We start from the raw sequence: 451,098 nt of genomic DNA, 5'->3' as shown, positions 1-451,098 counted from the left end.
GGACGCCGAACTCCGCGGCGTTGCGCCGCAGGGTCTCGACCTGCGTGCGGGATACCGGGTCCGCGATCGGCTTGTCCCAGTCCAGCGTCGGGACGTTGTGGTCCTCGGTGGCCAGGGTCAGGTCGGGGCGGCGGACCTGCCGGCCCGCGAGCCGGAGGCCGTCGAAGGCCTGCGGCGAGGTCACCTCGTGGATGAGGTGGAGGTCGATGTAGAGCAGGTCCGGCTCTCCCGGCGTCGAGCGGACGACGTGCTCGTCCCAGACCTTCTCGGACAGGGTCCGACCCATGGTGTCTCTCCCTCATGACGTGCTCGTGACGTACTTCTCGGTACGTCCCCACTGTAGACCCTTGCATCCCATGATGCGAGACGGCAGTATTGCCATATGGACACCACCAGCGGAGTGGGCGTGCTCGACAAGGCCGCTCTCGTGCTCACCGCCCTCGAGTCGGGCCCCGCCACCCTGGCCGGGCTCGTCGCCGGGACCGGCCTGGCCCGCCCCACCGCGCACCGCCTCGCCGTCGCCCTCGAGCACCACCGCCTGGTGGCCCGCGACATGCAGGGCCGCTTCGTGCTGGGCCCCCGCCTCGCCGAGCTGTCCGCCGCCGCCGGCGAGGACCGGCTCCTCGCCACTGCCGGGCCGGTGCTCGCGCGACTGCGCGACATCACCGGCGAGTCCGCGCAGCTGTGGCGCCGGCAGGGCGAGCACCGGGTGTGCGTCGCCGCCGCCGAGCGCCCCTCGGGCCTGCGCGACACGATCCCCGTGGGCTCCCAGCTGACGATGCGCGCCGGCTCGGCCGCCCAGGTGCTGCTGGCGTGGGAGGACCCCGAGCGGATGCACCGCGGCCTGCAGAACTCCGCCTTCTCCGCCGCCGCGCTCTCCGGCATCCGCCGCCGCGGCTGGGCGCAGTCCGTGGGCGAGCGCGAGCAGGGCGTCGCGTCGGTCTCGGCGCCGGTCCGCTCCCCCGGCGGCAAGGTCATCGCCGCGGTCTCCGTCTCCGGCCCGCTCGAGCGGCTCTCCCGCCAGCCCGGTCGCATGCACGCCCCCGCGGTGCTCGCGGCTGCCGAGCGGCTCTCGGAGTCGCTGCGCCGCGCCGCCGCGGAGTGACGCCCCCTCCCCTGCCCGGTCAGAACAGCCCGGCGGACTCCAGGCCGAGCAGCAGCTGCTTGCGCGGCAGGCCGCCGGCGTACCCGGTCAGCGTGCCGTTGGCGCCGATCACCCGGTGGCAGGGCACGACGATGGGGATCGGGTTGCGCCCGTTGGCCAGGCCGACCGCGCGGGACGCGGCGGCGGTCATGCCGAGCCGCAGCGCCACCTGGCCGTACGACGCGGTCTCGCCGTACCCGATCCGGCGCAGCTCGGCCCACACCCGCTGCTGGAAGTCGCTGCCGACCGGCGCGAGCGGCAGGTCGAACTCCTCGAGCTCGCGGTCGAAGTAGGCGCGCAGCTGGCGCGCGGTCTCGACGAGCAGGGGGTGGGTGTCGTCGCGGTCCTCCTCCGGCAGCTCGACGACGGGGGCGAACTCGATCGCGACCAGCGCGTCGTCGCGCTCGACGAGGCGCAGCTCGCCGACGGGGCTCTCGATCACGGTCCACATCTCAGGTGGCCTCCGTCCTGTCCGGTGGTGCGGTGGGTGGCATCAGGGTGTTCCACAGGTGCAGCAGCGCGTAGGAGCGCCAGGGCCGCCAGTCGTCCGCCCCGGCGACGAGCCTGGTGACGGAGACGTCGTCGTGGCCGAGCCCGCGCAGGGCGTTGCGCACGCCGACGTCGGTCGGCAGGAAGACGTCGGGGTGTGCCAGGGCGCGCATCGCGACGTAGTCGGCCGTCCAGGGCCCGATGCCGGGCAGGACGAGGAGCCGGCGGCGCACGTCGTCGCGCTCCGCGCCCCGGTCGAGCGCGACGTCGCCGGCCGCGAGCGCCGCGGCGAGGCCGACGAGCGCCCGACCACGCGCCCGCGGCATCGGCAGGGTCGCCGGGTCCACCGCGGCCAGCGTGGCCGTGTCCGGGAACAGGTGGGTGAGACCCGGGACGTCGGTGGCCACCGGGCGGCCGTGCTCGGCGACCAGGCGCCCGAGCACCGTGCGGGCGCCCGCGACGCTGACCTGCTGCCCGACGACGGTGCGCAGGGCGGTCTCGTCACCGTCGACCTGGCCAGGCACGCGCAACCCCGGGCAGGCACGCACGAGCGGCCCGACGACCGGGTCGCCGGCGAAGTGGTCGTCGACGGCCACGGGGTCGCAGTCGGCGTCGAGCAGGCGCCGGGCGCGCTCGACGGCGGCGGTCGTGTCGCGGAGGTCGTGCAGGGTGAGCGTCGCGGCGACGAACGCCGTCCGCCCGGCGTCCCGCTCGTCGGCGAGGTCGAGGCGCACGACGCCCGGCCCGTGCGGCAGGTCGAGGGTCCGGGCGTACCAGCCGTCGCCGGCGACCTCCACCCCCGGGACCAGGTGGTAGGCGAGGAAGTCCAGCAGCGCACGGCCCGCGAAGGGGGTGCGGACGGCGAGCCGCATCGTCACGGTGCCGTCGCCGCCGCGCCGGTCGCGACGACCGCGCAGCTGGGTCGGGGACGCGGCGTACACCTCGCGGACGGTGTCGTTGAACTGCCGGACGCTCGTGAACCCGGCGGCGAACGCCACGTCGGCGTAGGACAGGTCCGTGGTCTCGATGAGCACGCGGGCGGTCTGGGCGCGACGGGCGCGCGCCAGGCCCAGGGGGCCGGCGCCGAGCTCGGCCAGGAGGATCCGGGAGAGGTGGCGCGGGGTGTAGCCCACCCGGCGGGCGAGCCCCTCGACCCCCTCCCGGTCGACCACGCCGTCCGCGAGCAGCCGCATCGCCCGGCCGGCCACCGTCGCCGCGACGTCCCAGTCCGGGCTGCCCGGGGTCGCGTCCGGCAGGCACCGCTTGCAGGCCCGGTAGCCGGCCGCTTGGGCCGCCGCGGCGCTGGGGTGGAAGGTGACGTTGCCGTACGCCGGCGTGCGCGCCGGGCAGCTGGGCCGGCAGTAGATCCCGGTCGTCCGCACGGCGGTCCAGAAGACGCCGTCGAAGCGACGGTCCCGCGACTTCACCGCGCGGTAGCAGGACTCGGGGTCCAGCCGGAGGTCGCCGTCGGTCGTCGTCACAGCCCCCATCCTCGCCCACGCCGCCGACGTCGGCTGGCGGGAATCGGACACTGCCGCCGTCCGCGATCGGCCGCGCCGCGCCCGTGCGCCTGGGACGATGGGCGATGTGGCCCACCGCACGTACCGCCGAACCGTCCTCAAGGTCGTGCTGGTCACCCAGCTGTGCCTGGCCCTGGTCACCGGCATCGCCGTCGTCCTCGTCGTCCGCCACCTCGACGGACGCATCGACGAGGGCGCGTCCATCCCCCACACCGCGGGGGTCGTCCGCGAGCAGCCGAAGCTGCCCACCAGCTCGCTGAACATCCTCGTCATCGGCACCGACGAGCGCGCGTGCGCGGGCTGCGGGATCGACGGCGAAGCGGGTGGCGGCGGGTCGGACCTGACGATGCTGCTGCACGTCGCGGAGGGCCGGCGCTCGGCGTACGGCATCTCGATCCCGCGCGACACCCTCGTCGAGCGACCCGACTGCGAGGTCGACGGCGAGGTGGTGCCCGGCGACGGCGACGCGATGTGGAACGAGGCGTACGCCCTCGGCGGCGCCGCCTGCACCGCGACGCAGGTGGAGGCCGTGACGGGGGTCTACGTCGACGACTACGTGGTGGTCGACTTCGGCGGGTTCAAGGAGATGGTCGGCGCCCTCGGCGGCGTCGAGGTGTGCATCCCGGCCGAGATCGACGACCCCGAGCACCGGATCCACCTCGACGCGGGGACGCAGGTCCTCGACGGCGAGGACGCCCTCGCCTACGTGCGCCAGCGCAGCTCGACCCCCAACTCCGACCTGGGCCGGATGCGGCGCCAGCAGGCCTTCGTCTCGTCGATGCTGGCGACGCTGATGTCGGCAGGGACCCTGACCCGCCCCGACCGCGTCTTCGGGTTCGCCAACGCCCTCGCCGGCTCCATCCAGACCAGCCCCGACCTGGCGAGCGTCACCGACCTCGCCGACCTCGCCCGGTCCCTGCGTCGGGCGGACCTGGCGAAGATCCGCTTCGTCACCGCGCCGGTCGCGGAGTTCGCTGTCGGCGACCCGGACTACGGGCGGCTGTACCTCACGCCCGAGGCCGACCGCCTGTGGACGAAGGTCGTCGACGACGAGCCGCTCGGGACCTTCGGTCGCGACGCGATCAGCGGCGACGAGCAGAGCGGGTCCAAGGACGTCGCCGCGGCCAACGGTCTCTGCGCCTGAGGACCGGCGCCCGGGCTGCTCGACCGAGACCGGGCAGCGGAGCAGCGGAGCAGCCGGAGATGAGTCAGGGCCCGGATCCTGAGCGGATCCGGGCCCTGCTGCGACGTACCCCCGACCGGATTCGAACCGGCGCTACCGCCTTGAGAGGGCGGCGTGCTAGGCCGCTACACAACGGGGGCTTGCCTTGGCACTCTCTCGAGCGCCTGCGGAACTCTAGCCGGGGCTGTCGTTCGCACAAAATCGCGGGCTTTCCGGTGCCTCCGAGGAGACCTGGGACCTGCGACTCGCTGGGATACTAGGACTCGAACCTAGACTAACTGGACCAGAACCAGTCGTGCTGCCAATTACACCATATCCCACTGACCGACAAGACTTATGACGGCAGTTTCGTGCCCTCCGCCGTGGCGGTGGGCACGGTCGAGAACCTTACACGCGAGTGTTTCGGCGCTCCAAAACGGCCCGGTCGACCGTCCTCCCGACGCCCATCATCCGCGCCACGAGCAGGGTCAGGCCGAGGAACACCAGCGACTGGGTCAGGGTCACCGGGATGCTCCACCAGGTGCCGCCGGTGGGGTTGAGCGCCGAGGTCATGTCGCCGAACGCGAGGGCGATGCCGAAGGCCAGCCAGTTGTTCAGCACGTGCATCGCGATCCCGGCCTCCAGCCCGCCGGTGAGGACCACGAGCGTGCCGGCGACGAGGCCGAAGGCGAACCGGTCGAAGAAGATCGGCAGGTCCTGCCCCAGGCCGTGGGCGAGGGCGAAGAGGAACGCCGGCACGACCACGGCGACCCAGCGCCAGCGGACCAGGCCGCCGAACGCCTGGGTGAGGTAGCCCCGGAAGGCGTACTCCTCCCCCGCGGCCTGCAGCGGGGTGAGCAGCAGCACGACGAGGGCGAAGTCACGGGTGGTCCGCGTGAACTCGTTGAGGTCGGTCGACACCTCGGCGCCGTCGGCCTGCGCGGGCAGCAGCGCCGAGACGAGCAGGGTCGCGAACAGCGCCAGGAACGCCACGCCGAAGCAGGCGGCGAACCACTTCCACCGCAGCCGCAGGCCCACCGAGGACACCCAGCCCGGCCGCATCCGGTGCAGGGCGAAGCCGACCAGCCACACCGCCGGGATGGCGAGCGCCCAGCCGATGTTGACCAGCGCCAGGAACGACGGGGTGACGGTGTCCCCCGCGAGCCGGTCGAGCGCCTGGTCGACGGTGTCGCCGCGCAGCACCAGGGCCAGCGCCAGCACGACCGTCGTGACCATCTGGAGGACCAGCACGAGCACGACGAGGAACAGCACGCCGACCAGCGGCCGCCACCAGCCCGTGCGCCCGAGCCGGTGGAGCCGCTCGTAGGTGAGGCCGGTCTCCACCGGGACGGGCGCGTACGGCGCGGGGGCCTGCGTCACGGGGTCAGCCCAGCGCGGAGCGGAGGCGGGAGAGGCTGCGGTCGCGCCCCAGCAGCTCCATCGACTCGAACAGCGGCGGGGAGACCCGGCGCCCGGTGATCGCGACGCGGACGGGCCCGAAGGCGTTGCGCGGCTTCAGGCCCAGCTCCTCGACCAGCTTGCCCTGCAGCGCCTCCTGGATGGCCGCGGTGCTCCACGTCTCGAGCCCCGCGACGGCGTCGTACGCCGCCTGCACGACCTCGACGCCCTTCTCGTCCAGCAGCTTCGCGGCGTCGGCCTCGTCGCGCGTGAAGTCCTCCTCGGCGACGAAGAGGAACCCGAGCATGTCGACGGCCTCGGTGAGCTTGTTGATCCGCTCGGCCACCAGCGGCATCGCCAGGTCCAGCAGCTGCCGGTCGGCCGCGGAGGTGGCGTCGACCACGCCGGCGTCCTCGAGGAACGGCAGCGCCCGCTGGGTGATCTCCTCGACCGACAGCAGCCGCATCTGGGCGGCGTTGATCGCCTCGGCCTTCTTCAGGTCGAAGCGCGCCGGGTTGGGGTTGACGTCGCCGATGTCGAAGGCCTCGACCATCTCCTCGAGGGTGAAGACGTCGCGGTCGGCCGCGATCGACCAGCCGAGCAGCGCGAGGTAGTTGAGCAGTCCCTCGGGGAGGAAGCCCTGCTCCCGGTAGAGCGCCATGTGGGCCTGCGGGTCGCGCTTGGAGAGCTTCTTGTTGCCCTCCCCCATGACGTAGGGCAGGTGGCCGAACGCCGGGGTCTCCTTCGCCACGCCGATCGCCTTGAGCCCCTCGAACAGCGCGATCTGGCGGGGCGTGCTGGAGAGCAGGTCCTCACCGCGGAGGACGTGGGTGATCTCCATCGTGGCGTCGTCGACCGGGGCGGTCAGCGTGTAGAGCGGGTCGCCGTTGGCGCGGGCCAGCGCGAAGTCCGGCACGTGCTCGGTCTGGAAGGTGATCTCCCCGCGGACGAGGTCGTCGAAGGTGATCGACCCGTCGGGCATCCGGAACCGCACGACCGGGGCGCGGCCCTCGGCCTCGAACGCCGCACGCTGCTCCGCGGAGAGGTCGCGGCAGAACCCGTCGTACCCCAGCACCTTGGAGCCGGACTCCTTGCGGCGCGCGTCGACCTCCTCGGTGGTGCAGAAGCAGTCGTAGGTGTAGGACGACTCGCGCAGCCGCGTGAGCACGTCGGTGTAGATGTCGGTGCGCTCGGACTGGCGGTAGGGGCCGTGCGGGCCGCCGACCACGACGCCCTCGTCCCAGGAGAGGCCGAGCCACTGCATCAGGTCGATGAGCGAGTCGTAGGACTCCTGGGTGTTGCGCTCCTTGTCGGTGTCCTCGATGCGGAAGACGAAGGTGCCGCCGTGCCGCCGCGCGAACGCCCAGTTGTAGAGGGCGGTGCGGGCGAGGCCGACGTGCGGGCTGCCGGTCGGGGACGGGGCCATCCGGACGCGGACGGGGGTGCTGCTCAACGCTGGGCCACCTTGTTCGTGAGAGTGCCGAGGCCGGCGATCGAGATCTCGACCTCGTCGCCCACCTCCATCGGACCGACACCCTCCGGGGTGCCGGTGAGGATGACGTCGCCGGGCAGCAGCGTCATCACGCTCGAGACGTACGAGACGAGCGTCGGGACGTCGAAGATCAGGTCGGCGGTGCTGCCGTCCTGCTTCAGGTCGCCGTTGAGGTAGGTCTGGACCCGGACCCCTTCGGCGAAGTGCTGGGGGTCCAGGTCGGTCTCGATCCAGGGACCCAGGGGGCAGAAGGAGTCGAAGCCCTTGGCCCGGGTGAACTGCACGTCGCCCTTCTGCAGGTCGCGCGCGGTCACGTCGTTGGCGATGGTGTAGCCGTGGATGACGTCGGTCGCCTGCTCCGGCGGGACGTCGCGGCAGATCCGGCCGATGACCACCGCGAGCTCGCCCTCGAAGTGGAGGTTGCTCGTCTGCGGCGGGTAGAAGATCGGGTCGCCGGGCCCGACCACGCTGGTGTTGGGCTTGAGGAACATCAGCGGCTCGGTCGGGAGGTCGTTGCCCATCTCGGCGGCGTGCGCGGCGTAGTTGCGGCCGATGCCGACGACCTTGCTGCGCGGCAGCACCGGCGCCAGCAGCCGGACGTCCTCCAACCGGTGCTCGGTGTCGAGCAGCTTCACGCCGACGTACAACGGGTCGCCCGCGAGCGCGACGACGACTGCGTCCTCGCCGGGCTGGCCGAACTCGTCGAGGTCGCCGGTCACGACGCCGTACTGCGGGTCCTCGCCTGTGGTGAATCTCGCGATGCGCACACCACGACACTATCGACCTAGCATCGACGCCCGTGGAGGTGCTGGACCGGGCCGAGTGGCAGGCGAGAGCCGCGGCACACGCCGCCCGCGTCGACACGTTCGTGCGCCCCCACCTCGCGCGCCGCGAGGGACGGGTCAAGCACCCGGTCCACGACTTCCTCTTCACCTACTACTCCCAGCGGCCCGCGCAGCTGCGGCGCTGGCACCCCGGCCACGGCACGGGGCTGGTCGGCGCCGACGAGCTCTCCGGCTTCAAGGGGTACGGCGTCCTCCCGGGCGGCACGGCCGGGGACGTGGTCACCGTCACGGCCGAGCACGTGCGCTCTCAGCGGCCCCTGCTCGAGTCGCTGCACACCCTGCTGACGGCCACCGAGGGGCGACCCGCGAACTTCGGCTGCTTCGGGATGCACGAGTGGGCGATGGTCTACCGGCTCGAGGAGGACGAGACGCGGCACGCCGACTGGCCGCTGCGCCTGGGTCCGGCCGGCACCGACGCGGTCGTGGAGTCGCACAAGGTGGCCTGCTCCCACTTCGACGCCTACCGGTTCTTCACCGGCCCGGCCCGTCCACTGAACACGCTGCGGCCCACCAGCGCCGACCGGCCGGCGTTCGAGCAGCCGGCCTGCCTGCACGCGGGCATGGACCTCTACAAGCACGCCTTCCGCCTCACGCCGATGATCAGCTCGGACGTGGTCGCGGACTGCTTCGAGCTGGCGCGGGACATCCGCGAGCTCGACATGCGGGCCGCGCCGTACGACCTGCAGGACCTGGGCTTCGACCCGGTGCGCGTCGAGACGCCCGAGGGCAAGCAGGAGTACGTCGCCGCGCAGCGCGCCTTCGCCGAGCGCGGCGCTCCCCTGCGCCGGCGGCTGGTCGAGGAGTGCGAGCGCCTGCTGGCGGTCGCCGGTGTCAGCGCTGGTCACGGCCAGGGTCAGGGCCGGGATCGGGGCCGGGATCAGGGGTCGGACAGCGTCAGGTCCACGGCCCCGAGCCGGCCCTGACCGTCCGCGGCGAGCACGAGGGCGAAGTCGCTCGCGCAGGTCCGCCGGTCCGGTGGCGGTCGCAGGACGACCAGCCGTCCCGCCGGGAGCGGCCCGCGCCGCGGGTGCGCGCAGACCACCCCGTCGTGGCGGCCCGACACGACGAGCGGCACGCCGTTCTCCGCGGCGGCGGCGACCGGGCCGAGCAGGTCGACCGGGCAGGAGGCCGCCCCGTGCAGCTCCTGGCCGTCGGGGCAGGGCCGCCAGGTGGAGCGGCGCCGCAGGGCCGCGGGGACGTCGTCGACCGACCGCACCGCCGCGCCGTCGAGGCCCAGGACCAGCGACTCGCCGTGGCGGAACGTGCCGCTCCCGCCCGCGGCGTACGCCACGAACGCGCGGGCGAGCCGGAGGAGGTCCGCCGCCACCGGCGCGGCCGGGTCCTGCACCAGCCGCGGCGTCCCCTGCGTCCCTGGTGTTTCCGGCGCCTTCCGTGCCGGCTCGGGCGGCCGGTCCGGCTGGGCGACCGCCGCCGGGCCGCGGTGCCGGTCCAGGTCGTCGCCCGCGCAGGAGCCGAGAACGCCGCGGCGAGGGCCGCCACCGCCGCTCGCCGCCTCCCCCACCTGGGCCGCACCGTTATCCTTGCTCACCTCTCCTTCGTGTCGCCGGATGCTTCACCGGCCGGCCGCTGGAACTGGCGCTTGGCCGATGAGGTTTCAGCGGCCCACCGGGAGGTTCCTCGGCTGGCCGCTGAACCTTCCGCACCGCCGGCCGGCCGGCGGACGCCCCCGAGCACTCGACCGCGTCGGACGTGGGACGCGGCATGCCCGCACCTGGTTGCTCCCGGCCAGCGGGACCGGGCGGGCCGGGGTCACGCGCGGCGGCCAGCGTGGGCCCGTGGACACGACGGGGAGCGCCGGGGTGAGCGACCTGGGGTCGGCGTCGCGGGTGTTCTTCTCCTTCCCGCGGGTGACCGACCCGCGGCGCCACCGCGACTACAACGCCTGGCACGTGGGCGACCACCAACCGGAGAACCGGGCGCTGCCGGGGGTGCTGCACGGCGACCGGTGGGTGCGGACGCCGGCGTGCCGGACCGCCTCCGAGGTCGACGACGAGGCGGCGTTCACCGGCGCGGACTACGTCGCGGTGTACTGGTTCGCCGAGCCCGCCCGCGCCAGCATCGCGGAGTGGCTGGCGCTCGGTGCCAGCACCGGCGAGCAGGGGCGCCGCCCGGACCTGGCCTGGACCGAGCGGCGGTTCACCGGCTTCTTCGAGCCGGTCGCCTCGTGCGTCGCGCCGGGGTCGCCGCTCTCGGCGCCCGCGGTGCCGTTCCGGGCGCACCCCGGCGTCGTGCTCGAGGTTCACCGCGGCAGCCGCCCGGAGGCGGCACGCGACCTCGCCGCGACGCCGGGCGTGGTCGGTGCCTGGGCCTTCGAGAGCCGCACCTCGACCGTCGCGGACCAGGAGCCACCGGCGTGGACCGTCATCCTGGCCTGGTGCGCGGAGGACCCGCTCGCGGTCGCGGCGGCGATGTCCCCACCGGCGGCCGGGCTGGTGCTCCGGACGCCGCTGCTCGCCGTCGGCGCCGATCCCGCGGGCTGGTCCTGGTTCGACGACGCTCCCCGCTGAGGGCCGCTGAGGGCCGCTGAGGGCCGCTGAGGGCCGCTGAGGGCCGCTGAGGGCCGCCGAGGGCCGCCGAGGCTCGGTGGGTCGCGCGGAGGGACCGGAACCCCGCAGGTCGGGCACGCGTCCGAGCGCCGGGCCACGCGACGAGGAGGACACCGGATGGGACGACGTGCAGGGGCCGGGGTGCTGGGGGTGCTGGGGTGCCTGGCGCTGGTCGCCTCGGCGTGCGCGGAGGGGTCCTCGTCGGCCCCGGCGCCCGCGGCCGAGGTGCAGGAGGAGGTCCTGGTGTCCTGCGGCGGTGACGTCGGGTGGCGCCCGTCGACCATGGCCGAGGGAGTCCCGGGCGTCCTGACCGAGGGAGAGACGCGCGAGGCGTTCCAGGACGTCCTCGACGACCCGCGCACCGGGGCCGAGGCCGGCATGTCGCTGTTCCGCGACGGGATCGGCGTCGACTGGCGGGTGCTGGCGCAGGACGGGCCGACCCTGGTCGTCGGTATCGGGCGGTGGACCGAGCAGGGTCCGGCCACCGACGGCGCCTTCGTGCTGGAGCTGCGGTCCACCGGGGGCGGGTGGTCGGCGGAGGGCTGGGGTGACTGCGGGTTGAGGCCCCTGCTCCCGGACGGGGCCTCGTGGGCGCGGGTCGAGCGCTACCGCAGCACGGGCCCGACGAGCCTCGCGGTGGAGGTGTCGGAGGTCGAGTGCACGAGCGGGCGGGCCCCCGACCCGTTCCTCCGGGAGCCCGCCGTGGTGGAGACGGCGGAGTCGGTCGTCCTGACCTGGACCTCCACCCCGGCCGAGGGCGGACAGCGCTGCCCGGGCAACCCGTGGACGACCGTGCTGGTCGAGCTCGCCGAGCCGCTCGGGTCCCGGGAGGTCCTCGACGGCTCGGTCCACCCGCCCCGACGGCTGACCGAGGCGCGGTCCGCGGACTAGGGTGCGTCAATGGCGACGGCGACGGCGACGGTGCGGCAGGTCCAGGTGACGTTCGACTGCGCGGACCCGGAGCGGGTCGCACGCTTCTGGTGCGAGGTGCTGGGGTACGTCGTGCCGCCGCCGCCGGAGGGCTTCGGCTCGTGGGCGGACTTCGACGCCTCGCTCCCACCGGAGCACCAGAGCTCGGCGTTCGCCTGCGTCGACCCGACGGGTGCCGGGCCGCGGCTGTTCTTCCAGCGCGTCCCGGAGGGGAAGGTCGTCAAGAACCGGGTCCACCTCGACGTGCGGGTCGGCACCGGACTGGTCGGCGAGGAGCGGGTGGCGGCGCTCGAGGCCGAGGGCGCACGGCTGGAGGCGATCGGCGCCGTGCACGTGCGGCTGCTGCCCGCCGACGGCGTCGACGAGTCCTGCCTGGTGATGCAGGACGTCGAGGGCAACGAGTTCTGCCTCGACTGAAGCGACCGGACGGAGCCGTTCGGCTCTTGGCCGTCGGCCGCGCCCACCGCTAGCGTCACCGGCATGGACCCCGTGACGCGCCACGCCGTGACCGTCCAGGGACCCCTCGACGCCCCACCGCTGGTCTTCGCCCACGGCTTCGGGTGCGACCAGAGCATGTGGCGGCACGTCGCCCCGATGTTCGCGGACCGCCACCGAGTGGTGACCTTCGACTTCGCGGGGGCCGGCGGGAGCGACCCCGCGGCGTACGACCCCGACCGGCACCGGCACCTCGACGGCTACGCCGCCGACCTCCTCGACGTGCTGCAGGCCCTCGACCTGCGCGACGTCGTGCTGGTCGGCCACTCGGTCGCGGCGATGATCGGGGCCCTGGCCACCATCGCCGAGCCGGAGCTGTTCGCGGGCCTGGTCATGGTCGGGCCCTCCCCCCGCTACCTCGACGACGACGGCTACACCGGCGGCTTCACGCGCGAGGACATCGACGAGCTGCTCTCCTCCCTGGCCAGCAACTACCTGGGCTGGTCGGCCGCCATGGCACCGGCGATCGTCGGGAACCCCGACCGACCCGAGCTGGGCCACGAGCTCACGGCGGCGTTCTGCCGCACCCACCCCGACGTCGCGCGCCGCTTCGCCGAGGCGACGTTCCTCTCCGACAACCGCGCCGACCTGCCCCACGTGGCGGTGCCGGCGCTGGTCCTGCAGTGCCGCGAGGACGTCATCGCCCCCGTCGAGGTGGGGACGTACGTCGCCGAGCAGCTGCCCGACGCGACCCTGGTGGTCCTCGACGCCATCGGCCACTGCCCCCAGCTCAGCTCCCCGGAGCTGACGGCCGACGCCATCCGCGCATGGCTCGACGAGCAGGCCGCGGCCTGAGCCCCGCGACGGGTGGGCTCCAGCAGGCCGAGCCGGCCGCACGGCTGCTCGACCGGGCCCCGTGCGGCCTCCTGACGACCGACCCGGACGGCCGGGTCGTGACGGTGAACGCGACGTTCCTGCGCTGGACGGCGCGGAGCGCCGAGGAGGTGGTCGGCCGACGACTGGTCGAGCTGCTGACCCCGGGCGGGCGGATCTTCCACGAGACCCACTACGCGCCGCTGCTGCGGCTCCAGGGCTCGGTCCACGAGCTGGCCGTCGACCTGCGCTGCGCGGACGGCGCCCGGCTCCCGGTGCTCCTCAACGCGACCCTCGTGCGCGAGCCGGACGAGCCGGACGGGGCGGACGGGGCGGACGGGGCGGAGCGTGAGGTCCACGTCGCGGTCTTCGAGGCGACCGAACGTCGGCGCTACGAGCAGGACCTGCTGCGCGCCCGCGACGAGGCCCGGGCCGCCGAGGACCGGGCCCGCTCGCTGGCCCGCACCCTGCAGCAGACGCTCATCCCGCCGGTCCCGCCGCAGGTCCCCGGGCTCGACCTCGCCGCGGCGTACCGCCCCGCCGGCGACGGCACGCAGGTCGGCGGTGACTTCTACGACGTCTTCCCCACGGCCCCCGACGAGCACGTCGTCGTGCTCGGGGACGTGTCCGGCAAGGGCGTCGACGCGGCGGTCGTGACCTCGCTGGTGCGCAACACCGTGCGCGCGCTCGCCGTGCTCCACCACCGGCCCTCCGACCTGCTGGCCGAGCTCAACGACGTCGTCGGCGCCCACGAGACCGAGCGCTTCTGCACGGTCGTGCTGATGCGCATGAGGCGCGAGGCGGACGGCGCCTGGCAGGTCACCGTCAGCGCCGGCGGACACCCTCCGCCGATCCTGCTGCGGCCCGGCCGGCGCCCGGTCGAGCTGGCGGTGGGCGGCCCGCTCGTGGGCGTGCTCGGCGACCAGACCTGGGCCGAGGTCGAGCTGCGGGTGCTGCCGGGCGAGGCGCTCGTGCTCTACACCGACGGGGTCACCGAGGCGCGAGGCGCGGAGGCCTACTTCGGCGACGAGCGCCTGCTGGCCACCCTCGACCGGCTCGGGACCGGCGACGTCGCGAGCCTGGTGGAGGCGCTCACCGACGAGGTCGTCGCGTTCCAGTCCGGGGTCACCCACGACGACGTCGCGATCGTCGCCCTCTCCCCGCGCTGAGCCCTCCCTCCTCGCGCGGCCGCGACGCGGCCGGAGTGTGACAAGAGTCCCAGGGACCGGGCCAGGGGTTGCGGACCCGTCGTCGGGTGTCAATAAGGTGAGCCTTACCTAACTCGGAAGGACAAGGCTCGTGCTCCCAGCCTCACCGACGCGCCAGCGTGCCCGCGACACCCGCCACCTGTTCCACCCCGACCACCTCGACGACTTCCTCGCCAGCATGCGCCTCGGCCTGGACCACCTCGCCGACGCGCTGCGCGCCCAGTCCGGGCCCGCGACCGGCGTGCTGCCCGAGCAGGCCGCGAAGGTCGTCGCCGACGTCGACCTGGACCGCCCGCTCGGCGACACCGGCGCCGCGCTCGCCGAGATGAGCCGGGTCTGGCTCGACGACGCGGTCTGGTTCCACGACCCGTCGTACGTCGCGCACCTCAACTGCCCCGTCGTGGTGCCGGCGCTCCTCGCCGAGCTCTTCGTGTCCTCGGTCAACTCCTCCCTCGACACCTTCGACCAGAGCGTCGGTGGCACCTTCGTCGAGCGGCACCTGGTCGACTGGACCGCCGCCCGGATCGGCTTCGGAGCCGGCGCCGACGGCGTCTTCACCAGCGGCGGGACGCAGTCCAACCTCCAGGCGCTGCACCTGGCGCGCGACGCCGCGCTGGTCGCCGGCCACCCGGTGACGGACCTGCGGGTCCTGGCCTCGGTCGACGGCCACTTCAGCGTGCAGAAGGCCGCCCGGCTGCTGGGCCTCCCCCCCGACGCCGTCGTCACCGTTGCCGTCGACGCCGACCACCGGATGGACCCCGCCGCGCTCGGCCGGGCGCTCGCCGGCGTCCGGGAGGCGGGGCTGGTGCCGATGGCCGTCGTCGCGACGGCCGGCACCACCGACTTCGGCGCGGTCGACCCGCTGCCGGCGGTCGCCGCCCTCGCCTCGGCGTACGGCGCGTGGCTGCACGTCGACGCGGCGTACGGCGGCGGCATGCTCGCCTCCGCCCGGCTCCGCCCGCGCCTGGACGGCATCGAGCGGGCCGACTCGGTGACGGTGGACTACCACAAGACCTGGTTCCAGCCGGTCTCCTCCAGCGCACTGGTCGTCCGCGACGGGCGCCACCTCGGCCACGTGACCTGGCACGCCGACTACCTGAACCCGAAGGACCCCGAGGGCACGGGGCACCCCAACCAGGTCGACAAGAGCCTGCAGACCACCCGCCGGTTCGACGCCCTCAAGCTGTGGCTGACGCTGCGCGTGATGGGGCCCGACACCATCGGCGGCTACGTCGAGGACGTCGTCGACCTGGCCACCGCGGTCGGCGCGCGGCTGGCCGACCACCCGGACCTCGAGCTGGCGGCGACGCCGCAGCTCTCGACGGTGGTGTTCCGCTACCGGCCCGCCGGGCTGGCGGAGGACACCGCCGACCTGCTCGCCGGCCGCATCCGCGCCACCCTCTACGAGCGCGGTGCGGCCATGGTCGCCGCCACCAAGGTCGACGGGCGCTGCTGGCTCAAGCTCACCCTGCTGAACCCGATGGCCACCCTCGAGGACGTCCTCGCGGTCACCGACGCCGTCGCCGGGCTCGGCCGCGAGCTCACCGCGGAGGTGGCGGCATGAGCGCTACCTCCGACAGCCACGTCCACGACGTCGTCGGCATCGGGCTGGGCCCGTTCAACCTCGGCCTCGCCTGCCTCGCCGACCCGGTCGAGGACCTGGACTGCGTCTTCCTCGAGGCGCGGGACCACCTGGCGTGGCACCCCGGGATGATGCTCGACGACGCGACGCTGCAAGTGCCGTTCCTCGCCGACCTGGTGACGATGGCCGACCCGACCTCGCGCTGGTCGTTCCTGAGCTACCTCAAGGAGACCGGCAACCTCTACCCGTTCTACATCCGCGAGTCCTTCTACCCGCTGCGCCGGGAGTACGACGACTACTGCCGCTGGGCCGCCGAGCGGCTCGGGTCGGTGCGCTTCGGGCAGGCCGTGACCGCGGTCGAGCACGACGGCAGCTGCTACGTGGTGACGACCGCCCGCGGGGAGGTGTTCCGCGGCCGGCGGGTCGTGCTCGGCACCGGCACGCAGCCGCGCGTGCTCTCCTGCGTGCGCGACGCCGGAGGGCCGGCCATCCACTCCGCGGACTACCTCGTCCACAAGCAGGCGCTCCAGAGGCTGCCGCGGATCACGATCGTCGGCAGCGGGCAGAGCGCGGCGGAGATCTACCACGACCTGCTCGGCGAGAGCCCCGACCACGACTACGAGCTGGTGTGGCTGACGCGGAGCCCCCGGTTCTTCCCGATGGAGTACACCAAGCTCACCCTCGAGATGACCTCTCCGGAGTACACGACGTACTTCCAGGGGCTCCCGGCCGGGACGCGCGACCGGCTGCTGCGCGAGCAGCGCTCGCTCTACAAGGGCATCAGCGGCGACCTCGTCGACGCGATCTTCGACCTGCACTACCGCCTGCGGGTGCAGGGCGCCGGACCGCGCACCACGCTGATGACCGGCACGGCCGTGACCGAGGCGGCCTGGGACGGCACGGCGTACACGCTCGGGCTGCACCACGACGAGACCGGGGAGGACGTCTCGGTGCGCACCGAGGGCCTCGTGCTCGCGACCGGGTACGCCGCGCGCGTGCCGGACTTCCTCCAGCCGGTGCGCGACCGGCTGCGGCTGGACGGGCAGGGGCGGTACCTCGCGTCGGCGACCTACGCCGTCGACCACGGTGGCTCCGAGGTCTTCGTGCAGAACGCCGAGGAGCACACCCACGGCTTCGTCGCACCCGACCTCGGCATGGGTGCCTACCGGAACTCGGTGATCATCGCGGCGATCACCGGCCGCGAGGTCTACCCCGTGGAGAAGCGGATCGCCGTGCAGTCCTTCGGCGTCCCCGACCACCTGCGGAGCGTGCCGCGATGACCCCCTCCTCCGCGGGCACGACCCTGGAGCCGCTCGACCTGGACCGCGACCTCGGCCTGCTGCACCGCTGGGTCACCCACCCGCGCTCGGCGTTCTGGCTGATGCAGGGCGCGACCGTGCAGGACGTCGCGGCGGAGTACGCCGCGATCGCCGACGACCCGTACCACCACGCCTGGCTGGGTCGGGTCGGAGGCGAGCCGGCGTTCCTGGCCGAGACCTACGACCCGGTCCGGTCCGGGCAGTCGCCGGTCGCGGACCTGCCCGACCTGCGGCCCGGCGACCTCGGCATGCACGTGCTCGTCGCGCCGCCGACCGGCGACCCGGTGCCGGGCTTCACCCGCCGGGTCTTCGCCGCCGTGCTCGACCACTGCTTCGCCGACCCCGCCGTACGTCGCGTGGTGGTCGAGCCCGACGCCCGCAACGGCGCGATCCGCGCGATGAACACCGCCTTCGGGTTCCGCGAGCTCCACACCGTCCACCTGACCACCCCCGTCGAGAAGGAGGCCGTCCTGTCCGTCCTGGACCGACCGTCCCCCCTGCCCACCCCGTCGTCCGCGGCCACCGGCCGCGCGAGCGACCTGCTCGCCGACCACCTGGCGCCCGACCACCTGGCCCGCGCGCAGCGGCACCTGGTCACCAAGGCGCTCTCCGAGCTCTCCCACGAGCGCCTGCTGGAGCCGGTCGCGACCACCCCCGGCGCCTGGGAGCTGGCCTCCCCCGACGGCCGCGCGACGTACCGGTTCCGTGCCGAGCGGCTCGCGCTCGAGCACTGGGCAGTCGACCCGGCCAGCGTCGAGCGGACCTTCGACGGCGAGCCGGCGCCGCTGGACGTGCAGGACCTCGTCGTCGAGCTGGCGCCGCTGCTGGGCATCCCCGACGGCCTGCTGCCCACCTACCTCGAGGAGCTCGCCGCCACGCTCGCGTCGGCGGCCTGGAAGCTCGAGCACTCCACGCGGTCGGCCGAGGAGCTGCTCGACACGCTGCTGGAGCGCCCGGCGGCCGAGGGCTACCAGGCGGTCGAGGCCGCGATGACCGAGGGCCACCCGGGCTTCCTGGCCAACAACGGGCGGATCGGCTTCGGCGTCGACGACCACGCGGCGTACTCCCCCGAGGCGGGTGCGCCGGTCCGCCTGGTGTGGGTCGCCGCCCGGCGCGAGCACACGCGGCTCTCGCTGTCCGCGGACCTCACCGAGGACGCGCTGTGGGCGGCCGAGCTCGACGACGACACGCGGGTGGGGTTCGAGAAGCGGCTGCGCGACCTGGGGCTCGACCCGGGCGAGTACCTCTACCTCCCGCTGCACCCGTGGCAGTGGCGCAGCAAGGTGGCGGTGACCTTCGCCCCCGACGTCGCGCGGCGCGACCTCGTGCCGCTCGGCGAGGGGCCCGACCACTACCGGGCGCAGCAGTCGATCCGGACGTTCTTCAACACCAGCCGGCCCGGGCGGCACTACGTCAAGACCGCGCTGGCGGTGCAGAACATGGGCTTCCTGCGTGGTCTCTCGCCCGCCTACATGGGTCCCACGCCGGCCATCAACGACTGGGTGGCCGGCCTGGTCGAGGGCGACCCCGAGCTCCGCGCGTGCGGGTTCACGGTGCTGCGCGAGCGGGCGGCGATCGGCTACACCGGCGACGCCTACCACCGGCTCGCCGAGCGGCAGGGCGTGCGGTCGCCGTACCAGAAGATGCTCGCCGCGCTCTGGCGCGAGAGCCCGCTCCCCCGGCTCGCCGAGGGCGAGCGGCTGGCGACGATGGCCGCGCTGCTGCACCGCGACGGCGACGGTCGCGCGTTCGTCTCCGCGCTGGTGGCGCGCTCCGGGCTGCCCGCCCGGGAGTGGGTACGGCGCTGGCTCGACGCCTACGTCCGGCCGGTCGCGCACTGCCTGGTCGCGCACGAGCTGGCGTTCATGCCCCACGGCGAGAACCTCGTGCTGGTGCTCCGCGACGGCGTCGTCGACCGCGTCGTGATGAAGGACGTCGGCGAGGAGGTCGCGGTCATGGACGACCAGCCGCTGCCGCCGGAGGTCGAGCGGATCCGCGCCGACGTCCCGCAGGACGTCCGCGCCCTCGCGCTGCACACCGACGTCCTGGACGGGGTGCTGCGGCACGTGGCGGCGATCCTGCACCTCGACGGGGTGCTGGACGAGCGTGCGTTCTGGGCGGAGGTGCGCGACTGCCTGGTGCGCCACCGCGAGGACCACCCCGAGCTGGCGGAGCGGCACGCGGCGTACGACCTGCTGCGGGCGGAGTTCCGGCACAGCTGCCTCAACCGGCTGCAGCTGCGCAACACCCTGCAGATGGTCGACATCGCCGACCAGGCGGAGTCGCTGATGTACGCCGGCACGCTGGTGAACCCGGTGGGGGTGCTTGACTCCCCGGCGTGACGCATCCCGGCCACACCGTGCTGCAGGTGCCGGTCCCGCCGCTCGAGCAGGTCGTGCGGGGCCGGCACGCGCACTACGACCCCGCCTGGGTGTCCAGCGACCCGGCGTTCGTGCACGCGCACGTGACCGCGCTCGGGCCGTGGCTGCCCGCGCCGGGTGCCGGAGACCTGGCGGCGGTCGGCACGATCGCGGCGTCGACCCCCGCCTTCGACGTCGTGCTCGCCGAGGTGGCGACGTTCCCGAACGGGATCATCCACCTCGTGCCCCAGCCGGACGGACCCTTCCGCGAGCTGACCGCGCGGCTGGCGGAGGCGTTCCCGCAGTGCCCGCCGTACGCCGGGGAGTTCGAGCCGGTCCCCCACCTGACCCTGGACCTGCGCTCGGACGCCGTCACGGAGGCCTCGACGCTCGAGCTGCTGGGCGGGGTGCTGCCGGCCCGTTCCCGCGTCGACGCGCTGGACCTGGCGTGGTACGAGGCCGACGGCTGCCGGCTGCTGCACCGCTGGTCGCTGGCCGGTGGGTGAGCGTCGGCGACGTGTGCTTGGCTCACGCCCATGAGCACCGTCGACGTCGAGGACGAGCACCTGCACGACCTGGACCTGTACGGCGAGGACCTCGGTGCCGCGCGGTACGTCGGGTGCACCTTCACCGGCGTCGACCTGACCGGGGCGACCTCCCGGGGAGCGGTCTTCGAGCGGTGCACGTTCCACGGCGGCCGCCTCGACTCCTCCCGGCACGTCTCGACCGCGTTCGTGGGCTGCGACTTCCGGCGGGTCTCCTTCGCGGACGCCACCCTGGAGGGCTGCAAGCTCACCGGGTCGGTGCTCAGCGAGTGCACCCTGCGGTCGCTGCGGGTCGTCGGCGGCGGGGTCTGGCGCGGCGTCACGGTCCGGGGCACGCGCCTGGCGCGCCTCGACCTCACCGGCCTCGACCTCCGCGAGAGTGACCTGTCGTCGTCCGACCTGACCGGGGCAGTGCTGCGCGACGCCCTGCTCACCGACGCGGTGCTCCAGGGAACGGTGCTCGACGGCACCGACCTGCGGGGGGCCACCCTCGACGGGGTCGACCTGACGACGGCCCGCCTGCGTCGTACGAGGCTGGACGTGGCGGGTGCCGTCCTCCTCGCCGAGCAGCACGGAGCGCTCGTCGAGGGCTGAGCGCTCCGTCAGCGCCGGCGGCGGGACCGCACGACCAGCACGACGACCAGCGCTACGAGGGCGAGGAACACCAGCAGCGTCCCCACCATGATCGCGATCTCGACCGGGTGCGGCGCGAGGGGGTTCAGCTCGTGCTCCTCGGCGCGGAGCGACAGCGGGAGACGGATCAGCACGCCCGGATCCTACGGCTGCGCGTCGGCCGCACCGCCCGCACCCACGCGTGCGCGGATCCCGTCGACCACCAGGCCGACACCGACGGTGAAGTCCGAGCGCTCGCGGGGGCCGTCCTCGATCGCCCCGGCGCTGCCGGCCTGCAGGTGGGTCTGCTCGTCCATCGTGTGACCGAAGACCAGGTGGAGCAGGGTGCGGGTCGCGGCTCGGACGAGGTCGTCGGGTGCGCCCGAACCGGCGACGGCCTCGGCCAGGGCGTGCTCGGAAGCCTGCGCGCCGAGCCCGAAGGCGTGGACGGTGGCCACGACCTCGGCCCCGTCGCGGTAGGCCAGCATCGCGTCCCGCAGCTCCACGCACAGGGCCAGCACGCGCTGCTCCCAGGTGCCGACCGGTGCCGGGCGCGCTCCCCTGACGAGGAGCTCGTCGGCGACCGCCGCGAGGAGGAGCTGCTTGCTCGGGAAGTGGTGGTAGAGCGCGCTCGGCTGGACGCCCAGCTCCTTGCCCAGCCGCCGCATCGTGAGGTCGGCGAGGCCGTGGGCGTCGAGCACCCGCAGCGCCTGGTCGACCACGTCCACCCGGTGGTTGCGCACCGTCCCGCCCCTCTCCGCCGCACCTCGGCCGTGGTCGTGCGGCCCCGTTGACCAGACGAACGGTCACACCCTAACCTGAACGCCGTTCACCTGACCAGCGTTCAGGTGCCTGCCACCTCCGTGAAGGACCACCGATGACGATGACCTCCGAGCCCACCACCGCCGCGCCGCGCCGTCCCCGGCTGACGACGACGGACCTCTCGCTGGTCGCGGCGTTCGCCGCCCTGGTCGCGGCGTGCGCGCTCGTCGGAGGAGTGCCCGTCGGCGGCGCCGGCGTGGAGATCACGCTGCAGACCTTCGGCGTCCTGCTGGCCGGGTGCGTGCTGGGCCCGGTCCGCGGCCTCCTCGCGGTCGCGCTCTACCTGGGCCTCGGGGCCGCGGGCCTGCCGGTGTTCTCCGGCAGGGAGGGCGGGCTGGGCTCGTTCGCCGGCGCCAGCGCCGGCTACCTGTGGTCCTTCCCGCTGGTCGCCGGCCTCGCCGGGCTGCTCGTGCGGCAGGTGGCGGGGCGCAGGCGGAAGAGCCGGGCGTTCTGGGTGTTCCTCTGCGCCGTGCCCGCGGTCGCGGTCAACCACCTGCTGGGGATCGTCGGCATGAAGTACTGGTTCGACGTCTCCTGGGCGGTGGCGTGGGGGTACGACGCGCCGTTCTGGGCCGGCGACCTGCTCAAGGCCGCCCTCGTCGCGCTCGTCGCCGCCGAGGTGCACCGCGCGTTCCCGCAGCTGCTGCACCGCCGCTGATACTGCTCGCGTGCCCCGCATCGACCTCGACGCCGCGTCCGTCGCGGTGCCCACGCCCGACGGGGACCGCGTCGTCCTCGAGCCGACGACCCTGACGCTCACCGAGCACCGGATCGGCGTGGTCGGCGCGAACGGCTCGGGCAAGTCCACCCTCGCCCGGCTGCTCAACGGGCTGGTCGCGCCGACGTCCGGCCGGGTGCTGGTCGACGGGCTCGACGTGGCGCGCGAGGGCGCCGCCGTACGCCGGCGGGTGGGGTTCTGCTTCACCGACCCGTCCGCCCAGCTGGTGATGCCCACCTGCGTGGAGGACGTCGAGCTGTCCCTGCGGCGCACCGAGCGCGACCCCGCCCGCCGCCGCGCCGCCGCGCTCGCGGTCCTCGCCGAGCACGGCCTCGCCGGGCACGCCGACGTGTCGGTGCACGCCCTCTCCGGCGGGCAGAAGCAGCTGCTGGCCCTCGCCGGCGTGCTCGCCACCTCCCCCGACGTGCTGGTCGCCGACGAGCCGACCACGCTGCTCGACCTGGCCAACACCCGGCGGATCGCCGACCTGCTGTTCTCCCTGCCCCAGCAGCTGGTCCTGGTCACCCACGACCTCGACCTGGCCGCCCGCTGCGACCGGGTGCTGGTGGTGCTCGACGGTGCCGTGGCGTACGACGGCGAGCCGGCCGCCGCCGTGGCCCACTACGTCGCCGCGGTGACCACGCCGTGAGCCACCCGCTGCTCGTCGGGACCTACCAGCCGGGCCGGACGGTGCTGCACCGGATGCCGGTCGGGCCGAAGGTGCTCCTCCTCGCCGTCTTCAGCGTCGCCGTCGTGGTCGTCCGGTCGATGCCGGCGTCGTTCGTCACGCTGGCCCTGGCGGTCAGCGCCGCCGTCCTCGCCCGGGTCGCGCTCGCGGCGGTGGGGCGCGCGCTGCGCGGGCTGCTGGTCCTCGTCGTCGTGGTCTCGGCGGTCCAGTGGTGGGTCAACGGGCTCCCCCGAGCCGTGGAGACCACGCTCGACCTGGTCGCCCTCGCCCTCGCCGCGCTCGTCCTCACCGCCACCACCCCGGTCAACGCCCTGCTCGACGCGATCGTGCGGTGGTTGCGACCGTTCCGCCGGGTCGGGATCAACCCCGAGCGTGTCGCGCTCGCCTTCTCCCTCGCCGTCGCCGCCCTCCCCGCGACCCTCACCCTCGCCATCGAGACCCGCGACGCCGCCCGCGCCCGCGGCCTGGGCCGCCACCCCCGCGCCCACCTCACACCGTTCGTCGTCCGCGTCGTCGCCCGCGCCCACGAGACCGGCGACGCCCTGCACGCCCGCGGCCTCGGCGACTGACCCCGGCCTGTCGCGCAGCCGAGCCCCGGCGAGGCGCGCAGGGCGCTCACCTCCGGCCGCCGGGCGGTGCCCCGCTGGTCGAGCAGCCGAGCGCCAGCGGGGCGTCGTCGAGACTCGGTCAGGTGCGCAGGGCCTCGGGTGCGCGCCTCAGGCCGCCTGGCCATAAGTGGTTGCGGTGGGGGCAGCTACGGGGAGGTACGGCGGGTGGACGCGGCGGTCTCCCGGCCGCCGCTGGTCGAGCAGCCGAGCGCCAGCGAGGCGTCGTCGAGACCCGGTGAGGTGCGCAGGGCCTCGTGTCCTCGCCTTCGCCGCGGAAAGTCCCCGAACTCGTGGTCCACAATCTGGTCTGACCTGGGGAAACACGCGTCTGACTGTCGGTGGTCGGTGCTTGAGTAGAGCCATGGCCAAGGACTCCCGACGCAGCGCGCACGTGGTGTGCCGAGCCGTCGCGAAGTCCCACACCCGCCTCGACCGGGCGCACGAGTCGCACCTGTGGTCGATGTCCGATGACGACGTCACCGCCACGCTCCACGAGGCAGCGCGGCTCCGTGCCCGGATCGAGGCGCTCGAGCTGCGCCTAGCCGCGGAGGCCGACCGTCGTCACGCCGGCGAGCGGGTCGGCGCCACCGACACCGCCTCCTGGTGGGCGGCCGAGACCCGCCAGACCCGTCCGGCTGCGAAGCACCGGATGCGGCTGGCCGAGTCCTTGGACCGCCACAGCCCGACGGCCACCGCTCTCGCCGATGGCGATGTGTCGGTCGATCACGCTGGCGTGATCACCGAGTGCCTCGACAAGCTCCCCGCCGACCTCGACGACCCCACCATCCCGCTCCGTGCCGAGGAGCACCTGCTGGCCGAGGCGCGGCACCGTGACCCCAAGGCGCTACGCATCCTGGCCAAGCACGTCCTCACCGTCGTGGCCCCGGAGATCGGCGAGGCCCGCGACGCCAAAGCTCTCGAAGCCGAGGAACGGCTCGCCCGGGAGACCGCTTGGCTGACGATGAGCCCCGACGGGCGCGGGTCGGTGGTCGGGAAGTTCAAGATCCCCGAGCTGCACGGCGCCATGCTCAAGAGGACGCTCCTCGCCTTCGCCGCCCCGAAGCACCAGACGGCTGAGAACGGCGCCGAGACCTACGAACGACGCCCGGTTCCGGAGCGGATGGGCGACGCGTTCTGCGAGCTCCTCGAACGCCTTCCCACCACGTCCGTCCCGAAGCTCGGCGGCCTCAACGCCACCGTCGTCGTCACCATCGACATCGCGTCCCTCATGGGTGGCCTCGCGCCAGGTGTCCTCGACGACGGCGGCACCATCTCCGCCGCCCAGGCACGGAGACTGGCCTGCGAGGCAGGCTTGATTCCCGCCGTCCTCGGGTCGAGGTCCGAGCTGCTCGACCTCGGCCGCACCACCCGTCTCTTCACCGGCGCTCAGCGTCGGGCGCTGAACCTGACCCAGCCGACCTGCACCGAAGACGGCTGCGACTGGCCCGCCCACCTCTGCCACGCCCACCACGACCAACCCTGGTCCGCCGGCGGAGCCACCGACCTCGCGAACGCCCGCAACCTCTGCCCCAGACACCACGCCCGCATCCACGACCCCGCCTACGACACCACCCACCTGCCCGGAGGGAAGGTCGCGTTCCATCGGAGGACCTAGGCCGACCCGAGCGACTCCCTCCTCCACCGCAACCACAGCGGTCGACCCCCGCCGGCCGTGACCCGACGAGCAGCCGCGCCCAGGACCTCGACCACAGCGGCGCGCAACCACACGACTCGAAAAACTGGACCTGCCCTGGCACCACCCGGCGCCCCGGCGACCACCCCCGGGCCCTGCCCACTTCACCGGGTCTCGACGACGCTCGCTAGGGCTCGGTGCTCGACCAGCAGGCGCGGGTCTCGACGACGCTCGCCGGGGCTCGCTGCTCGACCAGCGATTGCAGCCCGACGACCACGCCTAGGCCCTGCGCACCTCACGGGGTCTCGACGACGCTCGCCAGGGCTCGCTGCTCGACCAGCGATTGCAGCCCGACGACCACCCCGACGCCCTGCCCACCTCACCGGGTCTCGACGACGCTCGCTCGCGCTCGCTGCTCGACCAGCGGCTGCAGCCCGAGGCCCTGCGCGCCTCACCGGGTCTCGACGACGCTCGCTCGCGCTCGCTGCTCGACCAACAAGGCGACGCTCGCTCGCGCTCGCTGCTCGACCAACATGGCGACGCTCGCTCGCGCTCGCTGGTCGACCGGCGGCGGGGCGGGCCCGGATGGAATACCTGGGGCGGTGGGACCGATGAGGAACGGAGACCGAGCAGGACGAGCAGACGGAGGTAAGCGCGTGCGCGCAGCGGTGTACGACCGATTCGGTGGGGCCGACGTGATCGAGGTGCAGGAGGTCGCGGACCCGCCCGTGGGCCCGGACACGGTCCTGGTCCGGGCGAGGGCGACGAGCGTCAACCCGGTGGACTGGAAGATCCGCGAGGGCTACCTGCAGGGCGCCTACCCCCACCACCTGCCGATCATCCCGGGCTGGGACGTCGCGGGCGTGGTCGAGGCGGTCGGGCCGTCGGTGCGGTCCGGGCTCCAGCCGGGCGACGAGGTCTACGGCTACGTGCGGCGCGACGACGTCGCGTTCGGCACCGCGGCGGAGCTGGTCCCGGCGCCCGAGCGGACGGTCGTCCGGAAGCCGGCGAACCTCTCCTTCGAGGAGGCCGCCGCGATCCCGCTCGCCGGTCTCACCGCCTGGCAGCTGGTCGTCGAGGCGCTCGAGGTGGGCGAGGGCGACCGCGTGCTGGTGCACGCGGCGGCCGGCGGCGTCGGGCAGTTCGCGGTCCAGGTCGCCAAGTCCCGCGGTGCGACGGTCGTCGGCACCGCCCGCAGCGACAAGCACGACTACCTGCGCCGGCTCGGTGTCGACGAGGTCGTCGACTACACGCAGGGCACGATCAGCGAGCAGCTCTCGGCCAAGGTCGACGCGGTCGTCGACCTCATCGGCGGCGACGCCCTCGAGGACGCACCGAACCAGGTGCACGACGTCTCGAGGGTCGCCTCCGTCGTGGACGCCGACACGGTGCTGCGCATCGGCGGCCGGTACGTCTTCGTCCGGCCCGTGGCCGAGCACCTCGACGAGCTGCGCGCCCTCGCCGAGGCAGGGGCGCTGCGGGTCGACCTCGCCGCGACGTACCCGCTCGAGCGGATCGGCGACGCCCACCGCGCCAACGAGGACGGCCGCACCCGCGGCAAGATCGCGGTCACGATCTGAGCGACGACCGCGCCGGAGGGCGGCGTCACCAGACGTCGCCCTCCCGCCAGTCGCACGCCAGCGGCAGGTCGAGGTCGAGCGGGCGGACGCCGGAGGGGTCCGGGCCGCACAGCACGTACGTCGAGCCGTCGTCGTCCGCGGTCCGCTCACGGCCGCGCGGCCCGAGCACGGAGGTCGGCCCGCGCCACGGGACCCACCCGCGGCCGCGGTACAGGCCGGCGCCGGCGTCCGAGGACGACAGCGCCAGCAGGTCGTACGCCGCAGCGAGCCCCTCCAGCGCCGCCATGACCGCGGTCGCGTGACCACGACGCCGCTGGCCGGGATGCGTGGCGACCGCCTCGACGTACCCGCACCGCAGCGACCGCTCCCCCGCCCCGGCCCCCACGAGCAGGCGCCGCTGGACCAGCGAGCCGTGCGCCACCAGCACGCCGTCGACGCGGACCAGCGCGTGCATCCCCCCGAGGGCGTGGGACCAGTCGGCGTCGGTGAAGTCGTCGAAGGCCGCGTCCACCAGCGCCCGCGCGGCGGCCAGGTCCGCGTCCGCCAGGTGGGCGGTGTGCGCGAGGACGGTCACCACTGGGGCGGCCGGCGGTGCGCCCACGGAGCAGCCTCCTCGACCTGGGCGGCGAGCGCGAGCAGCAGCTGCTCCTCGGCCGGCCGGGCGGCCAGCATCACGCCGACCGGCAGCCCGTCGTCGGTCCAGTGCAGCGGCAGCGAGACGGCCGGCATGCCGGTGACGTTCCAGGCCGACGTCCAGGGCGTGAAGCGCTTCTGCGCCTCGAAGTCCGCCGCCGGGTCCGCGTCGTCCCGGATCGCGCCGACCGGCAGCGGCGGCGCGGCGAGGGTCGGCGTCAGCACCGCGTCGTACGGCGCCAGCGCGACAAGTGCCTCCGCGGCGAACCTCCGCACCGCCCCGATCGCCAGTCCCAGCTCCGGCCCGCTGACGGCGCGGCCGCGGTCGCCGAGCCACCGGGTGAGCGGCCTGAGCAGGTGCTCGCGACCCTCCGGGGCGGCCGACATCGCGGTCAGCACCGCCCAGCAGGTCTCGAACTCCGGCACCGCCTCGCGGGGCAGCGGGACGGCGACGTCCTCGACCTCGTGGCCCAGCGACTCCAGCAGGCGGGAGGCGTCCTCCCAGGCCTGCACGACCGCCGGGTCGAGCTCGGCGTCGGCGATCACCGGCTCCGCGAACCGCGCGACCCGCAGGCGCCCCGGCGGCCGGTCGCACGACTCGAGGAACGTGCCGCTCGGCTCGGGCGCCCAGGACGGGTCGCCGGGCCGCCGGCCGGCCAGGACGTCGAGCAGCGCGGCCGCGTCGCGGACCGTGCGCGCGACCGGCCCGGCGGTGGCCAGGCCGACCGGGTCGCCGTACATCGGGAAGCCGGAGATCCGCCCCCGGGACGGCTTGAGGCCGACCAGTCCGCAGCAGGAGGCGGGGATCCGGATCGACCCGCCGCCGTCGGAGCCCTGCGCGACCGGCACCAGGCCGGCCGCGACCGCCGCGGCCGCTCCGCCGGAGGAGCCGCCCGCCATCCGGGTCCGGTCCCACGGGGTCACCGCCGGCGGGCGCCCGTCCGGCTCGGTGTAGCAGGGCGACCCGAACTCCGGCGTGCTCGTCTTGCCGAGGCTCACCAGCCCGGCGGCCTCCAGCGACAGCACGACGCCGTCGGAGGTGTCGGGGACGAAGTCGTCGAACGCCGCCGACCCGAACGTCGTCCGGACACCGGCGGTCAGGTTGAGGTCCTTGACCGCGGTCGGCACGCCCGCGAGCGGGCCGGGCGCCGACGGCGCCGTCGCGGCCCGGGAACGCGCCTGCTCGGGGGTGAGCGTGACGAACGCGCCGACCGTGTCGAGGCGGTCGGCGCGTTCGAGGTAGTGGTCGACGAGCTCGAGGCTCGAGACCTCACCACGCCGGACGAGGGCGCCCTGCTCGAGGGCGGTCAGGTCGTGGAGGTCGGCCATGCGACCGACGCTAGCCGTCGGGCACGACTGCGTCAGCCGCTCGGCCGGCAGGCGCCGGCAGGAGCCGGCAGGGTCAGGCGGCCGAGGACGGCGCGGCGTCGTAGGCGACGAGCGCCTCGAGCGCGCCGCGCAGCTTGCCGAGGACCTCCTCGTCGTTGAGGACGTCGACCTCGACGCCCGGCTGGGAGACGGTGACGTCCTCGAGGACGACCGCGCCCGCGACGTTGGCGGAGCGCACCGTGTCGGCGTGGGCCCAGCGGCCGCCGTACGGCGTGGGCGTGGTGCCGACGACCGCGAACGGCTTGGCGACCAGCGCGCCGGCGCCGTAGGGGCGCGAGAGCCAGTCGATGGCGTTGTTGAGCACGGCCGGCATGGTGCCGTTGTACTCCGGCGTGACGACCAGGACGCGGTCGGCGGCGGCCACCTGGCGGCGCACGTGGGTGGCGGCGTCGGGGGCGGTCTCGCCGTCGATGTCCTCGTTGTAGAACGGCAGGTTCTCGAGGCCGTCGACGATGTCGACCTCGACTCCCTCCGGGGCCTGGGCCGCGAGCAGCTCGGCGATCTTCCGGTTGAGCGAGTCGGCGCGGAGGCTGCCGACGAGGACGGCGACGCGGGTCTGGGACATGGTTGCTCCTGGGGTCGTGCGACGAACGGTCGCCAGCCCAAACGGACCTCGGTCCGGTTCTATTCCCGGCACCGTGCCGGCGTGGTCCCTACAGTGGCGACGTCATGTCCGGACCCCACCTGCTGCCGCTGCTCGGCGACCCGCCGCCCGAGCGGCGCGACGCCGCGCGCAACCGCGAGGCGCTCCTCACCGCGGCCCAGGAGCTGGTGGACGCGTGCGGGGTCGACCACGTGACGATGGAGGCGGTCGCGGCCCGGGCCGGGGTCGGCAAGGGCACGGTGTTCCGCCGGTTCGAGTCCCGCGAGGGCCTGATGGCCGCGCTGCTCGACTTCTCCGAGTCGGCCTGGCAGGCGGCGGTCATCTCCGGTCCCCCGCCGCTGGGACCGGGGGCGGACCCGCTGGAGCGGCTGCTCGCCTTCGGCCGGTCCCGCCTGGAGTCGACCCTGCGCCACCAGGAGCTCATCCGCGCGGCGGGCCGTGCCGGCTCGCGGTCGTACGCCGTGTGGTCGTTCACCGCGATGCACGTGCGCTACCTGCTCGACGAGCTCGGCGTGCAGGGCGACCTCCCGCTGCTCGCGACCGCACTGCTGGCGCCCCTCGAGCTCCCCATCCTCGAGCAGCAGCTCTCGGTCGAGGGGTTCCCGCTCGAGCGCGTCGTGCACGGGTGGGTCGACCTGGTCGAGCGGGTCCTGCGGCCGCCGGGCGACTGAGGCCGTCCGCGGCAGCCGGGCTCACCCGGCGTACGGCACCTCCGTCGCCCACGCGTCGAGGTCCTGGTGGGCCGCGGCCCAGATGGCGTCGGCGACCCGGTCGGGGGTGAAGGCCCCCTCGCGCGCCAGGGTCCCCTGCACGGTGACCGACACCGCCCGGATGCCGTCCGGCGCGAGCGCCGCGTCGAGGCTGTGCACGAGGTTGCGCACGCCGGCCTTCTGCACACCGAGCGAGGCCGCCTGGTGCCAGGGCCGGTCGGCGGCCATGCTGCCGGTGACCGTCACCCGCCCGCCGGCGGACATGAAGGGACGCGCGGCCTGCACGCAGGTGAGCAGCGCCCCGACCCCGAGCGCGACGTCCTCGAGCAGCTCGGCCACCGTGAGCTCGAGCGGGTTCTTCTCCCGGAAGGCGCTCGGGTTGAAGTGCAAGACGTCGACCCGGCCGCCGAACCCGCCGAACCGCTGCACCGCAGCCGTCGCCGCCTCGACGTCGGTCACGTCCACGACCGCCCGGCCGACCGCCGCACCGAGGTCCTCCAGCTGGCCGGCGAGCGCCACCAGCTGGTCCTGGTCGACGCCCAGCAGGCCGACGTCGTACCCCTCGCGGGCGAAGCGCCGGGCCACCGACCCGCTGACCCCCGGTCCGGCTCCGACGACGACGATGACGGGACGGCTCATGGCCCCACCCTCGCAGGACGGCCGGCCTCCGGCCACCCGCGGCTCAGTCGGCGTGGTGGCGGCGCAGGCCGAAGGTGAGGCCGTCGACGAGCGCGCCCCACGACGCCTCGATGACGTTGGCGCCCACGCCGACCGTCACCCACGACGACCGGCCGTCGGTGGTCTCGATGAGGACCCGGGTGATCGCGTCGGTGCCGTGGCCCTGGTCGAGGATGCGCACCTTGTAGTCGATCAGCTCGAACTTCGCGACCTCGGGGAACGCCTGCCCGATCGCCGACCGCAGCGCCTGGTCGAGCGCGTTGACCGGACCGTTGCCCTCACCGGTCACGACGTAGCGCACCCCGGCGGCCCGCAGCTTGACCGTGGCCTCCGAGAGCGCCTCCTCGGCGGGCTTGGAGTCGGTGATCACCCGCCAGGACTCGACCTCGAAGTACGCCGGCCGGGCGCCCTCGACCTCCTCGAGCAGGAGCAGCTCGAACGACGCGTCGGCCGCCTCGAAGGTGTAGCCGCGCGACTCCAGCAGCTTGACCCGCTCGGTGATCCGCGTGACCAGGTCCTTGCCGGCGGGCGTGCCGGCGTCCAGGTCGAACCCGAGCTCGCGGCCCTTCAGCTCGATCGAGGCCCGACCCGCCATGTCGGAGACCAGCAGGCGCATGTCGTTGCCGACGCCCACCGGGTCCATGTGCTGGTAGAGGTTCGGGTCGACCTTGATCGCGCTGGCGTGCAGGCCGGCCTTGTGCGCGAACGCCGATGTGCCGACGTAGGGCTGGCGCGAGGCGGGCGGGACGTTGGTGACCTCGGCGACGGCGTGGGCGATCCGCGTCGCGTCGCGCAGCAGGCCCGCCGGCAGCACCGCGCGGTCCAGCTTGAGCTCGAGGTTGGCCACGACGGTCACCAGGTCGGCATTGCCGGTGCGCTCGCCGTACCCGTTGATGCAGCCCTGGACGTGCGTCGCGCCCGCCTCGACCGCGGCCAGGGTGTTCGCGACGGCGCAGCCGGTGTCGTTGTGGCAGTGGATGCCGACCCGCACGCCGGTCGTCTCGACGACGTCGTGGACCACGTCGGAGACCCAGGTGGGCAGCATTCCCCCGTTGGTGTCGCACAGGGCGACCACCTCGGCCCCGGCGTCGTACGCCGTCCGGAGCACCTCCAGCGCGTAGGCCCGGTTCGCCCGGTAGCCGTCGAAGAAGTGCTCCGCGTCGAGGAACACCTGCTGCCCCTCGGCGCGCAGGTGGCTGACGGTGTCGCGGACCATCGCGAGGTTCTCCTCCAGCGTGGTCCGCAGCGCCAGCTCGACGTGCCGGTCGTAGGACTTGGCCACCAGCGTCACCACGCCCGCGCCGCTGTCGCGCAGCGCCGCGACCATCGGGTCGTCGGCCGCCCGCGCCCCGGCCCGGCGGGTGGCGCCGAACGCCGCCAGCCGGGCGTGCCGCAGCTCCAGCTCCGCGGCGGCGCGGCGGAAGAACTCGGTGTCCTTGGGGTTCGCCCCGGGCCAGCCGCCCTCGATGTAGCCGACCCCCAGTCCGTCGAGCTGCTGGGCGATCGTGAGCTTGTCGGCGACGGAGAGGTTGAGCCCCTCCTGCTGGGCGCCGTCGCGCAGCGTCGTGTCGTAGACGTGGAACGAGCCGTGGAGGTCCATCGGTCTGTCTCTGCTTCCGGGCTGGGCTGGTGTGGGCTGGTCTGGGCTGGTGCGGGGGGCTGGTGCTGGTGTGCGGGCACAAAAAAACCTCTCGGGGTGCGAGAGGTCGGCGCGTCGAGGGGCTCGACGCGCTAGGGAATGATGATCGCGGTGCGCTGCACGGCGCCATCGTGCCACGGCCGTCCGCTGGCCGGGACGGTGATCTCAGCACGCGAGCCGGCTCCCGCCCGTACGCTCCCCTGGTGAGGTGGCGGCGCACGGCAGGCACGGCGGCGCTGCTCGTGGCCCTCCCGGCGCTCTCCCTCGTCCCACCCGCCTCGTGCGCGGGCGCCGTCGGCCAGCCGCAACCGGACCTCACGCAGCCGGAACTCCCGCAGCCGGACCTCACGACCGGCACCGGAGGGGCCCCGCCGTGGTCCAGCGGTGCCACGACGCCCGCGGCGGCCCGTCCGTTCGGCATGGTCCAGCTGGGGCCGGACACGACCGCCGACGCGACGGGCGGGACGCCGTCGGCGACGGCCTCGGGGTACGCCGCCACCGACACCCACGTCCGCGGCTTCTCCCCCACCCACCTCTCCGGGGCGGGCTGCCCTGCGTTCGGGGACGTCCCGGTGCTGCCGTGGACCGGCCGCGCGCCCGCCGACCCCTCCGCGGCGACCGTCGCGCTGGACCGGGCGAGCGAGCGCTCGGCACCCGGGTGGTACCGCGTCCGGCTGGCCAACGGCGTCACCGCCTCCCTCGCCGCCGACGACCGCTCGGGACTGGCCGCCTACCGGTTCCCCCGCGGCGCCGCACCGCGGCTGGTGGTCAAGGCCGACGGCAGCCTGGCCGGCACGAGCGCGGCCCGGGTGCGGCTGGTGGGCCGCCGCGAGGTGGTGGTGCGGGCGACCAGCGGGGGGTTCTGCGGCACCCCCACGACGTACGACGTGCACGTGCGGCTGCGCCTGGACCGCCCGATCGCCTCGGTCCGGCGCTGGCCCGGCGGGGTCGTCCTGCGCCTCGACCGCCCCACGGACGGCCGGGGCCGCCGGGGCCGCACGGTGCGCACCCAGGTCGCGGTGTCCTTCGCCGACGCCGCCGGCGCCCGCGGCAACCTCGTGGCCGACGCACCGGGCTGGTCGGTCGAGCGGCTGCGCGCCGAGGCCGCCCGCGCGTGGGACGCCGAGCTCGGCCGGGTCGCCGCGACCGGCGGGACGACCGCCCAGCGCACGACGCTGCGCACCGCGCTGTACCACGTGCTGCTGCACCCCACGACGGTCAGCGACGCCGACGGCCGCTACCCCGGCTTCGACGGCCGGGTGCACCGGGTGGCGGCGGGCCACCGGCGCTACACGGCGGCGACCGCCTGGGACGCCTACCGCACCCACACCCCGCTGCTGGCCTGGCTGCGGCCCGACGTCGCCTCGGACCTGGTGACCAGCCTGCTCGCGGCGGCGCGGGAGGGCGGCTGGATGCCCCGGTGGCCGCTGGTCGCCCAGGACACCCTCGTGATGTCGGGCGACTCCGCCGCGCCGCTGGCCGCCGCGGCACATGCCTACGGCGCCCGAGAGTTCGACCTCCCCGGCGTCGTGGACGCCCTGGTCCGCCAGGCGACCGTCCCGACGCCCGCACGCCCCGGCCTCGCCGCGCAGCTCGAGCGCGGCTGGGTGCCCGGGGACGCCTCGACGACGCTCGAGCACGCGGTGGACGACTTCGCCGTCGCCCGGCTGGCCACGGCGGCGGGCCGCGGCCGCGACGCCGCCGGCCTGCTGGCCCGCAGCGGCTGGTGGCGCCACCTGCTCGACCCGGCGCGCCGGGTGCTGGCGCCGCGCGCCGCCGACGGCTCGTTCCCGGGCTCCGGCTGGGACCCCTCGTCCTGCTGCACGGGGTTCCAGGAGGGCACGGCCACGCAGTACACGTGGTTCGTCCCGCACGACATGGCCGGCCTGCTCGCGGCTCTCGGGACCCGCTCCGAGGTCCTCGCCCGTCTCGACGACCTCCACGCCGAGCTGGACGCGGGCGCCGGCCGGCACGCCTGGCTGGGCAACCAGCCGAGCCTGCTGACGCCGTGGGCCCACCTGTGGCTGGGCGAGCCGGCGCGCACCCAGGACGTCGTGGCCCGGGCGCTGGAGCAGCTGTGGCGTCCCGGACCGACGGGGCTGCCCGGGAACGACGACCTCGGCGGGCTGTCGGCGTGGTACGTCTGGGCGGCGCTCGGCCTGCAGCCGCTCGTGCCCGGGACCGACGTCACCGCGCTGGGCCGGCCGCTCTTCGACGAGGTCGTCGTGCGACCGCTCGGGGGCACCGCCACCCGGCTGGTGCGGCGCGGCGACGGCCGCCACGTCGCTGCCGTCACCGTCGACGGCCGGGCCCACACCTCGACGTGGCTCGGCCTGGGGCCGGGTCGCCCGCGCACGGTCGTCGTCGACACCACCGACGCCGACCGGCCTGCCTGGGGCACCCGCCCCGAGGACGTCCCGCCCTCGTACGGCGGCTGACGGCGGATGGGTCAGGACCCGCCGAGCAGCCCACCGTCCGGCACCGAGAGGTCGGCGAACGGGCGGCCGTCGTCCGGCGCCCAGGAGGTGCCGGAGGCCTCGACGAGCGCACCCAGGCCGCAACCGAGCACGGCCACCGCGACCAGCCCGGCGAGCCAGCCGCGCACGCCGCGCGCTGTGGGGTCGACGACGCGCGACAGCGGCGAGCGGATGCGGGAGCCACCGGGGCCGAGCCAGAGCGCACCGGCCAGCAGCGTCCCGCAGACGAACAGGGTCACCGGCACCGACGCCGCCACGGCGTAGCAGAGCAGGCCGCCGGCAAGGGCGAGCCCGAGGCTCCACAGCAGGAGCACGACGGTGCCGGGGATCGAGCGCACCAGGTCCCACGGCGCCCCCAGGAGCAGCAGCACGCCGTCGTACCACTTGCGGCCGCGCAGGCGCCGGCGGTCGCCGGCCTTGCTCGCGGCCAGGGAGCCGCTGCGCAGCAGCCAGACCAGGACGAGGGTGAGCGCCGTCGCGACCCAGGGGTACGCCGCGAAGCCGGCGCCGGTGGCCAGGGCGCCGCCGAGCAGGAGCGTCCCGCGGCGGAACCGCTCGCCGACCGAGGTCCGCGGGACGACGTACTCCGCGACGTCCCAGTCGTGGACCGTCGGCTCCTGGCCCGCCTCGCGGGCGTCGTGGTCCACCAGGGTCTCGAACGGGCGGGTGTGGGTGCCGTCGGCGTCGGGCCGGTCCAGCATCACCGGCAGGGTCTCGATCGCCGGCTCGAGCACCGGCTCGGGCTCGGGCTCGAGGACGGGCGGGGGGACGCGTCGCCCGCGCCCGACCTGCGGCCGCAGCCAGGCGAGCAGCTGGTCGAGGGTGGGCCGCCGCTCCGGCTCGGGGTCGAGGGCGGCCTCGACGACGGCGGCGAGGTCGCCGGGCAGTCCGGAGACGTCGTGCTCCCCGCGCCGCACGCGGTCCATGACCGCCATCGACGGGCCGCGGCCGAAGGGCGGGCGGCCGGTGCCGGCGTAGGCGACGGTCGCCGCCCAGGAGTGGACGTCGGAGGCGGTCGTCGCGTCGTCGCCGTACAGGATCTCCGGCGCGAGGTAGCCGGGCGTGCCGAGCAGCCAGCCGGTGTGGGTCAGCTTCGGGTCGTCGGCGACGCGGGCCAGGCCGAAGTCGATGAGGATCGGCGTGCGGCCCTCCATCAGGACGTTCGAGGGCTTCACGTCGCGGTGCAGCACCCCGGCGGCGTGGACCGAGGCGAGCCCCTCGGCGAGCGAGGCGGCGAACCAGGTGAGGTCGGCGCCGGTGATCGGCCCCTCCTCCACGACGTGGTCGTGCAGGGAGAGACCGGGGACGTAGCGCGTCGCGACGAACGGCACGACCGCCCACGGGTCGGCGTCGACGATCTCGGCGACCCAGCGGGAGCGGACGCGGGACAGCGAGCTGACCTCGCGGGCGAGCCGCTGCCGCGCCTCGTCGTCGCCGACGATGTGCGGCCGCAGCACCTTGAGCGCGACCCGGTCCCCCTCGGGGCTCCGGGCCAGGTGGACGACGCCCATGCCGCCCTCGCCGATCTTGGTGAGCAGGGTGTAGTCCCCCACCACCGCCTGCTGCGTCGTCACCCGCGCAATCTATCCGGCGCGGACGCGCGGAACGCCGCGACCGCGCCCGGGAGTCCCGGACGCGGTCGCGGTGTGGCTGGTCGAGCGGGGTGCTGCACGGTGGGGCTCAGCCCGCGGCGTCGGCCTTCTCGACGGCCGGCACGAGGGCCTCGACGAAGTCGTCGAGCCCCCAGGTCAGCGACAGCGCGGTCGGCGGGGAGACCGAGGAGACGAGGGACTCGCCCACGACCCGGGCCACGGTGCCGTCCTGGAACTGCTGCATGGCCTTGGCGGCCGCGCTCTTGTCGACCTCCGCGGCGGCCTCCTCGGTCGGCGAGTACGAGACCAGGACGTCGGAGCCGAGCTTGTCGACCTCTTCGGTGGAGACCGTGTAGTAGAAGGTCGTCTCCTCGGTGTCGAGCTCGTCGACGCTCGGGGCGAGGGTGAAGCCGAGGTCCTCGAGGAACTCCACGCGCGGGTCCGCACCGCGGTAGACGTAGAAGGCCGACGGGTCGACGGCGACCGCGGCGATGGTCTTGCCCTCGAACTCGGGGTGCTCCTCGGCGGCGGCGGCGACCTCGGCGTCGATGTCGGCGAGCACCTGCTCGGCCTCGTCGGCCTTGCCGAGCGCCTCACCGACGGTGGTGATCACCTCGCGCCACGGGGTGGCCCACGGCTGGTCGGGGTAGGCCACGGTCGGGGCGATCTTCGAGAGCTTCTCGTAGTCGGCCTCGGTGATGCCGGAGTAGTTGGCGAGGATCAGGTCGGGCGCGGCCTCGGCGATCTCCTCGAACGGCGGCTCGGCGGTCTCGCTGAGCAGCGCCGGCTCCTCGCCGCCGAGCTCCTCGAGCGCCTCGGTCTGCCACGGCATCCGGCCGGCCTCGTCGGCCCCGTAGGAGTACTCCGGCATGGCGACCGGCACGACACCGAGGGCCAGCGCGGCGTCGCCGCTGCCCCAGCCCCAGGTGGCGACGCGCTCGGGCTCCTCGTCGATCTCGGTGGAGCCGAAGGCGTGGTCGATGGTCACCGGCTCGAAGGTCTCCTCGGCGGGGGCGTCACCGGCCGTCTCCTCGGAGTCCGACTCCGAGCCGCACGCGGCGAGCGGCAGGGCGAGCAGGAGGGCGCCGACGGGCAACGCCAGGCGGGACAGCCGGCGGCGCCGGTTCAGGGGACGAAGGGACGTCACGTCCACTCCTCGAGGTGCGGGACCGGCCGAGCCCGGTCCAGGTGGTTAGGTGAGGCTCACCTTACAGCAGGTTCACCGGCCCGGGGTGGTGGCGTCCGGCACAGCCGCACGCCCCGCCCCGGAGCCGCGGCGGCCCACCGGCACCACGAGCGGCGACCCGGTGACGGGGTCCGGGACGACCCGGGCGGTCAGCCCGAACGCCTCCTGCACGCAGTCGGCGTCGAGCACGTCGGCGGGCGCACCCTCCCGGAGCAGCCGGCCCTCGCACATCACGACGAGGTGGTCGGCGTACCGGGCGGCGAGGTTGAGCTCGTGCAGCACCATCACCACCGTGGTCCCCCGCTCCTCGTTGAGCTCGGCGAGCAGGTCGAGGACGTCGACCTGGTGGGCGATGTCGAGGTACGTCGTGGGCTCGTCGAGCAGCATGATGCTCGGGTCCTGGGCCAGCATCAGGGCGACCCAGACGCGCTGGCGCTGGCCGCCCGAGAGCTCCTCGACCCGGCGACCGGCCAGCTCGTGGGTGTCGGTGAGCGCCAGCGCCGTCGCGACGGCGTCGGCGTCACCGGCGTTCCAGCGCCGGAACGCGCCCTGGTGCGGATGCCGGCCCCGGCCGACGAGGTCGGCGACGGTGATCCCCTCCGGCGCGACCGGCTGCTGCGGGAGCAGCCCGAGCACCGCCGCGACGTCGCGGGGACGCATCCGCTGGATGTCCTGGCCGCCCAGGTGCACCGAGCCACCGGTCGGCTTGAGGATGCGACCGAGGCCGCGCAGCAGCGTCGACTTCCCGCAGCCGTTGGCACCGACGATGACCGTGACCTTGCCGGCCGGGATCTCGAGGTCGACGCCCTGCACGACCGTGCGCTGGTCGTAGGCGAGGTGGAGACCGCGCGCGACCAGGCTGACCGGGTCGTGGTGCTCCAGGGCGTCGTCCGGGAGGTGCTGGGGGCCGCCCGCTGCCGGGCGTTCCGCGACGAGGCTCACGCCGTCTCCTTCGATCCGGGCCATCAGGCCCTCCGGGTGCGTCCGCTGGCCATCAGCCAGATGAGGTACGGGCCGCCCACCGCGCCGGTCACGACACCGACCGGGACGGAGAGGTCGGCGGGCAGCAGGTGCTGGGCCACCACGTCGGCCCCGACCACCAGCACCACGCCGACGAGCGCCGACTGGAGGAGCGCGAGCGTGCCGTCGCCCAGCAGCCGCCGGGCCACCGGGGCCGCGATGAACGCCACGAAGGCGACCGGCCCGGCGGCGGCGGTCGCCACGCAGGCCAGCGCCACGCCGAGGCCGACCACGCAGGCCCGGGTCACCTCCGGCCGCAGGCCCAGGCTGCCGGCCTGCTCGTCGCCGAGGAGCAGCAGCGAGAGGCCCCGCGCGACGCAGGCCACCAGCGGGACCAGCACGACGACGGCGACCGCGAGCGTCCGCACCAGCGGCCAGTCCGCCTGGCCCAGGCTGCCGGTCATCCACAGCAGCGCGACCTGGGCCTCCTTGACGTCGCTGCGCGTCAGCAGGTAGCCGATGAGGCTCGTGCAGACGTACGCGACGCCGATGCCGGCCAGCACGAAGCGGTGTCCGGTCATCCCGCCACGCCACGCGACGGCGTACAGCAGGAGGCCGACGAGCGCTCCGCCCGCCAGCGCGGAGAGGGGCACGACGACGCCGCTCGCGCTCCCGACGACCAGCAGGGCGGTGACAGCCCCGGCGCTGGCGCCCTGGGAGATGCCGATGACGTCGGGGCTGGCCAGCGGGTTGCGCAGGACCGACTGGAAGAGCGCGCCGGCGAGGCCGAACGCCACGCCGACCAGGATCCCGAGCACGAGCCGCGGGAGCCGCAGGTCCATCACGATGAAGCGGGCCGCGCCCTCGTCGGAGCCCGCCAGGGTGCGGACCACCTCGGCTGCCGAGAGACGGTAGTCGCCCAGCATCAGCGCGGTCACCGAGAGGACCGCGGCGAGGACCGTGAGGGCGAGCGTGACCAGCAGGCGGCGCCGGAGGCGGCGCCGGCGGTCCGTGCGCAGGCCGCGGCCCGCGACCTCGCGCCGGTCCACCACCGGGTCGGAGCCGTGCTCCAGCACGGCCGGCGCGCTCACGCCGCCACCGCCCGCGACCGGCGCACCAGGGTGATGAGCACCGGCGCCCCGACGACGGCGACGACGAGGCCCGCCTCGAGCTCGGAGGGGCGGGCGACGAGGCGACCGGCGATGTCGGCGACCAGCAGCAGCACCGGCCCGACCAAGGCGGAGAGCCCGACGATCCAGCGGTAGTCCGGCCCGACGACCGCGCGGGCGATGTGCGGGACGACCAGGCCGACGAACGCGATCGGCCCGACCAGCGAGACCGCGGAGCCGCACAGCAGCACGACGGCGGCCACCACCAGGAGGCGCCCGCGGGTGATGTCCTGGCCCAGCCCGCGGGCGACGTCGTCGCCGAGGGCCAGCGCGTTGAGCACGCGGCCCGAGGCGAGGGCGAGCGCCAGCCCGACCGCGACGAACGGCGCCACGGTGGTCAGCACGTCGAGCGGGCGGTTGGCCAGCGACCCCACCTGCCAGAAGCGGTACTCCCCCAGGGTCCGGGTGTCGGTGAGCAGCACGACGGTGATGACCGACGTGCAGGTCGCGGTGAGCGCGGCACCGACCAGGGCGAGCTTCACCGGCGTGACGCCCTCCCACCCGAGCGAGGCCGCGCCGTACACCACCAGCGCGGCGATCGCGGCGCCGGCGAAGGCGAACCACAGGTAGCCGGCGGTCGTGGACACACCGAGCCCGGCGATCGCCACGATCACCGCAAGCGAGGCCCCCGCGTTGATGCCGAGGAGGCCGGGGTCGGCGATCGGGTTGCGGGTCACGCCCTGCATCAGCGCGCCGGCCGCGCCTAGGGCGGCGCCCCCGACCAGGCCGATCAGCGTGCGGGGCACCCGCAGGTCCCGGACGACGAGGTGGTCGTTGTCGCCGGGGACCGGGGAGACCAGTGCGTCCCAGACCGCGCCGGCGGCGATGTCGCGGGCGCCCCACATCAGGCTCGCGAGGGACACGAGCAGCAGCGCGACCGCGAGCACGGCGACGGCGACCAGGCCCCGGAGGGCCGAGCGCGTGCGGCCCGACCCGTCGGCACCGCCCGGGCGCGCGGGCCCGGGCGGGTGCGGTGCGGACGTCGGGGGGCCGAGCACGGCGCTCATCGCGCTGCCTCCCTCACCCGGGTCGCGCCCGGTGCGCGACGTACTTAGGTAAGGGTAACCTCTCCCGACCGGCGGCGGCAGCCGCCTCCGGGAATCCTCACCGGTGCGTCACCGGGAATCTCAGAGGATCCGGTGCATCCAGCCGAAGGTGTCCTCGGCGCGACCGAACTGGACGTCCACGAGGGCCTGGCGGATCCGCATGGTCAGCGAGGTCTCCGCCGGGGCCGGGACCTCCCCGCCGTCCCACTTCAGCCCGCCCACGGGGGTGACGACCGCGGCCGTGCCGCAGGCGAAGATCTCGCGGATCGCCCCGCTGGTCACGCCCTCGCGCCACTCGTCGATCGAGAACCGGCGCTCCTCGACCTGGTGCCCGAGCTTGCCGGCCAGCTCGATGATGCTGGCCCGGGTGATGCCCTCGAGGATCGTCCCGGTCTCGGGGGTGACGATGCGGCCGTCGTCGTAGACGAAGTACATGTTCATCCCGCCGAGCTCCTCGACGTACCGCCCCTCCTGGCTGTCGAGGAAGACGACCTGGTCGCAGCCGTGGCTCGTGGCCTCCTGCTGCGCGACCAGGGAGCTGGCGTAGTTGCCGCCGGTCTTGGCCGCGCCCATCCCGCCGCGGCCGGCGCGGGTGTACTCCTCGGTCAGCCAGAGCGTGACCGGCTTGACCCCGCCCTTGAAGTAGGAGCCCGCCGGGCTCGCGATCACCATGAACGTGACGTGCTGGGAGGGGCGCACGCCGAGGAACTTCTCCGAGGCGAACATGAACGGGCGCAGGTAGAGGCTCTTCTCCCCCGTCCCCGGCTCGGTGGTCGTCGGCACCCAGCGCTCGTCGACGCGGACCAGCTCGTCGACGGCCTCGATGAAGTCCTCGACCTCGAGCACCGGCAGCGCGAGCCGGTGGCTGGACCGGACCATCCGCTTGGCGTTCTCCTCCGGGCGGAACGACCACACCGAGCCGTCCGCGTGCCGGTAGGCCTTCATGCCCTCGAAGGTCTCCTGCGCGTAGTGCAGGACCGCCGTGGCGGGGTCGAGGCTGAGCGGGCCGTACGGCTCGATCCGCGCGTCGTGCCAGCCGGCGTCCGGCGTCCACTCCACGCGGAACATGTGGTCGGTGAAGTGGTTGCCGAAGCCGGGGTCGGCCAGGACCTGGGCGAGGCGGTCCTCGGCGACGGGGTTCTCGTTGCGGGTCGTGCGGATCTGCATGGGGGTCACGGTAGTCCTCGGTGAGCTCGGGCCGGCGGGGCCGGGTCGGCCGGATGGGGCGGGGGGACACAGGTCGCGCCGCCGGCCCGGGCTCAGGACACCCGGGACCGACGGTCAGCCGCCTACTCGGGCCGCGACCGCGTCGCCGACCTCCGTGGTGGTCCGGGTGGTGCCCGGCTCGCGGGCGGCGAGGTCGGCGACGACCGCGGACTCGATGGTCGCGGCGGCCTCGGTGTGGCCGAGGTGGTCGAGCAGGAGCGACGCCGAGAGGATCGCGGCGGTGGGGTCGGCCTTCTGCTGCCCGGCGATGTCGGGCGCCGAGCCGTGGACGGGCTCGAACATGCTGGGCGCGGTCCGGTCGGGGTTGACGTTGCCGGAGGCCGCGAGGCCGATGCCGCCGGTGATGGCGGCGGCGAGGTCGGTGATGATGTCGCCGAAGAGGTTGTCGGTCACCACCACGTCGAAGCGCTGCGGGTCGGTGGTCAGGTGGATCATCGCCGCGTCGATGTGCATGTAGTCGGTCGTCACGTCGGGGTGCTTGGCGGCCACCTGCTGGAACAGGCGCCACCACACCGAGCCGGCGTTGACCAGCACGTTGGTCTTGTGGACCAGGGTGAGCTTCTTGCGGGGCCGGCGCTCGGCACGGGCGAACGCGTCGCGGACGACCCGCTCGACGCCGTACGCCGTGTTGACCGAGACCTCGGTGGCGACCTCGTGCGGGGTGCCTACGCGCAGTGCGCCGCCGTTGCCGGTGTAGGGACCCTCGGTGCCCTCCCGGACCACGACGAAGTCCACCTCGCCGCGACCGGTGACGGCCTCCGACAGCGGGGAGACGCTGCCGGGGAAGATCCGCGAGGGCCGCAGGTTGACGTAGTGGTCGAGCTCGAAGCGCAGCCGCAGCAGCAGCCCGCGCTCGAGGATGCCCGGGGGCAGGTTCGGGTCGTTGGGCTTGCCACCCACGGCGCCCAGGAGGATCGCGTCGTGGTCACGGACCTCCGCCAGCACCGAGTCCGGCAGCACCTCGCCGGTCGCGAGGTAGCGCTCGGCGCCGAGGTCGTAGCGGGTCTGCTCGAACTTCACGCCGTCGGGCGAGGCGACCTCGAGGACCTTGAGGGCCTCGGCGGTCACCTCCGGGCCGATGCCGTCGCCGGGGATGACGGCGAGACGGACCGTGCCGCTGGTGGGGCTGGTGGTGTGGGTGGTCATGGGGCCGGACGTTAGTTGTCGTCGGGGCGCTGGCCGCCGTTGTCCCGCAGGTCGAGAGAGCGCTGGACGGCCTCGCGGCCCATCGGGTTCTCCGGGTCGTGGCGAGCGGGGCCCCACTCGGGATACATGTCGTACATCGGTCTTCTCCTTGCTCGGCGGGGACGGTCTCGGGGACGGTCTCGGGGACGGTCTCGGGGACGGTCACGGGATGGAGGTGCTGCCCGGAGGACGCCCCGCGGAGGAGCAGGAGGACCGCACGGATCGCGTGCGGCCGAGGACCGACAGGGATGCGGATCGCGCACGTGCTGCTGGGCGGTCCGCCGCGGTGGCGTCTTCGGGTGGTGTGAGGGGGTGAGGCCCGGGAGCAAACGCCGATCACCGCGGCGAGAGGGGCCTCACGGTGCAGTCGTTACTGCTGGGCCTCGCCGCGGCGCTCGATGAGTACGAAGACGCTCCGCATGATGCGCCGACCGTACGCCGCCTCCCCGCGGCCCGCCACAGGTCTCGGCGAACCGTCCGCCATCCGAGACGGTCGTACCGGGATGGGAGACTCCCCGCCATGAGCGCGCCACCCGACCTGCCCGACGTGGTGTCCCGTGCGTTCGCGGTCTCGCGACGCTCCGGCTACGTGTCGTTCTGCCGCAACGAGACCGGCCGGCTGCTCGCCACCCTGGCCGCGACCCGCGGCGGCACGATGGCGGAGTTCGGCACCGGCTGCGGCGTCGGCACCGCCTGGCTGCGCTCCGGCGTGCGCGACGCCGACACCCGCATCGTGACCGCGGAGCTCGACGCAAGGCTGGCCGGCGCCGCGGCCGAGATCTTCGTCGACGACCCCCAGGTCGAGGTGCTCTCCGCCGACTGGTCGACCCTGCTCGACAAGGGCCCGTTCTCGCTGCTGTTCCTCGACTCCGGCGAGCCCACCGAGGTCGGCGTCGACGCCGTCGCCGACCTGGTCGAGGCCGGCGGGATCGTCGTGCTCGACGACTTCACCCCGTGCGAGCTGTGGCCGCCGATCACCGGCGGACGCGTGGACACGCTGCGCGAGCAGTGGCTCACCGACGAGCGGTTCACCGCCGTCGAGGTCATGGTCGCCTCCGACGCCTCGACCCTCATCGCCACCAAGCGCTAGCCGGGGCGCTGGGCCCGGCGGTTGAATCGGCCGCGGAGCGTCAACATCCCAAGTAAACCTGGGATCTTGATGCTTCCCTGCCGTTGCAACACCCGCGAAGCGTCAACATCCCAAGTAAACCTGGGACGTTGACGCTTCCCTGCCGATCCTTCCGCGGACGGCGTCGGGCTGGCGCCGCGGGGCTCAGGAGCGGTCGGGCAGCTCGACCGTCCAGCCCGGGAGCCAGCGCTGGGTGAGCGGGCCGATCGCGAGGGCGTAGAGGACGGTGCCGAGGCCGAGCACGCCGCCGAGCGCCAGGCCGGCCAGCACGACGGTCACCTCGATGCCGGTGCGGACCAGGCGCAGCGAGCGGCCGGTACGTCGCGCCAGGCCGGTCATCAGCCCGTCGCGGGGGCCGCGCCCCAGCTGCGAGCCGATGTACATCGCGCCGGCGTACCCGCACAGCACCACCCCGCCGACCACCAGGCCGACCCGCAGCACGAGCGCGTCCGGGCGGTCGAGCAGCCAGAGGGTCGCGTCGGCGGAGAAGCCGACCACCAGCGCGTTGCTGACGGTGCCCAGGCCCGGGACCTCGCGCAGCGGGATCCACAGCAGCAGCACCACGAAGCTCATCACGACGACGGCCTGGCCCAGGGTCAGCGGGAGGTACCGCACCATGCCGGAGTGCAGCACGTCCCAGGGCGCCAGCCCCAGGTCGGAGCGGACCATCATGCCCAGCGAGACGCCGTAGAGGACGAGCCCGACGTAGAGCTGGGCGAGACGCCGCGGCAGCCGGCCCGCACGCAGCTGCGCGATCGGGCCCAGGTCGGCGAGGGGGGCGGCCGCGCGCACAGGGCGAGCGGCACGGGAGGCGAGGACGGTCACGAGGACAACGATCCGCCGGATTGGCCTTCTCGCCAATAGCCAATCGTGGGACAGTGGCCTGCATGCAGCAGTCCATCAGCGCGCCGCGGGTGGCCGGCCTGGTCGCCGGCTTTCCCCGCAACCCGGCGTACGCCGGCCTCGCCGACGCCCTCACCCTGCTCATCGGCGACGGGCGGATCCCGCTGGGCACCCGGCTGCCCAGCGAGCGTGAGCTGACCGAGGCGCTCGGCGTCTCGCGGACCACCGTGACCCGCGCCTACGCCGCGCTGCGCGAGGGCGGGTACGCCGAGGCCCGCCAGGGCGCCGGCACCTTCACCCGCGTCCCCGGCGGGCGGGCGCGCTCGCACGACCGGGCCCTCCTCCCCCGGCCCGAGGACGAGGCCGCCATCGACCTCAACTGCGCCGCGGCGACCGCGCCGGCCGGGCTCGCCGCGGCGTACGCCGAGGCGGTCGCGGAGCTGCCGGCCTACCTGGGCGGCCACGGGTACTTCCCGGCCGGCCTCCCCCGCCTGCAGGCGGCGATCGCGGCGGCGTACGACGCGCGCGGACTGCCCACCGACCCGGCCCAGGTGATGGTCACCCCGGGCGCGCTGAGCGCGGCCGGGATCGTGGCAGCGGCGTACGCGGGCAGGGGCGAGCGCGTGCTCGTCGAGTCGCCGGTCTACCCCAACGCCACGCAGGCGCTGCGCCGGGCGGGCGCGCGGCTCGTCGAGGCGCCGGTCGACCCGGGCGGTTGGGACCTCGACGCGGTGGGCGCCGTGCTGCAGCAGGCGCGACCGGGCCTGGCCTACCTCGTCCCTGACTTCCAGAACCCCACCGGGCACCTCATGGACGACGCCCAGCGCGAGGTGTACGCCGCGCACCTGCGGCGCGCCGGGACGGTCGCGGTCGTCGACGAGGCCCACCAGGCGCTGGCGCTGGACGGGCAGCCGATGCCGCTGCCGTTCGCGGCGCACGCGCCGGGCACGATCACCATCGGCAGCGCCAGCAAGAGCTTCTGGGGAGGCCTGCGGCTGGGGTGGATCCGCGCGCCGCACGAGCGGATGGAGGAGCTGACCGAGGCTCGGGTCGCGATGGACCTCGGCGCACCGGTGCTCGAGCAGCTGGTGCTCGCCCGGCTGCTCGCCGACGGCCCGGTGATGCCCGACAACGTCACCCGGTTGCGGGCCCAGCGCGACGGCCTGGCCGCGGCGCTGGCCGAGCACCTGCCCGAGTGGCGCTTCCGGCTGCCGACCGGCGGGCTCGCGGTGTGGTGCGAGCTGCCCCGCCCGCTCGGGACGGCGGTCGTCACCGAGGCCGACCGGCTCGGGGTGATCGTCGCGCCCGGACCCGTCTTCGCGGTCTCCGGCGGGCTGGACCGGTTCGTGCGGATCCCCTGGACCCGCCCCGCGCCCGAGCTCGAGGAGGCCGTCCGCCGGCTCGCCGCCGCCTGGGCCGTCGTCCGCGACCGGCCCGCGGGGGTCGCCGGGCGGCGCACCGGTCGGGTCATGGTCGCCTAGGGCGGCCCGAGGTCAGCCGAGGTCGACCGCGCGCACCGAGACCGCGTCGATGGCGGCGGCGATCTCGGCGAGGCACTCCGCCGGGATCGCGGAGTCGACCGACAGCGCGACGAGCGCCTCGCCGCCCTTCGCCTGGCGGGCGACCTGCATGCCGGCGATGTTGACGCCCGCGTCACCGAGGATGCCGCCGACCGTGCCCACCATGCCGGGCCGGTCGGCGTACCGCAGGAACGCCAGGTGGTCGGTCGGCTCCAGGTCGACGGCGAACCCGTCGACCTCGACGAGCCGCTCGCGCTGGGCCAGCCCGACCAGCGTGCCGCTCACCGAGACCTGGGAGCCGTCCGAGAGCGTCCCGCGCAGGGTGATCAGGTTGCGGTGGTCGGGGCTCTCGGGGTCGGTCACGAGCCGTACGGCGGTGCCCCGCTCGGCCGCGAGGAGCGGGACGTTGACGTAGGAGACCTGCTCGGGCACGACATCGGCGAAGACGCCCTTGAGCGCGGCGAGCTCGAGCACCTTGACGTCGTGGTCGGTGATCTCGCCGCGGACCTCGACGTCGAGCTGCTGGGCCACCTCGCCGGCCAGCCCGGTGAACACCCGGCCGAGCTTCTCGGTCAGCGGGATGCCGGGCCGCACGTCCTCGGCGATCAGCCCGCCCTGGACGTTGACGGCGTCCGGGACCAGCTCGCCGGAGAGCGCCAACCGGACCGAGCGGGCGACCGCCAGGCCGGCCTTCTCCTGCGCCTCCGCGGTGGACGCCCCGAGGTGCGGGGTGGCCACGACGTTGTCGAGCGCCAGCAGCGGGCTGTCCGCGCACGGCTCCTCGGCGAAGACGTCGAGCCCCGCGGAGGCCACGCGCCCCTCCTGCAGCGCCGCGTGCAGCGCCTGCTCGTCGACGATGCCGCCGCGGGCGGCGTTGACCAGCACCAGGTGCGGGCGCACCCGGCGCAGCTCGTCGTGGCCGATCAGACCGACGGTCTCGGGGGTGCGCGGGAGGTGCACCGACATGAAGTCCGACTCGCGCAGCAGGGTGTCGAGGTCGACGAGCCGCACGCCCATCTGGGCGGCGCGGCCGGGCTGGACGTAGGGGTCGTAGGCGATGACCTTCATGCCGAACGCCGCGAGCCGCTGGGCGACGAGCACGCCGATCCGGCCCAGGCCCACGATGCCGACGGTCTTCTCGTAGAGCTCGGTGCCGGTGAACCGGGACCGCTCCCAGCGCCCCTCGCGGAGGGCCCGGTGCGCCGGGGACAGGTGGCGGGCGGCGGCGAGCATCAGCGCGACCGCGAGCTCGGCGGCCGAGACGATGTTGGAGGTGGGCGCGGTGACGACCATGACGCCGGCCTGGGTGGCGGCGCGGACGTCGACGTTCTCCAGCCCGACGCCGGCCCGGGCCACCACGCGCAGCCGCGGCGCCGCCCGGAGCAGTGCGGCGTCGACGTAGGTCCCCGAGCGCACCAGCAGCGCGTCGGCCTCCGCGACCGCGGCCAGGAGCGCCGCGCGGTCCTCCCCGTCGCAGTGCCGCACCTCGACGTCGGCGCCGAGCGCCTCGACGGTGGCCGGGCTGAGCGCCTCGGCGATGAGGACGATCGGCTTGTTCACAGCGGCACGCTCACAGCGGTTCCCTCGCAGGTGTCGCCCGGACGACGGGCGTGGGTGGGGGGTGCACGACGCTGTGCCGGTCACCCAGCCTACCCGCGCGAAAACCGCTCGACCGTCGCCGTGCGGGCGACGTACCGTGCTCGTGTCCCAGCCCCGACCGAAGGACGAACCGTTGCTCCTGTGAGGTGACACCCGCGCCGTGCGAGCCGTCCGCGCCGTACGACGCACCACCCCTCACCCGTGGAGCACCGCGTGCCCGGTCCGTCCTCCGTCGTCACCCTCTCCGCCGTCAGCCTCACCTGGCCCGACGGCACCCCCGCCCTGCGCGACCTCGACCTGCTCGTCCCGCCGGGCCGCTCGGCCATCGTCGGCGCCAACGGCTCCGGCAAGTCCACCCTGCTGCGGGTCGTCGCCGGCCAGCTGCGGCCCGACTGCGGCCACGTCACCGTCGAGGGCCGGGTCGGCCACCTCCCCCAGGACCTCACCCTGGACGCCGACCGGCCCGTCGCCGAGCTGCTCGGGCTGGCCGGCGTGCGCCGGGCGCTGCGCGCGGTCGAGGCCGGGTCGGTGGACCAGCGCGACTACGACACGATCGGCGACGACTGGGACGCCGAGGACCGTGCGGTGGCCGAGCTGGGTCGCCTCGGGCTGCCGCCGGACGTGCTCGACCGGCGGCTCGGCGACCTGTCGGGCGGCGAGGTGACCCGCCTCGGCCTGGCCCGCGTGCTCCTGGAGCGGCCCGACGTCCTGTTGCTCGACGAGCCCACCAACAACCTCGACGCCGACGCCCGGGCCCACCTGCACGACGTGGTCGCGGGCTGGACGCGCACGCTGGTCGTGGTCAGCCACGACCGGGAGCTGCTCGAGCGCGTCGACCGGATCGGCGAGCTGCGCGCCGGCTCGGTGCGGTGGTACGGCGGCGGCTGGTCGTCCTACGCCGCGCAGGTCGAGGCCGAGCAGTCGGCCGCCGAGCGCGCGGCCACCGCGGCGCGCTCGGACCTGCGTCGCCAGCGGGCCGACCGGGCCGAGGCCGAGCGGGTCCTCGCCCAGCGGCGGCGGCAGGGCCGGCAGGCGCAGCTGGCCGGCGGCATCCCGCGGATCGCCGCGGGCCGCCAGCGCAACGCGGCCGAGCGGTCGGCCTCGACGTACCGCAAGGTCCATGAGGAGCGCCTCGACGCCGCCCAGGAGCGGCTCGCGGACGCCGAGTCGCGGCTGCGCGAGGACCGCGAGATCCGGGTCGACCTTCCCGGCACGGAGGTCCCCCGCGGCCGGGTCGTCCTCACCACCGAGGCGCTGGTGCTGCGGACCGGTGCCCCGGTCGCGCTGGACCTCCACGGCCCCGACCGGGTGGCGGTGATCGGCCCGAACGGTGCCGGCAAGACCACGCTGCTCCACACCCTCGTCGGCACGGTCGCGCCCGCGGCCGGCACCGCCCGGGTCCACGTCCCGGTGGCGCTGCTGCCCCAGCGGCTCGACGTCCTCGACGAGGACCGTACGGTCGCCGAGAACGTCGCCGCCCGGGCTCCCGGGCACGACGCGGTAACGGTCCGGGCCCGGCTGGCGAGGTTCCTCTTCCGGGGGCGTGCCGCCGACCGCGCGGTGGCGACGCTGTCGGGCGGCGAGCGGTTCCGCGCGACCCTCGCCGCGCTGCTCCTCGCGGATCCCGCACCGCAGCTGTTGCTGCTCGACGAGCCGACCAACAACCTCGACCTGGCGTCGTACGACGCGCTCGTGTCGGCGCTGGCGTCCTACCGCGGCGCGCTGGTGGTGGTCAGCCACGACCGCCGGTTCCTGGCCGACGTCGGCGTCGACCGGGTGCTCGACCTCGGTCAGGCGGCGGACGCGGTGGGGTCCGGCGGCCAGACGTAGGGCAGGTCGCCGGGGACACCGGGGAACAGCGGGCCGTAGAACTCGGGGTCCTTGCGCACGAGGTTCGACTGGTGGCTGCGGTGCAGCGCCTCCTCGCCCAGCCAGGGCGGCAGCGCACCGGCCTCGGCCAGCTCGGCCTGCGTGCGCACCTCACGCACGCCGGCGGCGGCCAGGTCGACCCCGATGGTCGCGGCGCAGGTGTCGCCGTACCCGAGCTCGACCCACGCCTCGCAGCACGCGAAGGAGTAGCGGCCCAGCGCCTCGAGGTGGCCGCGCCACATCTTCACCGCGGGGTGGTTGCGCCAGCCGTACGTCGGCACCGTGAGGCCGCGGAGCACCTGGATGCACTCGACCCGCTGCTTGCCGAGCCGCTTCTGGTCCAGGACACGGGCGGAGCGGTCGAAGTCGGCGTACGGGAGGAACGTCTGCACCCGTCACCGGTGCCCGGTCCCGGACGCGCGAGACGCCCGGGACCACCGGCGGACCACATCACCTGTCGTCGAGACCCGCGGTGTGCTTGGCTCCCCCGCTGCCCACCTGGTAGCTCACGCTGGCGACGGTCGGCAGCCCGTTGCCCGGCGTCGCCGTGCCGTTGAGCAGCGCGTCGAAGTCGAACTTGCCGTTGGCGACGTTCGTCTGGCCCCAGGCGTCTGCGGTCTTCTTCAGCGCCGCGGCGCCGTCCCCGGCAGCCGTCACCAGCGTGTCGAGGTGCTTGGACATCGCGGTCATCGAGCTGATCAGGCCCTTGATGAAGCCGGTGAGCTTTGCGACCCACTCCCCGACCTTGGCGACGATCTCGCTGATCGCCTTCGGGGCGAGCACGACCGTGAGCAGCTGCGCGGCCTTGGAGATCGCGTAGCCGACCAGCTGGGAGATCGCGTCGCGGACCAGCTCCCGCACGCCGGCGACGATGGCGCCGCCGACGTCGACCGCTGCCGAGACGCCGTCGACGGCCACGCCGAAGGCGTCCATGAGGGCGGCCTGGGCCTTCGCCGCACCCCGGTAGGCGTCGATCGCGACACCGTCCCACTGGGAGGTGGCGGACGCGACGGCGTCGAGGAACTGGTCGGAGGTGTCGCGGACCAGGTCGGCGATGTTGCGCCAGGTGGCGGCGAAGGCCGCGATCTGGTCGGGGTCACCGGCCAGGTCGTCGAGCCAGCCCGGCAGCGGGCCGAAGTGCTCGATGACCCAGCCGACACCCGCGGAGAGCAGCGCCCCCAGCGGGTCGGCGATGGCGCCGAGCGTCTCCAGGCCGGTGGCGACGCCCATCAGGCCGGCCTCCACCCAGTCGCCGCCGGCCAGCGCGTTGCCGCACCCGACCAGCGACTCGATCGGGCCGAGCCCGGTGACGGCGGTGGTCGACTCCGTCGGAGCGACCACCAGGCTGTCCGCACCCATGTCCCTACCCCCTGAACCTGTCCATGGCGGAGCCGACGACGTCGTCGACCTCCTCGAAGACCTTGGCGACCGCCCGCACCTGGAGGGCGGTGGCGCCCAGGCTGCCGACCGCCGCTCCGGTCGCGGCGATGCCGGTGGCCTGTGCCGGCGCCAGCGCGCCGCCGATGAAGCTGCAGAGCACCCCGAAGGCGGACCCGTCGAGCGCCATGTCGCGCCCGGCCTGGACGCCGTCGTACGCCGAGACCGCGAGCTGCTCGACCTGGCCGGCGTGGCTGCGCATCGCCTCGGTGACGACCTTGATCTCCCCGGAGGTCATCCCAGCACCCCCGCCCGCGTCGGGCTGCCGCCGTCGTCGGGCGGCGCCGGGAACATGTCGGCGTACTGCCGCGTGATCTCGCGTGCGGTCGCCGAGTCGGCACCGAACGTCTCCGCGCTGAGCGCGCTCACGCGCTCGACGACCTGGCGCTGGGCGTCGGCGTTGGCCTCGAGGACCGCGGAGCGGATGCGCTCGAGGGTCGCGTCGTTCAGCGTGCGGCCGAGGTAGAGGTCGTGGATCGCGCCGTTGTGACCGACGGTCACCTCGGCGCCGCCGTCGCGGGACTGGCCGACGATGCGGAGCGTCTCGACCTCGACGGCGTACGCCTGGGCCTTGACGACCTGCTCCTGCATCTTCGCGGCGGCGCGGTCGACCGAGGCGAGCGCTTCTTCGGGGCTGGAGTACACGGGGGTCCTTCCTGTGCGGGTGCCTGCCGCCGATGCTGCCCGCCCCGACGAGGTGCAAACCCGGTCCGGACGGGTATGACTGGTCCAGGCCCCGGCCCGCCGACCGACCACCGAGGAGCGTCATGACGACCGACCCCCTGCCCCCGACCGGGCCGTCCGGGCCCGCCGGACCGACCGGCCGCAGCGAGGTGCTGACCCCCGCCCTCCCCGTGCGCGTCGCCTTCACCCTGGTCGGGGCGTTCTTCGGCGCGGCGCTGCTGTGGGCCGTCGTGAAGATCGCCACCGGCGAGCTGGAGTGGACGACCACCAACATCGTGGCGGTCCCCCTCGTGGTGCTCTTCGGCGTGGCCTCGGTCGCCGGCGTCCTCCAGGCCTGGACCGCGAAGGTCTGGGTGGACCACGACCGCGACGAGCTGCACCAGGTGATCTTCGGCAAGGACGTCGCGATGACGCTGCAGTCGCCGACCACGGCGCGGCTCGACTACCGCCGCCAGGCCCTGGGCTCCACGGTCAGCGGCACCTGGAAGGTCGTGGTCACCCACCCCGACCGCCAGCTGACCGTCAACACGCCCTATGTCCGCGACATCGCCGACGTGCTGCGGATCCTGCGCCCCGCGCTGGGCCGGAACCCCCACCTCCCCGCCGACGACTACACCCGTCGCGCGCTGCAGGACCCGGACGCGGCGCTGGTGCCGCCCCAGGTGGACGGCGCCGCCTGAGCCCCTCGGCCCATGCCGAGCAGGTGCGGCTTCAGCCGAAGAGCGTGTGGCCGACGTGCTCCCCGGACGCCGTGCCCGGCGGGACGGCGAAGAGCGCGGAGCCGGTCACCTGGAGGTACTCCGTCAACGCGTCGGACTTCGCCATCGCCAGCTGCACCGGGGTGAAGTGCGTGCGCGGGTCGCGCACGTAGGCGACGAAGAAGAGCCCGGCGTCGAGCCCGCCGAGCGGGTTGGTCCCGTCGACGAAGTTGTAGCCGCGCCGCAGCATCCGTGCACCGTCGTGGGCGCCGGGGTGCACCACCCGGACGTGCGCGTCGACCGGGATGACCGGCTGGTCGTTGCTGCCGGGCATCTCGAAGTCCGGCTCGGTCATCTCCTCGCCGCCCGAGAGCGGCGCGCCGGTGCCCTTCGTGCGACCGACGAACGCCTCCTGGTCGGCGAGGGGCTGGCGGTCCCACACCTCGATGTGCATCCCGATCCGCCGGGCCACGAGGTAGGAGCCGCCCGCCAGCCAGGCCGCGGCCGGGTCGTCCTCGGCACCGACCCAGACGTGGTCCTCGAGCGCGGTCGTCTCCTCGGCCTTGACGTTGGCGGTGCCGTCCTTGAACCCGAAGAGATTGCGCGGGGTGTCCTGGGTGACCGACGTCGTCGACGTCCGGCCGAAGCCGAGCTGGGACCACCGCACCGAGACGGTGCCGAAGCCGAGCCGGGCGAGGTTGCGGATGGCGTGCACCGCGACCTGCGGGTCGTCGGCGCACGCCTGCACGCACAGGTCGCCGTCGGAGCGGGCCGGGTCGAGCTCGTCACCCGGGAAGTGCGGGAGCGGCTCCAGCGCCGCGGGCATCCGGTCGGCGATCCCGAACCGGTCACGCCCCTCGGCGTCGCGGAACAGGCTCGGCCCGAACCCGAAGGTGATCGTGAGCCCACCGGGGGCCAGGCCGATGGCCTCGCCGGTGTCGTCCGGCGGCAGGTTGGCCGCGCCCTCGACCGGGCCGATCTCGCCCGCGGGCAGCCCGCGGGTCATCCGGTCGGCGGCGTCGGTCCAGGCCTGCAGCAGCGCCACCAGCTCCTCGCGGGAGTCGGTGACCACGTCGAAGGCCGCGAAGTGCAGCCGGTCCTGCGCCGGGGTGGTGATCCCCGCCTGGTGCGCGCCGCGGAAGTCGTACGTCGCGGGCGCCGCCGACGCGTGGGCCGGCTCGTCGGCGGTCACCCGGCCGGCGGCGTACGCACCCACGGCCCCGGCGGCGGCCGCGCCGCCGCCGAGGAGCCCGCGTCGTGAGAGCCGCATGATCAGGCCAGCACCGCTGCGGTCAGCCGCGAGAGCGGCTCGGAGAGGGCGTTGACCGCGTCGGACAGCGCCTTGACCTCGGGCTGGGAGAGGTCGTCGTAGGACACGAAGCCCTCGCCCTCGCGCTGCTCGTCGAGCAGGTCCTGCAGCGCGGCGAAGCGGGTGTCGAGCTGCTCGGCGAGCTCGGGGTCCTTCTCCGCCAGCAGCGGCTTCACGCCCTCGTACCCGACGCGGGCGCCGTCGACGTTGGCCTGGAAGTCGTAGAGGTCGGTGCGCGACCAGTACTCCTCCTCGCCGGTCACCTTGCCGGTGGCGACCTCCTCGAGCAGGCCGCGCGAGCCGTTGGCGATCTGGTCGACGGTGAACTCCAGCTCGCCGATCCGCTGGTCCAGCGTCTCGGTGTTGGCGAGCAGGTCCTGGGCGTAGGTCGCGCGCTGCTTGGCCGTCAGCGGCGTGTAGCGCTCGGCCCGGCCCGGCCACAGGTCCTTCTCGATCCGGTGCCAGCCGGTCCACTCCTGGCCGGGCTCGAGGTCGGCCTCCCGCGCGTCCATCTGGGGGTCGAGGTCGCCGAAGGACTCCGCGACCGTCTCGATCCGCTCCCAGTGGGTGCGCGCCACGGGGTACAGGGCCCGGGCCCGGTCGTCCTCGCCGGCCTCGTAGAGCTCCACGAACTCGCGCGTCCGCACCAGCAGCTGGTCGGACTGGTCGCGCACGTAGGCCTGGTAGTTCTGCTGGGCGGTGGCGACCAGCTCCTGGTCGTCGGTGCTGACCTCGACGTCGTCGTCGGACCCGGTCACGGTGAAGTCGGCGCGGATGCCCTCCCCGGCCATGCCGGGCTTGCAGGCGGTGACGTAGGTGCCGGCCGGGGCGTTGACGACGAGCTGGCGGCTCAGCGACGGGCCGACGTTCTCGACCTCGCCGACGATGCGCAGGCCGTCCTCCCCCAGCAGGTAGAACTCGGTCACCTGCGAGCCGGCGTTGGTGACGTCGAAGGTGAGCGTGCCGGCCGGGGCCTCGGTGGCCGAGACCTCGCAGGCCTCGTCGGAGGAGGTGACCGCGAGCGTGCGCGGGTCGCCGCCGCCCTCGGTGGAGGCGGCGTCGGTGTTCTCCGTGCAGGCGGCCAGCACGGGGGCCGTGAGCAGCACGGCGGCGACGAGGGTCCTACGCATGGGTCGGGTCCTTCTGCAGTTCGGGTCCGGGGCGGACGGGGCGCGTGCGTCGGCGGACGCCGAGCAGGAAGAGCGTCATGGCCGGCACGGCGTACGCCAGCCAGGCGGCGGCCTCGAGCCAGGTCGTGGCCGGGGAGAAGTTGAAGATGCCCTTGAGCAGGGCGGCGTACCAGCTGCCGGGGTCGATGGTCGCGGAGACGTCGAAGGCCAGGTCGTGCAGGCCCGGCAGGAAGCGCGCCTCCTGCAGGTCGTGCACGCCGTACGACAGCACGCCGGCGGCGACGAGGATCAGGAAGGCACCGGTCCAGGTGAAGAACCGGGTGAGGTTGATGGTGATCGCACCGCGGTAGATCAGCCAGCCGAGCGCCACCGCGGTCGCGATGCCGAGCGCGGCGCCGAGCAGCGGCTCCCAGGTGGGGGTGACCGCTCCCCCGGCATCGCGGGTGCCGGCCTTGGTGGCGGCCCACAGGAACAGGGCGGTCTCGAGCCCCTCGCGGCCGACCGCGAGGACGGCGACGACCACCAGCGACCAGCGGCTGCCCTCGGCGGCCCGGTCGATCTGACCGCGCAGCTCCCCGCTCAGCGAGCGGGCGGCGCGCGCCATCCAGAAGATCATCCAGGTGACGAAGCCGACGGCGATGATCGACAGCGTGCCGCCGATCAGCTCCTGGGCCTCGAAGGTCAGCCCTCGCGGCCCGAACGTCAGGATCGCCCCGAAGGCCAGGCTCACGCCCACCGCGAGCGCGACGCCGGCCCAGATCCGGCCGAGGAGGTGGCGCCGGTCGGTCTTGACGAGGTACGCCACGAGGATGCTCACCACGAGCGCGGCCTCGAGGCCCTCGCGGAGGCCGATCAGGTAGTTGGCGAGCACGAGCCGCGATCCTACGCCCGATTCTTAGGTCTGCCTAAGTGCGCCGGGTCACAGCGGTCCGGGGTCCGCGGCGGGGCCTGTTGGAATCCCCGGGGCCCCGGGGATTCCGGCACTCCTCAGGGTTTGCATCCCCTGAGAGGTACCGGGATCCCCTGAGGAGTCGGCTCAGATCGGGCAGCCGTCGGGGCCGCAGGCATCGGCGTCGCCGCCGACGGTCTGCAGGACCGGGTGGGCGTCGGCCCAGGCCGTGGCGAGGACCTGCTCGAACACCTCGGTCGGCTGGGCGCCCGAGACGCCGTAGCGCTGGTCGACGACGAAGAACGGCACGCCCGTGGCGCCGTACGCCCGCGCCCGGGCGACGTCGGCGGCGACCGCGTCGGCGTACTCCTGGCCCGCGAGGACCGCGTCCACGCGCTCCCCGCCCGCCGCCTCGGTGAGCCCGGCGGTGCGGGCCGCGGCCCGGAGCACGTCGTGGTCCCCGACGTCCTCGGCGCGCAGGAAGTACGCCGCGAGCAGCTGCTCCTTGAGCTCGCGCTGCAGCGCCGGGCCGCCGGTCTCGAGCGCGAGGTGCAGCAGCCGGTGGGCGTCGACGGTGTTGGTGTGGACGTTGTCGAAGAGCCTCATGTCCAGGCCCTCGCCGGCGGCCGTCTCGATGAGCGACTGCATGCCGGCGCGCATCTGGTCCTCGGACTGGCCGTACTTCTTGGCCAGCTGGCTCAGGGTCGACTCGTGCCCGTGCTGCGGGGCGGACGGGTCGAGCTCGAAGGACCGGTAGACGACCTCGACGGCGTCCCGGTGCTCGAAGCCGGCCAGGGCCTTCTCCAGACGGCGCTTGCCCACGTAGCACCACGGGCAGACGACGTCGCTCCAGATCTCGATGCGCATGAGACCCGGAACGCGCCGCCTGCCCGCGTTTGTTCCTGGTGCTGCCGGGGGTGCTGCCGCGTCAGCGGGTGGCGGTGCCCTCGGTGTAGTCCGAGTCGTGGCTCTTGACCCACGCCATCAGCTTGCGCAGCTCGCGACCGGTCTGCTCGATCGGGTGCTGCTCGCCCTGCTCGCGGAACTTGGTGAACTCCGGCGAGCCGTTCTCCTGGTCGGTGATGAACCGCTCGGCGAACGCGCCGTTGGTGATGTCGGCGAGCACGCCCTTCATGTTCTCCTTGACGCGCTCGTCGATGACCCGCGGGCCCGAGACGTAGTCACCGAACTCGGCGGTGTCGGAGACCGACCAGCGCTGCTTGGCGATGCCGCCCTCGTACATCAGGTCGACGATCAGCTTCAGCTCGTGGAGGCACTCGAAGTAGGCGACCTCCGGCTGGTAGCCGGCCTCGGTGAGGACCTCGAAGCCGTACTGCACCAGCTGCGAGGCGCCACCGCACAGGACGGCCTGCTCGCCGAACAGGTCGGTCTCGGTCTCCTCGGTGAAGGTGGTCTTGATGCCGCCGGCGCGCAGGCCACCGATGGCCTTGGCGTAGGAGAGCGCGAGGTCCCAGGCCGTGCCCGAGGCGTCCTTCTCGACGGCGACGAGCACCGGCACGCCGCGCCCGTCGACGTACTCGCGGCGGACGAGGTGGCCCGGGCCCTTGGGGGCGACCATGAAGACGTCGACGCCCTCGGGCGGGGTGATGTAGCCGAAGCGGATGTTGAAGCCGTGGCCGAAGACCAGGGTGTCGCCCTCGGTGAGGCTCGGGGCGATCTCCTCGGAGTAGAGCTTCCGCTGGTGCTGGTCGGGGGCGAGGATGACGATGACGTCGGCCTCCTCCGCGGCCTCGGCCGGCGTGACGACGCGGAGGCCCTCGGCCTCGGCCTTGGCGCGGCTCTTGGAGTCGGGCTGCAGGCCGACGCGCACGTCGACACCGGAGTCGCGGAGCGACAGCGCGTGGGCGTGGCCCTGGCTGCCGTAGCCGATGACGGCCACGTTCTTGCCCTGGATCAGGGACAGGTCGGCGTGGTCGTCGTAGAACATCTCAGCCACGGGGGCTTCTCCTTCTGGTTGGGTCCTGCCGGTTGGCGGCAGTGGGTGTCGGTGCTGCTGGTCTGGTGGGTGCTGCGGGCGCTGCCGCTGCCGAGGTACGTCGGTCAGCCGGCGGCCGGGCGGGCCGGGACGGTGACCGGCCGCAGGTTCCGCTCGGAGATCGACCGGGAGCCGCGGCCGATGGCGACCATCCCGGACTGGACGAGCTCGCGGATGCCGAAGGGCTCGAGCACCCGCAGGAAGTCCGCGATCTTCCCGGCGTTCCCGGTGATCTGGATGGTGACCGCGTCGGGGGCCACGTCGATGACCTTCGCGCGGAAGAGCTGGACGGTGTCGAGCACCTGGCCCCGGGTCTCCGCGGTGGCGGCGACCTTGACCAGGACGAGCTCGCGGTCGACCGATGCGGTCGGGTCGAGCTCGACGATCTTGATGACCTCGACCAGCTTGTTGAGCTGCTTGGTCACCTGCTCCAGCGGGGACGACTCGACATTGACGACGATGGTCATCCGCGAGACGTCGGCGTGCTCGGTGGGCCCCACGGCGAGGGAGTCGATGTTGAAGCCGCGGCGGCTGAACAGGCCGGCGATCCGGGCCAGGACACCGGGCTTGTCCTCCACCAGGACCGAGAGGGTGTGCTTGCTCATCGACGTCCTCGCTTCGCTCCGGGCGCCGACGAGGCTCCGTTTGCGCTGTCTTGGATGATTCGCTCGCTCCGCTCGCTCATGCCGGTCGGACCTCCCAGTCGTCCTCGACCCGGTCGAAGTCGGGTGCGAGGTCACGTGCGTACTTGATCTCGTCGTTGCTCTTGCCGGCGGCGACCATCGGCCACACCATCGCGTCGCGGTTGACGCGGAAGTCGACCACGACCGGGACGTCGTTGATCGACATCGCCTTCTCGATGATCGAGTCGACGTCGGCCGGGGTCTCGCAGGAGAGGCCGACGCAGCCGTAGGCCTCGGCGAGCTTGACGAAGTCGGGGATCCGCTTGGAGTGCAGGTCGGTGTTGGAGTAGCGCTCGTTGTAGAACAGCGTCTGCCACTGCCGGACCATGCCGAGCGACTCGTTGTTGACGATCGCGACCTTGATCGGGATGTCGTTGATCGCGCAGGTGGCCAGCTCCTGGTTGGTCATCTGGAAGCAGCCGTCGCCGTCGATGGCCCAGACAGTCGTGTCCGGGGCGCCGACCTTGGCTCCCATGGCCGCGGGGACCGAGTAGCCCATCGTGCCGAGGCCGCCGGAGTTCAGCCAGGTGCGCGGCTTCTCGTAGCCGATGAACTGCGCGGCCCACATCTGGTGCTGGCCCACCCCGGAGGTGTAGATCGTGTCCGGGCCGGCGATCTGGCCGAGCCGCTCGATGACGTACTGCGGCGCGAGGCTGCCGTCGGCGGGCGCCTCGTAGCCCAGCGGGTAGCGGCGCTTGATCCCGGTGAGGAACTCCGCCCACGCCTCGAAGTCGCCGGTGTGGCCGGCGTCGGCCTCGGCCCGCAGGACGGCGAGCAGGTCGGCGATGACCTCGCGGCAGTCGCCCACGATCGGGACGTCGGCGTGGCGGTTCTTGCCGATCTCGGCGGGGTCGATGTCGGCGTGGACGACCTTGGCGTGCGGCGCGAAGGAGTCGAGCCGACCGGTGACCCGGTCGTCGAAGCGGGCACCCAGGCTGATGATCAGGTCGGACTTCTGCAGGCCCGCGACCGCCGAGACCGAGCCGTGCATGCCGGGCATGCCGAGGTGCTGGGGGTGGCTGTCGGGGAACGCACCGCGTGCCATGAGGGTGGTCACTACCGGCATGCCGGTGAGCTCGGCCAGCGCCCGCAGCTCGGCCGAGGCGCCGGCGCGGACCGTGCCGCCGCCGACGTACAGCACCGGGCGGCGCGACTCGAGGATCAGCTTGGCCGCCTCGCGGATCTGCTTGGCGTGCGGCTTGGTCACCGGGCGGTAGCCGGGCAGGTGCAGCTCGGTGGGCCAGCGGAACGTCGTCATCGCCTCGAGCGCGGACTTGGCGACGTCGACGAGGACCGGGCCGGGGCGGCCGGTGGAGGCGATGTGGAACGCCTCGGCCACGCGCTGCGGGATCTCGGCCGGGTCGGTGACGAGGAAGTTGTGCTTGGTGATCGGCATCGTGATGCCGCGGATGTCGGCCTCCTGGAAGGCGTCCGTCCCGATCATCGACGCGCCGACCTGGCCGGTCACGGCCACCATCGGCACGGAGTCCATGTGGGCGTCCGCGATCGGCGTGACCAGGTTGGTCGCGCCCGGCCCGGAGGTCGCCATGCACACGCCGACCCGGCCGGTCGCGGCGGCGTACCCCTGCGCCGCGTGGCCCGCACCCTGCTCGTGGCGGACCAGGATGTGGCGGATGCTGGAGTCCAGCAGCGGGTCGTAGGCCGGGAGGATCGCGCCGCCCGGGATGCCGAAGACGTCGGTGACGCCGGCTGCCTCCAGCGACGCGACCAGGCTCTGGGCGCCTGTGATCTGCTCGGTCATCTTCTCGCTTCCCCGTTCAGTGGTGGTGCTGGTGGTGCATGGCCAACAAAAAACCCCTCGGCCGCAGGCGGCGAGGGGTGACGCGCTGGCGGAGCCGGTTCGGCTCAGCCCACGCGTCGCGTGCGTACAAGGAGGTCCTGGCGCATGCCACCACGGTAGCCGCCCGCCCCCGCGCCCGTCACCCGGACCCGACTGCCGTCCCAGCATACGGGACACAAATCCCACATGTTGGGCCGGGTGAGGGTGCGATGGGCGCAGGTCCGGCGGCCGGCCGACGAACTTGGCGGTGGGCCGCTAAAGCTCACGCGCGCTCAGTCCTCGCGGCCCAGCCAGGTGGTGATGCAGGCGCGGTTGCCCTGGGCGTCGGCGAGCACCCAGAAGCGGGGGGCCGGGCCGTCGTCGACGAGGGTGCCGCCGGCCCCGACCGCCGCGCGTACCCGCTGCTCGGCGACCTCGGGCGGGACGCGCACGTCGAGGTGGAAGCGCTGCTCGATGTCGCCGGGCCGGCGGGGGCCGGACTCCTGGAACCACAGGGTGGGGCCGTGGCCCAGCGGATCGCGGAGCTCGTCGGGGTCGTCGACGGGCTCGTAGCCCAGCACCGCCGCCCAGAACGGCCGCACCTCGTCGAGGTCGTGGGTGTCCAGCGCCAGCTCGAGGACCGAGAGCCGGTGCGGTTCCGCGGTCGCGCCGAGGCGGCCGGCCGCGTCGCTGACCGCCCGGGCGAGGCGCACGTCGCGCCGGGTCACCGCGCCGATGTCGTGGCTCCACGTCCGCACCGCGACGGCGCCGTACGTCAGCTCGACGTCGGGGTGGTGGTCCATCTCCTCGGCCGCCTCGCCGATGGCCGCGACGAGCCGGAGCCCGGTCGCGAAGTCACCGGTGGCGAACCGGGCGTGCAGCTGCTCGAACATCACCCGCCAGTCGGCGAGCTGCTCGGCCTCGACGTCGCGGCCGGACAGCCGGGTGCGGTCACCGGGCGCGCCCGCCGCGGGGCGGTCTCGTGGGTCGGTCACGGGCGACACCTTCCGTTGCAGGGGGGTCCGTCTCGTGCTCTCGTACCCGAGGGCTCAGGGCAGCACGCGCTGCCCGATCGGGCCGGGGTTCCAGGCGACCTCCCAGCGGTGGCCGTCCGGGTCGGCGAAGTAGCCGGTGTACCCGCCCCACGGGCGCTCGGTCGCACCGCTCACCGGGTCGGCGCCCGCGGCGCGGGCCGTGTCGAGCACCGCGTCGACCTCCGCGGGGGTCGCGACGTTGTGCGCCAGCGTGAACGGCGCGACGCCCGGTCCGGTGGCGAGCGGACCCACCTCGGCCTCGAAGGCCGAGCGCACCCACAGCGAGAGCACGAGGTGCTCCCCCACCTCGATCATCACCACGTCGTCGGGCACCTCGAGCGCCGGCGTCCACCCCAGGCCGTCGCAGTAGAACGCCCGGCTCGCGGCGAGGTCGGCCACGGCCAGGGTCACGAAGCTGATCCGCTGGTCCATGCGGCGATCCTGGCAGCCGGCGCCGACACCGTCTCCTCAGCCGGCGGCGCGGGCCGACCCCACCCGGCGGGCGAGCCACCCGACGGCCAGCCCGATGACCACGCCGACGAGCGTCTCGGTGCCGCGGTCGACGAGCAGCTCGGAGGTCGGCACCGGCGAGACGAGGTGCACCATCAGCAGGGCCAGGGGCGTGATGACCACCAGCGCGAGCGCGTAGTTGCGGCCGACGAGCAGCTCGGCGGCGACCTGCAGCGCGACGACCGCCAGCACGGTGGCGAGCGGCCCGAGGTCGAGCGCCAGGAGCGCCCCCGCGAGCGCGAGGCCGACGCCGGTGCCGAGCAGGCGGTGCAGGCCGCGCACGAGCTGGCGCAGCGGGTCGGCGGCCGCGAGCGGGACGACCGCGGAGACCATCGCCCAGTAGGGGTGGCCGATGCCGACCCCGGTCGCCACGCTGCCGGCGAGCAGCACCGCGACGCCACTGGGCAGCACGTGCCGCCACAGCCCCGTGGTCGGGCTCGCCGCCCGGGCACCCGGGGCGCCGGACGGGCGGTCGGCGGCGGCGTACGTCGCGCGCCGGCGCCGCAGCCAGGCGCCGAGGTTCCCCACCAGCAGCGAGAACGCCGCGGAGCAGCCGGCGACGAGGAGCGCCACGAGGGCGTCGGAGGGCTCGCCGGGGATCGAGGCGCAGGCGGTGAGCGCGAAGACGGGGAACAGCGCGCCGGGCGGGTGCCAGTGCTGCCGGTCGGAGAGGACGGCCGCGCCGATCGTCAGCAGCGCCGCCGTGGGGACGGCGACCCAGGCCCGGTGCTCGGAGGAGCCGACCAGGGTGCCGACGGCGACGACGGCGGTCAGCAGGACGCCGACCTCGGTCTGCAGCCGCACCCGCAGCGGGCCGACGCGCTCGCGGCCGTAGAGCGCGGTGAACGCCCCGAAGGTGGCGTAGATGGACCACTCCAGCCGCCCGGCCGCCAGCAGCACGAGGAGCGGCACGAGCACCGAGACGCCGGCCCGCGCCGCGACGCGGTGGGCGCCGGCGTGCGGCCCGAAGCCGAGCAGCTCGCGACCGAGCTGCCCGGCCCCGGTCCCCCGGGTCACCCCGGTCAGCTGGTGACCGCGCCGTGCGCGGCGGAGCGGACGGTCGCGGCGTACTTGCCGAGGACGCCCCGGGTGTACTTGGGCGCATTGGGCTCCCAGCCGACCTTGCGGGCCTCGAGGTCGTCGATCTCGACCTCGAGGCTGCGGTTGAGCACGTCGAGGGTGATGGTGTCGCCGTCGCGGACGAAGGCGATCGGACCGCCGTCGACGGCCTCCGGGGCGACGTGGCCGACGCAGAGGCCGGTCGTGCCGCCGGAGAACCGGCCGTCGGTCAGGAGCAGGACGTCCTTGCCGAGGCCCGCGCCCTTGATCGCGCCGGTGATGGCGAGCATCTCGCGCATGCCGGGGCCGCCCTTGGGGCCCTCGTAGCGGATGACCACCACGTCGCCGGCGACGATGCGGCCCTCGGCGAGGGCGTCCATCGCCGCGCGCTCGCCGTCGAAGACCCGGGCGGTGCCGGTGAAGACCGACTCGTCGAAGCCCGCCGACTTCACGACCGCGCCCTCGGGGGCCAGCGAGCCCTTGAGGATGGTCAGGCCGCCGGTGGCGTGGATCGGGCGGTCGAGGCTGCGGATGACGTCGTCGTCGAGGGCCGGGGGCGCGAGCTCGGCGAGGTTCTCGGCCAGCGTCTTGCCGGTGACCGTCAGGCAGTCGCCGTGCATGAGGCCCGCGTCGAGCAGCGCCTTCATGACGACCGGGATGCCGCCGACCTTGTCGACGTCGTACATGACGTACTTGCCGAACGGCTTGAGGTCGCCCAGGTGCGGGACCTTGTCGCCGATCCGGTTGAAGTCGTCGATGGTCAGGTCGACCTCGGCCTCGCGGGCCATGGCGAGCAGGTGCAGGACGGCGTTGGTGGAGCCGCCGAGCGCCATCACGACGGTGATGGCGTTCTCGAAGGCCTCCCTGATCATGATCTGGCGGGCGGTGATGCCCTTGCGCAGCAGGTTGACCACGGCCTCGCCGGACTTGTGGGCGTAGCCGTCGCGGCGGCGGTCCACGGCCGGCGGCGCGGCGGACCCGGGCAGCGACATGCCGATGGCCTCGGCGACCGCGGCCATCGTGTTGGCGGTGTACATGCCGCCGCAGGCGCCCTCGCCGGGGCAGATGGCGCGCTCGACCTTGTCGACCTCCTCCCGGGAGATCTTGCCGGCCAGGCAGGCTCCGACGGCCTCGAACGCGTCGATGATCGTGACGTCGCGACCGTCGACGTTGCCCGGCATGATCGAGCCGGCGTAGAGGAAGACGCTGGAGAGGTCCAGCCGCGCGGCGGCCATCATCATCCCGGGCAGCGACTTGTCGCAGCCGGCGAGCAGCACCGAGCCGTCGAGCCGCTCCGCACTCATCACGACCTCGACGGAGTCCGCGATGACCTCGCGGGAGACCAGCGAGTAGTGCATGCCCTCGTGGCCCATGGAGATGCCGTCGGAGACCGAGATGGTCCCGAACTCCATCGGGAAGCCGCCCGCCGCGTGCACGCCGTTCTTGGCGGCCTTCGCGAGGCGGTCGAGGGACAGGTTGCAGGGGGTGATCTCGTTCCAGCTCGAGGCGACGCCGATCTGGGGCTTCTCCCAGTCGTCGTCGCCCATGCCGACCGCCCGGAGCATGCCGCGCGCCGCGGCCCGCTCGAGGCCGTCGGTGACGTCGCGGGAGCGGGGCTTGATGTCGGGCGTGGTGGGCTTCGGGTCCTGCTCGGTCATGCGGGCCAGCCTAGTCGCGGGCGCCGCCGCGGCCCGTCGGGTCTCAACCGGTGTGAGATATCAGACGAGCGCCGCGCGCACCACCATCACGTCGGGCAGGTCTGCCACCACGCAGCGCCAGGTGTCACCGCCGTCCGCCGAGCCCCACACCGCGCCGTTGCGCGCACCGAGGTAGAGCCCGGTCCGCTCGTGGTCGTCGGCGCACATCGCGTCGCGCATGACGCCCACGAAGAACCGGTCCGGCAGACCATCGCCGAGCTCCTCCCAGGTCTCCCCGGCGTCGCGCGAGCGCCAGACCCGGGCCCGGCCGTCGGTCGGGTAGCGGCCGAAGCCCGCGCTGAGGGGGAAGAGGAAGACGGTGTCGGGCTCCTGTGGGTGCACCACGACCGGGAACCCGAAGTCGGCGGGCAGCCCGTCGGCGATCGACACCCAGGTCGCGGCGTGGTCGTCCGAGCGGTAGACGCCGCCGTGGTTCTGCAGGTAGAGCCGCTCGGGCCGCGCCGGGTGCCGGGCCACCTTGTGGACGCACTGGCCGAGCTCGGGGTACTGCTGGCCCTCGGGCAGGAAGTCCGCCCGGATGCCGGTGTTCCGCGGCTGCCACGACGCGCCGCCGTCCGAGGTCTGGTAGACCCCGCCGGTCGAGATCGCGACGGTGACCGAGGCCGGGTCGGTCGGGTGCGGGAGCACGGTGTGGAAGGCCTGGCCGCCGAACCCCTCCCCCCACTCCGACCGGTGCGGGTGGTCCCACAGCGCCCGCTCGAGGGCGAAGGTCTCGCCGCCGTCGTGGGAGCGGAAGACCGCGCCCGGCTCCGTGCCGGCCCACACCGACCCGGGGTCGGGGCCGGGGGTCAGCTGCCAGATCCGCTCGACGCTGGCGTCGACGTCGTCGGGGAAGCGGACCGCGCCGCCCGGCGTCTCCTCCCACGTCGCGCCGAGGTCGTCGGAACGGCGCACCTGCGGCCCCAGCCAGCTCGACGACGCCCCGGCGAGGAGCCGGGGCCGCTCGCCGCGGGTGTCGACCATGCAGGAGTAGACCTCCTCCATGTCGAAGTGCGGGCCGGTGAACTCCCAGTCCTCCCGCGCCTCGTCCGAGCGCCCGAGCCAGAGCCCCTTGCGCGTGCCCACCATCAGGATCGTCCCGCGAGCCATCCCCGCTCCTTCCGCCGTCGACCGGTCCCCTACCTTGACCCGGTGACGCAGCCGAACTCATCGCCCGGCTCACGCGTCGCCGCCGCGCCCCTGCGCGGGGTCTCGCCGGTCTGGCTCGTCCTGGTCGGCATCGCCTCGGTCCAGCTGGGAGCGGGGGTGGCGAAGAGCCTGTTCGACGAGGTCTCCCCCACCACCATCGTCTGGCTGCGGCTGGTGACCAGCGCCGTGGTCCTCGTGCTCGTGGCCCGGCCGGTGCTGCGCGGCAAGAGCCGGCAGGACTGGCTGGTCGTCCTGGGGTACGGCGCCTCGCTGGGGCTGATGAACTGGGCGATCTACCAGTCCTTTCAGCGCATCCCGCTCGGGCTCGCGGTCACCATCGAGTTCGTCGGCCCGCTGACCCTGGCGGTGCTGGGCTCGCGCAGGCTGCGCGACCTCGCCTGGGTGGGGCTGGCCGGCCTCGGCGTGCTGCTGCTCGGCTTCGAGCGCTCCGACCTCGACCTCGCCGGCGTGGCCTTCGCGGTCCTCGCCGGCGCCGCGTGGGCGGCGTACATCCTGCTCAGCGCGGAGACCGGCGCCCGCTGGCGCGGCCTCGACGGGCTGGCGGTGGCCAGCGTCGTCGCGACCCTGCTGCTCTCGCCGCTGGCGCTGGGGAGGTACGGCGACCAGCTGGCCGACCTCCACGTGGTGCTCCTCGGGGCGCTGGTCGGCCTGCTCAGCTCCGTGGTGCCGTACACCTGCGAGCTGGTCGCGCTCCGCTCGATCAAGCCGTCGGTGTTCAGCGTGCTGATGTCGCTGGAGCCGGCCGCGGCGGCGCTCGCCGGCATCGTGGTGCTCGGCGAGCTGCTCGCCCCCGTCCAGTGGGTCGCGATGGCCTGCGTCGTCGTCGCCAGCGTCGGCGCGACCCGGTCGGGGCGGACGCTCGCGGAGCCGGTCCCGGACTGAGCGCTCCCCGGCCGCCCGTCCCGTACCGCCCGCGGTGTCTGGACCAGTTCACCGGAACGTCACACGGCAGTGACCTCTGCGTCGCGGGCCGCTCCTAGCGTCGAGCCATGGCCCCCAGCTCCCTGCTCCCGCTGCTGCCGACCCTCGTCCACCGGGTCCGCACGTGGCCGGAGGAGTCCCAGCTGCGGGCCCGGCGCAACGCCATGGTCGCCTCCACCGCGCTGGCCCGACGACGTGCCGAGCGCGACGACGTGGAGGACTTCCTCGCCGCCCTGGCGGGGACGGTCGTGCCGGCGACTCCGGTCCGGCGCGCCGCTCACGGCTGAGCCCGCCGGTCCGGCCCTCGCCGGGCCGGCGGGCTCGTCCACCATCCCGCCCTCGCGGCGCTCTGGCACCCTGGCTGCATGCAGCCCGCCGCCCGCACTGCGCCCGCGCCTCCCGCCACCGTCGCCTTCACCGACGTGCTCTCAGACGACGGCACCCGGCTGCGGGCCTGGACGAACGACCCCGAGGGCCGGCTCGCCGGACCCGCGGTGCTGCTGTGCAACGGCCTCGGCACCAGCGCCTTCGCCTGGCCCGCGCTGCTCGACCCCGGCTGCGGGGTGCGGGTCGTGTCGTGGAACCACCGCGGCACCGGCGGCTCGGACCGGCCGGCGCGCGCCGACGCCTGCGGCGTCGACGAGCTGGTCGAGGACGCGCTGTCGGTCATGGACCACTTCGGCCTGGACCGGGTCGTGGTGATGGGCTGGTCCATCGGCGTCAACACCGCCTTCCAGCTGGCCGTGGACCACCCCGAGCGGGTCGGCGGGATCCTCGCGGTCGCCGGCGTCCCCGGCGACACCTTCGCCACCATGCTCGGTCCCCTGCGGCTCCCCCGCGTCGCCGCCCGTGCGGTCACGACGGGCGTCTCCCGCGCCGTCCGGCTCGCCGGCCGGGCGGTCACGCCGGTCACCACGCGGCTGCCGGTCGGCGAGCGGACCGTCGACGTGCTCAGCCACAGCGGCTTCATGTTCCCGGTGGCCGACCCGCAGCTCACCGCGGCGGCTGTCCGGCAGTTCCTCACCACCCCCGTCGACTGGTACTTCCACATGGCGCTGACCACCTCCCGGCACCGACGCGTGCCGCTGAGCCGGGTGGGCGTGCCGTGTGTCTTCGTCGCGGGCCGGTGGGACCTGCTGGCCGGGGCCCGGCACATGGCGAGCGCGGCCGAGCGCGTGGCGGACGGGACCTACGTGGAGCTCGAGGGCTCCCACTTCATCCAGATGGAGCACCCCGACGAGGTGCACCGGCTGCTGGTCAACCTGGTGGCCCGGGTCTCGAGCGAGAAGGCCGCCTGACGTGCGCCGGCCGACCCGCCGCCTCGCGACGTACGCCGCCGGCGCGCTGCTCGCCCCGCTCGTGCTCGCCGGGTGCGGCCAGGGCGGCAACGAGGTCGACGTCGACGTCACCGGGACCGCCCCGGCGAGCCCGTCGTCGCGACCCTCCTCCGGTGGAAGCCCCGGTGGGAGCGCGAGCGGGACCCCCGACGGCGGCGCCGGCGCGGGCGGGACCTCCGCGCGACCGACGGTGACGGGCACGGTCGTGACCGGCCTCGAGGCCCCGTGGGGCATCGACTTCCTGCCCGACGGCGACGCCGTCGTCACCGAGCGCGACACCACCCGCGTGCTCCGCGTGACCGCGGACGGCGACGTCACCGAGCTCGGCACGATCGACGCGGCCGCCCCCCAGGGCGAAGCCGGCCTCCTGGGTGTCGCGGTCTCCCCGGACTTCGCCGAGGACCGGCTGGTCTACCTCTACGTCTCCACCGCGGAGGACAACCGCGTCGTGCGGGCGCAGCTGCGCGGCGACCGGCTCGGCGCGACCGAGGACGTCCTCACCGGCATCCCCAACGGGTTCATCCACGACGGCGGGCGGCTGCTGTTCGGGCCCGACGGTCACCTCTACGTCTCCACCGGCGAGGGCGGCGAGGAGTCGCGCTCCCAGGACCGTGACGACCTCGGCGGCAAGATCCTGCGGATCACGACCGAGGGCGACCCGGCGCCCGGCAACCCCTTCGACTCCCCCGTCTGGTCGTGGGGCCACCGCAACGTGCAGGGCCTGGCGTTCGACGCGGACGGCCGGCTGTGGGCCTCGGAGTTCGGCGACAGCACGTGGGACGAGCTGAACCTCGTCGAGAAGGGTCGCAACTACGGCTGGCCCGAGGTCGAGGGCCGCGCCGAGGGCGACATCGAGGGCGGGCCGAGCGGCGAGTTCGTCGACCCGGAGGTGCAGTGGCGCACCGATGAGGCCTCGCCCTCCGGACTGGCGTTCCTCGACGGCCACCTCTACCTCGCGGCCCTGCGCGGCGAGCGCCTGTGGCGGGTGCCCGTCGAGGGCGGCGGGGCCGGGGAGCCCGAGGCGTTCCTCGTCGGGGAGCACGGCCGGATGCGCACCGTCGCGGTCTCGCCCGACGGCGTCCTGTGGCTGAGCACGAGCAACCGCGACGGCCGCGGCGAGCCCGTCGAGGGCGACGACCGGATCCTGGCGCTCAGGCCCTGACCGGCGGCTCGGCCTCCGCCCCGTCCACCCGGCGGACCTCGCCGACGACGGTCGCGCGCCGGGCCGCCCGCCGCAGCGTGGTGAGCACCGCGGGGCCGAGCAGCACGATCGCGACCGCGTTGGTCACGGCACGGCCGGTGTCGAAGCTGCCGGTCGAGGTGAGCAGGGTGTACCGCGCGAACGTTGCGAGGTTGTCGAGCACCGGCGCGCCCGGCACGAAGGCCAGCGACCCCTCGTGACCGGGCACCTGCACGCCGAGCAGGAACGGCCACGACGAGAGGTTCATCAGCGCGCCGAAGAGGTACGCCGCCAGCACGCCGTACGCCGCCAGCATCGCGATCTCCCAGCGCCCCCGCACCCGGCGGGGCAGCAGGCCCGCGCCCATCCCCAGCCAGGCCGCGCACATCATCTGGAACGGCAGCCACGGCCCGACGCCGGCGGTCATCAGCGCCGAGGTGAACAGCGACGTGCACCCGAGCACGAATCCGAAACCGGGCCCGAAGACCCGCCCGGCCAGCACGAGCAGGAAGAAGACCAGCTCCACGCCCGCCGTGCCGGCGGAGACGGCGCGCAGCACGGCCTGGACCGCGCTCAGCACGCCGAGGACGGACAGCACCCGGGCGTCGAGCCCGCCCTCGGTCAGCTCGGCGAGCACGACCACCACCACGACCGGCAGCAGGGCCAGGAACAGGAACGGCGGGTCGACGCGGGCCTCGCCCGGCGACTGCAGCAGCAGCGGCCAGCACAGCATCATCAGCCCCGCCAGGGACGCCACGGACAGGACGAGCGCCGAGCGGCGGGAGACGCGGACCGCCGCCGTCGAGCCTGCGCCGCTCACGCCGGCTCCAGGGCCCGGGCGACCTCGTCGACCCGCAGCCACGGCGGCCCGAGCACCTTGGCCACCTGCGGGGCGAAGGACGGCGACTCCGCGAGCACGCGGCGTGCCGGGCCGTCCGAGACCACCTCTCCCTCGGCCAGCACCACCACGTCGTCGGCAGCCTGGGCGACGAACTCCACGTCGTGCGTCGCGACCAGCACCGCCCGGCCGTCGGCGGCGAGGCGGCGCAGCGTCGCGGCCAGGACCTCCTTGGCCGCGTAGTCCAGCCCGCGCGTCGGCTCGTCGAGCAGCAGCACCCGGGGCCGGGCGGCCAGCACCAGCGACAGCGCGAGCGCGAGCCGCTGGCCTTCGGAGAGGTCACGGGGATGGGCGTCGTCGGGGACACCGGGCACGAGGGAGTCGAGGATCCCGCGGGTGGTCGGGCCGCCCGCGGCGCACTCCTCGGCGACGGTCTCGAGGTACAGCAGGTCGGCGGCGTCCTGGGGCAGCAGCCCCACCGCGGCCCGGCGCTCGGCCGGGCCCAGGCGGGCGGGGTCCTGCCCCGCGACGTCGACCGTGCCGGCGTGCCGGCGGCGGCTGCCCTGCAGCGCCCACAGCAGCGAGGACTTCCCGGCGCCGTTGCGACCCATCAGGCCGGTCACCCGCCCGGCGACCAGGCGCAGGTCGACCTCGCGCAGCGCGGTGGTGCGGCCGTGGACCACGGTCAGCGACCGCGCGTCGAGGAGGGGGGCGCCGGACCGGGTGTCCCGGCCGGGGTCGGTCCCGGGCTCCGCCCCGGGCGGGGTCAGGACCAGCGAGCGCGCCCGTCGGCGCGCGTCACGGACGCTCAGCGGCAGCGGGTGCCAGCCGGCGAGCCGGCCGAGCTCGACGATCGGCGGGACGACGGGCGAGGTCTCGAGCAACTCGGCGGTCTCCCCGACGCGGACCGACCCGCTGCCGTCGAGCAGCAGCATCCGGTCGGCGAAGGGCACCACGCGCTCGAGCCGGTGCTCGGCCAGGAGCACGGACACGCCGAGGTCGTGGACGAGCCGGGTCAGCGTGGCGAGCACCTCCTCGGCCGCGGTGGGGTCGAGGGCGCTGGTGGGCTCGTCGAGGACCAGCAGTCGGGGGTGCATGGTCAGCACCGCCCCGATGGCGACCCGCTGCTGCTGGCCCCCCGAGAGCGTGCGCAGGTCCCGGTCGCGCAGCGCGGCGATGCCGAGCAGGTCGAGGGTCTCCTCGACCCGGCGGCGCATCGTCGCGGGCGGCAGGCCGAGCTGCTCCATGCCGTACGCGAGCTCCTCCTCCACGGTGTCGGTCACGAACCCCGCGGCGGGGTCCTGGCCGACGTACCCCACGACGTGGGCGCGGTCGCGCGGCGGCGCCTGGACCACGCTGGTGCCGTCGAGGAGCACGTCGCCGGTGAGCACGCCGCCGGAGAACCGCGGCACCAGGCCGGTGACGACGCCGAGCAGCGTCGACTTCCCGACGCCGGTCGGCCCGCTCACCAGGAGCAGCTCGCCCTCCTCGATCGTCAGGTCGACGCCGTCGAGCACCGGCGGGTGCCCCTCGCCGTAGCTGAACGTGATGCCCCGCAGCTCGATCACGCCGCCACCGTCCTCGGCGCCGGCGCTACGACCGCCGCGAGCGCTCCGAGGAGCACGCCGACGAGCAGGACCAGGCTGATCTCCGGCGCGCCGGCCAGGTCGGGGTAGGCGATCGCGACCTGGCTACGGCTGGCCCACACGCCGACCGCGCCGACGGCCACCCCGGAGGCGACGACGACCAGCTCCGGCCAGCGCCACCGGTCGGGCCGGTAGCGGCTGCGCTCCACCCGCCGCCCGGCGCTGGCCAGGCCGGCCACCGCCGCGACCACGCCGAGGACCAGCATCGGGGCCGCCAGCGCACGCGGCGCGGTCCGGTCGAGGACGCCGTACACCCCGACGCAGATGCCGCACAGGCCCAGCAGCAGGAACGCCCCGGTGGTGCGCCGCTCGGTCCTCCCGAGGCCCGGGGCCCGGCCGTACCCGCGGGCGTCCATGCCGGCCGCCAGCGCCAGGGAGCGCTCGAGCGCGTCCTCCAGCACCGGCACGAGCACGCGCCGCAGCCCCCGGACGCGGCGCTCCTCCCCCGCGCGCAGCTGCTGGGCGGCGCGGACCCGCCGGACGCTGTCGGCCAGCTGGGGCAGCACGGTGACGGCGACGACCAGCGCGGTGCCGACCTCGTGGAGCGCCGGCGGCACCGAGCGGAGCAGCCGCTTGGGGTTGGCCAGCGCGTTGGCCGCGCCGATGCAGACGATGATCGTGGCGAGCCGCAGCCCGTCGTACACCCCGCTCAGCAGGCCCTCCCGCGTCACCGGGCCGAGCAGCGTGACGCCCAGGACCCAGTCCGGGAGCGGCACCTGCGGCAGGTCCAGGAGGACGGTGCCGGGGTAGCTGCCGCCGAAGACGACCCGGAACAGCACCCGCAGCACCAGCACGAGGAGCCCCAGCCAGAGGTAGAGCCGGAAGGACGCCGCCCACGGCTGGTCGGAGCGGCGGCTCACGACCACGAGCGTCGCCACGGCGAGCAGGAGGCCCAGGACGAGCGGGTTGGTCGTCGACGAGGCGGCCGTCGCCAGGCCGATCGCCCACGCGTACCACGCGACCGGGTGGAGGTCGCGCGGCAGGCGCGCCGCCCGGGCCCGCGCGCGGACGTCGGCCACGCCCGACCTGGTCCCGCTCACGCCGTGCTCATGCTCTGGTCATGGCCGTGCTCACGGCCTCCCGGTCGTGCGACGGCGGGCCACGACCGCGGCGACCGCGGCCAGCAGGAGCACGACGAACGCGAGCGGCACCCAGGCCGGGAGGCCGTCGTCGTCCGGCTCGGCGGCGGTGGGTGCGGTGTCCTCCTCGACCGCCGGGTACGTCGTGGAGCCGGCCTCCGACGGGCTGGGCGAGGCCGAGCCGGACGCACCGGCGCGCCGGTCGCCCGAGCGGCGCTCGTCGTCCTCGCGGGCCTTGCGGTCCTTGCGGTCCTCGCGCCCCCCGGCTGCGTCCTCGCCGGCCGTCGTCGACGCGTCCGCGGAGGGCGACGCCGCGGCACCGGCCGAGCCGCTGGTCGTCGGCGCCGCGGCCGGGCCGCGGGTCGGCCCCGCCGTGGGGGTGGAGCGCCCGCCGCCGGTGGACGGCTGCTTCGTCGGGCCCGCGGTGGGGCTCGGCGAAGCGGCCGGGGCCCGGTGCGGCGTGGGGGTCGCGCTCGGCGGGCTCTTGGTGCTCGAGCCCTGCCAGGAGAACGCGACGTAGCCGCCGTCGGGCACCGTGAGGCTGCCGGCACCGAGGGAGGCGTAGGTCCAGGAGCCCGACGTGCCGTCGGACCAGTACAGCGCCCAGTAGGCGTCGGCCGGCGCGGCGTTGACGCACGGGTCGCTGGCGGGCACGCCACCCACGCGGCACACGAAGCCGGGGTCGCGCTGGGCGTAGGAGAGCGGGAACCCCGCAGCGCCGAAGACGGCAGCCGCGGTGTCACCGCCGCCGCCCGGGACGCACACCTGCTGCACGCCGCCGCCGAGCTGGTTGTGGTCGACGACCGCGGTGACGCCGGTGTCGCTCGAGCAGGCCGCGGCCTGGGCGGGCGCCGGGGTCACCACGCCGGCCGCCGCGACCACGAGGGTCGCGGCGGCCGCGCGTGCGAGCAGGCGGCGGAGCATCAGCGGCAGCCCGACGTGTACGCCAGGCCCGGCACGCCCTGCGCCGTCGCGCGGCGCCACTGGTCGCGCTCCTCCACCGAGATGCCGTCGCGCGCGGCCTTCTCGGCGGCGCGGTCGAAGGCGATCGCACCCTTCTCGCCGGCCAGCGGCGTCCCGGCGTAGGAGCCGGTGAGCTGGAGGCCGGCGACGGCGCGCGCCGCCTTCTGGGCCGCCGAGCAGCGACCGGCGTCGCCCAGCGCCCAGGCGGCGAGCCCGGTGCTGTTCGCGTTCGGGTCGCTGCCGGTGCGCCGGCCGTCGGAGGCGTACAGGCCGTCGCGCTGCGGGCGCTTGGCCAGCCAGCCGAGCGCGGAGCTGATCGCGCGGCGGACCTTCGTCGACTTCTGGGGCAGGGCGCGGAGGGAGATCACCGCGACGGCGGTCGCGTCGACGTTGGGCTTGGCGTTCGAGCGCGGCGCGGCGTCGCAGCCGTGGCTGGCGGCGTCCACGGCGTCGAGCGTGACCCGGAAGTAGCCGGCGTCGCACTGCTGGCGCAGCAGGAAGCGGACCGCCGCTGCCGCGTGCCGCGAGCGCGCGACGGAGAGGGCCTCGGCGGCGTAGGCCTGCCCGAGGGTGTTGGCGTAGTCGGTCGCGCCCCGGTCCTGGATCCGGCCGGCGGCCGCGCCCTTCTTGACGACACGGCCGTTGAGCCGCTTGACCAGGTCGGTGCCGCCGAAGTCGCGGGCGTCGGCGCCCGCGCGCTGGGCCAGCACGGCGGCCTTGGCGACCGAGCCGGCGTACACGTCGCTGGAGCCGAAGTCGGCACCCGTGGTCCAGCTGTCGACGCGAGGGGCCAGCGCCTTGCGGATCGTGCGCACGGTCCGGGCCTCGCCGCCCACGGCGTCGAGGGCGAGGGCGACGTCCGCGGTCAGGCCGTAGTCGTCGAAGTCGTACTGGTCGTTGTGGACCAGCCCGTCGGTGAGCTGCTGGGTGAGCCACCGGGCACCGCGGTCCTCGGGGGCCGCGTGGGCGGGGGCGGAGAGGACGCCGGCCGAGAGCACCGCTGCGGTGAGACCTCCGGCGAGCAGGCGAGCTGGGTTGCGCATGTGTTCCTTCCCGCTGCGCCAGCGGGACGGCTGCGACCGGGGAGCCCCGGCGTGGCCACCCGCTGCGTTCCTCGACAGCGTGTGATCGGGCGTCTCGCAGCAGGTGCTCCGGCTCGCCGCGCGGTCCCGGTGGTGCTGGGTGCCGTCGACCTACGGTTGCGGGTCAGCGCCGGACTCGGACCGGCTTCCCCTGGCTGTGGACGGTGTGGATGTCTGCGGCAGCGTACTCCACGCTGCACCCGCCCCCAACCGTCCTCGGACGGGTGAGGAAGGCCTCAGCCGGGCCTCCCCCACCGCGTCCGCGGCGGGGCGTCGGGACTCCCCGGTCAGCCCTCCTGGATGAGGGCGTAGGGGTCGACGCCGTCGACGAGCGTGCCCAGGGGCAGGTGCTCGGGCAGCTGCACGGCGCCGGTGCGCGCCGTCCGCCCGGCGGCCGGGCGCGAGCGCGGCGGCGGGTTGCGGTAGAGCCGCTCGACGAAGCCGTTGTAGCGCTTCAGCACGCCCGGAGCCTGCAGCCGGATGAGCACCTCGTCGCTCGGCAGCGCCGCCGGGGACCAGTTGGCCGAGCCGTTGAGGGTCATGGTGGCGCGGCGGTCGTTGCCGTAGTGGCCACGCACGGTCAGCACCTTGGTGTGCAGGTAGCGGTCGTAGACGCCGTCGCCGTTGAAGTCCTGGGTGACCTGCCGCAGCGGCACCGGCTTCGCGCCCTCGCGGCGCAGGATGCGGAGCACCTCGTTGCCCGCGACGGCGTACACGATCTTCACGTTGCAGCCGGAGTTCTGCTTGCGGCGCACCGCCCAGGCGATCTTCTTGCCGCGCTCACCGTGCCAGGAGGTCATCGAGATCCGGATCTTCGTCCGGCCCGAGGAGGTGTTGCGGGCGCCGGTGCAGGAGATCTTCGACAGCTCGCGCAGCACCGGGTCGCCCTGCGTGCCCTTGCCGCGCCAGGGGTAGACCATCGTGGTGAGGCTCCTGCCGAAGGCCCGGTGCCGGTAGCCCTGCTTGACGTTCTCGTCCTGCCACATCTGGGCGAAGACCGTGCGCAGCTCCTGGTAGACCGGCTTGCGGCCGACGACGGTGTACATGTCGTTCCACTGGCCGTACGCCGCGAGGTCGGTGGCGTTGAACGAGCCGTTCATGACCACCCAGCGGGCCTTGCCGGCCTGGCTGAAGAGGAAGAACTTCGAGTGGGCGATGCCGCCCCGCCCGCGGCAGGCGCTCACGCACTTGCGCAGCCCGCTGCGCAGGTACGGCTTGCGGGAGCCGTTGCCCTCCTTCAGCGCGCGCTGCAGGCGGTTGACGCCACGGTTGGGGTTGTCGGGGTTGGCGTTGAGGCGGTCCATGACGACCTTGACGCCGACCTTGCGCTTGGCGTGCGCGCGGATGAGCGCGTCGACGATGTCGTCGCTGCGGACGTTCCAGCTGGCGATGCGGATCTGGCCCTTGCGCGGCACGGCGTTGATGGACTTGATGACGTGCCCGATCACCGCGCGACGGGCGTCGCGCCCACCGAGCGGGTCATTGGTCTTCACCCCCGCCGGTGGGGTGTAGCGGGCGGCCTCGGCCGGCACCGCGAGGGGGCCGGCCAGGAGGGCGAGGACGGCGGCGACGCTCGTGAGCGCGGTGAGGAGGGAGGTCCGTGCGAAGGGGAGGGACGGGCGGTTGGTCATCGACGAGGCACCCCGGAATCGGCTCGGTCGTGGGGGGACAACTGCATCCACGACGGTAACAAGAGCCCCCCGTGCCACACGGGACCCGGGTGCCCGGGGCCGGCGGGTCCGGCGGGTCCGGCGGGTCCGGCGCCGCCGGCCCTCCGCTTCCCGGTCAGCGCGGGTCACGGCCGGTCAGGGCCGGTCAGGGCCGGTCAGTCGACCTCGATCTCGGCGTACGGGTCCAGCACGCCGAGCCGGCGGCCGAGCAGCGGCGCGAGCTGACCGGTCTCGGGCGGGTGCCGGTAGAGCTTGGTGATCCACCGGTCGTAGTCGCGCAGGACCGAGGGGCGCTTGATCCGCAGCACCGCCTCGTCGCTGTTGAGCACCGCCGGCGACCAGTTGGCCGAGCCGTTGACGGTGATCCAGGCCGAGCGGTCCCCGCGGTAGCGCCCGCGGATGGTGAGCACCTTCATGTGCAGGTAGCGGTCGTAGACCCCGTCCCCGTCGAAGTCTTGGACGATCTGGCGCATCCGCACCGGCCGTCGGCCCTCGCGGCGCAGGATGCGCAGCACCTCGTTGCCCATGACGGCGTAGACGATCTTCACGTCGCAGCCGTGGTTCTGCATCCGGCGCACCCGCCACGCCAGGCGGGTGCCGCGCTCGCCGAACCAGCTGGTCATCGCGATCCGGACCTTGGTGCGGCCGCTGGCGGTGTTGCGCGCACCGCGGCAGCGCACGGCCTTCAGCTCGCTGAGGGCCGGGTCGAGCCGGCGCGCCCGGGGCCCGGCGTAGGGGTAGAAGAACGCGGTGACCGGGCCGACCTTGGCGCGGGTGAAGGCCTTGCGCACCGGCTTGTCGCGCCACATCTGGGCGAACGTGCCGCGGAACGCGTCGTACATCCCCGGCTTGCCGCGCACGGTGTAGATCTCGTTCCACTGGTTGCTGGAGGCGAGGTCGGTGGCGTTGAAGGAGCCGTTCATGACCACCCAGCGGGCGCGACCGGTGCGGCTGAAGAGGAAGAACTTCGAGTGCGAGATGCCGCTGGTGCCGCGGCAGGAGCTCACGCAGGTCTTCACGTGGCTGCGGCGGGCCGGTCGCCGGGCGTCGTTGCCGTTGGTGGAGAGCTCGTGGACCAGGCTGCGCACGCCCGGGTTCGGGTCCTCGCTGGTCCCCAGGTTGCCGCGCGACATGATCATCCGGACGGTCGCGCCCCGGCGGTGCGCCGAGGCGAGCGCGCGGGTGATGCCGGCGTTGCGGACGTTCCAGCTCGCGACGCGGATCTGGCCGCCGCGGGGGGTGTGGTCGATCGCCTTGATCACCTGGCGCACGATCCGGCGCCGCTCGCGCCGCCCGCCGAGCGGGTTGTTGAACGTCGCGCCGGCGCGGGGGCGCCACGCCTTCCTCGGCCCCTTGCGTGCGGCCGGCGGCGCCGCCACGAGGGCTGCGGGCCCGACGGACGCGACGGACCGGGCCGACGGAGCGGCGGGCGCCGCGGTGGCCGGGCCGGCGCCGAGCGGCACGGACCCGGCGAGGGTGAGGACGAGGGCGAGGACCGTGCTCAGGACGAGCAGGCCCAGGGTGCGGCGGACGACGGACACGACACTCCTAGCAACGGACGAGACGGTCCCCCAAGACCGCGTGCACAGGGTACGGGTCCGTCCCACCAGTCACAGCCGTCACACGCCGCACGGTCGACGTTCGTCACGGCTGGTCGCGCTCGTTGCGGTTCGTCGCCCCTCGACACCGGCGCACGACGCACCAGGGGCCACCCGGGACCGTCCACGTGGACGGGCCGGGTGGCCCCTGGCCGGGTCGAGCAGGAGGCGCGCGCTCAGCCGAGCTTTTCGAGGATCAGCTCGCGCACGCGGCCGGCGTCGGCCTGGCCGCGCATCTCCTTCATCACCGCACCGATGAGCGCACCGGCCGCGGCGACCTTGCCGTCGCGGATCTTGTCGGCGACGTCGGGGTTGGCCGCGATGGCGTTGTCGACGGCCGCGGAGAGCGCGCCCTCGTCGGAGACGATCGCGAGCCCACGACCCTCGACGACCTCGTCCGGGGTGCCCTCGCCGGCGAGCACGCCGTCGAAGACCTGGCGCGCCAGCTTGTCGTTGATCGCGCCGGAGTCCACGAGCGCCTGGACACGGGCGACGTCGACCGGCGAGACGCCGAGGCCGGCGAGCTCGGTGCCGGCCTCGTTCGCGCGACGGGCGAGCTCGGAGAGCCACCACTTGCGGGCCGCCTGCGGGCTGGCGCCGGCGGCGATCGTCTCCTCGACCAGGCCGAGCGCGCCGGCGCCCACCGTGTCGCGCATCTCCAGGTCCGAGAAGCCCCAGGCCTCCTGCAGCCGGGCCCGCTTCACGGTCGGGTTCTCCGGCAGCGTCCCGCGCAGCTCGTCGACCCACTGGCGCGAGGGCGCCACCGGGACGAGGTCGGGCTCGGGGAAGTACCGGTAGTCCTCAGCGTCGGACTTCTCCCGGCCGCTGGTGGTGATGCCGGTGTCCTCGTGCCAGTGGCGGGTCTCCTGGAGGATCGGGCTGCCGCCGGAGAGGATCGCGCCGTGGCGCTGCATCTCGTAGCGGACCGCCCGCTCCACCGAGCGCAGCGAGTTGACGTTCTTGGTCTCCGTGCGGGTGCCCAGCTCGCCGGTGCCCTTCGGCGCCAGCGAGAGGTTCACGTCGGCGCGGATCGAGCCCTGGTCCATCCGCGCGTCGGAGACGCCGAGGGCGACGATCAGCTCGCGCAGCTGCGCGACGTACGCCTTGGCGATCTCCGGTGCCTTCTCCCCCGCGCCGCGGATCGGCTTGGTGACGATCTCGATCAGGGGGATGCCGGCGCGGTTGTAGTCGACCAGGGAGTACTCCGCACCGTGGATGCGACCGGTGGCCCCGCCGACGTGCAGCGACTTGCCGGTGTCCTCCTCCATGTGCGCGCGCTCGATCTCGACGCGGAAGGTCTCCCCGTCGACGTCGACGTCCATGTAGCCCTCGAACGCGATCGGCTCGTCGTACTGGGAGGTCTGGAAGTTCTTCGGCATGTCCGGGTAGAAGTAGTTCTTCCGCGCGAACCGGCACCACTCGGCGATCTCGCAGTTGAGCGCCAGCCCGATCCGGATGGCCGACTCCACCGCCTTGCCGTTGACGACCGGCATGGCGCCGGGCAGGCCGAGGCAGGTCGGGCAGACCTGGGTGTTCGGCTCGGCGCCGAACTCCGTGGGGCAGCCGCAGAACATCTTCGACGCGGTGTTGAGCTCGACGTGGACCTCCAGGCCCAGCGCCGGGTCGTACGACGCGAGCACGTCGTCCCACGGCATGAGTGCCTCGCGGGTGCTCGTGGTGGTCATCGGGGTGCTCCTTCCAGGGCGGGTGCCTGCGCCAGCAGCGGGCCGCCCCACTGCTCGTGCAGCGCGGCCTCCAGCGCGGCGCCGACGCGGTAGAGCCGGTCGTCGGCCAGGGCGGGCGCCAGCACCTGGAAGCCCGCGGGCAGGCCGTCCTCGGCGAGGCCGCTGGGCAGCGACATGCCGGGGACGCCGGCGAGGTTGGCCGGGATGGTGGCGAGGTCGTTGAGGTACATCGCCAGCGGGTCATCAAGCTTCTCGCCGAGCTTGAACGCGGTCGTCGGCGCCGTCGGGGAGACCAGGACGTCGGCCTTCTCGAAGGCCGCGTCGAAGTCGCGGCTGATCAGCGTCCGCACCTTCTGGGCCTGGCCGTAGTAGGCGTCGTAGTAGCCGCTGGAGAGCGCGTAGGTGCCCAGGATGATGCGGCGCTTGACCTCGTCGCCGAAGCCGGCGTCACGGGTGGCGCGCATGACCTGCTCGGCGCTCGGGTTGTCGATCCCCTCGGGGAGCACGCGCAGGCCGTAGCGCATGGCGTCGAACTTCGCCAGGTTGCTGGAGGCCTCGCACGGCATGACCAGGTAGTAGGTCGCCAGGGCGTGGACGAAGCTCGGGCAGGAGACCTCGACGACCTCCGCGCCGGCCTTGACCAGCAGCTCGACGGCCTCGGTGAAGCGCGCCTGCACGCCCGCCTGGTAGCCCTCCCCCTGCAGCTCGGTGATGACGCCGACCCGCACGCCGGTCAGGTCGCCGAGGGCGCCCTGCTCCGCGGCAGCGACCAGGCCCGGGAGCGGCTGGGCGATGCTGGTGGAGTCGAACGGGTCGTGCCCGCCGACCAGCTCGTGCAGCAGCGCGGAGTCGAGCACGGTGCGGGTCACCGGCCCGACCTGGTCGAGGCTGTTGGCCATCGCCACGAGGCCGTAGCGCGACACCCCGCCATACGTCGGCTTCACGCCGACGGTGCCGGTGACGGCGCCGGGCTGGCGGATCGAGCCGCCGGTGTCGGTGCCGAGGGCCAGCGGCGCCTCGAAGGCCGCCACGGCCGCGGCCGAGCCGCCGCCCGAGCCGCCCGGGATCCGGTCGAGGTCCCAGGGGTTGCGGGTGGGTCCGTACGCCGAGTGCTCGGTCGAGGAGCCCATCGCGAACTCGTCCATGTTGGTCTTGCCGAGGATCGGCAGGCCGGCCTCCTTGAGGCGGCGCACGACGGTCGCGTCGTACGGCGGCAGCCAGCCCTCCAGGATCTTCGAGCCGCACGTGGTGGGCATCCCGACCGTGGTCAGCACGTCCTTGACGGCGATCGGCACGCCGTCGAGGCGCGAGGCCGCGGCGCCGGCGGCACGGCGGGCGTCGGACTCGGTGGCCTGGGCCAGCGCACCCTCGGCGTCGACGTGGAGGAACGCGTGGACCGCGCCGTCGACCTCGGCGATGCGGTCGAGGTGGGCCTGGGTCAGCGCGACCGAGGTGGTCTCGCCGGCGGCCAGGGCGTCGCCGAGCTCGGCGGCGGTGCGGGTCTCGAGGTGGTCTCGCGTGCTCACTGCTCGTCCCCCAGGATCCGCGGCACGGCGAAGCGCTGCTGCTCGACGGCGGGCGCCATCGCGAGCGCCTCGTCGGGGGTCAGGGACGGGGTCACGACGTCCTCCCGGAAGACGTTGGTCAGCGGCAGCGGGTGGGACGTCGGCGGCACGTCGTCGCCGGCGGCCCCGGTGATGGAGGCCACCGACTCCAGGATCACCGTCAGCTGCGGGGCGAGGTGGTCCAGCTCGGCGTCGTCCAGGTCGATCCGGGCGAGGTCCGCCAGGTGCGCGACCTCGTCACGCGTTATCTCAGGCATGGGGTCGATCTTAGGAGCCCGGCCCGTTTGTCCCGTCGCCGGTCGGGCACCGGAGAAGTTGAACGGTCAACCGAACACCCCAACCGGACGGAGACACCGCTCCTCATGACCAAGCTCGCGATCGTCTACTACTCCTCCTACGGCACCACCCACCAGATGGCCCGGCGCGTCGCCGAGGCCGCCGAGAAGCACGGTGCCGAGGTGCGGCTGCGCCACGTCGCCGAGACCGCCCCGACCGAGGTCGTCGAGGGCCAGGAGGCCTGGGCGGCCCACCGCCGCGAGGTGGAGGGCGAGCCCGTCGCCTCGCCCGACGACCTGGACTGGGCCGACGCCGTGGTCTTCGGCTCGCCGACCCGCTACGGCCACGTGACCAGCCAGCTGCAGTCGTTCATCGACACCCTCGGCCCGCTGTGGGCCCAGGGGAAGCTGGCCGACAAGGTCTACACCGCCTTCACCTCCTCCCAGACCCGGCACGGCGGCCAGGAATCGACGCTGCTGGCGATGCACACGACCTTCGCCCACTTCGGCGGCATCATCGTGCCGCCGGGCTACACCGACCAGCTGAAGTTCAACGACGGCAACCCCTACGGCGTCGGCAAGGTCACCGGCCAGTCCGCCGAGCTGGACGACGACGACAACGCCGCGCTGGACCACCTGGTCGTCCGCGCCCTCACCGTCGCGGAGCGGCTCGCCGGCTGAGGCTGCTCGTCCGCACGGCCCCTGCAGGAGTCCCCGGTCCACCGGGGACTCCTGCGCTTCCCGGGGTGGATCTGCCCCGGGAAGCAGCAGACTCCCCCGGTAACCACCGGGTCCCCTGGCTGGCACGCCGGTACGCCGGCACCCCGCCCCACCCAACCGGTCCTGGCGGTCGCGGCATCTGATCGGGTAAACACCACCCGACAGGAGCCCCCCCGTGCCACGACCACCCTCCGACGCCGAGTTCGGCGAGCTGGTCCACGCCACGTGGCCCTCGCTGTACCGCACGGCGTACCTCCTCCTCGGCGACCACGCCGAGGCCGAGGACCTCGTCCAGACCGCGCTGGCCAAGACGTACGCGTCGTGGTCGAAGGTGCGCACCCTCGAGGCGGCGCCGGCGTACGCCCGCACCGTCCTGGTCAACACCGCCGGCTCCTGGTTCCGCAAGCGCGGCTGGCGCAACGAGCGCCCGACCGCCGAGCTGCCCGAGCACGTCGCCCCCGGCACCGACCTCGCGGACCGGCCGACCCTCGTCGCGGCCCTCGCCGAGCTCGCGCCGCGGCAGCGCGCCGTGGTGGTGCTGCGCTACTACGCCGACCTCCCGGTCGCCCAGGTCGCCGCCGCCCTCGGCTGCAGCGAAGGCACCGTCAAGAGCCAGACCTCCGACGCACTCGTCCGGCTGCGCTCGCTGCTCGGCGACGCCGTCGTCCCGCACACCTCAGGAGCCCACCGTGACTGAACGTCTCTCCGCCCTCCTCCACGCCGAGGCCGACGAGCTGCGGGTGCCGCCGCCGGACCCCGCCACCGTCCTGGCGGGCGGTCGGCGGATCCGGCGCCGCGGGAGGCTGGCGGCCGCCGGCACGTCGCTGGCGGTCCTCGCCCTCGTCGGTGGCGGCGCCCTCGCGGCGACCGGCGGCGACGACTCCCCCGGGCGCGGCGTCGACCTGCCGGTGGCCAGCGCTCCTGCGGTGGACTGGGCGGTCGGGTCGGGGTCCACCGTGCACCTCGACGACGGCTCCGAGGTCGAGGTCGACGGCGTGGTCACCTCGCTCTACTACACCTCCGCCGGCGTGCTGGTCCGCACCGGCGCGAGCTCCTCGGCCGACCAGGACGACCACCACTACGAGCTGGTCGACGGCGACGGCGCCCCGACGTCGTTCGACCTCGACCTCGGCGACCGTGTGGCGAGCACCGACCCCACGCTCCCGCTCATGGCCTACGCCCGCTCCGGCGGCGACGCCCGCAGCTGGGAGGTGGTGCTCCGCGACGTGCGCAGCGGCGAGGAGGTCCGGAGCTTCCCGGTCCGGGGCTCCTACACCTGGGCCGGCTGGGTGGCACCGCCGGTCGCGCTCGACGGCGACACGGTGTACGTCGGGCTCGACGACGCCACGCTGGCCGTCGACTGGCGCTCGGGCGAGGTCAGCACCAGCACGCTGCCGGGCAGCACCATGCCGGCGGTCCGCGGCGGCCGCGACGTCGTCGACGTCGTCGAGGGACCCCGCGCGCAGGACGCCGAGGCCGTCGTGGCCGTCGGCAGCCGGGAGGAGCTCCTGGTGACCTCCGGCCCCGAGCAGCTGGCCAGCCTGTCCCCCGACGGGCGGACGGCGCTGCTGCACGGCTACCGGCTGTGCAAGGACGACGACCGGTGCAGCTTCACCGAGGACGGCGTGCTCGTCGACCTGGAGACCGGGCGGCGGGTCGACGTCGCCCTGGACGGCGCCTCCGGCAGCGGCTGGACCACCGACGGCCGGCTGCTGGTGGTCACCGCGGAGACGGTGGCGGTGTGCGACGCGACCGGTGCCTGCACGCCCACGTCGGTGGAGGTGGACGAGGCGGGGATCCGGGTGGGCGGCACCCTCTACGAGGCCTGACCACTGCGGACGCCGGGGCTCTCAGGCCTCGGCGTCCGCCCCGGTGCCATTTCCGGCGTCCTCCCCGGTGTCCTCCCCGGCCCCGTCCCCGGCGACCGCCGGGCGCACGGCGTCCGCGCCACCCTCGAGCAGCGCACGGAAGCCGTCCTCGTCGAGGACCGGCACGCCGAGCTGCTCGGCCTTGTCGGCCTTGGACCCGGCGTTCTCGCCCACCACCACGAAGTCGGTCTTCTTCGACACCGAGCCCGCGGCCTTGCCGCCGCGGGCGAGGATCGCCTCCTTGGCCTCGTCGCGGCTGAAGCCCTCGAGGGAGCCGGTGACCACGACCGAGAGCCCCTCCAGCGTGCGGGGCGTGGACTCGTCGCGCTCGTCGGCCATGGCGACGCCGGCGGCCGTCCACTTCTCGACGATGTCGGCGTGCCAGTCGACCGAGAACCACTCGATCACCGCCTCCGCGATGGTCGGGCCGACGCCCTCGGCAGCGGCCAGCTCGGCCTCGCTGGCCGCCCGGATCCGCTCCATCGAGCCGAACTCCTGGGCCAGCGCGCGCGCGGCGGTCGGCCCCACGTGGCGGATCGACAGCGCGACCAGCACCCGCCACAGCGGCACCTGCTTGCGGTCGCCGAGGTTGGCGAGGAGCCGCTGGCCGTTGGCGTTGAGCACCGGCCCGTCGCCCTCGTCCTTCTTCGGCGCACGGGTGAACAGCGGCGCCCGCAGCAGCCCCTCGGCGGTGATGTCGAAGACGTCGCCCTCGTTGGCGATCACGCCGGCGTCGAGCAGGGCGGTGGCCGCCTCGTAGCCCAGGCCCTCGATGTCGAAGGCGCCGCGGCCGGCGACGTGGAAGACCCGCTCCCGGGCCTGCGCGGGGCAGGACCGGTGGTTGGGGCAGCGCAGGTCCCGGTCGCCCTCCTTCTGCTGGTACAGCGGGGTCCCGCAGGCGGGGCACTCGGTCGGCATCACCCACTCCGGCAGGCCCTCGGGCCGCAGCGCCAGGACCGGGCCGACGATCTCGGGGATCACGTCGCCGGCCTTGCGCAGGACGACGGTGTCGCCGGGGCGCACGTCCTTGCGCTTCACCTCGTGGGCGTTGTGGAGGGTGGCCTTCTCGACCGTCGAGCCGGCCACGCGGGTCGGCTCCATCCGCCCGAACGGCGAGACCCGACCGGTGCGGCCGACCTGAACCTCGATCGCGTGGAGCAGGGTGTTGACCTCCTCCGGCGGGTACTTGAACGCGATCGCCCACCGGGGAGCCCGGCTGGTCGACCCGAGCCGCCGCTGCTGGCCGACGTCGTCGACCTTGAGCACGACGCCGTCGATCTCGTGCTCGACGTCGTGGCGGTGCTCGCCGTAGTGCTCGATGAACTCCTGCGCCTCGGCGAGGGACTCCACCACCCGGGCCCGGTCGGAGGTCGGCAGGCCCCACGCCCGCAGCGCGTCGTACGCCGCGGACTGGGCGCGCGGCTCGAAGCCCTCGCGCTTGCCGATGCCGTGGCAGACCATGCCGAGCGCGCGCGTGGCCGTGACGCGGGGGTCCTTCTGCCGCAGCGAGCCGGCGGCGGCGTTGCGCGGGTTGGCGAAGACCGGCTTCCCGGCGTCGGTCATCGCCTCGTTGAGCCGCTCGAACGCCTCGACCGGGAGGAACACCTCGCCCCGCACCTCGACCAGCCGCGGGACCGGGTGCTCGTCGGTACCGGTGAGCCGGTGCGGGACGGAGTCGATGGTCTTGACGTTCGGCGTGACGTCCTCGCCGGTGCGGCCGTCCCCCCGGGTCAACGCGCGGACGAGCCGGCCGTCCTCGTAGAGCAGGTTGATGGCGAGCCCGTCGACCTTGAGCTCGCAGAGCAGTGCCGGGTCCTCCACGCCGTCGCGGCGCAGCCGGCCGTACCACGCCTCCAGCTCCTCGAAGGAGAAGGCGTTGTCCAGGCTCTCCATGCGCTGGAGGTGGTCCACCGCCGTGAAGTCGGTGGACACGGCTCCCCCGACCTTCTGGGTCGGGCTGTCGGGCGTGCGGAGCTCGGGGTTCGCCTCCTCGAGCTCCTCGAGCCTGCGCATCCGCCGGTCGAAGTCGGCGTCGGAGAGCGAGGGGGCGTCGAGCACGTAGTAGCGCCAGCGGGCGTCCTCGACCTCCTCGGCCAGCCGTCGGTGCTCCTCGCGTGCGTCCTCGCTCGCCGGGGTCGGGTCGGTCATGGGGACATCTTGCCCGGCCCCTCCGACACCGCTCGCAGCCCACCGATGAGGCGCGGCGGCGGGAGCGGTCCAGACCAGTGGAATAGGACCGGCAGGTCGCTGGTTGGGGCTCGATGGAACGAAACGGTTCCGTTTCGTCCAGGTGAACGAGAGGTGGACACCCGACCATGGTCCCGACCGGCACCGACGCCGAGCACGCTCCCCGACCGCGCATCGAGGGCGACCGCGAGCAGGAGATCCTCGCGGCGACCCTCGAGGTGCTGGGCGACGTCGGCTACGACCGGCTGACGATGGACGCCGTGGCCACCCGGGCGCGGGCCTCCAAGGCCACGCTCTACCGCCGCTGGTCGAGCAAGGCCCGGCTGGTGGTGGAGGCCCTCCACTCGACCAAGACGCCGACGGAGGTGCCCGACACCGGCAGCCTGCGCGAGGACCTGACGCTGCTCTTCTGCGGGTTCGGCCCCGGGGACGGCCTGATGGACCGCGAGCAGGTCGGCCTCTTCGCCAGCGTCATCACCGCCATCGCCCGCGACGCCGACTTCGCCGCCGCCTGGCGCGAGCACGTCGTCCCCCTCAAGCAGGCGCCCTCCCGCGAGGTGTGGGAGCGCGCCGTACGACGCGGCGAGGTCCGCGCCGACGCCGACCTCGACCTGCTCGAGGCGGCCCTGCCCGGCATCGTCCTGCACCGCGTCTTCGTCCTCGGCGAGGAGCCTTCACCCGAGCTCGTCGCCCGCGTCATCGACCAGATCGTCCTACCCGCCGCCACCGACGGCCACTGAAAGAGAAGGAAGAGGACCACCCATGTCCGACATCACCACCACCGACACCTCGGTGGCCGATCCGGGGACGGGGCGTACCCGACACCTGGGCTGGGCCCTCGTGCTCATCTCGGTCGCCCAGCTGATGGTCGTGCTCGACGCGAGCATCGCCAACATCGCCCTGCCCTTCATCGGCGAGGACCTCGACATCGACGAGGCCAACCTGACCTGGATCGTCACCGGCTACGCCCTGGCCTTCGGCGGCCTGCTGCTGCTCGGCGGCCGCCTGGCCGACCTCTACGGGCGCCGCCGGATCTTCATGATCGGCCTGGCGGTCTTCGCGGTCGCCTCGCTCCTGGGCGGCATCGCGACCAGCGAGCCGCTCCTCCTCGGCGCCCGCGGCCTGCAGGGCCTCGGCGCGGCGCTCGCCTCCCCCGCCGCCCTGGCGCTGATCACCACGACGTTCCCGGCCGGCCCGGCGCGCAACCGCGCCTTCGCCGTGTACGCCGCCATGTCGGGCGCCGGCGCCGCCGTCGGCCTGATCCTGGGCGGCTGGCTCACCGGGCTCGACCCGATCCTCGGCCTCGAGGGCTGGCGCTGGACGTTCCTCATCAACGTGCCGATCGGCGTCGTCGCGGCGCTGCTGGCGCCGCGCTTCCTGCCGGAGTCCGAGTCGCACCCCGGTCAGCTCGACGTGCCCGGCGCCGTCACGGGCACCCTCGGCCTGCTGGGCCTGGTCTACGGCTTCAGCCGGGCCGGCGAGGAGGCGCACGGCTGGGGCGACACGTGGACGATCGCCTCGCTCGCCGCCGGCGTCGCCCTGCTCCTCGCCTTCGCGTTCGTCGAGTCCCGGGTCTCCCACCCGCTGCTCCCGGTCCGGGTCTTCGCCAACCGCACCCGTGCCACCAGCTTCCTCGTGATGGCGCTGGTCCCGGCCGCGATGTTCGCGATGTTCTACTTCCTCAGCCTGTTCATCCAGCTGGTCGTGGGCTACAGCCCGCTCGAGACCGGGTTCGCGTTCCTGCCGTTCTCGGTCGGCATCGTCATCGGCGCCGGGGTCTCCTCGAACCTGGTCAACCGCATCGACGCGCGCTACATCGCCGGCGTCGGCACGCTGATGGCGGTCGTGGCCCTGGTGGGCTTCTCCCGGCTCTCGGTGCCCACGGGCGCGGCCGACCTCCTCGCGCTGGGCCCCGACGGCCACCTCGGCTCGGACGTGAGCTACTGGGCGTCGATCTTCCCGTTCATCGTCCTGATGTCGATCGGCATGGGCCTCACCTTCGTGCCGCTCACCCTGACCGCGGTGCACCACCTGCGCGCCGAGGACTCCGGCATCGGCTCCGGCGTGCTCAACACGATGCAGCAGGTCGGCGGCGCGCTCGGCCTGGCCATCCTCGGCACGGTCTCCCTGCACTACGCCGAGGGCACCAAGGACCGGCTCTCCGAGCAGCTGACCGCCCAGGGCCTCCCGCCCGAGCAGGCCGGCGGCCTCGCCTTCCTCGGCTCGTTCACCGAGGGCGCCACGGCGGCGTTCCTGGTCGGCGCGGCACTCATCGCGCTCGGCTCGATCGCGATCTGGGCGTTCCTCAACGTCAAGCACACCGAGCTCGCGACCGACGGCCCCGAGGGCGGGGTCCACGTCGGCTGAGCTCAGCCCGCCCGCACGTTCGCGGCGCTCGTCCTGACCAGGGCGAGCGCCGCGCGTGCGTACGACGCGTCCGCGCCCGCGAGACCGCAGGCCGGGGCCACGACCAGGCCGGGCAGCTCGGCGGGGTCCAGGCCGAGCATGTCCAGCCAGCGGAGCACCCGCTCGGTGACGTGGGAGTCGCCGGGCAGCGCACCGCCGGCGCCCGGCAGCACGCCGAGGGCGACCGACTCCCCCGCCTCGAGCGCCTCGGCCAGCCCGTCGTGGTCGGCGGCCGCCAGCACCTCGACATCGACCGACAGCCCACGGGCACCGGCGCCGCGCACGAGGCCCCAGGGCGTCCCGGGGGCGCACGCGTGCACCCACGGCTCCGCACCGGCCTCGGCGATCGCGCCCAGCACCCACTCGAGGCCCTGGGACGCCTCCGGCAGGTCGACCGTGCGGTGCCGGCCGAAGCCGGAGGCGGTCGGCACGGACCCGGAGACGACGGCGGCGAGCGCCGGCTCGTCGACCTGGACGACCAGCCGGTCGACCGACGGCAGCCGGCGACGCACGTCGGCGACGTGGGAGCGGACCCCCTCGGCGAGCGCCTGGGCCAGCTCCCGGCGGGCACCGTGGTCGGCGAGGACCTTGTCCCCGCGGGGCCGCTCGACGGTGGCGGCCAGGGTCCACGGCCCGGCGACCTGGACCTTGAAGGCGCCGCCCGGGGACGTCAGCGCGGCCTGCGCCTGCTCCTCGAGCCCGTCGAGGTCCTGGGCGAGCCGGCTGCGTGCGCGCCGGTGGTCGAGGCCCGGGGACCCCGAGGACCCGGTGAGCCGCCAGCCGGCCGGCTGCAGGTCGGCGTCAAGCCCGTCGAGGACGGCGAGGCCGCGACCGGTCATCGTGGCGGTCGCGCCGCGGCCGGGCACCTCGGGCAGGTACGGCAGCCCGGGCTCCTCCCCCAGCTCGCCGAGCACGACCCTGACCGCCTCGTCGAACCACCGCTGGTCCTCGCCCGGGTGCGATCCGACCCCGGTGGCCAGCGTCCGCCCCGCGATCACGCGGGGACCCGCTGGGTCGCGGCGATGGTGGCCGAGCCGACCACCCGCGTGCCGTCGTACACCACGACCGCCTGGCCGGGCGCGATGCCGTACGCCGGGTCGAGCAGCTCGACGTCCACGCCGTCCGGGCCGACGGCCACCCGGGCGCGGTGCTCGTCGCCGTGCGCGCGCAGCTGGACGGTGACGCCGGGCCCGTCGAGCCCGGTCGGCACGGTGCCGCACCAGCGCGGCCGGACGCCCCGCAGGTGGGCCACCGCGAGCCGGTCGCGGGGGCCGACCCGGACGGTGCCGGAGACCGGCTCGATGTCGAGCACGAAGCGCGGCTTGCCGTCCGCGGCGGGCGTCCCGATCCGCAGCCCCTTGCGCTGGCCGATCGTGTAGCCGTAGGTGCCCCCGTGCCGGCCGAGCACCTCGCCGGTCGCGTCGTCGACGATGTCGCCGCCGTGGTTGGGCGCGCGGTCGCCGAGCTTCTCGCGCAGCCAGCCGGCGTTGTCGCCGTCGGCGACGAAGCAGATGTCGTGGCTGTCCGGCTTGTCCGCGACGAGCAGCCCGCGGCGGGCGGCCTCCTCGCGCACCTGGGCCTTGGGGGTGTCCCCGAGCGGGAACAGGGAGTGCCGCAGCTGGTCCTGGTCGAGCACCCCGAGGACGTAGGACTGGTCCTTGCCGCCGTCGGCCGCGCGGTGCATCTCGACCAGCCCGTCCGCGCCCTCGCGCAACTGCGCATAGTGGCCGGTGACGACCGCGTCGAACCCGAGCGCCAGCGCGCGGTCGAGGACCGCGGCGAACTTGATCTTCTCGTTGCAGCGCAGGCACGGGTTGGGCGTGCGCCCGGCGGCGTACTCGTCCATGAAGTCCTCGACCACGTCCTCGTGGAAGCGGTCGCTCATGTCCCAGACGTAGAACGGGATCCCGATGACGTCGGCCGCGCGGCGCGCGTCGTTGCTGTCCTCGATGGTGCAGCAGCCGCGGGCGCCGGTGCGGTACGACGCGGGGTTGCGCGAGAGGGCCAGGTGGACGCCGGTCACGTCGTGGCCGGCCTCGGCGGCGCGGGCGGCGGCGACGGCGGAGTCGACGCCGCCGGACATGGCGGCGAGGACCCTCATGCCCGCGCGGCCCGGGCCCGCTCGACGACCGGGACGATGGCCTCCACGACCGCGTCGACGTCGGCGGCGGTGCTGGTGTGGCCGAGGGAGAAGCGCAGGGAGTGGCGGGCGGACTCCTCGTCGCAGCCCATCGCGAGCAGCACGTGGCTGGCCTGCGGCACGCCCGCGCTGCAGGCCGAGCCAGTGGAGCACTCCACGCCCCGCGCGTCGAGCAGCATCAGCAGCGAGTCGCCCTCGCAGCCGGGGAAGCCGAGGTGGGCGTTGCCGGGGAGGCGGTGCCCCGGGCGGTCCAGCGGGGCGCCGTGAAGGTGGGCGTCGGGCACGCGCTCGACGATGCGGCGGACGAGGTCGTCGCGGAGCGCCGCGACCCGGGCCGCGTGCTCGGCCTGGTTCTTGACCGCCAGCTCCACCGCGGCGGCGAACCCGGCGATCGCCGGCACGTCGAGCGTGCCGCTGCGGATGTCGCGCTCCTGCCCGCCACCGTGGACGATCGGGACCACGCCGAGCTCGCGCCGCACGACGAGCGCGCCGACGCCGTAGGGACCGCCGACCTTGTGCCCGGTCAGGGTCAGGGCGTCCACGCCGGTGCGGGCGAAGTCGACCGGGACCTGCCCGACGGCCTGGACGGCGTCGGTGTGGACCGGGATGCCGTGGGGCGCGACCGCCGCCACGACCTCCTCGACCGGCTGCACCGTGCCGACCTCGTTGTTGGCCCACATCACCGAGACGACCGCGACGCTCGCGGGGTCGCGCTCGACGGAAGCGCGCAGCGCGTCGACGTCGAGGACGCCGTGCCGGTCCACCGGCAGCAGCTCCACCTCGGCGCCCTCGTGCTCCTCGAGCCAGTGCACGGTGTCGAGCACGGCGTGGTGCTCGACGGCCGTGGTCAGCACGCGCGTGCGCCGGGGGTCGGCGTCGCGACGGGCCCAGAAGACCCCCTTGACCGCCAGGTTGTCGGCCTCGGTGCCCCCGGAGGTGAAGACGACCTCGCCGGGACGGCAGCCGATCGCCTGCGCGATGGTCTCCCGCGACTCCTCCACCACCCGGCGCGCGTGGCGGCCGGAGGCGTGCAGGGAGCTGGGGTTGCCGACCTCGAGCATCCGGTTCGTCATCGCCTCCACGGCCGCGGGGACCATCGGGGTGGTCGCGGCGTGGTCGAGGTAGACGGTCCTGCTGGTCATGGCACCCCCAGCCTACGGCGCGCCCCTCCACCCGACCGAGGTGGCGGTCCCGCCGGGGTCACTGGGGCGCGAGCACCGCGACGACGGCGCGGTGGTCGGTGCCGCCGAGGGCGACGGTCCGCGCGGAGCGGGCGGCGAGGTCCTCGCCCACGAGCACGTGGTCGATCTGGACCAGCGCGGGCAGGACCCCGAGCGGGCCGAACAGCCCGTTCTCGGGCCAGGTCGGCCGGTAGCCGGCGTTGGTGAGCTCGACGGCGTCGCGGTAGCCGGCGTCGACGAGCCGCCGGAGCGGGGCGTGGTCGAGGGTGGCGTTCAGGTCGCCGACGACGAGGTCGGCCCCGCCACGGACCGCGGCGCGGCGCACGGTGTCGTGGTCGCGTCGCCAGCCGTCCGCGTCGAGCGGCGCGCCGGGGTGGACGGCGAGCAGGGTCAGCCCGCCCGGTCCCCCGACGTCGACCTTCCAGGAGCCCAGGGGCGTGTCGAGGCGGCGCGGCTCGGACAGCGGCACCCGGCTGAAGACCATGGTCCCCACGACGGGGTCGGTCTCGGGCCCGCCGACGGAGTACGGCAGGACGTCGTCGATGCCGGCCGAGCGCATCCGCCGCAGCGCCGGGCCGGTGACCTCGTTGACCACCAGCAGGTCGGCCTCCTCGGCGCTGGCCAGCTCGACCAGCCCGAGCGCGTCACCCTCGCCCTGGAACAGGTTGGACGTCACCACGACGAGCGGCTCGGCGCCGCGGGCGGCGGGCGGGTTGGGCCCCAGCCAGTACGGCGCGAGCCACCACCCGTGCAGGGCCAGGCCGACCGCCGCGAGCGCCACCGGCACGAGCTCCAGCCGGCCGCGCCACCGGGCGTGCACGATCCCGCCGACGACCAGCGCGGCGGCGTACAGCGGGAGCGCGTAGGGGGCGAAGGACACCGCCCGGACCGCCGGCCCCCAGGACGGGTCGCCCAGCCGGAGGGCGGTGAGCACGACGGCGGGCAGGAGCAGCAGCGTCACCAGGGTGAGGCCGAGGTGGTCGCGCACCCACCAGCCGGCCCCGGACAGCGCCCGACGGACCACGTCAGACCAGGACGAGGTCGTCGCGGTGGACGACCTCGCGCTCGTACGCCGCGCCGAGCTCCTGCGCGAGCTCGCGCGAGGACCGCCCCAGCAGGTCGGGGAGCTCCTCGGAGTCGAAGTTGACCAGGCCGCGCCCCACGACGACGCCGTCGGGCCCGACCACGTCGACCGGGTCACCGGCCTGGAAGGTGCCGGTCACCCCGGTGACACCGGCCGCCAGGAGCGAGGCCCGCCGCTCGACCACGGCCCGCACCGCACCCGCGTCGAGCACGAGCGAGCCGAGCGGCTCAGTCGCGTGCGCCAGCCACAGGAGCCGGGTCGGGCGACGGCGCCCGGTGGCGTGGAAGAGCGTGCCCACCCGGTCGCCGGCCAGCGCGTCGCCGGCCCGGTCGGCGGAGGTGAGCACGACGGGGACGCCGGCGCCGGTGGCGATCCGGGCGGCCTCGACCTTGGTCTGCATCCCACCGGTGCCGACGCCGGCCGAGCCGGTCCCGCCGATGTCGACCGCGGCCAGGTCGGCCTCGGAGACCACGTCGCCGAGCAGCCGGCTGCCCGGCACCGAGGGCGCGGCGTCGTACAGCCCGTCGACGTCGGAGAGCAGGACCAGGAGGTCGGCGTGGACCAGGTGGGCGACCAGCGCGGCCAGCCGATCGTTGTCGCCGAAGCGGATCTCGGTGGTGGCGACCGTGTCGTTCTCGTTGACGATCGGCAGCACGCCGAGCTCGAGGAGCTTCGCGAGCGTCTGGTGGGCGTTGCGGTAGTGCGCGCGGCGGGTCACGTCGTGCACCGTGAGCAGCACCTGCCCGGCGACGACCCCGTGCCGGGCGAGCTCCTCGGTGTAGCGGTGCACGAGCAGCCCCTGGCCCACCGACGCGGCGGCCTGCTGGGCGGCCAGGCCGCGGGGGCGGGTGCGCAGGCCCAGCGGGGCGAGGCCGGCCGCGATCGCGCCCGAGGAGACCAGCACGACCTCCGCGCCGCGCGCGCGGACCGCGGCGAGCACGTCGACGAGGCGGCTGACCCGCTCGGGGTCGATGCCGCCGGCGGCGGTGGTCAGCGAGGAGGAGCCGACCTTGACCACCACGCGGCGGGCACCGGTCACCTCCGCCCTGCTGGACGGCGCCTCACTCACCCGGGTCGTCCTCGGCCCAGTCGGGGTCCTCCGCGGTCCCGATCTCGTACGACGTGGGACCGGCCGGCCGGTCCAGCCGGCGGGCGACGTCGGCGCGGGTCTCGCCCTCGACGCGGTCGTCCATCAGCTCGTCGATCGCGCGGCGGCGGCGGGCGGCGGGTCGGGACTCGTCGAAGCGCTGGTCCTCGCCGCGGCGGCCGAGCATCTCCGCGCCGGCCTCCATCCCGGGCTTGAAGTCGAAGACGACCGCGTTGTCGGGGTGGCCGATGAGGACGGTGTCTCCCTCCTCCGCGCCGAGCTTGACGAGCCGGTCCTCGACGCCGAGACGGTTGAGCCGGTCGGCGAGGAAGCCGACGGCCTCGTCGTTGCTGAAGTCGGTCTGGCGGACCCAGCGCTCCGGCTTGGTGCCGCGCACCCGCCAGCCGTCGTTGGTCGCGGTGATGGTGAAGTCGTCGCCGCCGTCGGCCCCGGCCGGGCGCAGCACGATCCGCTTGGTCTCCGCCACCGGCGTGGCGGCGCGGGAGGCCTCGACGATCGCGGCCATCGCGAAGGTCAGCTCGCGCAGGCCGGCGCCGGACGCGGCGGAGACGGGGAGGACGGTGAGGCCGCGCGCACGCAGGTCCTCGATGGTGATGTCGGCGAGGTCGGAGCCGTCGGGGACGTCGACCTTGTTGAGCGCGACGAGGCGCGGCCGGTCCTCGAGGCCGCCGTACCGGCTCAGCTCGTTCTCGATGACGTCGAGGTCGTCCACCGGGTTGCGACCCGGCTCGATGGTGGCGGTGTCGATGACGTGGACGATCGCCGCGCAGCGCTCGATGTGGCGCAGGAAGTCGTGGCCCAGGCCGCGGCCCTCGCTGGCGCCCTCGATCAGGCCCGGCACGTCGGCGACGGTGAACGTCGTGTCGCCGGCCGTGACCACGCCGAGGTTCGGCACCAGCGTCGTGAACGGGTAGTCGGCGATCTTCGGGCGCGCCCGGGAGATCGCGGCGATCAGGCTGGACTTGCCGGCGCTCGGGAAGCCGACCAGGCCGATGTCGGCCACGACCTTGAGCTCGAGCACGATGTCGAGCTCCTCGCCGGGCTCGCCGAGCAGGGCGAAGCCGGGCGCCTTGCGCTTGCTGCTGGCCAGCGCGGCGTTGCCGAGGCCGCCGCGGCCACCCTGGGCGATGACCAGCTCGGTGCCGCCGCCGACGAGGTCGGCCAGCACCGTTCCGTCGCGCAGGCTCACGACGGTGCCGTCGGGCACCGGCAGCACCAGGTCGGCGCCGTGGCCGCCGTTGCGGTGGGCGCCCGCGCCCTGCCCGCCGTGCTCGGCGCGGCGCTTGGGGCTGTGGTGGTACTCGACGAGCGTGGTGATCTGCGGGTCGACGCGCAGGATGACCGAGCCGCCGGGCCCGCCGTTGCCGCCGTCGGGCCCGCCGAGCGGCTTGAACTTCTCGCGGTGGACGGACGCGACGCCGTTCCCACCGCGCCCGGCTGCGACGTGCAGGGTCACGCGGTCGACGAACGTGGGGACGGCCATGGTTCTACCTACTTCTGTGGCGGTGTGCCGGGGAGAAATGACGAAGGGCGCCCCGGATCCGGGGCGCCCTACGGTGGCCGGTGAGAGACCGGCCGACGATGTGTCGCCTCAGGTCACTCGCCCGGGACGATGTTCACGACGCGACGACCACGGCGGGTGCCGAACTCGACCGCACCGGGAACGAGCGCGAACAGCGTGTCGTCGCCGCCACGGCCGACGCCGCTGCCCGGGTGGAAGTGGGTGCCGCGCTGGCGGACGATGATCTCGCCGGCGTTGACGGCCTGGCCGCCGAAGCGCTTGACGCCCAGACGCTGCGCGTTGGAGTCGCGACCGTTCTTGGTCGACGCCGCGCCCTTCTTGTGTGCCATGTCGTGTCCTTGGGTGTGGGTTGCTGACCTGAGAGCGCGGGGCTCAGAGGGAGATGTCGGTGACCTTGACCTGGGTGTACTTCTGGCGGTGACCCTGGCGCTTCTTGTAGCCGGTCTTGTTCTTGTACTTCTGGATGATGATCTTCGGGCCCTTGGTGGCACCGACGACCTCGGCGGTCACCGAGGCGCCGCCGAGCTTGGCGGAGTCGGAGGTGACGGTCTCGCCGTCGACCACGAGCACGACGGGGAGGGTGAGGGAGTCACCGGCGGCCGTCGCGACCTTGTCGATCTCGATGACGTCGCCCACGGCAACCTTCTGCTGCTTGGCGCCTGCGCGCACGATCGCGTACACCGCGGTCTCCTTCGTCGGTCTCTGCTCGATGTCTCTGGGCACTGCGTTCGGGTCTCCGGGCACGCACGCTGGCGCGCCGCACGGAGAGAGGGCGCACTGGGAAGCGCGCACCGAGGGTCAATAGTACGGACGTGGGGCGACGACCGCAAAACGCCGGTACGCCGCCCCACCCTCCGTGGCCTGCACGGTCAGCGCTTGCGCGGGCTCCGCTTCTTCACGGGCACGGCCTCGACCGAGGAGTCGTCCACGCCCTGGCCGGAGTCCTGGCCGGAGTCCTGGCCCGAGGCCTGGCCATCGGTGGCCGCGGCGCCGTCCACGGCGGCCCCACCGCCGGCCTGGGCCCCTGCGGGCGGACCGGCCGGACGGGTGGCGCTGCGACCGCGCGTGCGGGTCACCACACGCGGCGGGGGCGGCGTCTCCACCGGCGTCGCCGGGGTCGTCTCGAGCGGCTCGACGGCCTCGGCGGTGGCCGGGGCCTCCGGGGAGGCCGGCTCGCTGATCGAGACCGGCTCGCTCACCGTGACGGTGGCGGGCTGGCCGGCCGGACGGCTGGCCGAACGGCGACGGGTGCGGGTCACCACCCGGGGCGCCGCCGGCTCGGCCGGCGCCTGGTCGAGCGGCACGGCAGGTGCCTCCGCAGCGGGCTCGGGTGCCGACCCAGCAGCCTGCTCCGGGGCCTGCTCGGCGGCCGGCTGCTTCGCGGGGTCGGCCGTCGGCTCGACCCGCGCCGGGACGTCGGCCTGCTTCTGGTCGGCCTGCTTCTGGTCGGCCTGCTTCTGGTCGGCCTGCTTCTGGTCGGCCTGCTTCTGGTCGGCCTGCTTCTGGTCGGCCTGCTTCTCGTCGTGGCGCGCCATCGCGGCGAGCTCCGCCGGCGTCGGCACCTTCGCGCCGCCGTCCTGGCCACCGTGCTGGCCACCGTGCTGGCCGCCGTTCTGCTTGCCCGACCCCTGCTGCTGGTCGTCGTCGCCCCGGCCCTTGCCGCCGCGGCGACGGCCGCTGCGACCGCGACCCTCGTCCTCGGCACCCTTGCGGGCCTCGACGGGCGCGTCGTGGATGACCACGCCGCGTCCCTGGCAGTGCTCGCAGTTCTCCGAGAACGACTCGACCAGGCCGGTGCCGATGCGCTTGCGGGTCATCTGCACGAGCCCGAGCGAGGTCACCTCGGCGACCTGGTGGCGCGTGCGGTCGCGGCCCAGGCACTCGACGAGGCGGCGCAGCACCAGGTCGCGGTTGGACTCCAGGACCATGTCGATGAAGTCGACGACGATGATGCCGCCGATGTCGCGCAGCCGGAGCTGGCGCACGACCTCCTCGGCCGCCTCCAGGTTGTTCTTGGTGACCGTCTCCTCGAGGTTGCCCCCGGAGCCGGTGAACTTGCCGGTGTTGACGTCGATGACCGTCATCGCCTCGGTGCGGTCGATGATCAGCGACCCGCCGGAGGGCAACCAGACCTTGCGGTCGAGCGCCTTGGCGATCTGCTCCTCGACCCGGTGGGCGGCGAAGACGTCCTTGCCGTCGTGCTCGGAGGGCTCGTAGCGCTCCAGCCGCTCGGCGAGGTCCGGGGCGACGTGCTGGACGTAGCCCTGCACGGTGTCCCAGGCGTCCTGGCCCTCGATGACGAGCCGGGAGAAGTCCTCGGTGAACAGGTCGCGGACCACCTTGAGGGTCAGGTCCGGCTCGCCGTACAGCAGCTGCGGGGCGCTGCCCTTGGCCTTCTTCTCGATGTCCTCCCAGCGCGCCTTGAGCCGCTCGACGTCGCGGGTCAGCTCGTCCTCGCTGGCGCCCTCGGCGGCGGTCCGCACGATCACCCCGGCGGTGTCGGGGACGATCTCCTTGAGCAGCGCCTTGAGGCGGCCGCGCTCGGTGTCGGGCAGCTTGCGGGAGATGCCGCTGGTGGTGCCGTCGGGCACGTAGACCAGGAACCGGCCGGCGAGGCTGACCTGGCTGGTCAGCCGGGCGCCCTTGTGGCCGATCGGGTCCTTGGTGACCTGGACGAGCACCGACTGGCCCGAGGAGAGCACCGACTCGATCTTGCGGGGCTGGCCCTCGCGGTGGCCGAGCGCGGACCAGTTGACCTCGCCGGCGTAGAGCACCGCGTTGCGGCCCTTGCCGATGTCGATGAACGCCGCCTCCATCGAGGGCAGGACGTTCTGGACGCGACCGAGGTAGACGTTGCCGATCAGCGAGGTCTGCGACTCGCGGGCGACGTAGTGCTCGACGAGCACCTTGTCCTCGAGCACGCCGATCTGGGTGAGCTCGTCGCGCTGGCGGATGATCATGACCCGGTCGACGGCCTCGCGGCGGGCCAGGAACTCGGCCTCGCTCACGATCGGCGCACGGCGGCGGCCGGCCTCGCGGCCCTCGCGACGGCGCTGCTTCTTGGCCTCGAGGCGGGTGGAGCCGGAGACCGCGGTGATCTGGTCCTCGCCAGTGCGGCCCTGGCGGACCCGCGTGACGGTCTTCTCCGAGTCCTCGCCACCCTCGTTGGCGTCCCCGCCCTCGCCCGAGCGGCGGCGACGCCGGCGGCGCCGCGAGGAGGAGCCCTCGCCGGACTCCGGCTCGTCCTTGCCCTGCTCAGACGTCTCGTCCTCGGCCTGGCCGGAGGCATCGCCGGACTTGTCGCCCGACGTGTCGCCGGAGCCGTTCCCGGACTGCCCGCCCTGGCCCCTGCCGCGCTGGTTGCGGCCGGCCGCCGGGGCCTCGTCGTCCTCGGCGGTGGCCTCGGAGCCGCCCTCGCCGGACTCACCGTTGCCGCCCCCGCCGGACTTGCGACGGCGGCGACCGCCGCGACGGCGCCGACGACGGCCGTTGCCGCCACCCTCGCCGTCCTGGTCCTGGTCCTGGTCCTCGTCGGTGTCCGACTCGCTGTCCGACTCGGTGTCCGCGTCGTCGGTGTCGGTGCCCGACTCGGTGTCGTCCTCGCTGTCGTCGGCGTCCGCGGGCGGCTCGACCGTCGGCTCGCCGGGGGCGACCTCGGTCAGCTCGGCCTCGTCGGTCTCGCCGGCGGCCGCGCCGTCGACGGCCTCGTCCTCGACCTCGGCGACCGGCGCCGGGGCGGCGACGGCCTTCTTGCGGGTACGGCGTGCCGGCGCCTTGACGGGCTCGGGCGCCTGGAAGAGCGGTACGGCGGCGCTGCGGGCCGCCTCGGTCGCGGGCTCGGCGGTCGGCTCGGCCGGCGCCTGGTCGGCGGGCTGCTCGACGGGCGCCTGGTCGGCGGGCTGCTCGACGGGCGCGTCGGCGTCGGCGGCCTTGGCGGCGGCCGTCTTGCGCGTGCTGGCCTTCTTGCCCGTGGTCTTCTTCGCGGTGCGCTTGGCGGCCGCCTTCTTCGCCGGCGGCGCCTCGCCCGCCTCGGCAGCCACCTCGGTGCCGACCGCGTCGACCGCCTCGGGCGCGACGTCGACCGGAGCGTCGCCGGGCGCCTCGACCGGAGCGGCGTCCGCGATCGGGAGCTCGGCCTCGGCGGCGACCGCTGCCTTCTTGGCGGTCCGCTTGGCGGTGGTCTTCTTGGCGGCGGTGGTCTTGGCCGCCGTCGCCTTCTTCGCGGCGGGCGCCTTCTTCGCCGCGCTCTTGCGCGCGGCGGTCTTGCGCGCCGGCGCGGCGTCGCCCTCGGGGGTGTCCCCCGGGACGGCGCCGGGGGTGGTGCCCACGGTGGTGTCGGTGGGGGCGACCTGCAGGTCGTCGTCAGCCATGTGCTGCTCCTCGGCCCGGCTCCCCGCAGGGCGGCCGGGCGGTCAGACGCCGCGGACCCGCGTGCTCAAGGTCGACGGCGCAAAGCCTTCGGTGGCGGCGACACCCTCCGCGGTGTGCGTCACTGGGAGCGGGAAGTCACCTGCCGCGGTCGCTGGGCCCTGTCACGGCCGCGTCGCGGTCTGGCGACGACCTGCACCCACCGTGCCGGCCCGCAGGCTGCGGACCAGGCGAGAACGTCGTCGGGTCGACGGGGTCGACCGTTGCCGAGTATCGCACACCACACCTGCGATGCGGTCATGCCCGCGCGCGCAGCGGGTCGCCGATCTCCCCGGTGGTCTCGTCGAGCGGGCCCTGGGCGACCCGGGTGAGCAGTGGCGCCGGGCCGACCGCCAACGCCGAGACCTGGGCGAGTCCGCTCAGGACGTCGTCGGGACGGATCGACGGCACGGCGTGTCGCAGCACCAGGTCGAGCCGCGCGCCGGCCGGGGAACCCTCCGGCGCGGGCCCGGCGACGAGCGAGACCACGGGGACCCGGCAGTCCAGCTCCCGCAGTCCCTTCTTGGTCATCCGCTCGACGACCACCGACCCGGTGGCGAGGAACGCGTCGACCGCGGTCGCCGCCTCCATCGGCTGGGCGGCGATGTCTGCCCACCAGTGGCTGCCCTCGAGCAGGTCCGCGAGGGAGCCGCCGGGCGACTCCACGACCTCGAGGACGTCGAGCCCGGAGGGCAGGGCCTCCTCCAGGCTGACGTGGACGTCGGCGGGGTCGAGGACCGCCGCGAGCCCGATCTCGAGGTACTCGGCCTCGCTCGCCGACCCGGTCGGTGCCGCACCGGCGTACGAGATGCGCGGGTGCGGGTTGAAGCCGGAGGAGTACGCCATGGGGATGCGGGCGCGGAACACCGCGCGCTCGAAGGCGCGGCTGAAGTCGCGGTGGCTGGTGAACCGCAGCCGGCCGCGCTTGGCGTACCGGATCCGCAGCCGCTGGACCGGCGGGGCTTGCTGCTCGGGCTGCTGACGCACCCCCGGATCCTACGGCCGGCAGTCCTCGAGCAGGGGATCGGCGAACGGGGCCGACCCGGGGCTGCAGCTCGGCGTGGGCGTCCGCTCGATCTCCTCGAGGCGGTCCAGGTTCCGGTCGAAGGTCACGCCGAGCAGCACGAACATGCCCACCAGGGCCAGGAGGGCCAGCGCGGACAGCAGCGTGCCGACGAGGCCGGTGACGAAGCCGGCGGTGGCGATGCCGTCACCTCCGAGGCGGCCGCCGGACGCGGCGATCTCGCGGCCCGCCGAACGGCCCAGCACCATCGCGGGGATGCCGCTCAGGAAGCCCAGGCAGGTGAGCGAGAGGACACCGAGGACGAGCGCTGCCGTCGCGCGGCCGGGGACCGGCGGCGGGGGCTGCGGCGTCCAGGCGGGGTGCGGTGGCTGGTACGGCGGTGGCTGGGTCACAGCAGCTCCTCCAGGACCGGTCGCATGGCCGGCGAGGGGTAGACGGTGCCCACACGCTCCCCCGCCAGCCAGGCGGTCAACCGCTCCGCCTCGAGGTCGAGCCGCGCGCGGACGGCTGCGGGCACGTCCTCGACGAGCCGGACGTGCACCCACCCCGCGGGGTCCTGCACCCAGCAGCCGACGACGCGCCCGTCCCACCAGGCGGTGGTGCCGGCGTTGCCGTTGCGGTCGAAGAGCAGCGGGGCGTGCGGGCCCAGGTACCAGCCGCGCTCCTTCCAGCCCACCACCGTCGGGTCGAGCACCGGGAGCAGCGCCACCCAGTCCTCCGGGGTGGCGACCGGGTCGAGGTCCCCGGGCAGCAGCCAGCCCGTGCCGCCGCCGTCGAGGCGCACCTGGACCGCGGCCAGGTCCGCGAGGGCCGCACGCACCGCTGCCTTGGTCGAGCCGAGCCACCAGACCAGGTCCACCTCCGTGCCGGGCCCGAAGGTCCACAGCCAGCGCCGCACCAGCTCGGCGTACCCCTCCGCGGGCGGAAGCGGGGCCGGCGGCTCCCCGAGCCAGTGCTCCATGCGGGTCCAGCGCGGCCGCGACACCCGCCAGTGCTGCGTGTTGGTGCCGCGCACGACGTGGGCGGAGGCGCCGAGCCCGGCCAGCACGCGCGAGACGAGGGTGGAGCCACCGAGGGCCGGCAGCGCCGCGCGGAGCTCGGCCGCGGTCAGCCCGTCGGGCCGTGCAGCGAGCAGCGCGAGCAGGTCCGAGCGCGCCGAGCGCAGCCAGGAGCCGCCGTCGGTCGCGATCCCCTCGAGCACGACGTCCTTGGCGACGCGCGCCTGCTCGGTCGCCGCCACCCGTGCGGCCGCGCTCCCCCACGCCGCCGGCAGCAGGTCGCGCGGGAAGACGAACAGGGTGCGCCGCATCGCCAGCTGCTTGACCAGGCTGCGGTCCGCCGCGAGCGCCCGGTCCAGGTCGGCGCGGGCGAACCCGTCGACGCGCGCCCACATCGAGAGGTACGGCGTCGCCGGCTCAGTCGAGTGCAGGACGGTCATGGCGGCGGTGGCCGTCTCGACGTCCGCCGCCCGCGCGGACGGCACGAGGCCGTGGCGGAGCCCGAGGCGCGCCCGTCGTTCGTCGTCGGTCACGTGGCGCACGGCGCCTATCCTGCCCACGTGAGTCGCTGGGTGCACGGGCTGTTCGCCCTCGTCGCCCTCGCGACGATCGTGGCGCTCGTCGTCCTGTGGCCCTCCCCCGACCGCGTGCCCGACGGTCCCCCGGGCTCCCCGACCGGCGGACCGAGCGGCATCCCGGAGCCGACCGGACCCTCCGCCACGGGTCCCTCCGGTGGTCCCACCGTCGGGCCGTCCGGGCCGTCCGGCGGGCCCACGGGGCTGCCGACGCTGCCCACCGAGCCCACCCAGACCTGCACCGACCCGCGCCCGGACCGGCTGGTGGCGCTGACGTTCAACATCCACGGCGGGCTCGGCGGCGGTGGCCTCGACCTGGAGCGCGTCGCCCGCGAGATCGAGGCGTGGGACGCCGACGTCGTCTTGGTGCAGGAGGTCGACCGGTTCCGCGCGCGGTCGCGGTTCGTCGACGAGCCGACCTGGCTGGGCACCCGCCTGGGCATGAACGTCGTCTTCGGTCGCAACGTCGTCCGCGCGCCCGAGCGCCGCGGTGCCCCCCGCTCGGAGTACGGCACCGCGCTGCTGAGCCGGCTGCCGGTGCGCCGCTGGGAGAACCGGCTCCTCCCCCGCCGGCCCGGCCAGGAGCAGCGCGGGCTGCTGCGCGCGACCCTCGACCTCGACGGCCGCGGGATCGACGTCTACGGCACCCACCTGCAGCACACCCGCGGCACGATCCGCATCGCACAGCTGCGAGCGGTGCGCCGGATGGTCGCCGCGGCCTCGGGCGCCTCGACGCCGTTCCTCCTCGGCGGCGACCTCAACGCCACGCCGGACTCCCCGGCGATGGCCGTCGCGCGGTCCTTCGCCCTGGATCCGTGGCCGGTCGTGGGCAGCGGGGAGGGGCTGACGGTCCCGCCGCGGGTGCCGAGGCGCAGGATTGACTACGTGCTCCACTCCCCCCACCTCCTCCCGACCAGCGCCCAGGTGCTGCGCTCGGCGATCAGCGACCACCGCGCCGTGCGCGTCAGCTTCGACGTCCCTCGCCCCGGGTGCGGGCAGTGACCGCGCCGCAGACGACCCGCGGCACCACGAGCACCGGAGGCGCCGGCCCGCGACGTACCGCCGCGCTCGCCGCGCCCCTGCTGCTCGTCGGCGTCCTGCTGCTCTCGTTGAACCTGCGACCGGCCGCGGTGAGCGTCGGGCCGGTGCTCGACGAGGTGCGCGACGCGTTCGGCATGTCCGGCGCGACCGCGGGCCTGCTCACCTCGCTGCCCGTGCTGGCGTTCGCGGTCTTCGGCGCGTTCGCCCCCACCGCCGCCCGCGCGGTCGGCCTGCACCGGGTGACGCTGCTGGCGCTGCTCGCCGTGGGCGGGGGCCTGCTGGGTCGCGCGGTCACCGGCAGCGAGACGGTCTTCCTTGGCCTGTCCCTGCTGGCCGTGGCCGGCATGGCGATGGCCAACGTGCTGCTGCCGTCGCTGGTCAAGCTGCACTTCCCCGACCGGATCGGGGCGATGACCGCGGCGTACACGACCGCGCTCGCCGTCGGCCTGACCGCCTCCCTGGCACTGACGGTCCCGGTCGCCGAGGCCTTCGGCGGCTGGCGGACGGGACTGGGGCTCTGGGCGGTCCTCGCACTGGTCGCGGCGCTGCCCTGGCTCGGCCTGGTCGCGCACGACCGCCGGCCCGCCGGCGAGCCCGGCACGCGCGCGGTGCGGTACGCCGAGGTCGCGCGGACGCCCCTCGGCCTGGCGATGGCGCTCTTCTTCGGCCTCCAGTCGCTGCAGGCGTACGCCGTGTTCGGCTGGTTCGCCCAGCTGTGGCGCGACAGCGGCTGGTCCCCCACCGCGGCGGGCCTGCTGGTCGCCCTGGTGGCGGCGGTCAGCATCCCGCTGTCGCTGTGGCTGCCCCGGCTCCTGGCCGCTCGCGAGAACCCCCTGAGCGTCCTGCTCGCGGTCATCGCCTGCTACCCGGTCGGCTACGTCGGCCTGCTCGTCGCGCCGTACTCGCTGGCACCGCTGTGGGCCGTGCTCGTCGGCACCGGCTGCTGCACCTTCCCGCTGATCCTCACCCTGGTCGGCCTGCGGGCCCGGACCCCGGGCGGCACCGCCGCGCTCTCCGCGTTCACCCAGTCGGCCGGCTACCTGCTGGCCGCGGCCGGGCCCTTCGCCATCGGCGTGGTCCACGACGCGAGCGGCGGGTGGGACCTGCCGGTGGTGGTGCTGCTCGTGCTGAGCCTGCCGCTGGCGCTCGTAGCGACGTACGTCGCCAAGCCCCGGGCGATCGAGGACCAGCTGCACCGGTGACCCGGAGGGCGGGCGCCGCGTCCGCTGCGGCGTCCGGCTGCCTGAGGCGCCGGTCACGTCGTAGGGTGCGGTCAGGCCGTCGGGAGCCGCACGACGCCGTACCTCTCGGGAGACGTCCGTGACCGCTTCGCACCGACCACGCACGGGGGCGCTGCGCGCGCTCCTGACCGGCCTCGTCACCGGCCTGGCGGCGACCGTCGCGACCGTGGCGGTCGCCGCACCGGCCCCCGCGGCCGAGCCCGCGCCCGGCGCCTTCACCGGCTACGCCTTCGACGCGCGGTGCGCGCCCACGCAGTCGGAGATGGACGCCTGGCTGACGTCCTCGCCGTTCTGGGGCGTGGGCGTCTACCTCGGCGGCTCGACGATGTCGTGCCGGCCCGACCCGGCCGACCCGGCGTCGGGCCAGCCGCACCTCGACGCGACCTGGGTGAGCCGGCAGACGGCCGCGGGCTGGCGGCTGCTGCCCCTCTGGGTCGGGCCCCAGGCCTCGTGCAGCAGCTACCCGGACCGGATCGACCCCACGTCCACGGACGCCTACGCCGCCGCCGACGCCCAGGGCCGGGTGGAGGCCGCCGCCGCCGTGCAGCGCGCCCGCGCGCTCGGCATCGCCCGGGGCAGCACCCTCTGGTACGACCTCGAGGGCGGCTTCGACCTCGAGGACACCGACTGCCGGCGCTCCGCGCTGCGATTCCTGTCGGGCTGGACCTCCGGGCTGCACGCCCTGGGCCACCGCTCCGGCGTCTACTCCAACATCGCGGACGGCATCCACGCCCTCGACAACGCCGACAACCTCTCCGCCGGCTCCTACGAGATGCCCGACCAGGTGTGGTTCGCCTGGGCGAACGGCCGGGCCGACACGGTGTTCTCCGACAAGGTCCGCGCCGGCAGCTGGACCGGGGAGCGCGTGCACCAGTACGCCCTCGACCAGAGCGCGACCTACGGCGGCGTCACGCTGGCCATCGACCGCAACTTCCTGCACGTCGGCGGCGGCTCGGTGGCTCCCCGCGCGCCGCGGGCGTGCGGCGGCGTACGCCTCGACCGCGCCGACTACCCGTCCCTCGCCAAGGGCCGCCGGGGCGCGGTCGTCGAGGCCGCGCAGTGCCTGCTCAAGCAGCGCGGCAGCTACCGCGGCCGGGTCGACGGCCGCTTCGACCGCGACGTGGCGGCCGCCGTGCGCAAGCACCAGCGCGCCCGCGACCTGTCCGCCACCGGCCGGGTCGACCGCCGTACCTGGACCAGCCTGCTCGCCGCCGGCTCCGGCCCGCTGCTCAAGGTGGGCTCCGCCGAGGACGCCGTACGCCGCCTCCAGCGCGCGCTGAACGTCGCCACCACCGCCGACCTCCGGGTCACAGGTGTCCTCGACGACGCCACGAGCCGCTGGGTGGCGACCTACCAGCGCCGGGTCGGCCGGCCCGTCACCGGTGTCGTCGCCGCCGACACCTGGACCGCCCTGCGCGCCGGGCGGGTCTGACGCCTGCGGGCAGGTCGGTGCCCGGGCCGACCGACCTCAGACGACGCTGAGCGGGAGCAGCTGGCGCCCGGTGGGGCCGATCTGGATCTCGGTGCCCATCTCCGGGCACACGCCGCAGTCGTAGCAAGGCGTCCAGCGGCAGTCCTCGACCTCGACGTCGGAGGAGCCGTCGGCGACGGCGAGAGCGTCCTCCCAGTCGGCCCACAGCCAGTCCTTGTCCAGGCCGGAGTCGAGGTGGTCCCAGGGCAGGACCTCGTCGTAGCCGCGCTCACGGGTGGTGTACCAGCCCAGGTCGACGACGCCGCCGCCCTCGACGGGGGCCAGGGCGCCCAGCGCCTGCTCGGCGGCGGCGACCCAGCGGTCGTAGGAGAAGTGCTCGCTCCAGCCGTCGAACCGGCCGCCGTCGCGCCAGACCTGCTCGATGACCGCGCCGACGCGACGGTCGCCGCGCGAGAGCAGTCCCTCGATGATGCCGGGCTTGCCGTCGTGGTAGCGGAAGCCGATCGCGCGACCGTACTTCTTGTCCTCCCGCACGGTGTCGCGCAGCTTGCGCAGGCGCTCGTCGGTGGTCTCGTGGTCCAGCTGCGCGGCCCACTGGAACGGCGTGTGCGGCTTGGGCACGAACCCGCCGATCGACACCGTGCAGCGCACGTCGTTGCGGCCGGAGACCTCGCGGCCCTTGGCGATGACGCGCTTGGCGAGGTCGGCGATCTGCAGCACGTCCTCGTCGGTCTCGGTCGGGAGGCCGCACATGAAGTAGAGCTTCACCTGCCGCCAGCCGTGGGAGTACGCCGCGGCGACGGTGCGGATGAGGTCCTCCTCGGTGACCATCTTGTTGATCACCTTCCGCATCCGCTCCGACCCGCCCTCGGGGGCGAAGGTCAGCCCCGAGCGGCGACCGTTGCGGGAGAACTCGTTGGCCAGGTTGATGTTGAACGCGTCGACGCGGGTCGAGGGCAGCGACAGCGAGACGTTCTGGCCCTCGTACCGGTCCGCCAGGCCCCTGGCGACCTCGCCGATCTCGGTGTGGTCGGCGCTGGAGAGCGAGAGCAGGCCGACCTCCTCGAAGCCGGAGCTGCGGATGCCGTTCTCGACCATCGCGCCGATCGTCTCGATCGAGCGCTCGCGCACGGGGCGGGTGATCATGCCCGCCTGGCAGAACCGGCAGCCGCGGGTGCAGCCGCGGAAGATCTCCACGCTGAACCGCTCGTGCACGGTCTCGGCCAGCGGCACCAGCGGCTTGGCCGGGTACGGCCACGCGTCGAGGTCCATCAGCGTGTGCTTGGTGACCCGGTACGGGACGCCGGGGACGTTCGGCACGACCGCGGCGATGGCGCCGTCGGCGCCGTAGCCGACGTCGTAGAACTTCGGCACGTAGACGCCGCCGCTGACCGCGAGCCGGCGCAGCAGCTCGTCGCGCGGGCTGGGCATGTCGCCGGCGGGCCGGCCCTGGGCCTTCCACTCCCGGACGACCTCGGAGATCGCGAGCACGATCTCCTCGCCGTCGCCGAGGACGGCGGCGTCGAGGAAGTCCGCGATCGGCTCGGGGTTGAACGCCGCGTGGCCGCCGGCCAGCACGACCGGGTCCTCGCCGGTGCGGTCGGCCGCGTGCAGCGGGATGCCGGCGAGGTCGAGGGCGTTGAGCATGTTGGTGTAGCCGAGCTCGGTGGAGAAGCTCAGGCCGAGCACGTCGAAGGCGCGGACCGGTCGGTGCCCGTCGACGGTGAACTGCGGGATCGGGCCGTGCTCGTCGCCCTCGCGGAGGACCTTCTCCATGTCCGGCCACACGGCGTACGTGCGCTCCGCCACGATCCAGTCGCGCTCGTTGAGCACCTCGTAGAGGATCTGGACGCCCTGGTTGGGCAGCCCGACCTCGTAGGCGTCGGGGTACATCAGGGCCCAGCGGACGGTCTCGCCGACCTCGGTGCCCGCGCCGCAGTCCCAGTCCTTGACCGTGGAGTTGAGCTCGCCCCCGACGTACTGGATCGGCTTGGACACCGAGGGGAGGCGGGGCTCGAGCCGCGGGAAGACGGACTCAGGGGCGGACATGGGCGACCTCTCGCAGGGCGGATCGGGACTGGTCAAGCGTACGTGCGCCGACCGATAGGTTCGAAGTCGTGAGCTCCCCCGCCGTCCGTGGTCCCTTCCAGTGGTCGGTCGTCGTGCCGGTCGTCGCCCTGATCGTCCTCGCCGCCACGTGGGCCAGCCACTCGCACTGGGCGGTGCTGGCGCTCATCGCTGCGGCGCTCGTCGGTGCCGTGCTGGCCGCGGTGCACCACGCCGAGGTGGTCGCGCACAAGGTCGGCGAGCCGTTCGGGTCGCTGATCCTCGCGGTCGCCGTGACGGTGATCGAGGTCGGGCTGATCGTCATGCTGATGACCAGCGGTGGGGAGGGCACGAGCACCTACGCCCGCGACACCGTCTTCGCCGCGGTGATGATCACCCTCAACGGCATCGTCGGGATCGCCCTCCTCGTCGGCGCGGTCAAGCACCACCTGGTGAGCTTCAACCCCTCGGGCACCGGCACGGCGCTCACGACCGTGATCGCCCTGGCCAGCCTCACGATGGTGCTGCCGAGCTTCACGACGTCCGGCGACGGCCGGGAGTTCTCCGCCTCGCAGCTGGCGTTCGCCGCCGTCGCCTCGATCGTGCTGTACGCCGGCTTCGTCTTCACCCAGACCGTGCGGCACCGCGACTTCTTCGTGCCGGTCACCAGCGACGAGTACGGCCGGATCACCGGCCTGCTCGACGAGGACGGCGACGACCACGCCGATCCGCCCTCGGGCCGCGAGACCGCGCTGAGCCTGGTCATGCTCGTGGTCGCGCTGGTCTCGGTCGTCGGCCTGGCCAAGCTGCTCTCCCCCACCATCGAGGACGGCGTGACGAGCCTCGGCGCGCCGTACGCCGTCGTCGGTGTCGTGATCGCCCTGCTGGTGCTCGCCCCCGAGTCCATCGCGGCGGTCCGCAACGCCTCCCGCGACCGGGTCCAGGTCAGCCTGAACCTCGGCTACGGCTCGGCGATGGCCTCCATCGGCCTGACCGTCCCGACCATCGCGGTCGCCTCGATCTGGCTCGACGGTCCGCTCGTCCTGGGCCTGGAGACCACCCAGCTCGTCCTGCTCGCGATCACCGTCGTCGTCTCGGCGCTCACGGTCGCCCAGGGTCGCGCCAAGTCCCAGCAGGGACTGGTGCACCTCGTCCTGTTCGGAGCGTTCCTGTTCCTCTCCGTGGTCCCCTGATCGGGCCTGGGTGAGGGGCCTGCGGGCCCAGGCCGACGGACCCGGTCAGCGACCGGCGAGCCCGGCGAACCGGGTGGCGGCGGGGGCGGTGGCCCGCAGGTGGATGTTCTGCAGCAGCCCGATGGCGAGCATGCCGGCGAACATCGAGGAGCCGCCGTACGACACGAACGGCAGCGGGACGCCGGTGACCGGCATGATGCCCAGGCACATGCCGATGTTCTGGAACGCCTGGAACCCGAACCAGCAGGCGATGCCGGCGGCGGCCACCCGGCCGAAGACGTCGTCGGTGCGCGCGGCGATCACGAGCGCGCGCCACAGGACGACGACGAGCAGGCCGATGAGCAGGCCGGCGCCGAGCAGCCCGAGCTCCTCGCCGGCCACGGTGAAGATGAAGTCGGTGTGCTGCTCGGGGACGAAGCCCGAGCGGGTCTGGGAGCCGTCGAAGAGGCCCTGGCCGAAGAGCCCGCCGTTGCCGACGGCGATCCGCGCCTGCTCGACGTTGTAGCCGGCGCCGCGGGGGTCGAGGTCGGGGTTGGTGAAGGCGAGGAACCGGTCGACCTGGTACTGCTTGAGCGCTCCGGCGGCGACCGCCGCGACGGCCGCGGTGACGCCCCCGCCGACCAGGAGCAGCAGCCAGCGGCGCGGCGCGCCGGAGACCGCGAGCACGCCGAAGACGGTCGCGGAGAGCACGAGCATCGTGCCGAGGTCGGGCTGCAGCATGATCAGCGCCGCGGGCAGGCCGGCGATGGCCAGCATGCCGGCCACCTCCCCCGTCCCGACGCGGGCCCGCCAGCGCCCCTCGGCGCGCTCGGCGACGAGGAGCGCCATGCCGATCACGACCGCGAGCTTGGCGAACTCCGAGGGCTGGATCGACATCCCGCCCAGGTTGATCCACGACCGCGACCCGTTGATCGTGCTGCCCAGCGGGGAGAGCACCAGGCCGAGCCCGACGATCGAGGCGAGGTAGACCAGCGGCGCGACGATGCGCACCCACCGGTGGTCGGTGGCCATGACCAGGACCATCAGCACGACGCCGATGGCGACGTTCGTGACGTGCTTGGAGAGGTACGCCGTGGAGTCGCCGCCGGTGAGCGTGTCGCGGGCCGAGGTGGCTGACCACACCAGCAGCGTGCCGAGCACCACGAGGGCCAGCACGGCGCCGGTGAGCCACCAGTCGAGCCCGGGCGCCCGCACCGTGGTGCCGAGCCGGGTCCGGCCAGCGGTCCGCGACGCGGTCCCGCCGGCGGGCCGGACGGCGACGCGCGGGGTGAGTCGCGTGACGGTCATCGGCCCTCCTCCTGCTGCTCGGAGCGGCCCGGCGGCAGGATCGAGCCGTCGGCCATGAACGTCGGGAGCCCGGCCGGCGGCTCGGTGCCGGGGATGAACGCCTTGCGCGGGTCCACGGTGGCGCCCTCGACGCCGTACAGCGCCTCGTAGATGCGTCGGATGGAGTCGCCGTTGCGGCCCGAGCCGGTGCCGCCCTGGCTGACCATCATCACCACGACGTAGTCGTCGGTGTAGGAGGCGACCCACGAGGTCGACTGCTTGCCGTAGACCTCGGCCGAGCCGGTCTTGGACCGGATGTCGACCTCCTCGAGCGGGAAGCCGGGCAGCTTCCAGCTCATCGTGCCGCGGCTGCTGACGCCCTTCAAGGCGGTGTCGATGTAGTCGAGGACCGACGCGGGCAGGCCGACGGAGCCGACCTTCTTGGGCCTGATCTCGCGGATGGTCTTGCCGGTCGGGTCGACGATCGCCTTGCCGACCCGGGGCGCCCACAGGGTGCCGCCGTTCGCGAGCGCGGCGTACGCGCGCGCCAGCTGCAGGGGCGTGACGATCGTGTCGCCCTGGCCGATGGCGAAGTTGACCGCGTCACCGGCGCGGTAGGCGAAGCCCTCGATGCAGAACTCGCGGGCGAACCGGTAGACGAAGTCGGAGGTCTTCGCGTCCTGCGGCTCGTCGGCGATGCCGCAGTAGTAGTCCTTCATCGAGTCGTAGTAGGCGCGCTTCCACTTCCGGTCGGCGATCCGGCCGGAGGCCTCGCCGGGGAGGTCGATGCCGGTCTCGTCGCCGAAGCCGAAGGTCTTGGCCTCCTCGACCAGCGGGTCCTTGGCCTCGACGTCGTCGACGTCGGAGCCGAAGCGCTGCCAGTAGTCGTAGCCGATCCGGTAGAAGAAGGTGTTGCAGGAGACCTCGAGCGCCTTGTCGAAGCCGATCGAGCCGTAGGCGCCGGACTCGTAGTTCTTGAACACGCGGTTGCCGACCTGGAAGCCCGAGGAGCAGGCCAGCCGGGTGTCCTCGGTGTAGCCGTTGGTCAGCGCGCCGGCCGTCATGAACGGCTTCCACGTCGAGCCAGGGGCGAACTGGCCCTGGGTGGCGCGGCCGAGCAGCGGGGTGCCGGCGGCCTCGGAGTACAGGTGCGCGAGCTGCTTCTTGGTGATCCCGCCGACCCAGACGCCGGGGTCGTACGTCGGCTGGCTGGCCATGGCGACGACCCGGCCGGTGTCGGCCTCCATCACCACGACCGCGCCCGAGTCGGCCTCGTAGCGGCGGCCGGTGACGGTGTCGACCTCGGTGCGGGCCTGCTGCAGCGTGGCGGCGAGCTCCTTCTCGACCAGGCCCTGGACGCGGGCGTCGATCGAGGTGACCAGCGTCGCGCCCGGGGTGGCCTCGACCTCCCCGTCGTCGCCGAGCACGCGACCCATCGAGTCCACGGCGACGCTGCGGTAGCCGGGCATCCCGCGCAGCCAGCGGTCGTACTGCTTCTCCACCCCGGCCCGGCCCACCGACGAGGCGCCGTTGACCGACTCGTCTCCGTCCTCCTCGGCGGAGTCGAGCTCCTCCTCGGTGATCGGGCTGAGGTAGCCCAGCACGTGCGCGAGGTTCACGCCGTACGGCTCGGGGTAGTTGCGGACGGTCTGCTGCTCGGCCAGCACGGCCGGGAAGTCCTCGGGCTGCTCGAGGATGCGCAGGGCGACGGACTGCTCGACGTCGGAGGCGACCGGGACCGGCTGGTACGGCGAGCCGTTCCAGCACGCGCCCACGACGCTGCCCTTCGAGCCGCAGGTGACCAGCCGCTTGCGGATCATCCCCGCGCGCACCCCGCTGACCTGGGCGAGCCGCTCGACGAGCTTGTCCTGCTGGCCCTCGCCCATCTTGGCGAGCATGCCGCGGTCGACCGAGACCACCCAGGCGGTCCGGTTGGTGACCAGGGGGCGGCCCATGTCGTCGACGATGAGCCCGCGCTGGGGCTGGACGACGATGTCGCGCACCGACTGGTCGGCGGCCTGCGCGGTGTACCGCTCGCCGCTGACCACCTGCAGGTAGTACAGCCGCACGAAGAGGGTCGCGAACAGCGAGAAGACCAGCGCCTGCACGACGACGAGCCGGAGGCGGCTGCGGCGGCTGGCGGCCTCGGCGGCGCTCATGCGGAGGCCCGGGCCGGCTCGAGGCGGCGGAAGGCGCCCATCACCACCGGCAGCACGAGCGGGGTGAGCAGCACGTCCCAGAACACGCCGATCGCGATCACCTGCAGGACCTCGCCGACGCCCAGGGCGGGGTCCTGGAGGACGATCCCGGTGAGCGCGAAGACGGAGGTCCCGACGAACGACGACGCGGCGACGGTGGCGACGACCGACCCGGCGGTGGGCCGCACGTCCTGGCGCACCCGCCCGGCGACGTACCCCACCACGACGAGGGCCAGCGCCCAGCGCCCGGCGACGTGGTCGGCCGGGGGTGCGAGGTCGAGCACGACGCCGGCGACGAGGCCGAGGACCATGGCCGGCTCCGCGCCGCGGACGAGGCCGGTGGCGACGACGACCAGCAGGACGAGGTTCGGCACGACCCCCTCCCAGGCGAGGTGGGAGAAGACCGAGACCTGGAGGACGAGCGCGACGGCCACCGCCGCGACGGCCGCGGCCGTGCGGACCGGGCTCACCGGACGCTCCCGTCGGCCTCGATGACGGCACGGTCCGAGGCGGTGCCCGAGGGGACCACGACGCCGACGAGGTCGAGGGAGGAGAAGTCGACGTAGGGGTCGACGACGGCCCGCTGCGCGGTCTCCCGGAGGCTGGAGTAGACGGCCGTGACGCGGCCGATCGGGACGCCGGAGACGTACGGCGCGCCGCCCTCGCTCCCCCAGGTGACGACGGCGTCGTCCTTGCGGGGCACGTTGGCCTCGTCGATCAGCTCCAGGTCCAGGCGGCCGGTCGAGCCGAGCTGGCCGCGGCCCTTGACCGAGCCCAGCTCCATCGAGGAGCCGACGCGGCCGCCGACGACCGAGTCGGCGTCGACGATGAGCAGCACGGTGGCGGTGGTGCGCGTGACCCGGATGACGCGGCCGACCAGGCCGTCGTTGTTCATCACGGTCATGTCCGGGCGCAGGCCCGAGACGGAGCCGGCGTCGATGGTGACGGTGCTGGAGAACGACTGCGCCGGCGCGAGGCCGACCACGCGGGCCGGCACCAGCGAGTAGCCGAGGTCCTCGGCGGCCGCGGTCAGCCCGTCGTACTCGGTGAGCCGGTTGCGGTCGTAGTCGGCGGTGTTGACCTCGGTCCGGAGCCGGGCGTTCTCGGCCTCGAGGTCGCCGATCTCCTCGCGCAGGTCGCCGTGCGTGCGGAACCACGACGGCACCGCGGCGAACGGGCCGACCACCGCGGCCGCGCCCACCTCGACGGGGCCGAACACCTCGCCGAGCGCGCGGCGGACCGGCTCGACCGGCGAGCTGTCGCCGGCCTGGGAGTCCAGGGTGATCAGCGTGAGGCACGCCAGCAGGAGGGCGACGACCAGCGAGCGCCGGGGGCGGCCGCGGTCCTCGAGCCGCTCGGTGACGCGCCAACGCCGCTCGCGCGGGCCGCGCAGTCCGCGCTGCCGCTTGTCCTGGCCGGACTGCTGCCCGGCACCGCGCTGCACGCGCTCGAAGAGGTCGACCGCCATCAGAACCGCCTCGGCTCCGTGACGAGCACCTGCTGCAGCGCCTCGAACTCCTCCACGCACTTGCCGGCACCGAGCGCGACCGAGGTCAGCGGCTCCTCCGCGACGTGCACGGGCATGCCCGTCTCGTGGCGGATCCGCTCGTCGAGGCCGCGGAGCAGGGCGCCGCCGCCGGTGAGCACGATGCCGCGGTCCATGATGTCGCCGGCCAGCTCGGGCGGTGTCTGGTCGAGCGTCGCGCGCACCGCGTCGACGATGGCGTGCAGCGGCTCCTCGATCGCCTGGCGGATCTCCGAGCTCGAGACCACGACCGTGCGCGGGAGGCCCGAGACCATGTCGCGGCCGCGGATCTCGGCCTCCGGCTCCTCGGCCATCGGGAACGCCGAGCCCAGGGTCGTCTTGACCTCCTCGGCGGTGCGCTCCCCCAGCATCAGGGAGTACTCCTTCTTCATCCACGCCACGATCGCCGCGTCGAGGTCGTCCCCGGCCGTGCGCACGCTGAGGCTGGTCACGATCCCGCCCAGGGAGATGACCGCGACCTCGGTGGTGCCGCCGCCGACGTCGACGACCATGTTGCCGGTGGCCTGGTGCACCGGCAGCCCCGCGCCGATCGCCGCGGCCATCGGCTCCTCGACGATGTAGACGCGCCGGGCGCCGGCCTGGTAGCCGGCCTCCTTGACCGCGCGCTGCTCGACCGCGGTAATGCCGCTGGGCACGCAGATGACCATGCGCGGCTTGGCGAAGTACCGCCGCTTGTGGACCTGCTGGATGAAGAACCGCAGCATCTGCTCGGTGGCCTCGAAGTCGGCGATGACGCCGTCCTTGAGGGGCCGGATCGCGGTGATCCCGTCCGGGGTGCGCCCGATCATCCGCTTGGCCTCGTGCCCGACCGCGAGCACCTCGCCGGTGGAGACGTTCATCGCCACGACGCTCGGCTCGTCGAGCAGCACGCCCTTGCCGCGGACGTAGACGAGCGTGTTGGCGGTGCCGAGGTCCACGGCCATGTCGCGGCCGATGAAGCTGTTCGCCATGCCTGGTGCCTCGCAGGTCCGTCGCGTCCGGGGAAGTCGCGGGCGCACGACGTACCGCAGCGCCCACCGGGAGCGTAAGGACCGCGCGCCGTCCTCCCGTGGAGGCACGCCGCGCGTCGGTGTGTCAGGTGTGGCGGGTGTGGTCGGGCGCGTCGGCGAGGTTCAACATCCCAGGTTCACTTGGGATGTTGACGCTTCCCTGCTGTTGCAACACCAGAGAACCTTCAACATCCCACGTTCACTTGGGATGTTGCAGGTCCCAGGAGCCCCACGAGTCACAGGAGCCCCAGGCCCGAGCGGGGCGGGGCGCGGCTTCAGAGGGTGAGCTGCGGGAACCAGATCGCGATCTCGCGGGCGGCGGACTCGGGCGAGTCGGAGCCGTGGACGAGGTTCTCGCGGTTGGAGAGCGAGAGGTCGCCGCGGATGGTGCCGGGAGCGGCCTTGCGGCCGTCGGTGGCGCCGTTGAGGGCGCGCACGACCTCGATCGCGCTGTCGCCCTCGAGGACCAGGGCGACCAGCGGGCCGCTGGTGACGAAGTCGCGCAGCGGCGGGTAGAAGTCGCGCTCGACGTGCTCGGCGTAGTGCTCGTCGGCCTTGGCGGCGTCGATGTGCCGCAGCTCCATCGCGACGAGGGAGAGGCCCTTGGCCTCGAACCGGGACAGGACCTCGCCGACCAGGCCGCGGCGGACGGTGTCGGGCTTGAGGAGGACGAGGGTGCGCTCGGTCATGGCACGGACCCTATCGAGCCGCCAGGTCGCGCACACGGGCAGCCACGTCCTCGGGTACCGGTCCGTCCGCCTCTGGCGCCGGCACCACCGCCCCGGCCACGCGCCGCAGCGGCACGTGACCGGCCCAGGTGCCCGCCGCGACGTCCTCGGCGTCGTCATTGGGACCGCCCGCGCGCGCCTTCATCGACGCCTCGTGGAGGGGTACGGCGAGCACGGCGGTCGCCGCGAGCTCCTTGCGCGTGCTGGGGCGCAGGGTCGCCGCCCGACCGGGGACCATCTGGTCGACGACGAGGTCCAGGGCACGGGCGCGCTCGGCCTCGTCCTCCACCAGGCGGGCGGTGCCGATGACGACGGCCGAGCGGTAGTTCATCGAGTGGTGGAAGGCCGACCGGGCGGTGACCAGCCCGTCCAGCTCGGTGACGGTCACGCAGACCGTGGAGCCGACGGCGGCCCGCAGCCAGACCGAGGCCACCGAGCCGTGCACGTAGAGCGAGCCGCCCTCGTCCGGGCCGGCCGGGTCCACGGCGTACGCGCAGGGCAGCACGAGCGGGTGGTCCCCCACGACGACCCCGACGTGTGCCACCAGCCCGTCGGCGAAGAGGTCGTGCAGGCGCTCGCGGGCGTCCACGACGCGCTCCCTCCCGCGCCGGACGGTCGTGCGGGCGGTCGGGGACAGCGGGGCGGCGTTCGTCGTCACTGCTCCAGGATGCCCGCGAAGTGGCCTAGACTCAGCAGCCACTTCGGCACGAAAGAGGCAGGCCATTGGCACGGACGCTCGCCGTCGTCCTCGACCGCGCTGACCACCGCACCCTCGGCGCCCAGCTCGCCGACGAGGTACGTCGCCAGGTCGGTGACGGGCGGCTGCCGGTCGGGACGCGCCTGCCCAGCACGCGCGCGCTCGCGGCGGACCTCGGCGTCGCCCGCGCGGTGGCCGAGCGCGCCTACGCCCAGCTCGTCGCGGAGGGCTGGCTGGAGGGCCGTCACGGCGCCGGGACGTTCGTCGCCGGGGGCACCGGTCTCGCTCCCCCGCCGCGCCGCCGCCCGGCTCCCGCGTCCGCCGGCTCGCCGCTCGTCCGGCTGGGCACGGGCACGCCCTGGATCGACCCGCGGTACGCCGACGCGTGGCGGCGTGCGTGGCGCGACGTGGGTGCGGCCCGCCCGCCCGAGGGCTACGACGACCCGCGCGGCTTGCCGGCGCTGCGGGTCGAGCTCGCCGCCCGCCTCGCGCGCACCCGCGGCCTCGACGTCGAGCCCGACGACGTGCGCATCACGACGGGGACGGGTGACGGCCTGCGCCACGTCCTCGCCGCCCTGCCGCCGGGCGCCGTGGGCGTGGAGGACCCCGGCTACCGCTCCGCGGCCGCGGTCGCGGAGCTGCTCGGCCGGACCGTGGTGGACCTGCCGGCCGCCGACCCCGCCGGCTGGGACCTCACCGGGCTCGCGGCGGCGTACGTCACGCCCGCCCACCAGCACCCGCTCGGCCACACGATGCCGGGCCAGGCGCGGGTCGCCCTGCTCGCTGCGGCCCGGGACGCCGGCGCGCTCGTCGTCGAGGACGACTACGACTCCGAGTTCCGCTACGACGTGGCGCCCGTGCCCGCCCTCGCGAGCCTGGACCGGGAGCGGGTCGCCTACCTCGGGACGGCGAGCAAGACCGTCGCCCCGAGCATGCGGCTGGGGTGGCTGGTCGCACCGCCGGCGGTGCTCGACCGGGTCGACCGGACGCGGGAGGTGACCCACGACGCCGCGGCGTGGCCGGTGCAGCGGGCCTTCCTCTCCCTGCTGCGCGAGGGGTACGTCGAGCGGGTCGTCCGCTCCGCCCGGCGCCGCTACGCCCAGCGCGCGGAGCTCGTCGCCACCGCGCTCGAGCCGTACGGCGACCTGGCCGGGCCGGTCGCCGGGATGTACGCCACGCTCCGCCTCGACGAGGCCGACGCGCTGCGGGCGCACGCGGCCGCGCGGGCCGCCGGGTTCGACGTGCCGCTGCTGGCCGACCACTGCCGCAGCGCCGGCCTGCACGGGCTCGTCGTCGGGTTCGGCGGGTGCACCGACCAGCAGCTGGCGCAGGCGCTGCGTGCGCTGACGACCGCGCTGGCGTGAGCCGGGGCCTCAGGGCTCGGGGGTCGTCCCGGGTGCGGGCGTGCCCTGCTCGGCGGCGAAGGCGGCGTACGCCTCGGCGCGCTCCCGCTCGATCTTGCGGCCGAGGAGGTCGGCGGTCCCCCACAGCAGCGCGAAGATGCCGCCGAGGACGAACATGATCGGGACGACGAAGCCGAGCGCGACCGCGGCCAGCTGCACCGCCCACCCGGCGCCGTACGCCCAGGGCTTGCGGAGCATCCCCGAGAGCAGCAGGCACACGACCATCAGGCCGAGCCCGATCGAGAGCGCGACGCCGGTGTCGACGTCGGCCACCGAGATCATCACCGGCGTGGTCAGGCCCAGAGCGATCGCCTCGAGGCAGAGGATCGCCGCGCACATGCCGCGTCGCGGCGAGCGCTGCTCGGGGTTGCTCATCGGGCTCCTCCCAGCAGCGTGCGCGCCTCGCCGACGGTCACGACGGAGCCGGTGACCAGCACGGCGCCGGACCCCAGCGGGCTGCCGACCGCCTCGCCCGCCTCGGCCAGCGCGGCCGCGGCGTCGATGGCGTCCGCGAGGCGGGGCGAGACCGAGACCCGGTCCTCGCCGTAGATGCCGCGGGCGACCTCGGCCAGCTCCTCGGCGGGCATCGCCCGGTCGGTGCCGTTCTGGGTGCAGACGACGTGGGCCAGCGAGGGCTCGAAGGCCGCGAGCAGGCCCTCGGCGTCCTTGTCGGCCATCACCCCGAGGACCCCGATCAGCGGGGAGAAGGTGAAGGAGTCCTCGATCGCCGCGGCCGTGGCCTCGGCGCCGGCGGGGTTGTGCGCGGCGTCGAGCAGGACCGTGGGCGAGCGCCGCACGACCTCGAGCCGGCCGGGCGAGGTCACCTCGGCGAACGCCGCCCGGACGAGGTCCTCGTCGAGCGGCTGGCCCTCGTCGCCCCCGGCGAGGAACGCCTCGACCGCGGCCAGCGCGACCGCGGCGTTCTGCGCCTGGTGCGCGCCGTGGAGGGGCAGGAAGACGTCGTCGTAGCGGCCGCGCAGCCCCTGCAGCGAGACCAGCTGGCCCCCGACGCCGGGCACCCGGGAGACCACGCCGAACTCCAGGCCCTCGCGGGCCACCGTCGCGCCGACCTCGGCCGCGCGCTCGAGCAGCACCGCCGCTGCCTCCGGCGGCTGCTGGGCGAGGACCACCTGGGCGCCGGGCTTGATGATCCCGGCCTTCTCCTGGGCGATCGCGGCGACCGACCCCCCGAGGTAGCGGGTGTGGTCGATGGCGATCGGCGTCACCACGGCGACCGCGCCGTCGGCGACGTTGGTGGCGTCCCACGTGCCGCCCATGCCCACCTCGACGATCGCGACCTCGACCGGGGCGTCGGCGAACGCGGCGTACGCCATGCCGACGACGGTCTCGAAGAACGACAGCGGGTGCGGCTGGTCCTCGTCGACCAGGTGGGTGTACGGCGCGACGTCGTTGAACGCGGCCACGAACGCCTCGTCGTCCAGCGGCTCGCCGTCGATGCTGATCCGCTCGTTCATCCGCTCGACGTGCGGGCTGGTGAACCGACCGGTGCGCAGCTCGAGCCCGCGCAGCAGGGCGTCGACCATCCGCGAGGTCGAGGTCTTGCCGTTGGTGCCGGTCAGGTGGATGACCGGGTAGGCGGCCTGCGGGTCGCCGAGCAGCTCGGTGAAGGCGCGGATGCGGTCGAGGGACGGCTCGAGCCGGGTCTCGGGCCACCGGGACAGGAGCGCGTCCTCCACCTCGGCGAAGGTCTCGGCGAGGCGGGGGGCGTCGGGGGCGGTGGAGTCGGTCATCGTCCCCGAGTCTAGGGAGCCCGGAACCGGTGACAGGAACTGGAACGCGTTCTAGGTTGGCCGCATGCGCACCACGGTCGCCGTCGTGAACGGCCCAGGACAGGACTTCGCCCTCGAGGAGGTCGAGCTCGAGGGGCCGCGCGCCGACGAGGTGCTCGTCCGGGTCGTGGCGACCGGGCTCTGCCACACCGACGTCACGATGGCCTCCATGCTGCCGGCCGAGATGTACCCCCACGTGTTCGGGCACGAGGGAGCCGGCGTCGTCGAGGCGGTCGGCCCCGACGTCGCCGGGATCCAGGTGGGCGACCACGTGGTCCTCTCCTTCCGCTCCTGCCGGCAGTGCGACCGCTGCCGGGCCGGCGAGGTCGGCTACTGCGAGTCCTCGCTGCTGCTCAACTACATGGGCATGCGGATGGACGGCTCGACGGCGTACTCCCGCGACTCCGGCCCGGTCTTCTCCCACTTCTTCGGGCAGTCCTCCTTCTCCCGGCACGCCCTCGCGTACGCCGACAACTGCGTGGTGGTCGACCGGGAGCTCGACCTCACCCGGGTCGCGCCGTACGGCTGCGGCTTCCAGACCGGCGCCGGCACCGTGCTCAACGTCCTGCGGCCCGGGCCCGGGGACAGCCTGGTGGTGTGGGGCGCGGGCGCCGTCGGGCTGGCCGCGGTCGCCGCGGCGGCGACGACCGGCACCGGCACGGTCGTGGCCGTCGACCTGGTCGCCGACCGGCTCGAGCGGGCCGCCGCGCTCGGCGCGGTCACCGTCGACCCCTCGACGCCGGGCGAGCAGCCGGTCGTCGACCGGGTCAAGGAGCTCACCGGCGGCGGGGCGACGTACGGCATCGACACCACCGCGGTGCCGGCCGTGGTCAAGCAGGCCCAGCAGGCGCTCGGCGTCCGGGGTGAGCTCGTCGTGCTGGGCCTCGGCGCCGAGGAGTACCAGCTCGACGCGATCGACATGCTGCAGAACGGCAAGGTCGTCAAGGGCTCGATCGAGGGCGACTCGGACCCCCAGGAGATGGTGCCGCGGCTGATCGCGATGAACGCCGTGGGCAGCTTCCCCGTCGACGACTGGATCCGCACCTACTCCTTCGAGGACATCGGCACCGCGGTGGCCGACCTGCACGACGGCAGGGTCGTCAAGGCCGTCCTGGTCTGGTGAGTCAGCGCACCAGCAGGTTGACGGTCTCCGCGACCGGGCGGTAGCCGATCGCGGCGTAGACCCGGTTCGACGTCGGGTTGGCCTGGTCGGTGTAGAGGCAGGCGCGGTCCCCCGCCTCGAGCACCCGCCGGGTCACCTGCGCGACGGCGGCGCGCGCGTACCCGTGGCTGCGGTGCCCGCGCGGGGTGAAGACCGGGCCGACCCGGACCACGCCGTACGCCGGCTCGCTGTGCGCCGTCAGGTGCACCACCTCACCGTCCGCGGACTCCCACAACCACAGCAGTCCCCGCTCCACCCGGGCCGCCATCCCCTCCGCGGTCTCGCCGTCCATCGGGTGCGCACCCTCGCGACCGCCCTGCTCGGCCGCGTCGAGCGCGAACGCCTCGAACCACGCCAGGCACAGCGGTACGTCGCCGGGCGTCGCGGCCCGCAGGCGGCCCGCGGCCGCGTGGTCGACGAGACCGTCGAGGGCCGGCAGCTCCCACAGCCGCAGGTGCTCCTCGACGACGACCCGACCGCCGGTGAGCCCGGCCAGCTCGTCCGCGACGACCCGCGCCGCGGGCAGCGAGCCGTTGACCGCGGCGAGCCGCTCGCCGCGCTCGTGCAGCACGCGCGCGAGCGTCCGCGCCGCGGGCGCCGGCGTGGGCAGGACGTAGGCGGGGTGCGGCGCGAACGGCGCCGTGCGCATCGCGGCACCGACGACGGTCCCGTCGGCATCGCGGACCACCGCCCACCAGCGCGGGTGGCGCCCTGACGGCGGCACCCCGCGCGCGTCGTCGTCGGCCGCCCGCCGCGTCACCGTGGCCACCACGGTGGTCACGACGGGGTCGGCCGCCAGGTGCTCGCCGGCCTCGGCGAGGAAGGCGGCCGGGTCGGTCGTGATCGTGATGTGGTGGGGATCCGGCTCGGGCATGCCGGGGAGGGTATGCACCCGTGCCCGGCGAACGGCAACCGGTTTCCGCAGGTCGGAGCGGCCGAACTAGGCTTCGCCCATGACCGAGACCCCTCAGCAGCAGGCCCCCGACACGCCGAGCGCCCCTCGCGCGCTCGCCGTACCGGAGAAGCCCGCGTTGGAGGGGCTCGAGCAGAAGTGGGCCGAGCACTGGAAGACCGAGCAGACCTACGCCTTCGACCGCACCCAGCCGCGGGAGAACGTCTTCTCGATCGACACCCCGCCCCCGACCGTCAGCGGCAGCCTGCACGTCGGCCACGTCTTCTCCTACACCCACACCGACGTCGTCGCGCGCTTCCAGCGGATGCGCGGCAAGTCGGTCTTCTACCCGATGGGCTGGGACGACAACGGCCTGCCCACCGAGCGCCGGGTGCAGAACTACTTCGGCGTGCGCTGCGACCCCTCGCTGCCCTACGACCCCGACTTCACCCCACCGGAGAAGCCGGACCCGAAGAAGCAGGTGCCGATCAGCCGGCCCAACTTCGTCGCCCTGTGCGAGCGGCTGGTCGAGCAGGACGAGCAGGTCTTCGAGTCGCTGTGGCGCACCCTCGGCCTCTCGGTCGACTGGGACCAGCACTACACGACCATCGGCCCCAAGGCGCAGACCGCCAGCCAGCGCGCCTTCCTGCGCAACTTCGCCCGTGGGGAGGCCTACCTCCAGGAGGCGCCGACCCTCTGGGACGTCACCTTCCAGACCGCCGTCGCGCAGGCCGAGCTCGAGGCGCGCGAGTACGCCGGCGCCTACCACCGCGTGGCCTTCCACCAGGCCGACGGCACTGCCGTCCACATCGAGACGACCCGGCCCGAGCTGATCCCGGCCGTCGTCGCCCTGATCGCGCACCCCGACGACGAGCGCTACCAGCCGCTGTTCGGCACGACCGTCGCCTCGCCGGTCTTCGGCGTCCAGGTGCCGGTCCTCCCCCACCCGGCCGCGGAGATGGACAAGGGCGCGGGCATCGCCATGTGCTGCACCTTCGGCGACCTCACCGACGTGCAGTGGTGGCGCGAGCTGCAGCTGCCCGTCCGCACCGTCATCGGTCGCGACGGCCGCCTGCTCCGCGAGACCCCGGAATGGCTCGCGGCCGCGCCGGCCGCGGCGGCGTACGAGCGCCTCGCGGGGAAGACGACGTTCTCCGCCCGCGAGGAGATGGTCGGGCTGCTCCGCGAGAGCGGCGACCTCGACGGCGACCCGAAGCCCACCCAGCGGATGACGAACTTCTTCGAGAAGGGCGACAAGCCGCTCGAGATCGTCGCGACGCGGCAGTGGTACATCCGCAACGGCGGTCGCGACGCCGGCCTGCGCGACGAGCTGGTCGCCCGCGGGTCGGAGATCACCTGGGTCCCCACCCACATGAAGCACCGCTACGACAACTGGGTCGGCGGCCTGAACGGCGACTGGCTGATCTCGCGCCAGCGCTTCTTCGGCATCCCGTTCCCGGTCTGGTACCCGCTGGACGACCAGGGCGAGCCCGACTACGACCACCCGCTGCTGCCCAGCGAGGCCGAGCTCCCGGTCGACCCCTCGACCGACGCTCCGCGCGGGTACGGCGAGGACCAGCGCGGCCGCGCCGGCGGGTTCATCGGCGACCCCGACGTGATGGACACCTGGGCCACCTCCTCCCTCACCCCGCAGATCGCCGGCGGCTGGGAGGACGACCCCGACCTCTTCGAGCGGGTCTTCCCGATGGACCTGGCCACTCAGGCCCACGACATCATCCGCACCTGGCTGTTCTCCCGGGTCGTGCGCGCCCACTTCGAGCAGGGCGTCACACCGTGGACCCACGCGCTGATCTCCGGCTTCGTGGTCGACCCCGACCGCAAGAAGATGTCGAAGTCCAAGGGCAACGTCGTGGTCCCCACCGAGATCCTCGACAAGTTCGGCGCGGACGCCGTCCGCTGGCGGGCCGCCATGTCGCGGCCCGGGCTGGACTCGCCATTCGACGAGAGCCAGATGAAGGTCGGCCGCCGGCTGGCGATGAAGGTCCTCAACGCCTCGAAGTTCGTCCTCGGCGGCGTCGGCGCCACCGAGCTCAACGCCTTCGAGGTCTCCGAGCCGGTCGACTGCGCGCTGCTCGCCCGCCTGGCCAACGTGGTCACCCGTGCCACGGACGCGTTCGAGGCCTACGACTACACGACCGCCCTCGAGGCCGTGGAGAAGTTCTTCTGGGAGTTCTGCGACGACTACCTCGAGCTGGTCAAGGAGCGCGCGTACGACGAGGACGGCGGCCCCGCCACCGCCTCGGCGCGCGCGACCCTCGCGCTGGCCCTCGAGGTGCAGCTGCGCCTGCTCGCGCCGTTCCTCCCCTACGTCACCGAGGAGGTCTGGTCGTGGTGGCGCCCCCGCGGCGACGACCACGGCTCGATCCACCGTGCGCCGTGGCCGACCGAGCTGGACCTCGGCTCCGCCGCGGCCGCCGACCCGAGCACCGTCGACGCCGTCGCCTCCGCGCTCGCGGGCATCCGCGGCGCCAAGTCCCAGGCGAAGGTCTCCATGCGTGCCGAGCTCTCCCGCGTGGAGGTGACCGGGCCGGAGGCGCTGGTCCGCGCGGCCGAGGTCGCCGCGGACGACCTGCGCCGCAGCGGCAAGGTCGTCGGTGACCTGGTGTTCACCGTGGACGGCTCGACCACCGAGCTGTCCGTCGCCGCCGAACTCGCGCCGGTCGCCGAGGCCTGAGCGGGCCCGCAGCCGCTGGGCTGCCCGCCGGCCGGCCCCGTCAGGGGGTCGGCGACCCGGTGGGCTGCCCGGTGGGATGCCCGGTGGGCTGCTCGACCGGCCGTTCCGCGCCGCCGCTCGGACCGGGCGACCCGGTCGGTGACCCCGTGGGCGTGGGGTCGGGCGACGTGGTCGGTGACGGGCTCGGCTGACCGCTGGGCGAGGGCTCCGTCGGGCTGGGCTCCTCCGAGGGGCCGGCGGTGGGCGCGAGCTCGGTCGGCGGCGCCTGCTCCCCCGGGCCGGACGCCGGGGGCTGGGCAGCACCGCTGCCCAGGAACGCCGCGAGCCCCGGGATCACGTCGATGAGGCCGGGCGGCAGGCCGTCGGCGGCGATGGCCGGCACGTCGCCCTCCGAGGGGCGCTCGGACGGACCACCGGCGCCGCTGGTGGGGGTCGTCGGGGTCGGCGCGCCCGCGGGCGCGCCGGAGGACGGCGGGGGCGACGGGGCGACCGCGCGCGGCACCTGGACCGAGGGGGTGCTCGTGGCCGCGACCGTGTCGCTCGTGCGGCCGGCCCGGTCGCCGTACAGCGACTGGGCGGCGACGGCACCGGCGACCACCGTCACGATGACGAAGGCCGCGAGGGGCGCCTGGTGCTGGGTGGCCACGGCTCTTCCCTTCCTGCCCGATCAGGAGTACTGCGGTCGACGAGCACGAGTGTCCCCCACCTCGAGTGTGCGCGCCGCATCCGCGCAGCGGAATGGCCCGATCGGGCCACGCCGGGGGGCCATCGGACACCTGACCGGTGGCCGGTCAGCCGGTCGCCCAGCCGGTCGACGGACCGCGCCTGCCGGGCCGGGGTCGGACCCCGGCCCGGCGGCTCAGGCCGACTTCTTCTTCTTGGTCTCGACCTCGCGCGGGACGAGGGTGGGCGCCGCCACACCCTCGACGACGTCACCGGTCAGGACGACCTTGGCGATGTCGCCGCGGGAGGGCACGTCGTACATCACGTGGAGGAGGACCTCCTCGATGATCGCCCGCAGGCCACGCGCACCGGTGCCCCGCTCGAGCGCCTTGTCGGCGATCGCGGCGATGGCGTCCTCGGTGAACTCCAGGTCGACGCCGTCGAGCTCGAAGAGCTTCTGGTACTGCTTGACCAGCGCGTTGCGCGGCTCGGTCAGGATCTGCACCAGCGCCTCCTGGTCGAGCTTGTTGACGCTCGCGATCAGGGGCAGGCGGCCGATGAACTCGGGGATCAGGCCGAACTTGGTGAGGTCCTCGGGGCGGACCTGCTGGAGCAGGTCGTCGGCCTCGCGCTCGGCCTGGCCGCGGACGTCGGCGGTGAAGCCCAGGGTCTTCTTGCCCACCCGCTGCTCGATGATGTGCTCGAGCCCGGCGAAGGCGCCGCCGACCACGAACAGGATGTTCGTGGTGTCGATCTGGATGAACTCCTGGTGCGGGTGCTTGCGGCCGCCCTGCGGTGGGACCGAGGCGGTCGTGCCCTCGATGATCTTCAGCAGCGCCTGCTGGACGCCCTCGCCGGAGACGTCCCGGGTGATCGACGGGTTCTCGGCCTTGCGGGCCACCTTGTCGATCTCGTCGATGTAGATGATCCCCGTCTCGGCCTTCTTGACGTCGTAGTCGGCGGCCTGGATCAGCTTGAGCAGGATGTTCTCGACGTCCTCACCGACGTACCCGGCCTCGGTGAGCGCGGTGGCGTCGGCGATCGCGAAGGGGACGTTCAGCATCCGCGCGAGGGTCTGGGCGAGGTAGGTCTTGCCGCAGCCGGTGGGTCCGATCACGAGGATGTTGGACTTCGCGACCTCGACGACCTCCTCCTTGCTGTGCTTGCCCGCGACGGGCTGGAGGCCGGCCTGCACGCGCTTGTAGTGGTTGTACACCGCCACCGCGAGCGACTTCTTGGCCTGCTCCTGGCCGATCACGTAGGAGTTGAGGAACTCGAAGATCTCCTTGGGCTTGGGCAGCTCCTCGAGGCTGACCTCGGCGCCCTCGCTGAGCTCCTCCTCGATGATCTCGTTGCACAGGTCGATGCACTCGTCGCAGATGTAGACCCCGGGGCCCGCGATGAGCTTCTTGACCTGCTTCTGGCTCTTTCCGCAGAAGGAACACTTCAGCAGGTCGCCACCGTCACCGATACGCGCCACGGTCGGTCATCCTCCTCAACAGTGCTGAAACTCAGGAGACGGTACCCCGTGCCGGCCCCGCGAGGGGGCCGACACGGGGGACGCGTCAGGACGGCAGGAGCGCCGGGGTCGCCTTGCGGGACTCGACCACGGTGTCGATCAGGCCGTACTCGAGGGCCTGGTCGGCGGTGAGGATCTTGTCGCGCTCGATGTCGCGGCTGACCTGCTCCATGTCCTTGCCGGAGTGGGTGCTGATCATCCGCTCGAGCAGCTCGCGCATCCGCAGGATCTCGTTGGCCTGGATCTCGATGTCCGAGGTCTGGCCGAACGTGCCCTCGGTGTAGGGCTGGTGGATGAGGATCCGGCTGTTCGGGAGCGCGAGGCGCTTGCCCTTGGTGCCGGCGGCGAGCAGGATCGCGGCGGCCGAGGCGGCCTGCCCGATGCACACGGTCTGCACGTCGGGCTTGATGAAGTTCATCGTGTCGTAGATCGCCGTCAGCGCGGTGAACGAGCCACCGGGGCTGTTGATGTAGATCTGCACGTCCTGGTCGGGGTTCATCGACTCCAGGCACATCAGCTGCGCGATGACGGCGTTCGCGACGTCGTCGGAGATCGGCGTGCCGAGGTAGATGATCCGGTCCTCGAAGAGCTTCGCGTAGGGGTCGATGCGGCGGAACCCGTAGGAGGTCCGCTCTTCCCACTGCGGGATGTAGTAGTTCATGTTGTTCAGTCCTTCTGGTGGGCCGGGCGGCCGTCGTCGGCTGCCTCGCGGGCGGACTTGACGACCTGGTCGACGAGGCCGTACTCCTTGGCCTGGTCGGCGGTGAACCAGCGGTCGCGGTCGGCGTCGGCCTCGACCTGCTCGCGCGACTGGCCGGTGTGCTCGGCGATGAGGTCGAGCAGGACCTGCTTGATGTGCAGCGACTGCTGCGCCTGGATCTTGATGTCGGAGGCGGAGCCGCCCATGCCCGAGGAGGGCTGGTGCATCATGATCCGCGCGTGCGGCAGGGCGTAGCGCTTGCCCTTGGTGCCGGCGCAGAGCAGGAACTGGCCCATCGAGGCGGCCAGGCCCATGCCGACCGTCGCGACGTCGTTGGGGATGTAGTTCATGGTGTCGTAGATCGCCATGCCGGCGTCCACGGAACCACCCGGGCTGTTGATGTGCAGGAAGATGTCGGCCTCGGGGTCCTCGGCCGAGAGCAGCAGCAGCTGGGCGCAGATCGCGTTGGCGTTCTGGTCGCGGACCTCCGAGCCGAGGAACACGATCCGCTCGCGCAGCAGACGCTGGTAGATGTGGTCGTCGAGGACGTTCAGGCCTGCGCCGCCGTTCATCTCAGGGGCGCCGGAGAGGCTGGGGTTCTGGGTCACGTCGTCGACCCTAGCCCGCTGTCCCGACACTTCCACGGGTTCTCCCCCGCTGTTCGCCGACAGCGGATTTCGTCCCGCCGCGGGCGGGTTCGCGCCGCGGTCGGCGCGCGGGGCCGGTCACCCCTCGGCGGCCGTCCGGAGCCGCTCGACGGTGCGCGCCATGCCCTGTTCCAGCTCGTCGGCGTGCGCCGCGGAGCCGCCCAGGGCGAGCGGTGCGAAGACCGCGCTCACCCGCGTGAGGCGCCGCGGCACGGGGCGCCGGTGGACCACGCGCGTCGCGCGTCCCTGCGGCCCCTCCGGGGACAGCTCCCAGACCCAGCGCGCACCGCTGGACGTGGTCAGCCAGGCGAGCCGCAGGCCCGGGAGGAGCTCGTCGACGACGTTGCGGGTCGGCCACACGGCCAGGCCGCGACGGTTCACCCCGAGGTACCACTGCCCCACCCGCAGGCCGCCCGGCTTCAGCGGCACCATGCGCACCAGCTCCGGGCTCCACTCCCCCATCCGCGAGAGGTCGGTGAGCAGGGCCCACACGTGGGCGGGCGGTGCGTCGACGACGGCCTCGGCGCGCAGCTCGCGGTCCGGGGCGCCGGCGGGGGTTGCGGCAGGGGTTCCGGCGGCGGTCACGGCAGCCATCGTTCCATCGCGCGGTGGACCTCGGGGTGGTTGAGCAGCCCGAAGTGGTCGGTGCGTCCGACGTGCAGCACCTCGCCGCCCGGGAAGAGCGTGCGCCCCCGCCGGTCGCGGCCGTACGCCGACCGCGGCCGCACGAGCAGGTCGCCGACGACGTCACCCACCGGGTGCCGCTGGGACCGGGTCAGGGTCGCCGCGACGAGCCGGTAGCGGGCGTGCGGCAGCGGCGGCACGTCGTGGGCGAGGCCCGCCACCAGGTCGTGGACGCCGACGGAGCGCCAGTCCAGGACACGGCCGAAGGCAGCGGTCTCCGGCAGCACGCCGAGGCCCCGGCTGCCGTGGCCGATGCCGCGCGCGATGGGGGCGCCGAGGTGCGGGGTGCCCAGCGTGACCACGTCGCCGACCCGGTCGGTCCACGGCGCCGCGGCCTCCGTGGCCACCGCGCCGGCGGCGCGCACGACGAGCCCGCCCAGGGAGTGCCCGACCAGGGCCACCCGGTCGACCTCGACCGGCCACCCGTCCACCAGGCGCTGGAGCAGCGCGGACAGCGCCACGCCGTTCTCGCGCAGGCCCAGCCCGGTGTTGGCGCGCAGGAAGACCGGTGTCCACCCGCGGGCGGCCAGCGCCTCGCCGTACGTCGTCCCGGTGCGCTCGCGCCAGCGGTCCCAGTACGACTCGTTCTCGCACAGGCCGTGCAGGAACACGACGACCTTCCCGGTCGCCGCGGGGAACGCCGCGCCCAGGTCGTCGAGGGGCACGTCGGCCCCGTCCCGGCGCACCGCCATGGGGATCGCCATCTGCGGGCGCTCGCGCAGCAGCCGGTCGCCGATCAGCCCGTTGACCGCGGAGCTGACGAAGCGGCCCCGGGGGCCGTCCTCCAGCCGGGGTCCGACGCCGGTGGCCGCGGCGCGGTCCAGGCCGACCGAGGCGGCGCGCAGGCTCGCCGAGACGCCGGCGTACACCGCTCCGGCGATCCCGCGGTGGACCCGCTCCGGGACGCTCGAGGCGCCGCCCGTGACCCGCCGCGTGACGCCGTGGACACGGTCGGCCCACGCCTCGTGGGTGTCGCGCGCGCTGCGCACGACCAGCTCGTCGGCGACCTCGCTCAGCAGCGACAGCGCGTCGAGGTAGGTGGGACCGGAGGGCGGGGCGAGGGGCACGAGATCGACGATACCCACCCGAGTGCACACATGTGCACCGATACGGGTCCACGGCTCTCCCGCGGGGCGGGCCCCGCGCGTGTTGGATGTGTCCGGTGCGCACCCCTCCTGCCCCAGAGCCGCGCCCGGCCAGCCCTCGCCCCGCGGCGGTCGGCCGCCTGCTGCAGCCCGGTCGGGTGCGGCACGAGGACATCGAGGCCCGGGTCGGCCGCCCCGACGGCGCGACGGTCGGCAGGGATCACGTGCGGGTGGCTCCCCTGCTCCACGTGTCGGACCTCCGCGGGAGGCGGACCGTCGCAGTCGGCCACGTGACGCTGGTCGTCCCCGAGGACGGCGGGGTGGCGTTCGACGTGGCGGCGGACTCCCTCTGGGTCCACGACGACGAGACGGGCGCGTTCGACGAGCTCCCGTGGGAGCGTGCCGACCACCTCGTCGCGGAGATCGGCGCCCTGCTGGCCGACGTTCCCGCGACCGCGCCCGCCGACCAGCGGGTGGCGGCGTGCGCGAAGACGGTCTGCGAGTCCTCCCGCAACGCGGTCGCGGACCTGCGCGAGTTCCGGTACGAGCTCGAGCTGGCCCTCGCGCGCAACAGCCTGGACGCGACCGGCGCCGGTCGGCAGGTCAAGGTCGTCGCCGCCCTCCTCCAGCTCGACATCATCGCGGGTCGAGCGGCGGACCAGGCCCGGGAGGCGGTCCGCGAGGGCCTGTGGCTCTACGTCGACGACGACGACGCCTACCACGCCCACCGCTCGCTCCACGACCCCTCGCTCGCCTCGGTCCGGCCCTCGGAGCAGACTTCCCTCTCCCGGCCGTGGATGCGGGTCCACGACGCCGCGGTCCGGCAGTGCACCGAGATGGGACGTCAGCTCGAGCAGGAGCACCTGGCGGTGTCGTCGCTCCTCGCCGCCGCGTCCAGCATCTCCGGCGCCCGGGAGGCCGAGGCGCAGGGACGCTTCAACGTGATGGTCGGCGTCGTGTCGATCTGCCTCGGCGTGCCGGCCCTCGTGCTGGGGCTCTACGGGGCGGACAGCGTGGTCCCCTTCGAGTCCTGGCGCCAGGTGTGGGCCTTCCTCCCGATCGCAGTCGTGCTCCTGGGCTCCCTCGCCATCGCGACGTTCTCGCCCGCGGGCAGCCCGGTGCGCCAGGGTCGCTGGCTGGTGGGGTCGCTGGTGCTCCTCGTGCTCACGCTGCTCGTCTTCGCGGGACTGGTCGTCCCCGCGGCGGACGGCTGAGCCGCGCCCCTACGCGACGACGGCGCCCCTCCGCGGAGGAGGGGCGCCGTCGTCGGGTGTGCGTGGGGGTCAGTCCTCCTTGGAGGACTCCTCCTCGGCCGGGGCCTCGGCGGTCTCCTCGGTCGCGGCGTCGTCGCCGGTCTCCTCGGTGATCTCCATGATGGTGCCGTCGGGCTGCAGGTTCTTCAGCTCGACCACGTTGCCCGAGGCGTCCTTGACGACCGCGGTCTCCACGATCGTCGCGAGCGCCTTGCCGCGCAGGATCTCCTGCACGAGCTCGGGGATGTGGTTGTGCTCGAACATGTGGTTCGCGAACTCCTGCGGGTTCTGGCCCGACTGCTGGGCGCGCCGCACGAGGTGCTGGGAGAGCTCGTTCTGGTCGACGCCGAGCTCCTCCTTCTTCGCGATCTCGTCGAGGAGGAACTGCGCGGCGACCGCGTCGCGGACCCGGCGGTCGAGGTCGGCCTCGAACTCCTCCTGGGTCTGGCCCTCGTCCTCGAGGTACTTGTCCATCGTGATGCCGGCGAACGCGAGCTGCTGCTCGATGTTCTGGCGACGGGCGTTGAGCTCGTCGGCGACGATGCTCTCCGGCAGCGGCACCTCCACCTTCTCCAGCAGCGACTCGAGGACCGCGTCGCGGGCCTCGGCCGCCTGCTCCAGGCGCTTGCCACGGCCGAGCCGCTCGCGCACGTCGGCGGTGAGCTCGTCGATGGTGTCGAACTCCGAGGCGAGCTGGGCGAACTCGTCGTCGTACTCCGGCAGCTCCTGCTGCTGGACCTGGGTGACCTTGACCTGGACCTCGACCTCCTGGCCGACCAGGTCGCCGCCGACGAGGGCGGTGGTGAAGGTCTTCTCCTCGCCGGCGGCCATGCCGGTCAGGGCCTCGTCGAGCCCGTCGATCATGCCGCCACGGCCGACCTGGTAGCTCATGCCGCTGACCTCGGCGCCGTCGACGACCTCGCCGTCCTGGGTGGCGCGCAGGTCGAGCACGACGAAGTCGTCCTCGACCGCGGGGCGCTCGACGTCGACCAGGGTCGCGAAGCGCTCACGCAGGGCCTTGACCTGCTCCTCGACGTCCTCGTCGCTGATCTCGACGTCGTCCACGGAGGCCTCGAGGCCCTCGTAGGAGGGCAGCTCGATCTCGGGACGGATGTCGACCTCGGCGGTGAACTCGAGGGTCTCGTTGTCCTCGAACTTCGTGACCTCGATCTCCGGCTGCGCGAGCGGGCTCAGCGAGTTCTCCTCGAGCGCCGCGACGTACTTCTTGGGCAGCACGTCGTTGATCGCCTCGTCGAGGACGGCGCCGCGCCCGACCTGGCGGTCGATGACCATCGGGGGCACCTTGCCCCGGCGGAAGCCGGGGACGTTGATCTGCTGAGCGATCTTCTTGTACGCCGCGTCGAGGCTCGGCTTGAGCTCCTCGAAGGGCACCTCGACGGTCAGCTTGGCCCGGGTCGGGCTCAAGGTCTCGACGGCGCTCTTCACAGGTTGTCTCCTGTCAATCGTTGTCTCGGCTCACCGGTCGGTGAGGGTGGTGTGGTGCGTCGGGGCGACAGGACTCGAACCTGCGGTCTCCTGCTCCCAAAGCAGGCGCGCTAGCCACTACGCTACGCCCCGCCAAGAGGCCCGCCGGAGGTCCGGCCGGCTCCTGAGAGCGGATGACGGGAATCGAACCCGCGTAGCCAGTTTGGAAGACTGGGGCTCTACCATTGAGCTACATCCGCGCGCCGTCGTCAGGGCATGCGAGCACGCCTGAGTCCTGCTCGGGTCATCGTGCCACACCCCCGAGCGGCGCTCCCAAACGCCCTCCGCCCCCGCAGGGCCACGATCCGGCGCCGGAGGTCAGCGCCGGTTGACCACGACCATCGCCCGGTCGTCGTCGCGCGACCCGACCGCGGCCACGAGCCGGTCGGCCGCCCCGCGGAAGTCCCCGCGCAGCAGCCCCTCGGCCTCGCCGAGCATCCGGTCGATGCCGAGCTCGATGTCGCGGCGCGGCTCCTCGACCATGCCGTCGGTGTAGAGCAGGAGGGCGTCGCCGGCGCGGAGCACGCCCTCGGCGGCGAGGAAGTCGGCGTCGTCCATCAGGCCGAGGATCGGGCCCTCGCTGGTCAGCACCGACCAGCGCCCGCTGCCGGCGGCGCGGACGACGGCCGGGGGGTGGCCGGCGGTGCGGACGGCGTACGCGCCGGTGACCAGGTCGAGGGAGAGGTGCACGGCGGTGGCGAAGCCCTCCTCCCAGTCCTGCTGGAGCAGGTAGCCGTTGGCGGCGGGCAGGAACTGCTCGGGCGGCAGCGCGCCGAGCAGGCCGCCGAAGGCACCGGAGAGCATCAGCGCGCGCGTGCCGGCCTGCTCCCCCTTGCCCGAGACGTCGACGACGACGAGCTCGAGGCGGTCGGTGCCGTGCGGACGGATGGCGACGACGAAGTCCCCCGCGAACGGCGTCCCGCCCGCCGACCGCAGCGCGGTCTCGACCTGCCACTGCTCGGGCAGCCGCGGGACCCCGCCCTGGTTGAGGATCCGGTCGCGCAGGTCGACGAGCATCGACTCCCCCAGCAGGTTCGCGACACCGAGGCGCGAGCGGCGGAAGGAGGTGAGGAGCACGACGAACCCGAGCGCAAACTGCACGCCGACCGAGCCGACGATGCGCACCGTGATGTCCGGCTGGACCGCGAGCGAGAGGGTCAGCAGCAGCATCATCGTGATGACGAACCACGGCAGCGTGCGCGGGCCCAGCACCAGGCTGCCCAGCAGCAGCGGCAGCATCAGGGTGTTGAGCGGCATGTCGGCCGGGAACGCCGCCACCAGGCCGGTCAGGACGACCCCGAGCAGGACCAGCCCGAGGGCCCAGCGGTTCTCCAGCGGCACCCGCCGGCGGAGCACCGAGGCGTACCCGTGCCGGCGCACGCGGAGGCGCCGCGCGCCGTACGCAGCCGTCATGGTCGCCTCGCCGGGTGTCGTCGGGTGCCTGCCGGGCACCTGCGCGTCCAGCCGGTCCGGACCGTCTCCGCAGGTGGGAGCGGGTTCACTGTACGGCGCGGGAGCGGAACGTCGGCTGGCAACGCGGGCACCAGAACAGGTTGCGTCCCTGGAGCACCTCGGTGCGGACCTTCGCGCCGCACACGTGGCAGGGCTGGCCGTGGCGGCGGTAGACGTACACCTCGCCGCCGTGGTCGTCCTTGCGCGGCGGGCGGCCCATCGCCTCGGGTGTGTGCTCGGGCCGGACGGTGTCGATCCGGCCGGTGCGCACGCCCTCGGCCATCAGCACCACCAGGTCGTCCCACATCGCGCGCCACTGCGCCGGCCGCAGGGTGCTGCCCGGCCGCAGCGGGTGCATGCGGTGCCGGTAGAGCACCTCCGCGCGGTAGACGTTGCCGACGCCGGCGAGCACGGTCTGGTCCATCAGCAGGCCGCCGATGGGCGCCCGGCTGCGGCGGATGCGCTGCCAGGCCCGGTCGGGGTCGGCGTCGGGCCGGATCGGGTCGGGTCCGGACCGGTCGACGACCAGGTCCCGCTGGGCGAGGGTCACCAGCTCGCAGGTCGTGGCGCCGCGCAGGTCGGCGTACGCCCTGCCGTCGGTGCGCACGATGCGCATCCGGACCTGCCCGACCGGGTCGGGCACGTCCTCGACCCCGGTGTGCACGTCGAGCTTGCCGTAGAGGCCCAGGTGCACGTGGACGAAGCGGTCCCCGGGGAAGGCGACGAACAGGTGCTTGCCCCAGGCCTCGGCGCCCTCGAGCACCTGGCCGTCGACCAGCGCCGCGGACTCCGCGAACCGGCCCTGCGGGCTGCCGACGCGCACCGGGCTCCCGGCGTACGCGTCGGTGACCTCCAGCGCGAGCCGGTGGAGGGTGTGTCCCTCGGGCATCGCGGCCCGGTCAGCCCTGCTCGTGGCCGCGCGCCGACTCCGGCAGCGGCGGGAGCTCGCGGGTGGTCTCGTACGACGCCAGCTGGCCGATCCGGCGCACGTGGCGCTCGTCGCCGGTGAAGTCGGTGCCGAGGAAGACCTCGACGAAGCGGGTCATGTCCTCCAGGGAGTGCATCCGGCCGCCGACGGAGACGACGTTGGCGTCGTTGTGCTCCCGGGCCAGCACCGCGGTCTCCTCGGACCAGACCAGCGCGCAGCGGACGCCGATGACCTTGTTGGCCGCCATCTGCTCGCCGTTGCCCGAGCCGCCGACGACCACGCCGAGGGCCGGCGTACCGGCCGCCTGGTCCGCGGCGACGCCCTCGGCCGCCCGGAGGCAGAACACGGGGTAGTCGTCGAGGGCGTCGTGGACGAAGGGGCCGTGGTCGACCGGGTCGTGGCCGTGCTCGCGCAGCCAGGCCACCAGGTGGTCCTTGAGCTCGAGGCCGGCATGGTCGGAGCCGAGGTGCACGCGCATGGGCCCGATCCTCTCAGGGGACGTGCTGGCGCAGGAACCCGGCCACCTGGCCCATCAGGGCCTCGGCCGCCGGGAACACGGTGGGGTGGCGCCAGAAGCCGTGCAGCTGCCCCTGGTAGCGCGTGGCGACCACCTCGACCCCCTCCTCGGCCAGGCGGAGCGCGAGCTGCTCGCCCTCGTCGCGGAGCGGGTCGTGCTCGGCGGTCACCACCAGGGTCGGCGGCAGCGTGCCGAGCCGGTCCGAGCGCAGCGGCGCGAGGTCTGGGTGCTCGAGGTCGGCCGGCGCGGCGGCGTACTGCTCCCAGTACCAGGACGCCTCGCGGGGGTCGAAGCCGTCGGCGGCGGTCCGGTAGGAGTCCGCCCCGGCGGTGGGGTCGAGGAAGGGGTAGACCAGCACCGCTGCCGCGAAGACCCCGGGGTGGCGCAGCGCGGCGACCAGCGCGAGGTTGCCGCCGGCGCTGTCGCCGTGCGCGACGAACGGACCCGCCTCGTGCGCCTGCAGCCACCGCACCGCCGACGAGACGTCGTCCGGCGCGGCGGGGAAGCGGTGCTCGGGCGGGCGGCGGTAGTCGACGCTCAGCACCGACAGGCCGGTGCGGTTGGCCAGCCGCCGGGCCGAGGCGTCGTGGACCTCGACGTCGTGGAAGACGAAGCCGCCGCCGTGTGCGTGGAGGACGACGCCCGGGCGCGCGCCGGCCGGCCGGTAGAGCCGGCACGGGACGCCGTCGGCGTCGACGTCACGGACCTCCGCGACGTCCTCGCGGGGCTCGGCCATCGCCGTCGCCCGGGCCTGGGCCCGCTCGGCGTCGAGGTCGTGCTCGTCGGACCACACCGGCGGCCCCGACGGCTGCTCGAGCGCGCGACGGGACTCGGGGAACAGCACGGCGGCGCCCCGGTCAGCGCTGCATCAGCGCGTCGAGGCCGACGGCGATCGCCGCGGCGACGCGGAAGTCGACGCGCTGGTCGGGGACGTGCACGGTGTACTTGTCGCGCACCGAACCCTGCCGCTCGACGCCGAGCAGCGGCTGGCCGTCGGCGGAGACGAAGTCGAAGTGGATCGGCAGGAACGGGATGTCGGTGAACCGGCGGATCAGCGCGACCGCCTGGCTCCGCTCCTGCCCGGTCCCCTGGTAGCCGGGACCCTCCACGTGGAACGTCGAGCGCAGCAGGCTGGCGCCGAAGTCCTTGCGGAAGAACCCGATCTGCTGGCCCGCCTCGTCGGTGATGTCGTAGCCCGCGTTGAGGTCGATCTTCTTGCGCGCCTTGAACGCGAAGACCGGACGGCTCTTGGATGCGTCGCTGAAGAACGTCACCTGCTCCTTGAACGCCATCCGCTTCTGCTCCGCGAAGCCGTACATCTGGCCGAAGGACCCGTCGGGGTTCGCGGCGTACAGCTCGTAGCGGTTGGTCGTCATCGCGAACTTCTGCTTGACGAAGAAGGTCGGCAGGTACATCTCGGCGCTCATGCGCCGCAGCCTAGGGGCAGGCGACGCTCACGCGCCGCCGTTGTCGCCGCCCAGCGAGCCGGGCGAGGTCGGCTCCTCGTCGGCGGGAGCGCCGGTGGGTCCGGCGGCGCCCTCCTCGGCGAAGCTGACCGGGTGGCCCGAGCGCACGGCGTGGGCCACCTCCCGGACCCAGCGGTCGTCGTCGAGCGCCATGCCCGCCTGCGCCATCTCGCGGCGCAGGGTGTCCTCGACGTCGATCGAGGCGTCCTCGGTGTACGCCGTCGCGGTGGCGTCCACGGCGCGCTGGGTCGCCACGCGGAGCTGGGCCTCGTCGATGGGTTCGCTCGTCATGACCGACCCGTACCCACCTGGGGCCGGTCCGAGAGCCGCCTGGGAGCCGGCCTGGTTCTCACTCCCCCGTGAGGCGGGCGAGCTCCTCCTCGACGACCGAGGTGTCGAGCTTGGTGAAGACCGGGGTCGGCTTGGCCACGGGGGTCCCGACGACCACCGGGCGTCGCTCCCACCGGGGCGCGGTGGAGTAGTCGCCGGTGATGACGGGGTACGGCGCGCCGCCGTCGAGGTCCTCGACGTCCTCGAGCCGCGGCATCGGCGCCACGTCGCCGGCACCGCCGAGGGCGGCGTCGACCAGGTTGGCCGAGAACGGCAGGAACGGTGCGAGCACGAGGTTGAGGTCGGCGACGCACTGCGCCATGACGTGCAGGATGGTCGCGAGCCGCTCGCGCTGGTCCTCGCCCTTGAGCTTCCAGGGCTCGGAGTCCGAGACGTACTTGTTGACCTCGGCGACCGCGCGCATGGCCTCACCGATCGCCTGCTTCTGGCGGTGCCGGCCGATCAGGTCGCCGACCGTGCCGAACGCCGCCTCGACGACGGCCAGGACGGCCTCGTCCTCGGGCGCCAGCTCGCCGGCGGCGGGGATCTCCCCGAAGTTCTTGGCCACCAGGTTCGCCGTGCGGTTGACCAGGTTGCCCCAGCCGGCGACCAGCTCGTCGTTGGTGCGGCGCACGAACTCCGCCCAGGTGAAGTCGGCGTCCTGGTTCTCCGGGCCGGCGGCCGCCACGAAGTACCGGAACGCGTCGGGCTGGTAGCGGCTCAGCAGGTCGCGGACGTAGATGACGACCTTCTTGGAGGAGGAGAACTTCTTCCCCTCCATGGTCAGGAACTCCGAGGAGACGACCTCGGTGGGCAGGTTCAGCACGCCGTACTCGCGCGGCTCGCCGCCCTTGTCCCCCCGGCCGGCGTACGCGAGCAGCTCCGCGGGCCAGATCTGGGAGTGGAAGGTGATGTTGTCCTTGCCCATGAAGTAGTACGACAGGGCCTCGGGGTCGTTCCACCACTGGCGCCACGCCTCCGGGTCGCCGGTGCGCCGCGCCCACTCGATCGACGCCGAGAGGTAGCCGATGACGGCGTCGAACCACACGTAGAGCTTCTTGGTGGGGTTCTCCCGCCAGCCGTCCAGCGGCACTGCGATGCCCCAGTCGATGTCGCGCGTCATCGCGCGCGGCCGGATCTCCTTGAGGATGTTCTGGCTGAACCGGATGACGTTCGGCCGCCACAGGCCGGTCGCCGCGCGCTCGTCGAGCCAGGCGCCGAGGGCGTCGGCGAGCGCCGGGAGGTCCAGGAAGAAGTGCTGGGTCTCCACGAACTCCGGGGTCTCGCCGTTGATCCGCGAGACGGGGTTCTTCAGGTCGGCGGGGTCGAGCTGGTTGCCGCAGTTGTCGCACTGGTCGCCGCGCGCCCCGTCGTACCCGCAGATCGGGCAGGTGCCCTCGATGTAGCGGTCGGGCAGGGTGCGGCCGGTCGACGGGGAGATGGCGCCGTACGTCGTCTGCTCGACGAAGTAGCCGTTCTCGTAGACCCCGAGGAACAGCTCCTGGACCACCGCGTGGTGGTTGCGCGTCGTGGTGCGCGTGTAGAGGTCGTAGGAGACCCCGAGCGCGGTGAGGTCCTCGGCGATGATCCGGTGGTTGCGGTCGGCGAGCTCCTGCGGCGACACGCCGGCCTCGTCGGCTGCGATGAGGATCGGGGTGCCGTGCTCGTCGGTCCCGGAGACCATGAGGACGTCGTGCCCGGCCATCCGCATGTAGCGGCTGAAGACGTCGGAGGGCACACCGAAACCGGCGACGTGGCCGATGTGGCGCGGGCCGTTGGCGTACGGCCAGGCGACGGCGGACAGGACTCGACTCATGGGGCCGATCCTAGGGTCGCGGTCCGCTCGCGCCTGCGCCGGTGCGGGCCGCGGACGGCGCTAGCGTGATCCGCATGACGCTCATCGCCGAGGACCTCCTCCTCCTGCTGCTCGACGACGAGAAGGGCACCGTCGCCGCGAGCACCTACCTGCAGACCGCGCTCGGCGGCGCGCTGCTTGTGGAGCTGGCGCTCGCCGGGGCCGTCGAGGTCGAGGACAAGCGCGGCTTCTGGCACTCCGCGAAGGTGCGCCCGGCGCCGGCCGCCGCCCCGCAGGACCCGTTGCTCGCCGCGGCCCTGGCGACGGTCGCCGAGAAGGAGCGCGGCGCGCAGGACCTGGTCAACCGGCTCGGCAAGGGCGTCAAGGACGACCTCTTCGCGAGCCTGGAGCGCCGCGGGATGGTCGAGCAGCGCACCGACAAGGTGCTGGGGCTGTTCCCCCGCCGGACCTGGCCCGCGGTCGACTCCACCCACGAGGACGCCGTGCGGCGCGCGCTCACCGCCGCGCTGGTCTCCGGCGCCGAGCCCGACGAGCGCACCCGCGCGCTGGTGGCGCTGCTCGACGCCCTGGGCCGCGCCCACAAGACCGTCGACCACCAGGGCATGTCGGGCGGCGAGGTGCGCAAGCGCGCGAAGGCGCTGGCCGACGGCGACTGGGCGGCCAAGGCGGTCAAGGACGCGATCGCCGCCTCCACCGCGGCGATGACCGCGGCGGTCGCGGCCGGAGGGGCCGCGACCGCCGGGTCGAGCTAGCCGGGTCGAGCCAGCCGGGTCCGGCTAGCTGAAGTCGAGCTCGGCGTTGCGCGAGCGCTTGAGCTCGAAGAAGTAGGGGTAGCCCGCGAGCAGGACGGCGCCGTCCCAGACCTTGCCGGCCTCCTCGCCCTTGGGGATCGAGGACAGCACCGGCCCGAAGAACGCGGTGCCCTCGATGGCGATGGTCGGGGTGCCGACCTCGTCGCCGACCTGGTCCATGCCGAGGTGGTGGGACTTCTTGATCGCCTCGTCGTAGGAGGAGTCGTCCATCGCGTCGGCCAGCGAGGTCGGCAGGCCGGCCTCCTCGAGGGCGGACTCGATGACCTCGCGGGTGAGGTCCTGGCCCTCGTTGTGCCGGCGGGTGCCCAGCGCGGTGTACAGCGGCAGGAGCACCTCCTTGCCGTGGGCCTGCTCGGCGGCCATGACGACCCGCACGGGCTGCCAGGCGGTCTTGAGGAACTCGCGGTACTCCTCGGGGATGTCCTTGTCCTGGTTGAGGTAGGCCAGGGACATCAGGTGCCAGGTGACGGAGATGTCGCGGACCTTCTCGACCTCGAGGATCCAGCGCGAGGTGATCCAGGCGAACGGGCAGGCGGGGTCGAACCAGAAGTCGGCGTTGGTGGTCATGGCTGCAGTCAACACCGGCCGGCCGACGGGTGTTCCGCGGCTCACCCGGCCGCTGGGTCAGCGGGTGAGCAGGTGCAGCACCAGGCCGAGCAGGGCGCAGGCCCCGAGTGTGCGCAGCACCGACCAGCGCAGGCGCAGGACGAGGACCAGCGCCACCGCGGTCACGAGCACCGCCTGCCAGGACCACGACGACCACACGGGCAGCTCCAGCCCGAGGTGGTCCAGCCCGACGTGCCGGGTGTCGGCGAAGAGGGTGTGCACCGCGAAGAACAGCGCCAGGTTCGCGATCACCCCGACGACCGCCGCGGTCACCCCGGCCAGCGCCGCCGACAGGGACGCGCTGCCCCGCAGCCGCTCGACGTACGGCGCGCCGAGGTAGATGAAGAGGAAGCACGGCACGAAGGTGACCCACACCGTGAGCAGCGAGGCCAGGACGGCCGCCAGCCACGGGTCGAGACCGCCGGGGTCGCGGTAGGCGCCGAGGAACGCGACGAACTGCACGACCATGATCAACGGGCCCGGGGTCGCCTCCGCGAGCGCCAGCCCGCGCGCCATCTCCCCCGCGCCCAGCCAGCCGTAGGTCTCCACGGCCGCCTGCGCGACGTAGGACAGCACCGCGTAGGCGCCGCCGAAGGTCACCAGCGCCATGCCGCCGAAGAACAGGCCCTGGTCGGTGTAGACGCTCGACCGGCCACCGGCGAGCGCCCATGCCGCCACGACCGGGAGCACCCACAGCACGACGCCGACGACGAGCACGACCAGGTTGCGGCGCCACGAGGGCGGGGCGGTGTGGAGCGCGTCGTCGGGCACGAGCGGCGGCGGGCCGTCGGCCGCCTCGTCCTCCCGCGGCCGGGCGAACGCCGGCACCCGCCGCCCGACCAGCCAGCCGACCAGGCCCGCACCGAGCACCACCACGGGGAACGGCACGTCGAGCACCGCCAGGCACAGGAACGCCGCCACCGTCAGCGCGACCAGCGCCGGGTGCCGCAGCGAGCGGCCACCGATCCGCAGCACCGCCTGGAGCACGACGGCGACGACCGCGGGCGCGAGACCGAGGAACAGCCCCGTGACGACCACGCTGTCGCCCTGCGCGACGTAGAGCCACGACAGCGCCAGGAGCGCGACGACGCCGGGGAGGACGAACAGCACCCCGGCCACCAGTCCGCCGAGCCAGCCGTTGAGCAGCCACCCGGTGTAGATCGCGAGCTGCTGGGCCTCCGGCCCCGGCAGCAGCATGCAGTAGCTCAGCGCGTGGAGGAATCGCCGCTCGCCGAGCCAGCGACGCTCGTCGACCAGCTCGCGCTGCATCACCGCGATCTGGCCGGCCGGCCCCCCGAAGGTCTGCAGGGAGATGCGGAACCACGCGGCCGTCGCCTCCCGGAGGGGGACGACCTGCGACTCGCGCCGGCCCGGTGCTCGACTCACGGACGGATCGTGGCAGACGCCGGGGCCGGCGTCAGCGCACGACCACCGTGGTGGTCGCCCGGCTGCTGCGGACCAGCGAGGTGCCGGCGTACACGACGGTGACCTGGTGGCGACCCGCCCTGACCTTTGCGACCACGACCCGTGCCCGGCCACCCACGACCGTCGCGGTCACCGTCCGGCCGCCGACCTTGACCTTGACCGGACCACCGGGTCCGCTGAGGCCCGGGGCGCTGACGTCGACCACGACCACCGCCCTGCCGGCCCTGCCCGTCGCGCGGACCGCCAGCGAGGAGGTGGTCGCCACGCTGCCCTCGGTGCGGACGGTGCTCGTCGCGCTCCGGTAGTGCGGGGCGGCGAGGTCCACGCGCAGCGACATCCGGTGCCCGGCGTCCTCGGGGGTGAGCACGTAGGTCGGGCCGGTGCCGACCGGCGTGCCGTCGCGCAGCCAGGTCCGCGTGACCTCGGCGTCGGCCGGGGAGAACCGGCCGTCCACGGCCGTCAGCGTCCGCCCCACGCGCGGCACGCCGCGGACCCGGAACTGGTCGGTCACCTCGATGGTGCCGGCGATGACCTTCGGGGTGGGCGCCGCCTCGACGACGGCTTTGGTGTAGCCGGCCGACCTCGCCGTGACCCGCGCCGACACGGCCGCGCCGATCTGCTCCTGGCCGAGCTCCAGCGACCACCCGGTCGCGCCGGCGATCGGCCGGCCGTCGGCCAGCCACTGCACGGCCTGCTTCTCCGGGGCGGGGGTGAACGTCGGCTGCGAGACGGTGAGGGTCTGGTCGACCTCCGCGGTGCCGCTGATGGCCGGCGCGGGCCCGGGCTCCAGCGCGCCCGGCGCGACGGCGGGGGCGACCGGGGAGGTCGCCGACGCCGCGGCGTACCCCTTGCGCTGGGCGGTGACCCGAACGGCGAGCTGGGTGCCCTTGAGGGCGGGCGTGGGGGTGAACGTCGAGCTCGTGGCACCGGCGACCGGCTTGCCACCGGCCAGCCACTGGTAGGAGTACGTCGCCGTCGGCTGCCACGCCCCGGCGTCCGCGGTCACCGGCCGGCCCACGGTCGGGGTGCCGACGACGGCCGGCGGCGCGTCGTTGACGACCACGCGGTCGTTGAAGTGGATGAAGCCGCTGGGCCAGCTGCCGCCGGACTTGGTGATCCGCCGCCAGTGGAAGTCGCCGCGCCAGCTGTCCTCGGACACCACGATCTCGGAGGCGGAGACGACCTGCTCGACGTAGGCGACGTGGCCGACCGACCCGGCGCCGCCGGTGTTGGCCTTCCACCACGCGACGGCACCGACCATGGGGGTGGCGTCGGTGATCGACGCCATCGCCCGGCCCCAGTTCTCGGCGTTGCCGCCGCCGGACCACGGTCGGTCGTCCGGCATGCCGCTCTTGACCATCCGGTAGGCGACGTAGTTGGTGCAGTTGTGCCCCGCGTACATCCGCCAGTACATCTTCGAGCCGGCGGCCTCGTAGCCGGCGTTGGAGTAGCCCGCCTGGCGGCACCCCTGGTAGCCGGTGCAGAGGTACGTCGAGGCGGCCGCGGCCGGCGCGACCGGCACCACGACGAGCCCGGCGACCAGGCCGAGGAGGGTGCTGACGAGCAGCACGAGGGCCGCGGCGGGACGCCGGACCGGGGAGGTCTGCGGCGCACGGGACGGCTGTGACTGCTGGGGCACAGCGGCACTCTAGTGAAAGATGTCAAGCACCGACACGCGAGTCGGGAAACTTTTCTTCCGGCGCTGCTCGGGCGCCTGCACCGCCCCTGCGAGCCGGTGGCAGGATCCTCCCATGCCTGGAACCAACCTCACCCGGGACGAGGCCGCCACCCGCGCAGCCCTCCTGGACGTCACGTCGTACGCCATCGACCTCGACCTCACGGCCGCCACCGCGGCCGAGCACACCGGCACCTTCGGCTCGACCACCACGATCGCGTTCACCTGCCGCGAGCCCGGCGCGGAGACCTTCGCCGACCTCGTCGACGCCGAGGTCCACGAGATCACGCTGAACGGCGAGCCCCTGGACCCCGCCACCGCGTACGCCGACAGCCGGATCGCCCTGCCCGGGCTCCAGGCCGAGAACGTGCTGGTCGTCCGTGCCGACTGCACCTACTCCCACACCGGGGAGGGCCTGCACCGGTTCGTCGACCCGACCGACGACCGGGTCTACCTCTACTCCCAGTTCGAGGTCCCCGACGCGCGCCGGGTGTTCACCACCTTCGAGCAGCCCGACCTCAAGGCGCCCTTCACCTTCACCGTCACCGCGCCCTCCCACTGGGTCGTGGTGTCGAACTCCCCCACGCCCGAGCCGCGCGCCGTCGACGGCGACGCCGGCGCGGCCGTCTGGGCCTTCGCGCCGACCCAGCCGATGTCGACGTACATCACCGCGATCGTGGCCGGCGAGTACCACGCCGAGCACGACGTCTACGAGGGCAAGCACGGGTCGATCCCGCTCGGCCACTACTGCCGCCAGTCGCTGGTCGAGCACATGGACACCGCCGAGCTGGTCAAGATCACCAAGCAGAGCTTCGAGTTCTTCGAGGAGAAGTTCGACTTCCCCTACCCCTTCGGCAAGTACGACCAGCTCTACGTGCCGGAGTACAACATGGGCGCGATGGAGAACGCCGGCTGCGTGACGCTGCGCGACGAGTACCTCCCCCGCAGCCGCCAGCCGCGCTCGTTCTACGAGTTCCGCACCTCGGTCATCACCCACGAGATGGCGCACATGTGGTTCGGCGACCTGGTGACGATGAAGTGGTGGGACGACCTCTGGCTCAACGAGTCCTTCGCCGAGTGGGCCTGCTACTGGTGCGAGGCCGAGGCGACCGAGTTCACCGACGCCTGGACCGGCTTCGCCAACGCGCGAAAGCAGACCGGCTACCGCGCCGACCAGCTGCCCTCGACCCACCCGATCGCGGCCGACAACGTCGACCTGCACGCGGTCGAGGTCAACTTCGACATGATCACCTACGCCAAGGGCGCGTCGGTGCTCAAGCAGCTCGTCGCCTGGGTCGGCCTCGACCCGTTCGTCGCGGGCCTGCGGCAGTACTTCAAGGACCACGCCTTCGGGAACGCCACCTTCGCCGACCTGCTCGCCGCGCTCGAGAGGTCCTCGGGCCGTGAGCTCGGCGGCTGGGCGCAGGAGTGGCTGCAGACCGCCGGCGTCAACACCCTCGCGCCGCGCTTCGAGCTCGACGGCCAGGGCCGCTACACGTCGTTCTCCGTCGAGCAGAGCGCCCACCCCGACCAGCCCACCCTGCGCCGGCACCGCCTCGGCATCGGCCTCTACGACGAGGTCGGCGGCCGGCTCGTGCGCCGCGAGTACGTCGAGGTCGACGTCGAGGGCGCCTCGACCGCCGTCGAGGAGCTGGTGGGCCGCGAGCAGCCGGCACTGCTGCTGCTCAACGACGAGGACCACGCCTACGCCAAGATCCGCCTCGACGAGCGGTCGCTGGCCACCGTCGTCTCCGGGCTCTCCAGGCTCGAGGACTCCCTCCCCCGCGCGCTCGCGTGGGGCGCCGCCTGGGACATGACCCGCGACGGCGAGATGCGCACGACGGACTGGGTGCGCCTGGTGCTGGCCAACATCGGCCAGGAGACCGACGCGTGGGGCGTCACGCGGATCCCCGCCTCGACCGCGCTGGCCGTGGAGTTCTACTCCGACCCGGCGGGCCGCCCGGCTCTGAAGGCCGAGTGGGAGTCGGGCCTGCGCGAGCTGCTGCTCGCCGCGGAGCCCGGCAGCGACCACCAGCTCACCTTCGTCCGCTCCTACGCGCTCGCCGCGCACGGCGAGCAGGCCGTCGCCGACCTGCGAGGGCTGCTCGACGGCTCCTTCACCGTCGAGGGCCTCAGCGTGGACCAGGACCTGCGCTGGGAGCTGGTGAAGAACCTGGCCCGCACGGGCGCGATCGGCGAGGCGGAGATCGACGCCGAGCTCGACCGCGACCCGACCAACGCCGGCAAGGAGAAGGCCGCCGCCGCCCGCGTCGCGCAGCCGACGGCCGCGGCCAAGGAGGCCGGCTGGGCGGCGGTCATGGACCCGGCCACGCCCAACGAGACGTCGCGGGAGATGGTCTTCTCGATCTTCCGGTTCGGCCAGGAGGACGTCCTCGCGCCGTACCTCGAGAAGTACCTGGAGGCCGCGGACACCGCGATCGACCTCCTCGGCTTCCACAAGGGCTCGGTCGTCCTGGAGTACGGCTTCCCGAAGGCGCTCGCCTCCGCGGAGACCGTCGCCCGGCTCGACGCCTGGCTCGCCGACAACGACGCCCCCACGGGCGCCCAGCGCTACGTCGGCGAGGCCCGCGCCGAGGTCGTCCGCGCCCTGGCCGCCCAGGAGCGCGACGCCCGCGCCTGACGGTCCGGCCCGGTACGCGACGACGGCCGGTCTCCCCTCGGGGAGGCCGGCCGTCGTCGTACGTCGGGGCGTCGGGCGCTGCCCGGGTCAGGCCTCGGGCGCGTGCAGGGTCTGGGGCGAGCGGGCGTGGTCGGCGAGCATCTGGATGCCCCGGACCAGGCCGCCGACGAGGTCGTCCTCGGCGAAGGCCTGCTGCATGTGCAGCGCGACCAGCTCGACCTCCTTGTCGGTCAGCGAGCGGCGCACCCAGCCGCCGGTGACGATCTCCAGCGTGCGTGCGCCGGGGTCGACCATCACCAGGATGCTCCGGGCCGGCGCGACGAGCGAGTTGTGCAGCTGCGTGGCGAACGGCCTGGCCGGCCCCTCGGCATGGCCGATGAAGACGGAGAACTCGACCCTCGAGTGACGCTCGGCCGCGCGGATCGCCTCGTCGAGGCGGGTCCGCTGGGCCGGGGTCAGGGGTTCACCAGCGGGCACTGGCGCCACCGGCCTGCGAGTCGTCGCCGTCAGGACCGGCGAGCTCGGCGGTGGACTTGCGCGGGCCGCCGATCCACTGGTCCTCGGCGGTGGCCGTGCCGGGGGCGACGCGCTCGCCGCGCACCATGGCGGGGACGTAGACGAGCAGCCAGATGAGGACGAAGAGCAGCAGCGGGACGCCGCCCAGCAGGAGCAGCGCGTGCAGCGTGTTGACCGGGTCCGGGTCCGACCAGCCCTCGGGCACGTCGGCGCTCGCGGGGGCGGCCAGCGCGACACCGGCGGTCAGGACGACGAGGAGGCCGGTGAGGAGCGCGGCGGCCCGACGGAGGGAGGAGAACGTGGCGGTCACGGAGGCAGGATATCGGCACCCCTCGGCGACCTCGGAGGCCCGTCCGGTCGGATGGCTCACACCGGTCGTCCGAGGCTTCGGCGGGCCCGTGCGGACCTGTTAGACATGGTCCCCATGTTCTCCGCCACCGCCGCCCCCTGCGAGGAGGGCGAGCAGACCTGCGAGGTCGCGCTGGACCTCTTCGGCAACGACACCGTGGCCCAGGTCGCCGACGTCATCATCGGCAAGCCGCTGGCCGTCACCGTGCTCCTGGTGCTCGGCCTCCTCGTGCGCTGGGCGCTGCACAAGGTCGTCGACCGGCTGGTCGCCAGTGCCGAGGACGGCGTGCTCCCCGACCGGGTGACCCGCCTCCCGAAGCGCGGCAAGGCCGTCCATGCCGTCGCGGCCCGCGACGCCGCCACCCAGACCCGCCGGGTGCAGCGCGCCAAGACCATGGGCGACCTGCTCAAGAGCGTGATCACCGGCATCCTGGTGGCGATCGTCGGCACCATGGTCCTCAGCGAGCTGGGCGTCAACATCGCCCCGATCATCGCCAGCGCCGGCATCGTCGGCGTCGCGCTCGGCTTCGGCGCCCAGTCGCTGGTCAAGGACTTCCTGTCCGGCATCTTCATGATCTTCGAGGACCAGTACGGCGTCGGCGACGTCGTGGACGTGGGCGAGGCCACCGGCACCATCGAGGCGGTCAGCCTCCGGGTGACGCGGCTGCGCGACCTCAACGGCACCGTCTGGTACGTCCCCAACGGGGAGATCCTCCGCGTCGGCAACATGAGCCAGAACTGGTCCCGCGCCGTCGTGGACGTCAACGTCGCCTACGGCGAGGACCTGGTCCGGGTCCAGGAGGTGCTGCGCGACGTCAGCCACGGCATGTGGGAGGACGACGACTTCCGCAACGTGGTCATCGAGGAGCCCGAGGTGACCGGCGTGGAGGTGCTCGCGGCCGACTCGGTCACCCTGCGGGTGATGGTCAAGACCGCGCCGATGGAGCAGTGGGGCGTGGCCCGCGAGCTGCGCCAGCGGATCAAGGCCCGCTTCGACCACGAGGGCATCGAGATCCCGTTCGCCCAGCGCGTGGTGTGGCACCGCGACGACGAGAAGGCCCAGCCGCCGGTCGCCGCGGACGCCGACGCCGCGGGCGCGGACGCCACCGAGAAGGTCTGACCCCGCACCCGACACCGAGCACGACAGCGGCCCGCCCGGATCACCGGGCGGGCCGCTGTGCGTCGTACGGCGTGGAGCCGGTCAGCCCTTGAGCGAGGCGTCCAGCGTGATCGTCGTGCCGGCCAGCGCCTGGCTGACCGGGCAGCCCTCCTTGGCGCCGTTCGCGGCCTCGACGAACTGCTCCTCGGTGACGCCCTCGACGGTGCCGACCACGGTGAGCTTGATGCCCGTGATGCCGGTGCCGGGGGTCAGCTCGACCTCGGCGCTGGTCTCGAGCGTGGTCGGCGGGGTGCCGGCCTTGGAGAGGGCGGCGGAGAGCGCCATGGAGAAGCACGAGGAGTGCGCCGCGGCGATGAGCTCCTCGGGGCTGGTCTTCCCGTTCGCCGACTCGGCCCGGGAGGGCCAGGAGACGTCGAAGGTCCCCACGCCGGAGGACTGGAGCTCCACGGAGCCGGAGCCCTCCTGGAGCGAGCCCTGCCAGGTGGTCTGCGCGGTGCGCGTCGTTGCCATGCGTCGATCACTCCTGTGACTTGTCGTCGGTGGGCGGGCCGGGAGGCCCGTTCGTCGCGAGTCTCGCACGCGGATTCAACGGGCTGGACGGCCGTCGGCAGAATGGACGTGTGACCACGTTCTACGAGGAGATCGGCGGCTTCGAGACGTTCCGGAGGATCGTCGCGAAGTTCTACGAGGGCGTGGCGACCGACGAGGTGCTGCGCCCGATGTACCCCGAGGAGGACCTCGGCCCGGCCGAGGAGCGCTTCCTGCTGTTCCTCGTGCAGTACTGGGGCGGTCCCACGACGTACTCCGAGACCCGCGGCCACCCCCGCCTGCGGATGCGGCACGCGCCGTTCCAGGTGACGCCGGAGTCGCGCGACCACTGGCTTCGGCACTTCCGCGCCGGGCTCGACTCGGTCGACCTCACCCCGGAGCAGGACGCGCAGTTCTGGGAGTACGTCACCCATGCCGCCCAGTTCATGGTCAACACCCTCGACGAGCCGCCTGCGGCGTCCTGAGGCTCAGCCGGTCGCGGCCCGGGTGAGGCCGTCCAGGTCGTCGGCCAGCACCGGTCGCACGTCGCCGTTGGACCCGACCCAGCCGACCCCCGGCTCGTAGCGGCGCACCACCCGCGCCGGGTTGCCCGCCACCACGGCGTGGTCCTCGACCACCCCGCGGACGATCGACCCGGCCGCCACGACCACGTTGCGCCCCAGCCGCGTCCCGGGGAGCAGCACGGCGTGGTGCCCGATCCACGAGCCCGCCCCGACCACGACCGGGTCGGAGGCCCCGAACTGCGCCCCCACCGGCCGGTCCGGCACCTGGTAGCCGTGGCTCGCGTCCGTGACGAACACCCCCTGCCCGCAGAACACGTCGTCGCCGATCTCGATCGACTCGTGGGCCGTGATGCTCGTGCGGGCGCCGAGGATGCACCGGTCGCCGATCACCAGACCGCGCGGGGGCAGCACCTGCTCGCCGGTCCCCCACCCGACCGACAGCGTCACCTGCCGCCCGACCAGCGTCCCCGACCCCAGGTGGATCGAGCCGGCGCCGAGGATCGTCGCCGGCGGGAAGTCGATGCACGACCCGGCCCCGAAGCTCCCGAACTCGCGCGCCGCCCGGGTCCCCGGCACGATCTCCCCGGCCCGGTCCACCCACCTCCACCCGGCGTGGACGGCACGGTTGACCAGGCGGGCGATCGGGCTCACGCCCGGACCCTAGCGTCGGGCGCCCGCCGGGAGCGGCCGTACGCAGCCGCGGGCCTGGCGCAGTGTCGCCGAGACCCCCGCCGCACTGCTGGTCGAGCAGCGAGCGCCAGCGAGCGTCGTCGAGACCCCACAACCCGCCGGAGCAACCAACCGGCGGGGCACAGGCACGCCCGCTGTAACGCCCGACGTGCCTGGCGACAAGTAGCGACGACCGGGCACTCCGCCCGGCTGGACCAGTGGTGCGCAGGCGCCGCGGTGGCGCTCCAGGCGTTACCGTTCTGCACGCGGACGGAGGCAGCGAGAGATGGCACGACCGAGCACGGAACGGTTGCGGGTGGATCCCCCCGACCTGCGACCCGACGACGCTCTGGTCGCGCGCCTGGCCTCGCTGGCCGCAGCGTCCGCACCGTCTCCCCGCACCCGGCGACCGGCGCGCATCCGCGCCGCGCTCGCCGTCGCCTCGGTCGCCGCCCTCGCGGGCAGCGGCGCTGCCATCGCCGCCGTCGTCGACCACGAGCGCTCGGCTCCCCCGGAGCCGCGGCCGACGCAGGAACCGGTCCAGCCGGACGTACCCAGCGCCCCGCCGGGCAGCTCCACGCCGACCGACGGGTCGGCGCCTTCCGGCGGGCCGTCGCGGAACCCCTCGCGGTCGCCGGGTGCGCCCGGCGCCTCGGGGCCCGCGACGCCCGGCTCGCCCGTCAGCACCTCCCCCGTGGGGCCGGGCGGGCCGGGCACCTCAACGGTCCCCTCCGCCGGATCGAGCACACCCGCCGGCGACACCGGTCCTGGGAACGCGAACGGTCCCGGCAACGGCAACGGGCCGGGCTACGGCCCCGGGAACAACCCCGGGCTCGGCCAGGGCCAGGGCGGCGGCCAGTCCAACGGCCAGGGCCCCGGTTCGGGCAACCCCGCCAACAACGGCAACGGCGGCAGCGGCAACCCGAGCGGCGGCAACGCCCAGGGTCCGGCGAACGGGCCTGGAACCGAGGTCGGGAACGGCGGCGGCGAGCCGGGCGGTGGCCAAGGCAACGGCCAGGGCGACACCAACGGCCAAGGCAACGCCAACGGGAACGGGCAGGGCAACGCCAACGGGCAGGGCAACGGCGGCAAGGGTGCCGGCAGCGGGGACCGCGGGTGGACTCAGACGACGAGCTGATCACCCGCGCCAAGGAAGGCGACCAGGACGCCTGGCGGAGGTTGTACGTCGACCACGCCGGGCGTCTCGTCGTGTGGTTGCAGACGCGTCCCTCCGGCGACTCGGCCATGGCCGCGGAGGACGTCGCCTCCGAGGCGTGGCTGACCGCGGCGGGCAAGATCCACGAGTTCACCGGCACCGGCGAGCAGTTCGCGGGGTGGCTGTTCGGCATCGCCCGCAACGTCGGCATGAACGCGCGCCGCAAGAGCGACCGGCGGCGCACCGACCCGACCGCCGACGAGCAGGTGCGGGAGGTCGCCGAGGCGCCGGAGACCTACCTGGTGGGCAAGGACTGGGTCCGCCAGGTGCTCGCCCAGCTCCCGCCGCGCGAGCGGGACGTCATCGGGTGCCTGGAGGTGGTCGGCCTCGACACCGAGGCGACGGCCCGGGCCCTCGACATCAGCGCGGTCGCCGTCCGGGTCGCCCGGCACCGGGGCCTGCGCCGACTGCGGGGCCTGGGCCTGCTCGACGGCCCTCCGCACCAGCCGGACGGGCCGGACCCGGCCGCCGGCGCGGCTCAGGCCAGCGCGGCGACCAACGCCTCACGGAACGGCGGCGGGGGCGGCGTCGGGCGCTGAGCCTCCCGGTCGACCACCACGATGGTCGTGTGCGCGCGGGCGAGCAGCGTGTCGCCGTCGGCCAGCTCGGACCGGACGTCGAACGACGTCGTGCCCACGCGCGAGATCCACGACCACGCGTCGTACGGCGCGGGCCGGTGCAGCACCGGCACGCGGTAGTCGACCTCCTTGCGGGCGACGACCAGCAGCGGCTGCTCCAGCGTCCGTCGCAGCTCGCCCCACAGCTGCTCGAAGTAGTGGATGCGCGCCTCCTGGAAGTACTCGAAGTACGTCACGTTGTTGACGTGGCGGTAGACGTCCACGTCGGAGAAGCGGACCTGCACGGGGTAGTGGCCGGCGCCCGCCGGCCGGGCGGCGACGGCCACCCGCGGGGACGCCTCGGCCGGCTCGAGGTAGACCGCCAGGCCGGCACGCTCCTCGGCGGTGAGCCGCCGCGGGCGCTCCTCGGCGAAGACGTACGGCGTCAGGACGGTCGCGGCCTGGAGGTAGACCGTGCGCGAGCCGTCCTCGTGCTCGTGGAAGACCTCGTAGGCGAGCGTGAACGTGGCGGCCCGCAGCTCGGTGACCCAGCACTCGACGAGCACCGGCCGGAAGTCGAAGAACAGCGGCGCCCGGTAGGTCACCTCGTTGCGCACGACGACCGCACCCTCGGCGAGCTCCTCGGCGTCGCGGGAGCGCCCGTGGGTGCGCAGCATGTCGACGCGCGCCTCCTGCAGGTAGTCGACGTAGACGACGTTGTTGACGTGGCCCAGCAGGTCCATGTCGCCCCAGCGGGTCGGGCACTCGTAGACGTGTCTCACACCGCAGATCCTTCCAGCCGGCGCTGATCTAGTCTGAGGCGGCACATCCCCCGAGATCGGAGTTCTGCATGCCCGAAGCCGTCATCGTCTCTGCCACCCGTTCGCCCATCGGCCGAGCGAACAAGGGCTCGCTGAAGGACATCCGCCCCGACGACCTGGCCGCCCAGGTCGTCAAGGCCGCCCTGGACAAGATCCCGGAGCTCGACCCCAGCACCGTCGACGACCTGTACCTCGGCTGTGGCCTGCCGGGCGGCGAGTCCGGCAACAACATGGCCAAGATCGTCAACGTCCTCAACGACATGGACGCCGTCCCGGGCGCGACCGTGACGCGCTACTGCGCCTCCTCGGTGCAGACCTCGCGGATGGCCTTCCACGCGATCAAGGCCGGCGAGGGCGACGTGTTCATCTCCGCCGGCGTCGAGACCGTGTCGCGCTTCGCGAAGGGCACCTCGGACCACTGGCCCGACACCCACAACCCGAAGTTCGAGGACGCGAAGGCCCGCACCAAGCAGATGGCCGAGGGCGGCGTCGACTGGCACGACCCGCGCGAGGACGGCGTCCTGCCCGACGTCTACATCGCCATGGGCCAGACCGCTGAGAACGTCGCGCGCCTGCGCGGCGTGACCCGCGAGGAGTCCGACCGGTACGCCGCGCGCTCGCAGAACCTCGCCGAGAAGGCCATCAAGGACGGCTTCTGGGCACGTGAGATCACGCCGATCACCACGCCCGACGGCACCGTGGTCTCGACCGACGACGGCCCCCGGGCCGGTGTCACCTTCGAGGCGCTCTCCGAGCTCAAGCCGGTCTTCCGCCCCGACGGCGTCGTGACCGCGGGCAACTGCTGCCCGCTCAACGACGGCGCCGCCGCCGTCGTGATGATGTCGGACACCAAGGCCGCCGAGCTCGGGATCACGCCGCTCGCGCGGATCGTCTCCACCGGCGTCTCGGGCCTCTCCCCGGAGATCATGGGCCTCGGCCCGGTCGAGGCGACCAAGCGGGCGCTGAAGCTCGCCGGGATGAGCATCAACGACATCGACCTGGTCGAGATCAACGAGGCGTTCGCCGCCCAGGTGATCCCGTCCTACCAGGAGCTCGGCATCGACCTGGACCGGCTCAGCGTGAACGGCGGCGCGATCGCCGTCGGCCACCCGTTCGGCATGACCGGTGCCCGGCTCCAGAACACCATGCTCAACAGCCTGGACTGGCACGACAAGACCACCGGCCTCATCACGCTCTGCGTCGGTGGCGGCCAGGGCATGGCCATGGTCCTCGAGCGGATCTGAGCACCCGCTCGTCGCTGGACCCCGCGAACGCCTGGCCACGGAATGTGGCCAGGCGTTCTGCTTGCCCGGCCACGCCGCTGGGCGCGGTCGTGCGCCACACCGATCCTGCAGCGGGTCCCGACGGGCGCGCCGGGATGCGGCCGACCGGCGTCCCGCCCGCCTAGAGTGACCCCGTGGCAGAGGCGACCGGACCGCAGTGGCTCGACGACCGGCAGCAGTGGGCGTGGCGGTCCCTGGTCATGGGGACGACCCTCCTCTTCGACCGGCTCGACGACGACCTGCGCGCCGGCTTCGACATCTCGCTGGTGGAGTACGAGATCCTGGTGCGGCTCTCCGAGCGGGACGGGCAGATGCGGATGGCGCAGCTCGCGGACGCGCTCGCGCACAGCCGCAGCCGGGTCACCCACACCGTCGCCCGGATGGAGAAGGCCGGCCTCGTGCGCCGCTCCAGCTCCCCCGAGGACGGTCGCGGCATCGTCTGCACCCTCACCGAGAAGGGCCTGGACCTGCTGCGCCGGGCCGCGCCCGTGCACGTGCAGGGCGTCCGCGACCACCTCGTCGACCTCGCGAGCGAGGACGACTTCGCCGCCCTCGGCCGGGTCATGGGCGCCGCGGCCGACCACCTCGTGACGGCCCACCCGGAGATGGAGATCCGCCAGCGCTGAGCCGCGGCCGGACCGGGCCGGACCCTCCCGGAGCGGGTCAGGCGCGGGTCAGGCGCCCTTGCCGACGCACGAGCTCGCGTACGACACCAGGTCGGCCGCGTCCCAGTGCGAGGGGTCCGCGTGGCCGCCCTTGACGTCCAGCACGCTGACGGCGACGTCGCGCGACTCCAGCTGCTGCACGAGCGGCTGGGTGTTCTCCTGCCACGGCACCCACTCGTCCTGCCGGGAGGACACCACGCGGTAGCGGGTCTCGCCCGGGAGCCGCTCGACGTTCTGGATCGGGTTGCGGTCGGCCGGGACCGACCCGCCGCCGTAGGCGCGCCGGATGTAGCCCGGACCGCCGGGGACCTGGTCCATCTGGGTCAGGTCGAGCGCCGGCTTCACGCCGTACCAGCAGGCCGGCGCCTTGACGCCGTGGGTGAGGGCGTTGAGCGCGATCGAGGCGCCCATCGAGCCCGAGACCCAGACGCGGGCCTTCGTGCCGACCTGCTTCTCGGCCCACTCCACGAGCAGCCGGGTGTCCTTGGTGGAGGCCTCGTTGCCCCACGACTGGGAGTGGAACTCCGAGGACGCGACCGCCCAGCCGTCGCGCCTCAGCGCGTCGAGCCACGGCCCGTCGACGCGGTCGTTGACGCCGCCCCCCTGGCCGTGGAACCAGATGACCAGGCCCTTCGGGTCGTCCCCGGGGACCGAGAGCCGCACCGACTGGCCGGCCAGGGTGCTGCGGATGGTGGTCGCCTGCTCCTCGGTGCCGCCGTCGGCACCCGAGCTGAGCAGGGGTGCGACGACGACGGCGGCCGCGACCCCCAGCGCGACCACCAGTGAGCTGACGACGGCAGAGCGCCGGATCCTCATGGGTCCTCCCCCCAGGACGGCCGCCGGACGACGGCCTGTCGTGGGTGCCAACGACCACGGGACCCGGTGGTTATGAGTCCCGTGGTGTGGTCTGGGCGACCCGCCGGACGCGCCGGGCCCGCAGGCCCGGCGGTCGCCGTCAGTCGCGGGTGAGGCGGCGGTGCGTCACGCGGTGCGGGCGGGCGGCCTCGACACCGAGGCGCTCGACCTTGTTCTCCTCGTACGCCGCGAAGTTGCCCTCGAACCAGAACCACTTGGCCTGGTCCTCGTTGTCGCCCTCCCACGCGAGGATGTGCGTGGCGACCCGGTCGAGGAACCACCGGTCGTGGGAGGTGACCACGGCGCAGCCGGGGAAGTCGAGCAGCGCGTCCTCGAGGGAGGACAGCGTCTCGACGTCCAGGTCGTTGGTCGGCTCGTCGAGCAGCAGCAGGTTGCCGCCCATCTTCAGGGTGAGCGCGAGGTTCAGGCGGTTGCGCTCGCCACCGGACAGCACGCCGGACTTCTTCTGCTGGTCGGGGCCCTTGAAGCCGAACGAGGCGACGTAGGCCCGGGAGTTCATCTCGAAGTTCGCGACCTTGATGAAGTCCAGGCCGTCCGAGACGACCTCCCAGACGTTCTTCTGCGGGTCCAGGCCGCCGCGGCTCTGGTCGACGTAGGAGATCTTCACGGTCTGGCCCACGTTGAGCTCGCCGCCGTCGGGCTCCTCGTTGCCGGTGATCATCCGGAACAGCGTGGTCTTGCCGACGCCGTTGGGGCCGATGACGCCGACGATGCCGGCGCGCGGGAGCGAGAACGACAGGTCGTTGATCAGCGTGCGGCCCTCGAAGCCCTTGGTGAGCCCCTTGGCCTCGAGCACCACGTCACCGAGCCGCGGTCCGGCCGGGATGTTGATCTCGGAGGTGTCGATCTTCCGCATCCGGTCGGCCTCGGCCGCCATCTCCTCGTAGCGGGCCAGGCGCGACTTGCTCTTCGCCTGCCGGGCCTTGGGGTTGGAGCGGACCCACTCCAGCTCCTTCTCCAGCATCTTCGCGCGCTTGGCGTCCTTCTGGCCCTCGATCTTGAGGCGGTCCTTCTTGGTCTCCAGGTAGGTGGAGTAGTTGCCCTCGTAGCCGTGGATCGAGCCGCGGTCGACCTCGGCGATCCACTCCGCGACGTTGTCGAGGAAGTACCGGTCGTGGGTCACCGCCAGGACGGCGCCGGGGTAGCTCTTCAGGTGACCCTCGAGCCACTGCACCGACTCGGCGTCGAGGTGGTTGGTGGGCTCGTCGAGGAGGAGGAGGTCGGGCTGCTGGAGCAGCAGCTTGCACAGCGCCACGCGGCGGCGCTCACCACCGGAGAGGTGGTCCACGAGCGCGTCGGCCGGCGGGCAGCGCAGCGCGTCCATCGCCTGGTCCAGGCGCGAGTCGAGGTCCCACGCGTTGGCGTGGTCGAGGTCGGTCTGGAGGTCGCCCATCTCGGCCAGCAGCGTGTCGAAGTCGGCGTCGGGGTTCGCCATCTCCTCGCTGATCGCGTTGTAGCGGTCCAGCTTGGCCTTGATGTCGCCGACGGCCTCCTGGACGTTCTCCAGGACCGTCTTCCCCTCGGTCAGCGGCGGCTCCTGCTGGAGCATGCCCACCGTCGCCTCGGGGTCGAGGATCGCGTCGCCGTTGTTGGGCTGGTCGAGCCCGGCCATGATCTTGAGCAGTGAGGACTTGCCCGCGCCGTTGGGCCCGACCACGCCGATCTTCGCCCCGTGCAGGAACGAGAGGGTCACGTTGTCGAGGACGACCTTGTCGCCGTGGGCCTTGCGCACGTTGCGCAGGGTGAAGACATATTCCGCCATGGTCAGCGAGCGTAGTTGGGATCGCCGCCGAACGCCCGTCCGGGGTGAACGGGGCGGCCCCGCCGGAGGCCGCCCCGCGTCCCGGCGCTCAGGCGGCCACCGTCTCGGCCGTCGGCGTGGCACCCTCCGCAGCGGCGCCCTCGGTCGAGACCGCGGGCGCGGGTCCCTGCCCCTCGGGCCTCTGGGGACGCTGTGTCCTGGTGAAGGCGCTGGTGCCGCGGGCCAGGTCGTGGCCCACGAAGGTCGCCTCGACCTCGAAGGAGGTGACCTCCACGCCCGCCGTGCTGACCCAGGTGCTGACGTTGAGGCGGCCGTGCACGACGACCGGGTCACCGCGGCGCACCGACGCGGCCACGTTCTCCCCCAGCGCCCGCCAGGCGTTGACGGTGTACCACTGCGTCTCGCCGTCGCCCCACTCCCCCGTCCTGCGGGAGAACCGGCGCGGGGTCGCGCCCACGCGGAAGCTGGCCACCTGGGCGTCGCCGGCCTGGCGGAGGGCCACGTCCCCGCCGACCCATCCCTGCAGCGTCACGGTCGTCTCGTTGCTCACGATGTCTCTCCTCGTCTCGCACCGGGCGGGCCGCGTCTCGGCCCTCCTCGGTCACACGGACGAGGCTGCGGGCGGGCGCCGACCACGCCGGGCCGGTCGACGCCGCCCTGGGGAGCACGAGGCCCCAGGGCACCGTGTGGAGAGCAGGTGGGCACCGCGGCCCGGCGGCGCTACTTCAGGGCGGCGACGAGGCCGTTGCGCACGACGGTGTAGGCCTGCAGCTCCGCCTCGACTGGCCGGACGACCAGCTCCTCGGCCACGTCGTGCACGGCCGTGCGCAGCCGCCGGTCGGCCACCGCCGCCCGGCGGCGGGCCGTCGCGGCGACGAGGAACCGGCAGACGAGCGCCAGCAGGAGCCCCAGCGCCACCCCGCCCAGGAGCAGCACGAGCGGCAGCGCGATCCCGGCCAGCTTCGGCGTGGAGTCGTCGCCGAGGGTGCCCGAGACGACGAGGAGCACCGTCCACACCAGCCCGGCCGCGGCGGCCAGGACGAGGAGCCACTGGAGCACGCGGACCAGCCCGGCCCACACCGGCATCTTCGCGACGCCCAGGTCGGTCTGCGAGAGGGCCAGGTCCAGGCGGTCGTGCAGGTCCCCGAGGCGGCCGGTCGACGCACGGCGGACGGACTCCACCCACGGCCGGCCGAGGCCGTCGGAGACGTCGTCGGCCAGCCGGCGCACCTCGGTGTCGACCCGCGCCTGCTGGACCGGCGTGGCCACCGGCATCGAGGACCGGGCCTGCCCGGTGAGCTCCTTGCCCGCCGAGCCGAGGTCGAGGTGCAGCCGCTTGAGCGGGTCGGGCTTGAGGCCCGAGAGCCAGGAGACGACCGGCCACCCGGTCGCCCGCCCGGCGCGCAGGCGGGTGGAGCGCTCCACGGCGGCGACGACGGTGGGCACCCCGGCGGCCTCGGCGAGCGCGGACTCCAGGTCCGCCACCCGGGACTCGGGGAGGGCACGGGTCTTCGCGGTGCCGCTGGCCTCCTGCACCCGCTCGGCCGCGCCGCGCAGGTCCGCCTCGAGCCGGGTCCGGGTCATCTTCTTGGCCTTGACCCGCTCCCCGATCTCGGCGCGCAGCTCGTCGAGCCCGATGCCGTGGCGCGCGCTGACCGGGATGACCGGCACGCCGGGCAGCCCGTCGGCGTCGAGCAGGCGGCGCACGTCGTCGACCATCGCCTGGCGCCGCTCCTCGGGCACCGTGTCGATGTGGTTGAGGACCACGACCATGACGTCCGCGTGGGTCTGCAGCGGCACGAGGTACCGGTCGTGGATCGCCGCGTCGGCGTACTTCTGCGGGTCCAGGACCCACACGAGGAGGTCGGCGAGCTGGACGAGCCGGTCGACCTCGAGGTGGTGGGAGACCTCGGTGGAGTCGTGGTCGGGCAGGTCGAGCAGGACCACGCCCTCCATCGCCGCGTCCTCGCGGCGGGTGTCGAGCAGGGAGTCGCGCATGGTCTGGTGGCGCGGCGGGATCCCCAGCCACTCCAGCAGCTCGGCCGCACCGTCCGCACCCCACACGCAGGCGGTCGCCCAGGAGGTCGTCGGGCGGCGCACGCCGACGGCGGAGAGCTCGAGGCCCGTGAGCGCGTTGAACGTCGAGGACTTGCCCGAGCCCGTGGCGCCGGCGATGCCGACCACCGTGTGGTCGGCGGAGAGGCGCAGGCGACCCGCGGCACGCTCGGCGACGGCGTGCGCGTCGTCGAGCAGCTGGTCGTCGAGACGTCCCCGGCCGGCCTGCACGGCCGCGTCGAGGCCCTCGATCCGGGCACCGATGTCGGTACCCCGGGTGACCAGCTTCTTGGCACCCTCGAGCAAGGACGTCATGGTCTCCCTACAAGCAGCTCGGTCGATCGGTCCTGACACACCCTAGGCGTCCCGCGCTCAGGAGCCCGAGCCGGCGCCGTCGTCCGCACCGTCCCCGGCCCCACCCCGCGACGCGGCGAAGCGCAGGTCGTCGACCCGGCGGGACGCCGCCCGCAGCCGCTCGGGCGCACCGGCGGAGAGCTCGAGGCCGTCGAGGACGGAGGTGTACCGCGCTCGCTCGGCCTCCAGCAGCTCGGAGATGCGTACGTCGAGCGCGCGGCGGGCCCGCTCGGCGAGCGACCGCACGGCCTGGTCGCCGAAGACCGCCTCGAGCAGCTTCTGGCCCAGGACCGCGCTGCCGCCGGCGATGCCGACCTCGGCCCCGACGAGCGCGCCGCCGGTGCTGGCGAAGACCACGACCATGAGTGCGACCGAGAGCCCGTTGACGCCGTAGGCGAGGAAGCGGGCCGTGGTGCGCTTGTCGGCGCCTTCCTCCCGGACCATCTCGAGCACGTCCTGCTGCCACTCGCGCACGGCCCGCTCGACCTGCCGGCGCAGCTCGCGCGAGGCGCGGCCGAGGTCCTGGTCGGCGCCCGCGAGCAGGGCCTGGCCCGCGGCGTACTGCTGCCAGGCCGCCTCGGCCCGCTCGGCGGCGGACTCGGCGTGCTCGAGGACGAGGGTCTCCAGCCCGGACTCGACGGCCACCGTCACCCGCTCGGCCTGCTGCGGCTTGCCCTTGACGGCGCTGACCACCCGGTCGCGCAGCCAGCCGACCCGGTTCTCCAACGACTTGAGCAGCTCACCGGTGCCGACGAACTCCTGCCACCGCGCCAGCACCTCGCCCCGCAGCAGCGTGCCGTCCGCGCAGGCGGCGCGGATCTGCTCGGCCGCGGCGTCGTACGCGTGATCGGCGTCCTCACGCAGGCGGCGGGCGGCCTCCACCTGCTCGTCGGCGGCGGCGGCGACGCCGAACGAGCGGTTCGTCAGCGTGCGGATCGCGCCCTCGAGCGTCTGCTTGACCACGGCACCGCGTGCGTCGGCGTCCGCGGCCAGCGACTCCAGCCAGCCCCGGATGTCGGCCACGTGGTGCGGGGGCAGCAGCCCGTCGGCGTCGACCTGGCCCTCGGTGACGGTGAACAGGGGCGAGTCCTTGAGGCCGCGGCTCGCGAGCATGCGGGCCAGGTGCGTCGCGACGGTCTGGATCGCCTCGTCGGGCGTCCGGTCGAGCACGATCGCGACGGCGGTGGACCGCTCGGCCGCCTGCTTGAGGAACCCCCACGGGACCTGGTCGGCGTAGCGCGCGGCCGAGGTGACGAACAGCCACAGGTCCGCGGCGGCCAGCAGCTGGGCGGCGAGGAGGCGGTTGCGCTCCTCGACGGAGTCCACGTCGGGCGCGTCGAGGATCGCCAGGCCCTGCGGGACGGCCGGCGAGGCGACGAGCTGGAGGGCGTCGGGGTCGTTGGTGGAGTGCTGCACCCGCTCGAGGTCCGGGAGCAGCCGGTCCTGGCCGAACCACTCCGCGTCGTCGGGGTGGTGCACGAGGACGGGCGACCGGGTGGTCGGCCGGAGCACGCCGGGGGTGGTGACGCGGGTCCCGACGAGGCTGTTGACCAGCGTCGACTTGCCGGCCCCGGTGGAGCCGCCGACGACGGTGAGCAGCGGCGCGTCGATGGTCATCAGCCGTGGGATGACGTAGTCCTCGAGCTGGTCGACCATCTCCTGGCGAGCGGTGCGCTGCTCCTCCGCGCCGGGCAGCTCGAGCGGCAGCGCGGCCGCCTGGAGGGCGCTGCGCAGCTGCACCAGCGCCGTCAGCATCCGGCTGTCCCCGCCGGTCGGTCCGGGGTTCTCCTGCGGCTGGGTCGGGCTCATCGGGTGGGTACCACCTGTCCGGGGAAGGCGATGAACGGGCGCACGGCACCTATCCTCGCGACGTACTCGTGACCGCGCGCGGCGAAGTCCGGCGGCGCCGTACCACGCAGGTAGCGGTGGTGGAGGAACCCGAGCTCGACGGCTGCCTGCTGGTAGTCGCGCATCGCCCGCTCGGCGGGGACGCCGCCGAGCGCCCGGGCGTGGACGCGGGCGCGGCGGCGGGCACCGAGGTCGGTGACCCACCCGATGTCCGTGGCGGGGACCAGGCCGCGGCGGGCCGCGTCGGTGAGGGCGGCGGTGAGCATCCGGCGCTCACTGCGCCGAGCCCACACCGCCAGGCAGGCGACGCCGACGAGGGCGGGCGCCATCAGCACGACGTAGACGAGGGCGAAGCTGCCCAGGCCGTAGACGGTCGAGCCGTTCCAGAGACCGTGGGCGAGCACGGCCAGGACGTACCCGCCCAGCGGCGCGAGGACACGCACGGCTCGGGAGCGCGAGGCCACCGCGATGCCCACCCCGATGCCGGTGAAGGTCGTGAAGAGCGGGTGGGCGAAGGGGCTGAAGAGGCAGCGGACGACGAACGTCGTCGTGACCGCGTCGGTGCCGCCCGGACCCATCCCGTCGGTGCCGTCGTAGGCGGCCGCCAGGTAGAGGATGTTCTCGGTGAAGGCGAACCCGACGCCGACCATGCCGGCGTACACCAGCCCGTCCAGGATCCCGTCGAGCTCGGCGCGGCGCCACCACAGCAGGAGCAGGAGGAACAGTCCCTTGCTGGCCTCCTCGGTCACCGGCGCGACGACGGCGAGGCTGGCCTCCTCCGAGACGCCCACCGCGTAGCCACCGACGCCCTGGACGACGATGGCCGCGGCCGTCGCCACGAAGGCGCCCCACAGCAGCCCGCTGGCAAGCAGCCGCTTCGGCTCCGGCTCGTACCGGTCCAGCCACAGGTAGCACGCGACGACCGGGCCGACCGGCAGCGCGGCCAGGACGGTCGCGGTCAGCAGGGTCCGCGGCGCTCCCGAGAGCGCTATCACCAGCAGCATGAGCGCGGCGCAGATCGCCACCAGCACGGTCACCACGACCGTGAAGGCGAGGCTGTCCCTCCGCGGTGCCGACACGGGGCGAAGCCTATCGGTGGCGCCACCTGCGGGGTGCCACGCCGTCGGCGGCCCGATCTACAGTGGACGGATGAGCGAGCAAGCCACCCCGGAAGTCCCCGCGCAGCCGAAGAACGACCCGGCGGCCACGCCGCGGACCGAGTCCCACGACCCCGCCGTCCCGGCGGCGTACTCCTCCTTCATGCGCACCGGGTGGGGCGACCGCGAGCTCGACCTGCCTGCGCACCCCGTCGCCCCGTGGGCGGCCAAGCGGCGCGAGCGGCTCGCGGCTGCCTTCGCCGGCGACCGCCTGGTGCTGCCGGCCGGCGGCTACAAGGTGCGGGCCAACGACACCGACTACCGGTTCCGCGCGGACACCGCCCACGCCTACTTCTCCGGCAACCAGACCAGCGACGCGGTGCTGGTCGTCGAGGCCGACGGCAGCTCGGTGCTCTACGCGCGCCCGCGCTCCTCGCGGGAGACCGACGAGTTCTTCCGCGACCGGCAGTACGGCGAGCTGTGGGCCGGGCGCCGGCCGTCCATGCGGGAGATCTCCGACTCCCTCGGCATCGAGGTGCGCCACGTCGACCGGCTGCAGGACGACCTCGCGGCGGCCGCCCCGACCAAGACCCGCGTCCTGCGCGGGGCCTCCCCCGCCGTCGACCAGATGCTGCCGGGCGACGCCTCGCTGGACGAGGACCTGGCGCGCGTGGCCTCCGAGCTGCGCCTGGTCAAGGACGAGTGGGAGGTGGGCGAGCTGCAGGCCGCCTGCGACGCCACCACGCTGGGCTTCGAGGACTCGGTGCGGGAGTGGGACAACGTCCTGCGGTACGGCGAGCGCTGGATCGAGGGCACGTTCTTCCGGCGGGCCCGGGCGATGGGCAACGACATCGGCTACGACTCGATCGTCGCCGGCGGCAAGCACGCCACCACGCTGCACTGGATCGAGAACTCCGGGGCGATCACCCCGGGCGAGCTGGTGCTGCTCGACATGGGCGTCGAGGGACACAACCTCTACACCGCCGACGTCACCCGGACCCTGCCGGTCGACGGCACCTGGACCGCTCGGCAGCGCGAGCTGTACGAGGTCGTGCTGGCCGCCCAGCAGGCCGGCATCGACGCCGTCCGTCCCGGCGTGCCCTTCACCGCCGCCCACGACGCCGCGATGACGGTCCTCGCCCACGCGCTGGACGACATGGGGCTGCTGCCGGTCCCGGCCGAGCAGGCGCTCGACCCCGACAACAAGGTCTACGCCCGCTGGACCCTCCACGGCACGAGCCACATGCTCGGCATGGACGTCCACGACTGCGGGCTGGCGGCGCCGGAGGCGTACGCCAAGGGGACCCTCGCCGAGGGCATGGTCCTCACCGTCGAGCCCGGGCTGTACTTCCAGGAGGACGACCTCCTGGTCCCGGAGGAGCTGCGCGGCGTCGGGATCCGGATCGAGGACGACATCCTCGTGACCGCCGACGGCCAGCAGAACCTCTCCGGGTCGCTGCCGCGCTCGGCCGATGAGATCGAGGGCTGGATGGCCGCGCGGGTGCCTTCGCGGGGCTGACCCGGCGCCTGCACGACGAACGGCCCGGCCCCGTGCGGATCACCGCACGGGGCCGGGCCGTCGCTCGTCAGGGCCGCTGCCCGGCCCGACGAGCTGGGCTCAGTCGAGGACCTCGGGCGCGACCTGGTCCTCGCCCAGCCAGTCCCAGCCGTCCTCGTAGTGCTCGTGGTCGACGGCGTTCTCCTCGTCCCGGCCACGTCCCTTGGAGCCGGCCGCACCTGCGGCGGCCGCGCCGCGGGCCCCGCCCGCACCGGCTCCGCGGCCGGCTGCTCCGCGAGTGCCGGCACCGGCAGCGGCGCCACGGCCACCGGCCGCACCGCGCCCGCCCGGTGCTCCGCGACCGCCCGCGGACCCGGCGACACCGGCGCCGGCTCGGGCCCCGGTACCTCCGGCGCCACGCCCGGCAGTGCCACGCCCGGCTGCGCCTCGGCCAGCGGCTCCGGGCCGGGTGGTCGGGCTGCCGGCGCTGCCGACCGTCCCGCTCCGGCCCAGGGCACCGGCCGAGCCGGCCCGGCTCGAGCTGCCGATGGGCCGCGTCGCGCCGGCCCCCGCACTGCTCGCGCCCGGCACGACGCCGCCACGGATGCCACCGAGGGCGCCCTGCGACAGGCCGCCGGCCAGCAGGCCTCCTGCGGCCGCTCCGCCGGCGATCCCGCCGATCGCTCCACCCGCGCCGACCCCGATCGACCCCGCCGGGGACGCGCCCGCGCCCGGCACGGGGCCGAGCGGGCTCGTGCCGACGGCGCCGGGGCCCTGCGGAGTTCCCAGGCCGGGGCCGGGGTCGAGCGGCGTACCGGGGACCCCGACCGGCGGCGTGCCGATCGGAGGCGTCAGGCCGGGCTCCTCGATCACGACCGGCGGGTCGACCGGGGGGTCGATCGGCGGGGTGACCGGCGAGTCGTCGTCGTTGTCGCCGTTGTTGCCGTCGTTGCCCTTGTCGTCGTCCTGGTCGCCGTTCGGATGGTCGTCGTCGGTCGGCGTCTGGCCGGTCGGCATCTTGCCCGGAGGGGTGCCCCCGCCGGGACCGCCCTGGTAGCCCTTCGGCTCCGGGACCGGGTCCGGGATGCCGTGGATCTGCTTCATGGTCGCGGTCGAGCCGGTGAAGGTGGTGTCCATGTCGGCGATCGCGGCCGTCGCGACGGCCTCGTTCCAGGCGTAGTCGTCCCAGAACTTCGCGACCGCGGTGTGGTAGCTCTTCTGCGCCTGGACGTCGGCGTCGGTCGTCGCTCCGGGCGAGCTGGTCGGCGGGAGCGGCATGACCAGTCCGCGCATCTTGCCCAGCGCCGTCTCGCCGCGCCGGATGGCGTCGGCCGACGTGCGCAGGGCCTCGCTCGCCTTGTTCAGCTGCTCGTACTTGCGCCTCAGCGACTGGGCCGAGGCGTTGAAGGCCTCCACGACCTTGGGCCCGGTCTGGCCCTCGATCCCCTGTCGGGCCTGGTCCACGCCCTGCGTCTCCAGACGGCTGGCCACCTGGTCGAGCACCGTCGCCGCCTGGAGCCAGGCGGACTGACCGGTGTCGATGTTCTCGACGGCGGAGGCGAGCATGGTCGCCTCGAGCCGGAGCTGCTGGGGACCCTTCATCACGTGTCACTCCCGCCGGGGACGGTGCACTGGGGCGCCGTCGGCCTGTTCTGGTCGGCGAAGTCGCCGCCGGCGCAGTCGGTGCCCGCCTGCAGCGGCGTGAAGGAGGCGCCGACGACCTCGTCGGTGGCGAAGGCGTCCTTGCGGTACGCGTCGACGTTCTCGGCGTACACCTGCAGGCCCGTCACCACGTCCTCCAGGGCCTCCACGACGGTGTCCCGGGCCAGCGTCGTGTGCTGACCGAGCATCGCGGCGGTGCCGAGGTTGCCGAACGCCGCCGGCGACACCGGCTCGACGGGCCTGGCCTTGATGTCGTCGATCGAGGCGTTGAGGAGCGAGATCACCTCGTCCACCCTCTGCGAGTCCACTGCCATGTCGATCTGCTCGAGCAGGCCGGACAGATCGATGCCGAAGACGCTCACCCAGGACTCCTTCCCATGACTCCTCCGCCCGCTCCGGGCGGTCGCGTCGGACATACCCGGGTCCGCAGGACCCGAAACCACGGTCGTCGGATCGGGCCGCCCGGCCCCCTCACTAGGGTGGGCGCGACCGCGTCCTCGACCCCCGGGAGCCGATGTGCCCAGCCGCCACCGTCCGCGCCGCGTCGCCCTCGCCGCCGCCCTCTCCGCGGTGGTCCTGGTGACCGGCTGCAGCGACGACGAGGAGCCCGGCGGGACGGCACCGGAGTCGGCCAGCGCCTCTCCGAGCGCGGGCGGCTCCTCCCCGGCGTCGAGCACGGACCCGGAGGCGAGCCCGACGAGCAGCTCGGACGCGACCATCGACACCCCGCCCGCGACCGGCCCGGTCATCGAGTCCGCAGCGTTCCGCATGCGGGTCCCGGAGCGCTGGACCGTCGCCGACCCGATCAGCGACTTCGTCCGGGTCGCCACCAGGCCCGAGATCTCCGGCGACATCAGCATCGGCTTCATCGAGGCGACCGAGGGCGCGACGGTGGACGACTACCAGCGCGCCTCGACGAAGAACTGGGGCTACCCCGTCGGCCCGCGCAACGGACCGCACCGTGACGTGAACGGCGTGGAGATGTACCACCAGACCGGCAAGGCCGGCGAGACCCGGGTGGTGGAGGTGTACGGCGCCCCGCACGCCGGCCTGGCCGTCGAGATCACGTTCCTCCTCCCGACCGACATGCCTGCGGCCGAGCGCACCTCGCTCGTCGACTCGGTGCTGGCCAGCATCGAGTGGGCGTGACCCCGCCGGACCGGTCGCTCAGCGGACCTCGTTGATCCGCAGCAGGTTGCCGGTGGGGTCGCGGAACGCGCAGTCGCGGACGCCGTAGGGCTGGTCCATCGGCTCCTGCAGGACGTCCGCGCCACCGTCGACGAGCCGCTTGAACAGTCCGTCGAGGTCGTCGGTCGCCAGCGTGAGCGCCGCGCCGTAGCTTCCCTTGGCGATCAGCTCGAGGACGGTGCGGCGCTCGTCGTCGCTCAGGCCGGGGTCGACCGCCGGCGGGTGGAGCACCAGGGTCGTGCCGGTGCCGCCGGCCGGCCCGAGCGTGAGCCACCGCATGCCGTCGTACCCGACGTCGTTGCGGAGCTCGAGGCCGAGCAGGTCGCGGTAGAACCCGAGCGCGGCCTCGGCGTCGGTGTGCGGGAGGAAGGCGTGGTGGAGGGTGACGTCCATGCCGGCGACGCTAGTCAGGACGACCGGGTCGCCGCTTCTCGATTCCTGACCGGTCGGGTCACCTGGCGGGCCAGGCAGGACGGGATCCCGTCCGTCGCGCCCGCCGACTGCGCCCGGTAGACCGACGGCGGCACCCCGACGAGCTCGGTGAACCGCGTGCTGAACGTCCCGAGGGAGGAGCAGCCCACGGCGAAGCAGACCTCGGTCACGCTGAGGTCGCCGCGGCGCAGCAACGTCATCGCGCGCTCCACGCGCCGGGTCATCAGGTAGGAGTACGGCGACTCGCCGTACACCTGCTTGAACTGCCGGCTCAGGTGCCCGGCCGACATGTGCACGCCGCGGGCGAGCTCCTCGACGTCGAGCGGCTGCGCGTGGTCGCGGTCGATCCGGTCGCGCACGCGCCGCAGCTGCTCGAGCCGCCGGAGCCGCTCGGAGTCGGGGGACGGGACCGCCATGCCCGGATCCTGGCACGCCGGGCCCGCCGCAGGACAGGCCCGCCGCAGGACAGGCCCGCGGCAGGTGGGCGGGCGGCGCGGTGCGGCATACTGGCCGCCGGCCGGTCGCCCGGCCTCCCGCCTCCGTAGCTCAGCTGGATAGAGCAGCGGCCTTCTAATCCGCCGGTCGCAGGTTCGAGTCCTGCCGGGGGCGCCACCACTCCCCGACCCGGGACCGCCGGGTCAGCGCAGGCCCGCCTCCTGCGAGCAGGCCGGCCACGCTCCCCAGCCCTGGGCGTCCTGGATCCGCTCGGCGACGCGGATCTGCTCGGCCTTGGTCGCGCCGTGCGGGTACGGCGCGAGCCGGCGTCCGCCGAAGCCGTCCCAGGTCTGCTTGCTGATCTGGAGACCGCCGTAGTAGCCGTTGCCGGTGTCGATGTGCCAGCGCCCGCCGGACTCGCACTGGGCGAGCCGGTCCCAGGTGCGCTCGGGGGCGGCCTGTGCGGGCGCCTGCGCGGCCACGACGGGGACGAGGGTGGCTGCGGCGAGGGCGGCGGACGAGACGAGCGTGCGGATGCGCATGTGCGGACCTCCGTGACGCCTGCGGGCCGGTCGCGCTCGGCGCGTGGCGCTCGCCCCGCTCCGGGCATCGCGTTCGACCCCTGCGCGGAGCGGGTGCGGCGGGCGCAGGTGGACGCCCCGGTCGACCGGGACCCCACGAACCTAGGACGAGCCCCCCGGGGCGGATCAAGTCGGACCGGATCAGGCCGGGCCGGATCAGGCCGGGCCGGATCAGGCCGGGCCGGATCAGGCCGGGCCGGATCAGGCCGGGCCCGGATCGGGTCGAGGGCGGGACCGCTGGCAGGATGCACGCGTCCGGCGGGGCCTCACCCGTCAGGGCCGATCGGGACGAAATGCGACCGTCGTGGTTGCGGGTACCTGAGACTGTCCCCGTCCCCGCCAGCGCCGCCAGCGCTCCTGAACCGGAGAGCAGAACGAACACGATGACGTCCCCCGACCCTGCCCCTGACGAGCAGCTGGTCCTGCACGTCGAGCACGAGGGCGGCTTCGCCGTCGTGCAGGCCCGCGGGGAGATCGACCTCGCGACCGTCGGCGGCTTCCGGATGGTGCTCAACGACCTGATGGTCGACGGGCACGTCGACGTGGTCGTCGACCTCACGCAGGTGCCGTTCGTCGACTCCTCCGCACTGGGCGCGCTCGTGGCCGCCCACCGCCGCGCGCGAGGCCTCGGTGGCTCGCTCGCGGTCGCCGGCATCCAGCAGCCGGTCGCGCGCATCCTGGAGCTCACGGGGCTGGACCGGGTGCTGGCCACCTACCCCACGGCCCGGGACGCCGTCGCCGGGTGAGCGCCGACGTGTCGATGAGCGACTTCCTGCGCCGGAGCGGGACGGTCGGCCAGGACCTCCTCGACGTCGACTGGTCCCTGACGTCGGTCGGCGAGCCGGACACCTGGCCGCTGAGCCTGCGCAACGCCGTGCGCATCCTGCTCACCTCGAAGTTCTCGATGTGGATGGCGTGGGGCGAGGACCTGACGTTCTTCTGCAACGACGCCTACCGGCGCGACACGCTCGGCAGCAAGTACCCCTGGGCGCTCGCGCGACCGGCCTCCGAGGTGTGGCGCGAGATCTGGCCGGACATCGGCCCCCGGATCGAGCGGGTCATGGCCACGGGCGAGGCGACGTGGGACGAGAAGCTCCTCCTCTTCCTCGAGCGGAGCGGCTACGTCGAGGAGAGCTACCACACCTTCTCCTACAGCCCGCTGGCCGACGACGACGGCGTGGTCGCCGGCATGCTCTGCGTGGTCACCGAGGACACCGAGGAGGTCGTCTCGACCCGGCGGATGACCACCCTGCGCGACCTCGGCATCCGGTCCGGCGCGGCCGGCAACGAGGCAGCGGCCGTCGCCGCGGCGTGCGAGCACCTGGCCGAGAACGGCCACTCCCTCCCGTTCGTGCTGGTCTACCTCTTCGGCTCCGAGGGCACGGTCGCGCACCGTCGAGGACTGGCCGGCATCGCGTCCGAGCACGCCGCGGCGCCCCGGACCGTGCAGGTCGGCGCTCCGGACGCCGTCTGGCCCCTCGACGCCGCGTGGCGCGGCGAGGACGTCGTGGTCTCGGCCATCGACGACCTCTTCCCCGACCTGCCGACCGGCGCCTGGGCCGAGCCGCCGACCCGCGCCTACGTCACCCCGCTCGCCCAGCCCGGCCAGGCCGCGCCGTACGGCGCGCTCGTGGTCGGCCTCAACCGGTACCGGCCCTTCGACGCCGGCTACCGCGACTTCCTCGAGCTGCTCGCCGGCCACCTCTCGGCCGCCATCGGCGACGCGCGCGCGATCGAGCAGGAGAAGCAGCGGGCCGAGGAGCTGGCCCGCATCGACCAGGCGAAGACCGACTTCTTCGCCAACGTCAGCCACGAGCTGCGCACGCCGTTGACGCTGCTGCTGGCGCCCGCCGAGGACGCCCTGGCCGACCAGGAGCGACCGCTGCCGCCGGGCCAGCGCGACCGGCTGCAGGTGATCGCCCGCAACGGCCAGCGGATGCTGCAGCTGGTCAACACGCTCCTCGACTTCTCGCGCCTGGAGGCCGGCCGGGACGGCAGCGAGTTCGTCGCCACCGACCTGTGCGCGTACACCTCCGAGCTCGCCGCGATGTTCGAGTCGGCGGCGGAGAGCGCCGGCCTGCGCCTGGAGATCGACTGCGACGCTGAGGTCCCGGCGTACGTCGACCGCGAGGCCTGGGCCAAGATCGTGCTGAACCTGGTCTCCAACGCCCTGAAGTTCACCTTCGAGGGCGGGGTCACGGTGCGGCTGCGCGAGGAGGACGGCCGGGCGGTGCTCCGCGTCAGCGACACCGGCAGCGGCATCCCGGCCGGAGAGCTGCCCCGGCTCTTCGAGCGGTTCCACCGGGTCGCGGGGTCCCGCTCGCGGACCCACGAGGGCACCGGCATCGGGCTCGCCCTGGTCCGCGAGCTGGTCGAGCAGCACGACGGCCGGGTGGGCGCGACCAGCAGCACCGAGGACGCCGACCACGGCACGACGTTCACGGTCTCGCTCCCGCTGGGATGGGGCCACCTGCCGGCCGACCGGGTCCGGCACGCCTCCGACGCCGCTCCCGACCCCGGGGCCGAACGACGGGCCCAGGCGTTCGTGGAGCAGAGCTCCAGGTGGCTGCTCGGCGAGCAGGCGGGAGAGGTGGCCGCACCGCCCGACGCGGCCGGCTCCTCGAGCGACGACCCGGCCGACGACCGGTGGCGGGTGCTGGTGGTCGACGACAACGACGACATGCGTCGCTACATCCGCGACCTGCTCGCGCCGGCGTACGACGTCCGGACGGCCGTCGACGGGCTCGACGCGCTCGACGCGATGGCGCAGGACGTGCCCGACCTCGTGCTGACCGATGTGATGATGCCCGAGCTCGACGGGTTCGGGCTGCTGCGGCGGATGCAGGCCGACCCCACCCTGACCTCGGTGCCGGTGATCATGCTCTCCGCACGCGCCGGCGAGGAGGGCACGCTCGAGGGCCTGGAGGCCGGCGCCGACGACTACCTCGTCAAGCCGTTCTCCGCGCGGGAGCTCCTGGCCCGGGTCCGGGTGAACCTCGAGCTGGACCGGGCGCACCGGGTCCGCGACGCGCTGGAGCGCAGCCGGGAGCTGCTCGACCAGGCGCAGCGGCTGGCGCGGCTCGGCAGCTGGGAGGTCGACCTCGCGCGGGACACCATCACCGGCTCGCGGACCTTCTTCGACATGCTCGGCCTCAACCGGGAGGACGCCGAGGAGCGGGGTGCCCGGAGGGTCATCACCCAGCTCGTTCACCCCGAGGACCTGCCCCGCGTCGAGGAGCGGCTGGCCGCGGCGACCGCCGGCGAGACGATCGTCTACGAGGTCCGCGTGGTCACCCCGGCCGGGGAGGTGCGCCTCTTCCAGGCCTACGGCGAGCCGGCGACCGGCCCCGACGGGAGCCGCCTGGTGCGCGGCTCCTTCCAGGACATCACCGACCAGCGGGCGCTCCAGCAGCGGCTCGTCGCGGCGGAGTCCGAGCGCGAGGTCGTCGAGCGCGAGCGGCAGATCGCCCGGGAGCTGCAGGCGAGCCTGCTCCCCCGCACCGACCCCGACGTGGCCGGGCTGGAGGTCGCGACCTACTACCGGGCCGGCGTCGTCGGCACCCAGGTCGGCGGCGACTGGTACGACGTCATCGACCTCGGCGCCGGCCGGACCGCGGTGGTCATCGGCGACGTGATGGGTCGCGGCGTCCGCGCCGCCGCGGTCATGGGGCAGCTGCGCGCGGCGACCCGGGCGTTCGCGAAGCTCGACCTGTCCCCCACCGACGTCCTGGAGCACCTCGACCCGCTGGTGCAGGACCTCGCCGGGGACCAGATCGTCACGTGCGTGTACGCCGTGTTCGACGCCGCGGACCACACGCTGGCCTACGCGAACGCCGGTCACCTCCCGCCGCTGCTGGCCCACGCCGACGGCCGGGTCTCGCTGCTGCGCGAGGTGGGGCCGCCCCTCGGCGCCGGCCACTACGGGTTGGCGACCACCACCGTCACCCTCGACCCGACCGACGTGCTGCTGCTCTACACCGACGGGCTCGTCGAGCGCCGCGGCGAGGACCTCCAGCTCGGCCTGGAACGGCTCGGCACGACCGTGGCACCGCGGACGACGCTCCCCGCGGGCGCCCTCCTCGCCGAGGTCGTGTCCGCACTGACCGGCGACGGCGTCGACGACGACGTGGCGATGGTCGTCGCCCGGGCCCGGGCGGAACCCGCGGGCGCCGTGGCCCGGTTCGAGGTCGGCACGCCCGAGGTCCTCGGCACGCTGCGCCGCCAGGTCGCCGACCAGCTCTCCCGCTGGGAGGTGCCCGAGGGGCGGGCCGGCGACGTGGTCCAGGTGGTCACCGAGCTCGCGACCAACGCGCTGCGGCACGCCGAGCCGCCGGTGGTCCAGCTCCGACGCCTCGACGAGGCGGTCCTGGTGGAGGTGCGCGACGCCGCCATGGTGCGGCCGCGCCGCCGGCGCACGACCGGGACCGACGAGGCCGGCCGCGGGCTGAACATGGTCGCCGTGCTGGCCGACGACTGGGGGACGCGACCCACGGAGGACGGCAAGACCGTGTGGGCGCTGGTCGGGTGGGCACCCCGGGACTGAGGCCTTATCACACCCCTATGGGTGGTGGTGGACCAGACCGGTTCCGGGCAACGTCGAGTGCGCGCCCGACCCGGGTGCGTGGAACGCACCCGACCTCGGAAGGAGCGGACCGCCTCATGCAGAGCCCGACGCACGGCGCTGGAGCCGACCACCGCACGATGTCCCGCGAGGAGCGCTCGACGCGCACCTCGGAGCTGCTGGCCCGAGCCCGCGCCAGCCAGGGCGCCGAGCGCGAGGAGGTCCTCGCCGAGGTGGTCCTCGTCAACCGTCGCGTCGCCGACGCCGTGGCCAACCGCTACCGCCGTCGGGGGATCCCGCTCGAGGACCTGCAGCAGGTGGCCTACGAGGGCCTGGTCAAGGCGGTCCACCGCTTCGACCCCACCGTCCGCGAGGACCTCCTGACCTACGCGGTGCCCACGATCCGCGGCGAGATCCAGCGCCACTTCCGTGACCAGGGCTGGATGGTCCGGCCGCCGCGCCGCGTGCAGGAGCTGCAGCGCGACCTGACGATGGCCACCGACCGGCTCGAGCAGGAGCTCGGCCGCGAGCCCACCGACGAGGAGGTCGAGCGCGAGCTCGGCATCACCCCCGAGGAGCACCGCGAGGCGCTGCAGGGGCTCGGCTGCTTCCAGCCGACGTCGCTGGACCAACCGGTCGGCAGCGAGTCCGGCACCAGCCTCGGCGAGGTGCTCCCGCAGGACCCCGACGAGGGCCCGGCCGAGGCGCGCGCCGTGCTCGCCCCGGTCATGCGCGGGCTCTCCGAGCGCGACCGCCGGGTGCTCTACCTGCGGTTCTACGAGGACCAGACCCAGCGCGAGATCGGCGACGAGCTCGGCGTGAGCCAGGTGCAGGTCTCCCGCGTCCTCACGCGGATCCTGGAGACGATGCGGGAGCAGATCGGGTCCGAGCACCCGTCGGCACCCTGACCAGCAGCCCGTCCCGGGGCGTGGTGGGCATCCGCGTGCGGTCGACCACGTCGTCCACCACCGAGTACGGCACGGGCGCGAGCACCCGCAGCGTCGCCCCGAGCACCCGCAGCGTGAGCGACTCGCCCGGGCAGCGGTGCCCCGAGGGGTGGCCACCCCCCTGGGGGACCAGGTCGAACGCGCCGGGGGCGTGGTCGAGGAACCGCTCGGGGCGGAACGCGTGCGGGTCGGGCCAGCGCGCGGGGTCGTGGTCGATGCCCATGATGTCGAGCACCAGCCGGTCACCGCGCCGCACCCGCACGCCGTCGATCCGCGCGGGGCGCGTCGCCCGGGCGGCGAGCACCGGCGCGAACGGCGTGGTGCGCCGCACCTCCTGCGCGAACGCCAGCCGGGCCAGCTCCTCCCCCGGGTCCGCCAGCCGCTCCCGCCACTCGGGGTGCTCGGCGAGCCGCAGCGCGGCGAAGGTGCCGAGGTAGGCGACCGCGATCGTGGGACGCAGGATGTTGCCGAGCTCCACCCCCGCGGTCCGGTCGTCCACGTCGAGGCCGCCGACGAGCCGGGCGGCCGGTGAGTCCTCGGGCACGCCGGCGCGGCCGGAGCGGATGTCGGCCGCGAGCCGGGTCGCCCAGCGGTTCCACCACAGTCGGGAGGCCCAGCCGCGCAGGTAGGCCGCCCCGGCGAAGCCGAAGCCGTCGACCTGCTGCCCCAGGCGGTGCGCCAGCTGGTCGGCCCGCCGGTCGGGCAGGTCGAGGCCCGCCCACTGCAGCACCGCCCGGCCGTACGCCGAGACCAGCGCCGGGTGGACGCTCACCTGGCGGCCCGGCCAGCGCTCCGTCGCAGCGGTGAGCTCGGCGGCGACCCGGTCGACCACCGGGCCCAGCCCGTCGGCGGACAGCACGTCGACCATGACCTGCTTGCGCTCGCGGTGCGCCACGCCGTCCATCCCGTGCAGCGCGCCGCGCCCGAACAGCAACCAGGCGAGCGGCGGCGGCACGACGCCCTTGCGCTCGGCCGCGGACTCGTCGTAGAAGAACCGCACGCCGGGCTCGCTGCGCACGACGACCGCCCGGCGACCGGCGAGACGGCTGGCGTGGGTCCCGGCATCGGCACCGACGCCACGCGCCTCCCGGTCGGCGGCGACGCCGTCGTACCCGTGTCGGAGCAGGCGGAGGGTGAGGTCCATGGCGGCCCGGTGTCCCGTCCCGGCGCTCCCAGTCGGGTGCCCCGTCAGGAATCGAGCGGCTGGACCTGGCGCGACCGGTCCGGGAGGAGGCCGTGCTGGAGCCCCCAGGCCACGGCCTGCGAGCGCCGCGTGACGCCGATCTTGCGGTACGCCGTGCGGATGTAGGTCTTCACGGAGTTGATCGAGAGGTAGGTGCGCTCGGCGATCTCCTGGTTGGACAGCCCCCGGCTGATCAGCGAGACCACCTCGGCCTCCCGCGCGCTGAGCCCGTGCGCCTTCCCGGGCCAGGACCCCGACGACTCCCCGTCCGCGAGCTCCGCCGCCAGGTCGGCGTCCACCCCGCCCTGGGGACGGACCGCCTCCCCCGCGTGCACCTTCAGGACGGTGGCCACGATCTCCTCGGCGCGTGCCGACTTGGGCAGGTAGCCCGCCGCGCCCCGGGCCATCGTCCGCTCGACCACGTCGGGCCGGGTGTTCCAGCTGTAGACCACGACCCGCGGCTTGCCGTCGTCGAGGAGGTCGTCGACGCTGAGGTGCTCGCCCTCGCCCTGGCCGAAGGTGTCGACGAGCACGACGTCGACGTCGCAGACGGGCGGCACGCCGCTGTCCAGCTCCACGACCACGACCTGGTCGGAGAACGGCGCGAGCATCGCGGCGACCCCGGCCACGACGAGCTCGAAGTCGTTGACCACGGCGACGCGGACAGGGTGGACGGACATGGACGCATCCTATTTGGTCCGTCCAGCCCGCGGGCCCGTCCGCGCGGACGGGCACGGACAAGTCCTGCCCGTCGACCTCAGGCGGGACGGGTCCCGTGCGCGACGTACGCGTCGATCTCGGCGAGCAGCCTCGCCCGGAGGGACTCCTCGGCGAAGGAGGCCCGCACGGCCGTCCGCGCGAGGTCGGCGACCCCGTCGTCGTCGAGGCCGAGCAGCTCGGCCGCGACCTCGTACTCCCGGTTGAGGGAGGTGCCGAACATCGGCGGGTCGTCGGAGGCCACCGTGACCGTGACCCCCGCGTCGCGGAACGCGACGATCGGGTGCTCGGCCAGGTCGGCCACGGCCCGGGTGGCGACGTTCGAGGAGGGGCAGACCTCGAGCGGGACGCCGGTCTCGGCGAGGTGGGCCAGCAGCGCGGGGTCCTGGGCGGCCGAGGTGCCGTGGCCGATCCGGTCGGCGCCGAGCAGGTGCAGGGCGTCCCACACCGTCCGCGGACCGGTCGTCTCGCCGGCGTGCGGGACAGAGCGCAGCCCCGCGGCACGGGCGGCGTCGAAGTGCGGCTGGAACTGCGCGCGCGGCACGCCGATCTCGGGGCCGCCGAGGCCGAAGCCGACCAGGCCCTCGGGCCGGTGCCGGAGCGCGAAGTCGAGGGTCGCGTCCGCGCTGGGGACGCCCGCCTCGCCCGGGATGTCGTAGACCCACCGGAGCACGAGGCCGAAGTCCCGCTCGGCGGCCACCCGGGCGTCCTCGATGGCCTCGGTGTAGGCCTCGATCGGCATCCCGGGCTCCGGGTCGTGCGGCCGCACCGAGGTGTACGGCGTGCAGGTCAGCTCGGCGTACCGCAGCGACTGGCCCTGTGCCATCTCCCGCGCGACCTCGTAGGTCAGGTAGCGGACGTCCTCGGGGGTGCGCACCAGGTCGACCACAGCGAGGTAGACCTCGATGAAGTGCGCGAAGTCGCGGAACTCGTAGAACCTGCGCAGCTCGTCGAGGTCGCTCGGGACCGTGCCCGGGTGGCGCGCGGCCAGCTCGGCGACCATCCGCGGCGACGCGGACCCGACGTGGTGGACGTGCAGCTCGGCCTTCGGCAGGCCCGCGACGAACCCGGGGGTGAGGGACACCCCCGGATCATCGGCTCACTCGACCGCGGCAACCAAGTTGTCGGCGAGCTCCTCGACGGTGTCGCCGTCGGTGAAGACCTCGCCGTCGACCAGCACCGTCGGCGTCCCGTTCACGCCGGCCCGCGAGGCGGCGTCGGTGGCGTTCTGCACCCACTGGTCGAACTCGCGGTCCTCGATCGCCCCGCGCACCTGCGCCTCCTCCGCACCCGCCTCGACGGCGAGGTCGACCAGGTCGTCGTCGCTCGGGAACGGCCCGGACTCCCCCGGCTGGTTCTCGAAGAGCAGGTCGTGGAACTCCTTGGCCACCTGCGGACCGGCCGCGTCGAGGACGGCCGCGAAGGCGTTCGTCGCGCGAGCGGAGTAGTCGCCGTACCTGCTGAGCAGGTCGAAGGGGCGGTACTCGACGTAGACCTGGCCGTCCGCGGCGAGCCGCTCGAGGTCCGCGCGGGTCTCGCCCTCCAGGGCGCCGCAGAAGGGGCAGAGGAAGTCCTCGTAGACGACCACCTGGTGCGGCGCGTCCGCGTCACCGATCGCGAGCGAGTACTGGCCGGTCGCGCCGGCCGGCGGGGCGGCGACCTCCCCGGTGTCGTCGCGCCCGCGCTGCACGAGCACGCCGACCGCGACGACGACCAGCAGGAGCAGGACCACCCCGCCGACGATCAGCGCCCGGCGGCGCCGCTCCTGGCGCTCCTGCTCGAGGATGGCGGCGGCGGCGCGTTCGGCGCGCGACTGCTGGCGGTTCTTGGTGGACACCTCAGGCCTCTCGGGTGGTGGACGTGCTCGTCGTACGACGGAACAGGGCGCTGTCCAGCGCGAGCCGCGTCGAGCGGCTCCACACCAGGAGCAGCGACAGGGCGAGGAGACCGACGTCGCGGGCGATCTCCCAGGGGTACTGGCTGGCGGCGCCCTCCTCGAAGCCGCCGCCGCCGAAGCAGCCGCAGTCGATCTGCAGCCCGCGCGCCCAGGCGGACGCGATGCCGATGATGAAGGCGAGGAAGAGCAGCGCGGACACGGCGGCGGCGCCGCGCGTGAGCAGGCCCAGGACGAGCGCCAGACCGACCACCACCTCCAGCACCGGGAGCAGGTGGCCGACGGTGGGGACGATCGACTCCGGGAGCAGGTCGTAGGCGCGGACCGCTCGCACGCTCTCGTAGGGGTCGGGCAGCTTCAGCGCACCGGCGACGATCCACACGCCGCCGGTCACGAGCCGGGCGACCAGGCCGAACCACTCCCTCACGTCGGGCACGCTAGGCAGCCCACCTGAGCCGACCCTGAGGTCCCGGCCAGCGGCGGCTGAGAAGCGCCTGGACCACTGCGGGACCACTGCGGGGACTCTGACCGGGGCTGCCCGTAGGGTGCCCTCCGTGAACGACAGACTCGTCTGGATCGACTGCGAGATGACCGGCCTCGACCTGCGCGCGGACGCGCTGATCGAGGTGGCGGCCCTCGTCACCGACTTCGACCTCAACGTCCTCGGCGACGGCGTCGACATCGTCATCCGGCCGCCCGAGGAGGCGCTGGAGCAGATGGGCGACTTCGTGCGCAGCATGCACGAGAGCTCCGGGCTGCTCGAGGAGCTCGCGAAGGGCGTGAGCCTCGCCGAGGCCGAGGAGCGGACGCTGGCCTACCTGCGTCAGCACTGCCCCGAGGGCAGCCGCCCGCCCCTGGCCGGCAACACGGTCGGCACCGACCGCGCGTTCATCGCCCGGGACATGACCGGGCTCGAGTCGTTCCTGCACTACCGGATCGTCGACGTCAGCTCGATCAAGGAGCTGTCCCGCCGGTGGTACCCGCGCGCCTACCACCAGGCGCCCGCCAAGCGGGGGAACCACCGCGCGCTCGCCGACATCCGCGAGAGCATCGAGGAGCTGCGCTACTACCGGGAGGCCGTGTTCGTCCCCGCCCCGGGGCCCGACTCGGCGACCGCCAAGGCGATCGCCGCGCGCCACGGCGGCGCCCTCACCGGGACCGCACCCCAGGATTCCACCCCCGCGGACTGAGTCGCCTATACTTCCCAGCGGCCCCGGCCCAGGTCGGACCGCCATGGTGGGTATAGCTCAGCTGGTAGAGCGCTGCGTTGTGGTCGCAGATGTCGCGGGTTCAAGTCCCGTTACTCACCCCACTGCCGAACGGCACGATGCGAGCCCCCGACCGGGACACCGGTCAGGGGCTCGCCCCGTCTCCGGGGGCCTCAGCCGCTCGCGTCAGCGCCCGGGTGCCGGCTCCGGCTCCGGCTCCTCGAAGTCGGCCGGGCTGAACTCACCGTCGGCGAGGTGGCTCTCGATGTTCTCCAGGCTGCGGCCGGTCAGCTCGGGCATGAGCCGCCACACGAAGACGAACGCCGCCACGTTGAAGGCCGCGTAGAGCCAGAAGGTCTGCCCCACCCCGAGCAGCTCGATGGTCGAGAGCAGCGTCAGGGTGATCAGCAGGTTGGTCGACCACAGCACCGCCGACTGGGCGGCCGTGCCGGCGCTCCGGACGGCGAGCGGGTAGATCTCGGACCCGGTGAGCCACCCCATCAGCTGCAGGCCACCGGCGGTGAAGAGCATGAAGACCACCAGGCAGGCGATGATGAACGGCGTGCTGCCGCGGCCGGAGTGGCCGGTGGCGAAGACCGTCCCGAGGGTGCCCAGCGCCAGCGCGGCGCCTGGGATCGTCACGAGGGCGAGCCGCCGCCGACCCACCCGGTCGACCAGCGCCAGTCCCACGAGCTGCGCCACCAGGTAGGCGAAGCCGAGCGCGACGCTGACCTGCAGGGCGGTGCTGGTGCTGAAGCCGTTGTCGGTCAGGATCGTCGGCGAGTAGTAGATGATCATCTCGATGCCGCTGAGCTGGGTGAAGACCGCGATCCCGCAGCCGACCACCAGCGCCGGGCGCACCCAGCGCTGACGCAGCCCCCGCCACCCGCGGCGGTCGTCCCGGACGCCCCGCTCCTGCTCGTCGAGGTCGGCGATCTCCGCCAGCTCCCCGTCAACGTCGTACGACGCCGGCCGCAGGCGCTCGAGGACGGCCCGGGCGTCGTCGGACCGGTCCTGCCTGACCAGCCAGCGCGGGCTCTCGGGCAGCAGAAGCATGAGCACGCCCATGACGAGGGCCGGCACCGCCGCGGCGCCGATCGCGATCCGCCAGTCGAGGGCCTCGGTCGCCCCGACGATGGTGGCGACCACGATGCCGACGCCGATGGCCAGCTGGAAGCAGAGGACGAGCCGGCCGCGCCGGGCCGCCGGCGCCAGCTCCGCGACGTACATGGGGACGGTCTGGGTGGCGCCGCCGACCGCGACGCCGAGCAGGACGCGGCCGCCGGCGAGTGCCCAGGGCGACGGCGCGAGGGCCGCCGCGAGGGTGCCGAGGACGAAGACCACGGCGATCACCAGGATCGTGCGGTGCCGGCCGGCGCGCTCGGAGAGCACGCTGCCGCTCAAGGCCCCGATCACCGCGCCCAGCAGGATGCTGGCCGCGATGACCTGCTCGAGCCCGTGCCCGATGTCGAACTCGTCGCTGATCTGCAGCAGCGCGCCGGAGATGATGCCGGTGTCGTAGCCGTAGAGGAACCCGCTCACCGCCGACACGAGCGCCACCACGAGCATCCGTCCGGTCATCGTCGGACCGCTGGTCCCCTGGTCCTCGGCCGTCGTCGTCATGCCGCTCCTCCCCCGGGGCCCGGTCGGCCCGCCGCCGGGGGTGGTACCCGCGGGCGGCACCGCCAACGCCGCCCGTCGACCCGCCGGTCGCTCAGCCGGCGTCCAGCACCCGCTGGAGGAAGCGGCGGGTCCGCTCCTCCCGCGGCTCGACGAGCACCTCCGGGCCGCCGCGCTCCGCGACGACACCGCCGTCGAGGAAGAGCACCTGGTCGGCGACGTCCCGGGCGAAGCGCACCTCGTGGGTCACGATCACCAGCGTCCAGCCCTCGCGCGCCAGGTCCCGGATCACCGCGAGCACCTCGCCGACGAGCTCGGGGTCGAGCGCGGAGGTCGGCTCGTCGAGGAGCAGCACCTCCGGGCGCAGGGCGAGCGCGCGGGCGATGCCGACGCGTTGCTGCTGCCCGCCGGAGAGCTGCGCGGGGTAGGCGTCCTCCCGCCCCTCCAGCCCGACCTGGGCCAGCAGCGCGCGGGCGTCCTCGGCGGCCTCGTCGCGGTCGCGGCCCTGGACCTGCACGGGTCCCTCGAGGAGGTTGCCGAGCACGGTCATGTGCGGGAAGAGGTTGTGGGACTGGAAGACCATCCCGCTGCGCGCGCGGAGCGCCTTGACCGCGCGGCGGTGATCCGCCTTGCCGGCCGGCGGGTGGGTGAAGTCGAGCTCGGCGTCGCCGATCCGCACGGTCCCCGCGTCGGGCGTCTCGAGCACGTTCATCGAGCGCAGGACCGTCGTCTTGCCCGACCCGGAGGGGCCCAGCAGCACGCTCACGGTGCCCGCCGCGGCGGTGAAGTCCACGCCCTGGAGGACCCGGTTGTCGCCGAAGGACTTCTCCAGCCCCCGGACCTCGATCAGCTCGCTCATGCCACGTACCTGCTCAGTCGTCGTTCCAGGGGGCCTTGGGCCAGGCTCACCAGGTAGCAGACCACCCAGAAGTAGAGCGCGGCCATCACGTAGAGCGGGAGGTACTCGAAGGTGGCGCCCGCCGTCACCTGCGCCTCGCGGAAGAGCTCGGGGACCAGCACCAGCGAGGCGAGCGCGGTGTCCTTGATGAGCGAGAGCAGCGTGTTGGACAGCGGCGGCACCGCGATCCGGGCGGCCTGCGGGAGGATCACCCGCCGCATCGACTGCCGGTAGTCCATGCCGATGACGGTCGCCGCCTCGTACTGCCCGCGGGGCACCGAGAGGATCGCCGCACGCACCACCTCGGCGGCGTACCCACCGACGTTGAGGCTCAGGGCCAGGATCGCGGCGGGGTAGGGGTCGAGGTCCACGCCGAGCTGCGGCAGGCCGAAGAAGACGATGAACAGCTGCACGACCAGCGGCGTGCCGCGGATGAGCGAGATGTAGGCCCGCGCGATCCAGTCGAGGACCCGGATCGAGGAGAGCCGGGCGAGGGCCGCCGCGACGGCCAGGACCAGCCCGATCGCGAAGCTCGCCACGGTGAGCGGGATGTTGCCCTTCACCAGCCCGACGAGCATGGGCCAGGCGGTGTCCTGGACGACCTCCCACCGGGAGCGGGCGTCGGAGGCGTCGACCTCCACGTCGGTCGTGCCGCCCTCGACGGTCACGTCCGCGCCGAAGTACTCCTCGGAGATCTCCTCCAGGGTGCCGTCCGCGGTCAGCGCCTCGATCGCCGCGTCGGCCTCCTCCTGGAGCGCCGCGTCGTCCTGGGTGAACGCCAGGGCCTGCTCGAGGACCTCGTCGCCCGCCGGCCCGGCGATCTTCACCTCGTCGGTCCCGGACGTCGCGAGGTAGTCGAGGACCGCGATGTTGTCGTTGACGATCGCGTCGACCCGGCCCTGCAGGAGGAGCTCGACGCCCGGCCCGAAGTCCTGGACGAAGTCGACCTCCGCCCCGGCGTCCTCGGCGACCTGCGCCCAGTTGCTGCTCGCGGTCTGGGCGGTCGTGCGTCCCTCGAGGTCCTCGAGCGAGGTGATGTCGTCGGTGTCCGCCCCGGTGACGATGACGCCTCGGGAGTAGGTGTAGGGCGTGCTGAACAGGTAGCGCGCCTCCCGCTCGGGGGTGACCGTCACCTGGTTGGCGATGACGTCGAGGCGGCCGGTGTCGAGCGCCGGGAACAGCGCGTCGAACGGCGCCTCGACGAAGCGCACGTCCCACCCGGCCTCCTCACCGATCGCTCGCACCACGTCGACGTCGAAGCCGGTCAGCTCGTTGCTCTCGGAGTCGCGGTAGCTGAAGGGCGGGTAGACCCCCTCCGTGCCCACCCGCACGACCCGCGGCGCGTCGTCGTCCGCGGCGTCCGCGGCGGTCGCGGGGGCGGCGACGCCGAGCAGCGCGCCCAGGACGAGGCTCCAGCCGACGGCGAGCAGCGCGAGAGGACGGGTCAACGGCACCCGCACTCCGTACCCCGCTGCGGGGTCGAGCACTCGACGTCGTACGCGGCGGCGGCTGTCACCCGTGCGGGCGAGCCTCGCGGCCACACACAGGGGAACCCATGAGTCAACCGACCGAAGGGGTCGCCGAGACGAATGTTTGGTGACGTAGCAGAACGGGTAGGTGACCAGTTCTGTTCGCACCCCTGGTGCCCCACGAACGACAGGAGGTGTGAGTGCTTCGTCCCAACCAGGACCACGTCCTCCCCGCACCGGCCACCGCGCTCCGTCTGGGCCTCGGCACCCTCGGTGCCCTCCCGCCCCGGGTCAGCCGCCCCACCTACGACGTCGCAGCGCTCGGCACGGGTGTCGTGCACCTCGGGGTCGGCGCGTTCCACCGTGCCCACCAGGCCGTCTACCTCGACCGCCTCGCCGCCCTCGGCGCCCGTGACTGGGGCGTCCGCGGTGTCGGGCTGCGCACGAACAGCCACCGCGCCGAGCTCGCCGCCCAGGACTTCCTCTACACCACCCTGGAGCTCTCCTTCGGCCAGCCGCGCGCCCACGTCGTCGGCGTGCTGCGCGACTACCTCGCCGCCGGCGGCCGCGACGGCGCCGCGAACGCCATCGCAGCACTGGTCGACCCCCGCACGCTGCTCGTGACGCTGACCGTCACGGCGCCGTCGTACGCCGTGTCGGCCGCCACCGGTCCCGCCGTGCCGCCCACCGCCTTCGACCTGCTGGCCCGCGCGCTCGGCGCGCGGCGCCGCGCCGGCCAGGCGCCGTTCACGGTGCTGTCGTGCGACAACCTGCCCGGCAACGGCGACGCCACGCGTCGGTGCGTCGTGGCGGCCGCCGAGGCGCTCGAGCCGGGGCTCGCCCGGTGGATCGCACGCCACGTCGCCTTCCCGAACAGCATGGCCGACCGGATCACGCCGCCCACGACGGCCGAGCACCGGGGACTCCTGCGCCACGAGCTGGGCGTCCACGACCGCGCACCCGTCGTCACCGAGCCGTTCAGCCAGTGGGTCGTCGAGGACTCCTTCGGCGGCCCGCGCCCCCCGCTCGAGGACGTCGGCGTAGAGGTCGTCTCCGACGCCCGGCCGTACGTCGAGGCCAAGATGCGCCTGCTGAACGCCGGCCACGTGGCCCTCGGCTTCCTCGGCGAGGCGACCGCGCACTCGACCACCGATGCCGCGATGGCCGACCCCGCCGTCGGTCCCCTCGTCGAGCGGATGCTCGCCGAGGAGGTCTGCCCGCTGCTGGACCCGGTCCCCGGGCTCGACCTGCCGTCGTACCTGCGGGGCGTGCTCGACCGGTTCCGCAACCCGGCCATCGCCGACCCGCTGACCCGGCTGCGGCGCCGCGGCTCGGTGCGGATGCGCAACTACGTCCTGCCCTCGCTCGAGCGCGCCGTGCTCGCGGGCCGGCCGCACGCCCTGCTGACCAGCGTCGTCGCGGCCTGGATCGACGGCCTGCGCCGCTCCGCGCAGGCGGTCGCGGACGGGCTGGTCACCTCCGGCGACCTCGCCGACACCCTCGCCGACCCCGCGCTCGCCGACCTGCTGGGGCCGGCTTCGCGGGCAGGGCACGACGTGCGACCCTTCCTGGCGGCCGCCGAGGGGTTCGAGCGGCTCGCCCGCTGCCCGGAGTTCGTCACGGCGCTGCAGCAGGCGCTCGTCGGACGAGAGGTGGAGGACCGTGCAGCAGCCGCAGCATCCTGAGCTGGACCTGGGACCGGTGCGTGCCCTGCTCCTGGACGCGGACGGCAACCTGTTCGCCTCCGAGGAGCCGGCCTTCGCCGCGTCCACCGGGGTGACCAACGACTTCCTCGCCTGGCTCGGCTCCGACCACCACTGGGAGCCGGCGGACCTCCAGGCCGCGGCGCTCGGCCGCAACTTCCGCAGCCTGGCCGGCGACCTGGCCGCCGAGCAGGGCGTGACGGTCCCCGACGACGAGATGGAGACCTGGGTCGCCCGCGAGCAGGACGTCGTCACCCGGCACCTGGCCGCCACCCTCGTGCCCGACCCGGCCGTGAGCGACGCGCTGCGCCTCCTCGCGGACCGTTGGCAGCTCGCCGTCGTCAGCTCGAGCGCCCTCGGCCGCCTGGCTGCCTGCTTCACGGCCGCGGACCTCGACGAGGTGCTGCCGGTCGCGGACCGCTTCAGCGCGCAGGACTCCCTGCCGGCGCCGACCAGCAAGCCCGACCCGGCCGTCTACCTGCTCGCGCTCGAGCGGCTGGGGCTCGCCCCGCACGAGGCGGTCGCAGTGGAGGACGCCGTCTCCGGCGCCCGCTCCGCCGTCGGCGCGGGCATCCCCACCGTCGGGAACCTGGTCTTCGTGCCCGAGCCGGAGCGGGCGGAGCGCCGACGTGCGCTGCTGGACGCCGGCGTGGTCGCGGTCGTCGAGGACTGGGACGAGCTGGTCGACCTGCTCGGGCTGCAGGAGGAACGACGTACGGAGGTGTCGGCATGAAGATCGTCTGGAACAGCTTCCACGGACGGTTCTCCGACAACCCGCGGGCCCTGTGGGAGCGGGTCGCGGACCGGCCCGGGCTCGAGCACGTGTGGCTCGCCGACCAGGAGCACCTGGCGGCGTTCCCGGACGGCGTGACGACCGTCGACATCGACTCCCCCGCGGCGACCGAGGCGCTGGAGTCGGCCGACCTGCTGGTCGCCAACACCCACACCGAGGTCGAGTGGACCAAGCCGGCCGGCACGACGTACGTCCAGACCTGGCACGGCACCCCGCTCAAGCGGATCCACCGGGACGTGCTGTGGGCGCCCGAGGGTCGGCTGGACCGGCTCGACCACGACATCGCCAAGTGGGACCTGCTGCTCTCGCCGAACGCCGCGAGCACGCCGCGGCTGCGGGGCGCCTTCGGCTTCACCGGCGAGGTGCTCGAGTCCGGCTACCCGCGCAACGACCTGCTGAGCCTGCCGGAGTCCCGGGAGGCCGGTGCGCGCGTGCGGGCCTCCCTCGGCGTCCCCGACGGCGCGAAGGTCGTCCTCTACACGCCGACCTGGCGCGACGACGAGGCCTTCGCCGAGGGCCGCCCCGAGGTCCCGCTCGCCCTGGACGTCGACCGGTTCGCCGCTGCTCTCGGCCCCGAGCACGTGCTGCTCGTGCGCGCCCACAACATGGTGACCGGTCGCTCCCGGATCGCTGCGGTCCCGCACGTCCACGACGTCTCGTACCACCCGGACGTCCGCGACCTCTACTGCGCGGCCGACGTCATGGTGACCGACTACTCCTCGACGATGTTCGACTACGCGATCACCGGTCGGCCGATCGTGCACTTCGCCTACGACCTCGAGCGGTTCCAGGACTCGGTGCGGGGGTTCTACTTCGACCTCGTCCCCGAGGCGCCCGGCCCCATCGTCCGCACCACCGGTGAGCTGGTCGACGTCATCGGCGGCCTCGAGCGGGTCGAGAAGGAGCACGCCGCGCAGTACGCCGCGTTCCGCGAGCGCTACACGTCCCTCGAGGACGGCCGGGCGACCGACCGGGTGCTGGAGCGGCTCGGGCTGTCCTGATCGCCGTGTCGTCGGTGTGAGCCCGCCCGGACGGGGCACCGGTCGGCCATGGCTAGCAAGCCGCTGAGCGTCGGCGTGATCAGTCCGCACGAGCTGGTGCTCACCGGGCTCTCCACGATGCTGCGGCGTCACCCGGCGCGCGTGTGGCTGTGCGACGCGGCCTCCTCCGACGGGCACCTGGCCGGGCTCGACGTCGTGCTGTACGACGCGGCCGGCCTCGACCCGGTGGACGGCACGGCCGGCAGCGACCTCGCGCACCTGGTCCGCAGCAACGCCCGGGTCGTCGCGCTCGCCCGCCCGCAGGAGCCGGCGCTGACCACGGCCGCCCTCGAGCGCGGGGTCGCGGGCGTCGTGCGCATGGACGCGACCGCGATCGAGATGATCGACGTCTTCGACCGGGTCGCCCGCGCCGGGCCCGGCGGCAACCCCTCCACCCGCCACGTCGACGCCAAGCTGCTCCTGCTCCCCCACGGGCTCACCGTCCGGGAGTTCGAGGTGCTGGGCCTGGTCGCCGCGGGCCTGTCGAACGCCGAGATCGCCGAGCGCCTCTACGTCAGCGTCAACACCGTCAAGACCTACGTCCGCGCCGCCTACCGCAAGATCGGCGTCGACCGCCGCTCGCAGGCCGTCATCTGGTGCGCCCACCACGGCGTCTCCGCCAACTGACCCCGCTGGTCGAGCGGCCGAGCGCTGGCGAGGCGGCGTCGAGACCCGGTGAGGTGTGCAGAGCACCGGGTGCTCGCCTCCGGCCGACGGACCATGGGTGGTTGCGGTGGGGGCAGCTACGGGAGGGACAGCGGGTGGTCGCGACTGTCTCCCGGCTGCCAGGTCGCCCTGCTGGTCGAGCAGCCGAGCCCCGGCGAGGCGTCGTCGAGACCCGGTGAGGTGCGCAGGGCCTCGGGCACTCGAGTGGCCAGCGAAGGTCCTTAGATTGTGGTCCACGATGCGGTCTGGACTGGGAAAACAGCCCCGGGACTGTCGGTGGTCGGTGCTTGAGTAGACCCATGGCCAAGGACTCCCGACGCAGCACACACGTGGTGTCACGCGCCGTCGCGAAGTCCCACACCCGCCTCGACCGGGCGCACGAGTCCCACCTGTGGTCGATGTCCAACGACGACGTCGCGGCGACATTGATCGAGGCAGCGCGGCTCCGCGCCCGCGTGGAGGCGCTCGAGCTCCGCCTGGCCGCTGAGGCCGACCGTCGTCACGCCGGCGAACGCGTCGGCGCGACCGACACCGCCTCGTGGTGGGCGGTCGAGACCCGTCAGACCCGTCCTGCTGCGAAGCACCGCATGCGGCTTGCGGAGTCGCTCGATCGCCACGACCTCACCGCGGCCGTGCTGGCGGAGGGTGATGTGTCGGTGGAGCACGCTCGGGTCATCACCGAGTGCCTCGACCGGCTGCCCGCCGACCTGGACGACCCGACCATCCCGCTCCGTGCCGAGCAGCACCTGCTCGCCGAGGCGCAGCACCGTGACCCCAAGTCGCTGCGGGTCCTGGCCAAGCACGTGCTCACCGTCGTGGCCCCGGAGATCGGCGAGGCCCGCGACGCCCGCGCCCTGGAGGCCGAGGAGCGCCTGGCCCGGGAGACCGCGTGGCTGACCATGAGCCCCGACGGGCGCGGGTCGGTGGTCGGGAAGTTCAAGATCCCCGAGCTCTACGGCGCGATGCTGAAGAAGACGCTCCTTGCCTTCGCCGCCCCGAAGCACCAGACGGCTGAGAACGGCGCCGAGACCTACGAACGACGCCCCGCTTCAGAACGGATGGGCGACGCGTTCTGCGAGCTCCTCGAACGCCTCCCCACCGCCTCGGTCCCGAAGCTCGGCGGGCTCAACGCCACCGTCGTCGTCACCATGGACATCGCGTCCCTCATGGGTGGCCTCGCACCGGGTGTGCTCGGCGACGGCAGCACCATCTCCGCAGCCACCGCACGGAGACTGGCCTGTGAGGCGGGCCTGGTCCCCGCTGTCCTCGGCACTCGCTCAGAGCTGCTGGACCTCGGCCGCACCACCCGGCTCTTCACCGGCGCACAACGCCGGGCCCTGAACCTCACCCAACCGACCTGCACCGCAGAAGGCTGCGACTGGCCCGCCCACCTCTGCCACGCCCACCACGACCAGCCCTGGTCCGCAGGCGGAGCGACTGACCTGACGAACGCCCGCAACCTCTGCCCCCGGCACCACGCCCGCATCCACGACCCTGCCTACGAGACCACCCACCTGCCCGGAGGAAAGGTCGCCTTCCACCGCAGGACATAAGCCGACCGAAGACGAATCTCCGTTCCGACCGCAACCACAGCGGTCGACCCCCGCCGGCCGTAAGGCGACACGCAGCCGCGCCCAGGACCTCGACCACAGCGGCGCGCAACCACACGACTCGAAAAAGAGACCTCGAGCCGAGCCCACCCGGCGGCCCGGCGACCACCCCTAGGCCCTGCGCACCTCACGGGGTCTCGACGACGCTCGCTGGCGCTCGCTGCTCGACCAGCAGGAGGCCGGCCCGACGACCACCCCGACGCCCTGCGCACCTCACCGGGTCTCGACGACGCTCGCTCGCGCTCGCTGCTCGACCAGCGGCGGCGGCCCGGCGACCACCCCCAGGCCCTGCGTACCTCACGGGGTCTCGACGACGCTCGCCAGCGCTCGCTGCTCGACCGGCAGGAGGCCGGCCCGCCGACCACCCCGGCGCCCTGCGCACCTCGCCGGGTCTCGACGACGCTCGCTCGCGCTCGCTGCTCGACCAGCAGGGCCGGGTCTCGACGACGCTCGCTCGCGCTCGCAGCTCGACCGGCGGAGCACGCCTCAGCGGCCGGCGGCCTGGCGGGTGAGGAAGGCGAGCTGGGCGGGCTTGGTGGAGAGCTGGACGACGGGGCCGAGCTGGAAGCCGAGGCGGCGGACGAGCCCGACGGCCTTGTCGTTGCGGGCGTCCGGCTCGGCGACGAGCCGGTGGACGGCCGGGTCGGCGAACGCGTGGTCGAGGAGCAGCTCCACGACCTCGGCGGTGAAGCCGTGCCGCACGGTGTCGGCGGGGGCGAGCATGAAGTGGATGCCCAGGTCGCCGGGAAGGACGTCGTACGTCGAGCCGACCTCCTCGGCGGTGGGCTCGTAGTCCTGGAAGAGGGCGACGGGCTCGCCGGACTCCTCGCGCACCAGCCACACGTGGTGGGTGGGCTGCTCGTCGAGCCAGGTGTAGATCTCGCGGACCTCCTCGAGGGTGTGGTCCTGCATCATCCAGAAGCGCGCACGCTCCTCGACCACCCACGAGTGGAGGGTCGCGCTGTCGCGGTCGGGGACGAACGGGTCGAGGTGCAGGGTCATCGGGGCGTCTCCTCGGTCAGGCGGTCCCAGTCGGTCACGACCGGGGCGAGTCGGCCGGCCGCCCAGAGCGGCAGCTGGTCGCGGTGGTGGGGGCTGCGGGGGTCGCCGGCCGTGCCGAGCGGGACGACCCAGGCGCTGGCCTGGCGGTCGGACAGGTCCCAGACGTAGCGGGCGACCGAGCCGCGGTAGCACTCGTCGGTCCAGCCCGGCACCGATCCGGTGCACCGGACGCAGTCGCTGTCGCCGGAGACCGGCAGCGCGGGGACGTACGGCGGCTCGAGGTCGGCGTCGGCGACCTCGAAGGCGTGCACGGGCGTCGCGACGTGCGTCGTGCCCCAGGTCGCCGGGTGCCCGGCGGCGTCGTCGAGCGCGTCCCGGGCGAGCGCGCGCAGGTCGATGCCGAACGGGTCGCCCGCGGCGGCGAGGGTCTCCAGCGCGTGCCCGACCCGGCCGACGAGGTCCATCCAGGGCAGGAAGACCAGGTCGTGGCGAGGGTCGGCGAACGGCGCGAACACCGGCTCGGCAGCGATCCGCCGTACCAGCGCCGCGCGCCAGGCGGCGTACGCCGCGGCTCCCACCGACGTCGCCGCCATCCGGCCGTCCCACTCGAGGACGGCGTCGCGGACGGCCTCGCCCGCGGCCGACGGCTGCTGCCCCTCGACCAGGGCGTCACGCAGGACGAGCGCCTGCGCGGACAGGTCGTCGTCGTGGATCGCCGCGAAGTCCTCCCCCGTGAGCCCGTCCCGGCCGTCCAGGAGGGCCGCGATCCGGCGGGCACGGTGCGGCGAGGCGAACGTCGCGCCGACCGGGTCGCTCTCCGGGCCGCGCCGCTCGTTGGCGGTGACCACCTGCCCGTCGGGAGGTACGTCGTGCCGCGGCAGCGGGTCCAGCCAGCCGGCCCAGGCGGTCGCCGGGTCGGCGGCGTCGACGACCCCGTGCCGGTTGGCCTCGTCCCGCAGCGGGATCCGCCCGGCGAGGCGGTAGCGCACGGCGCCGCTGGTGTCGGCGACGACGACGTTGTTGACCGGCTCCACCCACCGGTCGAGCGCCGCGTCCACGTCGTCGACGGTCCTCGAGCGCAGGAGCGGCAGCAGGGCGTCGAAGCCGAGGTCGCCGAGGACGTCGGAGGCGAAGCGGACCGAGAGCCCGGCGCCGGCGTCGACACCGCCCTCGAACACCGGTCCGCGCGGCGTGACGACCACCTCGACCGTCTCCGGGGCAGCGCCGCGCACGGCGATCGTCTCGGCCCGGGCGGCCACGGGCTCCCAGCCGTCCGGCCCCAGCGCCTCCACCGCCGCCCCGTCGCCGGCCCGCCGCAGCCGCTCGTCGTACACGTCCTGGTAGTCGGCCATGCCGTTCGTGATCGCCCACGCCACCTCGCCGGCGTGCGCGAAGTGCTGGACGCCCGGGACGCCGGGGAACGCCAGCCCCACCACGTCGACGGGGTCGGCGGGGTCCTCGCAGGCCAGCCGCACCTGCTGGTAGACACCCGGCGCCTCGACCACCCGGTGCGGGTCGCCGCCGATGAGCGGCGCGCCGGTCGCGGTGCGGTCGCCGCCGACGGCCCAGGCGTTGGAGCCGCTCGCCGAGGGCCCCTCGTGCGACAGCAGGCGGGCGTCGGCGCCGAGCACCTCCCGGGCGCGGTGCGCCCAGAGCTTGCCCGGCAGGCTCGCGAACAGCAGGTGCTGGGCGAGGAACACCGCCAGCGGCGTCCACTCCTCCCAGGGCCGGGCGTCGATGCCGAGCCGGTCGAGCTCGGGGACGCCGCCGCGACCGGCGGTCTCGAGGCCCTCGTTCACGCCCCGGACGTACGCCGCGACGAAGGCCCGCGTCTCGCCGGCGAGGCCCGCGTGGGCCCGGCGGGCGACGTCGACGAGGCACGTGCGCCGGGCCAGCCGGTCCCACGGCAGCGCCGGCGCGCCCAGCACCTCCGCGGTGGTGCCGGTGGCGCGACGGTGCAGGTGCTCGAGCTGCCAGGTGCGGTCGCGCGCGGTGACCTCGCCCTGTCCGTGGGCGAGATCGGCGAGGGAGGTCGCCCGCACGTGCGGGACGCCCCACGCGTCGCGGTAGGTCCGGGCCATGGGCCCGCAACCTAGTGGGTCACGGGGTCAGGCGGCCGTGGGCATCCGGACGCGGAACAGGGTGCCGCGGCCGACCGCGGACTCGACGTCGATCGCGCCGCCGTGCTTCTCCACGATCGCCCGGGTGATCGACAGCCCCAGGCCGGAGCCGGGGATGGCCTTCTCGAGCGCGATCGAGCTGCGGAAGAAGCGCGAGAACAGCTGCTCGATCTCCTGGTGCGGGATGCCCACCCCGGTGTCGCGCACGTCGAGGTGGACCTCGGAGCCGTGGCCGCCCAGGACCACCGAGACGGCGCCGCCCTCGGGGGTGAACTTCACGGCGTTGCCCACCAGGTTGACCACGACCCGCTCGAGCATGTCCCGGTCGCCGACGAACTCGACGGGCTCGTCGGGGAGATCGAGGGAGACCTCGAGCCGCCGGTGCGCCCAGGCCGGCGCCACGACGGCGTACCCCTCGCGGACGACCTCCCGCAGGTCGAAGGCGCGGGTGCTGAGCGCGAGCCCGTCCTCGCTGAGCCGGGAGAGCGTGAGCAGCTCGTCGATCAGGCCGAGCAGCCGGCCGCTGTTGTCGGAGACCCGCTTCAGCGCCTTCCCCTGGTCCGGGGTCAGCGGGCCGTACGAGCCGTCGCCGAGCAGCTCGAGGTAGCCCATGATGCTGGTGATCGGGGTGCGCAGCTCGTGGCTGACCGAGGAGACGAACGCGTCCTTGGCCCGGTCGACCTCGCGCAGGCGGTCGACGGCCTGCCGCTCGGTGTCGAGGGCGTCCTGGAGCCGCTGCTGCGCGTCGACGGAGTCGGTCACGTCCTCGGAGGTGCTGACGTACCCGACGGTCGCGCCGCGCTCGTCCACCATCCGGGTCAGGGTCATCGAGTGGATCCGCTCGACGCCGTCCTTGCGGCGGAACCGCATCAGCGTGCCCGCGTGCTCGCCGGTCACGATCCGCTGCACGACGGAGCCGAAGTCGGGGGCGGTGCCCAGCTCCCTGGCCTTGTCGACCACGGACCGCATGGAGTGCAGGATCCGCGTCGACCGGCCCATCATCTCCGCTGCGGAGTAGCCGAGCAGCCGCTCCGCCCCCGGGTTGAAGAGGGTGACCCGGCCCTCGGCATCGGCGCCGATGATCGCGATGCCGGTCGCGCCGTCGACGATGCTCTGCACCTTGTCGCGCTCGGAGCGCGCCTCGCGGGAGATCACGATGTGGGCGCCGACCCGGATCAGGAGCGGCACCACGATGAGCGCGCACGTGGTGGCGAACGCCGCGAGGAACACGCCCCGGGCGTCCGCGGGCAGGTCGTAGGCCTGCGGGGCGGCGGCGAACGGCCCGCGCCCGGCGGTCGTCATCAGGATGGCGAAGAAGACCAGCGCCGCCATCTGGGCGAGCGCCTCGAAGGGCCGGATCCGCTGGGCGCCCCACGCGAGCAACGGCACCACCATGAACGCCATCGACGGCACGTCGTCGAAGGAGAAGACCAGCGGGGTGATGACGATGATCGCCGCCCACTGCAGCACCCGCTCGGTCACGCTCGCGATGGAGCCGTGCGGAGGCAGCCGCATGAAGAACGGCAGCAGCGTGATCTGGGAGGCCAGGTGGGCGGTGCCCAGCGCGAGCGCCACCGTGCCGGGGTTCCCGAACCCGGTCAGCACCGAGGTGAGCCCGCCCGAGGCCGCCGCGACCAGCCCTGCCCCGGCGACGGCCAGGTAGTAGCGCCGGAGGTCGGCGTCCGTGCGCAGGGGCGGCCGACCCTCGACCCCACGGGTGAGCACGGCGACCACCAGCGCGGTCTCGACGGTGATGCCGAGGCCGTACCCGATCGCGACGTCCGCTGGCCGGCCGCCCAGCCAGATCGTGAGGACCGCGACGACCAGCACCACGGGGAGCACGTACGGCGCACGCCGGCGGCCGACCTCGAGGGCGAGCGCGGACGCGACGCCCACCGGCCAGATCCCGATGACGGTCCCGCCGTCCGGTGCTGCGTGCAGGGCGAGGAACCCGCTGACGACGAGCGCAGCGAGCAGCCCTCCGACCCGGACCGACGGGTCCAGCCTCACGACCCACCCCTCCCCGAGCGGAACCTCCGGGATGGATGCAACCATCAACCACCCGCCGCCGCAGGCAGTCGTCCATTTCGTGACCTGGCCGTGCCCCGACCACCCGAAGGGGCGATGGCCTAGCGTGACCCGCGTGATCTCGGGAGACGCTGCTCAGGACCGCACCCGCTACGACGTCGTGGTGGTCGGCGGCGGCCACAACGGCCTGGTCTCGGCCGCCTACCTCGCCCGCGCGGGCCTCTCGGTCCTCGTGCTCGAGCGGCTCGACCACACCGGCGGGGCCGCCGTCTCCTCCGCCGCGTTCGCGGGCCACGGCACGCGGCTGTCGCGCTACTCCTACCTCGTCTCCCTCATGCCCGAGGCGCTGATGGCCGACCTCGGCCTGGACCTGACCCTGGTGTCGCGCCCGACCGCGTCGTACACCCCGGTCCTCCGCGACGGCCGCGCGGGCGGGCTGCTCGTCGAGCGCACGGAGGGTCCCGCGACGGCGGAGTCCTTCCGCGCCCTCACCGGCTCCGACGAGGAGTACGACGCGTGGCGGGAGTTCTACGCCGACGTCGCCGACCTCGCCCGCGTCGTCGCCCCGACGCTGCTCCAGCCGCTGCCGACCGAGCGGGCGGTCCGCGACCGCGTCGACCCGGGCACGTGGCGCGACGTCGTCGCGCGGCCCCTCGGCGAGGCGGTCGAGCGCCGGTTCCGCGACGACACGGTCCGGGGCGTGGTCGCGACCGACGCGCTCATCGGCACGTTCGCCTCGCTCCACGACCCCTCGCTGGTGCAGAACCGGTGCTTCCTCTACCACCTCGTCGGCAACGGCACGGGCGAGTGGCGGGTGCCCGTCGGCGGCATGGGCGCGGTGACCGACGCGCTCGCCCGGGCCGCGACAGGAGCCGGGGCGACCCTGCGCACCGGAGCCGGGGTGAGCGCCGTCCGGGCCCACGCCGACGGCGCGGAGGTCGACTGGCACGACGGCGAGCGGCTGCGGACGGTCGAGGCGGGGACCGTGCTGGCGAACGTCGCGCCGTGGGTGCTGCGCATCCTGCTCGGCGGTCCCGAGGACCCCGCCACCAAGCCGGTCGGCGCCCAGCTGAAGATCAACTTCCTGCTCGACCGGCTCCCGCGGCTGCGCTCCGGCGTCGACCCGGCCGTGGCGTTCGCGGGCACCCTCCACCTCGCCGAGGACTACAGCCAGCTGGCCCGCGCGCACGCCGACGCCGCGGCCGGGCGGGTCCCCTCGGTCCTGCCGGGCGAGGTCTACTGCCACTCGCTGACCGACCCCTCGGTCCTCGGCGGGGAGCCGGAGGGCACCCACACGCTGACGTACTTCGGCCTGCACACCCCGGCCACGCTCTTCGAGGCCGACCCTGCCGCCGCGAAGGCGACCGCGGTGGCCCGGGCGATCGCCTCCCTCGACGAGCACCTGGTCGACCCGATCGAGTCGTGCGTCGCCCGTGACGCCGCCGGCCGGCCGTGCATCGAGGCGAAGATCCCGCAGGACGTCGAGCGCGACCTCGCCATGCCGGGCGGGCACATCTTCCACGGCGACCTGGACTGGCCCTGGGCGGCCAACCGGGCCCGGCTCGACACCCCCGCACAGCAGTGGGGCGTGCAGACCGGTGTCGACTCGGTGCTGCTCTGCGGCTCCGGCGCGCGTCGTGGCGGCGCGGTGTCGGGCATCGCCGGGCACAACGCGGCCCAGGCCGTGCTGGCCGCCCGCTGACCCCGGCGCACGCCACCCGGCGATTTCTCCCGGTGGCCGCCCACTGGTAACGTAGTCCTCGCTTCACCGGGCGCCATTAGCTCAATTGGCAGAGCAGCTGACTCTTAATCAGCGGGTTCGGGGTTCGAGTCCCTGATGGCGTACCACCACCGGCTCCGACCAGCAGAGATGCAGGTCGGAGCCGGTCCTCGTTTCGGGCCGACCGGCGCGGGACAACGGGACGCCATGACGGTGCACTGGGCGGTCGACGGTCGCGCACCGACGCCGTGGACGCGCCTCTACGTCCTCGGCATGCGGGCCCGTCGCGACAAGCAGGCCTTCGAGGGCGAGCAGCACACGCGCGTCACGGCGGAGCGGCTCCAGGAGCAGGGGGACGCGCCGCCGACCCGCCTCACCCGGTGGGTACGGCGCGTGGCGACCGACCGGCCCGAGGGGCTGACCGTATGGACGGTCCGACCGCGGCGCGGCCGCCCGCGGGCGCGGGTGCTCTACGTGCACGGGGGCGGCTACGTCCACCCGCTGACACCGGACTACTGGCGGCTGGTCCGGGCGCTCTCGGGCCGCTCGGCCGCCGCAGAGGTGGTCGTGCCCGCCTACCCGCTGGCCCCGGTGGCGACTGTCGACGACGCGCTCCCCCGGCTCCTCGACCTCGCACGGGAGGCCGCCGCGGACGACCTGCCGCTGGTGCTGATGGGCGACTCGGCGGGCGGGGCGCTCGTCCTCGTCCTCGCCCGGTGCCTGCGCGACGAGGGCGGTCCGCAGGCGGCCCGCGTGGTCGCGCTCAGTCCCTGGCTGGACCCGACCCTCGACGAGGAGGCCGTGCGCGACCTCGAGCCCACCGACCCCATGCTCGCCGAGTCCGGCCTGCGGGCGGCGGCCCGGTGGTGGGCCGGCGACCGCCCGACGACCGACCCCCTCGTCGACCCGCTGGCCGACGACCTCCGCGGCCTCCCGCCGGTCGACGTGCACATCGGCGACCGCGACATCCTCCGCCCGGCGGTCGACGCCCTCGCCGCCCGCCTGCGCGACGGCTCGACCGACCTGCGGGTCCTCGAGGTGCCCGCGATGTTCCACGTCTGGATGACCCGCGCGGTCCCCGAGGCCCGCCGTACCCGCCGCCGACTGGCCCGGGCGGTCCGCGACGCCGCCCGGACGGGAGCGGCCCCGCGGGCGTGACGGGAGCCACGGCGGGGTACCGGCGCACCGCAGACGGACCGCAGGAGGGCCACCGGTGACGCAGCAGGACCAGCACGACCCCGTGACGACCGCACCCAGGGCCGCGCCCATCGTGCTGACGGCGGCCGAGCTCGCCGAGGTCGCGGCCGTCGATCGGCAGACCGTCGAGCACTGGCGACGCGCCGGGATCGGACCGGCGCCCGTGACCGCCCACCCCGAGACGGCCTACGACCTCGCCGAGGTGCAGCGCTTCCTCGCGGCCAGGCAACCGCAGGAGAAGCCCGCCTGATGGCCCTGGTCTCGCCCTGGCAGGCACGGCACCCGCGTCCGGACGCGGGTGCGCCGACCCTCGGCGGGACCCACGACGTGGTCGTCGTCGGCGGCGGGATCACCGGCCTCACCACCGCGGGGCTCCTCGCCCGGGGCGGCCTCTCAGTGGCCGTGGTCGAGGCCCGCAGGATCGGCGCGGGCACCACCGGCGGCAGCACGGCCAAGGTCAGCCTCCTGCAGGGCACGACGTTCTCCCGGATCGCGCGTCGGCACCCGCCGTCGGTGCTGGCGTCGTACGCCGCCGGGAACCGCGAGGGACAGGCCTGGCTGGCCCGGTTCGTCGCCGAGCACGGCGTGGAGGCGCAGCGCCGTCCGGCGTACACCTACGCCACCTCGCTCGTCGGCCGCCGCCGGCTCCGCGCCGAGCAGCGTGCGCTCGACGGCGTCGACCTCGGCCCGGGCCCCGAGGTCGAGTGGGTCGAGGACCCGCCGCTGCCCTACGACACGTTCGGCGCGCTGCGCCTGGCCGACCAGCTGCAGGTCGACCCGGTGGCGCTGCTCGAGGCGCTCGCCGACGACGCACGCGCGCACGGGGTGCGGATCGTCGAGGGCGCCCGCGTGCGCCGGGTCACCGGGCACGTCCCGGCGCGCGTCGTCACCGAGCACGGCACCGTGAGCGCCCGGTCGGTGGTGCTGGCGACCGGTGTGCCGGTGCTCGACCGCGGCGGGTTCTTCGCCCGGGTCGAGCCGTCGCGCTCCTACGGCCTGGCCTTCCGCACCCCCACCCCGGCCGTCGACGGGATGTACCTCTCCGCGGACTCCCCCACCCGCTCGCTGCGCGACGCACCTGTCAGCCCGGGCAGCCCCGCCGGTCCCGACGGTCACCTGCTGCTGGTGGGCGGGGCCGGCCACCGCGTCGGCGCCGCCGTCTCCGAGCGGGAGCGCCTCGACGAGCTGAGGGCCTGGACCTCCGAGCACTGGCCGGGCGCCGAGGAGACCCACGCCTGGTCCGCGCAGGACTACGGGCCGCACCACGGCCTGCCCTACGCCGGCCCGCTCCTCCCGGGACGGGACGACCTCCTCGTCGCGGGCGGGTACGCCAAGTGGGGCCTGACGAACGGCGTGGCCGCCGCCCACCTGCTCGCGGCCCGTGTGCTCGGCGGCCGGGTCCCGTGGGCCGGCGCGTACGCCACCTGGGACCCGCGCGAGCTCCGTGGGCTCCCCCGGTCCACCCGGCTCAACACGCAGGTCGCCGTCGAGCTGGGCTGGGGCTGGCTCCGTCCCACGCTCCGCTCGCACCCGCTGGTCGGCACGCCCGGCGAGGGCGAGGGCGTGGTGCGGTACGACCGGGTCGGCACGCCGACCGCGGTCTCGGTCGTCGACGGCGTCGAGCGGCGGGTCTCCGCCGTCTGCAGCCACCTGCGCGGCGTGCTGCGGTGGAACGACGCCGAGCAGAGCTGGGACTGCCCCTTGCACGGCTCCCGGTTCGCCCCCGACGGCGCGGTCCTCGAGGGACCGGCGACCTGCCCGCTCGCCGGTCGCTGACCGGGGCGTCCGTCGCGAGAACCTTCACCTGCGCGACCGCGTGACCAGCGTCACCCTGGGATACCGGTCAAGGTATGCACCAGGGAGAGAGCACCGGGACCGTCCAGCGGGAGACCGACCACCAGACCGACAGGGAGACCGTCACCGCCGGCGGCTGCCTGCGGTGCGGCGAGCCGATGCTGCCGCGCCTGACCGGCGCCGCGACGCCCGTCGCCGAGGGCGCACCGCTGTGCGCGGACCTCCCGGTCCGCCTGGCCTGCCCGACCTGCACCTGAGCGGGAGCGGGCCGGGACGGGCGGCGTGGTCAGCGGCCCTTGCCGCCCTTGCCGCCCTTGCCGCCCTTGCCGCCCTTGCCGTGGCCCTTCGCCTTGCCGTGACCCCCGGCCTTGCCGGCTCCCTTGCCGGCTCCCTTGCCGGCTCCCTTGCCGTGACCCTTCGCCTTGCCGTGGCCGTGGCCCCGGCCGTCGCCCTTCGCACCGTCCCCGCCGCCGCCGCCCTGGCCCGCGGTCGGGCCGCCGCCGGCGGCCCGGGAACCGTTCCGCCCACCGTCCGGCGCCGCCGTGGCCGACCGGGTCGCGGTGGAGACCGGGCGGCCGGCCGCCGTGCCCTCGGTGGACGCTGCCGCCGATGGGGACAGCACCGAGGCCGGCTGCAGGGCCTGCGCGGCGGCGGCCCTGCTCCCCGGGTCCGCGTCGCTCGCCGCCGGGTCGGGCAGCAGGGTGGCGGCGCCGGCGACGATCCCGGCGACGACCGCCGCGGCAGCAGCCGCCAGACCCGCCGTACGGCGTCGTGTGCGCCGGCGCGGGACCCACTCGGTCCGCGGCCCGGCGGCGGTGGTGACGGTCGGCGGCAGGTCGGCGACCGGCACGACGACGGGGCGGCCCTCGGCCAGCGCACGGAGGGCCGCCGCGGCGACCGACGCGGCGGGCCGCTCGGCGGGGTCGGAGGCCGTCATGGCGGCGAGCAGCCGAGGCCACCCGGTCGGCAGCGACAGGGGGATCGTCGGGCTGTGGTGCAGCCGCGCGAAGGCCGACTCGGTCGACGTGCCCGGGTAGGCGCGCACGCCGGTGACGGCCTCGAGGAGCAGCAGGCCCAGGGCATAGACGTCGACCGCCGCCCCGACCCCCTCGCCGCGGACCTGCTCGGGCGCGAGGTAGGCGATGGTGCCGACGGTGTTCCCCGTCCGCGTCACCCCTGCGGTCTCGCCGAGGAGCCGCGCGATGCCGAAGTCGGCCAGCTTGACGCGCCGGTCACGGGTCAGCAGGACGTTTCCCGGCTTGACGTCGCGGTGCACGATCCCGTGCGCGTGGGCGTGGGCCAGCGCGTCGGCGAGCTGGGCGCCCACGCCGGCAACCAGCACGGGGTCCAGCGGGGCGTCGGCCAGGAGGGACGCGAACGTGCCCCCGTCGACGAGCTCCATCACGAAGTGGGGCCGACCGGTCGACGTGCCCACGTCCAGCAGCGTCACCAGGCCGGGGTGGTCCAGGCGGGCCAGCAGCTTGGCCTCGGCGGCGAACCGCAGCCGCGCCGTCTCGGCCTCCTCGAGCCCCGTCGGGGCGAGGAGCACCTTGACCGCGACGTCCCGCTGCAGCACCCGGTCCCAGGCCCGGTGGACCTCGGCCATGCCACCGCGACCGATGACCTCTCGCAGCTCGTAGCGCTCGTCGAGCAGCTCCATCCGAACGCCTCCGGGCAGGGTCGGGCACGGTCAGGTCAGGGGCAGACGCGTCGCACGGCGGGGGATCCGTGCTCCTCGACCGGTGCCCCCGGTGCCGTCGGTGCAATCACCACCCGTCGGGGTGGTCTGGCCCGCGGTGCGGGCCCGGCCTGCGGGGTACCTCCCGGACGCCGCACACCGACCCGGGAGGAGCCCCATGCGCTTCGGATACTTCCTGTCCTGCGAGGAGTACACCCCGCAGCAGCTGATCGAGCAGGCCGTCGCCGCCGAGGAGGCGGGGTTCGAGGCCCTCTGGATCAGCGACCACTTCCACCCATGGAACGACGAGCAGGGCGAGAGCGCCTTCGTCTGGTCGGTCATCGGCGCCCTGTCGCAGGCCTGCTCGCTGCCCGTGACCACCGCCGTGACCTGCCCGACCGTGCGGGTGCACCCGGCGGTCGTCGCCCAGGCGGCCGCGACCGCGTCGGTGATGCTCGACGGCCGGTTCACCCTCGGCGTGGGCACGGGCGAGGCCCTCAACGAGCACGTGCTCGGCGGGCCGTGGCCCTCGCTCGACGTCCGGCTCGAGATGCTCGAGGAGGCCGTCGACGTGATGCGCGAGCTGTGGACGGGGCAGACCGTCACCCGCCAGGGCAAGCACTACCAGGTCGACACCGCACGGCTCTACACGCTCCCCGAGCAGCCGGTCCCCGTCTACGTCTCGGCGTTCGGCCCCAAGGCGCTGCAGACGGCCATCGCGATCGGCGACGGCTTCGTCAGCACCGCTCCGGACGCCGACTCCGTCGCGCAGTTCAAGGAGGCCACCGGCGGCAAGCCCACCCAGGGCGGCGTCAAGGTCGCCTGGGCCGCCACCGAGGACGAGGGAGTCGACCACGCCCACCGGCTGTGGGCCAACGCGGGCCTGCCCGGCGAGCTCGCCCAGGTGCTCCCCTCGCCCAAGCACTTCGAGCAGGCCTCCCAGCTCGTCACCCGGGAGTCGACGGCCGGCAGCATCGTCGCCGGCCCGGACGTCGCCCGCCACGTCGACCAGCTGCAGCAGTACGTCGACGCCGGCTACGACGAGGTCTACGTCGCCAACATGGGCCCGCACTACCTCGACATGATCCGCGCCTACGGCAGCGAGGTGCTCCCCCAGCTGCGCTCCTGAGCCGGGGTGTGCCGCAGCAGGGGTCCCCGGTCCACCGGGGACCCCCTCGCTTCCCGGGGCAGATCTACCCCGGGAAGCGAGGGACTGCCCCGGGAAGCGGGGCCCGGCGGGGCTCAGATGGGCCTCAGGCGGGGGCTCAGATGGGCCTCAGGCGGGGCTCAGGCGGGGTACGGCGCGGCCTTGAGCAGCCGGGCCAGGTGGACCGTGTTCCTCGCGGCCGTGTCGTTGGTGCCGGCGGTCTTCTCCGGCGTCTCGTCGTGGTCGGCGTAGTCGACCGCCTGCATCGCCTCGCCCACCCAGTAGGTGCTGCCGTTCGCCGCGACGGAGAAGCCGGTGTCGTTGAGGGCCTGGAGGCACTCGGCCACCACGTGGTGGGCGCCGTCCTCGTTGCCGACCACGGCGACCGCCGCGACCTTGCCGTAGGTGAGCATCCGGCCCTCCTCGTCGGTCTCGCCGAGCTCGGCGTCGAGCCGCTCGAGCACCATCTTGGTCACCGAGGAGGGTTGGCCCAGCCAGATCGGGGTCGCGACGACGAGCACGTCCGCAGCGAGCATCCTGCTCCGGATGGCCGGCCACTCGTCGCCGTCGCCCTCGTCGGTGGTGACGCCGAAGCGCACGTCGTGGTCGACCACGCGGACGACCTCGCCCGGCGCGCCGTACGACGCCAGCCGGTCGAGGACCTGGCGGCCGATGAGGTCCGAGCTGGAGTCCTGGTCGCCGGACTTCAGGGTGCACACGAGCACGAGGGAGCGGAGGTCGTCGAGGTTGTCGTCCATGACCGGCCGGTACCCACCGGACCTCAGGCGCGCTCCCAGCCGTCCGCGGTACGCCGCACCAGCCCCTGCTCCTCGAACGCCATCAGCCAGCCGCGCATCGGCCACTCCCCCCACCGCCGGTGGAAGAGCGCGCCGTTGCGCAGGATGTCGTCGAGGTGGCGCACCGGCGGGCTCTCCACCGGGTGGTGCTGGTGGTAGGCCCGGGCACCGCCCACCCAGCCGATCCGCAGGCCGGCGGCGACCGCCGAGCGGCCGTAGTCGGTGTCCTCGCCGCCGTAGCCGACGTACTCCTCGCAGAACCCCCCGACGCGCGCCCACCCGGTCGCCGACACCGCGAAGGACAGGGACCAGAACAGGTCCGGGTCGCCCTCGCCGACCAGCTCGCCCCGAGCAGGGGCCGGCCGGGCCGGGTGCGGGTCGTCGAGCTCGTCGAGGCGGTCGAGGTCGCCCCCGCCCCGCCCCGGAGGGAGGTAGGTCACCGGTCCGGACCACAGCACGTCCGGCTCGCGCTGGGCCGCGTCGGCGTAGGCACCGACCAGCTCGCGGCCGGCCAGGCAGTCGACGTCGAGGAAGACCACCACGTCCGCGCCGGCGTCCAGCACCGCCCGCGCGCCGCGGTTGCGGGCGGTGGCCAGCGGCAGGCGTCCGTCCGCCGGCAGCGCGAGGGGCACGACGCGCCGGGCCAGGCCGTCGACGGAGCCGGGCGTGATGCCCGGGTCCCCCATGGCCACCACGACGTAGTCGTCGGGCAGCCGGTCGGACCTGGCGAGCGCACGGTGCTGGTGGTGCAGGTGCTCGTGGCGGCCGTGGGCGACGGTGACGACGCCGACCCGCACGCGCGGGGCGCTCTCGGAGGCGGGCCCCGGGGCGGCCGCCGGGCTGCTGGACATGCTCACCCGGTTCCCCCGTCGGCCACGCGACGTACCACCGCGGCGGCGCGGGCGGCGGCGCCGCCGTCGCACCACGCCGACCACCCCTCGCCGTCGAGCGCGCGGGCCTCCTCGAGCAACCCGGCCCACCCCTCGGCGGGGAAGGCGTCGCGCACGAGCGCCGGCCACCCGCCCGCGCCGAGCACCCGGGCGGTCGAGCGTTGCTCGTCGTGGGGCCGGTCCTGCGGGACGACGACCGCCGGCCGGCGCAGGGCGGCGACCTCGGCGAGGGCGTTCTGGCCGGCGTGGGTGACGACGACGTCGGCCTCGGCGATGGCGCTGCGCGGGTCCTCGACCCACGGCGCGGAGCCGCCGAGCACGGTCCACTCCCAGTCCGGCGTCCCCTGCCGGGCACGCTCCAGCAGGGCCGGGTCCAGCTCGTGGCCACCCGAACCGGCCAGGTAGGTCACCCGCAGCGGCCCGGGCCGGCGCGGGCCGGGCGGTGCGACGGCGTACCGCGCCAGGCCACCGACCGCGGTGACCCGTCGGGCGAGGCCGTCCGGCCGCACCATCCCGGTGGCCGCCGGGGGCCAGAAGGCCAGCAGGGCGTCGGCGACGTCCGCGCCGAGCCCGTGCGGGCCGTCGTCGCGGACCCCGGGGAGGACCGCCGAGACGACCGGCACGCCGTGCAGCCGGGCGAGCAGGCACACCTCGACCGACACGTCGACGACCACCGCCGCCGGGTCGGCCGACCCGATCCAGGCCGAGACCGCGGCCGACCGGTCCCGCAGCCCGGCGTGGCGGCGCGGCACCCAGTGCAGGCGGCCGCCGGCGGTCACCGCGTCGCGCTCGACCTCGACGCCCCCGTCGTCCGGCGCCAGCTCGACCCACGGGCCGGTCCAGCCCCGCGGCCGCGGCAGCGTGGAGAGGCCGGTGACCTCCGCCCCGCCGCGGGTCAGCTCCGCCGCGATCGAGGTGGCCCGGTGCAGGTGGCCGCGCCCGACGTGGTGGACGTAGTACCCGACCTTCACGCGGCGAGCTCGTCGTCGACGAGGTCGGCGTAGATCCGCTCGTACTCGTCGGTCATCCGCGTCAGCGAGCAGTGCTCCACGGCATGGCGGCGCACCTCCCCGCGGTCGCAGCCGCGCGCCTCGAGGACCGCTCGGGCCAGGTCGTCGACGTCCCCGGGCCGGGCCAGGACGCCGGCACCCGGGGCCACGACCTCGGGCAGCGCCCCGCGGGAGTACGACGCCACCGGCGTGCCGCACGCCATCGCCTCGGCCGCGACCAGCCCGTACGGCTCGTCCCAGGCCGGCGTGGTCACCGCGACCGAGGCCCGGCCGAGCAGCCCGGCCAGGGCGGCGTGGTCGAGGTGCCCGACGTACCTCACGTCCCCGCCGAGGCGCGGCGCGATGTGCGACTCGTGGTACCCGAGGTCCGCCAGCGGCCCGGCGAGCACCAGCGGCACGCCGGCCCGGCGGCACGCGTCGATCGCCTCGTGCGGGGCCTTCTCGGGCACCAGGCGGCCCGTCCACACCGCCGGGCCGCCGCCCGGACCGGGCAGCCACGTGTCGACGTCCACCCCGTTGTGCACGGCAGCGGCGTCCGTCACGTGCGACCACGCGCGCGCCGTGGCACGGCTGACCGCGACGAACGACGACTCCCCCGGCGCCAGCGCGATGGCCGACTCCAGCCAGGGCAGCGGCGGGGTGTGCAGGGTGGTCACCACCGGCACCGAGATGCTCCCGGCCATCGCGACCGGCAGGTGGTGGAGGCTGTTGTTGTGGACCACGTCGAAGCGCTGGTCCTCCCCGCCGGCCAGGCGCAGCATCAGGGACAGGTAGGCGTGGTGCTCGGCCATCCAGTGCCGCGAGGGGGCGTTGACGTCGCTCATGGCGACGTCGCTGGGCTCGAACTCCGGCAGGTCGAGCAGCTCGACCGGCAGCGCCCGGTCGGAGCCGGGGCCGGCGAAGAGCGACACCTCGTGGCCCCGGTCCACCAGCTCCCGGGCCAGGGCGTGCGTCATCGCCTCCAGGCCGCCGGCGAAGGGCTCGGCGACCGGGAACCGGGAGGACGCGATCAGGCAGATGCGCACCGGCGGCCGACCTTCTCCAGGGCCGCCGCGTAGACGCGGTCGTGCGCGGCGGCCACCTCGGCCCGCTGGCCCCGGCGCTCGTCGATCGACGCCCCGAACCGGGGCCGGGTCTCGAAGGCGGTGCGCACGGCCTCGGCCAGGGTCGAGGCGTCGTACTCCTGCTCGGCGTGGACGTAGGACAGCACCGGCCCCTGGTCGGCGTAGTAGCCGCAGCTCGGCGCCACGACGGTGGTCCCGAGGTCGCGGCAGGCCTCCAGCCAGCCCGAGTGGGTGCCGAACCGGTACGGCAGCACCGAGACGTCCAGCGAGGCGAGGTAGGCCCACAGCTCGTCGTCGGTGAAGTAGTCGTGGACGCGGAGGTCGACCAGGCCGTCGGCCTCGAGCCCGCGCAGATACGTCGCGAGCCGGTCGTCCCGGCGCGCGCCGTCGTCGTCCAGGACGTCGCGGTGGGCGTCGACCTGCAGGACCGCCCCGGGCAGCGAGGCGACCGTGTCGACGAGCGCCGGGAGGATCGTCATCGGCGCCATGCCGGCGCGCAGGCTCTTGACGTGCAGTCCGACGCGGAACCCGTCGCCGCGACCGGCGCCCCGGCGCGCGCGGACGTCCTGCGCCACCGCCATGGTGCGCAGGTCGACGACGTGCGGGTGCGGGACGACGGTGGCGGTGCGGCCCCAGCGCCGCCGGATCTCCTCGGCGGCGCCGGCGGTGAGTGTGACCAGCTCGTCGGCCGCCGGCACGAGGACGTCGAGCTGGGCGTCGTGGAGCGTGCGGTCCTCGTGGTGGGGGTTGCGCAGGTCGTGGACGGTGTAGACGAGCGGCCGCCCGGTGTCGTGCAGCGCGTCGGCGAAGGCCTTCAGGTCCTCCGGGCTGCGCGCGTCGAAGCCGAAGTGCAGGTGAAGCAGGTCGAACTCGTGCCCCCGCACCCAGGAGGGGTCGAGCATGGCCGGCGGCCACCACACCTGGGAGTCCGCGGGACGGCCGGCGGGCCGGGGGTCGGTCAACCGCCGCGGACCGCCACCGGCCTCGGGCGCGAGGTGGCGGACGTACACGTGCCCGGCCGGCACCGAGGCGACGGTCACCGCCGACCCGGACCGGGGAGCACGCGGGGCGCGCGCGGGCGCGGGTTCGTCGAGGAGCGTCACGTGCCGACCGATACCCGCCCGCCGACACGCCCGACCTAGCCCATCGGGGTGAAAGCGCTTCTCCTCCAGGGACGGGTCCCACGACGTGACCGCCGCGACCCTCCTCGTGTGTGGCGCGGTGCGGCCGGGTACCCGACGGGCACCGAACGCCGACGACGCACAGCCGGCCGACCACGGCCGACGAGGAGGAGCACCGGATGAAGGCAGTGACCTGGCAGGGAACCCGTGACATGCAGGTGGTCGAGGTCCCGGACCCGACGATCGTCGACCCGACCGACGCGATCATCAAGGTGACCTCGACCGGTCTGTGCGGCTCCGACCTGCACCTCTACGAGCCGCTCTCGCCGTTCATGACCAAGGGCGACGTCGTGGGCCACGAGCCGATGGGCGTGGTGCAGGAGGTCGGTCCCGCCGTGAAGGACCTCAAGGTCGGCGACCGCGTGGTGGTCCCCTTCAACGTCAGCTGCGGCACCTGCTGGACGTGCTCGCAGGGCCTGCACAGCCAGTGCGAGACCACGCAGAACCGCGAGCACGGCACCGGCGCGAGCCTGCTGGGCTACAGCAAGCTCTACGGCCAGGTGCCCGGCGGCCAGGCGGAGTACCTCCGCGTGCAGTTCGCCGACACCCTCCCGATCAAGATCCCCGAGGGCCCCTCGGACGACCGGTTCGTCTACCTCTCCGACGTGCTGCCGACCGCCTACCAGGCCGTGCGGTACGCCGAGCTCCCGCCCGAGGGCGTCCTGCTGGTCATGGGCGCCGGCCCGATCGGCGACATGGCCACCCGGATCGCGATCCACGAGGGCCACCGCGTGATCGTCGTCGACCGGGTCCCCGAGCGCCTCGACCGCGTGCGCGCCCGCGGCGCCGAGACCATCGACCTCGACGCCGTCGACGACCTCGCCGAGGAGGTGCGCAGCCGCACCGGCGGTCGCGGCGCCGACTCCGTCATCGACGCGGTCGGCATGGAGGCCCACGGCAACCCCGCGGCCGAGAAGGCGATCAAGGCCGTCGGCCTGCTGCCGGACGCCGTCGCCGAGCCGCTGATGCTCAAGGCCGGCTTCGACCGCCTCGCCGCGCTGCACGCCTCGATCGACTGCGTCCGCCGCGGCGGCACGGTGTCGCTGTCCGGCGTGTACGGCGGCGCCACCGACCCGATGCCGATGTTCCAGATGTTCGACAAGCAGATCCAGCTCCGCATGGGCCAGGCCAACGTCCGCCGCTGGAGCGACGACATCCTGCCGCTGCTCACCGACGGTGACCCGCTGGGCACCGAGGACTTCGCGACCCACCACCTCCCGCTGGACGCGGCCCCCGAGGCCTACGCCAAGTTCCGCGCCAAGGAGGACGGCATGGTCAAGGTGGTGTTCCGGCCGTGAGCACCACCACCCGCCTCCTGCACGCCACGCCCGAGCAGGTCTGGGAGGTGCTCTGCGACGGCTGGCTCTACCCGCTGTGGGTGGTCGGCGCCTCGCGGATGCGCGACGTCGACGAGACCTGGCCCGAGGTCGGGTCCAGGCTGCACCACTCCGTCGGCACGTGGCCCCTCCTCATCGACGACAACACCGAGGTGCTGCGCGCGCAGCCGCCCTCGCTCCTGGAGCTGAAGGCGCGCGGGTGGCCCGCCGGCACCGCGCGGGTGCGGCTGCACCTCGAGGCGGTCGGCACCGAGACCCAGGTGACGATCGAGGAGGACGTCGAGGACGGCCCCGGACGACTGGTCCCCAAGCCGATCCGCGACGCCCAGCTCGGCTGGCGCAACGTGGAGTCCCTCCGCCGCCTGGCGTACGTCGTCGAGGGGCGCGTCACGACCTGACCGCCCCACCCGTCCAGCCGTCGGCCGGGCTCAACCCTCGCGCTGGGTCCGGCCGTCGACGTGGCGGACCCGGTCGGGCTGGAAGCCGTGCTCGATGCCGAAGGCCACGGCCTGCGCCCGGCGCGTCACGCCGATCTTGCGGTAGAGCGTGCGGATGTAGGTCTTGACCGTGTTGATCCCGATGTAGGCCCGCTCGCCGATCTCCTGGTTCGACAGCCCCTGGGTGATCAGGGCCAGCACCTCGGACTCGCGCTGGCTCAGCCCCAGGTCGGCGCCGGGCCACCGGCCGAACTCGCCCGACCGTGCCGGCTGGTCCTCGTCCGGGGTGATCGTCTCCCCGTCGTGCACCCGCTCGATGAGGCCGACCAGCTCCTCGGCGCTGATGCCCTTCGACACGTACGCCGACGCGCCGTTGTCGAGCGAGCGCTGCACGAGGTCGGGCTGGACGTTCCAGCTGAACACCACGACCTTCGCATCGATCCCCTGGAGCTGGTTCTCGATGTCGATCCGGTCGCCCTGGACCTGGCCGTAGGAGTCGTAGAGCACGACGTCCACGTCGCTCACGACCGGCATCCGGCTGTCGAGCTCCACGACCTCCACGCGGTCGTCGTACCGGGACAGCAGCGCGGCGACGCCGGCGACCACGAGCTCGTAGTCGTTCACGATCGCGAGGCGCACGGGGCGCGTCTGCTGGGCCATGGATGCATCCCACCACATCCCGGCCGCCCCGGGTCCCCTCGACTGCATGCCGCCCTCGGGATCGGGACACAGGGCGCTCATGCGAGATGACCGTGAACGCAGGAACGGACAGCCGTCATGAGCGCCAAGAAGCCGGTCGACGACCGCCGGGCCCGGTACCTCATCGCGGGAGCGGTCCTCGTCCTGCTGATCGTCGTGGGAGGGACCTTCCTCCTCATCGGCGTCATCCGGGGCGACGACACCGACGACGGCAACCAGGCGCCCACCAGCGACATCGTGACGTGGGGCCTCGCGGCTCCCGCCGACGCCTCGAGCAGCGGCCGGTGACGGCCCAGCACGGCACCGCCGTCGGCGAGCAGATGGCCTTCGGGCCGCTGACGATCACCTTCGACGAGCACGTCCTGCGGCCGCGACCCTGGACCGTGGCCCAGTCGGAGTGGGCCGCCGAGCTGCTGCCTGACGCACCCCCGGGACCGGTCCTCGAGCTGTGCTCCGGTGCTGGCCAGATCGGCCTGCTCGCGGTGCGCGACAGCGACCGGCGGCTGGTGTGCGTCGACGCCAACCAGGTGGCCTGCGCCTACACCCTCCAGAACGCCGCCGCCGCCGGCCTCGGCGACCGGGTCGAGGTCCGCAACGGCGACCTCGCGACGATGGTGCCCGCCGACGAGCGGTACGGGCTCGTGGTGGCCGACCCGCCGTGGGTGCCGGCCGCCGACACGTCCCGCTTCCCCGAGGACCCCCTGCTCGCCATCGACGGGGGCGTCGATGGCCTGGTCGTGGCGATCGCCTGCGTCGAGGTCGCCGCGGCCCACCTGCTGCCCGGCGCCTCGCTCCTGCTGCAGCTGGGCACCCTCGAGCAGGTCGAGGCCCTCGCCGACCCGGTCGCCTCCGCGCACGGGCTCCGGCTGGAGTCCTCGCGCTCCTTCGAGCGCGGGGTCGTCGCGCGCTTCGTCCGGGCCTGAGCCGCTGCTCGACCCGCGGCACGCCTGACCCGCTGCTCGGCCCGGCACGCGCCGGGGTCCGAGCAGCGGGCTGCGTCCGGGGCTAGGGCCGCAGCTTCTTCGGCAGCAGCTTGTGCGTGCCGTCGCACCACGGCTTGGTGGCCGACTTGTTGCACCGGCAGACCGCGCTCACCGGCCGCGTGGTGCGGTGCCGGGTGCCCTCCGTGTCCTCGATGACCAGGTCGCCGCGGACCAGCATCGGCCCCTCCGGACACATGACGATCGTGGGCCGCTCCTCGACCACCGGCCGCGACGGAGCGGCTGCCACCTGCTCCTCTACCTCCTCGGTCTGCTCGGCCGGATCGCTCGGCGCGCGGTCCACGGGCTGGGCGCTCACGCGTCCACCCCCCACTTCGCCAGCAGGTCGAGGGCCTGGCGGTCCTCGGTGTCGAGGCAGGCGAAGGCACCGAGGAAGACGTCGTCGGCGAGCGCCGGCTCGGTCTCGACGAGGGGGACGCAGATGTCGCGGACGGCCAGCTGCTCGTGGACGGCGTCGGCCTCCACGTGCTCGCGGTAGTAGTCGACGATCTCGTCGGGGAAGCCCAGCCGCTCGAGGCCCTGGGCCATCCGCCGCGAGGGGATCGAGCTGGTGGCCTCGAACGCCGCGAGGTGGCCCAGCGACGCGGCGCGCAGCCGCCGGTGCAGCCCGAGGAAGGACTGCACGTTGTTGGCCTCCAGCACCGCCAGGGTGGCCTCGTCGACGTACGCGCCGTACTCGGAGCGCAGCCCGGCGGCCTCGAGCCCGCGCTCGAAGAGGTGCTGGTGGAGGCGGGCGGGGTTGCCGTCGCCGTACTCGTCGAACTGCAGCTCCATGAGCGCGGCCTTGGGGCCGGTGGGGAGCCGTGGGACGACCCAGGCGCTCGGGTCGGCCTCCTTGAGGTGGTACACGGACTTCTGCCGCAGCAGCTCCAGCACCTGCGCCTCGGTCGCGTCGGTCTGGACGTAGCGCGCCATCGACGGCCCGTCGTGGCCGGCGACGTAGTCGAAGAGGTCCTTGGCCAGGTCGTCGGTGCGCCCGGGCTGGTGGACGGCGTACCGCTCGCGCAGCTCGAGCTCGAGCAGCTCCTCCAGTCCGGCGCGCACGCGCAGCACGTCCGGGCTCCACTCCCAGCGGTCGTCGACGTCCTCGAAGCCGCGGTAGTGCAGCTCGTAGGACGCCCACAGCGCGATCGCCCGGTCCTCGGCGTCGTCGGCGACCGCGGCGTCCAGCGGGACCGGGGTGCCCGGCTCCTCGCGCAGCGCGGCGAACAGCTGCTCGCTCAGCGTCCCGCGGGCCTTCGGGAGCAGCATCAGCCCTGTCCCCCGTCGTCGTCGACATCGAGCCGGTGCCACGTGCCCCTGCAGTCACGGAAGCCCGTGCCGGGCCCGTCGGGAGCATCGGTCGGGGAGCCCCCCGGGGAGGCAGGCGGCAGCGGGCGCCGGTCGGTCAGCAGCGTCATGCCGCTCCGGTGACCTGCGGCCGAGGGCCGGAAACCTCGCTGCCGACCGTGCCGTCGGCCACTCCAGGCGCGGCGGGCGGGCCCACGACAGAATGACCCTTAGGGGTGAGGAACTCGGTTCGGCCGCTCTCCACGAGGGCCGATAGGGTCGACGCATGTTGGAACGGCCTTTCTCGTCCTCGTACGCCGACGGGGTGCTCACCCTCGGCGGGTCCATCGACGAGTACGCCGTCGCCGCGCTGCGCACCGCGGTCCAGGAGCACTCGGCCGGGGGCACGCGGGCGCTGGCCGTCGAGCTGAGCGACGTCGACTTCCTGCCCAGCGTGGCCGTCGGCGTCCTCGCGACCGGCCTGCGCCAGGCCGACCAGAACGGCGTGGACTTCGCGCTGGTCGCCGCTCCCGGCACCATCGCCCACCGGGTCCTGTTCATCACCGGCATGCCGTACCACGAGGCGGTCCCCCAGCCCTGGTCCGCCGGCCCTGCGGCCACCGAGTCCGTCTGAACCTCCGCCGACCCGGTCCTACCGGGCGCAGCCCTCACCCGTTCGGGTGGAAACCACATCGGATGTGATTGCCACCCGCGGCCCCGGGTACCTCCCCGGTGCCGACGGATCCGAGGGCATGGGACTTACGCAGACCCGAAGACTGCAGCACGACCCGCCGGCACATCTTTCCCCGGACGGCACGAGGCCCGGCGCCTTCCAGGCGCCGGGCCTCGTCATGCGTGGGGACGCCTCAGAGGTCGACCTTGCCGGTGTCGGCGTCGTAGGTGTCGCCGGTCAGCTTGGCCTTGGCGAAGCTGATCAGCGAGGCCACCTTGCCGCCGGGGCTGTCCCAGTACTCCCCGTGGTCCACGGTCACGTGGATGAGCACCGCGTTCGGGTCCTCGGGGCCGCCGGGCAGCCAGGCCTCGGCGAAGGTGTTCCACAGCTCGCGCAGCTTGGTCTCGTCGTCCACCACCTCGGCCCGGCCCCGCAGCGAGACCCAGGAGTCCCGCGCGGAGAACGTCAGCCCCACCTGGGGACGGGCCCGGATGTCGTCGACGTGCTGGGTGTCCCGAGCGGTGATGAACCACAGGTCCGCGGTCGGCTCGACCTCCTGGCGGGCCATCGGCAGCGCCCGCAGGTCGCCGCGGGCGTCGACGGTGGTCATCATCGCGATCGGCATGTCGTCGAGAAGCTCGACGAGCTTGCGCTCCTCGGCGTGCGGGGCGTCGGTCTGGTCGCTCACGCGGGTTCCTCCCGGTCGGTGTTGGGTACGTCGTCGGTCGATCGGCCCGGTACCCGCCCGGCTACCGTCGACCCCGCCCGTCCCCCACCTGCGAGGAACCGATGAGCGACCAGACGCCCGACCGACGCCCCGACACCGTCGTGCTCGACCTCGACGGCACCCTCGTCGACTCCGTCTACGTCCACGTCTGCTGCTGGCGCGCCGCGTTCCGCGACGTCGGCGTCGACGTGGCGTCCTGGCGGCTGCACCGCGCGATCGGCATGGGGGGCGACCGGCTGGTCGCCGCGGTCACCAACGACAGCGTGGAGAGCTCCGTCGGCGACGACATCCGCGCCCGGCACGCCCACCACCTCGACGCGCGGTTCGGGGACGTGGGTGTCCTCGAGGGCGCCGAGGAGCTGCTCACGGCCCTGCGCGACGCCCGCGTGGAGATCGTGCTGGCCAGCTCCGGGGAGCGGCAGCTCACCGACCGGCTGCTCGACCTCGTCCCGGGCGCCGGCCTGGTCCGGTCGACGCTCTCGGGTGACGAGGCAGAGTCGAGCAAGCCGGCGCCCGACCTGCTCTCGGCCAGCCTGGAGCGGGTCGAGGCCCACCGGTCCTTCGCGGTGGGCGACACGGTGTGGGACGCCGAGGCGGCGCACGCCGCCGGGATCGCCTTCGTCGGCGTCCTCACCGGCGGGACCACCGAGGCCGAGCTGCGCGAGGCGGGCGCCGTCGCCGTCCACGACGGGCCGGCCTCGCTGGCCGAGCACCTCGACGAGGTGCTCGCCGCGGTCGCGCGTGCGGGAGAAGGTGCCGACCCGCCCGGATGACCCCGTGCCGGTCCCCGGCCGGTAAAGTCGGCGCGACCCGCCGCGACTGCCGAGGAGCCCGCGTGACCGAGACGGTGTCGCCGCACACCCCGGCGTACGGTCGCGTCGACCTCAACAACTGCGACCGCGAGCCGATCCACGTCCCCGGGGCCATCCAGCCGCACGGCGTGCTGCTGTCGATCGACCCCGGCACGACCGCGACCGTCATGGTCTCCTCGAACGTCGAGCAGATGCTCGGGGTCGCGCTCGAGGACGCGGTCGGTCGACCGCTGGCCGACCTCATCGGTGAGGGCGCCACCGAGGCGGTCCTGCGGCACGCCGAGCTGGCCACGGCCCGCGAGCCGCTGACCCTCCTGCTGCCCGCGGACCGCCCGGGGACCCTCGCGGGCGCCACGGTCGACGTGGGCGTGCACCGCTCCGGCGAGCGGCTGGTGGTCGAGGTCGAGCCCGTCGAGCGCGGCCGGGCACTCCCGATGTCCTACCGCTCGGCACGCAGCGCGATGGGGCGCCTCGCCGCCGCGACCACCGTCGACGACCTCACCGCGCAGCTGGCCCGCGAGGTCAGCGAGATCACCGGCTTCGACCGCGTCATGGTCTACCGCTTCGACCAGCACTGGAACGGCGAGGTCGTCGCCGAGGAGCGCCGCGAGGACCTCAACCCGTTCCTCGGGCTGCACTACCCCGCGACCGACATCCCGGCCCAGGCACGCCGCCTCTACACGGTGAATTGGACCCGGCTGATCGCCGACATCGGCTACACCCCGGTCCCGCTGCACCCCGTGCTCGACCCCGGCACGGGCGCCCCGCTGGACCTGTCCCACTCCACGCTGCGCAGCGTCTCCCCCATCCACGTCGAGTACCTCACGAACATGGGCGTCACCGCCTCGATGTCGGTCTCGCTGATCGTCGACGACGAGCTGTGGGGCCTCGTCGCCTGCCACCACTACTCCGGCCCGCACCGGCCCAGCCAGGACGCACGCGCCGCGGCGGAGTTCCTGGGCCAGGTGACCTCCCAGATGGTCGCCGAGCGGGAGCGCTCCGACCAGCGCGAGGCCGCCCTGGCCGCGCAGTCGACCCTCGCGCAGATGACGGCGCGGCTCTCCGCCTCGAGCACCGCTCCCCTGGACGGCCTGGTCTGCGACCCCGACCTGCTGAGCCTCATGGAGGCCGGCGGCGTCGCGCTGTGCCACGACGAGCAGCTGCACACCGCCGGCGACGTCCCTCCCGACGACGTCGTACGGCGCATCGCGCAGCTGCTGCTGCGCCCGACCGGCGACGTCGTGGCCAGCGACCACCTCGCCGTGCTCGACCCCGCCCTGGCGGCGCACTCCTCGGTGGCGGCGGGCGCCCTGTGCATCGCCGCGGGGCCGGACAGCTGGCTGCTGTGGCTGCGTCCCGAGCTCGAGCAGGTCGTCGACTGGGGCGGCGACCCGACGAACAAGCTGATCGCCGCGCAGGAGGGCCCCGAGGTCCGGCTGTCCCCGCGCAAGTCCTTCGAGAAGTGGCAGCAGGTCGTGCGCGGGCACAGCGCGCCGTGGGAGCCCTGGCAGGCCGACGCGGCCACGGCGCTGCAGACCCACGTCAACGGCCTCATGCTGCAGCGCTCGCGCGAGCAGATCGCCGTCGCGGAGTCGCTGCAGCGCTCGATCCTGCGCGAGCACCTCCCCGAGGTCGACGGCGTCGACGTCGTGGCCCGCTACCTGCCCGCGTCCACCTTCCAGCTCGGCGGCGACTGGTGGGACGCGGTCGAGGTCGGCGGCGGCCGGGTCGCCTACGTGGTCGGCGACGTCGCCGGCCACGGCGTCTCCGCGGTCGGGGCGATGACCCAGATCCGCAGCGCCATGCGCGCCTACCTCTTCGCCGGCGACGACCCCGGCACCTGCCTGGACCGCCTCGACCGGCTGATGTCCTCGATGATCGACGAGCGGGTGGCCACGGCGCTCGTGGCCGTGGTCGACCCCGCGACCCGCCGGGTGGAGCTGGTCAGCGCCGGGCACCCGCTGCCGCTGCTCTTCGACGGCGTCGCGGCACGCGACGTACCCGTCACCGCCCGGCCGCTCCTCGGCTTCGGGGAGGGGCACGCGCGGGCCGCCGAGGTGGTCGTGCCCGAGGGGTCGACGCTGCTCATGTTCAGCGACGGCCTGGTCGAGCGTCGGGAGGTCGACCTGCTGGCCGCGCTGGGCCTGCTGCGGGCCGCCGGTGGCACCGGCCCGGGCACGGAGGGGCTCGAGGCCTGGGTGGACGCCCTCGTGGAGGCCGTGCCGGGCGAGAAGGACGACGACACCACCGTCGTCGCCATCCGTTTCGGGTAGGCGCCGGGGGCCGACCCGGCCTCGGTTACGATGGCTCCCGTGTTGGATCGACCCTTCAGTGCGGACTACGACGAGCAGACCCGCACCGTGCGCGTGAGCGGCACGATCGACGAGCTCGCCGGCCCGCGGTTCCGCGACGTCCTGCAGAAGTACAGCCAGGACTTCGCCCAGTCCCTCGTGGTCGACCTCAGCGACGTCGACTTCATGCCCAGCCTCGCCGTCGGTGTGCTGGCCACGGCCCACAAGAACATGAGGAGCGCCGGCGCCGAGCTCGACCTCCTCGCCGAGGACGGGACCGTCGCGCAGCGCGTGCTGCACGTGTGCGCGATGCCGTACCGCACCGCATGAGCACCGGCGACGTCCGGTCCTACCGGCTCCCGTTCGAGCTGGCCGCCGCCACGGCCGCCCGCCACCAGCTGCACGACTTCCTGACCCAGGCCGGCGTCCCGGCGCGGATCGTCAACGACGCCGCGCTGGTCGTCAGCGAGCTGGTCACCAACGGGGTCGAGCACGGCCGGTCCGACGACGACGCCATCCACGTGTCGTGGTGGGTCGAGGACCGCGTGCTGACCCTGTGCGTGCGCGACGACGGCAGCGAGGCGGAGCCGACGGTCACCAAGGTCGACATGTACGCCCCGCGGGGACGTGGCCTCGCCCTGGTCGAGTCGATCTGCCAGAGCCTGTCGATCGACCGCAGCGACGGCACCCGGATCACCGCCAAGCTCGAGCTCGGCTGAGACTCCTCCTCCCGCGACGCCGTCGGCCCTCCGGCCGGCGGCGTCCTTGCTCGTCCGGCTCATCCAGCCTCCTCCCGGGGCCCGCCGGAACCGGAGTTTTCTCAAGACCTGCTGAAGGTTCGGCCCGCGCGGCGCAAGGTTCGATCAACTCCGACAGAACCGCGCGATCGGCCTGCAAGAGTCCTCTTCAACGCCCCTCCCGTGGAAGAAGAAGGAACTCGTGCGCACCCGTCTCGCCTCCCTCGCGGCTCTCGCCGCGGCCGCCGTCACCCTCCCCGTGGTGACCCTCGCCGGCACCGCCGCCCCGGCGGCCGCCACCAACACCGGTCAGGTCTGCGTGCCGCTCAGCAGCACCAAGATCGACACCAAGGGCGAGCCGCAGACGGTCACGATCACCGCGCCGGAGGGCTACGTCGTGATCGCCACCTGCGTGAAGGCGGGCAGCGTCAAGCAGAACTACGGCCCGGAGTACGCCTACTACTCGGCGAACCCGACCCGGACGGTCGTGATCAAGCACAGCTCGGGCAAGGCGATCTCGCACTACAGCTACGCCGTCTGGAAGGTCGCCAACGCGGCGGCTCCCACGCCGACCCCCACCCCGACGCCGACGCCGACCCCGACGCCCACGCCCACGCCCACGCCGACCCCCACGCCCACGCCCACGCCGACGCCCACGCCGACCCCCACGCCGACCCCCACGCCGACCCCCACGCCCACGCCCACGCCGACCCCCACGCCGACGCCCACGCCGACCCCCACGCCGACGCCGACCGCGCCGCCCGTGCTGGTCCCGGACCCGACCGAGCCGGTGCTGCCGGTCCCCGCGACCCCTGAGGAGGCCGGCCTGCCGTCCTTCCCGGTCAACGAGCCGGCGGTCGACAGCAGCGGGAACTTCGACTGGAACTGGCGCTACACCGACCCGTCCTGCGACGCGCTCGTGGTCGACTACCCCTCGAACATCCCGGACGGCCAGTCCAACGACATCAACGTCCGCGTCTGGACCGACACCGCCGGCGAGGTCACGCTCAACTTCCACAACAACGAGACCACCTGGTCCGGCACCCGCGCGTTCAGCTACGCCCAGCACCCCAGGTGGCCGGCCGGCGTCCGTGACTACGCGGTCGTCTGGACCCAGGTCGCCGGCAGCAACTACCACTACGGCGAGAAGTTCCACCAGGAGCCGGCCAAGGCCCCGCTGACCTGCCGGATCGACGACGACGGCGATGCCTCGACGTACGACGTCCCGCTCGCCGTCTCCGACATCGACGGCTGGCGCAGCGCCGCCACCGTCCGCAAGGGCTCGGCGGCCCCCTCGGCCCGGGTCAACGTCGAGCAGCCCGGCCTCGAGACCCTCGCCCTGCAGCGCTACCGCACCGGCGGCACCTGGAGCACGCTGAAGACCCTCACCCCGGCCAGCCGCACGACGACCGTCACCTTCCCGCGCGAGCGGAAGAAGGGCACCTACCGCTACCGCCTGGTCCTCCCCGGCTCGGAGTCGACCACCGGAGCCACGACGGGGACCTACACCGTCCGCGTCCGCTGAGACCAGCCACCGCGAGGTGGCGCGCAGGCCACGAGGGCCGGTTCCCCGGGGGGAGGACCGGCCCTCGTGCCGTCCCCGCCGCCGGTCCGCACCGCGGACGGCACGGCGGGCACCCGTAACCCGCCTGCACCACCGGCGTTGGACGAAGGACAACCGTCGACATCGGAGCCGCGCCCCGGCAGGCAGCGGCGACAGGGAGCCTCCTTCGTGACCACACGCCGCACCGCCGCCCGGATCGCCGCCGCAGCCACCGCCGGCTCGCTCGTCCTGCTCACCGGCACGCCGGCGGTCGCCGCCGAGCCGGTCGCGCGGGCCAGCGCGACGGCGCTGCGGCTGACCATCGGGGGCACGCCGGCCGACTCGGGCACCTACTCGGTGACCAACGACGGGTCCGGCGAGAAGCGCGAGGGCAGCGACAGCCCGGCGATCTCGGTGCTCGGCGGCCAGGACTTCCTCCAGGCCGGCACGCTCGCCCAGAAGGCGCGCACCCAGGTCGAGGGCCGCAAGGGCGCGTCGGCCGCCTGCTCCGGCCTCGCCGGCGACGGCGCGGTGCTGGTGGAGGTCGACGAGGGCAGCTGCCTGCGGCCCGGCGACAACCTCGAGCTGGACGCCGCGAACCTCGACCTCTCGAACCTGCAGCTGGTCCGCTCCGACTTCCTCGCCGGCTTCGACCAGCAGCTCCAGGACGCGCTGCGCCCGGTGCTCGACCCGCTGCTCGCCGGTCTCCAGACCGCGCTCGAGCAGGTGCTCACCTCCGCCGACGCCGCGGTCGTGCTGGACCTCGGTGCCGTCCAGGCCTTCTGCGTGGCCCGCCCCGGCGAGATCAGCGGCGGCACGACGCTCGCCGGCGCCGGCGCCTCCCTCCGGCTGGCGGGGCAGGAGGTCGACCTCCTCGACCTGCCCGCCGACCCCGCACCGAACACGAAGCTCGTCACCGACCTCGGCGCGGTGCTCGACCTCCTCCTCCGGGCCCTGCGCACCCAGTTCAGGCAGGCCATCGACGGCGTGCTCGGCCCGCTGGGCCAGGTCGTCGACCAGGCCGAGGTCCTCACGTCCGCGCTCGGCACCGTCGGGGAGCAGCTCGCGCCGCTGGAGGAGAACGTCCTGGACGTCACGCTGAACAAGCAGGAGCGCGGCCGCGACCGGATCGACGTCACGGCCCTGGACCTCCGGCTGCTGCCCGCGGCCGCCAGCTTCGGCGTCGAGCTGCTGAACGTCGAGATCGGCCACAGCAGCTGCGGCCCCAACGGACGCATCCAGCCCGACGCCCCCGAGGAGCCCACGACGCCGACCCCCGACCCGCAGCCGGAGGAGCCGCAGGTGCCCACCTCGGTGCCCGCCGGGTCCGGCGGCGCCGGTCTCGGCACCGGTGGCCTGCTCGTGATCCTGCTGACGGCGCTCGGCGCGGGCGTCGTCACCACCCGTCGCAGCCTGCGCGGCTGAGCGGCCGGGCCGACCCGTGAGCGCCGAGGACGACACGCCCCGCCGGGGCGCCGCGGTACGGCGACGGGCCGCTGCGGTCGCGCGCGGCGTCTGGGTCGGCCTGCTCGTGCTGGGGCTCGGGATGACCGTGACGGGCGCGGTCCTCCCGGCCGGCGACGACGCCGCTCGATCGTACGTCGCACCGGCGCCTGCCCAGCCGGTCCGCCTGAAGATCCCCTCGCAGGGCGTCACCGCACCCGTCCTGGCGATCGGCATGTCACCGGGGCGGGTGCTGCAACCACCCGCCGACGAGCAGGAGGTCGGCTGGTGGGACGCGAGTGCCCGCGCCGGCGCGGCCCGCGGCCAGACCGTGTTCACCGGGCACACCGTCCACACCGGGGGCGGGGCGCTCAACCGCATCCCCACCCTCGAGAAGCGCGACCGGGTTCTGGTGGTCACCCGGAAGGGCACGGTGCGCTACCGGGTGACCGGGGTCCAGGTGATCAGCCGCGCCGAGCTCGCCGAGCGCGCCGAGGCGCTCTTCGGCCAGGACCACGGCCGGGGACGGCTGGTGCTGGCCTCGTGCACCGACTGGGACGGCACCGTCTTCGAGAACAACGTGGTCGTGCTCGCCCGGCGCGTCTGACTGGCCGGCGTCGTGCTGCTTCGTCCCTTGGCCCCGGGCTGGCGCGTCCGGTGTCCAGCGACAACAGGGTCGCTGAAGAGGCGGCGATCAGCTCAGACCACGATCGCTCCGTGCCACCGCCGACCGGCAGTCAGCCGGGGTCGGGGTCAGAGGTAGAGCCCGGTCGCCTCGTCGGCCAGCCGGTCGGCAGCGACGGCGTGCACGTCGCGCTCGCGCATCACGACGTACAGCTCACCGTGGACCTCGACCTCGGCCTTGTCCTCGGCCTCGAACAGGACCCGGTCGCCGACCTCGACGGCGCGCGCCTGCGGCCCGACGGCGACGACCTTGGACCAGGAGAGCCGGGTGGCGCCCATGGCCGCGGTAGCGGGGATGACGATGCCACCGGTGGAGCGGCGCTCACCGGCGTCCTTGTCGACCTCGCACAGGATGCGGTCGTGCAGCATCTTGATCGGCGTGCCGTCGTTCATGGCGCGCCCCACGGTCAGGAGGTCACCTTGCGCAGGACCACCAGGACGGCGACCGCGCCGACGACCGCGCCGACGGTCTTGAGGATGTTGTCGGTGCGCGGGTTGCCCGCGGCGTCGACGTAGTGCGCCTTGATCGAGTCGACCTCGCGGCCGACGATCGTCTTGGGGCTGGAGCGGTGCAGGAGCTGGTCGATGGTGGTCGCCAGGCGCTCGCGGGTCTCCTCGATCTCGCGCTCGAGGGAGGAGGTGTCGTTGCCCTTGCTCACGTGAGGTCTCCTGGGTTCGTGTGCGTGCCGGGAGACGCTACCAATCCCCCGGCCTCACCCGCGCGGTGCGGTGCGGTCCCGGTGCCCACTCCGCGCCCGATCGAGCGCGGGTCGAAGCCGAACGGCAGCTCCAGGCGGTGCGCGCGCATGAGCGCGTCGTCGGTCAGGACGTCGTACGTCGACCCGTCGGCGACCAAGCTCCCGTCGGAGAGCACGACCGCGCGGGGGCAGAGCTCGAGGGCGTAGGGCAGGTCGTGGGTGACCATCAGCACGGTGACGTCGAGCGAGCGCAGGATGTCGGCGAGCTCGCGGCGCGAGGCGGGATCGAGGTTCGAGGACGGCTCGTCGAGCACGAGCACCTCGGGCTGCATGGCCAGCACGGTGGCCACCGCGACCCGGCGGCGCTGGCCGAAGGAGAGGTGGTGCGGCGGCCGGTCGACGTGCTCGGCCATCCCGACCTGCTCGAGCGCCGTCATCACGCGGCGGTCGAGGTCGGCGCCGCGGACGCCGAGGTTGGCCGGGCCGAAGGCGACGTCCTCCCGGACGCTGCCCATGAAGAGCTGGTCGTCGGGGTCCTGGAAGACGATGCCGACGCGGCGACGGACCTCCTGCAGGTTCTTCCTGGCGACGCGGAGCCCGCTGACCTCGACGGTGCCGGCGCCCGCGGTGAGGATGCCGTTGAGGTGGAGCACCAGCGTCGTCTTGCCGGCCCCGTTGGGACCCAGGAGCGCGACGCGCTCACCGCGGTGGACGTGCAGGTCGACGCCGAAGAGGGCCTGGTGGCCGTCGGGGTAGGCGTAGGCCAGGCCGCGGACGTCGAGCACCGGCGCGGTCACCGCTCGCCCCCGCCGGCCGGGGCGGTGCGGGCGGCCGCGGGCATGGTGCCGGTGTAGCCGCGGGAGAGCATCGCGAGGTGCACCCGCTCGCCGCGCTCGTAGCTGCGGATGAACAGCGCACCCAGCGAGCGCGCGAGCGCCGGCCAGTGCCGCGGCGAGCGGGGGTCGCAGCCGCGGGAGCGCATCGCGGTCAGCATCCGGCCGAGGTCGCCGGTCACGACGTCGAGGTAGCGCAGCATGAAGGACATGATCTCGACCATCAGGGCCGGGACGCGCAGGCGGCGCAGACCGCGCAGCACGTCGGTGGGCTCGGTCGTGGCGGCCAGCGTCAGCGACGCCATCACGCCGAGGGTGCCCTTGACCGCGAGCCCCCACGCGGCGACCAGGCCCGGCTCGGACACGCTGAGCCCGAGGACCTCCGTGCGGGGGCCGTGGGCCACGAAGGGCACGAGCGCCGCGAAGACGAGGAACGGCACCTCGACGACCATCCGCCGCACGACCCACAGCAGCGGCACGTGGGCGGAGACGACGACGCCGACCACCACCGCGAGGTAGGCCGGGAACGCGGCGTACCACTCGTGGGGGGTCGCCACGACGAGCAGCACGAAGCCGACGAGGGCGAGGATCTTCAGGTGCGCCGGCGCGCGGTGGACGGCGCTGTGGCCGTGGTGGTGCAGGCGGTGGCCGTGGGCGGCGCCCACTCAGACCTGCTCGGCTTCGTGGCCCCGACGGGGGTCACGCTCGTCGTCGGCCGCCTCGGGCCGGGGCCCGCGCCGGCGCAGGAGCAGCGCGAGGCCGCCCGCCAGGACCAGCACGGCGAGCGTCCCGAGCACGCCGGCGATGCCCACGCTGAGCCGCTCGTCGTCGACGCCCTTGGTCGAGTAGTCGGCGAACGGGCTGTCCGAGGTCGGCGAGTCCTCGGCGGAGTCCAGGAAGCCCGTCTCGCCGGCGACGTGCTCGAGGCCGTCGGGGTGCGCGCTGGCGTAGTAGCTGGCGACGCCGGCGACGAGCAGGGCGACGACGAGCCCGGCGACCACGAGGGCGCGGGTGCTCACCCGGGGGCGGCTGCCGGCCGGCCCGCTCACGCGGCCACCGTCCGGATCTCGAGCTCGCGGGCCGCGACGACCGGTCGGGCACCGCGGACCAGGTCCGGCCGGGCCGCGACGACCGCACCGACCACCAGGCCCGTGACGACCGCCTCGCCGATGCCGATGAGGACGTGCCAGCCCACCATCGCGGTCAGCACCTTGCCGGTGTCGACCGGGGCGGTGCCGCCGACCGCGAAGAGCAGGCTGAAGACGACGGCTGCGACCGGGACCGAGACGAACGCCGCGACGGCGGCGACCGGCGCGACCGTGCCCACCCGTCGCGGCAGGACGGCCTGCAGCGCGCGGAACACGACGTACCCGACCAGCGCGGTGACCACGGCGATCAGCACGACGTTCGTGCCGAGCGCGGTGATGCCGCCGTCGGCCATGAAGAGGGCCTGGACCACGAGCACCACCGAGACGCACAGCAACCCCGTCCACGGCCCCACGAGCACCGCGGCGAGCGTCCCGCCCATCAGGTGGCCGCTCGTGCCGGCACCGACCGGGAAGTTGATCATCTGGGCCGCGAACACGAACGCCGCGACCAGGCCGGCCATCGGCGCGGTCCGGTCGTCGAGCTCGGTGCGGGCCTTGTAGAGGGCGACGCCGATGGCGCCCGCGGCGACCACCCCGGTGGCGACGGACGTCGGTGCGTCCAGGAACCCGTCGGGCACGTGCATGGAGCGGCTCCTCCCGGTGCGGCGGCCTCGACCGTCGGTGCTGGTCGGTACCGTCGGGTCCCCGGCGGTACGTCGTACCCGCCCAGCCTAGGTTGTTGCACATCACTTGCAAGAAGGAGCCCCTCGTGGCCGAGACGCCCCGCCTCTCCCCCGGCGACACCGCACCGGACTTCACGCTCACCGACGACGCCGGTGAGCAGGTGACGCTGAGCGACCTGCGGGGCCGCAAGGTGATCGTCTACTTCTACCCCTCGGCGATGACCCCGGGCTGCACCAAGCAGGCCTGCGACTTCAGTGACTCCCTCGACTCGCTGCAGGCGCAGGGCTACGAGGTCCTCGGCATCTCACCGGACGGGCCCGAGAAGCTCGCGCGGTTCCGCGAGAAGGAGGGCCTCACCATCCGGCTGCTGTCCGACCCCGACCGGTCGGTGATGACCGCCTGGGGCGCCTTCGGGGAGAAGAAGCTCTACGGCAAGGTCGTCCAGGGCGTCATCCGCTCCACCGTGGTGGTCGGCGAGGACGGCGCCGTCGAGGTCGCGCAGTACAACGTCAAGGCCACCGGCCACGTCGCGAAGCTGCGCAAGGACCTTGCGCTGGCCTGAGCACGCCTGCTCCCTAGACTCGGCGCCGCGCGCCCGTAGCCCAATTGGCAGAGGCACCAGGTTTAGGTCCTGGCCAGTGAGAGTTCGAGTCTCTCCGGGCGCACCCGTGGGTACTCGTGCGGCATGGACGACACGAAGCAGACCGGCCTGGCCCTGGTGACCGGCGCGTCGACGGGCATCGGCCTCTCGATCGCCCGCGAGCTCGGCCGCCGGGGGTACGACGTGGTGGTGACCGCCGAGGAGCCGGGGATCCACGTCGCCGCGGCCGACCTGGGGACCGAGCTGGGCGTCGACGTGCGCGCGGTGCAGGTGGACCTGACCCGCCCCGAGGAGGTGGCGCACCTCTGGCAGGAGGCGGCCGGCACCGGACGCCCCGTCGACGTGGTCGCGCTGAACGCCGGCGTGGGTGTCGGCGGGACGTTCGCCGACACCGACCTGGAGCGCCACCTCGGCCTGGTCGACCTCAACGTCCGCTCCACCGTCCACCTCGCCAAGCTGGCGGTCGACGACATGGTGGCCCGCGGCAGCGGCCGGATCCTGATGACCGCCTCGATCGCCGCCGTCGCGCCCAGCCCGTTCCAGGCGACGTACGCCGCGTCCAAGGCGTTCGTGCACTCCTTCGCCGAGGGCATCCGCCACGAGCTGCAGGACACCGGCGTCGTCGTCACCTCGCTGATGCCCGGACCGACCGACACCGAGTTCTTCCGGCGCGCCGGACTGCTCGACACCCCGCTCGGCCAGGGCCCGAAGGACGACCCGGACGACGTCGCCCGGGACGGGCTCGACGCACTCTTCGCCGGCAAGCCGCACGTCGTGGCCGGGTCGTTGAAGAACCGCGCGATGGCCGAGCTGGCCACCCACCTGCCGGACCGGGTGACGACCAAGGCCTTCGCCACGCAGACGAAGAAGAAGGACGACTGACCTCGGCCCGTTCCCGGGCGGCCTGTGACGCCGGTCACTAGAGTCCGGCCATGGACTCCGCGCTCACGACCGTCGGCCTGCCGATCGCGCTCGCGATCATCATGTTCGGCCTCGGCCTGTCCCTCGTGCCCGACGACTTCCGTCGCGTCGCCCGCGCCCCGCGGGCCGTGGCGGTCGCCCTGGCCTGCCAGCTCCTCCTGCTGCCCCTGCTCTGCTTCGGCCTCGTGGAGCTGCTGGACCTCCCGCCGCTGCTCGCGGTCGGCATGATGCTGCTGGCCGCGAGCCCCGGCGGGACCAGCGCGAACCTGTTCAGCCACCTGTTCCGCGGCGACGTGGCGCTGAACGTGTCGCTGACCGCGATCAACTCGGTGGTGGCCATCGCGTCCCTGCCGGTGATCACCAACCTCGCGATCGACCACTACGGCCTCGGCGACGAGGTCTCCCTGCAGTTCTCCAAGGTGGTCGAGGTCTTCGCGGTCGTCCTCGTGCCGGTCGTGCTCGGCATGCTGGTGCGTGCCCGCGCGGAGGCGTTCGCGCTGCGCATGGACCGACCGGTGCGCACCGGCTCGGCGGTCATCCTGGCCGTCCTGGTGCTCGGCATCCTGGTCGACCAGCGCTCGAGCGTCGGCGAGTACCTCGCCGACGTCGGCCTCGCCGCCGCGGTCTTCTGCGCCCTCTCCCTCGTCGTGGGGTACGTCGTGCCGCGTGCGGCCGGCGTCCGCGAGGCCCAGGCGGTCGCGTCGTCGATGGAGATCGGCGTGCACAACGCCACGCTGGCCATCTTCGTCGCCGTCGAGGTGCTCGACAACACCGAGATCTCGGTGCCCGCGGCGGTCTACTCGGTCTCCATGTTCGTCTTCGCGGCCCTGTGGGGGCTGCTGCTCACCAAGGTCCTCGTCCGCCGCGGCACCGCTCCCGCCGGGTCGACGCCCGTCGCCTGAGCGGTCAGCCGAGCGCGTCGGCGACGAGCGGGGCGATCTCGCGCAGCGCGCGGCCGCGGTGGGAGATGGCGTCCTTGTCCTCGCGGGTCAGCTCCGCCGTGGAGCGCCCCGGGTGGTCGTCGGCCTCGAACAGCACGTCGTACCCGAAGCCGCCGGTCCCCCGGACCCCGTGCAGCACCCGGCCGTCCATCCGCCCGTGCACGACCAGCTCGCCACCGGGGTGGCAGAAGGCCACGGCGCAGGTGAAGTGGGCGCCCCGCCGCTCGTCGGGCACGTCGGACAGCTGGGCGAGCAGCAGCTCGTTGTTGCGCTCGTCGGACTTCGGCGGTCCCGACCAGCGGGCGGACAGGACGCCCGGCATGCCGTTGAGCGCGTCGACGCAGATGCCCGAGTCGTCGGCCAGGGAGGGCAGCCCGGTGGCGGCCAGGCCGGCCCGGGCCTTGAGCAGGGCGTTGCCCTCGAAGGTCGGCTGGTCCTCGACCGGCTCGTCGTACGCCGGCACGTCGTCGAGGCCGACGACCTCGATGGCGGGTGCGTGCTCGCGCATGATGCGCTCCATCTCCGCGAGCTTCTTCGCGTTGCGCGAGGCCAGGAAGACCTTCACCGGGCGAGCGCCTCCTGCTGCAGGCGGGTGAGGTCCGCGCAGCCCTTCTCGGCGAGCCCGAGCAGCGCGTCGAGCTCGCTGCGGTCGAACGCGGCGCCCTCCGCGGTGCCCTGGACCTCCACGAACTTGCCGGCCCCGGTCATCACGACGTTCATGTCGGTCTCGGCGCGGACGTCCTCGACGTAGGGCAGGTCGAGGCGGGGGACGCCGTCGATGATGCCCACGCTGATCGCGGCGACCGAGCCGGTCAGCGGCTCGCCCTTCAGCGCGCCGGCGGCGCGCAGCGAGGCGACGGCGTCGGCCAGCGCGACGTAGGCCCCGGTGATCGCCGCGGTGCGGGTGCCGCCGTCGGCCTGGAGCACGTCGCAGTCCAGGACGATGGTGTTCTCCCCCAGCGCCTGGTAGTCGATCACCGCGCGCAGCGAGCGGCCGATGAGCCGGCTGATCTCGTGGGTGCGGCCGCCGATGCGGCCCTTGACCGACTCCCGGTCCGAGCGGGTGTTCGTGGCGGCCGGGAGCATGGCGTACTCCGCTGTGACCCAGCCCAGGCCGGAGCCCTTGCGCCAGCGCGGGACGCCCTCGGAGGCGGAGGCGGCGCAGAGGACGCGGGTCTTCCCGAACTCCACCAGCACCGAGCCCGCGGCGTGGTCCAGCCAGCCGCGGGTGATCTTCACGGGGCGCAGCTCGTCGTCGGCCCGGCCGTCTTCGCGTGTCATGGGGACCACGCTAGAGGGCCGGGCCGACGACGGTGAGCCGGGGACGGGACCGGGCTACTTGACCTCGGCCCGCAGCACGCGGATCAACCCGAGGACGAACGGCAGCACGATCCAGATCAGCGAGGTCGTGGCCAGCTGGGCGTACTCCTCACCGGACAGCCCGGACCCGCCGAAGCTGTTGAACAGCGGTGCCTGCGCGGTGCTCAGGTCCAGCCAGGGCGCGAGGTCCTCCAGCGCCGAGACCAGGCTGAACACGATGCTCGAGGCGATCGGCAGCACGAAGAACGTCACGATCGCCGCGGGGGTGTTGAGCAGGATCAGGCCGTAGGCCAGGCCCTGCAGGATCGTGAGCAGCTGCAGCGCGAGGAACAGCACGAAGAGCTTCGTCTCGACGTCGTCGAAGCCGCCGTCGGCCCCGCCCAGCATCGTGCACACGGCAGCCACCACGAGGGCGGCGGCGAAGGCCGCGACGCCGAAGATGAGCGCGGCGACGGTCTTGGCGGCGATGACCTTCGTCCGCGACGGCTCGAGGGCGAAGGTGACCATCGCGGTCCGCTGGGACCACTCGCTGGTCACCAGCAGGATGCCGAGGACCGGGAGCAGGAAGCCCTGCGGGGTGGCGGAGATGCCGATGAAGTTGCCGAACGTGCGCTCGGGCTGGTCGGCGGCGAAGAAGAAGATCGTCATGATCGCCGCGGTGATCAAGACGATCGCGCCCAGCAGCCAGCGGCCGGCGCGGGTGTCGTAGATCTTGCGCAGCTCGACCGACACCAGCCGGGCGAACGGCACCTTCGGCGTGCCCGAGACGTCGAGGGTCATGGGAGCGGTGGGTGCGGTGCTCATGCCTGGGCTCCTTGCTGGTGCTGCTGCTGCGGCTGGTTCGGGTCCTGGAGCTGGGTCGCGGCGGCGGGGTGGCCCTCGCGCTGGGTGCCGGCGGTGAGCTCGAGGAAGAGGTCCTCCAGCCCGCGGCGGCCGTTGCGCAGGTCGGTCAGGACGACCCCCGCCTGGAGGGCGGCGCGGCCGACGTCGACGGGCTCGGCGTCGACCCGCAGGCCCTCGCCGGCCGGGGTGACCGTGTGGCCCTGGGCCCGCAGCGCGCCGGCCAGGGCGTCGTTGTCGAGCGCGGTGACGTACGCCGCGGCCGGGCCCGACTGGGCCAGCAGGGTCTTCTTGTCGCCCTGGGCGACGATCCGGCCGCGACCGATGAGGATCATCTCGTCGGCGACCAGCTCGACCTCGTTGAGCAGGTGGCTGGAGAGCAGCACGGTGCCGCCGCGGTTGGCGTAGCCCTTGAGCAGGTCGCGCATCCACCGGATGCCGGCCGGGTCCAGGCCGTTGGCGGGCTCGTCGAGGATCAGCACCGACGGGTCGCCGAGCAGGGCGTGGGCGATGCCGAGCCGCTGCTTCATGCCGAGGGAGTAGTTGCGCATCCGCCGCGTGGCCTCGGCGTCGGTCAGCGAGACCAGCGCCAGCATCTCGTCGACCCGCGACATGGGCAGGCCCATCGTCTTCGCGCCGAGGGTGAGGATCTCGCGGCCGGTGCGCCCGGCGTGCTGGGCGCCGGCGTCGAGGAGCACCCCGACGTGGCGGCCGGGGTTGGGGATGTCGTGGTAGTCCAGCCCGCCGATCGTCACCTGCCCCTTCGTGGCCGGGGTCAGACCCACCATGATCCGCATCGTGGTCGTCTTCCCGGCCCCGTTGGGGCCGAGGAAGCCGGTCACGCGGCCGGGTTGGCAGGTGAAGCTCACGTCGTCGACGGCGGTGAAGCCGCCGTACGTCCTGGTCAGTCGGTCGACCTTGATCATGGTGACCACCCTGCCCGAAGGGGTGGGCGCCGCGCACCGGACGCGCGGCGGTGGCGGGGGTGACGAAAGTAGGGGGCCGGTGCCGACCGGCGCAGGCTGACGGTACGCCGCCGGGCGGCCCTAGCCTGGCCCCGTGGACCGGCCGGGCCCCGAGGACTTCCAGCCGCCGCTGACGCCCTGGGGGCGGACGTGGCGGCTGCTCGCCATGCTCGCGCTGACCGCGATCGTGTGGCTGCCGGTGGCCGGGGCGCAGCTGCGGGAGGCCCGCTGGCTGTTCTGGCTCGACCTCGGCCTGGGGCTGGTGTCCTACCTCCTGGTGACCCGGCGGCGGCAGTGGCCGCTCGCGGTCGCCCTGCTGACCAGCGCGTTCGCCGGGATCTCCGGCGTGGCGGCCGGGCCGGCGACGCTGGCGGCGGTCTCCGTCGCCACCCGCCGGCGGTGGCAGCAGCTCGCCGTGGTCTTCGTCGTGGGGCTGGCCGGCGCCCAGCTGTTCACGATCACCCAGGACGACGGCGGCGACCCGCTGTGGCTGCTGACCACCCTCAACGTCATCGTGCTGGCGGCGTGCATCGGCTGGGGCATGTACCTCGGCTCCCGCCGCGAGCTGCTGTGGACGCTGCGGCACCGCGCCGAGCGCGCGGAGGCCGAGCAGGAGCTGCGGGTCGCACGCGCCCGCAGCACCGAGCGGGCTCGCATCGCGCGGGAGATGCACGACGTGCTGGCCCACCGGATCTCCCAGATCTCGCTCCACGCGGGGGCGCTGAGCTTCCGCGAGGACCTCTCGGCCGAGCAGATGCGGGCCAGCGCGGCGGTCATCCAGGACAAGGCGCACGAGGCGCTGACCGACCTGCGCGGCGTGCTCGGCGTCCTTCGCGACGAGGACACCGGCGAGGTCGTCCACACCCCGCAGCCGACGTACGACGACGTCCCCCGGCTCGTGGCCGAGGCGACCGAGGCGGGGCTGCACGTCGAGCACCTCGACCGGGTCGACCGCACGGCGGGCCCGGTGCCCGACGGCGTCGGCCGCACGGTCTACCGGATCGTCCAGGAGGGGATCACCAACGCCCGCAAGCACGCTCCGGGGGCACTGCTGACCATCGAGGTGAGCGGCTCCCCCGAGCACGGCGTGGACGTCTGCCTGCGCAACCCGCTCGGCTTCGGGACGGGCGTCACCCCGGGTGCCGGGCTCGGCCTGGTCGGGCTGTCGGAGCGCGCCGACCTGCGCGGCGGGCGCCTGGAGCACCGCCGCGACAGCGGGGCGTTCGTGCTGCACGGGTGGCTGCCGTGGGCGGCGTGACCGGCCCGGCGGCCGGTGCCGTGGCCGGCCCCGCGGCGCGGCCGGTCCGGGTGCTGGTCGTCGACGACGACCCGCTGGTGCGGTCGGCGCTGTCGCTGATGCTCGGCGGACAGGCCGACCTGGAGGTCGTGGGCGAGGCCGGGAACGGCCGCGAGGGCGTGCTGCTCGGCGACTCGCTGCGGCCCGACGTGGTGCTGATGGACATCCGGATGCCGGTGCTCGACGGGCTGGAGGCCACCCGGCGGCTGCACCGGCTGCCCGACCCGCCGCGGGTGATCGTGCTGACGACGTTCGACGCCGACGAGCACGTGGTCGAGGCGCTGGCCGCGGGTGCCGACGGGTTCCTGCTCAAGGACACCCCGCCGGCCCGGATCGTCGAGGCGCTGCGCAAGGTCGCCGACGGGGAACCGATGCTCTCCCCCTCGGTGACGCGGACCCTCATCGACCGGCTGCGCGCGGCGCACGCCGAGCCCGCCGACGACCGCGCGCTCCGCGCCGAGCGGCGGCTGGCGCTGCTCACCGAGCGGGAGCGCGAGGTGGCCCTGGCGGTCGGGCGCGGACTGAGCAACGCCGAGATCGCCCGGGAGCTCCACCTCTCGGTGCCGACCGTGAAGGCGCACGTGTCCCGGCTCTTCGACAAGCTGGTCGTCACCAACCGGGTGCAGATCGCGATCTGCGTGCACGACGCCGGGCTCGTCTGAGGCGGACCGGCGCGGGGCGTCAGGAGCCGAGCTCGTAGACCGCGCCGGGACGGGCGAGCTCGACGGGACCGTCGTACGTCGCGGTCGCCTCGGCCAGCACGACGGCCGGGTCGTGCCACGGCGGCACGTGGGTCAGCACCAGCCGGCGCGCGGCCGCGCGGGTGGCGGTGTCGCCGCACTCGGCGCCGGTGAGGTGCAGGTTCGGCGGGTTGTCGACGCCCTCCTCGAACGACGCCTCGGCGAGGAAGAGGTCGGCGTCGGTCGCGACGCGGTCCAGGCCGGTGCACGGGCCGGTGTCGCCGCTGTAGGCCAGCACCGCGCCGTCCGCCTCGATCCGCAGCCCGAACGCCGGGACCGGGTGGTCGACCGGCACCGGGTCGACCGCGAACGGCCCCACCCGGACCGGGCCGTCCCACACCCGGAAGTCGAACTCCTCGTGCATGCCCGTCTCGAGCGGCAGGTCGTAGGCCCGGGCCATCCGGTCCGCGGTCCCCTCGGGGCCGTAGACGGGGATCCGCGGCTGCGCACCGTCGGGGTGGTAGCGCCGCAGCACGTGGTAGCCGCACAGGTCGAGGCAGTGGTCGGCGTGCAGGTGGCTGAGCAGCACCGCGTCGATGCTCAGCGGGTCCACGACCGCCTGCAACGGTCCGAGCGCCCCGCTGCCGAGGTCGACCAGCACGCGCCAGGTGCGCGGACCGGTGCCGTCGTCGTGCTCGGCCTCGAGCAGGTAGCAGCTGGCGGGGGACGTCGGGCCGGGGTAGGACCCCGAGCACCCGACGACCGTGAGCCTCACCGCAGGCCCCCGGCGAACTGGCCGGCCGCGACCATCTCGGGGCCGAGGAACCGCCGGCCGATCGTCTCGAACTCGGCGGGCGAGCCCGTGGTGACGAAGGAGTACGCCGGCTCCCCGGAGCCGCGCATCAGGCCGGTGGCGGTCAGCATCTTGTACACGTCCTTCGCACACTCCTCGGCGCTGCTGACCAGGGTGACGGCGTCGCCCATCACGTAGGAGATGACACCGGTCAGCAGGGGGTAGTGCGTGCAGCCGAGGATCAGCGTGTCGACGCGCGCCTCGATCAGCGGGTCGAGGTACTCGTGCGCGGCCTCGATCAGCTCCGGGCCTCCGGTCACGCCGGCCTCGACGAAGTCGACGAAGCGGGGGCAGGCCCGGGTGAGGAGCTCGACCTGGGGCGCCGCGGCGAAGGCGTCGTCGTACGCCATCGACTCGGCGGTCGCACGGGTGCAGATCACGCCGATCCGCCCGGTGCGGCTGGCGGCCACCGCACGCCGCGTGGCGGGGTAGATCACCTCGACGACCGGCACGTCGTACCGCTCGCGGGCGTCGCGCAGCATCGCGGCGCTGGCGGAGTTGCACGCGATCACCAGCGCCTTGACCCCCTGCTCGACGAGGTGGTCGAGGCACTCCAGGGCGTACTCCCGGACCTCGCCGATCGGCTTGGGGCCGTACGGCTGGCGAGCGGTGTCGCCGACGTAGGCGATGGACTCGTGGGGCAGCTGGTCGATGACCGACCGTGCCACCGTCAGCCCGCCGAAGCCGGAGTCGAAGATGCCGATGGGGGCGTCGAGGTCCCCGACGGCTGCGGGACTGGACACGAGCGGCACGAGACGCAACGTTAGGCGCAACCACCCCCGAAGGCACGGACTCTTGAGCAGCGTCACGCCGGAACCCGGCGCACGTCACACCGGGGCCGGAGGCGGGGTTAGCGTGGTCCGGTGCGCCGGACCTCCCTCGTAGCCGCCCTCGTCACGGGCCTGCTGTCCCTCTCCTGCACCTCCGCGCCCCCGGCTCCGGCCGAGCGCGCGGAGCCGGCCGAGCGCGCCGTCGCCCCGGACGGCCGCGTGCTGGCGGTCTCCGTCGACGGGTTGAACCCCGCCGCTCTGGGCCGGCTCGGCACGGCCCGCACCCCGGTGCTGCACCGCCTGCTCGCCGAGGGCGCGGCGACGACGGCGGCCCGGACCGAGCGGGAGCTGACGCTGACGCTGCCCAACCACACCGGCATGGTCACCGGGCGGCGCGTCGACCGGGTGCGCGGCGGCCACGGCGTCACCTGGAACACCCACCGCCCCGGCACGACCGTCCAGCGCGCCGCCGGCCACGCCGTCGCCTCGGTCTTCAGCGTCGTGCACGCCGGCGGCGGGGAGTCGGCGGTCTTCACCGGGAAGGAGAAGTTCACGCTCTTCGAGCGCTCCTGGCCGCAGGGCGTGGACGCGCTGACCTACGACGAGGACCCGCTCGCGCTGGTCAAGGCGGCCCGGCGCGACCTGCTGCACCAGGACCGCGCACTGACCTTCCTCCACCTCGCCACGCCCGACGTGGCCGGTCACGCGAACGGCTTCATGTCCCAGCCCTACCTCGACGCCGTCGCCCGCACCGACCGGCTGCTCGGCAAGCTCCTGCGGGCCGTCGAGGCCGACGAGGAGCTGCGGAGGGAGCTGACCGTCGTCCTCACCGCCGACCACGGCGGCAAGGGCCGCGACCACTTCGACGCGACGCGGTACGCCAACTACCGGGTGCCGTTCCTGGTCTGGGGGCCCGGCATCGAGCCGGCCGACCTGTACGCGCTCAACGCCGACCGCAGGGCACCCGGCCGCACGCGCACGTCGTACGCAGGAAAGCAGCCGGTCCGCAACGGCGACCTGGCCAACGTGGTGACCGGCCTGCTCGGGCTCGACCCGGTGCCGGGCAGCGCGTTCGGCCGGACCGACCCGCTCGACGTCACCGCCGACTGAGCCGACTCGGACGGCCGGGCCGACCGGGCGGGGTCGGTCAGCGCAGCTCCCCGAGGGTGGGCCACGGGTTGAACCGGCACCCGCCGAGCCCCTTGGACTGCTGCTGCATGACCGGGGCGAGCTGGCCCGGGCCGCCGCACGAGGCGTGGCCGCGGCCCAGCCAGTGGCCGGTCTCGTGGTTCACGACCATGTGGCGGTAGTCGCGCCGGGCTCCGCGGGCGGCGTTCCAGGCCGGTGAGGCGTGCTTCCACCGCTCCTGGTTGATCACCACGTAGCGACCCACCCGGCAGCTCCACGTGGCGCTGCAGACCGGGCTGAACCGCGGCACCTCCGCGGCCGCCGCGAGCACGAGCGTGAACGAGCCACCGCGCCGGACCGGCACGAAGCGGACTCCCCCGCCGCGCCAGCCGCGGGCGTCGAGGTAGGTCTCCTGCGCCTGGCGGCGAAACGTCGCGAGGCTGGTGGTGATCCGGCCGCGGGTCTGCACCGAGTAGGTGACCGTGCGGCGCACGTCGACGCGGTGCTCGACCCGCCGCGCGGCGGTGCGCAGGACCGTCGTGCGGTGGCCCGGCGCGCGGAGGGTCACCACTCCCCGCAGCCGCCGGCCGACGTCACCGGGCCGGACGCGGTAGGTCCGGCCGCGCTCGCCGGCGACGGGCTCGCCGGCGACGGTCCACCGGGTGCGCGTGCGCGTCGGCGCGGGTCGGACGTCGCCGGCGCGCAGCGCGACGCTGCGCCCGAAGCGGGCGACGCCCGCTACCCGCGGCCGCGACCGCACGTCGAAGTCGGCCCGCTCGACCCGGGCGGTGGGCGCGGAGACCGCGGTGGCGCTCTCCCCGGCCGGGTCCGTGGCGGTGACGGCGACGCTGATGCGGCGGCCGAGGTCGTCGAGCCCCAGCCGGAGCGTGCGGCCGGTGGCGCCCGGGACGGCCTCGCCGGCACGCAGCCACTGGTAGGTGAGGGTCAGCTGCTCGGAGCCTGAGCCGGAGCCGGTGTCCCAGGTGCCCGCCCCGGCGACGAGCCGCTCGCCGTACACCGGCTCGCCCTTGACCAGCGGCGGCTGCGTCGGCACCGGCTGCGCTCCGGCGGCCCCGGGCGTCGCGACCAGCAGCGCGGCGCCGAGGAGCACCGCGAGCAGGAGCCGGGTCAGGCCCACAGCTGGCCCTCGAGGCGGTCCTCGGCCTCGTCGACGGTGCCCTCGTAGGCGCCGGTGGAGAGGTACTTCCAGCCGCCGTCGCACACGACGAAGGCGATGTCGGCGCTCTCGCCGGCCTTGACCGCCTTGGCGGCCTGGCCGAGCGCGGCGTGCAGGATCGCACCGGTCGAGATGCCGGCGAAGATGCCCTCGAGCTCGAGCAGCTCCCGCACGCGGCGCACCGCGTCGCGCGGGCCGACGGAGAACCGGGAGTCGATCAGGTCGGCGTCGTACAGCTCGGGCACGAACCCCTCGTCGAGGTTGCGCAGCCCGTAGACGAGCTCGCCGTACCGTGGCTCGGCCGCCACGATCCGCACGTCGGGCTTGGCCCGGCGGAAGAACCGGCTGACCCCCATCAGCGTGCCCGTGGTGCCGAGGCCGGCCACGAAGTGGGTGATGCCGGGGAGGTCGGCCAGCAGCTCGGGGCCGGTCCCCTCCTCGTGGGCGAGCGCGTTGGCGGCGTTGCCGTACTGGTAGAGCATCACCCAGTCCGGGTGCTCGTCGGCGACCCGCTTGGCGACGCGGACGGCCTCGTTGGACCCGCCGGCGGCCGGCGAGGAGATGATCTCCGCGCCCCACATCCGCAGCAGCTGGCGGCGCTCCTCGGAGGTGTTCTCCGGCATCACGCAGACGATCCGGTAGCCCTTGAGCTTGGCCGCCATCGCCAGCGAGATGCCGGTGTTGCCCGACGTCGGCTCGAGGATGGTGCAGCCCGGGCGGAGCAGTCCGTCGGCCTCGGCCTGCTCGATCATCCGCAGTGCCGGGCGGTCCTTGATCGAGCCGGTCGGGTTGCGGTCCTCCAGCTTCGCCCACAGCCGCACCTCCGGGGAGGGCGAGAGGCGGGGCAGCCCGACCAGCGGGGTGCCGCCGACCGAGGCGAGGAGGTTGTCGTAGCGCATGGGTGCAGCATGCCTTTCCGGTCGTCGGGTCGCTCCCCCGCGGCGCGGGCGTCAGCGCAGGAAGCGCTCGGGGTCGAACTCGTCCAGGGGGATGATCCGCACGCGGGGCAGCGGGACGTTGAACGCCCGCACGTCGTCCTCGAGGTCGTGGACGCGGATGCCGAGGGTGTCGAACTGGGCGCTGGCGTACTCGCGCAGGGCGACGAGGCCGACGCGGCGCTTGTAGGCGCTCTCGTCGAGCAGCCGGTTGAGGTGCTCGGCGAAGTCGGCGTCGTGGCTGACCAGCAGCACGTCGTCGGCGCGCTGCAGCAGCGCGTCCAGCGTGCGCTGGATGCCGATGTCGACGACCTTCTCGTCGGTGCGGCCGGCCAGCGGGACCGGCCGGTAGTCCATCGCCAGGAGCGCCTGCACGAAGCTGCTGGGCAGCTGGCCGTTGGAGGCGTTGAGGAAGAACAGGCCGGTGACCGGCTGGCCCCACAGCTGCTCGGCGTACGCCGTCACCCGCTCCCAGCGGGGCCGCTCCTCGGGGAGCGGCCGTCGGCCGAGCAGGGAGTTGCCGAGCGTCGCGTCGATGTTCTCGCCGTCGACGAGGACGAACGTGCGGCGGTCTCCCTGCGCGGCCATGTCGTCCGCGCTCAGCAGCCGCCGGCGACGGCGGGCAGCACGACGACCTGGTCGCCGTCGCTGAGCGGGGCCTCGAGGCCGCCGATGAAGCGGACGTCCTCGTCGTTGATGTAGACGTTGACGAACCGGCGCAGGTCGCCGTTGTCGATGAGGCGGTCCTTGAGGCCGGGGTGGTTCGCCTCCAGGTCGTCGATCAGCGCGCTCAGGCTGGCGCCGTCACCGGTCACGGCCTTCTCGCCGTCGGTGTAGGTGCGCAGGATGGTCGGGATTCGGACCTCGATGGCCATGGTTCGTCGGACTCCTCGTGACGGGGTTGTCGATAGGTGCGATCAGGGCGGGACCGGTGCGTCGGTCAGGGCAGCGCGGCGACCACGGTGACCTCTTCCTCGGTCACCGCGCCGTCGACGATCCTGTAGGACCTGAACTCCACCGGGCCCTCGTTATTCCCGTGCTCGCGGGTGCTGACGAGCACGTAGTGGGCGCCGGGCTCGCTGGCCAGGCCGATGTCGGTGCGGCTGGGGTAGGCCTCGGTCGCGGTGTGGGAGTGGTAGATCACGACCGGCTCCTCGTCGTTGTCCCACATCTGCTTGTACAGCTCGAGCAGCTCGGTGGAGTCGAACTCGTAGAAGGTCGGGCTCCCCGCCGCGTTGACCATCTCGACGAGCCGCTCGGGGCGGTCGCTGCCCTCGGGGCCGGCCACGATGCCGCACGCCTCGTCGGGGTGGTCGCGCTTCGCGTGCCGGACGATGGCGTCGTACGTCGCCTGGTCGATGGTGAGCACGTCACGAGCCTAGGCGAGGCGTCCCGCATGACGGACACCCCGCCCGGTCTCCGGACCAGACCGAGCCGCTGCCTAGGCTCGGTCCATGGACACCCTGGACCCGCTGCTGCAGCCGCACTACGAGACGGTGCTCGCCCGCAACCCCGGCGAGCGCGAGTTCCACCAGGCGGTGCTCGAGGTGCTCGAGTCGCTCGGACCGGTCGTGCGCAAGCACCAGCACTACGTCGACGAGGCCGTCATCGAGCGGCTCTGCGAGCCCGAGCGCCAGCTGATCTTCCGGGTGCCGTGGACCGACGACCGGGGCCGCGTGCAGATCAACCGCGCCTTCCGCGTCGAGTTCAACTCCGCGCTCGGCCCCTACAAGGGCGGCCTGCGGTTCCACCCGTCGGTCTACCTCGGGATCGTGAAGTTCCTCGGCTTCGAGCAGATCTTCAAGAACGCGCTGACCGGCATGCCCATCGGCGGCGGCAAGGGCGGGTCGGACTTCGACCCCAAGGGCCGCGGCGACGCCGAGGTCATGCGCTTCTGCCAGTCCCTGATGACCGAGCTCTACCGACACCTCGGGGAGTACACCGACGTCCCCGCCGGCGACATCGGCGTCGGCGGCCGCGAGATCGGCTACCTGTTCGGGCAGTACAAGCGGATCACCAACCGCTACGAGTCCGGCGTGCTCACCGGCAAGGGACTGGCGTACGGCGGCTCGCAGGTCCGCACCGAGGCCACCGGCTACGGCACGGTGTTCTTCACCGAGGAGATGCTGCGCACCTCCGACCGGTCGCTCTCGGGCCGGCGGGTCGTGGTCTCGGGGTCGGGCAACGTCGCGATCTACGCCGCGCAGAAGGCCGCCGAGCTCGGTGCGCAGGTCGTCGCCTGCTCGGACTCCTCGGGGTACGTCGTCGACGAGGCCGGCCTCGACATCGCCCTGCTGCGGCAGGTCAAGGAGGTCGACCGGGCCCGGCTCTCGGCGTACGCCGACCAGCGCCCCGGCGCGACGTTCGTCGCCGACGGCCGCGTGTGGGACGTGCCGTGCGAGGTCGCCCTCCCCTGCGCCACGCAGAACGAGCTCGACGCCGACGCCGCCCAGGTGCTGGTCGACAACGGCGTGCTCGTCGTCGCCGAGGGCGCCAACATGCCGTGCACGCCCGAGGCGACCCGCGTGTTCCAGGAGCGCGGCGTGCTCTTCGCGCCGGGCAAGGCCGCCAACGCCGGCGGTGTCGCCACCAGCGCCCTGGAGATGCAGCAGAACGCCTCGCGCGACTCCTGGTCCTTCGCCCACACCGAGGAGCGGCTGCGCGACATCATGGTCGGCGTCCACGAGCGCTGCGCGACCGCGGCCGACGAGTACGGCACCCCCGGCAACTACGTCGCCGGCGCCAACATCTCCTCGTTCCTCCAGGTCGCCGACGCGATGCTGTCGCTCGGGGTCGTCTGAGTCGTCTGGCGGGTGCGCGCCGCCCGGCGCCGGGTCAGGCGATGAACCGGGCGGCGACCTCGTCGGACAGCCCGGCCTCGATCCGGGCGAGCATCCAGTCCTGCATGGGCGGCAGGTCCGCGACCGGCCACCAGCGCACGTCGGTGTTCTCGTCGTCGGCCGCGTGCGGCTCCCCCGCGACCCAGGAGCAGGCGAAGGTCAGGTCGAGGTAGACGCCCCGGTCGCCGTTGGGGTGGATGATCCGCGGGCTGGCGCTGACGGCCGCGAGCCGGTCGACCGAGATCTCGACACCGGCCTCCTCGAGCGCCTCGCGGCGGGCGGCGACGGCCGGCTCCTCGCCGGGGTCGACGATGCCGGTCACGGGAGCCCAGCGGCCGTTGTCGACCCGCTCGGTCAGCAGGATCTCGTCCCCACGACGCACGACGGCGGTCACGCCGGGCAGCCACAGCTCCCGGGTGCCGATGAGCTCGCGGAGCTCGGCGACGAAGGGCGGGATCGGCACGCCGCCGAGTGTCCCACCCGCCGCGCGGCCGGTCCTCAGCGACGCGCGGTCAGCGACTCGACGAGCGTCTCCTGCAGGTAGCCGACCCACTCGTAGATGTCGTGGGCCTGGCCGCGGGGGTCGTCGTCGGGGAGGGCGTACCAGTACTCCTCGTCGCCGTCCTCCACGCCGAGACGGGTCGCCAGCGCGAGCCGGATGTCGGTGAAGGACCGCATCCAGGTCTCGGCGGTCGGCTCGTCGAGCTCGACGTCGATCATCAGGCCGTCCTCGGTCAGCTCCGCGGGCAGCCCGGCCTCCTCGAGGCCGTCGATGATCGTGGCGGCCGCGCGGGCCTTCCCGTCGCGCAGCGCCCCCTCGGTGTAGCGCCGGAACTCCGAGGCGGCCTCGGCGTCGTCGCGGTACGCCGTTGGGAAGAGCCGCGCGAGCACCGGGTCGTCCGGCTCGGTGGTGGGGCCGGTGAAGTCCATCAGGGCCTCGAAGGGGTCCTGGGTCTCGCTCGGCACCGCCGCCTCGTTGCGGAGCAGCTCGACGACCTGGGAGGCCAGCGAGCGCAGCAGGTCGGCCTCGAAGCCGGTGAAGTTGGCGATGACCCGCCCGCTGCGTCGGTGGCGTGCGAAGCCGCTCACTCGGCGCGGTCCATCGTCGCCCAGAGGCCGTACTCGTGCATCGCCTGCACGTCGCGCTCCATCTCCTCGCGGGTCCCGTGGCTGACGACGGACTTGCCGTCCTCGTGGACCTCCATCATCAGCTTCTCGGCCTTCTTCTTGTCGTACCCGAAGTACTTCTGGAACACGTAGGTGACGTACGACATCAGGTTGACCGGGTCGTTCCAGACGATGGTCACCCAGGGCTTGGAGAGGAAGGTGAGCTCGTCGGGAGTGGTGGTCGGCTCGACCTCGACGGGACTGGCGGCGGACACCCCGCCATGGTGTCACAGCGGGAAGTGGGCACTCTTCTCCCGTGACCACCTCACCCTCGACCGCGCCGTCGGCGTCCACGGTGCTGTCCACGGCGCCGTCCACGGCGCTGCTCACCGACCACTACGAGCTCACCATGCTGCAGGCCGCGCTGGCCGCCGGGACCGCCGAGCGCCGCTCGGTCTTCGAGCTGTTCCCGCGACGCCTGCCCGACGGCCGCAGGTACGGCGTGGTGGCCGGCGTGGGCCGGGCGCTCGACGCCATCGAGTCCTTCCGCTTCGACGAGCAGGCGCTGGCCGTGCTCGAGGACGTCGTCGACGAGCCGACGCGGGAGTGGCTGGCGTCGTACCGCTTCTCCGGGGACGTCTGGGGCTACCCCGAGGGCGAGGTGTACTTCCCGCACTCGCCGCTGGTGGTGGTGGAGTCGACCTTCGCCGAGGCGGTGCTGCTGGAGACGGTGCTGCTCTCGATCTACAACCACGACTCCGCGATCGCGTCGGCGGCCTCGCGGATGACGATGGTCTCCTGCGAGCGCCCCTGCCTGGAGATGGGCTCCCGGCGCACCCACGAGGAGGCGGCAGTCGCGGCCGCGCGGGCGGCGTACGTCGCGGGCTTCTCGGGGACCTCGAACCTCGGCGCCCGGCAGCGGTACGGCGTGCCCACCTCGGGCACCTCGGCGCACAGCTTCACCCTGCTCCACGACACCGAGGCCGATGCGTTCCGCGCGCAGGTCGCCTCGCTCGGCACCGGCACCACGCTGCTGGTCGACACCTACGACATCGCCGAGGCCGTGCGGGTGGGCGTCGAGGTCGCCGGCACCGACCTCGGCGCGGTGCGCCTGGACTCCGGCGACCTCGGCTCGCTGGCCCAGCAGGTCCGCGACCAGCTGGACTCCCTCGGTGCGACCGGCACGCGGATCATCGTGACCAGCGACCTCGACGAGTACGCCATCGCGGCGCTCGCCGCGGCGCCGGTCGACGGGTACGGCGTCGGCACGCAGCTGGTGACCGGCTCGGGCCACCCGACCAGCGGCTTCGTCTACAAGCTCGTCGCCCGCGAGGCCGACGACGGGTCCATGGTGCCGGTGGCGAAGCGGAGCGCCGACAAGGTGTCCTACGGCGGCCGCAAGTACGCCCTGCGCCGCCGTCGCGCCGACGGCACCGCCGAGGCCGAGGTCGTCGGGACCGGCCGGGTGCCCGACGACGACGGCGACGACCGCGAGCTGCTCGTGCCGCTGGTGCGCGCCGGCGAGGTGGTCGGTCGCGAGCCGCTCGAGGCCGCCCGCGACCGCCACCTGCGCTCGCGCGCCGAGCTGCCCCTCGCCGCGCAGCAGATGTCGCGCGGCGAGCCGGTCATCCCGACGGTCCGGCTGGACTGAGCGAGCGCGCCCCCGCGCCTGCACTAGCCTCGCCGCATGACTCGAGCGCTAGTCGTCGTCGACGTCCAGAACGACTTCTGCGAGGGCGGATCGCTGCCCGTGACCGGCGGGGCCCAGGTCGCCCGCGACGTGACCGCGGTGCTCCGGAGCCGGGCCGACGGGGGGCCGAGCGGCTCGGACTGGGCGCACGTGGTGGCGACCAAGGACCACCACCGCGACCCCGGCGACCACTGGTCGAGCGACCCGGACTTCGTGCACTCCTGGCCGCGGCACTGCGAGGTCGGGACGACCGGCGAGGACTTCCACCCCGAGCTCGACCCCGCTCCGTTCGAGGCGGTCTTCCGCAAGGGCGAGCACGCGGCGGCGTACTCCGGCTTCGAGGGGCTCGCCGAGGACGGCTCGACCCTGACCGATTGGCTCCGCGCGCGCGGGATCACCGAGGTCGACGTCTGCGGGATCGCGACCGACCACTGCGTGCGCGCGACCGCCCTGGACGCGGCGGCCGCCGGCTTCGCCACGCGGGTGCTGCTCGACCTGTGCGCCGGCGTCGCGCCCGCCACGACCGAGGCCGCGCTGGCCGAGCTGCGCGAGGCCGGTGTCGACGTTGCCTGAGCCGGCTCCGGAGGTCCGCGTCGAGCTCACCGACGGGGTGCTGCGGCTGACCATGGACCGGCCGCAGGCGCTCAACGCGCTGACCCCGGACATGCCGGTGCTGATGGCCGCCGAGCTCGAGCGGGCCACCGCCCGCGACGACGTCCGGGTCGTGGTCCTCACCGGCACCGGCCGGGCGTTCAGCACCGGGGCGGACATCTCCGGGCGCTACACGATCGACGACAGCTCGATGGACACCGCGAACCGCTGGATCCGGGCCATCACCACCTGCGACAAGCCGGTCGTCGCGGCGGTCAACGGCGTCGCCGCGGGCGTCAGCTGCTCCGCGGCCCTGGCGTGCGACCTGGTCGTCGCGGCCGAGTCCGCGTCGTTCCTGCTGCCCTTCGCCAAGGTCGGGCTGATGGTCGACGGCGGGGCGTCCGCCACCGTCGCGGCGGCCGTGGGCCGGGCCCGCGCGATGCGGATGGCCCTGCTCGCCGAGCCGCTCGGCGCCCGGGAGGCGTACGACGCCGGGCTGGTCAGCCACCTGGCGCCCGACGAGTCGTTCGCCGACGTGGTGGCCGACCTGGCCGCGCGGCTCGCCGCCGGCCCGCCCCTGGCGCTGGCCGCCAGCAAGCGGGCCGTCAACGCGGCCACCCTCACCCAGCTCGACCCGGCCCTCGAGCGGGAGCGGTCCGGGCAGTCGCTGCTCCTGCGCACCGCCGACGTCGTCGAGGGCGTCATGGCCTTCGCCGAGCGCCGGCCGCCGGTGTTCCGCGGCGAGTGAGCCGGCTGCCGGGCATGTCACGCGCTGTTCGCTGCTGCAACGCGCTGTTCCCCGCTCCGTAGGCACGCTGCAGCGTGCCTACAGAGCGGCGAACGTCGCGTCACATGGCCGATTCCGGGCAGCCCGACCCCGCCGGGCCGCCCGGAGCAGCCGCCGTCAGCTGATCGTGATCGGCTTGCCGCCGGCGACCAGCTGCCAGTCGACCGAGGCGAACTCCTCGGGGTCGATCGTGCCGTGCTCGACGACCCAGTCGATGAGCAGCTGACGGATCTCGTTCTGCTGGTTGTAGATCACCGGCGCGGTCGAGACGTGCGGGAAGCCGCCGCCGCCGGACTGGCGGTAGTTGTTCACCGCCAGCGCGAACTGCTGGTCGTCGGTCACCGGCTTCCCGTTGTAGGCGAGGTCGGTGATCCGCGACCCGGCCGGCTTGGAGACGTCGATGGCGTAGGTCAGCGGCGCGTCGAGGCCGGCGACGGCGTCGTAGTTGTAGTCCGGCGTGCCGTTCGGGGCGGACGCGGTGACCGCGTTGGTCAGGTCGGCGATCGTGAAGGGGCCGCTGCCGGTGACCTGCTTGAAGTAGCGGGCCGAGAACTCGAGGTACTCGCGCAGCTGCTTGCCGGTGATCCGCACGCCGAGCAGCGTGTTGTCGAAGACGTAGAGCCCGGCCACGTCGCGGATCGTGATCTCGCCCTCCGGGAAGCGGGCGGTGCGGCTGAACGGCGCGGCGATCGAGAGCACCGGCAGCGCCGCGTCGGCGCCGGACAGGCCGGCCTTCACGGCCTCGCCCTGGACGTGCTGGACGAAGTCGATGATCGGGACGTCCTCGACGACGCCGCGGGCGCCGAGGAGCTCGACGGCCGAGGTGCCGACGACGGAGTTGACGTAGTCGACGACCGTGTCGTGCTGCCGGCGCACGGCCGCGGCGACCTTCGGGTCCTCGGCGACGGTGTTGGAGTTGAGCACCTGGGAGCCGGAGGAGACCAGCACCCACTTCTGCTTGCCGTTCTTGCCGTAGACCTCCTGGAGGGTGAAGTCCATGACGGCCACGCGCATGCCCCAGTAGAGCGGCTCGCACAGCACGACCTGGTGGCCGGTCCTCTTGTTGCGCACGAACCGCTGCGCGATCTCCTTGTGCGCGTGGCCGACCAGGATCGCGTCGATGCCCGGGACCTCCTCGGCCACCAGGGACGCGGCGTTCTCCGGGAACGGCAGCGCGTCGCCGTACGACGAGGACGTGTCGGCGCCGGAGTGCGCCGCGACGACGACGAGGTCGCAGCCCTTGCGCTTCATCTCCGGCACGAACTTCCGCGCCTGCTCCACCAGGCCGGGGAACTCCATCCGGCCCTCGACGTTGGTCTTGTCCCAGATCGCGATGCCGGGGTTGGTCAGGCCCAGCACGCCGACCTTCACCTTGCGGCCGCGGCCGACCTTGTAGGTCTTGATGACGTAGGGCTCGAAGACCGGCCGCTTGGTCGCGGGGTCGACCGCGTTGGCGGCGAGCAGCGGGAAGTTCACCTGCTCCTCGAAGGTGCGCAGCAGGTCGATGCCGTAGTTGAACTCGTGGTTGCCGAGCGCGGCCGCGTCGTAGCCGACGAGGTTCATCGCGCGCGCCATCGGGTGCACGACGGCCCCGCCGATCGGCTCGACCCGCGCGTAGTAGTAGGCCAGGGGCGTGCCCTGCAGGGTGTCGCCGGCATCAAGGGTGAGCACCGGGCCCTTCGACCGCAGCTCCTTGCGGGCCGCCTTGATCACCGTGGCGACCTTGGCGACGCCGATGTCGTCCTTGGTGGCGTTGTCGAACTCGGCGTCCTTGAAGTAGTCCCAGTTGAAGACGTTGCCGTGCAGGTCGGTGGTGCCGAGGACCGAGACGGTGACGCGCTTGCCCTTGCGGGCGGCACCGGCCGGGAGGCGGTCGTCCGCGGCGACGGCGGGCGCGGCGTACCCCGCGGCGGCCAAGGCGGCGGTCCCGGTGAGGACGGCGCGGCGCGAGGGGACGGGCTGGCTCATGTGTGCTCCGAGTGTGGTTCGTGTGGGGGGCTCGGGATTCCGGGCGAGCAGTGTTCTATCCCACTGCGCCGACGTTCTCGACACCGGACGCATCACGATCCGGTGAACCTCAGGAGCACCACTTCGCCACGAGCGCGTCCACCACGGTGCGGTTGCGGTTGGTGGCGACGCCGAGGTGGCGCTCCACGGTCGCGTTGGTCAGCCGGGCCTCGTGGTAGTTCTCACCCAGCATCAGGTGCACCCCCCGGCCACCCACCCTCACCACCTCCTCCGCGGTGCTGGCGGCCTCCAGCAGCCGCACCGTCTCGGGTGTCGGCTCCTCCTTGAGCAGCGACACGTAGTGGCGGCCGTCGTGGTCGAACGACGCCGCGTGCTCGGCTACCGCCCGCAGCTCCGCGGGCGTGAGCACGATGGTCGGCACCTCGAACCCGGCCCGCTCGTGGAACGCCTCCTCGAGCGCCGCCTCCACCTTCGCCCGCGACCGCAGCGGGCAGTCGAACCGCACGTTCCCGGTGTTGATGTGGGTCCGCACGTCGGTCCAGCCGAGCCCCTCGACGGCCGCGACGATCTCGCCCTTCGGGAACTTGCGCCTGGCCCCGAGGTTGATGGCACGCAGGAAGGCGAGGTACGTCGGCACGTGCCCATCGTGGCGCACCCCGTGCCGCAGATCACCCCCGCCGCGCATCGCGATACATAGGAAGCCTATGTAAGATGGAGCGAGTGGACAGGATCACCGACGCCGACCTGGAGCTGGCGAGCGACCTCGTCGTCCATGCCGCCCGCCTCGTCCGCGCCGTACGCCGCATGGTCGACCTGCCCGCAGCGGTGCGGCTGCTCTCGATCCTCGACGAGCACGGGCCGCTGGGCGTGAGCCGGCTGGCCGCCCTGGACCGGTGCTCGCAGCCCACGATGTCGGCCGCCGTCGCCGCGGCCGCCGAGCGCGGGTGGGTCGACAAGCAGCCGAACCCCGACGACGCCCGCGGGAGCGTCGTCACCCTCACCGCCGCCGGGCGCGACGAGCTGGCCCGGATCCGCCGTACCCACGGGGAGGCCGTGGCCGCCCGGCTCGCCGCCCTCCCCCACCGCACCCCCGAGGACGTCGCCACGGCCGTCGCCGTGCTCCGCGACCTCCTCGAGTCCCCCCTCGAACCACCGTCCTCGGAAGGAGCTGCTCGTTGAGCACCTCACCCTCGATCCTCAAGCAGCCACGCGCGGTGTGGGCCGTCGCGTTCGCCTGCGTCATCGCGTTCATGGGCATCGGGCTCGTCGACCCGATCCTCAAGGAGATCGCCGCCCAGCTCGAGGCGACGCCCAGCCAGGTCTCCTTGCTGTTCACCAGCTACATGGCGGTGATGGGCATCGCGATGCTCGTCACCGGCGTGGTCTCCAGCCGGATCGGCCCCAAGCGCACGCTGCTGGCCGGGCTCGTCCTGATCATCGTCTTCGCCGGGCTCGCCGGCACCTCCGACAGCGTCGGCGCGGTCATCGGCTTCCGTGCCGGCTGGGGCCTGGGCAACGCGCTCTTCGTGGCCACGGCGCTGGCCACCATCGTGAGCTCCTCCAAGGGCTCGGTCGCGCAGGCGATCATCCTCTTCGAGGCCGCCCTCGGCCTCGGCATCGCCTCCGGACCGCTCGTGGGCGGCCTGCTCGGCGAGCAGTCCTGGCGCGGCCCGTTCTTCGGCGTCTCGGTGCTCATGACGATCGCGCTGGTCGCCACCGCGGTCTTCCTGCCCACCACGCCCCCGCAGGGCCGGCGCACCTCGCTGCTGGACCCGTTCCGCGCGCTCAAGCACCCGGCGCTGCTGCTCATCGGGCTCGTCGCGATCTGCTACAACCTCGGGTTCTTCACGCTGATGGCCGCCGGCCCGTTCGCCCTGCCGACGTTCGACATCATGGCCATCGGGTGGACGTTCTTCGGCTGGGGCCTGCTGCTGGCCTTCACCTCCGTGGTGGCGGCCCCGTGGCTGCAGCGGCTGTTCGGGACGATGCCGACGCTGGTCGCCGTGCTCGCGCTGTTCGCCGCCGACCTCGCCGCCATGGCGGTGCTGGCCGAGCACGAGCCGGTCGTCGCGACCGGCATCGTCGTCGCCGGCGCGTTCCTCGGCGTGACCAACACGCTGGTCACCGAGGCCGTCATGGGCGCCGCCCCGGTCGAGCGCCCGATCGCCTCCGCGGCGTACTCCTTCCTGCGGTTCACCGGTGGCGCCGTCGGTCCCTACGTCGCGCTGAAGCTCGGCGAGCACGTCGACGTGCACGCGCCGTTCTGGTTCGGGTCGGCCGCCGTGGCCGTCGGCGTGGTCATCGCGCTCGCCGGCACGCCGACCGTGCGCCGCGCCCTGGCCAGGCACGCCCCGGCCCCGCACACGCCGGCGGAGGCCGAGGCCGAGCTGGTCGGCGACCTGGGCTGACCTCGCAGGCACTCGCCGGGTGGGGGTGAGCGGGTCAGAGGTTCCCGCGGGCCTCCTGCTCGCGCTCGATGGCCTCGAAGAGCGCCTTGAAGTTGCCCTTGCCGAAGCCCAGCGAGCCGTGCCGCTCGATGAGCTCGTAGAAAACCGTCGGGCGGTCGCCGACCGGCTTGGTGAAGATCTGCAGCAGGTAGCCGTCCTCGTCGCGGTCGACCAGGATCCGCCGCGCCTTGAGCTCCTCGATGGGCACCCGCACCTCACCGATCCGGGTCCGCAGCGCGGGGTCGTCGTAGTAGGAGTCGGGGGTGTCGAGGAACTCGACGCCCTGGGCGCGCATGACGTCGACGGTGCGCAGGATGTCGTTGGTCGCGAGCGCGATGTGCTGGCAGCCGGCGCCCTCGTAGAACTCGAGGTACTCGTCGATCTGCGACTTCTTGCGCGCGACGGCAGGCTCGTTGAGCGGGAACTTGACCCGGTGGTTGCCGCTGGCGACGACCTTCGACATCAGCGCCGAGTAGTCGGTGGCGATGTCGTCGCCGATGAACTCGGCCATGTTCGCGAAGCCCATCACCCGGTGGTAGAAGTCCACCCACTCGTCCATCCGCCCGAGCTCGACGTTGCCGACGCAGTGGTCGACGGCCTGGAACAGCCGCTTCGGGTGCCCCTCGGGCCGCACCAGGGTCGAGGTGCGCGCGACGTACCCGGGGAGGTAGGGACCGGAGTAGCGGGAGCGGTCGACCAGCGTGTGGCGGGTCTCGCCGTACGTCGCGATCGCGGCCAGCCGGACGGTGCCGTGCTCGTCGGTCTCGTCGTGCGGCTCGACCAGCACCGTGGCGCCCACGGACCGGGCGTGCTCGATGCAGGCGTCGACGTCGGGGACCTCGAGCGCGAGGTCGACGACGCCGTCGCCGTGGCGCCGGTGGTGGTCGAGCACAGCGCTGTCGGGCGTGACGCCGCCGGTGAGCACGAAGCGCGCGCTGCCGGAGCGCAGCACGTAGGACTTGCTGTCCCGGCACCCGGTCTCCGGACCCCGGTACGCCTCGAGGTCCATCCCGAGCGCGAGCTGGTACCAGGCCGCCGCCTGGGTGGCGTTGCCGACGACGAACCCGACCGCGTCCATCGCGGTCACCGGGAACGGGTCGCGGCTGGCGTCGTACTCCACCAGGCCGACCAGCTCGCGGAGCTGCTCGAGGGTGAGGTCGGCCTTGAGCTCGTCAGCGGTGAGCGCACCGCCCGTGGTCGGGGTGTCCTGCGTGGTCGTCATGGGTCGCAGCGTGGGCCAGGTCACGCACAGTGTGCAATCCTTGCCCGACAGGGTGGACAACCTGCTCAACCGGGAGGACCGCGATGGACGAGCTGGACGGCAGGTTGCTCGCCCTGCTGCACGACGAGCCGCGGGTCGGCGTCCTGGAGGCGTCGCGGCGGCTCGGCGTCGCGCGCGGGACCGTCCAGGCCCGGCTCGACCGGTTGGAGGCGCGCGGGGTCGTCACGGGATGGGGGCCCGAGCTGGACCCGGCGGCCCTGGGGCACCCGGTGACGGCGTTCCTGAGCCTGGAGATCCGCCAGGCGGCGTCGGGCTCCGGGGCCGAGCACGGTGGCCACGACGCCGTCGCCGCGCACCTCGCGACGATCCCGGAGGTGCTCGAGGCGCACACCACCACCGGCGCGGGCGACCTGCTGGTCCGGGTCGTCGCCCGCTCCAACACCGACCTGCAACGGGTCATCGACGCCGTGGTCGCCTCCGACGCGGTCGTCCGCTGCTCGACCACCATCGCGCTGGCCACCCAGGTGCCGTACCGCACGATGCCGCTCGCGATGGCGGCCGGGCGGTCGTCAGGTCCAGCGGCCGGCCGCTGAAGCTTCCGCCTCACTCCAGCCGCAGCCGCTCCGCCACCTCACCGGCCGCGGCGACGACCCGCGGGCCGACCCGGTCGGCGTCGAGGTCACCGAGGGTCACGATGCCGATGCTGGCGGCGAGGCCGTCGACGCCGAGCACCGGCGCAGCGAGCCCGCGGGCGCCCGCCTGCAGCTCGCCCGACGTCGCGCACCACGAGGGCCGCTCGGGGTCGCGGTCGCGCCCGAGCAGGATCGCCCGGCCGGCGGCGCCCTGGCCGAGGGGGTGGCGGGAGCCGACGCGGTACCCCACGTGGAAGTCGGTCCAGGACGGCTCGACCACGGCCAGGGCCAGCGCCTCCTCGCCCTCGGCGACGGTCAGGTGGGCGGTGCAGCCGACGGCCTCGGCGAGCGAGCGCAGCACCGGGGCGGCCAGGTCGCGCACCACCGGCTGCACCGCCGAGGCCAGGTGCAGGACGCCGAGACCGACGTGCAGCCGGCCCCGCCCGTCCCGGCGGACCAGGGCGTGCTGCTCGAGCGTGCTGACCAGCCGGTACGCCACGGTGCGCGGCACCTCCAGCCGGCCGGCGACCTCGGTGACGGTCAGCCCGTCGGGCGCACCGGCGAGCAGGCCGAGCAGGCGCAGCCCGCGGTCGAGCGTCTGGGAGGTCTCGGCCGGCACAGGGCCAGCCTAGGGACCCTCGGCCGGGTCGGCGCCTCTCCTGGGCCCGCGGCGGGGTAGTCCGGCACGCACGAGCCCTTGGTGGGCTCGGCGGGGTAGTCCGCCACGTGCGCGCCCTTGGAGGTCGGCCGAAGGGCGCACCCGTGCCGGACTACCCGGCGAAGGACGCAGACGTGCCGGACTACCCCGGCGAAGGGCGCACCCGTGCCGGACTACCCCGGCAGACGCGAGCCTCAGGAAGACTTCCGCGTCGCCGCCCACTCGCGGAGCCGGTCGATCCGGGCGTGGAGCTGCTCGGCGTTCGCGACGGCGGCCGCCGGGCCGCCGCACTCCTTGCGCAGGGCCGCGTGGGTGATGCCGTGGGCCTGGCCGGTGCGGTGGTGCCAGGCGGCGACCAGGCCGTTGAGCTCGCGGCGGAGCACGGCGAGCTGCTCGTGCGTGCTCAGCTGCGCGACGGAGTCGCCGGCGGCCTCGGCCGGGGTGGCGACCGCCTTCTGCTTGCGCGCGCGGTCGCTCTGCCGCTGGCGCAGCAGCTCGCGCATCTGGTCGGGCTCGAGCAGGCCCGGGATGCCGAGGAAGTCCATCTCCTCCTCCGAGCCGACCTGCACCTCGCCGGCGTGACCCCACTCGCCGCCGTCGAAGAGGACGCGGTCGAAGCGTGCCTCCGAGCCGAGCGCCTCGAAGGACATCTCCAGCTCCGCGGACGCCGACTCGCTCTCGTTGGCCCGGGCCAGCAGCTCGTCCTCGGCGGCGAAGATGTCGCCCTCGTCGGTGACCTTGCGCCCGAGCACGTGGTCGCGCTCGACCTCCATCTCGGAGGCGAAGCCGAGCAGCGACGGCGCCGAGGGCAGGAAGACCGAGGCCGTCTCGCCCCGGGCCCGGGCCCGCACGAAGCGGCCCACGGCCTGGGCGAAGAACAGCGGCGTCGACGTCGTGGTCGCGTAGACGCCGACCGCCAGGCGGGGGACGTCGACGCCCTCGGAGACCATGCGGACCGCGACCATCCAGCGGTCGTCGCTGTCGGTGAACGCCGAGATCTTCTTCGAGGCCAGCTTCTCGTCGGAGAGCACGACGACCGGCGACTCGCCGGTGATCTGCTTGAGCAGCTTGGCGTAGGCGCGGGCGCTGTCCTGGTCGGTGGCGATCACCAGGCCGCCGGCGTCGGGCACGTGGCGACGTACCTCCGAGAGCCGCTTGTCCGCCGCGGCCAGCACCGACGGCATCCACGACCCGTTCGGGTCCAGCGCCGTGCGCAGCGCCTGGTTGGTGAGGTCCTTGGTCAGCGGCTCCCCGAGCCGGGCGGAGATCTCGTCGCCGGCGCGCGTGCGCCACTGCATCTCGCCGGAGTACGCCATGAACAGCACCGGCCGCACGACGTGGTCGGCCAGCGCGTGGGCGTAGCCGTAGGTGTAGTCGGCGACCGAGCGCGGGACGCCGTCGGCCCCGGGCGCGTAGGTGACGAACGGGATCGGGTTGATGTCGGAGCGGAACGGCGTGCCGGTCAGCGCCAGGCGCCTCGCGGCGGGCTCGAAGGCCTCGCGCACGCCTTCGCCCCACGACAGCGCGTCGCCGGCGTGGTGGACCTCGTCGAGGATGACCAGCGTCTTGAACCGCTCGGCGCGGATCCGCATCGCCAGCGGGTTGACCGCGACACCGGCGTAGGTGACCGCGACGCCGACGAAGTCACCGGAGGTCTTGCCCTTGCCCGCGGCGTACGTCGGGTCGATCGGGATGCCGGCACGGGCGGCGGCCTCGGCCCACTGCAGCTTCAGGTGCTCGGTGGGCGCGACGACGATGATCCGGTCCACGATGCGCCGGCCGAGGAGCTCGGAGGCCACCGACAGCGCGAACGTCGTCTTGCCCGCGCCCGGCGTCGCGACCGCGAGGAAGTCGCGCGGCTGCTCGGCGAAGTACTTCGTCATCGCCGCCTGCTGCCAGGCGCGCAGCGACGGCGCAGTGCCCCAGGCGGCGCGCTCGGGCCACGCCGGGCTCAGGGCCGGCGTGAGGGTGAGGTCCTCGGTCTGCTGGGTGCTGGAGCGGTCGGTCGGGCGGTCGTGCCGTCCGGTCACTCGTCGTCCGAGTCGTCGCGCATGCTCTCCCAGGCTTCCTTGCAGTCGGGGCAGACCGGGAACTTCTCCGGGGCGCGGCTGGGCACCCACACCTTCCCGCAGAGTGCGACGACGGGGGTGCCCATGACCATCGCCTCGGTGAGCTTGTCCTTCTCCACGTAGTGGGAGAACCGCTCGTGGTCACCGTCGTCGGTGGGGACGGTGCGCTGGTCCTCCCGGACCCGCTCGTCGACGGCGGTGCCGGTCCCGAATCCGATCTGGCTCACGGGGCCAGCCTACGTCAGGAACGACGTGGACGAGGCAGCCGCGGGGATGCCCGGAGCATGGGAGGGGCCTAGTTGAGGTCGGGGTCGACCGGTCGCGTGGAGTGCCACGCCATCTCGCCGGGCTGGCGGCGCAGCACGTCGCGCCAGAGCCCGGTGGGGTCGAGCCGGAACGCGTCCCGGGGCTCCCCCGGCACGACGTACCAGCTGCCCTCATCGATCTCGGCCTCGAGCTGGCCGGATCCCCAGCCGGCGTACCCGGCGAAGATGCGCAGGCCGACGAGCGTGCCGTCGATGAGCTCCATCGGCGTGTCCAGGTCGAGCAGGCCGAGCCGCCCCTCGACCTCGCGGAAGCCGACTGGGGCGTCCTCGGCGTCGCGCAGGAGCGCGACCGCCAGCGCCCCCTCGGGGCCGACCGGACCGCCCTGGAAGAGGACCTCGGGCTCGGCCACCACCTCGCCCCAGCTCCCCAGCACCTCCGAGACCGGGACGGGCGAGGGGCGGTTGACCACGACGCCGAGCGCCCCACCGGCGTCGACGTCGAGCAGCAGGACGACGGACTCCGCGAAGTTCGGGTCGAGCAGGGCAGGGGTGGCCACCAGCAGGTTCCCCGCGCGCAGCTCGCTCACCACTCCACTATGGCGCACCGCGGGCGAGCCAGCGATGCCCCGGGCGCACCGGGCCTCAGGCCGCCAGCGCGGCCTTGAGCCGGCCCAGGCGGTGCCGCAGCGAGGGACGGGCGCCGAAGCGACCGGCGCCGTCCGCGCCCCGGGCGGCGGCGATGGCGGCGCTGAGGGTGCGGGCCCGCTGCTCGATCCGCGCGCCGGCCGCGGCCGCACGGGCGGCGCTGCGGCCGTCGTGCGCGCTCCCCCGGCCGGCCATGACCGCGAGCAGGACGTGCTCCTTGTGGGTCGCCTTGGCGATGGCCGCAGCCATCGCCTCGTCGACGGGGTGCTCGCGGTAGTGGTCGAGGATCGCGCGGACCCCGGGCATCTCGTCGGCGAGCGTGCGCCAGGCGCTGATGACCGCACCCTCGAGGTCCATCGGCTGGTCCAGCAGCTCGCGCTCGATGCGCCCGGCGAGCCGGGTGTGCCACCGCAGCGACAGGGCGCCGTACAGCGACAGCTCGTCGCCGATGGTCTCGCGGACGCCGGTGACGCCCATCGGGAGGAGGCCGTCGCGGCGCTGGTCGGCGGTGCGGATGACGGAGCGCAGGATCTCTCCGCGGTGGTGAAAGGAAGTCCAGGTCATGGTCTGCTCCTTCGAAGGGCCTCACATACCGTGAGTACGTACCCACAGTACGGAGCCATACTCGCGGTATGCAACGACGCAGCGGGTGATCCCGGCCACCCGCGGCGCCGCCGGGTGCCTAAACTGCCGGGATGCCACCGAAGCCGAGCGTCTCCAAGCTGGTGCCGAAGGTGCCGAAGGTCCCGGCCGTGCCGGGCGTCACCGGCGGCAGCCGCCGCCAGCAGTACTCCGCCTCCACCAAGCGGGCGCTGGTCGACGTGGCCGAGGAGCTCTTCACCGACCACGGGTACGCCGCGGCGTCGCTCGACACGATCGTGGCCGGCGCGCAGGTGACCAAAGGCGCGCTCTACCACCACTTCAGCGGCAAGCAGGCGCTGTTCGAGGCCGTCTTCGAGCGGGTGGAGGCCGACGCCTCCCGGGCGATCCAGAAGGCGCTGCGCGGGCAGAAGGACCCGTGGGACAAGGCGCTGGCCGGCCTGCAGGCGTTCCTCGCGGTGGTGCAGGAGCCGCGCTACCGCCGGATCGTCATCCAGGAGGGCCCGTCGGTCCTCGGCTACGAGCGCTTCCGCGAGCAGGAGGAGCGCTCGACGTTCGCCAACGTCCTCGAGATCGTCCGGTCGGTGCTCAGCGCCGGTACCTGGGAGCTCGAGGAGGACATGCTCCAGACGTTCGCGCGGATCTTCTTCGGCGCGATGTCCTCGGCCGGGGAGTCGGTCTCCAGCGCCGACGACCCGATCGCCGCCGCCGAGCGCGTGGAGACCGCGATCGCCTTCATCCTCCAGGGCTTCCAGGCCCTCGCGACCGCGGGCGTCCCGCTGCCGGGCGCCACGGACGCGGCCGGCGGGGACGCCGCCGGCCGCCCGGTCAGCGGCTGAAGCTGACGTTCCCCGCCTCGCGCGGGACCAGCTCGACCCAGGTGTGGCCCGCCGGGACCTTGAGCTCGCCCTGCTTGGTGGAGAGCTCGATCGGGGCGTCGAGGGCGTCCTTGGACCAGGTGCCCCGCACGACGCGGCCGTCGTGGAAGAGCAGCGCCTCGCCCTTGCCCTCGAGCTTGGTCTCGGGGACCGGGTTGCCCGCGGGGTCGCGGTAGCCGGCGTCGCCGACCTCCACCCGGAGCACCAGCACGGTGTCGGCGGGGAACTCGTCGCCCTCGGCGGCGTAGGTCCCCTCGTTGACGTAGCCCCCGTCGCGGAAGGACCAGGTCGTGGTGTGGCTGCCGCCGAAGCTGGCCGCCAGCGAGGTCGCCGGCTTGCCCTTCGGCAGGTCCTTCGCCTCGCCCCAGGAGAGGTAGTCCGCGGGACGGTCCCCGCCCTTGGTCAGGGTCGCGGTCTCGGCCATGTCGGTGAACAGGTTGTACGGCGCGCTGCGGCCGCTCGCGCGGTAGAAGCCCTTCGCGCCCTCACCGAAGAACTTGATGCCGGCGCCGTTGATCCGCTTGATCGTGATCGGCGCCGCGCCGCTGGTCACCATCGCGGCGTCGACCGGGCTGACGATGCCGATGTCGCTGGCCCGCATCGACCGGACCGGGCCGGCGTCGCTCGGGATGCGGGAGTAGAAGAAGGCCGCGAGCCGGGTCATCCCGCCCTCGACGAGCTCCTCGACGACCAGGTCCGCGGAGCCGAGGCCGACCTGGGGTGCGCTGGAGGAGGTGTTGTCCATCTTCAGCACCAGCACGGGGTGGTCCTGGCTCGCGGAGTCGTCGCCCTTGACCGGCAGGCCGGTGAGGGGCCAGGTCGAGGCGAGCGTCGAGCCGGCGCTCGTGCTCTGCGGGTCGGCGCCGCCCTCGCCGGAGCCCTCGTCGCCCCCGCCGCAGGCGGTCAGGAAGAGGGCGGAGGTGGCGAGGGTGGCGACGAGGGCGCGGGTCCGGGTGCGGCGCACGGCGGGCTCCAATGCAGGTGGTGACGGGTGAATGACTACAGGTTCGATCGACTTCGAGGCGTCGCGTCCAGTGTGCGACGGCACGCAGTCGCTGGCGCGCAGGCGCGCCACGGGGAGGGGCCGACGGAGCCGGCCCCTCCCCGGAGGTCTCAGCCGAGCTTGGCGCCGCCGTCGACGTACAGCGTCTGGCCGGTGATGTAGGAGGCCTCGTCGCTGGCCAGGAACGCGACCGCGGCCGCGATGTCCTCGGGGTAGCCCACCCGGCGCACCGGGTTGGCCTCCGCGTTGAGCTTGCGGAACTCCTCCACGTCGATCCCCAACCGCGCAGCGGTGGCGTCGGTCATCTCGGTGGCGATGAAGCCCGGCGCGACCGCGTTGGCGTTGATCCCGAACGGGCCCAGCTCGATGCCCAGCGTGCGGGTGAAGCCCTGCACGCCCATCTTCGCCGCCGAGTAGTTCGCCTGCCCCCGGTTGCCCAGCGCCGAGACGCTGGAGAGGTTCACGATCTTCCCGTACTTCTGCTCCACGAAGTGCTTCTGGGCCGCCTTGGTCATCAGGAACGCACCCTTCAGGTGCACCCCCAGGACCAGGTCCCAGTCGGTCTCGGTCATCTTGAACAGCAGGTTGTCGCGCGTGATCCCGGCATTGTTGACCAGCACGTGGATCCCGCCGAGCTCGGAGACGACCCGCTCGACCGCGGCGTCGACCGAGGCCGCGTCGGCCACGTCCGCGCCGATCCCGACCGCCTTCGCGCCACCGGTGACCGGCAGCCGCCCGGCCGCCTCCGCGGCAGCGGACTCGTCGAGGTCGAGGATCGCGACCGACGCGCCCTCCTCGGCGAACCGGGTGGCGGTGCCGAACCCGATCCCGCGCGCGGCTCCGGTGACGACGGCGACCCGCCCGTCGAATCGACCCATGATCTGCACTCCTGCTCCTCGGTGGCGTGGACGGCCCACACGGTAGACCAGCCTCAGTCGAGGACCGCACGCAGTCTCGCGGCGTACGCCGCCCGCTCGTCGAGGTGCTCGTAGCGGTGCCGCGGCCAGAAGAACCCCCGCAGCCCGTCGCCCTTGGTGCGCGGCACGACGTGCAGGTGCAGGTGCGGCACCGACTGGCTGACCACGTTGTTCATCGCGACGAAGGAGCCCTGCGCGCCCAGCCCCTCGACGACGGCGGTCGCCAGCCGCTGGGCGTGGGCGAGGAAGGGGTCGCGCAGCGGCGCGGGCAGGTCGGGCAGGGTCACGACGTGCTGGCGCGGCACGAGCAGCACGTGCCCCTTGAACACCGGCCGCTGGTCGAGGAACGCCACGAAGTCGTCGTCCTCCAGCACCCGGTCGGCCTCGGACTCCCCCGCGACGATCCCGCAGAACACGCACGCCCCGCCCGGCGCGGCGGCGGCCATCAGTGGCACACCGCTGCCCCGCAGGCGCGCTCGACCGGAGCCGGCACGGCCCGCCCGCTGCCCCCGACGGCGTCGAAGTGGTGGTTGTCGGAGCGGCCGTAGGTCCACCGCAGGCCGTGCGCCGCCATCAGCCGCACCACCGGGTGGCTCGAGGACCGCCAGGCGACGAGGGGGTGGGTGCGGGACACCCACCAGCCGTTCGGCGTCCAGCCGTGGGAGGCGCGGTAGGGGTTCTCCCACGGGTTGACGTCCAGCGAGCGGCCGTAGGAGTGCGGCGAGCGGACGCCGGGGCGTCCGACGACCCAGCGGCAGTTGAAGGCCGAGGTGTTGCCCGCGGCCATCGAGCGGTAGTCGTCGGCGCCCTGCAGCCGGGCGGACCAGCCGAACCGGTCGACGCGGTACATCGAGCGGATCGGGAGGCGGCGGTCGTGCATCGCGGCGAGGGCGGCGCCCATCCGGCCGGCCGCGGACGCGGCGGCGACGACCTCCCCGCGGTGGCGGTAGCCGTCGTAGCCCCAGTAGTTGACCCGCACGAGCCGCAGGCCGGCGCGGCCCACCGGGCAGCCGGGGTGCCAGCTGCGGCCGACCATCGAGCGCCAGACGCCGTCGGGGATGCGGCTGACCGTGACGTTCGCGCCGGGGCGGGTCGCCCGCGGCTGGGCGGGCAGCCCGACGCGCGGCCGGGGAGCGCCGGCCGGCAGCCGGACCGGGTCGCCGGGCGGCACGTTGTCGATGCGGTGCACGCCGCTGGTCGCCCGGGCGGCCCACGCCGTCCCGGTCGCCCTCGCCCGCCAGGCGGTGTCCACCCGGGGCCGCACGACGACCTCGGCGCGGCCCTGCTCGTCGGTGCGTAGCGTCCGCGCGAGGCGCCACGGCCCGCCGCGGTCCTTGCGGAACAGCTCGACCACGCCCGCGACGGCCTCCCCGTTGCCGGTGCGCCACAGCACGCCGACCGGAACCCGGCGCTCGTCGACGACCCGCCGGGGCCCGGTGACGCGGACCTGGCTGGTGCGCTCGACCAGCGGCGCGGTCACCGGACCGGATCCCGAGGCGGCGTACGTCGCGTCGCCGGCGAAGACCGCGCGGAACGCGTTGTCGGCCGGCTGCCGCGAGAGCACCGCCCGGGAGGCGGCCCGGCCGGCGGCGTCGGTGACGACCGTCGCGACGGCGGTCCACGAGCCGCCGGACCGGCGCTCGAGGGTGACCGGCGCGCCGGCCACCGGGGTCCCGTCGGCCGCGGAGGTCAACGTCGCGACCACCTCGGTCGGCCGGTCGGCGTACCCGCCGGGCACCGCGAGCGCCAGCGTGGTCGGCACGGGTTCCGCGGCCGCCGCCGGCGGGGCGAGCCCCGCGAGCAGGGCCAGACCGGCCACGACCGTGATGAGCAGGGTGGAGCAACGCCCGAGCATGCACGCGATCATGCCGTGCCCCGCCGACGGATCAGGACAGCCAGTCCTCCCGCGCGTCCACGGCGGAGTCCGGGTGGTCGGCGAAGACGCCGTCCACCCCGGCCTCGAAGAGGGCCAGCAGCTCGGCGCGGACGTCGCCCTTGGCGGTCGGGCTGGTGCCGCGGCGGAAGTTGGTCGCCATGAACTGGTTCTCGTCGCGGACCGTGAAGACCACGACCTCCAGCCCGGCGCGGTGCGCGTCGGCGACCAGGCTGCTCGGGGCGGTGGCGGCGCCGGCGGCGTCGCGCGGCAGCACCAGGTCCTTGTTCGGGCCGAGCCAGTCGGCGTACCGCGCGATCCGCCGCAGGCCGGCCGGCGTGACCAGCTGCTGGTACGTCGTGCCCGAGCCGGCCAGGTCGAACGGGCCGCCCGCGGCGTCGACCAGCTGCTCGATCGGGGCGTCGACCATCCGGTCGAGCTCCCGGAGGTTGCTGGTCTCGAACGACTGGATGAGCACCTTGGCCCGGCGACCGTCCAGGTCGTGCTTGCGCAGCAGCCGCACCATCGGCTCCTCGAGGGAGAGCCCGATGGAGTCGAAGTAGGTGGGGTGCTTGGTCTCCGGCGCGACGCCGATGGTGCGACCGGTCTCCTTGCGCAGCCTCTTCACCAGCTCGAGGACCTCGGCGAAGGTCGGCACCTCGAAGCGGCCGTCGTAGCGGGTGTTGTCGGGGCGGACCTGCGGCAGGCGCTCCTTCGCGCGGAGCGTCTTGAGCTCGGCGAGGGTGAAGTCCTCGGTGAACCAGCCGGTGACGGGGCGTCCGTCGATCGTCTTGGTGGTGCGCCGGTCGGCGAACTCGGGGTGGTCGGCGACGTCGGTGGTCCCGGAGATCTCGTTCTCGTGGCGGGCCACCAGCACGCCGTCCTTGGTCGGGACCAGGTCCGGCTCGATGTAGTCGGCGCCCAGCTGCACGGCCAGGCGGTACGCCGCCAGCGTGTGCTCGGGGCGGTAGCCCGACGCGCCGCGGTGGCCGACCACGATCGGCGCGGCCTGCCGGCCGGCGGGCGGCTTCGCGGCACGCTCGCCCGGGTGGGCGTCGGCCGGGGCGAGGAAGGCCGGGGCGACGAGCGCCGGGGCGAGCAGGGCGGGGAGGAGGGTGAGCGCGAGGGCGCGGGTGCGGGAGGTCCTCGTGCGAGGGGTCCGGGTCCGAGAGGTCATGGTCCGACCCGACCGGTCGGTGGTGGCCGGACGGTCACGACCGGGTGACGCGACCACGAACGTCGGCGGTCCAGCCGCCCGTCAGCCGAGCACCGACGGGGGCGGCTCGCGGTCCGGCACGAGCTCGGCGACCAGCCGCCGGACCCGGGCGTCGAGGTCGGCGACGATCGCGCGGACCGTGGCCGGGTCCTGGCCGCCGGGATCGGCGACCGGCCAGTCGACGTACCGGACGCCCGGGACGTAGGGGCACTCCTCGCCGCAGCCGAGGGTGACCGCCAGGTCGCTGGCGGCCACGGTGTCGCGGGTGAGCAGGGACGGGGTCTCGCGGGAGGTGTCGAGGCCGAGCTCCTCGAGCACGACGACGACCTCGGGGTGGACGTGCTCGCCGGGCTGCGTGCCCGCCGAGAGCGCACGGACGCGGCCGTCGGCGTAGTGCTCGGTCAGCACCCGGGCGATGACCGAGCGACCGCCGTTGCGGACGCAGGCGAAGACGACCTGGGGAACGTCGGTCGCGGGGCCGGGCGCAGGGTCTGTCGCGGGGTCTGTCATCGGGGGGCTCCTGCCGGGAAGGCGCGGCGGACCGCGAGGCTGACGTAGACGAGGCCGATGAGCACGGGCACCTCGATGAGCGGGCCGACGACACCGGCGAGCGCTTGGCCCGAGGCGACGCCGAACACGCCGATGGCGACGGCGATGGCGAGCTCGAAGTTGTTGCCGGCCGCGGTGAACGAGACCGCGGTCGCACGCTCGTAGTCGAAGCCGAGCGCCCGGGTGAGCAGCATCGAGCCGCCCCACATCAGGACGAAGTACGCCAGGAGCGGCAGCGCGATCCGGGCCACGTCGAGGGGCTGGGAGGTGATCCGGTCGCCCTGCAGCGCGAACAGCAGCACGATGGTGACGAGCAGACCGTACAGCGCCAGCGGGCCGATGCGCGGCAGGAAGCGCTCCTCGTACCAGTCCCGGCCGCGGGAGCGCTCGCCGAGCCGGCGGGTGAGGTAGCCCGCGAGCAGCGGCACGCCGAGGAAGACCAGGACCGACCGGGCGATCTCCCAGGTCGAGACCGACAGGCCGGTGCCCTCGAGCCCGAGCCAGCCGGGCAGCACCTCGAGGTAGAACCAGCCCAGCAGCGCGAAGGCGACCACCTGGAAGACGGCGTTGACCGCGACCAGGACCGCCGCGGCCTCGCGGTCGCCGCAGGCGAGGTCGTTCCACACCAGCACCATCGCGATGCAGCGGGCCAGCCCGACGATGACCAGGCCGGTGCGGTACTCCGGCAGGTCCGGCAGCATCAGCCAGGCGAGGGCGAACATCAGGGCCGGCCCGAGCACCCAGTTGAGGACGATCGAGGTGCCGAGCAGCCGGCGGTCCGCCGTCACGTGCCCGAGCTCGTCGTAGCGCACCTTGGCGAGGACGGGATACATCATCACCAGCAGTCCCAGGGCGATCGGCAGGGACACCGAGCCCACCTCGACGGCGGCGAGCGCGTCGTCGAGGCCGCCCACCGCGCGACCGAGGAGCAGGCCGGCCGCCATCGCCAGCCCGATCCAGACCGGCAGGTAGCGGTCGAGCGTGGAGAGCCGGCCGCCGGCGGCGGTCTCCGTCACCGTGTCGCTCACCGTGCCACCGGCTCCGGGGCGAGGGTGAACAGCCCGGCGAGGGCGGAGACCGCCTCGCGACGGGCGCAGTAGTAGACCCAGCTGCCGCGGCGCTCGCGCTCGAGGAGCCCGGCCTCGTGCAGCACCTTGAGGTGGTGGCTGACCGTCGGCTGGCCGAGGTCGAAGTGCGGGAGCAGGTCGCACACGCACGCCTCGCCGCCCTCGTGGCTGAGCACCAGCGACAGCAGGCGAAGCCGGGCGGGGTCCGCGACCGCCTTGAGCAGCGGGGTCAGGGCGGTCGCGTCCGCCGCGCCCAACGGTTCGCGCGCCAGCGGCACGCACCGGGTCGCGGCGGGGTCGAGGGACGAGGCGATCGGCATCGACATGCGTCGATATTGACAGACATCGATGCGGGAGGCGAGTCCCGGGCTGCCGCTCTCGCTCAGTCCAGCGTCAGCGCGTAGCCCCGGCCGCGCAGGCGACGGATCCGCGCGACACCCTCGAGCCGGTGCCGCAGCCGGGCCACGTGCACCGCGATGGTGTTGTCGCTGGGGCCGACCGCCTCGCTCCCCCACAGGGCGGTGCGCAGCTCGTCGTTGCCGACGACGCCGGGTGACCGCCGCAGCAGCACGTGCAGCAGCTCGAACTCCTTGCCGGGCGGGTCGGCGGCCCGCTGCCCGTGGATCCAGACCGCGTAGCTGTCGGTGTCGAGCACGATCGGGCCGTGCCGGAGCTGGGCCTGGGGGCGCAGCTCCGAGGCGGGGCGCTGGAGGGCGGCCCAGAGGTCGGCGGGCGTGAACGGCCGGGTCAGCACGCTGCGGGCGCCGGCCAGGACCATCTGGCCGGCCAGCGCGGCGTCGCCGGCGTCGACGAGGGCGACCACCAGCGGGTCCCCGTGCCGCAGCAGCGCCGTGACCACCTCGGCCGCGGGGGCGCCCTCGACGCCGGAGGCCACGACGACGACGTCCGGGCGGGCGTCGCCGAAGTGCACCAGCGCGTCGAGCGCGGAGGCGAAGGCGCTGACCTCCACGCCCTCGCCGCGCAGTGCGCACGCCACGGCGTCGGCGTCCTCGGCGGGGCCGATCACCTGCACGGGCGCACCGTGCGCGAGGGCCGCGGCAGCGCCCGGGACGGCCTCGATGCTGCGGCGCATCGCCTCTGCTCCTGTTCGTTCGTCGTTCGTCGCCGGACCCCCGACCGGCAGAGGCGGGATCAGCCGAACCGGCCGGAGATGTAGGCCTCGGTCGACGGGTCGTCGGGGTTGGCGAAGACCTTGCTGGTCGCGTTGAACTCCACCAGGTGGCCCGGCTCGCCGGTCGCCTTGAGGTTGAAGAAGCCGGTGTCGTCGGACACGCGCGCAGCCTGCTGCATGTTGTGGGTGACGATGACGATCGTGTAGTCGGTCTTGAGCTCGTGGATCAGGTCCTCGATCGCCGCGGTGGAGATCGGGTCCAGCGCCGAGCACGGCTCGTCCATCAGCAGCACCTGCGGCTCGACCGCGATCGCCCGGGCGATGCAGAGGCGCTGCTGCTGGCCGCCGGAGAGGCCCATGCCGGGCTTGCCCAGCCGGTCCTTCACCTCGTTCCACAGGTTCGCGCCCTTGAGCGACTTCTCGACGATCGCGTCGGCCTCGGACTTCTTCATCCGCTTGGCGTTGAGCCGGTTGCCGGCCAGCACGTTCTCGTAGATCGACATCGTCGGGAACGGGTTGGGGCGCTGGAAGACCATGCCGATCTGGCGGCGGACGGCCACCGGGTCGACCGAGTCGTCGTAGAGCGACTGGCCGTCGACGACGACCTTGCCCTCGACGCGGGCGCCGGGGATCACCTCGTGCATCCGGTTGAGCGAGCGCAGGAAGGTCGACTTGCCGCAGCCGGACGGGCCGATGAAGGCGGTCACCGCGCGGGCGCGGATGGTCATGTCGACGCCCTCGACGGCGAGGAAGTCCCCGTAGTAGATGTTCAGGTCGGAGATGTCGATGCTCTTGGCCATGAGAGGTTCCTTGGGGTGTCAGCGCCCGGTCTTGGGCGCGAAGATCTTGCCGACGGCACGGGCGAGGAGGTTGAGCGCCATCACGATGGCGACCAGGACCAGGGCGGCGCCCCAGGCCCGGGCGGTCTGCTCCGCGTCGTACTTCCCGCCGGTGGTGACCGAGGAGAAGATGAACACCGGGAGCGTCGCCATCCGGCCGTCGAACGGGTTGAGGTTCAGGGTCGTCGTGGTGCCGACGATGATCAGCAGCGGCGCGGTCTCGCCGGCGACGCGGGCGATGGCCAGGGTCACGCCGGTGACGATGCCGCCGAGGGCGGTGGGCAGGACGACCTTGACGATCGTGCGCCACTTCGGCACGCCCAGGGCGTACGACGCCTCGCGCAGCTCCTCGGGGACGAGCTTGAGCATCTCCTCGGTGGCGCGGACGACGATCGGGATCATCAGCACCGACAGCGCGACCGCGCCGCCGATGCCGAAGCGGACACCGGGGCCGAAGATCAGCGTGAAGAGCGCGAAGGCGAAGAGGCCGGCCACGATCGAGGGGATGCCGGTCATGACGTCGACCAGGAAGGTGACGGTCCGCGCGAGGCGGTTGCCCTTGCCGTACTCGATCAGGTAGATCGCGGCGAGGACGCCGATCGGCACCGAGATCGCGGTGGCCAGCGCCGTGATCACCAGCGTGCCCATGAGGGCGTGGTAGATGCCGCCGCCCTCGCCGAGCACGCCGCGCATGTCGTAGGTGAGGAACTCGCTCGAGAGGACGCCGTACCCGTTGGAGACGACCTCGTAGACCAGGCTGACCAGCGGGATCATCGCCAGGGCGAACGTCGACCAGGCGATGGTCGTGACGAGCCGGTCCTTGGCGCGGCGGTTGCCCTCGACGGCCGCGGACCAGGCCGGCAGGACGACGACGAGGAGCGCCCAGGCCAGCAGGACGACGGCGACGACGGACCAGCCGAGGAGGATGCCGAGCAGGGCGGCGACACCGGCGGCGACGACGGCGGCCAGCGCCGGGGCGTACGACGGGATCTGCGGCGCCACCAGCGGCATGTGGGTGGGCGGAGCGGCGACGGGCCGCTCGTCGGTCATGGACATGCGAGCCTCCTCAGGCCTTGACCTGGCCCCGCGCCGCGATCCAGCGGCCGAGGAAGTTGACGGCGAAGGACACGACGAACAGCACCAGGCCGCTGAAGATCAGGACGTTGATCTTGGTCCCGGAGGCGTTGCCGAAGTTCAGGGCGATGTTCGCGGCGATGGTCGACGGGTTCTCCGCCGAGATGAGGTCGAAGGTGATGATCCCGCTCGCCGAGAGGACCATCGCGACGGCCATGGTCTCGCCGAGGGCTCGACCCAGGCCGAGCATGACCGCCGAGATGACCCCGGACCGGGCGTAGGGGAAGACCGTCATCCGGATCATCTCCCAGCGGGTCGCGCCGAGCGCGAGCGCGGCCTCCTCGTGGATGCGCGGGGTCTGCAGGAACACCTCCCGGCAGATCGCGGTGATGATCGGCAGCGCCATCACGGCCAGCACGATGGCGGCGGTGAGGATGGTCCGGCCGGTCTGGGCGGGGCCGTCGAAGAACGGTAGCCAGCCCAGGTTGTCGGCGAGCCAGGCGTAGACCGGCAGGATGGCCGGCGCCAGCACGGCGCGGCCCCACAGGCCGTACACGACGCTCGGCACGGCAGCCAGCAGGTCGATGAGGTAGCCCAGGGTCCGGGCGATGCGGCGCGGGGCGTAGTGGGAGATCACGAGCGCGACGCCGACCGCCAGCGGTGTCGCCACCAGCAGGGCGATGATCGCCGCGAGCAGCGTGCCGAAGAGCAGCGGCCACACGTACAGGACGATGTTGTCCTTGCCGTAGGCCTGCTCCCCCGACGCGCTGATGGCCGGGACGCCCTCGATGATCAGGAAGATCGCCACGCCCGCGAGCGCGAGCATGATCAGCAGTCCCGCGCCCGTGGCGAGGCCTGCGAAGACCGAGTCCCCGCGGCGGCTCGTCGCCGGCGGCGCGCCGGCCGCGGTGGTGGTGGTGGACACCTGGTGCTCCTCGTGTGGTGCTGTCGTTGCCTGGGACCTGCCCGGGGTCACCGGGCGGCGGCCCGCCGCGCGCGGGTGAGGGCCCGACCCGGCGGGGTCGGGCCCTCACTCATGCAGCGGGGGTGGTCACTCGACGGTGATGCCGTCGACGAGGCCCTGGACCTCGGTGAGGAGCTCGCTGCTCAGCGGGGCCGAGCCGGCCTCGTCGGCGCCGAACTGCTGGCCCTCCTCGCTGACGATGTAGGTCAGGTAGGCCTTGGTCAGCTCGCCCGCCTCGGCCTCGTCGCCGGAGTACGACGGGCACGCCAGGAGGTAGGAGGTCAGCACGATCGGGTAGACGCCAGCCTCGTCGGTCTCGTAGTCGAGGTCGAAGACGATCGAGCCCTCGCCGCGGCCCTCGACGCGCGGGGAGACGTCCAGGATGGACGCCGCGGCCTCGGCGGTCGGGGCGACGAACTCGTCGCCGACGCCGACGTTGGCGACGCTGAGCTCGCCGGCCTGGCTGGCGTCGGCGTAGCCGATGGAGTTGGTGCCGCTCTTGACCGCGGACACGACGCCGGAGGTGCCCTGGGCGCCCTCGCCGCCGAACTCCTGCGGCCAGGTCTCGACCGCACCGGCGGACCAGACGTCGCCGGCGACGATGTCGAGGTAGTTGGTGAAGTTCTCGGTGGTGCCCGACTCGTCGGAGCGGTGGACCGCGTTGATCTGGGCGGAGGGCAGCTCGGCGTCCGGGTTGTCCTCGGCGATCTCCGGGGCGTCCCAGCTGGTGATCTCACCGGCGAAGATGCCGGCGATCGTGTCGGGCGAGAGGTTGAGCTCGTCGACGCCCTCGACGTTGTAGACCATCGCGATGGGGCTGACGTAGTTGGGGACCTCGATGGGGGCCTCGCCGCCGCAGCGCTCGGTGGCGTCGGTCAGCTCGTCCTCCTCGTCGGTGAGGTAGGCGTCCGAGCCGGCGAACGGGAAGGCGGCGGAGATGAAGTTCTCGCGACCGCCGCCCGAGCCGACCGGGTCGTAGGTGACGGTGGCGTCGGGGTTGGCCTCCTGGAAGCCGACGATCCACGCGTTCTGGGCGGCCTCCTGGGAGGACGCGCCGCCGCCGGCGAGCTGGCCGCTCACGCTCTCGCCGCCGCCGCTCCCACCGCTGCCGGTGTCGCTGCCGCTGTCGTCGTTGCCGGCGCTGCACGCCGAGAAGGTGAGGACGAGGGCCGCGAGGCCCGGGATGACCGCCGTACGAACGGAGGTGGTCTTCACTGCTGCTCCTGAGGATTCGTGAACGTGACGACCCAGAAGCTAGGTAGTGAAGGTGTATGAACCTGTCGCGCTGTATGAACGAAGAATGAACGACACCCGGACATCGCCTCAAGGGCGGTGAGCGCCGCCACAGCAGCGCGGGGTGCCGCCCCTCACCGCGGTGCCACGTGGAAGACCGGCCAGCCGATCTCGGTGCGCCACCCGGCCGGGTCGGCGGTGTCGCGCGGCCCGACCAGGTAGGTCTCGCGGATCGGGCCGGCCACGGCCAGGGCGTTGGCGACCAGCCACGCGCCGACCTCGCCGTACGTCACCGCGATGTCGTCGTGCTCCCCGGCGTGGGTGGCGACGGCCAGCTCGACCGGCGGGAGCGTCGCCGGGTGCACGCGCCCGCGGCGCGGAGGGCTCTCGGTCGGGACGTGGACCAGGACGTGGCCGTGGCCGACCTCGAAGAGGCTGTTGTCGTACAGCCCGCCCGGCGCACCGGTCGGCTCGTCGACCACCGCGTCGAGCTCGGCCATCGCGCCGGCGTACCAGGGCAGGACGTCGTCGAGGTCGACGTCGCCCTCCACCGCGGCGACCGTCGTCCCCGGGACCACACGCAGCTCGACGTGGACCGGCGCCGGCTCCGGGCGCAGCAGCCGCCGCAGCGACACCACGGCGGCGCGCGTGCGCTCCAGCTCGGACTCCAGGCGCCCCAGGTGGTCGGCGACCATCGCGGCGCGCGCGCCCGGGTCGGTGGCGGCCAGGATGCGGCGTACGTCGGCGAGCGGGACGTCGAGCTCGCGCAGGCGGTGGATCACCTGCGCGGTCGGGATCTGGCCCGCGTCGTAGTACCGGTAGCCCGTCGCCGGGTCCACCGTGGCGGGCACGAGCAGGTCCGCCTCGTGGTAGCGACGCAGCGTGCGCACGCTCAGGTGCGTCAGCCGCGAGAACTCCCCGATCGCCAGCACGGTGCGCAGTGTGCACCCTCCCCCGGCGGGAGTGTCCAGTGCTTGACCGTCCTCCGCGAGGACGCCGCACGCTGGCCGCATGACCGCACCCGTCACCATCGAGCCCACGCAGCTGCCCGCCACGATCCGCGCCTACCTCGCCGCGAGCGCCGCACGCGAGGCCGAGGCCGCCGTCCGGACCTTCACCGCCGACGCCGTCGTCACCGACGACGGCCGGACCCATCGCGGCACCGAGGAGGTGCTCGAGTTCCTCCGCCACGGCGGCGGCCCGTTCACCTGGACCAGCCGGCTGGTCGGTGCCGAGCGTGCCGACGAGACCCACTGGGTGGCGGTGAACCGGATCGAGGGCGACTTCCCCGGCGGGGTCGTCGAGCTCCGGTACCGGTTCACGCTCGTCGACGACCTGATCGCCGAGCTGGCCATCGCCCCCTGAGCCGCACGGGACCCCCGGTTCCGCACGCGGGAGCACACGACACCACGACACAGCAGGGCCGCCCCGGCGTGGGGCGGCCCTGCTGGTCAAGAGAGGTGAGGCTGGTGGTGGTGGAGCTGGCGGGAATCGAACCCGCGTCCTCGAGCGTCGAACCAGGTCTTCTCCGGGTGCAGTCCGTGGTGTCGCTTTTCTCGGCCCCGGGGCTCGCACGGACACGTCCCCGACAGGCTCAGTCACGGAATAGTCCCGCTCACCCTCCGTGACCCGGAGTGAGCAGCAAGTCTCCTAGATGACGCCAGGTTCCGGGACGGAGACGGATGCCCGGTCTGACGCTTCGATCACCGCTCAGGCGGCGAGAGCGAAGGAACTGCGCTTAGCGTTGGCAGTTATAGGTTTCCAGCGAGCGTTTACGAGATGACGCTGGCTCCTCGACCCGCTTCCCCTGGAACTAACGTCCCAAGTCGAAACCGATCAGCCCCTCTTGAGTTGTGCTGCACGGCGCGAGCCGCGTCGAGCAGTCTACGGGGTCCAACCAGGCCGACGCACCGGTTGTTCCTCCGCCTGGTGCTCCGTGCCCGGCGGGGGCGCCGTCAGGCCACCCGCGCGCCGTGCGCCTGCGCGGCGGCGACGAACTGCGCGGCGTACCCCGCCTCGCGGAAGTCCTTGAGGGAGTTGGCCGAGAAGCGGTTGATGTGCTCGCGGCTGACGTTGCACGCGACGTCCCCCATCGGGCCGTGCAGGCGGAGCGCCGCGACGGCGAACGGGCCGACGCCCTGCCGCTGCACCCACACCTCGGCGCACGGCACGACCCACGCCGCCGTCGTCGCGCCGTCCGGGGTGAAGGTCAGCGTGCCGTCGGCGAGCGCCAGCGTGCCGTACGTCGACCCGAGCGACCCGCCCATCGCGCCGATCGCGCTCGAGCCGAGGACCTGGACGTTCCACGTGCTCGGCACCGGTGCGAACGCGCCGCCCGGGACCGGCGCCACGACCGGCGGCGCGGCCGCCGCGCGCGAGCGCGTCAGGACGAGGGCGAGCAGGCCGGCGACCAGCAGGCCGAGGAGCAGGGGCACCACGAGGGCGAGGAGCACGATGACCGTCACGGGCGCCCCGCCCCGAACAGGCGCAGGCCGTTGTGCCAGCAGACGTCGCGCAGCCAGTCCTCGCCCAGGTCGAGCGCGGCCAGCCCGTCGAGCTGGTGGCGGTAGGGGTACGGGATCGTCGGGAAGTCGCTGCCCAGCAGCACCTTCGGCTGCAGGTCGCGCAGCCGCGGCACGAGCCCGGAGGGGTACGTCGCGGGGAAGAAGTCGGTGAAGACCATGGTCGTGTCGAGGTGGACCCTCTCGTGGGTCTCGGCCAGCTCCAGGAACTCCTCGAACTCCGGAGCGCCCAGGTGCGCGATCACCAGGGCGAGTCGCGGGTGGCGGGCCAGCACCCGCCGGGTCGACTCCGGGCCGGTGAACTCGTTGGGCACCGGACCGGACCCGGCGTGCACGACGACCGGGGTGCCGGCGTCCTCCAGCACGCCCCAGACCGGCGCGAGCAGCGGGTCGTCGAGGTGGAACTCCCCGACCTGCAGGTGCAGCTTGAACACCTCGACGCCGGCCTCGACCGCCTCGGCGACGTACGCCGCGGCACCCTCCTCGGGGTAGAACGTCGCCGAGCGCAGGCTCTCGGGGACGCGCTCGGCGAAGGCCGCGGCCCAGGTGTTGAGGTACGCCGCGACCCCCGGCTTGTGCGCGTAGGGCAGCGCGGAGAAGCGGCGCACGCCCATCGCGCGGAGCAGGTCGACCCGGTCCTCGACGGCGCTGCGGTAGCGGATCGGCCAGTCGCGGCCGATCTTCGGGCCGGCGCTGTCGAAGACCGCCCACACCGCCCGCTGGATCGGCGGCGGCAGGAAGTGCACGTGGACGTCGACGAGCCCAGGCAGCCCGAGGGCCTCCCAGAACGCCACCACGTCCGGCGCGTCGCTGCTCCGGTCGACCGGCTCCTCCGCCCCGGGGCGCACGCCGGCCCGCAGGTCAGTCACGCATGCCCTTCAGGAACCGGCCGACGGCCTGCTCCTTCTCGCGGTTGGCGGTGCGCTCGGCGATCGAGTTGCGCTTGTCCCACGACTTCTTGCCCTTGGCCAGCCCGATCTCGACCTTGGCCCGGCCGTCCTTGAAGTAGAGCGCGAGCGGCACGACCGTGAGGCCCTTCTCGCTGACCCGGCGCTCGATCTTGTCGATCTCGGCCCGGTGCAGCAGCAGCTTGCGCTTGCGGCGGGCGGAGTGATTGGTCCAGGTGCCCTGGGAGTACTCCGGGATGTGCACGCCGTGGAGCCACGCCTCGCCGGCGTCGATGTCGACGAACCCGTCGACCAGCGACGCCCGGCCCTGCCGCAGCGACTTCACCTCGGTCCCCTGCAGCGCGAGACCCGCCTCGAAGGTGTCCTCGATGGCGTAGTCGTGACGCGCCTTCTTGTTCTGCGCGACCATCTTCTGGCCCTGCTCCTTCGGCATCCCACCAGTGTCCCAGAGGGACGCAACGCGGTTGTCGGGGGCGGGCCGGACGCGGGCAGGAGGGGTCAGAAGTACGGCATCGGGTCGGTCGAGGAGCCGTTCGCCATGATCGTGAAGTGCAGGTGGCACCCGGTCGACCAGCCGGTCGAGCCGACGTACCCGACGACCTGGCCGCGCTCGACGTGCTGGCCGGCACTGACGGTGTACCGCGTGGCGTGGTTGTAGACCGCGGTGATCAGCTTGCCGTTGACCTGGCCGACGTTGAGGTACATCCGGTTGCCGTAGACCGAGGAGTAGTAGCGGGTCATCACGGTGCCGGAGGCGACGGCGTACAGCGGGGCGCCGCAGGCGACGCCGAAGTCGGTGCCGTCGTGCAGTCCCCAGTAGTGGTAGATCGGGTGCTCGCGATAGCCGTACGGCGAGGTGACCGGGCCGGACGAGGGCCGCATGAGCAGGCCGTCGGTGGTGCCGCGGTAACCGCGGTGCTTGGCGGCCGCGCGGCGCGCCTGGTCGAGGATCCGCTGCTTGATCCGCTGCTCCTTGGCCCGGAGCCGCTGCAGGACCGCCCGGTCCTTGGCCCGGGCGCTGCGCGCGGACTGCTGGGCCGAGCGCCGGTCGCCGACGCGGTCCCGGACGGTGGCCGCGGCCGCGGCGGCCTCCTCGTGGAGGCCCCGCATCGTCTCGAGGTGCTCGGCCGCCTCGCGGCGCTGGTCGGCGACCTCCTCGGTGGCCTCCTCGACGTTGTCCTCGCGGACCTCGAGCAGCACCTCGGCGGCGTGCAGCTCGTCGTAGGCCCGCGTCTCGCGGCCGACCATGACGTCCTGCGCCGACATCCGGCGGGTGAGGTCCTCCGGCGTCTGCGCGTCGAGGATCGAGGCGAACGCCAGCAGCTCGGGGTCGCCCTGCTCGTAGATCGAGGTGATCGTGTCGGTCACGCGCTCGCGCTGGACCTCGAGCGCCTCCTGGCCCTCGGCGAGGTCGGCACGCGCCTGCTCGAGGCGCTGCTCGGCGGCCTCGAGCTTCTCCTGCATCCGCTCGTCGAGCAGGCGCGCCGCACCGAGGCGGGCACGGACGTCGGCCAGCTCGGCCTTGGCCGCGCGCAGCTCACCGACCGCCGCCTCGAGCCGGGCGCTGGCCTTCCGCAGCTGGGCGCTGGAGTGCTCGAGGTCGCCCTCGGCGTGCTCGAGGTCCTTCTGGACCTGCTTCTGCTCCTGCTCGAGGTCGTCCTCGGCACCAGCGAGGGGTACGGCGAGCGCACCGACGGCCACGGAGCAGGCGATGGTCGCTGCTGCCAGTCGTCGGCGTGCGGCACGGGGGAAGAGGCGCACCGGGTCAGCCTTCGTCTTCGGCGATCAGGGGAAGGGGGTCGTGCGAGGTCCTGCGACTCGTCCGCGTGAGGCACGTGTGACGAGTGATGCCTGTGTGGCACCAGGGACGACCGTATGCCGCCGGGCTCAGACTTTGAGGTATTTGCGGGTCAGCAGGAGTGTCGGCAGCAGGGTCAGCACCGGCCCGAGGACCGCGATGGCCGCGAGGGTGGAGGTGTACTCCGGGAGCCCGATCCACGGCATGAACGTCAGGCCCGTGGCGGCGCGCTCGTGGATGCCGAAGTACATGAACGCCCCGAGCGCGCCCGCGGCGAGCGCGACACCGACGACGGCGGTGACGATCGCCTCCAGGAGGAACGGCAGCGCGATGTAGAGCGTCGAGGCGCCCACGAGCCGCATGATGCCGATCTCGCGGCGTCGCGCCAGCGCGGCCAGGCGGATCGTGTTGGCGACGAGCAGCAGCGCCGCCAGCACCAGGAACGCGGCCGTGCCCCACGCGCCGTACTTCAGCGCGGTGATGGAGCCGTAGATCGGCTGCAGCACCTCGCGGGCGTCGCGGATGGAGGAGACGCCGGGCAGCCCCTGCACCGCGCTGGTCACGCCCTCGAACTCGTTGGGGTCCTTCAGCGTGATCCACACCGACTGCGGCATGTCGTCGACCGTCGCCGCCGGGTTGGGGCCCTCGAACCTCTCGGGACCGAGGAGCTCCTTGATCTTCTCGAAGGCCTCCTCCTTGGTCTCGAAGTAGTGGCTCTCGGCCTCCGGGTTCTCCTCGACCGCCTCGGCGATGGCCTCCTTCTGGGCCTCGGTGACCTCGCTGGTGCAGCGCGGGTTGTCGTCGTCGTCCTTGCACAGCCAGACCGTGATCTGGAGCTGGGAGCCCCACTGGTCCGCGGCCTTGTCGGCCTGCTGGTTCAGCAGCAGGCCGAGGCCGACGAGGGTGAGGGAGACGAACAGGGTCAGGACGACCGCGATGTGCATCGACACGTTGCGGCGCAGGCCCTGGGCGAGCTCGGTGAACACGTAGCGAAGCTGCATGAGGAGGTGGGGCTCTCGTTCCTGTGCGGGTACGTCGGGTGGCCGGCGCGCCGGGGATCGGGGCCCGGGCCGGCGCTCGGGTCAGTGCTGGAAGCCGTAGGCGCCGCGCGCCTGGTCGCGCACGACGCGGCCGTCCTCGAGCTCGATGACGCGCTTGCGCATCTGGTCCACGATGCCGTGGTCGTGGGTGGCCATGACGACGGTGGTGCCGGTGCGGTTGATCCGGTCCAGCAGCTTCATGATCCCGACGGAGGTCGACGGGTCGAGGTTGCCGGTGGGCTCGTCGGCGATGAGGATCATCGGCCGGTTGACGAAGGCGCGGGCGATGGCGACGCGCTGCTGCTCGCCGCCGGAGAGCTCGTCGGGCATCCGGTCGGCCTTGCCCTCCAGGCCCACCAGCTCCAGCGTCTCGGGCACCAGCGAGCGGATCTCGCTGCGCGAGCGGCCGATGACCTGCAGCGCGAACGCGACGTTCTCCCCCACCGACTTGTTCGGCAGCAGGCGGAAGTCCTGGAAGACCGTGCCGATCTGGCGGCGCAGCCGCGGCACCTTCCAGCCGGCCAGCCGGTTGATCTCCTTGCCGGCGACGTAGACGCGGCCGGAGGTCGGCCGGGCCTCGCGCAGCACCAGCCGCAGGGCCGTGGACTTGCCCGAGCCGGACTGGCCGACGAGGAAGACGAACTCGCCCTTCTCGACGTCGACCGACACCTGGTCCAGGGCCGGGCTGCCCGTGCCGGGGTAGGTCTTGGTGACCTTCTCGAAGCGAATCACCCCAGAGACGTTACGCGAGGGACCCCACCACCCCCGGGACCGGCGAGCCGGGCCTCACTACGGTGTGGCCCATGCCATCCGGTGCCCGAGTGCTGCTCGCCAGCCTCGCGGTGACCGGCGTCGTGGTCGGTGCCGGCCTCGCCGCCGTGGGACCGGACGACGCCGCCGGGCCCGGGCCCTCCGGCCCGCAGGCGTCCCCGACCGCCTCGGCCCCGGGTGGGCCGCCGGGCCTCGAGGACGTCGAGACCCGTGGGCTCGCCGCCCTGCGAGCGCCCTTCTGCAGCGGCGTCGCGCCCGCCGCCGTGACCGACGCCCTGGGCGGCGAGCCCACCCGCGCGGAGTCCTACGACAACGGCGAGACCGCCGCACTCACCCCGAAGGTCACCGACGTCGCCCACGAGCACGGCTGCAGCTGGACCAGCGCGGGCAGCGGCGGTGGCAGCGGTGGCGCGGGCACGACGGCGCGCGCGTGGGTCTTCGCCCCGCCCGTCACCGCGGGCGAGGCGCGCGGCCTGGCCGACGACGCGGCGGCCGCCCGTGGGTGCTCCGCCGTGGCGGACGCGCCGGCCCTCGGCGACCCGGGCGTGGCGCTGGTCTGCACCCGCGGACCGGTGCGGGAGACGTCGTACCGCGGGCTGCTCGGCGACGCGTGGCTGGTCTGCTCCATCAGCGCACCTGGCGACGGCCCGACCCGCGCCGACCAGCTGGCCCGCACCAGCCGTTGGTGCGCCGCCGTGGTCACCGCGGCCACCGGGTCGACGGTCCCGGACTGACCCGGACGGGTCATCTGCCCGACCGGACGGACCGACCCCGTCCGACCTGCCCGGTCCGCGGTCGCCGGCGGGCTAGCGTCGGCCCGTCATGCGCACGATGCCCTCCCCCCGCGGCGCGCTGAGCGCCCTCACCGCCCTCGTCCTCTCCGCGGCCCTCGCCCCGGCCCTGGCCCCCGCCTCCCCTGCGGCGGCCACGGCCGAGCCGAGCCGGCCGCGGGTCGTGGTCGACCCGCTGCCGGACCTGCCCGACGGCCCGCGCGCGGCCCGCGGCTTCGCCCCGCGCGCGGCGTACCCGCTCGACCGGACCTTCGCCCTGCACAGCAACCCCGGCGCGCGCCGGGTCGTGCACATCGACGTCGACGGCGCGACCGTCAGCGGGACCGCGTGGAACGGCGGGGAGTTCCGGTTCCCGGCCGGCTTCCACGCCGGCTGGGACACCGACGGCGACCCCTCGTCCTTCTCCGCGGGCGAGCTGGCCGCGGTCCAGGAGGTGTGGGCGCGGGTCGCGGAGGACTACGCGCCGTTCGACGTCGACGTCACCACCGAGGACCCCGGCGAGGCCGGGATCCTGCGCAGCGGCATCGACGACACGGCGTACGGCATGACGGCGCTGGTCACCGACAGCGCCCGGGCCTGGGACTGGTGCGGGCGGAAGTGCGGCGGCGTCGCCTTCGTCGACGTCTTCGACCAGGTGGACCGGGGCCGGCACCGACCGGCGTGGATCTTCCCGGCCGGCGTCGCGGACCGCCCGGCGTGGGTCGCTGAGGCGGTCAGCCACGAGGTCGGCCACACGTTCGGCCTCGAGCACGACGGGCACGGGGACGCGGCCTACCACGAGGGCCACGGCTCGTGGGGACCGATCATGGGGGCGCCGTACCAGCGCCCGGTGACCCAGTGGAGCGACGGCTCCTACCCCGGCGCGACCCAGCAGCAGGACGACGTCGCGCTCATCGCCGCCAAGGCCGGCCTGCGCCCCGACGAGGGCACGACGCTGCCGGCCGGGACGGCGTACGTCACCCGGCGCACCGACACCGACGCCTACGACCTCGGCGCCTGCACGGGCACGGTCACGGTCACCGCCCTGCCTGCGGCGCTCGGCGCCGACCTCGACCCGCGGCTGACGCTGGTCGACCCCACCGGCGCCGTGGTGGCCGCCGCCGACCCGAGCGGCCCCGTCGCCGCGACGATCACGCGAGCGGTCACCGGGGCCGGCTGGCGCGTCGTCGTGGACGGCGTCGGCGCCCCGTCGCTGGGGTACGACGACTACGGCAGCCTCGGCGCCTACACGCTCGCCGTCACCGGCTGCGGCGTCCCGGCCCAGCCGGCCGACGAGCCCGCGGACGAGCCGACCGGTGAGCCGACCGGTGAGCCGACCGGGCAGCCGGCGGGCGACCCGACCGCGGAGCCGGAGCCGGAGCCCGAGCCCGAGCCGGTCGTGGTCGAGCGGCCGGGCTCGGTCGGCCGGCCGACGGCCCGGTCGGGCGCCAGGGGCGGCGACGCCACCGCCCGGGTGAGCTGGACGGCGCCGACCGCCGACGGTGGCGCGCCGGTCGCGGCGTACCAGCTCGTGGCCTACCGGGTGCAGGGCTCGAAGGTCCTGCAGACGGTGCGCTCGGAGCAGGTCACCGGCAGGGCGGTGGTGTTCACGTGGCGCGCCGGCACCCGGTGGCGGTTCGCCGTCCGGGCGCGCAACAGCGAGGGCTGGGGCCCGCTGGGGCCCCGGTCACGCGTAGCACAGGTGCGCTGACCCGCGCCCCTGGCGCAGTCAGTTCTCGTCGGCCTTGTCGGCGCCGCGGCGCCAGCGGATGCCGGCCTCGAGGAAGCCGTCGAGGTCGCCGTCGAAGACCGCCGAGGGGTTGCCGACCTCGTAGCCGGTGCGCAGGTCCTTGACCACCTGGTAGGGGTTCAGCACGTAGTTGCGCATCTGGTCGCCCCACGACGCCTGCACGTCGCCGCGCATCTCGTCGAGCTGCGCCTTCTCCTCGGCCTTCTTCCGGGCGAGCAGCTTGGCCTTGAGCACGACCATGGCGCTGGCCTTGTTCTGCAGCTGGCTCTTCTCGTTCTGGCAGCTGACGACCGTGCCGGTGGGGATGTGGGTCAGGCGGACCGCGGAGTCGGTGGTGTTGACCGACTGGCCGCCGGGACCGCCGGAGCGGTAGACGTCGACCCGGATCTCCTCCTCAGGGATCTCGATCTCGTCGGTCTGCTCCAGCACCGGCACGACCTCGACGGCGGCGAAGCTGGTCTGGCGGCGGCCCTGGTTGTCGAAGGGGCTGATCCGCACCAGGCGGTGGGTGCCGGCCTCGACGCTGAGCGTGCCGTAGGCGTACGGCGCGTGGATGGCGAAGGTGGCCGACTTCAGGCCCGCCTCCTCGGCGTAGGAGGTCTCGAAGACCTCCACGGGGTACTTGTGCTGCTCGGCCCAGCGCGTGTACATCCGCATCAGGCTCTCGGCGAAGTCCGCGGCGTCGACGCCACCGGCGCCCGCACGGATGGAGACCAGCGCCTCGCGCGCGTCGTACTCGCCGTTGAGCAGGGTGCGGACCTCGAGCGCCTCGACGGCCTTGCGGATCCGGCCCAGCTCGGACTCGGCCTCGGCCATGGAGTCGGCGTCGCCCTCCTCCTGGCCGAGCTCGACGAGGACGCCGAGGTCCTCGATCCGGTCGGAGAGGTTGGTGAACCGCTCCAGCTCGCCCTGCAGCGCGGAGAGGCGACCGGTGACGCGCTGGGCGTTGGCCTGGTCGTCCCAGAGGTCGGGGGCCGCCACCTGCTCGCCGAGGTCGGCGATCTCCCTGCGCATCGCGTCCACGTCGAGCACCTGCTCGATGGTGCGCATGGTCGCCTGGAGCTGCTTGATCGCTACGTCGAAGTCGGGGCCTGCCACGAGGGAGAAGACTACGCCGGTGCCGGGAGGCGGTGGGCATCGCCGACCGGCGGCCGGCCCCGCCCTGCGCGGAGGGTCAGGGCAGCGGTCAGGGCAGCGGTCAGGGCAGCGGTCAGGGCAGCGGTCAGGGCAGCGGTCAGGGCAGCGGGGTGCCGAAGACCTGCGCGACGTACCAGGTGCCGTCGTCGGACTTGCGCGCCGCGATCCCCATCCGGGTGTAGCCCTTGCGCAGGATGTTGGCGCGGTGGCCGGGCGACTTCATCCAGCCCTTGCGCACCACGTCCTTCCCGGTGGCGTAGCCGTAGGCGACGTTCTCCCCCACGAGCAGCAGGGTGCACCCGTCGAGGAGCGGCCCGAGCAGCTGGTGGAAGATGGTGCTCTTGCCGGCCATCACCTTGGCCTGGCGGACGGCGGCCTTGCGCAGGCAGTCGTCGGCCTTCAGCGTCTTGAGGTCGTGGTTCGCGCGGACCTTGTTGGTCGTGGCGAAGGCGGACGCGGCGTAGGTCTGCGCGGCCGTGGCGGCGCCGGCCGGGGCGGGCGCGACGAGCACGGCGGTGGCGAGGGCGAGTCCGAAGAGTGCGGTTCCGAGACGTGCGAGCACGCCCAGCACGGTAGACGGCTCGACCGGTCCCGCCCACCCCGTCGGGCGAGGTCTGACCGATCGGACGATCCCGGTGGTCCCTCCTGGTCAGGCCGGGACGGCCGTGACGACGACGTTGCTGAGGTAGCGGGTGCCGTCCCAGTCCTCGCAGGTGATGACGACCAGCCGGCCGGGGACTTCCTGGCTGAAGAGCCGCTCCGCGTCGTCGGCGAGCCGGCCCTTGCCGTAGATCCGCACCCGCTCCACGACGTACCGCAGGGTGCCGCGGTCGGTGCGGACCACGATGCCGGAGCCCTTGCGCACCTGCTCCAGGTCGTCCAGCGCTCCCCCGCCGGTGTGGACGGTGTGCCCAGCGACCAGGGCGCTGCCCTCGGCGTCCCCCGGCTTGGCGCCGGCGGCCCACCAGCCGAGACGCTGGGGGTCCGAGGGCGGGACGAGGGTGCGGTCCGGGGCCTTGACCGGCTCGACCGGGGCGTCCACCCCGAGGTCGGGGATGCGCAGCCGCACCGGCGCGCCCGGTCGACCGGGAGCCGGGACCGCCTCGGCGGTGGTGGCGAGGGACGGGCTGGGTGTGCTGGACGGGGACGCTTCCCCGCGCACGACGCGGGTCCCGCCGGGCTCGCGGGAGAGCCACACGGCTCCGCCCACGACGAGGGCCGCGGCCACGACCAGCACCAGCCAGTGGCTGGTGCGGCCGCGGCCGCGGTCCGGGGTCGGTCGCCGGTCAGGCACCCTGGCGGCGGCGCAGCAGCGCCACGGCACCGAGCGCGAGGCCCAGGCCGATGACGATCAGCGGGACCGGCGAGGAGACGAAGTCGACGACCGGGTTGCCGTCCTCGCCCGCGTCGACGGCGGTCGGGACCGCAGCGTCGTCCTCGGCCGCGGCGACCTCGGCGTCACCCTCGGGACTCGCGGAGGCGTCGATGCCGAGCACGCCGGCGTCACCCCCGTCGGTGCCGTCGGTGCCGTCGGCCTCGGCGGTCGTGCCCTTGACGTCCGCGTCCTCCGACGGGGTGGCCACGGCCGGCTCCTCGCCCTCGCCCGGGGTCGCGGCGGTCTCGCACGGCTCGACCCAGAAGACCTTGGTCTTGGTGTCGTTGCCGTTGCTCTTCGGCGTCGCCACCGTCAGCTTGACGTGGTAGCCCTGCTTGGGGTGCGGCTCGCCGTCGAACGACAGCGTGTACGTCGCGGTGCCGTCCAGGCCGGTGTCGGTGCCCGCGCCGCTGGCCGGGTCGCCGCCGACGAACACGGTGCCCGGCCCGTCGACGGCCAGGCCGACGTCGCTGGTCGGCGCGTGCATCGCGAAGCTGACGGTCGAGACGATGTCGGCGCCCTCGTCGAAGCCGTACCACTCGACCTGGAAGGTGCAGCCGGGGTGCGGGCTGTTGTTCGGGATGCCGTCCAGCTCGCCGAGCGGGGCGATCTTCACGGTGCCGTTGTTGCCGGCGGGGTCGCCGTTGCCCGGGGCGCCCTGGGCGCCGGCGGGCTTGGGGCCGTTGCCCGGCTTGGGGCCGTCCTGCTTCGGGCCGTTGCCCGGCTTGGGGCCGTCCTGCTTCGGGCCGTTGCCCGGCTTGGGGCCGTCCTGCTTCGGACCGTTGCCCGGCTTCGGGCCGTTGCCGGGCTTCGGCCCGTCCTGCTTCGGGCCGTTGCCCGGCTTCGCGCCGTCCTGCTTGGGCCCGTTGCCCGGCTTCGCGCCGTTGCCGTTGCCCTTGCCGGGCCCGTCGGCGGCCTGGCCGGGAGCCTGCTGGCTCGCGGCGCCGCCGTTGCCGTTCCCGTTGCCCGGGGCAGCGAGGGCGGGGCCGGTGCCGGCCCATCCCGTCAGCGCCACCGCGGCGGCGACGGCGACGTACTTCTTCACAGGCGCGACAGATCGCATCAGATTCTCCGTGTCCTGCCGGGGGTGGCCCGGCGCATGGGCGTTCGAGCGGCGCACCGGGTCCCAGCGGCGTGCCACATGTGTGGTCTGAGTTGCCCCTGGTCAGAGGCCCCAAAACGGCCGCCACTGACCTGGTCTGGACCAGGCGCAGATCACCCGTCACCCGGAGGCGTCCCGCGCCGTTGTGCTCGTCCGCTCGCGCGAGCTGCAACGACAGGTTCGCCGCTGGGTCGGCACGTTGCAGCGTGCCGACACAGCGGCGAACGTCGCGTGACAGCTCGCGTCCAGCCCCCGGATCCGCCTCTCCGGTCACACCCGTCCCGTCCTCCACAGATCCGCGGACGAGGCCTTTACAGACCGCTGTCGCTGGTGATGATGGGTCGGTCGGCAGCATCCATCTCGGGGGACCTGCATGTCACTGACCCACCCAGCCGCACCGGCGCGCGCCGGTCACCACGCGGACCTGCGCACGGACCTGGTCGAGCAGCTCGACCAGCACGTCCGCGAGCTCGTCCGCCGCGAGGGCGTCGACCCGCAGCGCGACGCCGCCGTCGTACGCCGCATCGCCGAGTCGGTGGTCCGCGACCACGACCAGCGCAGCCTGACCGGGCAGGTGGCGTCCGTGCCGGACCCGGACTCGGTCGTGGGAGAGCTGGTCGCGCGGGTCTCGGGGTTCGGACCGCTACAGCCCTTCCTCGAGGACGCGGCCGTCGAGGAGATCTGGATCAACGACCCGAGCCGGGTCTTCATCGCACGCAACGGCCGCCACGAGCTGACCAACCTGGTGCTCACCACCGCACAGGTGCAGGAGCTGGTCGAGCGGATGCTGAAGTCGAGCGGCCGGCGCATCGACGTGAGCAGTCCCTTCGTCGACGCCATGCTCCCCGAGGGGCACCGGCTGCACGTCGTCCTCGAGGGCATCAGCCGCGGGTTCTCGGCCGTCAACATCCGCAAGTTCGTGCTCAAGGCCGCCCGCCTGCACCACCTCGTCGAGCTCGGGTCGCTCAGCCCGCGCGCCGCGGCCTTCCTCGAGGCCTCCGTGCGCGCCGGCCTCAACATCCTGGTCGCCGGCGGCACCCAGGCCGGCAAGACGACGATGCTCAACTGCCTGGCCGCGGCCATCCCGGGTGGTGAGCGGGTGATCTCCGCCGAGGAGGTCTTCGAGCTCCGCTTCCCCCACCCGGACTGGGTGCCGCTCCAGACCCGGCAGGCCGGGCTCGAGGGCACCGGCGAGGTGCGGCTGCGCGAGCTGGTGAAGGAGAGCCTGCGGATGCGGCCCAACCGGCTCATCGTCGGCGAGGTCCGGGCCGAGGAGTGCCTGGACCTGCTGCTCGCCCTCAACGCCGGCCTGCCCGGCATGTGCACGATCCACGCCAACTCCGCCCGCGAGGCGCTGGTGAAGATGTGCACCTTGCCGCTGCTGGCCGGCGAGAACATCTCGGCCCGGTTCGTCGTCCCGACCGTCGCGTCCTCCGTCGACCTCGTGGTCCACCTCGGCGTCGACGAGCACGGCGTACGACGCGTCAACGAGGTCGTCGGGGTGCCGGGGCGGAGCGAGAACGACATCATCGAGACCGAGCCGGTGTTCCGGCGCTCTGGCGGCGACCTCCGGCGGGTCGGCGGCATGCCGCCCCGGCTCGACCTCTTCGAGCGCGCCGGGATCGACGTCCACGCCATCCTGGCCGGTCCGACCGCCGAGGGGCGTTGAGGTGGGGGCGCTCGTCGGCCTCGGGGTCGGGACCGGGTTGCTGCTCGTGTGGTCGGCGTTCTTCGTGCCGCGGACGCCCCGCACGGGCCCGCGGCGGCCCGGGCGCACCCAGGCGTTGCTGACGAGGGCCGACCTGCGCTCGGTCTCCCCGGCCTCGTTCGCCGTGCTCTGCCTGGTCACCGGTCTCGTCGCGGCCCTGGTCGTCCAGGCCGTCTCGGCGACCGTGCCCGTCGCGCTCGCGTTCGGCGTCATGGGCGGCTACCTCCCCGTCGCGGTCGTCTCCGCGCGGGCCCGCCGCCGCCAGCGCGAGCTGGCCGAGGTGTGGCCCGAGGCGGTCGACCACCTCACGAGCGCCGTGCGTGCCGGCATGTCGCTGCCCGACGCGTTGGCCGCGCTGGGCACCCGTGGGCCCGAGGCGCTGCAGCCGGCGTTCGCCGACTTCGCCCTCGACTACCAGGTGACCGGTCGCTTCGGTGAGTGCCTGGACCGGCTCAAGGACCGTCTCGCCGACCCCGTCGGGGACCGGGTGGTCGAGGGACTGCGGGTCGCGCGCGAGGTGGGTGGCGGCGAGCTCGGCCGGCTGCTGCGGAATCTTTCGGGCTACCTGCGCGACGACCTGCGGACCCGTTCGGAGCTCGAGGCGCGGCAGGCCTGGACGGTCAACGGCGCCCGGCTCGCGGTGGCCGCGCCGTGGCTGGTGCTGCTCTTCATGTCCTTCCAGTCCGAGGTGATCCGGCGCTACGCCTCCCCCGGCGGGGTCGTCGTCCTGGTGGTCGGCGCGGTGACGTGCGTGGCCGCCTACCGGCTGATGATGCGGATCGGCCGGCTGCCCGTCGAGCGGCGGATCCTCTCGTGACGCCGGCGGTGTGGGGCGGGCTGCTCGGCGCGACGACGGCGGCGGGGCTGCTGCTGGTCGGTTTCCGTGTCGCCGCGACCCGTCGCCCGCAGCTGGACACCCGGGTGCTGCCGTACCTCCGCGACCTGCCGCGCAGCGGCCCGAGTCCCCGCGCCGTGCAGACCGCCCCGCCGCGATCGGTCGTGGCCGCCGTCTACGGCCCGCTGCTGCGGTCGGCCGCGGACGCCGTGGAGCGGGTGCTGGGCGGGTCCACCTCGGTACGGCGTCGCCTCGAGCGGGCCGGGCTCGACCGGACGGTCCACGACTTCCGGGTCGAGCAGGTGCTGTGGGGGCTCGCGGCCTTCGCGCTCACCGCGGCGTACGGCGTCCTCGACGCGCTCGGCGATCCCAGCGGGGTCGCGTCCTCGGCCGTGCTCTGCATCGTCGCGTTCGCGCTCGGGGTGCTGGCCCGCGACAGCCACCTCAGCGGCCAGGTCCGGTCCCGGGAGCGCCGGATCCTCGCGGAGTTCCCGACGGTCGCCGAGCTGCTCGCCCTGTCCGTCGCGGCCGGGGAGAGTCCGGTCGCCGCGCTCGACCGCGTCGTGCGGCGCAGCGGCGGCGAGCTGTCGACCGACCTGGCCCGCGTGCTCGCCGCGGTGCGGACCGGCGAGCCGGTCTCCGCCGCCTTCGACCGGCTCGCCGCCGCCACCGGCCAGCCGCTGGTGGCGCGCTTCGCGCAGGGCATCGCCGTCGCGGTCGAGCGCGGCACGCCGCTGGCCGACGTCCTGCACGCGCAGGCCGCCGACGTGCGCGAGGCGGGTCGCCGCGAGCTGATCGAGGTCGCCGCGCGGCGCGAGGTCTTCATGATGGTTCCCGTCGTGTTCCTCGTGCTGCCGGTGACCGTGCTCTTCGCGTTCTGGCCCGGCGTGGTCGGGCTCAGCCTGACCACTCCCTAGCGCCGCCGGCGCACCTCAGATGTCTCGGGAAGGAACCACCATGGAACACCTCGACACCGCTCTCCTGCGGTTGCACGCCGCGCTCCTGGCGCTGACCGCACCCCGCTCGCGCGACGAGCGCGGCGACGTGCCCGGCTGGGTGCTGGTCACCGTCATGACCGCCGGGCTGGTGATGGTCATCTGGAAGGTGGCCGACCAGCAGCTCGCGCAGATGCTCAACAGCGCGCTGAGCAAGGTGCAGTAGTGCGCCCGGCGGCCGAGCGCGAGCGCGGGGCCGCCGTCGTGGACTTCGTGCTGGTGCTCGTCGTGCTGGTGCCGCTCTTCCTCGGCATCCTGCAGGTCTCCCTCGTGCTGCTCGTCCGCAACACGCTCGCGGCCGCGGCTTCGGAGGGGGCGCGGTACGCCGCGACCGCCGGCCGCGGCCCGGCCGACGGCGAGGCGGTCACGCGCGACCAGATCACCGGCGCGGTGTCGGGACGGTTCGCCCAGGACGTCGAGGCCCGGCAGGTGCTGGTCGACGGGCAGCCGGGGATCGAGGTGACCGTGCGGGCCCGCGTCCCGGCGCTCGGCCTGGGCGGCCCGGCGCTCGAGCTGGACGTCACGGGTCACGCGGTGGAGGAGCGGCCGCTGGAGGACGCGCCGTGAGCCGCGCTCGTCCGCGCCGTCGGCATCCTCGCAGCGACCGCGGCAGCGCCCTGGTCGAGGTCACCTGGCTCGGCATCCTGCTGCTGGTGCCGATGCTCTGGATCGTGCTCAGCGTCTTCGAGGTGCAGCGCGGGGCGTTCGGGGTCGGCGCGGCGGCGCGGTCGGCGGCCCGGGCCTACGCGCTGGCACCGACCGACTCTGAAGGCGCCCGGCAGGCCGACCTCGTGGCGCGGCAGGCGCTGGCCGACCAGGGTCTCGGCGAGGCGCCGCTGGAGGTCCGGGTCACCTGCACGCCGTACCCGTCCGACTGCCACAGCGGCACCTCGGTCATCACCGTCCGGATCGAGTCGCGTGTCGACCTGCCGCTCATGCCGGAGGTGCTCGGTGGGCAGGCGCCGACCTTCGCGCTGGACGCGACGCACACCGTGCCGATCGGTCAGTACCAGGAGGTGACCGGTGCGGCGGAGGCGGAGTGACGAGCGCGGCCAGGTGACGGTGCTCATCGTCGGCTTCGCGGTGTTCCTCGCCGTGGCGGTCGCGGTGGTGGTCGACGCGACCGCGGCGTACCTCCAGCGCTCCGGCCTCAGCACCCTCGCCGACGGCGCCGCCCTCCACGGCGCCGACCTCGGCGCGACCGGCGCCGACGTCTACGAGGGCGGTGTGCCCGAGGGTCGGCTCGAGGTGACGGCCGCGCAGGCATCCGCCGCGGTGCACGACTACCTGACCGAGGTCGGGGCCTACCGGCGCTACCCCGGCCTCCGGCACACCGTGGCGGTCGACGCCGGCGAGGACCGGGTCACCGTCCGGCTCAGCGCGCCGCTCGAGCTGCCGCTCACCTTCCCCGGCTCGCCGGACCGCCCGACCGTCGCCGCCAGCGGCTCCGCCGTCTCCGGTGTCGACCGGCCGCTGGAGTGACCGGCGGTCAGCCGAGCGTGCGGGAGAACAGCGCCCGCAGCCCCTCGAAGTGGCGCTCCGCCGCGGCCTCGTCGTACGACGAGGTGTCGGCCATCGTGTAGCCGTGCACCGCCCCGGCGAACACCTCGTTGGTGTGCGGCCGGCCCGCCGCCACGAGCGCCTCGCCCAGCGCGGCGACCGCCTCGGGCGGCATCGAGCGGTCGTTGTCGGCGTGCCCGAACGCGTACGCCGCCCGCGACCCCGCCACCGCGAGGTGCGGGCTGTCCGGCTCGTCGGTCACGAGACCGCCGCCGTGCCAGCCGCCGACCGCGGCGACCCGGTCGGGGAACCGTCCGGCCGCACGCACCGCCAGCCGCGCCCCCATGCAGTAGCCGGTGACCCCGACCGGCCCGTCTGCCGCGTGCTCGGCCAGCGCCGCCATCCAGGCGTCGGTGTCGGGGCCGGAGAGGTCCGGGGTGTACGCACCGACCCGGTCCATCGCACCGCTCGCGAAGAACGCCTCGCGCTGCTCGGCCTCCCGCAGGTCGCCCTGGGGCGCCAGCTCCGCGGCCGAGCCGTCCCGGTGGAAGACGTGCGGCACCAGCACGACGTACCCCCATGAGGCGATCCGGTCGGCCATCCGCTCGACCTGGGGCCGCAGCCCGATCGCGTCGACGAAGAACAGGACGCCGGGCCGGCCCGCCTCTCCGGTGAGGTACGCCTCGGCCGGGCCGTCGGTGGTCGGGATGCTGATCCGCTCGCTCACCCGGCCGACGCTAGCCAGCGGGTGGTCGCTCGTGGTCAGCGGGCGGCGACGATCTTGGTGGTGTCCCGGCCCGAGACGACCGTGGCCGAGATCCGCGCGAAGTACTCGGTCGGGCGACGACCGTTGTGGTCCTCGACCCGCCACGTCACCTTCCCGTCCTCGCCGAGCACGGTCCTCCGGATCCGGGTGGCCACGCCGTCGCGCACGCGGAGGAGCTTGACGACCGCGTCCTCCCCGGCACGCGGCGACCGCAGGGTCAGCACGTCCGTGCCCCCCGAGGCATCGCGGGCGCGGAGCCTGGCGTTGATCATGACCGGTGAGCACCGGCAGACGATCGCGCCGTAGACGGCCGTCGCCGACCCCAGCTCCTCCCCCGCTGCGTCGAGCACCCGCCCGATGACGACCGTCTGGGTGTCGAGCACGACGTCGGTCCGGGCGGTGCCGGCATCATCGGTGGTGGTGGTCGTCGTGACACCCTCCGGCTCCGTGTTGGGACCGATCCAGGTGAAGACCACCGTCAGACCCGGCGCCGGCTGGCCCGTGCGAAGGGCGGTGAGCTGTGCAGTGACCTGCTGCCCCGGCATCCCCGGCGGGATCGAGATGGTGACGTCCACCGGCGCCTCGTCCGCCAGCGCAGTCGCCGGAAGAAGCACGAGCGCCGGGAGCAGCGCTCCGACGACGGTGAGGAGGAGCAGCCGCAGGGTCATGCCGGGCACCCTGCCACGCCAGCGGGGTCAGCGGACCCGGATCGTCCGTGTCCGCTCGGCGAAGGACGCGCTCGTCTTCGACACGGTGGCGTAGTAACGGGTCCTCGCCCGACCGTTGTGGTCGTCGACCCGCCACTTCACGACACCGTCCTCGCCGAGGACCGACCGGCGGATCCGCTCGGGGCGCCCGTCGCGGAAGCGGAACAGCCGGACGACGGCGTCCGCACCGCCCCGCCGTTGCGCGACCCCGACCACGTCGTGCCCGTCCTGCGCGTCCCGCGCCTCGATGCTGGCGTTGATCCAGCACCGGCAGACAACTACCGACGAGTCGGCGTACGCCGAGACCCCGGTGCCGCTCGAGTTCCCCTCAGCGTCGATCACCTCGGCCTCCACGCTGTAGTGGCCGACACCGTCCAGCCGATAGGTGTACGTCGCCGTGCCGGCCGCGTCGGTGAGCGCCTCGACCGGCCCGCCGGCCGACGGACCCGGGCCGGTGCGGCGGAACGTCACCGCCAGCCCCTCGGCGGGCGCCCCGTCGACCGTCACGGTGAGGGCGGCGGTGACCTCCTGGCCCTCCCGGCCCGCCGGGACGACGAGGTCCAGCACGGGCGCGGACGCGGCGACCGCCCGCGCCGACCCGGGGGCCAGCACGAGCAGCGCCGCGACGAGGAGGAGGACGGTCCGGCGGGGGCTCATGAGCAGGAGGGTGTCACTTCACCTCGCTGCGCAGCACCCGCCACACGCCGTACGCGATGGGGAGGACGAGCCAGACCAGGCCGGTGACCGCGAGCTGGGTCCACTGCTCCCCGGTCATCACCTCGTCGAAGAGCGCGGTCTGGGCGTAGTTGAAGTCGACCCAGGGCTGCAGGTCGGCGAACCAGTCCTGGAACGCGGCGAGCATCCCGAAGACGGTCGGCAGCAGCGCGGAGTAGATGAAGTAGCCGACGATAGCGGGCGCCGAGGACCGGATGACGACACCGAGCATGAAGCCGACGAGCAGCCCGAGCACGTTGGCGAGGAAGATCTGGGCCAGCGCGGTGGCGGAGACGTCCCAGACCGGGTCGGTGCCGTTGATCGCCGAGCCCAGCAGGTTGCCCAGGACCCCGACGAGCGCCGCGATGACCATCGAGACGACCGCGACGGCCACCGCGACCAGGGCCTTGGCCCAGATGACGCGCCCGCGGCTCGGGACCAGGGTGAACGTCGTGAGGCCGTTGCGCTGGCTCCACTCCCCCGTGACCGAGAGGATCGCGATGATCGGCAGGATCACCGACATCGGGAAGCCGATGGCCGCCGCGAACGACTCGTAGGTGATCGCCGAGTCGGGCGCGAAGATCACCGTCGCGGCAGTGGCGAGCACGGACAGGATGACGATGCTCGCCATCAGCCAGAAGCCGGAGCGGGTGTCGAACATCTTGCGCAGCTCGACCTTCGCCAGCCGCGTCATCGGGATCGGCGCGGGCGCCGGTCGGTCGGGGGTGTGGACGGCGGGGCGGTCCACGGTCACGGCGCTCATGCTGCTGCTCCTTCGTTGCTGCCGGCAGTGCTGGTGGTGGGGGTGGTCTCGCGGGCGGTGTCCGCCGTGAGTTCGAGGAACATCTCCTCCAGGCCGGCGCCGTCGGCGGCGCGCAGCTCGAGGAGGGGTACGCCGGCGGACTGGGCGACCTTGCCGACCACCTCGCTGTCGGCGTCGACGCGCAGGGCGCCCGACCCGGCGGCGGTGACGGTCAGCCCGGAGCCGGTCAGCGCGCGGGCCAGGTCGTCGGCCGCGTGCGCCCGGACCAGGGTGCCGGCGGAGGCGAGCAGCGCCGCCTTGGTGCCCTGGGCGACGATCCGGCCCTGGCCGATGACGACGAGGTCGTCGGCGACCACCTCGATCTCGTGCAGCAGGTGGGAGGAGAGCAGCACGGTGCCGCCGCGGTCGGCGTACCCGCGCAGCAGGTCGCGCATCCATCGGATGCCCGCCGGGTCGAGGCCGTTGGCCGGCTCGTCGAGGACGAGCACGCGCGGGTCTCCGATGAGGGCGGTCGCGATCCCGAGACGCTGGCGCATCCCGAGGGAGTAGTCCTTGACCCGCCGCCGCGACTCGGCCGGGGTCAGGCTGACCAGCTCGAGCATCTCGTCGACCCGCTGCCGCGGGAGGCCCATGGTCTCCTGGGCGAGGGTGAGGATCTCGCGGCCGGTGCGGCCGGCGTGCTGGGCCGAGGCGTCGAGCAGGACGCCCACCTCGAGGCCGGGGTTGGGGAGGTCGGAGAAGCGGCGGCCGTCGACCGTGACGGACCCGCTGGTCGGCGGGGTCAGCCCGACCATGACGCGCATGGTGGTGGACTTCCCGGCGCCGTTGGGGCCGAGGAAGCCGGTGACCCGGCCCGCCTCGGCGGTGAAGGTGACGTCGTCGACGGCCCGGAAGCCGCCGTAGACCTTGGTGAGCTCCTGGACTTCGATCATGGTCCTCAGCCTCGACCCGCGCGGACCCCCGGCACATCGGGGAGCGGCTCGGACGCGACCCTGACCCGCGACCCCGGGGTGACCCCTAGCCTGGGGCGCGTGACCCCCGACCCGCAGCCGGAGACGCTCGAGGCCCGGCTGCCCGCGGTGACGCTGTCCTGCCTGGCGTGGGGACCGGCCGACGGCCCGCTGGCGGTGCTGCTGCACGGGTTCCCCGACACGGCGTGGACCTGGCGCCACCTCGGCCCGCTGCTCGCCGGGCACGGCTGGCGGGTGGTGGCGCCGCACACCCGCGGCTACGCCCCGTCCGGGGTCCCCCGCGACGGGGACCTCCACGTCGCCGCGCTGGCGGCGGACGCGGTCGGCGTGCACGAGGTGCTAGGCGGCGACGACCGCGCGGTGCTGGTCGGCCACGACTGGGGCGCGATCACGGCCAACGCGCTGGGGGCGCACCCGGCGTCGCCGTACTCCCGCGTGGTCACGATGGCCGTCCCGCCGCTGCGGGCGATGGCCGGCAACGGGCCGGTCGTGCTCGCCCGGCAGGCGCGGATGAGCTGGTACACGCTGTTCAACCAGCTGCCGGTGCTGCCCGAGCGCACCCTCGAGCGGCTGGTGCGGCACCTGTGGGCCGCCTGGTCGCCGGGGTACGACGCGCGCGAGGACGTCGCCCACGTGCTGGCGTCGCTGCGGGAGCCCGCGCACCGGTCGGCCGCGCTCGGCTACTACCGGGCCGTGGCCCGGCCGTGGCGGGTGGAGGCGGCGTACCGCGACTGGCACCGCACCTGGACCGGCACGCCGACGGTGCCCGCCCTGGCGCTGCACGGCGCCCGGGACGGCTGCCTGGACCCGCGGATCGCGGCCCGCGCCGGCGCCGTGCTCGTCGAGGGCGCCGGGCACTTCCTGCAGCTCGAGCGGCCCGACGAGGTCGGCCGGCTGGTGGTCGACTTCCTTGGGTCCTGAGCCGGGGCTCAGGACTCGACGGCACCCTCGAGGCGGAAGCCGACGCCGCGCACGGCCACGACGCGGTCCGAGACGCCCTGGCTCTCCAGCTTCTGGCGCAGCCGGCCGATGGTGACGTCGAGGGTCTTGGTCGACCCGTACCAGTTCTCGTCCCACACGTCGGCCATCAGGCGCCCGCGGGAGACGACCTTGTCGCGGTTGGCGGCGAGGATGCTGAGGACGTCGAACTCCTTGCCGGTCAGCGGCACCTCGTCCTCGCCGGAGTAGACGCGGCGGGCGGCGACGTCGATGCGCAGCACGCCGTCGACCGGCGCGGTGTCACGCGCGCCGGCGGTGCGGCGCAGCAGCGCCCGCACCCGCGCCTGCAGCTCGGCGAGGCCGAACGGCTTGGAGAGGTAGTCGTCCGCGCCGTAGTCCAGCCCGACCACCCGGTCCAGCTCACCGGCCCGCGCGGTGACGATCATGATGGCGCCGTCGTACCCGGCCTCGCGCGCTCGGCGGCACACCTCGAGCCCGTCGACGTCGGGCAGGCCGAGGTCGAGGATGACCACGTCGGCCGGACGGCCCTCCAGCTCGGCCAGGGCCTTCTCGCCCGTGTCGACCCAGCCGACCTCGTAGCCCTCGCGCTCCAGCGTCCGGACGAGGGGGAAGGCGATGTCCTCCTCGTCCTCGACGACCAGAACCCGGTGTCCCATGCCACAGAGCATAGGGCCCGGGCGTCGGGGCCGTCCGGGAAGCGTTCCAACAGGGCCGGGCCCGGCCGGGGGCTCGCGGGCGGCGCTAGCCGGTCACCCAGGAGTACGACGCGGTCGCGGACTGCGTCCCCGCGGGCACGAGGGGCGCGTCGTCGGGCAGCGAGACGGTGAAGGTGTACGTCGCCGAGCCGCCGGCCTCCAGCCACCCCATGTCGACGGGGTAGTCGCCCAACCCGCCGAACGGGCCGTCGTACACCTCCCGGCCGTCGTCCTCGATGCGCAGCTCCAGCCGCCCGTCGGCGTACCCCGCGGGAGCGCCGGTCTCGGTGAAGGTCAGCCGCGCCTGCTCGGCGACGTCGTTGGCGATCGTGACCGTGCGGGTGACCTGGTCCCCCGGGTCGAGGTCGGTGACGGTGAGCGTCGCGCTGCGGCTGTCGGCCGCGGCGAGCGCGACCCCGGAGCCGTCGTCGGTGGCGCTGCTGAGCGGCATGCCCGAGAGGACCCCCAGGCACCCGGCGGCTGCGACGGTGAGGACCGGCGCCACGAGGCGGGGCCGCAGCAGCTGCCGCAGGCTCGTCGCCGTCATCGTCGCACCCCTCGCTCAGCCATCCCGGCAACGCTAGGAGGGGCGCTGGCACGCCGCGTGAACGCCGCCCCCTCGACGGCCCCACAGATCGGTAACACCGGCGACGGCACCGGGCGACGGCACCGGGCGGCACCCGCCGGGTCACCCCCGGGCGAAGAGGTCCCCCAGGTCCGCGACCCGGTCGAGCACCTCGTCGTACCGGAACTGCCGCAGGCCCTCCTCGTCCTCGGCGCCCTCCTCGACCTCCACCCAGGTGACCGGCGTGGCGACCGTGGGCCGCTCCCGCCCGCGCAGGGAGTAGGGCGACACGGTGGTCTTGGAGGCGGCGTTCTGCGACCAGTCGAGGAAGACCTTGCCCGACCGGCGGGCCTTGGTCATGGTGGCGGTCACCAGCGACGGGTGCTGCTTCTGCAGCGCCTCCGCGACCTCCTTGGCCAGGGCGGTGGAGTCCTCCGAGCGCATCCGGCCCGGCAGGTCGGCGTAGAGGTGCAGGCCCTTGCTGCCGCTGGTGACCGGCTTGCAGTCCAGGTCGCGCTCGGCCAGCGCGTCGCGCACCATCAGCGCCACCTGGCAGCACTCGTGCAGCCCGGCCGGCTCGCCGGGGTCGAGGTCGATCACGAGCCGGTCCGCGTTGCGCGGGCGGCCGTTGCGGCCCACGGTCCACTGGTGCACGTGCAGCTCGAGGGCGGCGAGGTTGACCAGCCAGGTCAGCGTCGCGAGGTCCTCGACGACCGGGAACACCAGCTTGTCGCCGTGCCGCGAGGTGCCGCGGCTGCCGGTGGTCGGGACGCTGGCGGTGCGCACCCACGAGGGGGTGCCCGCGGGCGCGTTCTTCTCGTAGAAGCTGCCCTCCTGCACCCCGTGCGGCCACCGGATGCGGGTCACGGCCCGCTCGGCCAGGTGCGGCAGCATCACCGGCGCGACCTGCGCGTAGTAGTGCAGCACCTCCCCCTTGGTCGTCCCCGTCGCCGGGTAGAGCACCTTGTCCAGGCTGCTGATCCGCAACCGCCTCCCGTCGACCTCGACGGTGACCTCCTGCTTGGCCGGGCTCAATGTCCCTCCCCCTGCGGGTCGACGAGGAGGTCCGCGACCGAGAGGTCGGTCCGCAGGCCCTGGTACGACGGCTGGCGCAGGCGCTGGGCCCGCGAGGTGTGGTGGGTGTCCACGTCGACGACGAGCACCGGCTCGACCCAGTGCGTGCCCCGGGCGTCCACGCGCGGGACCTCGTCGGCGAACGGGCTGGCGCCGCGCGCGTACGGCCCCAGCGCCTCGGCCAGCGCCGCGCTCGCCCGCCCGCCGATGCCGCTGCCGACCCGGCCCCGGTAGAGCAGGCCGTCCGCGGTCGGCTCCCCCACGAGCAGCGCCCCCAGCCGGTCGGTGCCCTCGGTCGGCCGCCAACCGCCCACGACGTAGGACAGCCGGTGCCGGTGGGCGAACTTCAGCCAGTGCGGCGTGCGGAGGCCCGGGGTGTACCGGCTCGAGAGCCGCTTGCTGACGATCCCCTCGAGCCCCTGCTGGTGGGTCGCGTCGAGCAGCATCGGCCCGTCGTCGTACGACGCGGGGACCTGCCAGCCGGTCAGCCCGAGGTCGGTGAGGCGGGCGCGCCGCTCGACCAGCGGGCGGTCGGTGAGGTCGTCGCCGTCGAGGCGGAGCAGGTCGAAGACCATGAACGTGGCCGGCACCCGGTCCGCCAGGCGCGCCGCCGTGGTCGCCTTCCGGACGTGCATCCGGTCCTGGAGGACCCGGAAGTCCGGCAGCCCCTGCTCGTTCAGCGCGATCACCTCGCCGTCGACCAGCAGGTCGCGCCCGCCCAGGGGCGGCTCGGTGAGGTCCGGCCAGGCCGGCGTGACGTCGTTGTCGTTGCGCGAGGTGAACCGGGTCCGGCCCTCGCGGGTGACGTCGGCGAGCACGCGCACGCCGTCCCACTTCACCTCGTGCGCCCACTCCTCCCCGGGCGGCACCGACGTGCCCTTGGTGGCGAGCATGGGGCGCATGGGGCCATCCTTACCCCATGCGAGCGATCTGGAAGGGTGCGGTGTCCTTCGGCCTGGTCAGCGTGCCGGTCAAGCTGTACGCCGCGACCGAGTCGCACGACGTGTCCTTCCGGCAGGTGCACGCCAAGGACGGCGGGCGGATCAAGTACCAGCGGGTCTGCTCGATCGACGGCGAGGAGGTGGCCTACTCCGACATCGCCAAGGGCTACGAGACCGAGGACGGCGAGATGGTCATCCTCGACGAGGACGACCTCGCCGAGCTGCCCTCGACCTCCTCGCGCGAGATCGCGGTCGAGAAGTTCGTGCCCTCGGACCAGATCGACCCGATGCTGTTCGAGAAGAGCTACTACCTCGAGCCGGAGAAGTCCGGGGCCAAGCCCTACGCGCTGCTGCGCCAGGCGCTCCTCGAGGCCGACCGGATGGCCGTCGTCACCGTCGCGCTGCGCCAGCGCACCACCGTCGCGGTGCTCCGCGTGCGCGACGACGTGATCGTGCTGCAGACGATGATGTGGCCCGACGAGGTCCGCGAGCCCGACTTCAGCGTCGAGACCGGTGAGGTCAAGGCCGCCGAGGTGAAGATGGCCCGGATGCTCGTCGAGACCCTCGCCGGCGACTTCGACCCCGCGGAGTTCGAGGACGACTACGCCGAGGCCGTCGAGGCCCTGGTGAAGACCAAGATCGAGGGCGGCGAGGTCAAGCGGACCCCCACCTCCACCAAGTCCTCCGGCGAGGTCGTCGACCTCCTCGCCGCGCTGCAGCGCTCCGTCGACGCCGCGAAGACCGCCCGTGGCGAGGCAGCACCGCGGGCCTCCGACGAGGACCAGGCCGACTCCGACTCCGACTCCGCCGACGACGGGGCCGAGGAGAAGCCGGCCAAGAAGTCCTCGTCGTCGTCCGCAAAGAAGACCCCGGCGAAGAAGGCTCCCGCCAAGAAGGCCGCTGCGAAGAAGGCCCCGGCCAAGAAGAGCACGACCAAGAAGGCGGCGGCGAAGAAGGCGAGCTGACCCGGGCCGTCGACTCATCAAGAGATGCACGCCTCCCGCCACTCCCCCGGGTCAGCTCGCACGGGGAGGCGAGAGCTCGTCGACATCCCTTGATGGACCGGCATGACGGCCGGTCCAGCCCGGTGGAGTGGCCCGGGTCACAAACCGGTCCGCACCCCTCAGGCGGGGGCGCCTCCGGCCGATGGCCTGGCACCTCGCCCGTCGCAGAGAAAGCGGGAGCCCGCCATGGAACCCCTCGCCGACCACCCCCGGCCGACCGCCCTGCTGACCACGTGGGCGCTGGCCAACCAGGCCCTCCGCGGAGCGTCCGGAGCAGGGACGGTCGCGGAGGCGCAGCGGCTCGTGGAGCAGGCCATGGTGGCCCTCGAGGTGTACGCCGTGAACGCGCCGGCCGGCAGCGAGGAGCACACCGGGTCCCACGTCGCGCTGCAGCGGGCGACGCTGACCGAGCTGGCCCACCTCCTCGCCACCCTGGTGCCGCCCGCCTCCGAGGACCCCGGCCCGGCGCAACGGTCCACCGGCTCCGAGCTCGAGCTGTGCACCGCGCCGGTGCGGGCCGGCGACGCGCTGTGCCTGCTGCGCCGCAGCGGAGGTGGGGGTCCCGGCGGCGCCGGCGACCTCGTCGCGCGGGCCACCGCGGCGCTGCGGGACGGCGACCAGCTGGTGCAGGTCGACGACGACCACCTGCTCGTCGTGCTGGCCGGGGTCCCCCTGCCGGTCGCGTGGCGGCGGATGAGCGGCCTCGTCGGTGCGCGACCGGTCGCCGGCGGTGGCCGGGCCGTGGTCGTCCACGCCGGTCTGGCCGGGGTCGACGACGCCGGCCCCGCGGCAGCGCTCGAGGCCGCCCGCACCGCCCTGCACCAGGCCACGGCCGACGCCGCCGGGCGCATCGCCCTCGCCCGCGCCGCCTGACCCACCCGCGCCGGGCAATCCGCTCGCCCTCCGGTCGGCCGGCGCCTACCGTCGGGGCCGTGGAGGTCATCGGCACGGGGGCCCAGAGGCTCCCCGCCCCGCCGCACGTGGTGTGGCGCTCCCCGCCGTGCCCGACGAGCCTCGCACCCGGCCGTGGCTGGCCCCGGCGCTGCTCGCGGACGAGGTGGTGCCGCAGGTGCTCGAGGCCCACGAGCCCAGCAGCCTGGTGTGGTCGACGCTCTGGCCGCACCGGCCCGACGACCGGATCCTGCTCGAGACCGGCGCAGCGCCCGGCGGGGACACCCGGCTGCGGTTCACCCACCTGTCCCCGCACCCGCTGCCGACCGAGGCGACCGTCGGCCACCTGCGCACGCGGGTCAACCAGCTGCTCTTCGCCGACCTCCGCTTCTCCTACGGCAACTAGCCGGCGGACCGGCCCTCCGGCCCGGGCGTGCCCCGGGCCGCCGCGGAGTCGGCGAAGACGCGGTCCAGGGTCGCCAGAAGTGCGTCGCTGGCGCGAGGCGCGACCACGTTGACGACCTCGCCGAGCGCCCCGGCGACCGTCCCGACGGTGAGCGGCCGGTCCTCGAGCGCCCGGACGACCCGCGCGGCGGCCTGCTCGGGGGTGGCGCCGCGGCCGGCGTACGCCTCGGTGGGTGCGGTCATCGGGGTCCGCACCAGCGAGAACCGCATGTTGGTGAAGGTGACGTTCTCGAAGAACGTCTCGCGCCCGGCGATCCGGCTCCAGGTGTCGAGCGCGGTCTTGGAGGCGATGTAGGCGGAGAACTTCGGCGCCTTGAGCTGCACGCCCCACGTCACGACGTTCACCACGTGGCCGAACCGCTGCTCGCGCATCGCGGGCAGCAGCCCGAGGGTCAGCCGCACCGGCCCGAGGAAGTTGACCGCCATCGTCCGCTCCACGTCGTGGAAGCGGTCGTAGGACAGCGCCAGGCTCCGGCGGATCGAGCGGCCGGCATTGTTGACCAGGTAGTCCACCGCGCCGTGCTCGGCCAGGACCTGCTCGACGAGCGCATCCACGGCGTCGCCGTCGGTCAGGTCGCAGGGGTACGCCGCGGCCGCGGGCCCGATCCGGGCGCGGACCCGCTCGAGCTCCTCGGCGCGGCGGGCGACGAGCAGGACCCGGGCGCCCCGCTCCGCGACGGCGTACGCCGTGGCCTCCCCGATCCCGGAGCTGGCGCCGGTCACCAGCACGGTGCGGCCGGCGAGCGGGCTCGGCCGGCGCAGCGCCCGGCGCGCGAGCGCCGCCGGCCCCTGGAGCAGCAGGCTCATGCGGTCGCGTAGGCAGGCGCGACGAGCGGCCAGGGGCGGGCCGCCTCGACCTGGGCCGACAGCGACAGCAACGTGGTCTCGTCGTCGGTGCGGCCGACGAGCTGCACGCCGACCGGCAGGCCGTCGGCCGCCGGTCCGCAGGGCACCGCCGCCGCCGGGTTGCCCGCGACGTTCCACAGCGCGGCGTAGGCGATGGCGGGCATCGCGGCCAGCGCCGAGCGCACCGTGCCCTTCCCGTCGAGGACCCCGACCGGGACCGGGCGGTGGGCCACCGCCGGCGTGAGCAGCACGTCGACGTCGTCGAAGACCCGGTTGGCCCTCGCCGAGACCTTCTCGGTCTGCCGCAGCGCCCACTCGAGCACCTTCGGGGTCACCCAGGAGCCGATCCGGTAGGTCTCGCGGGTGCGCCGCTCGAGGCGGGAGAAGTGCTCGACCCCGTCGGCCTCGTCGCGGATGCCGCCGAAGAACTGCGGGACGAACGCGGCGGTCGGGTCGGGGTAGCGCGGGTCCACCTCGCGCACGTCGTGGCCGAGGTCGGTGAGCAGCCGGGCGGTGTCGTGCACCGCGCGCACGTGGACGGGGTCGGGGCGCACGCCGAGGGTGACCGGCCTGGTGGTCCAGCCGATCCGCAGCCGGCCGGGCTCCCGGCGGGCCGCCTCGGCGAACGAGCCGGTCTCCCCCGCGCGCCAGCGGTCGCCGTCGGTGTGGCCGCGGACGACGTCGTACACCAGCGCGCTGTCGAGGACCGTGCGCGCGAGCGGACCGGCCGTGCCGAGCGCCCACCACAGCTGGTCCCAGGGCGCGGAGGTGACCCGGCCGCGCTGCGGCTTGAGGCCGAAGAGACCGCAGCTGGCGCTCGGGATGCGGATCGACCCTCCTCCGTCCCCGCCCATCCCGACCGGGACCATCCCGCTCGCCACGGCCGCCGCCGTGCCGCCGCTCGAGCCGCCGGGCGTGCGGGTGCGGTCCCACGGGTTGCGGGTGTAGCCGCGCGAGGAGGACTCGGTGTAGGGCCACGCCCCGAACTCGGGCATCGTCGTGGTCGCCACCACGACCGCACCGGCGGCCCGCAGCCGGCGCACCACCTCCGCGTCCGCGGCGGCCGGGGTGGAGTTGCCCTCGCCGCCGAAGGTGGTCACGAGGCCCTCGACCGCGAGCTCCTCCTTGATCACCACCGGCACGCCGTGCAGCGGACCGGCCACGGCGCCGGCGGCCCGGGCCGCGTCGAGCCGGTCGGCGTCGGCACGAGCACGGTCGGCGACCAGCTGGGAGACGGCGTTCAGTGCGGGGTCGCGCTCGCCGATCCGCGCCAGGGCCGCGTCGACCACCGCCCGCGCCGTCACCTCGCCGCTCGTCGTCAACCGCACCGTCTCGGCCAGGCCGGCCGTCGTCAGATCGTCCACGGCGGGCAGCCTAGGGGTGTCGTGCGACACACTGGTGCCCGGTGACCAAACCGCTCCGCGCGCGGCTCCGAACCCCCGCGGGAGGAGCGTCCGGTCGCCTCACCCGAACGCATGAGCCCGGGCGGGCTCGGGTAACGGGGAGGACGCACGGACGCGTGCACACACACGACGCAGCACCCGCGGCTGCACGACAGGGGAGGACGGTGACGGTGTCCGCGACCCCTGATCTCGTGGTGCTGCTGGACGACGACGGGCACCCCTGCGGGACCGCGCCCCGAGCCACCGTGCACACCACCGACACCCCCCTGCACCTGGCGTTCTCCTGCTACGTGCTCGACGGGGAGGGCCGGGTGCTGGTGACCCGGCGCGCGGTCACCAAGCGCACCTGGCCGGGCGTCTGGACCAACTCCTTCTGCGGCCACCCCCGTCCCGGCGAGGACCCCGTCGCGACCGTCCACCGGTACGCCGAGCACGAGCTGGGCCTCGAGCTCACCGACGTGCGCTGCGTGCTGCCGGAGTTCCGCTACCGCGCGGTGGACCCGGGCGGCATCGTCGAGAACGAGCTGTGCCCGGTCTACTCCGCCCGCACCGACGGCCTCCCCCGGCACCACCCCGACGAGGTCGAGGAGAGCCGCTGGCTGTCCCTCGAGGAGCTCCGCGCCGCCCTGGCGGCCGCGCCGTGGGCGCTCAGCCCGTGGCTGCGGGAGCAGGCCGCCGAGCTCGAGGCGGCCGGCTGGTTCGCGAGCCAGGTCGGGGCGCGGCCATGACCGGAGCCGACGCCGCGGGTCCTGCCGACGACTGGGTGCGCCGCGCGGTCGACGACCAGCTCGCGCCGCCCCTCGACGCCGCCCCGGGTCCCGACGAGGCCGCACTCGGCCGGGCGCTGGCCGACGCGACGGTCGGGGGCAAGCAGTTCCGCCCGCGGCTGGTGGAGTCGGTGCACCGGCTGCTCGGCGGGCGCCGGCCCGACGCCGTACCCCCCGTCGCGGCGGCGATCGAGCTGCTCCACACCGCCTTCGTCGTCCACGACGACGTGATCGACGGTGACGAGACCCGACGCGGCCGGCCCAGCGCCCCCGGCACCTTCCGCACCCACGCCGAGCGCGCCGGTGCCTCCCCCGAGGCCGCCGACGCCTACGCGCTCGCGGGCGCCGTGCTCACCGGCGACCTCGCGCTCGCCGCCGCCGTGCGCGCGGTCGCCACCGCTCCCGCTCCCCCGGCGACCGTCGGCCGCCTGCTCGACCTCCTCGACTGCGCGCTGCGGATCTCCGCCGCCGGCGAGCTGGCCGACGTCCGGTTCTCGATGGGCCTCGCAGAGCCGTCACTGGCCGACGTGCTGACGATGGAGGAGCACAAGACGGCCGTCTACTCCTTCGAGCTGCCCCTGCAGTACGGCGCGGTGCTCGCCGACGCCGACGAGGCGGTCGTGCTGGGGCTCGGCCGGGTCGGTCGCCAGCTGGGCCTGGCCTACCAGCTCCTCGACGACGTCCAGGGCGTCTTCGGCGACCCCGACCGCACCGGCAAGTCGGCGCTGGGCGACCTGCGCGAGGGCAAGCGCACGCCGCTGGTCGTCCACGCCCGCACCACCTCGGCCTGGCCGGTCGTCCGTCGTCACCTCGGTGACCCGGACCTCACCCCCGACGCCGCCGCCGAGGTGCGCCGCGCACTGGAGTCCGGCGGCTCCCGGGCGTTCGTGGAGGACCTCGCCGCCGGCTACGTCGCGGCCGCCACCGAGCAGACCGCCGAGCTCGGCCTCCCCGCGGAGCTGGTCGCCTGGGTGGGCGACATGTCCCAGAACCTGACCCGAGGAGCAGCATGACCGCGATGGAGCGCAGCCCGGGCGGCTCCGAGGAGCACCGGCCCACCCCCGCGGCCGGCAGCCCGCCGGGCAGCCCGGCCGACGACTACGACCGGGTGGCGGAGGCCGCCTCGGCGGTCGTCATCAAGCGCTACTCCTCCTCCTTCGGGCTGGCCACGCGGCTGCTCGCGGAGCCGGTCCGCACCCACGTCCGCAACGTCTACGCGATGGTCCGCGTCGCCGACGAGGTCGTCGACGCGCCGCGCCCCGACGGCACCCGCGCGCACCAGGCCCGCGTGCTCGACGCGCTCGAGGCCGACGTCCGCTCCGCCATGACCAGCGGGCACAGCGCCAACCTGGTGGTGCACGCGTTCGGGCGCACCGCCCGCACCTGCGGCATCGACCGGTCGCTGGTCGACCCGTTCTTCGCGTCCATGCGCACCGACCTCTTCCGCGGCGAGCACGACGAGGAGTCCTTCGCCCGCTACGTCTACGGCTCCGCCGAGGTCGTCGGGCTGATGTGCCTGCGCGCGTTCCTCGCCGGGCAGCCCGACGCGGACGCGACGTACGACCGCCTCACGCCGGGGGCCCGGCGCCTCGGCGCGGCGTTCCAGAAGGTGAACTTCCTGCGCGACATCGCCGCCGACGACGGGGACCTCGGCCGGCACTACTTCCCCGGGCTCGACCCCACCTACCTCGACGACCGCACCCGCGACCTGCTGCTCGCCGACATCGAGGCCGACCTCGACGCGGCCGCCGCGGCCATCCCCCAGCTGCCGGCCGGCTGCCGCAGCGCGGTGCTGCTCGCGCACGGGCTCTTCGCCGAGCTCTGCGTCCGGCTCCGCGCCACCCCGGCCGAGCGCATCCGCACCGAGCGGGTGCGCGTGCCGGGCCCGACCAAGGCCCGCGTCGTGGCCCGCACCCTCGTCCGGGGCTCGCGATGAGCGCGCGGGGCGGGTCCGCGGCGACGCCCGGCACCGCCGTCGTCATCGGCGGCGGGATCACCGGCCTGGCCACGGCGGCGCTGCTGGCCGCGGACGGCTGGTCGGTCGACCTGCTCGAGCAGCGGGACGAGGTCGGCGGCCGGGCGGGCTCCTGGGAGGCCGACGGCTTCCGCTTCGACACCGGGCCGTCGTGGTACCTCATGCCGGAGGTCTTCGAGCACTTCTTCGCCATGCTCGGCACGAGCGCGGCCGAGGAGCTGGACCTGGTCCGGCTCGACCCCGGTTACCGCGTCTTCTTCCAGGACCGTGACGAGCACCTGGACGTCGCCGCCGACCGCGACGCCAACATCGCGCTCTTCGAGTCCGTGCAGCCGGGCGCCGGCGACGCGCTCGCGGCGTACCTCGACTCCGCACGGCACGTCTACGACCTCGCGGTGCAGCAGTTCCTCTACACCAGCTTCGAGTCCAGCGCCTCGCTGCTGAGCGCCAGCATCCTGCGCAACGGGCCCCGGCTGTCCGGCCTGCTCACCCGCTCGCTGGAGAGCCACGTCGCCGCCCGCTTCGAGGACCCGCGGCTGCGCCAGGTCCTGGGCTACCCCGCGGTCTTCCTCGGCACCTCGCCGGAGCGGGCGCCGAGCATGTACCACCTGATGAGCTGGATGGACCTCGCCGACGGGGTGCTCTACCCCCGGGGCGGGTTCACGACGCTGATCGAGGCCATCGCGCGGCTGGCCGAGCAGCGCGGTGTGCGCATCCGCACCGGCTGCACGGTCGAGGAGATCCGGACCCGGCCCGCCGGTCGCGGACGCGCCGTCGCCGAGGGGGTGTCGTACGTCGACCCCTCGGGCGCGCGGGAGCGGCTCGACGCCGACGTCGTCGTCGGCGCGGCCGACCTGCACCACCTCGAGACCCGGCTGCTCCCCCGCTCCCTGCAGACCTATCCCGAGCAGTGGTGGGCCAAGCGCGACGCCGGTCCCGGGGCCGTGCTCGCGCTGCTCGGCGTGGACGGCGAGCTGCCCGAGCTGGCGCACCACTCGCTGTTCTTCACCACCGACTGGCGGGCGAACTTCGACGACATCTTCGGCGCGACCCGCCGGGTGCCCGACCCCGCCTCGATCTACGTGTGCCGTCCCAGCGCCACCGACGACACCGTCGCTCCCGCCGGCAAGGAGAACCTGTTCGTGCTCATCCCGGTGCCGGCCGACCCCGGCATCGGCCACGGCGGCACCGACGGCGCCGGCGACCCGGCGGTCGAGAAGGCCGTCGACGCGGCCATCGAGCAGGTCGCCACCTGGGCCGGCGTGCCGGACCTGGCCGCGCGCGTGGAGGTGCGGCGCACCATCGGCCCCGCCGACTTCGAGGACGAGCTGAGCTCCTGGCAGGGCGGCGCGCTCGGGCCCGGGCACGTGCTCAAGCAGAGCGCCTTCTTCCGCGCCGGGAACGTCTCCCGCAAGGTCGACGGGCTGTTCTACGCCGGCTACGCCACCCGGCCCGGGATCGGCCTGCCGATGTGCCTGATCTCCGCCGAGCTGGTGCTCAAGCGGCTGCGGGCCGACCGCTCGACCGGACCCTCCCCCGAGCCCGAGCCCGAGCCGGCACCGGAGCCGGCCGCGTGAGCGTCCTGTACCTCCTCTCGATCATCGTCCCGACCGTCTGCATGGGGCTGGTCGACCGGAGGTGGCGGCTGTTCCTCTTCCGCCCCGGCCGCGCCGGGCGGGCCGTCGCCGTGGTGGCCACCGGGACGGTGTTGTTCCTCGTGTGGGACCTGATCGCGATCGGCGCCGACATGTACCACCGCGGTGAGTCCGACGCGATGACCGGGATCGAGCTGGCCCCCGAGCTGCCGCTGGAGGAGCTGTTCTTCATCGTTTTCCTCTGCTACCTCACGATGGTGCTGCACCAGCTCTTCGTGCTGCTGCTGGCCCGGCCGTCCGCCCGCTCGCGGGAGGCCGCGTGACGTACGCCGGGCTCGCGGGGATCTTCCTCGTCCTCGCCGCCGCCGTCCTCGTCCTCGCCGCGGTGCGCCGCCGGCCGGGACGCACGTGGTGGGCGGCGACCGCGCTGACCGCCGCCGCGCTGTTCGTCCTCACCGTCGTCTTCGACAGCCTGATGATCATCGCCGACCTGTTCCGCTACGGCGAGGGCGCGGAGCCGGCGTTCCTGCTGTGGAAGGCGCCGGTCGAGGACCTCGCCTGGCCGCTCGCCGCGGTGCTGGCGCTGCCCGCCCTGTGGAGCCTGCTGTCGAAGGAGGAGGATCGGTGACCGTGACCGCCACCGTGCCCGCCGGCCACCACCAGCCCCGCCGGGGACCGCTCCCGCTGCTGGGCCAGGTCCTCGCGTCCTCCCGTCCGCTCTCCTGGGTCAACACCGCCTACCCGTTCGCCGCGGCGTACCTCCTCGCCGGCGGCGGCGTCGACCTCGTCCTGGTCCTCGGCGCGCTGTGGTTCCTGGTGCCGTACAACCTGCTGATGTACGGCGTGAACGACGTCTTCGACTACGAGTCCGACATCCGCAACCCGCGGAAGGGCGGCGTGGAGGGGGTCGTGCTCGACCGGTCGGTGCACCGGCTCACCATCACCCTGGCGATCGCCAGCAACGTGCCGTTCGTCGCCTACCTGCTCGCCGTCGGCGACGGCCTGTCCGCGGTGGTGCTGGCCGTGAGCGTCTTCGCGGTCGTGGCGTACTCCGCGCCGGTGCTGCGCTTCAAGGAGCGGCCGTTCCTCGACTCCCTCACCTCCAGCACGCACTTCACCAGCCCGGCGGTCCTGGGCCTCGCGCTGGCCGACGCCCCCGCCGACACCACCACCGTCGCCGCGGTCGTGGGGTTCTTCCTCTGGGGCATCGGCTCGCACGCCTTCGGCGCCGTCCAGGACGTCACCGCCGACCGCGCCGGCGGCATCGCCTCGATCGGCACCGTCATCGGCGCCCGCGGCACGGTGTGGTTCGCGCTCGCGGCGTACGTCGCCTCCGGCCTCGTCCTGCTCGCCTGCGGCTGGCCCGGCGCGCTCGCCGCGCTGCTCGTCCTGCCGTACGTCGCGAACGTCGCGCCGTTCCTCCGCGTCACCGACGAGACCTGCGAGGGCGCCAACGCCGGCTGGCGGCGCTTCCTGTGGCTCAACTACGTCACCGGGTTCCTCGTCACCCAGCTGTTCATCTTCATCGCGCTGCGCTGAGGTGCCGGGCGGCCGGCCGGGTGACGTTTCATCGGCTGGCCGCTGGAACTGTCGGTCGGCCGATGAAGCTCCCCCCGCTCACCGCGAGAACCGGTCGCGCCACCGCAGCCACGGCGGCTGCACGGCCCAGTTGACCTCGATCGTGCGGCGGGCGCGGAGGAACCGCCGGCGGAGCTGGGCGCTGCCGCGCAGGCTGCGGCCGGAGACGCCGACCGCGAGCATCGGGTCCAGCCGGATCCGGCGGTTCGGTCCGAGCACGAAGGCGAGGTCCATGTCGTCGTGCAGGTCGGGGTCGTCGCGGTGGACGTCGGCCCGCACGGCCTCCCAGGTGGAGCGGCGCACCGCCATGCTCGACCCCCAGAGTGCGGTGTGGCCCAGCGCGAGGTGGGTGAGCAGGTAGTAGGCGCCGAGGTACGCCGCGGCCGCGACGTGGCGGACCCCCCACGGCAGGTCGTGGAAGGCGCCGACGCCGGTGGCCGCGTCGAGCCCCGGGTCGCTCATCCGCCGCGCCACCCGCTCGACCCAGCGGGGACCGGGCCGGGAGTCCGCGTCGAGCCGGGCGATGACGTCGCCCGAGGCGGCGTCGTACCCCCGGGCGGCCGCGGACGGGATGCCCACCGCCGGCTCCTCGACGACACGAGCGCCGAGCTCGCGGGCGACCGCGGCGGTGTCGTCGGTCGAGCCGTTGTCGACCACCACGACCTCGAGCGGCGCGACGCTCTGGTGGGCCAGCAGCTCCAGGCACCGGCGCAGCGCGGGGGCGTCGTCGCGGGCAGGGATCACCACGCTGACGCTCGGGCGCCCCGCAGCGGCCCTCACCGGCGCGCCCCGCGCAGCAGTAGCCCGCTGCCGAGCAGCACCCCGGCGACCAGCGCGCCGACCATCCCGGCGGCCAGGTCGCCCAGCGTGTCGTCGTACCCGACCTGGATCCGGCTGTCGAGGAACGTGTGCCCGTACCACTCGCCGAACTCCCAGACGAGGGCCAGCGTCGTGCCGGTGGCGGCCGTCATCACGGTGACCGCGGTGCGCGGGAACCGCAGGTGGGCGTCGACCGCGGACGCAATGCCGAGGCGCACGAGGACGAACTGCACGAGCGCCGCGATCAGGCCGGTCGCGGCGGCGTGCACGACGACGTCGAGCCACGGGACGGCGAGGTACCAGTCGAGGACCGCCGCCCAGGCCGCGACGAGGATCGTCAGGCTGTAGGTCATGTCGAGCGCCGCCGGCGCGGAGACCGCCCGCGGCACCATCGTCCCGCCGAGCACGAGGAAGAACACCGCCCCCGCGATCCCGCCGTACGCCGCGAGGCCGACCACCAGGCTCACGAACGCGGCGACCCGCACCCCGTCCGCCGCCACCACGTTCACGCCCGTGAGCCTAGGGGGCCGTCCCCGCCGCGCGCGGACGAGGACTCCTCCTCACCTCACCCGTCGACGCCGATGAACTGCGGGTCCCCGCCCAGCGTCACCAGCCGCCCGAGGTCGACGCACCGGCCCGAGGGGACGTCGCAGTCGTGGACCCGGACGCCCTGCCCCCGCCGGTCCGGCACCGCGGTCAGGACCGACCCGTCGGTGTCGACCGCCCACCAGCCGTACTGCGGACCCGGCCCGGTCGCTCCCTCGTCGAGCACCAGCGGCGCCCCGCCCTGAGCGGTCGGCCGGAGCGTGCTGGACCAGGACAGGACGTGGGCGCCGTCGAAGGTCAGCTGGGCGTCGACGGCCCCGGGGACGAGCCGGTAGTCGGCGGCGGCCGGCCCGTCGGGCGGCGGTCCGTCGTAGAGCAGTACGCCGTTGCGCAGGTCCGCGACCCGCGTGCCTGCCCCGGCCAGCCGCTGCTCGGCACCGGTCGCGGTGTCCCACACGGTGGTGCCGTCCTCGTCGCGCAGGACGACGACGCCGTCGTCGAGCGCGTCCACCGCCAGGCCGGGGCGGTCCTCGACGTCCAGGGCGGCCACCCGCCGATCGGCGGCGAGGTCGCGGACCAGGACGGTTCGCCGCCCCGCGAGCACGGCGCCGTACGCCACGAAGGGTTTCGCGCTGTCCGCCTTCGCCGTCGGCACCGGCCCGCCGGCCCGCTCCGCCCCCGGCTCCAGCGCACGGGTGCGGCCGTCCTCGCCGAGGAGCATCGGCACCCCGCCGTCGTAGTAGACCAGCCCGAACGGCGTCGCGGCGCCGTCCACGTCGATCCTTCCCAGGTCGTCGGCCGGAAAGGTCCGGCCCCCGAGGTGCACCTCGACGCCCGGGTCGGCGTAGGCCCGCAGCCCCTCGTCGAAGTCGAGCCTTCCGAGCGGGACGACGTCGCGGCCCTCGTCACCCCCGCCGTCCCCGCCGTCCAGGCCGATGGCGACCCCTCCGGCGACCACCGCCGAGGCGAGCACGACGGCGGCGCCGGAGCGCACGGCGACACGGCGCCGCCGCAACCGGCGCCCCGCCTCCTTCGCGCGCCCGGGGTCACCGGCCGGGGGCGAGAGCGACCCCAGCCGCTCCTCCAGCAGGTCGCTCAGCACCGGCTGGTCCGGCAGGTCGCCGCTCATGCCTCGTCTCCGTTCCGCAGGTCGGCGCCCTCGCGGCGCAGGTGGGCGAGGGCCTTGGACGCCTGGGACTTCACCGTGCCGCGGGAACAGCCCAGGACGTCGGCGATGGCGGCCTCCGAGAGGTCCTCGTAGTAGCGCAGCACCACCACCGCCCGCTGCCGCGGCGGTAGCTCGAGCACCGCCGTCCAGAGCCGGTCGCGCAGGACGACGGCGGTCTCCAGCCCCGCCCCCGGCGCCCGGTCGCCGAGCGGCTCCACCCGCTCGTGCGGCCGCTCGCGCCGGCCCCAGCCGTGCCGTCGGGACCCGAGCACCTCGTTGACCGCCATCCGCCGGACGTACGCCTCGGGATCGTCGGCCGCGGCGACCCGCCGCCATCCCGCGTACGCCTTGGCGAAGGCCGACTGCAGGGCGTCCTCAGCGGCCGCGGCGTCACCGGCGACGAACAGCGTCGTGCGGTACAGGCGCGGCCAGGAGGCCCGGAAGAACTCGTCGTACGACGCGTCGCTGCCGTCCACCCGGCCTCCCTCGGCTGCCACCACCTCCGCGGCAGGCCCGCCCGTCGTGCTGCTCACTCCCTGCAGATGCTCCGAGCACGGGTCGGGGTTGCCCCGTCCCGCGAGATTCCGGTCAGCCCACCAGGTCAGCCCACCGGGTCAGCCCACCAGGCCGCGGACGACCCGGAGCCCGACCGAGAGCCGGGCCAGGTCCGCGCCCTCGTCGGCGCAGATCTCGTCGAGGGTGGCCGCGGCCCGTCCGACGAGGGTGCCGTCCGCCTCCTCCCAGGCCGCGACCCGGGCGGGTGCCGGCTCCTCGGCGGAGGTCGTGCGGAGCACCTGCGCGGTGAGCTGGGCGTGGACGGAGTGGAGGTCCTCGCGCAGCGCGGCGCGGGCCATCGTCTGCCAGCGGTCCTGCCGCGGCAGGGCGACGATCCGCTCGAGCACGGCCGAGAGGCCCAGCCGCTCGCCGAGGGTGAAGTGGACCCGCGCGACGTCGGTGGCGTCCAGGCCCTCGCGGGCGGCGGTCTCCACGATCCCCAGCACGGCGTACGCCGGCGACAGCACCGCCACCCGCTCGGCGAGGTCCTCGGGGACGCCGTCGCGCACCAGCCGGTCGCGGCGCTGCTCCCACGCGGCGAGCTCCCGGCCGGTCATCAGCTCCGGCAGCCGGGCGACGACCGCCTGCACCGGGCCGCGGAACTCCTCGACCGTCGCCTGGCTGTCCAGCGGCGGCCGGCGGTGCGTGATCAGCCACCGGGTGGCCCGCTCGACCAGGGTGCGCATCTCGATCCGCATCCGGGTCTGGACGGCCGCGTCGATCCGGTTGTCGTAGCCCTGCAGCTCCAGCCGGAGCGGGAGCGAGGCGAAGACCTCCCGCGCGACGAAGTTGGCCCGGGTCAGGTCGGCCGCGCCGGCACCGGTCTCCCCCGCCAGCCGCGGCACGAACGTCATCCCGGCGCCGTTGACCAGGTCGTTGACGACCTGGGTCACGATGATCTCCCGGCGCAGCGGGTGGGCCTCGACCTGCTCGCCGAACCCCTCCCGCACCGGCTGGGGGAAGTAGGAGCGCAGGTCCAGCTCGAGGTAGGGGTCGTCGGGCAGGTCGGAGGCGAGGAGCTGGTCGGCCAGGACGATCTTCGTCCACGACAGCAGCACCGCCAGCTCGGGCGCGGTCAGGCCCTCGTGCCGGTCGAGCCGGCGACGCACCTCCGCGCGGGACGGCAGGCCCTCGACCTCCCGCTGCAGGACGCCCTCGCCCTCCAGCCGCCGCATCCACTCCTCGTGCACGTGCAGCAGCGACGGGGCGTGGGCGGCGGCGTTGGCGAGCGCCAGGTTCTGCTCGTAGTTGTCGCGCAGGACCAGCTCGGCGACCTCGTCGGTCATCTCGGCCAGCACCGCGTTGCGCTGCTTGGTCGTCAGGTCGCCGTCCCGTACGACGCGGTCGAGCAGGATCTTGATGTTGACCTCGTGGTCGGAGGTGTCGACGCCGGCGGAGTTGTCGATGAAGTCGGTGTTGATCCGGCCGCCCGTGCCGCCGAGACCGAAGCGGGCGTACTCGATCCGGCCGGCCTGGGTCAGCCCCAGGTTGCCGCCCTCCCCCACGCACTGCGCGCGCAGGTCGCGGCCGTCCACCCGGATGGCGTCGTTGGCCTTGTCGCCGGCCGCGGCGTGCGGCTCGTCGGAGGCCTTGACGTAGGTGCCGATGCCGCCGTTCCACAGCAGGTCGACCGGCGCCCGGAGGATCGCCCGCATCAGGTCGTTGGGCGCGAGCCGCTCGACGTCGTCGGGCAGGCCGAGCGCGCGGCGTACCTGCGGGGAGACCGGCACCGACTTCGCCGACCGCGACCACACGCCGCCGCCCTCGGAGATCAGCGAGGCGTCGTAGTCCTGCCAGCTCGAGCGCGGCAGCTCGAAGAGCCGCCTGCGCTCGGCGTACGACGTGGCCGCGTCGGGGTCGGGGTCGATGAAGATGTCGCGGTGGTCGAAGGCCGCCACCAGCCGGATGTGCTCGGAGCAGAGCATCCCGTTGCCGAAGACGTCGCCGGACATGTCGCCGATGCCGACGGCGGTGAAGTCCTCGGCCTGGCTGTCGATCCCGCGCTCGCGGAAGTGCCGCTGCACCGAGACCCACGCGCCGCGCGCGGTGATGCCCATCGCCTTGTGGTCGTAGCCGACCGACCCGCCGCTGGCGAAGGCGTCGCCGAGCCAGAACCCGTAGTCGTGCGCGACCCCGTTGGCGATGTCGGAGAACGTCGCCGTGCCCTTGTCCGCCGCCACCACCAGGTAGGTGTCGTCGCCGTCGTGGCGCACGACGTGCGGCGCCGGCACGGTCTCCCCGTCGACGAGGTTGTCGGTCACGTCGAGCAGGCCCCGGATGAACGTCCGGTAGCAGTCGACGCCCTCGGCCAGCCACGCCTCGCGGTCGCGGGCGTCGGGCAGCTGCTTGCAGTAGAACCCGCCCTTCGCACCGACCGGCACGATGACGGTGTTCTTGACCATCTGCGCCTTGACCAGGCCGAGCACCTCGGTGCGGAAGTCGTCGCGGCGGTCGGACCAGCGCAGCCCGCCGCGGGCGACCGACCCGAACCGCAGGTGCACGCCCTCGACCCGGGGCGAGTGCACGAAGATCTCGAAGCGGGGCCGCGGTGCGGGGAGGTCGGGGATCTGCGAGGGGTCGAGCTTGAGGGAGAGGTAGCGCCGCGGCGCGCCGCCGGGCAAGTCGTCGGCCGGCCGGAAGTAGTTGGTCCTCAGCGTCGCGCCGACGTGGGTCAGGTACGAGCGCAGGATGCGGTCGTGGTCGAGGCTGGCCACCTCGTCCAGCGCGCGCAGCACCTCCTCGCGCAGCTCCGCCTGGCGTGCGTCGCGGTCGCGCCCGTCCTCGCTCACGTCCTCGCCCCCGTCGGTGTGCTCGAGCGCGGGGTCGAACCGGGTCTCGAAGAGCCGGACCAGCAGCCGGGTGATGTCGACGTTGGCGACCAGCGCCCCGGCGATGGAGCTGAGCGCGAACGGCGAACCGCCCTGGCGCATGTAGCGGGCGTAGGCGCGCAGCACCGACGCCTGGCGCCAGGTCAGCCCCGCCGCCAGCACGAGCGCGTTGAAGCCGTCGGTCTCGTTGTAGCCGTCCCACACCGCGCGCAACGTGTCCTGCACCAGCTCCCGCGCGTGCGGCGGCAGCTCGTGGCCGTGGCGCAGGCCGAACTCGTAGACGAACGAGCGGCGCTCCAGCCCCGTGAGCTCGTAGGGCCGCTCGTCGACCACCTCCACACCGAGCGAGGACAGCATCGGCAGCACGCTCGAGAGCGAGAGCGGCTCGCCGATCCGGAACACCTTGAGCCGCCCCTCCCCCGGCGCGGCGTCGACCTGCTCGTGCAGGGAGAGGTCGATGCCCTCCTCGCCCGGGATCGCCTCGAGCCGGCCGAGGTCGATCGCTGCCGTGCGCGGGGCGAAGTCCTCCTTGTAGGCCTCGGGGAAGGACTCGACGTACCTCCGCCCGAGCGCGGCGCCGGCCTCCTCGCCGTACTCAGCGTGCACCGCGGTCAGGAAGTCGTCGCGCCAGCTGCGGCTCGCGTCGGCAAGGCGCTTCTCGAGGTCCGCGGCGTCGATCTCGGTGGTCGCCGCGCCCGCGGGCAGGTGGACCACGAAGTGCACCCGCGCGGTGGTCGACTCCCCGATCCGGACCGTGAACTCGGTGGACCCGCCGCCGAGCCGCTCGGCGAGGATCGCGGCGAACCGCTCCCGGACCGCGGTGTTGTACCGGTCGCGCGGGAGGTAGACGAGGACCGAGACGTAGCGGCCGTAGGTGTCGAGCCGCGCGAACATGCGCACCGCGCGCCGCTCGCGCGCCTGCATCGCGGCCTCCGCGATCGGGGCGAGCTCGTCGACCGGCGTGTGGAAGAGCTCGTCGCGCGGATAGGTCTCGAGGGTGTCGAGGAGCGCCTTGCCGTCGTGGCTGAGCGGGTCGAAGCCGGACCGGGCGAGCACCTCCGCGGCCTTCTCGCGCAGCAGCGGGATCCGCATGAGCGACTCGGTGTACGCCGCGCTGGAGAACAGCCCGAGGAACCGGCGCTCGCCGACCACCCGGCCGGACTCGTCGAACGTCTTGACGCCGACGTAGTCGAGGTACGCCGGGCGGTGGACCGTGGAGCGCGAGTTGGCCTTGGTCAGCACCAGCAGCGTCTCCTCGCGCGCCTTGGCGCGCACCCGCTCGGGCAGCCGTCCGGACTCCTCGGACTGCGGCGGGTCGAACCGCAGGATGCCGAGCCCGGTGCCGGGGTCGGCGCGCAGGTGGTCGTGGCCGTCGCGTTCCTCGAGGTGGTACTCGCGGTAGCCGAGGAAGGTGAAGTGCTCGTCGGCCAGCCAGGTCAGCAGCTCGCGGCCCTGGCGCACCTCCTCGGGGTCCAGCGGCGGGGGCTGCTCCTCGAGGTCGGCGACGATCTCGCGGACCCGGTCGTGCATCTTGGTCCAGTCCTCGACCGCCTCGCGGACGTCCTCCAGGACCCGCCGGAGGTCCTCCTCGATCCTGGCGGTGTCCTCGTCGTCGGCGACGCGGTCGACCTCGACGTGCATCCAGGACTCCCGCACCGCCCCCGGCGCCGGCTCCTTGGCCCCGTCCTCGACGGGGACGACGGACTGCAGGGCCCCGGTGACGTCGCGGACGACGTCGAAGAGCGGGTGGATCACGACGTGGACGTCGCGCAGCTGGCGGGAGAGCTCCATGGTCAGGGAGTCGACGAGGAACGGCATGTCGTCGACGACCACCTCCACCACCGAGTGACCGGCCGCCGACCAGCCCTGGTCGGCCACCGTCGGCGTGGTGACCCGGATCGCGGCCCGGCCCTGCGGCCGGTCCGCGGCGAGCCGGTGGTGCGACGCGAGCGCGCCGTACACGTCGACCTCGGTGCGGTCCAGGACGTCCTCGGCCGCGACGTGGCGGTAGTAGGCCCGCAGCAGTCCCTCGACGCTGTCGTGGGGTGGTCCCCCGCTCCCGCGCCCCGTCCGCGCCAGCTCGATCGCCCTGCCGATGAGCTCGGCCTTGTCCCGGTCCTGCGTCGCCATTGACACCTCGGTGACCCTAGGCCGTCGTGGACGCCCCCTCAACCGCGCGGGTGGGGCGGCATGATGAGCGCCATGAGGCTCCGTCACGACCTGGTGTACGACGCGCCGCCGCAGGCGGTCTTCGCGATGCTCGCGGACCCGGCGTTCCGCGAGGCGGTGTGCACCGCCATGGGCGTGGTCTCCGCCGAGGTGACCCTGGAGCGGACCGGTGGCGGGTTCACCCTCACCGTCGACCAGGTGCAGCGCACCGACGACCTGCCGTCCTTCGCGCGGACCTTCGCCGGGGAGACGACCCGCGCGGTCCAGCACGAGGATTGGTCCGACACCACCGGGGGCACGGTGCGCATCGAGGCACCCGGCAAGCCGACGACCGTCACCGGGACCGTGACCCTGCGCCCGGAGGGCTCGACCACCCGCGAGGTGGTGGAGCTCGACGTCAAGGTCAAGGTCCCGCTGGTCGGCGGCAGGCTGGAGAAGCTGATGTCGGAGAAGATCGTCGCCGGGCTCGACGCCGAGCACGTCGTCGGTACCGCGTACCTGAAGGGGGCCTGATGGCCAAGCAGATCACCCACGACCTGACGTACGACGCGCCCGCGAGCGCTGTCTACGCCATGCTCACCGACGCGTCGTTCCGCGAGGAGGTCTGCGTCCGGTCCGGCGTGCTGCGCCAGCACGTGACCGTCGAGCCGGCCGCGGGCGACCTCACCACCGGTGCGACCGTCCGCATCCAGCAGTGGCAGAGCGCCGACGGCATCCCGTCGTTCGCCAAGAAGCTGGTCGGCGACGAGATCGAGATCATCCAGGAGGAGACCTGGACCTCCCCCACCGACTGCGACGTCAAGGTCACCATCCCCGGCAAGCCCGGCGAGATGTCCGGCAGCATCCGCCTGCTCGACGAGGCCGGCCACACCACCGAGCACGTCGAGCTCACGATCACCGTCCGCATCCCGCTCGTCGCGGGCAAGATCGAGTCGCTCGTCGCCGACATGCTGCTGAAGTCGCTGAAGGTGGAGAACACCGTCGGCCGGGAGTACCTCGCGCGCTGAGCCGGCGGGGCCGGCGTGGCCGGTCGGCTGCAGGAGTCCCCGGTCCACCGGGGACTCCCTCGCTTCCCGGGGCAGATCTGCCCCGGGAAGCAACGGACTGCCCCGGGAAGCAGCCCACCGGGGATCAGTCCTCGTCGTCCTCCTGGCGCCGGCGCAGCACGATGACCACGCCGAGCACGAGGAACGGCCCGAAGGCGAGCACGAGGGTCAGCACCTGCTCCATCGGGTGGAGGGCGCCGAGGTGCAGCGGGACCACGGTCAGCCCATGTAGGGGTAGCGGTAGTCGGTCGGCGGCACGAACGTCTCCTTGATCGAGCGCGGCGAGGTCCAGCGCAGCAGGTTCACCGCGGCGCCGGCCTTGTCGTTCGTCCCGGACGCGCGCCCGCCGCCGAAGGGCTGCTGGCCGACGACCGCGCCGGTCGGCTTGTCGTTGACGTAGAAGTTGCCGGCAGCGAACCGCAGCTCCTGGCTGGCCCACGCGATCGCGCGGCGGTCGCGGGCGATGACCGCGCCGGTGAGGGCGTACGGCGCGGCCGCCTCCATCGCGCGGGCGACCTTCTCGAAGTCGCCGTCCTCGTAGACGTGGACGGCCAGGATCGGCCCGAAGTACTCGGTGGAGAACATCTCGTCGGTCGGGTCCCCGCCCTCGACGATCGTCGGGCGGACGAACCAGCCGGTCGAGTCGTCGCACTCCCCGCCCACCAGCACGTCCAGCCCGTCGGTGGCGCGGGCCCGCTCGATCGCGGCGGAGTGCTTGGCGAACGCGCGGGCGTCGATGACCGCGCCCATGAAGTTCGACAGGTCGCGGACGTCGCCCATCGCGATCGCCTCGACCTCGGCCACGAGATCGTCCTTCATCGCGTTCCACACCGACCGCGCGACGTACGCACGCGAGGCGGCCGAGCACTTCTGGCCCTGGAACTCGAAGGCGCCGCGGACCAGCGCGGTGCGGACCACGTCGGGGTCGGCGGAGGGGTGGGCCAGCACGAAGTCCTTGCCGCCGGTCTCGCCGACCAGGCGCGGGTAGGCGCGGTAGGAGGCGACGTTCCCACCGACCGTGCGCCACAGGTGCTGGAAGGTCGGGGTCGAGCCGGTGAAGTGGATGCCGGCGAGGTCCGGGTGGCCCAGCGCGACCTGCGAGACGTCGAGCCCGTCGCCGGGGAGCATGTTGATCACGCCCGGCGGCAGACCGGCCTCCTCGAGCAGCTGCATGGTCAGCGACGCGGCCAGCTGCTGGGTGGGCGAGGGCTTCCAGACGACCGTGTTGCCCATCAGTGCCGGCGCGGTGGGCAGGTTGCCGGCGATGGCGGTGAAGTTGAACGGGGTGATCGCGTAGACGAACCCCTCGAGCGGCCGGTGGTCGGTGCGGTTCCAGACCCCGGGGCTGTTCGCGATCGGCTGCTCGCGCAGGATCTGGGCGGCGTAGTGGACGTTGAAGCGCCAGAAGTCGATCAGCTCGCACGCCGCGTCGATCTCGGCCTGGAACGCCGTCTTGGACTGCCCCAGCATCGTCGCTGCGTTCAGCCGCTGCCGCCAGGGCCCGGCCAGCAGGTCCGCGGCGCGCAGCAGCACCGCCGCGCGCTCGTCGAACGGCAGGTCGCGCCAGCCCGGCGCCGCCTCCTTCGCCGCCGCGACCGCCGCCTCGGCGTCCGCGACCGTGCTGTTCCGGGTCACCCCGAGCACGTGCTGGTGGTCGTGGGGCTGGACGACCTCGATCTCGGCGCCGCCGCCCGGGCGCCACTCGCCGCCGACGTACGCCGGCAGCTCGGCGCGGTCCTTCTCCAGCACCGCCACCTCGGCCAGCAGGGCCTCCCGCTCCGGGGTTCCCGGTGCGTAGGTCAGGTTCGGCTCGTTGACCGGGGCCGGCGGGGTCGTGATCGCGTCCATGGGCGCCACGGTACGAGCCTCAGCCCGAGATCAGGAACTCGATCTCCTGCGTCGCGAACCAGGCCAGGTCCTCGTCGGGGTCGGCGTCGACCGGACGGTCCTCGGTGTCCGCGTGCACGGCCACCACCTGCTTCAGCGGCACCGGCCCGTCGGAGGGGGCACCGTCGGCGAGCTCCGCCACGACGACGACCCGCCGGCCCGGGCCCGCGAGCAGCGCCGCCGAGGCGTCCGCGGCGCCCAGCAGCGCGGCGTACTCGCCCTCCTCGGTCTCGTCCGGCGCCACGACGCGGTCGGTCCCGGCCGGGACCTCGCCCGCCGCGTGCCACGCGGCGAGCCCGGTCAGCGTCGTGGGCAGGTAGACCCTCACGGGCGGCTCCCTCGAGGTGGGACGGACCGGGGCGGGGTCGCTCCCGGCGAGGTCGGGCGCGACGCGGACCGGCGTCCCCGCGGAGCCCGCGTCCGGCCGCCGTTGACGGTGTCGAGCAGCTCGTCGAGCGCCTCGGTGAGGCAGGTGCCGAGGAGGTCGGCGTCAGGCAACCGGTCGCGGTCGGCGGTGATGCCGTAGAACACCCCGCCGTCGTACGACGTGGCGCCGACCGCCAGCGGGTGCCCCTGGACCAGCGGGTGCACGGGGTAGCTGGCGACCATCCGCGCGCCGGCGGCGTACAGCGCCGACTGCGGACCGGGGACGTTGGTGACGCTCACCTGGTAGCCGCGCCGGACCTCCGCGGCGGCCAGCCGGGAGCCGATCGCGTGGAAGGTCGTCGGGGCGAAGCCCGCGATCCCCGCGAGCCGGTTCGCGGCGACCCCGCGGCCGGTGTCCTGGTGGACCTGGAAGGAGTAGCTGACCTGGTGCAGGCGCACCACCGGGCTCGCCTCGCCGACCGGGAGGTCCACGTAGTGCGCGGCGATCTGGCTGCCGAGCGACGTGGCCTCGAGCTCGGTGTCGATGACCGAGACCGGCACGACGGCCCGCATCCGGCGGAAGCCGCGCAGCGACTCGTCGCGCGTCATCAGCCAGGCCCGCAGCCCGCCGGTGACCGTGGCCAGGATGACGTCGTTGACGGTGCCGCCGTGGACGTCGCGGACCCGGCGGTAGTCCTCCAGCCGGGTCTCGACCGTCACCACGCGGCGCTGCTGGGAGAGCGGGCCCTCGAGGCCGCCGGAGCCCTGGGGGCGGCGACCGGCGAGGCCGCCGAGCACCCGCCCGGCCGTGCCGGCGGTGGACTCAGCGGTGCGCAGCAGCGCGCCTCCGGTGCCCCGAGCGGTGTCGAGGACGGTGCGCGGGTGGGCCACCGAGTCGCGCGCGGCCTCGGCGAGCATCGCGGCCGAGGACGGTCGCCGCTGCGGCCGCCAGTCGTCGCCGCCGAGGATCTTCGGCTCAGGATTGACGTCGAGGAGCAGCTGGCCGAGGTCGACGGTGTCGACCCCGTCGACCAGCACCTGGTGGGCCTTGGAGAGCAGGGCGACCCGGCCACCGGCGAGACCCTCGACGAGGTACATCTCCCACAGCGGCCGGCTGCGGTCCAGCGGCCGGGAGACGATCCGCCCGACGAGCTCGCGCAGCTGGTCGTGGGTGCCCGGGCGCGGGAGCGCCGAGCGGCGTACGTGGTAGGCGAGGTCGAAGTGCTCGTCGTCGACCCACACGGGGTTCGCGAGGCGGCCCGGCACCTGCTGCAGCCGCTGGCGGTAGCGGGGCACGAAGGAGATCCGGTCGCGGATCAGGCACATCAACCGCTCGTGGTCGAAGCCGGACTCCGCGCACTCGAAGATCTCGACCGTCGCGTTGTGGGCGGGCGCCGACGTCGTCTCCTCGGCCAGGATGGCGAGGTCGCGGGGCCGCAGCCGCTCGCTCATCCCGACCACCCTCCCCCGACTGCCCGTCGGTGCTCGTCCCCGGTCCCCGGCGGGGTCCGGCGCCACGGGACCCGTGCCCGTTCGCGCTTGCTCAACGTGCGATTCTGGCAGACGTCACCTACCCGATCCCATGAGGAAAGTCACCAGCATGCACTCGATGCGACGACTCGCGGCCACCGCCGCGGTCCTGGCCGTGACCCTCGCCACGGGCACTGCCTGCGGCGACGACGAGCCCGCGCCCCAGTCCTCCGGCGACACCGAGACGATCGAGGTCACCTTCGAGGGCGGCACGGTCACGCCGAACGGCGAGCGCGTCGAGGTCAGTGCCGGTCAGGACGTCGAGCTGGTCGTGCAGGCCGACGAGGGCGGCGAGATCCACGTGCACTCCTCGCCCGAGCAGACGCTCGAATACGGCGCCGGGACCACCACGCTGCCGATCACGCTGGACCAGCCGGGTGTCGTCGAGGTCGAGTCCCACGACCTCGACCAGGTGATCGTGCAGCTCGAGGTCCGGTGAGCGACGGGCAGTACCTCGCCCACGGGATCGGCGGCGCCAAGGACCTGCCGATCTCCCCCGAGCTGGCGATCGCCGGCGCGGTGGCCGCCCTGACGGTGTCCTTCACCGTGCTGGCGCTGGCGTGGCGCAAGCCGCGGTACGACGCCGCCACCTCGGGCCGTCCGGCGCCGGCGTTCCTCGAGCGGGTCGTCGACGCCACGGCGTTCCGCGTCGTCCTGCGCGTCCTGGGCATGGCGGTCTTCCTGTACGGCGCGTACGCCGCCGTCCTGGGCCAGGACCTGCTGACCAACCCGGTCTTCGGCATGTTCTACGTGTGGTGGTGGGTCGGCCTGGTGCCGCTGTCGCTGCTCCTGGGGCCGGTGTGGAAGGCGATCAGCCCGGTCCGCACCATCAACCTGCTGTTCGCCCGCGTCTCCGGCGGCGACCCGGACCAGGGCGTCTTCACCTACCCCGAGCGGCTCGGGGTGTGGCCGGCCGCGATCGGCCTCTACGCCTTCGTGTGGATCGAGCTGGTCTACCCGTTCTCCACCGAGCTGGGTCCGGTCCGGCTCTGGGTCGCGACGTACGTCGCGGTGATGCTGCTCGGCGGCGCGCTGTTCGGCAACACCTTCTACGAGCGGGCCGACCCGTTCGAGGTCTACTCCTCGCTCGTGGCCAAGCTGTCCCCCTGGGGACGGCGCGACGGCCGGCTCCTCGTGCGCAGCCCCCTCGCCAACCTCGACTCGGTGACGGTGCGTCCCGGCCTGGTCGCGGTGGTGGCGGTGCTCTTCGGCAGCACGGCGTTCGACTCCTTCAAGGAGTCCACGCCCTGGGTGAAGTTCATCCAGTCCAGCGACGTCTCGGTGCAGCTGCTCAACAACCTGGCGATGCTATCCTTCGTCGTGGGCGTCGGGCTGATCTTCGCGGTCGGCACGATGGCGACCGGGGTCGGCCCCGGCACGGACCGCCGCACCCTGCCCAACCAGTTCGCGCACTCGGTGGTGCCGATCATCGTGGGCTACATCGTGGCCCACTACCTCACCTACCTGGTCCAGGTCGGTCAGCAGACGCTCATCCAGGCCAGCGACCCGCTGAGCAAGGGCCAGGACCTGCTCGGTACCGGCGACTGGGGGGTCAACTACTGGCTCTCCTACCACCCGACGCTGCTGGCGAACACCAAGGTGCTCGCCGTCGTGATCGGCCACGTCGTGGGTGTGGTGGCCGCGCACGACCGCGCGATCCGGCTGCTGCCCAAGCGGCACCAGCTCACCGGCCAGCTGCCGCTGCTGCTGGCGATGGTGGCCTTCACCGTCGGTGGTCTCTACCTGCTGTTCGCCGCCTGAGCCCCCGGCCGGGCCGCCGCCCGGCCGGCGTGGAGCGCGCCGGCGTGGAGCGCGCCGGCGGCGCCCCGGTCCCCGGGACCGGCAACGCCGGCGGGTGCAGGCTGTCCACGACGGCCGCCACCGCACGGGTGACCGGGGACCCGCCCGACTCCAGCAGCGTCCGGCCGGCCACCACCGCGCGGTCCACGCCGGCGCGGTCGTCGGGGACGAAGTGCAACGAGGCCACCCGTCCGAAGCCGGCCACCATCCCCGCGACGTCCTTCTCCGACCACCCGAGCGTCGGACGCATCCGGTTGACCACCACCCGCACCGGCATCCCGCCGGTCACCTCCGCCAGCTCGACGAGCCCGCGCGCGAGGCGCGAGAGACCGATGGGGTCGGCCGTCCCGACCACGAGCAGCTCGTCGGCCGCGCCGACCGCCTCGAGGGTGAGCCGGTTGCGTCCCGGGCGCCCCGGGTCGAGCCCGTCCTCCTCGAGGCTGGGCCCGGTGTCGACCACCGTGTCGCCCTGGTCGCGGGCCACCTCGAGCAGGTGGTCGAGCGCGCCGGCGCGCACCTCCGCCCACCGGTCGGCCCGCGGGAGGCCCGTGACCACGCTGAGGTGCTGGTCCAGGGCGCGCTGGACCGCAGTGAACCCCTCGGCGAGGGTGCCCGCGGTCGCCAGCCGCGCCGCCGACAGGAGCCCCGAGACCTCGTCGAGGATGCCGAGCTGCTGGGCGACGGTCCCGCCGTACGGGTCGGCGTCGACCAGGACCGTACGGCGCCGTCGGGCGGCCAGCTCGGCGGCGACGGCCGCGGCCAGCGTGGTCCGGCCCGGTGCCCCGGCCGGTCCCCACACCACCACCGTCCGGCCCCGGGGGCCGGAGGACCCCGCTCCGGGGACGACCGGCTCGCCCAGCGGCGTGCCCGCCGCCCCGCGGGGGACGGTGGGCGGGGCGTCGGGGGTGGAGACCGCCGCGACGACGGCGTCGGGCAGCAGGTGCAGGGCGGCCTCGCCGACCACGCCCGGGATGCCGATCCGGGAGGCCCGCAGGCGGCCGGCGTCCACCGCGTCCGACGGCACGACCGCGACCGGTTGCACCCCGTGGTGCCGCAGGTGGTCCACCGCGGCGGCGTCGAGGCCGGGTGCGTCGATGCCGACGACCGCGACGTCCGCCTGGCCCGCCGACGCGGCGGCGAGCAGGTCGTCGACGTCCACGCACCGCTTGAGCACGACCACGTCACGCCGACCGTCGATGCGGGTCAGCGCCTCGGACTCCCACGCGGCGCCGGCCGCGACCAGCAGGACGACGACGGGGTTCACGAGACCTGCGCGACGGTCGTGACCGCGTTCTCCACCCGGGACAGCCGGGCGAAGAAGTCCTCGGCGAGGTCCTCGGGCACCGCGACCACCAGCTGCCGCTTCCCGGTCGTCCCGAAGCCGTCGTCGAGGCCGGGGGCGTCGACGACCACGACGTCGTCGAGCGCGGGCCCGTCGGGCGTGCCCGCGGTGCCCCCGAGGTAGACGTCGACGACCGAGCCGTCGTCGACCGCGGGCGGCACCAGCTCGGCGTCCACCGCGAGCGGGACCGACACGGTGCCGGTGTCCTCGACCGAGCCGACCGCGGCCCGCGGCAGCAGCTCGCCCGACCCGACACCGCGCAGCAGCGCCAGGTCGGCCGGGAGCTGCTCGTCGACGGTGAAGTAGCGCTCGACGGCGGAGGGGTCCGCGAAGCGCACCCGCTCGGCCACCAGGTCGGACTCCGAGACCACGTCGCCGGCGCCCAGGTCCGCCCCGACCGCCCAGACCTGGACGGTGTCGTCGGCGCTCTCGAGCAGCCGGGCGCCCAGGACGACCGACCCGGCCACGATGAGGACGCCGATCCACAACCGGGGGTCGCGCCAGCCCGGCGACCCCGTGCGGGTCGCTGCGGGCGGCGCGGCGGAGTTCCCCTGATCGCTGGCCACGGGCACAGTCTGCAGATCCGGGCGCTCCTCGTCACCCCGTCATCCACAGGCGGCGGGGCGCCGGCGGGGCGCGGTGGCGCGAGGTGCCACCATGGCCCCATGGCCGGTACGCCTCGCTTCCTCACGCTCGCCGACGTCGCCGAGGTGCTCAACACCTCGAGCGCGCAGGTGTACGCCCTGGTGCGACGCGGCGAGCTCCCGGCCATCAAGATCGGCGGGCGCGGCCAGTGGCGGGTGGAGTCCAGCCAGCTGGAGGACTTCATCCAGCGGATGTACGACCAGACCCGCACCTTCGTCGACGAGCACCCCTACGTGGAGGCGGAGCCCCGCCCGGAGTGACCGCCGCAGCGGGCCCGCGGCGTGCGCGCGGGCCGGCGCTCAGCCGGTCTCGGAGCCGAGCGTGATCTCGACGTCGCGCTCGTCGCCGTCGCGCCGGATCGTGAACTCGATCGTCTCGCCGGGCTGGTGGGTGCGGATCGAGACGATCAGCGCGATGCCGTCGGTGACCCGCTCGCCGTCCACGGCGACGATGACGTCGCCCGCCTCGAGGCCTGCCTCGGCGGCCGGCGTCCCCTCGATGACCTCGTCGATCTCCGCGCCGGTGCCGTCGCGCTGACCGGTCTGGACCTGCGCGCCGATGACGGGGTAGCTGGCCTTGCCGGTGCGCAGGATCTGGTCGGCGGTGATCCGCACCTGCTCGATCGGGATCGCGAAGCCGACGCCGATGTTGCCCGACTCCCCGCCGCCGAGCATGCCGCCGCCGGTGGTGGCGATCGCGGAGTTGACCCCGACGACCTGGCCGCGGAGGTTGACCAGCGGTCCCCCGGAGTTGCCCGGGTTGATCGCCGCGTCGGTCTGGACCGCGTTGATGTAGGAGGAGTCGTTGGCGGAGTCCCCGGTGGTGACCGGCCGCTTGAGGGCGCTCACGATGCCGGCGGTGACCGTCGAGCTGAGCCCGAGCGGGGACCCGATCGCCACGACGCCCTCGCCGACCCGCAGGGCGGTGGACGCTCCGAGCGCAGCGGGCTTCTTCTCCTCGATCTCCGCGGCGTAGAGCACCGCGAGGTCGTAGACCGGGCTGCGCCCGACGACCTCGGCCTCGTACCGGTTGCCGTCCTGGTCGACGATCTCGATCGCGCCACCGGACCCGGCCGCGTCGGCGACGACGTGGTTGTTGGTGACGACGTGCCCGCGGGCGTCCAGCACGAAGCCCGATCCCGTCGCGCCGTTCGCCTCTCCCTCGAACTCCGCGGAGATCTGCACGGTGCTCGGCAGCAGCTCCTGGGCCACCGCGGCGACCGAGCCCTCCTCGACCTCGATCGGCGCCTCGGTGCGCACGTCGTCCTCGCTCAGCCCGGCGCCCACGAGGTCGGATCCGGAGCGGTCCTGCAGCTCCTGGTACGCCGCACCGCCGGCGACGCCGCCGATGAGTCCCACGACCAGGGCCACGGCCGCGACGACGGGCCAGATCCATCCCGGCACGCGGCCGCGGGGCGGCGCGGGGCGCTGCCCCTGCGGGTACGGCTGCGGGAAGGGCTGGCCGTACGCCTGCGGGTAGGGCTGGGGCTGCTGCTGGGGGGAGGGCTGGGTCCCGCCCCACTGCATCGGCCGCGGCTGGCTGGTCGGCGGGACCCACGAGTCCCCGGCTCCGGCCTGCGGACCGGCCTGCGGAGCCGACTGGGAGGCCGGCTGGGAGGCCGCCGACGGCGCGGGACCCAGCGGCTGGGTCTCCTCGGTGCCGTCGGGGCCGGACTGCTCGTCGTTCACGTCCACATCATGACGGGCGGCTGGTCAGCGGCGGGCCGCGGCCTCAGGGGCGGCGCAGGGACGAGGGCCCCGGCGTGGGGGTCGGCGTGGGGGTGGGAGAGCTCGGGTAGCTGATCTGGGTGACCGGGGTGCGCCGGTCGACCGGGGGCGCGTCGGCCGGGGCCGCCCCGAGCGCGATGACGCCCATCACCGCCGCGCCGACGGCACCGCCGCCGATCGCCACGAGACCCGCCGTACGCCGGCCGCGGTGCTGCTCGCGGTCGACCGCCAGGGCCAGGTAGACGTCGCCGGGCGGCAGCGCCGGCGGGCCGGCGGGGCCGCAGCGCAGCGCGCCCTTGAGGTGGTCCGGCGCGCCGCCGCAGTCGCCCATCGAGAGTCCGAGGAGCCGGGTCTTCACCCAGCCCTCACGCTCGACGAGGTCGCGGCAGGTGTGGCAGCTGTGGACGTGCGCCCAGGCGCGCTCGGTCTCGGCCGCGTCCAGCTGGCCGTCGAGCAGCGCGCTCACCTTCGCCCCGAGGTGACCCATCACCGCTCACCGCCCGGGACGAGCGTGTCGTGGCCGACCGGGCCGGAGTAGCGCTCGCGCCCGTCGGTCGGCGCGCGGTGGGCCAGCGCCTTGCGGAGCATGGCGCGACCGCGGTGGATGCGGGAGCGGACGGTGCCGAGCTTGGCGCCGAGGATCTCGGCGATCTCCTCGTAAGAGAGCCCCTCGACGTCGCAGAGCACCACGGCCGCCCGGAAGTCGGGCGGCAGCGTGGCCAGCGCCCGCTCCACGTCGTCGTCGAAGCGCTGGTCGGCGTACGCCGCCTCCGGCGCCGGCGCCGGGCTCGTCAGCCGGTCGGCCCGCTCGTCGGAGAGGGCGTCGAAGCGGATCCGCTGCTTGCGGCGCGCCTGGTCGAGGAAGAGGTTCGTGGTGATCCGGTGCAGCCAGCCCTCGAACGTCCCGGGGGTGTAGCCCGACAGCGAGCGGAAGACCCGGACGAAGACCTCCTGGGTGAGGTCCTCGGCGTCGTGGCGGTTGCCCGTCAGGCGGTAGGCCAGGCGGTAGACGCGGTCGGAGTGCTGCTCGACGACCTCGTCCCAGGTCGGCACCCCGGGGGTCGCCCCCGGTGCTGCCTCGGGCTGTGCGCCGCGCTCGTCCATGACGGTCCCTCTCCACCAGACCACTGCGTTCCCCTCACCGTAGGTGCGATCGCTGAGAGATCCCTGTGAGCCCGGTGGCCCACGTCCCCACCAACGGGTGGGGGCGCGCCGGTGTTCCCGGGTGATGCCCGGGGCGCGGGCGCGATAGGTTCAGCAGGTGACGACGACGCCGGTGAGTGCTGCCAGCTGGAGCTATGCCGAGGAGTTCGTGGCCGAGGACGAGGTCCTCGCCGCCGCGCGCGCCCGCGCCCAGGAGGTGGGCGTGGTCTCGATCGGCCCCGGGGGCGGCGCCGCGCTGCGCTTCCTCGCCTCGGTGCTGGACGCCCGAGCGGTGGTCGAGATCGGCACGGGCACCGGGGTCTCCGGCCTCTGGCTGCTGCGCGGCATGCGTGGCGACGGCGTCCTGACCACCGTCGACATCGAGACCGAGCACCAGCGGCTCGCCCGCCAGTCCTTCAACGAGGCCGGCATCGCCAGCCAGCGCGCCCGCACGATCTCGGGTGCCGCGCTCGACGTGCTCCCCCGCCTCACCGACGGCCACTACGACCTGGTCTTCTGCGACGGCGACAAGCGGGAGTACGCCGCGTACCTCGACGAGGCGCTGCGGCTGCTGCGGCCCGGCGGCGTGGTGGCCTTCGACAACGCGCTGTGGCACGACCGGGTGGCCGACCCCGCCCAGCGCGACGAGGAGACCGTCGCTGTCCGCGACCTCGGCCGCACCGTCGCCGAGCACCCCGACCTGGTCAGCGTCCTGCTGCCGGTCGGCGACGGCCTGCTCGTCGCCAAGAAGACCTGGAACCCCGAGTCCGACTGAGCCGTGCCGCGGGGCCTGTCGACGGGCCTGTCGCGGCGCCTGTCGACGGGGCCGGACGCGCCGGCATACCGGGGTAGTCCGGTGCTTACCGGGGCAGATCTACCCCGGTAAGCGTGGGAGTCCCCGGTGAACCGGGGACTCCTGCAGGCGCCCGCGCCCCCGCGCCCGCCGACTCCTCAGGCGAAACCGGCGCTTCCCAGGGGTTGCAACCCCTGAGAAGTGCCGGAATCCCCGGGGCCCCGGGGATTCCGACAGCCCCACCCCGGCTCAGGCGGACACCTTCCGCGGCCACCAGAACCGGTCGCCGAGGAGCAGGGCGGCGGCAGGGACGAGCACGGTGCGCACGATCAGGGTGTCCAGCAGCACGCCGATGCAGATGATCGTGCCGAGCTGGGCGAGCACCACGAGCGGCAGGACGCCGAGCACGGCGAACACCGCCGCGAGCAGGATGCCGGCGCTGGTGATCACGCCGCCGGTGGCGGTCAGGGCGCGGAGCATGCCGTCGCGCGAGCCGTGCTCGCGGGCCTCCTCGCGGGCGCGGGTGACGAGGAAGATGTTGTAGTCCACGCCGAGCGCCACCAGGAACAGGAACGCCAGGAGCGGCACCGACTCGTCGAGCGCGGAGAACCCGAGCGGACCGGTGAACAGCCACCAGGCGGCGCCCATCGACGCGGCGTACGTCGCGAGGACGGTGGCGACGAGGACCAGCGGCGCCACGACCGAGCGCAGGAGCAGCAGCAGCGCCCCGAGCACGAGGCCCAGGATGAGCGGCAGGATCACGAGCCGGTCGCGCGCGGCACCCTCGCGGGCGTCGATCGCGGAGGCCTCCGTGCCGCCGACGTGGGTGTCGCCGAGGCCGTCGACCTCCTCGCGGATCGAGGCGATGGCGTCCTCGGCCTCCGCCGACCCGGGCGCCCCCTCGAGCACGACGTCGAGCTGGGCGACGCCGTCGCCCTCGGGACCCGGCCGCACGGAGGCGACGCCGGAGGCACCCTCGACCGCCTGGGCGACCTCCCGCGGGTCGGCCGTCGTGATCACCCGGGTGGGATCGGTGAGGCCGGCGGGGAAGGACTCGGCGAGACGGGTCGAGGCCGAGATCGCCTCGGGCTCGTCGAGGAACTGCTCGTCCTGGTCGAGACCGGTGCTGATCCCGAACAGCCCGACGGTGAGGACCGCCAGGACCGCGACCGTGCCGGTGGCGAAGGCGGCCGGGCGCCGCGCGACCCGCGAGCCGATCCGGTGCCAGAAGGTGTTGGTGTCGACGAGCGCGGCCTGGCCGGTGCGCGGCACCTGGGGCCAGAAGATCCAGCGACCGCACAGCACCAGCACGGCCGGGAGCACCACGAGGGCGAAGAACGCCGCGACCACGATGCCGATGGCGCAGGCCAGCCCGAGCCCGCGGGTCGTCGGCACGACGGAGAGCAGCAGGGTGAGCAGGCCGAGCACCACCGTCGTCGCGCTGGCGAGCACCGCCTCCGCCGTCCGGGCGAGGGCCTTGGCCATGGCGTCGTACCGGTCCTCGACGTGCCGCAGCTCGTCGCGGTAGCGCGAGATCAGCAGCAGGGCGTAGTTGGTGCCGGCGCCGAAGACCAGCACTGACAGGATGCCGACGGTCGACTCGTCCCACGCGACGTCGAGGGCGGCCATGACCTGGGTCGAGGCGACCGCGGAGAAGCGGTCCGCGATGCCGACCACGAGCAGCGGGACGATCCAGAGGACGGGACTGCGGTAGGTGATGACGAGCAGCAGCGCCACGACCGCCGCGGTGACGGCGAGCAGCCGGAAGTTCGCCCCGTCGAAGACGGCCGCGAGGTCGGCCTGGACCGCCGCCGGGCCGGTCACCTGGGCCGTGGTGCCGTCGGGGGCCGCCTCGTCGAGCCGGTCCCGCAGGTCCTCGACCTCCGCGGCGACGTCGCTCGCCGACCCGGAGCCCACCTGGACGATCGCGATCGCCGCGGTGCCGTCCTCCGCGACCGAGACCGGCCCCTCGGGTCCGCCGCCGAGGGCGTCGAGGTCCTCGGCCACCGAGCGGAGCTCCCCGACGGCGCCGCGGTCGATCCTCCCCTCGCCGGCCGTCCAGACGACCACCGCGGTGTCGGAACCCTCGTCGGGCAGCCGCTGCTCGAGCTCGGTCGCCAGCGTGGAGTCCAGCCCGCGGGGGATCTGGTCGGTGGGCTGCTGGGCGCGCTCGCCCTCGCCGAGCAGCACCATGCCCAGCACGGCGGCGACGAGCGGCAGGAACGCGAAGAGCCAGGCGGTACGCCGACCCGCCACCACGGACGTCACGGGATGGGTGGCCTGGTCGGACCGTTGGTGTGGCACGGGGGTTGCTCCTGCACGACGTAGGATTCACTAGGTACCTAAGATGCTAAGCAGGTGAGACAAGTTGGGTGACCCCCGGAGCCTGATGCAGGCGCTGCGCGACCTCGTCGAGGCGGCCGTGCAGATGCGCCACACCGTCGCCCGCGCCGCCGGGCTCGGCGAGCACGAGATGGTGGCGCTCAACCACCTGAGCCGCCGCGAGATCGGGCCGGCCGAGCTCGCGCGCATCCTGGGCGTCTCCACGGCCGCGTCGACCGGCATCGTCGACCGGCTCGCCGCCCGGGGCCACGTCGAGCGCCGTGCCCACGCCGGCGACCGCCGGCGTACCGAGGTGCACCTGACCGACTCCGGCCGCGCCGAGGTGCTGGCGCACCTCTCCCCCATGCTGCGCGGGCTCCGCGCGCTCGACGAGCAGTTCGACGACGACGAGAAGGCCGTGATCGAGCGCTACCTCGCCGGCGCGACGGAGGCGCTCCGGGACGTCAGCCGCGAGGCGTCGCCTGGAAGCCCTCCCAGCCCTCCGCGACCGCCACGAGGTCCCACGGCTCGATGAGCACCGGCGGGCTGCCGACCATCTGCGACCCCGGCACGTCGGCGGCCTCGGCCTCGAACTCCGCCTGGAACGCCGCGCGCGCCTCGTCGGTGGCGAAGACGTAGAGGCCCTCGAACCACTCCCCCTGCCGGACCCGCCAGGCCTTGAACCGCAGCCCGGACATCCCGGTGAAGCGCGCGTGCGAGGTCTCCGCGACGAACGTCGCGAGCTGCTCCTCGACGCCGGCCGGCGCGTCGACGAGCGACCACCGGATGCTCAGTCCCAGCACGTCGCCGCCTCAGCCGATGCCGTCGAGAGGGGCGTCGCCGCCGAGCCAGGTCAGCAGCGCCCGGGCACCGAAGCCGGTCGGTCCGGCCGTCCACTCGTCGCGGTCCGCAGGCGCGTCGCCGACCGAGGCCACGTCGAGGTGGGCCCAGGGGACGTCGCCGACGAAGTGCTGGAGGAACAGCGCCGCGGTGATCGCCCCGGGGCCGCCCGCGCCGTTGTCGGCGTCCGCGACCTTGGAGGCGATCTTCTCCTCGTACGCCGCGTGCAGCGGCATCCGCCACAGCGGCTCGCCGGAGGCCTCGCCCGCGGCGGCGATCGCGGCGGCGAGGGTCTCGCGGTTGGCGAAGAAGCCGCCCACCTGCTGGCCCAGCGCGACCTTCATGGCGCCGGTCAGGGTGGCGACGTCGACGACGACCGCGGGGTCGAGCTCGGAGACGGCGTACGCCAGCGCGTCGGCCATGACGACCCGGCCCTCGGCGTCGGTGTTGGTGATCTCGCTGGTGCGCCCGCCCCAGTGGCGCACGACGTCGCCGGGACGGAGGCTGTTGCCGGACACGGCGTTCTCCGCCATCGGGACCAGCCCGACCACCCGGACCGGGCAGCCGACCTCGGCGAGCGCCGCCATGGTGGCGAGGACGACCGCGCCGCCGGTCATGTCGCGCTTCATGTTCGACATCGCCTCGGCGGGCTTGATCGAGAGGCCGCCGGTGTCGAAGGTGATGCCCTTGCCGACCAGCACCACGGTGGGCGTACGCCGCCCCGCCCGGCGCGGCGCGTACTCGAGCTGCACCAACCGCGGCGGCGTGGCCGAGGCCTGGCCGACGCCCAGGATGCCGCCGAAGCCCTCGGCGGCCAGCTGCTGCTCGTCCCAGACGCGGAAGCCGAGACCGGCGTCGTCGGCGATCGCGCGGGCCTGCTCGGCGAGCCAGGCGGGGTTCTTCAGGTTCGAGGGGACCGTGGCCAGCGTGCGCGCGCGCCAGCCGGCGCCGGCGAGGGCCACCGCGCGGCGGAGCGCGGCGTCGTACGCGCCAGGGTCGAGCGCCGCGAGCACCACGCGCCCGGCCGGCACGTGCTCCGGGGGCGCGACCCGCCAGGAGAAGCCGAAGGAGCCCAGCACCAGGCCGACGACGAAGGGCTCGAGGGCGGTGTCGGGGTCCAGGGCCGGCACCGTGGTGGCGACCGTGGTGACGTCCTTGACCGCGCGGCCCAGCGCGGCGCCGGCCTTGCGGAAGTCTGCCGGACGCTGCTCGCCCACGCCGACGAGCAGGACGCGGCGCAGCGCGGACCGGCCGGGCGCGCCCTGCGGGACCGGCAGCGTGACGACCTCGCCGGCCTTGCCGGTCGCCCGCTCGGAGTCCAGCAGCCCGAGCAGGTCGAGGCCGAGCTGCTCGCCCACCTCGTCCGCGCCGGGGCCGAGGACCAGTGCGGCGCCGTCCCCCTCACCCGGGACCACGGGCAGCGCGACCACCTCGAGCCCGTCGACGCCGTCGACGACGAGCGGCCTCGCCCCACTCAACGTGAGCTGCGGGGGCGAGACCTGGATCGGGAGGTCGGTGCTGCCGGTGCGGTCGGTCGAGGTGGGGGGCACGACGCTGCGCTGGTGATCGTCGCCGGCGTCAGCCGACGACGGCCTTGAGGGCGTCGCCCAGCGAGGCGGCCTCCTCGGCGTTCAGCTCCACGACGAGACGGCCACCACCCTCGAGCGGGACGCGCATCACGATGCCGCGACCTTCCTTGGTGACCTCGAGCGGACCGTCACCCGTCCGCGGCTTCATTGCCGCCATCCCGGCACCTCTTCTCGTTCAGCAGTGCTCGACGCTGACGAGGTCCAGGCGCCCCGCCAGCCGTGTGCGGCCCATTATCCCCCATGACCGGGCGGCGCGTGACCGGTCCCCACACCTCGACACCGCCGAGGGCGCCGGGAGACGGCGGGGAGCCCGCGCTCCGGGCGGTGGCAGACTCCGCCCATGCACGCGCGGTCGGCCCTCTTCGACCTCTACGGCGACCACCTGCGGACCCGCGCGTCGCAGGCGCCGGTCGCCGCTCTCGTCCGGCTGCTGGCACCGGTCGGGATCGCGGCGCCGGCCGTGCGCACCGCGGTCTCCCGGATGGTGCTCCAGGGCTGGCTCGAGCCGGTCTCGCTGCCCGACGGACGCGGCTACCGGGCCACCGACCAGGCGGCCCGCCGGCTCGACGAGGCCCACGCCCGCATCTACGACCGCCGCGACGAGCCGTGGGACGGCCACTGGCACCTCGTGCTGATCTCCCCTCCCGGCGACCGGAGCTCGCGCGCCCGGCTGCGTGCCGACCTCGCCTACCTCGGGTACGCCGAGCTGGCCGACCACGTCTGGGTCGGCCCGGCCGCCAACGCCGAGCTCCCCGGCGCGCTGGCCCGGGCCGGGGCCACCGCCCGGACCGCCCGCGCCCGCGACGTCGACCCCTCCCCCGTCGCAGCCTGGGACCTGACGGCGCTGCGGGCGTCGTACGACGGCTGGCCGACGCTCGCCGGGCGGATCGTCGCCGAGCACCTCGGCGCCCACGCCGACCCCGACGAGGCCGCCTTCGCGGCGCGCTTCCACCTCGTCCACGAGTGGCGCAAGTTCCTCTTCGCCGACCCGGGGCTGCCGGCCGAGGTGCTGCCGGCCGACTGGCCCCGGCGGACCGCGGCCGGGAGGTTCGACGCCGAGGCGCAGCGGCTCCAGCCCGCGGCGGACAGGTTCGTGGCCCGCTGCCTGCCCTGACCGGCAGACTGCGCCCCATGACCGCCACGAACCTCACGCCCGACGCACAGAACGCACCCGTGCTCCTCGACGTCTCCGAGGGCGTCGCCACCATCACGCTGAACCGGCCCGACGCGATGAACAGCCTCGACGTCGCGACGAAGGTGCTGCTCCGCGAGGTCGTGCAGCAGGTGGCGGAGGACCCGGCGGTGCGCTGCGTGCTGCTCACCGGCACCGGCCGCGCCTTCTGCACCGGCCAGGACCTCAAGGAGCACGTCCAGCTCCTCCACAACGGCGGCAGCGAGGCGCTGTTCTCCACCGTCGACGAGCACTACAACCCGATCGTCACGGCGCTGGCCGGCATGGCCAAGCCGGTCCTCGCGGCCGTCAACGGCGTCGCCGCGGGCGCCGGAGCCAGCCTGGCCTTCGCCTGCGACCTGCGCCTGGTGGCCGACACCGCCGGGTTCAACCTCGCCTTCGCCAACGTGGGCCTCTCCTGCGACACCGGCGCGAGCTACCACCTGCCGCTGCTGGTCGGGCGGGCCAAGGCGCTCGAGCTGCTCTACCTGCCCCGCACCGTCCCCGCTGCCGAGGCGATCGAGCTGGGCATGGCCACCTCGGTGCACCCCGCCGACGAGCTCGCCGGTGCCGCCCGCGCCCTCGCGGTGCGGCTCGCCGCCGGTCCGACGGTCGCCCTCGGGTCGATCCGCCGCTCCGTGGGGTACGCCGCCGGCCACACGTTCGAGGAGGCGGTGGCGTTCGAGTCCTCGATGATGCAGCTGACCGGTGCCACCGAGGACCACCGCGCGGCCGTGGACGCGTTCGTGGCCAAGCAGAAGCCGGCCTTCCAGGGCCGCTGAGCCCGGCCGTCAGTCCTGGCGGGGCTGTTCCCAGTCCAGGTGCGCGCGGTAGGCGTCGAACACCGCGAGCACCTGGCCCGGGACGACGTCGCGCAGCCGCGCGAGCCGCGGCCTCGCGCCGTACTCCACCGTCAGCGCGGCGCCGCGGAACCGGTGGTTGAACCAGCCGGTCATCGTGCCGTGGCAGACGCCGCCGCAGTCGAAGCTCTTGCGGGGCAGGTCGAGGTGGCGCGCGACGCGGCGGGCGAAGCGCGGCCGCTTGGTGTCGGTGTCCACGCCGTGCAGCGGCTGGTGGAAGCCGATGACGTGGTCGGGGCGCACGTCGGCGAGGAAGGCCATCATCGCCTTGGTCTCCGGCTCGGAGGCGGGCTCCGGCCCGGACTCGTAGCGCCCGTCGAGGTCGGCCCACTCGTAGGGGTAGTTGCGGTTGAGGTCGACGCCGCGGGCGTTGCGGCGGGTGCCGGCCGCGAGGCCGTCGGGGTTGTACGTCGGCACCACCCACAGGTCGACGCCGACCACGGGGGCGCCGTCGCGCAGCGAGGCCAGGACGTGCCGGGTGGCCGGCTCGTCGCCGTGCATGGTCGAGACCAGCACGACCGTCGGGACGTCCGGGCGGTCGGGCTCGCCGAGGTGCCAGGCGACGATGTCGCGGTCCTGGACCGAGGTGCCGATGACCCGCTTGCCGACCACCGCCGGCCGGTCCGCCGCCGCACCGGCGGGCGCGGTGGCTGCCGGCGAGGCCGGCACCAGCGCGGCGACCGCGGCCAGGGAGACGACGGGGGCGAGCAGGGAGGTCGGTCGCACGCGGGGCTCCTTCGGCGGGCTCCCACCCGGGGAGCCGAACGGGTCAGACGGTCGAGTTGAGGTAGGCCCAGGTGAACACGCAGACGCCCACGACCGTCCCGAGGTGGGCCAGCAACGAGAGTCCCGGCCCGGAGGACCAGGAGTCCTCGGCCCCGGCCGAGGCGTGCCGGCCGCGGCTGGGCAGCCACCGGACGAGGATGAGGATCCCCGCGACGGCGAGCAGCCACCACAGCGCCAGTCCGATGATGCCGGCGGTGTCGCCGCCGAGCACGGAGTCCGTGGGGGCGACCAGGAACGTCGTCCACACCACCAGCGCAGCGACGCCGGCGCCGGTGTGCAGGTCCAGCAGCCGGCGGCCGACCTGCAGCCGCCCGCCACCGCCGTCACCCCGCAGGCGCAGCCGGGTGAGCGCGACCACGACCACCCCGAGGGCGGTCAGGACGTAGACGACGACCTCCTCGCTGGACACGCGGCGCAGTCTGCCCTACGCGATCGGGCCCTCGCCACGGACCTCCGGGGCCGAGGGGGTCGCGGCCTCGCGGGCGTCCTGCTCCCGCGCGAGCCGGTCGAGGAGTGCGTCGACGTCCTGCATCCGGTAGCCGCGCAGCGCCAGCGGGAACCGCACGCGACGCACGTCCGCGGCCGACAGCGGCCGGTCCTCGGGCACGTCGACGCGCAGCCGGTCGTGCTCGACCTCGGCCATCGGCGCCCCGCGCCCGGCCGCGACGGCGGCGATGCCGCCCATGACCAGCACCACCAGCACCGCGAAGAACCACATCATCGGGGGCGCCCCTCGCGCGCGGCCCGCATCAGCTCGACGACCTCGTCGAGGTCGTCGGTGAGGGTCAGCATGTCGAGGTCCTCGACCGCGATCTTGCCCTCGGCGGCGACCGTGCCGCGCAGCCAGTCGAGCAGGCCGCGCCAGTAGTCGGTGCCGATGAGCACGATCGGGAAGCTGGTCACCTTGCGGGTCTGCACGAGCGTCATCGCCTCGAACAGCTCGTCGAGGGTGCCCACCCCGCCGGGCAGCACGGCGAAGCCCTGCGAGTACTTCACGAACATCGTCTTGCGGGCGAAGAAGTAGCGGAAGTTGATCCCGACGTCGGCCCACTCGTTCAGCCCGGTCTCGAAGGGCAGCTCGATGCCCAGTCCGACGCTGACGCCACCGGCCTCGCTGGCGCCCTTGTTGGCCGCCTCCATCGCGCCCGGTCCGCCGCCGGTGATCACCGCGAAGCCGGCCTCCGCCAGGCGGCGACCCAGCTCCTCGCCCGCGGCGTACGCCGGGTGGTCGACCGGTGTGCGGGCGGACCCGAACACCGCGATCGCCGGCCCGAGCTCGGCCAGCGCGCCGAAGCCCTCGACGAACTCGGCCTGGATCCGCATGACGCGCCAAGGATCCGTGTGCACCCAGCCGCTGTCCCCGCGGGAGTCGAGCAGGTGCTGGTCGGTGGTCGACCCGTCGACCTGGTCCCGGCGCTGGACGATCGGGCCCTTGAACTTCGACCTCACGCGTTCCTCTCCCCTGACTCGTGTCCTGACTCGTGTCCTGACTCCGGTCCTGCTGCCGGCCGTCCGGTCAGCCAGGCGCGCAGCTGGCGCTCGCAGCGCTCGATGTGCTCGACCGGCACGTGCTCGTCCTGCTTGTGGGCGTAGAGCGGGTCGCCGGGGCCGAAGTTCACCGCCGGCACGCCGAGCGCGGTGAAGCGCGCCACGTCGGTCCAGCCGAACTTCGGGGCGACCTGGCCGCCGACCGCCTCGACGAAGGCCTTCGCGGCCGGCAGCTCGAGACCCGGCAGCGCGCCGGGCGAGGTGTCGGTCAGCCGGACGTCGTACCCCGCGAACAGCTCGCGGACGAAGGCCTCGGCCTCCGCCTCGGAGCGGTCCGGCGCGAAGCGGTAGTTGACGGTGACGACGCACTCGTCGGGGACGACGTTGCCGGCGACGCCGCCGGAGATCGCGACGGCGTTGAGGCCCTCGCGGTACTCCAGGCCGTCGATCACCGGGCGCCGCGGCTCGACGGCGGTGATCCGGTCGAGCACCTCGGCCGCGCGGTGGATGGCGTTGACGCCGCGCCAGGAGCGGGCCGAGTGCGCGCGCTCCCCGGTGGTGCGGACCTCGACCCGGAGCGTGCCCTGGCAGCCCGCCTCGACCGACGCGTTCGAGGGCTCCATCAGGATCGCGAAGTCGGCGGCCATCAGGTCCGGCCGGGCCTCGGCCAGCAGCCGCAGGCCGTTGTGGGTCGCCTCGATCTCCTCGGCCTCGTAGAGGATGTAGGTCACGTCGCGCACCGGCTCGGGGACCGTCGCCGCCAGCCGCAGGATGACCGCGTCGCCGCCCTTCATGTCGCACGTGCCGAGGCCGTGCAGGACGCCGCCCTCGAGCCGGCTGGGCAGGTTGTCGTTGACCGGGACCGTGTCGAGGTGGCCGGCGATGACGACCCGCTCGCCGCGACCCAGGTCGGTCCGGGCAACGATCGTGTGCCCGTGCCGGACGACCTCGAGGTGCGGCAGGGGGCGCAGGGCCGCCTCGACCGCGTCCGCGATCTCGGCCTCGTCGCGGCTCACGGACTCGATGTCCACCAGCGCGGCGGTGAGCGAGACGGCGTCCAGCGAGAGGTCGAGCGTGGCCATGGGGGCCATCCAACCAGCCGGCTCCGCGCCTGCCGGCTGGACACCTGTCCAGCAGACCCTTCCGCCGGAATGGAACACGTTCTAGTCTCGCCCGCATGCGCAACGGACTCGTCCTCTTCACCTCCGACCGCGGGATCACGCCCGCGGCCCTCGCGAAGGCCGGGGAGGACCGGGGCTTCGACACGATCTACGTCCCCGAGCACACCCACATCCCCGTCAAGCGCACGGCGGCCCACCCCGGCACCGGCGACGAGACGCTGCCCGACGACCGCTACCTGCGGACCCTGGACCCGTGGATCTCGCTGGCCACCGCGGCCGCGGTCACCACGCGCATCCGCCTGTCGACCGCGGTCGCGCTGCCCGTGGAGTCCGACCCGATCACGCTGGCCAAGCAGATCGCCACGCTCGACCACCTCTCCGGCGGCCGCGTCACCATCGGCGCCGGCTTCGGCTGGAACACCGACGAGCTCGAGGACCACTCCGTCCCGCCGGGCAGGCGCCGCACGGTGCTGCGCGAGTACGTCGAGGCGATGCGGGCGCTGTGGACCCAGGAGGAGGCGTCGTACGACGGGGAGTTCGTGTCGTTCGGGCCCTCGTGGGCCTACCCCAAGCCGGTGCAGGCGCACGTGCCGCTGATCATCGGCGCCGGCGGCGGACCGAAGACCTTCCGCTGGATCGCAGAGAACGCCGACGGCTGGATGACCACCCCGACCCAGCGCGACGTCCTCGCGAACATCGAGGCGCTGACCAAGGCCTGGGCCGACGCCGGCCGCGACGGCCGGCCCGACATCCGGGTGCTGATCGCCGCCAGGCCCGACCCCGCCGACCTCGACGCCTGGGCCGAGGCCGGCTGCACCGAGCTGATCTGGGGCGTCCCGGACCGGGCCGAGGCCGAGGTGCTCGCCAGTCTCGACCGGATGGCGGGCCGCCTCGGCCTCAGCGGCTGATCAGGCCTTCGCGACGCTCACCTCGGGCTCGCCCGCCTGGCCGGCGACGAGGTCGAGCGATGCCGCGAGCGTCTCGGTGGTCAGCAGGTCGCGGTGCGTCTCCGCCGCGGCCAGGACGTCGGCCGGGCCGCTGACCGTCAGCGCGATCCGGTCGGACACCTCGAGGCCGGCGTCGCGGCGGGCCTGCTGCACCTGGCGGACCAGGTCGCGGGCCAGGCCCTCCGCGGCCAGCTCGGGGGTCACCTCGGTGTCGAGCACGACGAAGCCACCGCTGCGCAGGACGCCGGTGGCCGTGGCGTCGTCGGCCGAGCCCGCGACGGTCTCGAGGGTGTACTCCCCCTCCTGCAGGGCCAGCCCGCCGGAGGTGACGGTGCCGTCCTCGGCGACCGACCAGTCACCGCTCTTGGAGCCCTTGATCGCGCGCTGGACGTCCTTGCCCAGCCGCGGGCCCGCGGCCCGGGCGTTGACGGTCAGCTTCTGCTCCACGCCGTACGACGCGGCCTCGTCGGAGTCGGCCGCGAGCAGCCGGACCGTCTTGACGTTGACCTCGTCGCTGAGGATCCCCTCGAAGCCGGCCAGCGCGTCGGGCGCGTCGACGACCACGGTCAGCGTCGACAGCGGCAGCCGGTTGCGCAGGTTGCCCGCCTTCCGCAGCGCCGACGTCGCCGAGCACACCTCGCGCACCTGGTCCATCGCGGCCACGAGCGCCGTGTCGTCCGGCCCGGCCGGCAGCGCCTCGACGTCGGGCCAGTCGGTGAGGTGGACCGAGCGGCCACCGGTGAGGCCGCGCCAGATCTCCTCGGTGGTCAGCGGCAGCAGCGGCGCGACGGTCCGGCAGACCACCTCGAGCACCGTGTAGAGGGTGTCGAACGCCTCGGTCGACTCACTCCAGAACCGCTCGCGGGAGCGCCGGATGTACCAGTTGGTGAGCACGTCGAGGAAGGACCGCGTCGTCTCGCAGGCGTCGGCCACGGCGTACTCGTCGAGCTGGGTGGTCATCGTCGCGACGTACTGCCGCAGCTTCGCGAGCAGGTAGCGGTCCAGCGGGTCCTTGGAGTCGGTGGACCACTGGGCCTCGTGGCCCTGGCCGTCGTTGGCGGCGTTGGCGTAGAGCTGGAAGAAGTACCAGCTGTTCCACAGCGGGATCATCACCTGCCGCACCGAGTCGCGGATGCCCTGCTCGGTGACGACCAGGTTCCCGCCGCGCAGGATCGGGCTGGACATGAGGAACCAGCGCATCGCGTCGGCGCCGTCGCGGTCGAAGACCTCGCGGACGTCGGGGTAGTTGCGCAGCGACTTGCTCATCTTGTTGCCGTCGCTGCCCAGCACGATGCCGTGGCTGATGCACGACTGGAACGCCGGCTTGTCGAACAGCGCCGTCGCCAGGACGTGCAGCGTGTAGAACCAGCCGCGCGTCTGGCCGATGTACTCGACGATGAAGTCGCCCGGGAAGTGGCCCTTCTTCTCCGCGGTGCCGTCGAACCACTCGGCGTTCTCGAAGGGGTAGTGGTTCTGGGCGAAGCTCATCGAGCCCGAGTCGAACCACACGTCGAGCACGTCGGTGACCCGGCGCATCATCGACTGCCCCTCCTCGGGCGCGCGCGGGTCGTCGGGGTTCGGGCGCACCAGGTCGTCGACGTAGGGACGGTGCAGGTCGGGCTCGCCGTGCTGGTTGCGCGGGAGCGTGCCGAAGTCGCGCTCGATCTCCTCGAAGGAGCCGTAGACGTCGATGCGGGGGTACGTCGGGTCGTCGCTCTTCCAGACCGGGACCGGCGAGCCCCAGAACCGGTTGCGGGTGATCGACCAGTCGCGGGCGTTGGCCAGCCACTTGCCGAACTGGCCGTCCTTGATGTGCTCGGGCACCCAGCGGATCTGCTGGTTCAGCTCGAGCATCCGCTCCTTGATCGCGGTGACCTCGACGAACCACGACGAGACGCCCTTGTAGATCAGCGGCTCGCGGCAGCGCCAGCAGTGCGGGTAGGAGTGGTCGTAGGTCTCGCGGCGCAGCAGCACCGTGCCCGTGGTGACCGCACCCTGGTCCCCGGCCTCCTCGCCGGCGAGCGCCTTGGTCGCGGCCTTGAGGTGGTCGATGACGTGGGGGTTGGCGTCGAAGACCTGCATGCCGGCGTACTCCTCGACGGGGTGGGTGAACCGCCCGTCCTTGCCGACCGGCATCACCGGCTCGATGCCCTCGCGGTCGGTCACCTCCTTGTCGACCTCGCCGAACGCGCCGGCGGCGTGGACCAGGCCGGTGCCGTCGGTGGTGGTGACCGCGTCGTCGGCCGGGACGACGCGGAAGGCTCGCTCGTGGCCGAGGTAGTAGGAGAACGGCGGGGTGTAGGCCAGCCCGAGGAGGTCGGTGCCCTTGCCGCGCCACACGACCTCCGGGCTCTCCCCGAGCTCGCGGGCGTAGGCGCCGAGCCGGGCCTCGGCGAGCACGTAGCGGATGCCCTCGGCCTCGACGGCGACGTAGTCGATGTCCGATCCGACCATCACCGCGAGGTTGCTGGGCAGGGTCCACGGCGTGGTCGTCCAGACGAGGAGCTTCGCGCCCTTCAGCTCGCCATCGGTGGTGATGTCGTAACCGACGGTGACCGCCGGGTCCTGGCGGTTCTGGTAGACGTCGTCGTCCATGCGCAGCTCGTGGTTCGAGAGCGGCGTCTCGTCGTTCCAGCAGTAGGGCAGGACACGGAAGCCCTCGTAGACCAGGCCCTTGTCGTAGAGGCGCTTGAACGCCCAGATGACCGACTCCATGTACTCGGGGTTCATGGTCCGGTAGTCGCGGTCGAAGTCGACCCAGCGCGCCTGGCGGGTGACGTACTCGCGCCACTCGCCGGTGTACTTCATCACCGAGTCGCGGCAGGCCTCGTTGAACTTGTCGATGCCCATCTCGACGATCTCGTCGGTCGTCTTGATGCCGCCCAGCCGCATCGCCTCGAGCTCGGCAGGGAGGCCGTGGGTGTCCCAGCCGAACCGCCGCTCGACGCGCTTGCCGCGCATGGTCTGGTAGCGCGGGACGATGTCCTTGACGTAGCCGGTGAGCAGGTGGCCGTAGTGCGGCAGCCCGTTGGCGAACGGCGGCCCGTCGTAGAAGACGAACTCGTTGCCGGAGTCCTCGCCCGGGTCGCGCTGGTCGATGCTCGCCTGGAAGGTGCCGTCGGCGTGCCAGTAGGCCAGCACCCGGTCCTCGATCGCGGGGAACCGGGGGTTCGAGGGCACGCCGCTCTCGGAGGTGGAGACCTGGGGGTACGTCATCGGACAGCTCCTGCAGCTTCGGGATGGATCTTTCTCGAAACCACAGGGACGATCGTCGGGACCGCGGTACCACCCTGCTTGCCGGACCCGTGCTGCTGGACCGGCCGCTCGTTCACGGCTGTGACGGGCCTACCCGTCCGGTTCTACTGAGGACTTCCGTCCCGTTCTTCCGGAGGCTCGCCGCTGATGACGGCTCGGACGCCTGTGCCTCCAGGGTACGGCCCGCCCGGACCGCGCCGCCAATCGGTTGCTCCGCCGACCGGCTACCAGAAGTCCTCCCCGCCACGGACCTCAAGCGGCGCCGCACGCCCGGCGGCCGACTTCTGGTCGTCGGTCGACCGCCGCCTCCAGCACCCGTCGCACGTCCTCGGGGTGGAACATCACGTCCTCCCAGGAGAACCGCAGCACCAGCCACCCGTGGACGACCAGCCCGTTGTAGCGCCGGCAGTCACTGGCGAGCCGGTCGCGCCGGCCGTGCCACTCGAAGGAGTCCGCCTCCAGGACGATCCGCCGACGACGATCGGCCAGGTCGACGCGGCCGAGGAACTCCGGCTCCCAGACCTCGACCTGCGGCTCGACCGACAGCCCCTCGACCTCGAGGGCGATCGCGCGCAGGACGGACTCGAACGGGTTGGCGGCGGCCGCGGTCGCCTCCCCCGCGACCCGGCGGACCCGTCCCGCGCCCGCGCCCCGGACCGAGTCGGCGAGGAGGCGTAGGTTCGCGGCCCCGAAGCCGTCGCGGAGCGCGGAGTCGGCGACCGCCAGCGCCTCGGGGAACGGCAGGGACCTCGCGCAGTCGACCAGGGTCCTCGCCGGCGTCGTCACCGGACCTGCGACGTCGGTCGCCGGCAGGTCGACCCGGTGCAGCTGCACCCCCGAGTGCGGCGCACCGCGGCGTCCCCTGGCCACGGTGACGTGCGGCCGCTCGGGACGGTGCTGGACCGACCAGCCGTGCAGCAGCGCGGCGCTGGTGTGCGAGACGACACCGGTCACCCGGTGCGCCGCGGCCACCGCCTCGCCCACCTGCGGGTGCGCCCAGCGCCCCCGGGCCAGCCGCACGACGTCCCCGCCGGCGATCGCCCGCTCGACCTCGGCGCGCGAGGTGAGGGACACGAGCTGGGCCCGGGTGGCGGTGCCACCCAGGCGCTCGAGCACCTCGACCACGGACATGCGTCCACGCTGGCCCAGGCCGGTCCTCCGCGCATCCTGCTCTCCACAGGCTCAGATCGCGGTGGCCACGCCCCAGGCGGAGTGGACGGCGCCGTGGATGTAGCCGACCTCGGCGGCGTCGCCGACGACGTCGACGTCGAGGCCGGCGGCGCGCAGCTCGTCGGCGAGGGGCGCGGCGGCGGTGGTGCCCTCGGCGTACACGACCATGTCGGCGGGGGCGGAGTGCGCCTGGTCGCCCTCGGTCCACTCGACGCCGGAGTCGGTGATCCGGGTGAGGGTGACGCCGCGGTGGATGTCGACGCCGTGGGCGGTGGCGTCCTTGACCGCGGTCCAGCGCCGGGGCATGGCGAGCGGCAGGCCGAGCTGGCGTCCCTCGTGCAGGAGCGTCACGCGGCGCCCGCGCTCGGCGAGGAACTCCGCCAGCTCCAGGCCCACCAGCGACCCGCCGACGACCACGACGTCCTTGCCCATCGGCAGGAACCGGCGGGTCAGCCGGCGCACGGCCTCGGGGCTCCGGGTGATCCTGGAGGCGCGGCCGAGCCGGCCGAGAGTGCGGAGCACGGCTCCGGCCTCGCCGGCGCGCGCGGTGCCCAGCATCAGCGCCCGCAGGGTGTCACCGGTCTGGACGATCGGGAGGTCGCCGCCGGGGACGTCGGGCCGGGGGCGGACCGCGCCGGTGGCCACGACGACCCGGTCAGGACGCAGCGCGCGGACCGACTCGACCGTGGCGGTCGTCCCCAGCCGGACGGCGATGCCCAGGCGCTCGACCTCCGCCCGGTACCAGCGCAGCAGCCGCTCGTTGTCGGGGGTGGTGAGCGAGGAGAACCACATCGTCCCGCCCAGGCGGTCGGACCTGTCGACGACGGTGACCCGGTGCCCGCGCTCGGTGAGGACCCGCGCCGACTCCAGGCCCGCGGGGCCCGCACCGACGACCACGACGTGCTGGGTGGCGGAGGCCGGGCGCAGCGGCAGCAGCGACTCGTTGCCGAGGGCCGGGTTGACGGCGCAGAACGGAGTGTCGTCGAAGAAGTTCTCCGCCACGCACAGGTAGCAGTTGATGCACGGCCGGACCTGCTCGGGCGTGCCCGCGGCGATCTTGTTCGGCAGCTCGGGGTCGGCCAGCAGCTGGCGGCCCATCGCGGCGAAGTCGATCTGCCCGGCGGCGAGCGCCTCCTCGGCGACCTCGGGCAGCATCCGGCCCACCGCGATGACCGGGACGGAGACGCGCTGCTTGATCGCGGCGGCGTTCGGCAGGTACGCGCCGACCTTGTTCGGCAGCGGGCCGTCGGTGAAGTTGTCGAAGGGGTTGCGGCCCCAGCCGGTCACGTGGATCGCGTCGGCGCCGGCGCGCTCGAACATGACCGACGCCTCGGCCGCCTCGGCCAGGGTGAGCCCGCCCTCCTGGCCGTACTCCTCCCCCGCGACCCGGACCAGGACGGCGAGCCGGTCCCCGACCCGCTCCTTCACCGCCGCGATGACCTCGCACGCCAGCCGCGCCCGGTTGGCCAGCGGCCCGCCGTACTCGTCGGTGCGCCTGTTGTCGCGGCGGTTGAGGAAGACGCCGAGGATGTAGCCGTGGGCGACGTGGACCTCGATCGCGTCGGCGCCGGCCCGGGCGACGCGGTCGGCCGCGTCGGCCCAGGTCGCGACCAGCCAGGCGATGTCCTCGGTCGTCATCTCGCGGTACGTCGTGTGCTTGCCGCCCGTCGCGGCGGCCATCCGGCGCAGCTCGCTGGGGGTGCTGTCGGCGAGGGCCGACATGTCGTAGGTGTAGTCCGGCTCGTTCGGGGCGAGCACCGGCCGGTCGTTGGCGGTGTCGACCCGGGCGACCTTGCCGTGGTGGGTCGACTGCACGCACAGCTTGCTCCCGGCCGCGTGGACGGCGTCCGCCAGCGCGCGCAGGCCGGGGATGAACCGGTCCTCGGAGAGACCGGGCTCCTTCAGCGACGCCGCGCCGTGCGGGAAGGCGACCGCGCAGGCGCCGGTGACGACCAGCCCCGCCCCGCCCGCGGCGCGGGCGGCGTAGTGCTCGATCTCGCGCTGCTCGATCTCGCCGTCCTCGGAGACGTTCATGTCCATCGCCGGCAGCACCACCCGGTTGCGCAGCTCCATGGGGCCGATCCGGCCGGGTGACATCAGGTGGGTGTAGGACTGCCGGCCGCGCATGCGGCGGACGCTAGCCAGCGGCGGACCGGACCGCCCGGCCGTGCCCCACCCACCGGGACGCGACCGCGCGGGCGCGCCCCAGGGCTCAGACCCCGGCCGCGTCGAGGGCCTGGACGGTCAGCCGGTGGCCGAGCTCGATCATGTCGGCGGCCCGGTGGAAGTCCATCGACCGGCAGGCGTCGACCGGCACCGTCACGAGGACGTCCGCGGGGAGGGCCGCCATCCGGTAGCGGGCCACCACGGCCTGCATCGCCTCGAAGGACTGCGCCGTCACGTCCAGGAGCCCGAGGTCGGCGGGCAGCCGCTCGGTCCCCCAGCCGGTCCGGCCGGTCGGCGCGTGCAGGCTCGCCAGCCGCTCCACCTCGGCGTCGGCCACGGCCCGCTCCTCGCGCCCGGTCAGCGTGGCGACGGTACGGCGCCACCGACCCCGCCACTCCTCGAACCGCTGGGGCGCCGCCGACTCCTGCCGGGGCGCGGCCGGCTCCCGCACCCGCCGCGGGCCGGTCAGCGACACGGCGACGGTCAGGTCGGAGGGGGCCGCGGCCGTCGGGTCGATCGGCACCGGGTTGGTCAGCCCGCCGTCGACGAGGAGCCGACCGTTGAGCATGACGGGGGTGAAGACCCCCGGGATCGCGATGGAGGCGCGCACCGCGGCGCGCAGCGGGCCGCGCTGGAACCACACCTCGCGGCGGGCGGCAAGGTCCGTCGCGACCGCCGTGAACGGGATCGGCAGGTCCTCGATCGCCACGTCGGTGAAGACGTCCTGCAACGCGTCGAGCAGCCGGTCCGCGGCGATGACGCCGGGCGAGGTGATCGAGGGGTCGAGCAGCCCGAGGACGTCGCGGCGGGTGAGCGCGGTCGCCCAGCGCGCGAAGTCCTCCACGCGCCCGGCGGCCGTGAGGCCGCCGACGAGGGCGCCCATCGAGGTGCCGGCGACGGCCACCGGCTCGCAGCCGCGCTCCTGCAGCGCCCGGACGGCGCCGACGTGCGCGTAGCCCCGGGCCCCGCCCGAGCCCAGCGCGAGCGCCACACGGGTGACCATGCCCCGACGCTAGAGCACGGGCGGGCGGCGGCCGGGCGCGACGGTAGGATCGGGCGCCGTGACCGACGCAGCCGCCACCGCCCAGCCGACCACCGCGTGGGGCCACGGCCTCGCCACCGTGACCGACGACGGGACCGTGCTCGACGTGTGGTTCCCCGCACCCGCGCTCGGGACCCGCGACGGCGCCGAGGTGCCCGAGGAGCTGACCGCCCTCGAGGGGCGCGACGACGTGCGCCGGGTGGTGCGCGAGGTGCGCACCGTCGAGATCGCCGACCTGCAGGCCGCGCCGTCCTCCACCGAGGACGTCTGGCTGCGGCTCCACCTGCTCAGCAGCCGCCTGGTGGTCCCGCACACCATCTCGATGGACGGCGTCTTCGGGCTGCTCACCAATGTCGTGTGGACCTCGGCCGGTCCCTGCGCCGTCGAGGGGTTCGAGTCGACCCGCGCCCGGCTGCGGGCGGCCGGCCAGCACGTGACCGTCCTCGGCGTGGACAAGTTCCCGCGGCTCGTCGACTACGTCGTCCCCTCGGGCGTCCGGATCGCCGACGCCGACCGCGTGCGGCTCGGCGCGCACCTGGCCGAGGGCACGACGGTCATGCACGAGGGCTTCGTGAACTTCAACGCCGGCACCCTCGGCGCCTCGATGGTCGAGGGCCGGATCTCCGCCGGTGTGCTCGTCGACGACGGCTCCGACGTGGGCGGTGGCGCCTCGATCATGGGCACGCTCTCCGGCGGCGGCAAGCAGGTCATCTCGATCGGCAAGCGCTGCCTGCTCGGCGCCAACGCCGGCCTGGGCATCTCCCTCGGCGACGACTGCGTGGTCGAGGCCGGCTGCTACGTCACGGCCGGCACCAAGGTCACCGTCAGCGACATGGACGGCAAGCCGCGCGTGGTGAAGGCGGTCGAGCTGTCCGGCACCAGCAACGTGCTGTTCCGCCGGAACTCCGTGACCGGCGCCATCGAGGCGGTGCCGTGGCGCAGCGAGGGCGTCGAGCTCAACGCGGCGCTGCACGCCAACTGACCGGGCCCCTGACCGGGCCCCTGGCCGGTCCACTGGCCGGGCCGCTGGTCCGGCACGCTGGCACAGGCCGATTTCGGCCGGTCCGGAGACTGGCTCCATGAGGGTGGGGACGGGCGTCGCGCTGCTGGGCGCGGCCGCTCTGGGCGTGAGCGCGTACGTGGGGTGGGACGTCCTGCGGGACTCCACCCCGTTCCTGGGCAGCGAGCAGTGCACCGCGACGGTCGACGGCCGCACGGTCGAGCTCGACGTGGAGCAGGCCGAGAACGCCGCCCTGATCACCGGCATCGCCGTCGGCCGCGGCCTGCCCGCGCGTGCGGCCACGATCGCGCTCGCCACGGCGTACCAGGAGTCGGAGCTCTACAACATCGACTACGGCGACCGGGACTCCCTCGGGCTGTTCCAGCAGCGGCCCTCGCAGGGCTGGGGCACGCCCGCGCAGGTGCTCGACCCGGCGTACGCCGCCGGGAAGTTCTACGACGAGCTGGCCGAGGTCGGCGAGTACGAGTCGATGGAGGTGACCGAGGCCGCCCAGCTCGTCCAGCGCTCGGGCTTCCCCGACGCCTACGCCGACCACGAGGCCGACGCCCGCGTCCTCGCCTCCGCCCTCACCGGCAACTCCCGCGCGGCGTTCACCTGCGAGGTGGACGGTGACGCCGACGAGGCCTCCGACGACCTCACCGCCTCCGGGCTGGTCCGCCGGGCCGAGAAGGTGCGCCGGGAGGTCGAGAACGTGTTCGGCGACCAGTCGCTCGGCGGGTTCGCACCCGGCGGCGTGCGCGACGGCCACATGGAGGGCTCGACGCACTACGACGGGCGGGCGGTCGACGTCTTCTTCCGCCCGGTCAACGAGACCAACAAGACCCGGGGCTGGGCGGTCGCCCACTACCTCGTGGCGATGGCCGACCGGCTGGACGTGCAGACGGTGATCTTCGACGACCGGATCTGGAAGAACGGCTGGCGTTCCGGGTCCGGCTGGCGCGACTACGACCCGCCGTCGCGCTCGGGCGACCAGGCGATCCTCGAGCACCGCGACCACGTCCACGTCGACGTCTTCGACTGAGGCAGCCGCTGCGCCGGCGGTGGGGCCGGCCCGCGCGCACAGCCTCCAGGTCGCCGCAGGCTTGTCCACAGATTCGCGCAGATCGGCTGCACGACGGCCGATCGTGTCGTTCCATGGAAGCCCTTCCACGCTTCCACCCGATCGAGACCGAGAGCGACCACGACGATGTGCGACCACTCCCCCGCCTGCCCCGAGCCCACCGACGCCGCCTGCTGGTCGGCGCACGTCACCGCCGACCACAGCGAGCAGGGCTGGTGCCGGCTCTGCAACGGCGTCGTGCTCTTCGACGACGGCCACTACCTGACCCCTGACGGCTCCGACCACCTGCTGCAGCCGGCCTCCTGAGGGGTGCGCACCGGGCGGAGCCGGTCGAAGGGGGTACCCGTCCTGTGTGCCCCCGACCTCCCCTGACTCCCCGAGCCCCGACGCGAGCCCGCGCTCCGCGCCCGACCCCGCTCCCGCACCCTCGTCCGCCCCGCTCGCGGCCGCGAGCGAGACCGCCCGCCAGGCCGGCCTGGCCACCGGACTGACGTGGCTCGCCACCTGGTCCTGGCGCTGGGTGGGCGTCGCCCTCGCAGCCGTCGTCCTCGGCTGGTTGGTGGGAGTGCTGTGGGTCGCCCTCCTGCCCGCCTTCCTCGCCCTGATCCTGGCGTCGGTCCTCCAGCCCGCCAGCGAGCTGCTGACCCGGCGCACCCGGGTGCCACGGGGACTGGCGGCCGGCCTCGTGATGCTCGCGGCGCTGGCGGTCATCGCCGGCGGCGTCGCGGCCATCGCGCCGTCGGTCACCGGTCAGGGCGACGAGATCGTCTCCGACGCCTCCGAGGGCATCGACCAGCTGCGTGACTGGGCGGTCGAGAAGGAGCTGATCTCCCAGGACCAGGTCGACACCGCCGTGACCGACGCCCGCGACCGGCTCGGCGACAGCGCCGGGTCGATCGCCAGCGGCGTCCTCGTCGGCGTGAACGCCGTGTCCTCCGGCCTGGTGACGCTGGCCCTCACCCTCGTGCTGACGTTCCTCTACCTCAAGGACGGCCACCGGTTCCGGCCGTGGGCCGCTGGGGTGACCGGCCCCCGGGTGGGCCGGCACCTCGACCAGGTGCTCGACCAGGTGTGGACCACGCTCGGCGGCTTCGTCCGGACCCAGGCGATCGTGAGCCTCGTCGATGCGGTGCTCATCGGCATCGCCCTCGCCGTGGTCGGCGTCCCGCTCGCCGTGCCGCTGGCGGTGCTGACGTTCTTCGGCGGGTTCGTCCCGATCCTCGGCGCCTTCGTCGTCGGCGGCCTCGCGGTCCTGGTGGCGCTGGTGTCGGTCGGCATCGAGGGCGCGCTGGTCGTGCTCGCGGCGATCATCGTGGTCCAGCAGCTCGAGGGCAACGTCCTCCAGCCGTGGCTGCAGTCGCGTGCGATGCAGCTCCACGCCGGCGTGGTGATCCTCGCGGTGACCGTGGGCTCGACCCTCTTCGGCATCGCCGGCGCGTTCCTCGCCGTACCTGTCGCGGCCATGGTCGCCGTCGTCCTGCGCTACCTCTCGACGCTCGCGGACCCGGCCCCGCCGCTCACCCCGCCGGCGCCTGACGAGGACGCCGGGGCGCAGCCGGCCTGACCAGCGTGCGGGACCTGACCCGCACCGCACCCCTCCACGTACGACGACAGCGCCACCCCCCGGCCGGGCGGTGGCGCTGTCGCGTGTGCTGCGGTGCTGCTGTGGTGCTGTGCTGCTGTGGTGCGGTACTGCTGGGTCAGGCGGCCTGGCGCGGGAACGGCAGGGGCAGGCCCGGCAGGTCGCAGACCAGCGGCAGGTCGATCGGCAGGGCCTCGCAGAGCGGGCCGAGCAGCAGGTCGAGCGGGTTGCCTCCGCCGAGACCACCGGCAGCCGCGTCGCAGATGGCCTGCGGGAGACCCGCGTCGCACAGCGGCTGGATCGGGCTGTCCGCACCCGGCGCCGGGAGACCGCCGGCCGTGGCGTCACAGAGCGGCTGCAGGGGCGCAGCAGCGTCGCAGAGCGGCTGCAGCGGGCTCGCGCCACCGCCGCCACCCGGGGTCGGGATCGGGATGCTGGCGAACGCGTCGCAGATCGCCTGGGGCAGACCGGCGTCGCACAGCGCCTGGATCGGGCTGGCGCCCGGCGTCGTGGGCGTGCCGCTGTTCTGGCAGGCACGCAGGTTGCGCTGCGCGCGCGACTTGCGCTGCTTGGCCTTGCGGACCTGCTTGGCGAACTTCTTCTTCTTGACCTTGGCCTTCTTGACCTTGGTCTGGTTGCCCGAGCTCTTGGCCTTGCGGAGCTGCTTCTTGGCGGCCTTCAGCTTGGTCTGCTTCTTCTTGACCTGCTTGTTGGCCCGGTTGACGTCCGCCCGCTCCGCGGAGCAGTCGGCAGCAGCCGCGGCGGCCGACGAGGAGGCGGTGGTGGCGCTCGGCGCGCGAGTGACACCGGCACCGGCGCCACTGGTGAACCCCAGCACGAGCGCGACGGCCACGAAGGCCACCGCCACGGGCCGGAGGAGGGATCGGATCATCTGGGTGTCTCCTAAAGGGGGGTGAGGTCAGCGTGCGGTCGTCACGCGTTGCCTGTGGCGCACCGGCATCCGGACGAGGGAGTGCACAGCCGTTGCCCCGATGTCCCGAGGCGCGCGACTGCGCTGTTACCCCTCGCCGGCGTCGCCGGTGAACCCGTGTGCACCGTAACCCGCGGTGAGCCCGATCACACCTCGGATCCCGGATTTCGGGCTACCCGATCCCTCAGGAGGCGGAAAGACGCTCCGCGGCGGCGTCGATGCGCTCGTCGGTGGCGGTGAAGGCCACCCGGACGTGCTGGTCGCCGGCCTTCCCGTAGAAGGAGCCGGGAGCGACGAGGATGCCGCGCTCGGCGAGCGCCGCGACCGTGTCCCAGCAGCTTTCCCCGCGGGTGGACCAGAGGTAGAGCGAGGCCTCGGAGTGGTCGACGCGGAACCCCGCGCCCTCCAGGGCGTCACGCAGCACGCGGCGGCGCGCGGCGTACCGGGCGTGCTGCTCGGTGGCGTGGACGTCGTCGTCGAGCGCGGCGGCCATCGCCCGCTGCTGCGGCCCGGGCATCTGCAGGCCGAGGTTCTTGCGCACCGCGAGCAGCTCGCCGACCAGGGCGGCGTCGCCGGCGACGAACGCGCAGCGGTAGCCCGCGAGGTTGGAGCGCTTGGAGAGGGAGTGCACGGCGAGGATGCCCTCGGCCGACCCGCCGCAGACGTCGGGGTGGAGCACCGAGACCGGCTCGGCCTCCCAGGCGCACTCGACGTAGCACTCGTCGGAGACGAGGATCGTGCCCCGCTCGCGGCACCACTCGACGACCTTGCGGAGGTGCTCGACGGGCAGCACCCGGCCGGTGGGGTTGGAGGGCGAGTTGAGCCAGAGCAGCCGCGGCACCTCCGGCCCGAACGCCGTCAGCGAGTCCGTCGCGAGGGCGCGGGCACCGGCGAGGGCGGCGCCGACCTCGTAGGTCGGGTAGGCCAGCTCGGGGTAGCCGATCAGGTCCCCCGCACCGATCCCGAGGTGGACCGCCATCGATCCGATCAGCTCCTTGGAGCCGATCACCGGCAGCACCTGGTCGAGCCCCAGCCCGGTCACGCCGTGCTTGCGCTCCATCCAGTCCAGGCAGGCCTGGCGGGTCTCGGCGCGGCCGATCGTGAGCGGGTAGCCCGGCGAGTCCGCGGCGGCGCGCAGCGCCTGCTGGACGACCTCCGGAGTGGGGTCGACCGGCGTGCCGACCGAGAGGTCGACGATCCCGTCGGGGTGCCGACGGGCCTGCTCGGCGTACCTGACCAGGTGGTCCCAGGGGAAGTCAGGCAGCCGCGAGGAGACGCTCAGTGGTCCTGGTTCTGCGGCTCGAGCCCGGCGATGAACGGGTGGTCCTTGTCGATCTCACCCATCTTGGCCGCGCCACCGGGCGAGCCGAGGTCGTCGAAGAAGCCGACGTTCGCGGTGTAGTAGTCCTTCCACTGCTCCGGCACGTCGTCCTCGTAGAAGATGGCCTCGACCGGGCAGACCGGCTCGCAGGCACCGCAGTCGACGCACTCGTCGGGGTGGATGTACAGCATCCGCTTGCCCTCGTAGATGCAGTCGACCGGGCACTCGTCGACGCACGCGCGGTCCTTCAGGTCGACACACGGCTGGGAGATGACGTAGGTCACCGGTTCCTCCTGGGCGCAAAGGGATGCACGTACGGGCTCAACCCTAGTATCCGGTCGTGGCCGTTCCGTCAGAACCCCAGGATGTGGGCGTGGGCACTCCGGCAGCGGTGGGACAGCACCTGCTCGGCCCGCACGTCGTGGGCCGCCGCGTGGTGGTGCGCCGCGTGCTGCGCGGCGAGACCGGTCCGAGCGGCGGACCGGCGCTCACCGACCAGCTCGGCACCTGCCTGGCCTGGACCGGCGGTCCGGGCGGCAGCTGCCTGCTGCAGCCCGACGACCCCGCGGCCGCGCCCGTCCGGATCGCCCTGGCCGACATCGTCTCGGGCAAGCCGGTGCCGCCCCGCCCCAGCCACCGGCTCCGCGTGGACCCCCGCGAGGCGCAGCTGCGGGCCCTCGCGCTGTGGCCGGACCTGGTGACCGAGCCGGTGGGCGACTGGGTGCTGCGCCGCTCCCCCACCTCGACGGCCCGGCGCGCCAACTCCGTGCTGGCCTTCGGCCCCGCCGGGGTCGACCCGGTCGACCGGGCCCACGACCAGGTCGTGGGCTTCTACGCCGCCACGACCGGGCGGCCGGTCGCCGCGGTGCCGACCGACGGCGCCGAGGAGGCGTCCTTCCGCGCGCGCGGGTGGGTCGCGGAGAGCGGCGACGCCGACACGGTGTTCTCCGTGGCCGGGGTCGCCGCCGCCCGCCGCGCGCTGCGGGGAGCCGGCGCCACCGGCGACGAGGTCGAGCTGGTCGAGCAGGCTCCCGGGGTGGTGCGGGCACAGCTGCCCGGGGCGACCGGCGTGGCGGCGTACGACCGGGACTGGGTGGGGTTCCGCGGCATCGAGGTCGACCCGGAGCGCCGGCGGCAGGGTCTCGGGCTGCGGGTGATGGCCGCGCTGCTGGGCTGGGGCGCGGAGCAGGGGGCGACGACGGCGTACCTGCAGGTGCTCGCCGACAACGAGCCGGCGGTGGCGCTCTACGACCGGCTCGGGTTCGTCGAGCACCACCGGTACCGCTACCTGGCGCTGGACCTCAGCACGCGGGCCTGAATCCCTTGCGCGCGGGGCCCGGCCGGGTCAGCGCCTCGAGGGTCCAGGCGATCGCGGTGCGGCTGGTCGGGATCAGCAGGTGCTCGGCGAGGTCGCCGGGGCAGGAGTCCTGGATCGTGGTGTTGGTCGTGCGCGGGCCGGGTTCGAGGTACCCGGACAGGTGCGGCACGACGACCTCGTCGTACGCCGTGGTCACCTGCGTGTAGCTGACCCGCCCGTGCGTCTCGTCGCCGGCGTTGAGGCGGGTGAGGAACGGCGAGCCGACCGCCTGCTGGTTGCAGGACCGGCAGACCAGGTCGAGGACGGGGTTGGTGAGCAGGGCGAGCGCGGTCCCGCCGCTGAGGACGGTGCCGTGGTTGGACGGCGCGAGGCCGATGAGGTCGTCGACGACCTTCGCCCCGCCGAGGAACTTGATGTAGTGGCGGGGCATCATCCCGCCCTGGGAGTGGCCGACCATCGAGACCTTCGCGGCGCCGGTCGCGGCCAGCACGCGCTTCGTGAACCGCTTCAGCTGCTGCGCGGAGGTGGCGATGTCGCCGGTGGCGCGGTTGCCGTAGTCGAGGGAGTAGACGCAGAACCCCTTCGCCTTGACCGCGGCCGACAACGGGTCGAGCAGGCTCCGGCGGTCGCCGATCGTGCCGTGGACGAGGACCACCGGGGTGGGTCGCTCCGCGGTCGGGCGGCAGTCCCAGTCGTTGGCGCCGACCGGGTCGCCGGGCCCGCCCGGCAGCGGCAGGGGGAACCCCGACGGCGCTGCACCGGCCGGGCCTGCCGGTCCGACGATCGCGAGCGGGGCGAGCAGGAGCAGGAGGGCCGAGACGACGGCCGCGAGGGGTGCGCGCACGTCCGGACCAACGACGGGGACCGCCGGCGGTTACTTGCAGACGACCGTGTCGCTGGGGGTGTACGTCGTGTGGAAGGTCTCGCGGTGGTCCAGCTCGTCCTGGCCGGCCTTGCGGAAGTAGCGCACCACGTCGACCTGGAAGCCGGAGTACCCGGTGTTGGGGTAGCAGTCCGGGGTGTCGAGCGTCCGCGTCTTCGGCGGCGTGTAGGCGTACCGGTCCGAGGTGGTGGTGGTGATGTCCCAGACCTTGGTCGACCACATCGAGACCGTGACCACGCCTTGGCCACCGCTGCTGCTGCTCGGGGTGACCTTCGCGTCGATCAGCACGCCGTACGGCGTGTCGTTGCGGAACCGCAGGTCGACCGCTCCCCAGGCGACGGTGGCCTCGCGACCGACCGGGTAGCGGTCGATGTAGAAGGAGTGCGGCTTGTGCTCGACGTCCTCGAGGCCGGCGAAGAACATCGCGTTGAACAGCGTCGTGGCCATCTGCGAGACGCCGCCGCCGAGGTCCTCGACCAGGATGCCGTCGTTGATGACGAAGCCGTCGGTGAAGCCGTTCTCCTCGGTGCGCTCCCCGACCGTGCCGTTGAGCGAGAAGGTCTCCCCCGGCTTGAGCACGGTGCCGTCGACCAGCTCGGCGGCCCGGCCGATGTTGGTGTTGCGGTAGTCCGCGTGGGGGTAGTACGTCGTGAACGTCGAGACCTGCTCGGTGATCTGGAGCTTGCGGGCGTCGGCGGTGGTGAACTCCGGCTCGGCGACCTTCGCCCGGACCTCCAGCCTGCGGTCCTCCCCGGTGCGGGTGACCAGGTCGAGGAAGGTCTCGGTGACCTGCTCGGGGTCGTAGGTCACCCCGGGCTTGGCCGGCACGACCTTCGGCTTGCCGCCCACGAGGGCCACGGTCGCGTCGACCGGGGCGCCGTCGTCGCCGACCACGTCGCCGACGAGGTCCTCCAGCGCCGGCTCGTCGACCTCCGGCACCAGCTCGCCGCCCTCGGCGGTCATGGTGACGAGCGGCGCGAACTGGCGCGGGGACAGCCGCACCGGCGAGTCATCGAAGACGAGGGTGACCGGGGCCGAGACCGCCGGGTTGGCGAAGCCCTCGACGGCCTCGCGCAGGTCGGCTTCGTCGATCTCGGGCTCGGTCTCGACCAGGGGCACCTCGACCGTCGGCTCCTCGGAGAGGTACGCCGCCGCGAGCTCGTCGCGCAGCGCGTCCCGGTCGACCTCCTCGCCCGGGCGCGGGTCGGTCGTGACGACCCGGCTGCCCTCGAACCGGATCGCGCCGTCGCGGGCGGGCCGGACGACGTCCTCCTCGACCGGCGCCAGCGCCTCGGCGAGGGCCTCCTCGTCGACGACGACCACGGCGTCGAGGTCCTCGCCGTCGGTGTAGTAGGCCCACAGCCGCCGCGGGTCCCAGGACCGTCCGCCGCCGGCCTCGGCGACCGAGGCCCGGTGGTCGACGGCGACGCCGGCGGCCGCGGGGTCGACGTCCCACGTCCGGCCACCGGCGGTGAGGGTGAACGGCGCGTCGGCGCGTTCGGCGAGCCCGTCGCGCAGCGCGCGGACCGCCGCGTCGGGCTGCTTCCCGCCGATCGCCACGCCGGACACGGTCGTCCCACGCGGCACGCGGTCACCGGCCATCGCGTAGGCGACGACCCACCCGACGCCGACGAGCGCCACCAGTCCCAGCAGGACGAACAGGACGGCGCGGCCGCCGGCCTTGTCGCGGGACGGGGCCGCCTGCTGCTCGTTCACGCCGCCATCCTAGGAAGGGGGTGCCTGGCCGGGCCGGTCGGCGGCCCGGGCGGGGCGCGGGAGCGTGGCGAACGCCGCCACGAGCAGCACGAGCGCCAGGCCGAGGAGCAGGTAGCCGCCCCCGCCCGCAGGCACCAGGTAGTCGCCCTCGGGACGCTCCTGCAGCGCGGCGGCCAGCACGGCGGCCCACCCCCCGGCGTACGGCGGGCGCGTGCACCAGCGCGCGGGCAGCGCGACCAGGGCGGCGACGCCCGCGAGCGCGCCGAGGAGCAGCCCCCACCACAGCTGGTGGAGGGCGACCGTCGCCACCGCCACGGCCACGCCGGTCACCGCGCAGGCGACGAGCAGGCCGATCGCGGCCAGCACCCTCACCGGCGCGTCAGCTGCCGGCAGGGAGCCCGGCGAAGAGGTCGCTCTCGAGGCCGTCCTCGCCGACCGGGCCCTGCTGCCCCTTGGCGATCCGGTAGAACTCCAGGCCCCAGGCCGTCGCGCCGACGTTGTTGCTGAGCGCGAAGAACGGCCCGTCGGTGGTGACCTGGGTCGGGTATGCCTTGAGCGCGGCCATCTTGCGGTCCACGAAGTCGGTCGCGTCGATGCCCGCGGCGAGGTTCTCGTCGGGGGTGACGAAGTGCGGGAGCGGGCCGTCGGGGTCCATCCCCTCGAACGACGTGGTGTCGCCGGCCTCGCGGAGCATCCGCAGGCCCTGGCGCATCCGGCTCTCCGACATCGCGCCCCAGTAGATCTTGGCGACCTCCCACGGCTCGCCGAGCTCGGCCTTGTACGACGGCACGGCGGCGAGCTGCGCGGCGTACATCGCGACCCGGTGGGCCTGGATGTGGTCGGGGTGGCCGTAGCCGCCGAACTGGTCGTAGGTGACCAGGACCTGCGGCCGGACCTCGCGGATGATCGTGACGAGGTGGTCGGCGGCCTCGGTGAGGTCGGCGTTCCAGAAGGCGTTGGGGTGCTTGGCGATCACCTCGGGGTCGCCGATCGCGTGGCCGTCGGGGTGCCAGGCCATGCCGGAGTCGCGGTAGGTGCCGAAGCCGCCGAGCCACCGGTGGTCGGTGACGCCCAGCTCGCTCATCGCGTCGGCGATCTCGCCACGACGGTGCTCGCCGAGGCGGTCCTCCTTGTCGGCCGCGAGGTGCTCCAGCTCGGGCACCAGGATCTCGCCCATCTCGCCGGCCGTGCAGGTCACGAGCGTGACGCCGCGGCCCTCGGCGACGTACTTCGCCATGGTCGCGCCCTGGCCGATCGTCTCGTCGTCGGGGTGGGCGTGGACGAGGAGGAGGCGGTGCTCGGGGCGTTCGGGCATGGGGATGATCCTAGGTCTGGTGCTCAGGGGCGCTTGATCCGACGAGGTGAGGTCGGCAGGTCGAGGGGGGAACCCGCCGCCGGCCCGGTCTGTTCCGCGCCGTCCTCGTGGTCCAGCCAGCCGTCGTGCTCGTCGACCAGGAGCTCCAGCGCGACGACCGGGGCGTCGGCGAGCACCGCCCAGGGGTGGTCCTCGTCGTCGTCCTCGCCGGCGAGCCGCTCGCGCTCGACGTGGGCGTCGTACCCGTCGTGGCGGAGCCTGCGGGCGACCTGCACGGCGTCGTCCTCCTCGAAGAACACCGCCCGCAGGCTCGGCCCCGTCGACCGCAGCTCGTGGGCGACCTCGGCGAGGAACGGGCGGTCCGGCTCGAGCCAGTCCACCTCGTCGAGCTCGTCGGGCCCGAGCCAGCGGAGCCGGTCGTGGGTGTCGTCGCGCGGCTCGGGCTCCTCGACGTCGCCGCCGATCCGGACCAGGGCGGCGGTGAGCTCGCGGGTGTCGCTGATGGGCACGACGCCGGCGAGCCAGCGGACGACGTCCACCTCGACGCCGAGCTCCTCGGCCAGCTCGCGCTCGAGGGCGCTCTCGGGCCGCTCCCCCGGCTCGACCTTGCCGCCGGGCAGCTCCCACCGTCCGGCGGCCTCCGCAGGACGGGTACGGCGCGCCGCCAGCACCCGGCCGCCGCGGACGACCGCGGCGGCGACGACCTGTTGCCTCACCTGCCGAACTCTAGGGTCGGGGCATGCACGGAGTGCACCTGACCCGGACCACGGAGAACGTCGACGAGATCGAGGCGCTCGCCGCCCGCCTGGAACCCTCGGGCGGCGGGCGGGTGCCCGTCGGCCGGTTCCTCGAGGACCTCCGCGCCTCCGGCCGCCGCGGGCGCCGGTCGCCGCTGGGCCGGCTGCTGGGGCGGAAGGTGCGGCGGGCCTTCACCTGGGACGCCGCCGACCGGCGCGACCCGCTGTGGTGGCCGCAGGGCATCTCCTCCTCCGCGGACGCCTCGGACTCCACCGACCTGGTCGAGGGCCGCCGGGTGCTGGTGGTCTCCTGGTACGCCAAGGCCGACCAGGGCTCGCGGCTGACGTTCGTCGACCTCGACACGCTGCGCTACCGGCACGTGCTGCTGGTCGTGCCGACGGTCGCCGACGGCGCGGTGCACCTCGAGCCGCTTCGCGTCCACGCCGGGGGGATCGTGTGGCGCGGGCCGTACGTCCACGTGGCCGCCACGGCCCGCGGCTTCGTGTCGGTGCGCCTGGAGGACCTGATGTGGGCGCCGGTCGAGGGCGACTCGCTGTTCGGCTACCGCTACGTCCTGCCGGTGCGCTTCACCCACCGGGCCGCCGCCGACGAGGGGGTCGAGAGGCTGCGGTACTCCTTCCTCTCCCTGGACCGGTCCACCACCCCGCCCGGCCTGCTCGCCGGGGAGTACGGCCGCCGCAAGCAGACCCGTCGGTTCGCCCACTACCCGCTGGACGCCGACACCGGGCTGCCGGTGCTCGACGAGGCCGGGTACGCCCGCCCGGCCGCGCTCGACGACACCGGGCTCGCCGGCATGCAGGGCGCGGTGACGGCCGGCGGCGACTACCACGTGACCGCCTCGCACGGCCCCTGGACCTCCGGCTCGCTGCACGTCGGCGCCCCCGGATCGTTCCGCCGCCACCGGCGGGCGCTGCCGATGGGGCCCGAGGACATCTGCTGGTGGCCGCAGGACGACCTGCTGTGGACCGTCACCGAGCACCCGCGCCGCCGGTGGGTGGTCGCGGTGCCGCGGTCGTCGGTCCCGGCCTGAGACGCACGACGCCCCCGGACCGTCCGGTCCGGGGGCGTCGCGGTGCTGCTAGCCGGTCGTCACTTCACGGAGGTCTTGCCCGTGGTGTCGGCCTTGGTGCGGGCGGTCTTGGCGACCTTGGCGACGTACGTCGTCCGCGCGCCGCCGTTGGTGTCCTTGACCGTGAAGGTCTTGGCGCCCTTGGCGCTGAGCCTGCCGGTCGTCACGACGACCCGCTTGCCGTTGGCCTTGACCTTGTAGAGCGTGACCTTCGCGCCCTTGGCCTTCGCCGGCGCCTTGACCGTCAGCCGGTCCTTGCCGCCGGCGGCGTTGCCGCCGGTGAGCTTGGCGACGACCGCCTGCAGGCTGCTGCCGCCGGTGAAGGTGATCCGGTCGGTGCGCTGCGCGGCCGGGACCGTGTCGGCGGTCGCGGAGCCCTCGCGGGCGACCACGGTGATGGTCGCGGTGCCGGCCCGGCCGCCCTGGAAGACGTACTCCAGCTTGCCGTCCTGGCCGAGCAGGCCGCTGGTCTGGCTGCCCTCGCCGTTGCCGTTGCGGTCCGGCCCGCTGCGGAAGAACTGGACGAACAGGTCCGAGATCGGCTCGCCGTTCTGGTCCACCGCGGTGTACGTCGAGGTCACCGTGGAGCCGACCCGCTGGCTGTCGGCGCCGGAGTGGTCGAGACGGAACGTCGAGGCCGCGTGGTCGACCGCGTAGAAGCCGACCGTCCGCGAGCCGGTGACGGTCTCGGTGCCGGCCGTGGCGACCGGCGGGGTGGCCGAGCCGTACCGGTTGGACTCGGTCTGCCAGCTGGCCGTGACGACCGCGTCGCCGGCCGACCGGGCCGTCGCCGAGAAGTCGCCGTCCTTGGCGAAGTCCGACTGCGCCGTGGACGCCGAGAGCTGCGCGCCCGGGGCGTCCTCGGACAGGTTGACCGTCTCCCCGCCGACGAGGTTGCCGAACTGGTCCTCGGTGAAGAGGTCGAAGAAGACCTCGTCGCCGGTCGGCGCCTTCGGGAGCACGCCCGACTCCTGGGCGGCGTCCGGCGCGAACTCGACGCGGACCTTGCCACCGTTGACCGGGTTGGCCGAGGTCCAGTCGACGACCTCGGTGTCGCTCGACCCGCCGACGGTCGCGGTCACGGTCGCGTCGACCTTGCCGTCGTCGTCGAAGCCGGCGTCGCGCTCGATGGCGAGCGTGAACGTGGCGACGCCCTGCTCGTTGGTGCGGACGGTGATCGTCTTGCCGCTGTCCTTGACCTCACCGGCGTCGGCACCCGCGGCGGGGGCCGGGTCGGGCGTCAGCGCCGCCGCGGTCGCGGCGTACGGCGTGAAGAAGCCCTTGTCGGTGGTGAGGGTGACCGTCTGGTTGGCCAGCGGGGTGCCCTCGGCGCTGGTGACCGTCACCCGCGAGCTGACCGGCCGGCCGGGGGTCTTGCCGTCGGTGCTGAGCGCGGTCTCCGGGGCGATCTCCACCTTGCCGGCGGTGACGGACTTGAGGAAGTCCACGCCGTGGTCGTTGGCCGCGGCGTCGGCGTTCCCGGCCGGGGCGGCGTCGATGCCGCCGCCCTTCTCCTCCGGCTGCGGGTTCTCCGTCGGGTCCTTGACCGTGACCGAGAAGCCCCCGTCGGCGGCCGTGGTGACCGTCCGGCTGGTCGTGATCGCGCCGGAGGCGTCGGTGAAGCCGGCGTCCCCGGCCTGACCGGCGCCCGTGCCGGACTCGGTGCCGCGCTGGTAGGTCAGCGCGATGCTCCGGCCGCCCAGGCCGGTGCCGTCCTCGAGCTCGAGGGAGCCGTCGACGACCTCGGACCCGCCGGCGACCGCCTGCTCGGGGCTCGCGGCGTCGTACTCGACCGACGCCTCGCCGGCCTTGACCGTCAGCACCTTGCTGCTCGGGATGGCGCCCGTGCCGGTCAGGGGCGCGGGGGCGAGCTCGGCGAAGAGCTCGTAGGTGCCGGACTCCTGGCCGGTCGGCAACGGGATGCTCGCGCGGCCGTCCTCGTTCGTGGTGGCGGTCGAGGTCCCGGTCGCGGGCGACCGGACGGTGGCCGGCGAGCCGTCGAACGGGGTGATCTGCCAGTAGTAGCGGACCGTGCGCAGCGGCACCGCCTGGTCGTTGCCGTTCTGGTCCTGCACCTGGACGGCGATGTCACCGGTGGCTGACTCGTCGACGTCGAACGCCGGGCCGTCGGCCGAGCTGCCGGCCAGCTTCGCCGGGCTCGCGTTGTACTGGGTGACGGTGACGTCGGCGGACCGCTTGTCGCCGAGCGACTCCTCGTAGGCGTTGCCGGCGGTCGCGTTGGCGTAGTAGTACGCCGTGCCCGAACCCTGCTGGAACGTCGCCTGGCCGTCGGCGTCGGTGTACTCCGGCTGGGCGAGCAGCCCGCCCTCGGACGAGCGGACCTCGGCGCCGACGATCGGCTGGCCGTCCTGGTCCTTGACGGTGACGGTGACCGCGGCGTCCTGCCCGGCCGGCACCTGGGTGCGGTCGGCCGCGGCCGTGACGGTGGTGATGGTCTGCCGGTAGAGGGTGTAGCCCTCGACGTCGTCGGTGTCGCGGTCGGCGCCGAGCACGAGCTGGTCGACCGCGCCGGCGCCCTCGCCGTACGGGTATCCGGTGATGTCGAGGGAGCCCTCGAAGGTGCCGGTCGTCGCGCCCTGCGCTGCGGTCACCGGCGCGTTCGTCGTGCCCTGGGCGGCGCCCTCCCCGTCGAGGCGGGAGACGGCGACGTTGCCGGAGGTGGCGGACGTGGTGCCGCTGACCCGGACGAGCTGGCTGTCCTGCGTGAGGCCGTACGGCTGCTGGAACACACCGAGCCGCGTGCCCTGGGCGAGGTTGACGGTGTTCGCGGTGCCGCCCGGCGCGGACACCTCGACGCTGGCGCGGTCGGCGTTCACCGTGGTGCCGCCGACGCTCGCGCTGGCGCGCAGGGTCACGGTCGTGCCCTGCACCGAGGCGGGCGGCGTCCACTCGAAGGTGAACAGGCCGTCGTCGTTGCGCTGGCTGACCGTCGTGATGGTCTCGTAGCCGCCGCCGACCGAGTAGGAGAAGGTCACCGCCGACACGTCGTTCCCGGCGCCCGCGGCGAGCCGGATCGTGGAGTCCGTGCCGTCGGCACGCGAGCTCGCCTCGTTGCCGGAGCCGAACTGGCTGTACAGGACGACCTCGCCGGCGCCGACCTGCTCGGCGACGGTGGTCGCCCAGGCGGCCACCGGTACGCCGGTGACGGCGAGGGCGGTGACGGAAGCGGTCGCGAGACCGCGCGTGATGGTTCTGCGCATGCTGTGTGCACCTCCGAGTGAGCGGTTCGCCGAGAGGCTCTCGGCGACGTTCACAGGGCTCCGCTGCTGGTTCCCCATGTGGTTGCACGCCGATGCTGGCAGCGCGCACCGACGTTGCCCGTGACCATCCGGATGGAGGACATGCGTGTCGTCCGGTCTGGTCCACTCGGTGAAATGCAAAGGACGCCGTGCGTCGCACGGCGTCCTTGTCAGGGTCTCGCACATCGCGTGCCCTAGGGTGAGACAGGCGGTCCGGACCATTCTCGCGCAGCGGCAAACAGAGAATGGCCCGGACCGCGTCTGTGTGTCCCGACTATCGGTGGTACTGCAGCCCCGGGGGCTGCGGGAGCTAGGCCCCCGGTGGGAGCTCCTCCCCGGGCCCGAAGGCCCGGGGAGTCACCCGTGGTTCAGACGAACAAGGTCACTTGACCGAGATGGTCTTGGTCTTGTCCTTCAGGCTCGTCGCCGACTCGCCGACCACCGCGTAGTAGCGGGTGGCCTTGGAGCCGTTGAGGTCGGCGCGCTTGAACTTCGCGACGCCGTCCTCGCCCAGGGCCTTCTGCTTGACGCGCTTGGCCACGCCGTTCTTCACGCGGAAGAGCTTGACGTTGGCGTCGGCACCGGCGCGGCGAGCGTTGACGGTGATGACGTCGTACTTGCCCTTGCTCTCGCTCGTGATGCCGGCGTTGATCGTCACCTTGTCATCAGGGTCGGTCGGCTTGCCGTCGATCGTCGTGGTCGCGCTGGCGACGTTCGACGACACGGGGAGACCCTCGGCCGCACCGGCGGTCGAGCCCGGCGTGGCCTGGTTGGCGGCCGCACCGAACTGGTAGCCGAAGCCCTGGATGCCCTCGACGCGGACCGTGATCGAGCCCTCGGCGTTGTCGTCGACGTCGACGTTGATGTTGAGCTGACCCTGCGCGTTGGTCTGCGCGTCGCTGTCCTGGAACGAGCCCGGGCCGGAGACCTGGATGTTCAGGGCCTGGACCGGCACGCCGGCGACGGCGTTGCCGAACGCGTCGGTGACGACCGCGGTGTAGGTGATCTGCTCGGTGTCGGCGGGGGCCGTGGCCGGGCCGCTGATCGACACGTTGCGGGCGGTGGACTGGTCGTCCTGCGCCTCGACCGTGAGCTGCGCGGTCTTGGTGCGGCCGGCCGACGTGACGGTCACCGTGGTGAGGCCGGCCTTGGTGCCGACGATCTCGAAGGTGTCCGTGCCCACGACGCCGGTCGCCGAGGCGACGCCGTCGGAGAGGCGGGTGTCGCCGTTGACCAGGATGCGGGCGCCGTTGTCGACGGAGACGGTCACCGGGGCGCCGTTCTCGCCACCCACGATGCCGAGGTTCGCGACCTCGTCGCCCTGGGCGACGTTGCCGTCGTTGGCGACGGTGTCGGTCAGCGGCTCGATGGAGACGCTGGCCGGGTTGTACGCGGTGCCGGCGGTGTTGACGCCGTCGAGCGACAGCGTGAAGTCGGCGCCGAGGCCGTCCGCGGTGTAGCGGATGGTCGCGGTGTCGAAGGCGTCCGGCGTGGCGTCGAACTGGTCGGCGAACGCGCGGAAGGTGACCTCGGACGTCTGACCGGGAACCGCGTTCACGTCGGTGAACGTGAAGGTGGCCTGGCCGTTGGCGTCGGTGGTCTTGCGGGGCTGGAACGCCTCGGGCGAGTTGGCGCCGAGGGTGCGGGCCGCGTCGACCTGGGCGCCGGCGATCGGCAGACCGAACTGGTCGGTCGTGGTGACGGAGACGTTGACGCTGCCGTCGATGCCGGAGATGTAGACGTTCGCCGGGGCCTGGACCGCGGAGAGCTCCGCGCGCTGGAACTGGAAGTTCAGCGTGCCGAGGCCGGAGCCGCCGACGGTGAAGGTGTCGCCGTCCTGGATGGTGCCGGCGTCGGGGGTGATGGTGACCGAGCCGCGGCCCTGGGCGTCCAGGGTCGTCGCCACGGTCGCGGTCGGGCGGCCGCCGAAGGTCAGGCCGTTGCCCGGGCCCACGTCGGTGCCGTCGATGTTGAAGACAACGGTCGCGCCGCGGTCGGCCACGTCGTCGGACGCGATGTCGATGCGGATCGAGCTCTGGTCGACGCGGACGGCGACCGGGTTGTCGGGGTCGGTCGCGTCGTCGTCCACGTCGCCGAAGCCGGTCCAGCTGTCGGCGCCGGTGACGACGTCGATGTCGCCGGCGTCGAGCGTCGCGGCGGTGACGACGTCCAGCGTCGCGGTGTCGGTGCCGCTGATGCCGGCGCCGTCGGCGGCGACCGTGATGGTGCGCAGGCCGCTGGTGCCGGTGCCGGTCGCGGTGAAGGTCGCGGTGCCGGTGGTGATCTCGTCCTGGGTGATGGTGCCGCCGTCGGCAGCGTCGCCGAAGGTGGTCACGCCGCCGGCGGCGGTGACGTCGAGCTCCTGGGCGCCGGTGAGCTGGGTCGCGCGGCCCGCGGCGTCGCGGACGACGACGGTGTAGTCAGCGCTCTCCTGGCCGACCGGAGCGGTCTGGCTGGCCGGGGTGACGTCGATCTGGGCGACCGGGCCGGCCGTCTGGATCGAGACCTGCGAGCGGGACTCGGTGGCGTCGACAGCCGCGTCGCCGTCCTCGTCCTCGAAGATCGCGAAGTTGGCGGTGGCGCCCGCGGCCGGCGTGGTGACGGAGACGCGGACGGTGATCTGGTCGAGCTGGTCGTTGGGCGTGGTGTCGCCCGGGGCGCCGCTGGCGACGAGGGTCGGCGTGCCGACGATCGCGACGCTCTGGTTGGCGTTGTCCTCGGAGTCGGTCAGGTTCGCACCGATGACGGCGAGGTCCGCGGGGTCGATGCCGCGGGTGTTGAGGACGACGACCGCGCCCTCGGCGCCACCGTTGAGGGCGGGGCCGGTGGTGGCGACGGTCAGGACGTCACCGGGGGCGGCCGAAGCCGAGGTGGCGAGGGCCGGGATACCGGCCACCGCGAGAGCGGAGATCGCGGAAACCGCGAGACCCCGCTTGATGCCGCTGCTGTTCATGCGTGTGTTTCCTTCCGGAATGATTAAGTGTGGCGCGCAACAGCGCGCCGATAGGGGCCACCGATTAGGCCCCCGTGGCTCTGGACACGGATCCCTGAGCCGAGGTGAACATTAGGGAGGTGGCTTGGACCACCTCGTACTTGTTGCAGTCGCTCTTTACTTCTGCAATAAATGGGTGCCGACGACGTGAACCGGGTCATGGAGTCACTTCGACCCATCCGCCCGGAGAGGACCGCATGACAGGCACGGGCGAGGGCTCGGGCGCCGCCCGCCGACGCGGTCGCCCGCAGAAGCTCCCGGTCGACAGCACCCCGATCACCGAGCTCGGTGTGGGCGTCGACCAGCGGGTCGCGTGGCTGCTCAGCACCAACCGGCTGCTGGGACCGGACCCCGAGCTGGCCCGGCGCGACGGCTTCCTGAAAGTCCTCAAGGAGCGCGGGGTCCAGGTCGACAACACGCGCGTGTCGCGGTGGGAGTCCGGGCTGCAGCCGGTGCCGGGGCGGGTCGTGGCGACGTACGAGCAGGTCCTCGGGCTGCCCGAGGGTGCCTTGGTGTCGGTGGCCAGCGGCCTGCGTCGCGCCTTCGGCAGCGGTCCCCCGCCGCGCGAGACGGCGCTGCGCGAGGACGAGACGGTGACGCCCGGGTCGTTCGAGGGGATGCTGGACGCGGCCGAGCGGGGCGACGCCGGGGGCGCGCTGTGGCTGCGGCTGGCCGAGCAGCTGCACCGGTTCGACCGGGTCTTCCTGCGCAAGGAGGAGTGGACGCGGTTGTGCGGCCGGCTGGTCGAGGAGCTGGGCGTGGCGGTGGGGCCGGCGTACGTGCGCCGGTACGAGGCGGCGGCGACGATGCTGCGCCACAACGCGGCGCAGCGGCCGATGCTGCGGGCGATCGGCGGCTTCGTGGTGCATCCGGACGCACAGGTCGTCGCGCCGGTCCTGAACCTGCTGACCGAGCTGCCCGACGCGCCCGCCGGTGACCTGGTCCTGCGCCTGCTCGGCAGCGACGACGGCAACCTGCGGCGCGCCGCCGCGTCGGTGGCGGCGTACAAGATCGCGCGCGGGCACCTCAAGGCCGATGCGCTCGCCCAGCTCGAGAGCGCCGTGGTCGGTGCGCTGCGGCGGCACGACCCGCTCGACGGGCGGCTCGACTTCTTCGACCTCGCGGTGCACCTGCCGGACAGCTCCTGGGAGCGGGTGAGCGGCGGGCTGCGGACGAGGCGGGCGTTCGGCATGGTGACCCAGGCGCGCACGACGTCCGAGCTGGTCCCCCACACCCAGACCGTCGCGATCGTCGCCGAGCTGGCTGCGACCGCCCAGGCCCAGACGCCCACCCAGCACTCGCGCGAGCCGGACCCCATGCTGCGGCGGCTGCTGCGCGAGGCGCTGCTGCACGTGCACAAGGCGCGGCGGCACCACGCGGCGCTGGTGATCGCCGCCAGCCCGTACGCGCCCGCCGTCGCCGAGCAGTGCCTGCGGCTGACCGCGCACCCCAACGACCTGCTCTCCGCGCGGGCGTGGACGGTGCTGATGCGCGTGGGGCACGGCGACCGGCACGACAAGGTGGTGCGGCGCATCCACTCCGAGGAGCGGCCGACCATCCGCACACGGGCGCTGCTGAACATGGGGATGGCACGCACTGCGCTGGACCCGGCGGACGCCGCGACCCTCGCGGACTCAATCGCCGGCCAGCAGCGGCCGGCCGAGCGGCACGCGATGCTCTTCGCCCTCGGCATGCAGGGCGCGCCGGAGGTCAAGGAGCTCGCCGACCACGTCGCCGACGACGTGCGTCGCGCCGCCGCGTGGTGGCTCGAGCGCGGGCCCGCGATCCACGACTCCGACGTCGAGCGGGTCGGGTAGCTCCTCGGCCCTGCGCCCTGCCCTGTGCCCGAGGCCCTGCGTCCGTCACGGGGTCTCGACGACGCTCGCTGGCGCTCGCTGCTCGACCAGCGGTGGTCGCTGGCGCGCTGCTCGGGGCACTGCGCACGTCGCCGGGTCTCGACGACGCTCGCTGGCGCTCGCTGCTCGACCAGCGGTGGTCGCTGGCGCTCTGCCCGAGGCCCTGCGTCCGTCACGGGGTCTCGACGACGCTCGCTGGCGCTCGCTGCTCGACCAGCGGTGTCAGCGGGGCTGGCGGGCGAGCTGGCGGGACTGGGCGACGAGGCGGCCGGTGGAGTCCCACACCTCGCAGTCCTCCTCGAACATGCCGCCGGCCATGTTCCGGGTCGCGTGGCGGACCTTGAGCCAGCCGGGCGCGGGCACGGCGCGGACGTGGGCGGTCAGCTCGAGGGTCGGCGCCCAGCCGGGCATGCCGAGGTCGAAGGTGACCGGCGGGAGGGCGTCCGCGGCGAGGAGCAGCGAGACCGGGTCGGGCTCGCGGCCGTCGGCGAGCCGGAACCAGGCGGAGATGACGCCCGTGCGGCCGGGCTCGCCGACCGCCCAGCCCACGTGGTCGGGGTGGAAGCGCATGTCGAAGCGCTGCATGAGCGGCGCCGCGCGACGTACCTCCTCGGGCGCCAGCGAGGAGGGCACGCACTCCTCGACCGGTGGCAGGTGCGGCTCCTCGGCGGTGGTGCGGACGTCGTCGCCGAGCCGGGTGAGGTCGCCGTACGTCGCGAGCGCGGTGATCCTCGTCTGGTCTCCCTGCCGGAGGTCGGCGGCGACGGTCGCGATGCTGCCGCCGTCGCGGCGGACGTCGAGGGCGACCTCGGCCGGTCCGGCCACCGAGGCGGAGAGGTAGTAGGCGCTCACCGAGAGCGGGTGCGGCTTGGTGGGCAGGTGCGCGCTGATCGCCCGGCCGATGATCGCCAGGAGGTACCCGCCGTTGATGCCGCCGCCGACGTGCCAACCGTCGGACAGCTCGGCGGCGTACCGGCCGTCCCCGGTGGGCGTGACGGCGGTCTGGGCGTCGTACTCGTGCATGCCCGGGACGCTACCGATCCGGGCGTGCGCGATGATGCCCGGCATGGGCGTGTACGACGAGGGCGGGGAGCCGGACCCGAGGTACACGCTGGCCAACGAGCGCACGTTCCTCGCCTGGGTGCGCACGGCGCTGGCGGTGATGGCGGGGGCGGTGGCCATGGACTCGCTGGGGGTGCCGGACCCCGAGTGGCTCCGCCGCACGCTGGTGGTCGTGCTGCTCCTGCTCGGCGGCGGCACCACGGTGCTCGCCTACCGGCGGTGGTCGCTGGTCGAGCGCGCGATGCGGACCGGGCGGCCGCTGCCGCGGTTCGGGCTGGGCGTGGTGATGACCGGCGCGGTGCTCGTCGCGGCGGTGCTGCTGGCCGTGACGCTCGCGATCTGACGGGTGGCCGTCGGCTGGGCGAGACACGGCTGAAACAACCGTTCCCTACGGTCCGGCGGGTGATCCTGCAGCCCGGTGCCGGCCCGATCCGGTCCTCGACGTACCTCCCGGCCGCGCCGGACACCGTCTTGTGGGGACGGCTGCCCTGCGCCGGCGACGCGCCGGCGCTGAGCGTCCAGCCGGGGACGGAGGTCACCTTCGACACCGTCAGCCACGAGGGGATCCTCGAGGACCAGGGTCGCGACCCCGAGCGGTTCTTCGGCGCGCACGGCGCGGGCGAGGTGCTCCGGGACGCGGTGGCGATCGCGGCGAGCGACCTGCCGCGCACCTTCGGCGTGGACGGTCCGCACGTGGTCAGCCGGCCCGTCCGGGTCGAGGGCGCCCGGCCCGGTGACCTGCTGGCGATGACGCTGGTCGAGGCGCTCCCCCGGGTGCCGTACGGCGTCATCTCCAACCGGCACGGGCGGGGGTGCCTGGCCGGTGAGTACCCGCTCGAGGCCGCCGCCTGCTTCTCCGCCTTCGCCACCGTCAGCGAGGACGGGACCCACGGGCGGCTGCCGCTGCGGCCCGGCGAGGAGCCGCGGGTGTCGTTCCCGCTGGCGCCGTTCCTGGGGATCATGGGCGTCGCGGTGGCCGGCGACGACCGGCCGCACTCGGTGCCGCCCGGCCCGCACGGCGGGAACCTCGACATCAACCTGCTGACCGCGGGCTCGACGCTCTACCTGCCGGTGCAGGTCGACGGCGCGCTGGCCTACGTCGGCGACCCGCACTTCGCGCAGGGCTGCGGCGAGGTGTCGCTGACCGCCATGGAGGCCTCGCTGCGGGCGACGGTGCGGCTGGACGTGGTGCCGCGGGAGGAGGCGGTACGCCGCTTCGGCGAGCTGGCCGGGCCGCTGGCCGAGACGGGCGAGCACCTGGTGCCGACCGGGCTCGACGAGGACCTCGACGTGGCCGTGCAGAACTGCGTGCGCGCCGCGATCGCGCTGCTCGGCGCGGCGTACGGCATGGACCCGGCGCTGGCCTACGCCTACCTCAGCGCCGCGACCGACTTCGAGATCTCGCAGGTCGTGGATGTCGTGAAGGGCGCGCACGCGCGGATCCGGAAGAGTGACTTCTCGTGACCGACTCCCCCACGGCGCCCTCCGGCGCGGCCAAGCCCGTCCCGCCCGGCCTCGTCGAGGCCTTCCGGGCTTACGAGCGCGCGCTCATGGACGACGACCTCGAGGCCCTCGACCGGCTCTTCGCGCCCGGCCCCACGACCCTGCGCGGCGACGCGGCGGGGCTGCTCGTCGGGCACGACGCGATCAGCGCCTTCCGCGGGCGGCGCGGCGGCGCGCCCCGGCGGCGGATCGTGCAGACGCACGTGCAGACGATCGACGACGACCACGCGCTCGTGGTCGCGGTCACCGAGCTCGAGCGGGGCGGGCGCGGGCAGCAGACCCAGCTGTGGGCGCGGCTCGCCGACGGCTGGCAGGTCACCGCCGCGCACGTCGCCGCACCCGCGCCCGCGCTCGACACCCGCGTGTGGCGCGTCGTCGGCGACCCCCTCGTGCACGGCTCGGGCTCCGGCCCGCTGGCCGGGGAGTCGGTGGCGGTCAAGGACCTGTACGCCGTCGCCGGCCACCGCACCGGCGCCGGCAACCCGGCCTGGCTCGACGCCGCACCGACCGCCCGCGACCACGCGGACGCGGTGGCCCGCCTCCTCGCCGCGGGCGCCGACGTGCGCGGGATCGCCCGGACCGACGAGCTCGCCTGGTCGCTGGCCGGCACGAACGCGCACACCGGAGCGCCGCCCAACCCGCGCGCGCCGTACCGCGTCCCCGGCGGCTCGACCTCCGGCTCCGCCTCCGCCGTCTCGCTGGGCCACGCCACCATCGGCCTCGGCACCGACACCGGCGGCTCGATCCGGGTGCCGGCGGCGTACCAGGGCCTCTTCGGGATCCGCACCACCACCGGCGCCGTGCCGGTCGACGGACTGTTTCCCCTCGCCCCGTCGTACGACGCCGTCGGCTGGCTGACGCGCTCGGTGGAGCTGCTCGTGGCCGTCGGGGACGTGCTGCTGCCGCCGGCCACGGGCGGGTCCTCGGGCGGGTCCTCGGGCGGGTTCTCGGGCGGGTTCTCGGCCGGGTTCTCGGCCGGCGACGTGGTCGTGGTGCCCGGCCTGGTCGACCTGGCCTCGCCGGAGGTGGCCGCCGCCGTGCGGGCCGTCGTGCCGGCGGGCGCGGGCGAGGAGCACTGGCCGATGGCCGACCTGCCGGGGTGGCTCGACGCGTTCCGGACCGTCCAGGCCTGGGAGGCCTGGCAGTCCCACGGCGCGTGGCTCGAGGGCCGGCTGCACGTGCTGGGGCCGGACGTCCGGGCACGGTTCGAGCACGCCCGGACGGTCACGGACGGCCAGGTGTCGGCCGCGCGGGCGGTCGTGGCCGAGGCTCGTGCGGCGGTCCGGTCGCTGGTCGGCGCGCGGGTGCTGCTGCTCCCGTCCGCCTCCTCGGTCGCCCCGCTGCTCGGCGAGGACATGGAGCCGGTCCGCGCCGCCACCATGCAGCTGACCTGCCTGGCCGCGCTCGCCGGCCTGCCGGCCGTGTCGGTGCCGACCACCACCGCTCCCGGCGCCGGCGGTCTCCCCGTCGGCGCGTGCCTCGTCGCCGCGCCCGGCCGGGACCGGGACCTGCTGCGGCTGGCGGACGAGCTGGTGGGGTCACCGCAATCGCGCAATTGAACGATTGCGACGCCCGAACCGGCCGGTAACCAGTCACAACCGCGCAATTGAACGATTCGCGCGGCACCGAAACGCACGGGCGCGGACCGTAACGCCGCTGAAACGGCGGTTTCGATCCGGCGACACGCCAGCTGCCTAGCTTCAGCCGCTCCAGGGAGGAGCGGACGTGCGGATCGAGCAGCTGAACGCGATGGACGAGGCCGGGGCGGCCGAGGTGGTGCGGCCCTGCGCCGACATCGCCTCGTGGGTCGACGCGGTCGTCGCGAACCGGCCCTACGCGGGCGTCGAGGCGCTCGTCGCGCACGCGGAGGCGCTGACCGCGACGTGGACGGTCGAGGAGGTCGAGCGGGCCCTCGCCGACCACCCGCGGATCGGTGAGCGGCACGCCGGGAGCGGCGCGAGCGCGGAGATGTCGCGGCGCGAGCAGTCCCGCGTCGGCTCGGACGCCGGGGACGAGGCCGGGGTCCAGGAGCGGATCGCCGCCGGCAACGCGGCGTACGAGGAGCGCTTCGGTCGGGTCTTCCTCGTCCGGGCCGCGGGTCGCAGCGCCGGGGAGGTCCTCGAGCAGCTCGAGCAGCGCCTGGGCAACGACCCGGCCACCGAGCTCGAGGTCACGCGGGCCCAGCTCGCCGAGATCGCCGTGCTGCGGCTGAGGGGGCTGTTCTCGTGACCACCCTGTCCACCCACGTGCTCGACACCGGGGCGGGCGCGCCCCGCGCGGACCTCGAGGTCGTCCTCGCCACCGGCGCCGGCGCCGAGCTGGAGCGGGCGCGCACCGACGCCGACGGACGGATCCGGTTCGCGACCGTGCTCGACGGCGGCCACCACGCGCTGACGTTCGCCACCGCGACCGCCTTCCACCCCGTCGTGCGGGTCGACCTCACCGTCGACGGGGCCGAGCCGCACCACCACGTCGCGCTGCTGCTGAGCCCGTTCGCCTACACCACCTACAAGGGGAGCTGAGCGATGGCCACGGGCGACGTCGTCCTCGGGGAGAACCAGTACGGCAAGGCCGAGTGCCGCCTGGTCCGCGTCGACCGAGGGGTCTCGACGGGCTCGACCAGCGGGAAGCACCGGATCACCGACCTCACCGTCACCAGCCAGCTCCGCGGTGACTTCGCGGCCTGCCACACTCACGGCGACAACAGCCAGGTCGTCGCCACCGACACCCAGAAGAACACCGTGTACGCCTTCGCCCGCGACGGCATCGGGGCTCCCGAGGAGCTCCTGCTGCGGCTCGCCGAGCACTTCACGACCGGCTTCCCCTGGGTCGACGGCGGGCGCTGGGAGGCGCAGCAGCACTCCTGGGACCGCATCGAGGTCGGCGGCGAGCCGCACGACCACTCCTTCGTGCGCACCGGGCGCGAGACGCGCACGACGCTGGTGCAGCGCGACGGGGACGAGGTGTTCGTGCTGGCCGGCCTGCGCGACCTGACGGTGCTGAAGTCGACCGGATCGGAGTTCGCCGGCTTCCCCCGCGACCGCTACACGACCCTGCCCGAGACCGACGACCGGATCCTCGCCACCGACGTGACGGCCTGGTGGCGCTACGCCGAGCTGCCGCCGGGGTCGGACGGCTCGAACGGCTTCGACGCGACGTACGCCGCGGTGCGCGACCTGCTGCTCGAGACCTTCGCCGACCTGCACTCGCTCGCGCTGCAGCAGACGATCTTCGCGATGGGCAAGGCCGTCCTCGAGGCGTTCCCCGGCATCGCCGAGGTCCGGCTCTCGTGCCCGAACAACCACCACTTCCTCGTCGACCTCGCACCGTTCGGGCTGGACAACCCCGGCGAGGTCTTCCTCGCCGCGGACCGCCCCTACGGGCTGATCCAGGCGACGGTCCAGCGCGAGGGCGAGGCCCGCGAGCCCCGCGCGTGGGCCACGGTCGCGGGGTTCGCGTGAGCACCGGGGCCGGCACCGCGGAGCAGTACGCCGCCGTGCGCGCGCGGCAGGTGCTCGTCGACGCCGCGCTCCGGCCGGCCACCGTGACGATCGCCGCGGGCCGGGTCAGCGGGATCGAGCCGTTCGACCACCCGGTCGTCGGCCCGGTGCTCGACGTCGCGGAGGCGGCGTACCTCCTGCCCGGCGCCGTCGACACCCACGTCCACGTCAACGAGCCGGGACGCACCCACTGGGAGGGCTTCGCCACCGCCACGCGGGCGGCGCACGCCGGCGGCGTGACGACGCTCGTCGACATGCCGCTCAACTCGCTGCCGCCGACCACCAGCGTCGGGGCGCTGCACGCCAAGCAGGCCGCGGCGGCGGGGCAGCTCGCCGTGAACGTGGCGTTCTGGGGCGGCGCCGTGCCCGGCAACGTCGCCGACCTGGAGCCGCTCCACGACGCGGGCGTCCTGGGCTTCAAGTGCTTCCTGTCACCCTCCGGCGTGGAGGAGTTCCCGCCGCTGGACGCGGTCGGGTTCAAGACGGCGCTCGCGGAGGTGGCCCGGCTGGGCAGCCTGATGGTCGTCCACGCCGAGGACGCGGACGTCCTCGGCGCCGCGCCGCACCCGCCGAGCCGGGCGTACGCCGACTTCCTGCTCTCCCGGCCCGACGAGGCCGAGACCGCGGCGGTACGTCGCGTGCTGGACGGCGCGCGGGAGACCGGCGCCCGGGTGCACGTGCTGCACCTCTCCAGCGCCCGGGCCCTCGACCTGCTCGCCGACGCGCGCGCGGAGGGCGTCCCGGTCACCGTCGAGACCTGCCCGCACTACCTCTGCCTGGAGGCCGCGGCGATCCCCGACGCGGCGCCGGAGTTCAAGTGCTGCCCGCCGATCCGCGACGCGGCCAACCGCGACCTGCTGTGGCAGGGACTCCTCGACGGCGTCGTCGACGTGGTCGTCTCCGACCACTCCCCCGCGACCGCCGAGGAGAAGCACCGCGGCGACGGCGACCTCCAGCAGGCGTGGGGCGGCGTCGCCGGGCTGCAGGTCGGGTTCACCGCGGTCGCGGCGGAGGCGGCAGCGCGCGGCATCGGGATCGAGCGGGTCGCGGCGTGGATGTCGACCGGCACCGCCGACCTCGTCGGGCTCACCGGCAAGGGGCGGATCGCCGTCGGTGCCGACGCCGACCTGGTCGTCCACGACCCGACCGCCACGACCGACGTCCGCGCCGAGGCGCTGGCGCACCGCAACCCGATCAGCGCCTACGACGGGCTGTCCCTGGCCGGCCGGGTCGTCGCGACCCTGGTGCGCGGCCGCCCGGCGGTCGACCACGAGCACGGCCGGATGCTGCGGAGGAGCGCATGAGCGGCCAGGTCCACCCGCCGCCGCGGCTGCTGATGGGGCCCGGCCCGGTCAACGCCGACCCGCGGGTGCTCCGAGCGATGTCGGCGCAGCTGGTCGGCCAGTACGACCCCGCGATGACGGCGTACATGAACGAGACGATGGCGCTCTACCGCGAGGTCTTCCGCACCGCCAACGAACAGACGTTCCTCGTCGACGGCACCTCGCGCGCCGGGATCGAGGCGGCCCTGGTCAGCCTCCTCGAGCCGGGCGACCGGGTGCTCGTGCCGGTCTTCGGCCGGTTCGGCCACCTGCTCGTGGAGATCGCGGAGCGGTGCGGGGCCGAGGTGCACACCACCGAGGTGGCCTGGGGGCAGGTGGTCGCGCCCGAGCAGCTGGAGGCGGCCGTCGCCGCCGTCCGGCCCCGGCTCGTCGCGGTCGTCCAGGGGGACACCTCGACCACGATGTGCCAGCCGCTCGCGGACCTCGGGGAGATCTGCCGGCGGCACGACGCGCTGCTCTACTGCGACGCCACCGCGAGCCTGGGCGGCAACCTCTTCGAGGCCGACGCGTGGGGCGTCGACGTGGCCACCGCCGGGCTGCAGAAGTGCCTCGGCGGCCCGTCGGGCAGCGCGCCGATCACCGTCTCCGACCGCGCCGCCGCGGCGATCGACGCCCGCAAGCACGTCGAGGCGGGCATCCGCGCGGACGGCGAGCAGGGCCGGGGAGTGCGGATCGCCAGCAACTACCTCGACCTCGCGCAGGTGATGGACTACTGGGGCCCGCGCCGGCTCAACCACCACACCGAGGCCACGACCATGCTGTACGGCGCCCGCGAGTGCGCGCGCCTGCTCGTCGAGGAGGGGCTGGCGGCGGCCGTCGACCGGCACGCCCTGCACGGCCGCGCGATGCTCGAGGGCGTCCGCGGTCTCGGCCTGGCGGTCTTCGGCGACGTCGCCCACAAGATGCACAACGTCGTGGCGGTCGAGGTCCCCGACGGCGTGGACGGCGACGCCGCGCGCGCCGTCCTGCTCGAGGACTTCGGCATCGAGATCGGCACGTCCTTCGGCCCCCTCCACGGGCGGGTCTGGCGGATCGGCACGATGGGCCACAACGCCCGCCGCGACGCCGTCCTCACCACGCTCGCCGCGCTGGAGCAGGTGCTGCGCGCGGCCGGGGTGCCGGTCACCGCTGGCGGCGGGGTCGGCGCGGCGCGCGAGGTCTACGCGTGAGCGCCGAGCGGGCGCTGGCCCGCTGCGACGAGCTCGCCGCCCTCAGCAGCCGCCCCGACGCCGTCGAGCGGCTCCACCTCACCACCGAGCACGCCCGCGCCAACGCCCTGGTCGCCGGCTGGATGGAGGCGGCCGGGCTGCGGGCGTGGCAGGACGCCGCGGGCAACCAGTGCGGCCGCCGCGAGGGGCCCGTGCCGGGGATGCCCGCCCTGCTGCTCGGCTCCCACCTCGACACCGTCCCCGACGCCGGGAGGTACGACGGCCCGCTCGGCGTCGTCATGGCGCTGGAGGTGGCCGCGCGGCTGCGGGGCCGCGAGCTGCCCTTCGCGCTCGAGGTGATGGGCTTCGGCGACGAGGAGGGCGCCCGGTTCGGGACCGCCCTGCTCGGTAGCCGCGCATTGGCCGGCACCTGGGACCCGGCCTGGTGGGACCTGGTCGACCGCGACGGGACGACGCTGCGGCAGGCGTTCCACGACTTCGGCCTCGACCCGGCCCGCGTCGGCGAGGCCGGCCGGCGGCCCGAGGAGCTGGTCGGCTACCTCGAGGCGCACATCGAGCAGGGGCCGCACCTCGAGGCGGCCAACGCCTCGCTGGGCTACGTCACCACGATCGCCGGCGCGCGGCGGTTCGCGCTGACCGTGCTCGGCGAGGCGCGGCACGCCGGCGGGACGCCGTACTCCCGGCGGCGCGACGCGCTGGTGGGCGCCAGCGAGGTCGTCACCGCGGTCGAGCGGCTCGCGCGGGCGACCGGCGACCACGGCTGCATCGCCACCGTCGGTCGGCTCGAGGTCTCCCCCGGTGCGGTGAACGTCGTGCCCGGACGCGCCGACCTGACCCTCGACCTGCGCGCGGCGACCGACGCCGAGCGGGACGCCATGTGGGAGGTCGTGCGGGCCGAGGCCGAGGCGATCTGCACCGCGCGCGGCCTCTCCCTGCACGTGGTCGAGACCCACGCCGCCCCGGCCGCCCCGTGCGCGCCGTGGCTGCAGCGCGCGGTCGTCGCCGGGATCGCTGCCACCGGCGACACCGACCCGCTGGGGCTGTGGAGCCGGGCGGGCCACGACGCGATGGCGGTCGCGGCCGTGACCGGCGTCGGGATGCTCTTCCTCCGCTGCTCCGACGGGATCAGCCACCACCCCGACGAGGACGTGCGCGACGTCGACGTGGCGCGCGGCATCGACGCGCTGGAGCAGGCCGTCCTCGCGGTCGCCGCGGCCGTCGGCGAGCGGGGTGCCGCGTGAGGATCGACGAGCGGATCGCGCAGCACCACGGCGGGTTGTCGCCGCAGGAGCGCAAGGCCGCCGCCACCCTGCTCGAGCACCTCGACGACCTCGCGACGTACCGCGCCGCCGAGCTCGCCGCCCTCGCCGGCGTCTCCAAGGCCACGATGAGCCGGCTCTTCCGCAGCCTGGGCTTCGCCGACTTCGACGAGGTCCGCGAGCACCTGCGTGCGCTCCGCACCGCCGGCGAGCCGCGGCGCGTCGACGGCGGTCCCGACCTCGCCGTGCACGCCGCCGCGGAGGGCGACGCGATCATCCGGGCGGTGCACCAGCCGGCGCTGGCCCAGGCCGCCCGGGTCCTCGCGGGCGCCGGCCGGCTGCTCGTGGTCGGGTGGCGCAACAGCCACCCCGTCGCGCTGCACCTGCGCCAGCAGCTGGTCCAGGCCCGCTCCTCGGTCACGCTCGCGCCGCTGCCAGGCCAGGTGATGGGCGAGGAGCTGGCCGACCTCGGCCGCGGCGACGCCGTGGTGGTGCTCGGCTTCCGGCGACGGCCCCGCGGCTTCGCGGAGTTCCTCGAGGCGGCGTGCGCGACCGGCGCGACCGTCGTCCTCGTCGCCGACCCGACCGCGCTGCCGCTCGCCGGCCGTGTGGACGTCTGGGTGGAGTGCCCGGTGCAGAGCGGGCTGGCCTTCGACAGCTACGCCGCGGCGATGAGCGTGGTCAGCGTGCTCGCCGACGGCGTCCTCTCCGGCCGCGGACGACCGGCGCGGGAACGGGTCGGCGCGATCAGCCGCACCTACGACCTGCTCGGGGAGGTCGAGGCCTGATGGACCTGCACACCGTGACCTCCTTCCGCCGCCCCGCCGGTCGCGACGAGATCCGGCTCGCCCCCGGGGAGGCGCTGCTCGGCGGCGGCACCTGGCTCTTCTCCGAGCCGCAGCCCGCGACCACCGGGCTGGTGGACCTCACCGCGCTCGGGTGGCCGGCCGTCGAGCTGCTCGAGGACGGCACGCTCCGGGTGGGCGCCACCTGCACCGTCGCCGAGCTGGTCTCCTCCCCGCTGCTGGGTCCGCTCGCCCCGCTGGTGCGGTCGGCGGCGGACGCGTTCCTGATGTCGTTCAAGATCCAGCACGCCGCGACCGTCGGCGGCAACATCGCGCTCGCCCTCCCGGCCGGCGCGATGATCTCGCTGACCGCCGCCCTCGGCGGCACCGCGCTCGTGTGGACCCCGGACGGCGGCGCGCGCCGCGAGCCGGTGGCCGAGCTGGTCCGCGGCGTGCGCGCCACCTCGCTGGCCCCCGGCGAGGTCCTGCGCGCGGTCGACGTGCCCCTGGTCGAGCGGGAGGCGCCCACCGCGTTCCGCCGTGCCGCGCTCACCCCGCACGGCCGGTCCTCGGCCGTCGTCATCGGCGTCGGCGACCGGGTCACGGTCACCGCCGCCACCACCCGCCCCGTGGTGCTCGCCGCGGACCGGATCGAGGAGGGCCTGGCCACCGTGGACTGCTGGTACGACGACCCGCACGGCGCAGCGGACTGGCGCGCCGACGTCACCGCCGTGCTCGCCCGCCAGGTGGCCCGGGAGCTGGCCGGGGAGCCGGCCGGGGAGGTGCACCGGTGAACGTCGACGGCACGCCGGTCACCGGCGACCCCGCCCCCGGCCAGTGCCTGCGCACCTGGCTGCGCGAGCTCGGCAACACCTCGGTGAAGAAGGGCTGCGACGCCGGCGACTGCGGCGCCTGCTCGGTGCTCGTCGACGGCCGGCCCGTGCACTCCTGCGTCCACCCCGCCGTCCGCGCGGTCGGCCGCGAGGTGACCACGGTCCGGGGCCTCGGCACGCCGGAGGAGCCGGGGCCGGTGCAGCAGCGGTTCCTCGACGCGCAGGGCTTCCAGTGCGGCTTCTGCACCGCGGGGTACGTCGTCACCGCCTCCGCGCTCGCCGAGCCGGACGGCACGGTCGCCAGGGAGGACCTCGAGGCGACGTTCAAGGGCAACCTGTGCCGCTGCACCGGCTACCGGTCGATCCGCGACGCCCTCGCCGGGAAGACCAACGTCTCGCCGTGCGGCGGCGGCCGGGCCTTCGGCCGCTCCACCCCCGCACCAGCCGCCCGACGCGTGGTGACCGGGTGGGAGGACTACACCCTCGACCTGCCGCTCGACGGCGTGCTGCACCTCGCGCTGCTGACCAGCCCGCACGCCCACGCCCGGGTCGTCCGCATCGACACCGCCCGCGCGGCGGCGCTGCCCGGCGTACGCCTCGTCCTCACCCACCGCGACGTCCCCGACGTCCTCTACTCCACCGGACGGCACGCCAGCCGGCTCGACGACCCCGACGACACCCGGATGCTCGACGACGTCGTGCGGTTCTGCGGCCAGCGCGTCGCCGCGGTCGTCGCCGAGTCGGTCGCGGTCGCCGAGCACGCGGTCGCCCTGCTCGAGGTGGAGTACGACGTGCTGCCGGCCGTCCACGACCCCGAGGAGTCCCGACGGCCCGGTTCGCCGCTCGTGCACGGCGAGAAGTCGGCCACCCGCTCCCGGATCTCCGAGCCCGCCCGCAACGTGGTGGCCCAGACCCACGGCGAGGTCGGCGACGTGGCGGCCGGGCTGGCCTCCGCCGCCCACCGCGTCTCCGGCACCTGGCGCACCGGCCGGGTCACCCACGCGGCGCTCGAGACCCACGGCGCGCGCGGCTGGCTCGACGAGGACGGCCGGCTCGTGGTCCGCAGCAGCACCCAGGTGCCGTTCCTGGTGCGCGACGAGCTCGCGCACGTGCTGGGCCTCGAGCGGGACCGGGTGCGGGTGGTGACCGGCCGCGTCGGCGGCGGGTTCGGGGGCAAGCAGGAGATGGTCGTGGAGGACCTCGTGGCGCTGGCCGTCCTGCGCACCGGTGAGCCGGTGCAGCTCGAGCTGACCCGCGAGCAGCAGTTCACGATGGTGCCCGGCCGGCACCCGATGCGGGTCGAGGTCGAGCTCGGCGCCGACGCCGACGGGGTGCTGACCGCCATGCGGCTCGACGTGCTGAGCGACACCGGCGCCTACGGCAACCACGGGCCCGGCGTGCTCTTCCACGGCTGCCACGAGTCGGTCGCGCTCTACCGCTGCGCCAACAAGCGCCTCGACGCCGAGGCGGTCTACACCCACAACGTCCCCTCGGGTGCCTTCCGCGGCTACGGGCTCGGCCAGGTCGTCTTCGCGATCGAGTCGGCGCTCGACGAGCTGGCCCGGGAGGTCGGCCTCTCCCCCGCCGAGGTCCGGCGGCGCAACGTGGTGCGGCCCGGCGACGACTTCGTGGTCAACGGCGCGCCGGACACCGACCTGGTGTTCGGCAGCTACGGCCTCGACCAGTGCCTCGACCTCGCCGAGGAGGCGCTCGCCCGCGGCGACGGCGACCCGGCACCGGAGGGCTGGCTGGTCGGCGAGGGGCTGGCCGCCGCGATGATCGCGACCATCCCGCCACGCGGCCACCACGCCGACGCGACGGTCGCCTGCGAGCCGGACGGCACGGTCAGCATCGGCGTGGGCACGGCGGAGTTCGGCAACGGCACCGCGACGGTCCACGTCCAGCTGGTCGCCGAGGAGCTCGGCCTGGACCCCGCTCGGGTCCGGCTGCACGCCGGCGACACCGACGCGGCGGCGTACGACACCGGTGCCTACGGGTCGACCGGCTCGGTCGTCGCCGGCAGCGCCGTGCTCGCCGCGGCCCGCGACCTCCGGCGGCGCCTGGCCGCCGGCGAGCCGCCCGACGCCGACGGCCGCGTCGTCGGGCGCGGCGAGCACCACGGGTCGCCCCGCTCGGTCGCCTTCAACGTCCACGGCGTCCGGGTGGCGCTCGACCCCGCCACCGGCGAGCTGCGGATCCTGAGGTCCGTCCAGGCCGTCGACGCCGGCGTGGTCATCAACCCCGAGCAGCTGCGGGGGCAGGTGGAGGGCGGCGTCGCCCAGGGCATCGGCAGCGCGCTCTTCGAGGAGGTCCGGCTCGCCGACGGCGAGGTCACGACGCGGAGCTTCCGCAACTACCGGGTGCCGCAGATGGGCGACCTGCCCGAGACCGAGGTGCGGTACGCCGACACCCACGACGCGCTCGGCCCGCACGGCGCGAAGTCGATGAGCGAGGCGCCGTACAACCCCGTCGCCCCGGCGATCGCGAACGCCGTCCGCGACGCGCTGGGGGCCCGCCCGCACGAGCTGCCGATGAGCCGCGACCGGCTCTGGCGGCTCGCCCGCAACGCCCGTTCCAGCACCCGATCCCCCCAGGAGGACCCATGACCGACCAGGCCTGGCTCGACCGCGCCGTCGCCCTCGCCGTCGAGAACGTCGCGACGGGTGGCGGACCCTTCGGGGCCCTCGTCGTCCGCGACGGCGAGGTGGTCGCCGAGGGCACGAACCGGGTGACCCCCGACCTCGACCCGACCGCGCACGCCGAGGTGGTCGCGATCCGCCGTGCCTGCGCGGTGCTGCGTGACTTCTCGCTGGCCGGGTGCACGCTCTACACCTCCTGCGAGCCGTGCCCGCTGTGCGTCTCGGCGTCCCTGTGGGCGCGGCTGGACCGGGTGGCGTACGCCGCGGACCGCGACGACGCCGCCCGCGGCGGCTTCGACGACCGGGCGTTCTACGACCTGATGGGCGCGGACCGCGCGACCTGGCCGATGGCGGTGGCGGCGGTGCCGGTCGAGGACCGGTTCGCGCCGTTCGAGACCTGGCTCGGGCACGCCGCCCGGACCCACTACTGAGGCGCACGACCGACGGAACCAGCACTGAAACGAGCGTTTTAACCGCTGCGAAACCTGGAGCGTCCGACCGCGAAATCCCCCGCTCCTAGCGTCCTGCCCACCCGAAGCCGTGCCGGGACGGCGACCACCGCACCACCAGAGACGGAGCACCTCCATGACCTCACGCTCGCGCGCCACTCGTGCCGGGGCCCTCTTCGCCGCCGCGGTCCTCTCGCTGACCGCCTGCGGCTCCGACGACGGCGACGCCGAGGCGGCAGACGGCGGCAGCAGCAGCTCGGGCGGCGGCGACTTCGGCGCGGCGACCCTGCAGCTGTCGTGGATCAAGAACGCCGAGTTCGCCGGTGAGTTCTTCGCCGACAGCGCGGGCTACTACGAGGACGCCGGCTTCAGCTCGGTGACCATGGACCCCGGCCCGGGCGCCATCGAGACCCTCGTCGCGACCGAGGACGCCGACTTCGGCCTGAGCAACGCGGTGTCCACCGCGCAGGTCATCGCCGAGGAGGACGCGCCGCTGAAGATCGTCGGCACCAAGTTCCAGAAGAACCCCTTCACGATCCTCTCCCTCAAGGACGGTGGCGACATCGCGACCCCCGAGGACCTCGTGGGCAAGAAGATCGGCGTCCAGGCCGGCGGCAACGAGACCCTCTTCGACGCGCTGCTCGAGGTCAACGGGATCGACCCGGCCGACGTGGAGAAGGTGCCGGTCGAGTACGACCCCGCCCCGCTCATCGACGGCGAGGTCGACGGCTTCCTGGCGTACGTCACCAACGAGTCGATCACCGTCCAGGCCCAGGGCATGGAGGTCACCAACCTGCCCTTCGCCGACAGCGGGCTGCCGTTCGTCGCGGAGTCGGTCATCACCACCGAGCGGATGATCGAGGAGGAGCCGGACAAGGTGAAGGCCTTCCTCGAGGCCGAGATCCGCGGCTGGCAGGACGCGCTCGCCGACCCGCACGAGGGGGCCAGGATGGCCGTCGAGGAGTACGGCAAGGACCTCGGGCTGGACATGGACAAGGAGCTCGAGCAGTCCGACGTCCAGGCCGGCCTGATCGTGACGCCCGACGTCGAGGCCAACGGCCTGTTCACCATCACCGACGAGCTCATCGACCAGAACCTCGCCACCCTGGAGGCCGCCGGCATCGACATCGAGGCCGACGAGCTGTTCGACCTCTCGCTGCTCACCGAGCTGCTCGAGGAGAAGCCCGAGCTCACCGAGCTCCCCTCCTGACCCGCGCTGCTCCACCCCTCCGTCCACGTCGACGGCCAGCCACCTGAGAGGCACCACATGTCCGACGTCGCCCTGACGTCGACGGACACCGGTGCCGGGGAGGCCACCGCCTCCACCGGCACCGGTGTGCGCATCGACCACCTGACCAAGACCTTCCGGGTCGGCCGCCGCGCGGTCACCGCCCTCGAGGACGCGACCCTGTGGACCGACAAGGGCAGCTTCCTGTCCCTGCTCGGTCCCTCCGGCTGCGGGAAGTCCACGATCCTGCGCATCCTGGCCGGGCTCGAGCAGCCGACCTCGGGCACCGCGCTCGTCGAGGGCCGCACACCCCTGGAGCTGCGCCGCGACCACGAGCTCGGCATCGCGTTCCAGGACTCGGCGCTGCTCCCCTGGCGCTCGGTCGTCTCCAACATCCGGCTGCCCTTCCAGGTCTCGGGCCAGAAGCCGGACGAGGCTCTCGTCGCCGAGCTGATCCGGCTCGTGGGCCTCGAGGGGTTCGAGAAGGCGAAGCCGGCCCAGCTCTCCGGCGGCATGCGCCAGCGGGTCTCGATCGCGCGGTCGCTGGTGGTCAAGCCGTCGGTGCTGCTGCTCGATGAGCCGTTCGGCGCGCTCGACGACATGACCCGCCAGCGGCTGAACGTCGAGCTGCTGCGGATCTGGACCGAGAAGCCGGCGACCACGCTGATGGTCACCCACGGGATCTCCGAGGCGATCTTCCTCTCCGACAAGGTCGCGGTGATGAGCGCCCGGCCCGGCCGGGTCAAGGAGGTCATCGACGTCGACCTGCCGCGTCCGCGCACGCCGGACCTGATGCGGACGCCGGAGTTCCACGCGCTGCACGACCGCGCCTCCGAGCTCCTCTTCGGGGAGGAGTGATGAGCGCCCCGGGCTCGGCCCGGTCCCTCGCGACAGGAGCCCTCGGGATCCTCGCCCTGGTCGCGCTGTGGTGGGCCGCCGCACTCACCGTGCTGTCCGGCGTACGCATCCCCACGCCGGACGGCGTCGTCTCCACCGCCGTCGACGACGGCTGGTCCTTCTACTCGCTGCACTTCGGGATGACGCTGCAGGAGGCGGCGGTCGGCTTCGCGTACGGCACGCTCGCCGGCCTCGTCGTCGCCTCGCTCGTCCTGCTGGTGCCGTTCGCCGAGCCGGTGCTGATGCAGGTGGCGGTGATCAGCTACTGCGTGCCGCTGGTGGCCATCGCCCCCGTGCTCTTCATCGTCATCGGCAACCCCGACGAGGGGCAGCGCTCGGGCACCGCGACCGCGCTCGCCGCGCTCTCGGTCTTCTTCACGACCGTCGTAGGCACCGTCCTCGGTCTCCGGTCCGCCGACCGCACCAGCCTCGACGTGGTGCAGGTGTACGGCGGCGGGCGGCTGCGCCAGCTCGTCACCGTCCAGCTCGTCGCGGCGCTGCCGTCGATCCTCGCCGCGCTGCGGATCGGCGCGCCGGCGGCGTTCCTCGGCGCGATCCTCGGCGAGTACGTCGGCGGCGTGCAGCGCGGGGTCGCGCTGGTCCTGAAGATCGCCCAGCAGAACGTCGACGTCGAGCAGGCCTGGGCCGTCGGCATCGGCTGCGCGCTGGTCGCGGGTGGGTGCTACGCCCTCATCGGACTGGTCGGTCGCCTGCTCACGCCGTGGTCGCAGGGGGTCGCCTCGTGAGCGCGCTGCTGCCCGGCGACCTCGGCGCCACGCCGGGGCGGGCCGGGTCCTTCCTGCGGTCGGTGGCGCGCCAGGTGGCGACGATGGCGTTCGTCCTCGTCGTGGTGGTGCTCCTGTGGATCGCCGCGCTGAAGATCTGGGACGTCTCGCCGTACGTCGGCAAGACGCCGTCGGAGGTGTGGACCAGCCTCTTCGGCGAGGACGACTCCGCGGAGCTCCGCTCGGAGATCTGGACGCTGCTCGCCCAGACCCTCACCGACGCCGGGATCGGCTTCGCCGCCGGCATGCTCACCGCGATCCTGCTCGCGGCGGCCATCGTGCGGTACCGCTTCCTGGAGGGCGCGGTCATGCCGGTCGCCCTCGTCCTGCAGACCGTCCCGCTGATCGCGCTGGCACCGATCCTGATCCTGCTGGTCGGCCGCGGGTACGCCGTCGTCGCGATCATGAGCGCCGTCGTCGTGCTCTTCCCGGCGCTGGTCAACATCGTGCTCGGCCTGCGCTCGGTCACCCCCCCGATGCGCGACCTCGTGCTCGTCTACGGCGGCTCGCCGTCCACGGTGCTGCTGCGCGTCGGCTTCCCGTCCGCCCTGCCGGCGCTCTTCGCCTCCGTCCGCATCGCCGTGCCCGGCGCCCTCACCGGAGCGCTGCTGGCCGAGTGGCTCGCCACCGGCAAGGGCATCGGGTACGCCGTGGTCTCGGCCGCGAACCGCTCGCAGAACGCCCGTGTCTGGGCACTCGTCGTCACCGTCACCGTCACCGCCCTGCTGCTCTACCTGCTCGCACAGCTCGTCGAGGCAGCCGTCCTCAGCCGCTTCGGCCGGACCGCCACCTCCGCCTGAGTCGCTGGTCGTCGTCGAGACCCGCCCCTGCTGGTCGAGCAGCGAGCAACAACGAGCGTCGTCGCACCCCGACCCGCTGGTCGAGCAGCGAGCGCGAGCGAGCGTCGTCGAGACCCGGTGAGGTGCGCAGAGCCTTAGGGGGGTCGTTGGGCCAGCTTTGCTGCTGGTCGAGCAGCGAGCCCTGGCGAGCGTCGTCGAGACCCGGTGAGGTGCGCAGGGCCTAGGGGTGGTCGCCGGGCCGCCGGGTGGGCTCGGCTTGGGGTCTCTTTTTCGAGTCGTGTGGTTGCGCGCCGCTGTGGTCGAGGTCCTGGGCGCGGTTGCTTGTCGGCTCACGCTCGGCGGGGGTCGACCGCTGTGGTTGCGGTGGACGGGGTGTGTTCGTTGGTTCGGCCTAGGGCCGTCGGTGGAAGGCGACCTTCCCGCCGGGCAGGTGTGTGGTCTCGTAGGCCGGGTCGTGGATCCGCGCGTGGTGCCTCGGGCAGAGGTTGCGGGCGTTGACCAGGTCGGTGGTTCCGCCGGCGGACCAGGGTTGGTCGTGGTGGGCGTGGCAGAGGCGGGCGGGCCAGTCGCAGGCTTCTGCGGTGCAGGCCGGTTGGGTGAGGTTGAGCGCCCGTCGTTGGGCTCCGGTGAAGAGCCGGGTGGTGCGGCCGAGGTCGAGCAGCTCGGACCTCGACCCGAGGACGGCGGGGATCAAGCCTGCTTCGCAGGCCAGTCGCCGGGCCGTGGCTGCGGAGATGGTGCTGCCGTCGTCGAGCACACCCGGTGCGAGGCCGCCGAGGAGCGAGGCGATGTCCATGGTCACCACGACGGAGGCGTTGAGGCCGCCGAGCTTCGGGACGGAAGCGGTGGGGATGCGTTCGAGGAGCTCGCAGAACGCGTCACCCATCCGTTCCGGCGATGGACGCCGCTCGGCCGGCTCGGGCGCGCCTGGTTCCTGGGTGGCGGCTTGGTGCTTGGGGGCGGCGAAGGCGAGGAGGGTCTTCTTGAGCATGGCGCCGTGGAGCTCGGGGATCTTGAACTTCCCGACGACCGACCCGCGTCCGTCGGGGCTCATGGTCAGCCAGGCGGTCTCCCGGGCCAGGCGCTCCTCGGCTTCGAGTGCCTTGGCGTCGCGGGCCTCGCCGATCTCGGGTGCGACGACGGTGAGGACGTGCTTGGCCAGGACCCGCAACGACTTGGGGTCACGGTGCCGCGCCTCGGCCAGCAGGTGCTGCTCCGCACGGAGCGGGATGGTCGGGTCGTCCAGGTCGGTGGGCAGCCGGTCGAGGCACTCGGTGATCACCCGCGCGTGGTCGACCGACACATCACCCTCCGCCAGGACTGCCGCCGTGAGGTCGTGGCGGTCCAAAGACTCGGCCAGCCGCATCCGGTGCTTCGCCGAGGGCCGGCTCTGGTGGGTCTCGGTCGCCCACCACGACGCGGTGTCGGTCGCACCGACGCGTTCGCCGGCGTGACGGCGGTCGGCCTCCGCGGCGAGCCGCAGTTCGAGGGCCTCGGCCTGCGCGCGCAACCGGGACGCCTCGACCAGGGTGTCGGTGACATCGTCGTCCGACATCGACCACAGGTGGACCTCGGCGGCCGAGCGCATCTGCTTGCGGGACTTCGCGACGGCGCGGCGAACCACGTGTGCGCTGCGTCGGGAGTCCTTGGCCATGGGTCTACTCAAGCACCGACCACCGACAGTCCCGGTCCTGTTTCCCCAGGTCAGACCACATCGTGGACTATGCATTCAGGCTCTCGCCGGCTGACGGGGGTGGCCGAGGCCCTGCGCACCTCACCAGGTCTCGACGACGCCTCGCCAGGGCTCGGCTGCTCGACCAGCGGGGGCGGACCCGGCAGCCGGTAGATCGCGCGACCACCCGCCATACCTCCTCGTAGCTGCCCCCCACCGCGACCACCTATGGCCAGGGAGTTGGAGGCGGGTCCCCGGGGCCCTGCGCACCTCACCGGGTCTCGACGACGCCTCGCCAGGGCTCGGCTGCTCGACCGGCGGAGCCCACCCGGCAGCCGGGAGACCGCCGCGACCACCCGCCGTACCCCTCCTGTAGCTGCCCCCACCGCAACACCCATGGTCCGGAAGCCGGAGACGAGTACCCGAGGCCCTGCGTCACTCGCCGGGTCTCGACGACGCCTCGCTGGCGCTCGGCTGCTCGACCAGCGGTGACCTCCGGCGGCCGGAGGCGCGCACCCAGGCCCTGCGCACCTCACCGGGTCTCGACGACGCCTCGCCAGGGCTCGGCTGCTCGACCAACAGGCCGACCCGACACCCAGGAACGACCGCAACCACCCATCGCCCGGCGGCCCGAGGCAGGCGCCCGCGCCCGCGCCCGAGCACCGTGCGCACCTCACCGGGTCTCGACGACGCCTCGCCAGGGCTCGGCTGCTCGACCAGCGGTGACCTCCGGCGGCCGGAGGCGGGCACCCCAGGGCCCTGCGCACCTCACCGGGGCTCGGCTGCTCGACCGGCGGAGGGCCTGGCTGTCGTCCAGGCGTGACAACCGCGTAACACCCGACTCCTACGCTCCTCGCCGTGAGCCTCGCGACCAGCGTCCACTCGACGCCCGTGCCGGCGGACCCGGCGATCGACGCGATGGTGGCGGCGCTGCCGAAGGTCAGCCTGCACTGCCACCTGATCGGCAGCGTCGCGCCGGAGACGGTGGCGGACCTGGCGCGCAAGCACGGCGTGCCCCTCGGGCGGTCGGCGGAGGAGCTCTACGACCACCACAGCTACGAGGACCTCGGGGAGTTCCTGCGGGTGCTCGACGTGGTGGGGTCGCTGATCCGCGACGCGGACGACTTCCACCGGGTGACCTACGAGTCGCTGACGGCCGGTGGGGCCGCCCACGGCGTGCTGTACCGCGAGATCCACCTCAGCCCGCCGGGCCACCCCGGCGTGCCGTACCCGACGATCCTCGACGGCGTCCTCGCCGGCGCCCGCGACGCCGCGACCGACACGGGCATCCGTGCGAACCTCGTCGTCGGCATCTGCCGCGAGCGCAGCGGCGGCGCGGCGGTGGAGCTGGTCGAGCAGGTCGTCGCCCACCGGGTCGACGAGGTGCTCGGGATCGGGCTGGACTACGCCGAGGTCAACGGTCCCCCGGGCCGGTTCGTGGAGGCCTACCGGCTCGCCGAGCGCCACGGCCTCCGGCGTACGGCGCACTCGGAGTCCGGCCCGCCGCACCACGTCGAGGTGCTGCTCGACGAGCTGGGCTGCAGCCGCGTCGACCACGGTTACCACGTCGTCGACGACCCGGCGATCACGCGGCGCTGCGTCGAGGAGCGGGTGGCGTTCACGTGCACCCCGGTCAGCAGCGACATCGGCCGCTACTCCGGCAGCGGCGACGGCACGCACCGGCGGATCGCCGAGATGGTCGACGCCGGCCTGCTGGTGACGATCGACTCCGACGACCCGCCGATGTTCGGCACCGATCCCACCCACGACTACCGGGTGCTCGCCCACGCGCTGGGCCACCGCCGCGACCAGCTCGCGACCTTCACCCGCAACGCCGTCGAGGCCTGCTGGCTCGACGACACCGACAAGGCCGCGCTCCTCGCCACCGTGGAGGAGCGGGTGGCCGCCACCCCCGACGCACCGACCTCGACCACCACCTCGGAGGCACCCTCATGACCGACTTCCACGTCCCCACCGTCGACATCAGCGCGTACGTCGGTCACGGCACCGCCGCGGAGCGCGCGGCGGCCGCGGCCGCCTTCGACGAGGCGGCCCGCACCGTCGGGTTCGTGCAGGTCGTCGGGCACGGGGTGCCGACGTCGGTCACCGACGCGTTCGCCGACGCCCTCGACGAGTTCTTCTTCCTGCCGCTGGAGGTCAAGAAGCAGTACCGCACCCCGCCGGAGGTCAACCGCGGCTACGCACCGCCGAAGACCGAGTCCCTCAGCCTGAGCCTGGGGCTGGCGCCCTCGAACCGGATGCACGACTTCTTCGAGGCCTTCAACGTCGGCGCCGCGGTCTCCGACCACCCCGGGCTCGACCTGCCCGAGGCGGACTACCCCGAGAACACCTGGCCGGCCGAGGCGCAGCACTTCCGGACCGCGGTGTCGGCGTACTTCGACGAGGCGGGCCGGGTCGCCCGCACGCTCACGACGCTGTTCGCGGACGCGCTCGACCTGCCCGAGGGGTTCTTCGAGCGCTACACCGACCACAGCCTCGACGTGCTGCGGATGAACAACTACGCGCTCGAGCCGGGCGAGCTCCAGCTCGACGGCGACCTGACCGGCATGGGCGAGCACACCGACTACGGCATCGTCACCGTGCTGTGGGCCGACCAGGTGGCGGGCCTGCAGGTGCTGGGGCGCGACGGCGGCTGGCACGACGTGCAGCCGGCCGACGGCGCCCTGCTCATCAACCTCGGCGACCTGATGGCGCGCTGGACCAACGAGCGCTGGATGTCGACCCTGCACCGGGTCAAGCCGCCCATCGTCGACGGTCGCGTCGAGCGGCGCCGCAGCGCGGCGTTCTTCCACGACGGCAACATCGACGCGGTCATCGAGACGCTGCCCACCTGCGTCGGCGACGGCTCGGCGTACGCCCCGATCACCGTCGGGGAGCACATCCGCGCCAAGCTCGCCGGCTCCCGGGCCGGCGTCGCCAACGCCGACGCCGAGCGCGAGGCCGCGCGCGTCCTCGCCGCCGCGCACCGGGGGGCCTGAGCCGAGCCCCAGATCACCCCGACGCTCGGGCGGAAACGCCCACGCCGGCTCGACCCAGCCCTGACAATGGCCGCGTGAGCGGTGCGCGGTGGACCTCCCAGGACCTGGTGAGGTCCGCGCTCCCCGCCGGCCTCCTGCTCCTCGCGCTGGCGGGCCTGGTGCTGAACCTCGCCGGCGGCTCGACGGTCGCCTACGACGCGACGTACGTCGTGGTGGTCTTCGGCGCCGCCCTCGTCGCGGGTCTGGGCGTCCGCGCCTCGGCGCCGGGCAGGCGGCTCGTGCCGGGGCTCGTCGCGGCGGGACTGACCGCGAACGCCGTCGCCGACCTGGTCTGGTACCTCTACGCCTGGACCGGCCCGGAGCCGGACGTGTCCTGGGCCGACGTGCCCTACTTCGCCAGCTACCTCGGGCTGGGTGCCGCCATGCTGGTGGTGCTCTGGCGGGTGCGGTCGCGGGGCCGGCGCGACGCCGAGGTCCTGCTCGACACCCTCACCGTCGTCACCGTCTGCGTGATGCTGCTCTGGAACACCTCGATCGCGGCGATCGCCCACGACCAGTCCCTCGACGCCGGCGAACGGCTGGTGCTCGCGGCGTACCCCGTCTGTGACGCCGTCCTCCTGGGCCTGGTGATCCGCGCGCTCGCCACGCGGACGACGCGGGACCGGATCGGGCTGGAGTTCGCCGTCGGCGTCAGCTGCTGGCTCCTCTCCGACCTCGGCTACCTCCTCTTCCCGCTCTCCGGCGCGACCGAGGCCTGGCTCGACCTCGGCTGGCTGGTCGGCGCGGTGCTCCTCGCCCGGTCGGCGTGCCCGCGCCCCTCCCGCTGCGGCTCCACCCGGGACGAGGCCTCGGCCGGCGACCACGCGCGCACGCGGATGGCGGTCGCGATCGTGCCGCTGCTGGCGCCCATCGGTGTCCTCGTCGTCGACGACCTGCTCGGCCGCGACTCCGACGTCCTCGTCGTCGCGGCCGCCGCGGCGGTCCTGGCGGCCGTCGCCGTCGTCCGGACGGCCCGCCAGCTGCGGTGGGAGGCCGAGGCGCTCGTCGCGGCCCGCGCCGCGTCGGAGGCCAAGTCGGCGTTCCTCGCCACGATGAGCCACGAGATCCGGACGCCCCTCAACGGCGTCATCGGGCTGACCGGCCTGCTCCTCGACACCCCGCTGACCGACCGGCAGCGGCAGTACGCCGAGGGGGCGCGCGGGGCCGGCGAGGCGCTGCGGACGATCATCGACGACATCCTGGACTTCTCGAAGGTCGAGGCCGGCAAGCTCGAGCTCGAGACCGTCGACCTGGACCTCGTCGCGGTCGTCGAGGGCGCCGCCGAGCTGGTCGCCGGCCAGGCCCGCGAGCGCGGGCTCGAGCTGCTCGCCTACTGCGCCCCGGACCTGCCCACCGCGCTGCGGGGCGACCCCGCCCGCCTGCGCCAGGTGCTGCTCAACCTCGCCTCGAACGCCGTGAAGTTCACCCACGAGGGAGAGGTGGTCGTCTCCGCGCACCTCGACGGGGACACCGACGACGGCGTGCTGGTGCGGTTCGAGGTGCGCGACACCGGGATCGGGCTCACCGACGAGCAGCGCGACCAGGTCTTCGAGCCGTTCTCCCAGGCCGACTCCTCCACGACCCGGGAGTACGGCGGCACCGGGCTCGGCCTGGCCATCTGCCGCCAGCTCGTGGGGGCGATGGGCGGCACCCTGGGCGTCACCAGCGAGCCCGCGGCCGGCAGCACGTTCTGGTTCCGGGTGCCGATGCGGCTCGCGACGGACACCCCCGCACCGGCGGCCCCGGCGCGCGGCGACCTGCTGACGGGCCGCCGCGTCCTCGTGGTCGACGACAACGCCACCAACCGGCTCGTCCTGGAGGGCCAGCTCGGCGCCTGGGGCGTGGAGGTCACCCTCGCCGCCGACGCCGACGCCGCGCTCGACCTGCTCGCCGGCGGCCTGCAGCCCGCGCTCGTCCTGCTGGACCTGTGCATGCCGGAGGTCGACGGCCTCGAGCTGGCCCGGCGCATCTCCGCCCGCGGGGACGCGCCGCCGATGGTGCTGCTCACCTCCGAGCCCGCCGTCGACCTCGACGACGCCCGGGCCGCCGGGATCGGCCCGGTCCTCGCCAAGCCCCTGCACATGGCACGGCTGCGCGAGGTCGCCACCGAGGCCCTCGCCGCCCCCGCCCCGGCCGCGCCTGCCCCGGACCGCCCGCGGACCGGCAGCGGCCACCTGCTGGTGGTCGAGGACAGCGAGATCAACCAGCTCGTCGCGGTGGGCATCCTCGCCTCCCGCGGCTACACCGCCGACGTCGCCGGCGACGGCGCCGAGGCGCTCACCATGCTCGCCGCCCGGGGGTACGACGCGGTCCTGATGGACTGCCAGATGCCGGTGCTCGACGGGTACGACGCGACGACCGAGCTGCGGCGCCGCGAGGGCGACGTCCGCCGGACGCCCGTCATCGCGATGACCGCGGGGGTCTCGGGCGAGGACCGGGACCGCTGCCTCGCGGCCGGCATGGACGACTTCGTCCCCAAGCCGGTGCACCCCGACGAGCTGCACGCCGTGCTCCGCCGCTGGGTCCACGCCAGCACCTGACCCCGGGACCGACCCCGCGCCGAGCGCCCCCCACCGCTAGAGGTGGTCGTCGGCGAGCACCGGGCGCCCGAGGGGCAGCGCGAAGGCGAACGTGCTCCCCCGGCCCGGCGCGCTGGAGACCCAGATCGAGCCGCCCATCAACGTCACCAGCTGCTTGCAGATCGCCAGGCCGAGCCCGGTGCCGCCGTACCTGCGGGTGATCGAGGAGTCACCCTGGCTGAAGGACTGGAACAGCCGGGCCTGCTGCTCGTGGGTGATGCCGATCCCGGTGTCCTCGACCCGCACCAGGACCTTGACGCTCGCCGGGCGCTCCTCGGCCACCTCCACCCGGACGCGGACGTCGCCGGAGCCGGTGAACTTCACCGCGTTGTCCAGCAGGTTGGTGAGCACCTGCGCGAGCCGCTCGGGGTCGCCGGTGAGCTCCCGCGGGACGGCGGGGTCCACCAGGAGCGTCAGCGTCAGGCCCTTGTCCTCCGCCTGCGGCCGGGCCAGCTCGACCACGTCCGCGGCCAGCGCCGGCAGGTCGAGGGCGACGTCGTGCACCGAGGCCCGTCCCGACTCGATCGCGCTGAAGTCGAGGATGTCGTCGACCAGTCGCAGCAGCCGCCGGCTGGAGCGCTGCACGACCTCGGCGAGGCGCTCCTGGTCGGGGTCGAGGCCGCTGTCGACGAGCAGCTCGGTGGTCGCCATGACGGCGGTCAGCGGCGTGCGGATCTCGTGGCTCACGTTGGCGAGGAACATCGACTTCGCCTCGTTGGCCTGCTCCGCGCTGCGCCGGGTGCGGGCGAGCTCGCGCTGCATCCGGTTGCGGGCGGTGATGTCCTCGGCGATGCCGTAGACACCGACCACCTCCCCGTCGACCACGATCGGCAGGCCGGTGACGCTCACCTCGGCCGTCGAGCCGTCGGGACGCACGACCGCCGTCTCGAGCTGCCGGGTCTCCCGGGCGAGGATCGCGAGGAACGCCGTGGCGACCGTCTCGACCTCCTCCGGCAGCAGGATCCGGGCGAACTCCATGCCGATCAGCTCGTCCGCGCCGTACCCGCTGACCCGCTCGGCCGCCGGGTTGGCCTCCACGAAGCGGCCCTCGAGGTCGAGGGAGAACACCGCACTGGGGTGGTACTCGAACAGCGACCGGTAGCGCTCGCTGGTCTCGGCCGCCCGCCGCTCGGTCTCCCGCAGCCGGCGGGTGACCGCGCGCGCACGTCGAGCGCGCGAGGTGAAGTACGCCGGCAGCGCGCGACCGCCGTCCGTCACCCTCCGTGATCGACGCACACCTGAGGGTACGGCGGACGGCGGCCCCGCGGGGTCAGACGACCGCGTCCGCGACGATCCGCCCGCCGCGGACGGTGATCTGGCGGGTCTCGCTCTCGCCCCCGTCGTAGGTCAGGTCCACCAGCACGGTCCCCTCGCCCTGCGGCTCCACCCCGTCCACGGTGACCGAGCCGATGGTCGACCAGAAGCCGGAGTAGGAGTCGTAGCCGAGCTCGCGCTGGTACTGCGGCGACAGCACGTCCCAGGCGGTCTCGTAGTCACCGGGCAGGAGCGAGTAGTAGTCCTCGACGACCTGCTGCTCGTTGCCGCTGCTGACCGGCGACGTGCCGGGGCCTCCGGTGTCCTCGGGCTCCTCGGCCGACTCCTCCTCCGAGGGCGTGGTCCCCTCCGTCGGGGTCGGCGTCGGGCTCGGCGTGGGGCTCGGCGTCGCGGACTCCCGGTCCGGCGTCCGCGAGGCCTGGCCGCTCGGCCGGTCGCCGGCGGTGCCGGGATCGTCCTCCTCGTCGCCGCCGAGGAGACCGACCAGCAGCGCCGCGCCCAGCGCGAGCACGAGCACCGCGGCCGCGGCCAGCAGCGCCACGGGCCGGCGGCGACGGTCCGGCTCCGCGGCGGTCGCCGCGGACGCGACCGGGGCGACCGGGGTGGGAGCAGGCGTGGGGTCCGGCGTCGGGTCGGGGTCGACCACCGCCGGGGCGACGGCCGTGGCGGCGAGCGCCTCGGTGGGCGCATCGTCGGCGAGCGCGGTCGTGCTGCCGGCGGCGATCGCACGCAGCGCGGCGGCGGTCTCGGCCATGCTGGGCCGCGCCTCGGCGTCGGTGTTCATCATCCGCCGGATCGGGCCGGTGAGCGCCCCCGCGTGCTGCGGCACCGGCGGCTCGTGGCCGACGATGTGCATGAGCATCGCGATCGAGTTCTCCTGCGCCGGCCACGGGGGCTGGCCCTCGACGGCGGCGTACAGGCTGGCGCCGAGCGCCCAGACGTCGTCCGCGGGCGTCGGCTGGCCACCGCGCGCGAGCGCCGGGGAGAAGTACAGCGGGGTGCCCGCCACCATCCCGGTCTGGGTCAGCTGCTCCTCGCCGAGGGTGCGGGCGATGCCGAAGTCGGAGATCTTCGCGACGTCGTCGTCGGTGACCAGGATGTTGCCCGGCTTCACGTCGCGGTGCACCACGCCCCGGGCGTGCGCCGCGGCGAGGCCGTCGGCGACCTGCGCGCCCAGGTGCGCCGACCGGCGCACGTCGAGCGGGCCGTCCTTGAGCAGCTCGGAGAGGGTCCGGGACGGGAGGTACTCCATGACCAGCCACACGTGGCCGCCGTCCTCGATCGCGTCGAAGATCGACACGACGTTGGGGTGGTTGAGCGCGGCCGACGAGCGGGCCTCGCGCAGCGCACGCGCCAGGTGGGGCGTCGACTCGCCGGGCAGGCCGCCGACCTGCTTGACCGCGACCTCGCGGCCCAGGGTGCGGTCGCGGCACAGCCAGACGGCACCCATGCCGCCACGGCCGACCTCGCGCACGACGTCGTACCGGCCGGCGATGGTCTCGGGCGGCATGGGTCCTCCTTCACCTCGCGGTCCCGTACCCCCTACCCGTGCAGGCCCCCCGCCAAGCACCAGGACCACCTCGGGACCACGTCACACCCGCTGGAGACCGGCCTCCAGCAGCGGCTCGACGGCCCGGGCGGCACTGTCGAAGCCCTCGCCGTGGGTGGCCCCGGCGCGGTAGCGGTGGTCGATCCCGGCGGCGATGACCGCCAGCTTGAAGTAGCCCAGGGCGAGGTGGCGGTCCCAGTCGACCAGCGGGACCCCGCCCGCCGCCTCGTACGCCGCGGCGAGGGCGTCGGGGGCCGGGAGCCGCTCGCTGGTCCACGCGGTCGGGAAGCCGAGCACCAGGTCGAGCGCGGCGTGGCGGTAGACGCACATCATCGCGACGTCGGCCACCGGGTCGCCGATCGTCGAGAGCTCCCAGTCCACCACCGCCTCGACCTGCGGCCCGCCGTCCTCGGGCGAGCGCAGGGAGAGCAGCGTGTTGTCGATGCGGTAGTCGCCGTGGACGACGCCGGTCGAGCGCTGCTCGAACCCGGCCGCCGCGAGCCGGCCGCCCAGCTCGGTCGCCAGCGGCGACAGCGCGGGGTCGCCGACGATGTCCCACTGGCCGCTCCAACGGCGCACCTGCCGCGCGGCGTACCCGTCGGGGCGGCCGAAGCCCTCCAGCCCGGCCGCGACGTGGTCGACCGCGTGCAGCCTGGCGAGGGTCTCCACGAGACGCGCGACGGTCGCCTCCAGCGCGACGTCGTCGAGGTCGTCGAGGTCGGTGCGCGACTGCACCGTCCGTCCCGGCACGAACGCCGCGACCGCGAACGGCAGCCCGATGGCGGCCTCGTCCTCGCACAGCACCACCGGCGGCGCGACGGGCACGCCGGCCGAGGCGAGCGCACTGGTCACCCGGAACTCCCGGGCGACGTCGTGCGCCGAGGGGGTGCGCCCGGACCGCGGCGGCATCCGCAGCACCCACGCGGAGGCCCCGTCGTCCAGGCGGTACGTCAGGTTCGACCGGCCGCCGGCGATCAGGCGGGCGGTCAGCGGCCCCTCGAGCTGCGCGCCGGCCGCCAGCATCCGCTCGCCGACCGCGGCGAGCTCGTCCGGCGACAGCTCCGGCGAGGAGGCGGCCGGCTCCCCGCTCACGACCCTTCCTTCTCGATCCGGCGCACCGCGCGCTTGGCGATCGACCAGCGGTGCACCTCCGAGGGGCCGTCGTAGATCCGGAACGGCCGGATCTCGCGGGCGATCCGCGCCACCGGCAGCTCGGTGGACACGCCCAGCCCGCCACACATCTGGGTCGCGCGGTCGACGACGCGGTGCAGCGCCTCGCCGGCGAACGTCTTCGCGATCGAGGTGCTCGCCGAGGCCCGCTCCCCCGCGTCGAGCTCCTCGCAGGCCGCCTTCAGCAGCGCACGGGTCGCCGCGAGGTCGATCTCGTTGTCGGCGACCATCTGCTGGATCATCCCGAGGTCGGCCAGCCGCGACCCGAACGCCTGGCGCCCGGCCACGTGCCGCACGGCGACCTCGTGGGCCCGGCGGGCGGCGCCGGTCCAGCGCATCACGTGGGTCATCCGCGCGGGCCCGAGGCGCACCTGGGCGTACCGGAAGCCCTCGTCGACCCCGCCGAGCACCTCCGAGTCCGGGACGAAGGCGTCGGTGAAGGTGACCTCGCAGTGACCGCCGACCATCGACCGGTCCACGGTGCCGACGTGGCGGACGACGTCGAGGCCCTCGGTGGAGGCCGGCATGAGGAACATCGTCGCCCCGCCCGAGCCGGCCGACCCGGCGCCGCCGGGCTCGCCGCTGGTGCGGGCCATCGTGATGAAGAACGACGCGCCGTCGGCGCCGGTGATGAACCACTTGCGGCCGTTGACCACCCACCCGCCGTCCACCTTGGTCGCGCGGGTCAGCAGCGCCGAGGGGTCGCTCCCCGCGCCGGGGGCGGGCTCGGTCATCGCGAACGCCGAGCGCACCTCGCCGCGCGCGAGCGGGGCCAGGTACGTCGCCCGCTGGGCGTCGGTCGCCACGTGGTCGAGCAGGTGCACGTTGCCCTCGTCGGGCGCGGCGATGCCGGTCGCCAGCGGCCCGAACAGGGAGTAGCCGGCCTCCTCGAAAACCGCCGAGCGGGCCACCATCCCGAGCCCGTGGCCGCCGAGGTCCACCGGCGCGTGCGGCGCGAACACCCCCGCGGCCCGTGCCTGCTCCTGCAGGCGCACCCGCAGCCCGTCGCCGCCCGCGGCCTCGACGTCGCCGTCGTGCTCGTCGTCCACCGGCAGCACGTGCTCGCGGACGAACGCCCGCGTCCGGGCCACGAGGCCGTTCCTCTGGTCAGTCATCGTTGCCTCCTCGGGCGGGCGCACGGTCGGCCGACCGATCGCTCGCTCGGTCAGTCTCGCAGCGGTCGACCCGGCCCGTCAACGCCGGAGGGGACGGTCAGGCGCCGACGAGCCCTCGCGCCAGCACCAGGTGCCGGTGGACCAGCTCGTCCGCCGCGAGCGGGCCCTCCTCGCGGTACCAGGACGCCACGCCCACACACAGCGTCGCCACCGCCCGCGCCGCGTCCAGCGGGTACGGCGTACCGAAGACCCCCGCCTCGGCCCCGCCGACGACGATGCGGTCCAGCATCCGCTGCTGCTCGTCGCGGCGCTCCACGTAGCGCGCCCGGTTCTCGGGCAGCAGGCTGCGGATCTCGCTGGACCCCACGAACGCCTGCCGCCGGCGGAACATGTGGAAGCGCAGGAGCGACTCGACCAGCGCGTCGAACTGGCCGGAGGGGTCCTCGGGCGCCGAGGCCAGCGCCGCGGCGCTGCGCTCGAGCAGCTCGTCCATCACCGCCATCATCAGCGCGAGCAGGATCTCCTGCTTGGACCGGTAGTGGTGGTAGACGCCCGGCACCGAGAGCCCCGCGTCGGCGGCGAGGTGGCGGATGCTCGTCCCGTGGTAGCCCTGCTCGGCGAACCGCTGGAGCGCGGCGTCCAGCACCCGCGGCAGGGCCGGCGCGTCGTAGGTGCGCCAGTCCGCCACTCCCGGAGCCGTCATGCCCCCACTCTAGGGAGGCCGGTGCCGACGGCTCCGGCTCGGCTCACCCGGGCAGGCGGGCCGTCGCCAGCGCCGGCCAGTGGTCCGAGCGGCCCAGCGCGAGCGGGAGGAAGGCGTCGGGGTCCATCGGGCCGAGGGGCACGCAGGTGGCCTTCATGCCGGTCTCCACGTAGACCGCGTCGCGCAGCTCGAGCACCTCGAGGTCGTCGAGCGGGTCGTGGACGGTGCCGGTCAGCCGCAGGACGGCCGGGCCCTTGCGGACGAGGGTCGTGCGCTGGGCGAACTCGGCCATCATCAGGGTCGGCGGCCCGGCGAGCGCGTCGCCGCCCGGGCAGAGCTCGTACTTGACGTTGAAGTTGCGTCCCACGACCTCGGTGGGTCCGCGGTCCGGCCCGAGGTCGGCCTCGATCTCCACGAGCCGGGTGCCGTGGCGCTCCAGGACGCCGGTCATGTGACCGTCGTTGCGCCAGAGCGTCGAGGTGCCGATCTTCTTCGGCTCGCCGTAGAGGTCGCGTCCGAAGAGCAGCGGCACGTCGTCGTCCATCCACATCGTCAGCACGTAGTCACCCGCGACGCCGCGGTGGCTGGCGCTGACGTAGACCGCGGACGCCGCGAAGTCGCCGACGCAGCTGCTGCGCCACCGGCTGACCTGCACGGTCACCCGCGGCTCGGCGCCCGGGTCGAGCTCGGCGGGCAGGATGTCGCGGACGACGTCGGGGCGGGTCAGGAAGTCGACGCTCAACGACTCCCCGCCGACGAACTCGACGTCGGCGAGGGTCGCGCGGACGGCGGCGAGCTCCTCGGGGGTACGGCGGTAGCCCATGGGGGCCTCCTTCTTCGGGGACGGGTGGACGGACGGGCGCGTGGGCGGGGCGGGCGGGCGCCGGCGCTCAGGGACGGGCGACCACGCGCCCGAGGGGTAGGGTGAAGTCGGTGAGCGCGGTGAAGGCGTCGAGCACGCGCAGCGGCGCGAACACGTGCCACGGGTCGGCGGCGCTGCCCGCGCCGAGCTCGACCCCGCCCCGCCCGCGCCACAGCTCCGGCCGCCCGTCGGCGCCGCGGTGCGACCGGGCGCGCACGTCCACGGCGACGAGCTCGTCGACCACCGGGCCGCGCCCCGGCTCGGAGGCCGGCAGCAGGCGGTGGCTCAGCGTCGGCAGCAGCTCCGCGGTCCGGAGCGAGACCAGCTCCTCGGGGCCGAGCAGCCGCTCGGGCAGCACCGACAGGGTCATCAGGCGCACGCCGCGCGGTCGCTCGACCGTCATCACCAGCTGCTCGGTGCCGGGCCCGCCGCCGTCGCGGCCGGACCAGGTGATCGCGGCCAGCTTCTTGCCGTACCCCCACAGCTCCCGGCCCGCCGCCATCGGCGCCTCGGCGTCGGTGACGATCACCGGCTGGTACCAGAAGCGCTCGTCGCCGACCCGGACGCGGACGACGAGGTAGGCCTCGAGGTAGGGACCGAACGTCGAGGTCGGGTAGTGGCACGCCCAGGCCGCGCAGACCGCCGGGTCGCTGTCCGGCTCGACGCCGGCCGGGAGGTACGCCGCGAGCGGGCCGGGGTCGGACTCGTAGACCACCCAGGTCTGCCGGGCGGCGCGGAACTCGTAGGGCGGCGGTGGGTAGAGCGGCGCGGCCACCGGCATGGAGACAGGCATGGAGACAGGCATGGAGACAGGCTCGGAGACAGGCATGGCGACCGGGGGCAGTGCGGGCGCGGTCACGCCGGCCCGTCCGGTGACCAGAGCGGCTCGGAGGTGTCGAAGCCGGCCGGCTCGCCCCACCGGTTGCGATAGGTGACCTCGTGCGCCGGCCGTCGCGGGGCGACGCCCCAGCGGCCGAGCGGGTAGCCCATCGCGACGGTCGCCGCGAGCGTCCACCCCCGGTCCGGCGGCACGCCGAGCACCGCCTTGGTGGTGTCGGGGCGGAAGACGTCCAGCACGTTGGTCATCGCGCTGCCGACGCCCTGCGCGCGGGCGGCGAGCATCGCGGACCAGACCGCCGGGTAGGTCGAGCTGCCGTCGCGGTCGCCGCGGGAGAAGGCGAAGAAGAGCAGCGGCACGTCCTCGAAGTGGTCGGCGAGGTGCTGGACGCTGGCCTGCAGGCGCCGGAACCGCACCGATGCCGCGGCCTCCGGCTCGGCCTCGGCCGCCGCCACCTGGCCGGCGTAGTGGCCGCGCCACAGCAGCGCGACCGCCTCCCGGTAGGGCACGGCGAGCCGGGCGAGCACCTCCCTCTCGTCGACGAGGAGGAACCGCCAGGCCTGGGTGTCGCCGCCGCTGGGGGCCCGGACCGCGGCGTCCATGATCCTGGCCTGCACCTCGACCGGCACGGGATCGGGCCGCATCCGCCGCATCGCCCGGGTCGTGTAGAGCGCCTCCCACACGCCGACGTCGGGCACGACGCTCATGCCGCGGTCCACCCGCCGTCGACGACCATGTTCGAGCCGGTCATGAAGCCGGAGGCGTCGGAGGCGAGGAACAGCGCCGCCGACACGATCTCCTCGGGGACGCCGAACCGGCCGAGCGGGATCTTGGAGAGCAGGTGGCCCCGCCACTTCCGGTGGCCGCGCAGCGCCTCGGTCATGTCGGTCTCGAAGTAGCCGGGCGAGAGCGTGTTCACGCGTACGCCGCGCTCGGCCCACTCCAGTGCGAGCGTGCGGGTGAGCGCGTCGATCGCACCCTTGCTGGCGGAGTACGCCGCCATCCGCTCCATGCCGACCTGGCCGTGGATGCTGGAGATGTTGACGACCGCTCCCCCGCCGCCCTCGAGCATCAGCTTCCCCGCCTCGCGGGCGCACAGGAACGACCCGGTCACGTTGACCTCGAGGACGTGGCGCCACTCCTCGTCGTCGACCAGCTCGGCGCGCTTGAAGATCGGGCTCACGCCGGCGGAGTTCACCAGGGCGTCGAGGCCGCCCCAGCTCTCCCGGACGGCCTCCACCGCCGCGCTGACCGCGGCGCTGTCGGAGACCGAGCCGACCAGCACCAGCGGCTTGCCGCCGAGCTGCTCGATCTCGTCGGCCACCTGCTGGACCGTGTCGGCCGACCGGGCCGTGAGCGCGACCCGGGCGCCGGCGGCGGCGAAGCCGAGCGCCATCGCCCGGCCGAGCCCCCGGCTGGCGCCGGTGACCCAGACGCGGTGGTCGGTGAGGTCGAAGGCCACCGAGGAGCGCGGCGGGCCCGGGACGGAGGTGGGGGTGGTGGGGACGGTCATCGGATCTCCTAGCGGCAGGTGCGGGCGGGAGCCGCGGCAGCGTGCCGGTTCAGGCGCGGGGGGCGGGTGGGGGCCGCCGGCGGCGGAGGCCGCCCGGCTGGTCGGGTGGGGTCAGGCGCGCGGCACGATCGCCGCCTTGACGACGTGGTCCTCCGGCCGGGGTGCGCCCAGCGCGCGGCCGGCCTGCTCCAGCGGGTAGCGGTGGGTGACCAGGTCGCCGAGCACGACGCGGCCGGCGACGATCAGGTCCACGGCGGTGGCGAAGTCGGCGTCGACGTACCCGAAGGAGCCGGTGAGCCGGTGGGCGCCGACCAGCCACGGGACCGGGGCGTCGTCCAGCCCGACGAGCACCACGGGGGCGGTCGGCGCGAGCAGGGGCAGGGCCGCGGTGACCGCGGCCGGGACGCCGGAGGCGTCGAGCAGTGCGTCGTGGGGCGCGCCCTCGGTGGGCTCGCCGGGCACCGAGACCGTCGCCCCGAGCCGCTCGGCCGCCTCGCGGCGGTGCTCGACGGGCTCGACGACGTGGACGGTGATCCCCTGGGCGATCGCCGCGGCCGCGACGGTCAGGCCGACGGCGCCGGCGCCGGTGACGAGCACCCGCTCGTTCGCGGTGCCCCCGGCGAGGCGCACGGCGTGCAGCGCGACGGCGAGCGGCTCGGCCCAGAGCAGGTCGAAGGGGTCGGTGCCGGCCGGCACGGGGACCACGTCGCGGCCGACCTCGACGTCCGGGAGGTGCAGCTGCTGGGCGAACGCGCCCTGGGCGCCGTAGCCGAGGGAGCGCCCGGCGGTGGCGCCGCAGAGGTGGGTGTCGCCGTCGCGGCAGTAGGCGCACCGGCCGCACGAGCGCATGGGGCGCACGGCCACGCGGGTGCCCGGCTCGAGGCCCGACAGCGCCTCCCCGGCGACGGCGACGGTGGCGGAGAGCTCGTGGCCCATCACCTGGCCCGGCTCGACGTAGTGCCCGTGGGCGTAAGAGGCCAGGTCGGACCCGCAGACGCCGCACGCCTCCACGTCGAGCAGCACGTCGGTGGGCCCGACGGGCGGCTGCTCGAGCGGTTCGGTGCGCACGTCCTGCGGGGCGTGCAGGACGACTCCCAGCGGGTGGGGCATCTCAGTGCATCTCCTGTCCACCGGTGACGTTGAGCGCCTCGCCGGTGACGAACGACGCGCCGTCGGAGGCGAGGTAGAGCGCTGCGGCGGCGACGTCCTCGGGCGTCCCGAACCGGCGGGCCGGGATCTGCCGGGCCAGCCGGCGGCGATAGTCCTCCTCGGTGCGGCCGGCCGCGCCGGAGAACGTCTCGTAGACGCCGCCCCGGACCGCCAGCAGCGGGGTGTCGATGGTGCCCGGGCAGATCGCGTTGACGGTGACGCCGTGCTCGCCGAGCTCCGCGGCCATCGACTGGGTCAGCCCGATGACGGCGAACTTCGCGGCGGAGTACGCCGCGAGCAGCGGCTGGCCGGTCTTCCCGGCCTGGGAGGCGATGGTGATGATGCGTCCGCTGCCCTGCGGCACCATCCGCCGGGCGGCCTCGCGGGCGCAGAGGAAGGCTCCGGTCGCCATCACCTCGAGGTTGACCCGCCAGTCCGCGAGCGAGAGCTCGGTGACCGGCGACAGGCCGATGGCGAGCCCGGCGCAGTTGACCAGCACGTCGACCCGCCCGTGCTCGGCGACCGCGGCGTCGAAGAGCGCGCGGACCTGCTCCTCGCTCGTCACGTCGCACGGCTGGGCGGTCACCGGTCCCAGCGCGGACAGCTCCGCAGCGGCCGTCGCCAGGTGGTCGGGCGGCGCCACCTCGTAGTCGGGGTGGCTGGCCAGGGGCGCCCCCACGTCGGAGAGCACCAGGGTGTCCCCCTGCCGGAGGAACGACTCCGCGATGGCCCGTCCCATGCCGCCGGCGCGGGCGCCGCCGGCGACGACGACGACGCGGGGCCGCTGCTGGCTCATCGGCGCCTCATCACCAGGAAGCTGGCGGCGAAGACGGCGAGCAGCAGGATGATGCCGCGGACGGCGTACTGCCAGAACGTCTCGACGCCCATGATCGACAGCCCGTTGTTGATGACGCCGATGAGGAGCACGCCGATGACCGTGCCGAGGATGTGGAAGCGGCCGGGCCGCAGCGTCGACGCCCCGATGAACGCGGCGGCGAAGGAGTCGAGGAGGTAGGTGTCCCCGACGCCCTGCGGGCGGCCGACGCCGAGGTTCGCGGCCACGATCATGCCGCCGAGCGCGGCGCAGGCCGCGGAGATGCCCAGCGCCAGGAGGGCGTAGCGGCGGACGGGGATGCCCGAGAGGCGCGCGGTCTCGGCGTTGCCGCCGATGGCGTACATGTGGCGCCCGAGCTGGGTCTGCTCGAGGAAGACGTAGAGGACGACGGCCACCACGGCGAGGAAGACGACCGGCGCCGGGACCGGCCCGATCTCGCCCTGGCCCATGACGAGGAACCCGTCGGGGATGCCGGAGAGGATGGTCTGGGAGTCCGAGACGCCCAGCACGACGCCGGTCAGGATCGAGCCGACGGCGAGGGTGACGATGAACGCCGACACGCCGCCGTACGCCACGACCACGCCGTTGAAGGCGCCGATCACCAGCGCCAGCGCCATGACCGCGACCACCGCGAGGACCGGGCTGCCGATCGTCCCCTCGGAGAGCCACTTGCAGGCGAGGAACCCGCCCAGGGTGGCCATGCCGGCCAGGCTGAGGTCGAAGAGGCCCTGGACCAGCGCGACGGTGAGGCCGAGCGCGATGATGCCGAGGATCGAGACCTGGTTGAGGATGTTGAAGAAGTTCTGGCTGGTCGCGAAGACGTCGGGCTTCAGCAGGCTGAAGATCGCGATGCACGCCACCAGGCTGGCGATGGTTCCGTAGCGGCTGACGACGTCGATGAGCTTGTCGCTCGTCGTCGTCTCCCGCCGGGGGCCGGTCGCGCGGGGCGACTCGGCCACTGCTGCTGAGCTAGACACTCTTCCTCCCGAAGGACAGTCGCATGATCGAGTTGACGGTGATGTCGTCGCCGGCGAGCTCGCCGACGACCGCTCCGTCGTGGAGCACGAGGACCCGGTCGCAGACGCGGACGAACTCCTCGAGCTCGGTGGAGGTGAAGACCACCGCCGCGCCGCCGTCGGCGAGGCTGCGGGCCAGGCCGTAGATCTCGGCCTTGGTGTGGACGTCCACCGCGGCGGTGGGCGAGTCCAGCAGGTAGACCTTGGCCCGCCGCAGCAGCCACCGGCCGATGACGACCTTCTGCTGGTTGCCGCCCGAGAGCGTGCGGACCTCGGTCTCGAGCCCGCCGCTCTTCAGGCTGAGCTGGGCCATGACCTCCGCGACCTCGCTGCGCTCCCGGCCCCGGCGCATGATGCGCAGGACGGGGTCGGTGCGGTACGACGCCGTGGACGCCAGCGTGGCGTTCTCCCGGACCGACAGCTCGCTGACCAGCCCCTGCGCGAGGCGGTCCCGCGGCACGAGCGCCATCCCCGCCGCGACCGCCTGCTGCGGGCTGCGGATCCGGCGCACCGTGCCCTCGACGAGGACGTCGCCCTGGGAGCGGCGGATGCCGTACAACGACTCCACGACCTCCCCGGCGCCCTCCCCGGGCAGGCTGGCGATGCCGACCACCTCGCCCGCACGTGCCCGGAGGTCGACACCGCGCAGGACGTCCCCGCGCAGGTCGCGCACCTCCAGGACCACCTCGCGCGGTGGCGCGGTCGCGGTGAACGCCTCGTGGGCGATCGCCTTCTCCGCTCCGACGAGCTGGTCGACGAGGCGGTCGTGGTCGAGCTCGGCGGCCGGCCACGTGCCGACCAGGCCGCCGTCGCGCATGACGGTGATCCGGTCGCAGACCTTGAAGACCTCGTTGAGCCGGTGGGTGACGAAGACGAACCCGATCCCCTCCTCGGCCAGCCGGCGCATCTGGGCGAAGAGGGTGTCGACCTCCGCGGGCTGCAGCGACGTCGTCGGCTCGTCGAGGATGATGACGCGCGCGTTGCTCGCCAGCGCCTTGGCCACCGCGACCATCGCCTGCTGGTGCGGCCCGAGGCTGTTGACCTCCCGGTGCGGGTCGAGGTCGGGCAGGCCCACCCGGTCCAGCAGCTCGCGGGTGCGCCGGTGGGCCCGGCGCCAGTCGACGAGGACGCCGGCGCGGCGGCCGAGTCCCTCGACCATCAGGACGTTCTCGGTGACCGAGAGCTCCGGCACGAGGTTGCCGTGCTGGTGCACCACCGAGACCCCGAGGGCCTGGGCCCGCTGCGGGCTCCGCACGTCGACCTCGGCGCCGTCGATCTCGACGGTCCCCGACGTCAGCTGGATGGCCCCGGCCAGGGCCTTGATGAGGGTGGACTTGCCCGCACCGTTCTCGCCGAGGAGGGCGTGCACCTCACCGGCGTCGAGGGAGAAGTCCATGTGGTCGAGCGCCCGCGTGCCCGGGTAGTCCTTGACCGCGTCGCGGACCGTCAGGAGCGGGCCGGGGCGGGCGGCAGGGTCCCGCCCCGGCTCGTGCTGTGTCGTCACGTCAGCTGCCTGTCGCCTGTGGTGGATGGGTCGGCCGGCTCAGATGTCGCCGGGGAAGAAGGCGCAGTTCTCCCAGTCGGGCTCCTCGCCCTCGGCCGGCACCGTCTCCTCGTTGACGAGGCACGGCTTCATGTAGACGACCTTGCTGGGCAGCGTGCCGCCGCCGACGATCGTCTCGATGGTCTCGACCGCCTTGGCGCCCATGAGCGGGAAGGGGTTCGCCGGCTCCATCTTGTACGGCGAGCCCTCCCGGATCAGGTCCCAGGCGAAGGAGTTGCCGTCGAAGCCGACCGCGAAGACCTTGTCCTCCAGCCCGGCCTCCTTGATCGCGCGCACGGCCGGCGGGGCCAGCTCGTCCCAGCCCAGCCAGATCGCGTCGATGTCCTTGTCCGACTGCAGCAGGTTGGTCAGCTGGGCGTAGGTGTCGTCGACCTGGCCCGGCACCTTGACCTCGATCTCCCGGACCACCTCGATGTCGGGGTTCTCGCTCATGACGGCGTTGAAGCCGGCGTCCCGGTCGCGCAGGGCCTGGAGCACGGTCCAGTTCAGCTTCACGACGCGGCCCTTGCCCTCGAGGCGGTTGGCCATCTCGGCGGTCATCAGCGCGCTGTTGATGAACTCGTTGGTGCCGATCTCGGCGTCCACGCCCTCGACGAAGCCGCCGTAGATCGAGACGAACGGGATGCCCGCCGCGTCGGCCTCCTTCATCACGCCGGTCATCTGGGCGTTGGGCGAGGAGTTGTTGACGATGACGTCGACGCCGCGGCTGATCAGGTCGCTGGCGGCGTTGTTCGTGGCGGCCTGGTCCCCCTGGCCGTCGAAGACCTCGACCGACCAGCCCTTCTCCTCGGCGGCCTCGACGAACTGGTCCTTGATGCCGTTGATGCTCGGGGAGTTGAGGTTGACCGCGACGAAGCCGACGGAGAGGTCCTCGACCGGGCCCCCGGCCTCGCCGCTGCTCCCGCTGTCGCCGTCGCTGTTGCCGGTGTTGTTGCTGCTCGGCTCGTCGTCGCTGTCCATGGAACAGCCGACGAGCGAGAGGGAGACCGCGAGGGCGGCCGCCGTCAGGCGGAGGGTGCGCTTCATTCCGTGCTCCTTCAGGGCAAGGTGGAACTGGGTCCAGGAGGTGGTGGTGTGGGTGGGGCGCCGGGCGGTCATGCGTCGGCGCCGCGGAGCTGGGACTTCACGACCTTGCCGCCGGGGTTGCGCGGCAGCTCGTCGCGGATCTCGACCGTCGCGGGCACCTTGAAGTGGGCGAGGTGGTCGCGGCAGAAGGAACGGAGCTCGTCGGGTGTGAGGTCCGATCCCGGCTTGGCGACGACGTGGGCCACCACGCGTTCGCCGTACTGCTCGTCCGGGACGCCGACGACGGCGGCGTCGAGGACTCCCGGGTGCTGGTGGAGGACGTTCTCGACCTCGAAGCTGAAGACGGACTCCCCGCCCCGCTTGATGACGTCCTTGAGCCGGTCTCGCAGGACCACGAAGCCGTCCTCGAGCACCGCTGCGTCGCCGGTGGAGATCCAGCCGTCCTCGTCGGTGAGCGGCGTCGGGCCGTCGGCGCCCCAGTAGCCGAGGGCGACCTGGCCGCCGCGGACGACGATCTCGCCGATCTCGTCGGGTCCGGCGTCCTCGTCGGTGCCCGGCCGGCGCAGCCGCAGCTCGGTGAGGGGCAGTGGCCGGCCGACGCTGTGCGGCATCCGCACGGCGTCCTCCCCGCCGACGTAGGTGATCATCGAGCAGGTCTCGGTCATCCCGAAGCCGTTGCCGAGGGTCGCCAGCGGCATGGCCGCGCGCATCCGCTGCAGCAAGGCGGTCGGCATCGGCGCGCCCCCGAAGAGGGCCAGCCGGAGGCCGGCCAGCGCGTCGTCGTCCCGCTCGGCGGCGCGCTCGAGCAGCCGCCACCACATCGTGGGGGCACCCACGGTGGAGGTGCAGGCGTGGTCGCGGGCCGCGTCGAGGGCCCGGCCGGCCTCGAAGCCGTCGAGGAGGTACGCCGTGGCGCCGAGCAGGACCACCGGGACCGTCTGGGAGCAGAGACCGGTGATGTTGAACTGCGGGACCATCACCAGCTCGACGTCCTCGGGGCGCCGCCCGATCACGGTCGTGCAGGTGACGGCGTTCTGGAGCGCGTTGCCGTGGCTGATGACCACGCCCTTGGGCCGACCGGTGGTGCCGGAGGTGTACATCACCGCCGCGGGCGCGTCCGTGCCGGGCGTGGCGGCGGGGAGGTCCCCGGCCGGCCGGCCCGCCAGGAAGCGGCCGTCGCCGTCGGTGCTCTCGACCCGCACCTCACCGGTCCCGGCGGCCGCGACCGCCCGCGCCGCGGCGTCCTCCAGGCCGTCGCCGACCAGGAGCAGGCGCGCCCCGCTGTCCTGCAGCAGCGCGGCGAGGTCCGTCGGCGTCAGCCGGTGGTTGAGCGGGACGGCGATCGCGCCGGCGGTCCACGTCGCCAGCACGGCGACGGTGAACGGCAGCCCGTTGCCGGCCAGGACGGCCACCCGGTCCCCCTCGTCGACCCCGGCGCCGCGCATCCGGCGGGCCAGGCCGTCGGTCTCCGCGCCGACCTCCGCCCAGGTCGCGGCTCCCCCGGGCACCAGGAACGCAGGGTGGTCGCCGCGCGCGGCGACCGTCCGTCGCAGCATGTCCACCAGGTCGGCCGGCAGCGGCACGTCGTAGTGGCGGATCCCGCGGGCGTCGGTGCGGGTCGCGACCGGCGGCGTGCTCACTCGGTCTGCCCCGTCGCCGCGAACAGCTCCCAGTAGCTGTCCCGCAGGGTCCGCTTGAGGACCTTGCCCGAGGCGTTGCGGGGCAGCTCGTCGACGTACACGACCGCCGAGGGCTTCTTGTACGACGCGAGGTCGGCGCGCAGGAACTCCAGGACCTCCTCGGCGGGCGGACGCTCCTCGTCCTTGGACACCACCACCGCGACCGGCGTCTCTACCCACCGCGGGTGCGGCACGCCGACGACGGCGACCTCCCGTACGGCGGGGTGCCGCTCGACCGCGCGCTCGACCTCGGCGGGGTAGATGTTCTCGCCGCCGCTGATGATCATGTCCTTGACCCGGTCGACCACGTAGATGAAGCCCTCGTCGTCCTGCCGGACGAGGTCCCCGCTGTGGAACCACCCGCCGCGGAACGCATCGGCCGTCGCCTCGGGCAGCTTGTAGTAGCCCTTCATCACCGTCGGGCCGCGGTAGACGATCTCGCCGACCTCGCCGCGGGCGACGTCGCGGCCCACCTCGTCGACGATGCGGACCTCGACGTTGACGGCCGGCAGCCCGACCGAGCCCATCTTGCGCACGGCGTCGTCGGCCTTGAGGAAGCAGGTGTTGGACGACATCTCGGTCTGCCCGAAGGCGTTGACGATGCCGACGGTGGGGAACGTCGCGACGAGCAGCTCGAGCGTGCTCGGCGGCGCCTGCGAGGCGCCCCACAGCGCGCGGCGCAGGTTGGAGGTGTCGATCTCGCGCGCCCGGGGCAGCTCGCAGATCTGCTGCCACTGGGTGGGCACGAAGTAGCACATCGACGGCCGGTGCCGCTCGAGGAGCCGCAGCGACTCCTCCGGGTCGAACCCGGTGGAGGGGGTGATGATGCAGGTGCCCGCCAGGTAGATGAACGGCAGCAGGCCGTTGACGCCGCCGATGTGGAAGAGCGGCAGGCCCGAGAGCCAGCTGTCCCCGGGGCGGGCCTCCATCTCGAGGATCCAGTTGACGGTGTTGCTGAGCAGGTTCTGGTGGGTCAGCATCGCGCCCTTGGGGCGGCCGGTCGTGCCGGAGGTGTACATGAGGAACGCGAGGTCCTCCTCGGCCACGTCGACGTCCGGCGCAGCGGCCGACCCGCTCGCGAGCAGCTCCTCGTAGGACTCCGCGCGCCCCTCCGGTGCACCGGTCGTCGCGACCAGCCGGACGGCGTCCAGGCCGGCGGTCGACTCCAGCGCGAGCGCGGTGAGCTCGCCGTCGGTGAGCAGCGCGACGGCGTCGGAGTCCTCGAGGACGTAGGCCAGCTCGCTGGGCGCCAGGCGGAAGTTCACCGGCACCGGGCAGGCGCCGAGCTTCTGGCAGGCGAAGAAGGACTCGACGACCTCGAGCCGGTTGTACATCAGCACCGCGACCTTGTCGCCGTGGCCGACGCCCCGGTCGGCCAGGGCGTTCGCGAGCCGGTTGGTCCGCTCGTCGAGCTCGGCGAAGGTCAGCGAGGCGTCCTCGAAGACGACCGCCGTCCGCGCCGGCGCCCGACGGGCGTTGCGCGCCAGGATCTCGCCGAGGACGAGCCGGCGGCTGCGGGAGAGCCCGCTGTCGTGGTGCGTGGTGTGCATGCGCTGTTCCTCAGGTGTGCAGGCGGTCCGGGAGAGGTTCGGGGTGCGGAGGGGGTCGGGCACGGGGTCGGGCACCGGGTCGGGCCGGCGGGAGACCGGCCCGGCCCGGGCGGCGGCTCAGAAGACCGCGACGGGGTTCGCCGGGGAGCCGGACGCGTTGGTGACGTTCAGCGGCGGCGCGGAGAGGAAGAACTCGTAGCGGCCGAGCTCGGCACAGGTCGCGGCGAGGTCCTCGAGCCACCACACCTCGCCGAGGGTGAGGCCGAGGTCGCGGATCAGGCGCGCGTGGAGCGGGTAGACGTGCTCGAACGGCTCCTCGTGCGGCTCGACCTCGACGGCGATGTTGTCCATCGCGAGGGACGCGACGTCCTTCTCGGCCAGCCAGTCCACGACGGCCCGCGTGATGCCCGGAGCACCGACCTTCCAGTACTCCATCTTGTCCTCGAGCTGGTAGTACCACGGCACGTGCCCGGTGCGGATGACGAGCATGTCGCCCTCGCCGATCGTCACGCCCTGGGCCTCGGCGCACGCGTCGAGGTCGTCGGGCGTGATGCCGTACTGCGGCTGCAGCCGGTCGAGGCCCTTGTGCTTGGGCAGGTCGAGCAGGACGCCACGGCCGACGAGGGTGTCCTTCATCTGGTGGATCGAGCCGCGCCGGGCGCCGGCGTAGGACTCGACGTTGCCGATCCAGAAGCCGTTGAACATCGTGTCCTTGTAGAAGAAGTGGGAGAGGCCGTCCCACTGGGTGCTGCCCTGCAGCGGCATGAAGATGTAGTCGTCGGTGCCCTGGAAGTTGGGGTAGTCCTGCCCGGCCTTGGTGCCGGCGACGAAGTCGGAGCCGGTGTAGCCGTAGAGGTGCACGACGCCGGTCCGCGTGGGGTGGACGGGGCCGGTGCTGTCCAGCGGGATCGCGCAGCTGACGACCTTCCCGGTCTCGATGAGCCGGGCTGCCGCGGCCACCCGCTCGGGGGTGAGCAGGTTCGCGGTGCCCTTCTCGTCGAGGTCGCCCCAGCGCCCCCAGTTGTTCGGGGTCCGGTCGTTGACGTAGCCGATGACCTTGCCGTTGGCGTCGACGGAGAAGACCGGCGGGGTCCACTCGTCCGACCACTTGCCATCTGCGGTGCGGCCCATGTGTTTCCTCCTGTGCTCGGGATCGCTGCGGGATTGCTGCGAGGGTTGCTGCGGGGACTGCTGCGGGGGTTGCTGCGGGGGGTGACGGTCCGGCCCGGCGTCGCGGTCGAGCCGCGTCAGGCGACGGCGATCGCCGCGCCCCAGTCGGGTGCGGCGAGCCGGTCCACCACGTCGGTGACCTGCCGGGGGGCCAGGAGGGTGACCTCGCGCTGGACGAGCTCGGTCACGCTCGGCCGGCTCGGCCCCGCGGTCGGCGACACGGGCGACACGGGCGGCACGCAGACGTGCCCCCCGCGACGTACGGCGCGGACGGCCGACCGGACATCGGCCCCGGCCACGACGACCGCGGCCCGCCCGGACGGCTCGCGGCCGGCGACCTGCGCCCGGACGGCGTCGTCGGTGAGACAGGGCGTGGCGAGCACGAAGCCGTCGACCAGACGATCGGCGAGCACCGCGGTCGGCGACCCGGGCTCGGTCACGACGAGCGTCGTGCGTGCGGCCGGCGCCTCCAGGAGGGCGGCGGCGGCGAGCACGGCCGTGCGCAGCCGCTCGGCGGCCGCGGCCGGCAGGTCGGGTCCGACGACGCGCCCGTGGTCGACCGGGGCCGAGCACCAGAGCCCCGCACCCGACCGGCAGGTCGAGCACCGCCCGCACGACCGGTCGACCAGGACCGCAGAGCCGGCGCCGCGTGCCGCGGTGCCGAACGAGACGACTGCTCGATCCATCGGTTGCCCCCTCGATCCACCCGACTCGTCGGTCGGTTCGCTGGGTGGGACGCTAGGTAACCCCGATCACACTGTCAAGGGGTTCTCGTGGCGCCGGTCACAAAATCTTCGAAGCCCACCGCCGCTTGACGCGCCCGGACCCCTGCGGGAACCATGGCCCGAGGCTCGCCGGCGGTCACCGACGCGTGACCGACCCGCGAGCCGACCTGAACCCGTCATTGGGAATCTCCCGACCAGCCGGTCGGTTGTCGCGCTGACGAGCACTACAGTCACACCTCGTCAGCCACGGAAGGACGCGCGCACGTGAAGACAGTGGACAGAGCGGCCCGACGCCGCATGTCGTCGACCGAACGACGTCAGCAGATCGTGACGAGAGCGGCCGGCCTGTTCGACCAGTCCGGGTACTCCAACACGACGATGGACGACATCGCGAAGGACGTCGGCGTCGCCAAGCCGACGCTGTACCACTACTTCCCGAGCAAGGACGACATCCTCCACGCCATCCACGGCGAGTTCATCGACCTGCTGATCGAGCGGCACGAGGCGCGCGCGGAGACCGGCCTGCGGCCCGAGCAGCTGCTGCTGGAGGTGATGGCCGACATCCTGGAGCTGATGGAGACGCACCGCGGCCACGTCCGCGTGTTCTTCGAGCACCACCGCGAGCTGCCGCCCGAGGCGCGGGGCCCGATCAAGGAGAAGCGGGACCGCTACGAGCGCATCGTGGAGGACCTGATCGCCGCCGGCATCGAGTCCGGCGTCTTCAGGTCCGCCGACGCCCACCTGGCCGCGCTCGCGACGTTCGGCATGTGCAACTGGGCCTACCAGTGGTACCGGCCGGGTGGCCGGCTGCGCTCGCGCGAGCTGGCGTACCAGTTCTGGAACTTCCTGGTCTACGGCCTGGGCACCGACCAGCTGCCGCCGCCGACCGCGCGGGCGACCCCGCCGGCCTGACGCCGGGCACTCCCGCGCCCGCGGCACGCCCCTCGTCCCGTGGACGGAGGGGCGTGCCGCACGCCCGGTCGCGGGTCAGCGGTACTCGTCGACGCCCCACGCCTCGAGCCGCCGCCGGATGTCGACGAGGCACCGGGTGGCGTCGGCTCCGTCGACCGCGCGGTGGTCGAACGTCAGCGCCAGCCGCAGGATCGGCCTGATCGCGATCGACTCCTGCCCGTCGGCCATCGTGACCACCCACGGGCGGCGCTGGATGGTTGGCATCCCCAGGATCGCGACCTGCGGCTGGTTGATGATCGCGGGCGCCGAGACCGCTCCCACCGAGCCTGGGTTCGAGATCGTGAAGGTCCCGGCCCGGAAGTCGTCGGGGCCCGGCCTGCCGTCCCGCAGCCGGCCGGCGAGGTCGGCGATGCCCTGACCGAGCGACTCCACGGTCATCTGCTCGGCACCCCGCAGCACCGGGACCATGAGCCCCCGCGGGGTGTCGACGGCGATGCCGAGGTTCACCTCGCCCCAGCGCAGCAGCCGCTCGGTCTCGAAGGTCGCGTTGAGGTCCGGGTGGTCGAGGAGCGCCGCGCAGGTCGCCCGGGCGACGAAGGGCAGGAACGACAGCTTCGAGCGTCCCTGGGCGGCCCGCTGGGCGTTGAGCCGGGCCCGGACGTCGGTCAGCAGCCCGAGGTCGACGTCGACCTCGGTGGTCATGTGCGCAGCCGTGCGCCGCGACCGTGACATGTGCTCGGCGGTCACCCGCCGGATGCGGCTGGTCGGCGCGGCGTCGTACGGCACGTCCTCGTAGCCGACCGGGAGGCCGTCCGGCCCGACCGGCGCCGGGGCGGTCGGCGCGGGGACCGGCGCCGCGACGGTCTCCACGGCGGCCGGGGCGACGGCGGGGACCGCGGCGGGCTGCGCGGCGTGCCGACGCACGTCGTCGCGCGTGACGTGCCCGGCCCCGCCGCTGCCGGCCACCGCGGCGAGGTCGACCCCGGCCGTCGCCGCCAGCCGCCGCGCGGCCGGGGAGGCCGGCGGGCGGCCCGAGCGCGCGATGGCGTCGAGGGTCCGCCGGACCGCCTGGTGGTGGTCGAACGGGCCGGGGCGCAGCCGGGCCGGCTCGCCCGGGACGGTCGGCCCGGCCGGCGCAGCGACCGCGGGAGCCCCGACGGCGGGCGCAGCGGGGACGGCGCCGACCGGCGCCGCGGCCGGCACGGCCGCAGCCGGCGCGCTCGCCGGCGCAGCGCCGTCCGCGGTCACGGTCGCCAGCGGCTCGCCGACCGCGACGACCTCCCCCTCGGCGTACAGCTGCTCGGCGAGGACGCCGGCGACGGTGCTCTCGATCTCGGTGTCGACCTTGTCGGTCGCCACCTCGCAGATCGGCTCCCCCACCTCGACCGGGTCCCCGACCTGCTTCAGCCAGGTCGAGACCGTGCCCTCGGTCACCGAGACGCCCAACCGGGGCATCAGCACCGCCGAGGCCGCGGCGGGCGGCGAGGTCGGCGCCGGGTCGGTCGGCACCGGGTCGGTCGGCGCCGGGGCCTCGCCGAAGGTGGCGGGGTCCGGGACGATCGAGGGCGGCTGGGCCGGCTCGGCGGGTGCCGGCGCCGCGGACGCGGGAGGCGGGGCGGCCGGGGCCTCGTCGGCGGTCGCCACGGTGGCCAGCGGGTCGCCGACGGCGACGACCTCGTCGACGGCGTACAGCTGCTCGGTGAGGACGCCGGCGACGGTGCTCTCGATCTCGGTGTCGACCTTGTCGGTCGCCACCTCGCAGATCGGCTCCCCCACCTCGACCGGGTCCCCGACCTGCTTCAGCCAGGTCGAGACCGTGCCCTCGGTGACCGAGACGCCCAGCCGGGGCATCAGGACGTGCGCCATGGGTGAGCTCCTAGATGGCCGCGAGCGCGAGCGCCGCGGTGACGATGTCGTCCGTCGACGGGATGCATGCCTGCTCCAGCTCGGGGTCCTGGGGCAGCGGGGTGTCGGTGCCGCAGACCCGCCACACCGGCGCGTCGAGGGCGAAGAACGCCCGCTCCTGGACCTGTGCGGCGATCTCCGCCCCGAAGCCGGCGGTGCGCGAGGCCTCGTGGACGACGAGCAGGCGGTGGGTCCTCTCCACCGAGGCGACGATGGTGTCGATGTCGAGCGGCACGAGCGTGCGCGGGTCGATCACCTCGACGTCGATGCCCCGGGGGGCCAGCTGCTCGGCGGCGGCGACCGCGCGGTCCACCATCAGGCCGGTCGCGACGACCGTCAGGTCGGCGCCCGGGCGCGCGATGCGGGCCGAGCCGAACGGCACCACGTGCTCGTCGGACTCCGGGACCGGACCCTTCACCCGGTAGAGGCCCTTGTGCTCGAAGAACAGCACAGGGTCGGGGTCCCGGATGGCGGCCTTGAGCAGGCCCTTGGCGTCCGCGGGAGTGGCGGGCACCGCGACCTTGAGGCCCGCGACGTGCATCGCGATCGTCTCCAGGCTCTGGGAGTGCTCGGCGCCGGCGCCGCCCACGACGCCCGAGGGCAGCCGGACGACGACCGGCATCGTGAACTGCCCGCCGTGCATGTAGCGCCACTTCGCGAGCTTGTGGAAGATCTCGTCGGCCGCCGTGAACAGGAAGTCCGCGAACTGCAGCTCCACGACGGGGACCGTCCCGGCGAGCGCAGCGCCGGCGGCGCCGCCGACGATGAAGGTCTCGTTGATGGCGGTGTCGCGGACCCGCAGCGGGCCGAACTCCTCGAGCAGGCCCCGGGTGAGCCCGAAGACGCCACCGAGGCGGCCGATGTCCTGGCCCATCATCCAGACGCGCTCGTCGCGCCGCATCTCCTCGGCGAGCGCCTCGTTGATCGCTCGCGAGTAGCCGATCACGCGGTCCGTCTCGGTGCTGGTCGCGGTGCCGGTCGTCGCGGTGCCGGTCGTCGTCATGCCCACACGTCCTCGAAGATCACCGAGCGGTCCGCGCGCGGCGCCGCCAGCGCCGCGTCGAAGGCCTGCTCGACCAGGGTCCGGGCCTCGGCCTCGATGCCGCGGCGGACGTCGTCGGCGATGTCCTCGCCGAGACGGTGCACCGGGTCGTCGGGGATCTCGTCGCCCAGCACGGGGTCGTCCCGGTAGGGCTGTCTGTCGCCCTCGTAGTGCCCCCGGATGCGGAGCGTCTTGGCCTCGACCAGCGTCGGGCCCTCTCCCCGCCGGGCTCGGTCGATGGCCTCCGACGTCACGTCGTGCACCGCCATCGCGTCCTGGCCGTCGACGACGACCCCGGGCATGCCGTACGCCGCGGCGCGGTCGGCGACGTGCTCGGTCGGGCTCTGCTCGGTGAAGCGGGCGGAGAGCGCCCAGCCGTTGTTCTCGCAGATCCAGACGACCGGCAGCTTCCACACCGAGGCCTGCAGGGCCGCCTCGTGCCAGGTCCCGCGCCCGGAGGCGCCGTCGCCGAAGAAGACGACCGTGACCCGACCGTCGCCCAGCAGCTGGGAGGCCGCCGCGGTGCCGGCACCCATCACGAAGCTGGAGCCGAGGGTGCCGCCCTGGCCCAGCACGTGCCGGGACGCGTCGGCGAAGTGGACGGTGCCGCCTCCCTTGCCCCCGGTGCTGCCCGTCCGCCGACCGAGGAGGTCGCCGAAGAGCGCCTCGAGCGCCATGCCCTTGGCGTAGGCGTACCCGAGCCCGCGGTGGGCGTAGTAGAGGTAGTCGTCGTCCTGCATGGCGCTCACCGCGCCGACCTGGAGGCCCTCCTGGCCGATGCCTGGGTGCCAGAAGCCCCCGAAGCCCTCCTTCTCGACGTGCTCGCGGATGCGCAGCTCGGCGAAGCGGATGGTCACGACCTGGCGGTAGACCTCCACGAGCAACGAGTGACGATCAGCAGCGGGCTGGCTCAAGGTCGCCTCCGGATCTCGACAGACCGACCGCTCGGTCGGTTCGCGTGCTGTGAAGGATGCCACAGCCGTCCCGGCGTGACAACGGTCAGCGGTGCGGCGGCCGACGAAGGGGTAGTCCGGCACACCGGGGCCCTTCCGACCCACGGGACGGGCGCGCTCGTGCCGGACTACCCCGCCCGGGACGTGCGACACCGACGCACCGCCACCGGGCAGCGGGTCACGCCCAGGCCGGTCCGGCGGACCGAGGGGTCAGCGGTGCCCCGCCCGCCCCGCGGGACGCAGGTCGTCCAGGGAGAACCCGGGCAGCGGCTCGTGGATCCGCACGCGGGCGATGGCGGCCTGCTTCTCGGTGTCGCGCAGCAGCGACTCGGCCGCCTGGGCGCAGGCGTGGCGGAAGGAGTCCTCGGGGAGCCGGTCGAGCGCACCGGGTGCGATGCCGACGGTGTAGCCCTGCTGGCCGACCGCACGCACCGTCACCGACCCGTCGTCGGACGTGCCCTCCGCGGCGAGCGACTCGAGCGCCGCGGCGTACTCCCGGTCGCGGCGGCCGAGCGGGATCCGCCGCTCGAAGACGCGACCGGTGACCTCCTTCTGCGCGACGGCGTGCTCGCGCAGGGCCGCGGCGAAGAGGAGCCGAGCGAGGGTCGAGAGCTCCCGCTCCAGTTGTGCGGGAGCGACCCGCGCGTAGTGACCGGGCGCGAACCAGACCTTGACCCGTCGCTCCCCCCTCACCTCCCCGAAGACCCGCTCGCTGGGGATGGAGACCGTGACCACCGAGTCCGCGATGCGGTCGGCCAGCCGCCGGGCGTTGGTCGCCACGTCGCTCACTCGCGACCCCCGAACGTGGGGTTGTCGGCCACCGAAGGCCGCGGCATCTTCACCGGCGACTGCCCGGGCTCCAGCGCGTAGGCGGCCTCGAAGTCGTCGGCGCTGTCGCTCAGCGCTCGGGCGATGTCGTCCTCCTTGGCGATGATGTCGTTGTTGAGCTTGGTCATCTCCGCACGCAGCGACTCGACGATCTCCCGGGGCGAGCTGCCGCTGATCGAGGAGGCGGTCTCCTCCGCCTCCGGGACGAACGCCCCGCCGATCGAGAGCCCGCCGGCGATGGCGGCGAAGGAGTAGGCGGCCACCAGGCTCCCGCCGGCGGTGAAGGGGACGGCCACGATCCCGGCGACGGCGCCGATCACGGTGAGGGCGGTCGAGACGCCCTTCGGGTCCTTGTCGTTGACGCTGCCCAGGGCGTCGATCGTCGCGTGCGCCAGCTCGTCGATCGACTTGCGGGCCTCGGTCCACAACGCCTCCTCCGCCTCGCAGGCGCCCTTGAGCACGTGGGCCGCCATCGAGAGGTTCGAGGTGACCGGGCCGAAGAGGCTCGCGAAGTTGGCGTAGCTGAGCGAGGTCCCGCTGGTCCAGCCCTGCATGAAGGCACCGGTGGGCTCGATCTGGCTGATGTTGTGCGAGGTGCCCGCGGCCCCGGCCCACTCGTTCGCGGTGGCGTCGTCGAGGTAGCTCGACGAGGCCAGGAACGGAAGCGCGGCGGCGATGTTCCCCGTGCCTCCGCCCAGCAGCCACGGGTCGGGGAGGTCGGTCCAGTCGTCGAAGATGGCCTCGACGCCTGCGAAGGTCTCCTCGGCCTGCCGCCGGACGATCGCCACGGCCGTGTCCTGGTCCGGGTCGCCGTCGAGGGCGTCCTCGATCTCCTCGACCGTCTTCTCGATGGCCAGGCGCTTGATCTCCTCCGCGTGGCTGCGGAGCTCCTCGTAGCTCACGGGTGGTCCACCCCTTCCATCTCGGCGCGGGCCCTGTCCATCCGCTCCTGGGCACCCTCGTCCTGCGCGAGGATGTCGGCCAGGAAGACCTGGATGGCGGCGGACGTGTCGTCGAGGTGGCCGATGCTGGTCTCGAGCGCGGCGTTGAGCAGCCCGGCGAGGCGTCCCCACTCGGCCGACGGGCCCAGCGGGTAGTTGCCGATCGGCCCCGACCGCTCGAAGGCCGTCGTCGAGCCCTCGTGGACCAGGCTCTCGGCCGAGCGGAAGTCGTCCGCCACGGCGGGGAGCCGTTCCTTGGAGATGATGTCGAGCTCGACCAGGTCGACGCCCTCGATGCCTTCGTAAGCCATGGTTCCTCCTGCAGGTGCGCCCCGGGAGCGGGGATCAGACGATGGGGGTGGTACGCCGGTCGGTCACTGCGCTGCGGTGTCGGGCACCTCCACCGTGGTGCTCGCCGTCGCGACCAGCTGCCGGGCGGCCGGCGCGCCGGCGCCCTGCTGCAGGCGCAGCTCGCCCCGCGCCCGCATCGAGATCCGGGCGCTCGGGGAGTCCGCCGGGACGGCGAAGACGTGCTGGCCGCTCACGCGGCCACCCCGTTCCGCGGCGTCGAGGACGAGGTCGGGCGCCTGCCCGTCGGCCTCGACCGCCAGGTCGACCGACGCCACGGCGTACGTCGCGCCGTCGACCTCGGCGCCGGGCAGCTCGAACCCCGCTCCCACGACGAGCCACGCCGTGCCCTCGGCGGCCCAGCCCAGGTCGGGGACGTAGGGCAGCGCGCGGACGGCACCGACCTCGCAGCGCAGGCCCGCCACCGTCGCGCCCGCGGGCCGCAGCCGCGGCTCGCAGTCCTGGGTCGGCAGCGAGGACGGGTCGGGGGTGTCCTCGTAGAGCGCGTCGGCGGGACCGGCGGTCCGCTCACCACCGGGCACAGACACGGTCTGGGTGAGGCCGTCGTAGCCGACCTCGAGGGTCAGCCCGTCGGCCAGCTCCTCGGGCGTGCCGTCGACGGCCACGACGAGGTCCTCCGGCGCCCGAACGGACCCACCGGCGTCCGTGCCGTCGCCGTCACGGACCACGCCCAGCCCGTAGTCGCGGTCACCGGCACCGAGGGCGAGCTCGACGGCGCGGGCGGCTCCCGCGCGGCCGGCGAGGTCCCACACGTCCGCGCGGCCCAGCCCGTCCCGGAACCGGGTCGCCACGCGGACGAGGCTCCCCCCGTCCGGCGCACGCAGCTCGCCGATCTCCTCGGCGGGCTCGGTCACGACCACCTCGAGGGTGCCGACGGGCACGACGACGGAGACCTCGGTGCCGGCGGGCGTCCCGCTGGTGTACGCCTCGACGTCGCCGACGTCCACCGCGTCCGCCGAGGAGCAGGCGGCCAGGCCGGAGAGGGCCACGGCCGCGAGCGCGACGAGTGCTGCTTGACGGCGGGAGGGGGCGCTCACGCCTCCTGACCTGCCCCGCGAGCGTGCCCGCCAAACGGACGGGATCAGACGTTGAAGCGGAACTCCACCACGTCGCCGTCGGCCATGACGTAGTCCTTGCCCTCCATGCGGACCTTGCCGGCCTCCTTGGCCTTCTGCATGGAGCCGGCCTCGACGAGGTCGGCGAAGGAGACGATCTCGGCCTTGATGAAGCCGCGCTGGAAGTCGGTGTGGATGACGCCGGCGGCCTCGGGGGCGGTCGCGCCCTTCTTGATCGTCCAGGCCCGCGTCTCCTTGGGGCCGGCGGTCAGGTAGGTCTGCAGCCCGAGGGTGTCGAAGCCGACGCGGGCGAGCACGTCGAGGCCGGGCTCCTCGACGCCCATCTCGGCCAGCATCGCGCGCGCCTCGTCGTCGTCGCCGAGCTCGACCAGCTCGGACTCGAACTTGGCGTCGAGGAAGATCGCCTCGGACGGGGCGACGATCTCGCGCATCCGGTCCTTGAGCGCCTCGTCGGCGAGCTCGTCGGCGTCGCAGTTGAACACGTAGATGAACGGCTTGGCGGTCAGCAGCGAGAGCTCGCGGACGAGGTCGCGGTCCACCGAGGTGGCGATGACCGGCGTACCGGCCTCCAAGTGGCCGAGGGCCTCCTTGGCGGCGTCGAGGTTGGCCACGAGGGACTTGTTGCCGCGCGCCTCCTTCTCCAGGCGCGGGATCGCCTTCTCGACCGTCTGCAGGTCCGCGAGGACGAGCTCGGTCTGGATCGTGGAGATGTCGTTGGCGGGGTTGACCTCGCCGTCGACGTGGGTGACGTCCTCGTCGCGGAAGACGCGCGTGACCTGGCAGATCGCCGCGGACTCACGGATGTGGGAGAGGAACTTGTTGCCCAGGCCCTCGCCCTCGGACGCACCGCGGACGATGCCGGCGATGTCGACGAACTCCACGGTGGCCGGGAGGATCTTGGCGCTGCCGAAGATCTCGGCGAGCACCGGCAGCCGCTCGTCCGGCACGCCCACGACCCCGACGTTCGGCTCGATCGTGGCGAACGGGTAGTTCGCCGCGAGCACGTCGTTCTTGGTCAGGGCGTTGAAGAGGGTGGACTTGCCCGCGTTGGGGAGACCGACGATGCCGATGGTGAGAGCCACGGGCGGGCAGTCTACGGAGACGCGAGGGACCCGGCCGAATCACCGACCGGGTCCCTGACGGGGCGTGACGTCCTAGCGGAAGCGGCGCAGCAGGCCGCGGACCCCGCGCCCGACCGCCTCGTCCTGCGGCCGGCGCCCGGTGCCCGGCGTGCGCCGCCCGGTCCCGATGCCTCCCGTGCCGGCCCCGCCGGTCCGCGGCGTCCGCCTCGCACCGGCCGCCACCCGGCTCACCACCTGGTTCAGCTTGCTCATCTCGGTCTCCCTCCTCGACGTGCTGGACTGCTCCGGTGCCCGCCTCCGGGTCGCCGCAACCGGCGCCACGCCGGGGGTGGCAGCATCGCCGCGTGGACGTCGACCGGACCCGTGCCTGCTTCCCCGCCCTCGACCTCGGGGTCGCCCACTTCGACGGGCCCGGCGGCTCGCAGGTGCCGCGCCAGGTGGCCGAGGCCGTGGCGGGCGCGATGACCGCCGGCCTGGGCAACCGGGGCACCACCACCGAGGCCGAGCGGCGCACCGAGCGGGTCGTCGCCGAGGCCCCCGCGGCCGTCGGGGACCTGCTCGGCACCGACCCCCGTGGCGCGGTGTTCGGCCGCTCGATGACGCAGCTGACCTTCGACCTCGCCCGCACGCTCTCCCGGTCGTGGGGCCCCGGTGACGAGGTCGTGGTGACCCGGCTCGACCACGACGCGAACATCCGGCCCTGGGTCATCGCAGCCGAGCGCGCCGGCGCGACCGTGCGGTGGCTGGGCTTCGACCCGGTGACCGCCGAGCTCGACGACGTCGCACCCCTGCTCTCCGAGCGCACGCGGGTGGTCGCGGTCACGGCCGCGTCGAACCTCCTCGGCACCCGCCCCGACGTACGTCGCGTGGCCGACGCCGCGCACCAGGTCGGAGCGCTGGTGCACGTCGACGGGGTGCACCTGGCGCCGCACGCGCCGGTCGACCGGGTGGCCCTCGGGGCCGACGTGCTCGTGTGCTCGCCGTACAAGTTCTTCGGCCCGCACCTCGGCGTCCTGGCCGCGGACCCGGCCCTCCTGGAGACCCTGCACCCCGACAAGCTGCTGCCGTCGACCGACGCGGTGCCCGAGCGGTTCGAGCTCGGCACGCTCCCCCACGAGCTGCTGGCCGGCGTCACCGCCGCGGTCGACTTCATGGCCGGCCTCGAGCCCGGGACCGGCAGCCGACGCGAGCGGCTGACCGCCTCCATGGGCGCCGTCGAGGCCCACGAGGCCGCGCTGCTCGAGCGGCTGCTCGGCGGGCTGCGCGCGATCGACGGGGTCGCGCTCCACGGCGCCCCGGCCCGGCGCACCCCGACGGTGCTGCTCACGGTGGAGGGGCACGCGCCGGCCGACGTGAGCCGGCACCTCGCCGCCGCGGGGGTCAACGCCCCGGCCGGACACTTCTACGCGATCGAGGCGTCGCGGCACGCGGGCCTGGGCGACGCCGGCGGCGTGCGCGCCGGCCTGGCTGCGTACACCTCGGCCGGGGACGTCGACCGCCTCCTCGCCGCGCTGGAGGACCTCGCCCGGCGGTGACGCGCCCGGCCGGCCCTAGGCGAGGAGCGTGACCGCCGCGACGACCCCGGCGACCAGGACGGCGGCACGCAGCACCGACGCGGGGAGGCGCCGGGCGATCCGAGCGCCGAGGTAGCCGCCACCCACCGAGCTGAGGGCCAGCACGGCGACGACCGCCCAGTCGACGTCGGCGACGACGGTGAAGGCCAGCCCGGCGACGATGTTCGAGGCCATCAGGGAGGTGGTCCGGATGCCGGCGATGACGCCGAGGTCGACGTCCAGCCCGAGGGCCAGCACCGCGATCATCATCACGCCCGCCCCGGCACCGAAGTAGCCGCCGTACACCCCGGTGAGGACGACGAACACCGTCGTGGGGGCCGAGAGCCGCAGGCGCGGCGCGCGCTCCTCCGGACCGTGCCTGGCGCGCAGCGCCGCCGAGATCCGCGGCTGCGCGGCCACCAGCACGCAGGTGCCGAGGATGAGCCAGGGCACGACCGTCTCGAAGACGCTCGAAGGGAGCGCGAGCAGCAGCGCCGCCCCGCCGAGGCCCCCGAGGGCGGAGAGCACGATCACGCGCGCGGTCAGCCGGGGGTGGACGGCCAGCTCGCGGCGGTACCCGACGGCACCGCCGGCGCCGGCCGGGACGAGCCCGACGGTGTTCGACACGTTCGCGACCACCGGCGGCAGGCCCACGGCGAGGAGCACCGGGAAGCTCAGCAGGCTCGCCACGCCGACGGTCGAGGTCAGCAGGCCGGCGCCGAAGCCGGCGAGGGCCACCCAGACGTGCTCGAGGACGCCGTCCACCGTTCCCGCCCTCCGTCGACCGCGCGCTCCGCCTGGCGCGGACTGGCCGGACCACTGAACCACAACCCCGCCTCGCTCCTCGGGCGGGGCGGGTGCTCAGGCGTCGAGGATGCCCTGGCAGGCCGTGGCCGCGGCGGCGGCGTCGCCGCGCAGGACCGCCTCCGCGAGCCGGTCGAGCCGGGCGTGCACGGCCGGGGAGTCCGGCGGGCCGGGGGCGTGGGCGGCCAGCACCTCGTCCAGCTCGGCCAGCAGCCCGTCGCCGGAGAGGCGGCGGACGCACCGCCAGGTGTGGTCGAACGAGCGCTGCCGCCCGTCCGGCGCCAGCATCGCCATCCGCAGCGCGCTGTCGGCACCGGCGGCCACCCGGGCCATGCCGGCGAGGACCGCCTCCCGGGCGACGAGGACCTCCGAGCGCGGACGCTCCCCGATCCGGTCGGCCCACCCCGGACCCGCCGGGGCGCCGACCGGCTCGGGCTCGCGGACGAGCGCACCGACGCCGTGCCGCACCTCGATCCGGCCGCGGGTCTCGAGCGCGGCGAGCGCCCGCGACAGGGTCGCCCGGCTCACCCCCAGCTCCGCGGCGAGCTGGCGCTCCGGCGGGAGCCGGTCGCCGCCCACCAGCCCCTGCGCCTCGATGAAGTCCGAGATGTGCGCGGCCAGGCTCTCGTAGAGGCGCTCGCGCCGCAGCGGAGGGAGGCGGCGCGACTCATCACCGGACATGCCGCGAGTCTAGGCACGGGTGGCCCGGTTGTCAGGTGGCCTAGCCACTGACATGATCGACCGATCTGCGCATGACGCGCGTCACACACCGAGGAGAAGTGAGTGTCCACCGAAATCGTGTCCCTGGCGGTCCTCGTGATCGTCTTCCTGGTGGCGACCGTGCGCGGCGTCAACATGGGCGCCCTCGCCCTGGTCGCGGCGTTCGTCGTCGGCCTGGCGGTCTACGACCTCGAGGTCGACGGCGTGCTGGCCGGCTTCCCGAGCGACCTGTTCGTGATCCTCGTCGGCGTCACCTACCTCTTCGCGCTGGCGAAGAACAACGGCACCGTCGACTGGATCGTGCACGCCGCGGTCCGGGCGGTGGGCGGCCGCGTGGCGCTCGTCCCCTGGGCGATGTTCCTCGTCTGCGCGGCGGTGACGGCCATCGGCGCGGTCAGCCCGGCCGCGGTGGCCATCGTTGCGCCGGTCGCCATGGGCTTCGCGCTGCGCTACCGGATCAACCCGGTGATGATGGGGATGATGGTCGTGCAGGGCGCGACCGCGGGCAGCTTCTCCCCCATCGGCGTCTTCGGCAGCATCACCAACGGCGTCGTCGACCAGAACGACCTGCCGGGCAACCAGCTCGTCCTCTTCCTCACGACCTTCACCGCGGCCGCGACCATCGCGGCGATCACCTACGTCGCGTTCGGCGGCCGCGCGCTCCTGGCGCGCGGCAAGGAGACCGAGACGGTCGCCGCGATGGGCGCGGAGGCCGAGGCCGCCAGCCACGCGGTCATGCGCGAGCGCTCCGCCGGCACGCCGCACTCGGCCGTCGAGGCCGGCCGCACCGCCCGCGGCGCCGGCCCGGGCTCCGGCGACGGCACCGGCGACGGCACCGGCGACGGGGCGGACGCCGAGAAGCACACCCTGAACGCCCAGCGCATCGTGACGCTCCTCGGCCTCGGCGCGCTGATGGTGGGGGCGCTCGGCTTCGACCTCGACGTCGGGTTCACCGCGCTGACCATCGCGGTGGTCCTCACCCTCGTCTTCCCCGACTCCGCCAAGGGCGCCGTCGAGAAGATCAGCTGGGGCACCGTGCTGCTCATCGGCGGCATCGTCACCTACGTCAACCTGCTCCAGGACCAGGGCGTGGTCGACTGGCTCGGCGAGCAGGTCGCGGAGGTCGGCGCGCCGCTCGTGGCCGCGCTCCTCATCTGCCTGATCGCCGCGATCGTCTCCGCCTTCGCCTCGACCACCGGCATCATCGGCGCGCTGATCCCGCTCGCCGTGCCGTTCCTGCTGACCGACCAGGTCAACGCCATCGGGCTGATCGCCGCGCTCGCGATCTCCAGCTCGGTCGTCGACTGCAGCCCGTTCTCCACCAACGGCGCGCTCGTCGTCGCCAACGCCGACGCCGCCGACCGCGAGCTGGTCTTCAAGCGGCTCATGCAGTGGGGCATGTCGATCGTGCTCATCGCCCCGCTCGTCGCCTGGGCGGCGCTGGTGGTCACGACCACCTGAGGCACCCCTGCGGCGACGGCTCCTCAGAGGGCCGCGACCGCCTCGGCCAGGGCCGCGGCGTCCGTCACCTCGACCGGCGGCCGCGGCCCTGCGTCGTCCACGACGTGACCGGGCCGGGCCAGCCGCACCGTCGCCAGGCCCGCCTCGAGAGCGCCCCGGACGTCGCGCGCCGACGCCGCGACGTGCACCAGCCGCTCCGGCGCCACGGCCGCCGCCGCCGCGGCGTACAGCTCGGGGCTGGGCTTGTAGGCGCCGAGCCGCTGCGAGGTCAGCACCAGCCCGGGGTCGACCAGCGCGTGGGCGCGCGTGCGGCGAGCGAGCGCGTCGTCGACGTTCGAGAGCAGGCCGACGCGGTGGTCCCGCGCCACGGCGGCCACGCCCGCGGCGACGTCGGGCCACAGCGGCCACTCGGCGACCGACTCCTCGAGGGTGGCCAGGTCGCCGTCGACGTACGACGCGTCGACGCCCAGCTCGTCCCAGGCGCGCGCCAGCGCCTCGCGGGAGAGGTCGTGGAAGGTCAGCGGCGGCCGCGCGGTCCGCTGCAGCGCCTTGTTGTGGCCGTCCCAGCGGTCGTAGAGCTCCTCCCCCGACTGCGGCCAGCCCCGCTCGGCGGCGAGGCCGCCCAGCACGAGGGCGGCGCCGGACCGGCTGTCGGTGAGCGCGCTGAACAGGTCGAAGGTGACGATCACCCGCACGACCGTAGCCGCGACCCCCTCCCTAGGCTGACGGGCGTGCGCCTCGCCACCTGGAACGTCAACTCCCTCCGCTCCCGCATCGGCCGCGTCGAGGCGTTCCTCGAACGGCACGACGTCGACGTCCTCGCCCTGCAGGAGACCAAGGCGCGCGAGGAGCAGGTGCCGCTGATGGGCCTGCAGTCGATGGGCTACGAGGTCGCCTACGCCGGCACCAACCAGTGGAACGGCGTCGCGGTGCTCAGCCGCGTCGGCCTCGAGGACGTCGAGGTCGGCTTCCCGGGACAGCCGGGGTGGGGCGACCCGGCCGAGTCCGAGGCGCGCGCCGTCGGCGCCACCTGCGGCGGCGTGCGCGTGTGGTCGCTCTACGTCCCCAACGGCCGCAAGGTCGACGACCCGCACTACGTCTACAAGCTCGACTGGCTGGCCCGGCTGCGCGACGCCGCGCAGCCGTGGCGCGACACCCCGACCGCACTGGTCGGCGACTGGAACATCGCCCCCACCGACGAGGACGTCTTCGACCCCCGGCAGTTCGCGACGTCGACGCACGTGACGCCCCGCGAGCGGGCGGCGTTCCAGGGGTTCCTCGACGACGGGTACGTCGACGTGGTCCGCCCGCACGCGCCGGGTCCGGAGGTCTACACCTACTGGGACTACTACCGGCAGCGCTTCGAGCGCAACCGCGGCCTGCGGATCGACTTCGTGCTCGGCTCCGGGCCGTTCGCCGAGCGCGTGACCGGCGCGTTCATCGATCGCGAGGAGCGGGCCGGCCAGGGCGCCTCGGACCACGCGCCGGTCGTCGTCGACCTCGACTGACGCTCCTCCCCGCGCCGGGCACTGCTCCCCGCTCGGCCCTTCTGCAGGGCACTGTCGGTGGGCGGCACCATGCTGGCGGCCATGCAGACGGTGACGTTCTTCCTGGCGCTCGCGGTGGGCCTGGCGCTGGGCGCGGTGCTCGGCGTGCTGTGGGCGCGCTCGCGCCCCGCGGTGGTCGAGGGTGCGCTGGAGTCCGCGGAGGTCATGCAGGGCCTGGACCGGCTCAGCGACCAGCTGCACCACCTCGACCTGCAGCGCGAGGGCTGGACCGGCCGGCTCCACCAGCAGGTCGACGACCTGCGGCGGGAGACCCAGTCGCTGAGCACGGCGCTGCGCAAGCCGCAGGTCCGGGGGCGCTGGGGCGAGCTGCACCTGCGCCGGGCCGTCGAGCTCGCCGGGCTGGTCGACCGCTGCGACTTCAGCGAGCAGGTGCGGCTCGAGGACGGCGCCCTGCGGCCCGACCTCGTGGTCAACCTCGTCGGCGGACGACGGGTCGTGGTCGACGCCAAGGTGCCGCTCGACGCCTACCTCGACGCGAGCGCGGCCGACGACGAGGACGAGCGCCGCCACCACCTGGCCCGGCACGCGCGCCAGCTGCGCACCCACGTGGAGCAGCTCGGCTCCAAGGCCTACTGGCGCTCGCTGCCCGAGACGCCGGAGTTCGTCGTGCTGTTCGTCCCCGCCGAGTCGTTCCTGGCGGCCGCGCTGGACGCCGACGGCGCGCTGCTCGAGCACGCCGCGAGCCGCCAGGTCGTGCTCGCCTCGCCGACCACCCTCATCGCCCTCCTCCGGACGGTGGCCCACGGGTGGAGCCACGAGGCGCTCGCCGAGCAGGCCCGCGACATCCACCGGCTCGGGCGCGACCTGCACGCCCGGCTCGGCACGCTCGGCGGTCACCTCGACTCGGTCGGCCGGTCCCTGAACGCCGCCGTCGGCCACTACAACTCCGCCGTCGGGTCGCTGGAGTCCCGGGTGCTGGTGGCGGCGCGGCGGTTCCAGGACCTCGCCGTGACCGACGAGGAGCTGGCCACCCCGCGGGCCGTCGAGCTGCGGGCGGTGGACCGCGGTGACCGGCGCGGCGCCCCCGACGAGGCCGACCGCGGCCCTACCGTGGCCTGAGTGGCCGCTGCACCGGCGGCGAGGAGGAGTCGTGGAGCGTTCCCGGACGCTGTGGGAGGAAGGGCGTGAGCCTGCCTTCCAGGTGGTCGCCCTCGGGCTCGCCGTCGCGCTGACCGCGGTGGTCGTGGACGTCTGGCTCTTCGAGGACCTCGGGCTGCTCTTCGACCTGTGCTTCGTGGCCCTGTGCGTGGTGATCGCGCTGCGCGTGCGCCCGCGCGACTTCTTCGTGGTCGGCGTCGCCCCGCCCCTGCTGATGCTCGGGGTCTTCGTGCTGCTGGGGACCACCGGTCCCGACACCATCGCCGAGGCGCACGACGGCACGGTCCAGGCGGTCGTGTCCGGCCTGTCGACCCACAGCCTCGCGCTAGTGGTCGGCTACCTGCTCTGCCTCGCCTGCCTCTACGTGCGCCAGCGGGTGCTGGCCGGCCAGGGCCAGCACACCGACCTGCTCGGCTCCTGAGGGGTCAGGCCTCGAACCGGTCCGGGTCGCCGGCGCCGCGGCGCAGCACCTGCGGCTCGCCCTCGGACCAGTCCACGACCGTCGTCGGCTCCGACGGCGTCTCCCCGCACTCGACGACGACGTCGACGTCGTGGTCGAGCTCCTCCTTGATCTCCCAGCCCATCGTCCGAGCCTCGGTCTCGCCGGGCAGGATCAGCGTGCTGGACAGCAGCGGCTCACCCAGCTGCTCGAGCAGCGCCTGGACGAAGACGTGGTCGGGGATCCGCACGCCGACGGTCTTCTTCTTCGGGTGCAGCAGCCGCCGCGGGACCTCCGGCATCCCCGGCAGGATGAACGTGTACGGGCCGGGGGTCGCCGCCCGGATCGCCCGGAACGCCGCGTTGTCGACGTGGACCAGCTGGCCGAGCTGGGAGAAGTCCCGGCAGACCAGCGTGAAGTGGTGCCGGTCGTCGAGCCCGCGGATCCGCAGGATCCGGTCGCGGCCGTCCCGGTTGCCCACCCGGCAGCCGAGGGCGTAGCCGGAATCGGTCGGGTAGGCGATCAGCGCGTCGTCGTGGAGCGCGTCCACGACCTGCTGGAGCAGGCGCGGCTGCGGGTTGTCGGGATGGATGTCGACGAAGCGGGCCACCCCGCGAGCCTAGTCCCGTCCAGACCGGACGCGCGCGGGGCGTTTGACCGGCGCCCGCGCCGGGGATGCTCCCCGGGTCCGTGAGCCAGGACTGGGGGGTGCGCGCTCGTGGGAACAGGTCTGCGTCGGAGCAGGTACGGCATCGCGGTGGCCGCGACGGCGCTCGCCGTCGGGACCCTCGGACCGCTGGCCGCCGCCCCACCCGCGTCCGCCGCCCGCGCCGACCTGGTGGGCACCCTCGACACCCGCGCCCAGCAGACGTCCACGGTCCTGGTCCCCGTGCCCGACGGGGTGCGGCCGCGCTGGGTCACCGGCGCGCTCACGGTCGGGGACGACGCGAGCGGCACCGTCCTGCTCCTCGTCGACGGTGCCGTCGCCGCCTCGGTGCCCGCGAAGCCCTCGCAGCGGGTCGCCGTGCCGGTACGCCGCAGCGACGTCCGGCCGGACGGCACGGTCGAGCTCGGTGTGCGGTTCCGCCCGGAGGGCGACCGGAGCGGCTGCCGCCCCGCCCAGCCGTACGACGTACGGCTGGCCGACCTGACGCTGCTGCACCGGGGCGCCGAGGCCGTCGACCTCGACCCGGCCGGGTTCCTGCCCGACGCCGCCTCGCGCGTCGACGTGGTCGTCCCGCGCGCCGCCCCCGACGACGTGCTCGCGGCCGGGCTGGCGACCGTGGCGGCCCTGGCCGCCCGCTACCCCGCCGACGTGCCCGTCGGCCTCACGACGGCGGACGTGGTGCTGCCCCGCACCGGCGCCGGCCAGCGCGTCCTCCGCATCTCCCCCGGCGACGGCGCGCCGACCACCACGACCGCCGTCCGCCACGGCCTCCCGACCGCGACGGTGACCGGGTCCGGCGAGGAGCTCCGCGGGGCGGCGGTCGGCCTCGTGGGCGTCGAGGCACCACCGGCCCGGCCGGCGGCCGGCGCCGGCGGCACCGCCCGCCGCACCCTGACCGACCTCGGCGCGACCGGCGCCGACACCACCCTCACCGGATACGGCCGCTCCGTCTCCGCCCTCGAGCTGCGGCAGGACGCCTTCGGCGGCTCGGTCGACCGGCTCGACGTCGACCTCACCGGCACCACCTCGGCGGCGCCCGCCGGCACCGGTGCCCGGCTGGACACCTACCTCGACGGGCGCCTGCTGGACTCCCGCCCGCTGGCCGAGGGCGGGCCGTTCCGGGTCGCCGCCACCATCCCGGGCTCCCGCCTGGGCGCCGGCTCGGAGCTGCAGGTGGTGCTCACCGCCGTCCCCGAGGACGGCTGCACGGCCGGCGACCTGCCGCCGCTGGAGGTCCGCATCGACCCGGAGGCGTCCGTGCTGACCGGGCGCCTCGACCCCGAGCCCGAGAGCGGGTTCGCCCAGTTCCCGCAGGTGCTCGCGGGCGTGCTCCCCGTCGCGCTCCGCGGCGACGGCCCGGACCGCACCGCCGCCGCCACCGGCGCGGCGCTGCTCGTGGCGAGCCTGCAGCGCGCCGCGTCCCACCCGCTCGAGGTGGGGCTCGTGGAGCCGGCCGACCTGCTCGACGGCGACCGCTCCGGGCTGCTGGTCGGCGCGACCGCCGAGGACTCAGCCGCCGCCGGGACCGCGCTGCTGCCCGACCCGGACGGCGCCCCGGGCGCCGCCCTCCAGGCCGGCGACTCCGACGGCCTGCCGCTGCTGGTCCTGGGCGACCTGGGCCCGGACTCGGGGGGACTGGCGCTCCGGCTCGCCGAGCAGGCCGACCGGGACGGCTGGGAGACGCTCACCGGCGACGCCCTCGTCAGCGACGGCGGCGCCGGCCGGCCGGTGGCCGACCTGGACCCGTCCGCCCTGCCCGGCGTGGCCGCCGCTCCCGGGGCCGACGGCACGGACGCCGGCGACCAGCGGTCCTGGGCGCGGTGGCTCCTCGGTGCGGCGGCGGCGCTGGTGCTCCTGCTGGTCGGGCTGCTCGCGACCCGGCTGGCTCCGGTGCTCCGGCGACGCCGACCGGCCCGCCCGGCTCGGCCCGCCCGTACCGAGGAGACACCGCGCCCCAGCGGGGCCGTCGGACCGACGACCGTCGGGCCGGCGGCCGAGCCGGCGATCGGCACGGCCGCCGACCGCAGGGCGGCCGAGCGGAAGGCTCGGGCGCGCCGGGTGGCCGGCCTCAGCGGGCCTGCGCGGCCGCGGCCTTGAGGTCGCGGCGCAGCTCCTTGGGCAGCGCGAAGATCAGGCTCTCCTCGGCGGTGTGCACCGCCTTGGCGTCCGGGTACCCGCGCTCGGCGAGGTAGGCCAGCACGCCGTCGACCAGCGACTCGGGCACGCTCGCGCCCGACGTCACGCTCACGGTGCGGACGCCGTCGAGCCAGGACTCGTCGATCTCCGAGGCGTCGTCGACGCGGTAGGACGCCTTGGCGCCGGCCTCGAGGGCGACCTCGACCAGCCGGACGGAGTTCGAGGAGTTGCCCGAGCCGACCACGATGACGAGGTCCGCGCCGAGGGCGATCTCCTTGACGGCCAGCTGGCGGTTCTGGGTGGCGTAGCAGATGTCGTCGCTCGGCGGGTCCAGCAGCAGCGGGAACCGCTCGCGGATCGCGGCGACGGTCTCGAGCGTCTCGTCGACGCTGAGGGTGGTCTGGGACAGCCAGGCGACGCGGGCCGGGTCGCGCACGACGATGCCGGCGACGTCCTCGGGGCCCTGGACCAGCTGGATGTGCTCCGGCGCCTCACCGGCGGTCCCCTCGACCTCCTCGTGGCCCTCGTGGCCGATCAGCAGGATGTCGTAGTCCTCGGCGGCGAACCGCTTGGCCTCGTGGTGGACCTTGGTGACCAGCGGGCAGGTCGCGTCGATCGTCTTCAGCTCGCGCTCGGCGGCCTGGCGGTGGACCTCGGGGCTCACGCCGTGGGCGGAGAAGACCACGGTCCGGCCGCTGGGCACCTCGTCGAGCTCCTCGACGAAGATCGCCCCGCGGCGCTCGAGGTCGGCCACCACGTGCTTGTTGTGGACGATCTGCTTGCGCACGTACACCGGCGCGCCGTACAGGTCCAGGGCCTGCTCGACGGTGACGACCGCGCGGTCGACACCGGCGCAGTAGCCCCGCGGTGCCGCGAGGAGGACGGCCTTCTCGGCCTCCTCCGGCGACAGGATCGGGGGCATGCCCATGTCGGTGCTCATGCCACCAGGATAGAGACGTCGGTGGCATCCCCTAATCTCGCGGCCATGGCCCTGGAGACCTCCCCTGCCGCACCGGCACCGGTGCGGCAGATCGCGAACGCGATCGCGGGCTGGGTCGACCGGCTCGGCGCGGTGTGGGTGGAGGGCCAGGTCGCCCAGGTCAACCGCCGCCCCGGCATGGGGACGGTGTTCATGACGCTGCGCGACGCGGTCGCCGACATCTCGGTGCCGGTCACCTGCTCGCGCGTGCTGTTCGACGGGCTCAACCCGCCGCTGGTCGAGGGCGCGAGCGTCGTCGTGCACGCCAAGCCGTCGTACTACGCCAACCGCGGCAGCCTGTCGCTTGCGGCCCGCGAGATCCGGATGGTGGGGCTCGGCGAGCTGCTGGCCCGCCTCGAGCGCCGCCGCCAGCTGCTCGCCGCCGAAGGCCTCTTCGCGTCCCACCTCAAGCGCCCGCTCCCCTTCCTGCCCGGCTGCGTCGGCCTGGTGACCGCGCCGGGCAGCGCCGCCGAGCGCGACGTGCTGGAGAACGCGCGCCGCCGCTGGCCCGCCGTCCGCTTCGAGGTGGCGTACGCCGCGATGCAGGGCCCGCGGTCGTGCGCGGAGGTCATGGAGGCGCTCGACCGGCTCGACCGCAACCCGGAGGTCGACGTCGTCGTCATCGCCCGCGGCGGCGGCTCGGTGGAGGACCTCCTGCCCTTCTCCGACGAGGCGCTCGTCCGCGCCGTCGCGGCCGCCCGCACGCCGGTGGTCTCCGCGATCGGCCACGAGCCCGACCAGCCGCTGCTGGACCTCGTCGCCGACGTCCGGGCCTCCACCCCCACCGACGCGGCCAAGCTGGTCGTCCCCGACGTGGTCGACGAGCTCCGCGGCGTCACGGCCGCCCGCGAGCGGCTGCGCTCGCTCGTCGCGGGGTTCCTGGCCCGCGAGCAGGCCGGCCTGGACGCCCTGCGCTCCCGACCGGCCCTGGCCGACCCGCGGTCGCTGGTCGACGCCCGCGTCGAGGAGGTGGCGCAGCTGCGCGCCCGCGCCCGCCGCACCCTCGGCCACCGCCTCGACCGGGCCACCGACGACATCGGCCACCAGCGGGCCCGGGCCCGGGCGCTGTCGCCGCTCGCGACGCTGGAGCGCGGGTACGCCGTGCTCCAGGACGCCGACGGGCACGTCGTCACCTCGGTCGCCGGGCTCGCGGCCGGTGCATCGATCAGCGTGCGGGTCGCCGACGGCCGGGTCCACGCCACCACCACCGGGGTCGAGGCGGACCCCCTCGAGACGACCGGAGGAACCGATGGCTGAGAGCAAGCCCGACCAGGACCTGTCCTACGAGGCCGCCCGCGAGGAGCTCGTCGACGTGGTGCGGCGGCTGGAGGCCGGCGGCACCACCCTGGAGGAGTCGCTCGCGCTGTGGGAGCGCGGCGAGCAGCTCGCGACCGCCTGCCAGCGCTGGCTCGACGGAGCCCGCGAGCGGCTCGACGCCACGCTGGAGGACGGGGACGGGGGCCGGGCCTAGCCCCGGGACGCGACCGGGTCGGTGGTCAGCAGCTCGACGAAGGTGCGCAGGTCCGCCTCGGACGCGGAGCCGTAGACGAGGACCGTCTCCTCGCCGAGCTCCGCGGCGTACGCCGTGTCGCCGCCCTCGTCGGCATAGGCCTCCCAGGTCGGCGCGACCGAGCCGTCGACCTCCAGGGGCTCCTGCTCGTCGGTGCTCTCGTCGACGTGCTCCTCCAGCAGGTCCTCGAGGCTGTCGTCCTCCTGCCGCAGGCCGACGAAGCGGCCGTCGTCGGTGAGCACCGCGAGGAAGAAGCTCGGCTCCTGCCCGGTGGCGGAGACCTCGACGTTCGTGGCGATCCAGCCGGCGGGCAGCTCCGACGGGTAGGCCAGGTCGCGGCCGGTCGTCTGCACGGCTCCGACGGCGTCGAGGTAGTCGACCGGCTCCGGCTCGACCTCGAGGTCGTTGCGGAACACCGAGCGGAAGACGACGAAGGCGATGACGAACAGGACCGAGACGATCATGCTGGCGATCAGGCCGTTCGTCGTGCGCTGGTAGCGGCCCGGCCTGCCCGTCTCACTCACGGGTCCATCCTCGCAGCCCCGTTCCGCCGACCGGCATCCCGCGCCCTCTTCCCCCACGCGAGTGCCGCACGTGCGGTCGTTCCTGCGCAGATCAGCCGCAGGTGCGGCATGATCGCCCCATGACGACGTACCGGGTCGCGGAGGCGGCCGACCTGCTGGGGGTCAGCGACGACACGCTGCGGCGGTGGGTCGAGGCCGGCCGGCTGTCCACGACGACCGAGGGCGGTCGCACGGTGGTCGCCGGGGACCAGCTCGCCGCGCTGGCCGAGTCCCTGGCCAACCACCCCGACCGGGAGCAGACGCGCGCCTCGTCGGTCAGCGCGCGCAACCGGCTGGCCGGCATCGTGACCCGGGTCGTGCGCGACCGGGTGATGGCGCAGGTGGAGATGGTCTGCGGGCCCTACCGGGTCGTGTCGCTGATGAGCGCCGAGGCGGCCGACGAGCTCGGGCTCGAGCCCGGCGCCCGCGCGATCGCGTCGGTGAAGTCCACCAACGTCGTGGTGGAGCGCCCGTGAGGCGCGCACCGGCCCTCGCGGCCGCCCTCCTCCTGGGCGCCGGCGCGCTCACGGCGTGCGGCTCGGGCGGCGGCTCGGACGCGTCGGCCGGACCAGGTGGCGGGACCGTCCTGCGGGTCTTCGCAGCGGCGTCGCTGACCGGCACGTTCGAGCAGCTCGCGGCCGACTTCGAGCGGCAGCACGAGGGCGTCGAGGTGCAGCTGTCCTTCGGTGGCTCCTCCGACCTCGTGGCGCAGGTGCAGGAGGGCGCCCCGGCCGACGTCGTCGCCACCGCCGACACCGCGAACATGGACCAGCTGGTCGGCGACGACCTCACCGCCGACGCCCCGGAGGTCTTCGCCACCAACACGCTGCAGCTCGCCGTGCCGCCGGGGAACCCCGCCGGCGTCGACGGGCTCGACGACCTGGGCGGCGACGTCCGGCTCGTGGTGTGCGCGCCCGCGGTCCCGTGCGGGGCGGCGGCGGAGCGCCTCGCCGAGGCGGCCGGCGTCGACCTGGAGCCGGTCAGCGAGGAGCAGTCGGTGACCGACGTCCTCGGCAAGGTGGTCTCGGGCGAGGCCGACGCGGGGCTGGTGTACGTCACCGACGTCCGCGCCGCGGACGACGCGGTGGAGGGGATCGAGGTGCCCGAGGCCGACCAGGTGGTCAACGACTACCCCGTCGCCGCCCTCGCCGACAGCGGCGAGCCGGACCTGGCCGGTGAGTTCGTCGACCTGGTGCTCGGCGCCGAGGGCCGGCGCGTGCTGCGCGACGCCGGCTTCGGCCTGCCGTGACGCCGGGGGTCCCGCGCTGGGTCCTGGCGCCCGCGGCGCTCGGCGCGGCGTTCGTGCTCCTGCCGCTGGTGGCGATCGTGGCCCGGGTGCCCTGGGCGGACTTCGGCGAGCTGGTCACCTCGGAGTCCTCCCGCGACGCCCTCGGGCTCAGCCTGCGCACCTCGGCGACGAGCACCGTGCTGTGCGTGCTGCTCGGCGTGCCGATGGCGACCGTCCTCGCCCGGACGTCGTTCCCGGGCCAGGGGCTGCTCCGTTCGCTCGTGCTGCTCCCGCTCGTGCTGCCGCCGGTGGTCGGGGGCCTGGCCCTGCTCTACACCTTCGGCCGCCGGGGCCTGCTGGGCGAGTCGCTCGAGGTCGTGGGCATCCAGGTGGCGTTCTCCACCGCGGCGGTCGTCATGGCGCAGACCTTCGTCGCCCTGCCCTTCCTCGTGGTCAGCCTGGAGGGCGCGCTGCGCACGGCCGGGGAGCGGTACGAGGTGGTCGCCGCCACCCTCGGCGCCCGCCCGAGCACCGTGTTCCGGCGCGTGACCCTCCCCCTCGTGCTGCCCGGCCTGCTGTCCGGCGCGGTGCTGTCCTTCGCCCGCGCACTCGGCGAGTTCGGCGCGACCGTGACGTTCGCGGGCAGCCTGCAGGGCGTGACGCGCACGTTGCCCACCGAGATCTACCTGCTGCGCGAGACCGACGTCGACGGCGCCGTCGCGCTGTCGCTGGTCCTGGTGGTCGTCGCCGTCGTCGTCATCGGCGTCGCCCGGCAGCGCCCCGGCCGGTCGGGGGCGTTGCTGTGACGCTCGAGCTCTCCGCGACCGTGGCCGCCCGGGACGTCGAGGTCGCCCTGGATGTCGCCGACGGCGAGACCGTCGCGCTGCTGGGACCGAACGGCGCCGGCAAGTCGACGGTCCTCGCGGTCGCCGCCGGCCTCTTGCGACCCGACGCGGGTCGCGTCGTGCTGGACGGGGAGGAGCTCACCGGCCGTCGGCAGGTGCCGCCGCACGCACGACGTACGGCGCTCCTCGCGCAGGACCCGCTGCTGTTCCCCCACCTCTCCGCCGTCGACAACGTCGCCTTCGGCCCGCGCTCGGCCGGCGCGCGTCGCCGGGCGGCCCGCGACCGCGCCCGCGGCTGGCTGGCCGAGGTCGGCGTCGACGACCTCGCCGACCGCCGGCCCGGACAGCTCAGCGGCGGCCAGGCCCAACGGGTCGCGGTGGCCCGCGCGCTGGCCGCCGAGCCCCGGCTGCTGCTGCTCGACGAGCCGATGGCCGCGCTCGACGTGGCGGTGACGCCGGCGCTGCGCCAGACCCTGAGGCGGGTGCTCGAGGGCCGCACGACGCTGCTGGTGACCCACGACGTGCTCGACGCCCTGCTGCTGGCCGACCGCGTCGTGGTGCTCGACCAGGGCCGGGTCGTCGAGGACGGCCCGAGCCGGGACGTCCTCGCCCGGCCGCGCAGCGCGTTCGCGGCGCGCGTCGCCGGGCTGAACATGGTGGCGGGCCGCTGGTCCGCGGGCGCGGTCCGCGCCGCGGACGGCCGGGTGGTGGCCGGCTCCCCCAGCGGTCCGGCCCTGGCCGAGGGTGACGAGGCGGTGGCGGTCTTCCGCCCGAACGCCGTCTCGGTGTTCGGGGGCGCCCCGGGCGGCAGTCCGCGGACGGCGCTGGACGTCGTGGTCACCGACCTCGAGCCCCACGGCGACCAGGTGCGCGTGCGGGCCGGGGACCTCGCCGCGGACGTGACCGCCCACGCCGCGGCGGAGCTCGACCTCGCCCCGGGGACGGCCGTCACCTTCGCGGTGAAGGCCACCGAGGTCTCGGTCTACGCCCGCTGACCGCCGACCCGTCCCCGGTCCCCACCACCAGGACGGCGCCCGGGCCGCGCCGTTGCCCAGGCGCCGGTCGGGTGGTGCCGGCAAGTGGAGCAGACCACTAGGGTTCAGGGCATGAGCCTGGACGTCGCCCCGGAGTCGCCCGACCGCAACCTCGCCCTCGAGCTCGTCCGCGTGACGGAGGCGGCCGCCATGGCGGCCGGTCGCTGGGTCGGCCGGGGTGACAAGAACGGCGCCGACGGGGTCGCGGTCAACGCGATGCGCGTGATGATCTCGACGATCGGCATGCAGGGCGTCGTGGTGATCGGCGAGGGCGAGAAGGACAACGCCCCCATGCTCTACAACGGCGAGGAGGTCGGCGACGGCACCGGGCCCGAGTGCGACGTCGCCGTCGACCCGATCGACGGCACGACGCTCACCGCCAAGGGCATGACCAACGCGGTCTCGGTGCTCGCGGTGGCGCCGCGCGGCACGATGTACGACCCCTCGTCGGTCTTCTACATGGACAAGCTGGTCGCCGGCCCGGAGGCCGCCGAGGTCGTCGACATCCGGCAGTCGGTCGCCGACAACGTCCACGCGGTGGCCAAGGCCAAGGGCAGCAGCGCCAGCGACGTCACGGTCGTCGTGCTCGACCGCCCCCGGCACGCCGAGCTGGTCGAGGAGATCCGGGCGACCGGCGCGCGGATCAAGTTCATCAGCGACGGCGACGTCGCCGGCGCGATCATGGCCGCCCGCCCGGACACGGGCATCGACCTGCTCCTCGGCGTCGGCGGCACCCCGGAGGGGATCATCACCGCCTGCGCGATGAAGTGCCTCGGCGGCACCATCCAGGGCAAGCTCTGGCCGACCGACGACGCCGAGCGGCAGCGCGCCGTCGACGCCGGGCTGGACCTCGACGCCGTGCTCACCACCGACGAGCTGGTCACCGGCGACGACTGCTTCTTCGTCGCCACCGGCATCACCGACGGCGAGCTGCTCCGCGGCGTCCGCTACCGCTCCGGCGGCGCGACGACGCACTCGCTGGTCATGCGCTCGCGCAGCGGCACGATCCGCTCGATCACCAGCGAGCACCGCCTGGAGAAGCTACGCGCTTACTCCGCGATCGACTTCGACCGCTGACTCGACGGTCCGCCGGCGCAGCACCGAGGCCACGTGGTCGATGACCCGCGGGTCGACGGCCAGGCCAATGTGCGAGGCCGTCACCTCGATCGGCTGGGCCAGCGGGTCGATGCAGGCACGCCAGTCGACGATGCCGTCGCGCTTGGAGTAGATCGAGGTGAAGGCGACGTGCTCGGCCAGCGGCATCCGGCTCTCCTCGAACGACTGCCGCGCGCAGTCGCCCGCGACGCAGTCCTCCGACATCAGCCCCGGCAGGCCGGCGCGGCTCAGCCGGACCAGCAGGTCCACGCTGCGGGTGAGCACGCCGTGGTGCGCGCCGGGCGCCATGACCGGGCTGCCCATGGTGACGACGCTGGAGACCAGGTCGGGGCGGCGGGCGGCGACCCCGCGGGCGAGCATCCCGCCGAGGCTGTGGCCCACGACCTGCACCCGTGAGCCCCGGCGGGCGGCTATCGACTCCAGCCGCGCCTCGAGCTGGCCGGCGGCGTCGAGGGTGCAGCCGATGTTGGCCCGGATGTTCGAGCGGTAGGTCCGGTAGCCCTGCGTGCGCAGCGCCCGGCCCATGAACGACAGCGACGTGTCGCCGGCGAGGAAGCCGGGCACGAGCAGCACGGGGTCGGCCAGGCGCGCCGGGACGCGACCGACGTACGGCGTGGCGCGGCGGGCACGCCGCTCGGTGCGGCTGCGCAGCGCGTAGCGGCCGGCCTCGCTCACGAGGCTGCCCTCGCGCAGGAGGGCGACGAGGGGCGGGGGCGCGAATCCCTCGGGGAGCAGGAAGGCCCCCAGTGTCGGCTGGCTCACGTGCCGACGTTACCCACAAGTGACCTGGCTCACCCGCCAAACCGGACGACCGGTGTCCACAGGTCCTCTGGTTCACTGACAGGCATGTCTGCCAGATCCTCCGACGTTCCCGAGGTGGCCGTCTCCCCCGAGCTCTTCGCACCGGTCCGCCCGGACGTCGAGCTGTGCTACCAGACCTTCGGCGACCCCGACGACGACCCGTTGCTGCTGGTCATGGGGCTCGGCGGACCGATGACCTGGTGGAACGAGGACTTCTGCCGACTGCTGGCCGCGCGCGGCTTCTACGTCGTCCGGTACGACAACCGCGACGTCGGCCGCTCCTCGCGGATGGAGGGGCGGGTCACCCGGGCGGCGCTCGTGCGCGCCTTCACGGGCCGGCGCGTGCGCGCGCCGTACACGATGGCCGACCTCGCGGCCGACGCCTTCGGGCTCCTGGACCACCTCGGCATCGACGCGGCGCACGTGGCCGGGGTGTCGATGGGCGGGATGGTCGTGCAGACCATGGCGATCGCGGAACCGCGCCGGGTGCTCTCGATGACCAGCATCATGTCGACGACCGGCAAGCGGACGGTCGGCTGGCAGCACCCGAACCTGCTGCCGGCGCTGGTGGGCAACAAGCGCGCGTCGCGGGAGGCCTACGTCCGTGCCAGCCGGCAGATGTGGCGGCTGATCGGCTCGCCGGGCTACCCCGAGCCCGAGGAGGAGACGCGCAGGCGGGCCGAGGAGACCTGGGACCGCGGCATCAGCGCCGCCGGCACCATGCGGCAGATGATGGCCATCCTCACCCAGCCCAACCGCAGCGCCCGGCTGCGCAGCGTGCGGGTCCCCACCACGGTGGTCCACGGGCTCGCCGACCGGATGGTGCACGTCTCCGGCGGCCGCGCCACGGCCGCGGCCGTGCCCGGCGCCGAGCTGCTGCTCATCGACGGGATGGGGCACGACATGCCCCCTGCGCTCCACGAGACGTTCGCCGCGGCGATCCGGCGCACCGCCGACCGCGCGAGCGCCTGACGCCCGACGGCCTCGCCCTGGCGCGACGAGACCCCCGGCCGGCGGCCGGGGGTCTCGTCGCACGCTGGTGGCTCAGTCGGAGAGGCGCTCACCGGTGTCGGTGTCGAAAACGTGCACGTTCTCGGGGTCGGTGGTGACGTGGATCGTCTCCCCCTTGTGCACCTTGTCGCGGCCGGAGACGCGGACGATGATGTTCGCCGGCGTGCCCTCCACGTCGCTGGTGCCGTAGACGAACGCGTCGGAGCCGAGCTCCTCCACGACCGTGACCCGCACGGGCAGGCCGCCCTGCTCGGCGGAGACCACGCGCCACGCCTCCGGACGGACGCCGACGGTGATCCGGCCCTGCATGACCTTGGCGGCCGTCGGGTCGACCGGCACGAGGTACTCGCCGATCTGGGCCCGGCCGTCGACGGCCGTCGCCTCGATGAGGTTCATCTGCGGGGAGCCGATGAACCCCGCAACGAACAGGTTGACCGGCTTGTCGTAGAGGCGCAGCGGGCTGTCGACCTGCTGGAGGACGCCCTCCTTCATCACCGCGACCCGGTCGCCCATCGTCATGGCCTCGACCTGGTCGTGGGTGACGTAGACGGTGGTGACGCCGAGGTCGGCCTGGAGCTTGGCGATGTCGGTGCGGGTCTGGACGCGCATCTTGGCGTCGAGGTTCGACAGCGGCTCGTCCATGCAGAAGACCTGCGGACTGCGCACGATCGCGCGACCCATAGCCACGCGCTGGCGCTGGCCGCCGGAGAGCGCCTTGGGCTTGCGGTCGAGGTACTCGGTCAGCCCGAGGATCCGGGCGGCCTCCTCGACCCGCTTGCGCCGCTCCTCGGTGGGGACCTTGGCCATCTTCAGGGCGAAGCCCATGTTGTCGGCCACGCTCATGTGCGGGTAGAGCGCGTAGTTCTGGAACACCATCGCGATGTCCCGGTCCTTCGGCGGGGTGTGGGTGATCTCGCGGTCCCCGATGAAGATCTTGCCGGCGTTGACCTCCTCCAGCCCCGCGAGCATGCGCAGGGTGGTGGACTTGCCGCAGCCGGACGGGCCGACGAGCACCATGAACTCGCCGTCCTTGATCTCCAGGTCGATGCCCGGGACGGCGGCGCGGTCGGCGCCGGGGTACCAGCGCTGGGCGCCTTCGAACGTCACTGTTGCCATGTTCTCCTCAATCTCCTTCACCGGCAGGTACGTGCCGGACGATCCGTAGTGAAGTGACGCGGCACACAGTAGTGCCCCGGGCCGGTCCCGTCCCGCTGGGGCCCGCACGGGGCGCACCGGGATTCCTCCCGGACGCAGGTGTGACGACCAGCAGGAACGGGCAAGTGATGTGGACCACATCCCGAGCGAGGCGCCCATGCACCGATTCGATCCCCCCGGACCGCGCCGCCGACGTGCGCTCGCCGGTCTCGCGACGCTGGTCTGCACGGCGGGCCTGCTCAGTGCGTGCTCCGGCGACGACGGCGGCCGGACGACGTTCAACTGGTACATCAACCCCGACGGCCAGGAGACCCTCACCGCGATCGCGGAGGCGTGCAGCACCGACGAGTACGACATCGAGATCCAGCTGCTTCCCACCAGCGCCACCGACCAGCGCACGCAGCTGGCGCGCCGGCTCGCGGCCAAGGACTCCTCGACGAACCTGATGAGCCTCGACCCGGTCTTCGTCCCGGAGTTCGCGAACGCCGGCTGGCTGGCGCCGTTCGAGGGCGACCTGGCCGACCAGGTGGTCGACGAGGACGTGCTCGCGGGCGCGGCCGAGACCGTCGAGTGGGAGGGCGACGTCGTCGCCGCCCCGCAGTGGGCCAACACCCAGGTCCTCTGGTACCGCAAGTCCCTCGCCGAGGCCGCGGGCCTGGACATGGAGCAGCCGGTGACCTGGGAGCAGGTCATCACGGCGGCCGCCGACGAGGGCGCCACGGTGGGCGTGCAGGCCGACCGCTACGAGGCGTACGTCGTGTGGATCAACTCCCTCGTCCAGGGCGCCGGCGGCTCGATCGTCGAGGACACCGAGGCGGGCCGGGACGCGAAGGTGACCATCGACTCCGACGCCGGTCGCGCTGCCGCGGCCGTGATCCAGCAGCTGGTCGACTCCGGCGCGACCCAGCCGGGCCTGTCGACCTCCAACGAGGGCAGCAGCCTCGGCGCGATGTACGAGGGTCCCGGTGAGTTCATGACGAACTGGACCTTCGTCTACAAGAACTACGAGGGAGCGGTCGGCCAGCCCGGCGGCCCGGCCGACGAGGAGCAGTTCCGCGACCTCGGCTGGGCCCGCTACCCGCAGACCGTCGAGGGCGAGGAGTCCCGGCCCCCGGTCGGCGGGATCAACATCGGCGTCGGCGCCTACACCGAGGAGCTCGACCTGGCCCAGGAGGCCGCGGTGTGCGTGACCTCCCCGGAGGCGCAGGGCCAGCTCGCGGTCACCGACGGCCTGATGCCCTCGCGCGGATCGGTCTACGACTCCCCCGAGCTGCAGGAGGCCTACCCTCCGGACCTGCTCACGCTCTACCGCGAGAGCGTCGACACCGGTGGCCCGCGCCCCAAGAGCGCCTACTACAGCCAGATCTCGAGCGCCCTGCAGTCGGTCTGGCACTCCCCGACGGGGGTCGACCCCGACTCCACGCCCCAGGAGTCGGCCGAGTTCCTCCGTGCCGTCCTCGACGGGAAGGCCCTGCTGTGACCACCTCGACGGTGCAGACCGCCACGGCGAAGAAGCCGCGCTCCACGCCGAAGACCCCGGACTCGGACCGGGCGAAGGCCGAGAACGCCCTCGGTCGCAAGCTCGTGGCCCCGGCCATCGTGCTGATGCTGGTGGTCACGGCGTTCCCGATGATCCGGGCGCTCTACCTCTCGCTGTTCGACTACAGCCTCACCGACCCCGACGAGCGCAGCTTCGTCGGGCTGCAGAACTACGTGACGGCCCTGACCGACAGCCTCTTCTGGCGCGACACCGCCAACACCGTGATGGTCATGGTCGTCACGGTCGCGGTCGAGCTGGTGATCGGCTTCGCCTTCGCGATGGTGATGCACCGCGTGATCTTCGCCCGCGGCCTGATCCGGACCTCGATCCTCATCCCGTACGGCATCATCACCGTCGTCTCGGGCTTCGCCTGGCAGTTCGCGTTCTCCGCCGACAACGGCTTCGTCAACGGCTGGCTGCCCTTCGTCGGCGCCGACTTCGACTGGTTCGGGGAGTACGGCTCCTCGATCGTCGCGATCATGGTCTCCGAGATCTGGAAGACCACGCCGTTCATGTCGCTGCTGCTGCTCGCCGGCCTGGCGCAGGTCTCGGAGGACATGATCGAGGCCGCCAAGGTGGACGGCGCGACGTGGTTCCAGCGGCTCTACAAGGTGATCCTGCCCAACATGCGGGCCGCGATCATGGTGGCGGTGCTCTTCCGCGCGCTGGACGCCTACCGCATCTTCGACAACATCTACGTGATGACCGCCGGCGCGAACGGCACGGAGTCGATCTCGTTCCTGACCTACCGGCAGGTCATCGAGCAGTTCCAGCTCGGCATCGGCTCGGCGCTCTCGGTCCTGCTGTTCCTCTCGGTCCTCGTGGTGGCGTTCTTGATCGTCAAGGTCTTCCGCGTGGACCTGTCCTCGGCCCGGCAGGAGGGATGAGCGCCATGAAGCAGAAGGTCGGCCTCACGATCGGGCTCGTCCTGATCCTGCTCTGGTGCCTGCTGCCGGTGGCGTGGATCATCTCGCTGTCCTTCAAGTCCCAGACCGCGATCACCAACGGCAGCGAGGGCTTCCTCCCCCAGGCCGGGGGCGGCGCGGGCTGGCAGAACTACAGCGACGTCCTGCAGGACGAGCAGTTCCGGCGGGCGATCCTCAACTCGATCGGGATCTCGCTGATCGCCACCCTGCTCTCGGTGGTCATCGCGACGCTCGCGGCGTACGCCATCGCGCGCCTGGAGTTCCGGGGCAAGAAGTTCGTGCTCACCACGGCCCTGGTGATCGCGATGTTCCCGGTGGTCTCGCTCGTGGGGCCGCTGTTCGACATGTGGCGCACGCTCGGGATCTACGACACGTGGCCGGGGCTGATCATCCCCTACATGTCCTTCACGCTGCCGCTGGCGATCTGGACCCTCTCGGCGTTCTTCCGGGAGATCCCGTGGGAGATGGAGCAGGCCGCCCAGGTCGACGGCGCGACCTCCTGGCAGGCGTTCCGGAAGGTGATCGTGCCGCTCGCCGCACCGGGCGTGTTCACCGCGGCGATCCTGACGTTCTTCTTCGCCTGGAACGACTTCGTCTTCGGCATCTCGCTCACCTCGACCGAGACCGCCCGCCCCATCCCGGCGGCCCTGTCCTTCTTCGTGGGGCCGGACCCGTTCAGCCGTCCGGCGTCGCTCCTCGCGGCCGGCGCCGTCGTCGCCACCATCCCGATCGTCGTCATCGTCCTGCTGTTCCAGCGCAAGATCGTCGCCGGCCTCACCTCCGGCGCAGTGAAGGGTTGACCCGCCATGGCTGCCATCACCATGAAGCACATCGTGAAGAAGTACGGCGACGGGTTCCCGGCCGTCAACGACGTCTCGATCGACGTCCAGGACGGGGAGTTCATGATCCTCGTCGGCCCGTCCGGCTGCGGGAAGTCGACGCTGCTGCGGATGATCGTCGGGCTCGAGGACATCACCGACGGCGACATGATGATCGGGGACCGCCGGGTCAACGACCTGGCCCCGCGCGACCGGAACCTGGCGATGGTGTTCCAGAACTACGCGCTCTACCCCCACCTGACGGTCTACGAGAACATCGCCTTCCCGCTGCGGCTGGCCGGCGCCTCGAACGACGAGGTCGACCAGAAGGTCCGTGAGGCGTCCCGGACGCTGGAGCTCGACGAGCACCTCGAGCGCAAGCCGGGCAACCTGTCCGGCGGTCAGCGCCAGCGCGTCGCGATGGGCCGGGCGATCGTGCGCGACGCCGACGCGTTCCTCTTCGACGAGCCGCTGTCGAACCTCGACGCCAAGCTCCGCGGGCAGATGCGCACCGAGATCTCCCGCCTGCAGAAGCGGCTGGGCATCACCACCGTCTACGTCACCCACGACCAGACCGAGGCGATGACCCTCGGCGACCGGGTCGCGGTGCTCAAGCGGGGCGTGCTGCAGCAGCTGGCGTCGCCGCGCGAGCTCTACACGAACCCCGCCAACCTCTTCGTGGCCGGGTTCATCGGCTCCCCGCCGATGAACTTCCTGCCCGCTACGGTCCGCGGCACCTCCGTGGAGCTGCCGATCGGGACCGTCGAGCTGCCGCGGGAGAAGGCCGCCCTCGTGCCCGAGGGCAAGCTGCTCATCGCCGGCATCCGCCCCGAGCACTTCGAGGACGCCTCGGTGGTCGACGACGCGCGGCGCGGCCGTGGCTCCACCTTCACCACCACCATCGACGTCGTGGAGTGGCTGGGCAACGAGGCCTACGCCTACATCCCCTTCGAGGCCGAGGGTGCCGTGCAGGAGCAGCTGACCCAGCTCGAGCGCGACCTCGACGGCGACACGATGCGCAGCCAGCTCGTCGTCTCCCTCGACGGCGCCAGCCGGATCAGCGAGGGCGACGAGGCCGAGATCTGGGTCGACTCACGCCAGATGCACCTCTTCGACCCCGAGACCGGCGACAACCTCACCATCGACCTGGAGCGGGCCGGCCGGGTGCCGGCGAAGGAGGACCCCGCGGCGGCGCAGGCCGCGGAGCACGCCGCGGAGGACGCCACCGCGCACTGACCCACCCGGCCGCTGGTCCGCCGCTGGTCCGCCGCTGGGTAAGCCGCTGGTCAGCCTGGTCAGTGCAGCCGTGGGTGCCCGCCGCCACCGAGGCGGCGCCGCGGCTTCGGCGGGCCCTTCCGGGTGACGGTGACGCCGGCCATCAGCGCGACCCCCTTGACCCGGACCACCGGCGAGTCGGCGTCGAGGCGGGCCTCGACCTTGTCGCGGGCCTGCTCGAAGGCGCCCATGATGCCGATGCCCTCGACGACGACCTGGGTGCGCTCGTTGACGACGATGTCGATGCCCGACCAGAACGCGCCGCAGGTGATCACGGTCTCCCGGCTGGTGAACACCGCCTCACGCAGGTCGATGAGGACCCCGCCCATGACGGCGTAGGCCTGGTGCGTCGGCCCGACCTGCCAGACGCCCTTGCGGTCGCACCCGCCCATGATCGCCACCGAGGTGTCGAACCGCTGACCGGCCACCGGGACGCCGGGCGGGCCCGGCGCCGCGGGCGGCCGCGCCGCGTGCGGGACGGCCGGGGTGGCGGGGTCGCCACCGGGCAGGTCCATGACGAGCGGGGCGAGGTCGGCGTAGGTCTTGGCGGCGTACGCCGCCTCCAGCCGCTCGCCGAGCTCGTCCATGTCGAGCCGGCCCTCGCCCGCCGCCTCGCGCAGGACCTCCGCGGTGCGGTGCCGGTCGGCGTCGGAGACGCGCAGCTGCGAGGGGTCGGTCACGGGCTCCCGGCCCGAGACGGGACGCTGCTCCGGGGTGCCGTCCATGGGCCCAGCCTAGAGCGCCGGCCGGTGCTCCGCGCCCGCCCGGAGCGGCGTACCCTGCCGACCTGTGTCGAGCGCTCCCGAGTTCCGCTACTCCGACCTGCTGCCCCTCGGCCCGGACCGCACGCCGTACCGGCTGCTGACCACCGAGGGCGTCTCCACCTTCGAGGCCGACGGGCAGACGTTCCTCAAGGTCTCCCCCGAGGCGATCCGGCTGCTGACCCGCGAGGCGATGCACGACATCAGCCACTACCTGCGGCCGGCGCACCTCGCGCAGCTGCGGCGGATCATCGACGACCCCGAGGCCTCGGGCAACGACCGCTTCGTCGCGCTCGACCTGCTCAAGAACGTCAACATCTCCGCCGGCGGCGTGCTGCCGATGTGCCAGGACACCGGCACCGCCATCGTCATGGGCAAGAAGTCCGAGGGCGTCCTCACCGGCATCGACGACGGCGAGGCGGTCAGCCAGGGCGTGTACGACGCCTACACCCAGCTGAACCTGCGCTACTCCCAGCTCGCGCCGCTCACGACGTACGAGGAGAAGAACACCGGCTCGAACCTGCCGGCGCAGGTCGAGATCTACTCCACCCCCCAGACGAGCGGGAAGCCGGAGTACAAGTTCCTGTTCATGGCCAAGGGCGGCGGGTCGGCCAACAAGTCGTTCCTGTTCCAGGAGACCAAGGCGGTCCTCAACCCGCAGCGGATGCTGCAGTTCCTCGACGAGAAGATCCGCTCGCTCGGCACGGCCGCCTGCCCGCCGTACCACCTGGCGGTCGTGATCGGCGGCACCAGCGCGGAGTACGCGCTCAAGACCGCCAAGTACGCCTCCGCGCACTACCTCGACGACCTCCCGACCGAGGGCTCGCTGAGTGCCCACGGCTTCCGCGACCTCGAGCTGGAGCAGCAGGTCTTCGAGCTGACCCAGTCCTTCGGGATCGGCGCGCAGTTCGGCGGCAAGTACTTCTGCCACGACGTCCGCGTCGTCCGGCTCCCCCGCCACGGCGCGTCCTGCCCCGTCGCGATCGCCGTCTCCTGCTCGGCCGACCGGCAGGCGCTGGGCAAGATCACCCCCGACGGCGTCTTCCTCGAGCAGCTCGAGACCGACCCCGCGCAGTACATGCCCGACGCCGGGGTCGCCGAGGACATCGCCGGCGGCGAGGTCGTGCCGATCGACCTCACCCTGCCGATGGACCAGATCCTCGCCGAGCTGCGTCGGCACCCGGTCAAGACGCGGCTGTCCCTCACCGGTCCGCTGGTCGTGGCGCGGGACATCGCGCACGCCAAGATCAAGGAGCGCCTCGACGCCGGCGAGGACATGCCGCAGTACCTCAAGGACCACCCGGTGTACTACGCCGGCCCGGCCAAGACCCCCGAGGGCATGGCGTCAGGGTCCTTCGGCCCGACCACGGCCGGTCGCATGGACTCCTACGTCGAGCAGTTCCAGGCCGCCGGCGGCTCGATGGTGATGCTCGCCAAGGGCAACCGCTCCAAGGCGGTCACCGAGGCCTGCCACGCGCACGGGGGCTTCTACCTCGGCTCGATCGGCGGCCCCGCCGCCCGCCTCGCCCAGGACTGCATCAGGTCCCAGGAGGTCATCGAGTACCCCGAGCTGGGCATGGAGGCCGTCTGGCGGATCGAGGTCGAGGACTTCCCCGCGTTCATCGTCGTCGACGACCAGGGCAACGACTTCTTCACCGACCCCTCCGGCACCACGACCGTCCCGATCACCGGCCTGCGGGTGCGCTCGGCCCAGTAGTCGGCGCGGTTGTCGGCGCAGTGGTCGGCGGCCGTGCGGCGTCCCCGAGCGGTCGGGGACGCCGCACTGCGACCGTCACTCCGTCGAGTCGCGGGCGGACTCCACGTTGGCGCGCGGCTTGGCGTTGGGGCCCGCCTCGACGCCCTCGCCGTCCCGGCCGACGGGCTGGTCGGGGTTGCCGGCGACGCCCTGGTCGTCGGAGATCGGCTGGTCCTGCGCGGCGGGGTCCATCGAGGCGGCCTCGGAGACCTGCCCGCCGTCGACCTCGGTCTGGACGCTGGTCGGCTTGTCGTCGCTCATGGGGTCCCGGTACCCGGGCCCGAGCGGGCCTAGCCCGTGCGGAGTGCCACGATGCCTCTCGTGGACACCAGCAGCCCCGGGCCGACGGAGCCCGAGCACGTGGAGGTGGCCCGCGCGGAGTCCGAGCGCGGCGAGCTGGTGCTGCGCGAGCGGCGCGGCGGGACCGGTCCGACGTCGCTGGAGCTGCGGGCGAACGGCGTCTTCGTGATGGACACCCTCGAGACCAGCACCGAGCGGGCGCTCGCGACCGCCGCCCTGGCGCTGGTGGAGGACCCGCGGGCGGTCGTGGTGGGCGGCCTCGGGCTCGGGTTCACCATGCACGAGGTGCTGGCCGACTCCCGGGTCGAGCGCTGCGCGGTCGTCGAGATCGAGGAGGCGCTGGTCGGCTGGATGCGCGACGGGACGGTCCCCCACGGACCGGCCCTGCTCGCCGACGAGCGGGTGCACGTCGTCGTCGCCGACGTCGCCGTCGCGCTCGCCGAGGCCCGCCCGGCGACGTACGACCTGGTGCTGCTGGACGTCGACAACGGCCCCGGCTACCTCGTCCACGACGCGAACGCCGCGCTCTACCGGGAGCCCTTCCTCCGCACCGTCCGCGAGGTGCTGCGGCCCGGGGGTGCGCTCGTGGTCTGGTCGGCGGCCGAGGCCGCTGACCTCGAGGCGGCGCTGCGCACGGCGTTCGGCGGAGCCGAGGGCCGCCCGCACGACGTGCGGCTGCAGGACCGCGACGAGCGCTATTGGCTCTACGTCGGTCGGGTACCGGGCCCCGCGTGAGCGACGAGAACCAGACCGGGTACCGCACCGAGCACGACAGCATGGGCGAGGTCCAGGTGCCCCGCGAGGCCCTCTGGCGGGCCCAGACCCAGCGCGCCGTGGAGAACTTCCCGATCTCCGGCACGCCCATCGAGCCGGCGCTGGTGCACGCGATCGGCCTGGTCAAGGGGGCCGCCGCGACCACGAACGGCGAGCTCGGGGTGCTCGACCAGGACAAGGCCGACGCGATCGTCGCCGCCGCCGGCGAGGTGGCCGAGGGTCGTCACGACGGCGAGTTCCCCGTCGACGTCTTCCAGACCGGCTCGGGCACCAGCTCGAACATGAACGCCAACGAGGTCATCGCCTCGCTGGCCGCCCGGGCCGGCACCGACGTGCACCCCAACGACCACGTCAACGCCAGCCAGTCCAGCAACGACACCTTCCCGACCGCGATCCACGTCGCCGCCGCGCTCGCGGTCACCGACCAGCTCCTCCCCGCTCTCGACGTGCTGGCCACCAGCCTGGAGGGCAAGGCCGAGGAGTTCGCCGGCCTCGTGAAGTCCGGCCGCACCCACCTGATGGACGCGACCCCGGTCATGCTCGGGCAGGAGTTCTCCGGCTACGCCGCCACCATGCGGTACGCCGCGGAGCGGCTCGAGTCGGTCCTCCCCCGCGTCCGCGAGCTGCCGCTGGGCGGCACCGCGGTCGGCACCGGCATCAACACCCCTCCCGGCTTCGCCGCGCGGGTGATCGAGGTGCTCGGCGAGCGGACCGGCCAGCCGTTCACCGAGGCGCGCAACCACTTCGAGGCCCAGGGCACGCGCGACTCGCTCGTCGAGCTGTCGGGCGTCCTGCGGACGATCGCGGTCGGCCTGACCAAGATCTGCAACGACCTGCGCTGGATGTCCTCGGGACCGACGACCGGACTGGCCGAGATCCACCTGCCCGACCTGCAGCCGGGGTCGAGCATCATGCCCGGCAAGGTGAACCCGGTCCTGCCCGAGGCCACGCTCATGGTGTGCGCCCAGGTCGTCGGCAACGACGCGGCCGTAGGCTTCGCCGGCGCGAGCGGCAGCTTCGAGCTCAACGTCGCGATGCCGGTGATGGCGCGCAACGTCCTGGAGTCGGTGCGGCTCCTGGCGACGTCCTCGACGGTGCTCGCGCAGCGGTGCGTCGACGGGATCACCGCCGACGCCGAGCGGATGCGGCAGTACGCCGAGTCCTCGCCGTCGGTGGTCACGCCGCTGAACAAGCACATCGGCTACGAGAACGCCGCGAAGGTGGCCAAGCAGGCGCTCGCCGACGGCGCCACGATCCGCGAGACCGTGGTGCGGATGGGTTACCTCGAGCGGGGCGAGCTCACCGAGGCCCAGCTCGACGAGGCGCTCGACGTGGAGTCGATGACCCACCCGTGAGGCCGCCGCCCGCATCGTGCTGCCCAGCGCGCGCCAGGGCGCGCGGTGGGCAGCACGAGGCCGGTGGGCTCAGTACCAGTTGTTGCCCTGCTTGAACGACCAGGCGTTGCAGGGCGAGCCGTAGGAGTCGCGGATGTAGTCCAGGCCCCAGCGGATCTGTGTCTCGGCCGACGTCATGTAGTCGGCCGGGAGCTCGTGGAGCTGGGTGAGCGCCTGCGGGATGCCGTACGCCGAGGACGAGGGGTTGTCGGCGTCGATGCGCCAGTCGCTCTCGCTGACCCACAGCGAGTCCAGGCAGGAGAACTGGTCGGAGGAGAAGCCGTACTCGCCCAGCATCGCCCGCGCGATGTCGCGGGGGTCGGCGTCGGAGAGGTCCTCGGTCCGGGTCATCGCCTGGGTCGCTCCCTCACCGAGCGAGACCTGCTTGGCCGGGACCGCGCTCTGCCGGCGGTCGGAGGAGCGCGTCGCCGCGCCCGACCGCTCGAAGGCGAGCGCGGAGCCGGCCGCCTCCGTGGTGGCCGGGTCGGCGTCCGTGCCCGTGGCGCTCAGCCGGGCGTCGGCGGTCGCGGCGATGTCGCCCGCGGCGGCGCTGACCGGTGTGGGGCCGTTGACGACCCCGCCGGCGACGGCGGCGCCGGTGGTCGCGACCGCGACGCCGGAGAGGACGGCCGTGGTGCGCAGTGCCTGACGGGGCGCGCGGGTGAGGCGGGGCTCGGGTGCGCGACGGTGCTTCGGGACGTGCTTCACGTGCTTGGTCACAGGGGAGGTATCCACGGGGTAGAGGCCGGGGGACCGGGACACCATGCACGACCTCCCCCGGCGGCCGCAAAAGCGGCTCGCCGGGCCCCGTCGGGATCCGGCGGGACAGGTGGCACACGCGCCACATCCGCCCCGCCGGCCCCAACGGTCCAGACCGGTGTCTACAGCGTCACGTTCTCCAGCATCTCGGTGACGAGCGCCGCGATCGGCGAGCGCTCGGACCGGGTCAGCGTGACGTGGGCGAACAGCGGGTGCCCCTTGAGCTTCTCGATCACCGCGACGACGCCGTCGTGGCGGCCCACCCGCAGGTTGTCGCGCTGGGCGACGTCGTGGGTGAGCACGACCTTGGAGTTCGCACCGATCCGGGACAGCACGGTCAGCAGGACGTTGCGCTCCAGGGACTGCGCCTCGTCGACGATGACGAAGGCGTCGTGCAGCGACCGGCCCCGGATGTGGGTGAGCGGCAGCACCTCGAGCATCCCGCGGGCGAGCACCTCCTCGATCACCTCGCGGCTGGTCACCGCCCCGAGGGTGTCGAAGACCGCCTGGGCCCACGGCCCCATCTTCTCCGCCTCCGAGCCCGGGAGGTAGCCGAGCTCCTGCCCGCCGACGGCGAACAGCGGCCGGAACACGACGACCTTCTGGTGCTGGCCCCGCTCGAGCACCGCCTCCAGGCCGGCGCACAGCGCCATCGCCGACTTGCCCGTGCCGGCCCGGCCGCCGAGGGAGACGATGCCGACCTCGGGGTCGAGCAGCATCTCCAGGGCGATCCGCTGCTCCGCGGAGCGGCCGTGGACGCCGAACGCCTCGCGGTCCCCGCGCACCAGGTGGATCCGCTTGTCCGGACCCACCCGGCCCAGCGCGGTGCCCCGGTCGGAGAGCAGCACGAGGCCCTGGTGGCAGGGCAGGTCGCGGGCGACCTCGAGGTCGAGCACGCCGTCGTCGTACAGCTCGTCGAGCTCGGTGGCCGCCACCTCGAGCTCCGCCATCCCGGAGTAGCCGGTGTCGGAGTCGCTGACCGCCTCCGCGCGGTACTCCTCGGCGTCGAGGCCGACCGCCGAGGCCTTGATCCGCAGCGGGAGGTCCTTGGAGACCAGGGTGACCGTGTGGCCCTCGTCGGCGAGGTTCTTGGCCACGGCGAGGATCCGCGTGTCGTTGTCGCCGAGCCGGAAGCCCGACGGCAGCGACTGCGGGTCGGTGTGGTTCAGCTCGACCCGGACCGTGCCGCCCTCCTCCCCCACCGGCACCGGCTCGTCGAGCCGACCGTGGGTGATCCGCAGCTCGTCGAGCATCCGGAGCGCGCTGCGGGCGAAGAAGCCCAGCTCCGGGTGGTGCCGCTTGCCCTCCAGCTCGGTGATCACGACCACCGGCAGCACGACCTCGTGCTCGGCGAACCGGCGGATCGCGCCCGGGTCGGCGAGCAGGACGCTGGTGTCGAGCACGTAGGTACGGGTGGTGGACCCCCTGGCTGCGGTGGTCCGGGACTTCTTGGCCGTCGTCGTCGGCACGGTGCACCCCTCACGGACCGGCACGCGCACTCGACGCCCCGGTCCTAGCTCACGCGGTTGGACCGGGACCGGGCCCGCAGGCCGGAGTGCCGGCCCCCTCGCGCGCAGCAGGACCCGACCTGCTGTGCACTGCGGTCGTGATCGCTCACGAGCGGACCTCCCGACGCGGCCGGCTTCCCCACCGGCCACTGCTGCCGAACGTACGCCCGCCGAGGGACCGCCGGCGGCGACACGCCCGTCCGCAGGGGTGAACGTCGGTGAACAACGTGTGACGGGCTCAGGACCCGAACCGGCGCTCCCGCTGGGCGTAGGCGCGGATCGCGCGCAGGAAGTCGACCCGGCGGAAGTCGGGCCAGTAGGCCTCGCAGAAGTAGAACTCCGACTTCGCG

General features: G+C 74.0%; 442 protein-coding genes, 8 tRNA genes, 1 other RNA gene and 1 riboswitch (2 of these 452 running past the window's edge). Of the genes, 176 read left to right on the top strand and 275 right to left on the bottom strand.

Features of this window, described 5'->3' with window-relative positions:
• Positions 1-286 carry the 5' portion of a 3-isopropylmalate dehydratase large subunit gene (gene leuC / locus OSR43_RS07100; protein WP_302270533.1) on the bottom strand. 1,139 nt of this gene lie to the left of the window's left edge, so only the first 286 of its 1,425 coding nucleotides appear in the window; its start codon is at positions 284-286; the stop codon falls past the left edge of the window.
• Positions 287-382: 96 nt separating this feature from the next.
• Here leuC and OSR43_RS07095 point away from each other — a divergent pair, with 96 nt between their 5' ends.
• Positions 383-1,105 (top strand): IclR family transcriptional regulator, encoded by a 723-nt coding sequence (locus OSR43_RS07095; RefSeq protein WP_154615004.1) that lies wholly within the window; start codon positions 383-385, stop codon positions 1,103-1,105.
• 19 nt (positions 1,106-1,124) lie between these two features.
• Here the strand turns inward: OSR43_RS07095 and OSR43_RS07090 are convergent, their stop codons facing one another.
• Positions 1,125-1,595, bottom strand: coding sequence for a methylated-DNA--[protein]-cysteine S-methyltransferase (locus OSR43_RS07090; protein WP_302270531.1), 471 nt, complete (start codon positions 1,593-1,595; stop codon positions 1,125-1,127).
• A 1-nt stretch (position 1,596) separates the two neighbouring features.
• Positions 1,597-3,123: an AlkA N-terminal domain-containing protein gene (locus OSR43_RS07085; protein WP_302270530.1), complete on the bottom strand. Its 1,527-nt coding sequence runs from the start codon at positions 3,121-3,123 to the stop codon at positions 1,597-1,599.
• A 97-nt stretch (positions 3,124-3,220) separates the two neighbouring features.
• On the opposite strand from OSR43_RS07085, the gene OSR43_RS07080 reads away from it, so the two are divergent.
• Positions 3,221-4,297: an LCP family protein gene (locus OSR43_RS07080; RefSeq protein WP_302270528.1), complete on the top strand. Its 1,077-nt coding sequence runs from the start codon at positions 3,221-3,223 to the stop codon at positions 4,295-4,297.
• Between the two features lie 106 nt (positions 4,298-4,403).
• Here OSR43_RS07080 and OSR43_RS07075 read toward each other — a convergent pair.
• From OSR43_RS07075 to OSR43_RS07055, 5 genes are all read right to left on the bottom strand, one after another.
• Positions 4,404-4,476: transfer RNA gene (locus OSR43_RS07075), tRNA-Glu, on the bottom strand.
• Positions 4,477-4,584: 108 nt separating this feature from the next.
• Positions 4,585-4,656 (bottom strand) — tRNA-Gln (locus tag OSR43_RS07070).
• 67 nt (positions 4,657-4,723) lie between these two features.
• Entirely contained in the window at positions 4,724-5,695 is a 972-nt protein-coding gene (locus OSR43_RS07065; RefSeq protein ID WP_302270526.1) for a CPBP family intramembrane glutamic endopeptidase, read from the bottom strand.
• Positions 5,696-5,699: 4 nt separating this feature from the next.
• Positions 5,700-7,139 (bottom strand): glutamate--tRNA ligase, encoded by a 1,440-nt coding sequence (gltX, locus tag OSR43_RS07060; RefSeq protein WP_302271607.1) that lies wholly within the window; start codon positions 7,137-7,139, stop codon positions 5,700-5,702.
• 23 nt (positions 7,140-7,162) lie between these two features.
• A complete protein-coding gene (locus tag OSR43_RS07055; protein ID WP_302270524.1) occupies positions 7,163-7,972 on the bottom strand; it encodes a fumarylacetoacetate hydrolase family protein in 810 nt (269 codons plus the stop codon).
• A gap of 32 nt (positions 7,973-8,004) precedes the next feature.
• Between OSR43_RS07055 and OSR43_RS07050 the strand changes: the two genes are divergently transcribed.
• Positions 8,005-8,973: a 3-methyladenine DNA glycosylase gene (locus OSR43_RS07050; protein ID WP_302270523.1), complete on the top strand. Its 969-nt coding sequence runs from the start codon at positions 8,005-8,007 to the stop codon at positions 8,971-8,973.
• Here OSR43_RS07050 and OSR43_RS07045 read toward each other — a convergent pair.
• Positions 8,928-9,599 (bottom strand): hypothetical protein, encoded by a 672-nt coding sequence (locus tag OSR43_RS07045; RefSeq protein WP_302270521.1) that lies wholly within the window; start codon positions 9,597-9,599, stop codon positions 8,928-8,930. The two genes, OSR43_RS07050 and OSR43_RS07045, sit on opposite strands and share 46 nt — an antisense overlap.
• A 247-nt stretch (positions 9,600-9,846) precedes the next feature.
• Between OSR43_RS07045 and OSR43_RS07040 the strand changes: the two genes are divergently transcribed.
• From OSR43_RS07040 to OSR43_RS06995, 10 genes are all read left to right on the top strand, one after another.
• Complete coding sequence (locus OSR43_RS07040; RefSeq protein WP_302270520.1) at positions 9,847-10,578, top strand: hypothetical protein; 732 nt, start codon at positions 9,847-9,849, stop codon at positions 10,576-10,578.
• Positions 10,579-10,734: 156 nt separating this feature from the next.
• Positions 10,735-11,508, top strand: a complete 774-nt coding sequence (locus OSR43_RS07035) for a hypothetical protein (protein WP_302270519.1) — start codon at positions 10,735-10,737, stop codon at positions 11,506-11,508.
• Positions 11,509-11,517: 9 nt separating this feature from the next.
• Positions 11,518-11,964, top strand: coding sequence for a VOC family protein (locus tag OSR43_RS07030; protein WP_302270518.1), 447 nt, complete (start codon positions 11,518-11,520; stop codon positions 11,962-11,964).
• Positions 11,965-12,027: 63 nt separating this feature from the next.
• Positions 12,028-12,837: an alpha/beta fold hydrolase gene (locus tag OSR43_RS07025; protein WP_302270517.1), complete on the top strand. Its 810-nt coding sequence runs from the start codon at positions 12,028-12,030 to the stop codon at positions 12,835-12,837.
• On the top strand, positions 12,810-14,024 hold the full coding sequence (locus OSR43_RS07020; RefSeq protein ID WP_302270515.1) for a PP2C family protein-serine/threonine phosphatase: 1,215 nt from the start codon (positions 12,810-12,812) through the stop codon (positions 14,022-14,024). Before OSR43_RS07025 ends, OSR43_RS07020 begins: the two co-directional genes overlap by 28 nt.
• A gap of 130 nt (positions 14,025-14,154) precedes the next feature.
• A complete protein-coding gene (locus OSR43_RS07015) occupies positions 14,155-15,627 on the top strand; it encodes an aspartate aminotransferase family protein (protein ID WP_302270513.1) in 1,473 nt (490 codons plus the stop codon).
• Entirely contained in the window at positions 15,624-16,925 is a 1,302-nt protein-coding gene (locus tag OSR43_RS07010; RefSeq protein ID WP_302270512.1) for a lysine N(6)-hydroxylase/L-ornithine N(5)-oxygenase family protein, read from the top strand. The genes OSR43_RS07015 and OSR43_RS07010 overlap by 4 nt, the downstream gene beginning before the upstream one ends.
• Positions 16,922-19,306: a GNAT family N-acetyltransferase gene (locus tag OSR43_RS07005; protein WP_302270511.1), complete on the top strand. Its 2,385-nt coding sequence runs from the start codon at positions 16,922-16,924 to the stop codon at positions 19,304-19,306. Before OSR43_RS07010 ends, OSR43_RS07005 begins: the two co-directional genes overlap by 4 nt.
• Positions 19,303-19,830: a 2'-5' RNA ligase family protein gene (locus OSR43_RS07000; RefSeq protein WP_302270510.1), complete on the top strand. Its 528-nt coding sequence runs from the start codon at positions 19,303-19,305 to the stop codon at positions 19,828-19,830. The genes OSR43_RS07005 and OSR43_RS07000 overlap by 4 nt, the downstream gene beginning before the upstream one ends.
• Before the next feature lie 30 nt (positions 19,831-19,860).
• Positions 19,861-20,463, top strand: coding sequence for a pentapeptide repeat-containing protein (locus tag OSR43_RS06995; RefSeq protein WP_302270509.1), 603 nt, complete (start codon positions 19,861-19,863; stop codon positions 20,461-20,463).
• A gap of 8 nt (positions 20,464-20,471) precedes the next feature.
• Here OSR43_RS06995 and OSR43_RS06990 read toward each other — a convergent pair whose 3' ends face one another.
• Complete coding sequence (locus OSR43_RS06990; protein ID WP_302270508.1) at positions 20,472-20,636, bottom strand: hypothetical protein; 165 nt, start codon at positions 20,634-20,636, stop codon at positions 20,472-20,474.
• 9 nt (positions 20,637-20,645) lie between these two features.
• On the bottom strand, positions 20,646-21,224 hold the full coding sequence (locus tag OSR43_RS06985; protein WP_302270507.1) for a TetR family transcriptional regulator: 579 nt from the start codon (positions 21,222-21,224) through the stop codon (positions 20,646-20,648).
• Positions 21,225-21,358: 134 nt separating this feature from the next.
• Between OSR43_RS06985 and OSR43_RS06980 the strand changes: the two genes are divergently transcribed.
• From OSR43_RS06980 to OSR43_RS06960, 5 genes are all read left to right on the top strand, one after another.
• Positions 21,359-21,961, top strand: a complete 603-nt coding sequence (locus tag OSR43_RS06980; RefSeq protein WP_302270506.1) for a biotin transporter BioY — start codon at positions 21,359-21,361, stop codon at positions 21,959-21,961.
• A gap of 10 nt (positions 21,962-21,971) precedes the next feature.
• Positions 21,972-22,670 carry an energy-coupling factor ABC transporter ATP-binding protein gene (locus tag OSR43_RS06975; RefSeq protein WP_302270504.1) on the top strand — a complete coding sequence of 233 codons (699 nt, stop codon included), beginning with the start codon at positions 21,972-21,974 and terminating at the stop codon, positions 22,668-22,670.
• Complete coding sequence (locus OSR43_RS06970) at positions 22,667-23,278, top strand: CbiQ family ECF transporter T component (protein WP_302270502.1); 612 nt, start codon at positions 22,667-22,669, stop codon at positions 23,276-23,278. The genes OSR43_RS06975 and OSR43_RS06970 overlap by 4 nt, the downstream gene beginning before the upstream one ends.
• Positions 23,279-23,678: 400 nt before the next feature.
• Positions 23,679-24,932, top strand: a complete 1,254-nt coding sequence (locus OSR43_RS06965; RefSeq protein WP_302270501.1) for an HNH endonuclease signature motif containing protein — start codon at positions 23,679-23,681, stop codon at positions 24,930-24,932.
• A gap of 674 nt (positions 24,933-25,606) precedes the next feature.
• Entirely contained in the window at positions 25,607-26,530 is a 924-nt protein-coding gene (locus OSR43_RS06960; protein WP_302270500.1) for an NADP-dependent oxidoreductase, read from the top strand.
• A gap of 25 nt (positions 26,531-26,555) precedes the next feature.
• Here the strand turns inward: OSR43_RS06960 and OSR43_RS06955 are convergent, their stop codons facing one another.
• The 3 genes from OSR43_RS06955 to OSR43_RS06945 all read right to left on the bottom strand — a co-directional run bounded on the left by OSR43_RS06955 (position 26,556) and on the right by OSR43_RS06945 (position 29,117).
• The gene (locus tag OSR43_RS06955; protein WP_302270498.1) at positions 26,556-27,131 is read right to left on the bottom strand and encodes a GNAT family N-acetyltransferase; all 576 of its coding nucleotides are present in this window, start codon (positions 27,129-27,131) and stop codon (positions 26,556-26,558) included.
• Positions 27,101-28,492 (bottom strand): amidase, encoded by a 1,392-nt coding sequence (locus OSR43_RS06950; protein WP_302270497.1) that lies wholly within the window; start codon positions 28,490-28,492, stop codon positions 27,101-27,103. The genes OSR43_RS06955 and OSR43_RS06950 overlap by 31 nt, the downstream gene beginning before the upstream one ends.
• 73 nt (positions 28,493-28,565) lie before the next feature.
• The gene (locus OSR43_RS06945) at positions 28,566-29,117 is read right to left on the bottom strand and encodes an NAD(P)H-dependent oxidoreductase (protein WP_302270495.1); all 552 of its coding nucleotides are present in this window, start codon (positions 29,115-29,117) and stop codon (positions 28,566-28,568) included.
• Between the two features lie 104 nt (positions 29,118-29,221).
• Between OSR43_RS06945 and OSR43_RS06940 the strand changes: the two genes are divergently transcribed.
• Positions 29,222-29,827, top strand: coding sequence for a TetR/AcrR family transcriptional regulator (locus tag OSR43_RS06940; RefSeq protein ID WP_302270494.1), 606 nt, complete (start codon positions 29,222-29,224; stop codon positions 29,825-29,827).
• Between the two features lie 21 nt (positions 29,828-29,848).
• Here OSR43_RS06940 and OSR43_RS06935 read toward each other — a convergent pair whose 3' ends face one another.
• Both OSR43_RS06935 and cimA read right to left on the bottom strand, forming a co-directional pair.
• Entirely contained in the window at positions 29,849-30,505 is a 657-nt protein-coding gene (locus OSR43_RS06935; protein WP_302270493.1) for an SDR family oxidoreductase, read from the bottom strand.
• Positions 30,506-30,548: 43 nt separating this feature from the next.
• Positions 30,549-32,144 carry a citramalate synthase gene (gene cimA / locus OSR43_RS06930; protein ID WP_302270492.1) on the bottom strand — a complete coding sequence of 532 codons (1,596 nt, stop codon included), beginning with the start codon at positions 32,142-32,144 and terminating at the stop codon, positions 30,549-30,551.
• 242 nt (positions 32,145-32,386) lie between these two features.
• On the opposite strand from cimA, the gene OSR43_RS06925 reads away from it, so the two are divergent.
• Positions 32,387-34,621 carry a GH92 family glycosyl hydrolase gene (locus OSR43_RS06925; protein ID WP_302270490.1) on the top strand — a complete coding sequence of 745 codons (2,235 nt, stop codon included), beginning with the start codon at positions 32,387-32,389 and terminating at the stop codon, positions 34,619-34,621.
• Positions 34,622-34,632: 11 nt separating this feature from the next.
• Here the strand turns inward: OSR43_RS06925 and OSR43_RS06920 are convergent, their stop codons facing one another.
• From OSR43_RS06920 to OSR43_RS06885, 8 genes are all read right to left on the bottom strand, one after another.
• On the bottom strand, positions 34,633-36,234 hold the full coding sequence (locus OSR43_RS06920; protein ID WP_302270488.1) for a serine/threonine-protein kinase: 1,602 nt from the start codon (positions 36,232-36,234) through the stop codon (positions 34,633-34,635).
• Between the two features lie 106 nt (positions 36,235-36,340).
• Complete coding sequence (locus OSR43_RS06915; RefSeq protein ID WP_302270486.1) at positions 36,341-37,399, bottom strand: iron-siderophore ABC transporter substrate-binding protein; 1,059 nt, start codon at positions 37,397-37,399, stop codon at positions 36,341-36,343.
• Positions 37,400-37,471: 72 nt separating this feature from the next.
• A complete protein-coding gene (locus OSR43_RS06910) occupies positions 37,472-38,380 on the bottom strand; it encodes an ABC transporter ATP-binding protein (protein WP_367891517.1) in 909 nt (302 codons plus the stop codon).
• 23 nt (positions 38,381-38,403) lie between these two features.
• Complete coding sequence (locus OSR43_RS06905; RefSeq protein WP_302270485.1) at positions 38,404-39,489, bottom strand: iron chelate uptake ABC transporter family permease subunit; 1,086 nt, start codon at positions 39,487-39,489, stop codon at positions 38,404-38,406.
• Positions 39,486-40,574: an iron ABC transporter permease gene (locus OSR43_RS06900; protein ID WP_302270483.1), complete on the bottom strand. Its 1,089-nt coding sequence runs from the start codon at positions 40,572-40,574 to the stop codon at positions 39,486-39,488. The genes OSR43_RS06905 and OSR43_RS06900 overlap by 4 nt, the downstream gene beginning before the upstream one ends.
• A gap of 120 nt (positions 40,575-40,694) precedes the next feature.
• Entirely contained in the window at positions 40,695-41,780 is a 1,086-nt protein-coding gene (locus tag OSR43_RS06895; protein WP_302270482.1) for a branched-chain amino acid aminotransferase, read from the bottom strand.
• Between the two features lie 114 nt (positions 41,781-41,894).
• Positions 41,895-42,986 carry a 3-isopropylmalate dehydrogenase gene (locus OSR43_RS06890; RefSeq protein ID WP_302270481.1) on the bottom strand — a complete coding sequence of 364 codons (1,092 nt, stop codon included), beginning with the start codon at positions 42,984-42,986 and terminating at the stop codon, positions 41,895-41,897.
• A gap of 11 nt (positions 42,987-42,997) precedes the next feature.
• Positions 42,998-43,123, bottom strand: a complete 126-nt coding sequence (locus tag OSR43_RS06885) for a hypothetical protein (RefSeq protein ID WP_302270479.1) — start codon at positions 43,121-43,123, stop codon at positions 42,998-43,000.
• Positions 43,124-43,545: 422 nt separating this feature from the next.
• Here OSR43_RS06885 and OSR43_RS06880 point away from each other — a divergent pair, with 422 nt between their 5' ends.
• Positions 43,546-44,115 (top strand): O-methyltransferase, encoded by a 570-nt coding sequence (locus OSR43_RS06880; RefSeq protein WP_302270478.1) that lies wholly within the window; start codon positions 43,546-43,548, stop codon positions 44,113-44,115.
• A 183-nt stretch (positions 44,116-44,298) separates the two neighbouring features.
• Here the strand turns inward: OSR43_RS06880 and OSR43_RS06875 are convergent, their stop codons facing one another.
• On the bottom strand, positions 44,299-44,979 hold the full coding sequence (locus OSR43_RS06875; RefSeq protein ID WP_302270477.1) for a YitT family protein: 681 nt from the start codon (positions 44,977-44,979) through the stop codon (positions 44,299-44,301).
• A 62-nt stretch (positions 44,980-45,041) separates the two neighbouring features.
• On the opposite strand from OSR43_RS06875, the gene OSR43_RS06870 reads away from it, so the two are divergent.
• Positions 45,042-46,478: a PLP-dependent aminotransferase family protein gene (locus OSR43_RS06870; protein ID WP_302270476.1), complete on the top strand. Its 1,437-nt coding sequence runs from the start codon at positions 45,042-45,044 to the stop codon at positions 46,476-46,478.
• Between the two features lie 12 nt (positions 46,479-46,490).
• Here OSR43_RS06870 and serA read toward each other — a convergent pair whose 3' ends face one another.
• Positions 46,491-48,077, bottom strand: a complete 1,587-nt coding sequence (serA, locus tag OSR43_RS06865) for a phosphoglycerate dehydrogenase (protein WP_302270475.1) — start codon at positions 48,075-48,077, stop codon at positions 46,491-46,493.
• Positions 48,078-48,329: 252 nt separating this feature from the next.
• On the opposite strand from serA, the gene OSR43_RS06860 reads away from it, so the two are divergent.
• A complete protein-coding gene (locus OSR43_RS06860; protein WP_302270474.1) occupies positions 48,330-49,946 on the top strand; it encodes an ABC-F family ATP-binding cassette domain-containing protein in 1,617 nt (538 codons plus the stop codon).
• On the opposite strand, the gene OSR43_RS06855 is transcribed toward OSR43_RS06860, so the two are convergent.
• Genes OSR43_RS06855 through OSR43_RS06840 form a run of 4 tightly spaced genes read right to left on the bottom strand, consistent with a single transcriptional unit; the run spans position 49,907 to position 52,067 of the window.
• On the bottom strand, positions 49,907-50,377 hold the full coding sequence (locus tag OSR43_RS06855) for an MSMEG_6728 family protein (protein WP_302270472.1): 471 nt from the start codon (positions 50,375-50,377) through the stop codon (positions 49,907-49,909). The two genes, OSR43_RS06860 and OSR43_RS06855, sit on opposite strands and share 40 nt — an antisense overlap.
• Before the next feature lie 58 nt (positions 50,378-50,435).
• Entirely contained in the window at positions 50,436-51,344 is a 909-nt protein-coding gene (locus tag OSR43_RS06850; protein ID WP_302270471.1) for a WXG100 family type VII secretion target, read from the bottom strand.
• Positions 51,345-51,348: 4 nt separating this feature from the next.
• On the bottom strand, positions 51,349-51,660 hold the full coding sequence (locus tag OSR43_RS06845) for a type VII secretion target (RefSeq protein ID WP_302270470.1): 312 nt from the start codon (positions 51,658-51,660) through the stop codon (positions 51,349-51,351).
• The gene (locus tag OSR43_RS06840) at positions 51,657-52,067 is read right to left on the bottom strand and encodes a YbaB/EbfC family nucleoid-associated protein (protein ID WP_302270469.1); all 411 of its coding nucleotides are present in this window, start codon (positions 52,065-52,067) and stop codon (positions 51,657-51,659) included. Before OSR43_RS06840 ends, OSR43_RS06845 begins: the two co-directional genes overlap by 4 nt.
• 122 nt (positions 52,068-52,189) lie before the next feature.
• On the opposite strand from OSR43_RS06840, the gene OSR43_RS06835 reads away from it, so the two are divergent.
• Positions 52,190-52,786: a hypothetical protein gene (locus OSR43_RS06835; RefSeq protein WP_302270468.1), complete on the top strand. Its 597-nt coding sequence runs from the start codon at positions 52,190-52,192 to the stop codon at positions 52,784-52,786.
• Positions 52,787-52,817: 31 nt separating this feature from the next.
• Here OSR43_RS06835 and efeB read toward each other — a convergent pair whose 3' ends face one another.
• The 12 genes from efeB to OSR43_RS06775 all read right to left on the bottom strand — a co-directional run bounded on the left by efeB (position 52,818) and on the right by OSR43_RS06775 (position 66,001).
• Positions 52,818-54,074 (bottom strand): iron uptake transporter deferrochelatase/peroxidase subunit, encoded by a 1,257-nt coding sequence (gene efeB / locus OSR43_RS06830; RefSeq protein WP_302270467.1) that lies wholly within the window; start codon positions 54,072-54,074, stop codon positions 52,818-52,820.
• 2 nt (positions 54,075-54,076) lie between these two features.
• Complete coding sequence (gene efeO, locus OSR43_RS06825; protein WP_302270465.1) at positions 54,077-55,243, bottom strand: iron uptake system protein EfeO; 1,167 nt, start codon at positions 55,241-55,243, stop codon at positions 54,077-54,079.
• Entirely contained in the window at positions 55,236-56,114 is an 879-nt protein-coding gene (efeU, locus tag OSR43_RS06820; RefSeq protein WP_302270464.1) for an iron uptake transporter permease EfeU, read from the bottom strand. Before efeU ends, efeO begins: the two co-directional genes overlap by 8 nt.
• A gap of 165 nt (positions 56,115-56,279) precedes the next feature.
• Positions 56,280-56,999: a DsbA family oxidoreductase gene (locus OSR43_RS06815; protein ID WP_302270463.1), complete on the bottom strand. Its 720-nt coding sequence runs from the start codon at positions 56,997-56,999 to the stop codon at positions 56,280-56,282.
• A 61-nt stretch (positions 57,000-57,060) separates the two neighbouring features.
• Positions 57,061-58,089 (bottom strand): ketol-acid reductoisomerase, encoded by a 1,029-nt coding sequence (gene ilvC, locus OSR43_RS06810; RefSeq protein ID WP_302270453.1) that lies wholly within the window; start codon positions 58,087-58,089, stop codon positions 57,061-57,063.
• A 104-nt stretch (positions 58,090-58,193) separates the two neighbouring features.
• Positions 58,194-58,733, bottom strand: a complete 540-nt coding sequence (ilvN, locus tag OSR43_RS06805; RefSeq protein ID WP_302270452.1) for an acetolactate synthase small subunit — start codon at positions 58,731-58,733, stop codon at positions 58,194-58,196.
• Between the two features lie 76 nt (positions 58,734-58,809).
• The gene (locus OSR43_RS06800) at positions 58,810-60,780 is read right to left on the bottom strand and encodes an acetolactate synthase large subunit (RefSeq protein ID WP_302271603.1); all 1,971 of its coding nucleotides are present in this window, start codon (positions 60,778-60,780) and stop codon (positions 58,810-58,812) included.
• Between the two features lie 104 nt (positions 60,781-60,884).
• Positions 60,885-61,586 (bottom strand): VOC family protein, encoded by a 702-nt coding sequence (locus tag OSR43_RS06795; RefSeq protein WP_302270450.1) that lies wholly within the window; start codon positions 61,584-61,586, stop codon positions 60,885-60,887.
• A gap of 54 nt (positions 61,587-61,640) precedes the next feature.
• Positions 61,641-62,057: a VOC family protein gene (locus OSR43_RS06790; RefSeq protein WP_302270448.1), complete on the bottom strand. Its 417-nt coding sequence runs from the start codon at positions 62,055-62,057 to the stop codon at positions 61,641-61,643.
• Positions 62,058-62,093: 36 nt separating this feature from the next.
• A complete protein-coding gene (locus tag OSR43_RS06785) occupies positions 62,094-63,152 on the bottom strand; it encodes an FUSC family protein (protein ID WP_302270447.1) in 1,059 nt (352 codons plus the stop codon).
• A gap of 5 nt (positions 63,153-63,157) precedes the next feature.
• Positions 63,158-64,852 carry a dihydroxy-acid dehydratase gene (gene ilvD / locus OSR43_RS06780; RefSeq protein ID WP_302270446.1) on the bottom strand — a complete coding sequence of 565 codons (1,695 nt, stop codon included), beginning with the start codon at positions 64,850-64,852 and terminating at the stop codon, positions 63,158-63,160.
• Between the two features lie 60 nt (positions 64,853-64,912).
• Positions 64,913-66,001, bottom strand: coding sequence for an exo-alpha-sialidase (locus tag OSR43_RS06775; protein WP_302270445.1), 1,089 nt, complete (start codon positions 65,999-66,001; stop codon positions 64,913-64,915).
• Between the two features lie 42 nt (positions 66,002-66,043).
• Here OSR43_RS06775 and OSR43_RS06770 point away from each other — a divergent pair, with 42 nt between their 5' ends.
• The 4 genes from OSR43_RS06770 (at position 66,044) to OSR43_RS06755 (ending at position 69,481) form a co-directional block, all read left to right on the top strand.
• Positions 66,044-66,943: a DMT family transporter gene (locus OSR43_RS06770; protein WP_302270443.1), complete on the top strand. Its 900-nt coding sequence runs from the start codon at positions 66,044-66,046 to the stop codon at positions 66,941-66,943.
• A gap of 107 nt (positions 66,944-67,050) precedes the next feature.
• On the top strand, positions 67,051-67,269 hold the full coding sequence (locus OSR43_RS06765) for a hypothetical protein (protein WP_302270442.1): 219 nt from the start codon (positions 67,051-67,053) through the stop codon (positions 67,267-67,269).
• A gap of 78 nt (positions 67,270-67,347) precedes the next feature.
• Entirely contained in the window at positions 67,348-68,280 is a 933-nt protein-coding gene (locus tag OSR43_RS06760) for an alpha/beta fold hydrolase (RefSeq protein ID WP_302270441.1), read from the top strand.
• Position 68,281: 1 nt separating this feature from the next.
• Positions 68,282-69,481 carry a sorbosone dehydrogenase family protein gene (locus tag OSR43_RS06755; protein ID WP_302270440.1) on the top strand — a complete coding sequence of 400 codons (1,200 nt, stop codon included), beginning with the start codon at positions 68,282-68,284 and terminating at the stop codon, positions 69,479-69,481.
• On the opposite strand, the gene OSR43_RS06750 is transcribed toward OSR43_RS06755, so the two are convergent.
• The 10 genes from OSR43_RS06750 to gatC all read right to left on the bottom strand — a co-directional run bounded on the left by OSR43_RS06750 (position 69,471) and on the right by gatC (position 81,882).
• Positions 69,471-70,319, bottom strand: coding sequence for an ECF transporter S component (locus OSR43_RS06750; protein WP_302270439.1), 849 nt, complete (start codon positions 70,317-70,319; stop codon positions 69,471-69,473). The two genes, OSR43_RS06755 and OSR43_RS06750, sit on opposite strands and share 11 nt — an antisense overlap.
• Complete coding sequence (locus OSR43_RS06745; protein ID WP_302270438.1) at positions 70,316-71,905, bottom strand: ABC transporter ATP-binding protein; 1,590 nt, start codon at positions 71,903-71,905, stop codon at positions 70,316-70,318. Before OSR43_RS06745 ends, OSR43_RS06750 begins: the two co-directional genes overlap by 4 nt.
• Positions 71,902-73,023 carry an energy-coupling factor transporter transmembrane component T gene (locus tag OSR43_RS06740; protein WP_302270437.1) on the bottom strand — a complete coding sequence of 374 codons (1,122 nt, stop codon included), beginning with the start codon at positions 73,021-73,023 and terminating at the stop codon, positions 71,902-71,904. The genes OSR43_RS06745 and OSR43_RS06740 overlap by 4 nt, the downstream gene beginning before the upstream one ends.
• Before the next feature lie 30 nt (positions 73,024-73,053).
• Positions 73,054-73,986, bottom strand: a complete 933-nt coding sequence (locus OSR43_RS06735) for a hypothetical protein (protein ID WP_302270436.1) — start codon at positions 73,984-73,986, stop codon at positions 73,054-73,056.
• Entirely contained in the window at positions 73,986-75,068 is a 1,083-nt protein-coding gene (locus OSR43_RS06730) for a hypothetical protein (protein WP_302270435.1), read from the bottom strand. The genes OSR43_RS06735 and OSR43_RS06730 overlap by 1 nt, the downstream gene beginning before the upstream one ends.
• A 101-nt stretch (positions 75,069-75,169) precedes the next feature.
• Positions 75,170-75,260: riboswitch (cobalamin riboswitch) on the bottom strand.
• Between the two features lie 134 nt (positions 75,261-75,394).
• Positions 75,395-76,738 carry a phosphatidylserine/phosphatidylglycerophosphate/cardiolipin synthase family protein gene (locus OSR43_RS06725; protein ID WP_302270433.1) on the bottom strand — a complete coding sequence of 448 codons (1,344 nt, stop codon included), beginning with the start codon at positions 76,736-76,738 and terminating at the stop codon, positions 75,395-75,397.
• A 194-nt stretch (positions 76,739-76,932) separates the two neighbouring features.
• The gene (locus tag OSR43_RS06720) at positions 76,933-78,318 is read right to left on the bottom strand and encodes a phospholipase D-like domain-containing protein (protein WP_302270432.1); all 1,386 of its coding nucleotides are present in this window, start codon (positions 78,316-78,318) and stop codon (positions 76,933-76,935) included.
• 233 nt (positions 78,319-78,551) lie between these two features.
• Entirely contained in the window at positions 78,552-80,060 is a 1,509-nt protein-coding gene (gatB, locus tag OSR43_RS06715; protein WP_302270431.1) for an Asp-tRNA(Asn)/Glu-tRNA(Gln) amidotransferase subunit GatB, read from the bottom strand.
• Positions 80,057-81,586, bottom strand: coding sequence for an Asp-tRNA(Asn)/Glu-tRNA(Gln) amidotransferase subunit GatA (gatA, locus tag OSR43_RS06710; RefSeq protein WP_302270430.1), 1,530 nt, complete (start codon positions 81,584-81,586; stop codon positions 80,057-80,059). The genes gatB and gatA overlap by 4 nt, the downstream gene beginning before the upstream one ends.
• Positions 81,583-81,882, bottom strand: coding sequence for an Asp-tRNA(Asn)/Glu-tRNA(Gln) amidotransferase subunit GatC (gatC, locus tag OSR43_RS06705; protein ID WP_302270429.1), 300 nt, complete (start codon positions 81,880-81,882; stop codon positions 81,583-81,585). Before gatC ends, gatA begins: the two co-directional genes overlap by 4 nt.
• Before the next feature lie 105 nt (positions 81,883-81,987).
• On the opposite strand from gatC, the gene wrbA reads away from it, so the two are divergent.
• The 3 genes from wrbA (at position 81,988) to OSR43_RS06690 (ending at position 84,449) form a co-directional block, all read left to right on the top strand.
• On the top strand, positions 81,988-82,581 hold the full coding sequence (wrbA, locus tag OSR43_RS06700; protein WP_302270427.1) for an NAD(P)H:quinone oxidoreductase: 594 nt from the start codon (positions 81,988-81,990) through the stop codon (positions 82,579-82,581).
• A gap of 214 nt (positions 82,582-82,795) precedes the next feature.
• Entirely contained in the window at positions 82,796-83,317 is a 522-nt protein-coding gene (locus tag OSR43_RS06695; RefSeq protein ID WP_302270425.1) for a SigE family RNA polymerase sigma factor, read from the top strand.
• Positions 83,310-84,449: a hypothetical protein gene (locus tag OSR43_RS06690; RefSeq protein WP_302270424.1), complete on the top strand. Its 1,140-nt coding sequence runs from the start codon at positions 83,310-83,312 to the stop codon at positions 84,447-84,449. The genes OSR43_RS06695 and OSR43_RS06690 overlap by 8 nt, the downstream gene beginning before the upstream one ends.
• Before the next feature lie 21 nt (positions 84,450-84,470).
• Here OSR43_RS06690 and ligA read toward each other — a convergent pair whose 3' ends face one another.
• Positions 84,471-86,636: an NAD-dependent DNA ligase LigA gene (ligA, locus tag OSR43_RS06685; RefSeq protein ID WP_302270422.1), complete on the bottom strand. Its 2,166-nt coding sequence runs from the start codon at positions 86,634-86,636 to the stop codon at positions 84,471-84,473.
• Between the two features lie 167 nt (positions 86,637-86,803).
• On the opposite strand from ligA, the gene OSR43_RS06680 reads away from it, so the two are divergent.
• Positions 86,804-87,415 carry a TetR/AcrR family transcriptional regulator gene (locus OSR43_RS06680; RefSeq protein ID WP_302270420.1) on the top strand — a complete coding sequence of 204 codons (612 nt, stop codon included), beginning with the start codon at positions 86,804-86,806 and terminating at the stop codon, positions 87,413-87,415.
• A gap of 22 nt (positions 87,416-87,437) precedes the next feature.
• The gene (locus OSR43_RS06675; protein ID WP_302270419.1) at positions 87,438-89,042 is read left to right on the top strand and encodes an MFS transporter; all 1,605 of its coding nucleotides are present in this window, start codon (positions 87,438-87,440) and stop codon (positions 89,040-89,042) included.
• 2 nt (positions 89,043-89,044) lie between these two features.
• Here the strand turns inward: OSR43_RS06675 and OSR43_RS06670 are convergent, their stop codons facing one another.
• The 12 genes from OSR43_RS06670 to OSR43_RS06615 form a co-directional block, all read right to left on the bottom strand.
• Positions 89,045-90,079: a methionine synthase gene (locus OSR43_RS06670; RefSeq protein ID WP_302270417.1), complete on the bottom strand. Its 1,035-nt coding sequence runs from the start codon at positions 90,077-90,079 to the stop codon at positions 89,045-89,047.
• Positions 90,076-91,182: a tRNA 2-thiouridine(34) synthase MnmA gene (mnmA, locus tag OSR43_RS06665; RefSeq protein WP_302270416.1), complete on the bottom strand. Its 1,107-nt coding sequence runs from the start codon at positions 91,180-91,182 to the stop codon at positions 90,076-90,078. Before mnmA ends, OSR43_RS06670 begins: the two co-directional genes overlap by 4 nt.
• Complete coding sequence (locus OSR43_RS06660) at positions 91,179-92,363, bottom strand: cysteine desulfurase family protein (protein ID WP_302270415.1); 1,185 nt, start codon at positions 92,361-92,363, stop codon at positions 91,179-91,181. Before OSR43_RS06660 ends, mnmA begins: the two co-directional genes overlap by 4 nt.
• 58 nt (positions 92,364-92,421) lie before the next feature.
• Complete coding sequence (locus OSR43_RS06655) at positions 92,422-93,390, bottom strand: endonuclease/exonuclease/phosphatase family protein (protein ID WP_302270414.1); 969 nt, start codon at positions 93,388-93,390, stop codon at positions 92,422-92,424.
• Positions 93,391-93,427: 37 nt separating this feature from the next.
• Positions 93,428-94,555 carry a glutamate 5-kinase gene (gene proB / locus OSR43_RS06650; RefSeq protein WP_302270412.1) on the bottom strand — a complete coding sequence of 376 codons (1,128 nt, stop codon included), beginning with the start codon at positions 94,553-94,555 and terminating at the stop codon, positions 93,428-93,430.
• Positions 94,548-96,077 carry a GTPase ObgE gene (gene obgE, locus OSR43_RS06645; protein WP_302270411.1) on the bottom strand — a complete coding sequence of 510 codons (1,530 nt, stop codon included), beginning with the start codon at positions 96,075-96,077 and terminating at the stop codon, positions 94,548-94,550. Before obgE ends, proB begins: the two co-directional genes overlap by 8 nt.
• A 113-nt stretch (positions 96,078-96,190) precedes the next feature.
• Positions 96,191-96,445, bottom strand: a complete 255-nt coding sequence (gene rpmA / locus OSR43_RS06640; RefSeq protein WP_166189404.1) for a 50S ribosomal protein L27 — start codon at positions 96,443-96,445, stop codon at positions 96,191-96,193.
• A 43-nt stretch (positions 96,446-96,488) separates the two neighbouring features.
• Complete coding sequence (gene rplU / locus OSR43_RS06635) at positions 96,489-96,797, bottom strand: 50S ribosomal protein L21 (protein WP_302270409.1); 309 nt, start codon at positions 96,795-96,797, stop codon at positions 96,489-96,491.
• A 188-nt stretch (positions 96,798-96,985) separates the two neighbouring features.
• Positions 96,986-100,486 (bottom strand): Rne/Rng family ribonuclease, encoded by a 3,501-nt coding sequence (locus OSR43_RS06630; protein ID WP_302270407.1) that lies wholly within the window; start codon positions 100,484-100,486, stop codon positions 96,986-96,988.
• 295 nt (positions 100,487-100,781) lie between these two features.
• Positions 100,782-101,510 (bottom strand): TIGR03936 family radical SAM-associated protein, encoded by a 729-nt coding sequence (locus OSR43_RS06625; RefSeq protein WP_302270405.1) that lies wholly within the window; start codon positions 101,508-101,510, stop codon positions 100,782-100,784.
• Positions 101,511-101,519: 9 nt separating this feature from the next.
• Entirely contained in the window at positions 101,520-101,939 is a 420-nt protein-coding gene (locus OSR43_RS06620; protein ID WP_302270404.1) for a DUF4190 domain-containing protein, read from the bottom strand.
• Positions 101,936-103,087: a winged helix DNA-binding domain-containing protein gene (locus tag OSR43_RS06615; RefSeq protein WP_302270402.1), complete on the bottom strand. Its 1,152-nt coding sequence runs from the start codon at positions 103,085-103,087 to the stop codon at positions 101,936-101,938. Before OSR43_RS06615 ends, OSR43_RS06620 begins: the two co-directional genes overlap by 4 nt.
• Positions 103,088-103,105: 18 nt before the next feature.
• On the opposite strand from OSR43_RS06615, the gene OSR43_RS06610 reads away from it, so the two are divergent.
• The 3 genes from OSR43_RS06610 to OSR43_RS06600 all read left to right on the top strand — a co-directional run bounded on the left by OSR43_RS06610 (position 103,106) and on the right by OSR43_RS06600 (position 106,834).
• Complete coding sequence (locus tag OSR43_RS06610; protein ID WP_302270400.1) at positions 103,106-104,122, top strand: endonuclease/exonuclease/phosphatase family protein; 1,017 nt, start codon at positions 103,106-103,108, stop codon at positions 104,120-104,122.
• Positions 104,119-105,363 carry an MFS transporter gene (locus OSR43_RS06605; RefSeq protein ID WP_302270399.1) on the top strand — a complete coding sequence of 415 codons (1,245 nt, stop codon included), beginning with the start codon at positions 104,119-104,121 and terminating at the stop codon, positions 105,361-105,363. The genes OSR43_RS06610 and OSR43_RS06605 overlap by 4 nt, the downstream gene beginning before the upstream one ends.
• A 118-nt stretch (positions 105,364-105,481) precedes the next feature.
• The gene (locus tag OSR43_RS06600; protein ID WP_302270397.1) at positions 105,482-106,834 is read left to right on the top strand and encodes a glycoside hydrolase domain-containing protein; all 1,353 of its coding nucleotides are present in this window, start codon (positions 105,482-105,484) and stop codon (positions 106,832-106,834) included.
• Between the two features lie 36 nt (positions 106,835-106,870).
• Here OSR43_RS06600 and OSR43_RS06595 read toward each other — a convergent pair whose 3' ends face one another.
• Positions 106,871-108,883 carry a TIGR03960 family B12-binding radical SAM protein gene (locus tag OSR43_RS06595; RefSeq protein WP_302270396.1) on the bottom strand — a complete coding sequence of 671 codons (2,013 nt, stop codon included), beginning with the start codon at positions 108,881-108,883 and terminating at the stop codon, positions 106,871-106,873.
• Between the two features lie 68 nt (positions 108,884-108,951).
• Between OSR43_RS06595 and OSR43_RS06590 the strand changes: the two genes are divergently transcribed.
• Positions 108,952-110,073, top strand: coding sequence for a calcium:proton antiporter (locus OSR43_RS06590; RefSeq protein WP_302270395.1), 1,122 nt, complete (start codon positions 108,952-108,954; stop codon positions 110,071-110,073).
• 45 nt (positions 110,074-110,118) lie between these two features.
• Here the strand turns inward: OSR43_RS06590 and rodA are convergent, their stop codons facing one another.
• The 7 genes from rodA to OSR43_RS06555 form a co-directional block, all read right to left on the bottom strand.
• Positions 110,119-111,360, bottom strand: a complete 1,242-nt coding sequence (rodA, locus tag OSR43_RS06585) for a rod shape-determining protein RodA (RefSeq protein ID WP_302270394.1) — start codon at positions 111,358-111,360, stop codon at positions 110,119-110,121.
• The gene (gene mrdA / locus OSR43_RS06580; RefSeq protein ID WP_302270393.1) at positions 111,357-113,498 is read right to left on the bottom strand and encodes a penicillin-binding protein 2; all 2,142 of its coding nucleotides are present in this window, start codon (positions 113,496-113,498) and stop codon (positions 111,357-111,359) included. Before mrdA ends, rodA begins: the two co-directional genes overlap by 4 nt.
• Positions 113,495-114,007 carry a rod shape-determining protein MreD gene (mreD, locus tag OSR43_RS06575; protein WP_302270391.1) on the bottom strand — a complete coding sequence of 171 codons (513 nt, stop codon included), beginning with the start codon at positions 114,005-114,007 and terminating at the stop codon, positions 113,495-113,497. The genes mrdA and mreD overlap by 4 nt, the downstream gene beginning before the upstream one ends.
• Positions 114,004-115,005, bottom strand: a complete 1,002-nt coding sequence (gene mreC / locus OSR43_RS06570; protein WP_302270389.1) for a rod shape-determining protein MreC — start codon at positions 115,003-115,005, stop codon at positions 114,004-114,006. Before mreC ends, mreD begins: the two co-directional genes overlap by 4 nt.
• Positions 115,005-116,033 (bottom strand): rod shape-determining protein, encoded by a 1,029-nt coding sequence (locus OSR43_RS06565; protein ID WP_302270388.1) that lies wholly within the window; start codon positions 116,031-116,033, stop codon positions 115,005-115,007. The genes mreC and OSR43_RS06565 overlap by 1 nt, the downstream gene beginning before the upstream one ends.
• Before the next feature lie 314 nt (positions 116,034-116,347).
• Positions 116,348-116,761 (bottom strand): nucleoside-diphosphate kinase, encoded by a 414-nt coding sequence (ndk, locus tag OSR43_RS06560; protein ID WP_302270387.1) that lies wholly within the window; start codon positions 116,759-116,761, stop codon positions 116,348-116,350.
• Between the two features lie 10 nt (positions 116,762-116,771).
• A complete protein-coding gene (locus tag OSR43_RS06555) occupies positions 116,772-117,458 on the bottom strand; it encodes a pyridoxamine 5'-phosphate oxidase family protein (protein WP_302270385.1) in 687 nt (228 codons plus the stop codon).
• A 65-nt stretch (positions 117,459-117,523) separates the two neighbouring features.
• Between OSR43_RS06555 and OSR43_RS06550 the strand changes: the two genes are divergently transcribed.
• A complete protein-coding gene (locus OSR43_RS06550) occupies positions 117,524-118,861 on the top strand; it encodes a PLP-dependent aminotransferase family protein (protein ID WP_302270384.1) in 1,338 nt (445 codons plus the stop codon).
• 9 nt (positions 118,862-118,870) lie between these two features.
• Here OSR43_RS06550 and OSR43_RS06545 read toward each other — a convergent pair whose 3' ends face one another.
• Together OSR43_RS06545 and OSR43_RS06540 are read right to left on the bottom strand one after the other, a co-directional pair.
• Positions 118,871-119,275, bottom strand: coding sequence for a DUF4233 domain-containing protein (locus tag OSR43_RS06545; protein WP_302270383.1), 405 nt, complete (start codon positions 119,273-119,275; stop codon positions 118,871-118,873).
• Positions 119,272-120,651: a folylpolyglutamate synthase/dihydrofolate synthase family protein gene (locus tag OSR43_RS06540; RefSeq protein ID WP_302270382.1), complete on the bottom strand. Its 1,380-nt coding sequence runs from the start codon at positions 120,649-120,651 to the stop codon at positions 119,272-119,274. Before OSR43_RS06540 ends, OSR43_RS06545 begins: the two co-directional genes overlap by 4 nt.
• Positions 120,652-120,715: 64 nt before the next feature.
• Here OSR43_RS06540 and OSR43_RS06535 point away from each other — a divergent pair, with 64 nt between their 5' ends.
• The gene (locus tag OSR43_RS06535) at positions 120,716-121,813 is read left to right on the top strand and encodes an NAD(P)-dependent alcohol dehydrogenase (protein ID WP_302270381.1); all 1,098 of its coding nucleotides are present in this window, start codon (positions 120,716-120,718) and stop codon (positions 121,811-121,813) included.
• Position 121,814: 1 nt separating this feature from the next.
• On the opposite strand, the gene OSR43_RS06530 is transcribed toward OSR43_RS06535, so the two are convergent.
• On the bottom strand, positions 121,815-122,726 hold the full coding sequence (locus OSR43_RS06530) for a GNAT family N-acetyltransferase (protein WP_302270380.1): 912 nt from the start codon (positions 122,724-122,726) through the stop codon (positions 121,815-121,817).
• Positions 122,727-122,805: 79 nt separating this feature from the next.
• On the opposite strand from OSR43_RS06530, the gene valS reads away from it, so the two are divergent.
• On the top strand, positions 122,806-125,439 hold the full coding sequence (gene valS, locus OSR43_RS06525) for a valine--tRNA ligase (RefSeq protein ID WP_302270379.1): 2,634 nt from the start codon (positions 122,806-122,808) through the stop codon (positions 125,437-125,439).
• Positions 125,440-125,479: 40 nt separating this feature from the next.
• Here valS and OSR43_RS06520 read toward each other — a convergent pair whose 3' ends face one another.
• From OSR43_RS06520 to OSR43_RS06495, 6 genes are all read right to left on the bottom strand, one after another.
• Positions 125,480-126,085 (bottom strand): hypothetical protein, encoded by a 606-nt coding sequence (locus tag OSR43_RS06520; protein ID WP_302270378.1) that lies wholly within the window; start codon positions 126,083-126,085, stop codon positions 125,480-125,482.
• A gap of 213 nt (positions 126,086-126,298) precedes the next feature.
• Positions 126,299-127,582: an ATP-dependent Clp protease ATP-binding subunit ClpX gene (gene clpX, locus OSR43_RS06515; protein ID WP_302270377.1), complete on the bottom strand. Its 1,284-nt coding sequence runs from the start codon at positions 127,580-127,582 to the stop codon at positions 126,299-126,301.
• A gap of 85 nt (positions 127,583-127,667) precedes the next feature.
• Positions 127,668-128,282: an ATP-dependent Clp protease proteolytic subunit gene (locus OSR43_RS06510; protein WP_302270376.1), complete on the bottom strand. Its 615-nt coding sequence runs from the start codon at positions 128,280-128,282 to the stop codon at positions 127,668-127,670.
• A gap of 5 nt (positions 128,283-128,287) precedes the next feature.
• Positions 128,288-128,893, bottom strand: coding sequence for an ATP-dependent Clp protease proteolytic subunit (locus tag OSR43_RS06505; protein WP_302271601.1), 606 nt, complete (start codon positions 128,891-128,893; stop codon positions 128,288-128,290).
• Positions 128,894-129,046: 153 nt separating this feature from the next.
• A complete protein-coding gene (locus OSR43_RS06500; RefSeq protein ID WP_302270375.1) occupies positions 129,047-129,553 on the bottom strand; it encodes an SRPBCC family protein in 507 nt (168 codons plus the stop codon).
• Entirely contained in the window at positions 129,550-130,719 is a 1,170-nt protein-coding gene (locus OSR43_RS06495) for a hypothetical protein (RefSeq protein WP_302270374.1), read from the bottom strand. Before OSR43_RS06495 ends, OSR43_RS06500 begins: the two co-directional genes overlap by 4 nt.
• Before the next feature lie 95 nt (positions 130,720-130,814).
• Between OSR43_RS06495 and OSR43_RS06490 the strand changes: the two genes are divergently transcribed.
• Positions 130,815-131,951, top strand: coding sequence for a hypothetical protein (locus tag OSR43_RS06490; protein WP_302270373.1), 1,137 nt, complete (start codon positions 130,815-130,817; stop codon positions 131,949-131,951).
• Positions 131,952-132,020: 69 nt separating this feature from the next.
• Here OSR43_RS06490 and tig read toward each other — a convergent pair whose 3' ends face one another.
• The 10 genes from tig to metG form a co-directional block, all read right to left on the bottom strand.
• Positions 132,021-133,436 carry a trigger factor gene (gene tig, locus OSR43_RS06485; protein WP_302270372.1) on the bottom strand — a complete coding sequence of 472 codons (1,416 nt, stop codon included), beginning with the start codon at positions 133,434-133,436 and terminating at the stop codon, positions 132,021-132,023.
• Positions 133,437-133,495: 59 nt separating this feature from the next.
• Positions 133,496-133,568, bottom strand: a tRNA-Pro gene (locus OSR43_RS06480).
• A 36-nt stretch (positions 133,569-133,604) separates the two neighbouring features.
• Positions 133,605-133,675, bottom strand: a tRNA-Gly gene (locus OSR43_RS06475).
• A 118-nt stretch (positions 133,676-133,793) separates the two neighbouring features.
• Positions 133,794-134,888, bottom strand: coding sequence for a PP2C family protein-serine/threonine phosphatase (locus tag OSR43_RS06470; protein WP_302270371.1), 1,095 nt, complete (start codon positions 134,886-134,888; stop codon positions 133,794-133,796).
• A gap of 85 nt (positions 134,889-134,973) precedes the next feature.
• Entirely contained in the window at positions 134,974-135,816 is an 843-nt protein-coding gene (locus OSR43_RS06465; protein WP_302270370.1) for an Fpg/Nei family DNA glycosylase, read from the bottom strand.
• A gap of 10 nt (positions 135,817-135,826) precedes the next feature.
• Complete coding sequence (locus OSR43_RS06460) at positions 135,827-136,333, bottom strand: ribose-5-phosphate isomerase (RefSeq protein WP_302270368.1); 507 nt, start codon at positions 136,331-136,333, stop codon at positions 135,827-135,829.
• A gap of 13 nt (positions 136,334-136,346) precedes the next feature.
• On the bottom strand, positions 136,347-137,216 hold the full coding sequence (locus OSR43_RS06455; protein ID WP_302270367.1) for an alpha/beta hydrolase: 870 nt from the start codon (positions 137,214-137,216) through the stop codon (positions 136,347-136,349).
• 13 nt (positions 137,217-137,229) lie between these two features.
• The gene (locus tag OSR43_RS06450; protein WP_302270366.1) at positions 137,230-137,799 is read right to left on the bottom strand and encodes a hypothetical protein; all 570 of its coding nucleotides are present in this window, start codon (positions 137,797-137,799) and stop codon (positions 137,230-137,232) included.
• 27 nt (positions 137,800-137,826) lie between these two features.
• Positions 137,827-138,129, bottom strand: a complete 303-nt coding sequence (locus tag OSR43_RS06445; RefSeq protein WP_302270365.1) for a hypothetical protein — start codon at positions 138,127-138,129, stop codon at positions 137,827-137,829.
• 58 nt (positions 138,130-138,187) lie between these two features.
• Positions 138,188-139,984, bottom strand: a complete 1,797-nt coding sequence (gene metG / locus OSR43_RS06440; RefSeq protein ID WP_302270364.1) for a methionine--tRNA ligase — start codon at positions 139,982-139,984, stop codon at positions 138,188-138,190.
• Positions 139,985-140,058: 74 nt separating this feature from the next.
• Here metG and OSR43_RS06435 point away from each other — a divergent pair, with 74 nt between their 5' ends.
• A complete protein-coding gene (locus OSR43_RS06435; protein WP_302270363.1) occupies positions 140,059-140,736 on the top strand; it encodes a GPP34 family phosphoprotein in 678 nt (225 codons plus the stop codon).
• A 24-nt stretch (positions 140,737-140,760) separates the two neighbouring features.
• On the opposite strand, the gene OSR43_RS06430 is transcribed toward OSR43_RS06435, so the two are convergent.
• The 3 genes from OSR43_RS06430 to OSR43_RS06420 are packed head-to-tail and all read right to left on the bottom strand — an operon-like array spanning position 140,761 to position 144,466.
• A complete protein-coding gene (locus OSR43_RS06430) occupies positions 140,761-141,363 on the bottom strand; it encodes a DsbA family protein (RefSeq protein WP_302270362.1) in 603 nt (200 codons plus the stop codon).
• A 57-nt stretch (positions 141,364-141,420) separates the two neighbouring features.
• Complete coding sequence (chrA, locus tag OSR43_RS06425) at positions 141,421-142,788, bottom strand: chromate efflux transporter (RefSeq protein WP_302270361.1); 1,368 nt, start codon at positions 142,786-142,788, stop codon at positions 141,421-141,423.
• A 31-nt stretch (positions 142,789-142,819) separates the two neighbouring features.
• Positions 142,820-144,466 (bottom strand): CHAP domain-containing protein, encoded by a 1,647-nt coding sequence (locus OSR43_RS06420; RefSeq protein ID WP_302270360.1) that lies wholly within the window; start codon positions 144,464-144,466, stop codon positions 142,820-142,822.
• Positions 144,467-144,578: 112 nt separating this feature from the next.
• Between OSR43_RS06420 and pepN the strand changes: the two genes are divergently transcribed.
• The gene (pepN, locus tag OSR43_RS06415; RefSeq protein ID WP_302270359.1) at positions 144,579-147,143 is read left to right on the top strand and encodes an aminopeptidase N; all 2,565 of its coding nucleotides are present in this window, start codon (positions 144,579-144,581) and stop codon (positions 147,141-147,143) included.
• An 87-nt stretch (positions 147,144-147,230) separates the two neighbouring features.
• On the opposite strand, the gene OSR43_RS06410 is transcribed toward pepN, so the two are convergent.
• Together OSR43_RS06410 and OSR43_RS06405 are read right to left on the bottom strand one after the other, a co-directional pair.
• Positions 147,231-147,620, bottom strand: coding sequence for a DUF5130 family protein (locus OSR43_RS06410; protein WP_302270358.1), 390 nt, complete (start codon positions 147,618-147,620; stop codon positions 147,231-147,233).
• Entirely contained in the window at positions 147,607-147,969 is a 363-nt protein-coding gene (locus OSR43_RS06405; RefSeq protein WP_302270357.1) for a hypothetical protein, read from the bottom strand. The genes OSR43_RS06410 and OSR43_RS06405 overlap by 14 nt, the downstream gene beginning before the upstream one ends.
• Positions 147,970-148,083: 114 nt before the next feature.
• Here OSR43_RS06405 and OSR43_RS06400 point away from each other — a divergent pair, with 114 nt between their 5' ends.
• The gene (locus tag OSR43_RS06400) at positions 148,084-149,127 is read left to right on the top strand and encodes a mechanosensitive ion channel family protein (RefSeq protein WP_302270356.1); all 1,044 of its coding nucleotides are present in this window, start codon (positions 148,084-148,086) and stop codon (positions 149,125-149,127) included.
• A gap of 81 nt (positions 149,128-149,208) precedes the next feature.
• Here the strand turns inward: OSR43_RS06400 and OSR43_RS06395 are convergent, their stop codons facing one another.
• Positions 149,209-149,637, bottom strand: coding sequence for an OsmC family peroxiredoxin (locus OSR43_RS06395; RefSeq protein WP_302270355.1), 429 nt, complete (start codon positions 149,635-149,637; stop codon positions 149,209-149,211).
• Between the two features lie 110 nt (positions 149,638-149,747).
• Between OSR43_RS06395 and OSR43_RS06390 the strand changes: the two genes are divergently transcribed.
• Positions 149,748-150,140 (top strand): globin, encoded by a 393-nt coding sequence (locus tag OSR43_RS06390; protein ID WP_302270354.1) that lies wholly within the window; start codon positions 149,748-149,750, stop codon positions 150,138-150,140.
• Between the two features lie 3 nt (positions 150,141-150,143).
• Here OSR43_RS06390 and OSR43_RS06385 read toward each other — a convergent pair whose 3' ends face one another.
• Positions 150,144-150,830 carry a DapH/DapD/GlmU-related protein gene (locus OSR43_RS06385; RefSeq protein WP_302270353.1) on the bottom strand — a complete coding sequence of 229 codons (687 nt, stop codon included), beginning with the start codon at positions 150,828-150,830 and terminating at the stop codon, positions 150,144-150,146.
• Between the two features lie 334 nt (positions 150,831-151,164).
• On the opposite strand from OSR43_RS06385, the gene OSR43_RS06380 reads away from it, so the two are divergent.
• Together OSR43_RS06380 and OSR43_RS06375 are read left to right on the top strand one after the other, a co-directional pair.
• A complete protein-coding gene (locus tag OSR43_RS06380) occupies positions 151,165-151,986 on the top strand; it encodes a hypothetical protein (RefSeq protein ID WP_302270352.1) in 822 nt (273 codons plus the stop codon).
• Complete coding sequence (locus OSR43_RS06375) at positions 151,965-152,603, top strand: RNA polymerase sigma factor (RefSeq protein ID WP_302270351.1); 639 nt, start codon at positions 151,965-151,967, stop codon at positions 152,601-152,603. The genes OSR43_RS06380 and OSR43_RS06375 overlap by 22 nt, the downstream gene beginning before the upstream one ends.
• Here OSR43_RS06375 and OSR43_RS06370 read toward each other — a convergent pair.
• Positions 152,543-153,403 carry a thioesterase family protein gene (locus OSR43_RS06370; RefSeq protein ID WP_302270349.1) on the bottom strand — a complete coding sequence of 287 codons (861 nt, stop codon included), beginning with the start codon at positions 153,401-153,403 and terminating at the stop codon, positions 152,543-152,545. The two genes, OSR43_RS06375 and OSR43_RS06370, sit on opposite strands and share 61 nt — an antisense overlap.
• A 68-nt stretch (positions 153,404-153,471) precedes the next feature.
• Here OSR43_RS06370 and OSR43_RS06365 point away from each other — a divergent pair, with 68 nt between their 5' ends.
• Complete coding sequence (locus OSR43_RS06365; RefSeq protein WP_302270347.1) at positions 153,472-154,686, top strand: acetyl-CoA C-acetyltransferase; 1,215 nt, start codon at positions 153,472-153,474, stop codon at positions 154,684-154,686.
• A 173-nt stretch (positions 154,687-154,859) separates the two neighbouring features.
• Positions 154,860-155,351, top strand: a complete 492-nt coding sequence (locus OSR43_RS06360) for a MarR family winged helix-turn-helix transcriptional regulator (protein WP_302270346.1) — start codon at positions 154,860-154,862, stop codon at positions 155,349-155,351.
• 48 nt (positions 155,352-155,399) lie between these two features.
• Here the strand turns inward: OSR43_RS06360 and OSR43_RS06355 are convergent, their stop codons facing one another.
• From OSR43_RS06355 to OSR43_RS06330, 6 genes are all read right to left on the bottom strand, one after another.
• Positions 155,400-156,206, bottom strand: a complete 807-nt coding sequence (locus OSR43_RS06355) for a S9 family peptidase (RefSeq protein WP_302270345.1) — start codon at positions 156,204-156,206, stop codon at positions 155,400-155,402.
• Between the two features lie 139 nt (positions 156,207-156,345).
• Positions 156,346-158,028, bottom strand: a complete 1,683-nt coding sequence (gene ettA / locus OSR43_RS06350; RefSeq protein ID WP_302270344.1) for an energy-dependent translational throttle protein EttA — start codon at positions 158,026-158,028, stop codon at positions 156,346-156,348.
• A gap of 88 nt (positions 158,029-158,116) precedes the next feature.
• Positions 158,117-158,578, bottom strand: a complete 462-nt coding sequence (locus OSR43_RS06345; RefSeq protein ID WP_302270343.1) for a single-stranded DNA-binding protein — start codon at positions 158,576-158,578, stop codon at positions 158,117-158,119.
• Between the two features lie 170 nt (positions 158,579-158,748).
• Entirely contained in the window at positions 158,749-160,398 is a 1,650-nt protein-coding gene (locus tag OSR43_RS06340) for a GTPase family protein (protein ID WP_302270342.1), read from the bottom strand.
• A gap of 57 nt (positions 160,399-160,455) precedes the next feature.
• The gene (locus OSR43_RS06335) at positions 160,456-162,246 is read right to left on the bottom strand and encodes a GTPase domain-containing protein (RefSeq protein ID WP_302270341.1); all 1,791 of its coding nucleotides are present in this window, start codon (positions 162,244-162,246) and stop codon (positions 160,456-160,458) included.
• Positions 162,243-163,364 carry a PrsW family intramembrane metalloprotease gene (locus OSR43_RS06330; protein WP_302270339.1) on the bottom strand — a complete coding sequence of 374 codons (1,122 nt, stop codon included), beginning with the start codon at positions 163,362-163,364 and terminating at the stop codon, positions 162,243-162,245. The genes OSR43_RS06335 and OSR43_RS06330 overlap by 4 nt, the downstream gene beginning before the upstream one ends.
• 70 nt (positions 163,365-163,434) lie before the next feature.
• Between OSR43_RS06330 and OSR43_RS06325 the strand changes: the two genes are divergently transcribed.
• Positions 163,435-164,901, top strand: a complete 1,467-nt coding sequence (locus tag OSR43_RS06325; RefSeq protein WP_302270338.1) for an aminopeptidase P family protein — start codon at positions 163,435-163,437, stop codon at positions 164,899-164,901.
• A 99-nt stretch (positions 164,902-165,000) separates the two neighbouring features.
• Here OSR43_RS06325 and OSR43_RS06320 read toward each other — a convergent pair whose 3' ends face one another.
• Both OSR43_RS06320 and OSR43_RS06315 read right to left on the bottom strand, forming a co-directional pair.
• A complete protein-coding gene (locus OSR43_RS06320; RefSeq protein ID WP_302270337.1) occupies positions 165,001-166,485 on the bottom strand; it encodes a hypothetical protein in 1,485 nt (494 codons plus the stop codon).
• Positions 166,482-166,904 carry a hypothetical protein gene (locus OSR43_RS06315; protein ID WP_302270336.1) on the bottom strand — a complete coding sequence of 141 codons (423 nt, stop codon included), beginning with the start codon at positions 166,902-166,904 and terminating at the stop codon, positions 166,482-166,484. The genes OSR43_RS06320 and OSR43_RS06315 overlap by 4 nt, the downstream gene beginning before the upstream one ends.
• A gap of 154 nt (positions 166,905-167,058) precedes the next feature.
• Between OSR43_RS06315 and OSR43_RS06310 the strand changes: the two genes are divergently transcribed.
• Positions 167,059-167,691, top strand: coding sequence for a hypothetical protein (locus OSR43_RS06310; protein WP_302270335.1), 633 nt, complete (start codon positions 167,059-167,061; stop codon positions 167,689-167,691).
• 18 nt (positions 167,692-167,709) lie between these two features.
• On the opposite strand, the gene OSR43_RS06305 is transcribed toward OSR43_RS06310, so the two are convergent.
• Both OSR43_RS06305 and OSR43_RS06300 read right to left on the bottom strand, forming a co-directional pair.
• Positions 167,710-168,123: a VOC family protein gene (locus OSR43_RS06305; protein ID WP_302270334.1), complete on the bottom strand. Its 414-nt coding sequence runs from the start codon at positions 168,121-168,123 to the stop codon at positions 167,710-167,712.
• 14 nt (positions 168,124-168,137) lie between these two features.
• Positions 168,138-168,578, bottom strand: coding sequence for a helix-turn-helix transcriptional regulator (locus OSR43_RS06300; RefSeq protein WP_302270332.1), 441 nt, complete (start codon positions 168,576-168,578; stop codon positions 168,138-168,140).
• Positions 168,579-168,697: 119 nt separating this feature from the next.
• Here OSR43_RS06300 and OSR43_RS06295 point away from each other — a divergent pair.
• Positions 168,698-168,774, top strand: a tRNA-Arg gene (locus OSR43_RS06295).
• A gap of 26 nt (positions 168,775-168,800) precedes the next feature.
• Here the strand turns inward: OSR43_RS06295 and OSR43_RS06290 are convergent.
• The gene (locus tag OSR43_RS06290) at positions 168,801-169,139 is read right to left on the bottom strand and encodes a transglycosylase family protein (RefSeq protein ID WP_302270331.1); all 339 of its coding nucleotides are present in this window, start codon (positions 169,137-169,139) and stop codon (positions 168,801-168,803) included.
• A gap of 422 nt (positions 169,140-169,561) precedes the next feature.
• On the opposite strand from OSR43_RS06290, the gene OSR43_RS06285 reads away from it, so the two are divergent.
• The 3 genes from OSR43_RS06285 (at position 169,562) to OSR43_RS06275 (ending at position 174,647) form a co-directional block, all read left to right on the top strand.
• Positions 169,562-169,924: an STAS domain-containing protein gene (locus OSR43_RS06285; RefSeq protein ID WP_302270330.1), complete on the top strand. Its 363-nt coding sequence runs from the start codon at positions 169,562-169,564 to the stop codon at positions 169,922-169,924.
• Positions 169,921-173,721, top strand: a complete 3,801-nt coding sequence (locus OSR43_RS06280) for a SpoIIE family protein phosphatase (RefSeq protein ID WP_302270329.1) — start codon at positions 169,921-169,923, stop codon at positions 173,719-173,721. The genes OSR43_RS06285 and OSR43_RS06280 overlap by 4 nt, the downstream gene beginning before the upstream one ends.
• 116 nt (positions 173,722-173,837) lie before the next feature.
• Positions 173,838-174,647, top strand: coding sequence for a sigma-70 family RNA polymerase sigma factor (locus OSR43_RS06275; RefSeq protein ID WP_302270328.1), 810 nt, complete (start codon positions 173,838-173,840; stop codon positions 174,645-174,647).
• On the opposite strand, the gene OSR43_RS06270 is transcribed toward OSR43_RS06275, so the two are convergent.
• The 5 genes from OSR43_RS06270 to OSR43_RS06250 all read right to left on the bottom strand — a co-directional run bounded on the left by OSR43_RS06270 (position 174,586) and on the right by OSR43_RS06250 (position 178,907).
• Entirely contained in the window at positions 174,586-175,830 is a 1,245-nt protein-coding gene (locus OSR43_RS06270) for a cytochrome P450 (RefSeq protein WP_302270327.1), read from the bottom strand. The two genes, OSR43_RS06275 and OSR43_RS06270, sit on opposite strands and share 62 nt — an antisense overlap.
• A gap of 44 nt (positions 175,831-175,874) precedes the next feature.
• The gene (locus OSR43_RS06265; protein WP_302270326.1) at positions 175,875-176,549 is read right to left on the bottom strand and encodes a response regulator transcription factor; all 675 of its coding nucleotides are present in this window, start codon (positions 176,547-176,549) and stop codon (positions 175,875-175,877) included.
• A gap of 77 nt (positions 176,550-176,626) precedes the next feature.
• Positions 176,627-177,670: an adenosine deaminase gene (locus OSR43_RS06260; RefSeq protein ID WP_302270325.1), complete on the bottom strand. Its 1,044-nt coding sequence runs from the start codon at positions 177,668-177,670 to the stop codon at positions 176,627-176,629.
• 15 nt (positions 177,671-177,685) lie between these two features.
• The gene (locus tag OSR43_RS06255; protein ID WP_302270322.1) at positions 177,686-178,423 is read right to left on the bottom strand and encodes a thioredoxin domain-containing protein; all 738 of its coding nucleotides are present in this window, start codon (positions 178,421-178,423) and stop codon (positions 177,686-177,688) included.
• 1 nt (position 178,424) lies between these two features.
• A complete protein-coding gene (locus OSR43_RS06250) occupies positions 178,425-178,907 on the bottom strand; it encodes a MauE/DoxX family redox-associated membrane protein (protein ID WP_302270320.1) in 483 nt (160 codons plus the stop codon).
• A 127-nt stretch (positions 178,908-179,034) separates the two neighbouring features.
• Here OSR43_RS06250 and orn point away from each other — a divergent pair, with 127 nt between their 5' ends.
• Positions 179,035-179,670, top strand: coding sequence for an oligoribonuclease (orn, locus tag OSR43_RS06245; protein WP_302270319.1), 636 nt, complete (start codon positions 179,035-179,037; stop codon positions 179,668-179,670).
• A 46-nt stretch (positions 179,671-179,716) separates the two neighbouring features.
• Positions 179,717-179,792, top strand: a tRNA-His gene (locus OSR43_RS06240).
• An 82-nt stretch (positions 179,793-179,874) separates the two neighbouring features.
• Here OSR43_RS06240 and OSR43_RS06235 read toward each other — a convergent pair.
• From OSR43_RS06235 to OSR43_RS06225, 3 genes are all read right to left on the bottom strand, one after another.
• On the bottom strand, positions 179,875-181,311 hold the full coding sequence (locus OSR43_RS06235) for a sugar porter family MFS transporter (RefSeq protein ID WP_302270317.1): 1,437 nt from the start codon (positions 181,309-181,311) through the stop codon (positions 179,875-179,877).
• Positions 181,312-181,402: 91 nt separating this feature from the next.
• Positions 181,403-182,167, bottom strand: coding sequence for an amino acid ABC transporter ATP-binding protein (locus tag OSR43_RS06230; protein ID WP_302270315.1), 765 nt, complete (start codon positions 182,165-182,167; stop codon positions 181,403-181,405).
• A complete protein-coding gene (locus tag OSR43_RS06225) occupies positions 182,164-183,660 on the bottom strand; it encodes an ABC transporter substrate-binding protein/permease (protein WP_302270313.1) in 1,497 nt (498 codons plus the stop codon). The genes OSR43_RS06230 and OSR43_RS06225 overlap by 4 nt, the downstream gene beginning before the upstream one ends.
• 215 nt (positions 183,661-183,875) lie before the next feature.
• Between OSR43_RS06225 and OSR43_RS06220 the strand changes: the two genes are divergently transcribed.
• The 5 genes from OSR43_RS06220 (at position 183,876) to OSR43_RS06200 (ending at position 189,430) form a co-directional block, all read left to right on the top strand.
• Entirely contained in the window at positions 183,876-185,360 is a 1,485-nt protein-coding gene (locus OSR43_RS06220) for a mannitol dehydrogenase family protein (protein WP_302270311.1), read from the top strand.
• A complete protein-coding gene (locus OSR43_RS06215) occupies positions 185,338-186,111 on the top strand; it encodes an HAD family phosphatase (protein WP_302270309.1) in 774 nt (257 codons plus the stop codon). The genes OSR43_RS06220 and OSR43_RS06215 overlap by 23 nt, the downstream gene beginning before the upstream one ends.
• Positions 186,108-187,172, top strand: a complete 1,065-nt coding sequence (locus OSR43_RS06210; protein WP_302270307.1) for a CDP-glycerol glycerophosphotransferase family protein — start codon at positions 186,108-186,110, stop codon at positions 187,170-187,172. The genes OSR43_RS06215 and OSR43_RS06210 overlap by 4 nt, the downstream gene beginning before the upstream one ends.
• 48 nt (positions 187,173-187,220) lie before the next feature.
• On the top strand, positions 187,221-187,838 hold the full coding sequence (locus OSR43_RS06205) for a response regulator transcription factor (RefSeq protein WP_302270305.1): 618 nt from the start codon (positions 187,221-187,223) through the stop codon (positions 187,836-187,838).
• A gap of 338 nt (positions 187,839-188,176) precedes the next feature.
• Positions 188,177-189,430, top strand: a complete 1,254-nt coding sequence (locus tag OSR43_RS06200) for an HNH endonuclease signature motif containing protein (protein WP_302270304.1) — start codon at positions 188,177-188,179, stop codon at positions 189,428-189,430.
• Between the two features lie 543 nt (positions 189,431-189,973).
• Here OSR43_RS06200 and OSR43_RS06195 read toward each other — a convergent pair.
• The 3 genes from OSR43_RS06195 to OSR43_RS06185 are packed head-to-tail and all read right to left on the bottom strand — an operon-like array spanning position 189,974 to position 194,619.
• Positions 189,974-190,489: a GNAT family N-acetyltransferase gene (locus tag OSR43_RS06195; protein ID WP_302270302.1), complete on the bottom strand. Its 516-nt coding sequence runs from the start codon at positions 190,487-190,489 to the stop codon at positions 189,974-189,976.
• The gene (locus OSR43_RS06190) at positions 190,486-192,570 is read right to left on the bottom strand and encodes a penicillin acylase family protein (RefSeq protein WP_302270301.1); all 2,085 of its coding nucleotides are present in this window, start codon (positions 192,568-192,570) and stop codon (positions 190,486-190,488) included. Before OSR43_RS06190 ends, OSR43_RS06195 begins: the two co-directional genes overlap by 4 nt.
• 27 nt (positions 192,571-192,597) lie before the next feature.
• Entirely contained in the window at positions 192,598-194,619 is a 2,022-nt protein-coding gene (locus OSR43_RS06185; RefSeq protein ID WP_302270300.1) for an ATP-binding protein, read from the bottom strand.
• Between the two features lie 133 nt (positions 194,620-194,752).
• On the opposite strand from OSR43_RS06185, the gene OSR43_RS06180 reads away from it, so the two are divergent.
• The 6 genes from OSR43_RS06180 (at position 194,753) to OSR43_RS06155 (ending at position 199,605) form a co-directional block, all read left to right on the top strand.
• Positions 194,753-196,339: an NAD(P)/FAD-dependent oxidoreductase gene (locus tag OSR43_RS06180; RefSeq protein ID WP_302270299.1), complete on the top strand. Its 1,587-nt coding sequence runs from the start codon at positions 194,753-194,755 to the stop codon at positions 196,337-196,339.
• Between the two features lie 70 nt (positions 196,340-196,409).
• A tRNA-Lys gene (locus OSR43_RS06175) sits at positions 196,410-196,485 on the top strand.
• Positions 196,486-196,564: 79 nt separating this feature from the next.
• On the top strand, positions 196,565-197,515 hold the full coding sequence (locus OSR43_RS06170; protein WP_302270298.1) for an alpha/beta hydrolase fold domain-containing protein: 951 nt from the start codon (positions 196,565-196,567) through the stop codon (positions 197,513-197,515).
• 55 nt (positions 197,516-197,570) lie between these two features.
• Positions 197,571-197,804, top strand: coding sequence for a hypothetical protein (locus OSR43_RS06165; RefSeq protein WP_302270297.1), 234 nt, complete (start codon positions 197,571-197,573; stop codon positions 197,802-197,804).
• Positions 197,804-199,330, top strand: coding sequence for an FAD-dependent oxidoreductase (locus tag OSR43_RS06160; RefSeq protein WP_302270296.1), 1,527 nt, complete (start codon positions 197,804-197,806; stop codon positions 199,328-199,330). Before OSR43_RS06165 ends, OSR43_RS06160 begins: the two co-directional genes overlap by 1 nt.
• 74 nt (positions 199,331-199,404) lie before the next feature.
• Entirely contained in the window at positions 199,405-199,605 is a 201-nt protein-coding gene (locus tag OSR43_RS06155; protein ID WP_302270295.1) for a hypothetical protein, read from the top strand.
• A gap of 29 nt (positions 199,606-199,634) precedes the next feature.
• Here the strand turns inward: OSR43_RS06155 and OSR43_RS06150 are convergent, their stop codons facing one another.
• Entirely contained in the window at positions 199,635-201,008 is a 1,374-nt protein-coding gene (locus tag OSR43_RS06150) for a serine/threonine-protein kinase (protein WP_302270293.1), read from the bottom strand.
• 196 nt (positions 201,009-201,204) lie between these two features.
• On the opposite strand from OSR43_RS06150, the gene OSR43_RS06145 reads away from it, so the two are divergent.
• Positions 201,205-202,155 (top strand): TIGR03557 family F420-dependent LLM class oxidoreductase, encoded by a 951-nt coding sequence (locus OSR43_RS06145; RefSeq protein WP_302270292.1) that lies wholly within the window; start codon positions 201,205-201,207, stop codon positions 202,153-202,155.
• A 158-nt stretch (positions 202,156-202,313) separates the two neighbouring features.
• On the opposite strand, the gene OSR43_RS06140 is transcribed toward OSR43_RS06145, so the two are convergent.
• Genes OSR43_RS06140 through OSR43_RS06120 form a run of 5 tightly spaced genes read right to left on the bottom strand, consistent with a single transcriptional unit; the run spans position 202,314 to position 207,037 of the window.
• Positions 202,314-202,931, bottom strand: a complete 618-nt coding sequence (locus OSR43_RS06140; RefSeq protein ID WP_302270289.1) for a flavodoxin family protein — start codon at positions 202,929-202,931, stop codon at positions 202,314-202,316.
• A gap of 23 nt (positions 202,932-202,954) precedes the next feature.
• Positions 202,955-203,821, bottom strand: coding sequence for a glycosyltransferase family 2 protein (locus tag OSR43_RS06135; RefSeq protein ID WP_302270288.1), 867 nt, complete (start codon positions 203,819-203,821; stop codon positions 202,955-202,957).
• Positions 203,822-203,823: 2 nt separating this feature from the next.
• On the bottom strand, positions 203,824-204,831 hold the full coding sequence (locus tag OSR43_RS06130) for a glycosyltransferase (protein ID WP_302270287.1): 1,008 nt from the start codon (positions 204,829-204,831) through the stop codon (positions 203,824-203,826).
• Complete coding sequence (locus OSR43_RS06125) at positions 204,828-205,895, bottom strand: glycosyltransferase family 4 protein (protein WP_302270285.1); 1,068 nt, start codon at positions 205,893-205,895, stop codon at positions 204,828-204,830. The genes OSR43_RS06130 and OSR43_RS06125 overlap by 4 nt, the downstream gene beginning before the upstream one ends.
• Complete coding sequence (locus tag OSR43_RS06120; RefSeq protein WP_302270284.1) at positions 205,880-207,037, bottom strand: glycosyltransferase family 1 protein; 1,158 nt, start codon at positions 207,035-207,037, stop codon at positions 205,880-205,882. The genes OSR43_RS06125 and OSR43_RS06120 overlap by 16 nt, the downstream gene beginning before the upstream one ends.
• A 197-nt stretch (positions 207,038-207,234) precedes the next feature.
• Here OSR43_RS06120 and OSR43_RS06115 point away from each other — a divergent pair, with 197 nt between their 5' ends.
• Positions 207,235-208,413 carry a zinc-dependent alcohol dehydrogenase gene (locus OSR43_RS06115; protein ID WP_302270283.1) on the top strand — a complete coding sequence of 393 codons (1,179 nt, stop codon included), beginning with the start codon at positions 207,235-207,237 and terminating at the stop codon, positions 208,411-208,413.
• Positions 208,410-208,850, top strand: a complete 441-nt coding sequence (locus OSR43_RS06110) for an SRPBCC domain-containing protein (protein ID WP_302270282.1) — start codon at positions 208,410-208,412, stop codon at positions 208,848-208,850. Before OSR43_RS06115 ends, OSR43_RS06110 begins: the two co-directional genes overlap by 4 nt.
• Before the next feature lie 30 nt (positions 208,851-208,880).
• Here OSR43_RS06110 and OSR43_RS06105 read toward each other — a convergent pair whose 3' ends face one another.
• Positions 208,881-209,549: a response regulator transcription factor gene (locus OSR43_RS06105; protein ID WP_302270279.1), complete on the bottom strand. Its 669-nt coding sequence runs from the start codon at positions 209,547-209,549 to the stop codon at positions 208,881-208,883.
• A 117-nt stretch (positions 209,550-209,666) separates the two neighbouring features.
• Here OSR43_RS06105 and OSR43_RS06100 point away from each other — a divergent pair, with 117 nt between their 5' ends.
• Entirely contained in the window at positions 209,667-209,876 is a 210-nt protein-coding gene (locus tag OSR43_RS06100) for a hypothetical protein (protein ID WP_302270277.1), read from the top strand.
• A complete protein-coding gene (locus OSR43_RS06095) occupies positions 209,873-210,511 on the top strand; it encodes a class I SAM-dependent methyltransferase (protein WP_302270275.1) in 639 nt (212 codons plus the stop codon). Before OSR43_RS06100 ends, OSR43_RS06095 begins: the two co-directional genes overlap by 4 nt.
• 82 nt (positions 210,512-210,593) lie before the next feature.
• Here OSR43_RS06095 and OSR43_RS06090 read toward each other — a convergent pair whose 3' ends face one another.
• The gene (locus tag OSR43_RS06090) at positions 210,594-210,887 is read right to left on the bottom strand and encodes a CDGSH iron-sulfur domain-containing protein (RefSeq protein ID WP_302270274.1); all 294 of its coding nucleotides are present in this window, start codon (positions 210,885-210,887) and stop codon (positions 210,594-210,596) included.
• Positions 210,884-211,840, bottom strand: a complete 957-nt coding sequence (locus tag OSR43_RS06085; RefSeq protein WP_302270272.1) for an iron-containing redox enzyme family protein — start codon at positions 211,838-211,840, stop codon at positions 210,884-210,886. Before OSR43_RS06085 ends, OSR43_RS06090 begins: the two co-directional genes overlap by 4 nt.
• Positions 211,841-212,144: 304 nt before the next feature.
• Between OSR43_RS06085 and OSR43_RS06080 the strand changes: the two genes are divergently transcribed.
• The gene (locus tag OSR43_RS06080; protein WP_302270271.1) at positions 212,145-212,492 is read left to right on the top strand and encodes an STAS domain-containing protein; all 348 of its coding nucleotides are present in this window, start codon (positions 212,145-212,147) and stop codon (positions 212,490-212,492) included.
• A gap of 232 nt (positions 212,493-212,724) precedes the next feature.
• Here the strand turns inward: OSR43_RS06080 and OSR43_RS06075 are convergent, their stop codons facing one another.
• Entirely contained in the window at positions 212,725-213,219 is a 495-nt protein-coding gene (locus OSR43_RS06075; RefSeq protein ID WP_302270270.1) for a pyridoxamine 5'-phosphate oxidase family protein, read from the bottom strand.
• A 101-nt stretch (positions 213,220-213,320) separates the two neighbouring features.
• On the opposite strand from OSR43_RS06075, the gene OSR43_RS06070 reads away from it, so the two are divergent.
• The 7 genes from OSR43_RS06070 (at position 213,321) to OSR43_RS06040 (ending at position 220,691) form a co-directional block, all read left to right on the top strand.
• A complete protein-coding gene (locus OSR43_RS06070) occupies positions 213,321-214,031 on the top strand; it encodes an HAD family hydrolase (RefSeq protein ID WP_302270268.1) in 711 nt (236 codons plus the stop codon).
• 62 nt (positions 214,032-214,093) lie between these two features.
• The gene (locus OSR43_RS06065) at positions 214,094-216,343 is read left to right on the top strand and encodes a SpoIIE family protein phosphatase (protein WP_302270267.1); all 2,250 of its coding nucleotides are present in this window, start codon (positions 214,094-214,096) and stop codon (positions 216,341-216,343) included.
• A 39-nt stretch (positions 216,344-216,382) separates the two neighbouring features.
• Positions 216,383-216,691, top strand: coding sequence for an STAS domain-containing protein (locus tag OSR43_RS06060; protein WP_302270265.1), 309 nt, complete (start codon positions 216,383-216,385; stop codon positions 216,689-216,691).
• Positions 216,688-217,080 (top strand): ATP-binding protein, encoded by a 393-nt coding sequence (locus tag OSR43_RS06055; protein WP_302270262.1) that lies wholly within the window; start codon positions 216,688-216,690, stop codon positions 217,078-217,080. Before OSR43_RS06060 ends, OSR43_RS06055 begins: the two co-directional genes overlap by 4 nt.
• A gap of 220 nt (positions 217,081-217,300) precedes the next feature.
• On the top strand, positions 217,301-218,623 hold the full coding sequence (locus tag OSR43_RS06050) for a hypothetical protein (RefSeq protein ID WP_302270260.1): 1,323 nt from the start codon (positions 217,301-217,303) through the stop codon (positions 218,621-218,623).
• A gap of 207 nt (positions 218,624-218,830) precedes the next feature.
• The gene (locus tag OSR43_RS06045) at positions 218,831-220,066 is read left to right on the top strand and encodes a hypothetical protein (protein WP_302270258.1); all 1,236 of its coding nucleotides are present in this window, start codon (positions 218,831-218,833) and stop codon (positions 220,064-220,066) included.
• A 16-nt stretch (positions 220,067-220,082) separates the two neighbouring features.
• Positions 220,083-220,691, top strand: coding sequence for a class F sortase (locus tag OSR43_RS06040; RefSeq protein ID WP_302270256.1), 609 nt, complete (start codon positions 220,083-220,085; stop codon positions 220,689-220,691).
• Between the two features lie 146 nt (positions 220,692-220,837).
• Here OSR43_RS06040 and OSR43_RS06035 read toward each other — a convergent pair whose 3' ends face one another.
• Genes OSR43_RS06035 through OSR43_RS06010 form a run of 6 tightly spaced genes read right to left on the bottom strand, consistent with a single transcriptional unit; the run spans position 220,838 to position 224,031 of the window.
• Positions 220,838-221,161, bottom strand: coding sequence for a co-chaperone GroES (locus tag OSR43_RS06035; RefSeq protein ID WP_302270255.1), 324 nt, complete (start codon positions 221,159-221,161; stop codon positions 220,838-220,840).
• 14 nt (positions 221,162-221,175) lie between these two features.
• A complete protein-coding gene (locus tag OSR43_RS06030; protein WP_302270253.1) occupies positions 221,176-221,427 on the bottom strand; it encodes a DUF3618 domain-containing protein in 252 nt (83 codons plus the stop codon).
• The gene (locus OSR43_RS06025) at positions 221,424-222,263 is read right to left on the bottom strand and encodes an energy-coupling factor ABC transporter ATP-binding protein (protein ID WP_302270252.1); all 840 of its coding nucleotides are present in this window, start codon (positions 222,261-222,263) and stop codon (positions 221,424-221,426) included. The genes OSR43_RS06030 and OSR43_RS06025 overlap by 4 nt, the downstream gene beginning before the upstream one ends.
• Entirely contained in the window at positions 222,260-222,964 is a 705-nt protein-coding gene (gene cbiQ / locus OSR43_RS06020) for a cobalt ECF transporter T component CbiQ (RefSeq protein ID WP_302270250.1), read from the bottom strand. The genes OSR43_RS06025 and cbiQ overlap by 4 nt, the downstream gene beginning before the upstream one ends.
• Complete coding sequence (locus OSR43_RS06015; RefSeq protein WP_302270249.1) at positions 222,965-223,348, bottom strand: PDGLE domain-containing protein; 384 nt, start codon at positions 223,346-223,348, stop codon at positions 222,965-222,967.
• On the bottom strand, positions 223,345-224,031 hold the full coding sequence (locus tag OSR43_RS06010) for an energy-coupling factor ABC transporter permease (protein WP_302270246.1): 687 nt from the start codon (positions 224,029-224,031) through the stop codon (positions 223,345-223,347). The genes OSR43_RS06015 and OSR43_RS06010 overlap by 4 nt, the downstream gene beginning before the upstream one ends.
• A gap of 125 nt (positions 224,032-224,156) precedes the next feature.
• Between OSR43_RS06010 and bcp the strand changes: the two genes are divergently transcribed.
• From bcp to OSR43_RS05990, 4 genes are all read left to right on the top strand, one after another.
• Positions 224,157-224,633 carry a thioredoxin-dependent thiol peroxidase gene (bcp, locus tag OSR43_RS06005; RefSeq protein WP_302270244.1) on the top strand — a complete coding sequence of 159 codons (477 nt, stop codon included), beginning with the start codon at positions 224,157-224,159 and terminating at the stop codon, positions 224,631-224,633.
• A gap of 29 nt (positions 224,634-224,662) precedes the next feature.
• Positions 224,663-224,736: transfer RNA gene (locus OSR43_RS06000), tRNA-Leu, on the top strand.
• Positions 224,737-224,756: 20 nt separating this feature from the next.
• Complete coding sequence (locus OSR43_RS05995) at positions 224,757-225,554, top strand: SDR family oxidoreductase (RefSeq protein ID WP_302270242.1); 798 nt, start codon at positions 224,757-224,759, stop codon at positions 225,552-225,554.
• 50 nt (positions 225,555-225,604) lie between these two features.
• Positions 225,605-226,495, top strand: coding sequence for a bile acid:sodium symporter family protein (locus tag OSR43_RS05990; protein ID WP_302270241.1), 891 nt, complete (start codon positions 225,605-225,607; stop codon positions 226,493-226,495).
• Positions 226,496-226,499: 4 nt separating this feature from the next.
• On the opposite strand, the gene rdgB is transcribed toward OSR43_RS05990, so the two are convergent.
• The 4 genes from rdgB to OSR43_RS05970 are packed head-to-tail and all read right to left on the bottom strand — an operon-like array spanning position 226,500 to position 229,620.
• Positions 226,500-227,099 (bottom strand): RdgB/HAM1 family non-canonical purine NTP pyrophosphatase, encoded by a 600-nt coding sequence (gene rdgB / locus OSR43_RS05985; RefSeq protein WP_302270238.1) that lies wholly within the window; start codon positions 227,097-227,099, stop codon positions 226,500-226,502.
• On the bottom strand, positions 227,096-227,815 hold the full coding sequence (gene rph / locus OSR43_RS05980; protein WP_302270236.1) for a ribonuclease PH: 720 nt from the start codon (positions 227,813-227,815) through the stop codon (positions 227,096-227,098). Before rph ends, rdgB begins: the two co-directional genes overlap by 4 nt.
• A 54-nt stretch (positions 227,816-227,869) precedes the next feature.
• Positions 227,870-228,658 carry an ABC transporter permease gene (locus OSR43_RS05975; RefSeq protein WP_302270234.1) on the bottom strand — a complete coding sequence of 263 codons (789 nt, stop codon included), beginning with the start codon at positions 228,656-228,658 and terminating at the stop codon, positions 227,870-227,872.
• Complete coding sequence (locus OSR43_RS05970; RefSeq protein WP_302270232.1) at positions 228,655-229,620, bottom strand: ABC transporter ATP-binding protein; 966 nt, start codon at positions 229,618-229,620, stop codon at positions 228,655-228,657. Before OSR43_RS05970 ends, OSR43_RS05975 begins: the two co-directional genes overlap by 4 nt.
• Positions 229,621-229,753: 133 nt before the next feature.
• On the opposite strand from OSR43_RS05970, the gene OSR43_RS05965 reads away from it, so the two are divergent.
• Both OSR43_RS05965 and OSR43_RS05960 read left to right on the top strand, forming a co-directional pair.
• A complete protein-coding gene (locus OSR43_RS05965) occupies positions 229,754-230,917 on the top strand; it encodes a sensor histidine kinase (protein WP_302270231.1) in 1,164 nt (387 codons plus the stop codon).
• A complete protein-coding gene (locus OSR43_RS05960; RefSeq protein WP_302270230.1) occupies positions 230,914-231,618 on the top strand; it encodes a response regulator transcription factor in 705 nt (234 codons plus the stop codon). Before OSR43_RS05965 ends, OSR43_RS05960 begins: the two co-directional genes overlap by 4 nt.
• A 19-nt stretch (positions 231,619-231,637) precedes the next feature.
• Here the strand turns inward: OSR43_RS05960 and OSR43_RS05955 are convergent, their stop codons facing one another.
• Complete coding sequence (locus tag OSR43_RS05955) at positions 231,638-232,411, bottom strand: MBL fold metallo-hydrolase (RefSeq protein WP_302270229.1); 774 nt, start codon at positions 232,409-232,411, stop codon at positions 231,638-231,640.
• Positions 232,408-233,232, bottom strand: coding sequence for a glutamate racemase (gene murI, locus OSR43_RS05950; protein ID WP_302270227.1), 825 nt, complete (start codon positions 233,230-233,232; stop codon positions 232,408-232,410). The genes OSR43_RS05955 and murI overlap by 4 nt, the downstream gene beginning before the upstream one ends.
• 120 nt (positions 233,233-233,352) lie before the next feature.
• Between murI and OSR43_RS05945 the strand changes: the two genes are divergently transcribed.
• A complete protein-coding gene (locus OSR43_RS05945) occupies positions 233,353-234,369 on the top strand; it encodes an alkaline phosphatase family protein (RefSeq protein WP_302270225.1) in 1,017 nt (338 codons plus the stop codon).
• Between the two features lie 37 nt (positions 234,370-234,406).
• On the opposite strand, the gene OSR43_RS05940 is transcribed toward OSR43_RS05945, so the two are convergent.
• From OSR43_RS05940 to OSR43_RS05920, 5 genes are all read right to left on the bottom strand, one after another.
• Positions 234,407-235,525 (bottom strand): DUF3152 domain-containing protein, encoded by a 1,119-nt coding sequence (locus OSR43_RS05940; RefSeq protein ID WP_302270224.1) that lies wholly within the window; start codon positions 235,523-235,525, stop codon positions 234,407-234,409.
• Positions 235,516-236,463, bottom strand: a complete 948-nt coding sequence (locus tag OSR43_RS05935) for a PLP-dependent cysteine synthase family protein (protein ID WP_302270223.1) — start codon at positions 236,461-236,463, stop codon at positions 235,516-235,518. The genes OSR43_RS05940 and OSR43_RS05935 overlap by 10 nt, the downstream gene beginning before the upstream one ends.
• A gap of 51 nt (positions 236,464-236,514) precedes the next feature.
• Positions 236,515-237,087 carry an NYN domain-containing protein gene (locus OSR43_RS05930; protein WP_302270221.1) on the bottom strand — a complete coding sequence of 191 codons (573 nt, stop codon included), beginning with the start codon at positions 237,085-237,087 and terminating at the stop codon, positions 236,515-236,517.
• Positions 237,088-237,098: 11 nt separating this feature from the next.
• Entirely contained in the window at positions 237,099-237,374 is a 276-nt protein-coding gene (locus OSR43_RS05925) for a MoaD/ThiS family protein (protein WP_302270220.1), read from the bottom strand.
• Between the two features lie 65 nt (positions 237,375-237,439).
• A complete protein-coding gene (locus tag OSR43_RS05920; protein ID WP_302270218.1) occupies positions 237,440-237,868 on the bottom strand; it encodes a M67 family metallopeptidase in 429 nt (142 codons plus the stop codon).
• A 94-nt stretch (positions 237,869-237,962) separates the two neighbouring features.
• Here OSR43_RS05920 and gdhA point away from each other — a divergent pair, with 94 nt between their 5' ends.
• Positions 237,963-239,300: an NADP-specific glutamate dehydrogenase gene (gene gdhA, locus OSR43_RS05915; RefSeq protein ID WP_302271598.1), complete on the top strand. Its 1,338-nt coding sequence runs from the start codon at positions 237,963-237,965 to the stop codon at positions 239,298-239,300.
• A gap of 34 nt (positions 239,301-239,334) precedes the next feature.
• Here gdhA and OSR43_RS05910 read toward each other — a convergent pair whose 3' ends face one another.
• The 3 genes from OSR43_RS05910 to clpS are packed head-to-tail and all read right to left on the bottom strand — an operon-like array spanning position 239,335 to position 240,721.
• Positions 239,335-239,802, bottom strand: coding sequence for an NUDIX domain-containing protein (locus tag OSR43_RS05910; RefSeq protein ID WP_302270217.1), 468 nt, complete (start codon positions 239,800-239,802; stop codon positions 239,335-239,337).
• Positions 239,803-239,837: 35 nt separating this feature from the next.
• On the bottom strand, positions 239,838-240,428 hold the full coding sequence (locus tag OSR43_RS05905) for a DUF2017 domain-containing protein (protein WP_302270215.1): 591 nt from the start codon (positions 240,426-240,428) through the stop codon (positions 239,838-239,840).
• Positions 240,425-240,721, bottom strand: a complete 297-nt coding sequence (clpS, locus tag OSR43_RS05900) for an ATP-dependent Clp protease adapter ClpS (RefSeq protein ID WP_302270214.1) — start codon at positions 240,719-240,721, stop codon at positions 240,425-240,427. The genes OSR43_RS05905 and clpS overlap by 4 nt, the downstream gene beginning before the upstream one ends.
• Before the next feature lie 134 nt (positions 240,722-240,855).
• Here clpS and OSR43_RS05895 point away from each other — a divergent pair, with 134 nt between their 5' ends.
• Genes OSR43_RS05895 through OSR43_RS05885 form a run of 3 tightly spaced genes read left to right on the top strand, consistent with a single transcriptional unit; the run spans position 240,856 to position 243,475 of the window.
• On the top strand, positions 240,856-242,097 hold the full coding sequence (locus OSR43_RS05895; RefSeq protein WP_302271595.1) for a nicotinate phosphoribosyltransferase: 1,242 nt from the start codon (positions 240,856-240,858) through the stop codon (positions 242,095-242,097).
• A 36-nt stretch (positions 242,098-242,133) separates the two neighbouring features.
• Entirely contained in the window at positions 242,134-242,709 is a 576-nt protein-coding gene (locus OSR43_RS05890; protein WP_302270213.1) for an isochorismatase family protein, read from the top strand.
• Positions 242,693-243,475 carry an enoyl-CoA hydratase-related protein gene (locus OSR43_RS05885; RefSeq protein ID WP_302270211.1) on the top strand — a complete coding sequence of 261 codons (783 nt, stop codon included), beginning with the start codon at positions 242,693-242,695 and terminating at the stop codon, positions 243,473-243,475. The genes OSR43_RS05890 and OSR43_RS05885 overlap by 17 nt, the downstream gene beginning before the upstream one ends.
• A 156-nt stretch (positions 243,476-243,631) precedes the next feature.
• Here the strand turns inward: OSR43_RS05885 and OSR43_RS05880 are convergent, their stop codons facing one another.
• Entirely contained in the window at positions 243,632-245,482 is a 1,851-nt protein-coding gene (locus OSR43_RS05880; protein WP_302270209.1) for a bifunctional UDP-sugar hydrolase/5'-nucleotidase, read from the bottom strand.
• Between the two features lie 109 nt (positions 245,483-245,591).
• Positions 245,592-246,119 (bottom strand): DUF1697 domain-containing protein, encoded by a 528-nt coding sequence (locus OSR43_RS05875; protein ID WP_302270208.1) that lies wholly within the window; start codon positions 246,117-246,119, stop codon positions 245,592-245,594.
• A gap of 74 nt (positions 246,120-246,193) precedes the next feature.
• Here OSR43_RS05875 and OSR43_RS05870 point away from each other — a divergent pair, with 74 nt between their 5' ends.
• Positions 246,194-246,661 carry a MarR family winged helix-turn-helix transcriptional regulator gene (locus tag OSR43_RS05870; RefSeq protein ID WP_302270207.1) on the top strand — a complete coding sequence of 156 codons (468 nt, stop codon included), beginning with the start codon at positions 246,194-246,196 and terminating at the stop codon, positions 246,659-246,661.
• A complete protein-coding gene (locus OSR43_RS05865) occupies positions 246,658-247,890 on the top strand; it encodes an MFS transporter (protein ID WP_302270206.1) in 1,233 nt (410 codons plus the stop codon). Before OSR43_RS05870 ends, OSR43_RS05865 begins: the two co-directional genes overlap by 4 nt.
• A gap of 34 nt (positions 247,891-247,924) precedes the next feature.
• Here OSR43_RS05865 and hppD read toward each other — a convergent pair whose 3' ends face one another.
• The gene (gene hppD / locus OSR43_RS05860; RefSeq protein WP_302270204.1) at positions 247,925-249,151 is read right to left on the bottom strand and encodes a 4-hydroxyphenylpyruvate dioxygenase; all 1,227 of its coding nucleotides are present in this window, start codon (positions 249,149-249,151) and stop codon (positions 247,925-247,927) included.
• An 83-nt stretch (positions 249,152-249,234) separates the two neighbouring features.
• On the opposite strand from hppD, the gene OSR43_RS05855 reads away from it, so the two are divergent.
• Positions 249,235-249,744, top strand: coding sequence for an Lrp/AsnC family transcriptional regulator (locus tag OSR43_RS05855; protein WP_302270202.1), 510 nt, complete (start codon positions 249,235-249,237; stop codon positions 249,742-249,744).
• Positions 249,745-249,754: 10 nt separating this feature from the next.
• On the opposite strand, the gene OSR43_RS05850 is transcribed toward OSR43_RS05855, so the two are convergent.
• From OSR43_RS05850 to OSR43_RS05830, 5 genes are all read right to left on the bottom strand, one after another.
• The gene (locus OSR43_RS05850) at positions 249,755-250,402 is read right to left on the bottom strand and encodes an IclR family transcriptional regulator (protein ID WP_302270201.1); all 648 of its coding nucleotides are present in this window, start codon (positions 250,400-250,402) and stop codon (positions 249,755-249,757) included.
• A gap of 233 nt (positions 250,403-250,635) precedes the next feature.
• Complete coding sequence (locus OSR43_RS05845) at positions 250,636-252,396, bottom strand: DEAD/DEAH box helicase (protein ID WP_302271592.1); 1,761 nt, start codon at positions 252,394-252,396, stop codon at positions 250,636-250,638.
• Between the two features lie 71 nt (positions 252,397-252,467).
• A complete protein-coding gene (locus OSR43_RS05840; protein ID WP_302270200.1) occupies positions 252,468-252,737 on the bottom strand; it encodes a DUF3039 domain-containing protein in 270 nt (89 codons plus the stop codon).
• 68 nt (positions 252,738-252,805) lie between these two features.
• Entirely contained in the window at positions 252,806-253,363 is a 558-nt protein-coding gene (locus OSR43_RS05835; RefSeq protein WP_302270198.1) for a YqgE/AlgH family protein, read from the bottom strand.
• Between the two features lie 55 nt (positions 253,364-253,418).
• Positions 253,419-253,985 carry a hypothetical protein gene (locus tag OSR43_RS05830; RefSeq protein WP_302270197.1) on the bottom strand — a complete coding sequence of 189 codons (567 nt, stop codon included), beginning with the start codon at positions 253,983-253,985 and terminating at the stop codon, positions 253,419-253,421.
• 131 nt (positions 253,986-254,116) lie between these two features.
• Here OSR43_RS05830 and OSR43_RS05825 point away from each other — a divergent pair, with 131 nt between their 5' ends.
• A complete protein-coding gene (locus OSR43_RS05825; protein ID WP_302270195.1) occupies positions 254,117-254,860 on the top strand; it encodes a TetR/AcrR family transcriptional regulator in 744 nt (247 codons plus the stop codon).
• Here the strand turns inward: OSR43_RS05825 and OSR43_RS05820 are convergent.
• The 14 genes from OSR43_RS05820 to OSR43_RS05755 form a co-directional block, all read right to left on the bottom strand.
• Positions 254,850-255,863 carry a DUF3048 domain-containing protein gene (locus OSR43_RS05820; RefSeq protein WP_302270194.1) on the bottom strand — a complete coding sequence of 338 codons (1,014 nt, stop codon included), beginning with the start codon at positions 255,861-255,863 and terminating at the stop codon, positions 254,850-254,852. The two genes, OSR43_RS05825 and OSR43_RS05820, sit on opposite strands and share 11 nt — an antisense overlap.
• Positions 255,864-256,012: 149 nt before the next feature.
• The gene (locus OSR43_RS05815) at positions 256,013-256,780 is read right to left on the bottom strand and encodes an SDR family NAD(P)-dependent oxidoreductase (RefSeq protein WP_302270193.1); all 768 of its coding nucleotides are present in this window, start codon (positions 256,778-256,780) and stop codon (positions 256,013-256,015) included.
• Between the two features lie 53 nt (positions 256,781-256,833).
• Positions 256,834-257,265 carry an HIT family protein gene (locus OSR43_RS05810; protein ID WP_302270191.1) on the bottom strand — a complete coding sequence of 144 codons (432 nt, stop codon included), beginning with the start codon at positions 257,263-257,265 and terminating at the stop codon, positions 256,834-256,836.
• Entirely contained in the window at positions 257,265-258,674 is a 1,410-nt protein-coding gene (locus OSR43_RS05805; RefSeq protein WP_302270190.1) for a M15 family metallopeptidase, read from the bottom strand. Before OSR43_RS05805 ends, OSR43_RS05810 begins: the two co-directional genes overlap by 1 nt.
• A gap of 31 nt (positions 258,675-258,705) precedes the next feature.
• Positions 258,706-259,869: a glycerophosphodiester phosphodiesterase gene (locus tag OSR43_RS05800; RefSeq protein ID WP_302270188.1), complete on the bottom strand. Its 1,164-nt coding sequence runs from the start codon at positions 259,867-259,869 to the stop codon at positions 258,706-258,708.
• 81 nt (positions 259,870-259,950) lie between these two features.
• Positions 259,951-260,418 (bottom strand): low molecular weight phosphatase family protein, encoded by a 468-nt coding sequence (locus tag OSR43_RS05795; RefSeq protein ID WP_302270187.1) that lies wholly within the window; start codon positions 260,416-260,418, stop codon positions 259,951-259,953.
• Entirely contained in the window at positions 260,415-261,485 is a 1,071-nt protein-coding gene (gene arsB, locus OSR43_RS05790) for an ACR3 family arsenite efflux transporter (RefSeq protein ID WP_302270186.1), read from the bottom strand. The genes OSR43_RS05795 and arsB overlap by 4 nt, the downstream gene beginning before the upstream one ends.
• On the bottom strand, positions 261,482-261,850 hold the full coding sequence (locus OSR43_RS05785; RefSeq protein WP_302270185.1) for a metalloregulator ArsR/SmtB family transcription factor: 369 nt from the start codon (positions 261,848-261,850) through the stop codon (positions 261,482-261,484). The genes arsB and OSR43_RS05785 overlap by 4 nt, the downstream gene beginning before the upstream one ends.
• Positions 261,851-261,906: 56 nt before the next feature.
• Positions 261,907-262,617, bottom strand: coding sequence for a response regulator transcription factor (locus OSR43_RS05780; protein WP_302270184.1), 711 nt, complete (start codon positions 262,615-262,617; stop codon positions 261,907-261,909).
• Positions 262,618-262,676: 59 nt separating this feature from the next.
• The gene (gene pstB, locus OSR43_RS05775) at positions 262,677-263,456 is read right to left on the bottom strand and encodes a phosphate ABC transporter ATP-binding protein PstB (protein ID WP_302270183.1); all 780 of its coding nucleotides are present in this window, start codon (positions 263,454-263,456) and stop codon (positions 262,677-262,679) included.
• An 18-nt stretch (positions 263,457-263,474) separates the two neighbouring features.
• On the bottom strand, positions 263,475-264,551 hold the full coding sequence (gene pstA / locus OSR43_RS05770) for a phosphate ABC transporter permease PstA (RefSeq protein WP_367891516.1): 1,077 nt from the start codon (positions 264,549-264,551) through the stop codon (positions 263,475-263,477).
• 10 nt (positions 264,552-264,561) lie between these two features.
• Positions 264,562-265,494 carry a phosphate ABC transporter permease subunit PstC gene (gene pstC / locus OSR43_RS05765; protein WP_302270182.1) on the bottom strand — a complete coding sequence of 311 codons (933 nt, stop codon included), beginning with the start codon at positions 265,492-265,494 and terminating at the stop codon, positions 264,562-264,564.
• Between the two features lie 126 nt (positions 265,495-265,620).
• Positions 265,621-266,748 carry a phosphate ABC transporter substrate-binding protein PstS gene (locus OSR43_RS05760; RefSeq protein WP_302270181.1) on the bottom strand — a complete coding sequence of 376 codons (1,128 nt, stop codon included), beginning with the start codon at positions 266,746-266,748 and terminating at the stop codon, positions 265,621-265,623.
• A 152-nt stretch (positions 266,749-266,900) separates the two neighbouring features.
• Complete coding sequence (locus tag OSR43_RS05755) at positions 266,901-267,698, bottom strand: MerR family transcriptional regulator (protein WP_302270180.1); 798 nt, start codon at positions 267,696-267,698, stop codon at positions 266,901-266,903.
• 79 nt (positions 267,699-267,777) lie between these two features.
• Here OSR43_RS05755 and OSR43_RS05750 point away from each other — a divergent pair, with 79 nt between their 5' ends.
• A complete protein-coding gene (locus tag OSR43_RS05750) occupies positions 267,778-268,131 on the top strand; it encodes a nuclear transport factor 2 family protein (protein WP_302270179.1) in 354 nt (117 codons plus the stop codon).
• A 108-nt stretch (positions 268,132-268,239) separates the two neighbouring features.
• Here OSR43_RS05750 and ssrA read toward each other — a convergent pair.
• The 7 genes from ssrA to ftsE all read right to left on the bottom strand — a co-directional run bounded on the left by ssrA (position 268,240) and on the right by ftsE (position 273,766).
• Positions 268,240-268,610, bottom strand: a transfer-messenger RNA (tmRNA) gene (gene ssrA, locus OSR43_RS05745).
• Between the two features lie 111 nt (positions 268,611-268,721).
• Complete coding sequence (locus OSR43_RS05740; protein WP_302270177.1) at positions 268,722-269,231, bottom strand: hypothetical protein; 510 nt, start codon at positions 269,229-269,231, stop codon at positions 268,722-268,724.
• Positions 269,228-270,157 (bottom strand): amidohydrolase family protein, encoded by a 930-nt coding sequence (locus tag OSR43_RS05735; RefSeq protein WP_367891515.1) that lies wholly within the window; start codon positions 270,155-270,157, stop codon positions 269,228-269,230. The genes OSR43_RS05740 and OSR43_RS05735 overlap by 4 nt, the downstream gene beginning before the upstream one ends.
• The gene (gene smpB, locus OSR43_RS05730) at positions 270,150-270,629 is read right to left on the bottom strand and encodes an SsrA-binding protein SmpB (RefSeq protein ID WP_302270176.1); all 480 of its coding nucleotides are present in this window, start codon (positions 270,627-270,629) and stop codon (positions 270,150-270,152) included. The genes OSR43_RS05735 and smpB overlap by 8 nt, the downstream gene beginning before the upstream one ends.
• Before the next feature lie 65 nt (positions 270,630-270,694).
• Positions 270,695-271,957 carry a M23 family metallopeptidase gene (locus tag OSR43_RS05725; protein ID WP_302270175.1) on the bottom strand — a complete coding sequence of 421 codons (1,263 nt, stop codon included), beginning with the start codon at positions 271,955-271,957 and terminating at the stop codon, positions 270,695-270,697.
• Between the two features lie 126 nt (positions 271,958-272,083).
• Complete coding sequence (gene ftsX / locus OSR43_RS05720) at positions 272,084-272,980, bottom strand: permease-like cell division protein FtsX (RefSeq protein WP_302270173.1); 897 nt, start codon at positions 272,978-272,980, stop codon at positions 272,084-272,086.
• A 96-nt stretch (positions 272,981-273,076) separates the two neighbouring features.
• Positions 273,077-273,766, bottom strand: coding sequence for a cell division ATP-binding protein FtsE (ftsE, locus tag OSR43_RS05715; RefSeq protein WP_302270172.1), 690 nt, complete (start codon positions 273,764-273,766; stop codon positions 273,077-273,079).
• A 71-nt stretch (positions 273,767-273,837) separates the two neighbouring features.
• On the opposite strand from ftsE, the gene OSR43_RS05710 reads away from it, so the two are divergent.
• Positions 273,838-274,539 (top strand): hypothetical protein, encoded by a 702-nt coding sequence (locus OSR43_RS05710; RefSeq protein ID WP_302270171.1) that lies wholly within the window; start codon positions 273,838-273,840, stop codon positions 274,537-274,539.
• An 88-nt stretch (positions 274,540-274,627) separates the two neighbouring features.
• Positions 274,628-276,286, top strand: a complete 1,659-nt coding sequence (locus tag OSR43_RS05705) for a fibronectin type III domain-containing protein (protein WP_302270170.1) — start codon at positions 274,628-274,630, stop codon at positions 276,284-276,286.
• An 18-nt stretch (positions 276,287-276,304) separates the two neighbouring features.
• Here OSR43_RS05705 and prfB read toward each other — a convergent pair whose 3' ends face one another.
• The 4 genes from prfB to OSR43_RS05685 form a co-directional block, all read right to left on the bottom strand.
• Complete coding sequence (gene prfB, locus OSR43_RS05700; protein WP_302270168.1) at positions 276,305-277,423, bottom strand: peptide chain release factor 2; 1,119 nt, start codon at positions 277,421-277,423, stop codon at positions 276,305-276,307.
• A 136-nt stretch (positions 277,424-277,559) separates the two neighbouring features.
• Positions 277,560-278,024, bottom strand: a complete 465-nt coding sequence (locus OSR43_RS05695; protein WP_302270166.1) for a CAP domain-containing protein — start codon at positions 278,022-278,024, stop codon at positions 277,560-277,562.
• A gap of 87 nt (positions 278,025-278,111) precedes the next feature.
• Positions 278,112-278,756 (bottom strand): class F sortase, encoded by a 645-nt coding sequence (locus tag OSR43_RS05690; RefSeq protein WP_302270165.1) that lies wholly within the window; start codon positions 278,754-278,756, stop codon positions 278,112-278,114.
• The gene (locus OSR43_RS05685) at positions 278,749-279,900 is read right to left on the bottom strand and encodes a hypothetical protein (RefSeq protein WP_302270163.1); all 1,152 of its coding nucleotides are present in this window, start codon (positions 279,898-279,900) and stop codon (positions 278,749-278,751) included. The genes OSR43_RS05690 and OSR43_RS05685 overlap by 8 nt, the downstream gene beginning before the upstream one ends.
• 412 nt (positions 279,901-280,312) lie before the next feature.
• Here OSR43_RS05685 and OSR43_RS05680 point away from each other — a divergent pair, with 412 nt between their 5' ends.
• From OSR43_RS05680 to OSR43_RS05650, 7 genes are read left to right on the top strand one after another with little or no spacing between them, the layout of a single operon-like run.
• Entirely contained in the window at positions 280,313-281,608 is a 1,296-nt protein-coding gene (locus tag OSR43_RS05680) for a CpaF family protein (RefSeq protein ID WP_302270161.1), read from the top strand.
• A gap of 1 nt (position 281,609) precedes the next feature.
• A complete protein-coding gene (locus OSR43_RS05675) occupies positions 281,610-282,464 on the top strand; it encodes a type II secretion system F family protein (protein WP_302270160.1) in 855 nt (284 codons plus the stop codon).
• The gene (locus OSR43_RS05670; protein ID WP_302270158.1) at positions 282,461-283,399 is read left to right on the top strand and encodes a type II secretion system F family protein; all 939 of its coding nucleotides are present in this window, start codon (positions 282,461-282,463) and stop codon (positions 283,397-283,399) included. The genes OSR43_RS05675 and OSR43_RS05670 overlap by 4 nt, the downstream gene beginning before the upstream one ends.
• 40 nt (positions 283,400-283,439) lie before the next feature.
• Positions 283,440-283,643 carry a hypothetical protein gene (locus tag OSR43_RS05665; RefSeq protein WP_302270155.1) on the top strand — a complete coding sequence of 68 codons (204 nt, stop codon included), beginning with the start codon at positions 283,440-283,442 and terminating at the stop codon, positions 283,641-283,643.
• Positions 283,643-284,044 (top strand): TadE/TadG family type IV pilus assembly protein, encoded by a 402-nt coding sequence (locus OSR43_RS05660; RefSeq protein WP_302270153.1) that lies wholly within the window; start codon positions 283,643-283,645, stop codon positions 284,042-284,044. The genes OSR43_RS05665 and OSR43_RS05660 overlap by 1 nt, the downstream gene beginning before the upstream one ends.
• Complete coding sequence (locus tag OSR43_RS05655; protein WP_302270152.1) at positions 284,041-284,520, top strand: hypothetical protein; 480 nt, start codon at positions 284,041-284,043, stop codon at positions 284,518-284,520. Before OSR43_RS05660 ends, OSR43_RS05655 begins: the two co-directional genes overlap by 4 nt.
• A gap of 13 nt (positions 284,521-284,533) precedes the next feature.
• Positions 284,534-284,959: a pilus assembly protein TadG-related protein gene (locus tag OSR43_RS05650; protein ID WP_302270151.1), complete on the top strand. Its 426-nt coding sequence runs from the start codon at positions 284,534-284,536 to the stop codon at positions 284,957-284,959.
• A gap of 7 nt (positions 284,960-284,966) precedes the next feature.
• On the opposite strand, the gene OSR43_RS05645 is transcribed toward OSR43_RS05650, so the two are convergent.
• Genes OSR43_RS05645 through OSR43_RS05625 form a run of 5 tightly spaced genes read right to left on the bottom strand, consistent with a single transcriptional unit; the run spans position 284,967 to position 288,859 of the window.
• Positions 284,967-285,704 (bottom strand): dienelactone hydrolase family protein, encoded by a 738-nt coding sequence (locus tag OSR43_RS05645; RefSeq protein ID WP_302270150.1) that lies wholly within the window; start codon positions 285,702-285,704, stop codon positions 284,967-284,969.
• Positions 285,705-285,739: 35 nt separating this feature from the next.
• A complete protein-coding gene (locus OSR43_RS05640; protein ID WP_302270149.1) occupies positions 285,740-286,411 on the bottom strand; it encodes a hypothetical protein in 672 nt (223 codons plus the stop codon).
• A gap of 27 nt (positions 286,412-286,438) precedes the next feature.
• A complete protein-coding gene (locus tag OSR43_RS05635; RefSeq protein WP_302270148.1) occupies positions 286,439-287,107 on the bottom strand; it encodes a hypothetical protein in 669 nt (222 codons plus the stop codon).
• A gap of 13 nt (positions 287,108-287,120) precedes the next feature.
• Entirely contained in the window at positions 287,121-287,927 is an 807-nt protein-coding gene (locus tag OSR43_RS05630; RefSeq protein ID WP_302270147.1) for an ABC transporter permease, read from the bottom strand.
• A complete protein-coding gene (locus OSR43_RS05625) occupies positions 287,924-288,859 on the bottom strand; it encodes an ABC transporter ATP-binding protein (protein WP_302270146.1) in 936 nt (311 codons plus the stop codon). Before OSR43_RS05625 ends, OSR43_RS05630 begins: the two co-directional genes overlap by 4 nt.
• A gap of 99 nt (positions 288,860-288,958) precedes the next feature.
• Between OSR43_RS05625 and OSR43_RS05620 the strand changes: the two genes are divergently transcribed.
• Positions 288,959-289,819 carry an alpha/beta fold hydrolase gene (locus tag OSR43_RS05620; RefSeq protein WP_302270145.1) on the top strand — a complete coding sequence of 287 codons (861 nt, stop codon included), beginning with the start codon at positions 288,959-288,961 and terminating at the stop codon, positions 289,817-289,819.
• Positions 289,820-289,827: 8 nt separating this feature from the next.
• On the opposite strand, the gene OSR43_RS05615 is transcribed toward OSR43_RS05620, so the two are convergent.
• The 4 genes from OSR43_RS05615 to ligD (OSR43_RS05600) all read right to left on the bottom strand — a co-directional run bounded on the left by OSR43_RS05615 (position 289,828) and on the right by ligD (OSR43_RS05600) (position 293,094).
• Entirely contained in the window at positions 289,828-290,514 is a 687-nt protein-coding gene (locus tag OSR43_RS05615) for a response regulator transcription factor (RefSeq protein WP_302270144.1), read from the bottom strand.
• A gap of 85 nt (positions 290,515-290,599) precedes the next feature.
• Positions 290,600-291,100: a hypothetical protein gene (locus OSR43_RS05610; protein WP_302270143.1), complete on the bottom strand. Its 501-nt coding sequence runs from the start codon at positions 291,098-291,100 to the stop codon at positions 290,600-290,602.
• A 141-nt stretch (positions 291,101-291,241) separates the two neighbouring features.
• Positions 291,242-292,153, bottom strand: coding sequence for a non-homologous end-joining DNA ligase (gene ligD / locus OSR43_RS05605; RefSeq protein WP_302270142.1), 912 nt, complete (start codon positions 292,151-292,153; stop codon positions 291,242-291,244).
• Positions 292,150-293,094 (bottom strand): non-homologous end-joining DNA ligase, encoded by a 945-nt coding sequence (ligD, locus tag OSR43_RS05600; protein WP_302270141.1) that lies wholly within the window; start codon positions 293,092-293,094, stop codon positions 292,150-292,152. Before ligD (OSR43_RS05600) ends, ligD (OSR43_RS05605) begins: the two co-directional genes overlap by 4 nt.
• Positions 293,095-293,111: 17 nt before the next feature.
• On the opposite strand from ligD (OSR43_RS05600), the gene OSR43_RS05595 reads away from it, so the two are divergent.
• The 3 genes from OSR43_RS05595 to OSR43_RS05585 all read left to right on the top strand — a co-directional run bounded on the left by OSR43_RS05595 (position 293,112) and on the right by OSR43_RS05585 (position 295,434).
• Complete coding sequence (locus OSR43_RS05595; RefSeq protein ID WP_302270140.1) at positions 293,112-294,098, top strand: Ku protein; 987 nt, start codon at positions 293,112-293,114, stop codon at positions 294,096-294,098.
• Between the two features lie 225 nt (positions 294,099-294,323).
• A complete protein-coding gene (locus OSR43_RS05590) occupies positions 294,324-295,010 on the top strand; it encodes a hypothetical protein (protein ID WP_302270138.1) in 687 nt (228 codons plus the stop codon).
• A gap of 127 nt (positions 295,011-295,137) precedes the next feature.
• Positions 295,138-295,434, top strand: a complete 297-nt coding sequence (locus tag OSR43_RS05585) for a hypothetical protein (RefSeq protein WP_302270136.1) — start codon at positions 295,138-295,140, stop codon at positions 295,432-295,434.
• Here OSR43_RS05585 and OSR43_RS05580 read toward each other — a convergent pair.
• Together OSR43_RS05580 and OSR43_RS05575 are read right to left on the bottom strand one after the other, a co-directional pair.
• Positions 295,431-296,300, bottom strand: coding sequence for an SDR family NAD(P)-dependent oxidoreductase (locus OSR43_RS05580; RefSeq protein ID WP_302270135.1), 870 nt, complete (start codon positions 296,298-296,300; stop codon positions 295,431-295,433). The two genes, OSR43_RS05585 and OSR43_RS05580, sit on opposite strands and share 4 nt — an antisense overlap.
• Positions 296,297-297,703 carry an amidase gene (locus tag OSR43_RS05575; RefSeq protein ID WP_302270134.1) on the bottom strand — a complete coding sequence of 469 codons (1,407 nt, stop codon included), beginning with the start codon at positions 297,701-297,703 and terminating at the stop codon, positions 296,297-296,299. Before OSR43_RS05575 ends, OSR43_RS05580 begins: the two co-directional genes overlap by 4 nt.
• 203 nt (positions 297,704-297,906) lie before the next feature.
• Between OSR43_RS05575 and idi the strand changes: the two genes are divergently transcribed.
• From idi to OSR43_RS05540, 7 genes are read left to right on the top strand one after another with little or no spacing between them, the layout of a single operon-like run.
• Positions 297,907-298,470 (top strand): isopentenyl-diphosphate Delta-isomerase, encoded by a 564-nt coding sequence (gene idi / locus OSR43_RS05570; protein WP_367891514.1) that lies wholly within the window; start codon positions 297,907-297,909, stop codon positions 298,468-298,470.
• On the top strand, positions 298,467-299,522 hold the full coding sequence (locus OSR43_RS05565; RefSeq protein WP_302270132.1) for a polyprenyl synthetase family protein: 1,056 nt from the start codon (positions 298,467-298,469) through the stop codon (positions 299,520-299,522). Before idi ends, OSR43_RS05565 begins: the two co-directional genes overlap by 4 nt.
• Positions 299,519-300,445, top strand: a complete 927-nt coding sequence (locus OSR43_RS05560) for a squalene/phytoene synthase family protein (protein ID WP_302270131.1) — start codon at positions 299,519-299,521, stop codon at positions 300,443-300,445. Before OSR43_RS05565 ends, OSR43_RS05560 begins: the two co-directional genes overlap by 4 nt.
• A complete protein-coding gene (gene crtI, locus OSR43_RS05555; RefSeq protein WP_302270129.1) occupies positions 300,442-302,061 on the top strand; it encodes a phytoene desaturase family protein in 1,620 nt (539 codons plus the stop codon). The genes OSR43_RS05560 and crtI overlap by 4 nt, the downstream gene beginning before the upstream one ends.
• Positions 302,058-302,402, top strand: coding sequence for a lycopene cyclase domain-containing protein (locus tag OSR43_RS05550; RefSeq protein ID WP_302270128.1), 345 nt, complete (start codon positions 302,058-302,060; stop codon positions 302,400-302,402). The genes crtI and OSR43_RS05550 overlap by 4 nt, the downstream gene beginning before the upstream one ends.
• Positions 302,399-302,707, top strand: a complete 309-nt coding sequence (locus OSR43_RS05545) for a lycopene cyclase domain-containing protein (protein ID WP_302270127.1) — start codon at positions 302,399-302,401, stop codon at positions 302,705-302,707. The genes OSR43_RS05550 and OSR43_RS05545 overlap by 4 nt, the downstream gene beginning before the upstream one ends.
• Before the next feature lie 2 nt (positions 302,708-302,709).
• On the top strand, positions 302,710-303,618 hold the full coding sequence (locus tag OSR43_RS05540; protein ID WP_302270125.1) for a prenyltransferase: 909 nt from the start codon (positions 302,710-302,712) through the stop codon (positions 303,616-303,618).
• 78 nt (positions 303,619-303,696) lie between these two features.
• On the opposite strand, the gene OSR43_RS05535 is transcribed toward OSR43_RS05540, so the two are convergent.
• The 5 genes from OSR43_RS05535 to OSR43_RS05515 form a co-directional block, all read right to left on the bottom strand.
• On the bottom strand, positions 303,697-304,437 hold the full coding sequence (locus OSR43_RS05535) for a glycosyltransferase family 2 protein (protein ID WP_302270122.1): 741 nt from the start codon (positions 304,435-304,437) through the stop codon (positions 303,697-303,699).
• Positions 304,434-304,985 (bottom strand): hypothetical protein, encoded by a 552-nt coding sequence (locus tag OSR43_RS05530; RefSeq protein WP_302270120.1) that lies wholly within the window; start codon positions 304,983-304,985, stop codon positions 304,434-304,436. Before OSR43_RS05530 ends, OSR43_RS05535 begins: the two co-directional genes overlap by 4 nt.
• Positions 304,986-305,041: 56 nt before the next feature.
• Positions 305,042-306,151 (bottom strand): hypothetical protein, encoded by a 1,110-nt coding sequence (locus OSR43_RS05525; RefSeq protein ID WP_302270118.1) that lies wholly within the window; start codon positions 306,149-306,151, stop codon positions 305,042-305,044.
• Complete coding sequence (locus tag OSR43_RS05520; protein ID WP_302270117.1) at positions 306,148-306,723, bottom strand: SigE family RNA polymerase sigma factor; 576 nt, start codon at positions 306,721-306,723, stop codon at positions 306,148-306,150. Before OSR43_RS05520 ends, OSR43_RS05525 begins: the two co-directional genes overlap by 4 nt.
• 81 nt (positions 306,724-306,804) lie before the next feature.
• A complete protein-coding gene (locus tag OSR43_RS05515) occupies positions 306,805-311,703 on the bottom strand; it encodes an NAD-glutamate dehydrogenase (RefSeq protein ID WP_302271585.1) in 4,899 nt (1,632 codons plus the stop codon).
• A 72-nt stretch (positions 311,704-311,775) separates the two neighbouring features.
• On the opposite strand from OSR43_RS05515, the gene OSR43_RS05510 reads away from it, so the two are divergent.
• The gene (locus OSR43_RS05510) at positions 311,776-312,255 is read left to right on the top strand and encodes a DUF2505 domain-containing protein (RefSeq protein ID WP_302270116.1); all 480 of its coding nucleotides are present in this window, start codon (positions 311,776-311,778) and stop codon (positions 312,253-312,255) included.
• Positions 312,255-312,749, top strand: a complete 495-nt coding sequence (locus tag OSR43_RS05505) for a DUF2505 domain-containing protein (RefSeq protein ID WP_302270115.1) — start codon at positions 312,255-312,257, stop codon at positions 312,747-312,749. The genes OSR43_RS05510 and OSR43_RS05505 overlap by 1 nt, the downstream gene beginning before the upstream one ends.
• A gap of 124 nt (positions 312,750-312,873) precedes the next feature.
• Here OSR43_RS05505 and OSR43_RS05500 read toward each other — a convergent pair whose 3' ends face one another.
• Genes OSR43_RS05500 through OSR43_RS05485 form a run of 4 tightly spaced genes read right to left on the bottom strand, consistent with a single transcriptional unit; the run spans position 312,874 to position 316,493 of the window.
• On the bottom strand, positions 312,874-313,005 hold the full coding sequence (locus OSR43_RS05500; protein WP_302270114.1) for a hypothetical protein: 132 nt from the start codon (positions 313,003-313,005) through the stop codon (positions 312,874-312,876).
• A 2-nt stretch (positions 313,006-313,007) separates the two neighbouring features.
• A complete protein-coding gene (pruA, locus tag OSR43_RS05495; RefSeq protein ID WP_302270113.1) occupies positions 313,008-314,636 on the bottom strand; it encodes an L-glutamate gamma-semialdehyde dehydrogenase in 1,629 nt (542 codons plus the stop codon).
• A 19-nt stretch (positions 314,637-314,655) separates the two neighbouring features.
• Positions 314,656-315,003, bottom strand: coding sequence for a hypothetical protein (locus tag OSR43_RS05490; protein WP_302270111.1), 348 nt, complete (start codon positions 315,001-315,003; stop codon positions 314,656-314,658).
• The gene (locus OSR43_RS05485) at positions 315,000-316,493 is read right to left on the bottom strand and encodes a wax ester/triacylglycerol synthase family O-acyltransferase (RefSeq protein ID WP_302270110.1); all 1,494 of its coding nucleotides are present in this window, start codon (positions 316,491-316,493) and stop codon (positions 315,000-315,002) included. Before OSR43_RS05485 ends, OSR43_RS05490 begins: the two co-directional genes overlap by 4 nt.
• Positions 316,494-316,650: 157 nt before the next feature.
• Here OSR43_RS05485 and OSR43_RS05480 point away from each other — a divergent pair, with 157 nt between their 5' ends.
• Positions 316,651-317,010 carry a hypothetical protein gene (locus OSR43_RS05480; RefSeq protein WP_302270108.1) on the top strand — a complete coding sequence of 120 codons (360 nt, stop codon included), beginning with the start codon at positions 316,651-316,653 and terminating at the stop codon, positions 317,008-317,010.
• The gene (locus OSR43_RS05475) at positions 317,007-318,332 is read left to right on the top strand and encodes a hypothetical protein (RefSeq protein ID WP_302270106.1); all 1,326 of its coding nucleotides are present in this window, start codon (positions 317,007-317,009) and stop codon (positions 318,330-318,332) included. Before OSR43_RS05480 ends, OSR43_RS05475 begins: the two co-directional genes overlap by 4 nt.
• On the opposite strand, the gene OSR43_RS05470 is transcribed toward OSR43_RS05475, so the two are convergent.
• Both OSR43_RS05470 and OSR43_RS05465 read right to left on the bottom strand, forming a co-directional pair.
• Positions 318,295-319,635 carry a hypothetical protein gene (locus OSR43_RS05470; protein ID WP_302270105.1) on the bottom strand — a complete coding sequence of 447 codons (1,341 nt, stop codon included), beginning with the start codon at positions 319,633-319,635 and terminating at the stop codon, positions 318,295-318,297. The genes OSR43_RS05475 and OSR43_RS05470 overlap by 38 nt on opposite strands.
• Entirely contained in the window at positions 319,632-320,279 is a 648-nt protein-coding gene (locus tag OSR43_RS05465) for a hypothetical protein (RefSeq protein WP_302270104.1), read from the bottom strand. Before OSR43_RS05465 ends, OSR43_RS05470 begins: the two co-directional genes overlap by 4 nt.
• A 99-nt stretch (positions 320,280-320,378) precedes the next feature.
• Here OSR43_RS05465 and OSR43_RS05460 point away from each other — a divergent pair, with 99 nt between their 5' ends.
• On the top strand, positions 320,379-320,618 hold the full coding sequence (locus OSR43_RS05460) for a helix-turn-helix domain-containing protein (protein WP_302270103.1): 240 nt from the start codon (positions 320,379-320,381) through the stop codon (positions 320,616-320,618).
• A gap of 39 nt (positions 320,619-320,657) precedes the next feature.
• Here OSR43_RS05460 and OSR43_RS05455 read toward each other — a convergent pair whose 3' ends face one another.
• Genes OSR43_RS05455 through sigE form a run of 3 tightly spaced genes read right to left on the bottom strand, consistent with a single transcriptional unit; the run spans position 320,658 to position 323,189 of the window.
• Positions 320,658-322,046 carry a S1C family serine protease gene (locus OSR43_RS05455; protein WP_302270102.1) on the bottom strand — a complete coding sequence of 463 codons (1,389 nt, stop codon included), beginning with the start codon at positions 322,044-322,046 and terminating at the stop codon, positions 320,658-320,660.
• Positions 322,047-322,089: 43 nt separating this feature from the next.
• Complete coding sequence (locus OSR43_RS05450) at positions 322,090-322,551, bottom strand: hypothetical protein (RefSeq protein ID WP_302270100.1); 462 nt, start codon at positions 322,549-322,551, stop codon at positions 322,090-322,092.
• 20 nt (positions 322,552-322,571) lie between these two features.
• Positions 322,572-323,189: an RNA polymerase sigma factor SigE gene (sigE, locus tag OSR43_RS05445; protein ID WP_302270099.1), complete on the bottom strand. Its 618-nt coding sequence runs from the start codon at positions 323,187-323,189 to the stop codon at positions 322,572-322,574.
• Positions 323,190-323,346: 157 nt separating this feature from the next.
• On the opposite strand from sigE, the gene OSR43_RS05440 reads away from it, so the two are divergent.
• Entirely contained in the window at positions 323,347-324,003 is a 657-nt protein-coding gene (locus OSR43_RS05440) for an O-methyltransferase (protein WP_302270097.1), read from the top strand.
• 267 nt (positions 324,004-324,270) lie between these two features.
• Here the strand turns inward: OSR43_RS05440 and OSR43_RS05435 are convergent, their stop codons facing one another.
• Positions 324,271-326,325, bottom strand: coding sequence for an MMPL family transporter (locus OSR43_RS05435; RefSeq protein ID WP_302270096.1), 2,055 nt, complete (start codon positions 326,323-326,325; stop codon positions 324,271-324,273).
• Between the two features lie 64 nt (positions 326,326-326,389).
• On the opposite strand from OSR43_RS05435, the gene OSR43_RS05430 reads away from it, so the two are divergent.
• Positions 326,390-326,878 carry a MarR family winged helix-turn-helix transcriptional regulator gene (locus tag OSR43_RS05430; RefSeq protein WP_302270095.1) on the top strand — a complete coding sequence of 163 codons (489 nt, stop codon included), beginning with the start codon at positions 326,390-326,392 and terminating at the stop codon, positions 326,876-326,878.
• Here OSR43_RS05430 and OSR43_RS05425 read toward each other — a convergent pair.
• Genes OSR43_RS05425 through OSR43_RS05415 form a run of 3 tightly spaced genes read right to left on the bottom strand, consistent with a single transcriptional unit; the run spans position 326,808 to position 328,929 of the window.
• Positions 326,808-327,146 carry a hypothetical protein gene (locus tag OSR43_RS05425; protein ID WP_302270094.1) on the bottom strand — a complete coding sequence of 113 codons (339 nt, stop codon included), beginning with the start codon at positions 327,144-327,146 and terminating at the stop codon, positions 326,808-326,810. The two genes, OSR43_RS05430 and OSR43_RS05425, sit on opposite strands and share 71 nt — an antisense overlap.
• Before the next feature lie 9 nt (positions 327,147-327,155).
• Positions 327,156-328,733, bottom strand: coding sequence for a M17 family metallopeptidase (locus OSR43_RS05420; RefSeq protein WP_302270093.1), 1,578 nt, complete (start codon positions 328,731-328,733; stop codon positions 327,156-327,158).
• A gap of 28 nt (positions 328,734-328,761) precedes the next feature.
• Positions 328,762-328,929, bottom strand: a complete 168-nt coding sequence (locus OSR43_RS05415; protein ID WP_302270092.1) for a DUF3117 domain-containing protein — start codon at positions 328,927-328,929, stop codon at positions 328,762-328,764.
• 183 nt (positions 328,930-329,112) lie between these two features.
• On the opposite strand from OSR43_RS05415, the gene OSR43_RS05410 reads away from it, so the two are divergent.
• Together OSR43_RS05410 and OSR43_RS05405 are read left to right on the top strand one after the other, a co-directional pair.
• Positions 329,113-329,886 (top strand): PaaX family transcriptional regulator C-terminal domain-containing protein, encoded by a 774-nt coding sequence (locus OSR43_RS05410; protein ID WP_302270090.1) that lies wholly within the window; start codon positions 329,113-329,115, stop codon positions 329,884-329,886.
• Positions 329,887-329,903: 17 nt separating this feature from the next.
• The gene (locus OSR43_RS05405) at positions 329,904-330,725 is read left to right on the top strand and encodes an enoyl-CoA hydratase/isomerase family protein (protein WP_302270088.1); all 822 of its coding nucleotides are present in this window, start codon (positions 329,904-329,906) and stop codon (positions 330,723-330,725) included.
• Positions 330,726-330,734: 9 nt separating this feature from the next.
• Here the strand turns inward: OSR43_RS05405 and OSR43_RS05400 are convergent, their stop codons facing one another.
• Genes OSR43_RS05400 through dapE form a run of 5 tightly spaced genes read right to left on the bottom strand, consistent with a single transcriptional unit; the run spans position 330,735 to position 334,159 of the window.
• Complete coding sequence (locus OSR43_RS05400) at positions 330,735-331,529, bottom strand: M14 family zinc carboxypeptidase (RefSeq protein WP_302270086.1); 795 nt, start codon at positions 331,527-331,529, stop codon at positions 330,735-330,737.
• 43 nt (positions 331,530-331,572) lie between these two features.
• Complete coding sequence (locus OSR43_RS05395) at positions 331,573-331,998, bottom strand: hypothetical protein (protein WP_302270084.1); 426 nt, start codon at positions 331,996-331,998, stop codon at positions 331,573-331,575.
• A 15-nt stretch (positions 331,999-332,013) separates the two neighbouring features.
• Positions 332,014-332,310, bottom strand: coding sequence for a DivIVA domain-containing protein (locus tag OSR43_RS05390; RefSeq protein WP_302270082.1), 297 nt, complete (start codon positions 332,308-332,310; stop codon positions 332,014-332,016).
• The gene (locus OSR43_RS05385) at positions 332,307-333,038 is read right to left on the bottom strand and encodes a TIGR00730 family Rossman fold protein (RefSeq protein WP_302270079.1); all 732 of its coding nucleotides are present in this window, start codon (positions 333,036-333,038) and stop codon (positions 332,307-332,309) included. Before OSR43_RS05385 ends, OSR43_RS05390 begins: the two co-directional genes overlap by 4 nt.
• Positions 333,035-334,159, bottom strand: coding sequence for a succinyl-diaminopimelate desuccinylase (gene dapE / locus OSR43_RS05380; RefSeq protein WP_302270077.1), 1,125 nt, complete (start codon positions 334,157-334,159; stop codon positions 333,035-333,037). The genes OSR43_RS05385 and dapE overlap by 4 nt, the downstream gene beginning before the upstream one ends.
• A gap of 95 nt (positions 334,160-334,254) precedes the next feature.
• On the opposite strand from dapE, the gene OSR43_RS05375 reads away from it, so the two are divergent.
• On the top strand, positions 334,255-335,106 hold the full coding sequence (locus tag OSR43_RS05375; RefSeq protein WP_302270074.1) for an LLM class F420-dependent oxidoreductase: 852 nt from the start codon (positions 334,255-334,257) through the stop codon (positions 335,104-335,106).
• On the opposite strand, the gene ileS is transcribed toward OSR43_RS05375, so the two are convergent.
• The 4 genes from ileS to OSR43_RS05355 all read right to left on the bottom strand — a co-directional run bounded on the left by ileS (position 335,107) and on the right by OSR43_RS05355 (position 342,739).
• On the bottom strand, positions 335,107-338,361 hold the full coding sequence (ileS, locus tag OSR43_RS05370) for an isoleucine--tRNA ligase (RefSeq protein ID WP_302270073.1): 3,255 nt from the start codon (positions 338,359-338,361) through the stop codon (positions 335,107-335,109). It lies immediately after the preceding gene.
• 291 nt (positions 338,362-338,652) lie between these two features.
• Positions 338,653-339,531, bottom strand: coding sequence for a DUF559 domain-containing protein (locus OSR43_RS05365; RefSeq protein ID WP_302270071.1), 879 nt, complete (start codon positions 339,529-339,531; stop codon positions 338,653-338,655).
• 51 nt (positions 339,532-339,582) lie between these two features.
• On the bottom strand, positions 339,583-341,697 hold the full coding sequence (locus OSR43_RS05360; RefSeq protein ID WP_302270070.1) for an FAD-dependent oxidoreductase: 2,115 nt from the start codon (positions 341,695-341,697) through the stop codon (positions 339,583-339,585).
• 85 nt (positions 341,698-341,782) lie between these two features.
• Positions 341,783-342,739 (bottom strand): patatin-like phospholipase family protein, encoded by a 957-nt coding sequence (locus OSR43_RS05355; protein ID WP_302270069.1) that lies wholly within the window; start codon positions 342,737-342,739, stop codon positions 341,783-341,785.
• A gap of 58 nt (positions 342,740-342,797) precedes the next feature.
• On the opposite strand from OSR43_RS05355, the gene dapD reads away from it, so the two are divergent.
• The 4 genes from dapD (at position 342,798) to OSR43_RS05335 (ending at position 346,423) form a co-directional block, all read left to right on the top strand.
• Positions 342,798-343,760: a 2,3,4,5-tetrahydropyridine-2,6-dicarboxylate N-succinyltransferase gene (gene dapD, locus OSR43_RS05350; RefSeq protein WP_302270068.1), complete on the top strand. Its 963-nt coding sequence runs from the start codon at positions 342,798-342,800 to the stop codon at positions 343,758-343,760.
• A 97-nt stretch (positions 343,761-343,857) separates the two neighbouring features.
• Complete coding sequence (locus tag OSR43_RS05345) at positions 343,858-344,820, top strand: hypothetical protein (protein WP_302270065.1); 963 nt, start codon at positions 343,858-343,860, stop codon at positions 344,818-344,820.
• A gap of 165 nt (positions 344,821-344,985) precedes the next feature.
• On the top strand, positions 344,986-345,165 hold the full coding sequence (locus OSR43_RS05340; protein ID WP_302270063.1) for a DUF5999 family protein: 180 nt from the start codon (positions 344,986-344,988) through the stop codon (positions 345,163-345,165).
• 46 nt (positions 345,166-345,211) lie between these two features.
• A complete protein-coding gene (locus OSR43_RS05335) occupies positions 345,212-346,423 on the top strand; it encodes an AI-2E family transporter (RefSeq protein WP_302270061.1) in 1,212 nt (403 codons plus the stop codon).
• A gap of 136 nt (positions 346,424-346,559) precedes the next feature.
• Here OSR43_RS05335 and OSR43_RS05330 read toward each other — a convergent pair whose 3' ends face one another.
• The 3 genes from OSR43_RS05330 to fdxA all read right to left on the bottom strand — a co-directional run bounded on the left by OSR43_RS05330 (position 346,560) and on the right by fdxA (position 348,977).
• On the bottom strand, positions 346,560-347,333 hold the full coding sequence (locus tag OSR43_RS05330; RefSeq protein ID WP_302270060.1) for a hypothetical protein: 774 nt from the start codon (positions 347,331-347,333) through the stop codon (positions 346,560-346,562).
• A 223-nt stretch (positions 347,334-347,556) separates the two neighbouring features.
• Complete coding sequence (gene dapC / locus OSR43_RS05325; RefSeq protein ID WP_364865415.1) at positions 347,557-348,636, bottom strand: succinyldiaminopimelate transaminase; 1,080 nt, start codon at positions 348,634-348,636, stop codon at positions 347,557-347,559.
• 14 nt (positions 348,637-348,650) lie between these two features.
• A complete protein-coding gene (gene fdxA, locus OSR43_RS05320; protein ID WP_187811229.1) occupies positions 348,651-348,977 on the bottom strand; it encodes a ferredoxin in 327 nt (108 codons plus the stop codon).
• A gap of 89 nt (positions 348,978-349,066) precedes the next feature.
• Between fdxA and OSR43_RS05315 the strand changes: the two genes are divergently transcribed.
• Positions 349,067-350,011, top strand: a complete 945-nt coding sequence (locus OSR43_RS05315; RefSeq protein ID WP_302270058.1) for an N-acetyltransferase — start codon at positions 349,067-349,069, stop codon at positions 350,009-350,011.
• Here OSR43_RS05315 and OSR43_RS05310 read toward each other — a convergent pair.
• Genes OSR43_RS05310 through OSR43_RS05290 form a run of 5 tightly spaced genes read right to left on the bottom strand, consistent with a single transcriptional unit; the run spans position 349,995 to position 354,641 of the window.
• Complete coding sequence (locus OSR43_RS05310) at positions 349,995-350,855, bottom strand: triacylglycerol lipase (protein WP_302270056.1); 861 nt, start codon at positions 350,853-350,855, stop codon at positions 349,995-349,997. The genes OSR43_RS05315 and OSR43_RS05310 overlap by 17 nt on opposite strands.
• A 30-nt stretch (positions 350,856-350,885) precedes the next feature.
• Entirely contained in the window at positions 350,886-352,610 is a 1,725-nt protein-coding gene (locus tag OSR43_RS05305; RefSeq protein ID WP_302270053.1) for a VanW family protein, read from the bottom strand.
• A gap of 9 nt (positions 352,611-352,619) precedes the next feature.
• The gene (locus tag OSR43_RS05300) at positions 352,620-352,982 is read right to left on the bottom strand and encodes a hypothetical protein (protein ID WP_302270051.1); all 363 of its coding nucleotides are present in this window, start codon (positions 352,980-352,982) and stop codon (positions 352,620-352,622) included.
• Between the two features lie 7 nt (positions 352,983-352,989).
• Positions 352,990-353,925 (bottom strand): N-acetyl-1-D-myo-inositol-2-amino-2-deoxy-alpha-D-glucopyranoside deacetylase, encoded by a 936-nt coding sequence (gene mshB, locus OSR43_RS05295; RefSeq protein ID WP_302270050.1) that lies wholly within the window; start codon positions 353,923-353,925, stop codon positions 352,990-352,992.
• A gap of 23 nt (positions 353,926-353,948) precedes the next feature.
• The gene (locus OSR43_RS05290) at positions 353,949-354,641 is read right to left on the bottom strand and encodes a (deoxy)nucleoside triphosphate pyrophosphohydrolase (protein WP_302270049.1); all 693 of its coding nucleotides are present in this window, start codon (positions 354,639-354,641) and stop codon (positions 353,949-353,951) included.
• A 23-nt stretch (positions 354,642-354,664) separates the two neighbouring features.
• Between OSR43_RS05290 and OSR43_RS05285 the strand changes: the two genes are divergently transcribed.
• On the top strand, positions 354,665-355,714 hold the full coding sequence (locus tag OSR43_RS05285; protein WP_302270048.1) for a hypothetical protein: 1,050 nt from the start codon (positions 354,665-354,667) through the stop codon (positions 355,712-355,714).
• A 59-nt stretch (positions 355,715-355,773) separates the two neighbouring features.
• Here the strand turns inward: OSR43_RS05285 and OSR43_RS05280 are convergent, their stop codons facing one another.
• Both OSR43_RS05280 and OSR43_RS05275 read right to left on the bottom strand, forming a co-directional pair.
• The gene (locus OSR43_RS05280) at positions 355,774-358,974 is read right to left on the bottom strand and encodes a hypothetical protein (RefSeq protein ID WP_302270047.1); all 3,201 of its coding nucleotides are present in this window, start codon (positions 358,972-358,974) and stop codon (positions 355,774-355,776) included.
• Positions 358,975-359,395: 421 nt separating this feature from the next.
• Positions 359,396-361,966, bottom strand: coding sequence for a hypothetical protein (locus tag OSR43_RS05275; protein ID WP_302270046.1), 2,571 nt, complete (start codon positions 361,964-361,966; stop codon positions 359,396-359,398).
• 236 nt (positions 361,967-362,202) lie between these two features.
• Between OSR43_RS05275 and OSR43_RS05270 the strand changes: the two genes are divergently transcribed.
• Positions 362,203-363,822, top strand: coding sequence for a hypothetical protein (locus OSR43_RS05270; RefSeq protein WP_302270045.1), 1,620 nt, complete (start codon positions 362,203-362,205; stop codon positions 363,820-363,822).
• Between the two features lie 261 nt (positions 363,823-364,083).
• On the opposite strand, the gene OSR43_RS05265 is transcribed toward OSR43_RS05270, so the two are convergent.
• The gene (locus tag OSR43_RS05265) at positions 364,084-364,884 is read right to left on the bottom strand and encodes a thioesterase family protein (protein ID WP_302270044.1); all 801 of its coding nucleotides are present in this window, start codon (positions 364,882-364,884) and stop codon (positions 364,084-364,086) included.
• 43 nt (positions 364,885-364,927) lie between these two features.
• Between OSR43_RS05265 and OSR43_RS05260 the strand changes: the two genes are divergently transcribed.
• From OSR43_RS05260 to OSR43_RS05180, 17 genes are all read left to right on the top strand, one after another.
• On the top strand, positions 364,928-365,266 hold the full coding sequence (locus OSR43_RS05260) for a YidH family protein (RefSeq protein ID WP_302270042.1): 339 nt from the start codon (positions 364,928-364,930) through the stop codon (positions 365,264-365,266).
• Positions 365,267-365,325: 59 nt separating this feature from the next.
• Positions 365,326-366,387, top strand: coding sequence for an acetamidase/formamidase family protein (locus tag OSR43_RS05255; protein ID WP_302270041.1), 1,062 nt, complete (start codon positions 365,326-365,328; stop codon positions 366,385-366,387).
• Positions 366,384-367,985, top strand: coding sequence for an AtzH-like domain-containing protein (locus OSR43_RS05250; protein ID WP_302270040.1), 1,602 nt, complete (start codon positions 366,384-366,386; stop codon positions 367,983-367,985). The genes OSR43_RS05255 and OSR43_RS05250 overlap by 4 nt, the downstream gene beginning before the upstream one ends.
• Positions 367,986-368,151: 166 nt before the next feature.
• Positions 368,152-368,655 carry a 2-oxo-4-hydroxy-4-carboxy-5-ureidoimidazoline decarboxylase gene (gene uraD, locus OSR43_RS05245; RefSeq protein WP_302270038.1) on the top strand — a complete coding sequence of 168 codons (504 nt, stop codon included), beginning with the start codon at positions 368,152-368,154 and terminating at the stop codon, positions 368,653-368,655.
• Entirely contained in the window at positions 368,652-368,948 is a 297-nt protein-coding gene (locus tag OSR43_RS05240) for a hydroxyisourate hydrolase (RefSeq protein ID WP_302270036.1), read from the top strand. Before uraD ends, OSR43_RS05240 begins: the two co-directional genes overlap by 4 nt.
• Positions 368,949-368,951: 3 nt before the next feature.
• Entirely contained in the window at positions 368,952-369,887 is a 936-nt protein-coding gene (pucL, locus tag OSR43_RS05235; protein ID WP_302270035.1) for a factor-independent urate hydroxylase, read from the top strand.
• A complete protein-coding gene (allB, locus tag OSR43_RS05230; protein WP_302270034.1) occupies positions 369,884-371,230 on the top strand; it encodes an allantoinase AllB in 1,347 nt (448 codons plus the stop codon). The genes pucL and allB overlap by 4 nt, the downstream gene beginning before the upstream one ends.
• Positions 371,227-372,438: an alanine--glyoxylate aminotransferase family protein gene (locus OSR43_RS05225; RefSeq protein WP_302270033.1), complete on the top strand. Its 1,212-nt coding sequence runs from the start codon at positions 371,227-371,229 to the stop codon at positions 372,436-372,438. The genes allB and OSR43_RS05225 overlap by 4 nt, the downstream gene beginning before the upstream one ends.
• Positions 372,435-373,679, top strand: a complete 1,245-nt coding sequence (locus tag OSR43_RS05220) for an allantoate amidohydrolase (protein WP_302270031.1) — start codon at positions 372,435-372,437, stop codon at positions 373,677-373,679. Before OSR43_RS05225 ends, OSR43_RS05220 begins: the two co-directional genes overlap by 4 nt.
• Positions 373,676-374,485: a MurR/RpiR family transcriptional regulator gene (locus OSR43_RS05215; protein WP_302270029.1), complete on the top strand. Its 810-nt coding sequence runs from the start codon at positions 373,676-373,678 to the stop codon at positions 374,483-374,485. The genes OSR43_RS05220 and OSR43_RS05215 overlap by 4 nt, the downstream gene beginning before the upstream one ends.
• Positions 374,485-375,276 carry a xanthine dehydrogenase family protein subunit M gene (locus tag OSR43_RS05210; protein WP_302270028.1) on the top strand — a complete coding sequence of 264 codons (792 nt, stop codon included), beginning with the start codon at positions 374,485-374,487 and terminating at the stop codon, positions 375,274-375,276. The genes OSR43_RS05215 and OSR43_RS05210 overlap by 1 nt, the downstream gene beginning before the upstream one ends.
• On the top strand, positions 375,273-377,921 hold the full coding sequence (locus OSR43_RS05205) for a molybdopterin cofactor-binding domain-containing protein (RefSeq protein ID WP_302270026.1): 2,649 nt from the start codon (positions 375,273-375,275) through the stop codon (positions 377,919-377,921). The genes OSR43_RS05210 and OSR43_RS05205 overlap by 4 nt, the downstream gene beginning before the upstream one ends.
• Positions 377,918-378,385, top strand: a complete 468-nt coding sequence (locus tag OSR43_RS05200; RefSeq protein ID WP_302270025.1) for a nucleoside deaminase — start codon at positions 377,918-377,920, stop codon at positions 378,383-378,385. The genes OSR43_RS05205 and OSR43_RS05200 overlap by 4 nt, the downstream gene beginning before the upstream one ends.
• Before the next feature lie 154 nt (positions 378,386-378,539).
• Positions 378,540-379,613 (top strand): ABC transporter substrate-binding protein, encoded by a 1,074-nt coding sequence (locus OSR43_RS05195; RefSeq protein WP_302270024.1) that lies wholly within the window; start codon positions 378,540-378,542, stop codon positions 379,611-379,613.
• A gap of 57 nt (positions 379,614-379,670) precedes the next feature.
• Positions 379,671-380,489: an ABC transporter ATP-binding protein gene (locus OSR43_RS05190; RefSeq protein ID WP_302270023.1), complete on the top strand. Its 819-nt coding sequence runs from the start codon at positions 379,671-379,673 to the stop codon at positions 380,487-380,489.
• Positions 380,489-381,274: an ABC transporter permease gene (locus OSR43_RS05185; protein ID WP_302270022.1), complete on the top strand. Its 786-nt coding sequence runs from the start codon at positions 380,489-380,491 to the stop codon at positions 381,272-381,274. The genes OSR43_RS05190 and OSR43_RS05185 overlap by 1 nt, the downstream gene beginning before the upstream one ends.
• Positions 381,271-382,113 (top strand): ABC transporter permease, encoded by an 843-nt coding sequence (locus OSR43_RS05180; RefSeq protein ID WP_302270021.1) that lies wholly within the window; start codon positions 381,271-381,273, stop codon positions 382,111-382,113. The genes OSR43_RS05185 and OSR43_RS05180 overlap by 4 nt, the downstream gene beginning before the upstream one ends.
• Before the next feature lie 391 nt (positions 382,114-382,504).
• Here OSR43_RS05180 and OSR43_RS05175 read toward each other — a convergent pair whose 3' ends face one another.
• Complete coding sequence (locus OSR43_RS05175; RefSeq protein WP_302270020.1) at positions 382,505-383,767, bottom strand: HNH endonuclease signature motif containing protein; 1,263 nt, start codon at positions 383,765-383,767, stop codon at positions 382,505-382,507.
• An 876-nt stretch (positions 383,768-384,643) separates the two neighbouring features.
• On the opposite strand from OSR43_RS05175, the gene add reads away from it, so the two are divergent.
• The 3 genes from add (at position 384,644) to OSR43_RS05160 (ending at position 389,363) form a co-directional block, all read left to right on the top strand.
• On the top strand, positions 384,644-385,741 hold the full coding sequence (gene add / locus OSR43_RS05170) for an adenosine deaminase (RefSeq protein WP_302270018.1): 1,098 nt from the start codon (positions 384,644-384,646) through the stop codon (positions 385,739-385,741).
• Entirely contained in the window at positions 385,738-386,784 is a 1,047-nt protein-coding gene (locus tag OSR43_RS05165) for an isopenicillin N synthase family oxygenase (RefSeq protein ID WP_302270016.1), read from the top strand. Before add ends, OSR43_RS05165 begins: the two co-directional genes overlap by 4 nt.
• Before the next feature lie 74 nt (positions 386,785-386,858).
• Positions 386,859-389,363, top strand: coding sequence for a response regulator (locus tag OSR43_RS05160; RefSeq protein ID WP_302270013.1), 2,505 nt, complete (start codon positions 386,859-386,861; stop codon positions 389,361-389,363).
• A 36-nt stretch (positions 389,364-389,399) separates the two neighbouring features.
• On the opposite strand, the gene OSR43_RS05155 is transcribed toward OSR43_RS05160, so the two are convergent.
• The 18 genes from OSR43_RS05155 to OSR43_RS05070 form a co-directional block, all read right to left on the bottom strand.
• The gene (locus OSR43_RS05155) at positions 389,400-390,620 is read right to left on the bottom strand and encodes a PAS domain-containing sensor histidine kinase (protein ID WP_302270011.1); all 1,221 of its coding nucleotides are present in this window, start codon (positions 390,618-390,620) and stop codon (positions 389,400-389,402) included.
• Between the two features lie 52 nt (positions 390,621-390,672).
• Complete coding sequence (locus tag OSR43_RS05150) at positions 390,673-392,187, bottom strand: serine/threonine-protein kinase (protein ID WP_302270010.1); 1,515 nt, start codon at positions 392,185-392,187, stop codon at positions 390,673-390,675.
• 81 nt (positions 392,188-392,268) lie between these two features.
• Positions 392,269-393,318, bottom strand: coding sequence for a phosphotransferase family protein (locus OSR43_RS05145; protein WP_302270008.1), 1,050 nt, complete (start codon positions 393,316-393,318; stop codon positions 392,269-392,271).
• Positions 393,315-394,511: an acyl-CoA dehydrogenase family protein gene (locus OSR43_RS05140; RefSeq protein WP_302270007.1), complete on the bottom strand. Its 1,197-nt coding sequence runs from the start codon at positions 394,509-394,511 to the stop codon at positions 393,315-393,317. The genes OSR43_RS05145 and OSR43_RS05140 overlap by 4 nt, the downstream gene beginning before the upstream one ends.
• 97 nt (positions 394,512-394,608) lie before the next feature.
• Positions 394,609-395,214, bottom strand: coding sequence for a TetR/AcrR family transcriptional regulator (locus tag OSR43_RS05135; RefSeq protein WP_302270006.1), 606 nt, complete (start codon positions 395,212-395,214; stop codon positions 394,609-394,611).
• 43 nt (positions 395,215-395,257) lie between these two features.
• The gene (locus OSR43_RS05130) at positions 395,258-396,037 is read right to left on the bottom strand and encodes an acetoacetate decarboxylase family protein (protein ID WP_302270005.1); all 780 of its coding nucleotides are present in this window, start codon (positions 396,035-396,037) and stop codon (positions 395,258-395,260) included.
• A 67-nt stretch (positions 396,038-396,104) separates the two neighbouring features.
• Positions 396,105-396,881 (bottom strand): acetoacetate decarboxylase family protein, encoded by a 777-nt coding sequence (locus tag OSR43_RS05125; protein WP_302270004.1) that lies wholly within the window; start codon positions 396,879-396,881, stop codon positions 396,105-396,107.
• A gap of 50 nt (positions 396,882-396,931) precedes the next feature.
• Positions 396,932-397,621 (bottom strand): nitroreductase family protein, encoded by a 690-nt coding sequence (locus tag OSR43_RS05120; protein ID WP_302270002.1) that lies wholly within the window; start codon positions 397,619-397,621, stop codon positions 396,932-396,934.
• Positions 397,618-398,427 carry an SDR family NAD(P)-dependent oxidoreductase gene (locus tag OSR43_RS05115; protein ID WP_302270001.1) on the bottom strand — a complete coding sequence of 270 codons (810 nt, stop codon included), beginning with the start codon at positions 398,425-398,427 and terminating at the stop codon, positions 397,618-397,620. Before OSR43_RS05115 ends, OSR43_RS05120 begins: the two co-directional genes overlap by 4 nt.
• A 111-nt stretch (positions 398,428-398,538) precedes the next feature.
• Positions 398,539-399,537: a zinc-binding dehydrogenase gene (locus OSR43_RS05110; protein WP_302270000.1), complete on the bottom strand. Its 999-nt coding sequence runs from the start codon at positions 399,535-399,537 to the stop codon at positions 398,539-398,541.
• A gap of 1 nt (position 399,538) precedes the next feature.
• Positions 399,539-400,372 (bottom strand): SDR family NAD(P)-dependent oxidoreductase, encoded by an 834-nt coding sequence (locus OSR43_RS05105; RefSeq protein ID WP_302269999.1) that lies wholly within the window; start codon positions 400,370-400,372, stop codon positions 399,539-399,541.
• Positions 400,369-401,370, bottom strand: a complete 1,002-nt coding sequence (locus OSR43_RS05100; RefSeq protein ID WP_302269997.1) for an ABC transporter permease — start codon at positions 401,368-401,370, stop codon at positions 400,369-400,371. Before OSR43_RS05100 ends, OSR43_RS05105 begins: the two co-directional genes overlap by 4 nt.
• A 10-nt stretch (positions 401,371-401,380) precedes the next feature.
• On the bottom strand, positions 401,381-402,931 hold the full coding sequence (locus OSR43_RS05095; protein ID WP_302269995.1) for a sugar ABC transporter ATP-binding protein: 1,551 nt from the start codon (positions 402,929-402,931) through the stop codon (positions 401,381-401,383).
• 39 nt (positions 402,932-402,970) lie between these two features.
• Positions 402,971-404,017: a sugar ABC transporter substrate-binding protein gene (locus tag OSR43_RS05090; protein WP_302269994.1), complete on the bottom strand. Its 1,047-nt coding sequence runs from the start codon at positions 404,015-404,017 to the stop codon at positions 402,971-402,973.
• 68 nt (positions 404,018-404,085) lie between these two features.
• Complete coding sequence (locus OSR43_RS05085; protein ID WP_302269993.1) at positions 404,086-405,657, bottom strand: class I adenylate-forming enzyme family protein; 1,572 nt, start codon at positions 405,655-405,657, stop codon at positions 404,086-404,088.
• Positions 405,654-407,246: a long-chain fatty acid--CoA ligase gene (locus tag OSR43_RS05080; protein ID WP_302269991.1), complete on the bottom strand. Its 1,593-nt coding sequence runs from the start codon at positions 407,244-407,246 to the stop codon at positions 405,654-405,656. Before OSR43_RS05080 ends, OSR43_RS05085 begins: the two co-directional genes overlap by 4 nt.
• Positions 407,247-407,363: 117 nt before the next feature.
• Positions 407,364-408,377 (bottom strand): cyclase family protein, encoded by a 1,014-nt coding sequence (locus OSR43_RS05075; RefSeq protein WP_302269990.1) that lies wholly within the window; start codon positions 408,375-408,377, stop codon positions 407,364-407,366.
• 116 nt (positions 408,378-408,493) lie between these two features.
• Complete coding sequence (locus tag OSR43_RS05070; RefSeq protein WP_302269989.1) at positions 408,494-409,102, bottom strand: hypothetical protein; 609 nt, start codon at positions 409,100-409,102, stop codon at positions 408,494-408,496.
• Between the two features lie 366 nt (positions 409,103-409,468).
• Between OSR43_RS05070 and OSR43_RS05065 the strand changes: the two genes are divergently transcribed.
• Positions 409,469-410,053 carry a TetR/AcrR family transcriptional regulator gene (locus tag OSR43_RS05065; protein WP_302269988.1) on the top strand — a complete coding sequence of 195 codons (585 nt, stop codon included), beginning with the start codon at positions 409,469-409,471 and terminating at the stop codon, positions 410,051-410,053.
• A 75-nt stretch (positions 410,054-410,128) separates the two neighbouring features.
• On the opposite strand, the gene sucB is transcribed toward OSR43_RS05065, so the two are convergent.
• From sucB to OSR43_RS05020, 9 genes are all read right to left on the bottom strand, one after another.
• Complete coding sequence (gene sucB / locus OSR43_RS05060; protein WP_302269986.1) at positions 410,129-411,919, bottom strand: 2-oxoglutarate dehydrogenase, E2 component, dihydrolipoamide succinyltransferase; 1,791 nt, start codon at positions 411,917-411,919, stop codon at positions 410,129-410,131.
• 10 nt (positions 411,920-411,929) lie between these two features.
• Positions 411,930-412,961 (bottom strand): alpha-ketoacid dehydrogenase subunit beta, encoded by a 1,032-nt coding sequence (locus tag OSR43_RS05055; RefSeq protein ID WP_302269985.1) that lies wholly within the window; start codon positions 412,959-412,961, stop codon positions 411,930-411,932.
• Positions 412,958-413,878 (bottom strand): thiamine pyrophosphate-dependent dehydrogenase E1 component subunit alpha, encoded by a 921-nt coding sequence (locus tag OSR43_RS05050; protein ID WP_302271580.1) that lies wholly within the window; start codon positions 413,876-413,878, stop codon positions 412,958-412,960. Before OSR43_RS05050 ends, OSR43_RS05055 begins: the two co-directional genes overlap by 4 nt.
• 285 nt (positions 413,879-414,163) lie before the next feature.
• Positions 414,164-414,742, bottom strand: coding sequence for a hypothetical protein (locus tag OSR43_RS05045; protein WP_302269984.1), 579 nt, complete (start codon positions 414,740-414,742; stop codon positions 414,164-414,166).
• A complete protein-coding gene (locus OSR43_RS05040; RefSeq protein ID WP_302269983.1) occupies positions 414,739-415,683 on the bottom strand; it encodes a hypothetical protein in 945 nt (314 codons plus the stop codon). Before OSR43_RS05040 ends, OSR43_RS05045 begins: the two co-directional genes overlap by 4 nt.
• Positions 415,680-416,033 carry a hypothetical protein gene (locus OSR43_RS05035; protein ID WP_302269982.1) on the bottom strand — a complete coding sequence of 118 codons (354 nt, stop codon included), beginning with the start codon at positions 416,031-416,033 and terminating at the stop codon, positions 415,680-415,682. Before OSR43_RS05035 ends, OSR43_RS05040 begins: the two co-directional genes overlap by 4 nt.
• A 63-nt stretch (positions 416,034-416,096) precedes the next feature.
• Complete coding sequence (locus OSR43_RS05030) at positions 416,097-417,128, bottom strand: hypothetical protein (RefSeq protein WP_302269981.1); 1,032 nt, start codon at positions 417,126-417,128, stop codon at positions 416,097-416,099.
• 44 nt (positions 417,129-417,172) lie between these two features.
• Positions 417,173-418,249, bottom strand: a complete 1,077-nt coding sequence (gene ychF, locus OSR43_RS05025) for a redox-regulated ATPase YchF (RefSeq protein ID WP_302269980.1) — start codon at positions 418,247-418,249, stop codon at positions 417,173-417,175.
• Positions 418,250-418,321: 72 nt separating this feature from the next.
• Positions 418,322-418,501 carry a hypothetical protein gene (locus OSR43_RS05020; protein WP_302269979.1) on the bottom strand — a complete coding sequence of 60 codons (180 nt, stop codon included), beginning with the start codon at positions 418,499-418,501 and terminating at the stop codon, positions 418,322-418,324.
• A gap of 92 nt (positions 418,502-418,593) precedes the next feature.
• Here OSR43_RS05020 and OSR43_RS05015 point away from each other — a divergent pair, with 92 nt between their 5' ends.
• Positions 418,594-419,784, top strand: coding sequence for a cysteine desulfurase-like protein (locus tag OSR43_RS05015; protein WP_302269978.1), 1,191 nt, complete (start codon positions 418,594-418,596; stop codon positions 419,782-419,784).
• 15 nt (positions 419,785-419,799) lie between these two features.
• Here the strand turns inward: OSR43_RS05015 and OSR43_RS05010 are convergent, their stop codons facing one another.
• Together OSR43_RS05010 and OSR43_RS05005 are read right to left on the bottom strand one after the other, a co-directional pair.
• Positions 419,800-420,567 carry a sulfite exporter TauE/SafE family protein gene (locus tag OSR43_RS05010; RefSeq protein WP_302269977.1) on the bottom strand — a complete coding sequence of 256 codons (768 nt, stop codon included), beginning with the start codon at positions 420,565-420,567 and terminating at the stop codon, positions 419,800-419,802.
• Between the two features lie 96 nt (positions 420,568-420,663).
• Entirely contained in the window at positions 420,664-421,287 is a 624-nt protein-coding gene (locus OSR43_RS05005) for a FadR/GntR family transcriptional regulator (RefSeq protein WP_302269976.1), read from the bottom strand.
• Between the two features lie 102 nt (positions 421,288-421,389).
• Between OSR43_RS05005 and OSR43_RS05000 the strand changes: the two genes are divergently transcribed.
• Entirely contained in the window at positions 421,390-422,787 is a 1,398-nt protein-coding gene (locus OSR43_RS05000; protein WP_302269975.1) for an SLC13 family permease, read from the top strand.
• Between the two features lie 23 nt (positions 422,788-422,810).
• On the opposite strand, the gene OSR43_RS04995 is transcribed toward OSR43_RS05000, so the two are convergent.
• The gene (locus OSR43_RS04995; RefSeq protein WP_302269974.1) at positions 422,811-423,476 is read right to left on the bottom strand and encodes an HAD-IA family hydrolase; all 666 of its coding nucleotides are present in this window, start codon (positions 423,474-423,476) and stop codon (positions 422,811-422,813) included.
• A 42-nt stretch (positions 423,477-423,518) separates the two neighbouring features.
• Between OSR43_RS04995 and OSR43_RS04990 the strand changes: the two genes are divergently transcribed.
• From OSR43_RS04990 to OSR43_RS04980, 3 genes are all read left to right on the top strand, one after another.
• Positions 423,519-424,295 (top strand): exodeoxyribonuclease III, encoded by a 777-nt coding sequence (locus OSR43_RS04990; RefSeq protein WP_302269973.1) that lies wholly within the window; start codon positions 423,519-423,521, stop codon positions 424,293-424,295.
• Between the two features lie 81 nt (positions 424,296-424,376).
• On the top strand, positions 424,377-425,414 hold the full coding sequence (locus OSR43_RS04985) for a DNA recombination protein RmuC (RefSeq protein ID WP_302269972.1): 1,038 nt from the start codon (positions 424,377-424,379) through the stop codon (positions 425,412-425,414).
• A gap of 31 nt (positions 425,415-425,445) precedes the next feature.
• On the top strand, positions 425,446-425,874 hold the full coding sequence (locus OSR43_RS04980) for a DUF6542 domain-containing protein (protein ID WP_302269971.1): 429 nt from the start codon (positions 425,446-425,448) through the stop codon (positions 425,872-425,874).
• Between the two features lie 4 nt (positions 425,875-425,878).
• Here OSR43_RS04980 and OSR43_RS04975 read toward each other — a convergent pair whose 3' ends face one another.
• Complete coding sequence (locus OSR43_RS04975; RefSeq protein ID WP_302269970.1) at positions 425,879-426,502, bottom strand: L-threonylcarbamoyladenylate synthase; 624 nt, start codon at positions 426,500-426,502, stop codon at positions 425,879-425,881.
• Between the two features lie 147 nt (positions 426,503-426,649).
• On the opposite strand from OSR43_RS04975, the gene OSR43_RS04970 reads away from it, so the two are divergent.
• Positions 426,650-428,656 (top strand): cellulose biosynthesis cyclic di-GMP-binding regulatory protein BcsB, encoded by a 2,007-nt coding sequence (locus OSR43_RS04970; RefSeq protein WP_302269968.1) that lies wholly within the window; start codon positions 426,650-426,652, stop codon positions 428,654-428,656.
• Here the strand turns inward: OSR43_RS04970 and OSR43_RS04965 are convergent.
• Positions 428,628-429,635 (bottom strand): 4-hydroxy-3-methylbut-2-enyl diphosphate reductase, encoded by a 1,008-nt coding sequence (locus OSR43_RS04965; protein ID WP_302269967.1) that lies wholly within the window; start codon positions 429,633-429,635, stop codon positions 428,628-428,630. The two genes, OSR43_RS04970 and OSR43_RS04965, sit on opposite strands and share 29 nt — an antisense overlap.
• Before the next feature lie 45 nt (positions 429,636-429,680).
• On the opposite strand from OSR43_RS04965, the gene xseA reads away from it, so the two are divergent.
• Together xseA and OSR43_RS04955 are read left to right on the top strand one after the other, a co-directional pair.
• Positions 429,681-430,931 (top strand): exodeoxyribonuclease VII large subunit, encoded by a 1,251-nt coding sequence (gene xseA, locus OSR43_RS04960; protein ID WP_302269966.1) that lies wholly within the window; start codon positions 429,681-429,683, stop codon positions 430,929-430,931.
• Entirely contained in the window at positions 430,924-431,145 is a 222-nt protein-coding gene (locus OSR43_RS04955; protein WP_302269965.1) for an exodeoxyribonuclease VII small subunit, read from the top strand. The genes xseA and OSR43_RS04955 overlap by 8 nt, the downstream gene beginning before the upstream one ends.
• Here OSR43_RS04955 and OSR43_RS04950 read toward each other — a convergent pair.
• Positions 431,142-431,708, bottom strand: coding sequence for a DUF4245 domain-containing protein (locus tag OSR43_RS04950; protein WP_302269963.1), 567 nt, complete (start codon positions 431,706-431,708; stop codon positions 431,142-431,144). The genes OSR43_RS04955 and OSR43_RS04950 overlap by 4 nt on opposite strands.
• Before the next feature lie 119 nt (positions 431,709-431,827).
• Here OSR43_RS04950 and OSR43_RS04945 point away from each other — a divergent pair, with 119 nt between their 5' ends.
• The 5 genes from OSR43_RS04945 (at position 431,828) to glpX (ending at position 435,931) form a co-directional block, all read left to right on the top strand.
• Complete coding sequence (locus tag OSR43_RS04945; protein WP_302269961.1) at positions 431,828-432,223, top strand: molybdopterin-binding protein; 396 nt, start codon at positions 431,828-431,830, stop codon at positions 432,221-432,223.
• Entirely contained in the window at positions 432,220-432,996 is a 777-nt protein-coding gene (modA, locus tag OSR43_RS04940) for a molybdate ABC transporter substrate-binding protein (protein WP_302269960.1), read from the top strand. The genes OSR43_RS04945 and modA overlap by 4 nt, the downstream gene beginning before the upstream one ends.
• Positions 432,993-433,781, top strand: a complete 789-nt coding sequence (locus OSR43_RS04935; RefSeq protein ID WP_302269959.1) for an ABC transporter permease — start codon at positions 432,993-432,995, stop codon at positions 433,779-433,781. Before modA ends, OSR43_RS04935 begins: the two co-directional genes overlap by 4 nt.
• Complete coding sequence (locus OSR43_RS04930) at positions 433,778-434,815, top strand: sulfate/molybdate ABC transporter ATP-binding protein (RefSeq protein ID WP_302269958.1); 1,038 nt, start codon at positions 433,778-433,780, stop codon at positions 434,813-434,815. Before OSR43_RS04935 ends, OSR43_RS04930 begins: the two co-directional genes overlap by 4 nt.
• A gap of 111 nt (positions 434,816-434,926) precedes the next feature.
• Entirely contained in the window at positions 434,927-435,931 is a 1,005-nt protein-coding gene (gene glpX / locus OSR43_RS04925) for a class II fructose-bisphosphatase (protein WP_302269957.1), read from the top strand.
• On the opposite strand, the gene OSR43_RS04920 is transcribed toward glpX, so the two are convergent.
• The gene (locus OSR43_RS04920) at positions 435,896-436,732 is read right to left on the bottom strand and encodes a triacylglycerol lipase (RefSeq protein ID WP_302269956.1); all 837 of its coding nucleotides are present in this window, start codon (positions 436,730-436,732) and stop codon (positions 435,896-435,898) included. The two genes, glpX and OSR43_RS04920, sit on opposite strands and share 36 nt — an antisense overlap.
• 84 nt (positions 436,733-436,816) lie before the next feature.
• Between OSR43_RS04920 and OSR43_RS04915 the strand changes: the two genes are divergently transcribed.
• A complete protein-coding gene (locus OSR43_RS04915; RefSeq protein ID WP_302269955.1) occupies positions 436,817-437,743 on the top strand; it encodes an alpha/beta fold hydrolase in 927 nt (308 codons plus the stop codon).
• A gap of 72 nt (positions 437,744-437,815) precedes the next feature.
• Here the strand turns inward: OSR43_RS04915 and OSR43_RS04910 are convergent, their stop codons facing one another.
• The gene (locus tag OSR43_RS04910; protein ID WP_302271578.1) at positions 437,816-438,898 is read right to left on the bottom strand and encodes an ABC transporter ATP-binding protein; all 1,083 of its coding nucleotides are present in this window, start codon (positions 438,896-438,898) and stop codon (positions 437,816-437,818) included.
• A gap of 196 nt (positions 438,899-439,094) precedes the next feature.
• Between OSR43_RS04910 and OSR43_RS04905 the strand changes: the two genes are divergently transcribed.
• Genes OSR43_RS04905 through OSR43_RS04890 form a run of 4 tightly spaced genes read left to right on the top strand, consistent with a single transcriptional unit; the run spans position 439,095 to position 443,457 of the window.
• Positions 439,095-440,417 carry an extracellular solute-binding protein gene (locus OSR43_RS04905; RefSeq protein ID WP_302269954.1) on the top strand — a complete coding sequence of 441 codons (1,323 nt, stop codon included), beginning with the start codon at positions 439,095-439,097 and terminating at the stop codon, positions 440,415-440,417.
• The gene (locus tag OSR43_RS04900; protein WP_302269953.1) at positions 440,414-441,364 is read left to right on the top strand and encodes a carbohydrate ABC transporter permease; all 951 of its coding nucleotides are present in this window, start codon (positions 440,414-440,416) and stop codon (positions 441,362-441,364) included. Before OSR43_RS04905 ends, OSR43_RS04900 begins: the two co-directional genes overlap by 4 nt.
• A complete protein-coding gene (locus OSR43_RS04895; RefSeq protein WP_302269951.1) occupies positions 441,361-442,203 on the top strand; it encodes a carbohydrate ABC transporter permease in 843 nt (280 codons plus the stop codon). Before OSR43_RS04900 ends, OSR43_RS04895 begins: the two co-directional genes overlap by 4 nt.
• 6 nt (positions 442,204-442,209) lie before the next feature.
• The gene (locus OSR43_RS04890; protein ID WP_302269950.1) at positions 442,210-443,457 is read left to right on the top strand and encodes an ABC transporter ATP-binding protein; all 1,248 of its coding nucleotides are present in this window, start codon (positions 442,210-442,212) and stop codon (positions 443,455-443,457) included.
• A 59-nt stretch (positions 443,458-443,516) separates the two neighbouring features.
• On the opposite strand, the gene OSR43_RS04885 is transcribed toward OSR43_RS04890, so the two are convergent.
• On the bottom strand, positions 443,517-444,221 hold the full coding sequence (locus tag OSR43_RS04885) for a DUF1707 domain-containing protein (protein WP_302269949.1): 705 nt from the start codon (positions 444,219-444,221) through the stop codon (positions 443,517-443,519).
• A gap of 64 nt (positions 444,222-444,285) precedes the next feature.
• Here OSR43_RS04885 and OSR43_RS04880 point away from each other — a divergent pair, with 64 nt between their 5' ends.
• The gene (locus OSR43_RS04880; RefSeq protein ID WP_302269948.1) at positions 444,286-445,974 is read left to right on the top strand and encodes a fumarate hydratase; all 1,689 of its coding nucleotides are present in this window, start codon (positions 444,286-444,288) and stop codon (positions 445,972-445,974) included.
• A gap of 75 nt (positions 445,975-446,049) precedes the next feature.
• On the opposite strand, the gene OSR43_RS04875 is transcribed toward OSR43_RS04880, so the two are convergent.
• Positions 446,050-446,274, bottom strand: a complete 225-nt coding sequence (locus OSR43_RS04875) for a hypothetical protein (RefSeq protein WP_302269947.1) — start codon at positions 446,272-446,274, stop codon at positions 446,050-446,052.
• Between the two features lie 60 nt (positions 446,275-446,334).
• On the opposite strand from OSR43_RS04875, the gene OSR43_RS04870 reads away from it, so the two are divergent.
• Both OSR43_RS04870 and OSR43_RS04865 read left to right on the top strand, forming a co-directional pair.
• Positions 446,335-447,048, top strand: a complete 714-nt coding sequence (locus OSR43_RS04870; RefSeq protein WP_302269945.1) for a hypothetical protein — start codon at positions 446,335-446,337, stop codon at positions 447,046-447,048.
• Positions 447,045-448,442, top strand: a complete 1,398-nt coding sequence (locus OSR43_RS04865) for an aspartate ammonia-lyase (protein ID WP_302269943.1) — start codon at positions 447,045-447,047, stop codon at positions 448,440-448,442. The genes OSR43_RS04870 and OSR43_RS04865 overlap by 4 nt, the downstream gene beginning before the upstream one ends.
• 69 nt (positions 448,443-448,511) lie before the next feature.
• Here OSR43_RS04865 and OSR43_RS04860 read toward each other — a convergent pair whose 3' ends face one another.
• The 3 genes from OSR43_RS04860 to OSR43_RS04850 all read right to left on the bottom strand — a co-directional run.
• Positions 448,512-449,201, bottom strand: coding sequence for a lytic transglycosylase domain-containing protein (locus tag OSR43_RS04860; protein WP_302269942.1), 690 nt, complete (start codon positions 449,199-449,201; stop codon positions 448,512-448,514).
• 161 nt (positions 449,202-449,362) lie between these two features.
• On the bottom strand, positions 449,363-450,709 hold the full coding sequence (locus tag OSR43_RS04855) for a PhoH family protein (protein ID WP_302269941.1): 1,347 nt from the start codon (positions 450,707-450,709) through the stop codon (positions 449,363-449,365).
• Positions 450,710-450,986: 277 nt separating this feature from the next.
• Positions 450,987-451,098, bottom strand: partial view of an isoprenyl transferase gene (locus tag OSR43_RS04850; protein ID WP_302269940.1) — the end only. It continues 665 nt past the right edge of the window; 112 of the gene's 777 nt are visible here — the last part of the coding sequence; its start codon lies beyond the right edge, outside the window; it ends in the stop codon at positions 450,987-450,989.

The organism is Nocardioides sp. Arc9.136 (genome assembly GCF_030506255.1).
Classification (GTDB): Bacteria; Actinomycetota; Actinomycetes; order Propionibacteriales; family Nocardioidaceae; genus Nocardioides.
Note: the sequence above shows the minus strand (reverse complement) of the source record. Positions and strands in the feature narration are given on the sequence as shown.

What these genes read in the sequence shown, in the direction of transcription:
- OSR43_RS07095 (WP_154615004.1), top strand. Translation starts at nt 383, where the DNA reads ATGGACACCACCAGCGGAGTGGGCGTGCTCGACAAGGCCGCTCTCGTG.
- OSR43_RS07090 (WP_302270531.1), bottom strand. Translation starts at nt 1,595, where the DNA reads ATGTGGACCGTGATCGAGAGCCCCGTCGGCGAGCTGCGCCTCGTCGAG.
- OSR43_RS07085 (WP_302270530.1), bottom strand. Translation starts at nt 3,123, where the DNA reads ATGGGGGCTGTGACGACGACCGACGGCGACCTCCGGCTGGACCCCGAG.
- gltX (WP_302271607.1), bottom strand. Translation starts at nt 7,139, where the DNA reads ATGGCCCCGTCCCCGACCGGCAGCCCGCACGTCGGCCTCGCCCGCACC.
- OSR43_RS07035 (WP_302270519.1), top strand. Translation starts at nt 10,735, where the DNA reads ATGGGACGACGTGCAGGGGCCGGGGTGCTGGGGGTGCTGGGGTGCCTG.
- OSR43_RS07030 (WP_302270518.1), top strand. Translation starts at nt 11,518, where the DNA reads ATGGCGACGGCGACGGCGACGGTGCGGCAGGTCCAGGTGACGTTCGAC.
- OSR43_RS07025 (WP_302270517.1), top strand. Translation starts at nt 12,028, where the DNA reads ATGGACCCCGTGACGCGCCACGCCGTGACCGTCCAGGGACCCCTCGAC.
- OSR43_RS07020 (WP_302270515.1), top strand. Translation starts at nt 12,810, where the DNA reads ATGGCTCGACGAGCAGGCCGCGGCCTGAGCCCCGCGACGGGTGGGCTC.
- OSR43_RS07010 (WP_302270512.1), top strand. Translation starts at nt 15,624, where the DNA reads ATGAGCGCTACCTCCGACAGCCACGTCCACGACGTCGTCGGCATCGGG.
- OSR43_RS07005 (WP_302270511.1), top strand. Translation starts at nt 16,922, where the DNA reads ATGACCCCCTCCTCCGCGGGCACGACCCTGGAGCCGCTCGACCTGGAC.
- OSR43_RS06995 (WP_302270509.1), top strand. Translation starts at nt 19,861, where the DNA reads ATGAGCACCGTCGACGTCGAGGACGAGCACCTGCACGACCTGGACCTG.
- OSR43_RS06980 (WP_302270506.1), top strand. Translation starts at nt 21,359, where the DNA reads ATGACGATGACCTCCGAGCCCACCACCGCCGCGCCGCGCCGTCCCCGG.
- OSR43_RS06965 (WP_302270501.1), top strand. Translation starts at nt 23,679, where the DNA reads ATGGCCAAGGACTCCCGACGCAGCGCGCACGTGGTGTGCCGAGCCGTC.
- OSR43_RS06950 (WP_302270497.1), bottom strand. Translation starts at nt 28,492, where the DNA reads ATGGCCGACCTCCACGACCTGACCGCCCTCGAGCAGGGCGCCCTCGTC.
- OSR43_RS06945 (WP_302270495.1), bottom strand. Translation starts at nt 29,117, where the DNA reads ATGTCCCAGACCCGCGTCGCCGTCCTCGTCGGCAGCCTCCGCGCCGAC.
- OSR43_RS06940 (WP_302270494.1), top strand. Translation starts at nt 29,222, where the DNA reads ATGTCCGGACCCCACCTGCTGCCGCTGCTCGGCGACCCGCCGCCCGAG.
- OSR43_RS06935 (WP_302270493.1), bottom strand. Translation starts at nt 30,505, where the DNA reads ATGAGCCGTCCCGTCATCGTCGTCGTCGGAGCCGGACCGGGGGTCAGC.
- cimA (WP_302270492.1), bottom strand. Translation starts at nt 32,144, where the DNA reads ATGGACCTCCACGGCTCGTTCCACGTCTACGACACGACGCTGCGCGAC.
- OSR43_RS06900 (WP_302270483.1), bottom strand. Translation starts at nt 40,574, where the DNA reads ATGAGCGCCGTGCTCGGCCCCCCGACGTCCGCACCGCACCCGCCCGGG.
- OSR43_RS06895 (WP_302270482.1), bottom strand. Translation starts at nt 41,780, where the DNA reads ATGCAGATCCGCACGACCCGCAACGAGAACCCCGTCGCCGAGGACCGC.
- OSR43_RS06890 (WP_302270481.1), bottom strand. Translation starts at nt 42,986, where the DNA reads ATGACCACCCACACCACCAGCCCCACCAGCGGCACGGTCCGTCTCGCC.
- OSR43_RS06885 (WP_302270479.1), bottom strand. Translation starts at nt 43,123, where the DNA reads ATGTACGACATGTATCCCGAGTGGGGCCCCGCTCGCCACGACCCGGAG.
- OSR43_RS06880 (WP_302270478.1), top strand. Translation starts at nt 43,546, where the DNA reads ATGAGCGCGCCACCCGACCTGCCCGACGTGGTGTCCCGTGCGTTCGCG.
- OSR43_RS06870 (WP_302270476.1), top strand. Translation starts at nt 45,042, where the DNA reads ATGCAGCAGTCCATCAGCGCGCCGCGGGTGGCCGGCCTGGTCGCCGGC.
- OSR43_RS06850 (WP_302270471.1), bottom strand. Translation starts at nt 51,344, where the DNA reads ATGGGTGCGGACAGCCTGGTGGTCGCTCCGACGGAGTCGACCACCGCC.
- OSR43_RS06845 (WP_302270470.1), bottom strand. Translation starts at nt 51,660, where the DNA reads ATGACCTCCGGGGAGATCAAGGTCGTCACCGAGGCGATGCGCAGCCAC.
- OSR43_RS06835 (WP_302270468.1), top strand. Translation starts at nt 52,190, where the DNA reads ATGACGACCGACCCCCTGCCCCCGACCGGGCCGTCCGGGCCCGCCGGA.
- efeB (WP_302270467.1), bottom strand. Translation starts at nt 54,074, where the DNA reads ATGCGGCTCTCACGACGCGGGCTCCTCGGCGGCGGCGCGGCCGCCGCC.
- efeO (WP_302270465.1), bottom strand. Translation starts at nt 55,243, where the DNA reads ATGCGTAGGACCCTCGTCGCCGCCGTGCTGCTCACGGCCCCCGTGCTG.
- OSR43_RS06815 (WP_302270463.1), bottom strand. Translation starts at nt 56,999, where the DNA reads ATGCGCATCGAGATCTGGAGCGACGTCGTCTGCCCGTGGTGCTACGTG.
- ilvN (WP_302270452.1), bottom strand. Translation starts at nt 58,733, where the DNA reads ATGAGCAAGCACACCCTCTCGGTCCTGGTGGAGGACAAGCCCGGTGTC.
- OSR43_RS06800 (WP_302271603.1), bottom strand. Translation starts at nt 60,780, where the DNA reads ATGCTGGGACGGCAGTCGGGTCCGGGTGACGGGCGCGGGGGCGGGCGG.
- OSR43_RS06790 (WP_302270448.1), bottom strand. Translation starts at nt 62,057, where the DNA reads ATGGACCAGCGGATCAGCTTCGTGACCCTGGCCGTGGCCGACCTCGCC.
- ilvD (WP_302270446.1), bottom strand. Translation starts at nt 64,852, where the DNA reads ATGACCGAGCAGGACCCGAAGCCCACCACGCCCGACATCAAGCCCCGC.
- OSR43_RS06775 (WP_302270445.1), bottom strand. Translation starts at nt 66,001, where the DNA reads ATGGCTCGCGGGACGATCCTGATGGTGGGCACGCGCAAGGGGCTCTGG.
- OSR43_RS06765 (WP_302270442.1), top strand. Translation starts at nt 67,051, where the DNA reads ATGGCCCCCAGCTCCCTGCTCCCGCTGCTGCCGACCCTCGTCCACCGG.
- OSR43_RS06760 (WP_302270441.1), top strand. Translation starts at nt 67,348, where the DNA reads ATGCAGCCCGCCGCCCGCACTGCGCCCGCGCCTCCCGCCACCGTCGCC.
- OSR43_RS06735 (WP_302270436.1), bottom strand. Translation starts at nt 73,986, where the DNA reads ATGCTCCGCCGCCTGCTCGCACGCGCGGCCGCCGCGACCCTCGTGGTC.
- OSR43_RS06730 (WP_302270435.1), bottom strand. Translation starts at nt 75,068, where the DNA reads ATGCGCAACCCAGCTCGCCTGCTCGCCGGAGGTCTCACCGCAGCGGTG.
- OSR43_RS06725 (WP_302270433.1), bottom strand. Translation starts at nt 76,738, where the DNA reads ATGACCAACCGCCCGTCCCTCCCCTTCGCACGGACCTCCCTCCTCACC.
- gatB (WP_302270431.1), bottom strand. Translation starts at nt 80,060, where the DNA reads ATGACCACCACGAGCACCCGCGAGGCACTCATGCCGTGGGACGACGTG.
- gatC (WP_302270429.1), bottom strand. Translation starts at nt 81,882, where the DNA reads ATGCCTGAGATAACGCGTGACGAGGTCGCGCACCTGGCGGACCTCGCC.
- wrbA (WP_302270427.1), top strand. Translation starts at nt 81,988, where the DNA reads ATGACCAAGCTCGCGATCGTCTACTACTCCTCCTACGGCACCACCCAC.
- ligA (WP_302270422.1), bottom strand. Translation starts at nt 86,636, where the DNA reads ATGACCGACCCGACCCCGGCGAGCGAGGACGCACGCGAGGAGCACCGA.
- OSR43_RS06680 (WP_302270420.1), top strand. Translation starts at nt 86,804, where the DNA reads ATGGTCCCGACCGGCACCGACGCCGAGCACGCTCCCCGACCGCGCATC.
- OSR43_RS06675 (WP_302270419.1), top strand. Translation starts at nt 87,438, where the DNA reads ATGTCCGACATCACCACCACCGACACCTCGGTGGCCGATCCGGGGACG.
- mnmA (WP_302270416.1), bottom strand. Translation starts at nt 91,182, where the DNA reads ATGAGGGTCCTCGCCGCCATGTCCGGCGGCGTCGACTCCGCCGTCGCC.
- OSR43_RS06660 (WP_302270415.1), bottom strand. Translation starts at nt 92,363, where the DNA reads ATGACCAGCAGGACCGTCTACCTCGACCACGCCGCGACCACCCCGATG.
- obgE (WP_302270411.1), bottom strand. Translation starts at nt 96,077, where the DNA reads ATGGCCGTCCCCACGTTCGTCGACCGCGTGACCCTGCACGTCGCAGCC.
- rpmA (WP_166189404.1), bottom strand. Translation starts at nt 96,445, where the DNA reads ATGGCACACAAGAAGGGCGCGGCGTCGACCAAGAACGGTCGCGACTCC.
- OSR43_RS06630 (WP_302270407.1), bottom strand. Translation starts at nt 100,486, where the DNA reads ATGGCTGACGACGACCTGCAGGTCGCCCCCACCGACACCACCGTGGGC.
- OSR43_RS06595 (WP_302270396.1), bottom strand. Translation starts at nt 108,883, where the DNA reads ATGTCCGCCCCTGAGTCCGTCTTCCCGCGGCTCGAGCCCCGCCTCCCC.
- rodA (WP_302270394.1), bottom strand. Translation starts at nt 111,360, where the DNA reads ATGACCGTCACGCGACTCACCCCGCGCGTCGCCGTCCGGCCCGCCGGC.
- mrdA (WP_302270393.1), bottom strand. Translation starts at nt 113,498, where the DNA reads ATGAGCGCCGCCGAGGCCGCCAGCCGCCGCAGCCGCCTCCGGCTCGTC.
- mreC (WP_302270389.1), bottom strand. Translation starts at nt 115,005, where the DNA reads ATGGCGGTCGACCTCTTCGAGCGCGTGCAGCGCGGTGCCGGGCAGCAG.
- OSR43_RS06565 (WP_302270388.1), bottom strand. Translation starts at nt 116,033, where the DNA reads ATGGCGAACAGCTTCATCGGCCGCGACATGGCCGTGGACCTCGGCACC.
- ndk (WP_302270387.1), bottom strand. Translation starts at nt 116,761, where the DNA reads ATGACCGAGCGCACCCTCGTCCTCCTCAAGCCCGACACCGTCCGCCGC.
- OSR43_RS06545 (WP_302270383.1), bottom strand. Translation starts at nt 119,275, where the DNA reads ATGAGCAACCCCGAGCAGCGCTCGCCGCGACGCGGCATGTGCGCGGCG.
- OSR43_RS06540 (WP_302270382.1), bottom strand. Translation starts at nt 120,651, where the DNA reads ATGACCGACTCCACCGCCCCCGACGCCCCCCGCCTCGCCGAGACCTTC.
- OSR43_RS06535 (WP_302270381.1), top strand. Translation starts at nt 120,716, where the DNA reads ATGCGCACCACGGTCGCCGTCGTGAACGGCCCAGGACAGGACTTCGCC.
- OSR43_RS06530 (WP_302270380.1), bottom strand. Translation starts at nt 122,726, where the DNA reads ATGCCCGAGCCGGATCCCCACCACATCACGATCACGACCGACCCGGCC.
- valS (WP_302270379.1), top strand. Translation starts at nt 122,806, where the DNA reads ATGACCGAGACCCCTCAGCAGCAGGCCCCCGACACGCCGAGCGCCCCT.
- OSR43_RS06510 (WP_302270376.1), bottom strand. Translation starts at nt 128,282, where the DNA reads ATGAACTACTACATCCCGCAGTGGGAAGAGCGGACCTCCTACGGGTTC.
- OSR43_RS06505 (WP_302271601.1), bottom strand. Translation starts at nt 128,893, where the DNA reads ATGAACGGCGGCGCAGGCCTGAACGTCCTCGACGACCACATCTACCAG.
- OSR43_RS06470 (WP_302270371.1), bottom strand. Translation starts at nt 134,888, where the DNA reads ATGACGGCTGCGTACGGCGCGCGGCGCCTCCGCGTGCGCCGGCACGGG.
- OSR43_RS06465 (WP_302270370.1), bottom strand. Translation starts at nt 135,816, where the DNA reads ATGCCCGAGGGACACACCCTCCACCGGCTCGCGCTGGAGGTCACCGAC.
- OSR43_RS06460 (WP_302270368.1), bottom strand. Translation starts at nt 136,333, where the DNA reads ATGCGCGTGCACCTCGGCTCCGACCATGCCGGCCTCGAGCTCAAGGAC.
- OSR43_RS06450 (WP_302270366.1), bottom strand. Translation starts at nt 137,799, where the DNA reads ATGAGCGCCGAGATGTACCTGCCGACCTTCTTCGTCAAGCAGAAGTTC.
- OSR43_RS06445 (WP_302270365.1), bottom strand. Translation starts at nt 138,129, where the DNA reads ATGACGAGCGAACCCATCGACGAGGCCCAGCTCCGCGTGGCGACCCAG.
- metG (WP_302270364.1), bottom strand. Translation starts at nt 139,984, where the DNA reads ATGAGTCGAGTCCTGTCCGCCGTCGCCTGGCCGTACGCCAACGGCCCG.
- OSR43_RS06435 (WP_302270363.1), top strand. Translation starts at nt 140,059, where the DNA reads ATGACGCTCATCGCCGAGGACCTCCTCCTCCTGCTGCTCGACGACGAG.
- OSR43_RS06430 (WP_302270362.1), bottom strand. Translation starts at nt 141,363, where the DNA reads ATGACCACCAACGCCGACTTCTGGTTCGACCCCGCCTGCCCGTTCGCC.
- pepN (WP_302270359.1), top strand. Translation starts at nt 144,579, where the DNA reads ATGCCTGGAACCAACCTCACCCGGGACGAGGCCGCCACCCGCGCAGCC.
- OSR43_RS06400 (WP_302270356.1), top strand. Translation starts at nt 148,084, where the DNA reads ATGTTCTCCGCCACCGCCGCCCCCTGCGAGGAGGGCGAGCAGACCTGC.
- OSR43_RS06395 (WP_302270355.1), bottom strand. Translation starts at nt 149,637, where the DNA reads ATGGCAACGACGCGCACCGCGCAGACCACCTGGCAGGGCTCGCTCCAG.
- OSR43_RS06365 (WP_302270347.1), top strand. Translation starts at nt 153,472, where the DNA reads ATGCCCGAAGCCGTCATCGTCTCTGCCACCCGTTCGCCCATCGGCCGA.
- OSR43_RS06355 (WP_302270345.1), bottom strand. Translation starts at nt 156,206, where the DNA reads ATGAGGATCCGGCGCTCTGCCGTCGTCAGCTCACTGGTGGTCGCGCTG.
- ettA (WP_302270344.1), bottom strand. Translation starts at nt 158,028, where the DNA reads ATGGCGGAATATGTCTTCACCCTGCGCAACGTGCGCAAGGCCCACGGC.
- OSR43_RS06340 (WP_302270342.1), bottom strand. Translation starts at nt 160,398, where the DNA reads ATGACGTCCTTGCTCGAGGGTGCCAAGAAGCTGGTCACCCGGGGTACC.
- OSR43_RS06335 (WP_302270341.1), bottom strand. Translation starts at nt 162,246, where the DNA reads ATGAGCCCGACCCAGCCGCAGGAGAACCCCGGACCGACCGGCGGGGAC.
- OSR43_RS06325 (WP_302270338.1), top strand. Translation starts at nt 163,435, where the DNA reads ATGAGCGAGCAAGCCACCCCGGAAGTCCCCGCGCAGCCGAAGAACGAC.
- OSR43_RS06305 (WP_302270334.1), bottom strand. Translation starts at nt 168,123, where the DNA reads ATGGACGTCACCCTCCACCACGCCTTCCTCCCGCACACCGACGCCGAG.
- OSR43_RS06300 (WP_302270332.1), bottom strand. Translation starts at nt 168,578, where the DNA reads ATGGCGGTCCCGTCCCCCGACTCCGAGCGGCTCCGGCGGCTCGAGCAG.
- OSR43_RS06290 (WP_302270331.1), bottom strand. Translation starts at nt 169,139, where the DNA reads ATGCGCATCCGCACGCTCGTCTCGTCCGCCGCCCTCGCCGCAGCCACC.
- OSR43_RS06285 (WP_302270330.1), top strand. Translation starts at nt 169,562, where the DNA reads ATGACGTCCCCCGACCCTGCCCCTGACGAGCAGCTGGTCCTGCACGTC.
- OSR43_RS06275 (WP_302270328.1), top strand. Translation starts at nt 173,838, where the DNA reads ATGCAGAGCCCGACGCACGGCGCTGGAGCCGACCACCGCACGATGTCC.
- OSR43_RS06270 (WP_302270327.1), bottom strand. Translation starts at nt 175,830, where the DNA reads ATGGACCTCACCCTCCGCCTGCTCCGACACGGGTACGACGGCGTCGCC.
- OSR43_RS06265 (WP_302270326.1), bottom strand. Translation starts at nt 176,549, where the DNA reads ATGTCCGTCCACCCTGTCCGCGTCGCCGTGGTCAACGACTTCGAGCTC.
- OSR43_RS06235 (WP_302270317.1), bottom strand. Translation starts at nt 181,311, where the DNA reads ATGACGACGACGGCCGAGGACCAGGGGACCAGCGGTCCGACGATGACC.
- OSR43_RS06230 (WP_302270315.1), bottom strand. Translation starts at nt 182,167, where the DNA reads ATGAGCGAGCTGATCGAGGTCCGGGGGCTGGAGAAGTCCTTCGGCGAC.
- OSR43_RS06210 (WP_302270307.1), top strand. Translation starts at nt 186,108, where the DNA reads ATGAAGATCGTCTGGAACAGCTTCCACGGACGGTTCTCCGACAACCCG.
- OSR43_RS06205 (WP_302270305.1), top strand. Translation starts at nt 187,221, where the DNA reads ATGGCTAGCAAGCCGCTGAGCGTCGGCGTGATCAGTCCGCACGAGCTG.
- OSR43_RS06200 (WP_302270304.1), top strand. Translation starts at nt 188,177, where the DNA reads ATGGCCAAGGACTCCCGACGCAGCACACACGTGGTGTCACGCGCCGTC.
- OSR43_RS06195 (WP_302270302.1), bottom strand. Translation starts at nt 190,489, where the DNA reads ATGACCCTGCACCTCGACCCGTTCGTCCCCGACCGCGACAGCGCGACC.
- OSR43_RS06190 (WP_302270301.1), bottom strand. Translation starts at nt 192,570, where the DNA reads ATGGCCCGGACCTACCGCGACGCGTGGGGCGTCCCGCACGTGCGGGCG.
- OSR43_RS06170 (WP_302270298.1), top strand. Translation starts at nt 196,565, where the DNA reads ATGACGGTGCACTGGGCGGTCGACGGTCGCGCACCGACGCCGTGGACG.
- OSR43_RS06160 (WP_302270296.1), top strand. Translation starts at nt 197,804, where the DNA reads ATGGCCCTGGTCTCGCCCTGGCAGGCACGGCACCCGCGTCCGGACGCG.
- OSR43_RS06155 (WP_302270295.1), top strand. Translation starts at nt 199,405, where the DNA reads ATGCACCAGGGAGAGAGCACCGGGACCGTCCAGCGGGAGACCGACCAC.
- OSR43_RS06150 (WP_302270293.1), bottom strand. Translation starts at nt 201,008, where the DNA reads ATGGAGCTGCTCGACGAGCGCTACGAGCTGCGAGAGGTCATCGGTCGC.
- OSR43_RS06145 (WP_302270292.1), top strand. Translation starts at nt 201,205, where the DNA reads ATGCGCTTCGGATACTTCCTGTCCTGCGAGGAGTACACCCCGCAGCAG.
- OSR43_RS06140 (WP_302270289.1), bottom strand. Translation starts at nt 202,931, where the DNA reads ATGGACGACAACCTCGACGACCTCCGCTCCCTCGTGCTCGTGTGCACC.
- OSR43_RS06135 (WP_302270288.1), bottom strand. Translation starts at nt 203,821, where the DNA reads ATGTCCAGCAGCCCGGCGGCCGCCCCGGGGCCCGCCTCCGAGAGCGCC.
- OSR43_RS06115 (WP_302270283.1), top strand. Translation starts at nt 207,235, where the DNA reads ATGAAGGCAGTGACCTGGCAGGGAACCCGTGACATGCAGGTGGTCGAG.
- OSR43_RS06105 (WP_302270279.1), bottom strand. Translation starts at nt 209,549, where the DNA reads ATGGCCCAGCAGACGCGCCCCGTGCGCCTCGCGATCGTGAACGACTAC.
- OSR43_RS06100 (WP_302270277.1), top strand. Translation starts at nt 209,667, where the DNA reads ATGAGCGCCAAGAAGCCGGTCGACGACCGCCGGGCCCGGTACCTCATC.
- OSR43_RS06085 (WP_302270272.1), bottom strand. Translation starts at nt 211,840, where the DNA reads ATGCTGCTCCCGAAGGCCCGCGGGACGCTGAGCGAGCAGCTGTTCGCC.
- OSR43_RS06080 (WP_302270271.1), top strand. Translation starts at nt 212,145, where the DNA reads ATGTTGGAACGGCCTTTCTCGTCCTCGTACGCCGACGGGGTGCTCACC.
- OSR43_RS06070 (WP_302270268.1), top strand. Translation starts at nt 213,321, where the DNA reads ATGAGCGACCAGACGCCCGACCGACGCCCCGACACCGTCGTGCTCGAC.
- OSR43_RS06055 (WP_302270262.1), top strand. Translation starts at nt 216,688, where the DNA reads ATGAGCACCGGCGACGTCCGGTCCTACCGGCTCCCGTTCGAGCTGGCC.
- OSR43_RS06035 (WP_302270255.1), bottom strand. Translation starts at nt 221,161, where the DNA reads ATGAACGACGGCACGCCGATCAAGATGCTGCACGACCGCATCCTGTGC.
- OSR43_RS06010 (WP_302270246.1), bottom strand. Translation starts at nt 224,031, where the DNA reads ATGCACGTGCCCGACGGGTTCCTGGACGCACCGACGTCCGTCGCCACC.
- OSR43_RS05995 (WP_302270242.1), top strand. Translation starts at nt 224,757, where the DNA reads ATGGACGACACGAAGCAGACCGGCCTGGCCCTGGTGACCGGCGCGTCG.
- OSR43_RS05990 (WP_302270241.1), top strand. Translation starts at nt 225,605, where the DNA reads ATGGACTCCGCGCTCACGACCGTCGGCCTGCCGATCGCGCTCGCGATC.
- rph (WP_302270236.1), bottom strand. Translation starts at nt 227,815, where the DNA reads ATGACACGCGAAGACGGCCGGGCCGACGACGAGCTGCGCCCCGTGAAG.
- OSR43_RS05975 (WP_302270234.1), bottom strand. Translation starts at nt 228,658, where the DNA reads ATGAGCACCGCACCCACCGCTCCCATGACCCTCGACGTCTCGGGCACG.
- OSR43_RS05970 (WP_302270232.1), bottom strand. Translation starts at nt 229,620, where the DNA reads ATGATCAAGGTCGACCGACTGACCAGGACGTACGGCGGCTTCACCGCC.
- OSR43_RS05935 (WP_302270223.1), bottom strand. Translation starts at nt 236,463, where the DNA reads ATGCGCTACGACAACCTCCTCGCCTCGGTCGGCGGCACCCCGCTGGTC.
- OSR43_RS05930 (WP_302270221.1), bottom strand. Translation starts at nt 237,087, where the DNA reads ATGGCCGCGCAGGGAGACCGCCGCACGTTCGTCCTCGTCGACGGCGAG.
- OSR43_RS05925 (WP_302270220.1), bottom strand. Translation starts at nt 237,374, where the DNA reads ATGGCCATCGAGGTCCGAATCCCGACCATCCTGCGCACCTACACCGAC.
- OSR43_RS05895 (WP_302271595.1), top strand. Translation starts at nt 240,856, where the DNA reads ATGCTGCAGGCCGCGCTGGCCGCCGGGACCGCCGAGCGCCGCTCGGTC.
- OSR43_RS05890 (WP_302270213.1), top strand. Translation starts at nt 242,134, where the DNA reads ATGACTCGAGCGCTAGTCGTCGTCGACGTCCAGAACGACTTCTGCGAG.
- OSR43_RS05880 (WP_302270209.1), bottom strand. Translation starts at nt 245,482, where the DNA reads ATGAGCCAGCCCGTCCCCTCGCGCCGCGCCGTCCTCACCGGGACCGCC.
- OSR43_RS05870 (WP_302270207.1), top strand. Translation starts at nt 246,194, where the DNA reads ATGGAGCGAGTGGACAGGATCACCGACGCCGACCTGGAGCTGGCGAGC.
- hppD (WP_302270204.1), bottom strand. Translation starts at nt 249,151, where the DNA reads ATGACGACCACGCAGGACACCCCGACCACGGGCGGTGCGCTCACCGCT.
- OSR43_RS05855 (WP_302270202.1), top strand. Translation starts at nt 249,235, where the DNA reads ATGGACGAGCTGGACGGCAGGTTGCTCGCCCTGCTGCACGACGAGCCG.
- OSR43_RS05830 (WP_302270197.1), bottom strand. Translation starts at nt 253,985, where the DNA reads ATGACCTGGACTTCCTTTCACCACCGCGGAGAGATCCTGCGCTCCGTC.
- OSR43_RS05825 (WP_302270195.1), top strand. Translation starts at nt 254,117, where the DNA reads ATGCCACCGAAGCCGAGCGTCTCCAAGCTGGTGCCGAAGGTGCCGAAG.
- OSR43_RS05815 (WP_302270193.1), bottom strand. Translation starts at nt 256,780, where the DNA reads ATGGGTCGATTCGACGGGCGGGTCGCCGTCGTCACCGGAGCCGCGCGC.
- OSR43_RS05810 (WP_302270191.1), bottom strand. Translation starts at nt 257,265, where the DNA reads ATGGCCGCCGCCGCGCCGGGCGGGGCGTGCGTGTTCTGCGGGATCGTC.
- OSR43_RS05805 (WP_302270190.1), bottom strand. Translation starts at nt 258,674, where the DNA reads ATGCTCGGGCGTTGCTCCACCCTGCTCATCACGGTCGTGGCCGGTCTG.
- OSR43_RS05800 (WP_302270188.1), bottom strand. Translation starts at nt 259,869, where the DNA reads ATGACCTCTCGGACCCGGACCCCTCGCACGAGGACCTCCCGCACCCGC.
- OSR43_RS05795 (WP_302270187.1), bottom strand. Translation starts at nt 260,418, where the DNA reads ATGACAGACCCCGCGACAGACCCTGCGCCCGGCCCCGCGACCGACGTT.
- OSR43_RS05785 (WP_302270185.1), bottom strand. Translation starts at nt 261,850, where the DNA reads ATGTCGATGCCGATCGCCTCGTCCCTCGACCCCGCCGCGACCCGGTGC.
- OSR43_RS05780 (WP_302270184.1), bottom strand. Translation starts at nt 262,617, where the DNA reads ATGCGCCGCAGCATCGAGGCCGTCCCGGGCGCTGCCGCGGCCCTCGCG.
- pstB (WP_302270183.1), bottom strand. Translation starts at nt 263,456, where the DNA reads ATGGCCAAGAGCATCGACATCTCCGACCTGAACATCTACTACGGGGAC.
- pstA (WP_367891516.1), bottom strand. Translation starts at nt 264,551, where the DNA reads ATGTCCATGACCGACGAGCGGCCCGTCGCCGCTCCGCCCACCCACATG.
- OSR43_RS05750 (WP_302270179.1), top strand. Translation starts at nt 267,778, where the DNA reads ATGACCGCACCCGTCACCATCGAGCCCACGCAGCTGCCCGCCACGATC.
- smpB (WP_302270176.1), bottom strand. Translation starts at nt 270,629, where the DNA reads ATGCCGAAGGAGCAGGGCCAGAAGATGGTCGCGCAGAACAAGAAGGCG.
- OSR43_RS05710 (WP_302270171.1), top strand. Translation starts at nt 273,838, where the DNA reads ATGCCATCCGGTGCCCGAGTGCTGCTCGCCAGCCTCGCGGTGACCGGC.
- OSR43_RS05705 (WP_302270170.1), top strand. Translation starts at nt 274,628, where the DNA reads ATGCGCACGATGCCCTCCCCCCGCGGCGCGCTGAGCGCCCTCACCGCC.
- OSR43_RS05685 (WP_302270163.1), bottom strand. Translation starts at nt 279,900, where the DNA reads ATGCGATCTGTCGCGCCTGTGAAGAAGTACGTCGCCGTCGCCGCCGCG.
- OSR43_RS05680 (WP_302270161.1), top strand. Translation starts at nt 280,313, where the DNA reads ATGTCACTGACCCACCCAGCCGCACCGGCGCGCGCCGGTCACCACGCG.
- OSR43_RS05665 (WP_302270155.1), top strand. Translation starts at nt 283,440, where the DNA reads ATGGAACACCTCGACACCGCTCTCCTGCGGTTGCACGCCGCGCTCCTG.
- OSR43_RS05640 (WP_302270149.1), bottom strand. Translation starts at nt 286,411, where the DNA reads ATGACCCTGCGGCTGCTCCTCCTCACCGTCGTCGGAGCGCTGCTCCCG.
- OSR43_RS05635 (WP_302270148.1), bottom strand. Translation starts at nt 287,107, where the DNA reads ATGAGCCCCCGCCGGACCGTCCTCCTCCTCGTCGCGGCGCTGCTCGTG.
- OSR43_RS05630 (WP_302270147.1), bottom strand. Translation starts at nt 287,927, where the DNA reads ATGAGCGCCGTGACCGTGGACCGCCCCGCCGTCCACACCCCCGACCGA.
- OSR43_RS05625 (WP_302270146.1), bottom strand. Translation starts at nt 288,859, where the DNA reads ATGATCGAAGTCCAGGAGCTCACCAAGGTCTACGGCGGCTTCCGGGCC.
- OSR43_RS05615 (WP_302270144.1), bottom strand. Translation starts at nt 290,514, where the DNA reads ATGGGACACCGGGTTCTGGTCGTCGAGGACGAGGAGGACATCGCCTTC.
- OSR43_RS05610 (WP_302270143.1), bottom strand. Translation starts at nt 291,100, where the DNA reads ATGACGGCGACGAGCCTGCGGCAGCTGCTGCGGCCCCGCCTCGTGGCG.
- ligD (WP_302270141.1), bottom strand. Translation starts at nt 293,094, where the DNA reads ATGCGCCCCATGCTCGCCACCAAGGGCACGTCGGTGCCGCCCGGGGAG.
- OSR43_RS05595 (WP_302270140.1), top strand. Translation starts at nt 293,112, where the DNA reads ATGCGAGCGATCTGGAAGGGTGCGGTGTCCTTCGGCCTGGTCAGCGTG.
- OSR43_RS05590 (WP_302270138.1), top strand. Translation starts at nt 294,324, where the DNA reads ATGGAACCCCTCGCCGACCACCCCCGGCCGACCGCCCTGCTGACCACG.
- OSR43_RS05580 (WP_302270135.1), bottom strand. Translation starts at nt 296,300, where the DNA reads ATGAGCCTGCTGCTCCAGGGGCCGGCGGCGCTCGCGCGCCGGGCGCTG.
- OSR43_RS05565 (WP_302270132.1), top strand. Translation starts at nt 298,467, where the DNA reads ATGACCGGAGCCGACGCCGCGGGTCCTGCCGACGACTGGGTGCGCCGC.
- OSR43_RS05560 (WP_302270131.1), top strand. Translation starts at nt 299,519, where the DNA reads ATGACCGCGATGGAGCGCAGCCCGGGCGGCTCCGAGGAGCACCGGCCC.
- crtI (WP_302270129.1), top strand. Translation starts at nt 300,442, where the DNA reads ATGAGCGCGCGGGGCGGGTCCGCGGCGACGCCCGGCACCGCCGTCGTC.
- OSR43_RS05525 (WP_302270118.1), bottom strand. Translation starts at nt 306,151, where the DNA reads ATGAGCGGCGACCTGCCGGACCAGCCGGTGCTGAGCGACCTGCTGGAG.
- OSR43_RS05515 (WP_302271585.1), bottom strand. Translation starts at nt 311,703, where the DNA reads ATGGCGACGCAGGACCGGGACAAGGCCGAGCTCATCGGCAGGGCGATC.
- OSR43_RS05510 (WP_302270116.1), top strand. Translation starts at nt 311,776, where the DNA reads ATGAGGCTCCGTCACGACCTGGTGTACGACGCGCCGCCGCAGGCGGTC.
- OSR43_RS05505 (WP_302270115.1), top strand. Translation starts at nt 312,255, where the DNA reads ATGGCCAAGCAGATCACCCACGACCTGACGTACGACGCGCCCGCGAGC.
- pruA (WP_302270113.1), bottom strand. Translation starts at nt 314,636, where the DNA reads ATGGACGCGATCACGACCCCGCCGGCCCCGGTCAACGAGCCGAACCTG.
- OSR43_RS05485 (WP_302270110.1), bottom strand. Translation starts at nt 316,493, where the DNA reads ATGAGCGAGCGGCTGCGGCCCCGCGACCTCGCCATCCTGGCCGAGGAG.
- OSR43_RS05480 (WP_302270108.1), top strand. Translation starts at nt 316,651, where the DNA reads ATGCGACGACTCGCGGCCACCGCCGCGGTCCTGGCCGTGACCCTCGCC.
- OSR43_RS05460 (WP_302270103.1), top strand. Translation starts at nt 320,379, where the DNA reads ATGGCCGGTACGCCTCGCTTCCTCACGCTCGCCGACGTCGCCGAGGTG.
- sigE (WP_302270099.1), bottom strand. Translation starts at nt 323,189, where the DNA reads ATGGACGAGCGCGGCGCACAGCCCGAGGCAGCACCGGGGGCGACCCCC.
- OSR43_RS05415 (WP_302270092.1), bottom strand. Translation starts at nt 328,929, where the DNA reads ATGGCGGCAATGAAGCCGCGGACGGGTGACGGTCCGCTCGAGGTCACC.
- OSR43_RS05410 (WP_302270090.1), top strand. Translation starts at nt 329,113, where the DNA reads ATGCACGCGCGGTCGGCCCTCTTCGACCTCTACGGCGACCACCTGCGG.
- OSR43_RS05405 (WP_302270088.1), top strand. Translation starts at nt 329,904, where the DNA reads ATGACCGCCACGAACCTCACGCCCGACGCACAGAACGCACCCGTGCTC.
- OSR43_RS05390 (WP_302270082.1), bottom strand. Translation starts at nt 332,310, where the DNA reads ATGATGTGGTTCTTCGCGGTGCTGGTGGTGCTGGTCATGGGCGGCATC.
- dapE (WP_302270077.1), bottom strand. Translation starts at nt 334,159, where the DNA reads ATGGCCACGCTCGACCTCTCGCTGGACGCCGTCTCGCTCACCGCCGCG.
- OSR43_RS05375 (WP_302270074.1), top strand. Translation starts at nt 334,255, where the DNA reads ATGCGCAACGGACTCGTCCTCTTCACCTCCGACCGCGGGATCACGCCC.
- ileS (WP_302270073.1), bottom strand. Translation starts at nt 338,361, where the DNA reads ATGACGTACCCCCAGGTCTCCACCTCCGAGAGCGGCGTGCCCTCGAAC.
- OSR43_RS05365 (WP_302270071.1), bottom strand. Translation starts at nt 339,531, where the DNA reads ATGTCCGTGGTCGAGGTGCTCGAGCGCCTGGGTGGCACCGCCACCCGG.
- OSR43_RS05360 (WP_302270070.1), bottom strand. Translation starts at nt 341,697, where the DNA reads ATGCGCGGCCGGCAGTCCTACACCCACCTGATGTCACCCGGCCGGATC.
- OSR43_RS05355 (WP_302270069.1), bottom strand. Translation starts at nt 342,739, where the DNA reads ATGGTCACCCGTGTGGCGCTCGCGCTGGGCTCGGGCGGGGCCCGGGGC.
- OSR43_RS05345 (WP_302270065.1), top strand. Translation starts at nt 343,858, where the DNA reads ATGAGGGTGGGGACGGGCGTCGCGCTGCTGGGCGCGGCCGCTCTGGGC.
- OSR43_RS05340 (WP_302270063.1), top strand. Translation starts at nt 344,986, where the DNA reads ATGTGCGACCACTCCCCCGCCTGCCCCGAGCCCACCGACGCCGCCTGC.
- OSR43_RS05330 (WP_302270060.1), bottom strand. Translation starts at nt 347,333, where the DNA reads ATGATCCGATCCCTCCTCCGGCCCGTGGCGGTGGCCTTCGTGGCCGTC.
- mshB (WP_302270050.1), bottom strand. Translation starts at nt 353,925, where the DNA reads ATGCCCGAACGCCCCGAGCACCGCCTCCTCCTCGTCCACGCCCACCCC.
- OSR43_RS05285 (WP_302270048.1), top strand. Translation starts at nt 354,665, where the DNA reads ATGCACGGAGTGCACCTGACCCGGACCACGGAGAACGTCGACGAGATC.
- OSR43_RS05280 (WP_302270047.1), bottom strand. Translation starts at nt 358,974, where the DNA reads ATGCGCAGAACCATCACGCGCGGTCTCGCGACCGCTTCCGTCACCGCC.
- OSR43_RS05275 (WP_302270046.1), bottom strand. Translation starts at nt 361,966, where the DNA reads ATGAACAGCAGCGGCATCAAGCGGGGTCTCGCGGTTTCCGCGATCTCC.
- OSR43_RS05270 (WP_302270045.1), top strand. Translation starts at nt 362,203, where the DNA reads ATGACAGGCACGGGCGAGGGCTCGGGCGCCGCCCGCCGACGCGGTCGC.
- OSR43_RS05265 (WP_302270044.1), bottom strand. Translation starts at nt 364,884, where the DNA reads ATGCACGAGTACGACGCCCAGACCGCCGTCACGCCCACCGGGGACGGC.
- OSR43_RS05260 (WP_302270042.1), top strand. Translation starts at nt 364,928, where the DNA reads ATGGGCGTGTACGACGAGGGCGGGGAGCCGGACCCGAGGTACACGCTG.
- pucL (WP_302270035.1), top strand. Translation starts at nt 368,952, where the DNA reads ATGGCCACGGGCGACGTCGTCCTCGGGGAGAACCAGTACGGCAAGGCC.
- OSR43_RS05225 (WP_302270033.1), top strand. Translation starts at nt 371,227, where the DNA reads ATGAGCGGCCAGGTCCACCCGCCGCCGCGGCTGCTGATGGGGCCCGGC.
- OSR43_RS05210 (WP_302270028.1), top strand. Translation starts at nt 374,485, where the DNA reads ATGGACCTGCACACCGTGACCTCCTTCCGCCGCCCCGCCGGTCGCGAC.
- OSR43_RS05200 (WP_302270025.1), top strand. Translation starts at nt 377,918, where the DNA reads ATGACCGACCAGGCCTGGCTCGACCGCGCCGTCGCCCTCGCCGTCGAG.
- OSR43_RS05195 (WP_302270024.1), top strand. Translation starts at nt 378,540, where the DNA reads ATGACCTCACGCTCGCGCGCCACTCGTGCCGGGGCCCTCTTCGCCGCC.
- OSR43_RS05190 (WP_302270023.1), top strand. Translation starts at nt 379,671, where the DNA reads ATGTCCGACGTCGCCCTGACGTCGACGGACACCGGTGCCGGGGAGGCC.
- OSR43_RS05185 (WP_302270022.1), top strand. Translation starts at nt 380,489, where the DNA reads ATGAGCGCCCCGGGCTCGGCCCGGTCCCTCGCGACAGGAGCCCTCGGG.
- OSR43_RS05175 (WP_302270020.1), bottom strand. Translation starts at nt 383,767, where the DNA reads ATGGCCAAGGACTCCCGACGCAGCGCACACGTGGTTCGCCGCGCCGTC.
- OSR43_RS05165 (WP_302270016.1), top strand. Translation starts at nt 385,738, where the DNA reads ATGACCGACTTCCACGTCCCCACCGTCGACATCAGCGCGTACGTCGGT.
- OSR43_RS05150 (WP_302270010.1), bottom strand. Translation starts at nt 392,187, where the DNA reads ATGCCGCCCGAGACCATCGCCGGCCGGTACGACGTCGTGCGCGAGGTC.
- OSR43_RS05140 (WP_302270007.1), bottom strand. Translation starts at nt 394,511, where the DNA reads ATGACTGACCAGAGGAACGGCCTCGTGGCCCGGACGCGGGCGTTCGTC.
- OSR43_RS05135 (WP_302270006.1), bottom strand. Translation starts at nt 395,214, where the DNA reads ATGACGGCTCCGGGAGTGGCGGACTGGCGCACCTACGACGCGCCGGCC.
- OSR43_RS05130 (WP_302270005.1), bottom strand. Translation starts at nt 396,037, where the DNA reads ATGGGCTACCGCCGTACCCCCGAGGAGCTCGCCGCCGTCCGCGCGACC.
- OSR43_RS05125 (WP_302270004.1), bottom strand. Translation starts at nt 396,881, where the DNA reads ATGCCTGTCTCCATGCCTGTCTCCATGCCGGTGGCCGCGCCGCTCTAC.
- OSR43_RS05120 (WP_302270002.1), bottom strand. Translation starts at nt 397,621, where the DNA reads ATGAGCGTCGTGCCCGACGTCGGCGTGTGGGAGGCGCTCTACACGACC.
- OSR43_RS05115 (WP_302270001.1), bottom strand. Translation starts at nt 398,427, where the DNA reads ATGACCGTCCCCACCACCCCCACCTCCGTCCCGGGCCCGCCGCGCTCC.
- OSR43_RS05110 (WP_302270000.1), bottom strand. Translation starts at nt 399,537, where the DNA reads ATGCCCCACCCGCTGGGAGTCGTCCTGCACGCCCCGCAGGACGTGCGC.
- OSR43_RS05105 (WP_302269999.1), bottom strand. Translation starts at nt 400,372, where the DNA reads ATGAGCCAGCAGCGGCCCCGCGTCGTCGTCGTCGCCGGCGGCGCCCGC.
- OSR43_RS05090 (WP_302269994.1), bottom strand. Translation starts at nt 404,017, where the DNA reads ATGAAGCGCACCCTCCGCCTGACGGCGGCCGCCCTCGCGGTCTCCCTC.
- OSR43_RS05080 (WP_302269991.1), bottom strand. Translation starts at nt 407,246, where the DNA reads ATGCACACCACGCACCACGACAGCGGGCTCTCCCGCAGCCGCCGGCTC.
- OSR43_RS05075 (WP_302269990.1), bottom strand. Translation starts at nt 408,377, where the DNA reads ATGGGCCGCACCGCAGATGGCAAGTGGTCGGACGAGTGGACCCCGCCG.
- OSR43_RS05070 (WP_302269989.1), bottom strand. Translation starts at nt 409,102, where the DNA reads ATGGATCGAGCAGTCGTCTCGTTCGGCACCGCGGCACGCGGCGCCGGC.
- sucB (WP_302269986.1), bottom strand. Translation starts at nt 411,919, where the DNA reads ATGGCGCACGTCCTGATGCCCCGGCTGGGCGTCTCGGTCACCGAGGGC.
- OSR43_RS05055 (WP_302269985.1), bottom strand. Translation starts at nt 412,961, where the DNA reads ATGACGACGACCGGCACCGCGACGACCGGCACCGCGACCAGCACCGAG.
- OSR43_RS05035 (WP_302269982.1), bottom strand. Translation starts at nt 416,033, where the DNA reads ATGGCTTACGAAGGCATCGAGGGCGTCGACCTGGTCGAGCTCGACATC.
- OSR43_RS05020 (WP_302269979.1), bottom strand. Translation starts at nt 418,501, where the DNA reads ATGAGCAAGCTGAACCAGGTGGTGAGCCGGGTGGCGGCCGGTGCGAGG.
- OSR43_RS05005 (WP_302269976.1), bottom strand. Translation starts at nt 421,287, where the DNA reads ATGTCCGGTGATGAGTCGCGCCGCCTCCCTCCGCTGCGGCGCGAGCGC.
- OSR43_RS04985 (WP_302269972.1), top strand. Translation starts at nt 424,377, where the DNA reads ATGCAGACGGTGACGTTCTTCCTGGCGCTCGCGGTGGGCCTGGCGCTG.
- OSR43_RS04965 (WP_302269967.1), bottom strand. Translation starts at nt 429,635, where the DNA reads ATGAGCACCGACATGGGCATGCCCCCGATCCTGTCGCCGGAGGAGGCC.
- xseA (WP_302269966.1), top strand. Translation starts at nt 429,681, where the DNA reads ATGGCCCTGGAGACCTCCCCTGCCGCACCGGCACCGGTGCGGCAGATC.
- OSR43_RS04955 (WP_302269965.1), top strand. Translation starts at nt 430,924, where the DNA reads ATGGCTGAGAGCAAGCCCGACCAGGACCTGTCCTACGAGGCCGCCCGC.
- OSR43_RS04945 (WP_302269961.1), top strand. Translation starts at nt 431,828, where the DNA reads ATGACGACGTACCGGGTCGCGGAGGCGGCCGACCTGCTGGGGGTCAGC.
- glpX (WP_302269957.1), top strand. Translation starts at nt 434,927, where the DNA reads ATGAGCCTGGACGTCGCCCCGGAGTCGCCCGACCGCAACCTCGCCCTC.
- OSR43_RS04915 (WP_302269955.1), top strand. Translation starts at nt 436,817, where the DNA reads ATGTCTGCCAGATCCTCCGACGTTCCCGAGGTGGCCGTCTCCCCCGAG.
- OSR43_RS04910 (WP_302271578.1), bottom strand. Translation starts at nt 438,898, where the DNA reads ATGGCAACAGTGACGTTCGAAGGCGCCCAGCGCTGGTACCCCGGCGCC.
- OSR43_RS04905 (WP_302269954.1), top strand. Translation starts at nt 439,095, where the DNA reads ATGCACCGATTCGATCCCCCCGGACCGCGCCGCCGACGTGCGCTCGCC.
- OSR43_RS04895 (WP_302269951.1), top strand. Translation starts at nt 441,361, where the DNA reads ATGAGCGCCATGAAGCAGAAGGTCGGCCTCACGATCGGGCTCGTCCTG.
- OSR43_RS04890 (WP_302269950.1), top strand. Translation starts at nt 442,210, where the DNA reads ATGGCTGCCATCACCATGAAGCACATCGTGAAGAAGTACGGCGACGGG.
- OSR43_RS04885 (WP_302269949.1), bottom strand. Translation starts at nt 444,221, where the DNA reads ATGGACGGCACCCCGGAGCAGCGTCCCGTCTCGGGCCGGGAGCCCGTG.
- OSR43_RS04875 (WP_302269947.1), bottom strand. Translation starts at nt 446,274, where the DNA reads ATGAGCGACGACAAGCCGACCAGCGTCCAGACCGAGGTCGACGGCGGG.